This window comes from Xanthomonas sp. NCPPB 3570 (assembly GCF_056725115.1).
Map to the genome: position 1 here is coordinate 1360369 of NZ_CM161513.1, position 457782 is coordinate 1818150.

A 457782-nucleotide genomic window follows, 5' to 3' on the forward strand; every position below is an offset into this window, starting at 1 on the left:
GTCCGACGGCGATGGTGCCGTTGTGTCGTAGGAGCGGCTTCAGCCGCGACCGGGCTTTCCCGGGAACGCCCGGTCGCGGCTGAAGCCGCTCCTACGACAGATGGCAGGGCATCCGTGGTTCCGCGGTTGTTCCGTGTTTGCACTTGCAACACCGTCGCGCCGCGATTCGCCAATCTTGTGTGGGAGGGGCTTTAGCCCCGACACCCTTCAGTTGGTCGCGTCGGGACTGAAGTCCCTCCCACAGCACGGCAGCGCACCGGCCACGTCGGTTGCAGTCACGACCAGGTGCCACCGCGCCCGATCTACGCCGTCGCCACTGGAAGAGCGAAGGCCGCGCCCTCGACGCAGGCGACCAGGCGCTCGCCCGGCGCCAGGACCGGGGTGACGCCGGCGGTGAAGTGCGAGAACGCCGGCAGCACGGTCATGCCATCGCGCAGCCAGAACGCCGGCCAGCGCGGGCGAAGGCCCGGCAGTTTGGCCAGCGGATGCAAGTGTCCGCACAGCACATGGCGCTGCGCATCCACCACCGGATCGTGGCGCAGCACGAACGGACCGTCCTCCACCTGTGTGCCGAGCAGGGCGATGTCGAGCCCGGCGCCGGCCAGAGCGCGGTCGTGGTTGCCGGCGATCGCCGCCACGCACAGCTGCGGATGCTGCGCGCGCCACGCATGCCATTGGCGTTGCCAGTCGGCATCGGGCGCGGCGCCGTGCAGCACGTCGCCGAGGATCCACAGTTCCGCCGCATCCTGTGCCTGCAGCAGGGCCGACAGCCGCGCCAGGTCGAGCGCGGTGCCGCCGCGCGGCAGGCCGATGCCGGCGCGGCGGAAGACGTCGGCCTTGCCCAGGTGCAGGTCGGCGATCAGCAGCCGCCGCCGCGCCGGCCAGTACAGCGCGCGGTCGCCGAGCAGGCGCATCGGTTCCCCGGCCAGCAGCCAGTCCAGTTCAGCGCGCATGACGTTGCTCCAGTTGCGCCGCCGCGCGCATCACCCGCGCCTTCCAGTCCTCGGTGCTGAGCTGGCCGCGGATGCTCTCGGCCCACAGCGGGAACGCCAGCGGGGTGAGGCTGCGCGGGCTGTGCAGCGCCAGTTCGCGCGCGGCGCAGTCGTCCAGGGTAGCGGCGAGCCGGGTCAGCTCCATCTGGCCCTGCAACACCTCGCGCTCGGCCTGCGCCAATAGCAGGTGCTCGGGATCGAAGCGGCTCAGCACGTCGTATAGCAGGCCGCTGGAAGCCTGCAACTGACGCAGGCTGCGCGGCAGGCGGCCGGGCAGGCTGGGCGGTAGCAGGCCGGCGACACGGGCGATCTCCCGGAACTGGCGGCGCGCCAGTTCGCCGAGGTTGAGGCTCTCGCGCAGATCCTCGAACAACTGCGCCGGACTCAGCAGTTCGCGCAGCAGCGCCGCATCGATCGGCACGTCCTCCGCCGGCGACAGCACCAAGCCATAGTCGTTGGCGGCGAAGCTGAAGGTATTGCGCTGCCGCCGGCCCCAGCGCAGCGCCAGCAGCGCGGCCAGGCCTTCGTGCACCTGGCGGCCGGCGAACGGATACACGAACAGGTGCTGGCCGTCGCGGGCACGCACGCGCTCAGCCAGCAATCGCTGCGGTGCGGGCAGAGCCGACAGCGCGCGCTGCAGGCCGAGCAGCGGCGCCAGCGCGCGCAGTTCGGCCTCGCCGCGCGGATCGGCGAACACCGCTTCCACCTCGCGGCCCAGTTCCGAAGACAGCGGCATGCGCCCGCCCATCCATTTCGGCACGCTGCCGTCGCCGCCCTTGGCCAGCCGCACGTAGGCGGTCATGTCTTCCAGCCGCACCAGTTCCAGCAGGCGCCCGGCGAACTGGAAGCGGTCGCCGCGGCGCAGGCGGCCGACGAACTGCTCCTCCACCGCGCCGAGCCGGCCGCCGCGCAGGAAGCGCACCGCGACGCTGCCGTCGCTGGTGATGGTGCCGATCGACAGGCGATGGCGCAGGGCGATGCGGCGGTCGTGCACGCGGTACAGGCCGTCCGCGTCCAGCACCACCTTGCGGTAGTCGGGGTACTGCGCCAGCGCGCGTCCGCCCTGCACGACGAACTCCAGCACCGCCTGCCAGGTCGGCGCATCCAGCGCGGCGAAGGCGGCGGTGCCGCGCACTTCGGCGTACAGCGCGTCGGCGTCGAAGCCGCCGCCCAGCGCGCAGGTGATGCAGTGCTGCGCCAGCACGTCCAGCGACAGCCGCGGCGAGGGCCGCGATTCGATGCGGCCATGGGCGATGGCGCGGCGCGCCGCGGCGTATTCGACCAGTTCCAGCGCGTGCGAGGGCACGCACAGCACGTGGCCGGCCTCGCCGGGGCGATGCTTGGCGCGGCCGGCGCGCTGCAACAGCCGCGCCACGCCCTTGGGGCTGCCGACCTGCAGCACCTGGTCGACCGCGGGGAAGTCCACACCCAGGTCCAGGCTCGAGGTCGCCACCACGCAGCGCAGGCTGCCGTCGCGCAGCCCCTGCTCGGCGGCGCTGCGCAGCGCCGGATCCAGCGAACCGTGGTGCAGCGCCAGCGTGTGCGCCTCTTCCGGCCACACCGAGGTCAGCGCCTGGTGCCACAGCTCGGCCTGCGCGCGGGTGTTGGTGAACAACAGGCTGGTGCGCACCGCGAAAAGCTTCTCAAGCACCCGCGGCAGCTGCGCCAGGCCCAGGTGGCCGGCCCAGGGAAAGCGTTCGCCGACCGCCGGCGCCAGCGTCTCCAGGGTCAGCGTGCGCGGCTTGACCCCGGCCACGATCGGCGCCTGCGGCAGGTGCGGCAGCAGCACGTCGCGCGCCTCGTCGAGGTTGCCGAGCGTGGCCGACAGGCCCCAGGTGCGCAGCGCCGGCGCCCAGCCGCGCAGCCGCGCCAGGCACAGCTGCAGCAGCACGCCGCGCTTGTTGCCGAGCAGTTCGTGCCACTCGTCGACGATCACGCAGCGCAGCGTGGCCAGTTGCGGTGCGGTATCGGGATAGGACAGCAGCAGCGCCAGCGATTCGGGCGTGGTCACCAGCACGTCGAGCTTGCCGCTGCGTGCCAGCCGCTTGTCGCGCGCACTGGCATCGCCGGTGCGCAGGCCGATCTGCCAGTCCAGGCCCAGCGCCTGCGCCGGTTCGCGCAACGCGCGCACGGTGTCGGCGGCGAGCGCGCGCAACGGCGTGATCCACAGCACCTTGAGGTCGCGCTGCGCCTGCCGGCGCGTGCGCGGCGGCGAGGCGGTCTTGGCAGTCGCGCTGGCGCCGTCGCCGCGGGCGGGCTTGTGTCTGGCGGCGGCCGCCTGCGCCGCGGCCTGCGCACGCAGGCCCTCCAACAACGGGCCGCCGAATGCGGCCAAGGTCTTGCCGCTGCCGGTGGGCGTGTGCAGCAGCCCCGAGCCGCCGTCCAGGTAATGTCCCCACAACGCGCGTTGGAACGGCAGTGGTTGCCAGCCCTGCTGCGCGAACCAGGCGTACAGCGGCGCATCGGCCGGGCGCCGCCGCGCCGCCGCTGCGCTCATCGCGCCAACGCCTGCAGCGTGCTCAAGCGGTCGGCCTCGGCGAACGGCTTGTCGTGGCGCCAGCGCAGGATGCGCGGGAAGCGCACGGCGATGCCGGACTTGTGCCGGCTGCTGCGATTCACCGCCTCGAAGCCGAGCTCGAACACGTGATACGGCGTCACCGCGCGCACCGGGCCGAAGCGCTCGGTGGTGTGCGCACGGATCCAGCGGTCCAGCGCCAGGATCTCGCTGTCGTCCAGGCCGGAGTACGCCTTGGCCACCGGCACCAGTTGCTCGCCGTCCCACAGGCCGAAGGTGTAGTCGGTGTATAGCGTGCTGCGCCGGCCATGGCCGGCCTGCGCATACAGCAGCACCGCGTCGATGGTCAGCGGCGCCACCTTCCATTTCCACCAGTCGCCGCGACGGCGGCCGGACTGGTAGGGCGACGTCGCACGCTTGAGCATCAGGCCTTCCACGCCGCGCACGCGCGCATCCTCGCGCAGCGTTGCCGCCTGCTCCCACGTCGTCGCCTGCACCTGTGGCGACAGCGTCAGGCGCGGGTCGGCGTGCGCTTCCAGCAAGGCCTGCAGTTGCGCGCGACGCTGCTGCAGCGGCTGCTCGCGCAGGTCGTGGCCGTCCAGTTCCAGAAGATCGTAGGCGAGCACGCGCGCCGGCGTGTCGGCCAGGGTCTTGGCGCCGGGCTTGCGGCGCTGGATGCGGGTCTGCAGCGCGGTGAACGGCAGCGGCGCGTCCTCGCCCGCGCGCCACGCCAGCAATTCGCCGTCGATTACCGCATCGCGTGGCAGCGTCGCCGCGGCGGCTTCGATTTCCGGGAAGCGCCCGTCCAGGCGTTCCTCGCCACGCGACCACAGCGCTACCTCGCCGTCGCGGCGGATCAGTTGCAGGCGGATGCCGTCCCATTTCCACTCCAGCAGCCAGTCGTCGAGGGCGCCGAGCGTGGCGACTTCGGCTTCCAGCGGCGAGGCGAGGAAGAACGGGTAGGGCTGCTGGCGGTCGCTGGCCAGCACCTCGTCGGACAGCAGTTGCTCCAGCGCCTGCGGCGTCGGCGACCAGGCGCCGAGCATGCGCTGGGCGATGCGTGCGATGTCGATTCCGGACATCGCTGCCAGCGCCTGCTGCACCAGCCGCTGCGACACGCCCACGCGCAGCGCGCCGGTCAGCAGCTTGTTGAACAGCAGGCGCTCGTCGAAGGCCAGGCTGCGCCAGCCCGCCACCACCGCGGCGCGGCGCGCGGCGTCGTCCTGCGCAGCCACCGGCAACAGGCGCTCCTCGATCCAGTCGCGCAGCGGTGCCGGGTCCGGGGTTTCCGCCGGATCGTCGAGCAGCAGGGTCAGGGTTTCCGCCAGATCGCCGACGTGGTCGTAGCTGTCGTCCACCAGCCAGCCGGGCAGGCCGCTTTCCTGTGCGATCCACTCGCGCAGTTCGCGGGTGTTGGCGATACGCCGCAGTTTGCCGCCGCTGAGCAGCCAGATCGCCCAGGCCGCGTCGGCGGGTGGCGCCTGCTCGAAATACGCCACCAGCGCGGCGCGCTTGTCCAGCGTCGCGGTGCTCTGGTCCAGTTGCCGGTACAGCGCGGCGAAGCGTTTCATTCCTCGCCACCGTAGTCGGTGCGGAACGCCTCGGCGGCGACGCCGCGTTCGTTGAGCGCGCGGATGATCGCGTCGGTGTTGCCGTGGGTCGCAATCACGCGCCGCGCGCCGGTCTCGTCGATGGTGCGCAGCAGGTCGGGCCAGTCGGCATGGTCGGAGACCACGAAGCCGCGGTCGTAGTTGCGCCGGCGGCGGTTGCCGCGCAATCGCATCCAGCCCGAGGCGAAGCCAAGCTGCGCATGGCGGAAGCGGCGCAGCCACGGACTGCCGGCGGCCGACGGCGGCGCCAGCACCAGCTGCCCGGCGTAGTCGGCGCGCTTGTCCAGTTCGGACACGGTGCGCGTGTCCAGCATCGCCACGCCGGCCTCGCGGTACACGGCCACGCCGGCCGCCACCGCGCCGTGCAGCAGCGCCGGCTGGTCGTCCCAGGGCTGCAGTTCGGCGAGCACGCGCTGCGCCTTGCCTAGCGCATAACAGAACAGCACCGCGGCTTCGCCGCGCGCGCCGCACTCGCGGCGCCAGGCGACGATCTCGCGCGCCACCTCGCTGGTGTCCGGCCAGCGGTACACCGGCAGGGCGAAGGTGGCCTCGGTGATGAAGGTGTCGCAGCGCACCACCTCGAACGGCGCGCAGGTCGGATCGGGCTGGCGCTTGTAGTCGCCCGAGGCGACCCAGACCTCGCCATCCACTTCGATGCGTACCTGCGCCGAGCCGAGCACGTGCCCGGCCGGATGCAGCGACACTTGCGCGCGGCCGAGCGTGAAGCGGGTGCCGTAGTCGTAGGCGCGATAGGCCTGCTCGCCCAGGCGCCAGCGCAGGATCGGCAGGCCGGCGGCGGCGCAGTGGTATTCGCCCATGCCCGAGCGCGCGTGGTCGCCGTGGCCGTGGGTGATGACCGCGCGCGGCACCGGCCGCCAGGGATCGATATGGAAGTCGCCGGCGGGGCAGTACAGCCCTTCCGGGCGCAGCACCACCAGGTCCTGGGAAGCGGCATTCGGCATGGGCGCCACTGTGTCCAAGCCGGTGTGCAGGAGATGAGAATCCGCCACGCGCGTTCGCGGCCGCGCGACGGATCGGCCACAATGCGTGCAGCGCTTCTGGGAGGGAGATGCATGCACACGGACCTGCCGGCGTTCGCCACGCATACGGTCGACAACCAGCCGCCACCGTTCGAACCGCGCGATCTGTGGGCCGACGACGCGGTGCTGCGCGAGGCCATCGCACGCGAGGGCGCCGACGGCTTCGCCGCGACGCTGGCGCACTACGGCGCGCTGGCCGGCGATGCGCTGTATCGGCTCGGCTTCGACGCCAACCGCGACCGTCCGCGGCTGCGCACGCACGACCGCTACGGCCACCGCATCGACACGGTCGAGTTCCACCCGGCCTATCACCAGTTGCTGGAAGCGGCCAAGCGGCATGGCGTGGCCGGGCTGTCCTGGCAGGCCCCGCAACCGGGCGCGCATGTGGCGCGCGCGGCGCTGAGCTACCTGCACCACCAGGCCGAGGCCGGCACCAGTTGCCCGCTGACCATGACCCACGCCGCGGTGGCAGTGCTGCGCCAGGACCCGGCCTTGCGCGAGTGGGCCGACAAGGCCGCCGCGCCGCACTACGACCCGCGCGATGTGCCGATCGCCGACAAGGCCGGCATCACCCTGGGCATGGGCATGACCGAGAAGCAGGGCGGCTCGGACGTGCGCCGCAACGCCACCGTCGCCACGCCGCTGGACGGTGCCGGCGCGTACAGCCTGGTCGGGCACAAGTGGTTCTTCTCCGCGCCGATGTCCGACGGCTTCCTGGTGCTGGCGCAGGCGCCGGGCGGCCTGACCTGCTTCCTGCTGCCGCGGCGCCTGCCCGATGGCCAGCTCAACGCGCTGCGGCTGATGCGGCTGAAGGACAAGCTGGGCGACTGGTCCAACGCGTCCAGCGAAGTCGAGTTCGCCGGGGCCTGGGCGCAGCGGGTCGGCGAGGAAGGGCGCGGGGTGGCGCGGATCATCGGCATGGTGATGCTGACCCGGCTCGACTGCATGCTCGCCGCCGCCGCGCAGATGCGCATGGCGCTGGCGCAGGCGCTGCACCACGCGCGGCATCGCGTCGCATTCGGCAAACGCCTGGCCGAGCAGCCGCTGATGCGCAACCTGCTCGCCGATCTGGCCCTGGAATCGGAAGCCGCCACCGCGTTCGCGCTGCGCGTGGCGCGCGCGGTGGACGCGGCCGACACCGACGCGTCGGAGGCGGCGTTCGCGCGCATCGCCACCGCATTGGGCAAGTACTGGCTGTGCAGGCGCGCGCCGGCTTTCGTCAACGAGGCGCAGGAATGCCTGGGCGGCGCCGGCTACGTCGAGGAGTCGATCCTGCCGCGGCTGTACCGGCAGGCGCCGCTGAATTCCATCTGGGAGGGCAGCGGCAACATCCAGTGCCTGGACGTGTTGCGTGCGCTGGCGCGCGAACCGTCCACCGGCGCCGCGGTGCTGGCGGAACTGCAGACGGCGGCCGGCAGCGACCCAGCGTACGACGCGGCGCTGGACGCACTGCGCGCGCTGCTGGCCGGCCACACCGAGGTGGACGAGTACGGCGCACGGCGCCTGGCCGAACGCATCGCACTGGCCTTGCAGGCCGCACTCCTGCTGCGCAGCGCCAGCCCGGCTGCTGGCGCGTTCGTGCGCAGCCGCCTGGCCGACGCGCATGGCCTGGCGTTCGGCACGCTGGAGCCGGGTGTGCCGGTCGAGGAACTGCTGGTGCGCGCGTTGCCGTAGGCCTGCGCCATGGCGACCCACCGCGCCGTCGCCAAGTGGGAAATGAGTGGGCCGCCACTTCCTTCTCCCTTCTCCCATCGGGAGAAGGTGCCCCGAAGGGGCGGATGAGGGTGCGGCCGCCAATGTAGCCAGGCAGCAAGTGCAGCGATCACCGGCGTCGCGCGACCGTACCCTCACCCCAACCCCTCTCCCGGTGGGAGAGGGGCTCAGCTTCTGCGATGCCATGGATGCGCTATGGAGGCCAGCGCGCCCTCCGCATGTGGAAAAGTCAGCCGGCACTTCCTTCTCCCATCGGGAGAAGGTGCCCCGAAGGGGCGGATGAGGGTACGGCTGCCAGCGTAACCAGGCGGCAAGTGCAGCGATCAGCGGCGTCGCGCGACCGTACCCTCACCCCAACCCCTCTCCCGAGGGGAGAGGGGCTCAGCTTCTGCGATGCCTTGGGCTGCGCTATGGAGACCAGCGCCCTCGACATGTGGAAAAGCTAGCCGGCGTTTCCTTCTCCCTCCGGGAGAAGGTGCCCCGAAGGGGCGGATGAGGGTGCGGCCGCCAGCCTAGTCACGCAGCAAGTGCAGCGATCACCGGCGTCGCGCAACCTTACCCTCACCCCAACCCCTCTCCCGATGGGAGAGGGGCTAGGCTCTTGCGACTCCCGAATCCCGAATCCCGAATCCCCGCGCCACAGCCGCTAATGCCTCCCGCGCTTCCCCCCACGCACCGGCGTCGCCTCCACGGATAGCGTGAAGCTGCGTTCCTCGCCGTCGAGCATGGCGCCGACGCCGACCAGTTGGCGCTTGATTTCCTCGCCGCGGCCGTTGCGGATGCTCACCAACACGGTGTATTCCCACGCGCTGCCGTCGTCCGGATGGCGGATGCTGCCCTCCACCCGCAGCGGCACCAGCGCCGACGGCGCCGACTGCTGCAGCACCGCCGAATCGAAGCGCAGATGATGCTTGCACGCCGGGCAGACGCTGGCGCTTTCCAGGATGGTGGCCTTGCAGTGCGGGCAGGTCCGGGTCGCCCCTGGACTGCCGGGACGCGGGCTGCTCATGCGCCGGCGTCGGACTCCGTGGGCTTGCCGCCCTTGCGGGCATGCTTGTCGTCGTCCCAGCCGAAGTCGGCCTGGCCGCGCATGCGCGAGCCGGCGGCCACGGTCAGCGAGCCGGCCTTGACGTCGCCGATCAGTGCGCCGGAGGCGAGCAGTTCCACCCGCGAGGCCGACTCGATGTTGCCCTCCAGCTCGCCGGCGATGACCACCTTGTCGGCGCGCACGCCGCCGCTGAGCTTGGCGCCGGTCTCGATGGTGAGGTCGCCCTGCACGTTGACGTCGCCCTTGAACTTGCCGGCAATGCGGATGTGCCCGGTGCCCTCGATCTTGCCCTCGATGCTGATGTCGGCGGCGATCAGCGATTCCTTCGCGGTGGGTGTCGGCGCAGGAGCGCGGGCGGCAGGGGCGGCGGCTGCGACCGCGGCGAGCGGCTCGCCCGGGGCGACATCGCCCGGCGAGCGCGGCTCCGGCGGCAACGCGCCGTTACCGGGAACGGGCGGCAGGCCATCCTTGCGCACGGGGCCCTGGTCTTTCCAGATGGACATGGGCTGTCGTCTCCAGTCGGGGGAAGCGCGACTATCGCCGCTCTATCGCGTCGGTTTTGTGACGCTTTCTTCAAAACGGTGGGCCGACCGCGACCGCCGCCGGTTCAGCCCATGCCGTCCAGGGCCGGGTCGTAGGCCTGTACCTGGTTGCGGCCGCAGCGCTTGGCCCGGTACAGCGCCGCATCGGCCTTGCGCAGCAGGGTGGTGGCGACCACGCCGTCGCGCGCATAGCTGGCCACGCCGATCGACATGGTCACCGCCGGCAGCGCCTTGCCGTCCACGGTCGCGCTCAATTGCTGGGCGGCGCTGCGGATCTGTTCGGCGATGGCCTGCGCCTGTTCCGGCCCGGTCTCCGGCAGGATCACCGTGAACTCCTCGCCGCCATAGCGGCAGGCGATGTCCTCGCCGCGCAGCCGCGTCGACAGCATCTGCCCGACCGCAGCCAGCAGGGCGTCGCCGCCGCCGTGGCCGTGCAGGTCGTTGAACTGCTTGAAGTGGTCCACGTCCAGCATCAGCAGCGACAGCGGCATCTGCCGGCGTCCGCAGCGGGCCAGTTCGTGGTTGAGCGATTCTTCCAGGTAGCGCCGGTTGAACAGGCCGGTGAGCGGGTCGCGGATCGACTGCAGGCGCAGCGACTCGCGCAGGCGCAGGTTGCTCAACGCCAGCGACAACTGCTCGGCGGCGGCCTCGGCGATGGCGATGCGCGGCAGCGGACCGGTGCCGCGCCCGGCCAGGAACACGAAGCCCAATTGCGTGCCCTGCGCGGACAGCGGAATGCAGGCGGTGCTGGCACCGGCGGCGTAGGGATCCTCGCGCAGATGCGCGCAGGCCGAGTCGTGGCCCTGCGCATGCACGAAATGGCTCTTGTCGCGACGCAAGGCCCAGCAGTCCTGCGGCGCCACCGCCGGCTCGCTGCCGACCGGAGGCTCGCCCCAACTGACGATCTCCTCGGCGCGGTCGCGCGAGGCGCGCAGCAGGTAGACGCTGCCGCCGGTGTCGGGCATCAGCGCGGCGAGCAGGCGTGCGGTCACGGTCAGTGCCTCGGCCGGCTCCACGCAGCTCTGCAGCAGGCCGGTATAGCGGCTGAGCGCGTTGAGGTCGGCACTGGTGCGCTCCAGCTCGGTGATGCTGGCTTCCATTTTCTCGTTGGCGACCGAGGCGGCCTGTTCGGCGTTGCTGCGGTTGCGCAGTTCGCGGAACAGCAGCGCGTAGACCACGCCGACGCTGCCCAGGCCGAACGGGATGCCGGCCAGGGCCAGCGCCAGCAGCATGTCCGAACTGCGCTGGTTGGACAGGTCGCGGCGCTGCAGCAATTGCTGCTCCACGTCGATCATCTGCTGCACCTGATCGCGGATCGCGCTGGAACTCTGATACACGTTCGGCGCCATCGCCCGCTGCAACGCTTCCAGGCCATCGCGCTGATATACCGCCAGCATCTGCCGCATCTGCGTCAGGCGCGTGTTCATCAGTCGCTCCAGCGTCTGCACATTGGCGACCTGGACGGGATTGTCGGAGACCAGCTTGCGCAGTTGCGCCAGTTGCCGTGGCACGCGCTCGGCACTGTCGTAATAGAGGGTCAGGAAGGCTTGGTTGTTGGTCAGTTCGTAGCCACGCAGCGAGGACTCGGTCATCAGCAAGGTGGCTTGCACCTCGTCGATGTTGCGCAGGACCTCGTGGGTATGGGCGACGCGTTCGGCATCGGAGATCGAGCGCTGCGCGCCTGAGAAGACACCGAAGCCGATCAGCACGAAAACCGCAGCGGAGAACAGGAGGGCTAGGCGGGTCCTGGCCCGCACGCGAAGAAGGATCGGCATCGCAAAAGTCTACTGTGACGGCGCAAACGCCTTGGACCGGCGTCACAAAAAAAGACCTCCTCTACCGGTGCGCCGCGGCACGCGCCGCGCCGCAGCTGCCGCCCCCGCACAGGCGGGGGCGGCGGTAACTCAGCGGTGCTCGCGGTCGCCGTTGTGCGGATCTTCGTTGGCGTTCTCGCGGGCCTTGTCGGCGACCTTCTGCGCGGCCTGGGCGGTGGCCTCGCTGGCATCGGCCGCCATTTCCTTGGCCGCGGCCGAGGCATCCTGTACCGCATCGGAGTTGGCGGCGCGGTGCGCGGCGTCGCGTGCGTCGGCGGCCACTTCGCGCCCGGCCTGCGCGACCTGGCCGGCGGCTTCCTTGGCGGCTTCGCCGGTCTGCTCGGCGGCGACCTTGGCGTCGCGTTGCGCCTGCTGCGATTCGGGACCCTGGCAGCCGGCCAGTGCGAGGGCGCCCAGCAGGGCGACGATCGGGGTCTTGTTCATGCGGCTTCTCCGTCCACGGGTGGGTGACGCGGCGCAGCCTAGGCGGGCGCGCATGCAGCCTGCGTCAAGGCGGGGCCGTGGCGCTGGACAGTGTTCAGGAAGGCGCTGCCGCTGGTGGGGGAGGTGCTGCGGGTGCGGAGTCAGCCACGGCGATGCGCGCCCTAGCAGTCGTATGCCGACGATGCGTGCAATGCAGATGCCCGGCGTTCGCGCGTACATGCCCGCCCTTGCGCGGCGCATGGCGGCAGTGCCCATCGACCGCGTCGCTCGCCGCTGGCGTCCAGCAGGTCGCGCGGTCGCTGCCGGCGGTGCGACGCGTGGTGCGGGTCATGCGTACAGCGCGCACGCGCACAACGCGATGGCGACGCAATGGCACCGAAAAATCCTGCGGGGACGCGCGTTTGTGAGGCGACGTCAGCGGCGGAAGGCGCCGCGGCATTCGCGAGAGGCGAACCTGGACGCGTCGTTGCACTCGCCGCCTTTCGGGACACGTTGTGCCGATACGCTGGTGGCGCCGTCGCCGCGCTCCCCGGCAAATACTAGGCAAAGAAAAAGCCGCTGGCGGACCAGCGGCTCCTTCAGGACTGCAAAAAGCAAGAAGTGATTACTTCTTGGCTTCCTGAGCAGCGTCCTTCGCCTTGTCGGCGGTGTCTTCCGCAGCCTTGGCGGTGTCGGCAGCCTTGTCGGCAGCGGCATCGGTCGGGGCAGCGGCGGCAGCGGCCGAAGCGTCGGCAGCGGTGTTGGCGGCGGTCGCGGCGGTGTCGGCAGCGGCCTGAGCGGCGTCGGCGGTCTGGGCGCCGGCGGCAGCCGACTGGTCGGCAGCAGCCTGGGCGTCGGTGGCGGCTTCGTTAGCCGACTGCGCGGCGTCCTGGGCCTGCTCCTGCTTCGAGCACGCGGCCAGGGCCAGACCCAGGGCCATTGCGATCAGCAGCTTGTTGATGCTCATTGTGTCTATCCTCGTCGTTTAGTTAGGCAACGCGCGAATGCGCGCCCTCAACATGATGACAAGCCAAAGTCGGCTGTCAAGCGCACGCGCATTCATTTTTGTGTTTCAGGGGTTAATCCCAATCAAATCAATTCGATGGCGACCGCTGTCGCTTCACCGCCACCGATGCACAGCGTCGCGATTCCGCGGCGGCCGCCACGGCTGCGCAACGCATTTAGCAATGTCACCAGCAGGCGCGCGCCGGAGGCGCCGATCGGATGGCCAAGCGCGCAGGCGCCGCCGTGCACGTTGACCTTGGCGTGGTCCAGGCCCAGTTCCTTGATCGGCACCATCGCCACCACCGCGAAGGCTTCGTTGATTTCGAACAGGTCGACCTGGTCCAGACTCCAGCCGACCTGGTCGAGCAGCTTGCGGATCGCGCCCACCGGTGCGGTGGTGAACCACTCCGGCGCCTGCGAGAAGGTCGCGTGGCCGACGATCCGCGCCAGCGGCGCGACGCCGCGGCGCGCAGCCTCGTCGGCACCCAGCAGCACCAGCGCGGCGGCACCGTCGGAAATGCTCGAGGAACTGGCCGCGGTGACCGTGCCATCCTTCTTGAACGCCGGCTTCAGCGCCGGGATCTTGGTCACGTCGGACTTGCCCGGCTGCTCGTCGCTGTCGACCTGCACCTCGCCCTTGCGAGTGGCCACGGCGACCGCAACGATCTCGTCGGCGAAGGCGCCATCGCGCTGCGCGGCCTGCGCGCGCGTCACCGATTCGATCGCGAACGCGTCCTGGTCCTGGCGGCTGAAGCCGAACTTCTCCGCGGTGGCCTCGCCGAACACGCCCATCGCCTGGCCGTCGTCGGGATTGGTCAGGCCGTCCCAGGCCATGTGGTCGACCGCCTGGAAGTTGCCGTAGCGGTTGCCGGTGCGCGAGTTGGGCAGCAGGTGCGGCGCGTTGCTCATCGATTCCATGCCGCCGGCGACGACGATGCTGGCCGAGCCGGCCTTGATCAGGTCGTGGCCCAGCATCACCGCCTTCATGCCAGAGCCGCAGACCTTGTTGATGGTGGTGGCGCCGGTGGCATCGGGCACGCCGGCCGCGCGCGCGGCCTGGCGCGCCGGGGCCTGGCCGAGATTGGCCGGCAGCACGCAGCCCATGATGACTTCGGAAACGTCCGCGGCGGGGATGCCGGACTGCTCCAGCGCGGCGCGGATGGCCGCGGCGCCCAGCGTCGGCGTGGGCACGCCGTTGAACTGGCCCAGGAACGCGCCGATGGCGGTGCGCTTGGCCGCGGCGATGACGATCTCGGTCATGGCAAACCCTTACGAAAGTAGTGTTCCGATTATCTGCCGCGGCGCGGGGTCTTGCCAAATCGCAGGGACCCGGGGCGTCCGTCCCGTGGGCGATGTTTCGGTGTAGATTGGCGTGGGTCATCGCCGTCGACGGCCGATGAATGGGAATGGCACCGGACGGTGCGGCAGATCAAGGGAGAGGGGAACGACATGCGGGCATTGATGACACGGTCGCTGCTGGCGGCCGCGGTGGCGGTTGCGCTGACCTCGTGCGGTGGCGGCGGTGGCGGTGGCGGCAATCTGGTCCACGGCAGTCCGCCGCCGACGTCGCCACCTCCGACCTCGCCGCCGCCGCCCCCTCCGCCGCCGCCGACATCGCCTCCACCCACCTCGCCGCCGCCGCCCCAGCCGGCGTTCGACGCGCACCTGACCCTGACCAATACGCTGGCCGCGCACAACGCCGGCTACGACGGCAGCGGTTACCGCATCGGCGTGGTCGATACCGGCGTCAACCGCAACCATCCGGCGCTGGCCGGACGGGTGGTGTCGAACCTGATCTACGTCGATCCGAGCCAGAACAACACCAAGGTCGACGACGTCGACGGCCACGGCACCACCGTGGCGCAGCTGGCGGCGGGCAAGTCGGTCGGGCAGTGGCCAGGCGGCATCGCCCCGGGCGCGCAGATCGTGTCCGCGCGCATCATTTCCGACACGCCGCCCAAGGACGACGGCACCGGCAACGGCAACCAGGTCAGCGGCGGACTGGGTCTGACCCAGGTGCACCAGGACCTGATCAATGCCGGGGTCAAGGTGATGAACAACTCCTGGGGCGGCATCTACTGGACCGACCTGAACTCGACCAACGCCATCGCCGACGAGTACCGCCCGTTCGTGCTCGGCAACGGCGGCCTGGTGGTGTTCGCCGCCGGCAACGAATCCAAGGCCACGCCCTCGGACATCGCCTCGCTGCCCAGCAAGGCCGGCCCCAATGGCACGCTGCCGGCGGCGGACCTGGAGCGCGGCTGGCTGGTGGTGGCGGCCACCGATTCCACCACCGGCACACAGCTGGCCTCGTATTCCAACGCCTGCGGTGCGGCGATGCGCTACTGCCTGGTCGCGCCCGGCACCGAGGTGTTCGTCGATCCCAAGGCGACCACCTCCACCAGCAACCCCGACTACTACTACGGCAGCGGCACCTCGTACGCGGCGCCGCTGGTGTCCGGTGCGGCGGCGCTGGTCTGGCAGGCCTTCCCGTATTTCAACAACGACCTGGTCCGACAGACCCTGCTCGGCACCGCCACCGACCTGGGCACGCCGGGCGTGGATGCGACCTTCGGCTACGGCCTGCTCAACGTCGGCAAGGCGGTGCAGGGACCGGGCCGCTTCGACTGGGGCGACGTGACGGTGGGATTCACCGGCAGCTCGACCTGGGCCAACGACATCGCCGGCAGCGGCGGCCTGATCAAGCAGGGCAGCGGCACGCTGACCCTGAGCGGCACCCAGAACACCTACAGCGGCGACACCCAGGTGCAGGGCGGCACGCTCAGCGCGGCCAGCCTCGGCAGTTCCAACGTGGCGATCAGCAACGGCGCGACCTTCATCGGCACCGGCGCGCTCGGCGGCAGCGTCGCCAATGCCGGCACCTTCCAGGTCGGCGCGGCCACTCTGAGCCTGAGCGGCAACTACGTGCAGAGCAGCAACGGCCGCCTGGCTCTGCTGGTCGGCGACAAGCTCTCGGTCGGCGGCAGCGCCGTGCTGCAGGGCGGTTCGCTGTACGTGCTGGGCAAGCGCGACTACGTGGTCAACAACACCGCGTACACGGTGCTGCAGGCCAATGGCGGGCTCACCGGCACCTTCGCCTCGGTGACCACGCCGTCGAATGTGTTCCTGACCTCGTCGCTGTCCTACGACGCCACCAGCGCCTCGATCACCGTGCAGTCGCTGAGCGTCACCGCTGCCGCGGCCAGCTTCGGCAACATCAGCGCCGCCACGCTGGCCTCGGCGACGCGCGTGGATGCGGCGTTCGCGCAGCTCAACACGCAACTGAGCCAGGCTCCGGCCACGGTCGACGGCGCGCTGCTCAAGGCGGCCGGCGCAGTGCAGCAGTCGCCGAGCGTGGCGGCGGCGTCGGCGACGCTGCGCAGCCTGTCCGGCGAGGCGCATGCCGCGGCCACCGCGATGACCTTCGACACCATGGACCTGCAGCGGCGCGCGCTGTCCAGCCGCTTCGACACGCTGGTCGACCAGCCGCGCGCGGTCGGCGCCTGGAGCCAGCGCCTGGGCGAGACCGGGCAGGGCAGCTTCGCCGGCAGCCAGTTCCAGCTCGATGGCTGGCTGATGGGCCAGGACCTGCGCCTGAGCGAACACGCGGTGGCGGGCTTCGCCTTCGGCGAAAGCCGCGCCAACGACGCCGGCGGCCTGGACCGCAGCCGTAACCGCCAGGTGCAGGGCCAGGTGTACCTTGGCGCGGTGGCCGGCGACGCCTACGCGCTGGCGCAACTGGGCACCGGCCAGTACCAGCGCCAGCTCGACCGCAGCCTGCTGCTCGGCGACACCGTCGCCGACGCGTCCAGCCGCTATGCCGGTCGCTTCCTGTCTTCCAGCGTCGAGGTCGGCTATCGGCTCGGACGCGGTCCGACGTGGCTGACGCCGTATGCCGGCGCCGACTACAGCCGCATCGACAGCGATGGCTTCCGCGAACAGGGCGGCGATGGCTTCGGACTGATGGCCGGTGCCGCCAGTTCCTCGCGCAGCCAGGCGCTGGCCGGCCTGCGTGGCGGTTTCGGCGGGCGCGGCTGGTCGCTGCAGGGCTATGCCGAGTGGCAGCAGACGCTGGCCGCACAGGGCCTGGACCGGCAGGCCAGCTTCGTCGGCGTGAACGCCTGGGCGCCGCTGGTGGACCTGCAGCCGGCGCGTTCGGGTGGCCTGTTCGGCGCCAGCCTGCAGACCCGCTGGAACGGCGGGCTGTTGGGGCTGGGCTACGACCAGCGCTTCGGTCCGCGTGGCGACGACCGCGCGGTGTCGCTGCGCTATCGCCTGGGCTTCTGAGTCCGGGGACCCGGCCCGGCGCGTGCGGCGCCGGTGCGGGGTCGATCCGTCAAGCAGGGCCGGGACGTTCTGGCCCTGCGATCTGCGGCATTCCGCCTGCGGTGCAGGCGGTGCGTGGCGTCACTCGCCGCGCAGATGGCCCATCGAGCGCGGTGCGGTGCGGCCCAGCGGCAGCTTGAGCTTGCCGATCGCCTGCATGCGCGCCTCGGCGATGCGGTCGGCGGCCTGTTGCGGCGGAATGTTCTCGCGCTCGGACAGGTCGAAGATCTTGCCGAGGTTGTGGTACATGCTGCGGATCAGCCGCATCGCGCGTTCGCGGTTGTAGCCGTCGATCTCCAGCGACACGTTCATCACGCCGCCGGCGTTGACCGCATAGTCCGGCGCGTAGAGGATGCCGCGGCGGTGCAGTTCCTCGCCGACCGCGGGATTGGCCAACTGGTTGTTGGCGGTACCGCAGACGATCTTGACCTTGAGCCGCGGCAGCTTGGCCTCGTCGAGCGCGCTTTCCAGGGCGCACGGGGCCAGCACGTCGGCGGCGACGTCGTAGATGTCGTCCGGGTCCACCGCCTCGGCGCCGTACTCGGCCACCGCGCGTGCGACCAGCGCCGGATCCAGGTCGGTCACGTACAGCTTGGCGCCGCGTTCCTTGAGCAGCTTCACCAGCTCCATGCCGATGTGGCCCAGGCCCTGCACGGCGATGCTGGTCTTGCCGATCTCCTCGTGGCCGAACTTGCGTTGCAGCGAGGCCATCAGCGCCTGCAGCGCACCGTAGGCGGTGAACGGGGCCGGGTCGCCGGAGCCGCCATGCACCTGGTGCACGCCGGTGACGTACTCGGTCTCCAGGTAGATCTGCTCCATGTCGTTGACGTCGGTGCCGACGTCCTCGGCGGTGATGTAGCGGCCGCCCAGCGAATCGACGTAGCGGCCGAAGGCACGGAACAGCGCTTCGGACTTGTCGCTCTTCGGGTCGCCGATGATCACCGCCTTGCCGCCGCCGATGTTGAGCCCGGCCAGCGCGTTCTTGTAGGTCATGGTGCGGCTGAGCCGCAGCGCGTCCTGCAGGGCGGACTCGGTGTTGGCGTAGGGGCGCATGCGCACGCCGCCCAGCGCCGGGCCGAGCACGGTGTTGTGGATGGCGATGATCGCCTGCAGTCCCACGTCGCGGTTATGGCAGAAGACGACCTGTTCGTGGCCGGTGTTGGCTAGCGTTTCGAAAAGCATGGGGGCTCCGCTGGCGTTGCAGGTGTCGGGCACCATGGTCCAGGACCGTGCCTGGGGGTGGCGCAAAACAAAAACGCGACGGTTCCGGAACAGGCCCTGAGCGTCGCGATGGCGGCATTTTAAAGCAATTGCCGCCGGCCCGGTGCGATGGCGTGGTGGCCGGCCGGTGCAGGCATCTCGCGGCGCTGTGCGACGCCACAGGCGGTATACCCGTGTTCGCCGGGGGAGTGTGCGTGGCGGGAGAGGGCGGTTTTGGTGCCGGGCGCACAGGGGCGGGCGGCGCGATGTGGCCCGGGCCGGTCCTGCGGTCGCGGTGACCGGCGCTGGTGCCGTAGGAGGGGCGCACGTTGGCGCCATGGGCGGCAGCGATTGTTGAGGCCTTGCCGCGGCCCTGCACGCGGCGGCGGCGTTGCCCGCGATCGCCGCCATCACGGCGATCGCGGGCCTCGTTTGGGGGAACTGGGACTAGTGACGTGCCCAATAGCCGGCGTGGAAGCGATAGGCGGGGCCGTAGTGCTCCCAGCGCGGGCCGACGTAGACGTAGCCGGGCCGTTCCACCACGTAGCGGCCGGCGACCCAGACGTGGCGGTGGCCGTTCCACCGCCAGTAGCCGGGCATCCACACGTAGCCGGGCCGCACCACCACCCGTTCCACGATCGGCGGCGGTGGCGCGGTGCGGACCGACAGTTCCACCACTTCGCGCGCCTGCGCGGGCGCGGCGGCCATGCCACCGGCGAGCGCGCCGCCGAGCAGGGTGGCCAGCAACAAGGGACGAGCGAACATGCGATGTCTCCGAAGGCATCGGCGGGGCGCCGACGCGGGAGGAAACGCCGCCACCGGCACGGGTGTTGACGCGCGGCCGAGGGCGTATTCATGCAGCGGATAGCCAGGTGCGACGTCGCGCACGCGGTTTGCCGCCCGCGTGCGGATGCTGCAGCGCAACCTGCCCGTGTCGCGCTGCACGCCTAGAATCGCGGCATTCTCTTTTCGATGTCCGCACGATGAGCCTTCCCGCGTCCCGCGTTCCGTTGCCGCAGACCGACGCCAGTCCCCTGCGTTTCGTCACCGCCGCCAGCCTGTTCGACGGCCACGATGCGGCGATCAACATCATGCGCCGCCTGATCCAGGCGCAGGGCGCCGAGGTGATCCATCTCGGCCACAACCGCAGCGTCGAGGACGTGGTGCGCGCGGCGCTGCAGGAGGATGCCGACGCGATCGCGCTGTCGTCCTATCAGGGCGGCCACGTGGAGTACTTCAAGTACATGGTGGACATGCTGCGCGAGCGCGGCGCCTCTCATGTGCGGGTGTTCGGTGGCGGTGGCGGCACCATCACCCCGGAGGAGATCGCCGAACTGCAGGCCTACGGCGTGGAGCGCATCTACCACCCCAACGACGGCATGAAGATGGGCCTGGTGGAGATGATCGAGGACGTGGTGGCGCGCGCCGGGCACGGGCGCGAGACCGCGGCGGAGGCGCGTGGCGCGTCGCCGGCCGGCTCCTCCCTGCCGGACATCGACGACGAGAGCGGGATCGGCCGGATGCTGTCGGCGATCGAGGACGGGGCGTTCTCGGAGGCGGAACTGGCTCTGTTGCGCAAGCAGTGGCAGTCCGGCACGGCGTCCGCGGCCGAGTCGCGCAGCCGGCGCGCCGCACCGGTGCTGGGCCTGACCGGCACCGGCGGTGCCGGCAAGTCCTCGGTCACCGACGAACTGCTCAACCGCTTCCTGGCCAGCTTCCCGCAGATGCGCATCGCGGTGGTGTCGGTCGACCCCAGCCGGCGCCGCACCGGCGGTGCGCTGCTCGGCGACCGCATCCGCATGAACGCGCTGCGCAGCCCGCGCGTGTACATGCGCTCGATGGCCACGCGGCGCCAGCACGCCGCCACCAATCGCGTGCTGAAGGACTGCATCGCGCTGCTCAAGGGCATCGGCTACGACCTGGTGATCGTGGAGACCGCCGGTATCGGCCAGAGCGATTCGGAGATCGTCGATCTGGTCGATTTCCCGGTGTACGTGATGACCAGCGACTACGGTGCGCCGAGCCAGCTGGAGAAGATCGACATGCTCGACTTCGCCGAGCTGGTGGTGCTGAACAAGTACGACCGGCGCGGTGCCGAGGACGCGCTGCGCGACGTGCGCAAGCAGTGGCGGCGCAATCGCGCGGCGTTCCAGCTGGAGGACGAGGCGGTGCCGGTGTATCCGACCATCGCCAGCCAGTTCAACGACCCCGGTGTGAGCTGGATGTTCGTCAATCTGTGCCGCCTGTTGCGCGACAAGCTGACGGCGCAGGCCGAGGCCGCCGCTGGCCCGCCGGCGCACTGCGATTTCCGCCCGCAGCTCGACACCACGCTGAAGGAGCCGCGCGCCACCGTGCTGATCCCCGGCGCACGCGTGCGCTACCTGGCCGAGATCGCCGAGCAGGGCCGGGCGCTCAATGCCGGTGTGCTGCGCCAGGCCGAGGCCGCCGACCGCGCGCAGGCCTTTTGGCAGGCATTGCACGAACTGCAGGATCCGCAGCTGCCGGCGCAATTGGAGCTGTATGCGGCGCAGGACCTGCTGCCGGCGTCGCGCACGTCCGGCGATGCTTCCGCGGACGCCGTGGACGCGACCCTGCTGTTGCTGCGCCAGCGCTATAACGATGCCTTGCAGTCGCTGTCCAGCGAATCGCTGAAGCTGCTGCGCGAGTGGCCGCAGCGGCTGAAGTCGATCACCGATCCGGTCACCGAATACGCGGTGCGCGGCAAGCCGATCCGGGTGGAGAACTACCGGGAGTCGCTCAGCCACCAGTCCATTCCGAAGATCGCCGCGCCGCGCTACAAGAGCTGGGGCGAACTGCTGACCTTCCTCGGCAAGGAGAACCTGCCCGGCAGCTATCCGTACACCGGCGGCGTGTATCCGTACCGGCGCACCGGCGAGGACCCGATCCGCATGTTCGCCGGTGAGGGTACGCCCGAGCGCACCAACCGGCGCTTCCACTACCTGAGCGTCGGCCAGCCGGCCGCACGCCTGTCCACCGCCTTCGACAGCGTCACCCTGTACGGCGAGGACCCGGCACCGCGCCCGGACATCTACGGCAAGATCGGCAACTCCGGGGTCAACATCCCGACCCTGGACGACATGAAGAAGCTGTACTCCGGCTTCGACCTGTGCGCGCCGACCACCAGCGTGTCGATGACCATCAACGGCCCGGCGCCGATGATCCTGGCGATGTTCATGAACACCGCCATCGACCAGCAGGTGGAGAAACATCTCAAGGCCGACGCGCAGCGCTGGGCGCAGGCCGAGCAGACCCTGGCGCAATTGTTCGAGGGTCGCGAACGCCCGCGTTATCACGGCGAGCTGCCACCGGGCAACGACGGCCTCGGCCTGGCCCTGCTCGGGGTCAGCGGCGACCAGTTGGTGGACGCGCAGACCTATGCGCAGATCAAGGCGCAGACCCTGTCCAGTATGCGCGGCACGGTGCAGGCCGACATCCTCAAGGAGGACCAGGCGCAGAACACCTGCATCTTCAGCACCGAGTTCGCGCTGCGCATGATGGGCGACATCCAGCAGTATTTCGTCGAGCAGAAGGTGCGCAACTTCTACTCGGTCTCGATCTCCGGCTATCACATCGCCGAGGCCGGGGCGAACCCGATCAGCCAGCTCGCCTTCACCCTCAGCAACGGTTTCACCATCGTCGAGTACTACCTGGCGCGCGGCATGCACATCGACGATTTCGCGCCGAACCTGAGCTTCTTCTTCAGCAACGGCATGGACCCGGAGTACACGGTGATCGGCCGGGTGGCGCGGCGGATCTGGGCGCGGGCGATGCGCGAGCGCTACGGCGGCAACGAACGCAGCCAGATGATGAAGTACCACATCCAGACCTCCGGCCGTTCGCTGCACGCGCAGGAGATCCAGTTCAACGACATCCGCACCACGCTGCAGGCGCTGTACGCGCTGTTCGACAACTGCAACAGCCTGCACACCAACGCCTACGACGAGGCGATCACCACGCCGACCGAGGAAAGCGTGCGCCGCGCGGTGGCGATCCAGATGATCATCAACAAGGAGCTGGGGCTGAACTTCTGCGAGAACCCCTGGCAGGGCAGCTTCATCGTCGAGCAGCTCACCGACCTGGTCGAGGAGGCGGTGTACAAGGAGTTCGAGGCGATCAGCGAGCGCGGCGGCGTGCTCGGCGCGATGGACACCATGTACCAGCGCGGCAAGATCCAGGAAGAGAGCCTCTACTACGAGCACAAGAAGCACGACGGCAGCCTGCCGCTGGTCGGGGTCAACACCTTTCTGCCCAAGGAGCATGCCGGCGAGACCGCGACCGAGATCGAGTTGATCCGCTCCACCGAGCAGGAGAAGGACCAGCAGATCGGCAACGTGCGCGACTGGCAGCAGCGCCGCAACGCGCTGGCGCTGGCCGCCGACGGCGCCGGCCTGGGCGCCCTGCAGCGCACCGCGCGCGAGCGCCGCAACGTGTTCGCGGCGCTGATGGAGGCGGTCAAGACGCATAGCCTGGGTCAGATCAGCCACGCGCTGTACGAGGTGGGCGGCGAGTATCGGCGCAACATGTAGCGCCCACTGAGGTGCTGCAGTGCCGCCTACGCCGTCGGCGGCGAGCATGCCTGCCGCGCGCCTCGCTGCGGCAGGCGTGCGTCGCGCGGCGGTCGCCCGCATGCAGCCGTGTTGCGGCCGCTGTCGCGACAGGCCCATAGTGGCGTATCGACACACGGGGAGGTTGCCGATGAAAGCCTGGGGAGCGTTGTGGCTGATCGCATGCACGGCGGTGGCCGGCGCAGCGGAACCGGCCGATGACGGCGCGGCGGGGCCGCTGTTCGACACCGTCGCGGCGCTGGACCAGCGCCTGTTCGATGCCTACAACCGCTGCGACATGACCGCGTTCGAGTCCATGTTCGTGCCGGACGTGGAGTTCTACCACGACACCGGCGGCGTTACCCGGGACCGCGCGAGCGTCGTCGACAACACGCGCAAATGGATCTGCGGCAAGGTGCGCCGCGAACTGCTGCCCGGCACGTTGCGGGTCTACCCGGTCAAGGACTTCGGGGCGATCGAGGAAGGCGAACACCGCTTCTGCGAGCTAGCCAGCGGCCGCTGCGAGGGCATCGCCAAGTTCGTGATGGTGTGGCGCCAGGACCCGGACGGCTGGAAGCTGACCCGGGTGCTCAGCTACGGCCATCGCACCGTGCCCGCGCCGGCGCCGCCCTGAGCGCGCGCGGTCCCGTCGCCGCCGAGAGGCGAGTCGTCGTGCGTCCCTGGGCCTGCGCCCGGGTCGGCCGCGCACGTTGCGCGGTGCGCTGTGGATATCGGCGCAGCAGCGGGACAGGGCGCTGACGGACGCTGCGGCACGCGGCTTGCTTGCCACCGGCTGGTGCGATCGCGCGCTGTCCATGGCCGCCTGGCGGAGGCCGGCGGCCGCGTGAGGCCGACGTTGCGCAGAATCCCGCGCGGCGTGCTTGAATGACATGGCGCGCCGCATGGGTGCGCACCGGTGGCCGGGCGCGGGGACCTGGCGATGTTTTGCGGATGACGACGATCGTGCCGATCATGTGGATTGCCATCAGTGCGGGTGTGCTGGTGCTGGGAGCCGGACTCTGGTGGTGGCTGCGCCGTGGCGAAGGCGATGCGGCCGAGGCGCCGCAGGCGCGCGTCGGCGCCGACGATGCCAACCTGCCCGACACGCCGGCCGCGTCTGCACGCACTGCGCCAGCCGCGTCTGTCGACGCCGCGGAGCAGGGCGTCGACCCATTCGCCGACCCGGCCCTGCTCGACCTGGAGCCGGTGCCGGACGCGGCGATCCTGGCGCGGCTGTGCGAACTGGCGTTCGCCGGGCGGCCGGTCACTGCATCGGCCGCGGTCGCACCGGCGGTCATGGCCGATGCCGCCGCAGTGCTGGCGCGCATCGACGCGCATCCGCGCTATACGCCGCGGCGCCCGCATCTGCTGCCGCAGCTCACCCGTGCGATCAACGATCCGGCCGCCGGCGCCCATGCCATCGCCACGATCCTCGGCCAGGATCCGGCGCTGGCCGGCAATCTGCTGCGCATCGCCAACAGCGTCATCTACCGCCGCCATCCCGAGCCGATCGAGAACCTGGAGCGGGCGGTGGCCCTGCTCGGTACCGAGGGCCTGCGCCAGATCGTGCTGGCGGCGCTGCTGCAGCCGGTGATCGTCGACGACGGCAGCGTCTTCGGCCGCTGTGCGGCGGTGCTGTGGGAACACACCCTGCTGTCGGCACATGCCGCCTCCCAGGTCCCAGACCGCGAGGATGCGAACGCCGCGCAATTGCTGGCGCTGTTGTGCGGGCTGGGCGCGGTCTCGGTGGTGCAGGTGCTGCGCGATGTCCATGCACGCCACGCTGAGGCAGCCCCCACGCCGGCGGCGATGACCGAGATGCTGGAGGCGTGGTCGGCGCACTGCGCCAAGGCCATTTCCGCCGACTGGGGGCTGTCGCCACGGGTGCAGCGCGCCCTGGAAGAGCAGTCGGGCGACGCCGATGTCGCCACCATGAGCCCGCTCGGGCTGGCCCTGCGCCGGCATCGCGCCGCCGCGGCCGCCCAACTGGCGGTGCGCTATCGTCGCTAGTCGCGACAGGCGCAAGATCGGACGGCACAGGCGACACGTGCGAGGGCTCGATAGACGACACAAGAAGCGGTGTCGCGCAGGGGGCGATCGCAACGGGCTGCTGCGTGGTGCGGTGCAAGGCGCGCAGAACGAGGGCAGCTGCGCATGAGTGCCGGCGCACAACCCTCCATGCCCTGGGCGGCGCCGCCTTGGCTCGATCTGCTGTTCCGTGGCGTCCGCGGCGTCCTGATGAGCGTGGGGGCGCTGGCGATGCTGGCCGGCTGCTTCGCCCTGGCGCACCTGGTCACGTCCTCGCTGGAGCCATTCCTGGCGATGCTGCTGTTCCCGCTGGCGGCCTTGGTCACGGTCGCCATCCACGAAGGCGGGCATGTGTTGGCGGGGCGGGCGATCGGCATGACCGTGTGCCGGGTGCACGTGGGGCCGCTGCAGTTGCTCGCGCGCCGTCGCGGCTGGCGGATCCGCTGGCAGCGCCAGCGTCCGGGTGACAACGCGGGCAGCGTGATCGCGGTGCCCAACCCCTACGCGGCGGTGCGCCGGCAGTATCTGTTGCTGATCGCCGGCGGTCCGCTGGCCAACCTGCTGGCGGCGGCGGGGTGCGGAGTGTTGGCATGGCGCCTGGGACTGGGCAGCTCCAGCGGCGCGTTCTGCACCGGCGCAGCGGTGTTCAATCTGGCGGCAGGTCTGGTCAATCTGGTGCCCTCGCAGAGTCCGAGCGGGGCCAGTGATGGTCTGCAATTGTTGCGACAGGCCCGCCCGCGCGATCCTGACGCCCTCGTCGACGTACTCGCTGAACTCAACGGCCTCTCATCGCGCGGCGTCACCGCGGACAAGTTGCCGGCACACCGCCTGGCCCTGCTCGCGGACGGCGATGGCTGGTTTTTCTATGTTTGGTTCACGCTGAAAGCCATGCAGAACCGTGGCGAGTGGACGCAAGTCGCGGCCCTGCAGCCGGACTTCGAGGCGCAGGTCGCGACCCTGCCTGCGCCGGTCGCCGAATCCTGGCACAGCATGATCGCGCTGCTGCGCTGCGAACTCGCGTTCTCGCGGGCCATGGCCGGTGAGGACGCTGCCGATCCCCTGGATGCGGCGCTGACGGCCGACCTCGACTGGGCGGTGCCGGCCTTGCGGCCGCGCTGCCAGGCGCTGATGGCGGCGCGGCGTGGCGACCAACTTGCCGCACTGGCTGCATTGGCGCGTGCCGAAGCCTTGGCCGAGAACGACGTGGACGCAGCGACGCGACAGTGCGAACGCGGGCTGCGTGAGGCCATCCGCCAGCGTCTGCCGGCCGCGTCGGTTCCCTGATGGTATCTGCCAGCCGGCGAACGGCCGGCTGGCGTGCATCGCGTTGCGTGCCGCTCAGCGCAGCGGCACGTCGGCGACCTTGTCCTGGTAGTCGCGCTTGGGGTCGATGCCGAACAGCACCTTGATGCCGGCCATCAGGCTCGAACCATTGAGCCAGATCTGCGCGTGGTCCGGATCCAGGCGCAGCAGCGCCAGCTTGGGATCGTCCTTGCCCTGTTCGTACCAGGCGTCGATGAAGCCGTTCCACAGGCGCTCGATCACCGCCTGGTCGTTATCGACGCTGAGGGTGCCGCTGATGCTGGCGAACAGATCGTGATTCTTGGCGCTGAACGCCGCGATCACCCGCTGGCTCTGCGTCAGCTTCTGCACCAGCGCGTTGTCCTTGGAGGTGAAGAACCAGATCGGGCCGCCGCGATCGCCCTCGAACTGCGCGGTCATCGGGCGGGCGTGGCCGTCCTCGACGCCGTCCAGGCCCAGCATCACGGTGCGGTCGGACTTCAATGCCTTCCAGAATTTCTCTTCCAGTTCCTGCGGGCTGGCCATGCGGATCTCCGAGCGGGCGACAGTGCCCGGCTGCACTGTGCCGGGCGGCGCGCGCGCGGCCCGTGACGGGAGGGTGGACGGGATGTGCAGAGGCGGTGCGTGCACGCGCAGGTTCCACGCCTGTCGCCGCAGCACGGCATCGCCCACATCCGGGTCGTGCTGCTGCATGCGTGGTGGCGATGCGTGCACGGTGCGTGCATCCGCGTTTCACCGCGTGCGCATCCCGCGCTGGCTAGTCTCCCGCATCAGCGCCGGCCGTTTGCCGGCGCCAGTGCACGCCGCGGTGGTGTGCGCATGTCCTCGTTTCGGGAAGACCGCATCATGATCAAGTGGGCCATCATCATCGCCATCATCGGACTCATCGCCGGCGCGCTCGGCTTCAGCGGCGTGGCAGGTACGGCGATGGGCGTCGCCAAGTTCCTGTTCTGGGCCGGCATCGTCATCGCCCTGGTGCTGTTCGTGCTGGGCACGATGCTGGCCAAGAAGGTCGACTGAGCGCGAGGCCGGTCAGGTCGCGTCGATGCAGGTGCGTCGCGCGACAGGGGCACTGGATGGAAGCGTCACGCTGGGCGGCAGGCGCCTGCCATGCCGCGATGGCCTAGGTGTCGCTGGCGGTGTCGGTGTCGTTCGGTGCGGCGTCGCCGTCCGCGGCAGGCTTGGCGGCTGCGGCACGCGCTTCGCGCTTGCGCGCTTCCTTTTCTTCCTGCTGTTTCTTCTTGGCCAGCTCGCGCTGACGCTTTTCGAAGGAGTAATTGGGCTTGGCCAATGCGCATCTGCCGGTAGGGGAATGCGTCGAGTGTAGCCGGTGTGTCCACCGCGTGCGAAACGGACAGGCCGCCCGTGTGAGACGGCCTGTCCTAGGCGCAGGTGCGGGAGTACGGCCCTCCCGGACCTTGGCTTACGGGCTCAGGTACTGCTGGATCGACGAATACACGTCGGCGAAGCGCGAGTAGTAGTCCGGATCGCTCGGCGCGCTGCAGTACGAAGAGCCGCCATACAGGCCGCCGCGCAACTGATAGGCGCCGCTGCTGTTGACGGTGAACAGGCCGGAGCCGGACGAGCCGCCTTCGGTGACGCCGGTGCTCCACTGCACGCGGTACAGCGGCGACTTGCCGTCGATGGAGCTGGACAGCGCGGTGACCTTGCCCAGCGAGTACTTCTTGACGTCGCCGGCCGGGTGGTGGATGCCTTCGATCGCGGTGCCGGTGGAGCCGATCGCCGAACTGCTCCAGCCCGCGTAGAACGCGCCGCTCGGCGGAGCGCTCTTGAGCTCGAGCAGCGTGGTGTCGCGGGTGGTGTTGGTATAGCGCAGGTAGGCGCCGCCGCCGAGCGTGGTGTAGTTGGAATTGACCGTGGAGCCGCCGCAGGTGGTGGCGTCGTAGAACCAGTAGGTCTGCAGCGTATTGGCCACGGTCTGGGTGCTGATGCAGTGCGCCGCGCTCCAGAACATCGCTTTCTTCGGCGAATTGCTGTTGTTGAGCAGGGTGCCGGTGCACAGGTAGGTGCTGCCGCCGCTGGTGAAGGTCATGCGCGCCACCGACTTGGCCGCCGAGGTGAAGCCGGAGGTCGGATTGGCGCGGCAGACGATGTCGCGCTCGCACGAATCGCTTTCGCCGATCATCGGCCGCATCATCGTGTCGCTGGCCACCGGGCTGATGTCCAGGTGCGAGAGTTGCGGGATCTTCAGCGCGAAGCCTTGCGGGTACTGGCCGGCCGGCAGTTCGATCTCCACCACCATGCGTGCGCCGGCGATCACCGCCGACCAGCCGGGCTGGCTGCCGGCGAAATCGGCGCCGCTCTGCTGGAACACGCGGCCATCCTCGCCGGCGAAGCGCAGCGTCGCCTTGCGCGGATCGCCGGGCTGGGCGCCGCTGCCGCTGAGTTGCAGCGCTGCGCGCAGCGCCTGCGCATTGGTCGAGACGATCTCGAAGCTGGTGACCTGCGCGCCGTTGGGCAGGGTCTGCCAGGACAGGCGGCGCAGGTTGATGTCGGGCTTGGCGACGTCGCGGGAGAAGCCGATCTGCAGCGGCTGGCCGTTCTTCACCTGTTGCCCGCGTGCCTGCTTCATCGCCGCCGCCTTGGTGCTGTCGGGCGCGGCCAGTTCGATCAGGCGCGGGGCGTGTGCGCTGCCCGGGGTGAGGCTGCGCAATTCGGCGCCACCGAGCGCGGCGGCATCCGGGCGGGCTTCGACCGGGGCGGAATCCATTTCGGCTGCTGGGGGAGTGGCAGCCATGGCGACGGGGGACATGCCGGCAATGCCGGCCAGCAACGCCAGGTACAACGCATGCTTGCGATTCATCGATCTTCCTTTTGCGAAGAGGGACGAGACCATCCGGCAGGGGACCGGATGCCATTGCACCCGAGTTCAGGGTGCCTGCCGAGGCTACGGGCGACGCCCCCACGATTGCGTGCCAGGCGTCACGCTCGGAGGGCCGGTTTCGTAGACAGCTGCTCACATTGCGTGTGATGGCGCGAAAGAAGCGCCTGCGCTGCTGGCATGTCGGCGCATTCCATCGTGCCGCGCAATGGACGCGAGGCGGCGCGATTTGCGTGGTGACGCGGCGACGGCGGTGACAGCGCGACACGGCCATCTGTCCGGTGCGACAGGTGTTCGCCAGGCGATGGTGCACCTTCGGCGTCGCCTGGCCTGTCTGCTTGCGCGCCCCTTCGCCGCAGCGCCAAGACCCCTTGGGAGCCCCCGGACCGGCAGACTCGGAGTGGCTGCAACCTTTCTGTAAGCTTTCCGACAAATTTCAGTAGATTCAATTACTTAAATCAAACCGCGTTGTGCTGCAACGCAGCTTGCATCGATTCAAATTCGGCCTATAACGCTGGCGTCACATATATGAACTTTTTGTTCGTGTATGCACCGCTTTGCGGACGGCCCGCGCGAGGCCAGGGGGCTAGGGCGGGCTCGGCACATCTCGAACATCGATCGCTCCTGTGGGGGGAGACCAGTGAACAGAATCGCTTTCCGGCGTGGACTCATCGCCAGTTCCGTTGCGCTCGCCCTGTGGGCGCCCTCTGTCATGGCGCAATCCGCGCCCGATGACGCGGCCCCGCCCAATGGCGCCGGCAAGGCCGACAAGCCGGTCGAACTCAAGGCGGTGACGGTCACCGGATCGCTGATCCCGCGCGTGGAGGTCGAAGGCCCTGCGCCGGTGGTCACCATTACCGGCGAAGAGATCAAGAAGCAGGGCTACACCACGCTGTGGGAATTCCTCGACTCGCTGCCGCAGGTGGGCCAGCAGGTGTCCGACCCGGCCTCGTGGGGCTCCAGTTCGGTCAATGCGCGCTCGGTGAACCTGCGCGGGCTCGGCCCCGGGTTCAGCCTGCTGATGATCGACGGCCATCGCGTGGTCGACTATCCGCAGCCGCTCAACAAGCAGAGCAACTTCCAGAACTTCAACAACATCCCCACCGGGATGATCGATCACATCGAAGTGCTGGCCTCCGGCGCGTCGTCGATCTATGGCTCGGATGCGGTCGCCGGCGTGGTGAACGTGATCCTGAAGAAGGACTACCAGGGCAACCAGTTGCAGGTCACCCTGGGCGGTGCGACGCGCGGTGGCCGCGACTACGGCGACATCAACTACGTCGGTGGCCGCGCGGGCGACAACTGGCACGTGACCTACAACCTGGAGCACTCCAACCGCAGCGCGCTGTGGGGCATGGACCGGCCCTACCAGGATTCCGTGGCCGACGCGGGCTACGGCGCCTGGGGGCCGGCCTCGCGCATGTTCGGCTACCAGTACGACGCGGCCGGTGCGATCGCCCTGTCGGCCACCGATGCCAACGGCCGCTACATCACGCCGCCCGCCGGCACCTGCGACAAGTTCAGCAACTCGCGCCTGACCCAGTCGCACTCGGTGACCACCAACGGCACCCAGGTCACCGGCGTCACCGACAACGGCTTCTACTGCGCGCAGCCGGCGCTGTTCCAGAACTGGGTGCTGACCCCGGGCAGCATCAGCAACAGCGGCTATCTGGCGGGCGAGTACGACTTCCAGAACGGCCTGCAGTTCTACGGCTCGGCCGCGCTGTACCAGACCGTGGGCATCTCCAACACGCAGCTCAACGTGTTCAGCGCCGGCCCGTTCTACGACCAGACCACCGGGCAGACGGTCAACCAGGTGATCCGCCAGCTGACCCAGAAAGAGATCGGCGTCAGCGCCAACACCTACGACCGCGAGCGCAACTGGAACCTGCAGGCCGGCCTGCGCGGCACCGTGTTCGACGGCCGCTTCAACTGGGACCTCAACCTCAACACCCAGAAGTACATCGTCCGCGAGGAGTTCACCGGCTACAACGCGCAGGCCACCAACAACTTCTTCCTCGGCCAGCAGCAGGGCACCACCGCCGACGGCCTGCCGATCTACGCGTTCAACTGGCAGCAGTTCTGGAACCCGATCATCCCGCAGCAGTACGACCAGTTCGCGGTGACCGGCGTGAACACCGCTTCGTCCTGGCTCGACCAGGCGCAACTGCGCGTCAACGGCGACCTGTTCAAGCTGCCCTGGGCCGATCGGTCGGTGGGCTGGGCCGCGGTGTTCGAAGCCGCGCACAACGGCTTCAAGCTCTCGCCCGACCCGCGCGCGGCCGATCCGTCCACCTTCCAGAACCCGTTCGGCGCCTATCTCACCGGCGCCGGCACCCGGCAGCGCTTCTCGCTGGGCACGGAGTTCCGCTTGCCGGTGCTGGACACGGTGACCTGGACGCTGTCCGGTCGCCTGGACAAGTACAACGACGCCAGCCGTGCCGACATCGCCCGTACCTGGGGCTCGGGCCTGGAGTGGCGTCCGTACGACGGTTTGCTGCTGCGCGGCAGCTACGGCACCAACTTCAAGGCGCCGGACATGCAGGCCATCTACCTGACCGGTTCGACCTCGCCGGTGGGCTTCTATGCCGACCCGCTGCAGTGCGTGAACGCGATCAAGGCCGGGCAGAACAACAACACCTGGTGCAACAGCGTGCAGCGCCCGACCTCGCAGTACTACACGCTCTACACCAACGGCAGCCGCCTGCTGCTGCCGCAGACCGGGCACTCCTGGACCTACGGCTTCGTCTGGCAGGTGCCGGGCGTGCAGGGGCTTTCGGTGTCGGCCGACTACTGGAACATGGGCGTGGACAACGCCATCCAGTACCTGGGCCAGGACACCGTGCTGGCCGACGAGGCCGGCTGCCTGACCGGCCTGAAGCCGAACGGCACCTCGGGCCTGTCGCCGTACACGGCGCACGTGGCCGGATCGGAGTACTGCCGGATGGTCACCCAGATGGTGACGCGCGACGCCAATGGCCAGATCGTGTCGGTGCAGTCGGGCCCGATCAACGAAGCCTCGCTGTATGTGGCCGGCGTCGACGCGACGCTGGACTACAAGTTCCACACCGACGGCTACGGCGATTTCCGCGCCGGCATCAACTACACCAACAACCTGTCGTACAAGCAGCGCGTGCTGGCGTCGGATCCGTTGCAGAACACCCGCTACCAGAACGTGGCCAGCCGCATGACCTGGATCGCCGACTGGACCAAGGGCCGTTGGAACGTGTCGATCTCCGGCGTGCGCAACGGCCGGATGCGCGCACCCAACTACGCCGGCTGCGACGTGCTGCCCAACGGCATCCAGCCCAGCATGGTCACCGTGTCCAATGGCGGCGAGACGATCTCCACCGGCGTCTGCCAGGTCACCCAGGACGGCAACCAGGTCACCGTGCAGGACACCACCTACCGCGGCCATGCGCCGGCGTGGATCACCTGGAACGGCTCGGTCGGCCTGCAGATCACGCCGGATCTGCACGCAAAGCTCGCCGTGTCGAACATCTTCGACAAGGTCGGTGCGATTCCGTACTACGCCGGCGGCTTCGAGTTCGTCACCACCGGCCAGACCGCGAGCGAGTACAACGGCCGGGAAATGTTCCTGACGCTGGACTACACGTTCAACTGAGCAACACGCCGACAGGCCGGCGGGCTTCGTGGAAGCGAAGCCCGCCGGTTTTTTTATGCCCACGCGAGGCGGTGCGTTCCAATCCAATTCAACATCGCCCCTCCCGCTTGCGCAGGAGAGGCGATGGACGCGTTACGGCGAGCGCGGGCTGCGCTCAGCGCCGGTTCGACGGCACGAACTTGTACAGCTTGTTGACCCCGGTGCCGAAGTTGAAGCGGCTGTAGCCGGCGCCCCAGTACACCGCACCGTCGACGATCGCCGGCGCGCTGGACACCGAACCGCCGGCGTCGAAGCTCCACAGCGTGGCGCCGGTCTTGGCATCGAGCACGGTCATCGCGCCGGACATCGAGCCGGCATAGACCAGGCCCGGCGACGACGCCAGCGGGCCGCGGCCGCCGGCGCCGAACGCGGTCTGCACCGGATCGATGCCCGGCACCTTGACCTGCCAGAGGATCTTGCCGCTGGCCGCATCCAGTGCGGCCCAGGAGCCGGCGTTCCAGGTTTCGGTGTTGCCCGGCGCCAGCGTGTAAGGCGTGTGCTCGTTGTTGTTGATCGCCACGTACACGCGACCGGAGAACGGATCCACCGACGAGCCCCATTCGATGCCGCCGGCGGTGCCGCCCGGGCCGACCTGGGTCGACCACACGGTCTGCCCGCTGTCGGCGTCGAACGCCCAGTACACGCCGCTCTTCTGGCCGGCACCGACCAGCGCCTGCGGCTTGCCGTTGCGGATCGCCGTGAACAGGTTGGCGCCGCCGCCGCTGAAGTCGTAGTCCGGCCCTTGCGGGTCCTGGCACAGGCCATTGGTCGGCGCGACCAGGCACGACAGCGACCAGGCGTCGGCGCCCTGCAGGCGGCGCGTCCACACCGGCTTGCCGCTGCGCATGTCCAGCGCCAGCACCGAGTCGACGTAGTTGTCCGGCGCCATGCACGCCAGTTGCGCGGTCTTGTCGCCGTTGGCGTTCTTGACGCAGGTGGCCACCTCGGTCGGTACCGAGTAGTTGTTGCCGGTGGTGGCGTAGACGCGCTGGCGCAGCGGATCGATCGCCAGCGTGCCCCACACCGACGCACCCGTGTAGCCCTCCGGCGTGGTGCGGAAGCTCCACAGCAGCTTGCCGGTCTTCAGATCCAGCGCGGCGACGCTGCCGCGGAAGGAATACTTGTAGCCGGCGCTCAGTCCGCCCCAGTCGCCGGAGGACACGCCGACGTAGACGCGGTCGCCGTAGATCACCGGCGAGGCGGTGATGCGCGCCTGCGGGTTGGACTCGACCAGGGTCTTCCACAGCAGCTTGCCGGTGGCCTTGTCGATCGCCAGCACCGTGCCGCTGGCCTGGTCGCCGACCAGCACGCTGTCGCGCGCGATCGCCGGGCTGTTGCGCGACAGCGAACCGGCGATGCCGGTGTAGTCGGCCAGCTTCACCTGCCACACCGCCTTGCCGAGGTCGGTGTCGATGCGATACAGCTGGCCGCCCCAGTCCGGCACGTACAGCGCCGTGCCCTGCACGGTCGGCGTGGCCGAGACGTCGCCTTGCGTGGTGAAGGTCCACGCGGTCTTCAGACGCGCGGCGTTGAACGGGGTGATCTGCCATTCGCCGGGCGCGAAGCGGGTGTTGAGGAAGCCGCCGCCGGCACTGTTCCAGAGGCTGTGCGTGGCGAACGGCGTGCCGCCGGAGAAGGCGCTGCGCCATTGCGCGCTGGCGGCGCTGGTGTCGGTCGTCGCCGCTGCGGTGCCTGCGGACTGCGCCATCGCCATTGCGCTGAACATCAAGCCGGGAATCAACGCCAGCCGCAGGCGGGTGAGGTTCTGGTGTGCATCACGCGTTTTCATGGATGTCCTTCGGGCTTGGGAGTGAGGATCCCCCCGTCACGTCCGCGGCCATCCTAGAAGCGCAAATCCTTGTGTGTCATGTACTTACGAAAAAGTTAGGGCGTTCGCAAAAGGTTGCGGCGATAGCGAAAAACGATGGCGACGGCATCGCGTTGTCATCGGCGCGGCACGCGCGTGACGCATGTCGGTGCACGGTGCGATGGCGGTCGCAGCCCTGCGTTGCAAGGCATCGACCGTGCGCCACGATGCACATGGCGACGGAGCGCAGCGATATGCCCCATCGATGCTGTCGGCGATAGCCGCAGCGTGAGCACGGGCTGAATCGCATGCGAGACGGCGCAGTCGCGGCGGCGCTGCGGCAGCGCCGCATGGGCAATCCGGAGGGTTGGTTACACTGTGCGATCACCGTTGTCTGCACAAGGAACGCCTCGATGAAATGCCCTTCGCTGTTGTCCCTCGCCATCGCGCTGTGCGCCACTGCCGCCGGCGCCGTGCAGGCGGCAACGCCCGCGTCCACCGCGGCGCTGGAGGGCAAGGTCGATGCGCTGTACACGCGTGCGCCGGACACGCTCAAGCCCGACGAAGTGAAGGCGATGCAGCAGCGACTGCTGGACTGGGCGCAACTGCAGCGCTATCGCGCCGACAATGCGGCGCTGCCGGCGCCGGCAGCGGACGCGCCGCGTGTGGTGTTCTACGGCGACTCCATCACCGATGCCTGGGGCCGCCGCGAAGGCACCACGTTCTTCCCCGGCAAGTCCGCCTACGTCAATCGTGGCATTTCCGGGCAGACCACCGCGCAGATGCTGGTGCGCTTCCGCCAGGACGTGATCGACCTGAAGCCGGCGGTGGTGGTGATCCTGGCCGGCACCAACGACCTAGCCGGCAACACCGGGCTGTCCACGCTGGAGATGATCGAAGACAACTTGCGCTCGATGACCGAACTGGCCCAGGCCCACCACATCAAGGTGGTGCTGGCCTCGGTGCTGCCGGTCACCGACTATCCGTGGCGGCCGGGCCTGCAGCCGGCACAGAAGGTGCGTGCGCTCAATGCCTGGATGCAGCAGTACGCGCAGCAGCAGGGCGCGGTGTACCTGGACTACTACAGCAAGCTGAGCAACCGCGACGGCGGCATGGACAAGACCGTGGCCATCGACGGCGTGCACCCCAACAACGCCGGCTATGCGGTGATGGCGCCGCTGGCCGAGCAGGCCATCCAGCGCGCGCTGGCAAAGCCCTGAGCCACGTGCGCTCCTAGCCCCTCTCCCCCCGGGAGAGGGGTTGGGGTGAGGGTACGGTCGCCGGCAACAACGATCGGCGAGGCCGCACCCGCACTCCCTCAGAACCGCTCGCCCTCCGGCAAATAGCGCCACTCGCCCGGCGCCAGCTTGCCCAGCGAAATCCTGCCGATGCGCAGGCGACGCAGCCCCGTCACCTGCAGTCCGACCTGCGCGCACATGTCGTGCAACTGGCCCGGCTGCACGTGCTTGATCGCAAAGCGCAGGCGCTGTTCGCTCTGCCAGCTGACCTTGCACGGCGGCAGCGTGCGCTGGCCATGGCGCAGGCCGTGCGCGAGCCGGTGCAGGCCATAGGGCTGCAAGGTGCCGCTGACCTCCACCACGAACTCCTGCTCCAGCGTGGCCGCGTCCTCGCTCAGCCGCCGCAGCACGCGGCGGTCCTGGCTCAGCACCAGCAATCCGCTGGCGTCGGTCTCCAATGGCAGCGGCAGACTCAGGCGCAGGAAATGGCGCTTGAGCACACGCATGTCGCTGGCATCCAGCGCGCTGCGGTGGCCGGGCGTCGCCAGCGCGAGCGCGTCTTCGGCGCGCATCCCGGCCGGCTTGTGCAGCAGCAGCGTGACCGGCTGCGCCGGGCCGAGTTGCGCGTCGGGCGCCAGCGTCACCTGCTGGGTGGTGATCGGCGTCTGCGGTTCCTCGACCACCACCCCGTCCACGCTGACCCAGCCGCCCTCGATGTACTGCTGCGCCTCGCCGCGCGAACACGGCAGCAGGGCGGCGAGATGCTTGTCGAGACGGACGGGGCTGGACATCGGCTGTAAGCGATCGGTCGGGGGCGCAGTGTACGGGCGTCGCGGGGGCGCTGCCACGCAGCGGCGTCTCAGCGCTCGCCCAGTTCCAACTGGGTCAGGTACAAGCGCAGGTCGAACTCCAACTGGTGGTAGTCCGGCGTCATGTGCGCGCACAGTTGGTAGAAGGCCTTGTTGTGCGCGCTTTCCTTCAGGTGCGCCAGTTCATGGGCGACGATCATCGGCAGGAACGCCGCCGGCGCATCGCGGAACACGCCGGCGATGCGGATCTCGCGGCTGGCCTTGAGCTTGCCACCCTGCACCCGCGAGACCGTGGTGTGGGTGCCCAGCGCGTGCTTCACCGCCTGCAGGCGGTTGTCGTAGATCACCTTGTGCAGCGGCTCGGCGCTGCGCATGCAACGGTCCTTGAGCGCCTGCGTGTAGTCGTACAACTGGCGATCGGTGCGGACCGTGTTGGCCTCGGGATAGCGTCTGCGCAGCCAGTCGCCCAGGCGCTGGCGCGCGATCATCTCGCGGACTTGGTCCAGGACATGGGGCGGGTAGCCGACGAGATAGCGCAGGGTCTCCATGCCGCCACCTTAGCGCGCCGCGTGCGTCAGGGCATCCGGCACCAGTGCCTTCGCGGGCGGCTGCCGGCGCTGCGGGTATCATGCGGCTCCCGAATCCGAGTCCGTGGACGCTTCCGATGCGCAATCCCCTGCAGGAGCAACTGCTCAAGGCCGGCCTGGTGAAGAAGAGCCAGGTGGCGCAGGTCGCGCGCGAGCAGGCCAAGGCGCGCCAGGGCAAGACCCCGCCGCCGCCCAGCGCCGAGCAACTGGAGAGCGAGCGGCTGCGACAGGAGCGCGTGGAGCGCGACCGCGCCCTGTCCGCCGAGCGCAACGCGCAGGCGCGTGTGCAGGAGCAGCGCGCGCAGGCGCGGCAACTGGTCGAAAACCACAAGCTCAAGGCCGACGGCGAGATCGACTACCACTTCACCGATGCCGGCAAGATCCAGCGGCTGCGCGTGGATGCGGCGCTGCGCACGCAACTGATCGCCGGCAGCGTGGCGATCGCGCGGCTGGATGCCGGCTACGTGCCGGTGCCGCGCGCGGTGGTGGAGAAGATCGTCGCCCGCGATCCGGCGACCATCGTGTTCGATGCGCTGGCGGCGACGCCGGCCAGCGGCGAGGACGATCCCTACTACAGCCAGTTCAAGGTGCCGGACGACCTGATCTGGTGACCGCGGCGCGGCGCCGCATGAACGTCTCGGCTAGGTGAAGCCGGCGTGCATTGCATTTGCCGGTGCCGGCCGCATCATCCAGGCAAGGCAACAGTGCGGAGACGACCATGGCCACTGGGTGGGCAGGCGACGGCGCGGTGCAGGACCAGATCGATGCGACCGTCGAGGATGCGATCAAGCGGGCGCGCAGCCAACTCCCGCAGGGTCCGGGATTGAGCCACTGCGAGGACTGCGATGCGCCGATTCCCGAGGCGCGGCGCAAGGCGGTGCCCGGCGTGCGCCTGTGCGTGGCCTGCCAGGACGCGCAGGACCGCGCACAGCACGAGCACAGCGGCTACAACCGCCGCGGCAGCAAGGACAGCCAGCTGCGTTGATGCTCAGCCGCCGCGGTCGGGTCAAGGCTTGGGCTGCGCGTGCAGCGCGATGTTGAGCTGATCGACCACGATCGCCCAATCGGCGTCTTCCAGGCGCTCCTCGCGCAGCAGTTGCGCCTGCGCGGGCGTCCAGAACGGCGCCTCTTCCAGGCGCATGCCATCGGGCAGCGGCGCATGCTGGGCGATGAACTGGCGGATCTCCGGCTCGCTGTTGGGCAGGCCGAGCTGAGCGAAGAGGTCGGCGAACGGATGAATGACGGGTTCCATGCAGTACCTGGTCGGGAAAGGGGAGGTCGCCGCGCTAGGCGGCTGGCATCGACCATACCGGCTGCGTCATGTGGATGGCGTCAGCGTCGGCGTGGCGGCGCTCAACCCAGTCCCGGCGGCACCGGATGGCCGCGCCAGCGGCGCGTGCTGCGCTGGAAGAACAGGCTGTTGGGGATCTGCAGCACGCTCTCGCCGTCGCCGTCATGTTCCTCGCGCAGCGTCGTGTAGATCAGGTTGATGTCGATCACCTGGCCTTTCAGGCCGGGCTTCTCGCCGTTCTCCAGCAGCTCGATGTGGTCGTGCAGGCGGAACGGGCGCGTGGTGAAGATCAGCAGCGTGCAGAAGATGTTGGACAGCACGCTCCACGCCGCGAAGAACGCCACCGCCGCGACCGCGGCGAAGCCGGTGAAGGCGGTCCACAGCACGGTGCCGGACACGCCGAAGCGGTCCAGGATCAGCAGCAGCGCCGCCGCGTAGATCACGAAGCCGCTGCCGCGGCGCGCCATCAGCACCAGTTCCGGCGGCAGCGCGTGGTGCTCGCCCAGGCGCCGGATCAGCCGCCGCAACACGGTCCGCAGCAACCAGGCCGCAAGCACGATCAGCACGATCTGCGCGCCGGGCACGATCACGTCGAGCCAGCGGTGTGTCCACGGCGGCAGCAGGGTATGGAGCGAGGGCATTGCACTTGGGAACACGCAGGGGAGGCGCGATGGTCGCAAGCGAGGCCGTCGCGGGCAAGTCGTACTGCCTGCGCTTGCGGCGGCCCCTTTAGTCGGCGCGCTCCAGCGCGTCCCACTGCGCCTCGGTGACCTCGGGCAGCGCCTCCAGCGCCGGCTTGGCGAACAGATAGCCCTGGTAGAGGTCGATGCCCAGCGCGCGCAATGCGTGGTACTCGGCGGGCGTCTCCACACCCTCGGCGAGGATGCGGCAGCCCAGCGGCGCGGCGATCGCGACAATGCCGCCGACGATGTGGCGGCGTGCGGCGCTGGCGTCGATGCCACGGATCAGCGCCATGTCCAGCTTGATCAGGTGCGGCTGAAAATCGGCGAGCAGGTTCAGGCCGGAGTGGCCGGCGCCGAAGTCGTCGATGGCGGTGAGGAAGCCGCGCTGCGCATAGTCGCGCAGGATGCGCACGACCTTGGGCAGGTCGGCGACGCGTTCGGACTCGCTCATCTCGAAGATCAGATCGCCGGTCGGCACGCCGAAGTGCTCGGCCGCCTTCAGGGTCAGGCGGATGCAGGTCGCCGGCTCGTACACCGCGTTGGGGATGAAGTTGATCGACAGGCGCGTGCGCAGGCCCAACTGCGCGGCGGTGGCGATGGCCTGCACCCGGCAGGTCTGATCGAAGCGGTACATCTGCTCGGGGCGGACCCGCGCCAGCACCGCCGCCGCGCCGCTGCCGTCCTCGCCGCGCACCAGCGCTTCGTAGGCGTAGATCGAGCGGGTGGCGGCATCGACGATCGGCTGGAACGCCATGCGCACGGCGAAATCCAGCGGCTCGCCATCGCGGCAGTTGCCGCAGGCGGGCTGGCCGAGTTCGGCGGACAGAGAGCGCAGGAGCATGCCGGGCCGAGACCGTGGAAGAGCTCGCAGTATGCGCTTTCGGCGTGAAGACGGCGCCGTGCTTCGAGCCGGCGCGGGTGGCGCTAGCCGGCGTCGGCGACGTCGACCTTCTTCAGCACGCGGGTGGTGCCGAGCACCTCGACGCGGCCGCCGGCCTGGTGGAAGGCGGCCAGGTCGGCCTCGATGCGCTCGCGGCTGAGGCCTTTTTGCGCCTTGTCGGCGGCGCTGGCGCCGCGTGCGTTCCGTGCGCTGGGCGAAGCGGTGGTGCTGGTCGGTCGTGCCATGCTGGAACTCCTGCAGTCAGTACATCGTCAGGGGAATGCCACGGGTCAGTTGCTCGTGGTGGGTGCGGCGGATCTCGCGGCAGTACGGGCCGGCCATCGCGAACTTGCGGCAGATTGCCGGGCGCTGCGCATAGATCGAGCAGCACATGCGCGCGCCGTCCACCGCCACGCACCAGCCGTCCTCGTCGCGCGCCATCACGTGCAGGCCCTCGCGGGTGTACTCGGTGAGATGCTCGGGGACCTGGTCGTCCGGCATCACCAGCACGGTCAGGCGGCAGCAGATCGCGTCGCAGCGGTCGCAGGCGATGGCCGGGTCGGCCGTGTCCCGCATCGGCTCGCTCATGCGCAGCCGCCGCGATCCGGGCGTGTCGGCCGGCGAGGTGACTGGAGCGGCGACACCAGGCGCTGGGCCTGGAGCGTGGCAGGGGCGGGAGACATGGCGCTCCGAAGGATCCGGCCTGCAGCAGGACGGAGGGTGGCGCGAGAAGGAAGCGAGTCGGGCGACAGGAACGGCCGGACGAGACGCGCGTAGCGACGTGACGCTGAAGCGTGCAGCCATGCTACGCCAGTCGCGCCGCCGCAGTATGAACAACGTCGGCCGCAGGCCATGCGCCGGCCGGGCACGGCCGGTCGGGGCGCGCCCCGCCAGGCCCGTGCTGCGCTAGTCCTGCGCGGCGGCCAGCGCCAGGCCCTGCACCACGCCGAACGAAGGATCGCCGTGGACCAGGCGCGCCTGCGGGAAGGCCGCGGCGACCAGGTGCTGCAGGTAGCCGGCGCGCGACATGCCGCCGGTCAGGAACACCGCGGCCGGATCGCCGCCGATGTCCTGGCGGACCTGCGCCAGCAGCTCCTGCAGCGCTTCCAGGTAGCTGCGTGCGGCCTGCACCAGTTCCTCGGCGTGCACCTGCACCTGCAGCCCGGCTTCGATGTAGTCCAGCGTCTCTGCGTGCCGCTCGGCGTCGCTGAGGCGGATCTTGCTGCGCTCCACCGCACGGTACAGGCGCGCGGTGTTGCCGGGTTCCTGCAGCGCCTGCAGGCGCGTGTCGTAGGGGGCGGGCACGCCGTCGTAACGGTGCTGGCGGAAATCGCGTTGACGGGTGGTGTCCTGCACCATCGCCGCCTCGACGTAGTGGTGCGAGGGCACGCGGGTGAGGCCGCGGCCGAACTGCGGCATGAATCCGGCCAGGCTCAGTGCCAGGTCGATGTCGGTGCCGCCGCGCGGGATGCCCCAGGCGCGGTGCACCTGCGGCGCGGCGTCGCCGCCGACACTGGCGTAGGCGATGTCGGTGGTGCCGCCGCCGATGTCGACCACGACCGCGGCGTGGCGCTCGCGGCTGACCGCGTGGTAGTGCATCGCCGCGGCGGCCGGTTCCTCCAGGAAGGCGACGTCGTCGAAGCCGGCAGTGACCGCCGCGCCATGCAGGATCTCCAGCGCCTGCGCATTGCCGGCCTCGCCGATCGAGCTGCGGAACTGCACCGGGCGCCCCAGCAGGGCGCGCCGCACCTGCACGCCCAGTTGCTGCGAGGCGGTCAGGCGGATGTGTTCGAGAATGTGCGCGGCGATGCCGGTGATGGTCTGGCGTGCGCGCGGGTGCAGGTTGTAGCCCAGCATCGACTTGGGGCTCTGCACCAGGTTGCCTTCGCCCTCGACGAAATACGCGTCCAGCGCGTCGTCGCCGTACACCGCGTTCTGCAGCAGTGCCGCCGAACTGCGCGGCTCGCGCATCTGCGTTTCCATCCATTGCCGGCGCACCACCCGGATCGCATCGCGGCGCAACGCGTCGGGGCTGCGTTCGCGCCCGGCGGCAAGCGCATCGCGGCGACCGGACTCGATCAGCTCGTCCACCTGCCGTTCCAGCGCCGGCGTCAGGTCGAACTCGGCCGGGTCGCGCATCACCTCAGGGAAGTACACCGTGGTGCGGAACTGCTGCTGCGCGCCGAAGTCGATCGGCACCACGCGGCCGTCGATCACCGCGGCGGCGGCGGAATTGCTGGTGCCGAAGTCGATACCGAGGCGCATGACGGTGCCGGGGGCGGGAGGGCCGCGCACTGTGGGGCAAGCCGCGGCGCGACGCAAGCGCGGCCCGGAACGCACGAGGCCCGCATCGGCGGGCCTCGTTGGAGACAGGAAAGCGGGCTGCTTACAGCGCGGCGCCGGCGTGGCCCTGGTTCTTTTCCTGCTCGGTGGCCTCGCGCACGCCGGCCACTTCCACGGCGAAATGCAGCACCTGCCCGGCCAGCGGGTGGTTGCCGTCGATGGTCACCAGTTGCTCGCCGACCTCGGTGACCGTGACCAGCAGCGGGCCCTGGTCGGTCTGCGCCTGGAACTGCATGCCCGGCGCCAGCGACGCGGCATCCGGGAACGAACCACGCGGCACCTGCTGCACCAGTTGCTCGTGGCGCGGGCCGTAGCCTTCGGCCGGGATCACGTCGGCCTTGACCGACTCGCCGGTGCGCTTGCCGGTCAGTGCCTTCTCCAGGCCCGGCACGATGTTGCCGGCGCCGTGCAGGTAGCTCAGCGGATTGTCCGGCGAGGACTGGTCGATCACTTCACCGGCATCGTCGGTGAGGGTGTAGTGGATGGTGGCGACAAGCCCGTTGGCGATCTCCATGGGAAACCTCGTTCAGTGAGTAAGGGGGATACGCCGGCACAGTCACAGCGCGATGAGAGGGGTGCTACCCGGCTACCCTAACGAAAAGCGGCGCAGGGCCGCAAGTCGCGCCGGCACGCGCCCATTCAGGCCGGCGGCGGCTGGCGCAGCGCGGTGCGTCGGGCCAACCAGGTCTCCGGGGTCTGCGGCTTGACGAACAGCGCCTGCAGCTCCGGATGCTCGGCGCGCGCGGCGGCCTCGATGCGCTCGATGCACGCCTCGATCTGCGCGGTGCTGCGCTGGTCCTCGAACTCGGCGCTGAGCGCGGCCACCACCTGGTCCGGCCCCATCTGCACGCTGAGCACGCCGTTGACCGCGCGCACGTCCGGATCGGCCGCGGCGATGCGCCGCAGCGCGTCGCCGAGCGGGCGCGCCGCCGGCTCGCCGATCAGCAGGCCCTTGGTCTCGCGCGCCAGCACGAAGGCCGAGCAGGCCAGCACCGCGGCGATGCCGACGGACGCGACGCCGTCCAGTTCCGGCATGTCCAGCCACTGCGCGGCGAGCAGCCCGGCCAGCGCGATCAGCAGGCCGATCAGCGCTGCGCTGTCCTCCACCAGCACGGTGAACAGGCTCGGATCCTTGCTCTCGCGGAACGCCTGCACGTAGCTCAGGCGGCCCTTGCGCGCGCGGAACTCGCGCAGCGAGACCCACCACGAGCCGCCCTCGAACAACAGCGACAGCCCCAGCACGATGTAGTTGAGGGTGTGGTCGCTGGCCGGCTGCGGATCGCGGATATGGGCGATGCCCTCGTACAGCGACACCCCGGCGCCGAGCGCGAACACCAGCAGGGCGACGATGAAGCTCCAGAAGTACAGCTCGCGCCCATGCCCGAACGGATGGGTGGCATCGGCCGGGCGCGCAGCGCGGCGCAGGCCGTACAGCAGCAACAGTTCGTTGACCGTGTCCACCAGCGAATGCACGCCTTCGCTGAGCATCGCCGAGCTGCCCGAGAGCCCGGCGGCGACGAACTTGGCGATGGCGATGGCGAGATTGCCGGCGAGCGCGGCGTAGATCGCGAGACGGGACCCGGACGAGGCGGACATGGCATTCCTGCGGCCGCTCGGCGGCACGGGGCGGGCGGCTACAATAGGCGGCTCGCCGTCGTCGCCGTATCAAGGACTCCCATGCCCGCCGCACCCGCTTGCCCGCAATGCACCCTGGAAAACACCTATGTCGACGGCGCCAACTGGGTGTGCGCGGACTGCGGCCACGAGTGGCCGGTCGCGGCCGACGCCGCCAACGACGCGGCGACCGTGGTGCGCGACAGCAACGGCAACGTGCTGCAGGCCGGCGACACGGTAGTGGTGATCAAGGACCTGAAGGTCAAGGGCTCGTCGATCCCGCTCAAGCAGGGCACGGTGATCCGCGGCATCCGCCTGGTCGAGGACGATGCCGAACACATCGAAGGCAACTCGGACAAGATCAAGGGCCTGGTGCTGAAGACCTGCTTCCTGCGCAAGGCCTGAGCGGGCGAGCCCCACTGCATCGCCCGCTGCGGCGGCACCGTTGCGGTGCCGCCGCAGGACGCGATCAGTCCAGCGTCGGGTAGTCGGTGTAGCCCTTGGCACCGCCGCCGTACAGCGTGTCGGCATCCACCTCGTTCAACGGGGCGTCGCGGCGCAGCCGTTCCACCAGGTCCGGGTTGGCGATGAACGGGCGACCGAACGCCACCGCGTCGGCGCGGCCGGAGGCCACGGCGTCTTCGGCCAGCGCCTTGTCGTAGCCGTTGTTGACCAGCCACGGGCCATGGAACTTGGCGCGCAGCGCGGCGTAGTCGAAGGCGATGTTGTCGCGCGGGCCGCCGGTGGCGCCTTCGATCACGTGCACGAAGGCCAGGCCCAGCGGATCCAGGCGTTCCACCGCGCGCTCGAACAGCGGCTGCGGGTCGCTGTCGCGCGCATCGTTGGCCGGGGTCACCGGCGACAGGCGCACGCCGGTACGGTCGGCGCCGATTTCCTGCGCCACCGCCTCCACCACTTCGAACAGCAAGCGGGTGCGGTTCTCGATGCTGCCGCCGTAGGCGTCGTCGCGATGGTTGCTGCCGTCGCGCAGGAACTGGTCGATCAGGTAGCCGTTGGCGGCATGCACTTCCACGCCGTCAAAGCCGGCGGCGATGGCGTTGCGGGCGGCGCGGCGGAAGTCCTCGATCAGCCCGGGGATCTCGTCCAGGCGTAGCGCGCGCGGTGCGGAGACATCGGTGAAGCCCTCGGCGGTGAAGGTCTTGGCGTCTGCACGCAGCGCGCTGGGCGCCACCGGCGCGGCGCCGTCCGGCAGCAGGCTGACGTGGGAGATGCGGCCAACGTGCCACAGCTGCAGCACGATCTTGCCGCCGCGGCGGTGCACTTCATCGGTGACTTTTTTCCAGGCCGCGACCTGCGCGTCGCTGTAGATGCCCGGGGTGTCCTTGTAGCCCTGGCCCATCGGGCTGATCTGGGTCGCTTCCGCGATGAGCAGGCCGGCGCTGGCGCGCTGGCCGTAATACTCGGCGGCCAGCGGCGAGGGGATGCGGCCTTCGCCTTCGGCGCGGTTGCGGGTCAGCGGCGCCATCACGATGCGGTTGGCCAGTGCGATCGCGCCCAGGCGCAGCGGCGTGAACAGCGGGGAAGCGGTATCGGTCATCGGTGGGTCTCTCGTTGTGGAGTGGGGCGGGCGACCCTACAGCGGGGCGCTGCAAGGCGATGTGCGTGCAGGACATGGGGACGCGTGCGGCGGTTTCGCGGCTGCGCGATGGGACAGTGCGTTGCTGCGGCGGCACCGTCGCGCGCGCATCGCCGCCCGAAACGCCGCCAGCGGTGCGGCGCAACGCGGCGTTGCGCGGGTGGGGCTGCAGGGCTTGCTGCGATGCACAATAATGGGCGGCCCTTCTTCCTGGGACGTGCGCATGACCTCATCCGCCACGGCGCCGCTGTCGCGGCGCGGCTACGTGCTGATCCTGTTCGCGCTGGCGATGGGCGGTTTCGCGATCGGCACCAGCGAGTTCTCCACCATGGGCCTGATGCCGTACATCGGCCGTGGCCTTGCGATCGATGCGCCGCAGGTCGGGCACCTGATCAGCGCCTATGCGCTGGGCGTGGTGGTCGGTGCGCCACTGCTGGCGATCCTGGGCGCGCGCTGGCCGCGGCGCGATCTGCTGCTGGCGCTGATGGGCTTCTATGCGTTCGGCAATCTGGCCAGCGCGGTGGCGCCGGACTATCACAGCATGCTGGTGGCGCGATTCGTCGCCGGCCTGCCGCACGGCGCCTATTTCGGCGTGGCGACCCTGGTGGCTGCCTCGATCGGCCCGCCCGACCAGCGCGGTGCCGCGGTCAGCCGGGTGCTGCTGGGCCTGAACCTGGCGGTGCTGGTCGGCAACCCGCTGGCGACCTGGCTCGGCCAGGTGGCGCAATGGCGCTACGCGTATGCCCTGGTCGCGGTGATCGCAGTGTTGACGGTGCTGCTGGTGTGGCGCCTGTTGCCGGCCGATCCGCAGGAGGCGCGGCCCTCGCCGTTGCGCGAGTTGCGCGCCTTCAACCGCACGCAGGTGTGGCTGGCGCTGGGCATCGGCTCGATCGGCTTCGCCGGCATGTTCTGCGTCTTCAGCTATCTGGCGCCGACCCTGATGGAGGTCACCGGCGTGTCCGAACACTGGATCCCGGTGGCGATGGCCGCGTTCGGGCTGGGCGGGCTGCTCGGCAACCTGGCCGGCGGCTGGCTGTTCGACCGCATGCAGTTCCGCGCGGTGCCGCTGGTGCTGCTGTGGTCGCTGGCAGTGTTGCTGGCGTTCCCGCTGGCGGCGACCTCGCCGTGGGCGGTGCTGCCGGCGGTGGTCGCGGTCGGCAGCATGGGCGCCCTGGCGCCGGTGCTGCAGACCCGCCTGATGGATGTGGCCAGCGACGCGCAGACCCTGGCCGCGGCCTCCAACCATGCCGCGTTCAACCTGGCCAACGCGCTGGGGCCGTGGCTGGGCGGCATCGCGATCGGCGCCGGCCTGGGCTGGACCTCCACCGGCTATGTGGGCGCTGCGATGGCCGTGGGCGGCCTGCTGATCTACCTGTGGGCGCGCTACGCGGCACGGCGTGCGGCCTGCGCGCCCGCGGCTGGTTAGGGTGCGCTAGCGCAACGGCCGCGCCGTGGAAGACAGCCTGCGCAGCGCGTCCAGCTTGCCTTGGTAGCGCGGTTGCGTGGCCGGATCGGCGTGGGCCATGGCCTCGCGCAGCGCCGCGGTGGCGCGGCGGGTGTCGCCGCTGTGCAGGTAGGCGCGGGCCAGGGCGAAGTACAGCAGGTGTGCGCCGTCGTAGAGGTGCAGGGCATGCCGGTAGTAGGCGATCGCCGCGGCGTAGTCCTGGCGCCGCTCCGCCTCGTTGCCGAGCAGGTATTGCTGGAATGGGTCGCGTTGGCGCACCTGTTCCATCTGCCGCTGCAGCGCGGCCTCGCGGGGGCTGTCGCCCAGGCGTCGGGCCAGCCCCACGGCATTGGACAGCGCCGGCAGGTGTTCCGGATCGATCTCCAACGCCTTGGCGTAGTCGCGTGCGGCGGCGGCGCTGTCGCCGTCGCGCATCGCCAGCACGCCCTGGTTGTTCCAGGCCCCGGCGAAGCGTGGGTCCATCTGCAGGGCCATCGCCAGATGCGCGCGGGCGCCTTCCAGATCGCCGTCGACCATCAGCTCGGCGCCGCGGTTGTTGTAGTAGTGGGCCAGGGCGCGGCGGTCGGAAATCGGCTGCGGCCCGCGCCGGTCCATCAGCACGCTGCGGTCCAAGTCGATGCTGCCGCGGCCGCTGTCCACGCGCACGCCTGCGTTGACATGGCCGACGTTGTACAGCGCATTGCCGTCCTCGTACCAGCTCAGCACGCGGCGCACTTCCTGGACCTGCGCCTGCAGTCCGATGTCGCGCGCCATCGCCACGAACAGCAGGGTGAAGGACAGGCAATTGACGCGACGGGTTGCGTAGCTCTCGGCGACGCTGTGGGTGGCCTTGGGGTCGTATTGCAGGTTCAGGCCGTTGGCGTCGAAGGCCAATGCCACCAGTTGCTGCAGGCGGTGCTCTGCGTCGGCGCCGCGGTCGATGCGTTGCTGCAGCAGCGCGTGCAGTGCCGGCGGCAATTGCAGGATCTGCTCCGGCGTCGGCATCGGTGCGGCGGTTGGCGCCGGGACTGGCGCGGCAGCCTGTGCTGCTTCTGCCGCGTACGACGGTGGCATCGGCGGCGATGGGGCGGCCGCAGCGGTAGCGAGCAGGGCGAACGCAGTCCAGGCGAACATGACGCACCTCGCGGCGCCCTGCAGTGGCGAGGGCTCGTCAGCACTATAGGCCTTTGACCGTGGTGCCGGGAGGCGGTCGTGGCTGCGCCGACGGGCGGTCTTGGACCGGCACGCTCAGTGGTAGTCATCCACAGCCACTGTGGACGATCAGGGGGCAATCATGTGGATAAGTCGCGTTCGGCGAAGCGCCGCAACACGCGCAGACAGGATGGTGAAAATTTCACCACATGCCTGACTGCGTGCAGTTTCCAATGAACGCATGTTCACCACCGGCAATGGCGCGTGACGAACAAGGGCGAACGGCTCACGTGCGCTTTATGCCGTGCTGCCCAGCATCGCCATCACCACGCAACGCGGCAATCCTCTCGACCGCGCCGTGCGATATCCAGGTCCACCCCGCGTGCCCGTTGCGCGATATCGCCGGCTTCGCCACAGGAGTTTTCCATGAGCATCCAGAGCAAGACCACGCACAGCCTCAACGACCTCATCGCCATTTCCCGCGACGGCAAGGACTTCTACGAAGAAGCCGCCAAGAAGGTGGGCGACGCCGAGTTGTCCGCGCTGTTCCTGCGCATCGCCGGTGTCAAGTCGGACATCGTGAGCAGCCTGAGCGCGGTGGTGCAGTCGGTCGGCGGCAAGCCGGAAGAGCACGGCACCATGGTCGGCAGCATGCAGCAGATGTACGGCAAGGTCCGCGCCGCGCTGGGCGACACCAAGTACGGCTATGTTGCCGAACTGGAAGAGTCCGAGGACCGCCTGCTGAAGGCCTTCAACGAGACCATCGCCGACGCCGACACCCCGGTGGCCGCGCGCGATGCCGCCACCCGCCTGCTGCCGGAAGTGCGCGCCTGCCACGACGTGATGCGCACCCGCAAGCACGCGATGAAGAACGCGGCCTGACCGCCATCCGCCGCCTGCCCGGCGCGCCGCCATCGCGGCGCTGCCCGGGCGGTGTGCGGGATCTGCAGCGATCAGGCGCGCTTGCTACCATGCGCGCTCGACCGCTGCCCGAGCCGCTTGCGGCGTTTGCCGCTCCACTCCATGTATCCCGATACTGCGCCCGACGGCGCCCAGTTCTCGCTCGGCTTCGACGCGCCCGCCGCGCGCGAAAGCCTGTTCTTTGCGTTGCTGCCGGACGCGCAGACCGCGCAGGCGGTGCATCGCCTCGGTCAGCAGCTCTGCCAAGACCATGGATTGCGCGTCCGCGCATTGCCGCCCGAGCGGCTGCATGTGACCTTGCACTATCTGGGCGAGTACGCCGGGATTCCGCCACGCTTGCTGCAGCAGGCCTGCGCCGCCGGGCAGGCGCTTGCGGCCTCGCCATTTGACCTTGCATTCGACCACGCGGTGACCTTCGACAGCCGCGCGCGCAGCCGACCGTTGGTGCTGCGCGGCGATGCCGAGCCCCAGCCGCTGCAGGCCTTGCGCCAGGCGCTGCAGCAGCAATTGGCCCGGCACGGTGTCGCCGCACGTGCCGACGGCGCCTATCTGCCGCACATGACCCTGGCCTATGTCGAACAGCCGCTGGCGCCGCAGCGCGTACCGGCGCTTTCCTGGCAGGCGGCGTCGCTGAGCCTGATCCGCAGCGTGCAGGGCCAGGGCCGTTACCTGCACGAAGCGCGTTGGCCATTGCGGGCCGATCCCAGGAAGAGCAGCGAATGAGCGCGGCGCCGCTGACCCTGCCCGATGCGCAGTGGGCGCAGTTGCGGGCGGCCTACGCCGAACCGCCGCGCGCCTATCACCATTTCGGCCACGTCGAGGCGGTGCTGGCGCACTTTGCCGAGGTCGCCGCCGACACCGGCTGGCAGCAGCCGCGCGAGGTTTACCTGGCGGTGCTCTATCACGATGCGGTGTACCGCGCCGGCCGCGGCGACAACGAAGCGCAGTCGGCGCGCCTTGCCGAGGCGGCGATCGCGCAGTGGCTGCCGGATGCCGGTGTGGACGCGGCGCGGGTCGCCGCGCTGATCGAACTAACCGCGCGTCACGGGCAACTGACCGTCGCCTCGGTGGATGCGGACGCGGCGCTGTTCCTGGACTGCGACATGGCCATCCTCGGCGCCACACCGGAAGCCTTCGCCGCCTACGATCGCGCCATTGCCGAGGAGTATCGAGGGGTGGTGCCGGGCTGGCTATACCGGCGCAAGCGCCGCGCCTTCCTGTGCACCGTGCTGGCGCAGCCGCGCATCTTCCTCAGCGAGCGCTTCCACGCGCGTTACGACGCGGCCGCGCGCGCCAACCTGCGCCAGGCCATCGGCTGACCAGGCGCGGGCCACCCGGCGCCGCCTTCTTCTACACTGCCGCGCCGGTCCGTCCGGCCGCCACCACCAAGCCCATGTCCGACTCTGCCGCCAATGCCGATCCCCGCCCGCAGGCGCCGCTGCCGCCAGCCCCCAGCGACTGCTGCGACAGTGGCTGTCCGCTGTGCGTCTACGACCTCTACCACGAGGAACTGGAGCGCTACCGGCAGGCGCTGGCGGCCTGGCAACTGCGCCACCCTGGCGCCGACGCGGATGGCTGACAGGGCTGCCGGTGCAGGCGATGGCCCGGGTCCGGCGTACCTGGCATGAACCGCAGAGCGCGCCGCGCTTCGCGCCGCCGCCGTTCGGGATTATCTTTAACGCGCCTTTTCAGGATGGCTGGATGATGCAGAAGCGTGGCGGTTGGGTGTGGGGATGTGCACTGGGTGGACTGCTTGTGGCCGGCATCGCCGTTGCGGCGCCGGGCGCTGCGACCGCCGCCGCGCCGAGTGCCGGTGCGCCGGCGACATCGCCGGAAAAGCTGAGCCATGGACGCTTCGAGCAGGTGCCGGTGCTGTTGCCCAAGGGCAATGCGAAGCGCGTGGTGCTGTGGTTCGCCGGCGGCAAGCGCGCCGATGCCGAGCGCATGCGCCAGATCGAGGCGCTGCGCGACGACGGCGCGATGGTGGCGGTGATCGACAGCGCGCACCTGCAGGCGGTGCTGGCCAAGATCGACGGCACCTGCGGCTTCTCTGCCGGCGACGTGGAGAACTTCTCGCGCTACGTGCAGGCCTATTTCCACGTGCCAACCTACCACCTGCCGCTACTGGTCGGCGACGGCGACGGTGCCGCGCTGGCCTATGCGGTCGCCGCGCAGGCGCCCAAGCATCTGCTGGCCGGCCTGCTGACCGAGGATTTCTGCCCGGTGCAGGTGCTCGATGACCAGATCTGCGGCGCCGGCATCACCGCGCCGGCGCGTGCGCTGCAGCCGACGGCGCTGCCGGTGCCGTGGCTGGCGGCGCTCGACGCCAAGACCCGCCGCGACCGCTGCACCCAGCAGAGCGATGCGTTCCTGCAGAAGGTGGCGCAGGCGCGGCAGTTCCGCCGCAGCGCCAGCGGCGACGCGCTGCCGGGGCTGCGCGCGGCGGTGCGTTCGCTGGGCGATAGGCCCGGCGTCAGCCTCCCGCCGACCCCGGCCGACCTGGCCGGGCTGCCGGTGGTCGAAGTGCCGGCCGCCGCGGGAGCGTCCGACGCCGACAACGGCAACGTGTTCGCGATCTTCGTCTCCGGCGACGGCGGCTGGGCCGGGCTCGACCAGCAGGTCGCCGGCGCCCTGGCCAAGGCCGGCATCCCGGTGGTGGGCGTGGATTCGCTGCGCTACTTCTGGAGCGAGCGCACGCCGCAGGGCTTCGCCACCGACCTGGACCGCATCTACCGCCACTACAGCCACCTGTGGCAGCGCGGGCGGGTGGTGCTGATCGGCTTCTCGCAGGGCGCCGACGTGCTGCCGGCGGCCTACAACCAGTTGCCGGAGGCGATGCGCGACCAGGTGCAGCTCACCGCCTTGCTGTCGGTCGGCAAGACCGCCGACTACGAGTTCCACGTGTCCAACTGGATCAGTTCCGGCGACGACGGCCTGCCGATCGCCCCGGAAGTGGCGAAGATGCCGCCGGCGCAGACCCTGTGCATCTACGGGCAGGACGACGACGACGCGCTGTGCCCGGACCTGCCCAAGGGTGGCGCGCAACTGGTCAAGCTGCCGGGCGACCATCACTTCCAGGGCGACTACGCGACGCTGGCCAAGCAGATCCTGCAGCGGATTCAGTAGTGGCGGGGATTGGGGCGGCGGGATTGGGGATTGGTGGCTGGTCGCGCGTGCGGGCTTGTCCGCGCGCGCCGTCGTAGGAGCGGCCTCAGCCGCGACGCGGACCGCTGAAACGCTGGTTCTGCGCGGGGCAAGCGTCCGTTCGGTGTCGCTGGACTCCATGGCGGTCGTACCCTCACCCCAACCCCTCTCCCGGGGGGAGAGGGGCTTTGGTATCTCCCTTCTCCCCTCGGGACCACGGCCCCCTTTTCGGGGGAAGGTGCCCCGAAGGGGCGGATGAGGGTACGGCGCGCAGCCTCGCAATGCACCCGCAAACGGGGTAGCCGGGGCCAATCCCCAATCCCGACTCCCCAATCCCGGCCTCACTCCGGCTTGCGCGGATCCAGCGAGATCAGTCGGGTCACGTCCAGCAGGGCGGCCGGCAGGTGCATGCCGCCGGGGGCGGCGAGGTAGCGGGTGCGCCAGGCGGGGGCGAACTTGGACTTGAAGCGGCGCAGGCCGGTGAAACCGTAGAAGCGTTCGCCGTGGCGCACGATCAGGTTGCCGAAGCGGTTCCAGCGCCCGGCCAGGCGGTGCTGGGCCAGGCCCGACAGCGGCGCCATGCCCAGCGAGAAGCGCTTGTAGCCTTGGTCGCGGCCCCACAGGAACAGCTCGATGAACAGGAAATCCATCGTGCCCTTCGGCGCGTCGGCGATGTGCCGCATCAGGTCCACCGACAACTCGTGGCCGGCCGGCGCCTGCCACAGGTTGGCGAAGGCCACGACCTTGCCTTCGAACTCCACCACCGCGATCGGGAAGCGGCGCAGGTAGGCGGGATCGAAGCTGCCCAGCGAGAAGCCCTTCTCGGCGCCGGCCTTGTCTTCCAGCCATTGCTGCGAGACCTCGGCCAGCACCGGCATCAGCGCATCCACCGCGTCGGCTTCGACGATGCGGAAGCTCAGCCCGCTGCGCTTGCCGCGGTTCCAGGCCTGGCGCAGGTCGGCGCGGTCGCGGCCCTCCAGGTGGAAGCCCTCCAGCGACACCATCGCTTCCTCGCCAAGCTTGACCAGGGTCAGGCCCAGGTCCAGGTAGGTCTGCCAGTGCTGCTCGCCGACCTGGTAGAACACCGGGCGCAGGCCCATGCGGTCGGCTTCCTCGCGGAAGCGCCAGATCAGCGCGCGGGCCACTTCCGGCGTGCCGACCGGGTCGCCCATCGCCACCAGCGAGCCGCCGTAGCGCTGCATCATCACGAAGCCGGGGCCGTCCTCGGCCTGCAGCAGCGCCTTGTCGCCGGTCAGCACCAGGCAGGCCTGGGTGTCGGTGGCCTCGGCCAGCACCGGCGCCAGCGCGTCCAGTTGCGCGCCATCGGCCGGCGGCAACGGCGAGCGGGTGCTGTGCAGCAGCCGCGCCAGCCCGAACACCACCACCGCCACGCTGACCAGCAGCACCGCACGCAGCGCACGCGGCGCGTTGGCCGAGGTGGCGAACTCCCACCACAGCTCGTTCTGGTATTCCACGTGGCTGTAGACGAAGAACAGCAGCCAGATCGTGGCGATCAGCACCAGGCCGAGGTTGCGCAGCCACGGCCACGACCAGGCCTCGTCGAGCAGCGCGCCTTCGCGGTAGAACTCGCGGCGCGCGCCCCACAGGCCGACCGCCACCACCAGCGAGGACAGCGCCACCGAGACGTGGCCTCCGCGCAGCCAGGCCGGCAGCGGCAGCAGCACGCAGATGCCGATCGCCAGCACCCAGGCGGCATGGCTGCGCCGCTGCAGGCCCTGGCCGATCAGCAGCAGCACCACGCCGCCGAGGCTGGCCAGCAGGTGCGAGGTCTCCATGATCGACAGCGGCGCCATGTCCTGGCGGCGCTTGGGCGTGGGCAGGGTGCCGTCGATGACCAGCGCCGCGCCGACCGCGAATACCGCTAGGGCGATGATCTGCGGCAGCCACGGGCGCAGCGTGCGCCAGGCCACGCGGACCCCGCCGGCACTGGCGGCCAGCGGCCGGCGCAGGCCGGACAGCGACGCCATCAGCACCGACAGCAGCAGCGGCACCACGTAGTAGGTGATGCGGTAGATCAGCGCCGCCGCCAGCACCGCCGCCGGCGCCACGCCGGGCAGCAGCTTGAGCAGGCTCCACTCGAACACGCCCAGGCCGGCCGGCACGGTCGAGACCAGGCCCGCCACCACCGCGACCAGGTACAGGCCGACGAAGCCGATGTATTCGATCCCCGATTCGTTGGGCAGCAGCACGTAGAACGCGGCGCTGGCCAGGCCCAGCTCGACCACGCTCAGCGCGGTCACACCCAGGGTGGTGCGCCGGTCCGGCAGCCACAGTTCGTGACTGCGCCAGCGCAGGGTGCGGCCGTCGCGACCGGCCAGCAGCAGCATGGTGGCGAAGCCGACCAGCAACGCGATGCCGATCGCGCGCACCGCGGTCGCGCCGACCGGCAGCGCCAGCGCCGCGGCGGCCGGTTCCAGGGTCAGGGCCAGCGCCAGCAGCAGCCAGGCGCCGAACACGAAGCCGAGCGTGCTCATCAGCACCACCTGGCCGATCTCGGCCAGACTCAGCCCGACCCGGCCGTAGCCGCGCAGGCGCACCGCGCCGCCGGTCAGCGCGGCGAAGCCCAGGGTCTGGCCGACCGCATGCGCCAGGAACGCGGTGATGCTGATCCGCATCGGGTGCAGCTTGCGCCCGCTGCGGCGCAGGCCGACGGCATCGAAGCCGATCAGGCAGGCGTAGCTACTCAGGCCCAGCAGCAGCGTCAGCACGATCTGCGTGAGGCTCAGCTGGTTGAAGGCGTGACGGATCGCACTGTAGCCATGGGTGCTGAACTCCGTGGCCAGCGCATGCAGCGCCAGGGCCAGGATCGCCAGGCTGGCCAGCACCGGCAGCGCACGGCGCCAGCCGGGCGTGGACGCGGGAGCGGAGGGGGTGGCGTCGGTCATTGCGGGCGGGCGGCGGCAAGGCGCCACGGCGCGTGGCGCACGGTGCACGACGGGGCCGGAGCGGAACTGCGGGCGAAACGGAGACGGGCCATCGCGATACCGGTTGAATGAAAGCGTGTCACGAACATGGAGGGGCTGCGAAGCGGAGGCCAGGACGCGGTAGGTAGGGCGCTGTGGCGAGGCCGGTTGCCCCGACGCGCCGCGCACCACATCCAGGCAGGGCGACGATCAGCGGCGCCAGACGATCCCGCACGGACGGCGTGGTGCCATCCGCGGCGGCACCGCGTCGCGTGCGCACTGCATCCTCCCTCATCACTGCCGTTCTTCCACCGCACATCGCACGCCCTAGGCTATACCGGCCGCGCCGGCGACGCGCATGATAGTGGAATCGTACGTCGCCACGGCGTCGGGGGCCGCGGCGGGGTGCGGCCGACGCGTGTGGCGACGGTCCCTGTCGGTTCCGGAGCCTGTCGATGCCGATGCCGCTGTCCGCGTTTCCCCTCTCCGCGCCGCCGCGCTGGACGCGCCTGGCCGGTGCCACGGCGCTGCTGCTGGCGCTGCTGTTTCTCGGTGTGGCGGTGGCGCTGCAGGTTTTGCGCGCCGATCTGCACTGGCAGCAGGCCACGCTCAGCCAATACCTGCATGGACCCGGCGGCCTGGTACTGCGCACTGTCTACGTCCTGCTGGCAGCGGCTGTGATGGCTTTGGCGGCCGGCCTGTATGCGCAGTCGCCGCCACGCGCGCGCAGCGGCGCGCCGGTGCTGCTGTTCGGTGGCGCGGCGCTGGGGTTGTGCGGGGTGGCGATCGGCGACAGCTATCTGCCGCAGCGCGCGCCGCTGCTGGCGCCGCTGGTGCACGGGCTCTCCGCGCAGACCGCGTTCCTGTGCGCGACTACCGCGATGCTGCTGCAAAGCGCATGGCTGCGCGGGCAGGCGGCATGGAAGGGCCGCGCCGGGCCGTTGCTGCTGCTGGCGGTGCTGGCGTTCGCGGCCTTGTGGCTGCATGTGCTGTGGCGCGCGCCGCCGCGCGGCCTGACCCAGAAGCTGGCGATCGTGCTGATCCTGGCCTGGCTGTTGCCGGTGGCGTACCGCGTGTGGCGGCCGGCGCCTGCAGCCGCGGCGCAATCGCGCGACAATGGCGCGGTCTTCCCACTACAGGACAGCGCATCATGATCCAGCGTTTCGATACCGGCCCGCGCATGTCGGAAATGACCGTGCACAACGGCGTGGCCTACCTGGCCGGCCAGATCGCCGAGGACACCAGCGCCGACATCGCCGGCCAGACCCGCGAAGTGCTTGCCGCGATCGACCGGCTGCTGGCGCTTGCCGCCACCGACAAGAGCCGGATCCTGCGCGCGGAGATCTACATGACCGACCTGGCCGAGTTCGCCGAGATGAACAAGGTCTGGGAAGAATGGGTCAGCCCCGGCAACACCCCGGCTCGCGCCACCGTGCAGGCCAAGCTGGCCGACCCGGCCTGGAAGATCGAGATCGTGATTACGGCCGCCGCTTGAGCGGCCGGGATTCGTGATTGGGGATTGGGGATTGGGGATTCGTCTTGCCCGCCATGACCTCGCGTGCGTATCCCCTGATCCGCGTAGGAGCGGCTTCAGCCGCGACAGGCATTACCGGTAACGCCCCTCGCGGCTGAAGCCGCTCCTACGCGTAGACGATCAGGCGGCAGCGCCGCCTTTGCCAATCCCCAATCCCGACTCCCTAATCCCGGCACTTCAGCGCCTGACAAACCGGTAATGCGCCACGCCCCACTGCTGGCCCTGTTCGTAGCCGAACAGTTCCGCGCAGGCCATCCAGAACATGCGCCAGCGTTGCCACCAGATCTTGGCGTCGGCGCCGTAGGTGGCCTGCAGCACCGGCATCAGCGTGTCGCGGTGGCGGTCCTGGTTGTGCAGCCAGGCGTTGGCGGTCTTCTCGTAGTGCTGGCCGGACAGCAGCCAGCGGCGCTCGATCGCCAGGTCGTCCTGGAACTGCAGCAGGGTGTCGGCCGCCGGCATCAGGCCGCCGGTGAAGAAGTGCCGGCCCATCCAGTTGTCCTCGCCCTGCACCTCGAACGGGTAGGCCAGGTCGCGATGGCAGAAGATGTGCACGAACAACCGCCCACCCGGCACCAGCCAGTGGCTGACCCGCTTGAGCAGTTCGCGGTAGTTGCGCATGTGCTCGAACATCTCGATCGAGACCACGCGGTCGTAGCTCTCGGTCGGCAGGGTCAGGGTGTTGGCGTCGTGGGTGATCACCTTGACGTTGCCCAGCCCGCGCGCACGGCACTGCGCTTCGATGTGCTCGCGCTGTGGCCGCGAGTTGGACACCGCGGTGATGCGCGCGCCGGGGAACTGCTCGGCCATCCACAAGGTCAGCGAGCCCCAGCCGCAGCCCAGTTCGAGGATGCGCTGGCCATCGCGCAACTGCGCGCGTTCGCCGTACAGCTGCAGCATGCGTTCCTCGGCCGCATCGAGGTCGGGCGTGGTCGCGTCCCAGTAGCAGCTGCTGTACTTCAGGCGCTTGCCCAGGCACAGCTCGAAGAAACGCGGTGGCACTTCGTAGTGCTGGCGATTGGCCGCATCGGTCTCGATGGCGATGGCGCTCTCGCGCAGCGATTCGATCAGCAGGCGCTGGCGTTCCCAGGCCGCGTCGGCGCCGCCGGCGCGCTCCTCGCGCAGGCGCTGCGCGCACAGCCGGCGCATCGCCGCGCGCAGCATGGCGTCGGGCAGCAGGCCGGATTCGGCCAGGCGCGTGGCCAGCGGTTCGGCCGGTGCGGCGGGCGGGGAAGAGGTGGCGAAGGTGCTGGACATCGGCGGATCTCCTGGCGCGGGTTCAATGCCGCGGCGGCATGGGGAAGAAGGCGCTGGTGCTGCGCTGGTAGTCGGCGTAGTCGCGGCCGCGCGAGCGCAGGGCCTGCTGTTCGGTGTAGGGAATGCCGGTGACGCGGTACAGGAAGGCGAACATCAGCAGCGGCCCGAGCGCAGCCACGCCGACCCAAAGCGCGCCGCTGCCCACCGCCAGGAACACGTAGGCGAACCAGTGCACGAATTCGAAGAAGTAGTTCGGGTGCCGCGAATAGCGCCACAGGCCGCGGCGGCAGGTGTGGCCCTTGTTCGCCGGGTCGGCGCGGAACGCGGCCAGTTGCCGGTCGGCCAGGCTTTCCCCGCCGACCGCGACCAGCCAGGTCGCCACCGCCAGGGTGGTCCACACGCTCCACTGCGGCTGCGGATTGTGCGCGGCCACCGACAGCGGCACCGCGAACGCCAGCACCACCAGCGCCTGGCCGAGGAAGAACGCCAGGAACTTGCGCTGGTCGCCGTGCCAGTGCTCGCGCAGGGCGCGATAGCGGCCGTCCTCGTGCGCATCGCCGAACACGCGCACGCCCAGGTGCCAGGCCAGGCGCGCGCCCCACAGCCCGCCCAGTACGGCGGTCAGTACCCGCGGCAGCAGCGCGCCGTCGGCGCGCCAGGCGCAGTACACCGCAGTCAGCGCCATGCACGCTGACCACAGTACGTCGACCACGCCGGCATTGCGGGTATGCCGCTGCCAGGCCCAGCCGGCGAGCATGACCAGCACCGTGAAGATGCCCACATGCAGCAGCGGCCAGGCGTTCATCGCGCCGCTCCTGCTGCCGGAAGGGCCGGTGTGGCGACGGTCAGGCGGCGCGTCGCCAGGCTCAGCAAAATCAGCGCCGCGGCCCAGCCGACGGCCAGCGCCAGCAGCGCCTGCGGCAACGGCGCTACCAGCGTCACCGCCTGCCAGCCGCGCGCGGCCAGCACGTAGCCCAGCGGACCGGCGGTGGCGCCGAACAGCGCCGCGCGCCAGGGATGGCGCATCACCCACGCCAGCGAATGCTGGAAGGTCAGCGCGAAGCCGGCCCACAGCGCCAGGATCCACAGCGGCGGCCACGGCGCCGGCGGCGCGGCGGCGTAGCGCACCCAGTCGCCGGCGCGCATGGCGGCATCCACACCGGCGCCCAGGGGCAACGCCAGGGCGATCAGCGTGGCGTCGCCACGGGCGCGACGGCGCGGCTGCAACTGGTACAGCGCGAACAGCGCCAGCGCCGCCGGGCCGGCCCAGGCCAGTCCGTGCGCGGCGCCGACCACCGCGGCCAGCCACAGCCCCTGCAGGGCCAGGTAGTTGATCAGGTTGCTCATGCGTCGCCCGCCAGCGCCGGGGCGAACTGCGCCGGCCGCGCGCGCGGCTTGCTCAGCCACAGGTGCACGTCGCCGATCGAGCGTTCCAGGAAGCCGCCTTCGCAGTAGGCCAGATAGAACTCCCACATGCGGATGAAGCGTTCGTCGTAGCCGAGCGCGCGCACCTGCGGCAGTTTGGCCATGAAGCGCTCGCGCCAGGCGCGCAGGGTCAGCGCGTAGCTGGGGCCGATGTCTTCCAGGTTGAACAGGCGCAGGTCGCTGGCGCGGCCGATCGCGCCGGTCATCGCCGCCACCGAGGGAATGAAACTGCCCGGGAAGATGTGGCGCTTGATGAAGTCCACCGACTTGAGCGCCTGTGCGTAGCGGTGATCCTCGATGGTGATGGCCTGGATCAGCGCCTGGCCGTCGTCCTTGAGCAGGCTGCCGACTTTGCCGAAGTAGGTGTCCAGGTACTGATGGCCGATCGCCTCGATCATCTCGATCGAGACCAGGCGGTCGTAGCGGCCATCCAGATCGCGGTAGTCGCGCAGCAACACCTCGACCCGGTCCGACAGCCCGGCGGCGGCGATGCGCTGCCGGGCCAGTTCGTACTGCTCGCGCGAGATGGTGGTGGTGGTGACGCGGCAGCCGTGGTGCTTGGCGGCGTGCAGCGCGAAGCCGCCCCAGCCGGTGCCGATCTCGACCAGATGATGATGCGGCTGCAGATCGAGCTTGGCGCAGATGCGCTGCAGCTTGCGCTCGGCGGCGCGTTCCAGCGCCGCCTCGCCCAGGGCGGCATCGGTATCGCGGAAGATCGCCGAGGAGTACATCAGGTTGCGATCCAGGAACAGCTCGAACAGCTGGTTGCCCAGGTCGTAGTGGGCGGCGATGTTGCGGCGGCTGCCGGCACGGGTGTTGCGCGCGAACGCATGCAGGCCGCGCATCGCCAGGCCGCCAAGTCGGGCCAGGCCGGTCTCCATCGCGTCCAGGCGGTCGCGGTTGCGCACCAGCAGGCGCACCAGCGCGACCAGGTCGTCGCAGTCCCACATCCCATCCATGTACGCCTCGCCGACGCCGACGCTGCCGTTGAGCGCGGCCTGGCGGTAGAAGCGCGGATCGTGGATGCGCAGATGCGCCTGCAGCGCGTCGGCACCGGCGCCGGCATCGCCCAGCGTGGTCAGCGTGCCGGCTTCCTCGATGCGCAACTGGCCGTCGTGCAGGCCATCGAGCGTGGCGAGCAGGCGCTTGCGCAGCAGGCGGTCGAGCCCGCGCAACGGCGGTGCGGCCGGGGTCAGCGCGGCGGCGGAAGAGGGCGCGTGCGGAGCGTTCATCGGCGTTCTCGCGGAAGGGAGTGGTCGGGGTGGTCGTGCACCGGGTTGCCGCGCAGCCACAGCCGCAGCGCCTGCCAGTGGATCTTGGCCATGACCTGCAGGGTCATCGCCGGATAGCGCAGCAATGCCTGCGCCAGGCTGGCGCCATCGAGCGCGCGGCGCTGCAGGACGAGGGTGGCGTCGAAGCGCCGCCGCACGGTTGCGGGCGCAGGATCGAGCACGTCCATGTGCACGCGCAGTTGCGCACCGGGTTCGCTGAAGCGCCAGGCGTAGGTGTGCGCCATCGCCATGAACGGCGACACATGGAAGCGTTTGGCGAAGCGCCAGGCGTGGGTGGCGCCATGGCTGCGCGCCTCGGCCATCGGCAGCACGTAGGCGTGGCGCTGCCGCCAGGGCGTGTTGGTGATCTCGGCGACGATGCTGTGCAGGCGCTGCTGCGCGTCGTGACAGTAGTAAAACGTGACCGGATTGAAGCAATGGCCGAAGTAGCGCAGGTGGGTGAGCATGCGCACTGGGCCGAGCGGGCGTTCGCCGGTGTGCTGCTGCACGCGGTCGCGTACCGCTTCGTCCAGCGGCTGTGCGGGGTCGCCGAGATAGTCGCTGCGGCGGAACTCGGCCAGGTTGCGCCGGTTCACCGACCACAGCCAGCGCCGCGCGAACACCTGCTCCAGTTCGTCCAGGTCCAGGTACAGCAGGAACAACGGATAGCGGAACGCCAGCGCCTTGGGCGCGTAGCGGCGATGCCGCACCCAGCCGGTGTACACCGCGCTGCGCAGGCCGTGCAAGGTCGTGCCCGCCGCCGCCGACGTTGTCGAGACGGCGCCAGCCGGCGGGGCGGGCACGGCAGCACGGCGCATCAGGGTCATGACCAGGGTACCCCCAGCGCGGCGGCCACGTCGACCGCGCTGCGCAGGCCGTCCTCGTGGAAGCCGAAGCCCCAACCGGCGCCGGCGAACCAGGTGTTGCGCTGGCCCTGGATCTCGCCCTTGCGCGCCTGCGCCGCCACCGATGCCTGGGTCTGCAGCGGATGCCGGTAGCGCATGCGCCGCAGCACCTTGGCCGGATCGATCGCATCAGTGCGGTTGAGGCTGACGATGAACGGCTGCGGCGCCTGCAGCGACTGCAGTGCGTTCATCCAGTAGCTGACCGTGCACGGCGCGTCCGGATCGGCCGGCACGTGCGCGTTCCAGGCGGCCCAGGCGCGTCGGTCGCGCGGCAGCACGCGCGCGTCGGTGTGCAGCACGGTCTCGTTGTCCTGGTAGCCGATCGCGCCGAGGATCGCGGTTTCGGCCTCGCTGGGATCGGTGAGCAGGCGCAGCGCGTCGTCGGCGTGGCAGGCCAGCACCGCGTGGTCGTATTGCTGGGTGTCCGCATCGCAGGCGATGGCGACGCTGCCGTGCGCGGTGCGCTGTATCGCGCGCACCGGCGTGCCGAGCCGCTCGCGCACCCGCCAGCGGCTGCGCAGCGCGCGCACGTAGCTGTTGGAGCCGCCGCGCACCACCCGCCACTGCGGGCGGCCGCTGACCTGCAGCATGTGGTGGTTGGCCATGAAGCCGATCAGCTGACGCATCGGGAAATCGAGGATCTGCCGCGACGGCGAGGACCACAGCGCCGAGGCCATCGGCACCAGGTGCGCGTCGCGGAACACCTGGGAGTAGCCGTGGCGCTGCAGGAATTCGCCGAGGGTGAGCTGCGCCAGGGAGGCGTCGTGCAGCACCTGCGGCGCCTCGCGGTAGAACCGCCGCAGATCGCGCAGCATGCGCCAGAAACGCGGCGACAGCAGGTTGCGGCGCTGGCAGAACAGCCCGTCGAGCGTGCCGGCGTTGTACTCCAGTCCGGTACGTTCCTCGTGCACCGAAAAACTCATTGTGGTCGGCTGCGATTCGACTCCCAGCCGCGCGAACAACGCGCTCAGCAGCGGGTAGTGCTCCGGATTGAACACGATGAAGCCGCTGTCCACCGCGTATTCCGCGCCGTCCAGTTCGATCGCGTGGGTGTGGGTATGGCCGCCGAGATAGTCGGCCGCCTCGTACAGCGTCACCTCGTGGCGCTGCGACAACAGCCACGCCGCGCCAAGGCCGGCGATCCCCGAGCCCACCACCGCGATCCGGCTCATCGGGCACGCGCCTGTGCGCGCACCAGCCCGGCCGGCACCGGCTTGAGCTCGCGGATCACGCGGGTCCACGACAGCGCCTTCAGTCCGTACCAGGTCAGGTCCAGCTCCCACCAGCGGAAGCCCTGGCGCGCGGCGCCGGGGAAGAAGTGATGGTTGTTGTGCCAGCCTTCGCCGAAGGTCAGCAGCGCCAGCCACAGGTTGTTGCGGCTGTCGTCGCGGGTGTCGAAGCGCCGGCTGCCGAAGCGATGCGCCAGCGAGTTGATGGTGAAGGTGGCATGGAACAGCGCCACGGTGGAGACGAAGAAGCCCCACACCAGCAACTGCGGGCCATCGGTGCCGAGCTGCGGCATGTGCCGCTGCAGCCACCCGCCGAGCAGGAACAGCGCCAGCGCCAGGAGCACCGGCAGCAGGAGGTCGAAGCGGTCGAGGAAGCGCAGTTCGGGGAAGCGGCGCAGGTCCGGGATCGCCTCCCAGTCGGTGCGGAAGCCGCGCGGTGTCAGGAACCAGCCGCTATGGCTCCACCAGAAGCCGTGCTGGCGCGGCGAATGCGGGTCGGCCGGGGTGTCGGTGTGGCGATGATGGTTGCGGTGGTGCGCGGCCCACCACAGCGGCCCGCGCTGCACGCAGGTGGCGCCGATCGCGGCGAACAGGAACTGCACCGGGCGCGAGGTCTTGAACGCGCGGTGGGCGAAATAGCGGTGGTAGAAGCCGGTGAGCGCGAACATGCGTATTGCGTACATCGCCACCGCCATGCCCACGGCGAACCACGACACGCCGACCCAGAACACGCCCAGGCACGCCAGGTGCAGGCCGATGTAGGGCGCGGCGCGCAGCCAGTCGATGCGGTCGGCGCGCGCCGGGTCCAGTTCGATCTCGGCGCTGGTATCGAACCAGCGGCGCAGGGTGCGCAGGATACGGCCACGCGGCGCAGGCGACGATGTGGAGGGGCGGGGTTCCGGAACGGGACTCGGCACAAGCGCGTCTCATTGGGGGACTTGGGAGCGATACGGGCGAAACCGGAAGACGGATGCACCCAAGTCGCATTTCCCCTGCACGGCTGCGGGCGTGGCATCGCGGGCCACGACGGCGCAGCGCAGGCGTCGCGCGATCGGAAGATCTGGCTGTCGCGCGGATGCGCGACGGCGGCGGCGATGTTGCCTGCGCACGAGTGGTGGGCGGGTGAATGCGCGCCGGGTTCTTGCAGTTGAGCGCGGCACGGACTGCCTGCGGCGCGTGCAAGGCGCCTGGAACTGCCCCTCTCCCACCGGGAGAGGGGTTGGGGTGAGGGTGCGGCGCGAAGCGCCTCGCGCATCCAACTTGCGCTACCGGACGCTCTACGAGGCTTCGCCCGTACCCTCATCCGCCCCTTTGGGGCACCTTCTCCCGACGGGAGAAGGGAATCCATGGTCCCGGTGGGAGAAGGGTTGTCTACGGTGCGAGCTGCAGCGTGCTAAGGCGTATTGCCCCTCTCCCACCGGGAGAGGGGTTGGGGTGAGGGTGCGGCGCGAAGCGCCTCGCGCATCCAACTTTCGCTACCGGACGCTGTACGAGGCTTCGCCCGTACCCTCATCCGCCCCTTCGGGCACCTTCTCCCGATGGGAGAAGGGGGTGTCTACGGCGCCAGCTGCAGCGTGCTGATGCCGCCCTTGGCCACGACCGGGCCGGTGGCCACGCCGCCGGGCGCGCCGCCGGGCGGTTCCATGGTCACTGCCAGCACCGCGCCGTCGCTGAGCATGGGCATCAGCGCATCGGGGATGCGCGCCACGCGCGCCTTGGCCTCATCGAACACGCCCATCGAGCGCGCCTTGCCGTCGGCCGGGATCAGCCACAGCTCGGGCACGCGCGCACTGTCGTGGGTGCCGCCCAGCGGGGTGAGGGTGATGCTGCGCTTGTCGGCGTCCATCAGCGCCACGTAGCCGGGCTTGCCGTCGTCCTGCATCAGCGTGGAGGTCATCGCGATGCCGCTGGGCTTGGGCGTGGTGGTGGCGACCGGTGGCGGCTGCGCGGCCGGCGGCGGCACCGGCGCACGCGCCAGCAGCAGCGCCAGCAGGCAGGCGGTGGCGGTGGCGAAGCCGCCTGCGCTGAGCCAGCGCCAGGTCCGCACGCTGTCCCAGAACCCGGGCGCAGCGGGCCGCGCGCGCGGCGCCGGCGCATCCAGGCCCAGCGAGGCGCGGATGCGCACCCACACGCGCTCAGGCACCGCCACCGGGGCGATCTCGTCGGCCAGCGGCATCAGGTGCTGCTGCCATTGCAGTACCGCCTCGGCGAATTCGCGGTCGCTGTCGATGCGCGCTTCGGCGGCGCGGCGCTCCTGTGCGTCGAGCACGCCGAGCACGTATTCGCCGGCCAGCACGTCGCGCGGCGGCGGGGTTTCCTGCGGATCGGGCACGGAGGCGTTCATCGTTCCAGGCACGCTTTCAGTTTGGCCAGGCCGCGGCGGATCCAGCTCTTGACCGTGCCCAGCGGCGTACCGCTGCGGTGGGCCAGTTCCTCATAGGTGATGCCCTCGAAGAACGCGGTGCGGATCAACTCGCCGCGCGGCGGCTCCAGTTCGCCCATGCACACGTCCAGGCGCCGGCCGGCCACCCGCCACTCGGTATCGGCGAGCGGATCGCGGCCTTCGTCCTGCAGTTCACCGGCGTCGTCCAGCGCCACCGACTGCCGCGCGGGGGCGCGTGCGCGCAGATGATCGATAGCCTTGTTGCGGGCGATCATGGTCAGCCAGGTCAGGCCGCGCGCGCGCTGCGGGTCGAACTGCGCGGCCTTGCGCCAGACTGCGGAGAACACTTCCTGCAGCACGTCCTCGGCCTCGCCGCGCTGCGGCACGATGCGCAGGCACACGCCGAACAGGCGCGAGGCGGTGGTGCGGTACAGGCGTTCGAACGCGGCGCTGTCGCCGGTGGCGGTGGCGACCAGCAATTGTCCTGCTTCGTCGTGATCGGGCGACTCGGTCATGCCGGGAGACGGTGGCGAAGGTCGGCGCGATGCTACAGGCTTTCGCCGCGGCCGTCGCTCAGGCGCGCTGGCGTCGCCACAGGACGAGGGCGGCGAGCAGCAGGACGATCTCGAACGCCGCCAGGCCGGTCGTGGTCGGGCCCACCGGCCACAGCCGCAGCAGGCTGGCGCTGCGGTAGAGCACGATGGGCACGTAGAACGCCAGCGCCACGAGCAGGCCGGTGCGCAGTTGCCCGGTGCGGGCGAAGTAGCCGAACAGGAAGGCCATGCCCAGTTGCAGGCCGCCGTAGATGACCAGGTATTCGGACTGGCCGGAGCGGTCCAGGCCGACATAGCCCACTGCCGCGGCGGTCTGCGCCGGCAGCAGCGTGCACCAGACGGCCAGGAGCGCGTAGAGCGCGGCGTTGAACCACAGGTAGGCCTTGGCCATGAGGTGTCCTCGTCGATGCGCGGGCGATGCGCAGGCATGGTTGTAGCGGGTGCGGCGATGGCCGGCGTGAATGCGCTGGCGGTGCGGCTCAGCGCGCGCTGCATTGCGCGACCAACGGTTGCTGCAGCGCCTGCTCCCAGGCGCCGGCATCGGCCTGGCCGCGCAGGCGTTCGGGGAATTCGATGCGCACGGTCGGGTAGCGGCCGCGCGCGTCGCGGATGTTGCCGACGCCGCGGAACTCGAGCAGGCGCCGGTCCTGGCGCGCATAGGCGACGCTGAGGTCGGGCAGCAGCGTGCCGTACCAGGCGGCCAGGCTCAGGGTGTAGCGCTGCACCTCGGCATCGGCCGGGCCGGGAGCGATGCGGAACTCGAGCGTGCGCAGTTCGCTGGGCAGCACGAAGGCGATGCGCTGCGGCGCGCCGCTGCCCAGGCTGTCCCAGCGCTGGCGCAGGTAGGCGTCGAAACCGGCGTCGATCACCTGCGCCTGGTCGCTCTTCGGCAACGGCGCGCGGCGCTCGGCCTGGCCCTTGGCCTGGCTGAACATCTCGCGCCCGCCGCCGCTGCGGCGCACGCCCTCGCGGTAACCGCTGCGCGCATCGACCAGCTCGAAGTCCGGCGCGGCGCTGCCGTCGTCCACGCGCTTGCGTGCGAACGCGCTGCCATCGGCGCACTGGTACAGCACCACGCGCGCGCCATCGTCGCGGACCCAATGGCTTTCGCGGTACAGCACCTGCTTGCCGTCGGCGGCATAGGCGATGCCCTCGTAGTGCAGCATCGCCCTGGCCGGCGCCGCGGCGACGAGCGCAGCGGTACCCAGGGCCAGGGCCAGCGGCAGGTGCGGTCGGGTGAACGGGAAGGCGGCGGTCGACGTCGGCATGCACGGCGCTCCGGTGGGATGACACCAGGACATACGCGGCCGGCGCCGATCCGGATGCGCCCGCGGTGGCGGCCGCGTGGCGCGGGCGTCTCAGCGCAGGACGATGCAGTCCACCGGGCAGGCCGGCAGGCACAGTGCGCAGCCGGTGCACAAGGGTGCCAGCACCGTGTGCATGTGCTTGGCGCCGCCGACGATGGCGTCCACCGGGCAGGCCTGGATGCACTTGGTGCAGCCGATGCAGTCGGCCTCGATCACCCACGCCACCTGCGGCGGCGTGTGCGTGCCGCGGCTGCGGTCGTAGGGCAGGGCGGGGACCCCGAGCACCCGCGCCAGGGCGCGCGCGCCGGCGTCGCCGCCGGGCGGGCAGCGGTCCACCTGCGCGGTGCCGGCGGCCATCGCCTCGGCATAGGGGCGACAGCCGTCGAACCCGCACTGGCCGCATTGGGTCTGCGGCAGCAGGCGATCGAGACGTTCGAGCAGGGCGTCGTGGGTGGGCGTCATGGCGGAGGCGGCGCGCGGCGGCGCACGGCGTGGAGCAGAGGCGAAAAAGCGGAAACGCCGGCGTGGCGAGCCGGCACAGTGTAGCGCGGCGTCCGCTGCGGCCCGAGCCTAGCGCGCGCTGTAGGTGTCGATCACGACCTGGACCGCGGTGCCCGGCGCCGGCGTGGCGGGCGCGTCCTGGGCACGGTCCAGCACGATCCGCACCGGCTGCCGCTGCACGCGCCGGACATGGTTGCCGGCCTGCGCGGCGCTGTCGAGCGCCGCGTCCGTGTCGGCGCCGATCGCCTGGACGTGGCCGACCCAGGCGATCTCCGCATCGCCGGCCAGGCGCACCTGCGCGGTCTGGCCGACCCGGATCGCCGGCAGCACGTCCTCGCGGAACCGGGCGACCACCACGGTCGCGTCGTCCGTGGACGCATGCGTGGAGACGGCGGCCGGCGCGCCGGGCCTGGCGCCACCGGCGCGCGACGCCGGCGTCGCCACCCAGGCGTCGTCGCTGTGGGCCGCGGGGTACATGCGCCACCCCCACACGCTGACGGCGAATGCGATGCCGAGCAGGACCGACAGCGCCACGATCGACAAGGCGACGACCGCGCTGCGGTCGCGCGGTGGCGTCGCTGCGGCGTCGCTGCGTGCCGCGGAGGCGGCCGCGCGCTGCGCAGCGGACGGCAGGGGCGGCGGTGTCTGGCGCGGCGTCATCGGCTCAGGCGATCCGGCGCCCGCGGTACCAGCGCTCGTGCGCCAGCGCCAGCATCGGCCGGTCCTCGCGGCTGTCGCCGTACGCGTAGATCCGCGGATAGGCGTTCAGGTCGTACTGCATGCGGATCAGGGCGGCCTTGCGCGGCCCGCAGTCGCCGTGGCGATAGCGGCCGGTCAGGCGCCCGTCCTGCACTTCCAGGCGATTGCAGATCAGGTGCAGCCCGTGCTGCTTGCACCAGGGTTGCAGATACAGGTCCAGCGAACCGGACACCACCGCCACCCTGTGCCCCTGCGCCTGGTGCCAGGCGATCCGCTGCAGCATGTCCGGCCGCAGCAGCGGCGGCAGCGCCTCCTGCGCATAACGCTCGGCCTCGCGGGCGATCTCGTCCGCGTCGCGTCCGGCGAACACCAGGCGGGTGACCCGCGTGCGCAACGCCGCCGCCGACACCAGCCCCAGCCGATAGCCGGCCAGCCAGGGCCCGACCGTCCAGCGCGCCTGCGCCTGTTGCGCCGGCGTGGCCACCCGCCGCAGGAACCCCGAATAGGTATCGGCGGTGGTGACCGTGTGGTCGAAGTCGAATAGAGCGAGGGATTGGGGATTCGGCATTGGGGATTCGTCACCGCGTCATGGACCCATCGGCGCCGGGAGTGGCTCAACCAATCCCCAATCCCGACTCCCCAATCCCGGCTCTCAACGCACCGGCATGCCCGGCTGCGCGCCGCTGTCGGCGTCGAGCAGGGCCAGGGCGCCGCCGTCGAAGCCGGCCGACAGGATCATGCCCTCGCTGAGGCCGAAGCGCATCTTGCGCGGGGCGAGGTTGGCGATGAACACCACGTTGCGGCCGACCAGCTTTTCCGGCTCGCCGTAGCTGCCGCGGATGCCGGAGAAGATCTGCCGCTTGCCCAGCTCGCCGGCGTCCAGTTCGAAGCGCAGCAGCTTGTCCGATCCTTCGACGAATTCGCAGGCCAGCACCTTGCCGATGCGCAGATCGAGCTTGGCGAAGTCGTCGATGCCGATGTGGCCGGGATTGGGGATTGGGGATTGGGGATTGGTGGCGGCCTTCGCTTCCTGCTTGGCGGGGGCCGCGGCAGTTGGAGCGGGGGCGAGGGTGTCCTTGGAGGCGTCGGTCATGGCGTCGAGCAGCTTTGGGTCGAGACGGGTGAACAGAGGAGCGTAGGGCTGGATGGCGTGCGCCAGCAGCGGGGCGTCGAGGTCGTCCCAGGCGGTGAGCGGGGCCGACAGGAAGGCCTCGGCCTCGGCGCAGGTGCGCGGCAGCACCGGTTTGAGCGCGGCGGCCAGCACGCGGAACAGGTTCAGGCCCTGCGTGCACACCGCCTGCAGTTGCGCTTCGGCGCCGTCCTGCTTGGCCAGCACCCAGGGCTTGTGCTCGTCGATGTACTTGTTGGCCTCGTCGGCCAGGGCCATGGTCTGGCGGATCGCGCTGGCCGGATCGTTGCGCTCGTACGCCTCGCGGATCGGCGCCAGCGCGGCGACGAAGCGCGCGTACTGCGCCGCATCCGGCAGCGCGTCGGCGAGCGTGCCGCCGAAGCGCTTGTCGATGAAGCCGGCGCAGCGGCTGGCCAGGTTGACGAACTTGCCGACCAGGTCCGCGTTGACCCGCGCCACGAAGTCGCCCAGGTTCAGGTCGAGATCGTCGACGCCGCCGGAGGACTTGGCCGCGAAGTAGTAGCGCAGCGCTTCCGGCTCCAGGCCCACGTCCAGGTAGGTGCGGGCCATGACGAAGGTGCCGCGCGACTTGGACATCTTGGCGCCGTCGACGGTCAGGTAGCCGTTGACGTGCAGCCGGGTCGGCGCGCGGTGGCCGGTGCCGTGCAGCACCGCCGGCCAGAACAGGCCGTGGAAGTTGACGATGTCCTTGCCGATGAAGTGGTGCAGTTCGGTGGCGGTGCCGGCGGCCAGGTGCGGCTCGAACGCTTCGCCCAGGCTCGCGCACAGGGTCTGGAAGCTGCTCAGGTAGCCGATCGGCGCGTCCAGCCACACGTAGAAGTACTTGCCCGGCTGGCCGGGGATCTGGAAGCCGAAGTAGGGCGCGTCGCGGGAAATGTCCCAGGCGCGGAGGCCGCCTTCGCTGTCCAGCCACTCCATCAGCTTGGCCTTGACCCCGGGCAGGGCCACGTCGCCGGCCAGCCAATCGCGCAGGAAGCCGTCGAAGCGGCCGACCTCGAAGAAGAAGTGTTCCGAATCGCGCAGTTCCGGCGTGGCGCCGGAGATCACCGACTTCGGCTCCTTCAGCTCGGTCGGGGAATAGGTGGCGCCGCAGACCTCGCAGTTGTCGCCGTACTGGTCGGCGCTGCCGCAGTTCGGGCAGATGCCCTTGATGTAGCGGTCGGGCAGGAACATGCCCTTGGCCGGGTCGTAGAACTGCGCCACCGAGCGACGCGCGATGTGGCCGCCGGCGTCGAGCTTGGCGTAGAACGCCTCGGTCAGGGCGCGATTGGCGTCCGAGTTGGTCGAGTCGTAATGGTCGAAGGCCACGCCGAACGCGGCGAAATCGCGCTCGTGGCTGGCCTGGATGGCGGCGATGAAGTCTTCCGGGGTGACCCCGGCCTTCTCCGCGGCCAGCATGATCGGCGTGCCATGGGTGTCGTCGGCGCACACGAACCAGGTGCGGTCGCCGCGCAACCGCCGCGCGCGCACCCAGATGTCGGCCTGGATGTAGCCGACCAGATGCCCCAGATGCAGCGGTCCGTTGGCATAGGGCAGGGCGGTGGTGACGAGGGCGGTGGTCATGGCGGCCGGCGTTTCTGGGGGCCGGGGATTATTGCATGGAGCTGGGAGTGGGGAATCGGGAATGGGGAATGGCAAGAGCGGTGGACCGCGAGCTGATGGGCCACGAAAAAGGCGCCTTTGCAGGCGCCTTGTCGGAGTGGGGCGGTCTCAGGCCGGCAGATGCCGCTTTTGCGATTCCCGATTCTCCACTCCCGATTCCCGGCTTCCGTCACTCCCTGATCCAGGTCTGTGTCCGTCCCAACGCCTCGATGCCGATGTAGCCGCGCATCTGCAGCTTCTTGCCGCCGTCGGTGAGGGTGATCTTGGCCTTGTAGGTCTTGCCCTTGGCCGGGTCCAGTACCGAACCGCCGTCCCACACCGCGGTGCCGTCGGGCTTGAGGCCCCACAGGATGGTCATGCCCTTGATCGGCTTGCCCTTGCGCTCGCCGTCGCACTTGTCGCACATCGGGTTGGGGCCGTGGTTGGATTGCAGGATCTCCACCACCTTGCCGCTCAGCGTGCCGTTGCCGGCCTGCTCGATCTGCACGATCGACTTGGGCTTGCCGGTTTCGTCGTCGATGGTCTGCCAGCGGCCGACCGGCGAGGTGTCGGCGGCGTGCGCCATGAATGCCGCCGCGCTCAGCGGCAGGGCCAGCATCAGGGTCTTGAAGCTCGTGCGCATGTTCCCCTCCCGAGGGATGTCCGGTGCGGCCGGCGCGATGCCGGCCTGATCCGACTGTATACCCAAGCGTATGGTGCTGGGAATCCGCATTGCGTCATGCGGTTCAGCGTGGCCGGCGGTGGGCGTTCAGCCGTTTTCGTACAGTTCCAGCGGCAGGTCGTCGGGATCGGCGAAGAAGGTGAAACGGCGGCCGGTGTAGTCGTCGACGCGGATCGGTTCGACCGCCACGCCGTGCGCCTGCAGGTGCGCGACGGCGGCGGCCAGATCGCGCACGCGCAGCGCCAGGTGGCGCAGGCCGCAGGCTTCCGGGCGGCTCGGCCGCGGCGGTGGGGTCGGGAACGAGAACAGTTCGAGCTGGCTGCCGTCGGGCAGGGCCAGGTCCAGCTTCCACGAGTCGCGCGCATCGCGATAGACCTCGGCGATCACCGGCAGGCCCAGGAGGCGGCAATAGAAGTCCTTCGAGCGCGCGTAGTCGGAGGCGATGATCGCGACGTGGTGCAGGCCGTCGAGGGTCAGCGGCGACGTCATCGCGGCGCGCTCGGACAACAGGCGCGGGCGGTGGCAGTGCTCGCAGGTCGCGCGGCGGTGGTGTCGTGCGCAGTCGGCAATAGGGTCAATGACATGGCGGCAGCATAGCGCAGCGTCGCGACCGTGCCGCCGCCGTCTGCGACACTGCGCGTTCCGTCGCTGCGAGGCTACGCCATGCCGCACAACCCGCTCGCCGCGCTGCTCGCCGATGACCGGTGCCTGGTGCTCGATGGCGCGCTGGCCACCGAACTGGAACGGCGCGGCTGCGATCTGCGCGACCCGCTGTGGTCGGCGAAGATCCTGCTGGACCAGCCCGACCTGATCCGCCAGGTGCACCGCGACTATTTTGCCGCCGGTGCGCAGTGTGCGATCACCGCCAGCTACCAGGCCACGCCGCAGGGGTTTGCCGCACGCGGGATCGATCTCGTGCAAGCGCAGCGCTTGATCGCACGCAGCGTCGAACTGGCGCAGCAGGCACGGCAGGCGCATCTCGCGCGGCATCCGCAGGCGGGGCCGTTGCTGGTTGCCGGCTCTGTCGGTCCGTATGGCGCCTTCCTGGCGGACGGGTCCGAGTATCGTGGCGACTATGCGTTGCCGCAGGCGGCATTGCGGGACGTCCACCGCCCGCGCATCGCCGCGCTGGTGGAGGCGGGCGTGGACCTGCTGGCCTGCGAAACGCAGCCGTCATTCGCGGAAATGGTGGCCTTGCTGGAGGTGCTGGAGGCATTCCCGCAGATCGTCGCCTGGTTCACCTGCACGCTGCGCGATGCCACACATCTCAGCGACGGCACGCCGTTGCGTGAGGTGGTGGCGTTGCTCGACGGCCATCCGCAGGTGGTCGCGCTCGGCGTCAACTGCGTTGCCCCGTCGCTGGCCACCGCGGCGTTGCGCCACTTGGCGACACTGACCCGCGTGCCGCTGGTGGTGTATCCGAATGCCGGCGAGCGCTACGACGCCGACCGCAAATGCTGGCAGGCCGGCAGCGCCGACGCTGGGGCTCTGGCCGACCATCTCATCGCCTGGCGCGCCGCCGGTGCGCGCCTGATCGGCGGTTGCTGCCGCACCACACCGCAGGACATCGCGCAGCTAGCGCAGTGTCTGGCATCGTCGTAGCGAGGAGGCGGGTCGCCTTGCACGCGACCGCACGCTGTCTTGGCCGATGGGGGGCGCAGCTGATGTCGGCGGCCTCCTGCTGTTGTGGGAGGGACTTCAGTCCCGACGCGTTGCAGTGAACGGCGTCGGGACTGAAGTCCCTCCCACAATGGTTCGTGCGCGTCCGATGCCTTGATGGAACCGGCGCGCTATCCGCACCGAGTGGGATGGGCGCAGCGGGAGGGCGATGGCGCCGCCGCCGATGCGACCTTTCGTAGGAACGGCTCTTGTCCCCTTTTCGGGGATCAGCCGCGACCGGGCTTCACCAGGAATGCCCCGTCGCGGCTGAAGCCGCTCCTACAAAATCCCGCGACGCCTCAGCCCGCGTTCCCCGCGAGCGAAGCGGCGCCCCGCTCAGCCCTTCTTGCTCGCCACCCAGCGCTCGATCTTCTCCTGCAGCACGTTCAGCGGCACCGAGCCGTCCTTCAGCACTTCGGCATGGAATTCGCGGATGTCGAACTTGTCGCCCAGTTGCGTGCGGGCGTAGTCGCGCAACTGCAGGATCTTCATCTCGCCGATCTTGTAGGACAGTGCCTGGCCGGGGATGGCCATGTAGCGCTCGGCCTCGGCTTCGGCATCGGTGCGGCTGGTGGCCGAGTTCTGCAGCATGTAGTCGATCACCTGCTCGCGGGTCCAGCCCTTGCTGTGCAGGCCGGTGTCCACCACCAGGCGGATCGCGCGCCACAACTCGTTCTGCAGGTAGCCGAAGTAGTTGTACGGGTCCTGGTACAGGCCCAGGTCCTTGCCCAGCGACTCGGCATACAGGCCCCAGCCTTCGATGAAGGCGGTCTCGCCGCCGAAGCGGCGGAACTTGGGCAGGTTGGTCAGCTCCTGCTGCAGGCCGAGCTGGAAGTGGTGGCCGGGAATGGCCTCGTGCAGGTACAGGTCTTCCGCATCCCAGGTCTTGCGGCTGGGCAGGTCGTAGGTGTTGACGTAGAAGATGCCGGGCCGGCCGTCCTCGCTGGGGCGCATGTACGAGCCGCTGGCCGCCGACTGCGCGCGGTACGGTTCCACCGGGCGGATCTCGAACGCGGCCTTGGGCTTGAGCGAGAACATGCGCGGCACCGCCGCGTCGACCCGGCCCTCCAGGCCGCGGTAGTAGCTCAGCAGTTCGTCCTCGCTCCTGAAGTTGAAGCGCTTGTCGGTCTGCATGAACTTGAAGAACTTCTGCATCGAGCCGCGGAAGCGCACCTGCTTCATCACCGCCTGGATCTGGCCCTGGATGCGCGCCACCTCGTCCAGGCCGATCTGGTGGATCTGGGCGGGGGTCAGGTCGGTGGTGGTGCTCTGGCGCACGTTCCAGGCGTACCAGGCATCGCCGCCGGGCAGGGCGCCGACACCGGCGGTGCTGCGCGTGGCCGGCAGGTACTCGGTCGCGATGAAGCCGCGCAGCGAGCGGTAGGCGGGCATGATCCGGTACTCGATCATGCGCTTGTATTCGGCGGTGATGCGTTGCTTCTCGGCCTCGGGGATGTCCGCCGGCAGGTTGCGCACCGGGCCCCAGAACAGGCTCTCCTCGGCGGTGGGCTTGATGATCGCATCGAGCTGCGGCAGCACCTTCTCCATCAGCGCGCGCGGCTGCACCACGCCGGCCTTCATGCCCTCGCGCATGTTAGCGATGGCCTGGTCGAACAGCGCCGGGATGCCGAGCGCGCGCCGCGACCAGTTGTCGTAGTCCTTGACCGTGTGGAACGGCTGCGCGCCGGTGCCGGAGCCGAGCATCACCATGATGCTGCCGACGTTGTAGAACTGGTTCACCGGCTGCATCCAGCTCGGGTACTTCTCCGCCTCCAGCGCGTTGCGCGCGTCGCCGACGAAGATTTCGTAGCTGAGCAGGTCCTGCCCGGTCAGGCCGTCCTTGCCGATCGCCTCGGCCTTGCCCAGCCACTCCACGGTGAAGTCGTGCGACTGCTGGCGGAACGCGGCCGAGAGGAAGTTCGGCAACTGGTCGTTGTAGCGGCTGTCGCCCTGGAAGGTGGCCTGCAGCGGGTTGAGCTTGAGCGAGGCTTCCCAGTAATCGTCGTACAGCTTGTTCAACTGCTGTGCCTTGGTCAGCACTACCGGGGCCGGCGCCGGCCGCGCCTTGCGGGCCTTGCTGGCCTTGGCGCGGGTCTGCGCGGTGGTCTGCTTGGTGGTCTTCTTCTTGGCCGCGTCCGCCGGGGCCGCCAGCGACAGGCTCAGGGCGGTGGCGATGGCCAGGGACAGCAGGCGGGAAAAGCGGGGCGGCATTGCGGGCTCCAACGACAAGCGAGCGGGGAGCTTGCCCGATCCGCACCGCCGAGGCCACCCATGGCCGCTGCCCGCAGGCGCCCACCGCCCTGTGGCGGGCGGGCGCCGTGGCGCGACGGGCCAGGCGGCAGCGGCCTCTGCGGCGCTGCACGATGGCCGCTCGCGAGGGCGTGCGGGGCGCTCGCGCGTGTGCCGGCGTTCAGTCGGCGGCGGCTTCCTCGCGCAGTTGCTCGGCGCGCTCGGGGGTCAGATAGTCGGTGATCAGCCGCCGCATCAGGTACAGCAGCGGGATCAGCAGCACCGCCAGCAGCATCTTGCAGATGTAGTTCAGCGTGCTCACCGCCAGGAACAACTGCATCGACCAGTGCTGCGGGCCGAGCACGAAGGCGATGTAGATCACCACGAAGCTGTCGATCAGCTGCGAGACCGCGGTGGAGCCGGTGGCGCGCAGCCATACGTGCTTCTCGCCGGTCACGCTGCGGATGCGGTGGAACACCGCCACGTCGATCAGCTGGCCGGCCATGAACGCGACCAGCGAGCCGGCGATGGTCCACATGCCCTGGCCGAACACCGCGGCGAACGCGGCCTGGTAGTCGGGCACGCCCTGGTTCTGCGCGGCGGTGACCCAGAACCCGGCCGGGGCCAGCGCGATCGCGGCGAAGGCGAACAGGAAGCCGTAGCCGATCAGCCCCACCGTCAGCCAGGAGATGAAGCGCACGCCGCGGCGGCCGAAGAACTCGTTGATGGTGTCGGTGAGGATGAACACCAGCGGCCACAGCAGGGTGCCGGCGGTGAAGTTCATCGAGCCGGTCTGCCCGAACAGGTTCCAGTTCAGCGGGGCAATGCCCAGGGTGTCTTCCAGGGCGAAGATCTTGACCCCGATGAACTCGGCCAGCGCGGCGTTGACGCAGAAGAACGCCGCCAGGGCGATGAACAGCCGGACCGCGCGATCGTCGAGCGTGCCGCGGCGCATCGGCGTCAGCGGTCCACGGTCCGGGTGAACGGCACGCTCTCCGGAGCCACCGCGCCGCCGGAGATGATGAAGCTCATGGCCTGGTCCACGCTCCAGTCGGTGGGCGTGAGCAGTTCCACCGGCACGATCTCCAGGTAGCCGGAGGTCGGGTTGGGCGTGGTCGGCACGTACACTGCAGCCAGCTCGCGGCCGGTGCCGTGTTCCTTGATGACCCGCGTGACCAGGCCCACCGACTTCATGTCCCGGTGCGGGAAGTCGATCAGCACCACGCGCTGGGTGCTGCCGGGCTGGGTCTGCAGGATGTCCACCAGCTTGCGCACGCTGTCGTAGACCACGCTGGCCAGCGGGATGCGGCGCATCACCGCCTCGAACCAGCGCAGCAGGCGCTGGCCGATCATGCGCCGGCTCAGGAAGCCGACCAGCAGGATCACCGCCAGGGTGGCGATCAGGGCGATGGTGTTCTGCACCCATTGCGCGGTGGCCCAGCCCAGCTCGCGCGGGAACGAGGCGGCGATGCGCACCGACAGCGGCACCACCCAGGGGCTGCTGATGCCCGAGAGCAGCACGAACACGAACTTGACCACGACCCAGGTCAGCCAGATCGGCAACAGGGTCAGCAGGCCGGTGAAGAACAGCCGTTGCAGGGACGGGCGGGGAGCGGGGGCGGCGAGATCGGGCGACATCCGCGTAGTGTAGCGGTGCCTGATGGCCGTTGGTGCGGCGCGACATGGTCGCGCGGCGCGGCTGTGCAGCTGCGATTGGGCCGGGGCGTGCGCACGCCACCCGAATCGTCGCGCCGCGCGCGCAAGGTGAGGTCGCGTCAGCTCGCGGTGTGTACGTGTTTGCGCAGAGACAGGGCAGGCCTTGGCGAAACCGCGGGTCGACCGGCTATCGCGCCGGCTTGCGCTTGACGTACAGCTGCTTGCGTGTCCTCGCCACCACCTCGCCCTGGGCGTCGACCACGTCGGTCTCGAACCAGTGCAGATACTTGTCGCCGCCGGCGGTGGCGGCACGCATGTCGTCCAACAGGGCCTGGTCCAGGTCGAACCGCGCGCTGACCGTGCCGCGGCCCGGGCGCACGAACTCGATGCTGCCGGCCTTGTCCCACACGTAGTAGTCGCGTCCCAGGTTCTGCATGGTCAGCAGCATCCAGAACGGGTCGGTCATGGCGAACAGGCTGCCGCCGAAATGGGTGCCGACGTAGTTGCGGTTCCACGGGCGCATGCGCAGTTCGACCCGCGCATGGCGATAGTCGGTGCTCAGTTCAGTCACATGGATACCGGCGCACAGGAACGGCGGCCACAGGTTCAGGCCCAGGCGGAACAGCGATGGCTTCATCGTGCGGGAGGGGGCGGAAACAGAGAACGCGAGCCTACCAGACGCCTGCGTATGGTGCATCGGTGGGCGCCTGTTTCGCGCTGGCGCGCCTGACCAGCCGCCGCGACGGCGTCGGCGGCGCACGCGGCCTGCCGACGCCAGTGCCGCGGCCGCCTCAGAACAGCAGGGCGGACATCTTGCGGCGGTACTGCCCCACCAGGTCCTCGTCCTCGATCACCCGGAACGCGTCGATCAGCGCCTTCTTCGGCAGGCCGTCCTCGAACGTGCGGTCCTGGCGCAGCATCTCCAGGAACTGCTCCAGCGCGGCCGCGTCGTCGCCGCCGACCAGATGGCGCACGCCCAGCAAGTAGTGCGCCTTGAGGTCGGCCGGATCCTGCGCCAGCGTGGCCTGCAGGGTCTCCAGCGGCGGCGCCGCCTGCAGCGCGCCGACGAAGCCCAGCCGCGCCCGCGCCCGCACCGCGCGCTCGTCGGTGGCCAGGTTGGCCGGCAGCGCGTCGATCAAGGTCTCGGCCTCGGTGGCGGCGCCGACCTTGACCAGAGCCAGGGCCAGATCCAGCTTCAGCTCGTCCTTGTCCGGCTCGGCCGCCACCGCCTCGCGCAGGCGCTGCACCTCGGCCTGCGGATCCAGCGGCGCGGCCGGCACGTCCTCGGCCGGCTCCTGCGCCGCCAGCGGCACGATCCCGTGCTGGGTCAGGAACTCGCGCAACTGGCCTTCGGGCAGGGCGCCGGGGAAGCCATCGACCAACTGTCCGCCCTTGACCAGGAACACCGTCGGCACCGAGCGGATCTGGAACGCCGCCGCGATCTGCTGCTCCTGGTCCACGTCGACCTTGGCCAGGACGAAGCCGCCGTTGTACTCGGCCGCCAGTTTTTCCAGGATCGGGCTCAGGGTCTTGCACGGGCCGCACCAGGGCGCCCAGAAGTCCACCAGCACCGGCGTCTGCAGCGAGCGCTGCAGTACATCGGCTTCGAAGGTCTCGGTCTTGGCGTCGAAAACGTGGGGCGTGTCGGACATGGGCGGCGTCATCGCAGTCGAGAAGACGCTCTGTATGGAGGCGCGGCGGCGCCGATGCAAGGGCGGCGGCGTCGTGCCACGGATGCCGGCCGCGGCCGCAGCGGCGACAATGCCGGGTTTCGGGCGCCATGGCGGCGCGAAAGGACGGGAACGGATGGGCGAGGTGAGCGAACGGGTGCTGCGCTGGATCGGGCCGCTGCTGGCGGTGGCCGCGGTGGCGGCGACGCTGGGCTTCGGCGCGGTGCTGCCCGGCTATCTGCCGTGGTCGCATCCGCTGGCCCTGCTGGGTGCGCGCGGCATACCGCATGCCTGGGCGTTCAACCTGCTGGCATTCGTGTTGCCCGGGGGCCTGGCGATGGCGCTGGCGCTGCGGCTGCTGCGCCGCGCCGGCCGCCAGGCGCCCTGGTCGTTGCGGGTCGGCGGGCAGTTGCTGCTGTTGGCTGGCCTGGCCTTCGCCGGCATGGGCCTGCTGTCGCTGGACCCGACCGACCTGGAGGCGCGCGCGACCCAGTTGCATGCCAGCGCCTGGCTGCTGTGGGTGGTGGCGCTGGTCGCGGCCGCGGCCCTGCTGGGGCTGGGCGCGCGCCGCGATCCCGCCGCGCGCAGCTGGGCCGCGCTGGCGCTGGCGATGGCGTTGCTGGTGGCGCTGGGCGCGTTCGCGCTGGACCGGCTGCTGTCGCCGGCGCTGGCGCAGCGGCTGGTGTTCCTGCTGTGGTGGGGCTGGCTGGCACTGCTGGCCTGCTGGCCGGGCCCCCGGGCGGTCGCGCGCCGCGGCTGACCCGGCCGGGCTTGCGCAGTTGGCCGGCGCGGCGGGCGCTGCCGTGGCCGGGGTCCGCCGCGCTCGCCCTCGCGCCGACGCCGCTGCAGCGGCGGTTCCTGCGCCTGCCGGCGCGCGCGCGGCCATTGCGCGCCACTGCCGTCCGTCGCCGGGATTGGAGCGGCTTGCCGCGCTACGGTACCCTTGGCCGCTTTGTTGCCGCCTGGCCCTTGCCCGTTTCCATGTCCGCCGTCGAGCCCACCGCCTACGACCCGCAGCAGGTCGAATCCTCCGCCCAGCAGTTCTGGGACGCCACCCGCGCCTTCGAGGTCGACGAGACCTCCGACAAGCCCAAGTTCTACTGCCTGTCGATGCTGCCGTACCCGTCCGGGGCACTGCACATGGGCCACGTGCGCAACTACACCATCGGCGACGTGATCAGCCGCTATCAGCGCATGATCGGCAAGAACGTGCTGCAGCCGATGGGCTGGGACGCGTTCGGCCTGCCGGCCGAGAACGCGGCGATCAAGAACAAGACCGCGCCGGCGAAGTGGACCTACGCCAACATCGACCACATGCGCAGCCAGCTCAAGTCGCTGGGCTACGCCATCGACTGGTCGCGCGAGTTCGCCACCTGCCGGCCCGAGTACTACGTGCACGAGCAGCGCATGTTCACCCGGCTGATGCGCAAGGGCCTGGCCTACCGCCGCAACGCGGTGGTGAACTGGGACCCGATCGACCAGACCGTGCTGGCCAACGAGCAGGTCATCGACGGCCGCGGCTGGCGCTCCGGCGCGCTGGTGGAAAAGCGCGAGATCCCGCAGTGGTTCCTGCGCATCACCGACTACGCGCAGGAACTGCTGGACGGCCTGGATCAGCTGCCGGGCTGGCCGGAATCGGTCAAGACCATGCAGCGCAACTGGATCGGCCGTTCCGAGGGCCTGGAGATCCAGTTCGACGTGCGCGACGCCGACGGCAGTGCGCTGGACCCGCTGCGCGTGTTCACCACGCGCCCGGACACGTTGATGGGCGTGACCTTCGTGTCCATCGCCAGCGAGCATCCGCTGGCGCTGCATGCGGCCAAATCCAATCCGCAGCTGGCCGCGTTGCTGGCCGAGCTGAAGCAGGGTGGCGTCTCCGAGGCGGAACTGGAGACGCAGGAAAAACGCGGCATGGACACCGGCCTGACCGCGGTGCATCCGATCAGCGGCGAGCAGGTGCCGGTGTGGGTCGCCAACTTCGTGCTGATGGGCTACGGCACCGGCGCGGTGATGGCGGTGCCCGGCCACGACCAGCGCGATTTCGAATTCGCCAGCAAGTACGCCCTGCCGATCCGCCAGGTGATCGCGCTGAAGGCGCCGAAGAACGACGACGAGCGCCGCTACGATCCGAGCCGCTGGCAGGACTGGTACGGCGACAAGACCCGCGAGCTGGAACTGGTCAATTCCGCCGAGTTCGACGGGCTGGATTTCCAGGGCGCGTTCGAAGCGCTGGCCGAGCGCTTCGAGCGCAAGGGCCAGGGCCAGCGCCGGGTCAACTACCGCCTGCGCGACTGGGGCGTCAGCCGCCAGCGCTATTGGGGCTGCCCGATCCCGGTGATCTACTGCCAGAGCTGCGGCGCGGTGCCGGTGCCGGAAGACCAGTTGCCGGTGCTGCTGCCGGAGAACGTGGCCCTGAGCGGCACCGGCTCGCCGCTGAAGACCGACCCGGAATGGCGCAAGACCACCTGCCCGCAGTGCGGCGCGGCGGCCGAGCGCGAGACCGACACCTTCGACACCTTCATGGAGTCGAGCTGGTACTACGCGCGCTACACCTCGCCCGGCGCCAAGGACATGGTCGACAAGCGCGGCAACTACTGGCTGCCGGTGGACCAGTACATCGGCGGCATCGAGCACGCGATCCTGCACCTGATGTACTTCCGCTTCTTCCACAAGCTGCTGCGCGACGCGCGCCTGGTGGACAGCGACGAGCCGGCGACCAACCTGCTGACCCAGGGCATGGTGATCGCCGAGACCTTCTACCGGCAGAACCCGGACGGCTCCAAGGACTGGATCAACCCGGCCGACGTGGACGTGCAGCGCGACGACAAGGCGCGGGTGATCGGCGCGGTGCACCGCGGCGACGGCCAGCCGGTGCTGATCGGCGGCACCGAGAAGATGTCCAAGTCCAAGAACAATGGCGTGGATCCGCAGGCCATGGTCGGCAAGTACGGCGCCGACACGGTGCGCCTGTTCTCGATGTTCGCCGCGCCGCCGGAGCAGTCGCTGGAGTGGAACGAGGCCGGCGTGGACGGCATGGCGCGGTTCCTGCGCCGGCTGTGGGCGCAGGTGCACAAGCATGTCGCCGACGGCGCCGCGCCGGCGCTGGACCCGGCCGCGCTGAATGCCGAGCACAAGGCGCTGCGGCGCAAGACCCACGAGACCATCGGCAAGGTCGCCGACGACTACGGCCGCCGCCATAGCTTCAACACCGCCATCGCCGCGGTGATGGAACTGACCAACGCGCTGGCCAAGTTCGACGACACCGGCGATCAGGGCCGTGCGGTGCGCCAGGAAGCGCTGGAAGCGGCGGTGCTGCTGCTCAACCCGATCACCCCGCACGCCAGCCACGCGCTGTGGCAGGCGCTGGGCCATCCGGCGACGCTGCTGGAAGACGTGTCGTTCCCGCAGCCGGACCCGGCCGCGCTGGTGCGCGACGCAGTGACCCTGGCGGTGCAGGTCAACGGCAAGCTGCGCGGCACCATCGAGGTCGGCGCCGACACCCCGCGCGAGCAGATCGAGGCGCTGGCCCAGGCCGAGCCGAATGCGGCCAAGTTCCTGGAAGGCCTGAGCATCCGCAAGATCATCATCGTGCCCGGCAAGATCGTGAACCTGGTGGCGGCGTGAGCCGGCGCGCCGCGGCGGCCGCAGCGCGGCCGCGCGGTGTGGCATCAGGTCTCAACCCGCGTTCACGCGACGTGCGGCAGGCTAGCGGCCTGTTGCCGCGCCCAGCCGGCTCCTCCAGACTGTGTCCATGACCCGACTCCTGCTCGCTCTCGTCTTCGCGGCGTCCCTGACCGCCTGCGGTTTCCACCTGCGCAACAAGCTGACCCTGCCGGCCGATACGCCGTCGGTGAAGGTGGTGTCCTCGGCGCCGTACAGCGAGCTGGCCAAGCTGCTCGAACGCGGCCTGCGCGCAGCCGGCGCGCAGATCGCGCCCAAGGACGTCAACACCGGCGTGGCCCGCCTGGAAGTGCTGTCCGAGCGCTGGGGCGACCTGCCGATCGCGCTCGACGCCGAAGGCCGCGCCCAGGAGTACAGCCTGCGCTACGCCGCGATCTTCGTGTTCCGTCGCGCCGACGGCAGCGTGCTGGTGCCGCAGCAGGTGATCGAGCTGTCGCGCGACTACGTGTCGCCGCCGACCGACGCCACCGGTACCTCCACCGAGCGCGAGATCCTGGCCGACGAACTGCGCCGCGAGATGTCGGCGTCGATGCTGCGCCGGATCGACAGCGTGGTGCGCGCGCAGGTGCGCGACGGCAAGGACGTCAACGCCGCGCCGCCGTCGACCGACGGCACGCCGGTGGAAGGCAAGCCGGCCGACGCCACGCCGGCCGCAGACAAGCCGGCGACCACGCCGCAGCCTTGAGCCTCGCCCTGCTGCCTTCGCCGCCGCACGCGGCGGCCGCGCCGTTCGCTGCAGGCGCGCAGCGTTGGCCGCATTCGCCTGCAGCAGCGTAGGCTGTCGCCATGGAACTGCGTCCCGAACAACTCGCCACCCAGCCGGCGTCGCAGCCGCTGCAGCCGGTCTACCTGATCGCCGGTCCGGAAACCCTGCGCGTGCTCGAAGCCGCCGACGCGGTCCGCGCCCGCGCGCGCGCCGCCGGCATCGGCGAGCGCGAGGTGTTCGACGCCGACGGCCGCGACTTCGACTGGGGCCAGCTGTATTCCAGCTTCAACGCACCCAGCCTGTTCAGCGCGCAACGGCTGATCGAACTGCGCCTGCCCAGCGGCAAGCCCGGCAAGGAGGGCGGCGAGGTCATCAGTGCGTTCTGCGCCGATCCGCCGCCGGACGTGGTGCTGCTGATCACCTGCAACGAATGGAGCAAGGCGCACCAGGGCAAATGGGCGGACGCGGTCGGGCGCATCGGTACCATCGCCGTGGCCTGGGCGATCAAGCCGCACGAACTGGGCGACTGGATCGAGCGGCGCCTGCGCAGCAAGGGCCTGCGCGCCGATGCCGGCGCGGTGCAGCGCCTGGCCGAGCGGGTGGAAGGCAACCTGCTGGCGGCGGCGCAGGAGATCGACAAGCTGGCCCTGCTGGCCGACGGCCAGGGCCTGGACGTCGCGGCGATGGAGTCGCTGGTCGCCGACGCCGCCCGCTACGACGTGTTCCGCCTGGCCGAGGCGACCCTCGCCGGGCAGGCGCCGGCGGTGCGGCGCATGCTCGCCGGCCTGCGTGCCGAGGGCGAGGCGGTGGCCGCGCTGCTACCGATCCTGATCAAGGAACTGCTGCGCACGGCCGCACTGGCCAAGGTGCAGGCCGCCGGCGGCAACCTGGCCGCGGAGATGAAGGGGCAGGGCATCTGGGAGTCGCGGCAGGCCCCGTTCAAGCGCGCCCTGCAGCGCCACGCCGAACCGCGCCGCTGGGAGCGCTTCGCCGCCGAGGCCGGCCGCATCGACCGCATCGCCAAGGGCCGCGCCGACGGCGACGCCTGGATCGCCCTGGAGCGCCTGCTGCTGGCGATCGCCGAGGCGCGGGCGGTGCGGTTGTTGGTGGTATGACGGCCGGGAGCCGGGAATCGGGAATGGGCAATGGGAACAGCGGCGCTGTGGTCACGCCAGAGACCTTGCAGCCCGCGGCTGTTGCTTCTTCCCCATTCCCCATTCCCGATTCCCCACCACTGCACCTCATCTACGGCGGCACCTTCGATCCCATCCACAACGGCCACCTGGCGATCGCGCGGGCGGCGCGGGATGCGGTCGGGGTGCCGGTGCGGATGATGCCGGCGGCCGATCCGCCGCATCGGCCGGCGCCTGGCGCCGATGCGCAGCAGCGCTGCGCGATGCTGGCGCTGGCCATCGCCGACACGCCGGGGCTGATGCTGGACCTGCACGAGGTGCGCCGTGCGCAGGCCCGACCCGGGGTGGCGTCCTACAGTATCGATACGGTGCGCGAGCTGCGCGCCGAGCTCGGCACCGACGCGCCGCTGGCGCTGCTGATCGGCAGCGACAGCTTCGTCGGCTTCAACGGCTGGCGCGAGTGGCGGGCGCTGCTCGAGGCGGCGCACCTGGTTGTCGCCGACCGCGCCGGCAGCGGCTGGGAGCGGGCGGTGCCGGCGGAACTGGCGCAGGCGGTGGCCGGACGCTGGGCGGAGACGCCGCAGGCACTGACCCGCGCGCCGGGCGGCCGGCTGTGGTGCCTGCGGCAGCCGCTGCGCAGCGAATCGGCCAGCCTGGTGCGGGCGCGGATCGCCGCCGGCGAGGACTGGGCAGCCTTGCTGCCGGCACCGGTGGCGGCCTATATCCGCGACCACGGCCTGTATGCGTCGGGCACCGGTCCCGCTGGCTGAATACGCGTCCTGCCGGGGTCGCCTATAATTCGCCCCATTCCATCGAGTTCGCCGCTTTGTCCAGTCAAGCCCACGTCATCAAGACCCAAGTCCCCAATCCGCCGCCGCCGCTGCCGGTCCTGCTCGCCCACGTCCGCGAGGCAGTCGAGGAACTCAAGGCCAAGGACGTGGCGGAAATCGACGTGCGCGGCAAGTCCAGCGTCACCGACTACCTGGTCATCGTCTCCGGCACCTCCACCCGTCACGTCAAGTCGATCGCCGACGAAGTCATCAAGTACGCCAAGCGCCTGGACGTCATGCCGCTGGGCGTGGAAGGCGAGCGCGAGGCCGAGTGGGTGCTGGTCGATCTCGGCGACGTGGTGGTGCACGTGATGCTGCCGCGGGTGCGCGAGTTCTATGCACTGGAGCGGCTGTGGACGGTCGGCGACCAGCCGCCGGGCGACGACGACGGCGACGACTCGGCACGCGATGCCTAAGCGCCAGGCCGGCGTGCCTGCGGCCGCGTCCGATCTGGCGCCGTCCGCACGGTTCCGCGTCGGTTTCGACACCGCTGCGCAGCCGCTGGCCACACCAGCGCGCAAGCGCTTCGATGCACTGATCGAGCGCCTGGAGCGGACCCGCGAGGAACTGCGCGACTGGCGCGAGGCGCTGCCGCGCTGGGAACAGCGCTTCCATGCGCAGGTCGAGCCGCTGCTGCAGGCGCGCGATGCGGCGCAGGCGCAGTTGGTCCACGACCTGGACGCCGCGCATGCCATGCACAAGCTGGGCAAGCGCGAGCGTGCGGACTTGTCCGAGACGCTCTGCGCGCTGGCCGCGCCGCTGCTGGAACAGCCGGAGTTCGAGGCGCTGAAGCCGATCCATGCACGCCACCGCGGCGCGCAAGGCGAGGGCGGCGACATCATGCAAGACGCCGCGATGCAGGCGGCGCTCGCTGCCGAGTTCGGCCTGACCATCGAAGAATTGCAGCACCTGCCGTCTCCGGAAACGCTGTACGCGCAACTGCAGCAGCGCCAGCACCAGCAGCGGGCGCATGCGGACGGACGTGCGCAACGGCATGCCAAGCGCCGTCGCGTCGGCGCGGGCCCCGCGGCCGCGGGCGGCGCCGATCCGCAGCAGGCGCGGCGCGCGCTGTACCGTAGTCTGGTCGCGGCGCTGCATCCGGACCGCGAACCCGATGCGCGGCAACGCGAACGCAAGACCGCGTTGATGCAGGAACTCAACCGCGTCTATCGCCAGGACGATCTGCTGGGTCTGCTGGAACTGCAACTGGAGATCGGCCAGTTGAACCACGCCGGCATCGCGTCCATGGCCGAGGAGCGGATCGGCGACTACGCCGCGATGTTCGCCACGCAACTGCAGCAGGTCGAGCGGGAACTGGCGCAGGTGGTCGATGCATTCGTGGCCGACTACGGGCTGGCCCTGGAGCGCCGCCCGCAGCCGCGGCGCCTGGATGCGCTGATGGCGCAGATCAAGCGCCAGTTGCAGGACGAGATCGCGTATTTCGACGAGGACCGGCGCGCGCTGCAGCAGCCGTCCACTCTCAAGCAGTGGTTGCGCGAGCAGCGTGCGGCGCTCGAGGCGCAGGACGCCGCCGAGACTGCTTTCATGGCGGAGCGCGGATGATGCGCGCGCGGCGGCCGACGCGATGAAGGCGCGCCTCATCGCCACCGGCGAGCGCGCCCCGGCCTGGGTGGCGCAGGGCTTCGCCGAGTACCGCAAGCGGCTCTCGCACTGGCTGCCGCTGGACCTGGTCGAGATCGAACCCGGCCTGCGCGGCAAGGGCCGCGATGCGCAGCGCGCGATCGAGGACGAAGGCCGCCGGGTCCTGGCGGCGCTGCCGAAGAACGCGCTGGTGGTGGCGCTGGACGTGCCCGGCAAGCAACACAGCTCCGAACAACTTGCGCAGCGTATGGAACACTGGCGCGGACAGGGACGTGATCTGGCGTTCCTGATCGGCGGTCCCGAGGGCCACTCGCCGGAGGTGCTGGCGGTGGCCAGCGAATCCTGGTCGCTGGGGCCGCTGACGCTGCCGCACATGCTGGTGCGGCTGGTGGTGGCCGAGCAGTTGTACCGTGCGGCGGCGATGCTGGCCAATCATCCCTACCATCGCGCCTGATCGCGGATCGCGGATCGCTGATCGCGTGTGCGTGGCGGCAAGGTGTGCGTGATGCCGAAGCTTGCGCGCCGTCCAGGCAACAAAAAAACCCGGGCTTGCGCCCGGGCTTTTCCTTATCGCTGTGCGACGCTCGCGATCAGTTGAACGTGTACTTCGCACCCACCGTGAAGTAGCGGCCGATCGCGCCGCTGAAATGCAGCGGGTTGTAGTTGACCGCACCGTAGGTGGTCGGATCCAGCGGGGCGATCCGGTCGAACACGTTCTGCACCGACGCGTTCAGTTCGAACGCCTCGGTGATGTTCCAGCGGCCCGACAGATCGAAGGTGGTGAACGAGGCGATCTTCTTGACCGGCGTACCGTCCGCATAACTGAACAGGTAGTCCCCACCGCGCTGGCCAACGTTTTCCATCTTGGAAATGTAGTTCGCCACGCCGCTGACGCTCCACGGACCCTGGCGCCAGGTCGTGCCGAAGTTGATCCTGTCCTTCGGCGTGCCGACGCAATTGGTCACGTCGCAGTTGCCATGGGTGCCGAGATAGTCGGCAGTGCTGCCGGCATCGGTACGTTCGAACTTCAGCAGGTGGCTCCACTGCAGATCCATTTCCAACTCACCAGGCCCGATGTCGAAAGTCTGACGAATATCGGTATCGATGCCGCGGACCCGCGAGGAGGAGGCGTTCACGTAAGCGGTGTTGACCGCCAGGATGCTGCCGGTTCCCGGAATGCCGTTGATCAGGTCGCTGTCGCGCACGACATTGCCCGCTGCGATCGCAGAGGCGGTATCGCTGGCGGCGATCTCGTCGGTGCGCTTGATTTCCCAGGCGTCCACCGTCAGCGATGTGCTCCGGGTCGGCTGCAGCACCATGCCCACCGAATAGCTTTTGGACTCCTCAGGCTTCAGGTTGGGATTCGGTGTGGTGATGATGGCGACTGAGCGCGCATTGCAGTTGGCTGGCGTGTTCTCGGCTGCGCAACGCACCGGATCCGTCGCATTGGAGAACGCCGCAAGTCCTCCCTTGCCGTTTTCTGCAGGATTGGGCGCGCGGAAGCCTTCAGCGTAGGAAGCGCGCAACGCGATCCAGTCCGCCGGGGTCCACTTCACGCCCAGCTTCGGCGTGGCCTTGCCGTCGCCGCCGTCGTACTTGTCGTAGCGCAGCGCCGCGGACAGTTCCAGTTGCTCCAGCACGGGCGCCGACAGTTCGACGTAGCCAGCATATACGTTCTGGACGCCGTCATAAGCCGAATAGCCGAGGCCGATGATATCGCCGACGTCGGTGTAGGTCTGCGGGGTCAGGCTGTTGCTGGTGCGGCGCCATTCGGTGCCGATTGCCAGGCCCAGCGGGCCGCCCTTCAGATCCATCAGGCTGCGCGAGACGGTGGCGTTGAACGAATCCAGGCTGGACTTGGCGCGCGCGCTGATGGTCGGCGAAATGTAGTCGTACAACGCCTGCGAGTTGAGGTTGGCGTTATCGCCGATCCGCCAGGTGCCGGCCGGGCAGGCCGGGTTGCCCAGCACGCAGCGCACGGCGCTGTAGCGCAGAAAGCCGGTACGCGTACTGGTCAGGTCCGTGCCGGAGTGCAGGTAGCCGGTGTCGTAGCTCCAGTCGCCCCAGTTGCCTTTTACCCCGACCAGGACGCGGTTGAACGCGTTGTTGTTCTCGGTGACCCGCGGACCCACGTCCCAGGCGCTGTAGCGCACGCGCGCGGCGTAGGGCAGCGGATTGTCCGGATGGCCGGCGTAGAGCACGGTGGCGCCGGCACCGCTGTTGGCGTTGACCGTATTGCCAGGGTAGCCCCAGCCGCCGGAGACGCCCGACGGCGTATTGGAGAAGGTCGTGTCCTTCTTCGAGTAGCCGATCTCGGTGTAGATCTCGCCGCCTTCGCCGAACGCGAAGCTGGCGCGGCCGAACACGTTGACGTACTTCTCCTCCGGCGCCAGGTCGCGGAACTGCTGAGCCGGATCCCACAGGCAGCCCTGCGCCTGCGCCGTCGCGTCGCTCTGGCCCGGAATCGTGGTCAGGCCTGCGCAACCGGGCAGCGCGACCAGTTGCCCGTTGTTGTCGAACACCGAGCCGTTCGGGCCGACGCCGCCACTCCGGCCGCCGTTGAGGAAGGCGCCGCCCAGGAACTGTGCATCGTTGCCGTAGCCCCAGCGCCGGATGTCGCCGGTGCCGATCCACTTGCGGTCCTTGCGGTCGCTGATCTTGATCGCGTCGGTCTTGCCCACGTCCAGGCTGAAGAACGCATTCCAGCCGTCTTTGGCGAGATCGCCGGTACCGGCGGTCAGGGTGGCCTTGCGCGCATCGCCGTCGCCGTCGCCGGAGAGGCCGTAGGAACCGCGCAGGATCGCGCCCTGGAAGTCGCTGCGCAGGATGATGTTGACCACGCCGGCGATCGCGTCAGAGCCGTAGATCGCCGAGGCGCCGTCCTTCAGCACTTCGACCCGCTCGACCGCGTCCAGCGGAATGGTGCTCAGGTCGGTGAAGACTTTCTGGCCGTCGTCGGCCAGGCCATAGGTGGCCATGCGCCGGCCATTCAACAGCACCAGGGTGGATCCGGCGCCCAGGCCGCGCAGCGAGATACCCGTACCACCGCCGGCGAAGCCATTGCCGAAGCTCTTCGGGATCGAGCCGGAACCATCGGAGGTCAAGGTCTGCAGGTACTCGCCCAGCGAGGTCTTGCCGGTGCGATCGATCTCCTGGCGGGTCACCACTTGGACCGGCGACGGCGTCTCTGTGTTGGTGCGCGGGATATTGGAGCCAGTGACGGTGATGCGGTCGAGATTGGTGGCCGCTTCCTGGGCGAAGGCCGCGGGGGCGGCCACGCATGCAAGGGCGCTGGCGACGGAGGCGCAAAGCAACTGATGGCGGGTTGCACGCCGAGGGGACAGGATGTTCACAGTTTCTCTCCTAACTGGCAAACGCACGTATTTATATGTATGCACCACAAAGGGGCGGCTTGCCGCTGCCCTCGATGCATCTGGATGGATTTGCCGTGAAAGGATCGTCAAATTTTTGGAAAAAACCCTCGTCGAATGAAGGGTTTATGTCACTCATCCCAGTTTTTGCGCGCAGTAGCAACTGATTGTTGTCGCAATGCTGGGGGGCGTAATCGTGCCTTGCGATGGTGCGGCCTTTGCGCCAAAACGATGCATGGCGGTGTCTGCGGCGCGGCTGGGCGCGCCATGGACGTCCTCGGTCGACCCACCGGGCACGGCGGGTCCGATGATGCGCGCCGCACGCTGAGGCGTCCCCACGCCGACACTGCGTTGCTGGCCTACCTGCGCTGACCAGTTCGTTCTCGGGTTGTCCTGTCCCCGTCGACGATGCCCTGGTGGGGCAGCTTCCAAACGTCCCTGCGCTTTGTTCGTCGACAGTGCTCGGCGCTTGGTGTCGCCTCGGCCGCCGATTCGCGCAAGCCGACCGCGCACAAAGCGCGGCTGGGGCTGATCTTTCGCATGCGGACACTGGCTCGCCTGAGGTCGGCCGTGTGGTTGCGAAATACGGCTTCTATCCCAGGGAAAACATGCGCTTATCCCATCGTTGCGGCGGGTGCTCTGCTTCCTCTGTAGCCACTTTGTGTGAAAAAGTCATGAGCCAGGAGTTGCAATCTCGTGGAAATTTTGTTCTAAATTAATCTCGCGTTAAGAAATTAGTTTTGAACGAAACAAATTTTCGTTAAAGATTTCTTAAATTCCACGCCAACGCTGTGTCCGACAGCCGAGGTTCTTCACGTTCCGTTAGGGGGAGAGAGGACAGATGTCCAAGCACTATCCGAGCCGTGTCATGCGTCGTAGCGTACTGGCCGTGCTTTTGGGGGCAGCACTCACGCAGGGCGTCGTCCACGCGCAGAGCACCACTGGTTCCATCTATGGCGCTGCGCCGGCAGGCGCCACCATTACCGTGCAGAGCGATACCGGCCTGACCCGCACTGTTCCGGTCGATAGCGCCGGGCGCTTCAACATCGGCTCGCTGCCGGTCGGCACCTACACGGTCACCCTGAACAAGGACGGCCAGGCCGTCGATACCCGCAAGGGCATCGGCCTGCGCGTCAGCTCCGGTACAGAGGTCTCCTTCACCAAGTCCGATAGCACCGCCACGCTCGATACGGTCACCGTCAGCGCCAGCAACGTGGCGCCGGTGGACGTCACCACGGTCGACTCGCGCACGGTCATCACCGCCGAGCAACTGCAGCGCCTGCCGCTGGCCCGTTCCGCCGAGGCGATCGCCCTGCTGGCGCCGGGCGCCGTGGCCGGCAGCGGCTACTTCGGCAACGCGGTGTCCTTCGGTGGCGCCGGCGTGTCGGAGAATGCCTATTACGTCAACGGCTTTTCCACTGGCAACCCGATCAACAACATCGGCGGTGTCAGCCTGCCGTACGGCGCGATCGACCAGCAGGAGGTGTATACCGGCGGCTACAGCGCGCGCTACGGCCGTTCCGACGGCGGCGTGATCAGCCAGATCGGCAAGCGCGGCACCAACGAATGGCATTTCGGCGGTCAGGTGCTGTGGCGACCGCGCGGCACTTCCGAGTCGCCCAAGGACGTCTACTACCCCGATGCGTCCCTGCCGAGCGGCTATGGCTATCAGGATCCGACGCTGAGCGGCAAGCTGTATCGCTCGCGCAAGGACAACCCGACCTGGAGCAACGTGTACAGCGCTTATGCCGGCGGCCCGTTGATCGAGGATCGCCTGTTCGTGTTCGTCTCGGCCGAGCAGGAGAAGATCGACGGCGTGTCGACCAATTCGTCCGACAGCAGCGTCCTTGCGCGCAACCATTGGAACCAGGAAAAGCCCAAGGTCTACGCGAAGGTCGACTGGAACATCAACGACAGCAACATCCTCGAGCTGACCGGCATCAAGAGCAACGATCGTACCGGCGGCTACTACAACGCGTTCGACTACGACACGCTGTCCGAGGGCGCGCGCAACACCGCCGTCGAACCGAACATCGTCAAGAAGAACAGCACCTTCTACATCGGCAAGTACACCAGCTATCTGACCCAGGACCTGACCTTCAGCGCCACCTACGGCAAGAGCACCTACGAGAACAAGGACTACCCGGGCATCGTCAGCCCGGACCCGTACCTGAGCGGCGTGGTCTTCCAGGATCCGGCGACCAACGGCGGTACGCCGATCCGTAACGGCCAGGGCGCCCGCAACTTGCTCGATGGCAAGGACAACACCCGTGGCCTGCGTCTGGATTTCGACTACCGCCTGGGTAACCACGATCTGGCCTTCGGTATCGACAACATCTACTACCAGGCCGAGAACGAAGGTCAGTCGATGACCGGTCCGGGCTACTCCTGGTACTACGCCAAGTCGTCCCGGCCGACGTCGCCGATCAGCTCGGCGCTGGGCGTGGGCGCGCCGGGCGGTCAGGGCTACTATGTGCGCCGGCTGATCTTCAGCACCGCCACGTCGATGACGGTCAAGCAGAAGGCCTACTTCCTCGAAGATCGCTGGCAGGTCAGCGACAACGTGTTGCTGTCGCTGGGTCTGCGCAACGACAAGTTCATCAACAGCAACAGCGAAGCCAAGCCGTACGTGGACAGCGGCAACCAATGGGCGCCGCGTCTGGGCGCGACCTGGGACGTGCACGGCGATTCGACGCTGAAGGTCTACGCCAACCTCGGGCGCTACTTCCTGGCGCTGCCCAACAGCGTCGCGATCCGCGGTGCCTCGGCCTCGACTTACACCAGCGAGTACTTCACCTACACCGGCATCGATGCCAAGGGCAACCCGACCGGCCTGAGCCCGCTCGGCCCCGGCCCGGTCTCTTCCAACGGCGAGTACGGGATCGCCCCTGATCCGCGGACCTTCACGCCCACCGACCTGAAGTCGATGTACCAGGACGAAGCGATCGTGGGCTTCGATCAGGCGTTCGCCGAAAAGTGGACCTTCGGCGCGAAGGCCACCTACCGCAAGTTGCAGTCGGCCATCGACGACGTCTGCGACCCGGACCGCATGAGCGCCAAGCTGGAATCGCTGGGGGTGGATCCGAGTACGGTCAACATCCCGGGCTGCATCCTGTTCAATCCAGGCAGGACCAACAGCTTCAGCCTGGCCAACACCAGCGGTGGCCGCACCAACTTCACGATGAGCAAGTCGGATTGGGGCTTCGACAGCTCGGCCAAGCGTGATTACGCGGCGGTCAACCTGTATCTGGAGCATGCGTTCGACGGCAAGTGGAGCACGCGTGTCGATTACACCTGGTCGCGCAACTTCGGCAACACCGAAGGCCAGTTGAAGTCCAACATCGGCCAGACCGACGTGTCCAAGACCCAGGACTGGGATGCTGCGGCGCTGATGGCGTGGGCCGGCGGCTACCTGGCCAACGATCGCCGTCACCAGTTGAAGATCTATGGTGCCTACCAGATCGCGCCGGAGTGGATGGTGTCTGCCAACCTGCGCATCCAGTCGGGGACGCCGCGCGATTGCCTGGGCTACTTCAGCGCCAACGGCACGGATGAGGGCTCGACGGCGGGCGATCCGGTCGGTTACGGCTCGGCCTATCACACCTGCGGCGGCAGCGCGTCGCGGCCGGGCGATGCGGGTCGGACCCCTTGGACCAAGCAGATCGACCTGGGCGCGATCTATCGCCCGGCGTTCGCGGATCAGAAGCTGGCGTTCGGGTTGCAGGTGTTCAACCTGTTGAACGAGCGCAAGCCGCTGCAACAGTACGCGACTTGGGAGTCCGGCCCTTACACCGTGCTCAACACCTATGGCATGGGCAATTACTTCCAGACCCCGCGTTACCTGCAGCTTTCGGTGTCCTACGACTATTGATCCAGGTTTGACGCCGGGCGCGGCGTCAGCGTGACCGTTAGGCCCGCCCCCTTCCGAGGGGGGCGGGCCTTTTCTTTGAGCGCAAGGGCTGCGGGGGATCCAGCGTCTGTGGCAACCGCCCGACACCATGAGGTCGGGGTTGCCGTGCGACGAGGCGTGCGCAGTGTTCGTCAATGCGGATTGGCCGACAGCAGGCGCGGCGGACGTGGCGGCACGGAGGCTGGACAAGCGGGGTAACCGGCCCCGCGCTTGCTGGGAGGCGCGGCGGCGCGGTGTTCTCGCGGGCGGTCCTATGGGGGTTCGCCATGCGGCAGGTGGTCGCGCCGGGAACCCGGCGCGCAGCCTGGTCGATGGACTGGAGCGAGGTTCTAGCCGTGTGGTGACAATGATCGGCGCGCGAGGCGCCGGTCATTGGTGTCGGGGGCGTGTCAGCGGTCCATCGAAAAATCGACCGGCACCAGCCCGTACGCCTGCACCGGCGTGCCGTTCTGCAGCGCTGGCTTGAATGCCCAGCGCTTGAGCACCTGGTCGCGGGCGGCCTGGTCCAGCACCCGGTGGCCGCTGCTCTTCTCGATGCTGACCTGCAGCGGCTGCCCGTCGGTGCCGACCAGCACCCGCAGCAGCACGCTGCCCTGCAGGCGATCGCGCAGCGCGTCGCGCGGATACGGCGGCGCCGGCGCGCGCAGGTACTGCAACTGCATGCCGTCCACCGGCGCGCTCACGCTCGCCGGCGGCAGGCTGGGCGCGACGATGCTGGGCGTGGGATCGACGTTGGGCGCGCTGTCCAGCGCCACCGGGCTGCTGTCGACCGCCGGCTCCGGCGTCGAGGTCGGCACCGGCACCGCAGTGGGCGTGCGCGGCTGCGTCGGCACCTGTTTCTCGACAGTGGGAATGGTCGGCGGCGGCGGCGTGACCTTGACCACCACCGGTTGCTGCCAGGGCGGCTGCACCTGCGCCGGTTCCGGTGGCGCGGTCACGTGCGAGAGCGGAAGCAGCAGCAACAGGGCGGCCAGCACGTGCAGGGCGATCGCGGTGCTGTAGGCCAGGACCCGGGACAGGTCGATGCGGAAGGACGGGGCGGGGAGTTGCGTGCGAACCATGGATCCACCTCTGCGATAGGAGTGTCGTGGACTGCGGTACGGCAAAAACGCACGGGCGCGGCGGATGGGGTCAGCACGCCCGTCCGCGTTTCGACAGTGCGCCGGTCGCGGTGGCTTTGGCAAGAGGGGCAGGGGCCAGCGCTGGGCGCGATCGCGACGAGAGCAGGGGCCGCCGCAGCCGGAAACGACGACGGCGCCCGCAGGCGCCGTCGCGAAGTGTGGCCTGGGACAGCCGCTTACTTGCCCAGTTCGAACACCACGTCCAGGTTGACCGAGACGCTGCTCTCGCCCGCGGCGACCGGGGTGTCGGCCTCGGCCTTCATCGCCATCGCGCGCATCATCGGCATCGGCGGGCGTACCCCGCCGCTGCTGCCCTCGGAGATGCTGACGATGCGCCGCACGCGCAGGCCAAGCGCCTTGGCGTAGCTCTGCGCGCGCGCCTGCGCCTTCTTCAGCGCATCGACCCGGGCCTGGTCGTAAAGCGGTTCGGGGTCGTCGATCTCGAAGGTGGGGCCGTTGATCTGGTTGGCGCCCTGCGCGGCCAGCGCGTCGAGCACCTTGCCGAGCTTGGCGATGTCGCGCACCTTCAGGTTGACCGAGTTGCTGGCCTGGTAGCCGATGATCTGCGGCGCCTGGTTCTCGGCGTACTTGTACTGCGGGTTGAGGCTGACCCCGCTGGTCTGCACGTCCTTGTCGGCGATGCCGGCGGCGCGGATCGCGGCCAGCACCTTGGTCATCTGCTCGGCGTTCTGGCGCATCGCCGCGGCGCTGTCGGTGGCCTGGGTGACCACGCCGGCCGAGATCGCGGCAACGTCCGGAGCGCGCTTGGCCTCGGCCTGTGCGGCGATGTTGAGCAGGGTGCCGTCGGCGGGCACGGCGTAGCCGGGCGCGGCGGATTGGGCGTGGGCGGTCATCGTGCCTCCTAGGGCGAGGGACAGGGCCAGCAGCAGCGGGCGGACGGACAATGCGCGCATCGGGGTTCTCCTTGAAGAATGGGGCGAGGGTGTTGCCGCGACGATGAACGCGTCGTGATCTTCACCGGGGTTGAAGCGATCGTCACGCCATCGGCGTTCGTTCAGCCAGTCCGCTCGGGTTATCCTTCGGCCATGCTGTATCTCGCGTCCCGTTCCCCTCGCAGAAACGAACTGCTGACCCGCCTCGGCGTGCCGTTCCGGATCCTCGATCTCGAGGTGCCGGAAGTGCGCGCGGCCGACGAGTCGGCGCAGGCCTACGTGCGCCGCGTGGCGCTGGACAAGGCCCGTGCCGGCTGGGCGCAACTGGCCGATGCCGCCGGCGCGGTGGTGCTCGGCGCCGATACCGAAGTGGTGCTGGACGAGCGCGTGTTCGGCAAGCCGGCCGACGCCGAGGACGCCGCGGCGATGCTGGCGGCCCTGTCCGGACGCACCCACCAGGCGATGACCGCGGTGGCGCTGGTCGCCGCCGGCCGTGAGGAGGTGCTGCTGGTGCCGACGGCGGTGACCTTCGCCGAGTTGTCCGCGCGCGACATCGCCGACTACGTGGCCAGCGGCGAGCCGATGGGGCGGGCCGGTGCGTATGCGATCCAGGGCGGCGCCGAACGCTTCGTCAGTCGTCTCGACGGCAGCTATTCCGGGGTGATGGGCCTGCCCCTGCACCAGACCCACCACCTGCTGCGCACCTTCGGAGTGCTGTGATGTCGCAAGAGATCCTGGTCAACGTCACACCACGCGAGACCCGGGTGGCGGTCATCGAGAACGGCATGCTGCAGGAGCTGCACATCGAGCGCGGCTGGCGCCGCGGGGTGGTCGGCAACATCTACAAGGGCCGGGTGCAGCGGGTGATGCCCGGCATGCAGGCGGCCTTCGTCGAGGTCGGGCTGGAGCGCGCCGCGTTCCTGCACGCCAACGACGTGGTGCGGCCGGCGCCGGTCGGCAACGGCGACACCGAGGAAGCGACGCCGCTGCCGGTCTCGGCCGCGGTGCCGATCGTGGAGCTGCTGCGCGACGGCCAGGACATCGTGGTGCAGGTGGTCAAGGACCCGATCGGCAGCAAGGGCGCGCGGCTGACCACGCAGATCAGCATCCCGTCGCGCTACCTGGTGCTGCTGCCGCAGTCGCGGGTGATCGGGGTGTCGGCGCGGATCGAGGACGAGGCCGAACGGCAGCGCCTGAAGACCCTGGTCGCCGACCTGGCCGCCAGTCACGGCGGTTTCGGCTACATCATCCGCACCAATGCCGAGGGCCAACCGGCCGAGGCGCTGGCCGAAGACATCGCCTACCTGTCGCGGGTCTGGAACGTGGTCGAGCGGCGCGGCCGCGACGGCGCCCCGGCCAGCATCATCTACGAGGACCTCAGCCTGCCGCTGCGCGCGGTGCGCGACCTGATCCGCAAGGACGTGGAGAAGGTGAAGGTCGATTCGCACGAGACCTTCGAACGGCTGCAGGCCTTCGTCGCCAAGTACATGCCGGTGCTGGCCGAGCGCCTGGAGCTGTACACCGGCGACCGCCCGATCTTCGACCTGTACGGGGTCGAGGACGAGATCGCCCGCGCGCTGGACAAGCAGGTGCCGCTGAAGTCCGGCGGCTACCTGGTCATCGACCAGACCGAGGCGATGACCACCATCGACGTCAACACCGGCTCGTTCCTGGGCCAGCGCAACCTCGAGGAGACGGTGTTCCGCACCAACCTGGAGGCGGCGCAGGCGGTGGCGCGGCAACTGCGGCTGCGCAACCTCGGCGGCATCATCATCATCGACTTCATCGACATGGACGATGCCGAGCACCGCCGCCAGGTGCTGCGCACGCTGGAGAAGGCGCTCTCGCGCGACCATGCCAAGACCACGGTGTACGAGTTCTCGCCCCTGGGCCTGGTGGAGATGACCCGCAAGCGCACCGTGGAGAGCCTGGAGCGGCAGCTGTCCGAACCGTGCCCGGAATGCAGCGGGCGCGGCTCGATCAAGACCGCCGAGACCGTGACCTACGAGATCTTCCGCGAGATCACCCGCGCGGTGCGCCAGTTCGACGCGGCGCGGCTGCTGGTGATCGCCTCGACCAAGGTGGTGGCGCGCATCACCGACGAGGAATCGGCCGCCGTGGCCGAGCTGGAGGAATTCCTCGGCAAGACCATCCGCTTCCAGGCCGACGAACAGTACCTGCAGGAGCAGTTCGACGTGGTGTTGTTGTGAGGCTGGGATTGGGGATTGGGGATTGGGGATTGGTTGAGCGGCTCGGTCGCGACCGGTCACCGTCCGCGCGCATTGCGTTGGCTGTTGCGAATCCCCAATCCCCAATCCCCAATCCCGGCCCCTGATGCATCCCCCCCTGCGCCGCCGCCTGCGCCTGGCTCGCCGTTTCGCGTTCTATGCGGTGGCGATCGGGCTGGTGTGCGTGGCCCTGGCGGTGGGGGCGCTGAGCCAGGCGCTGCCGTTCGTGGAGCAGCATCCGCAGCAGGTGGCGGCGTGGCTGAGCGAACGCGCCGGGCGGCCGATCCGCTTCGACCGGCTGGAGACGGCCTGGACCCGGCGCGGTCCGTTGCTGCGCCTGGACGGCCTGCGCATCGGCGCCGGCGAGGGCGTGCGCATCGGCCAGGCCGAGGTGCTGGTGTCGATGTACGCGGGGTTGCTGCCCGGGCGCTCGTTCACCGAGCTGCGCCTGCGCGGCCTGGCGCTGACCCTGCTGCGCGCCGACGACGGCAACTGGAGCGTGCAGGGCCTGCCGACCTCGGGGCAGGGCGGCGATCCGCTGGATGCGCTGCAGGGGCTGGGCGAACTGCAGGTCATCGATGGCCGCCTGCGCGTGCACGCCCCGTCGCTGGGCCTGGAAGCGCAGGTGCCGAAGATCGACCTGCGGATGCGCGTGAACGGCGAGCGCCTGCAGGTCGGCGTGCAGGGCTGGAGCGACCTGCAACAGGCGCCGCTGACCGCGGTGCTGGAGTTGGACCGCCGCAGCGGCGACGGCCAGGCCTATCTGGCGGTGCGCCCGGCGGAGCTGGCCGGCTGGGCGGGCCTGCTGCATGCCGCCGGGATCGAACTGCAGGGCGGCGTCGGCGAGGTCCAGGGCTGGCTGGACCTGCAGCAGCGCCGTGTCGCCGGGGTGACCGTGCAGGCCATGCTGCGCGATCTGCGGCTGCGCGGGGCGCCGCTGGCCGACGGCCGCACCCGGCCGTCGCTGGCCTTCACCACCTTCCGTGCGACGGCGCGCTGGCGCCAGATCGACGGCGGCTGGCGGCTGGATGCGCCGCAGCTGCAGTTCGGCCAGGCCGGGCAGCCGCTGCAGCGCCTGGATGGGCTGACCGTGGCCGGCGGGCGCCGCTTCGCCCTGTTCGGCGAGCATCTCGACGTGGCGCCGCTGATCGCGGTGGCCGGACTCAGCGACCGCCTTTCGCCCAGCCTGCGCAGCTGGCTGGCGGTGGCGAAGCCGCGCCTGCAGCTGACCCAGGTGGCGGTGAGCGGGGTTCCGGGCGGTCCGCTGTATGGCCAGGGCCGGCTGGCCGAGCTGGCGTTCGCGCCGGCCGGCGGCGCGCCTGGTGTGAGCGGGCTGCGTGGCCGCTTCGACGGCGATGCGCAGGCCGGCGAGCTGGCGCTGGAGGCCGGCAGCCCGGTCCGCGTCGACTGGCCCAGCGGCTTCGGCGTGGTCCACCAGGTCCAGCTGGCCGGGCGCATCGTCGCCTTCCGTGACGGCGACGGCCTGCGCGTGGCGACCCCGGGGTTGCGCGTGCAGGGCAGCGACTACGGCGCCGATGTGCGCGGCGGGCTGCGCTTCCAGGACGACGGCTCGCGGCCGTGGATCGACCTGGCCGCCGACCTGCAGGACGCGCCGGTGGTGGCGGCGAAGAAGTTCTGGGTCCATTCCAGGATGAGCAAGGCCGCCACCGACTGGCTCGACGCCGCGTTGCAGGGCGGGCGCCTGCGCGACGGCCATGCGCTGGTCTCCGGCGACTTGGACGACTGGCCGTTCGCCGACCACAACGGCCGCTTCGAGGCGACCGCACGGCTGGAGGACGCCAAGGTGCGCTTCCAGCACGACTGGCCGGCGGTGGAGAACGTGGACGCCAGCGTCGCCTTCATCGGCAACGGCTTCGAGGTGCACGGCCGCGGCAGCATGGGCGGGGTGCCGGTGGAGCAATTGTCGGCGGCGCTGCCCGACTACAAGGAAGGTCAGCTCAGCGTGCTGGCCAGCACCCGCGCCGAGACCGGCAAGCTGCTGGCGATGCTGCGGCAGAGTCCGCTGCGCGCCCGTTACGGCGACACCCTGGATGCGCTCAGCGCCTCGGGGCCGGCCGATGTCACCTTCGACCTGCTGCAGCCGCTGCGTGCCGGTGTCGGCACCCACCACCTGCGCGGCACGGTCGACCTGCTCGGCGCGCACATCGCCGACAAGCGCTGGGACCTGGCCTTCGACGACATGCGTGGCAGCGCCGATTACAGCGATACCGGATTCGCCGCGCAGAAGCTGAGCGTGGCCTACCAGGGCCATCAGGGCGAACTGGCGCTGCGTGCCGGCGACGGCGTGCAGGATCCGCAGCAGGCCTTCGAGGCGGCGCTGAGCGCGGCGCTGGACGCCAACGAGCTGCTCGACCGGGTGCCGGAAATGGCCTGGCTCAAGCCCTACGTGCAGGGCCGCTCGCGCTGGAACATCGGCGTCGGCCTGCCCAAGACGCCCGACGGTGGCGCGCAGCCGCCGACGCGGCTGCAGCTGCGCTCGGACCTGGTCGGCACCGAGCTGTTGATGCCGGCGCCGATGGACAAGGCGCCGGCGACGCCGCTGGCGACCTCGGTCAACGTGCCGCTGCCGGTCGGCAGCGGCCGTATCGAGGTGGCCTTCGGCAAGCTGATGGCGCTGGCGGCGCGCAGCCAGGGCGGCAAGACTGGCGTGCGCGTGGTGATGGGCAGCGACCACGTCGCCGACGAACCCCCGGCCAGCGGCCTGGTCGTGACCGGGCGCACCGCAGCGCTGAACGCCATCGACTGGATCGGCGTGGTCAGCCGCCCCGATCCGAACGCCGCCGCGGCCAACGGCGGCGAAGATCCGATGCCGCTGCGCCGCATCGACATCCTCGCCGACCACCTGCTGTTGCTGGGCGGGGTGTTCGACAGCACCCGCCTGCGCCTGATGCCGCAGGCCGACAGCATCGACGTGCACCTGGACGGCCCGGCCCTGGCCGGCGACCTCAGCGTGCCGACCAAGGACGGCGGCGTGCTCGGCGGGCGCCTGGCGCGGGTGCACTGGCGCTCGGCCACGGCCGCGTTGCCGGCAGCCGAAGGCACGCCGACCGCGGTGGTCGCCACGCCCGCCGACAGCGGCGTGGCCGGCAGCGCCGGCCCGGTTCCGGCCGGCCCGTTCGCCGACAGCCTGGACCCGGCTTCCATTCCGGCGCTGGCGCTGGACGTGGACGACCTGCGCTTCGGCGCGATGACGCTCGGCGCGGCCTCGCTGCGCACGCGCAAGCTCGCCGACGGCATGCAGGTGGACCAGCTGCACCTGCGCTCGGACAAGCAGAAGATCGACATCAGCGGCGACTGGCGCGGCAAGGGCGCCACCGCCCGCACCCGGCTCAACGCCAACGTCGACAGCCGCGACCTGGGCGAGTTGATGCAGAACCTGGACTTCGGCGGGCAGGTGCGCGGCGGCGAAGGCCAGCTGACGCTCAGCGCCGCCTGGCCGGGCACGCCGTCCGGCCTGCAACTGGCCACGGTGCAGGGCCAGCTCGACGTGGCCGCGCGCAATGGGCAGTTGCTGGAACTGAACCCGGGCGCCGGGCGCGTGCTCGGCCTGCTCAGCGTGGCGCAGTTGCCGCGGCGGCTGATGTTCGATTTCCGCGACTTCTTCTCCAAGGGTTTCGCCTTCAACCGCATCGACGGCCAGATCCGCTTCGGCGACGGCATGGCGCGCAGCGACAACCTGGTCATCGATGGCCCGGCCGCGGAGATCAAGGTCCGCGGCGCGGCCGACCTGCGCGCGCAGCAGTTCGACCAGACCATCGACGTCAATCCCAAGTCCGGCAACCTGCTGACCGTGGTCGGTGCGGTGGCCGGCGGACCGGTCGGCGCGGCGGTCGGCGCCGCCGCCAATGCGGTGCTGGGCAAGCCGCTGGGCAACATCGGCGCGCGCACCTACCGGGTCACCGGGCCGTGGAAGGACCCCAAGGTGGACGTGATCGAGCGCGAATCGGCGCGGCCGCCGGCGCCGTCGGGTACGCCCTAGATCGCGCGCCGTCCGTAGGAGCGGCTTCAGCCGCGATGGGGCGTTACCGGTAAGGCCCCTCGCGGCTGAAGCCGCTCCTACGCAAGGGACGTGGTGATGACAGAGACCCACAGCGCGCTGTCCATTCCCGTTCGCTGCCGCCCGCCGCTTGCGCTGCGCGCCTTCCTCCCCCATGTTGAGCCCATGAACGATCACGCCCTGAGCCTCGCCGAAACCCGCCTGTTGCTTCCCGCCGGCCTGGATGCCACCAGCCTGGAGCGCGCCTTCGGCACGCTGCTCGGCCCCGGCATCGACTTCGGCGACCTGTATTTCCAGCATTCGCGGCGCGAGAGCTGGAGCGTGGAGGACGGCATCGTCAAGGACGGCGCCCACTCCATCGAGCAGGGCGTGGGCGTGCGCGCGATCTCCGGCGAGAAGACCGGCTTTGCCTATTCCGACGACATCCACCGCGATGCGCTGCTGGCCGCGGCGCAGTCGGCGCGGGCCATCTCCCGCGACGGCGGCGCGCAGCCAGCGCACGCGCTGCAGCGCGGCGGCGGCCGCGCGCTGTACCCGGCGCTGGACCCGGTGGACGCGATGGACAACGCGCACAAGGTGGAACTGCTGCGGCGGCTCGACCAGTACCTGCGCGCCGCCGATCCGCGCGTGCAGCAGGTGATGGTCAGCCTGTCCGGCGGCGTGGACACGGTGCTGGTGGCGCGCAGCGACGGCGTGCTCGCCGCCGACGTGCGCCCGCTGGTGCGGCTGAACGTGCAGGTGATCGTCGAGCAGCAGGGCCGCCGCGAATCCGGCTATGCCGGCGGCGGCGGCCGCTACGACTACACCACGCTGTTCGCCGATGGCCGTCCGGAAGCCTTCGCCCGCGAAGCCTTGCGCCAGGCGCTGGTGAACCTGGAGGCGGTGCCGGCGCCGGCCGGGGTGATGCAGGTGGTGCTGGGCCCGGGCTGGCCCGGCGTGCTGCTGCACGAGGCGGTCGGCCATGGCCTGGAAGGCGACTTCAACCGCAAGGGCACCAGCGTCTACGCCGGCCGCATCGGCCAGCGCGTGGCCTCGCCCGGCGTCACCATCGTCGACGACGGCACCCTGGACGGTCGCCGCGGTTCGCTCAACGTCGACGACGAGGGCACCGCGACCCACTGCACCACCCTGATCGAGGACGGTGTGCTGGTCGGCTACATGCAGGACACGCTCAACGCGCGGCTGATGGGCGTGGCGCCGACCGGCAACGGCCGCCGCGAATCGTTCGCGCACCTGCCGATGCCGCGCATGACCAACACCTACATGCGCGCCGGCCAGCACGATCCCGAGGAGATGATCCGTTCGGTGAAGAAGGGCCTGTACGCGGTCAACTTCGGCGGCGGCCAGGTCGACATCACCAGCGGCAAGTACGTGTTCTCGGCCACCGAGGCCTACCTGATCGAGGACGGCAAGGTCACCGCGCCGGTGAAGGGCGCCACCCTGATCGGCAACGGCCCGGAGACCATGCAGAAGGTGCGCATGATCGGCCACGACCTGGCGCTGGACGAAGGCGTCGGCGTCTGCGGCAAGGACGGGCAGAGCGTGCCGGTGGGCGTGGGCCAGCCGTCGCTGCTGATCGACGGGCTGACCGTGGGCGGGACGGCTTAGGAGCCGGGAGTGGGGATTCGGGAATCGGGAATCGGTAAAGCGGGCGCCGCGGTGCGCTGCGGCAGTAGCGGCCTGACGGGTAGGTTCATCGCGCGCCGCGCTCGTTGCTGGGCTGGGAGTGCGTCGGCCGTTGTGCGCGGCAGCCGACGCTGCCGTCCTTCAGTCGCGCGTGTCGTCGAACGCCGTGTCGTCGTCGGCTTCTTCGGATTCCGATTCGCCATTCCCCATTCCCGACGCGCCACCCAGGATCATCTCGCGCAGTTCCCGGAACAACTCGCGGTAAGCGTGCGGCGGCTTGTTCTTCAGCCGTTCGTCCTTGGCGTTGCGGACCAGCTGGCGCAGCCGCTGGCGGTCGGCGTCGGGGTGTTCGGCCAGCAGCTCGGCCAGGGCGGTATCGCCTTCGGCGAGCAGCCGTTCGCGCCAGTCCTCGACCCGGTGCATGGCCGCCACTTCGCGGCGCGCGCTGTCGCTGTTGACGTCCATCGCCTCGCGGATCGCCTCCAGCACCGCCTCGTCCTCGCGCCGCATCTGCTTGGCCAGGAACGCCAGCTGCCGCTTGTGCGCGATGTGCGAGGTGATGCGCTTGGTCTCGGCGATGTGCGGCAGCAGCGACTCGGGCACCGGCAGCTTGGCCAACTGCGCCGGGGTCAGCGCCACCAGCTTCTCGCCCAGGCTCAGCACTTCCAGCGCCTCGCGGCGTTGCTGGCTGCGGCTTTCGCCGCGGAATTCACCGGTGTCTTCGTCGCGTCCGCGCATGCTCGTACTACTCGATCGGGCTGGAAATCAAATCAACACATCCGGCCAGGACGGCCGGACAGGGGCGAAGGGATTCGCACAACAAGGATAAAGCATTGAACGCGATCACCCCCGATTTGCACCGTGACGACAGCCAGCAGCGCCTGGAGCGCCTGTCCGACATCGCCGAACGGCTGCTGGCGCGCGCCCGCGCGCTTGGCGCCAGCCAGGCCGAGGTCAGCTGCAGCGAAGACCGCGGGCTGGACGTCAACGTGCGCCTGGGCGCGGTCGAGACTGTGGAATCCACCCGCGACCGCGGCATCGGCGTCACCGTCTATTTCGGCCAGCGCAAGGGCAGCGCCAGCACCGCCGACCTGCACGAGTCCAGCCTGGAGGCCACCGTGGCCCAGGCCTGCGCTATCGCTCGCTACACCGAAGACGACGTGGCTGCCGGCCTGGCCGAGGCGGCACTGATGGCGCGCGAGCAACCGGATTTCGACCGTTGGCATCCGTGGCCGCTGCAGGCCGAGGAGGCGATCGACCTGGCGCTGGCCTGCGAGGCGGCCGGCCGCGACGCCGATGCGCGCATCAGCAATTCCGACGGCGCCTCGGCCGGCACCAGCGAGAGCCTGTCGGTGTACGCCAATTCGCATGGCTTCATCGGCTGCGAGCGCAGCACCCATCATTCGCTCGCCTGCACGCTGATCGCCGGGCAGGGCGACGGCATGCAGCGCGACGGCTGGTACAGCAGCGCGCTGGCGCGCGAGGACCTGGAGCGCGCGTCGGCGATCGGCCGCCGCGCCGCCGAGCGCACCGTGGCGCGGCTGCAGCCGCGCTCGTTGCCGACCGGCGAGGTGCCGGTGCTGTTCGCGCCGGAGATGGCGCGCTCGTTGATCGGGCATCTGCTCGGCGCCGTGTCCGGCGGCGCGCTGTACCGTCGCGCCAGCTTCCTGCTCGACAGCGTCGGCACCCGCCTGTTCCCGGAGTGGTTCGCGATCGATGAGCGGCCGCACCTGCGCCGCGGCCTGCGCTCGGCCGCTTTCGACGGCGAGGGCGTGGCTACCCGCGAGGCGCCGCTGGTGCGCGACGGCGTGCTGCAGCGCTATGTGCTGGGCAGCTATTCGGCACGCAAGCTGGGCCTGCAGACCACCGCCAATGCCGGCGGCGTGCACAACCTGCAGGTGGCGGCCAACGCGGCGGACTTGCAGGCCATCCTCAAGGGCCTGCCGCGCGGCCTGCTGGTCACCGACCTGATGGGCAACGGCGTCAACCCGGTCACCGGCGACTACTCGCGCGGCGCCGGCGGGTTCTGGATCGAGAACGGCGAAATCGCCTATCCGGTGGACGAGATCACCATCGCCGGCAACCTGCGGCAGATGTTCCTGGACATCGAGGCGGTGGGTGCCGATATCGACGTGCGCTCGCACGTGCACATCGGTGCAGTGCTGGTCGGCCGGATGACGGTGGCCGGCAACGATTGAGGGCCGCAACACGCGCCGCGAAAGGTGGCCTCGGCAACGTCGCACGCCCTGGGCGTGGGCATCGCGCACCATGCGTTGGTGCTGCAGGCGCTGGCGGCACTGCACCTGTGAATCATGGCGAGGGGCTGCGCCCGATCGCCGCGACGCTGCGACGGGGGCGAGCGCGATCCGCCGCCGTATGGGCCGATGGACCGGCGCGGCGCGCGTCCCGCTGTGCCGGCCTCGCTTGACAGCGCTGCGCGGGCCGCCGAGAGTGACGCGCCAAACGTCTTGTCCCCTCACCACCAAAGGAACGGAATACCGATGAGCGAATTCGACAACGTCACCGCCCCGCCGCCGCCGCCGGCCTCGGCAGGCCCGCAGGAAGACCGCACGGTCGCGCTGATCACCCATCTGTCGGGGATCCTCCTCGGGTTCATCGTGCCGCTGATCATCTGGCTGGTGAACAAGGACAACCCGGCCAAGTCCTTCCTCAACGATCAGGCCAAGGAAGCGCTGAATTTCCAGATCACCATCGCCATCGCCTACGTGATCTGCATGGTGCTCAGCGTGATCATCATCGGCGGTTTGCTCGCGCCGGTGGTGTGGGTGGTGAACCTGGTGCTCTGCATCCTGGCCGGCATCAAGGCCAACGAAGGCGTCGCCTACCGCTATCCGTTCGCGCTGCGCCTGATCAAGTAAGCGCACCTGCGAGGCATCTCCGAAGGCCCGGCCGTTGCGCCGGGCCTTTTTTGTGCCCGCACTGCGCTCCGGCGGGAGAGCGCAGGGCGGCCAAGCGTCACGCCGCCGCCGGCCGGTCAACCGCGGCCCGTGTGGCGCGTTTGCAAGGCTGTCGCCATCACCGGAGCGCTGCATGATCCGTCGCGAGAGCTTGAGCGCCGCCAACCGCTTCGGCCTGGGCGCCCGTCCCGGGGAACTGGCCGCCATGGGCGAGCCGCGCGACTGGCTCGCCGCGCAGTTGCAGTCGCCCCCACTGGCGGCGGAGTTGCAGGGCCTGCCCGACAGCCTGGCCTACCTGCGCCGCGAGGCCGACTACCAGCGCGAACGCCGCCAGGCGCGGCAGCAGGCGGCCGGCGATCCGCAGCAGGCCGCCCAGCAGGCGCAGCAGGCCGCGCGCGGGCTGTACCGGCAGGCACAGGCGCAGGAACTGGCGGCACGCTACCGGGTCGCGGTGGCCAGCCCGGCCGGCTTCGCCGAGCGTCTGGTGCAGTTCTGGTCCAATCATTTCGCGGTTTCGGTCGACAAGCGCGCGGCCGCGCTGTACGCGGCGCCGATGGAACGCGAGGCGATCCGCCCGCACTGCATGGGCCGCTTCGCCGACCTGTTGCTGGCGGTGGAGCGGCATCCGGCGATGCTGCGCTACCTGGACAACGCCAATTCGGTCGGCCCCGACTCGCTGCTGGCGCAACGCGCGCAGCGCCGGGCCATGCGCATGGATCCCGAACGCCCGGCACGCCGCCTGGGGCTCAACGAGAACCTGGCGCGCGAGATCCTGGAACTGCATACCCTCGGCGTGGATGGCGGCTATACCCAGGCCGACGTCACCGAACTGGCGCGTGCGATCACCGGCTGGGGCGTGCCGGCGCCACGCGATGTCGAGCAGGGTACACCCGAGCGCGCCTTCGTGTTCCGCGCGCCGGCGCATGCCGCCGGCAGCCGCCTGGTGCTGGGCCGGCGCTATGCCGAGGACGGCGTGGCGCAGGGCGAGGCGATCCTCACCGCGTTGGCGCGGCACCCGGCCACCGCGCAGCACGTCTCGTTCAAGCTGGCCCGGCACTTCGTCCGCGACGCTCCGCCGCCGACATTGGTGCAGCGCATGGCCGACGCGTGGCGGCGCAACGATGGCGACCTGCGCCACGTCTACCGCGCCCTGATCGACAGCCCAGAGGCCTGGGACGCGCAGGCGCGCAAGTTCAAGCCGCCGCAGGATTTCGTGGTGTCGGCACTGCGCGCCGGAGGTGTCTGGCCCGAGGCGCCGCCGCAGCAGAAGACCGTGCTGACCCTGCTGGCGCGGATGGGGCAGCCGCCGTTCACCCCGCGCTCGCCGGCCGGCTATGCCGACGTCGCGGCGGAATGGAGCGGCGCCGACGCGCTGTGGAAGCGCGTGCAGGCCGCCGAGGCGCTGGCCGGGATGGCTCCGGGCGATCCGCTGACGCTGGCCGCGACCGCGTTCGGCGATGGTCCGGATGCGGACACGCTGACCGCGGTGCGGCGTGCCGAATCGCCGCGCGAAGGCGTGGCGGTGCTGCTGGCCAGCCCGGCCTTCCAATGGCGCGCCTGAGCGGCGCGCGGTCCGATCCGCGATGGGAGAAGCCCCGATGCAACTGACACGCCGCCGTTTCCTTGCCGCCAGCGGTGCGGCCACCGTGTTGAGCCTGTGGTCGGGCAGCAGCCTGGCCGCGCCGGGCGCCGATACGCGCCTGCTGGTGGTGCTGCTGCGCGGCGCGCTGGACGGGCTGCACGCGCTGGTGCCGACCGCCGATCCCGACTACGCCCGCCTGCGCGGCGCACTGGCGCCGCAGCAGACCCTGGCCCTGGACGGCAGCTTCGCGCTGCACCCGTCGCTGGCGTTCGCGCACGAACTGTACGCGCGCAAGCAATGGCTGCCGGTGGTGGCGGTGGCGCCGCCGTACCGCGAGCGCTCGCACTTCGAGGCGCAGGATTGCCTGGAGAATGGCACCGCGCGGCCCAGCGGCGCATCCAGCGGCTGGCTCAACCGCTGCGCGCTGGCCCTGCACGGCGCCGAGGCGGTATCGGTGAGCGCGGTGACGCCGCTGATCATGCGTGGCCCGGGCGCGGTCACCAGTTGGTCGCCGCCGCTGCCGAGCGCGGTCAATCCGATCCTGCTGCAGCGCCTGCAGCCGCTGTATGCCGCCGATCCGCAGCTGGCGGGCGATTTCGCGCACGCGCTGCGCGAGCAGGGCATGCAGGTGGACAGCGTGAAGGGCGGGCAACTGCCGCAGGCGATGAGCGCGGCGGCCAGCTTCATGGCCAAGCCCGACGGGCCGCGGATCGGCTTCGTCGAGGACGCCGGTTGGGACACCCACGGAAACCAGGCCGCGGTGCTGCAGCGCAAGCTGGGCGAACTGGATGCGGGGCTGCGCGCATTCCACGATGGCGCGCAGGCCTGCTGGTCGCGCAGCGTGGTCGCGGTGGTGACCGAGTTCGGCCGCACCGCGGCGGTCAACGGCACCGGCGGGACCGACCATGGCACCGGCGGCGTGGCCTTCCTGGCTGGCGGCGCGGTGCGTGGCGGGCGCATCGCCGGAGACTGGCCCGGCCTGTCGCCGCGGGCCTTGAACGAGGGGCGCGATCTGCGTGCCACCAGCGACCTGCGCAGCCTGTTCCGGCACGTGCTCGCCACGCATCTGGGCGTGTCCGAGCGCGCGCTGGACACCCAGGTGTTTCCCGGTAGCGCCGGATTGCCCAGGTTGGAAGGATTGGTGGCCTAGAACACCCGACCAAGGCGTGCGGCACGGGCCGCACGCGCACCGGGCGCCGACGGTGGGTCGGCGCCCGGGCACTCACCGGCGCAGCGGACTCAGTTCTGCGACGGATTGTTCTCGGCGAAGTACTCGTGGCTGTCGGCGTTCTTCACCGCGCGCGCCGGGTTGCTGGTGGCCAGGCTCTTGGCCGCGCTCTGGCCGTAGGCGTAGTCCTGGGTGCCGGCGACCACGCTGAAGTGGCTCATTTCGTGGATCAGGGTGCCGGCCTTGGAGTCGGTGCCGGTCACCGGCGCGCTCCAGAACGCGTTGCACACGTAGATCTGGTACGGCTGATCCGGATAGACGTAGGCGTAGGAGCTGTCGCTGCAGCCGCAGTTGATGGTGATCTGCCCGTTGTTCTGGTCGATCGCCGAATCGATGTTGACGAAGTTGGAGGTGGCGGTGCTGTAGCGGCTGGCGTTGTAGGCGCCGAACCAGGTGGTGTAGCGCGCGCCGGTGCTGCCGCCGTTGAGGTAGGTCTTGGCGTTCTGCGAGTAGGTGCGCGCCGCGCTCACCGCGCTGCCGATGGTGCTGATCTGGCTGGTGCTGCACGAGGCATAGTTGATGCCGTTGACCACCGCCTGCGGGCCGACCATCAGGTCGTTGCGCACCGCGCGGCCGCGGCCGCCGTCCAGCCACACCGTCAGCGGCGCGCTGGACAGGGTCTGCGGCTCGCCGTCGGCGCGCAGCATGCGCGCGCCATCGGCGAACGCGGCGCCCTGCAGCGGCGCGTCGAGGCGGATGCTGTAGGTGCCGCTGCGGGTCAGGTCGTAGGCCTGGCCGAGATCGATCTGCGCCTGACGCGTTTCGCCCGGCTGCAGCACCACCATGTCTTCGGCGCGCGGCGCGGCGCGCTTGACCAGACGCCCGACGTAATCCACCGGCTTGCCGTCGCGCTGGACCTGGAACAGCGCGTTGTCGAGATCGCCCAGCGGCAGTTCCCACTTGGGCACGCGCGCGACTTGCGCGCCGGTGTTGCGGACGGTCACCGCCATCTGGCCGCGCTGCTGGCCGTCGGCGTCGGCGACCGGGGTCAGTTCGACCTGCAGCGGTGCGGGCGTGCGCGTGAGTTGCGATTGCGCGGTGGCTGCCGAGATGATGCCGACCAGGCTGAAGCCGATCGCTGCCGAGATCCGGGATGCGTGTTTCATGCAGTCTCTCTCCGTCGAAAGTGGGCGCCCCATGACAGGGGCCGAAGCAAACTAGCCCGGTGCCGCGCGCGTGCGCGCCCGACGCGCGTTTGTCTTCGATTTCGTCCAGCGAAGCGCGCGCCAGGTCTCAGTATCGGCGTCACCGAGGCACGTTGTGCCACATCCGATGCATCGCGACGACGCGTCGCCTGAGCGTCGATGAACGCATCGTCGCGGCGATGCTAGAGTCGGCGTCCACCTCATGCAGGGGAACCGCCATGCGATGTCTGCGCCTGCTCTCGGCCGTTGTGGTGGCAGCGTGGGCGTGCGTGGCCTTCGCCGCGCCGGTCACGCCGCGCGCGATCGTGCTGGACGTGCAGGGGCCGACCACGCCGCGCGATCGCTTCTACGATCTGTCGGTCGGCGCGGACTATCCGGGCACGCTGCGGCGCGAGGACAGCCTGGCGCAACTGCGCACCGCGCATGACGAACTGGGGTTCCGCTACGTGCGCTTCCACGCGATCTTCCATGACGTGCTGGGCACCTACCGCGAGGTCGATGGACAGCCGCGCTACGACTGGAGCGGGATCGATCGTCTGTACGATCGCCTGCTCGGCATGGGCATCTGCCCGTTCGTCGAACTGGGGTTCACTCCGGAGGCGATGAAGACCTCCGACCAACACATCTTCTATTGGAAGGGCAACACCTCGCACCCGCGGCTGGAGCAGTGGACCGCGCTGGTGGACGCCTTCGTGCGCCACCTGCGCCAGCGCTACGGCGAGGACGAAGTGCGCCGCTGGTATTTCGAGGTCTGGAACGAACCGAACCTCGCCGGCTTCTGGGAAGGCGCCGATCAATCCGCCTATTTCGCGCTGTACGCGGCGACCGCACGCACGCTCAAGCGCATCGATCCGCAGTTGCGGGTGGGCGGCCCGGCCACCGCGGGCGCGGCCTGGGTGCCGGCCTTCATCGCCCAGGCGCATGCGACGGGCGCGCCGGTGGATTTCATCACCACCCACACCTATGGCGTGGACGGCGGCTTCCTGGACGAGCAGGGCCAGAGCGACACCAGGCTGTCGCCTGCGCCGGATGCGATCAGCGGCGACGTGCGCCGCGTGCGTGCGCAGATCCAGCACTCGGCGATGCCCGGGTTGCCGTTGTACTTCACCGAATGGAGCAGCAGCTACACGCCGCGCGACCCGGTGCACGACAGCTACCTGAGCGCGGCCTACATCCTGAGCAAGCTGCGCGCGGTGGAAGGACAGGTGCAGGGCATGAGCTACTGGACCTACAGCGATCTGTTCGAGGAACCGGGGCCACCGACCGCGCCGTTCCAGGGCGGGTTCGGCCTGCTCAACCCGCAGGGCCTGCGCAAGCCGGCGTACTTCGCCTATCGGTATCTCAACGCGCTGGGCGAACGCCAATTGCGCAATGCCGACCCGCAGAGCTACGCGACCTACGACGACGGCGTGCTGAAGGTGCTGGCCTGGGAGTTCGTCGCGCCGCACCAGGACAAGAGCAATCGCCCCTATTTCACCCAGGTGCTGCCGGCCGCGTCGGCGCCGCCGCTGCGCCTGCAACTGCGCGGTCTGGCGCCGGGCGCCTACCGCGTGGCGATCCGTCGCACCGGTTTCGACGCCAACGATGCCTACAGCGCCTACCTGCGCATGGGCGCGCCGACGACGCTGAGCACGACGCAGCTAGGCCGCTTGCAGGCGTTGACCGCCGATGCGCCGGCGCTGCGACAGTTGCGGGTGCGCCGCGATGGCCGCGCGCAGCTCGACGTGCCGATGCGGGCCAATGACGTGGTGCTGCTGGAGCTGCGTCCGCGCTGAGCGCGTGCCCTGCTTGTCGTGGGCACGGTGCTCGCGCCGATTCGCGCGGGAGCAGCCTCGGTCGCGCTTGCAGCCACGCATTCGTGGCGTGGGCGTACGCTGCGCTCCGTCGCCACAGCAGACTGCTGGCGTCGTGTGTGTGTCCGTGCGGCTTGCGCGAGACGCGTGTCGCACGCCGGCGCGCGTGCGGGCGCAGTGCGCTAGTGCGCGCGATCGACCGCGAGCCGCGCCAGTGCCGCCAGCGCATCGGCGGCGTCGCCGTAGCCGTGCAGGCTGTCGCGCATCGCCTGCGCCAGTTCGGCCAGCTTGGCCTTGGCGCCGTCCATGCCCAGCAGGGCCGGGTAGGTGGATTTGGCCTGCGCCGCGTCCTTGCCGGCGGTCTTGCCGAGCTGTTCGGAGCTGGCTTCGACGTCGAGGATGTCGTCGCGTACCTGGAAGGCCAGGCCCAGCGCAGTGGCGAACGTGTCCAGCTGCGCGAGCGCATCGGCATCGGCGCCGCCGCCGAGTGCGCCCAGGCGCACGCTGGCGCGGATCAGCGCGCCGGTCTTCAGCGCATGCATGCGTTGCAGGTCGGCCAAGGCCTGCACGCGGCCGGTGGCGTCGATGTCCAGCGCCTGCCCGCCGCACATGCCGGCCGCGCCGGCGGCCTCGGCCAGGGTCTGCAGCCACTGCACGCGCAGCGTCGGCGCCGCGTCCTCGGCATTGGCCAGCAGCGCGAACGCCAGGCTCTGCAGCGCGTCGCCGGCGAGGATCGCGGTGGCTTCGTCGAAGGCGATGTGCACGGTCGGCTGGCCGCGGCGCAGGGCGTCGTCGTCCATCGCCGGCAGGTCGTCGTGCACCAGCGAATAGGCGTGGATCAGTTCCACCGCCAGCGCCGGCGCGTCCAGGCGCGCAGCGTCGGCGCCGAACAGCGCGCCGCTGGCGTAGACCAGCAGCGGGCGCATGCGCTTGCCGCCGCCGAGGGTGGCGTGGCGCATCGCCGCGTGCAGGCGCTGCGGCGCCAGCGTGGCCGCCGGCAACTGCGCCTGCAGCCCGGCTTCTACCCGCTCGCGCCAGTGCGCGAACGCCGCCTCAGCCGCCATGGGGCGGCACGGAGTCGAAGGGTTCGGCGCTGTCGGGCTGCTCGGGATCGCTGAGCAGGCGCACGCGCAATTCGGCCTGCTCCAGCGCCTGCTGGCATTGCCGGTACAGGCCCACGCCGCGCTCGTAGGCGCTGAGCGACTGTTCCAGGCTCAGGTCGCCGGCTTCCATCTTCTCCACCAGCACTTCCAGTTCTTCGAGCGACTGCTCGAAGCGGGCGACCGGGGAGGCATCGTCTTGGGGCTTCTTGGGCATGGCGAAAGTGTGCGCGGCGGCGGCAGCAGGGTCAATGCGAGGCGCGTGCCGGCGCCGGCAGCGGATCCAGTTCCAGGCGTGCGGCGTGCGCCTGCAGCCAGTCATGCAGTGGCGCGGCCAGCAGGTCCGGTCCGGCGGCCAGCAGTTGCGTGGCATCGAACAGCAGCGGCAGGCGCATGCGCTGCCACGGCGGCAGCGCATGCGTCTGCAGCAGGTGCTTGAGCGACTGCGACTGCGTGCGTCCGGGCAGGCGCAGGCGTTCGCCGCCGCGGCGCGCGCGCACCAGCAGCGGCGTGTCGAAGGCCAGAGCGGTCTCGGCGAGCAGGTGCAGGCGGCGGCCATCGGGCAATGGCAGCGGAGTGCGGCCGTCCCAGTGCGCCTGCCAGTCGGCCGGCCAGGGCGCGAGGTCGCGCTCGGCGTACAGCATGTCGCGCCAACTGCGCACGCAGGCGCCATGCCAGGCGAACTGCGCCGCGGCGTCGGCGCGCGGTTGCAGCAGGTCGTGTTCGATCGCCGCCAGGCCGGCCGCCGGCAACGGCGGCAGCCCGGCTTGCGCGACCCAGTGGCGCAGTACGCGTGCGCGTCGCGCCGCGGGCAGGGCGCGCAGCGGGGCGAGCGGCAGTGAGGCGCCTGGGCTGTCCTGGAGCGCATCGAGCGCCATGCGGTCGTCCGCCTCCAGCAGCGCACTGGCGTCGGCACATAGCTGCGCGCTGCGGGCGAGGGCGGCGTCGGCATGCGGCCAGCGCTGGCGTAGCAGCGGCAGCACCTGCAGGCGCAGGAAATTGCGGTCGAAGCCGGGATCGGCGTTGCTGGGGTCGTCGATCCACTGCAGGCCGTGCTGCTGTGCATAGGCATGCAGCGCAGTGCGCGGCTGCGCCAGCAGCGGCCGCCACAGGCGGCTACCGGCAAAATCGGACAGCGCCTGCATCGCCGCCAGGCCATCCGGGCCGGAGGCGCGCAGCGCACGCAGCAGGAAAGTCTCGGCCTGGTCGTCGCGGTGCTGCGCCAGCGCCAGCCACTCGCCGGGCTGCAGCGCCTGCGCGAAGGCCTGGCGCCGTGCTTGCCGCGCGGCCGCTTCCAGGCCATCGCCGCTGTCGCGCGGCACCTGCACCCGCACCACCTGTAGTGGCACCGCCAGTGCGTTGCACACAGTTGCGCAATGCGCGGCCCAGGCATCGGCGTCGGCATGCAGGCCGTGGTGTACATGCAACGCACGCAGGCCGGCGTCCCGGTAGGACGGTTGTTGCGCGAGCAGGTGCAGCAGCACGATCGAATCCAGCCCGCCGCTGAGGCCGAGCAGCAGCGGCACCGGCGCCGGATCGGGCAGCACGGCGGCGAGTGCGGACAACGGGGGCGGAGAGGCATGCGGCGGCATCGCGTCACTGTAGACGCAAGCACAGGTCAGCGCGAAGCGTGGCATGGCGATGTCTTTGCGCTTGATAGCGTTGTGGGGGGACTTCAGTCCCGATGCCTTTCAGTTCAATGCGTCGGGACTGAAGTCCCTCCCACAAGAGCAGGTATCGGCACTCGTGGCTGTCCCAAATGCTCGCTCAGCCCGGTGCCCGCTCGATGTTGGCCGCCGGCACGCGACGACTGGCTTGCCGCTAGCGCGCGACGGCACTTGAAGCAGCACAACGTGAGTTGCCCCCTTTGGAAGGGGCTTCAGTCTCGACGCCTTTCAGTTCAATGCGTCGGGACTGAAGTCCCTCCCACAAGGGCAGGTGTCGGCACTCGGGGCTGTCCCGGATGCTTGGTCAACCCGGTGCCCGCTCGATGTTGGCCGCTAGCACGCGACGCTCGGCCTGTGGCCAGCGCGCGACGAGGTCTGAAGCAGCGCAAGCGTTGGCTAGCGTTATGTGGGAGGGACTTCAGTCCCGACGCTAGGATGTCTCACTTCGCGGGTGCGCTTCCCGCGACATCGGGGGAGATTCAAAAGGGACGCGTCACAGAGGACCAGCCATGGCGGCGCTTCTGCGACAACGCAGCAATGCTGCACACGATCATCGGCTCAGCGCTTGGGCGCCGGCACTTCGCGGTTGTGGCGATCGATGGAGTACCAGCGGCCGCCCTGCATCGGCGTGTGTCCATCGGCGTCGGGCGTGCCGGGGTGGCAGCCGTCGCAGACCTCGGCGACACCGTGCTCGAACGGCCAGGCGAAGTCGTGGACCGGCGCGATCACCTCGCGCAGCTGCCGGTCGTAGAAGCCGATGCGGCTGTGAAAGATGCCGCGGGTCAGCCCTTCGGTGAAACCATCCGGGCCGTTGTCCCAGGTGATCACCGGCAAGCTGCGACCATCGGCGCGGACGTAGTAAAAGCGCGCGCCGACGCTCAGCAACGCCAGCCCGTCGCGATCGAAGTGCAGGCGCCGCAGCGCCTGCGGTGTCAGCGCCAGGCGTCCGTCGGCGCCGAGCTTGCAGCCCGGCACGACGTGGCGGTCGGTGGTCGTATCGCCGAGCCGGCAGGCGCCGTCGGGCTGCGCCTGTGCCTGCACAGCAACTGTGGTTGCCGACAGCGCGAGCAACGCCGCTGCCGCATGCACGCGGCCACGGCGCCACGGCCGGGGCAGCAATCGGCTCACTGCGCGGTCGCAGCGCTCGTCATGAACGCCGTCGGCTTGGGCAGTTCCACCGGCACGCCGTCGCCGTTGCAGGTGCCGGCCTGGCACAGCCGCGCGCGCAGGGTCGGCGTGGCCTGCACGATCACGTGGTAGATCACGTTCTCTTCCAGGCTGCCGCGGAACGCATTGCTGCCGGGGCCGCGCGCCCAGATGCCGACGTCGTCGCCGCCATGGGTCTCGGCCTTGGTTGGCACCAGCGCTTCCTGCATGAAATCCGGGCTTTCGGTGTCGACGTGGGTCAGGTCGGGACGGCCGTTGGCCGGCTCGAAATTGCTCGGCGCATGCGGGAAGGTCTTGATCCCGGCCGGCTGCTGGTTGCTGGCGCCGGTGTAGCCGGGACCGTTGGCGTAGCTGAGCGTGGCGTAGGGCTGGCCGTTGCCGTCCAGCGCGAGGTCACCGGTATTGGGGTCCTCGCCGCTGGTGCCGCGCACCTTGCCCAGGATCGGGTTGCCGCGCTGCGGGTAGCCGACGAAGTTGAGCGTGTGCGAGTGGTCGGCGGTGACGATGATCAGCGTGTCCTCGGCCGAGGTCGCCTCCGCCGCGGCCTGCACCGCCTGCGACAGGGCGATGGTCTCGTCCAGGGCGCGGTAGGCGTTGCCGGCGTGGTGAGCGTGGTCGATGCGGCCGCCTTCGACCATCAGCACATAGCCGTTCTTGTCCTGCGACAGGGTGCGGATCGCGGCCTTGGTCATCTCGGCCAGGCTCGGGTCGCCATTGGCGCTGCGGTCGCGATCGTGGTCGAACTGCATGTGGTCCGGCTCGAACAGGCCGAGCAGCGCCGGCGCGTTCTGCGCCGCTTCCAGTTGCCCGCGGGTCCACACGTAGGCGCCCTGCGGATGGCGCTGGCGCCATTCGCCGACCAGGTCGCGGCCATCCAGGCGCAGGCCGACCTTGTCGTCGTACTCCGGGTCGCGCTGCTCGACGGTGGTGAACTGGCCACGGCCGCCGGCCAGCATCACCTGCGGGCCGCGCCCGAAGCGCGCGCTCACCATCTGCTGGGCGATGTCGCGGCAGCCTTCGGCCACGGCTTTCTCCGGCAGGTCGGCATCGCTTTCCCAGTTGCGCTCGGGCACATGCGCATAGGTCGCGGCCGGGGTGGCGTGGGTCAGCCGGGTGGTGGTGACGATGCCGGTGCCCATGCCGGCGCTGTCGGCCAGTTCCAGCCAGCTCAGCAACTGCTTGCCGAGGCTGTCGGCGCAGGCGTCGCGCTTGCCGGCGGACACGCCGATCGCGCCCATGTGGGTCTTCACCCCGGTGGTGATCGAGGTCATGGTGCCGGCCGAGTCGGGCGTCTGCGAATCGGTGTTGTAGGTCTTGCTCAGCGCGGTAGCCGGGAACGCCTCCCACGACAGCTGGTTCTCTTCGCCCGAGGCGCCCTTGCGCTGGCCGTCGAGGATGCGCGCGGCGGCGACCGTGGTCAGGCTCATGCCGTCGCCCAGGAACAGGATGACGTTCTTGGCCTTGCCGCGCATCGCACCGTTGTTGGCGGCCTTGGCAGCGCCGCTGCGGTACCACCAGGCCGGGGTCTCGCCGGCCGGGTGGGCCACCGCGGGGACGGCGATCGGCGCGACGTTGGCGCTGGCGGCCGGCGCGTGCGGCGCGCTGGCGCAGGCACCCAGCAGCAGGGTGGAGGCGGCGGCGAGAGCGGAAACGGGAAGGCGCATACGCGGAACGGGTCCTGAACAACGAAGTCCCCCGCATTATGCCGGCTGCGACAAGGCACGCCGATGACATCGCGCCTTTCCAGCCATGGCGTCGTCGCTGCTGCCGGGGTGCGCTATCGTGCGAAATCCCCCGATCTCTCTGGACAGCGTCGATGAAACTGGTGACGGCCTGGTTACGCATTCCGTTCTGGCAGCGCGTGGTCGCCGGCTTTCTGCTGGGCGCCCTGGCCGGCTGGGCGTTGGGCCCGACCGCGGAAACCTGGTTCAAGCCGCTGGGCGATCTGTACGTCACCCTGATCAAGATGATCGCGGTGCCGCTGGTGTTCTTCGCCGTCATCAACGCGATCTCGGCGCTGCACGGGCAGCAGTCGGTGGCCAAGCTGGGCGGGCGCACCTTCCTGTGGTTCGTGGTCACCGCGGCGCTGGCGGTCGGCGTCGGCCTGGCCGTGGGCACCGTGCTGCAGCCGGGGGCCGGCCACCTGGGCCTGCGCGTGGACAGTGCCTGGACCCCGCGCGACGTGCCCAGCCCGGTGCAGGTGCTGCTGGACGTGGTGCCGTCCAATCCGTTCTATGCGCTCACCGGCATCGGCACCAAGACTAATGCCGCCGGCGAGACCGTGCTGGCGGCCGGGCGCGGTTCGATCCTGCCGGTGATCTTCTTCGCCGCGTTGCTGGGTTTCGCCATGGTCAAGCTCGGCGAGCGCGTGGCCGAGGCGCGCAAGCTCACCAAGCAGATGAGCGAGATCATGATCCAGGTCACGCGCTTCGTGCTGGAGATGACCCCGCTCGGCACCTTCGGCCTGATCGCCGCGCTGGTCGGCGGCTACGGCTTCGGCAAGCTGCTGCCGTTCGGCAATTTCGTGCTGGCGCTGTACCTGGCCTGCGCGATCCACATCGTGGTGGTGTACAGCAGCCTGCTGCTGGTGCACGGGCTCAACCCGTGGAAGTTCTTCCGCGGTGCCGCGCCCGGCATGCAGGTGGCCTTCGTCAGCTCGTCCAGTTTCGCCGCGATGCCGGTGGCACTGCGCTCGATCACCCACAACCTCGGCGTCAACAAGGACTACGCGGCGTTCGCCGTGCCGCTGGGCGCCAGCATCAAGATGGACGGCTGCGGCGCGATCTTCCCGGCGCTGTGCGCGGTGTTCATCGCCCAGTACACCGGCGTGCCGCTGACCGCCAACCAGTATTTCGTGGTGCTGATCGCGTCGGTGCTGGGCAGCTTCGGCACTGCCGGCGTGCCCGGCACGGCGGTGGTGATGGCCACGGTGGTGCTGAGTGCGGCCAACCTGCCGCTGGAGGTGATCGGCTACCTGTACGCCATCGACCGCGTGCTGGACATGATGCGCACCATGACCAACGTGACCGGGCAGATGCTGGTGCCGGTATTGGTGGCCAAGGAAACCGGCCTGCTCGACCGCGGCATCTACGAGGCCGCCTCGAGCAATGTCGGCCTGGAAGATCCGCCGGTCGACGGTTCCGGCCAGGTGCGTTGATGCTCCGGTGAGCACGGCCGCCGAGAGCCTGCGCGCGCAGCTGCGGCAGTTGCCGGGGCTGACGCTGCGCGAGGGGGTGCTGGTGCACGACGCGCTGCCGGACGACCCGTTCGAGCAGCGCTACCTGGACGTGCGTCGCCGCGAAGGCCGCCTCTACAGCGACGCGCAGGTGCGCACGCTGCCGCAGCCGCCCGGCGCGCTCGGCGCCAGTCACGAATGGCGGGTGCGTGCCGAATCGTGCCGGCGCCTGCTGCGCCACCTGCGCGCGCGCGGCGGCGAGGGGCCGCTGCTGGAACTGGGCTGCGGCAACGGCTGGCTGTCGCATCGCTTGGCCAGCGGCCTGCAGCGCGAAGTCTGCGGCGTGGACGTCAATCGCACCGAACTTGCCCAGGCGGCGCGGGTGTTCGCCGACGCGCCGCAGCTGAGCTTCGTCGCCGCCGACATCCTACGTTTGCCGCTGCCGGCGCAGCGGTTCGATGTCGTGGTGGTGCCGGCCTGCATCCAGTACTTCGCCGATCCGCGTGCGTTGATCGCACGCTTGCTGCGGCTGCTGCAGCACGATGGCGAACTGCACATCCTCGACAGCCCGTTCTATGCCGACGCCGACCAGGCCCTGGCCAGCGCCGCGCGCAGCCTGCGCTACTTCAGCGACCTGGGCTGCGCCGAACTGGCGCAGCAGTACCACCAGCACACCGACGCAGTGCTGGACGGCATCGTGCTGCGCCGGTTGTTCGACCCCCGCCGGCTGTCGGTACGCTGCCTGCGCGCGCTGCGCTGGCGCCAGCCGCATTTCCCATGGCTGTGCATCCGCAAGCGTGACAACCTGGCATTGGCCGCGGCGTAGCCGACCCCTTCGGCCGCCAGCGCGGCCGTGGCCGCAGGCCATTGCGGCGCCATTGCGATTGGCGGCGTCGGCGCATGGCAGACTGCCGCCTTCTTCCCCTGCATGGATTCCCGATGAGCGGCACGCAACGCGAACTGACCTTCCGCTTCCTGGCCGAACCGATCGACGTCAACTACGGCGGCAAGGTCCACGGCGGCGTGGTGATGAAGTGGATCGACCAGGTCGGCTACGCCGCCGCGGTGGGCTGGAGCGGCCACTACAGCGTGACCGTGGCGGTGGGCGGCATCCGCTTCGTGTCGCCGATCCGCATCAGCGACATGGTCACGGTCAGCGCCAAGCTGGTCCACACCGGCACCAGCAGCATGCATTTCGCCATCGAGGTGCGCGCCCGCGATCCGATGGGCGGCGAGCCGCGCCTGTGCACGCATTGCATCATCGTGTTCGTGGCCCTGGACGGCGTCGAAGGCCGCCCGACCGCGGTCCCGGCCTGGCATCCGGACACGCCGGAAGACCATCGCCTGGCCGAGTACGCGCAGAAGGTGATGGAACTGAGCAAGGGCATCGAGGACACCATCGCGCATTACCACGGCTGAGGGCGCGCGCCCGCGCGCTGGCTCAGGCGCGCCAGTCCGTGGGCGCGGTGCGGCAGTCGCCATCGAACAGGCGGCCGCCGTGCGCGGCCAGTTCCTGCTGCGCCAGCGTCAGCACCGGCGCGCAGTCGGCGCTGGCGAACAGCGTGGCGAAGGCCTGCTCGAAGCGCGCGCCCACCGCCGGATCCATCCGTGCCAGCAGGCGCGGCACCCACTTGCCGCTGCCGTACCAATGGCCGCGCCCGCGCAGCGCCAGTTCCGCCAGGCGCGGATGCAGCAGGGCGCCGATCGCGACGATCTCGGCGGCGCTGCGCTCGCCGCACAGGTCGTCGACCAGGTCGGTGATCTCGTAGCGCAGCGTGTCCCGTTGCGCCGGCGTCAGCGGCAGCGGCCCGGCCTGCAGCCGCGCGGCGATCTGGCCTTGCAGGGCACGTGCGGCGTCGGTCGCGGTGCCGACGATGGTGCCCTCGGCGACCATGTGCAGCAGGCTGGGACGGCCGCGGGCCGCATCGTCATCGACGAACCAGGCCAGCGTACCCGGATCGTGCACGAAGGCTTCGACCGGCACGCCCTCGGCCAGGAACGATTCGCGACGTGCCGCCGGCAGGCTGTCGTAGACCACCACCAGATCGATGTCGGACAAGTGCGTACCTTCGCCGCGCAGGATCGAGCCGGCGGCGAAGCCGAAGGCAGCGCCGGCATAGCGGGTGGACAGCAGCGACTGCGCGATCGCCAGTGCCTGGGCGGGCGTGGGCAGGGCGGGAGTGAGCAACATCAGCGCAGCGCCTGCCGGTGCGGCCAGTATGCGGCCCGGCGACGGTGGTCATGGGCATGGCAGGGGAGCAGGGCGGGCGAGGCAGGTGGTGTCATCGACATTCCGGTGACGCGATCGAGGCGGGCCAGCGTAGCGTGCCGTCGGGCAAGGCGGGGGGCGGCAATGACGTAGCCGGTGGACAGCGCCGCATCGCAGCGGCAATCCGGCGACACCCGGGCGCAACAAAAAAGGCCGCTGTCGCCAGCGGCCTTTCTTCGCATTGCGCACAGACGGGGGCGGCTTACATCGCCACGCGGCGCGCCTGCACGAACTTCTCGCCCCAGTAGCCCGAGGTCAGCGTGTCCACGCGCACGTCCTTGCCGCGGCTGGGGGCGTGCAGGAAGCGGCCCTCGCCGACGTACAGGCCGACGTGGTCGACGCGGCCCTTGCGGCCGAAGAACACCAGGTCGCCCGGGGCCAGCGCGTCGCGGTCCTTGATCAGCTGGGCGTTGGCCTCGCGGGCCATCTCGCGCGACACGCGTGGCAGCTCGATGCCCAGCGCGGTGCGGAACACGTAGCCGACCAGGCCACTGCAGTCGAAGCCTTCGGTGTCCTCGCCGCCCCAGCGGTACGGGGTGCCCAGCAGCGCCATGGCGCGCTTGAGCACGGACTGGACCTTGTCGCCGCCCGGGACCACGCCTTCGCGCGGGACCGGCTGGGACACGTCGTAGTTGGCCAGCAGGCGGCTGATGTCGCCGGCGAACATCGCCGAGCGGTCCATCAGCGGAATGGTGTCGTTGGCGGCCAGGTGCGGGAGCAGGGCGGCCAGCGTGGCGCTGGCGGCGGCGTCGGCCTTGCTGCGCGTCGGCGCGGGGGCCTGGGCGGCGGCGGCCGGCTTGGCCGAGGCAACGGAAGTAGAGGTCTGCGCGGTCGCCGGGGCGGTGGTCGCTGCGGCGCCTACCTGGGCCGGGGCGGGGGCGACGGTCGCGATCGCTTCCGGGACGACGGTGTCGGCGGGAGCGGTCTGAGCCAGGGCCGGGAGGGCCGAGAAACAGAGCGAGGCGGTGCAGAAGAGGCGGAAAGCGGTCCGGCGGGGAACGGCGGGCTTGCCTGGAGAGGTCTGGGCTTCGGTCGTCACGCTTGGATCACAAAATAAAACGATGGGGGATCATGCCTTGTAGACAGAAATAGGAAGTTCAAATAAGGTTAAAATTTCGTAATTATGAATGTGGGTGAAATCACAATTCAGTGCAAAACCCGTTTTGCGCCCGTGTAATGGTCCCGCCAGTAGGCCCCATCCAGTGAATCCAGGCGGACGGTTCCGCCGGTGCTGGGGGCATGCACGAAGCGGCCTTCGCCGACATAGATTCCGACGTGCGTCACATTCCCGGCGCTGCCGAAGAACACCAGGTCGCCGGTGCTCAGGCGCTGCGGATCGATCCGCGGCCCCTGTACAGCGGCCAGTTCGCGCGAGGTGCGTGGCAGCCGCAGGTCGAGCATGTCGCGATAGACATAGGCGACCAGGCCGCTGCAGTCGAAGCCGGACTCGGGGGTGTTGCCGCCGTAGCGGTAGGGGGTGCCGACCAGGCCCAGCGCGCGCATCAGCACCGCGTTGGCCGCCCCCGGGTCGGCCGGTGCCACCTGCGGCCACTCGCGCACCGTCACCGGTGCCGGCCGGGTGTGGCGGACCTCGTGGCGTCCGCAGGCCGCCAGCGCCGCGGCGCACAGCAGCGGAAGCCACCACGGGAACGCGCGGCGGCCGCGCGGCGAAACTGGCGTGTTGTGCATGGAGCCGGGATAATGCGCGACCTCAGAAGGCCGCCATCATGGCGGCGCTCCCGGCGGCCGACAAGCCGCCCATCCCGTCTGCCCCCGGCAGCCACAGCGCAGAGTGCACATGAAGATCGAAAAAGACCGCGTCGTCCGTTTCCACTACACCGTTTCGGAAGTCGGTCAAGAGCCGATCGAAAGCTCCAAGGACCGCGATCCGCTGGTGATCCTGGTCGGCCACGGCAACATCATCCCGGGCCTGGAGAACGCGATGATGGACAAGGCCGCCGGCGACAGCTTCGGTGTCGACGTGGCCGCCAAGGACGCATACGGCGAATACCGCGAGGGCCTGAGCCAGCGCGTGCCGAAGAAGCATTTCGGCGCGGTCAAGCTGCAGCCGGGGAGCCAGGTGGTGCTGCAGACCAACTTCGGACCGCGCGCGGTCACTGTGCAGAAGGTCGGCATGAGCGTGGTCGACGTCGACCTCAACCACCCGATGGCCGGCAAGGAGCTGCACTTCGACGTCGAGATCGTCGACGTGCGCGAGGCCAGCGCCGAAGAGATCGAGCACGGCCACGTGCACGGCGACGGCGGCCACCACCACTGAGTGCGTTGATGGCGGTACCGGTCGCGCCGGTGCCGCCAGCCCTGGCGCCGCGCGCAGCGGCGCCGTCGCGCCGCCGCGGACGCCGGCGGCCTTCCTGATCGCGGCGAGGGGACATTCGCCGGCCTTCCGTCCGGTGCCCGCCTTGGCTTCCTCCGCCCCCGTGTTGCAGCCCGTCGCGCCCGCCGAGCGCATCGCCACGCTGGACGTGCTGCGCGGCTTCGCCCTGCTGGGCATCCTGCTGATGAACATCGAGGGCTTCGTCGGTCCGCTGGACGCGGCGATGACCGGCCTGGATCCGACGCTGCGCGGCGCCGACCGCATCGCCGATGCGCTGGTCTACATCTTGGTGCAGGGCAAGTTCTACACGCTGTTTTCGCTGCTGTTCGGCATGGGCTTCGCGGTGATGGCGCAGCGCGCCGAGACCGCGCGACGGCCGTTCGGTGGCTTCTTCCTGCGCCGCAGCGCGGGGCTGCTGCTGATCGGCCTGCTGCATGCGGTGCTGCTGTGGTCCGGCGACATCCTGGTCAGCTACGCGCTGCTGGCGTTCATGCTGCTGGCGTTCCGCGAGGCGCCCACGCGCTGGCTGCCGGGGATGGCGCTGGTGGTGTACCTGTTTGCGCCGGCGCTGTGGCTGTTGATCGGCGCCGCCGCCTGGGCGGCGCAGGCCGATCCGCACGGTGCAGCGCAGTGGCATCGGGACATGGCCGAGCAGGCGCAGCACGGCGCGGCGGCGCTGGCGCAGCAGCGCGAGGTGTTCGGCCACGGCAGCTACGCGCAGGCCACTGCGCAACGCGCGCGCGACCTGGTCGAATCGCTGAGCGGGCTGCTGTTCAACGCGCCGACCATCTTCGGCATGTTCCTGCTCGGCGCCTGGTGCGTGCGCAGCGGACTGGCCGCGCAACCGCAGCGCTTCCCGCGGCTGCTGGCGGTGCTGCGCTGGGGCGTGCTGCCGCTGGGGCTGGGGCTGATGTTGCTGAGCTTCCGGCTGGAGCCGTGGATGGACCCGGCGCGGCTGGATCTGCGTCTGACCTTTGCCTACGCCCTGGCCAGCGTCGCCAGCGGCCTGATGGCGCTGGGCTATGCGGCCTGGCTGGTGCGCGCCGCAGCGGCGTTGCAGTGGCTGGCGCCGGCCGGACGCATGGCGCTGAGCAATTATCTGCTGCAGTCGCTGGTGTGCACCACGTTGTTCTACGGCTACGGGTTCGGCTATTTCGAACAACTGCCGCGCGCCTGGCAGATCCCGTTCGCGGTCGCGCTGTTCGCGCTGCAGGTGGCGTTGTCGCACTGGTGGCTGCAGCGGTTCCGCTTCGGCCCGGTGGAGTGGCTGTGGCGCTCGGCCAGCTACCTGCGCTGGCAGCCGATGCGGCGACGCGACGCGGCCTGAGCGCAGGCGCTGCGGCGGCGTCCTCACATCTGCCGCGCGGCCGCCCATGGCATGCTCCGCGGCGACCGAGACATGCGACAGGACAGCCGATGGACGATGTGAGAAGCGGATACGGGTTCGCCAGCGACGCCACTGCACCGCGCGCCGAGCGTGCGCCGTGAGCGGGCCGATCCGCGATTACGACCTGCTGGTGCTGGGCGGGGGCTCCGGTGGCCTGGCCACCGCGTTCCGCGCCGCCAGCCACGGCGCGAGGGTGGCGATCCTGGAGCCGAGCGCGCTCGGCGGCACCTGCGTCAATGTCGGCTGCGTGCCGAAGAAGGCGATGTGGCTGGCGGCGGACCTGGTCGAGCGCATCGACTTGGCGCGCGCGGTCGGCTTCGCCATTCCCGAGGCCACGCTGTCCTGGGCCGAGCTGGTGGCGCATCGCCAGGGCTACATCGGCAACATCCACGCCAGCTACCGGCGGCGCCTGGATGCCGACGGCGTGGTGCTGATTCCGCGGCGCGGCCGGCTGGTCGATGCGCACACCGTCGAATGCGACGACGGCGTGCGGGTCAGCGCCAAGCACGTGGTGATCGCCACCGGTGCGCATCCACTGCGGCCGCAGATCGAAGGCGCCGAACTGGGCCTGGTCTCGGACGACTTTTTCAACCTGTGCGAGGCACCGCCGCGGGTGGCGATCGTCGGTGGCGGCTACATCGCGGTGGAACTGGCCGGACTGCTGCAGGCGCTGGGGAGCCGGGTGGAGCTGTACGTGCAGGGCGAGCGCCTGCTGGAGCGGTTCGACGCGGAACTGGCGCGGCAGCTCGCCGACAATCTGCGTCACCAGGGCGTGCGCCTGCATTTCGGTTATCGCGCCAGCGCCCTGCGCCGCAGCGGCGAGGACCTGTGCGTGGTCGATGCGCAGGGGCAGTCTGGCGAGATCGTCGACAAGGTGTTCTTCGCGATCGGGCGCCGCCCCAACACACGCGACCTCGGCCTGGAAGCGCTGGGCGTGCGCCTGGGCGACAAGCACGAGATCGTGGTGGACGACTACCAGAACACCGACGTGCCGGGGCTGTACGCGATCGGCGACGTGGCCGGCAAGGTCGGCCTGACCCCGGTGGCGATCGCCGCCGGGCGCAAGCTGATGGATCGCGTGTTCGGCGACCGACCGCAGGCGCGGCTGGACTACGAGAACGTGCCCAGCGTGGTGTTCTCGCACCCGCCGCTGGGCCAGGTGGGGCTGGGCGAGGAGCAGGCGCGCGAACGCTATGGCGCCGATGCGGTGACTGTGTACCGCAGCAACTTCCGGCCGATGCTGCAGGCGCTGGCCGACTCGCCGCAGCGCAGCCTGTTCAAGCTGGTGTGCGTGGGCGCCGACGAACGCGTGGTCGGCGTCCACCTGCTCGGCGATGGTGCCGACGAAATCCTGCAGGGGTTCGCGGTGGCGTTGAAGCTGGGCGTGACCAAGCAGCAACTGGAGGACACCGTGGCGATCCATCCGACCTCGGCCGAGGAAGTGGTGCTGATGCGCTGAAGCCGCGGCGATCCGACGGCGGGTTGGCCGTCGCGCCGTAGAATGGCGGCATGCACGTGTCCTCTTCTCCCTGTCGCTGCGCTGCGCGATGAGCGCGCCCGGCACGTCCGCCCCCGTCGCTTCCTCCGCCACCCAGGCCAGCCTCGGCGGCGTGCTGCTCGCCGCGGGCGGCGCGATCGCGTTTTCCGGCAAGGCCATCATCGTCAAGCTGGGCTATCGCTATGGCGTCGATGCGGTGACCCTGCTGGCCTTGCGCATGCTGGTGGCGCTGCCGTGCTTCGCGGCGATGGCGCTGTGGGCGGCGCGCCGCGCGCCGCCGCTGCAGCCCGGCGACCGCTGGCGGATCGTCGCGCTGGGTGTGCTCGGCTATTACCTGGCCAGCTTCCTGGATTTCCTCGGCCTGGCCTACATCACCGCGACCCTGGAGCGGCTGATCCTCTATCTCACCCCGACCCTGGTGCTGCTGATCGGCGTGCTGCTGTGGCGGCGGCGTCCGCAGCGGCGCCAGTTGTGGGCGCTGGCGTTGAGCTATCTGGGCGTGCTGCTGGCGTTCGGCCACGACCTGCGCATCGGCGGCGCGCGCACCGCCTGGGGCAGCCTGCTGGTGTTCGGCAGCGCGTTGGCCTATGCGGCCTATCTGGTCGGCAGCGGCCAACTGGTGGCGCGGGTCGGCGCAGTGCGGCTGACCGCCTACGCCAGCCTGGTCGCGTGTGCGCTGTGCATCGCCCAGTTCCTGCTGCTGCGGCCGCTGCACGCGCTGGCCTTACCGGTGCCGGTGTACGCGCTGTCGCTGCTCAACGGCACGCTGTGTACGGCGGTGCCGGTGCTGGCGACGATGCTGGCGGTGCAGCGCATCGGCTCGGCGCTGGCGTCGCAGATCGGCATGCTCGGCCCGGTCTCGACCATCGTGCTCAGCGTGCTGCTGCTGGGCGAGGCGATGGGGCCTTGGCAGATCGCCGGCACCGTGCTGGTGCTGGGCGGCGTGCTGCTGGTGTCGCGGCCGGCGCGGGCGGGGCCGGCATGAGCCCGCGGCGGCCGCTTGCAGCGACGGCAGCGGCGCCGGCCGAGACGACGGCGGCCGCCGAGGCGCACGCGCGGATCCTGGCGACGATCCGGGCGATCCCGCCGGGCCAGGTGCGCGGCTATGGCGAGGTGGCGATGCTGGCCGGGTTGCCGGGGCGCGCGCGCCTGGTGGCGCGCCTGCTCGGCGGCAACACCGACGCTGCGCTGCCCTGGCACCGGGTGCTGCGCAGCGACGGCCGCATCGCGTTTCCCGAAGGCTCGCGTGGCCATCGCGAACAATGCCAGCGCCTGCGCGCCGAAGGCGTGGTGGTGCAGGGCGGGCGGGTGAAACGTGCGCCTAAGCCGGCGCGGGATCTCGATGCCGAGGTGTGGGGGCCTAGGTAGCGAAGCGCACCAGAACTGCGGCGGCCCGTGTCTCGAAGAGCAGAAGAGGCCGGCTGTGAATGGCGTAGCCCCTCGCCCCCCGGGAGAGGGGTTGGGGTGAGGGTAGGACGCGAAGCGCATGCGGTGTTTGGGCTGCACGAGGCTGCGCCCGTACCCTCATCCGCCCCTTCGGGGCACCTTCTCCCAAGGGGAGAAGGGAGGTTCAAGCCCCTCTCCCTGCGGGAGAGGGGTTGGGGTGAGGGTAGGGCGCGAAGCGCATGCTGCATGTTGATTGCGCGAGGCTTCGCCCGCGCCCTCGTCTGTCTCTTCGGCGCACCGCGCTCGCAATATTTCTTGGAAGAGGAGCATTGGTCGTGGAATGCCGCCGCGCTGGTTGGAGTGCAGCCTCTAGCGACCGGCTATGATGGGGGCAGTTGCCACGGACCCGACCATGTTTCCCAGACTTCCGCCCGTCACTAAAGCGCTTCTGATCGCAAATGTCGTGGTGTTCCTGCTGCAGCAACCCTTTTTGCTGGGCGACGCGACGTTCGAGCCGTTCATGCTGTGGCCGATCGGCGTCTTCGATGCGTTCTCGCCCGGGCAGAACTTCCAGCTCTGGCAGTTGCTGACCTACGGCTTCCTGCACGGCAGCTTCTCGCATCTGTTTTTCAACATGCTGGCGCTGTACATGTTCGGCGGGCCGCTGGAGCAGACCTGGGGCGAGAAGCGCTTCCTGACCTATTACCTGGTCTGTGTGGCCGGCGCCGGCCTGTGCCAGTTGCTGGTCGGCTGGTGGATGCTCAGCAACGGCTACGCGCCGTATCCGATCCTGGGCGCTTCCGGCGGCATCTTCGGCCTGCTGCTGGCGTTCGGCATGCTGTTTCCGAACCAGCGGGTGGTGTTGCTGTTCCCGCCAATCCCGATGAAGGCGCGCACCTTCGTCATCGTGTTCGGCGCGCTGGAACTGCTGATGGGCTTCACCGGCTGGCAGCCGGGCGTGGCGCATTTCGCGCATCTGGGCGGCATGCTGTTCGGTTGGCTGATGATCCGCTACTGGCGCGGCCAGCCGCCGTTCGGCAAGCGCAAGCCGCCGCGTCCGCGCATCGTGCGATAGCGCACGCCGGCCTCCGCGCGCAGGTATCGCTGCGCGGCAGCGCCCTCGCGTTGGCAGCCGCCTGCGGGCAGCGCAGGCGCCGAAGACACGTTTTCCAGACCCCTGAATGCAAGACGGCGCGGTTGCCCGCGCCGTCTTGCTGTGTGCCTGACCGGCGGCTAGCGCCGGCACTGGCTCACGGCCACAGATGGATCTGCTCGGCCTCGCTGCGCACCATCGGTTGGCCCGGCTTGCAGGTGAAGGTTGCGGCGAAGGCGGGCAGGTTGGCCAGCGCGCCGTTGGTACGCCAGCGGCCGGGCGCGTGCACGTCGGCGGTGACCCGCTGCACGGCTTCGTTCGGCGACAGCTGTTGCGCCCACAGGCCAGCCCAGGCCTTGTAGAACATCTGCTTGCCGGCCTCGTTGGCCGCCGGCTGCGCGGCGCTGTAGGCCTGCCAGGCCAGTTCGACGCTGCCGATGTCGGTCAGGTCCTCGTCCTGGGTCAGCGGGCCGTTGACCTTGGCGCCCTTCGCGCCGGGGAAGTCGTAGGCGCCGTACTGCGCGGCGGTGCGGGCCGCCAGCGCGTTCCAGGCGCTCTTGTCTTCCGGGGTCCACCAGTTGCGCAACTGGCCCTGTGCGTCGACCTGGCTGCCCTTGCTGTCGATGGCGCCGATCAGCTCGTGCGCGACCATCGCGCCGTAGGCGCCGTACAGCGCCGCGGCGTCGCCGCCGGCCGCGTACACCGGCGGCTGCAGCACCGCGGCGGTGACGATCAGGCGGTTCTGGGCGATGTCGTAGGTCAGCGCCGGCTGCTGCGGCAGCACGTCCCAGCGGCGGTCGGCGTTGCCCTTGCCGATGCGCTTCATCTCCTCGCGGTGACGCCAGGTGGAGGCGATCAGCATGTTGCCGCCGAAGCTGCCGCGGCCCATCGGCTGCAGGGTGTAGTCGAGGTCGCGGCGCGGCGCGCCGACTTCGATCTTCAGCGCGGCCAGCTTGGCCTGCGCCTCGGTGCGCGCCGGCTCGCTCAGCCAGGTGCTGCGCTTGACCGCGGCGATCTGCGCGTCGCGCACCTGGTCGGCGATGGTCTCGGCCTGGCGGCGGGTGTCGGCCGACAGGTAGCGGGCCACGTACTCGCGGCCCAGCATGGGGCCGGCGGCGACGTTGATCGCGTCCAGCACCTGCGCCCAGCGCGGCGGCGGTGCGACCTGGCCCTGCAGCACGCGGCCGCGGAACTCGAAGCTGGCGTCGCGGAAGCTCTTGGACAGGTACGGCGCCATCGCATCGCCCACGCGCCAGCGCAGGTAGGCCTTCCACTGCTCGGGCTTGATGCTGACGATCATGCCGTCGAGCTGCTTGAACATGTCCGGGTCGGCCATCGACACCAGGTCGTCGTTGACGCCCTGGGCCTTGAGGAAGGCGTCGAGCTGCAGGTTGCGGTACTGCTTGTTCAACTCCTTGGTCGAGATCGGCGCGTAGTTGTTGAACGGGTTGTTGATGCCGGCCAGCGACTTGGCGCTGCGCGCCAGCGCGGTCTCGATCTGCAGCACCGATTGCGCGTCGGCCTCGAGGCGGTCGGCCGGGGTGCCGGTCAGGGTCAGGATCTGCTTGACGTAGGTGCGGTAGCGGCCCATCAGCGCCATGGTGTCGGCGTCGGTGCGGGTGTAGAAGGCCGGATCGGGCAGGCCCATGCCGCCCTGCATGAAGTAGCCGATGTGGCGGTCCAGCGCCTTCAGGTCGACGTCGGCGCCGAAGTTGAACGCGACCGGGATGCCGATCTGGTGCAGCGCGGCGATCGAGGCCGGCACGTCCTTGGCCTTCTTGATCGCATCGATGCGGCCGAGCAGCGGCGCGATCGGGTTGGAGCCGTCCTTCTCGACGGCGGCCTCGTCCAGGCCGCTGGCCCAGAAGTCGCCCAGCGCCTTCTGCACCGCGTTCTGCGGCGACTGCATGGACGCATCGAGCAGGTCGCGCTGCTGTTGTTGCGCGCGCTCGGCGAGCTGGCCCAGCGCGGTGACCGCGCCGGTCTGCGGCACCGGGTTCTGCTTCAGCCAGTCGGCGTTGGCGTCGTCGTAGAAGTCGCTGCAGGCGGCGCTGATCGGCGGGGCCTTGGGCGCGGCGGCGCGCTTCTTCTTGGGCGCGGCATCGGCGGCGGAGGCGAGGGCGATCAGGCCGAGGGCGACGGCGAGGGCAAGCGGACGGGCATTGGGCATCGGGAACGCATCCGGTCAGGATTAAAGTCGGCGGAGTTTAACAAGCCGCGGTGTGCAACTGTGGCGATGACGTGCGTCCACCGCCCAACCGGATTCAGCGAGGGGCGCCGGCCGCCAAGGATGCGGGCAGACTAGATGGGCGATCGGCAGCGCCGTCACTGCCGCAGGCCGGCCGCCGCGCAAAGAAAAGGCCCGGACATGCCGGGCCTTTTCGCGGGACGGCGGTGACGCCGTCGCTTACCAGATCACCACGCGCTTGTCGCCGCTGCGCACCATCGGCGCGCCCGGCTTGCACTGGAACGCGGTGGCGAAGGCCTCCAGGTTCGACGGCGCGCCGATCGCGCGGAACTGCGCCGGGGCGTGCGGGTCGGTGGTCAGGCGCACCATCGCGTTCTGCGGGGTGTACTTGGTGCGCCACACGGTGGCCCAGTTGATGAAGAAGTTCTGGTCGCGGCTCATGCCGCCGACCTTCGGGTCGTCCTTGCCCTCGGTGGCCTTCTTCATGGCGTCATAGGCGGTGGTGATGCCACCCAGGTCGGCGATGTTCTCGCCCAGGGTCAGCTTGCCGTTGACGTGCTTGCCGTCGACCTCGTAGCCGTCGAACTGCTGGACCAGCTTGCCGGTGAGCGCGGAGAACTTCTTGGCGTCGGCCGGGGTCCACCAGTTCTCGAAGTTGCCGGTCGGCCCGAAGCGCGCGCCCTGGTCGTCGTAGCCGTGGGTCATTTCGTGGCCGATCACCGCGCCGATGCCGCCGTAGTTGAACGCGTCGTCGGCCTTGGGATCGAAGAACGGCGGCTGCAGGATCGCCGCCGGGAACACGATCTCGTTCTGCAGCGGGTTGTAGTAGGCGTTGACCGTCTGCGGGGTCATGCCCCACTCGGTCTTGTCCACCGGCTTGCCGATCTTGCTCAGGTTGTACTTGTAGTTGAACGCGGTGGCGGCGCGCACGTTGTCCAGGTAGCTGTCGCGCTTGGTGGTCAGGCTGCTGTAGTCGCGCCACTTGTCCGGGTAGCCGATCTTCGGGGTGAAGGTCTTCCACTTCTCCAGGGCCTTGGCCTTGGTCTCCTCGCTCATCCAGGTCAGCTTCTCCAGGCGCGCCTTCAATGCCTGGCTCAGGTTCTCGACCAGTTGCTGCATCTTGGCCTTGTCGTCGGCCGAGAACGCGACCTTGACGTACATCTGGCCCATCGCCTCGCCGGCGCCGTTCTCGATGCTGCCGAGCACGCGCTTCCAGCGCGGCTTCATCTCGGCCTGGCCGTTGAGTTCCTTGCCGTAGAAAGCGAAGTTTTCCTGCGCGAAGGCATCGCTCAGGTACGGCGAGGCGCTGTCCACGGTGTGGAAGCGCAGGTAGGCGCGCCACACCGACGGGTCGGTGTCGCCCAGCGCCTTGCTCACTTCCTGGTGGAACGCCGGGATCGCCAGCGAGAACTTCTCCGGCACGGCCACGCCCTGCGATTCGAAGAACTTGGTCCAGGGGAAGTTCGGGGTCAGCTTGTCGGCCTCGGCCGGGGTGACCGGGTTGTAGGCCAGCTCGGCGTCGCGCGAGAGCTGCTCGCTGGACTTGGAGACCTTGGCCAGGCGGGTTTCCAGCGCCACCACATCCTGCGCCTGCTTGGCCGCGTCGGCGGCCGGCACGCCGGCCAGCTCCAGCACCTTGGCCACGTGCGCCTGGTAGGCCTTGAGCTTGTCCTGCTTGTCGGCGTCGACGTAGTAGCTGCGGTCGGGCAGGCCGAGGCCGCCCTGCATGGCGTAGGCCATGTTCATCGTCGAATTCTTGAAGTCGGCTTCCGCACCGAAGCCGAACAGGCCGTTCTCGCCCTTGGCCGCGCTCTGGCGCAGGTACTCGGCGATCGCCGGGCCGTCCTTGAGGCCGTCGATCGCGGCCAGGTCGGCCTTCAGCGGCTCGATGCCCTGGGCGTTGATCTTGGCTTCGTCCATGCCTGAGGACCAGAAGTCGCCGACGATCTTCTCCACGCCCTGCGGGTTGGCGGCGGCAGCGGCCTGTTCGGCCAACTGGTGCTGCACGGCCACCGAGCGCTCGTCCAGGATCGAGAACGCGCCCCAGCTGCTGCGGTCCTTGGGAATCTCGTTGGCGGCCAGCCACTTGCCGTTGACGTAGCCGTTGAAGTCGTCGCAGGCGTTCTTGCCGGCGTCCAGATCGTTGATGCTGAAGGCGTTGTAGGCCGGCAGCTTGCTGGTGTCGAGCTTGAGCTCGGCGGGCGCTGCGGCCGGGGCGGCGGCCGGCGCGGGCTTGGCGGCGTCGGCGGCGGGCGCGGCGTTCTCGGGCTTGTTGCAGCCGGTCAGCGCGGCGCTCACGGCCAGGGTCAACAGCAGCATCTTGGGATTGCGAAGGGTCACAGGCAGGCTCCAGGCCGACGTGGATAAAAAGGTGGCCCGTCCGGGCCGTGGCGAGACTCTACGCCGCCGCGGGAGGTTTCAGGGGTGTCGAAGGTCATGGGCGGCCGCGCGCGTTGGGCCGTGGGACGGCCGCGTCGCCTGCCGGTCGGCAGGCCCGCCGGCGCTGGCTTACCATGCGGCCATGACCCGTGAATCGCCATGCGATGCCCTGATCGTGGGCGCCGGCCACAACGGCCTGGTCTGCGCCGCCTACCTGGCGCGGGCCGGCTGGAAGGTGACGGTGCTGGAGCGGCGCGGCGTGGTCGGCGGCGCGGCGGTGACCGAGGAGTTTCATCCCGGGTTCCGCAACTCGGTGGCGTCCTACACGGTGTCGCTGCTGCAGCCCAAGGTGATCGCCGACCTGGATCTGGCCGGCCACGGCCTGCGCATCGTGCCGCGCCGGCGCAACAACTTCCTGCCATTGCCGGATGGACGTTATCTGCTGACCGGCGGCGGCCACACCCAGGCCGAACTGGCCAAGTTCTCCGCGCGCGACGCTGCGCGCCTGCCGGCCTACGAGGCGCGGCTGGAGGGCATCGCCGACGTGCTGCGCGCGCTGGCGCTGCAGCCGCCGCCCAACGTCACCGACGGTGGCTGGCTGCAGGCGCTGCCCGAACTGCTGCGCGCCGGCCGCCTCGGCCGCCGCCTGCATGCGCTGGACGCGGAACTGCGCCAGGACCTGCTGGACCTGTTCACCATCTCCGCCGCCGAGTACCTGCAACGCTGGTTCGAGAGCGATGCGGCGCAGGCGCTGTTCGGCTTCGACGGCATCGTCGGCAACTACGCCAGCCCGTACACGCCGGGATCGGCCTACGTGCTGCTGCACCACGTGTTCGGCGAGAGCAATGGGGTCAAGGGCGCTTGGGGCCATGCGCTGGGCGGCATGGGCGCGATCACCCAGGCGATGGCGCGCGCCGCGACCGCCGCCGGCGCGCAGATCCGCACCGAGGCCGGCGTGCGCGAGATCCTGGTCGAGGACGGGCGCGCGGTCGGCGTGGTCACCGAGCAGGGCGAGCGGCTGCGGGCACGGCACGTGGTCGCCAACGTCAACCCCAAGCTGCTGTACGAACGCCTGCTCGATCCGGCGCAGGTGCCGGCCGCCACGCGTGAGCGCATGACGCACTGGCGCTGCGGGTCGGGCACGTTCCGCATGAACGTGGCGCTGTCGCGCCTGCCCAGCTTCAGCGCGCTGCCGGGGCCGGGCGACCATCTCACCGCCGGCATCGTGCTGGCGCCGAGCCTGGACTACATGGACCGCGCCTACCACGACGCGCGCACGCACGGCTGGTCGCGCGACCCGATCGTCGAACTGCTGATTCCCAGCACCCTGGACGACAGCCTGGCGCCGCCGGGCCAGCACGTGGCCAGCCTGTTCTGTCAGCACGTGGCGCCGCAGTTGCCGGACGGGCGCAGCTGGGACGCGCACCGCGACGAGGTCGCCGACCTGATGATCGCCACCGTCGAGCGCTACGCGCCGGGATTCGCCGCCTCGGTGCTGGGCCGGCAGGTGCTGAGCCCGCTGGACCTGGAGCGCACCTTCGGGTTGATCGGCGGCGACATCTTCCACGGCGCGTTGAGCCTCAACCAGTTGTTCAGTGCACGCCCCATGCTCGGCCAGGCCGCGTACCGCGGTGCGATCCCGGGCCTGTTCCTGTGCGGCTCCGGCACCCACCCCGGCGGCGGCGTGACCGGCGCGCCCGGCCACAATGCGGCGATGGCGCTGTTGCGCGGCTGAGGTGTAGAAGGCGCGCGGTTTGCGCCCGCAAAAGCGCGTGTTTGGAGGTGGCGTGCGCGATCCGCACTCTGTACGGGTCGGGGACTTGGTTGTGCGTAGCTGCCAATGATCCTCGCGCGAATATTCCAAACAAAAAGGGGCGGCCAATGGCCGCCCCTCCGATCGCTACCGAACAGCAATGCTTAGAACTTGTACTGCACTCGGGCGAACAACGTGCGGCCGTACCAATCGTACTGCGACGCGTACAGCGGAGTATTGCCGTAACGCGTGCCGGCCCCGGTGGAAATCAGGTCCGGCGCCTTGTCGAACAGATTGCGCACGCCGACCATGATGCCCCAGTCGCCTTGTTCGTAGGAAACGGACGCATTGTGCAGGACCTGCCAACCAGCCTTGATGTCGCGCGTCGCGTTTTGATACCCCTGGTAGGTGAAGGTGGGGTCCAGATCGAGATTGCGAGTGCTGCTGACATAGCTGGCCTGGTAGCTGAAGGTCCAGTCCCCGCGCTTCAGATCCGCGGACATCAGGCCCACGGTCTTCGGTCGGCCGATGTAGCCGACTTGGTTGCTCGAGGTGAGCCCGCTTTCCGCCGCGCTGTCGAACAACTGCAGCACGTCTTCCATCGTGTACGTGACCTGTGCCTCCAGCGACAGCTTGCCGAAGGAGAAGTCGTTGTCGTAATTCATCTGCAAGTCGTAGCCGCGGGTACGCTCGCGGTTGATGTTGATGTACTTGTTGTAGATGGTGGTGATGGTGTTCGGCGAGGCGGGATCGGTCGGGCTGTTACGGACGAACTGATTGCAGAACGCGTTCGGATACACCGCCGACCCATAGCAGCCATTGATGATGTCGAACTCGTTGAGCTGCGAGATCTCGCCCCGGATGTCGTAGTCGAAATAGTCGACCGCCACGCTCAGGTTGGCGAACTCGGGCGTCCATACCATGCCAAGCGTCTTGGCCTTGGAGGTCTCCGGCTTCAGAGTGCCCTGGCCGCCACGGCCGTACACGGTCGCAGATCCGCCGCCGCCCGCGTAGTCAGAGGGGATGCCGGCAGCCGCACAGTTCTTCTGGATGAAGGTGTTGTTGCTTTCACCCCACAGGATGCACGGGTCGATCGTTGTCTGCGACTGGTAACCCGTCTGATCGCCAAGGTACAGCTCGTACAGTCCCGGCGCCCGATACGAAGTGCCGATGCTGCCGCGCACGCGCAGGGACGGAATGATCTGCCAGTTCAGGCCGGTCTTCCATACTTCGTCCGAATCGGCGACGGAGTTGTACTTGAACGCGCGGCCGGACAGGTTGACCGAGAGCGATTCGATGCCCGGCTTGTTCTTGAGCAGCGGGACGTCGAACTCCACGAAGGCTTCGCGCACATTGTCCGTGCCCTTGGTCTCCTGCGCGGAACTGTAGCCCCAGATGTCGCCCGACGTGGTCAACGCATCGGGTTGGTCGTCGATCTTGGTATGCCGATACTCGACACCGAACGCCGCGCCGACATCACCTGCGGGGAGCGCGAACAGGTTGCCGGTGACCACGGCATTGACGATGGCCTGATCGTAGATGGTATTGCCCTTGGTGTTGACGCCGATGGCGTTCTCCAGCTCACGCATGCGTTCGCCGCTGAGGAAGCCGGGATCGAAGTAGTTCACCGGTGCGTCGCTGTCGACATACGCCAGATCGCCCGTGCGCGAGGTCTGGATGTCGTTGTGCCGGTATTCGCCGTCCGAACGCGAGTAGCTCGCGTTGATCTCCCAGCTCCAGCTATCGCTTCCCTTGAAGGCCCCGTCGAACTTGGTGCTGCCGTAGAAGTAATCGACGGTGATCTTCTGATCGTCGCGGTACGGCATGATCGGCTGGTAGAAGTTGCCGTCCGTTTCGTTGGCGACGACGGGGAAGAACTGCCTGTAGCTGTGCGCGGTAGTCTCGCGACGGTTGTAAAGCCACTGTGTCTTCCAGTTGAAGCTATCGAACCCAAAATCGCTGGCGCCGTACAGGCTGATGCGCTCGCGCTGGTTGATGGCCTGCGTCGTGTTGTAGAACGGGAAGTTCAACACGTCCTCATAGTAGGCCTGCGGCGAGTTGGCGTAGGTTCTGGAAGGACGGGGGCGCGGTCGGTAACCAGCGAACGGACCCACAGTGCTGCCGTCCGGCGACGGGACATAGCGGATGGCCGAATTGAAGTAGTTGATAATGGTGTTGGCGTAGAGGTTGCCCGACGAACATCCGCCAAGGTTGGTGCCGCCGATGATCGAGCGGTCCTCGCGGTCGATGCGCTTGCCGTCGGTGCCCCAGATCCGGTCCTGGGCACATCGCAGGAAGTCGCGGTCGCCGAACTCCAGAGCATTGAGTCGATCCCATTGCACGGCGCCGATGACGCTGCCGTTGCTGAAATCCTTGCCGGCAGCGAACGATGCCGAGAACTGCTCGCCTCCGCCATGCTGCGGCACGCTCATGGTGTAGTCCATGATCGGCTTGTCGATGCTCTTGCGGGTGATCAGGTTGACCGCGCCGGCGACAGCATCCGAGCCGTAGATGGACGACGAGCCGTCCTTGACGATTTCGATGCGCTGCAGGATGACCTTGGGGATGACGTTCAGATCGAACGAACCGACCTGGCCGCGCGTGCCGGCCGGGCCGGGGCGTTGACCATCCAGCAGGATCAGCGTGCGGTTGGCGCCCAGGCCGCGCAGCGACACTGTCTGTACGCCGGTTCCGCCTTCGACGACGAACCCACCGAACTGGTTGTTGATCTGAGTGGAGCTGGCCGCCGCGGCGGAGGTCTGCAGAAAGTCGGCCACGTCGAACTTGCCGGCCGAGATGCTCTTGTCGATCGAGATGACTTGGACCGGCGAGGCGGTCTCATATTCCGGACGCTTGAGCAGCGATCCGGTCACAGAAACGGCATCGAGTTCCTTGGTCTTGGCCGCCTCTTTGGAGGTGGCCTTGGCTTGGTCGTCGGCACCAGCCTGACCATTGGCCGGATTGTCCTGCGCAAAGGTGGGCGCGGCTTGCAACGCTGCGATCACGGCAATTGCCAGCGGCATCCGCCGCAGCCCGTTGGTCGAAGTTCTGAACATTCCTTCCTTACTCCCCTATTTAAATACGAAGTGAAGCAGTTGTTACGGCTTGGTTAAGCGAATGTACTGCTGCGGCGCTAGCGATGCAACATCCGCTGAACAAGAAAATTTGCGACATACGGCTGTTACATTTCCGTCGTGATCACCCGGAAAGCCGACGATGGGGATCAGCTTTCGGTTCGCCGGCTCGGGGTGAGCTCACTTGAGGTGACACGACGCTCGGCACTTCTTCCGCGCGGCACAATGGAGATGCGTTTGTGGCGGTTCGGTGCCGTCAACTTCGGGAAAGTTGCTGCCTATTGTTACGATCTTTGCGTATTGCAGCCTGTTGCGGCAGTTGATATGGCGATGGCGTCAAGGCGTTGCACGTGCCTGGCGCGCACGCGTTGCCATGCGTCTTGCGCTCATTTGGCGCGCCGCGGTCGGAAGAGAAAGGGGGACGGAGCGCTATCAGGGTTCGGGGCGTCGCACATCAGCAGATTCGCAAAGGATGCCGTGCGATGGCGTACAGACGGCGCTCGACCATGTGCGCTTGCTTGCGTCGCGGGATGGATCGCTGGCCTCCCGGGGCACATACGTGCGCCCGGGGGCAAGATGCCGTTCAGGACGTGATGTCTCTCGAGCGGCTGGCGTCAGAGTTTCAGAGGCCGCCAGGGCCGCAGTCGTTCTTCAGGAAGTCCTGGATCAAGCCAAGGGTCTGTCTCTGTTGGCGTGGGTACCAGGGCAGGCTGTGCGGCTGATCCGGGATCAGCGCGAACTTGGCCGGGACGATGTCCTTGACTGCCTCGTAGAAGTCCTTGGCATGGAACGATGGAGTGCGCACATCGCGGTCTCCTACGAATAGCAGCACGGGGATTGTGGCATTGGCCGTGTTCTGCATCGGGTCCATGCCCTTCAGCGTCTTTCCTTGCAGGATGCGTTGCAGGCGGTTATCGCTCCAGGAGGTGCTGAGTTTCCCCAGGTTGGTGACCGGTGCACCGGCGATGGCGCACTGGTATGGCGATGGCTTGCGGACGGTGGCCGCGGCCGCTGCGAAGCCGCCGTAGGAATAGCCGAAGATCGCCACCCGGTCCTTGGACGCAAAGCCTTGCGAGACAAGCCAAGCCGCACCATCGTCGTTGTCATCCGACATTTTCTGGCCCCATTCTCGGTCTCCGGCCACCCAGAGATCGCGTCCAAGACCTTGGGTGCCCCGGTACTGGGGCCGAAGGACGGCGTAGCCGCGCGACGTAAGCAGTGGTACCCACCCGGAAACGTCCCATCCCATGTAGTCGCGGGCCCATGGGCCGCCATGCGGGTTGATGACTGCCGGACCGGCTGGATCTCCCTGCTTCCAGCCTGCGGGAAGGTCCAGGATGGCTGGAATCTTGCGCCCGTCGCGTGCGGTGTAGCTGACCCAGCGTTCTTGCAAGGAAAAGCCGTTCTTGCCGATCCAGGGCCTGGAACTTCCCAGGGACGTGACGGTCTGCTTGTTGATCAGCAAGTGATAGCTGGGTGGCTGGTCGGCGCTCTGCGCGGTGAAAAACACCTTGGAGAGATCATCGGTGTAAGAGCCCAGGGCGATGCTCTGACCGGGGAATGCTTTTTTCAGGCTTTCCTGAATCGACTTCAAGGTCGGATCCACGTAAATGGACTCGCGCGTCGGGCCATCCACGGTGAAACCCACGACTTTATTGAAGTTGCTCGACTGCGTGCCGAAGATCAGGCCTGCGATGGAGAAGTTCTGGTCGGCCACGACCGGATCGGGATCATATTTGCGCTGTAGCGGATCGTAGAGGCGCACTTGCGCCTTGTCGGAGAACTGATCGGTCAGGATGTAGTACTTTCCGGTCGCATCGTCGATGCCCAGCACGTCTACTACGTTGCGGGCGGAAATTTTGGTTGTCAGCGGCGCATGCACCGAGAACTGGCCCGATTTCGGATCGAGCAGCAGGACCTGCTGTTCGTAGTCGCCGCCGGTTCCGTCGATCTGCTGCTTCGCCAGTACCTTGCCGGTGCGATGGTCGAACAGCGACGGGACCGCGCGCGAATCGCCACGAAACAGCAGTTCGGTCTGCCCGGTTTTGAGATTGTAGAGGTAGTAGCTGGAAGATAGGCTGACCTCGCTCAGTTGCTGGATGACCACGCGGTCCGGGTCCAGCGGCAGCATGTCCACGAGCGACGCCGTGCCGCTCAACTCCAGGCACAGCTGTGTATCGGCGCTGATGCCGACCTTGCGCGCATTGTCCGCAAACGCTTCCTTGAAGTCCTTCTGGTCGTCTCCTGTCAGATAGGTCTTGGACACGAAGGTCCGGGTGGAACCCGTGGAGTTGCCTTCGCCGCAGCCGCCGAGGCGTCCGGTCCATTCCTGTCGTGCCACGGTCAGGATCTTGTCGGCCTTCAAGGCGTAAGCGGAAATGAACTTCATCCTGTCGCCGGAAGGCGTGACCACGGTGGGGCCCTTGGACAGCGCCGAGGTGTCCCATGTCGCCAGCGCGGTTTCATCCGGATTCTGCGGCGATGGGATCAGGCCCACGATGCGCTTGCCGTCGGGGCTCATCGTCACCGACTGAAGCGCGGGCAGCCGAGCCAGATCCTCGATCGGAATCGGCTGGATGGCCTGCGCCGCTGTGCTGGCCAACAACGTGGCGACGCCCATGGCGAGGCTCCAATGCCGCGCCGAGTTAACTTTTGTCATGCAACATTCCCCAGGTGATGAACAAGCCAGACGTCTGCGCGACTGCGCATATATGAACATTTTGTGAATATATCAGAACGCGTTAGCTGCGCACTCTACAAGCGGTCCCTGGCCGCCAAAGAGTGCCGTTGGTCCTGCCGTCTTCGAGATGACTTCGTATGCCGTTCGAGCGCAGGGAGAAACGGAGCACGCTTGGACGGCTGATCGACGCGGCTTCGGCAGGCGTCGCCTCACCGCGCGAAGGCGGTGCTGGCTGCCCAGGTGTCGGCGGCTGCCGACCCTGTCCTTGTATAGTCGTCGTGCCAATCGCGGGCATCGCGCGATCTGCCTGGCTTACATGCGAGTGCAGTGCGCGGATGTTCGCCCATTTCCGTTGACGAGTTTCCCGATGATCGAACGCCCGCGTCTCCCCGCCCACGCCGTCCAGCCCAAGCTCGCCCCTCACCCGCGCATCCGCAACGTCATCGCCGTCGGCTCCGGCAAGGGCGGGGTGGGCAAGTCCACCACCGCCGTGAACCTGGCGCTGGCCCTGCAGCGCCAGGGCGCGCGCGTGGGCGTGCTGGATGCCGACGTCTACGGCCCCAGCGTGCCGGCCATGCTCGGCCTGAGCGGGCGCCCGGACAGTCCGGACGACAAGAGCATCGAGCCGATGCGCGCCTTCGGCATCGAGGCGATGTCGATCGGGCTGCTGGTGGACCAGGACACGCCGATGATCTGGCGTGGTCCGATGGCGACCTCGGCGCTGACCCAGCTGTTCGCCGATACCCTGTGGGACGACCTGGACTACCTGCTGATCGACCTGCCGCCCGGCACCGGCGACATCCAGCTGACCCTGGCACAGAAGATCCCGGTGGCCGGCGCGGTGATCGTCACCACCCCGCAGGACATCGCCACGCTGGATGCGAAGAAGGCGCTGAAGATGTTCGAGAAGGTCGAGGTGCCGGTGCTGGGCATCGTCGAGAACATGGCGGTGCACACCTGCAGCCAGTGCGGCCATGTCGAGCACCTGTTCGGCGAGGGCGGCGGCCAGCGCATGGCGCAGCAGTACGGTGTGCCGCTGCTGGGGTCGCTGCCGCTGGCGATCGCGATCCGCGAGCAGGGCGACGCCGGCACCCCGGTGGTGGCCGCCGCGCCGGAGTCGGCCGCGGCGCAGGCCTACCTGGCCACCGCGCAGCGCCTGACCGAGGAACTGCGCAAGCGCCCGCGCGCGGCCATCCCGATCTCCGCGGCCTTGCGCTGAGCGGCGCGCGGCGCCTGCCGCGAACGCCCCGCGACCGGCTAGAATCGCCGGTCATTGCGGCCGGCCCCATCGGTCGGCCGCGCTCCCGGCGTGCAGGCTGCGGCCGCCGCCACCGGCATCAGGAACCCCCATGAGCATCAAGAGCGACCGCTGGATCCGCCGCATGTCCGAACAGCACGGCATGATCGCGCCCTACGAGCCGGGCCAGGTCAAGCAGGTCGACGGCCAGCGCATCGTCAGCTACGGCACCTCCAGCTACGGTTACGACGTGCGTTGTTCGCGTGAGTTCAAGGTGTTCACCAACATCAACTCGACCATCGTCGACCCCAAGCACTTCGACCCCAAGAGCTTCGTCGACATCGAGGCCGACGAGTGCATCATCCCGCCCAACAGTTTCGCGCTGGCGCGCACGGTGGAATTCTTCCGCATCCCGCGCGACACCCTGGTGGTGTGCCTGGGCAAGAGCACCTATGCGCGCTGCGGCATCATCGTCAACGTGACCCCGCTGGAGCCGGAGTGGGAAGGCCACGTGACCCTGGAGTTCAGCAATACCACGCCGTTGCCGGCGCGCATCTACGCCAACGAAGGCGTGGCGCAGATGTTGTTCTTCCAGTCCGATGCCGACGACGTCTGCGAGACCAGCTACAAGGATCGCGGCGGCAAGTACCAGGGCCAGACCGGCGTGACCCTGCCCAAGACCTGATCCTCCACCCCCTTCTTCCGACAGCACAAGGAGCGCGCAATGAACGACCCCAATCCCTATCAGGCCCCCGACGCGGCATTGCCGCCGGCGCTGCCGGGCACCGCCGGCGGCGAGGTCCTCGCCGGCCGTGGCGAGCGCCTCGGTGCGGCGCTGATCGACGGCGTGATCTCGCTGGCGACGTTCCTGCCGGTGGCGGCGCTGACCGGCTACTTCGGCAAGGTCATGGAGGCCGCGCGCAGCGGCGTGCAGCTGCCGTTCCTGACCACGTTCGGCTACGGCGTGCTGGGTATCGTGATCTTTCTGCTGGTGCAGGGCTACCCGCTGGCCAAGAGCGGCCAGACCTGGGGCAAGAAGCTGCTGTGGATCCGCATCGCCGACCTGGACGGCGGGCAGCCGCCGTTCGGGCGCCTGATCGCGCTGCGGTATCTGCCGACCCAACTGCTGTCGCTGGTGCCGATCGTGGGCAGCATCTACGCGCTGGTGGACACGCTGTTTATCTTCCGCCAGGACAAGCGCTGCCTGCACGACCTGATCGCCGGCACCCGCGTGGTCAACGTCCGCCGCTGAGCCAGCGGTCCCCACGCAGTAGCGGGGTGGGATCGCCCAGGCGAATCCCCACTCCCGAATCCCCAATCCCGGCTCCACCTACTTGCCGCGGCCGAACAGCATGCCGACGCCGACCGCGACCAGGATCGCCGGCCACCAGGTGGCGATCAGCCGGCCCAGGCTCAGGTTGGTCCAGCCCAGGTTGTTGGCCAGGAACACCAGGCCGATCACGATCAGCACGATGGCGGCGATCACATTGGATTTCATGGAGGCGCGGCTTCCGTAAAAAGGGCGCCTATCGTAGCCGCTGGCGCCACGCCGCAACACGTGCCTGCAACTCCTCGGCCGGCAGCCGCTGTGCGGTGCCGCTGCCCCACACCGGGCCGGGCCAGGCGGCATCGCCCGGATGCCGCCCCAGCACGTGCACGTGCAGTTGCCGCACCACGTTGCCGAGTGCGCCGATGTTGAGCTTGTGCACGCCCGGCTCCTGCCGCAGCAGCTGCGAGAGCTGGTTGATCTCGGCCAGCAGCAGGCGCTGCTGGCCGCCGTCCAGGTCGATCCACTCGCTGGCCTCGGCCACCCGTGGCACCAGCAGCAGCCACGGGAAGCGCGCGTCGTCCATCAGTCGCACCTGCGAGAGCGGCCCGTCGGCGACGAACGCGCTGTCGGCCTGCAGCCGCGGGTCGAGGACGAAGTCGGCCATGCCGCGGCTCAGCCCACGTGCTCGGCGAGGAACGCCAGGCTGCGTTCGCGGGCGAGTTCGGCGCTGTCGGCGTCGTAGTGGTTCGGGTCCACGTGGCGGTCGAAGCCGTGCCCGGCCGGATACACGAAGGTCTGCATCTGCGGCAGCTTCTCGCGGTGCTGCTGGATCGACTCGGCCGGGATGCTGCCGTCCTGCGCGCCGAAGTGGAACAGCACCGGCGCCTTCGGCGTCTCGTCCAGGAACTGGGTGTTGCGGCCACCGTAGTAGCTCACCGACGGCAGGCCCAGACGCAGCGCCGACAGCAGCGCGACGCTGCCGCCCCAGCAGTAGCCGAGGGTGCCGACCTTACCGGCCGGCGCCAGCGCCTGCGCGGCCGCCTGCACGATGTCCAGGGCGCGGTCGAAGCCCAGCGCGCCGACCAGCTCCAGGCCCTTGCGCACGCCGTCCTGGTCGTAGGCCAGCTGCGCGTCCTTCTCGACCGGATCGAACAGCGCCGGCGCCAGCACCTCGTAGCCGTGGGCGGCGTAGCGGTCGGCGACCTCGCGGATGTAGTCGGTCACCCCGAAGATTTCCTGGATGACGACCAGGCCGCCGCGCGGCGTGCCCTCGGGCAGGGCATGCCAGGCGGAGACCTGGCCGTGAGCGGTATCGAGCGTGGTCCAGTGGCCCATAGCGGCATTCCTGTGGCGTGGGGGAAGCGGCGGATTATCCATGGCCCAGGCTAAGCCGGGGTGAGCGGGCGCACACCGGCCGGGCCGCGCCGGCGGCCCCGGCCCGGTATACTTCGCGCGCTGTTTTTCTCCCAGGCCCCCGGACCCCGGCCCCAATGTCTCTCGCGACCCCCAAAGTCGGCTTCGTCAGCCTCGGCTGCCCGAAGGCCCTTGTCGATTCCGAACGCATCCTCACCCAGCTGCGCGTGGAGGGCTATGCGATCGTGCCCAGCTACGACGCGGCCGACGTGGTGGTGGTCAATACCTGCGGTTTCATCGATTCGGCGGTGGCCGAGTCGATGGAGGCGATCGGCGAGGCCATGGCCGAGAACGGCAAGGTCATCGTCACCGGCTGCCTGGGCAAGCGCTCGGAGCAGATCCGCGCGGCCTATCCGGACGTGCTGGCGGTGTCCGGCCCGCAGGACTACCAGAGCGTGATGGAAGCGGTGCATGCGGCGCTGCCGCCGCGCCACGATCCGTTCGTGGACCTGTTGCCGCGCGCGCGCGGCAGCGAGGACGACATCGGGGTCAAGCTGACGCCGCGGCATTACGCCTACCTGAAGATCTCCGAAGGCTGCAATCACCGCTGCAGCTTCTGCATCATTCCGTCGATGCGCGGCGACCTGGTGTCGCGCCCGGTCGACGAGGTGCTGCGCGAGGCCGAACGCCTGGTCAAGGGTGGGGTGCGCGAATTGCTGGTGGTGTCGCAGGACACCTCGGCCTATGGCGTGGACCTGAAGTACGCCGAGCGCGAGTGGCGCGGCCGCAGCTACCAGACGCGGATGAAGGCGCTGTGCGAGGGTCTGTCGGAACTGGGCGCGTGGGCGCGCCTGCACTACGTGTATCCGTACCCGCACGTGGACGACGTGATCCCGCTGATGGCCGAGGGCAAGCTGCTGCCGTACCTGGACATCCCGTTCCAGCACGCCAGCCCGCGCATCCTCAAGCTGATGAAGCGGCCCGGCGCGGTGGAGCGCACCCTGGAGCGCGTGCAGCGCTGGCGTGCGCTGTGCCCGGAGATCACCCTGCGTTCGACCTTCATCGTCGGCTTCCCCGGCGAGACCGACGCCGAGTTCGAGCAGTTGCTGGAGTTCCTGGACGCCGCGCAGCTGGACCGCGTTGGTGCGTTCGCCTATTCGCCGGTGGAAGGCGCCAGCGCCAATGCGCTGCCGGATCCGGTGCCGGAAGCACTCAAGCAGGAGCGACTGGCGCGCTTCATGGAACGGCAGGCGGCGATTTCTACATTGCGGCTGGAAGCCAAGATCGGCAGCGTGCAGGAGTGCCTGGTGGACTTCCTGGAGGACGGCATCGCGGTGGCGCGCTCCAAGGCCGATGCGCCGGAGATCGATGGCCTGGTGCATATCCAGAACGGCGGCGAACTCGGGCTGAAGCCGGGCGATCTGGTGCAGGTGGCGATCGGTGACAGCGACGAGCACGACCTGTTCGGCGATGCGTTGCCGGCGCAGGCGTCGTCGGCAACGCCGCTGGATCTGCGGGTGCTCTGAGGCCGTAGACGGCGGCACGCGTGGCGCCCTGGCGCCGCGCGCTCACGGCGTGGCGTAGTCCACCGCCACCACCACGAAGCTGTGGCGGCCACCGGGCAGCTGCGCTTCCACTTCGTCGTCGATGCGCTTCTTCAGCAGCGCCCGCGCCAGCGGCGAATCGATGCTGATCCAGCCGCGCGCCGCGTCGGTCTCGTCCGGGCCGACGATGCGATAGCGGCGCAGTTCGCCGCTGTCGGCATCCTCCAGCTCGATGTGCGCGCCGAAGAACACCGCCTGCGGGTCGGACGGCGCCTCGGCGACCACGCGCAGCGCTTCCAGGCGCTTGCTCAGGTAGCGCACGCGGCGGTCGATCTCGCCCAGTTGCTTCTTGCGGTAGGTGTACTCGGCGTTCTCCGAGCGGTCGCCCTCGGCCGCGGCCGCGGCCAGCGCCTTGACCACCTCGGGGCGGCGCACCCGCCACAGCTCCTCCAGCTCGGCCTTGAGCCGGGCATGGCCTTCCGGGGTAATCAGGGCGGTGCTTTTCTCGGCAGGGGGACGCCAGCGGCTCATCGGTGCGACTGCGGTGGAGCGGGGTGGCGATGCTAGCGCGTGCCTGCGGCTTGCGCACCCGCGGGCGATGGCCGAAGCTGCCGCTGCCCCGCACGTGGACGTCGTTCGATGTTGATCCTGCCGCTGCACAAGCCGCTGTCGCGGGACAACCTCCCGCTGGTCACGCTGCTGCTGATCCTGCTCAATGTCGCGGTCTACGTCGGCTGGCAGCGCCAGGACGCGGCGTCGTTGCGGCAGGCGCAGCGCTACTACACGGACTCCGGACTCGGCGCGCTGGAAGCGCCGGCCTATGCGCGCTACCTGGAACGCAGCGGTCGGCGCGCGCCGCTCGCGCAACTGCAGCAGATGCCAGCGGCAGAGCGGGCCGCCTTCGTCGGGGACGTCACCCTGCATGACGTGCGGTTCGTGCAGGCCATGCGCGATGGCAGCGTCTTCGCGGACGCCGATGCCCGGCAGGCCTGGGCGCCGCTGCGCGCGCACTACGACGCGCTGCTGCAGCGCGTGTTCACCCTGCGCCACGTGCAGCGCAGCTCCGAATGGGCGCCGGCGCGCATGCTCGGCGCGGCGTTCCTGCACGCCGACGCCATGCACCTGATCGGCAACATGCTGTTCCTGCTGGCGCTGGGCACGCTGCTGGAAGGCGCGATCGGCGGCTGGCGGTTCCTGGCGGTGTACCTGCTCGGTGCGTTCGGCGCCAGCGCGGCCAGCCTGTGGTGGCGCTGGGGCGATCCCGGCGCCGGTCTCGGCGCGTCCGGCGCCATCGCCGCCTTGATGGGCGCATTCTGCGTGGTGTGGGGGCGGCGTCCGGTGCGCTTCTTCTACTGGGTGGCGGTGCTGTTCGACTATGTGCGGGCGCCGGCCATCGTGCTGCTGCCGCTGTGGCTGGGCTGGGAGCTGTACAACCTGCTGTGCAACGGCGATGCCGGCATCGGCTTCGACGCGCATGCCGGCGGGCTGGTGGTCGGCGCACTGCTCGGCGCGGTGCTGGTGGCCACCGGGCAGACGCGCGAGGCGTTTCTGCGCGACGATGACGGGATGCCGGCCGACGACCGCTGGGACCGCGCGCAGGCGCATCTGGGGCGGATGGAACACCTCCAGGCCGGCGCGCTGCTGGACGCGCTGGCTGCCGAAGCGCCGCAGCGCTTCGATGTGGCGCTGGCGCGCTATCGCCTGGCCGCCAACGCCGGCCAGGTCGCGACGGCGCGGCTGCGCGCGTTGGACGTGCTGCGCCTGGCGGCGCCGTCCGTGCAGGAGGCGCAGCAGCAGGCGGCAGTGCTTGCCGCGGCCGGTGATCTGGATGCGTCGACGCGTGCGGCGGTGTTCGCGCGCTGGATGGCGCTGGGGATGCTGGCCGAGGTGGAGGCATTGCTGGCGCAGGATGCGGTCTCGCCACGCGAGCAGCAGGCGCAGGCCTGGTTCCGGCTGGCGCTGGGCCATGGCGAACGCCAGGCCACGGCGGAGTGGCGGCGCGTGCTGCAGGCGCTGGTCGCGCGTTATCCAGACCTGCCGCAGGCGGACAAGGCGCGGTTCCTGCTCGCCAACGCGTGAGGGCGCTGCCGGGCGCGGAAGCGGGGCGCGTCAGCGTGCCCCCGCGCCGCGCACGACCCACGCTAGACCGGCGCGATCGTCACCGCGCGCAACGCCGCCTGCAGCTTGCCGCGTTGCACCTCGTCGTCGCAGCGGGTCAGGGCGTCCTCCAGCAGGTGGCGGGCCTGCGCGTCCTCGCCGAAGCGTTCGGCCAGCAGCAGGGCAGCCTGCAGCGACCAGACGCTACGTTCCGGCGCTTTCGGCCAGGCACGCAGTGCGGCCTGCAGGCCGTCGGCGGCGAGCCGGAACTGCCCGGCCAGTTGCGCGCGTTCGGCCAGCAGCGTGGCCTGTTCCGGCAGCAGCGGCGCGAAGTCGGGATCGGCATCCAGCGCCTCGCGCTGCAGCGCCAGCGCCCGGCGTTCCTGCTTTTCCTGCAGCAGCCGGTGGATGTACTGGCGGGTATGCTCGCGGCGTTCTTCCTGGCGCGCACTGCCGCGCAGCAGGCGCTGGTACAGCTCGTGCACGCCCAGGCTCACCGCGCGGCTGCGCACTTCGCTGCGCAGCACCTGCAAGGCGTCGTCGGTGTGGCCGTCGCGCACCAATTGCTCGGCCTCGTCGAGCACGCGCTGGTCCGGGTCATGGCGGGCGAACGCACCTGCCGCGTCGGCGGCCGGTTCGTAGCCCAGCACCGCGTGATACTGGTAGACCAGATAGCCCATCAGGTGGAAGGCCGCGAACAGGCCCCAGATCGTCACCACGGTGACCGCCAGGTCGGCGACCAGCGGCGGCAGGGCGCGCTGCAGCCAGGCGGCGGCGCCCAGCGCACTGGCCTGGATCACGAACAGCAGGCCGAACGCGGCCAGGTAAGGCCAGCCGATGCGCAGCGCCAGGCCGATCGACACCGCCGGGTTCAGCGCACGGCGCAGGCTGCCGTCCATCGCCAGGGAAATCAGGAAGCCGGGCTGCAGCAGCACCACCGCCAGCAGCATCAGCAGGCCGCCGACCGGCCCGGTCAGCAGCAGCGCCGCGAACACCGCCACGCCGAGCACGATCATCAGCGCAAACAGCCGCACGACCACGCCGTCGCCGATGTCGAAGCCGCGTTCCGGCGCGTCCAGGTAGCCGTCGGCGGTGTGCCGCAGGATCTCGAAGGCGTACTTGTAGATCGCCAGGCTGGTGACGATGCTCAGGATCCAGCCGATGCCCGGCAGCAGGCCCAGCAGGCTGCACAGGGTCAGCGCGACCAGCGCGTACAGTGCGCCGCCGTGCAACGGATACAGCGCAATGGCGCGGGTGCGCGCCCAGAACGGCTCGGGTGTGTTGCGATGTGCGCGGCGTGCGCCCGCGCGACGACGGTCTTCCATGACGCCCCCTGTCTACGAAGTGTGACGATTGTGCGGGTCGGCCGCGGCGCGCGCAATCGGGGCCGCCGGGCGGCCTGCGGTGGGGGTCGTGGATTGCCACGCCGCCGTTGTGTGGTCGACTGCGCAACGCGCGTTCCACGCCGCCGTCGCCGTGCGCCGGCTCGCTACACTGCGCCCGAGCGTGGACAGCGCAATGCCATGCCGATGGTCCTGCACACGCGCTGCGCATTCCCCCATTCCCCCTTGGAGCTTCGCTTGGATTCTTCCTTCGTTTCCGCCAACCCGCGCGTGCGCGTCACCAACATCGAAGTGCTGTCGGACAACTGGTACGTGCTGCGCAAGGTCAGCTTCGATTTCCAGCGCCACGACGGCAGTTGGCAGGCCCTCACCCGCGAGGCCTACGACCGCGGCAATGGCGCGACCATCCTGCTGTACAGCCGCGCCAAGGGCACGGTGATGCTGACCCGCCAGTTCCGCTTGCCGACCCTGCTCAACGGCAACCCCGACGGCATGCTGATCGAGGCCTGCGCGGGGCTGCTCGATCGCCACGATGCGGAGACCTGCATCCGCAAGGAGACCGAGGAGGAGACCGGCTACCGGATCGAGAACGTACGCAAGGTATTCGAGGCGTTCATGAGCCCGGGCTCGGTGACCGAGCGGCTGTACTTCTTCGTGGGCGAGTACGTCGACCGCGACAAGGTCGGCGCCGGCGGCGGCATTGCTGCCGAGGGCGAGGAGATCGAGGTGCTGGAGCTGAGGCTCGATGCCGCGCTGGCGATGATCGACAGCGGCGAGATCGCCGACGCCAAGACCATCATGCTGTTGCAGTACGCCAAGCTGCACGGGCTGCTGGCCTAGCGTAGCTTTATCGGTTTTTATCTCTGCACGTGGCATCGCCAGGATCGAAGGCCGCGCCTAACCGCGCATCCGGCGTTCTGAGCGCTGGGCCTGTCGATCGCTGGTGGCGACGGTGTGCGCCAGGCATGCTCAGGTGTCAGCGATGACCCATTGCACGTCCGGCACCCACGCCTGCCGCCATCGGGACATTTTTGCTTCGGCGTCCAGCCATTGCGGGGACACCGGCACTGCGGCCCCCAACGCCGGCGTCTTGTTCAGACAGCCGGCATTGACGGCACCGTAAAGCCGCCCCTGGTGCTCGAACGTGACCGCGACCAGCACCCCGCACTGGCGGCACAGCTGGAACTGGGCGGCCTCTGCGCCCTGGCGATAGCGATGCACGGCCTCGGCATGCGTGGCCGTCAGTCGCAGTGTGCCGGCGGGATCGGAAACGTATGCCGCACCATGCTTCTGGCAGAAGCTGCAGTCGCAGGCGCGCGGATGGATGTCCCCGGCCGCTTGATCCGTCGAGAACACGACGGTCAGGCCGCCGCAGTGGCAGCTTCCCTGGAGCGTTGTCGGCTTGTCTGCCCGCGACATCATTGCAAGGCGCTCATCGCGTTCCTGTCCATGCTGGAGCTTCCTTTGGCGTCGGCTGCGCTCAGCGCTTGCCGCCGAAGATGCTGCCGAAGATGCCGCGCACGATCTGCTGGCCGATGCGGTTGCCGATGGTGCGCGAGGTCTGCTTGGCCATCGCCTCCAGCATGCCCTGGCGGCGCTTGGTGCCGAACACCGCGTCCTTGACCGCCTGGCCGAAGCCGCTGTCCTGCGCCTCGTCCTGTTCGCGGGTGCGTGCCGGCGGCGCGGCGCTGCGGTCGGCGCTCTGCTCGACGCGGCGCGCCAGCAGTTCCGCCGCCGATTCGCGGTTGACCGGGGTGTCGTAGCGCGTGCCGACCGGGCTGCCGGCGCGCACCTGCGCGCGCTCGGCGTCGGAAATGGCGCCCATGCGGCAACGCGGCGGCGCGATCAGCGTCTGCTGCACCGGCGCCGGCACGCCCTTGTCCTGCAGCGTGGACACCAGCGCCTCGCCGGTGCCGAGTTGGGAAATGGCCTTGGCCACGTCCAGCTTGGGATTGGCCACGAAGGTCTCGGCCGCGGTGCGCACCGCCTTCTGGTCGCGCGGCGTGTAGGCGCGCAGCGCGTGCTGCACGCGGTTGCCGAGCTGGCCGAGGATGCTGTCGGGCACGTCGTCCGGGAACTGCGAGCAGAAATACACGCCCACGCCCTTGGAGCGGATCAGCCGCACCACCTGCTCGATGCGCTGCACCAGCGCCGGCGGCGCGTCGTCGAACAGCAGGTGCGCCTCGTCGAACACGAACACCAGCTTGGGCTTGTCCAGGTCGCCCACTTCCGGCAGCCGCTCGAACAGTTCCGACAGCAGCCACAGCAGGAAGGTCGAGTACAGCCGCGGCTTGAGCACCAGTTGCGCGGCGGCGAGGATGCCGATCACGCCGCGGCCGTCGTGGTCGACCCGCATCAGTTCGGCCAGGTCCAGTGCCGGCTCGCCGAAGAAACCTTCGCCGCCGTCCTGGGCCAGGCGCAGCAGCGCGCGCTGGATCGCCGCCACCGACTGCGCGCTGACCAGACCGTATTCGGTGGAGATGTCCTTGCGCTCTTCCACCACCAGCGCCAGCAGCGCGCGCAGGTCGTCCAGGTCGAGCAGCAGCAGGCCGCGGTCGTCGGCCAGCTTGAACACGATGTCGAGCACGCCGGCCTGGGTGTCGTTCAGTTCCAGCACGCGCGCCAGCAGGGTGGGGCCCATCTCGCTGACGGTGGTGCGCACCGGGTGGCCGAGCTGGCCGTACAGATCCCAGAACACCACCGGGTTGGCGGCCGGCGCGTAGTCGGTCACGCCGATGTCCCTGGCGCGCTGCAGCACCTTCTCGCTGCCGTCGCCGGGCATCGCCAGGCCGGCCACGTCGCCCTTCACGTCGGCCAGGAACACCGGCACGCCGATCCGCGAGAAGCCTTCGGCCAGGGTCATCAGGGTCACGGTCTTGCCGGTGCCGGTGGCGCCGGCGACCAGGCCGTGGCGGTTGCCCAGGCGCGGTTGCAGCAGCACCGCGATGTCGTCGGTCACGCCTTTGCCTAGCAGGATCGGGTCCATATCGGGGTCCGCAATGAGATGGCTGGATTCTAGAGCGTCCTCGGGATGGCCGAACGCGTGCGCGTTGTCCTGGGCGCGCCCGCGCCGCCGTACAGAGGCCGGCAGCGCCGCGAAAAGCGGCCTTTGCCGTGTCCGGCCGTTCGCGGCGGCAGCGCCGGCGCGTGCCGCCGCAAACAGCGTTGCCCGGGTTCGCACGCGATGCCCGTGCTGCAGCGCGGGATGCCCGCCGGCCATGAACGTCGGCCCGCCGCGGGCCGGGTCGCGGCCGCGGCGACCTTGCCGCAATGTGACGGCGGGGGCTACCCTGCGGCCTTTCCGTCGCCGCGTCCCACCATGCCCCTTCCGTTCCGCTTCACCCACGCGTGGCCCGTCGCGGCTGCCGTGGCGCTGACCTGCACCGCTCCTGCCGCCCATGCCCGCGTGTCCGCCCGCGACCAGGCCGCCATCGCCGTCCTCGACCAGCGCCTGGCCGCCGCCGAGAAGCGCTACAACGACGCCATGGTGCTGGTCGGCAACAGCGACCCCAAGGGCACCCAGGAAAGCGACGCCGCGCTGGAGGACATCGAGGACGTGATCCAGGCCTGCATCAAGCAGCGCGGCTGCGAGGTCGGCACCTACCTGGGGGCGTACAAGCGCCTGCTCAAGGCCAAGGCCGATGCGCAGGGCCAGGCCAGCGACACCGATGCCGCCGACGACGATTCGGCGCCGCTGCAGGCCGACCCCGACCACATCAGCCCGCTCGCCGCCGACGTGCCGGAAGCGGCGCGCGCGGCGCGCCTGCTCAACGACAAGCGCCACGCCTTCGATTCGATGGTGGAGTACAACCCGGCGGTGCAGGCCGGCATCCGCCGCTGGCTCACCGACATGCGCCCGGCGCTGATGAGCAGCTACGAGAACTACCAGAACCTGCGCGCGGTCATGTGGCCGGAATGGGAGAAGCGCGGCCTGCCGGAAGCGCTGCTGTTCGGCATCATCGCCAAGGAATCCAACGGCCGCGTGCACGCCAATTCGCGGGTCGGCGCCGCCGGGCTGATGCAGTTCATGCCGGCCACCGGGCGCCGCTTCGGCCTGGGCCCGGACGGCACCGGCTTCGATACCCGTTACGACGCGCGCAGCGCCGCCGAGGCGAGTGCGGTCTACATCAACGAACGCATGGCCGAGCTCAACCGCAGCGTCGAGCTGGCCCTGGCCGGCTACAACGGCGGCGAAGGCCGCGCCGCGCGCGTGTTCAACCAGATGCCCGGGCGCAGCTTCTGGGACGCCTCGGTGTACAACCAGTTCCCGGCCGAGACCAAGGACTACGTGCCGATGGTGATCGCCGCGGCGTGGATCTTCCTGCACCCGCAGCAGTACGGCGTGGCCTTCCCCAAGATCAATGCGCAGCCGGCCACGCTGCGCCTGGCCAAGTCCACCACCATCTACGAACTGACCATCTGCCTGGGCAGCGACGGCACCCGCGACGGCTACATGCGCGCGCTGCGTAACCTCAACCCGCGCTACGAGCCGGACGGCTGGATCCCGGCCGGGGTGACCATCAACGCCACCACCAAGATCGTCGGTCTGTACAACCGCTACTGCGTCAGCGGCCCGCGCGCCGACCTGGCGCGCGCGCTGATCACCGCCGACGTCACCGCCGCGGTGCGCAGCGGCAGCCCGGCGCCGGCGGCCGACCTCACCGGCAACGTGGCGGTGGGCGACGTCAGTCCGGTCGCCGGCGTGCCGACCACGGTGGCCACCGGCCGACCCGCGCCGGCCAAGCCCAAGCAGAAGCAGGTGCGCAACTACCGCGTGGCCAAGGGCGACACCCTGGGCCGGATTTCCGACCGCCACGACTGCGATCTGAAGGAGCTGGCCAAGGCGAATGGCTTGCGTGCACCGGGTTATGCGCTGAAGCCGGGGCAGTCGTTGAAGCTGGCGGGCTGCGAGAAGTAGGCTGTTCCTTCTCCCGCCGGGACCATGGCCCCCTTTTCGGGGGAGGGTGGCGCGTAGCGCCGGATGAGGCTGGGGCCACTCGCAGTCTTAGGCGGGTGGCTTTACCGTCATCCATTGCAGGTAGGTGGCCCGTCCACCGCCAATGCGTTGGGACTGAAGTCCCTCCCACAGTAGTGGTCGCCGCAGTACTGGCTGTCAGGGCCAAGCGCTGACCAATCCCTTCTCCCCTCGGGACCATGGCCTCCTTTTCGGGGGAAGGTGGCGCGTAGCGCCGGATGAGGGTCGGGCCATTCGCAGTCTCGGGCGTGTGGCTTGCCGTCATCCATTGCAGGTAGGCGGTCCGTCCAGCGTCCATGCGTCGGGACTGAAGTCCCTCCCACAAAGGTGCCTTCGCACAAAGGGCCGCAGCGCGGCCCTCTCTCACCTCAGCGCACCAGCCGCGCCAGCGCCTGCCCCAGCCGCACCGGCGATTCCGCCTTCAGCGCCGGATCGAACGCGGCCACGCCGGGCGGCAGCAGCACGATCACGGTCGAGCCGTAGTTGAAGCGCGCCATCTCCTCGAACCGCTGCAGGGTGATGCCCTTGCCGCGCCAGTCCTTGCGGGTGATGCGATCGGCGTAGCGTGGGATCTCCACGCCGCTCCACACGGTTTCCACGCCGGACACCAGCAGCGCGCCGACCATTACCGAGACCATCGGGCCGAAGTCGGTGTCGAAATGGCAGACCAGGCGCTCGTTGCGCGCGAACAGGCGCGGCACGTTGCGCACCGCGTCGGTGCCGACGCTGAACAGCCGGCCCGGCACGTGCACGGTTTCGCGCAGGGTGCCGGTCCAGGGCATGTGCACGCGGTGGTAGTCGCGCGGCGACAGGTACACGGTGGCATACAGACCATTGGCGAACGGCACCGCGGCCGCGTCGTCGCCGAGCAGTTCGGCGGCGGTGAACGACTGGCCCTTGGCCTGGAAGATGCGTCCGTCCTCGATCCGGCCGAGCTGGCTGATGCGGCCGTCGGCCGGCATCAGCAGCGCCTGCGAATCGGGATCGGCGACGCGCGCGCCCGGCTTCAGCGCACGGGTGAAGAAGGCATTGAAGGTCGGGTAGGCGGTCGCATCCGGCTGCGCGGCCTCGCTCAGGTCCACGCCGAAGCGGCGCACCACCGTGTCGATCAGCCACTGCTTGAGCCCCGGCCGCGACGAATAGGCCAGGCGTCGCGCCAGCGAGGACAGCAGCCGGTGCGGCAGCACGTAGGTCAGGCGGGTGGTCAGGCTCATGGGGCGGTGGCCTTGGTCAGGGCCTGCAGGTCGGCGGCGATCGCCGCGGCATCGAACGGCGGGCGGATCAGCCCGGCCTGGCGGCCCTGCGGGTCGAGCACCGCGATCGCGGCGGAGTGGTCCATGCTGTAGTCGTTGGGGTTCTCGGCGTAGTGCTTGCCCGGCACCTTCTGGAACACAAAGCCCAGCGCGGTGGCGAAGCGCTCCAGTTCGGGCACGTCGGCGGTGGCGGCGATGGTGTCCTTGTGGAAGGCGTGGGCGTACTCGCCCAGCCGCGGCAGGGTGTCGCGCTGCGGGTCGACCGAGACGAACAGCACGCGCGGGCGCAGCGTGTCCGGCAGCGTCTCCCATTGCTTCTGCGCGCGCGCCAGGTCGGCCAGGGTGGTCGGGCACACGTCCGGGCAGGCGGTGAAGCCCAGGAACACCAGGGTCCAGTGGCCCTTGAGTTCACCCGGCACCAGCGGCGTGCCGTCGGTCTGGCGCAGATGGAAGTCGGGCAGGGGCCGCGGCTGCGGGTACATGCGCACCGTGCGGGTCTCCGGCCAGGCCGGGGCGGCCCTGCCGCCGAAGTACTTCTGGGCCAGCAGCAGCCCCAGGCCGGCGGCCAGGGCAACCACCAGGACGATGCCGAAGGTGCGGTTGAACATACTGATTTCCCATGCAACGAACGCTCATCATAGCGGCCGGGCCTCTATAATCGGGGGCCGAATTGCCTTGCCTGTTGCCATGACTGCCGACGCGGCCGCCGAACTCCACACGATCATCGACCTGATCCGCTACGGCACCAGCCGTTTCAACGCCGCCGGGCTGAGCTTCGGCCACAGCTACGACAACGCCCTGGACGAGGCCACGCAACTGGTGCTGCATGCGCTGCACCTGCCGCACGACCTCGGCCCGGCCTACGGCAGCGCGCGGGTCACCACGCCGGAGAAGGCGAAGGTGCTGGCGTTGTTCGAGCGCCGCATCGCCGAGCGCATCCCCGCCGCCTACCTCACCGGCGAGGCCTGGTTCGCCGGGCTCAGCTTCAAGAGCGATGCGCGCGCGCTGGTGCCGCGTTCGCCGATCGCCGAACTGATCGAAGCCGGCTTCGAGCCGTGGCTGGCCGGACGCCCGGTCGAGCGCGCGCTGGACCTGTGCACCGGCTCGGGCTGCATCGCCATCGCCATGGCCCACTACAACCCGAACTGGCAGGTGGACGCGGTCGACATCAGCGACGACGCGCTGAGCCTGGCCGCCGAGAACAAGGAGCGGCTGCTGGCCGACAACGTCGAACTGGTCAAGTCCGACCTATTCGCCGGGCTGGGCGGACGGCGCTACGAGCTGATCGTGACCAATCCGCCCTACGTCACCCATGCCGAGACCGACGCGCTGCCGCCGGAATACGCGCACGAGCCGGAGCTGGGCCTGCGCGCGGGCGACGACGGGCTGGACCTGGCGCTGAAGATCCTGCGCGACGCGCCGGCGCACCTGAGCGAGGACGGCCTGCTGATCTGCGAGGTCGGCGAGTCCGAGCGCGCGCTGGCGCAGCTGCTGCCGGAAGTGGATTTCGCCTGGGTCGAGTTCAAGGTCGGGCAGATGGGCATCTTCGCGGTGGAGCGCAGCGAACTGCTCGCGCACCACGCGCGCATCGCCGCGCTGGCCGCGGACCGGTGACGCAAGCGATATGAGCGCGAACAGTTTCGGCAAGCTGCTGACCGTCACCACCTTCGGCGAATCGCACGGGCCGGCGATCGGCTGCGTGGTCGATGGCTGCCCCCCGGGGCTGGAACTGGACGCCAGCGAATTCGCCCACGACCTGCAGCGCCGCGCCACCGGCAAGAGCCGGCACACCTCGGCGCGGCGCGAGGCCGACGCTATCGAGATCCTGTCCGGGGTCTACGAAGGCCGCACCACCGGCACTCCGATCGGCCTGCTGATCCGCAACACCGACCAGCGCAGCAAGGACTACACCGACATCGCCCGGCAGTTCCGTCCGGGCCATGCCGACTACAGCTACTGGCAGAAGTACGGCATCCGCGATCCGCGCGGCGGCGGGCGTTCGTCGGCGCGCGAGACCACCATGCGCGTGGCCGCCGGCGTCATCGCCAAGAAGTGGCTGGCGCAGCGCTACGGCGTGCGCGTGCGCGGCTACCTGTCGCAGCTCGGGCCGCTGCTGCCGCAGGGCTTCGCCTGGGACGCGGTGGAGGACAACGCGTTCTTCTGGCCGCATGCACCGCAGGTGCCGGAGCTGGAGGCGTACATGGATGCGCTGCGCAAGTCCGGCGATTCGATCGGCGCGCGCGTGACCGTGGTCGCCGACGGCGTGCCGGCGGGCTGGGGCGAGCCGATCTACGGCAAGCTCGACGGCGAACTGGCCGCGGCGATGATGAGCATCAACGCGGTCAAGGGCGTGGAGATCGGCGACGGCTTCGCCGCGGTGACCCAGAAGGGCACCGAGCACCGCGACCTGATCGCGCCGGACGGCTTCCAGTCCAACCACGCCGGCGGCGTGCTCGGCGGCATCGCCACCGGCCAGCCCATCGTCGTCTCGGTGGCGTTCAAGCCCACCTCCAGCCTGCGCCTGCCCGGCGCCACGGTGGACGTGGATGGGCAGGCGGTGGACGTGATCACCACCGGCCGCCACGATCCCTGCGTCGGCATCCGCGCCACCCCGATCGCCGAGGCGATGATGGCGCTGGTGCTGATGGACCAGGCGCTGCGCCACCGCGCGCAATGCGGCGACGTCGGCACGGTGACCCCGCGCATCCCCGGCGGTGGCGATGGCTGAGTCGCGGCCGCGGGTGTGGGTCAGCCAGCCGCTGTTCGACGACGTCGTCGCACGGCTCGGCGCGCATTGCGCGCTGACCACCACCGCGGACGTGACCAGGTATTCGCCGCAGGACCTGGCCGCGGCACTGGCGCCGCTGGACGGCGCCCTGGTCACTCTCAACGAACGCATCGGCGCCGCCGAGATCGCCGGCGCGCCGCGGTTGCGCGCCATCGCCAACGTGGGCGTCGGCTACAACAATCTGGACCTGGACGCGCTCAGCGCGGCCGGCATCGTCGCCACCAACACCCCCGACGTACTCACCGAGACCACCGCCGATCTCGGCTTCGCCCTGCTGATGGCGGCCGCGCGGCGCGTCGGCGAGGCCGAGCGCTGGCTGCGTGCGGGGCAGTGGCAGCAGTGGTCGTTCCAGACCATGCTCGGCGCCGACGTCCACGGCAGCACCCTCGGCATCCTCGGCATGGGCCGCATCGGCCAGGCCATCGCGCGCCGCGCTGCCGGCTTTTCGATGCGCGTGCTGTACCACAACCGCAGCCGTCTGCCGGCCGAGGTGGAGCACGCGCATCGCGCCGAGTACGTGGGCTTTGACGCGTTGCTGGCACGCGCCGACCACCTGCTGCTGGTGCTGCCATACAGCGCGCAGTCGCACCACATCGTCGACGCCGCCGCACTGGCCAAGATGCGGCCGACCGCGACGCTGGTGAACATCGCCCGCGGCGGCCTGGTCGATGAAGTCGCGCTGGCCGACGCGTTGGCCAACGGGCGCCTGGCCGCGGCCGGACTGGACGTGTTCGAAGGCGAGCCGGCGATCCGTCCGGAGCTGCTGGCGCTGCGCAACGTGGTGCTGACCCCGCACATCGGCAGCGCCAGCGTGGCCACGCGCCGTGCAATGGTGTCGCTGGCGGTGGACAACCTGCTCGCCGCGCTGGGCGTCGGCGCCGACGCCGGACGCCCGCCCAATGCGCTGAACCTGGACGCGATCGCCGCGGCCGGCGGCGGCGCGCGGGCGATGGCGGACAAAAAACGATAGGGAGCCTGCGGCGCCGCGCGCGACGCGCACGGCAGGTTCCCCGAATCCACGTGGCAGTGCGGCTGTTCCTCCCCTTCTTTTTCTGCGGATCGAATCTTCCATGAGCAATGCAACCCGTCGTTTCAACGTCGCCGTCGTCGGCGCCACCGGTGCCGTCGGCGAAACCATGCTGAGCATCCTCGCCGAGCGCGATTTCCCCGTCGCCACGCTGTACCCGCTGGCCTCCGAGCGCTCGGCCGGCGGCCAGGTCGAGTTCAAGGGCCAGAAGGTCACCGTGCTCGACCTGGCGACCTTCGATCCGAGCGGCGTGGACATCGCGCTGTTCTCCGCCGGCGGCGGCATTTCCAAGGAATACGCGCCGAAGTTCGCCGCGGCCGGCGCGGTGGTGATCGACAACTCCTCGACCTTCCGCTACGACGACGACGTGCCGCTGGTGGTGTCGGAGGTCAATCCGCACGCGTTGAAGCACCGCCCGCGCGGCATCGTCGCCAATCCCAATTGCTCGACCATGCAGCTGATGCCGGTGCTGGCGCCGATCCACAAGGAATACGGCATCGAGCGCATCAACGTGGCCACCTACCAGTCGGTGTCCGGCGCCGGCCGCTCGGGCATGGAGGAACTGGGCAAGCAGACCGCGCAGCTGCTGGCGTTCCAGGACATCGAGCCGCAGAAGTTCCAGGCGCAGATCGCCTTCAACCTGATCCCGCACATCGACGACTTCCAGCCCAACGGCTACACCAAGGAAGAGATGAAGCTGGTGTGGGAAACGCAGAAGATCCTCGAGGACAGCAGCATCCTGGTGAACCCCACCGCGGTGCGCGTGCCGGTGTTCTTCGGGCACTCGGAGGCGGTCAACATCGAGACCAAGCGCAAGATCACCGTCGAGCAGGCGCGCGCCCTGCTGGGTCAGGCGCCCGGCGTGGAAGTGGTCGACGAGCACAAGGCCGGCGGCTATCCGACCCCGGTCACCCATGCCTCCGGCAAGGATCCGGTGTTCGTCGGCCGCATCCGCGAGGACTTCTCGCACCCGCGCGGCCTCAACCTGTGGGTGGTGGCCGACAACATCCGCAAGGGCGCTGCGCTCAATGCGGTGCAGTTGGCCGAGCTGGTCGCCCAGGAGGGCTGAGGGGCCGGGATTCGGGAGTCGGGATTGGGGATTCGTAAGAGCCGCGCAGCGCCGTTTCGGCGCTGCGGAGCGCGGTATCTCCAGGCAACCACGCAACGGCCAGTGGCGCATGCCCTGGCCGTTGTCGTGTCCGACGTCCGCGTCGTGCTGCGAAGACAGCCCCTGCGGGCGATGATGAGCGGCGCACCCCGTAGGAGCGGCTTCAGCCGCGACGCAGCGTTCCCGGGAAAACCGTCGCGGCTGAAGCCGCTCCTACAGGACAAGGGGCGTTGCAGTACTTGTCGGTCACTGATCCCGCAAGCCGCTCGCGTACCCGCGAGCGCACGCCCCGCCGCTGCAATGCCCGCAACGAATCCCCAATCCCAAATCCCCACTCCCCGCTTCATATATATTGATGGACATGACTCTAAGGGGCAGGGGCGGGATGCGCCTACAACCACGTGTGTTCCATCGCCGCAGCGACGCTGCGGTGTCCGCGGCGCGCGGGCTGCGCCATGTCTGTCGCGCCGCCGCGGCGCTGCTTTTGCTGGCTTGCAGCCAGGCCGCGCTGGCGCTGGGCCTGGGCGATATCCGCGTGCTGTCCAAGCCGGGCGAGCCGTTCCTGGCCGAGATCCCGGTGATCTCCAACGAGCCGGGCGAACTGGAGCGGGCGCGGGTGGCGCTGGCCTCGCCGGCGACCTTCGCGCGGGTCGGGCTGGAACGCCCGCAGGGCCTGGTCAGCGATCTGCAGTTCCGTTTCACCCAGACCCGCAAGGGCCGCGCGGTGATCCAGGTCAGCAGCCGCATGCCGGTCGACGTGCCGTCGCTGAGCTTCCTGATCGAGGTCGATTGGGGCCAGGGCCGGCTGATTCGCGAATATTCCGCGCTGATCGACGCACCGAATACCGCTGCGGCGATCGACGCGCCGGCGATCGATGCGCCGGCCGCCGCGCAGCCGTCCGACCGCATCGCCCGCGAAACGTCCACCGCGGCGCCAGCGCCTGCCGCCGCCGCCACGCCGGCGGCGCCGAGCGCCAGGCCCGCCGCTGCGCCGCGTCCGGCGCCGGCCCCCGCGGCCGCGCCCGGCGATGCGCTGGCGCCGGTGCGCGCCGGGCAGACCCTGTCGCAGATCGCCGGGCAACTGGCGCGCGGCAACGGCCATTCGCTGGACCAGACCATGGTCGCGTTGCTGCGCGCCAATCCGGACGCCTTCATCCGCGGCAATCTCAACCTGCTCAAGCAGGGCGCGGTACTGCGCACCCCGCGCGAGGAGGACCTGGCCAGCCTGGATGCCGCCGCAGCCGAGGCAGTGGTGCGCGAGCAGGCGGCGCAATGGCGCCAGGCGCGCGCGCCGGTGCCGCAGCCGGCCCAGGCGCAGCAGGATGCGGCGACGGCGCAGGCCGCACCCAAGCCGGCCGCCGCAGCGCCGGCAGCGGCGTCCGGCGCGCGCCTGGAAATCGCGCCGGCGGTGCCGGCGACGCGCCGCGAGGCGGGAACCAAGTCCGGCACCGGTGCCGGCGACGAAGGAGACATGGTGGCGACCCAACAATTGCAGCAGGCGCGCGAAGACCTCGCGGCACGCGATGCCGAGGTCCAGGAATTGCGCTCGCGGGTGGAGCAGCTCGAAAAGCTCAAGGCCCAGCAGCAGCAACTGATCGCGCTGAAGGACAGTGATCTGGCCGCGGCGCAGAAGCGCCTGGCCCAGGCCGGGAAGGCGGCGCCAGCGGCCGCGCCCGCGCAAGCGCCGGCCAATGACGGGTTCCCGCTGTGGCTGTGGGGCGGGCTGAGCCTGCTGGTGCTGGGTGTCGGTGCCTGGCTGCTGTCGCGCCGACGCAAGCCCTCGCCGCTGCCGCCGTTGCCGCGCGACGACGACGCGGCGCTGGCGGCGAGCGCCGCGGTGCCGGTGGTCGCGCACCGCGATGTCGATGCGCCGGAACTGCCGCCGCTGGAACCGGCCGAGCCGCTGGCCGAGGAGGAGGCGGTCGCCCGCGACCACGAGGCGCTGGAGGACTGGGAGCGCACCGACCATCTCGACCACGCTGCCGCCGATCACGCCGATCGCCACGCCGCGCTCGACGACGCCGCCTTCGAGCGCGTGCTGGCGCAGCAGTCGCTGCGCCAGGCGCCGGCCGATGCGCCGCTGTCCGCGGACAACGACGACGTCCATTCCGCCGACGTGTCCGACGCCCATCCGGAGGTCGCCCCGGCCGCCGAGTTCGCGGCCGAGGCGGCCTGGCGGCCGCCGTCGCCGGTGGTCGCAGTGCCGACCAGCGACGCCCGTGCCGGCAGCGATGCTGGCGGCGGCCGGCAGGAGCCGACCTGGCACCAGCCTGCTGCGCCTGCACCGGCACCGGCCGAAGCACCGTCGCCGTATCCACCGGCGGGCCGCGAGCGCCTGGAACTGGCGGTGGCGTACATGGATCTGGGCGACAACGAGACCGCGCGCACCCTGTTGACCGAGGTCGCGGCCAGCGGCGACCCGGCCGCGCGCGCCGAGGCGCTGCAATTGCTGGGGCGGCTGGACTGATGGCGGCAGGCGGCGCGCGGCGCGCTCGCCGCGGCCGTCCGGCCTGGAGCGGGACGGCCCTGCGGCAGCGTGTCCCCGGGCGGCGGGCGAGCACCGAAGGCGCGTTCCCGGGCTGGCAGATGCAGTGCGGCGGCATTGCAGGCGCACTGCGCACGCCCATGCACGCGTCGACCGCAGCGCGCGCCGACGCCGATGCCGCATTGCAACGGAGGTCGCCATGCGCTACGCGCTAGGCGTGGAGTACGACGGCAGCGAGTTCCAGGGCTGGCAGCAACTCGGCGAGAGCGGCGGCCCCAGCGTGCAGGCGACGCTGCAGGCGGCGCTGTCGTCGGTGGCCGACGCCCCGGTGAGCGTGGTCTGCGCCGGCCGCACCGATGCCGGCGTCCACGGCGAGTGCCAGGTGGTGCATTTCGATTGCGACGCGCCGCGCCCGGCGCGCGGCTGGATGCTGGGTGCCACCGCGCGGCTGCCGCCCTCGGTGTGCGTGCGCTGGTGCGTGCCGGTGGCCGACGACTTCCATGCGCGCTTCTCGGCCCGCGCACGGCGCTACCGCTACCGCCTGCTCAACCGCCAGGTGCGCCCGGCGCTATACCGGCAGACCCTGAGCTGGGAGCGGCGGCCGCTGCAGGCCGAGGCCATGCACGCGGCGGCACAGGCGCTGCTGGGCGAGCAGGACTTCAGCGCCTTCCGCAGCGTGCAGTGCCAGGCGCTGCACGCGCGCCGCGAGCTGCAGTCGATCGCGGTGACCCGCAGTGGCGAACTGGTCGAGATCCAGGTCCAGGCCAATGCATTCCTTCATCACATGGTGCGCAATATCGTTGGTTCCCTTGTCATGGTGGGAACGGGCGAAAAGCCGGTGTCCTGGATTGGCGAACTGCTCGCGGGACGCGACCGCCGCGTCGCCGGTCCGACGGCGCCGCCGCAGGGCCTGGTGTTCGTCGGTCCCCTCTATCCCGCCCATTGGACGCTTCCGGACGAGGTCACGCTATGAATCGCACGCTGTATCGCACCCGCATCAAGTTCTGCGGCATGACCCGCGCCGGCGACATCCGCCTGGCAGGCGAGTTGGGCGTGGACTCGATCGGGTTCGTGTTCGCCCATGGCAGCCCGCGGCGGGTGGCGCCGGCCGAGGCGCGGGCCATGCGCCAGGCCGCCGCGCCGATGGTGGACGTGGTGGCGCTGTTCCGCGACAACCCCAAGGACGAGGTGCGCGAGGTGTTGCGCACGGTGCGTCCGACCCTGCTGCAGTTCCACGGCGACGAGGACGACGGCTTTTGCCGCAGCTTCAACCTGCCATATCTGAAGGCGGTGCCGATGGGGGGCGGCGAGATCAACGCGCGCACCCTGCAGCTGCAGTTCCCCAACGCCGCCGGCTTCCTGTTCGACAGCCACGCCCCCGGCGAAAGCGGCGGCTCGGGCAAGACCTTCGACTGGTCGCGGCTGCCGACCGGCCTACACCGGCCGTTCCTGCTCGCCGGCGGCATCAATGGCGACAACGTGTTCGACGCGATCATCGGCACCCTGCCGTGGGGCGTGGACGTGTCCAGCGGCATCGAGAGCCAGCCTGGCATCAAAGATGGCCACAAGATGCGCAAGTTCGTCGAGGAAGTGCGCCGCGCCGACTGCCACGAGTTGAACACCAACTGCTGAGCGCGACGCGGCGCCAGTGCCGGCGTCGCCTCGGTCAGCGCTGCAGTTCCTGCGTCAGCCACTGCGCCAGCGCGTCGACCCGGGAATCCTGGACATCGCGGCGCGTGCACAGCGCCCATTGCCCGCCGGTGTCGACGAAGCCCCACGGCGCCAGCAGGCGGCCATTGGCCAGGTCGTCGGCGACCAGCGGTTGCGGCGCGATCGCCACGCCGATCCCGGCCAGCGCCGCCTCCAGCAGGTAGTACAGATGTTCGAAGCCGGTGCCGTAGCGCAACTGCGCTGGCGCCAGCCCCTGCGCCTCGGCCCAGGCCGGCCAGGCCTGTGGGCGCGACACCGTATGCAGCAGCGGCAGTCCTTGCAGCGCCGCCGGCGCGGCCGTGGCCAGGGCCGGGGCCTGCGGCAGGGCGGGGCTGAGCACCGGGCCGATCCGCTCCGGCGCCAGCACGCGGACCTGCCAGTCCGCCGGCCACGGCGCCTGGCCCAGCAGCAGCGCCGCGTCCAGGCCGTCCAGGTCGGCGGCGAAGTCGCCTTCGTGCGCGGACAGGTGCAGGGTCAGCGCCGGCAGGTCCCGCTGCAGCACCTGCAGCCGCGGGATCATCCAGCGGGCGAGGATGCTGCCGGGGCAGCCCAGCACCAGCGCGGCCGGGCGCGCGGGGCGGCGCAGTTCTGCTACCGCCTCGTGCAATTGCGCAAACGCTGCGCCGGCCGCCTCGCACAGGCGCGTGCCGGCCGCGGTCGGGCGGATGCCGCGGCCGTCGCGCTGCAGCAGCGGCAACCCCAGTTCCTGTTCCAGCAGCCGCACCTGGCGGCTGACCGCGCCATGGGTCACGTGCAGTTCCGCCGCCGCGGCGCCGACGCTGCGCAGCCGCGCGGCGGCCTCGAACGCGCGCAGAGCGTTGAGCGAGGGCAGGCGGCGCAGGCTGGTCATGTGAGTTTTCCTGACGGATCGCGTCAGACTTTATCGGTTTTTGTGCGCCGACGTGTGCGCTAAAGTGCAGGCCTGTCCTGTTGCCCCCGGTTGCGCCATGTCCTCTGTTCCCGTCAGCGACTTCCACGCCTATCCCGACGCCGCCGGCCACTTCGGCCGCTACGGCGGCCGTTTCGTCGCCGAGACCCTGATCGGCCCGCTGCAGGAGCTGGCCGCCGCCTATGACGCCGCGCGCCAGGATCCGGCCTTCATCGCCGCCTACGACAAGGACCTGACCCATTACGTCGGCCGGCCCAGTCCGATCTACCACGCCGAGCGGCTGAGCCGCGAAGTCGGCGGCGCGCAGATCCTGCTCAAGCGCGAGGACCTGAACCACACCGGCGCGCACAAGATCAACAACACCATCGGCCAGGCGCTGCTGGCCAGCCGCATGGGCAAGACCCGCATCATCGCCGAGACCGGCGCCGGCCAGCACGGCGTGGCCAGCGCCACCGTGGCCGCGCGGCTGGGCCTGGAGTGCGTGGTGTACATGGGCGCCACCGATATCGAGCGGCAGAAGATCAACGTCTACCGGATGAAGCTGCTCGGCGCCACGGTGGTGCCGGTGCATTCCGGTTCGGCCACGCTCAAGGACGCGCTCAACGAGGCGATGCGCGACTGGGTGACCAACGTGCAGGACACCTTCTACATCATCGGCACTGTCGCCGGCCCCGATCCGTACCCGCGCATGGTGCGCGACTTCAACGCCATCGTCGGCCGCGAGGCGCGCGAGCAGATGCTGCGCGACTACGGCCGCCTGCCGGATGCGATCAGCGCCTGCGTCGGCGGCGGCAGCAACGCCATCGGCCTGTTCCATGCCTTCCTCAACGACGCCTCGGTGAAGATCTACGGCGCCGAGGCCGCCGGCGACGGCATCGGCAGCGGCCGCCATGCCGCCTCGATCGCCGCCGGGCGTCCCGGCGTGCTGCACGGCAACCGCACCTACGTGATCTGCGACGACGACGGGCAGATCGTCGAGACCCACTCGGTGTCCGCCGGCCTGGATTACCCGGGCGTGGGCCCGGAGCACGCGTTCCTGGCCGACAGCGGCCGCGCGGTCTACCAGGGCATCACCGACGACGAAGCGCTGGCCGCGTTCCATCTGCTGGCGCATACCGAGGGCATCCTCGCCGCGTTGGAGTCCAGTCACGCGGTGGCGCAGTCGATCAAGCTGGCGCGCGAACTGCCCAAGGACGCGCTGGTGATGTGCAACCTGTCCGGCCGCGGCGACAAGGACGTGCACACCATCGCTGCGCGCGAGGGGCTGACGCTGTGAGCGCGGCGGCGCTGCTCGGCGCCGCCTTGGTCCTGGCCGCCGCCGTGGCGCCGGCAGGCGAGACCGCGGCGGCACTCGACCGGGTGGGCACGCTGCGCGTCGGCCAGGTCTTCGCCGAACTGGCGCCACGTGCGCGCTGGGACTATGAGCGCGGCGAGGCTGGCGTCGACTGCGACTACGTGCATGCCGGGCAGTTGCCCAAGGACGTGGCGATGATGGTGCTGGACGGCCGCATCGCCCGCTTCGAGGTGACCGAGATAGGGCCGGTGGGCCCGTTCGGCATCCGCATCGGCGACAGCGAGGCGAGCGCCAGTGCGCGCCTCCCCGCCGGCGCCAGCGTCGAGCCGCATCATTACGGTGGGACCGATGCCCATTACCTGACTTGGCGCGACCCGCAACGCGGGCTCGCCGTGCGATACGAAACCGGAGAAGGCACTGTGAGAACGATGTACTGGGGAAGCTGGGACGCTGTGCAACTGGTCGAGGGCTGCTCGTGAGCGCCGCCGCAGGACGCCTCGCCGCGCGTTTCGCCGCGTTGCGCCAGAGCGGCCGCAAGGCCCTGATCCCCTTTCTCACCGCCGGCGATCCATCGCTGGAGGCGACCGTGCCGGCGATGCATGCGCTGGTCGAAGCCGGTGCCGACGTGATCGAGCTGGGCGTGCCGTTCTCCGACCCGATGGCCGATGGCCCGACCATCCAGCGCAGCTCCGAGCGCGCACTGGCGCGTGGCGCCGGCCTGCGTTACGTGCTGGAGACGGTCAGTGCGTTCCGTCGCGACGACGCCACCACGCCGTTGGTGCTGATGGGCTACCTCAACCCGGTGGAGATCCACGGCACCGCGCGCTTTGCCGAGGAGGCGGTGGCGGCCGGCGTGGACGGCGTGCTGCTGGTCGATCTGCCGCCGGAGGAGTCGGCCGAGACGCTGACGGTCTTCGCCGACGCCGGCCTGGACCTGATCGTGCTGGCCTCGCCGACCACCAGCGACACGCGCATCGATCTGTTGTGCGAGGCGGCGCGCGGCTACCTGTACTACGTCAGCTTCGCCGGCGTCACCGGCGCCGACCGGCTGGATACCCGCGCCGCCAGCGATCGCCTGCGCCAGCTGCGCGCGCGCTGCCCGGTGCCGGTGGTGGCCGGCTTCGGCATCAAGGACGCCGCCAGCGCCAAGGCCATGGCCGCCGATGCCGACGGCGTGGTGGTCGGCAGCGCACTGGTCGCGGCGCTGTCCGAGGCCGGCAGCCCGCAGGCCGCGCGCGAGGCAGCCCTGGCGTTCCTGGTGCCGCTGCGGCAGGCGCTGGACGTGGGCTGAGCCACGCCCAGTGTGTTTGCGAACGCCCGCATTGCGCGGGCGTTCGCGTTTGCCGCACTGCCGCAAATGCGGTGCGTGTGGAGCATGCGGTACATGCATTGCTGGTCGGACGACACGCGCCATCGCGGCCCCGCTTGAGGGTTGGCGATGCGGGACCGCGGGGGCGATGCCGCGCGTCCCGCGCTGCGCGGCCGCAGCAGGCGTCCTGGCGGCGGCCGCGCGTTACCGGCCGGCCCGGCCGCTCCATGCGCCACCGTCTGCAGGCCAGCGGGGGACCGAGTTAGACTGTCGCCCCTCTGCGGCTCTCGCGGCCGCCCAATGGATCGTCACATCGCATGAGTTGGCTCAGCAAATTGATGCCTTCGGGCATTCGCACCGACAGCACGCCCAGCAAGAAGCGCAGCGTTCCCGAAGGCTTGTGGGAGAAGTGCCCCAACTGCAGCGCCGTGCTGTACCGGCCGGAGCTGGAGGAGAACCTGGAGGTGTGCCCGAAGTGCGGCCACCACATGGCGATCCGCGCGCGCGCGCGCCTGGCCGCGCTGTTCGACGCCGACACCGCGCCGACCGAGATCGGCGCGCGCCTGGGCCCGACCGACGCGCTCAAGTTCAAGGACCAGAAGAAGTACGGCGAGCGCATCAAGGCCTCGCAGAAGAGCACCGGCGAATACGACGCGCTGGTGGCGATGCAGGGCCTGCTCAAGGGCCAGCCGCTGGTCGCGGCCTCGTTCGATTTCGCCTTCATGGGTGGTTCGATGGGCTCGGTGGTCGGCGAGCGGTTCGCGCTGGCCGCGGAGACCGCGCTGAAGATCGGCGCGCCGTTCGTGTGCTTCTCCGCCAGCGGCGGCGCGCGCATGCAGGAAGGCCTGTTCTCGCTGATGCAGATGGCCAAGACCTCGGCCGCGCTCGGCCGCCTGCGCGAGGCCGGCCTGCCGTACGTGTCGGTGCTGACCCATCCCACCACCGGCGGCGTCTCGGCCAGCTTCGCCATGCTCGGCGACATCAACATCGCCGAGCCGTACGCGCTGATCGGCTTCGCCGGCCCGCGCGTGATCGAGCAGACCGTGCGCGAGACCCTGCCGGAAGGCTTCCAGCGTTCGGAATTCCTGCTCGAACACGGCGCCATCGACCAGATCTGCGACCGCCGCGAACTGCGCGATCGTCTCTCCGAACTGCTGGCGTTGATGATGCGGCAGCCGGCCCCGGCGAAGAGCGAGGCGCTGGCGTGACCAGCGCCGGGATTCGGGATTCGGGATTCGGGATGCGCGCTACTGCGCGGCGCATGCATTGCGTGGAAGGCGCGTACGTCTGGCGATCCCCGTCTGCCTCCGGCGTTTCCCGAATCCCGAATTCCGAATCCCGAATCCCGTTCCAATGAGCCAACGCAAATACTTCGGCACCGACGGCATCCGTGGCCGGGTCGGGCAGGGGGCGATTTCCGCCGATTTCGTGATGCGCCTGGGCAATGCGCTGGGCCGCGTGCTGGTCGCCGGCGGCACCGCGCGGCCGACCGTGGTGATCGGCAAGGACACGCGCATCTCCGGCTACATGTTCGAGTCGGCGCTGGAGGCCGGGCTGGTCGCGGCCGGCGCCAACGTGCAACTGCTCGGGCCGATGCCGACCCCGGCGGTGGCGTTCCTCACCCGCACCCTCGGCGCCGACGCCGGCATCGTCATCAGCGCCTCGCACAACCCGCACTACGACAACGGCATCAAGTTCTTCTCCGCGCACGGCGAGAAGCTCGACGACGCCACCGAGCAGGCGATCGAGGCCGCGCTGGACGCGCCGTTCGCCACCGTCGAGTCCGAGCGGCTGGGCAAGGCGATGCGCGCGCGCGAGGCGATCGGCCGCTACATCGAGTTCTGCAAGGCCAGCGTGCCGCGCGGCTTCGACCTGCGCGGGCTAAAGCTGGTGCTGGATTGCGCGCACGGCGCGACCTACCACATCGCGCCGCTGCTGTTCCGCGAACTGGGCGCGGAGGTGATCGCGATCGGCGCCGCGCCGGATGGGCTCAACATCAACGCCGGCGTCGGCTCGATGCACATCGACAACCTCGCCGCCAACGTGCGCGAGCACGGTGCGCACCTGGGCATCGCCTTCGACGGCGACGGCGACCGCGTGCTGATGGCCGACGACCAGGGCAACCCGGTGGACGGCGATGGCCTGCTGTACGTGCTGGCTTGCGGCTGGCAGGCCAGTGGCCGCCTGCACGGCCCGGTGGTCGGCACGCTGATGACCAACTACGGCCTGGAGCGGGCGCTGGCCGCGTTGCAGGTGCCGTTCCTGCGCGCCAAGGTCGGCGACCGCTACGTGCACCAGGCGCTGGTCGAACAGGGCGGGGTGCTCGGCGGCGAGGCCTCCGGGCACATGCTGTGCCTGGACCGCGCCACCACCGGCGACGCCATCGTCAGCGCGCTGCAGGTGCTGGAAGTGCTCAAGCGCTCGCGGCAGACCCTGCGCCAGGCGCTGGCCGGCCTGCAGAAGGTGCCGCAGCAGACGGTCAACGTGCGCCTGCAGCCGGGCGTGCGCCCGCTCGAGGCAGATACCGTGAAGGCCGCGCTGGCCGCGGCGCAGGCGGCGGTGCAGGGGCGCGGGCGCGCCTTCCTGCGCGCCTCCGGCACCGAACCGGTGGTGCGGGTCACGGTCGAGGCCGACGATGCCGCATTGATGCGGCAGACCCTCGACGCCCTGGCCGAGGCGGTCCGTGACGCGGCGTGAGTCGATCGCCATTGCCCTCTTCGTGATCGTCGCCAAGGCGATCACGTTCTACCTGCTGTATCGCCTGCTGCGCTGAGCGCGGCGTTTGCTTCCTCTCACGAGATGACGGTTCCTGCCATGACTGCGCGCATTCCCACCCTCGACATCACCCGTTTCGACACCGACCGCGAGGCCTTCGTCGCCGAGCTGGGCGCGGCCTACCGCGAGTGGGGCTTCGCCGGCATCCGCAACCACGGCATCGCCCAGGCGCAGATCGACGCGGCCTACGACGTGTTCAAGGCGTTCTTCGCCCTGCCCGAGGAGACCAAGCGCAAGTACCACCTGCCCGGCAGCGGCGGCGCGCGCGGCTACACCGCCTTCGGCGTGGAGACCGCCAAGGACTCCAAGCATTTCGATCTGAAGGAGTTCTGGCACATCGGTCGCGAGATTTCCGACGACTCCCCATACCGCGCGGTGATGCCGCCGAACCTGTGGCCGAGCGAAGTGCCCGGCTTCCGCGCCCACGGCTACGGCCTATACCAGGCGCTGGACCAGCTCGGCGCGCGCGTGCTGTCGGCGCTGGCCCTGCACATCGGCCTGCCCGAGCACTACTTCGTCGACAAGACCGATTCGGGCAACTCGATCCTGCGCCCGATCCACTACCCGCCGATCACCGCCGACGACATCCCCAACGTGCGCGCCGGCGCCCACGAGGACATCAACCTGATCACCCTGCTGGTCGGCGCCAGCGCCGCCGGCCTGGAAGTGAAGTCCAAGCAGGGCGAGTGGGTGCCGTTCACCTCCGACGCCGACACCATCGTGGTCAACATCGGCGACATGCTGCAGCGCCTGACCAACCACGTGTACCCCTCGACTACCCACCGCGTGGTCAACCCCCCGGGCGAGCAGGCGCGCCAGCCGCGCTACTCGGTGCCGTTCTTCCTGCACCCGAACCCGGACTTCGTGATCGACGTGCTGCCGTCCTGCGTGAGCGCCGACAACCCCAGCCGCTATCCCGAGCCGATCACCGCGCAGGGGTATCTGGAGGAGCGGTTGCGGGAGATCAAGTTGAAGTGAGGCGGGGATTCGGGAGTGGGGATTGGGGATTGGCAAAAGCGGCATGCCCGTGATCTGTCACCCCGCGCAGAATCCCGCTTTTACGAATCCCCAATCCCTAATCCCCAATCCCGGTATCTCTAATCCGTCCCGAGCCCCGGCCCATCATCCGCAGCAGCAAGGCATTGGGCAGCAGCGCCGTGAGGCCGAGCAGGGCGCGGTAGACCGCGCCGGGGACCACCCGTACCTTGCCGCGTTCGGCGCCGTCGATGCCGGCGCGGGCCACGGCCGCGGTCTGCAGCCAGATCCAGCGCGGCAGGGCGTCCATCTGTTCGCGTGTGCCGGTGACGTCGTGGAACTCGGACCAGGTGAAGCCTGGGCATAGCGCGCAGACGCCGACGCCGCGGTCGGCGTTCTCCAGCGCCAACGATTCGCTGAAGCGCAGCATGAAACTCTTCGCCGCCGCGTACAGGGTGTGGCCGTCGGCGCCGGGCACCAGGGCGGCGAACGAGGCGACGTTGAGAATGCGGCCGTGGCCGCTGGCGCGCAGCGCCGGCAGCAGCCGCCAGGTCAGTTCGCAGACCGCGCCGACCATCACCTGCAGGAACGCCGCGTGCACTGCCCAGTCCTGGGCGATGTAGCGGCCGGGCACGCCGTAGCCGGCGTTGTTGACCAGGATCCGCACCGCCAGCCCGCGCCGTTCGATCTCGGCTACCAGCGCGGCCGGCGCGGCCGGATCGGCCAGGTCGGCGACCAGCACCTCCACCGGCACCTGCGGCCGCAGTTCGGCGGCCAGCGCCTGCAGCTGTGCCTCGCGGCGCGCGCTCAGGATCAGCGGCACGCCGCGGCGGGCGTACTCGCGGGCGATCTCGCGGCCGATGCCGCTGGAGGCGCCGGTGATCAGGGCGTAGCCGGGAAGCTGGGTCATGGCGGTCTCTGCGCGTGGAGCGGGGCGGGGGAATGTGGAACGGCAGGGACGATGCCGGCCCTTGGCGGCGCATCGGCTATCCTCTCGGCACTTTTTCGCCGGAGATGCGCCGATGCGACGCAAGATCGTAGCCGGAAACTGGAAATTGCATGGAACCCGCCACTTCGCCGCCGACCTGGTGCGGGAGATCGTCACCGGGCTGCACGAAGCCGATCACGACGTGGAGGTGGTGATCCTGCCGCCGCTACCGTACCTGGGCGACCTGATCGAGCATTTCGAGGACCGGCTGCTGCGCTTCGGCGCGCAGGACGTCAGCAGCAACGAGAAGGGCGCCTACACCGGCGAGGTGTCCGCGGCGATGCTGGTCGACGTGGGCGCCGACTATGGCCTGGTCGGGCATTCGGAGCGGCGCCAGTACCACCAGGAGAGCAGCGAGCTGGTCGCGCGCAAGTTCGCCGCCGCCCTGCACGCCGGGCTGGTCCCGATCCTGTGCGTGGGCGAGACCCTGGAGCAGCGCGAGGCCGGGCGGACCGAGGCGGTGATCGCCGCGCAGCTGGCGCCGGTGCTGGACCTAGTCGGCGCCGACGGCTTCGCCCGCGCGGTGGTGGCCTACGAGCCGGTCTGGGCGATCGGCACCGGCCGCACCGCCAGCCCGGCGCAGGCGCAGGCGGTGCACGCGTTCATCCGTGGCGAAGTGGCGGCGCGCGATGCTAGAATCGCGGATTCGTTGCCGATCCTGTATGGCGGCAGCGTCAAGCCCGACAACGCCGCCGAGCTGTTCGCGCAGCCGGATGTCGATGGCGGGCTGGTGGGCGGCGCCTCGCTGGTCGCCGCGGAATTCCTGGCCATCGTGCGAGCGGCGGCCACCTGTTGAGCGAACGGCTGCCGGTGGCGGCCGCTCGTCCCCCAAGTCGTACTGTCCGGACGGATTTCGAAATGCTGATGGTCATCCTCAATGTGGTCTACGTGCTGGTGGCGATCGCGATGATCGCGCTGATCCTGATGCAGCGCGGCGCCGGTGCGGCGGCGGGTTCCGGGTTCGGCGCGGGCGCGTCCGGCACCGTGTTCGGATCGCGTGGCGCGTCCAACTTCCTGTCCAAGTCGACCAAGTGGCTGGCGGTGGTGTTCTTCGCCATCAGCCTGTTCATGGCCTGGTACGCCGGCCACAGCGCGCGTCCGGCCGATGCCAATCTGGGTGTGATGTCGCAGTCCGCCACCCCGGCTCCGGCCGCGCCGGCCGGCGAGCTGCAGGTGCCGCAGGCGCCGTCGGCGACCCCGGCTGCGCCCGCCGCCGCCCCGGCCGCCCAGCAGGCGCCGGAAAAAGCGCAAGAAAAGTCGCCTGCCCCGTCGCAGAAAGACTGAAGGCGGTTACAATATGCTGCGCGGCGGGATTGCCGCGCGGTTTTACGCAAGCCCAGGTGGCGGAATTGGTAGACGCACTACCTTGAGGTGGTAGCGACTTAGGTCGTAGGGGTTCGAGTCCCCTCTTGGGCACCATTGTTTGGCTACGGTTTCTGCGCGAAGGCATCACGCCCTCGCCCGGAGAATCGTCTATCCCATGCCTGCGCGGCACGCGCGCGGGCACAGGCAAGAGAGAATCGCGAGTGCTGGCCGAATATTTGCCGACCCTGCTGTTTCTGATCGTGGCCACCGGTATCGGCGTCGCGCTGATGCTGGTGGGGCGGTTCCTCGGTCCCCGGCGTCCCGACCTGAAGAAGCTCTCGCCGTACGAGTGCGGCTTCGAGGCCTTCGAGGACGCGCGCATGAAGTTCGACGTGCGCTACTACCTGATCGCCATCCAGTTCATCGTCTTCGATCTGGAAATCATCTTCATCGTGCCGTGGACGCAGGTGTTCATGGACCTGGGCGCTCGCTCCCTGGTCACCATGGGCCTGTTCGTCGGCATGTTGTTCCTCGGTTTTGTCTACGTGTGGAAGAAGGGAGCGCTGGAATGGGAGTGATTCAGACCCTGGATCGCCTGATGACCAACCCGATCCCGGAAGGGCGGGTGGACGACATCCTGCGTCCCGAAGGCGAGAACCCGCTGCTGGAGAAGGGTTACGTCACCACCAGCGTCGATGCGCTGCTGAACTGGGCGCGCACCGGCTCGATGTGGCCGATGACCTTCGGCCTGGCCTGCTGCGCGGTCGAGATGATGCACGCCGGCGCCGCGCGCCTGGACCTGGACCGCTACGGCGTGGTGTTCCGCCCGTCGCCGCGCCAGTCCGACGTGATGATCGTCGCCGGCACCCTGGTCAACAAGATGGCCCCGGCGCTGCGCAAGGTCTACGACCAGATGCCGGACCCGAAGTGGGTCATCTCGATGGGCAGCTGCGCCAACGGCGGCGGCTACTACCATTACTCGTATTCGGTGGTGCGCGGTTGCGACCGCATCGTGCCGGTGGACGTGTACGTCCCCGGTTGCCCGCCGACCGCCGAGGCCCTGGTCTACGGCATCCTGCAGTTGCAGAAGAAGATCTGGCGAACCCAGACCATCGCGCGCTGATTCCTCTTTCCTCAGAGAGCACGCCAAGCCCCCATGGCAGAGCAAGCATCTTCCTTTAGCGACCGACTCGGCGCCCGTTTCCCCGGCAGCCAGGTCTTCGTGGCCCTTCCGCGCGGCGAAGTCACCCTGGAAGTGCCGGCCGACGCCTGGCACGCCACCTGCCTGGCGTTGCGCGACGAGTTCGGTTTCGAACAGCTGTCCGACCTGTGCGGCGTGGACTACCTGGGCTACGGCAGCGACGAGTGGGATACCTCGGACGTGTCCTCGCACGGCTTCAGCCGTGGCGTCGAAGGCAAGGCCGTGGGCCGTTTCGCCTGGGGCGAGTTCCCCAGCGCCGAGACCAGCGCCGGCGTGCAGCCGATGCCGGTCCCGCAGCAGCGTTTCGCGGTGCTGGCGCAGCTGATCTCCTACCGCCACAACCAGCGCCTGCGCGTGCGTTGCTACGCGCCGAACGAAGACCTGCCGGTGGTGGCCTCGGTCACCGACATCTGGCCGGGTGCGAACTGGTTCGAGCGCGAGGCGTTCGACCTCTTCGGCGTGGTGTTCTCCGGTCACCCGGACCTGCGCCGCATCCTCACCGACTACGGCTTCGTCGGCCATCCGTTCCGCAAGGATTTCCCGCTGATCGGCAACGTCGAAGTGCGCTACGACGAAGAGAAGCAGCGCGTGATCTACGAGCCGGTGACCTCGGTGGAACCGCGCGTGGGCGTGCCGCGCGTGATCCGCGACGATGCGCGCTACCAGACCGCGGCGGGCGAAGCACAGAAGGAGTCCGCCAAGTGAGCGAGTACCACCAGGCGCACGACGGGTTCGCCAGCAATCCTGCCGAAGCCAAGCAGGAAATCCGCAACTACACGATGAACTTCGGCCCGCAGCATCCGGCCGCGCACGGCGTGCTGCGCCTGATCCTGGAGATGGACGGCGAGACCGTGGTCCGCGCCGATCCGCACATCGGCCTGCTGCACCGTGGCACCGAGAAGCTGGCCGAGTCCAAGCCGTTCAACCAGTCGATCGGCTACATGGATCGCCTGGACTACGTGTCGATGATGTGCAACGAGCACGCCTACGTGCGCGCGATCGAAACCCTGATGGGGATCGAGGCGCCGGAGCGTGCGCAGTACATCCGCACCATGTTCGACGAGATCACCCGCATCCTGAACCACCTGATGTGGGTCGGCTCCAACGCGCTCGACCTGGGCGCGATGGCGGTGATGCTGTACGCGTTCCGCGAGCGCGAAGAGCTGATGGACGTGTACGAGGCGGTGTCGGGCGCGCGCATGCACGCGACCTACTATCGCCCGGGCGGCGTCTACCGCGACCTGCCGGACCGCATGCCCAAGTACCAGGAATCGCGCTGGCACAAGGGCAACGCGCTGAAGCGGCTCAACGCCGCGCGCGAAGGTTCGATGCTGGACTTCCTGGAGGCGTTCACCGACACCTTCCCGGCGCGCGTGGACGAGTACGAGACCCTGCTCACCGACAACCGCATCTGGAAGCAGCGCACCGTCGGCATCGGCGTGGTCACCCCGGAGCAGGCCTATGCCTGGGGCATGACCGGCGCCATGCTGCGCGGCTCGGGCATCGCCTGGGACCTGCGCAAGAAGCAGCCGTACGCCAAGTACGACAGCGTCGATTTCGACATCCCGCTCGGCACCAACGGCGACTGCTACGACCGTTACCTGGTGCGCGTGGCCGAGATGCGCCAGTCCAACCGCATCATCAAGCAGTGCGTGCAGTGGCTGAAGGCCAATCCGGGCCCGGTCATGGTCGAGAACTTCAAGGTGGCGCCGCCCAAGCGCGCCGAAATGAAGGACGACATGGAAGCGCTGATCCACCACTTCAAGCTGTTCAGCGAAGGCTACTGCGTGCCGGCCGGCGAGACCTACTGCGCGGTGGAAGCGCCGAAGGGCGAGTTCGGTTGCTACCTGATGTCCGACGGCGCCAACAAGCCGTTCCGCGTGCACCTGCGCGCGCCGGGCTTCGCCCATCTGTCGTCGATGGATGCGATCGTGCGCGGCCACATGCTGGCCGACGTGGTGGCGATGATTGGTACCTATGATCTGGTGTTTGGTGAGGTCGACCGATGAAGGCGACAGGTAATTTCGAAGCGGCGCGCGACGTCGATCCGATGGTGGTGCTGAGCGACAAGACGCGCGCGCACATCGATCACTGGCTGAGCAAGTTCCCCCCGGACCGCAAGCGTTCGGCGGTGCTGCAGGGCCTGCACGCGGCGCAGGAACAGAACCAGGGCTGGCTGACCGACGAGCTGATCGCCGGCGTGGCCAAGTACCTGGAACTGCCGCCGGTGTGGGCCTACGAGGTCGCCAGCTTCTACTCGATGTTCGAGACCGAGAAGGTCGGCCGCAACAACGTCGCGTTCTGCACCAACATCAGCTGCTGGCTCAACGGCGCCGAGGATCTGGTCGCGCATGCCGAGAAGAAGCTCGGCTGCAAGCTGGGCCAGTCCACCGCAGACGGCCGCGTCTACCTCAAGCGCGAGGAAGAGTGCCTGGCCGGTTGCGCCGGCGCACCGATGATGGTCATCAACGGCCACTACCATGAGCATCTGACCAAGGACAAGGTCGACGAATTGCTGGACGGGTTGGAGTAACGGCAATGGCACAGCATCCCCACGCCCCCACCGGTCCGGTCGGCCCCGCGCCGCAGCCGCACCAGGTGGTGTACACCACGCTGCACTACGACACCCCGTGGTCCTACGAGAGCTACCTGAAGACCGGTGGCTACGCCGCGCTGCGCAAGATCCTCGAAGAGAAGATCCCGCCGGAGCAGGTGATCGAGATGGTCAAGCAGTCGAACCTGCGCGGCCGTGGCGGCGCCGGCTTCCCGACCGGCCTGAAGTGGTCGTTCATGCCCAAGGGCGCGCCGCAGAAGTACATCCTGTGCAACTCGGACGAGTCCGAGCCGGGGACCTGCAAGGACCGCGACATCCTGCGCTACAACCCGCATTCGGTGGTGGAGGGCATGGCCATCGCCTGCTACGCCACCGGCTCCACGGTGGGCTACAACTACCTGCGCGGCGAGTTCCACCACGAGCCGTTCGAGCATTTCGAGCAGGCCCTGGCCGATGCCTACGCCAATGGCTGGCTGGGCAAGGACATCCTCGGCAGCGGCATCGACATCGACATCTACGGCGCGCTGGGCGCCGGTGCCTACATCTGCGGCGAAGAGACCGCGCTGATGGAGTCGCTGGAAGGCAAGAAGGGCCAGCCGCGCTACAAGCCGCCGTTCCCGGCCAACTTCGGCCTGTACGGCAAGCCGTCGACGATCAACAACACCGAGACCTACGCCTCGGTGCCGGCGATCATCCGCAACGGCCCGGAATGGTTCCTGGGCCTGAGCAAGACCAAGAACGGCGGCCCGAAGATCTTCTCGGTCTCCGGCTGCGTGCAGAAGGGCGGCAACTTCGAAGTGCCGCTGGGCACCACCTTCGACGAACTGCTGGAAATGGCCGGCGGGCTGAAGCCGGGCCGCACCCTCAAGGGCGCGATCCCGGGCGGCGTGTCGATGCCGGTGCTGAAGGCCGAGCAGCTCAAGGGCCTGCAGATGGACTACGACACCCTGCGCGCGCTGGGCACCGGCCTGGGCTCGGGCGCGATCGTGGTGCTGGACGACAGCGTCTGCTGCGTGAAGTTCGCCTGCCGCATTTCGCAGTTTTTCCACAAGGAGTCCTGCGGCCAGTGCACCCCGTGCCGCGAAGGCACCGGCTGGATGCACCGCGTGCTGGAGCGCATCGTCGCCGGCAAGGCCACGATGGAAGACCTGCACCAGCTGCGCACCGTCGCCGGGCAGATCGAAGGCCACACCATCTGCGCCTTCGGCGAAGCGGCGGCCTGGCCGATCCAGGGCTTCCTGCGCCAGTTCTGGGACGAATTCGAGTACTACATCGTCAACGGTCATTCGATGGTTGACGGCAAGAAGCTGGAGGCAGCCGCCGCATGAGCGCGCAACCCAACAATCCCGGCGCGACCCCCGCGGTCGTGCCGGAAGGCCATGTGACCGTCGAGATCGACGGCCAGTCGCTGGTCGTGCCGAAGGGCTCGATGATCATCCAGGCGGCCGACAAGGCCGGCATTCCGATCCCGCGCTTCTGCTACCACGAGAAGCTGCCGATCGCGGCCAACTGCCGCATGTGCCTGGTCGACGTCGAGAAGTCGCCCAAGCCGTCGCCGGCCTGCGCCACGCCGGTCATGGACGGCATGAAGGTGCAGACCCGCAGCGACAAGGCGCTGAAGTACCAGCGCAGCGTCATGGAATTCCTGCTGATCAACCATCCGCTGGACTGTCCGATCTGCGATCAGGGCGGCGAGTGCGAACTGCAGGACGTGTCCCTGGGCTACGGCCGCTCGGTCAGCCGCTTCAACGAGCGCAAGCGCGTGGTGCCGGACGAGGACATCGGGCCGCTGGTGGCCACCGAGATGACCCGCTGCATCCAGTGCACCCGCTGCGTACGCTTCACCGCGGACATCGCCGGCACCTACGAGCTGGGCGGCATGTATCGCGGCGAGAACCTGCAGATCGGCACCTACGACGGCAAGCCGCTGACCACCGAGCTGTCCGGCAACGTGGTCGACGTTTGCCCGGTCGGCGCGCTGACCAACAAGGTGTTCCAGTTCCGCGCGCGGCCCTGGGAACTGGTGGCGCGTGAGTCGCTGGGCTACCACGACGCGATGGGTTCCAACCTGTTCCTGCACGTGCGCCGCGGCGAAGTGCTGCGCACCGTGCCGCGCGACAACGAAGCGGTCAACGAGTGCTGGCTGTCCGACCGCGACCGCTACTCGCACCAGGGCCTGTACGCCGAGGACCGCGCACTGCGGCCGATGCGCAAGGTCGACGGGCAGTGGCGCGAAGTCTCGTGGGCGGAAGGACTTTCCGCCGCGAGCGAGATCCTCAAGGCCAACCGCGGCGACGCGCTGGGCGTGCTCGCGCATCCGTCCACCTCCAACGAGGAGGGTGCGCTGCTGGCGCGCCTGGCCGAGGGCCTGGACAGCGGCAACCTCGACCACCGCGTGTACAACCGCGACTTCTCCGATGACGCGCTGGCCGAACCGTTCGCGCTGCCGCTGGCCGAGATCGAGCAGGCCGACGTGGTGGTGATCCTGGGCAGCAACCTGCGCCATGAACTGCCGCTGCTGCATGCACGCCTGCGCAAGGCGAGGATGCAGCGCCAGACCAAGGTGTATTCGATCAACCCGGTCGATTTCGACGTGGCCTTCGACCAGGCCGGCCGCCAGATCGTGGCGCCGTCGAAGTTCGCCGAAGCGCTGGCCGACGCCGCGCTGCGCGACGCGGTGCAGGGCGCCGGCCGTGCGGTCCTGATCGTCGGCGCGCTGGCCGAGAACCATCCGCAGGCCGCGTCGCTGCGTGCCGCCGCGCGCGACTTCGCCGCCGCTACCGGCGCGGCGCTGTGCCGCATCCCGCAGGGCGCCAACGCGCTGGGCCTGGCGCGCTACGGCGTGCTGCCGCGCGGCCGCAACGTTGCCTCGATGCTGGCCGAGCCGCGCAGCGCCTACGTGCTGTACGGCCTGGAGCCGGGGCTGGACTTCGCCGACGCCGCCGCCGCGCGCAGCGCGCTGGCCGGTGCCAAGGTGGTGGCGTTCAGCCACTTCGCCTGCGCCTCCACCCGCGATGTGGCCGACGTGATCCTGCCGATCGGCGCGCTGCCGGAAATCGAAGCGACGCTGACCAACCTCAACGGCAGCGAGCAGCGCACCCGCGCCGGCGGCAAGCTGCCGGGCGAGGCCCGCGAGGGCTGGCGCGTGCTGCGTGCGCTCGGCGGCGAACTGGGCCTGTCCGGCTTCGAGTTCATCGACCTGGCCGGGCTGCGCGATGGCCTGCAGCCGCGCGAGGTCGCCGCGGCGAGCTCGGCGCAGCCGGCACGCCAGGACGAGGGCCTGGAACTGGCCGCCAGTCCGGCGATCTACCGCACCGATGCGGTGGTGCGCCGCGCGCAGGCGCTGCAGCAGCATCCGCTGAACCGCGCGCCGGGCGTAGCGGTGCATCCGGACGAGGCGGCGCGGCTGGGCCTGCGCGACGGGCAGATGGTCAAGGTCGGTACCGCGGCGGGTAGCGCCACGTTGCCGCTGGCGACGGACAAGCGGGTCGCGCCGGGCGCGGCCTGGATCGAAACGGGCCACGGCGCGACCGCGCCGTTGGGCGCCGGTCGGGTGACGGTGGTGGCCGCATGAACGAGATGCTGTTGAACGTGGTCGACCCGCTGCACCAGTGGTTCCTCGGCCTGGGCGCCCTCGGCGTGGTCCTGTGGATCGTGCTGAAGATCCTGGTGATCGCCATGCCGGTGATCATCGCGGTGGCGTTCTACGTGGTCTGGGAGCGCAAGCTGATCGGCTGGATGCACGTGCGCCACGGGCCGATGTACGTGGGCATGGGCATCTTCCAGGCCTTCGCCGACGTCTTCAAGCTGCTGTTCAAGGAAATCATCCAGCCCAGCAGCTCGCACAAGGCGATGTTCGTGATCGCGCCGCTGATTACCCTGGCGCCGGCCTTCGCCGCCTGGGCGGTGGTGCCGTTCGATGCCAAGCTGGTGCTGTCCAATGCCAACGCCGGCCTGCTGTATCTGCTGGCGATGACCTCGCTGGGCGTGTACGGCATCATCCTGGCCGGCTGGGCGTCCAACTCCAAGTACGCGTTCCTTGGCGCGATGCGCTCGGCTGCGCAGGTGGTCAGCTACGAGATCGCGATGGGCTTCGCCCTGGTCGGCGTGATGATCGCCGCCGGCAGCCTGAACCTGAGCACGATCGTGCAGGCGCAGGCGGGTTCGCACGGCCTGCTCAACTGGTTCCTGATCCCGCTGTTCCCGCTGTTCATCGTGTACTGGGTGTCCGGCGTGGCCGAGACCAACCGCGCGCCGTTCGACGTGGTCGAAGGCGAGTCGGAAATCGTCGCCGGTCACATGGTCGAGTACTCGGGCGGTGCGTTCGCGCTGTTCTTCCTGGCCGAATACGCCAACATGATCCTGGTCAGCTTCCTGGTCTCGATCTTCTTCCTGGGCGGCTGGCTGAGTCCGATCCAGGGGCTGGTCAACGCCGACATCTCGCCGTGGATCGACTGGGTGTGGAAGGGCGGTTGGCCGTGGCTGCTGATGAAGGTGCTGTTCTTCGCCAGCGCGTACATCTGGTTCCGCGCCAGCTTCCCGCGCTACCGCTACGACCAGATCATGCGGCTGGGCTGGAAGGTGTTCATTCCGTTGACGATCGTGTGGATCGCGGTGACGGCATTGATGGTGTTCTACGGTGTGATCCACAGGGGTGTGTAAGCGATGAATAAAGTCACCCATTACTTCAAGAGCCTGCTGCTGCTCGAGTTGCTCGGCGGCCTGTGGCTGACCTTGAAGTATACGTTCCGTCCCAAGTACACCGTGCTGTACCCGATGGAGAAGTTCCCGCAGTCGCCGCGCTTCCGCGGCCTGCACGCGCTGCGCCGCTATCCCAACGGCGAAGAGCGCTGCATCGCCTGCAAGCTGTGCGAGGCGGTGTGCCCGGCGCTGGCGATCACCATCGACTCGACCAAGCGCGAGGACGGCACCCGCCGCACCACGCGCTACGACATCGACCTGTTCAAGTGCATCTACTGCGGTTTCTGCGAGGAAAGCTGCCCGGTGGATTCGATCGTGGAGACCCAGGTGCTGGAGTACCACTTCGAGAAGCGCGGCGAGAACATCGTCACCAAGCCGCAGTTGCTGGCGATCGGAGACCGGCTCGAGGCCGAGATCGCCGAGCGCCGCGCTGCCGACGCTCCCTTCCGCTGAGGTTCCGAAATGGATTGGGTCAATATCGCTTTCTGGATCTTCGCCACCATTGCCGCGGTCGCCGCCGGCGCGGTGATCAGCGTGCGCAACCCCGTGTATGCGGTGCTGTGCCTGATCCTGACGTTCTTCTCCATCGCCTGCGTATGGTTGCTGGTGGGCGCCGAGTTCCTCGGCGTGACCCTGGTGCTGGTCTACGTCGGCGCGGTCATGGTGCTGTTCCTGTTCGTGGTGATGATGCTGGACATCGACACCGCCCGCCTGCGCGAAGGCTGGGTGCGCTACCTGCCGGTCGGCCTGGTGGTCGCGGTGGCGATGCTGGTGCAGATGGTCACCCTGATCGGGGTCAAGGCGCGTAGCGCCGCGCCGTTCCCGGCCGACAACGCCGCGGCCCAGGCGGCCGACACCTCCAACATCACCTGGCTGGCCAAGACCCTGTTCACTCAGTTCCTGCTGCCGTTCGAGTTCGCCGCGATCATCCTGACCGTGGCGGTCGTGGCCGCGGTGATGCTGACCCTGCGCAAGCGCACCGGCATCAAGACCCAGAACCCGGGCGACCAGTCGCGGGTCAAGGCCAGCGATCGCCTGCGCATCGTCAAGATGGACGCAGAGAAGCCCACGCTCCACACCCCGCCGGCATCGCAGGAGGGCCAGCCATGATCTCCCTAGGCCATCTGCTGGCGCTCGGCGCGGTGCTGTTCTGCATCGCCCTTGCCGGCATCTTCCTCAACCGCAAGAACGTCATCGTGCTGCTGATGTCGATCGAGCTGATGCTGCTGTCGGTCAACATCAACTTCGTCGCCTTCTCGCGCGAGCTCGGTGACGCCGCCGGCCAGTTGTTCGTGTTCTTCATCCTGACCGTGGCCGCGGCCGAAGCCGCCATCGGCCTCGCGATCCTGGTGACGCTGTTCCGTACCCGCCACACGATCAACGTGGCCGAAGTCGATTCGCTGAAGGGCTGACCTGCAGATGGAAATTACGCTCTCCAAGAGTCTGCTGATCGCGGTGGTGCTGGCCCCGCTGGTCGGCAGCATCATCGCCGGCCTGTTCGGCCGTCAGGTCGGCCGCAAGGGCGCGCAGTTCGCCACCATCCTCGGCGTCGCGGTCAGCTGCGCGCTGTCGTGCTGGACCCTGTACCAGCTGGTCGGGCAGGGCGCCTCGCCGTTCAACCAGAACCTCTACACCTTCTTCGAGGTCGGCAACTACTCGGCCCACGTCGGCTTCATGGTCGACCGCCTGACCGCGATGATGATGGTGGTGGTGACCTTCGTGTCGCTGCTGGTGCACATCTACACCATCGGCTACATGGCCGACGACCCGGGCTACCAGCGCTTCTTCAGCTACATCTCGCTGTTCACCTTCTCGATGCTGAGCCTGGTGATGAGCAACAACTTCCTGCAGCTGTTCTTCGGCTGGGAAGCGGTGGGCCTGGTGTCGTACCTGCTGATCGGCTTCTGGTTCAAGCGCCCGACCGCGGTGTTCGCCAACATGAAGGCGTTCCTGGTCAATCGCGTCGGCGACTTCGGCTTCCTGCTCGGCATCGCATTGGTGCTGTACGTGTTCGGCACCCTCGACTACTCGATGGTGTTCGCCAATGCCACCGGCATGGTCGGCGGCACCATCACCGTGTGGACCGGTTCCATCCCCGTCCCGTTCAGTGCGGAGGTCGTCCACCTGACCGATCCGTGGGTCTGGTCGGTGCCGACGATGATCTGCATCTGCCTGTTCATCGGCGCCATGGGCAAGTCGGCGCAGGTGCCGCTGCACGTCTGGCTGCCTGACTCGATGGAAGGCCCGACCCCGATCTCGGCACTGATCCACGCCGCGACCATGGTCACCGCGGGCATCTTCATGGTGGCGCGCATGTCGCCGCTGTTCGAGCTGTCGCAGACCGCGCTGAACTTCGTGCTGTTCATCGGCGCCACCACCGCCTTCTTCACCGGCCTGATCGGCATCGTGCAGAACGACATCAAGCGCGTGGTCGCGTACTCGACGCTGTCGCAGCTGGGCTACATGACCGTGGCGCTGGGCGTGTCGGCGTACTCGGCGGCGGTGTTCCACCTGATGACCCATGCCTTCTTCAAGGCGCTGCTGTTCCTGGCCGCCGGCTCGGTGATCATCGGCATGCACCACGAGCAGGACATGCGCAAGATGGGCGGCCTGCGCAAGTACATGCCGATCACCTACTGGACCAGCGTGATCGGCACCCTGGCGTTGGTCGGCACCCCGTTCTTCGCCGGCTTCTATTCCAAGGACACGATCATCGAAGCGGCCCAGCTCCACGCCGAGGGTGCCCCGTTCTGGAGCATCGCCAACTACGGCTACATGGCCGTGCTGGGCGGCGTGCTGATCACCAGCTTCTACAGCTTCCGCCTGCTGTTCCTGACCTTCCACGGCAAGGAGCGCTTCCGCGACGCGCATGCGCACGACGTGCATGCCCACCACGACAGCGCCCACACCGACGCCGAGGCGCAGTCCCACGCGCACGATGCGCACGACGCGCATGCGCATGACGACCACCATGGTCATCATGGCGCGCACGAACCGCACGAGTCGCCGTGGGTGGTGACGGTGCCGCTGATCCTGCTGGCGATTCCGTCGATCGCGATCGGCTTCTTCACCATCGGCCCGATGCTGTTCGGCACCGACTGGGCCGGGCACCACGCCGCCGTGGCGATCAAGGGCCAGGCGGTCAGCTTCTTCACCGGCATCGTCGATTTCTACGATCCGGCGCGCGACACCGTCGGCGCGTTGGCCGAGGAGTTCCACGGCCCGGTCAAGTTCGCGCTGCACGGCCTCTACCAGGTGCCGTTCTTCCTGACCCTGGCCGGCTTCGCCCTGGCCTGGATCCTTTACCTGTGGAAGCCGGAACTGGCGGCGAAGGCGCGCAAGACCTTCTCGGTGCCGGTGTGGATCCTCGAGAACAAGTACGGTTTCGACAAGCTCTGGATCGGCGGTTTCGCCGGCGGCGGCGTGCGCCTGGGCAAGGTGTCGCGCGCGGTGGATACGCATGTCGTGGACGGCGTCATGGTCAACGGCACCGCACGCGTGATCGACCTGGCGGCCAACCTGCTGCGTCGCACGCAATCCGGTTTCCTCTATCACTACGCCTTCGCGATGATCGTCGGTCTCATTGCCCTGCTGGGCGTGCTGATGCATTTCTGGCGTTGACCTGTACGGAATAAGAACACGTGTCGAACTGGCCTCTACTCTCCATCCTGATCTGGCTGCCGATCATCGGCGGCGCCCTGGTGCTCGCCGTGCGTGACGCGCGTGCGGCGCGCTGGGCGTCGTTGCTGGTGGCGTTGCTGACCTTCGCGCTCAGCGTGCCGCTGCTCACCGGTTTCGACTACACCAGCGGCGCGCTGCAGTTCGTCGAGACCCACGCCTGGATCCCGGCGTACGACATCGGCTACAACCTCGGCGCCGACGGCATCGCGGTGGCGCTGATCGTGCTGACCACGCTGATCACGGTGCTGGCGCTGATCGGCGCCTGGGCCTCGATCGACAAGCGCGTCAACCAGTACGTGGCGGCGTTCCTGATCCTGGAAGGCGTCACCGTCGGCATCTTCGCCGCCACCGACGCGATGCTGTTCTACGTGTTCTTCGAGGCGATGCTGATCCCGATGTTCCTGATCATCGGCATCTGGGGCGGCCCGCGCCGCATCTACGCCGCGGTCAAGTTCTTCCTGTACACCTTCCTCGGCTCGGTGCTGATGCTGGTCGGGTTGATCTACCTGTACCTGAAGGGCGGCAGCTTCCAGCTCGCCGACCTGTACCAGCTCTCGCTCACGTCCAAGGAGCAGACCTGGCTGTTCTTCGCCTTCCTGATCGCCTTCGCGGTCAAGGTGCCGATGTTCCCGGTGCACACCTGGTTGCCGGACGCGCACGTGGAAGCGCCGACCGCCGGTTCGGTGATCCTGGCGGCGATCGCGCTGAAGATCGGCGGTTACGGTTTCCTGCGCTTCAACCTGCCGATCCTGCCCGACGCCAGCAACCAGTTGGCGTGGCTGGTGATCGCGCTGTCGCTGATCGCGGTGATCTACGTCGGCCTGGTCGCCCTGGTCCAGGACGACATGAAGAAGCTGATCGCGTACTCGTCGATCGCGCACATGGGCTTCGTCACCCTCGGCGCCTTCGTCGCCTTCGCCCTGGTCGGATCCGGCAGCGGCGACGCCGCGCAGTTGGCGCTGCAGGGCTCGATGGTGCAGATGATTTCGCACGGCTTCGTCTCCGGCGCGATGTTCTCCTGCGTGGGCGTGCTGTACGACCGCATGCACACCCGCCGCATCGCCGACTACGGCGGCGTGGCCAACGTGATGCCGTGGTTCGCTGCGTTCGCGATGCTGTTCTTCATGGCCAATGCCGGCTTGCCGGGCACCAGCGGGTTCGTGGGCGAGTTCATGGTGATCCTGGCCAGCTTCCAGTCGCATCCGCTGCAGGCATTCGGTGCGGCGACCACGCTGGTGATCGGCGCGGCCTACACGTTGTGGCTCTACAAGCGCGTGTTCTTCGGCGAAGTCGCCAATGCGCACGTGGCCGAGCTGAAGGACATCAACGGCCGCGAGGCGCTGGTGCTGGGCGTGTTCGCGCTCGGCGTGCTGGCCCTGGGCCTGTATCCGAAGCCGTTGACCGACCTGATGGAGCCCTCGATCGCGAAGCTGGCGGCGCAGATCGCCACCAGCAAGCTGTAAGCGGCCGTCGAGCGTATTGATTCCAGAGATTTGATGATGACCACCCCTGCGCTGCTGCCTCTGACCACCGTCGACCTGCCGCCCCTGCTGCCCGAGCTGGTGCTGACCGCCGGTGCCTTCTTCCTGCTGATGCTCGATCTGTTCATCAGCGAGCGCAACAAGGCCTGGACCCACATCGTGTCGGTGGCGATCCTGGTCGCGGTGTTCGCGATGCTGCTGGCCGGCGTGGGCGGGCAGGGCGAGGTGTTCCAGGGCATGTTCGTGCGCGACGCCGCCGCCGACGTGATGAAGACGGTGATCGTCGGCCTCAGCGCGCTGACCCTGATCTACGGCTGGAGCTACCTGCGCGAGCGCAAGCTGTACCAGGGCGAGATCCCGGTGCTGGTGCTGTTCGCCACGGTCGGCATGATGATCCTGGTCTCGGCCGGCAGCCTGTTGATGGTCTACCTGGGCCTGGAACTGCTGGCGCTGTGCTCCTACGCGCTGGTCGCCTCCAACCGCGACAACGGCATGGCCACCGAAGCGGCGATGAAGTACATCGTGCTCGGTTCGCTGGCCTCCGGCCTGCTGCTGTACGGCATGTCGCTGATCTACGGCGCCACCGGCACGCTGAGCCTGAGCGGCATCCACGAGGCGATCGGCAACGGCCGCGAGCACATGCTGCTGCTGACCGGCACCGTGTTCATGATCGCCGGCGTCGCCTTCAAGCTCGGCGCCGCGCCGTTCCACATGTGGCTGCCGGACGTCTACCAGGGTGCCCCGGCGCCGATCGCGCTGTTCATCAGCTCGGCCTCCAAGCTGGCCGCGTTCGGCATGGCCTACCGCCTGCTGGAAGTCGGCGTGGGTCCGCTGGCGGCGCAGTGGCACTGGGTGATCGGCGGCCTGGCGGCGCTGTCGCTGGTGGTCGGCAACCTGATGGCGGTGGCGCAGAGCAACCTCAAGCGCATGCTGGCGTACTCGACGGTCTCGCACATCGGCTTCCTGCTGCTCGGCGTGGCCGGCGGCGGCGAGCGCGGCTATGCGGCGGCGCTGTTCTATGCGATCTGCTACGCGGTGATGTCCACCGCCTCGTTCGGCGCGATCATCGCGCTGTCGCGCAAGGGCTTCGAGGCCGAGAACATCGACGACTTCAAGGGCCTGAACGCGCGCAACCCGTGGATGGCGCTGCTGGTGCTGTGCATCATGGCCTCGCTGGCCGGCGTGCCGCCGTTCCTGGGCTTCTGGGCCAAGCTGGCGGTGCTGGGCGCGGTGGTCGCGGTGCCCGACCAGAACCTGTGGTGGACCGGCCTGGCCGTGCTGTCGGTGCTGTGCGCGGTGATCGGCGCGTTCTATTACCTGCGCGTGATCAAGGTGATGTATTTCGACGAGCCGGTCGGCACGCCGCTGCCGGCCAACGACGACCGCGTGCTGGGCGTGGCGCTGGGCGTCAACGCGCTGGGCCTGCTGGCCTTCGGCCTGGCCTGGAGTCCGCTGATGGCGTGGTGCCAGCGCGCCTTCGCGCACCTGGCCTGATCGCGAATTCCGCGGGTTTCCCGCTGTTTCTCGCCAACGCCGCCGCAAGGCGGCGTTGGTGTTTTTGCATTTGGCGATGCGATTGCTGTTTCGTTTTCCATCGCGTGCGGTTATCATGGCGTCCTTCGATCGGAAGCGTCGCTACCGTATCGAGATGAAAATCAGGGCTTGCAATCGACGCACTGATTCTTCATAATTCCGCTTCTGCTGCGGGGTGGAGCAGTCTGGCAGCTCGTCGGGCTCATAACCCGAAGGTCGCAGGTTCAAATCCTGCCCCCGCTACCATCTTTGTCTGCAGCGGCAACCAGTGCATTGGTTGTCTGCGGCAGGAAAGTTTGGGCTTCGCGATGACGCATGTTCCCGTCGTCGCAACCGGAATCCAGCGTGACCGGAGTTTTACCGGACAAGGGGCCCAGAGGGCCCTTTGTCGTTTCCGGGGTCCGGGAAATGCACGCAATCGACTTTTCAACCTTTCAGATGCAAGGCAGGCTGTGAGCGACAAGGCAAACGAAATCGCGACGTTGCTGGGCCCGACCGTGGACGCGTTGGGCCTGGAACTGCTGGGCGCGGAATACCTGCCGGCCCCCGGCGGCGCCACGCTGCGCCTGTACATCGACGTGCCGCTGGCCGAGCAGCCCGAGCGCATCGTCAACATCGACGATTGCGAGCGGGTCAGCCGCGAGGTCTCGGCGCAACTGGACGTGGAAGACCCGATCAGCGGCAACTACACGCTGGAAGTGTCCTCGCCGGGCGTGGACCGGCCGCTGTTCAGCGCCGAACAGTTTTCCCGCCACCTGGGCGAATCGGCCAAGGTGGTGCTGAAGCTGCCGCAGCAGGGCCGTCGGCGCCTGCAGGGGCGCATCGTGCAGGCCGACGCCGCTGCCGGCCGCATCACCTTCGAGGTCGACGGCGCCGAACTGGCGGTGGACTTCGACAACATCGACAAGGCGCGGATCATGCCCGACTGGGCGGCGCTGGGTCTGGCGCCGACCAAGCCGGGCAAGGGCCCGAAGCCGGCCGGCAAGAACGCAAAATCCAATAAGAAACCATCCAACGAACCGGCGGCCGACGAGGCTGCGCGCGGAGCGAAAGAATGAGCAAGGAACTGTTGCTGGTAGTCGACGCGGTGGCCAACGAGAAGGGCGTGCCGCGCGAAGTGATCTTCGACGCGATCGAGGCCGCCTTGGCGTCGGCGGCGAAGAAGCGCTACCCCGACCAGGACGTGCTGACGCGCGTCACCATCGACCACAAGGACGGCACCTACGAGACCTTCCGGCGCTGGGAAGTGGTGGCCGACGACGTGGTGATGGAGTCGCCCGACCGGCAGATCCGCCTGATGGACGCGGTCGACGAGGCCGAGGGCGTGGATGTCGGCGACTACATCGAAGAGCAGATCGAGAATCCGGACTTCGGCCGCATCGCCGCGCAGGCCGCCAAGCAGGTGATCGTGCAGCGCGTGCGCGAGGCCGAGCGCCAGCAGGTGGTGGACGCGTGGAAGGATCGCGTCGGCGAGCTGGTCACCGGCGTGGTCAAGCGTGCCGAGCGCGGCAACATCTACGTGGACCTGGGCGGCAACGCCGAGGCCTTCATCCCCAAGGACAAAGGCATTCCGCGCGACGTGCTGCGCGCCGGCGACCGCGTGCGCGGCTACCTGGCCGAAGTGCGTTCGGAGCCGCGCGGCCCGCAGCTGTTCATCAGCCGCGCCGCGCCGGAATTCATGATCGAGCTGTTCAAGCTGGAAGTGCCGGAAGTGGGCCAGGGCCTGGTCGAGATCAAGGCCTGCGCGCGCGATCCGGGCGACCGCGCCAAGATCGCGGTGCTGGCGCACGATACCCGTACCGATCCGATCGGCGCCTGCATCGGCATGCGCGGTTCGCGCGTGCAGGCGGTGTCCAACGAGCTCAACGGCGAGCGCGTGGACATCGTGCTGTGGAACGACAACCCGGCCAACTTCGTCATCAACGCGATGGCGCCGGCCGAGGTGCAGTCGATCATCGTCGATGAAGAGAAGCACTCGATGGACCTGGCGGTGGCGGAAGACCGCCTGGCCCAGGCGATCGGCAAGGGCGGCCAGAACGTGCGCCTGGCCAGCCGCCTGACCGGCTGGCAGCTCAACGTGATGACCGCCGAGCAGGTCGCGGCCAAGTCCGAGGCCGAGCAGGCCGTGGCCCGCCAGCTGTTCATGGACAAGCTGGAAGTGGACGAGGAGATCGCCGCGATCCTGGTCGCCGAGGGCTTCAACTCGGTCGAGGAAATCGCCTACGTGCCGGTCGGCGAGCTGCTGGCGGTGGAAGGCTTCGACGAGGACATCGTCGAGGAACTGCGCGCGCGTGCCCGCGACGCGCTGCTCAACGAGGCGCTGGCCGCCGAGGAGAGCGACGACGATGGCGTGCCGGCGGCGGACCTGCTGTCGCTGCCGGGCATGGACGAGGGCACCGCCTACGCGTTGGCCAGCCATGGCGTGCGTACCAGCGAGGACCTGTCGGATCTGGCTGCCGACGAAATCCTCGAGTTCGGCATCGAGGACCTGGACAAGGACCGCGCCGCGGCCCTGATCCTGGCCGCCCGCGCCGAGGAGATCGCCCGCCTGGAGCGCGGCGAATGAGTCAGCGATGAATGCCGCCCTGACCCGATCAGGGCTTAGAATCCGCGCTACCTTCGCACGCGGCGAGGGGGCGCCAACCAGATCATAGGATCCGAATGTCGCAGCAAACCACCATCCGCAAGCTGGCCGAACTGGTGAATACGCCGGTCGAGAAACTGCTGGTTCAACTGGCCGACGCCGGGATGAAGTTCAGCGGTCCCGACCAGGTCGTCACCAGCACCGAAAAGATGAAGCTGCTGGGCTTCCTGCGCCGTACCCACGGCAAGACCGACAAGCCGGTCGAGGAAGAGGCCCAGGCGGCGCCGAAGAAGATCACCCTGAACCGGCGCAAGCTGCAGGAAGTGACGGTCAGCGCCGGGCGCAGCAAGACCACGGTCAACGTCGAGGTCCGGCAGAAGCGCACCTACGTGAAGTCGGCCGAGGACCTGGCCGCCGAGCGTGCGGCGCCGTCCGCGGGCGGACGGGTGGACGACGAGCGCGCCGAGATCCTGCGCAAGCTGGAGGAATCCAAGCAGCGCAACCTGGCCGAGCAGCAGAAGCTCGCCGAGCAGGACCGCGCGCGCGCCGAGGAAATCGAGCGCAAGCGCAAGGCCGAGCAGGAAGCGCGCGAGCGCGCCGAGGCCGAGCAACGCGCGGCGCAGGCCGCGCTGGACGCCGAGTCGGCACCGCCGGCGGCGGCGCCGTCCGCGCCCGCCGCCGACCGCAACGCCGCCGCCGCAGCGCCGCGCGCGCCGCGTCCGCCGATGGCGCCGCGTCCGGCCGGTGCCGCGCATCCGGCCAAGCCGGCGGCGCCGCGCAGCGACGACCGCAACAATGCCGCCAACAAGCACAAGACCCGCGGCTCGCACGTGATGGTCGCCGGGGTCGAGGACGACGACAGCACCAGCCGCTTCGCCGGCCAGCTGCATCTGTCCGCGGCCGACCGCGCGCGCCGTTCCAACGTGCGTGGCAAGCCGCGCGGCGGCAGCCACAGCGGCGGCCGTCGCCAGGCCGAACCGTCGCGCAGCGGCGGCGGCGCGCACGGCTTCGAGCGTCCTACCGCACCGGTGGTGCGCGAAGTGGCGATCGGCGACACCATCACCGTGGCCGACCTGGCGCAGAAGCTCGCGCTGAAGGGCGGCGACGTGGTGAAGGCGCTGTTCAAGATGGGCGTGATGGCCACCATCACCCAGACCATCGACCACGACACCGCCGCGCTGGTCACCGAGGAACTCGGCCACAAGCCGACCCGCGCCGGCAGTGCCGACGCCGAGGACGCGCTGCTGGCGCACACCGAGGACGCGCAGGGCGAGAAGCTGCCGCGGCCGCCGGTGGTCACCATCATGGGCCACGTCGACCACGGCAAGACCTCGCTGCTGGACTACATCCGCCGCACCAAGGTCGCCTCCGGCGAAGCCGGCGGCATCACCCAGCACATCGGCGCCTACCACGTCGAGACCGACCGTGGCGTCATCAGCTTCCTGGACACCCCGGGCCATGCCGCGTTCACCTCGATGCGCGCGCGCGGCGCCAAGCTCACCGACATCGTGGTGCTGGTGGTCGCGGCCGACGACGGCGTGATGCCGCAGACCGTCGAGGCGGTCAAGCATGCGAAGGCCGCCGGCGTGCCGCTGATCGTGGCGGTCAACAAGATCGACAAGTCCGGCGCCGATCCGCTGCGGGTCAAGAACGAGCTGCTGGCGCAGGACGTGGTCGCCGAAGAATTCGGTGGCGACACCCAGTTCGTCGAACTCTCGGCCAAGACCGGCCAGGGCATCGACGTGCTGCTGGACGCGATCTCGCTGCAGGCCGAAGTGCTGGAACTGCGGGCGGTGGCCGAAGGCCGCGCCAGCGGCGTGGTGATCGAGTCCTCGCTGGACAAGGGCCGCGGCCCGGTGGCGACGGTGCTGGTGCAGCAGGGCGCGCTGAAGAAGGGCGACTACCTGGTGTGCGGTATCCAGTACGGCCGCGTGCGTGCGCTGTTCGACGAGACCGGCAAGCAGCCCGATTCGGCGGGTCCGTCGATCCCGGTGCAGGTGCTGGGCCTGTCCGGCGTGCCGGATGCCGGCGACGACTTCGTGGTCGTCGACGACGAGCGCCTGGCCAAGGACGTGGCGCAGCAGCGCGAGACCAAGCGCCGCGAGTCGCGCCTGGTGTCCTCGGCGGGCAGCCGCATGGAAGACATCATGTCGCAGCTCGGCAAGGGCGAAGGCCAGCTGTCGCTGAACCTGGTGATCAAGGCCGACGTGCAGGGTTCGGTGGAAGCGCTGAAGCAGTCGCTGACCGCGTTGTCCAACGAGCAGATCCGCATCAACGTGATCCACTCCGGCGTGGGCGGCATCACCGAGTCCGATGCGAATTCGGCGCTGGCGTCCAAGGCCACGGTGATCGGCTTCAACGTGCGTGCCGACGCCTCGGCGCGGCGCATCATCGAGACCAACGGCATCGACCTGCGTTACTTCTCGATCATCTACGACGTGATCGACCAGGTGAAGCAGGTGGCGTCCGGCCTGCTGGGCGTGGAGATCCGCGAAGAGATCATCGGTATCGCCCAGGTGCGCGACGTGTTCCGCAGCTCCAAGTTCGGCGCCGTCGCCGGCTGCATGGTCGTGGAGGGCGTGGTCAAGCGCAACAAGCCGATCCGCGTGCTGCGCGACAACACCGTGGTGTTCGAGGGCGAGCTGGAATCGCTGCGTCGCTTCAAGGAGAACGTCGACGAAGTGCGCAACGGCACCGAGTGCGGTATCGGCGTGAAGGCCTACAACGACGTCAAGGCCGGCGACCAGATCGAGTGCTTCGAGCGCATCGAAGTGCAGCGCACGCTGTAAGAGCTGGGATTCGGGAATCGGGATTGGGGAATGGGAGGAGCGGGGCGCTGCAGGTGCGTCGCTCGTCCCAGACCCTTCCCGATTTCTTTATTCCGAACAGAGAGATTTTCGCTATGCCCACCAAATCCTTTCACCGTACCGATCGCGTGTCTGCGCAGATCCGGCGCGACCTCGGCACGATTGTGCATGCGGCCGTGCGCGATCACGGCCTGCCGTCGGTCAGTGTGTCCGACGTCGAGGTCACCCGCGATCTGGCCCATGCCAAGGTGTTCGTCACCGCGCTGATGCAGGAACGCTCGGCCGAGGCGGTCAAGGGCCTGAAGGAACTGGCGCCGCAGCTGCGCAGCGAGCTGGCGCGGGCGATGAAGCTGCGCCACGTGCCCGAACTGCATTTCCACTACGACGATTCGGTCGATCGCGGCGAGCGCATCGACAATCTGCTGCGCGACATGCCGGAACTGCAGCAGGCGCAGGACGACGACGGCGATGCCGCTGACGACGCCGACACGGCGCCGCGCAAGGACTGAGTCCGCTGCTGACGCCGTGGCGTCGGCGTCCAGTGTTTGAGTGCGGGCGCCGTATGCGAGCGCCCGTTTCGCCGTCGCGATCGCGGCGCTCTTTCATCCGTCTGGCGTCGCGCTGTTCCATGCGTGCCGTTCGCCCGCGCCATGCCGGAGTCGGATCCGCCACTCCCGAATCCCCACTCCCGAATCCCCAATCCCGAATCCCCAATCCCCAATCCCCAATCCCCAATCCCCGCCCGCACCCCATGCCCGTCTTCGGCCCGCGCCTGCCTCGTATCGTCTTCCGTCGCCTCGACGGCATCGTGCTGCTCGACAAGCCGATCGGCATGAGTTCCAACGCGGCGCTGCAGGCGGCGCGGCGGCTGTTCCGTGCGGAGAAGGGCGGTCACACCGGCAGCCTGGATCCGCTCGCCACCGGCCTGCTGCCGCTGTGCTTCGGCGAGGCGACCAAGCTGGCCGGGCTGCTGCTCGGCTCGGCCAAGGCCTACGAGGCGGAGGTCGTGCTCGGCGTCACCACCGACAGCGACGATGCCGAGGGCGCGGTGCTGCGCACCCGCCCGGTGCCGCCGCTGGACGCAGCGACCCTGGAGGCGGCGCTGGCACCGCTGCGCGGGCGCATCCGCCAGCGCGCGCCGATCTACTCAGCGCTCAAGCAGGGCGGCGAACCGCTGTACGTCAAGGCGCGTCGCGGCGAGGCGATCGAGGCACCCGAGCGCGAGGTCGAGGTGCATGCGATCGACGTGCTCGCGCATGCCGGCGACCGCCTGCGCCTGCACGTGGCCTGCGGGTCCGGCACCTACATCCGCAGCCTGGCCCGCGACCTGGGCGAGGCGCTGGGCTGCGGTGCGCATATCGCCGCGCTGCGGCGGCTGTGGGTGGAACCGTTTCGGACGCCGCAGATGGTCACCCTGGAGCACCTGCAGCACCTGGCCGCGCAGGATCCGGCGGCACTGGACGCGCTGGTGCTGCCGCTGGCCGCGGGCCTGGCCGATTTCCCGCCGGTGCGCCTGGAGCATGCTGCGGCGCAGCGCTTCCGCATGGGCCAGCGCCTGCGCGATCCGGCCTGGGCGCCCGGCCCGGCCGCGGTGTTCGACGCCGATGGCGTCCCGCTCGGCCTGGGCCAGGTCGATGCGAGCGGGCTGCTGGCGCCGCAGCGCATGTTCAATCCGTGACCGCAAGACGTCCGCGGCGGACCGTGCCTGACTGTCGTTCAGTCATGACGCTGTCTTAACACCTTGTTCCTCCGGGCCGGGGCCGGTACAATTTCGCGGCCTTTCCGGCACGCTGCGCTCCGGCGCAATCCTTCGCAATCGGCGAGCCAGGCGGTGCGTCCTCTGCACGTTCCTGCCGGCCCCGCATCTCAGAGAAAACCTCATGTCCATCGACACCCAGAAAGTCATCGAAGAAAACAAGCGCGGCGCTGCCGACACCGGTTCGCCGGAAGTGCAGGTCGCCCTGCTGACCGCCCGCATCGAGCTGCTGACCGGCCACTTCAAGACCCATAAGAAGGATCACCACAGCCGCCGCGGCCTGCTGCAGATGGTCAACCGCCGCCGCAGCCTGCTCGACTATCTGAAGAAGAAGGATGGCGAGCGCTACAAGGCGCTGATCGAGAAGCTCGGCCTGCGTCGCTGAGTCAACGAACCCCACCGCGGCGCAGCGATGCGCCGCGGTTTTGTTTTGGGTAGTACCGTGGCCCGGGGATCGCTCCGCGCCACCGGCCGGATCCTCCTGGCCACCCGCCAGCGGCATGGGCCGTCAGCGGTCCATTTGCAGACAGCATCATCCAAGGAAACCCCGTGGCAAAAATCACCAAAACCTTCCAGTACGGCAAGCACACCGTCACCCTCGAAACCGGCGAGATCGCCCGCCAGGCCGGCGGCGCCGTCATCGTCAAGATGGACGACACCGTACTGCTGGTCACCGCCGTCGCCGCCAAGAGCGCGCGCGAAGGTCAGGACTTCTTCCCGCTGACGGTCGACTATCAGGAGAAGTTCTACGCCGGCGGCCGCATCCCCGGCGGCTTCTTCAAGCGCGAGGGCCGTGCGACCGAGAAGGAGACGCTGATTTCGCGTCTGATCGACCGTCCGATCCGTCCGCTGTTCCCGGAGGATTACAAGAACGAAGTGCAGATCATAGCCACGGTGATGTCGATGAACCCGGACATCGACGGCGACATCGCCGCGCTGATCGGCGCCTCGGCCGCCCTGTCGCTGGCCGGCACCCCGTTCAAGGGCCCGATCGGCGCCGCCAAGGTCGGCTACAAGAACGGCGAGTACATCCTCAACCCGACCGTGTCGGATCTGAAGGATTCGCAGCTGGAGCTGGTCGTCGCCGGTACCGCCAACGCGGTGCTGATGGTCGAGTCCGAAGCCGCGCTGCTGTCGGAAGAAGTGATGCTGGGTGCGGTCACCTTCGGCCACCGCGAGATGCAGAAGGTCATCAACGCGATCAACGAGCTGACCGTCGAAGCCGGCACCAAGCCGTCCGACTGGGTCGCCCCGTCCAAGAACGAGGCCATGATCGCCGCGCTGAAGGAAGCCGTCGGCGAGCAGCTGGCCGCCGCGTTCCAGGTGCGCGACAAGCTGCAGCGCCGCGACGCCATCGCCGCGATCAAGAAGGACGTGCTGGCGCAGCTGGCGCCGCGCGCCACCGCCGAGAACTGGGTCGCTGCCGACCTGGCCAAGGAATTCGGCGAGCTGGAGTACCAGACCATGCGCGGTTCGGTGCTGAGCACCAAGGTGCGCATCGACGGCCGTGCGCTGGACACCGTGCGTCCGATCAGCGTGCAGGCCGGCGTGCTGCCGCGCACCCACGGCTCGGCGCTGTTCACCCGCGGCGAGACCCAGGCGATCGTGGTCACCACGCTGGGCACCGCCCGCGACGGCCAGGTGATCGACGCGGTCTCCGGCGAGTACAAGGAAAACTTCCTGTTCCACTACAACTTCCCCCCGTACTCGGTGGGCGAGTGCGGCCGCTTCGGCGCGCCCAAGCGTCGCGAAATCGGCCACGGCCGCCTCGCCAAGCGCGGCGTGCTGGCGGTGATGCCGACCATGGAAGAGTTTCCGTACACCATCCGCGTGGTCTCGGAGATCACCGAATCCAACGGTTCCTCGTCGATGGCCTCGGTCTGCGGTTCGTCGCTGGCGCTGATGGACGCTGGCGTGCCGGTGAAGGCGCCGGTGGCCGGTATCGCCATGGGCCTGGTGAAGGAAGGCAACGACTTCGTGGTGCTGTCGGACATCCTGGGCGATGAAGATCACCTGGGCGACATGGACTTCAAGGTCGCCGGTACCGCCGACGGCGTGTCCGCGCTGCAGATGGACATCAAGATCGAAGGCATCACCGAAGAGATCATGAAGCAGGCCCTGGCGCAGGCGAAGGCCGGCCGTCTGCACATCCTCGGCGAGATGTCCAAGGCGCTGACCACCCCGCGCGCGGAACTGAGCGACTACGCGCCGCGCCTGCTGACGATCAAGATCCACCCGGACAAGATCCGCGAAGTGATCGGCAAGGGCGGTTCGACCATCCAGGCGATCACCAAGGAAACCGGCACCCAGATCGACATCCAGGACGACGGCACCATCGTCATCGCCTCGGTCAACGCGATCGCCGCGCAGGCGGCCAAGTCGCGCATCGAGCAGATCACTTCGGACGTCGAGCCGGGCCGCATCTACGAAGGCAAGGTCGCCAAGATCATGGACTTCGGCGCGTTCGTGACCATCCTGCCGGGCAAGGACGGCCTGGTGCACGTCTCGCAGATCTCCAGCGAGCGCGTTGAGAAGGTCGGCGACAAGCTGAAGGAAGGCGACGTGGTCAAGGTCAAGGTGCTGGAAGTCGACAAGCAGGGCCGCATCCGCCTGTCGATGAAGGCCGTGGAAGAAGGCGAGGGCGCGTCGGCCGAGTAAGCCGCACGCTGCCAGCGCCGTTCCAGGAAAAAGCGGGCTTCGGCCCGCTTTTTTCTTGCCTGGCGTTTGTGCAGCTGCCGCGTCTGCGCGTGGCGTTCTTGTGGGTCCCAGGGGGCGGGGCACCGTAGGAGCGGGTCTTGTCCCCTTTTCGGGATCAGCCACGGCAGAGCACACCGTTGACGCCCGGTCGCGGCTGAAGCCGCTCCTACGCGGGATGACGGAGCGCTTGATCGTCCGCGACTCAGCCCTCGCCAATCGCCGGATAGCGCGCCAGATGCGCCGACAGCGGCCCGGGATGGGCGAGCTGGTAGCCCTGGCCGTAGCGCGCGCCCAGCGCCTGCAGCGTCGCCAGTTCGCTCTCGGTCTCGATGCCTTCGACGACCACGTCCGCATTGGTTTCGGCGGCGAAGGACAGGATCGCCAGCGCCAGCCGCTGCCGGCGCGGTTCGGCGTCGATGCCGCGGGTCAGGGTCAGATCCAGCTTGATGATGTCCGGCGCCAGGTGCAGCAGGTGGCGCAGGCTGGCGAAGCCGGTGCCGGCATCGTCGAGGGCGATGCGCAGGCCCTGCCGCTGCAGCAGGCCGATGTGTTCGGACAGGCGCGGATAGTCCGGCGCCTGCAATTGCTCGGTGATTTCCAGCACGATCCGCGACAGGTCGTGGCCGTGCAGCAGCGCCTGCAACTGCGGATGCAGCAGCGTCTGCGCGGACACGTTGATCGCCAGGTACAGCGGCGCCGGCAACTGCGCCAGAAGCTCCAGCGCCTGGCGCGCGGCGGCCAGTTCCAGGTCCAGCGCCAGCCCGACCCGGCTGGCGTCGTCGAACCAGCGCAGCGGCGGCAGGGCCGGATTGGCCGGAAAGCGCGACAGCGCCTCCACGCCGACGATGCGCTGCGAGGTCAGCGCCAGTACCGGCTGGGTGACGATCTGCAGGCGTGCGCCGGCGATGGTTTCGCGGATGCGGGTGGCGATCGCCGCCTTCTCGCGGAAGGCGTGCTTTTCCACGTCCTGGCGGCGGGCGATGTCGGTCTGCAGCGCGGCGCGGTCCATCGCCAGCGCCAGCGTCGCCCCGACCAGGGTCGCCAGCAGTTCCAGGGTGCGCACGTCCTGCGCGCTGTAGGCGTTGGGTTGTGGCGCCAGCACCTTGAGCACGCCGATGCTGCGGTCGCCGTAGCGCAGCGGCACCACCAGCATCGAGCGCAGGCCGATGCGGCGGCAGGCCTCGCGGTCCACGCGCGGATCGATTTCCGAATCGTCGCAGCGCAAGACTTGGCCGCTGCGCATGCACAGGCCGGACAGGCTGCCGTTGCTGGGCAGGCGCAGGCCGAGGTGGCGCTCGGCGACGCCGCTGGCGGACCAGTACAGCATGTCGTTGCCGTCGCACATCTCCACCACCGCGCCGTTGGAGCGGGTCAGCTCCTGTGCGCGGCGGGTGACCACGTCGACCACCTGCAGCGGATCGCCGCCGGCCGCGGCGATTTCGCCCTGCGCCAGGATGATGCGCGACAGCAGCGCCGCGTCGTCCTGCGTCGCGGCGGCAGTGTGCTGGATGAGGTCCGAGATGTCGGATGCCTTGGCCATGTCCGCATCATGTGGCACTGCGTTGGAGGACGGCAATCGGGCGGCACGCGCCCCGCGTAGGCAGCGTGCAGAACTGCTCGCTCCATCACGCTGCGCGCGTGCCTGCGCTCAATCGCTGGCGCCATCCTTGCGCGGCTTGCCGTACAGGCTGCGCAGCTCGTCCTTGGCCTGCTCGAGGATCTTGCGGCGCTGCTGCGGCAACTGATCGCCGGCGCGATTGATGTAGAAGGTCAGCATCGACATGGCCGAGCGATACGGACCGGTGCGGCGGCGTGCGTGCAGGTCGGCCGACTGCTTGAGCGCGCGTGCGATCGCGGCCGGGTCGTTGCCTTCGAACACGTTCGGCGAGACGCCGAGCGACGGTTGCGCGTCGCTGCCGCGGCGCTGGCCGAGGTCGTTGCTGGAGAGGGACTGGCTGCTCTGTGCCATTGGTGATGCTCCTTGGCGATGGCGGTGGAAAGGGACGAGGCATGCGTGATCCGGCAGGGCCGGACCCGATGGCGGATGCCGCCGCCATCGCTGCCGTGCGCCACAAGGCGACGACAGATCGACATCGAAGGGAGACGGAGGCGGAGGCGACGCGAACACGCGCCGCCGCGATCGCGTGTGCGGGGCGTGGAGCGTCCCGCACGCGTGATGGGCGATGCCGTTGTCCGTTGGTGTTGCCGTGCCGCATTCCGTTCCCAGAAGCGAAGCTCGTGCGTCATGCGCAAACGCTAGGCCGGGATACGTGATGCCGTCGACAACATAACCGCGCTCTGCGGAGCGAGTGGTAGACATTATGTCGTTCGATGAACGCTTAATAGAAAAGCCCGTAAAAACAGCGCTCGCGTGTGAATGCGCTTGATTGCCCAGATAACGTCACCATTTTCTTTGTCGAGCCGCTGGCGCGAGACAATCGCGTGGACAATATGCAGCGGTGGCATCGTCGGTTCGCCCCGCATGCGTTGCGGCGGTGGCCCAGGAGATCGCATGTCGTTGGCGCAAACGCGCTTCCATCCCGCCGTGGCACGCTGGTTCGAGCAGCGTTTCGCTGCGCCCACGCCGGCGCAGGAACAGGCGTGGCCGGCGATCCAGGCAGGGCGGCATACGCTGGTGGCTGCGCCGACCGGCTCCGGCAAGACCATCACTGCATTTCTCGCCGCGCTGGATGCGCTGGTGCGCGAAGGTCTGCGTGAAGGTGGCCTGCCGGACCGGACCCAGGTGCTGTACGTATCGCCACTGAAAGCGCTTTCAAACGATATCCAGCTCAATCTCGAGGCGCCGCTGCAGGGCATCCGCGACGAACTCGCGGCGCTTGGGTTGCCGGATGTGCAGATCCGCACGGCGGTGCGCACCGGCGACACGCCGCAGCGCGAGCGCGCGCAGGCGCGGCGGCGTCCACCGCACGTGCTGGTGACCACGCCGGAGTCGCTGTACGTGCTGCTCGGCTCGGTGTCCGGACGCGAGACGCTGCGCCACGTGCGCACGGTGATCGTCGACGAGATCCACGCGCTGGCGGCGAACAAGCGCGGCAGCCACCTGGCGCTGTCGCTGCAGCGCCTGCAGCAGCTGTGCGAGGTGCCGCCGCTGCGCATCGGCCTGTCGGCGACGCAGAAGCCGATCGAGGCGGTCGCGCGTTTCCTGGTCGGCAGCGCCGCGGTGCACGACGGCGTTGCCGACTGCGCCATCGTCGACATCGGCTATGCGCGCGCCCGCGACCTGGCGCTGGAGGTGCCGCCGACGCCGCTCAGCGTGACCATGTCCGCCGACCAGTGGCAGCAGGTGTATACGCGCCTGGCCGAGCTGGTGCGCGCGCACCGCACCACCCTGGTGTTCGTCAACACCCGGCGCATGGCCGAGCGCACCGCCCGGCACCTTGGCGAACTGCTCGGCACGCAGGCGGTGGCGGCGCATCACGGCAGCCTGGCGCGCGAGACCCGGCTGCTCGCCGAGCGCCGGCTCAAGGCTGGCGACCTGCAGGTGCTGGTGGCCACGGCGTCGCTGGAACTGGGGCTGGACATCGGCGACGTCGACCTGGTCTGCCAGCTTGGCTCGCCGCGCTCCATCGCCGCGTTCCTGCAGCGCGCCGGCCGTTCCGGACATGCGGTGGGCGGCACGCCGAAGGCGCGGCTGTTCCCGCAGTCGCGCGACGACCTGGTCGAGTGCGCGGCCTTGCTGGATTGCGTGCGTCGCGGCGAGCTGGATGCGCTGCGCATGCTCGATGCGCCGCTGGACGTGCTCGCCCAGCAACTCGTGGCCGAGGTCGCCTGCCAGGAGTGGGAAGAAGACGCGCTGTACGCGCTGGTGCGTGGCGCCTGGCCGTATTCGGCGCTGCCGCGCGCGCAGTTCGACGCGGTGCTGCGCATGCTCTGCGAAGGCTTCAGCACGCGCCTGGGGCCGCGCGCCGGCTACCTGCATCGCGATGCGGTGCATCGCCGCGTGCGCCAGCGCCGCGGTGCGCGGATGGCCGCGCTCACTTCCGGCGGCACCATTCCCGAGACCGGCGACTACAGCGTGGTGCTGGAGCCGCAGGCGCAGACCATCGGCACGGTCAACGAGGATTTCGCGGTGGAGAGCCTGGGCGGCGACGTGTTCCAGCTCGGCAACGCCAGCTACCGCATCCTGCGCGTGGAAGCGGGGCGGGTGCGGGTGGAGGATGCGCGCGGCGCGCCGCCCAATATTCCGTTCTGGATCGGCGAAGCGCCCGGGCGCAGCGACGCGTTGTCGCTGGGTGTGTCGCGGCTGCGTGCCGAACTCGAACAGGCGCTGCAGCAAGGCGGGGCGACCCAGGCGCTGCAGTGGCTGTGCGGCCCGCTGGCGCTGGACGCGGCCGCCGCGCAGCAGATCGTCGATTATCTGGGCCGCGCGCATGCGGCGCTGGGCGCCTTGCCGACCCAGCAGTGCATCGTGCTGGAACGCTTCTTCGACGCCACCGGCGGCACCCAACTGGTGATCCACAGCGTCTACGGCAGCCGCATCAACCGCGCCTGGGGCCTGGCACTGCGCAAGCGGTTCTGCCGCACCTTCAATTTCGAGCTGCAGGCGGCGGCGACCGAGGACGCGATCGTGCTGTCGCTGTCGACCCGGCACAGCTTCGCCCTGGACGAGGTGGCGCGTTACCTGCGCGCCGCCTCGGCGCTGGACGTGCTGGTGCAGGCGCTGCTGGACGCGCCGTTGTTCGGCGTGCGCTGGCGTTGGAACGCCACCAACGCGCTGGCGCTGCCGCGCTTCACCGGCGGGCGCAAGGTCGCGCCGCAACTGCAGCGGATGAAGTCCGAGGACTTGCTGGCCACGGTGTTCCCCGACCAGGTGGCCTGCGCGGAGAACCTGGTCGGCGAGCGCGAGATTCCCGAGCATCCGCTGGTGGCGCAGACCCTGCGCGATTGCCTGGACGAGGCGATGGACAGCGCCGGTTGGCTGCAGCTGCTGCACGGCATCGAGGCCGGCGCCGTGCGCGTGCTGGCGCGCGAGCTGACCGCGCCATCGCCGCTGGCGGCCGAGGCCCTGGAGGCGCGGCCCTACGCCTTCCTCGACGATGCACCGCTGGAGGAACGACGGACCCAGGCGGTGCAGAGCCGCCGCTACCAGGATCCGGACAGCGCCGACGATCTCGGCCAGTTGGACCTGCAGGCGATCGCCGCGGTGCGCGAGGAGGCCTGGCCGCAGCCGCGCAGCCGCGACGAGATGCACGAAGCGCTGCTCACGCTCGGCGTGGTGAGCGCGGACGAGGCAACTGCGCAGCCGCAGTGGCGGCAGTGGCTGGAGGAACTGGCCGTCGACGCGCGCGCCACCTGCCTGCACGGCGTCGACGGCGCCACGGCGGCGCTGTGGGTGGCGGCCGAGGCGCTGGCGGCGGTGGCGCCGCTGTACCCGCAGGCCAGTGCGCAGCCGGCCATCGCCGTTCCCGCGGGCTATGCGGTCGACGACTGGGACCGCGACAGCGCGGTGCGCGAACTGCTGCGCTGGCGCCTGGCGGGGTTGGGGCCGGTCACCGCGCCCGCGCTGGCCGGGCCGCTGCACCTGCCGCTGCGCGAGGTGCAGGCGGGATTGCTGGCGCTGCAGCAGGACGGCTATGTGCTGGGCGGGCGCTTCAGCGCCGATGCCGATGGCGAGCAATGGTGCGAGCGCCACCTGCTGGCACGGATCCACCGCTACACCCTCGGCCGCCTGCGCCGCGAGATCGAGCCGGTGGCGCCGCGCGATTACGCGCGCTTCCTGTTCCGCTGGCAGCATCTGGACGCGGAGGGGCAGGTCGCCGGCGCCGAGGCGCTGGGCGCGGTACTGGCACAGTTGGAGGGGGTGGAGGTCGCGGCGCCGCTATGGGAGGCCGAGCTGTTGCCGGCGCGGGTGCGCGACTACCGCCCGGCGTGGCTGGACGAGGCCTGCAGCGCCGGACGCACGCTGTGGACGCGGCTGCGCCCCGGCGCCGGCGGCGCCGCACCGACGCTGCGCAGCACGCCGATCCTGCTGCTGCCGCGGCGCAGCGCCGGGCACTGGTCGCGGCTGTCGCCAGCGCCGGAAGCCGGCACGCTGGGCTCGCGCGCGCGCAAGGTGGCCGACCATCTCGAGGCGCACGGCGCCTCGTTCTTCGACGAGATCGCCGAGGCGACGCGCCTGCTGTCCACCGAACTGGAGGCGGCGCTGGCCGAGCTGGTCGCCGCCAGCCGGGTCCATTGCGACAGTTACGCCGGCCTGCGCGCCCTGCTGGTGCCGCCCTCGAAGCGTCCCTCGGCGCTGTCGCGGCGGCGGCCGCGCATGGCGCTGTACGGCGGCATCCAGGACGCCGGACGCTGGGCCGTACTGCGTGCCGACGCCGAGGCCGACGACCCGGCCGCACGCAGCGAGGCGGTCGAGCACGTCGCACGGACGCTGCTGCGCCGCTACGGCGTGGTCTGCTGGCGCCTGCTCGAGCGCGAGACGGCGTGGCTGCCGCCATGGCGCGAACTGCTGCGCGTCTACCATCGGCTGGAAGCGCGCGGCGAGATCCGCGGTGGGCGCTTCATCGACGGCCTGTCCGGCGAGCAGTTCGCCCTGCCGGAGGCGATCGGCCTGCTGCGGCAGATACGCCGCCAGCCTGGCGACGGCAATTGGCTGTGCGTGGCTGCCGCCGACCCGGCCAATCTCCTCGGCAGCGTGCTCCCCGGCACGCGGGTACCGCGGCTGCCGGGCGCGCGCGTGCTGTACCGCGACGGCGTGCCGATGGCGAGCTGGGTCGGCGAGCGCTTCGAGCCGCTGCAGGACATGAATGCCGAGGAGCATGCGCATGCGCGGCGGCTGTTGCGCGGTGGCGCTGCGGCGGAACGGCGCACGCTTGTGGCACTGCAGATGGCGTGAAGGCAATGCGCCGCGCCCGCCCGCCGCGATCGCGCTTGTGACATATCGGCGCTGCTTTCACATTCTGTCTACAAATTAAAGGGGTTGGTATCCCACTTTGGCTCCGGTGCAAAACCGGGGTGTTCTGCCTTTGCAGAACAAGTGCGACATCGACGTGTTGCGACCCGCCCTTGCTCTGCTGCGCGTCGAGCACCGCAGCGCAATGCCTCTTTCGCATTCACGAATGTCGCGAAAGCGCTTGTCTTATGCGGGATTCCGCAATTTTCACGCGATTTAAAGGCGCCCTCGATTGCGCCGATAGCCCTCACGCATGACGTTGCAGCGCAGCGGTCCTCTGGCGACTCAGTCAGAGGCATCGCTCCGCGAGGCGCCGCGACACGCAGCCGGACGCATCGCCCGGCGCAGGCGGACACACACAAATCGGGGTACACACCATGTTGGGCAATATGAAAATCGGGGTCAGGCTGACGGCGGCATTCCTGATCGTGGCGGCGATCGGCGCCTGCATCGGCTGGGTCGGCATCCGCAACTCGGGCCGGATCAACGACTACGCCACCGCGCTGTACGAGCGCGAGCTGCTCGGCCTGTCGCACCTCAAAGAGGCCAACATCAATCTGATCAATGCCGGCCGCGCGCGCGCCAACCTGCAGTTGGCCAGCACCGCGGAAGACCGCGCCAAGCACGTGGCCAATATCGACAAGTACACCGCCAATGTGGTCGAGCACATGGACAAGGCTAGGACCTCGTTCGACGACCCGGCGACGCTGGCCAAGCTGGCCCGCTTCGACCAGGTGTGGAAGACCTACCTGGAGCGGCGCGGCCTGTTCGTCGAGTCGGTGATGCGCGAGCCGCTGCCGGAAGGCAACGCGCAGCTCGCGGAACTCTCCAAGGGCGTGCGCAGCAGCTCCGACGAACTGGATGCGCTGATGTCGGAACTGAGCGAGATCAAGGAGGCCAATGCTTCCAAGGCCAACGATGTCACCGACGAAATCTACGCCAGCAGCACCCGCACCATGCTCGCCATCGTGATCGGCGGCGTGCTGCTCGGCGTGGGCCTGGGCGTGTTCATCAGCCGCAGCGTGACCCGGCCGATCGGCAAGGCGGTCAGCGTGGCCAATGCGCTGTCCGAGGGCGACCTGAGCATGTCGATCGAGGTGCGCGGCCGCGACGAGACCGCGCAGTTGCTGCTGGCGATGCAGCGCATGGTCGAGAAACTGCAGCAGGTGGTCGGCGAGGTCAACGCCAGTGCGCAGAGCCTGGCTGGCGCGTCGGAGGAGGTCAGCGCCACCGCGCAGTCGCTGAGCCAGGCCTCGACCGAGCAGGCGGCCAGCGTCGAAGAGACCAGCGCCTCGCTGGAGCAGATGACCGCCTCGATCGCGCAGAACACCGACAACGCCAAGGTCACCGACGGCATGGCCGCGCAGGCGGCCCGCGAGACCCTGGAAGGCGGCGAGGCGGTGGTGGCCACGGTGGCGGCGATGAAGCAGATCGCGCACAAGATCGGCATCATCGACGACATCGCCTACCAGACCAACCTGTTGGCGTTGAATGCGGCGATCGAGGCCGCGCGCGCCGGCGAGCACGGCAAGGGCTTTGCGGTGGTCGCCGCGGAAGTGCGCAAGCTGGCCGAGCGCAGCCAGGTCGCCGCGCAGGAGATCGGCGAGGTCGCCGGTTCCAGCGTGGAGCTGGCCGAGCGCGCCGGGCAATTGCTGGAGACCATCGTGCCGAGCATCAAGAAGACCTCGGACCTGGTGCAGGAAATCGCTGCCGCCTCGCAGGAGCAGTCCTCCGGCGTCACCCAGATCAACGTGGCGGTGGTGCAGCTGAGCCAGATCACCCAGCAGAACGCCACCGCTTCCGAAGAGCTGGCCGCCACCGCTGAATCGATGAGCACGCAGGCCGTGCAGTTGCAGGAAAGCATGGCCTTCTTCCAGTTGTCCGCCGCTGCGCGCCGTGCCGCGCAGACGCTGGACGAAAGCGAAGCGCCGCTGCCGCTGCGCGCGGCCGGTTCGCGCTGGGCGCCGCGTGCCACCTCCGCTGCCGCGCGCCGTCCCGGTGCAGGCAATCGCGACCGCAGCGAAGCGCTGCTGGGCCGCGCCTGATCCATTCCCTGGCGGCGCCGGTCGCGCCGCCAGTTCCGTGTCGCTGTCGTTGTCACAACTGCCCCATTGTCGGGAGAGTGCCGTGCTGAAGAATCTCAAGATCGCCACCAAACTCTACGGCGGTTTCGCCGTGGTCCTTTGCATCCTGCTGGCGTTGGCCGGCGTGGCCTACTTCAACGTGTCCGCGTTGTCGCAGGCCAATTACTGGAACACCCACACCTACAAGGTGATCGCCGAAGTCGATGCTGCGCTGAGCAGCCTGATCAACATCGAGACCGGCACGCGCGGCTTCTCGCTGACCGGCGAGGACGCGTTCCTGCAGCCCTACCGCGACGGCGTCGCCAGCTTCGACAGCCACCTGCGCACCGCCCAGGAACTGACCGCGGACAATCCCAAGCAGCAGGAGCGCCTGAACGCGCTGAAGCAGACCCAGGCGCAATGGCTCAGCCAGGCAGTGCATCCGCAGATCGCGCTGCGCAAGGACGTCAACCAGGGCCAGGCGACGATGGAGGCCTTGGCCGCCTCGGTGCGCGCTTCCAAGGGCAAGGCCTACATGGACGCGATGCGCGACCGCATGGCCGAAGTGCGCCGCGCCGAGAGCGAGTTGCTGGCCGTGCGCGCGGCCGAGGCCGAGCAACTGCAGCAGCGCACCAACCTCACTCTGATCGTCGGCAGCCTGATCGCGGCGCTGTGCGCGTCGGCGATCGGTTTCCTGATCGCGCGGTCGCTGATGAGCGAACTCGGCGGCGAGCCGAGCACGGTGATGGAAGTGGCCTCGCGGATCGCCCGCGGCGATCTCACCGTGCAGGTGCCGACCCGCCCCAACGACAGCACCAGCGCGATGGTGGCGCTGCAGACGATGGTCGAGCGCCTGGCGGACGTGGTGGGCGAGGTCAATGCCAGTGCGCAGTCGCTGGCCGGTTCGTCCGAGGAAGTCAGCGCCACCGCGCAGTCACTGAGCCAGGCCGCCACCGAGCAGGCCTCCGGCGTGGAGGAAACCAGTGCGTCGCTGGAGCAGATGACCGCGTCCATCGCGCAGAACACCGACAACGCCAAGGTCACCGAGGGCATGTCGGCGCAGGCGGCCAAGGAAGCGGTGGAGGGGGGTGAGGCGGTACTGGCCTCGACCCATGCGATGAAGCAGATCGCGCAGAAGATCGGCATCATCGACGACATCGCCTACCAGACCAACCTGCTGGCGTTGAACGCGGCGATCGAGGCCGCGCGTGCCGGCGAGCACGGCAAGGGTTTTGCCGTGGTCGCCGCGGAAGTGCGCAAGCTGGCCGAGCGCAGCCAGGTCGCCGCGCAGGAGATCGGCGAAGTCGCCGCCAGCAGCGTGGGCCTGGCCGATCGCGCCGGCAACCTGCTCGGCACCATCGTGCCCAGCATCAAGAAGACCTCGGATCTGGTGCAGGAGATCGCCTCGGCCTCGCAGGAGCAGTCCTCCGGCGTCACCCAGATCAACCTGGCGGTGTCCCAGCTCAGCCAGGCCACGCAGCAGAACGCCGCGGCCTCCGAGCAACTGGCGGCGACCGCCGAACAGATGAGCACCCAGGCCGAATCGTTGCAGCAGGCGATGGGCTTCTTCCGCCTCAACCGCGAACAGGACCTGGCCGCGCCACGCCGCGCTGCGCCGGTGACGCCCAGGCCGGCCGCCACCCGGCCGCTGCGCAACGCAGGCAAGGGCTTGCGCCCGCGCGCGCGGCCGGTTCCGGCCTATGCGCTGGCGGATGCGCCGGACGAAGGCCAGTTCGTCAACTTCTGAAGGGGAACACCATGCACAACGATCGCTACGAGAGTGCGGCTGCGGACTCGCCGCATGGCGGCTGCCAGTTCCTGACCTTCCAGCTGGATCGCGAACTGTTCGGACTCAACATCGCCGGCATCCACGAGATCATCGAGTACCGCACGCCGACGCCGGTGCCGACCATGCCGGCCTGCGTGCGCGGGGTGATCAACCTGCGTGGCGCGGTGGTGCCGGTGGTGGACCTGCAGTCGCGGCTCGGCCGCGCGCCCAGCCAGGTCACCCGGCGCAGTTGCATCGTCATCGCCACCGCCGCCAGCGACGAGGGCGGCGGCGCGCAGTCCTTCGGCCTGCTGGTGGACGCGGTCAACGAGGTGCTGGAACTGCCGCCGCAGCAGATCGAGGCGCCGCCGGCCTTCGGCAGCGATATCCGCCGCGACCTGCTGCAGGGCATGGGCAAGCTGGAGGATCGGTTGGTGATCCTGCTGGACCGCGCGCGGCTGCTGCGCAGCGACGACATCGTCGAGGCCGGCGCACCGGCGCTGGCGGCGTGACGCCCGCCACGCCGTGATCCATGCATCACGGCGGCCTCGCTAGGGTGGCTTGAAACGGGCATCCGCCCCAGCGAGGTGCAGACCATGGCAAAAGACGAAACCACCCAGTCCGGCAAGCAGCAGGGCATCCACGAGGGCCGGCAGGACCGTGCCCAGGACGATACCGCCAAGCAGCGGCCCGGCCTGGAAGACCAGAAGCTGCGCGAGGCGCACGAGCGCGGCCCGCGTTCCGGCCAGGATGAGCCGGGGCAGGGCGCGCAGGACTGAGCGAAGTGGCGGCGGGAGCGCAGTGCTCCCGCTTCCCGTCCGTCAGGACGAAGGCTCGGGATTCCCGGCCACACGACGCATGGCCGACGTCGCGCGATCGAGCGCATCCAAGTGCAAGATCGGCCAACAAAAAAGGCCAGAGAGCCGGATGGCTGTCTGACCTCGTTTGCACCGTCGAAGACGGTAAGATGGTGGAGCGGAAGGGGATCGAACCCTCGACCTTCGCATTGCGAACGCGACGCTCTCCCAGCTGAGCTACCGCCCCACATCAGACGCGTAGTGTAACTGGGCACGGGGCCGCGTGCCAAGGGGGCACGGCAAGATCCGCGGCGCAGGGGCAGGGGCCGGTCTGGCCTGGAAATGTGCCGGGCCTTTTGTCTACAGCGCGCGCATGGAGTCGATATACTCGGCGGCCGAAATCCACCGCGGTGATTTCGTTCCGGACGCAATATACCGTCCGCCTCACACCTTTTTACCTAAAGACAGGTCTTTTACACATGACGGAAGTTCGCAACTTGCAACAGATCGCCGAAGCCAAGGCCAAGCTGCAGGAAGAAATGCGCAAGCTGGAAGAGCAGGAGCGGCAGGCGCGCGAGGGCGAAACCAATGCGGCGCACGCCAATGTGCTGTCGCTGCTGGAGCAGTTCGCCGAGTTCTTCAGCGCCAAGCAGCGCAACGAGATCGCCGCGTACGTGACCAGCGCGGCGCCCAAGCCGGCCAGCAGCAAGTCCGCCGGTGGCCGCAGCGAGGTCAAGCCGAAGTACCAGTTGCCGCATACCGGCGAAACCTGGTCCGGCCGCGGCCGCACCCCGAAGGCGTTCGCCGCCTGGGAAGGCACCGCCGCCTACAACGAATGGAAGGCGCGCCACCCGGATCTGAAGTTCCCGCTCTTCAAGTACTGAGCGAACGAAAAAGGCCAGGAATTCCTGGCCTTTTTTCATTTCCGATCGCGGCCCGGGCTCACCCGCTCAGCGCGCGGCAGCCAGCAGCGGTTGCAGCCGCGGTTCCAGTTCGCGCCTGCGCCAGCCGGCCAGCGGCTGCGGCCACTGCGCGCTTTCCAGCAGGGCTTCCAGGTGCTTGCGCGAGGCCAGCAGGCCGTCGGGCAGGCCGAGTTCGGCGCTGCGCGCGGCCACCGCGTCCTGCAGCCGCTTCAGTGCGGCCTTGTTGTCGTCGCTGGCGGCCAGCGCCTGCGGCGCGTCGGCTTCGTCGGCCAGCGGCGTGGTCAGCGCCTGCCACAGCGCGTCGCTGAGCTTGCGCGGTGCCTTGGGGTGCTTGTCGAACAGCGCCAGCATGGCCGGCGGGTCCTGCGGCGGGAACCGCGCCAGGGTGGCGGCCAGTTCGTTGTCCAGGATCCAGCTGCGCGGCTTGTCGCTGTGCCGGGCCTGCGCGTCGCGCCAGCGCAACAGACGCAGCAGGCGCAGTTGCGCCGGGCGGTCCATGAACTGCGCCGAGCGCATGCCCAGGTGCGGCCAGCGCTCGCCGTCGTCCTGTTCGACGGTGCCGAGCAGGCGTTCGCCGTCCTCGTGCAGCCAGTCGCTGCGCTCCAGGGTCTGCAGCCGCGCCTGCAGCGCGTCGTGCAGCGCGAACAGGTGGCGCACGTCGTCGGCGGCATATTCGAGTTGCGCCGGCGACAGCGGGCGGCGCAGCCAGTCCGAGCGGGTCTCGCCCTTGGCCAGGTGCACGCCGGTGATCTCCAGCACCAGCTTCTGGTAGCCCATGCCGGCGCCGAGCCCGGCCAGGCCGGCGGCGATCTGGGTGTCGAACAGCGGCCGCGGCAGGGTGCCGCAGGCGCACTTGAAGGCGACCAGGTCTTCGCTGGCGCTGTGCATGATCTTGAGGATGCCCGGATCGCTCAGCCACGGCGCCAGCGCCTGCGGCATGCCCGGGATCAGCGGGTCGATCAGCAGGATTTCGTCGCCCACCGCCATCTGCACCAGTGCCAGTTGCGGCCAGTAGGTGCGTTCGCGGACGAATTCGGTATCCAGGCCGATGCGGGCCGGCCGCTGCGCCAGCCGTTCGCTCAGCTCGGCGGGTTGCTTGATCCAATAAGGCACGTGATTTCCGTTGACTGCAGGGTTTGCTCAGGCAGGCGAGAATAGCCTAACGTCGCTCCGCCGGCCGCACGGCGCGCCGGACGGGATGGCGTCGCAAGGTCCATGGTTCGGAGGAAAAGTGCGCAGCAGCGGCGTTGTGATGGTCTGGAGCATGCTCGCGGCGGCGCTGGTCGGCTGTGCGCGGCAGCCGCCGGCGCCGGCCGCCGAGACCGCGCCTGCGACCGCCGCGGCCATCGCCCCGGCGCAGCCGACACCGGCCAGGCCGGTGCAGGCGCCCAGCGTCACCATCGGCGGCGAAGATGCGGCCGAGACCGTGGCGCACTGGCAACCGCCGTTGCCGACCCTGAGCCGCAGCGGCCTGCCGCAGGCACGACGCGAGGCGGCGCGCGCGCTGGCCGAGGATCGCCTGTTCGAGGACGCGCAGTCGGCGATACCGCTGTACCTGGCGATCCGCAGCCTGGCGCCGAACGATCGCGCCGCCCAGGATGGCCTGCGCAAGGCGCGGCGGCGGTTGCTGCAGCTCGGCGCGCAGGCGCTGGGCGATCCGGATCTTTCCGAACGCACGCTCGAGCGGGCCACGCGCATCGCGATGGTGGCGCTGTGGCTGGATGCCGAGGATCCGGCGGTGCGGCGCCTGCAGCAGCGGGTGGAGACCGCCGCGCGGGTACTGGCCTACAACCGCGCTGGCGAGGACGACCTGCGCGGCGGCCGCCTGGGCGAGGACGGCAACGGCGCCCTGGCCAATTTCCGCGAGGCGCTGCAGCTGGATGCGGACGACGACCGCGCACGGCAGGGCGTGGCGGCGGTGGAGAGCGCGTTGATCCGCCGCGCCGAGACGGCGGCGGCGGCCTCGGATTTCGCCGCCGCCGGCAGCTGGCTGGCACGTGCGGCGCGGGTCCGCGAGGACGCGCCCACGGTGCGCGATGCGCGCGTGCGCGTGGAGCAGGTGCGGGTGGCTCGCATCGCCGCCTTGCGCGATGCCGGCCTGCGCGATCTGGCCACGCCGGCCGGATTGAAGTCGGCGCGCGAGCGCCTGGGCGACGTGCTGCGCATCGCCGATCCCGGCGATCCGGTGGCGGCGATGCTGCGCGAACGCATCGACCTGGCCACCCACTACGGCAGTTTCCGCCCCGGCCAAGTGTTCACCGACGGCATGCACGACGGCGGGCGCGGCCCGCAGATGATCGTGGTGCCGCACGGCGGCTTCCGCATGGGCGCGGCCGAGACCGAACCCGGCGCCTCGCCGGCGGAGATGCCGCAGCATTACGTGCGCTTCGACCGCGGTTTCGCCATGTCGATCACCGAAGTCACCGTGGCCGAGTTCCGCCGCTTCGTGGAGGCCACCAATGCGCGTCCGCGCGCCACCCGGCGCGGCCATTCCACCGTCTACGACGAGCGCAGCGGCAACTTCGTGCGCCGCAACGGCGTGGACTGGCAGTCCGACTACCAGGGCGCGCGGGCGGCGCCCAACAGCCCGGTGATGCATGTCAGCGTGCGCGACGCCGAGGCCTATGCGGCCTGGCTGTCGCAGCAGACCGGGCGCCACTACCGGCTGCCCAGCGAGGCCGAGTTCGAGTACGCCCTGCGCGCCGGCAGCCGCGGCCGTTATCCCTGGGGCAATGCCGGCACGCCGCCACGCGGCAGCGGCAACTTCACCGGCGGCGGCGACGTCTCGCCCAGCGGTCGGCACTGGCGCAATGCCTTCGTCGGCTACACCGACGGCTTCTGGGGCCCGGCCCCGGTCGCCAGTTTTTCTGCCAATGCCTGGGGCCTGCACGACATGGCCGGCAACCTCAGCGAATGGGTCGCCGACTGCTGGCATGCCAGCTACCGGCGCGCGCCGGCCGACGGCGCGGCCTGGTACAACCCGGGCTGCCGCTCGCGGGTGGTGCGCGGCGGCAATTGGGCCAACGCGCCCGAGCAGACCCGCGCGGCGTGGCGGCTGATGCAGGATTCGGACAGCACCAGCGCGCGCGTCGGTTTCCGCCTGGTCCGCGGCATTTGACGCGGCCGCGTCGGCGCCGACGCTAGATTGCCTCACCAGTCAGCGAGGGGAGTGGGATGAATGACGTCTTCGGCCGCCAGGGCGGCGAACCGGGCGGCCGCCGTGGGCCGCTGGGTGGGGTGCGCTGGCTGGTGCTGCTGGGCTTTGCGGTCTATGCCGGGTACTACTGGTTCTCCAACCGCAGCGAGGATCCGTATACCGGCGAGCAGGTGCTGATCGACCGCTCGTTGAACGTGGAGGACGAGAAAGCGCTGGGCCTGCAGGCCTATCGGGAGATCCTGGCGCAGGAACGGCCGCTGGACCCGCAGGCGCCGCAGGCGCAGCAGGTGCGGGCGATCGCGCAACGGCTGATCGCCAAGGTCGACGTGGTGGAAGACGCGCTGGCCGCCGAACACGGCATGCAGGCGCAGCATGCGGCGCGCAGCTTCGACTGGGACGTCAACGTGATTCCGTCCGAGCAGGCCAACGCGTTCTGCCTGCCCGGCGGCAAGATGGCGGTCTATACCGGCCTGTTCCCGGTCGCCGGCAATGCCGATGCGATGGCGGTGGTGATGGGCCACGAGATCGCGCATGCGCTGCTGCGGCACGGCGCGCAGCGCATGGCCCAGCAGAAGCTGACCCAGATCGGGCAGATGGCCGGCGCCGCCGGCGGCCTGGACCCGCAACAGCAGCAGATGGCAATGGCCGCGATGGGCTACGGCTACCTGCTGCCGTACGCGCGCAGCCACGAGACCCAGGCCGACGAGGTGGGGCTGATGCTGGCCGCGGCGGCCTGTTTCGACCCGCGCGCAGCGGTACCGCTGTGGCAGCGGATGAGCGAAAGCAGCGGCGGCCAGGCGCCGCCCGAGTTCGCGTCCACCCATCCCAATCCGGGCACCCGCATCCAGAACCTGCAGGCGCTGATGCCCAAGGCGCTGGAGTACCGGCAGCGCTTCTGCGAATCGGCGCGCGGTGCCGCGCAGTGACGGTACGCGCCGTCACTGCGCGGCGCTGGCTGCCTTGGCGCTGAACGCCGTGCGTGCCCATGTGCTCGCGTGCACGGCAGCAGGCGCATGATGCGCTCCACACCATCAGGAGCGCTGTCATGAAACGCCTGCTGCTGTCCTCTTTCCTCGCCACGGCCATGCTGGCCGGCTGCGCCACCAATCGCCTCAGCGACGACGAACGCCTGACCCTGTACCGCGCCCACGCCGGTGCGCCGGTGCGCGACTTCCAGTACTTCAACCGGCTCAGCGGCTGGACCGCGCTCGGCGACAGCGCACTGGCGGTGTGGACGCGGCCGAACCAGGCCTATCTGCTGGAATTCGCCGGCCCGTGCCAGGACCTGGATTTCGCCCCCAGCATCGCCATCACCCATTTCGGCAGTCAGGTCTCGGCGAAGTTCGACGACGTGCTGGTGCTCGGCGGCGGGCCCGGCGCGATTCGCCTGCCGTGCCGCATCGACAGCATCCGCCCGCTCGACGTCAAGGCGCTGCGCACCTCGGAGAAGGAACTGCGCGAGGCCAAGGTGCAGGAGCGGGCGCAGCAGGTGCCTGGGAGCTGACGCAGTGCCGGGATTGGGGATTCGGGATTCGGGATTCGCGAGGCGGCGGCTGGGCGAGTGCGAGGTTGCGCGGCCGCTTCCTGGCGCTGCAGCCTGTTGCGTCAAGTGCGGCTGCAGTTCGGTGTGCGGCACACCCTGATGGCAGCGGGACGCACGCGTAGGAGCGGCTTCAGCCGCGACGGGCGGTACCGGGAACGCCCCGTCGCGGCTGAAGCCGCTCCTACGAGATCGGGTGATGCTCGACGAAAGCAGGCGCGTGTCTGCGTGTCGGTGCGTGCGCGTGACGCCACGCCGCGGCGTGGCTCAGGGCGCCTGGTCGGGCGCCACGTAGCCGTCGGGCTTGTCGGCGCCGCCCTGGAACAGGAACTTCTCCAGTTCCGTTTCCAGGAACGCGCGATGCTTGGGATCGCGCGGCGACAGCCGGTTCTCGTTGATCAGCATGGTCTGGTGCGCCAGCCAGGCCTGCCAGCCGGCCTTGCCGATATGCGCGAACACGCGCTTGCCGAGCTCGCCGGGATACGGCACGTAATCGAGCCCTTCGGCGTCGCGTTGCTGGTACTGGCAGAAGACGGTGCGGGACATGGCAATTCCTGGCGGTGCGTGTGACGGCGCGCGCTGGCGCGCTAGAGGCCGTCGAGCAGTTTGCGGATCGGTGCGGGCAGGCCCAGCGCCGACAGGTCGGCGCGCGCCACCCAGCGCAGGTCGGCATTGTCGCCCAGGGCATCGCCCATGGCGACCTTGCGCAGGCGCAGCGGCTGCAGGTGCAGGCGGTAATGGCTGAAGGTGTGCACGATCGGCGGCAGCGCTTCGGCGTCGTCGTAGGCGCGCCCGCGCATCCAGCGCGCGTACCAGGCGCGCAGTTCGCTGTCGGTCTCGGCCTGCGGCAGGGTCCACAGCGAGGCCCAGATGCCGGTCGGCGGTCGCCGCTGCAGCAGCAACTCGCCGGCGGCGTTCTCCAGCAACAGCGCCAGTGCTTCGCGCTCGGGCAGGGTCTTGCCCGGCTTGGGCGTGGGCAGCGCCTCGACCAGGCCCTCGCGGCGCGCCACGCAGTCGTCCTGCAGCGGGCACAGCACGCAGGCCGGGTTGGCGCGGGTGCACAGGGTGGCGCCGAAATCCATCTGCGCCTGGGTGTAGTCGGCCATGCGCCCGTCCGGCACGGCGGCCACGTGCTCTTGCGCGAGCGCCCATAGCGGCTTTTCCACCGCCGGCAGGCCGGGATAGCCGGCGATGCCGTGATAGCGGGTCAGCACGCGCTTGACGTTGCCGTCGAGGATCGGGAAGCGGTCGTTCCAGGCCTGGCTGAGGATGGCGCCGGCGGTGCTGCGGCCGATGCCGGGCAGCGCGTGCAGGGCCTCGAAATCGCGCGGCAGGTCGCCATCGTGCAGTTCCACGCAGCGCTTGGCGGCGGCATGCAGGTTGCGCGCGCGGGCGTAATAGCCCAGCCCGGCCCATTGCGCCATCACCGCGTCGTTGTCGGCGGCGGCCAGTGCCGGCAGGGTCGGAAAGTGCTGCAGGAAACGCAGGAAGTAGGGGATGACCACCGCCACCTGGGTCTGCTGCAGCATGATCTCCGACAGCCACACCCGGTACGGACTGCGCGGATGCTGCCAGGGCAGGTCATGGCGCCCGTGGCGGTCGAACCAGGCGAGCAGGCGGGCGGGGAAGGTGTCGGGCTGGCGCATGCTGGCAGGAACTCGTTCCTTCTCCCTCCGGGAGAAGGTGCCCCGAAGGGGCGGATGAGGGTAAGGTTGTTCCTTCTCCCACCGGGAGAAGGTGCCCGGAGGGGCGGATGAGGGTACGGGCGAAGCCTCGGGAACCTGATTCCGCGAGACGCTTCGCGCCGCACCCTCACCCCAACCCCTCTCCCGTAGGGAGAGGGGCTTCAATCTCAGCCGCCCAGCGCCTCTGGCAGCAACGCGTCGACGAAGGCCTCGGCGTCGAACACGCGCAGGTCTTCGGGGCGCTCGCCGATGCCGGCGAAGCGGATCGGGATGCCGAACTCGCGGGCCAGGGCGAACACCACGCCGCCCTTGGCGGTGCCGTCGAGCTTGGTCACCACCAGGCCGGTGACGCCGACCGCGGCGTGGAACTGGCGCAGTTGCGACAGCGCGTTCTGGCCGGTGGTGCCGTCGATGACCATCAGCACCTCGTGCGGGGCGCTGGGGTCGAGCTTGCCGAGCACGCGGCGGATCTTGCCCAACTCGTTCATCAGCCCGGTCTGGGTGTGCAGGCGGCCGGCGGTGTCGGCGATCAGCACCTCGGTGCCGCGCGCCTTGCCGGCCTGCAGCGCATCGAAGGCCACCGATGCGGCGTCGGCGTTCTGGCCCTGCGCGATCACGGTGACGCCGTTGCGCTCGCCCCAGGCCTGCAGCTGCGCCACCGCCGCGGCACGGAAGGTGTCGCCGGCGGCCAGCATCAGGCTGTGGCCCTCGTCCTTGAAGCGCTTGGCCAGCTTGCCGATGGTGGTGGTCTTGCCGACGCCGTTGACGCCGACGGTCAGCACCACGAAGGGCTTGGCGTTGCGGTCGATCTGCAGCGGCCTGGCCACCGGCTGCAGGATCGCCAGCAGGTCGGCGCGCAGCGCCTGCTGCAGCGCCCTGGCATCGGCGAACTCGCGCGCCTTTATACGCTTGCGCAGGCTCTCGATCAGCGCGGTGGTGGCGGGAATGCCGACGTCGGCGGTGATCAGTGCGGTCTCGATCTCGTCGAGCAGGTCGTCGTCGAGCTTGGGATTGCGCGAGAAAAGGCTGCCGACGCTGCGCGCGAAGCTGCTGTTGCGCAGCCGCTCGCGCCAACCGGGCTTGCCGGCCGGCGCGGCGGGCAGCGCGTCGCTGCGGACCAGGTCGGCGTCGGCCGCGGGCACGGACGCGGTGGCCGGTGCTGGAGCCGCCGGAGAGGGCGTTGGCGTCGGCACGCTCGGTGCCGGCGCGGCGGCCGGCGCCGGCACATAGGCCTGCGGCGGCGGCGTGGGCGCTGCGGGCGGCAGCGGCGTCGGTTGCGGCTGCGGCACCGCGACCGGGGCCGGCGCCTGCACGGGATGTTCGGCGACCGGCGCGGGCGTCGGCTCCGGGGGGGCGGCGGGTACGGGAGCGGCGGGCGCTGCCTCAGCGGCAGGCGGCGCGGACGGCGCAGGCGCAGCGGGCTCGGCGCTTGCCGGCTTGGGGAAGGCGGCGGCCAGTTCCTCGATGCTGTAGCGCTGGGTGCGGCTCTCGCCGGCGTTGTCCTGGGGCTTGTTGCGGCGGAATAGGCTGACCATGGATGACGCGTGGACCGGAAACGAAGAATGCTACCACTTGCGACCTGAGCGGCCGGTGCAGAGGTAGCGCGCTGGGGTGGTTGGCGGGAGGGGATTCGTGGGGCGTGAACGCGTGTGCGCAGGTCGCCGCGTTTCTTCAGTCGCGATCGGGCGCTCCGGTGAAGCGCCCTCTCAGGGCAAGCGCGGATGTGTCATGGCGTTTCGATGCAATGGCTGCGCCGGACCCTCACCCCAACCCCTCTCCCGGGGGGAGAGGGGCTAAACCGCGGAAGCCGCTCATGCATCGGCTATCGCCTCCGCAGCGCAGCCATCCCAGCGCCCGCATTCAGCAACCAATCCCCAATCCCGAATCCCCAATCCCGGCCTTTCACAGCTTGCCCTTCATAGACCGGTAATCGCGCGGGGTCATGCCGACGGTGGCCTTGAACTGGCGGGCGAAGGCGCTCTGGTCGGCGAAGCCGCACAGTTGGCCGATGCTGGCGATGCTGTCGTCGCCGTGCAGAAGGCGCATCGCCGCTTCGATGCGCATCTTGGTCAGCAACTGCTGCGGGGTCAGCTGGAACACGCGGCGGAAGTGCCGCTCCAGTTGCGCCACCGACAGCTCGGCCAGGTCGGCCAGGGTCTGCACGCGCAGGTTGTCGCCGTAGTGCGCCTGCATGTGTTCCATGGCGCGGCTGATGCGCTCGTAGGCGGAATGGCGGCTGTCCGGCTGGCCCAGGTCGCGGGAGATGCCGACCACGCCGATCACCTCTTCGCCCTCGCACAGCGGGCGCTTGAAGGTCAGGCACCAGCCGGGGGTGCGGTTCGGGAACAGGTGCACTTCCAGCTGGTTCTCGATCACCTCGCCACACAGCACGCGCCGGTCCTGCATCAGGTAGCTGCCGCCCAGCGGCAGCGGGAACACGTCCGCGGCCGACTTGCCGATCAGGTCGGCGCGGTATTTCTTGCCCAGCCGCCGCACCAGGGTCAGGTTGACGTGGGTGTAGCGGCCGTCGCGGTCCTTCACGAAGAACACCACGTCCGGCAAGGCGTCGAACAGCGTCTGCAGTTCCAGTGCCGAAATCAGAGTGTCCATGGCGTTCACCTGCGGAAGTGGGCGGCGGTGCGGGCGCGCCGCCGCGCGTCCCCCGAATGCCGATGCTAGCGTAAGTCGGCACCGGCGGGCGTCGCCGGGTTGTGCGAACTTCCGCATTGGCGACAGGCAAACGCTGCTAGCCGGCGGCGGTGCCGAATGTGAGCATGGCTCCATGCATACACTCGATGTCATCGACTCGCACAGCGCCGGCGAACCGACCCGTGTCGTCGTCTCCGGCTTCCCCGATCTGGGAACCGGTTCCCTGGCCGAGCGCCGGGAGCTGTTCCGCACGCGCTTCGACGCCTGGCGCAGCGCCATCGCCTGCGAGCCGCGCGGCTCGGACACCATGGTCGGTGCGCTGCTGCTGCCGCCGGTGGCCGCCGATGCCTGCGCGGCGGTGATCTTCTTCAACAACGTCGGCTACCTGGGCATGTGCGGCCACGGCACCATCGGCCTGGTGCGCACGTTGGCCGAGCTGGGCCGGCTGAGCGCGGGCACGCACCGCATCGAGACGCCGGTGGGCACGGTCGGCGTGGAGCTGCATGCCGACGGCCGCGTCTCGGTCGACAACGTCGAAAGCTACCGCCATGCCACCGGCGTCGAAGTGCAGGTGCCCGAGTACGGGCGCGTGCGCGGCGACGTCGCCTGGGGCGGCAACTGGTTCTTCATCACCGAACAGACGCCGTGCGCGCTGGAGCTGCGCCACCAGCGCGCGCTGACCGCCTACACCGAGGCGGTGCGGCTGGCGCTGGAGGCGGCGGGCATCCGCGGCGCCGACGGCGGCGAGATCGATCACATCGAGATCAACGGGCCGGCGCCGGACGCCAGCGCCGATGCGCGCAACTTCGTGCTGTGCCCGGGCCTGGCCTACGACCGCTCGCCCTGCGGGACCGGCACCAGCGCCAAGCTGGCGTGCCTGGCCGCCGACGGCAAGCTGGCGCCGGGCCAGGTGTGGCGGCAGCAGGGCATCCTCGGCAGCGCGTTCGAGGGCAGCTACACGGCCGGTGCGCGCGGGGTACTGCCGCGCATCACCGGGCAGGCCTATATCACTGCGCGCGCGCAGTTGCTGATCGATCCGCAGGATCCGTTCGCCTGGGGCATCGGCGCCGCATGAGCGGTTTCGACCTGATCGTCGTCGGCGCCGGCATCGTCGGCGCGGCCTGCGCCGATGCGGCGGCGGCCGCCGGCCTGCGCGTGGCGATCGTCGAGTCGGGCAGCATCGGCGGCGGTTCCACCGCCGCGGCGATGGGGCATCTGGTGGCGATGGACGACGATCCGGCGGAACTGGCGCTGTCGGCGTACTCGCTGCGGTTGTGGGAAGAATTCGCGCCGCTGCCGGAGGCCGAGTTCAGCCGCTGCGGCACGCTGTGGGTGGCGCGCGAGGCGCGCGAACTGGAGGCGATTCCGGCCAAGATCCAGCGCCTGGCCGCGGCCGGCGTGCACGCCGAAGCGCTCGATGCGCAGCGCTTGTATCAACTGGAGCCGGCGCTGGTGCCGGGCCTGGCCGGCGGCATGCGCGTGGCCGCCGAAGCGGTGGTGTATCCGCCGCGGATGGCGCGCTACCTGGTCGAGCGCGCCTGCGCCGCCGGTGCGCAGCTGTACGCCGGGCGTCGCGCCACTGCGCTGGCCGATGCCGGCGTGCGCCTGGACGACGGCAGCGCGCTGCATGGCCCGGTGCTGGTCGCCACCGGCTGCGCGGTGCCGGAGCTGTTGCCGGAACTGCCGATGCGCGCGCGCAAGGGGCAACTGGTGATCACCGACCGCTATCCCGGTTTCGTCGCCCATCAATTGCTGGAACTGGGCTATGCCGACAGCGCGCACGGCAGCGACGGCAGCAGCGTGGCGTTCAACGTGCAGCCGCGGCCGACCGGGCAGATCCTGATCGGCTCCTCGCGCGAGTTCGATGCGACCGACCGCACGGTGTCGATGCCGATGCTGCAGCGGATGCTGGAGCGCGCCTTCGCGTTCCTGCCGGGCCTGCGGCAACTGCAGGCGATCCGGGTGTGGACCGGCCTGCGTCCGGCCACCCCGGACGGGCGCCCGTACCTGGGCGCGGTGCCGGAGCGGCGCGACGTGTGGGTCGCGGCTGGCCACGAAGGCCTGGGCGTGACCACCGCGCTGGGCAGTGCACGCCTGCTGCTGGACCAGTTGCTGCAGCGGCCTGCGGCCATCGACCCGGCGCCGTACGCGCCGGCGCGGGCGCTGGCATGAGCGCGCGCATGTTGCGCCTGCAGGTCGACGGCCGCGATGTCGAGGTGCTCGACGGCAGCAGTGTGGCCGCGGCGGTGGCGCAGGTCGCCACGCATTTCCGCCGCTCGCGCAGCGGCCAGCCGCGTGCGCCGCTGTGCGGCATGGGCGTGTGCGCCGAGTGCCGAGTGCGCATCGACCGCGTCGGCCAGTTGCGCGCCTGCATCACCCCGGCGCGCGACGGCATGCAGGTGTGGACCGATGGCTGAGCCGCGCACCCATTACGACGTGCTGGTGATCGGCGCCGGCCCGGCCGGGCTGGCGGCGGCGCTGGCGGCGGCCGGGCATGGCCGCCGGGTCGGCCTGGTCGATCTGCAGGCGCGTGCCGGCGGGCAGATCTGGCGCCACGACGTGGCCCAGGCGCCGCCGCGTCTGGCCGCGCGCACGCTGGCGCAACTGGCGGCCAGCGCGGTGACCTTCCTGCCGCAGACCCAGGTGCTGCTGGCGCAGGACCGGCAGTTGCTCACCGATGGCCCCGACGGCCCGCGCTGGCTGTGCTACGACGCGCTGGTGCTGGCCACCGGCGCGCGCGAATTGCTGTTGCCGTTCCCGGGCTGGACCCTGCCCGGGGTGACCGGCGCCGGTGGCGCGCAGGCGCTGGCCAAGCAGGGCTGGCCGCTGACCGGGCGGCGCGTGCTGGTCGCCGGCAGCGGGCCGCTGCTGCTGGCCTCGGCGGCGACGTTGCATCGCCACGGCGCGCAGGTGCTGGGCATCGTCGAACAGGCGCCGTGGCGCGCGCTGGCCGCGTTCGCCGCGCAGTTGCCGCTGCGCTGGCCGGACAAGGCGCTGCAGGCGCTGGCGCTGCGCACGCAACTGGCCGGGGTGGGCTACCACGCCGGCAGCGTGGTGATCGCCGCGTACGGCGAGGGCCGCGTGCAGGAGGTGGAGATCGATGGCCCGCGCGGCCGCCGCCGTCTCGCCTGCGATCAACTGGCGGTGGGCTACGGCCTGGTGCCGAACGTGGAACTGGCGCAACTGCTCGGCTGCCGGCTGGGCCGCAGCGGTGCGCATCCGTGCGTGGCGGTGGATGCGCAACTGCGTACCAGCGTCGATGGCGTGTACGCCGCGGGCGAGGCGCTGGGCATCGGCGGGCGCGATTGCGCGCGGGTGGAAGGCGCCATCGCCGGTCACCTGGCCGCCGGCCAGGACGCCGATGCGCAGGCGCTGCAGCCGCAGCGGCGGCGTGCACGCGCGTTCGCCGCGCTGCTGCAGCGGCAGTTCGCGCTGGACCCACGCATCCATGCGCTGGCCGCGCCGGACACGCTGGTGTGCCGCTGCGAGGACGTGCCGCTGTCCGCGCTGCAGGGCCATGCCGACCTGCGCGACGCCAAGCTGGGCTCGCGCTGCGGCATGGGCGCCTGCCAGGGCCGCATCTGCGGCAGTGCGCTGACCGAGCTGGGGCTGGCTGCGCGCGCCGCCGATTTCTCCGACGACGGCCGCCGGCCGCCGCTGTTCCCGGCGCGTCTGGACGCGCTGGCCCATCCCTGTCCGGATCCCGGTCCGGACGCCGCTTCCGCCGCGCCTTCGCGCGCGGCCTCCCTTCGCAACTCTCCACAAGGTGTACTTCCATGAGCAAGGCTTCCTTCTGGTACGGCGTGCTGCCGGCCATCACCACCCCGTTCAACGCCGACGGCAGCATCGACCACGCGTTCCTGGCCAAGCATGCGCAGCTCATGGTCGACGCCGGCTGCACCGCGATCGTGCCGCTGGGCTCGCTGGGCGAAGCGGCCACGCTGAGCTTCGACGACAAGCTGGCGATCCTGAAGACCCTGGTGCAGGCGGTCGACGGCCGCATCCCGGTGGTGCCGGGCATCGCCGCGCTGTCCACCGACGAAGCGGTGCGCCTGGCGCAGGCGGCCAAGCAGGTCGGCTGCGGCGGCATCATGGTGCTGCCGCCGTACGTGTATTCCACCGACTGGCGCGAAATGGGCGCGCACATGCGCGCGGTGATCGCCGCCACCGATCTGCCGGCGATCCTGTACAACAACCCGATCGCCTACAAGACCGACTTCAGCCCGGCGCAGATCGCCGAACTGGCGGCCGAGTTCCCGAACCTGCAGGCGGTGAAGGAATCCTCCGGCGACGTGCGCCGCTTCGCCGCGCTGGGCGAGCTGCTCGGCGACCGTCTGGTGCTGCTGGTAGGCATGGACGATGCGATCGTCGAAGGCCTGAGCATGGGCGCCAAGGGCTGGATCGCCGGCCTGGTCAACGCGTATCCGAAGGAGTCGGTGAAGCTGTTCGAGCTGGCCCGCGACGGCGGCTACCCGGCAGCCAAGGCGCTGTACGACTGGTTCCTGCCGCTGCTGCGCCTGGACACCGTGCCCAAGTTCGTGCAGCTGATCAAGCTGGTGCAGCAGAAGGTCGGCCTGGGCAGCGAGCGCGTGCGCGCGCCGCGGCTGGTGCTGGAAGGCGCCGAGCGCGAGGCCGCGCTGAAGGTCATCGACCACGCCATCGCCACCCATCCCGGGCACTGAGATGAGCACGCAACCGCTGTTGCTGGCCGGCCATTGGCAGGCCTCGCTGGAAGAGCGCGGCAGTTTCCGCGCCGAGGATCCGCGCGACGGGAGCGAGTTCGGCCCGTCGTTCCCGGTCAGCGGCGCCGCCGACCTGGAAGCGGCGCTGAGCGCTGCGGCGCTGAGCGCCGATGCGCTGGCCGCGGCCGCGCCGGAACGCATCGCCGGGTTCCTGGATGCGTATGCGGACGCGATCGACGCCGACGTCGAGCGGCTGGTGGCGCTGGCGCATGCCGAAACCGGCCTGCCGGTGGAGCCGCGCCTGGCCAAGGTTGAACTGCCGCGCGCCAGCGGGCAGTTGCGCCAGGCCGCGCAGGCAGTGCGCAGCCATAGCTGGGCGCAGCCGGTGATCGACACCGCGGCGGGCCTGCGCGCGCAGCTGGGGCCGTTGCACAAGCCGGTGCTGGTGTTCGGGCCGAACAATTTCCCGTTCGCGTTCAACGCGGTGGCCGGCAGCGATTTCGCCTCGGCCATCGCCGCGCGCAATCCGGTCATCGCCAAGGCGCATCCCTCGCATCCGGCCACCAGCCAGCGCCTGGCCCAGCTCGCGCACCAGGCGCTGCTGGCGCATGACCTGCCGGCAGCGACGGTGCAGTTGCTCTACCACTTCGACAGCACGCTGGGCCTGGAGCTGGCCGGCGATCCGCGGCTGGGCGCGATCGGCTTCACCGGCAGCCGTGCCGGCGGGCTGGCGCTGAAGGCCGCCGCCGACCGCGCTGGCGTGCCGGCCTATGTCGAGTTGTCCAGCGTCAATCCGGTGTTCCTGCTGCCGGGCGCGCTGGCCGAACGCGGCACCGCGCTGGCGCAGGAGTTCTTCGCCTCCTGCACCATGGGCAGCGGCCAGTTCTGCACCAACCCGGGCATCGTGGTGGTGCCCGAGGGCGAGGCCGGCGATGCCTTCGTCGTCGCAGCCACCGCGCATTTCGCCGCGGCTGCGCCGGCGCTGCTGTTCTCGCGCGGCGTGCTGGAGCATCTGCAGCGCAGCGTGGGCATGCTGCGCGATGCCGGCGCTGCGGTGCTGGCCGGTGGCGAGGCCGACAAGGGTCCCGGCTATCGGCATGCGCCGACGCTGCTGCAAGTGTCGGCCGAGGCCTTCCTGCAGCAGCCGGAGGCACTGCAGACCGAGGCATTCGGCCCGGTCAGCCTGATCGTGCGCGGCGGCGGGTTGGGGCAGTTGACCGCCCTGGCGCGCAGCTTCGAGGGCAATCTCACCGGCACGCTCTATCGCGCCGCCGATGGCAGCGACGACATGGCCTTCGCCGCGCTGGCCGCGGCGCTGCGTCCGCGGGTCGGCCGCCTGATCTGCAACAAGATGCCGACCGGCGTGGCGGTGAGCCCGGCGATGAACCATGGCGGCCCGTATCCGAGCACCGGCCATCCGGGCTTCACGGCGGTCGGCATGCCCGCGGCGATCCGCCGCTTCGCCGCGCTGCACAGCTACGACGGCGTGCCCGACGCGTTGCTGCCGCCGTTGCTGCGCGATCGCAATCCCGGCGGCGTGCAGCGCTTGATCGACGGCAGCTGGAGCACCGCCGACGTGGAGCCGCGCGCATGAGCGAGCAGACCCAGATCGGCGGGTTGACCCTGGAGCAGGCGCACGCACAACTGGCGCCGTGGCCGCACCGCGCGCCGGCGATCCAGCAGCAGGAGTACCGGCAGCGCCTGGCCAACGCGCGTGCGCTGATGCGCGCGCACGGCGCCGACGCGTTGCTGATCGGTGCCGGCGCTTCGTTGCGCTACTTCACCGGGGTGCCGTGGGGCGCCAGCGAGCGCCTGGTGGCGATGCTGCTGACCGCCGAAGGCGATCCGCTGCTGATCTGCCCGGCGTTCGAGGAAGGCTCGCTGGACGCGGTGCTGTCGGTGCCGGTGCGCAAGCGCCTGTGGCAGGAACACGAGGATCCGCACGCGCTGGTCGCCGAGGCCTTGCTGGAACTGGACGCGCAGAGCCTGGCGCTGGATCCGGGCGTGGCCTTCGCGGTGCACACCGGGCTGACGGCGGTGCTGGGCCGGATCGCGATCCGCGATGCGGCGGCGATCGTCGACGGCTGCCGCATGCGCAAGTCGCCGGCGGAACTGGCGCTGATGCAGCAGGCCTGCGACATGACCCTGCACGTGCAGCGTCTGGCTGCCGGGCTGGTCCGCGAAGGCATCACCACCGCGGAACTGACCCGCTTCATCGACCAGGCGCACCGCGCGCTCGGCGCCGACAACGGCTCGACCTTCTGCATCGTGCAGTTCGGCCATGCCACCGCGTATCCGCACGGCATTCCCGGCGTGCAGGCGCTGCGCCCGGGCGAGCTGGTGCTGATCGATACCGGTTGCACGGTGCAGGGCTACCACTCCGACATCACCCGCACCTACATCTTCGGCGAACCCAGCGAGAAGCAGCGACGCATCTGGCAACTGGAGCACGACGCGCAGGCGGCGGCCTTCGCCGCGGTGCGGCCGGGCGTGGCCTGCGCCGTGGTGGACGAGGCCGCGCGCAAGGTGCTGCAGCGCGCCGGGCTCGGCCCGGACTACCAGTTGCCGGGGCTGCCGCATCGCACCGGCCACGGCTGCGGCATGAGCATCCACGAGGCGCCGTACCTGGTGCGCGGCAATGCGCTGGCGCTGGCCCCGGGCATGTGCTGCAGCAACGAGCCGATGATCGTGGTGCCGGGCGAGTTCGGCGTGCGCCTGGAGGATCATTTCTACGTCACCGAAGACGGCGCGCAGTGGTTCACCCCGCCGTCGCCGGCGATCGACCGGCCGTTCGCCTGATGCGCAGGGCGGCCGCCTGCAACGTTGGCGCGGCGGCCGCCGCGGTGTGTCACGGGCGCATGTCGCCCTGCGGAGTTCCACGATGAAACACGTGCATCTGCCCGTCGCCAGCATCCTGGCGCTGGCCCTGCTGAGCGCCTGTCAGCCGTCGGCATCGCCGGCACCGTCGGCGCCTTCCGCGCCGGCGGCAACGGCGCCGGGCAAGGCAAGCACCTCGCCATCGCAGGCCTTCGCCGTGCTGCTCGATGCGCAATGGCAGTACCAGCTCGAACACCATCCCGAGTTCGCCAGCATCATCGGCGACAGCCGCTACAACGACCGTTGGACCGACTATTCGCCGGCCGCGTTGGAAGCCGAACGCCAGGCCACCGTCGGCTTCCTGGCGCGCTTCGATGCGGTCGATGCCAAGGCGCTGTCGGCGCAGGAGCGGTTGAGCCTGCAGATGATGCAGCGGCAGCTGCGCGACCGGCTGGAGGCGATCGCGCTGAAGAACGACGAGATGCCGCTGGAGCCGGTCGGCGGCATCCAGGTGGCGCTGCCGGGCTATGCGCAGGCGTTTCCGTTCGCCAGCGTCAAGGACTACGAGGACTACATCAAGCGCCTGCAGGCGATCCCGGCGCTGCTCGACCAGGTGGTGGCGCTGTCGCGCGCAGGCGCCAGGGATGGGTTGGTGCAGCCGAAGTACCTGCTCGAGCGTATTCCCGCGCAGGTACGCGAGATCGCCGCGCCGGCCGGTGCCGACAGTCCGTTCGCGCTGCCGCTGCAGCAGTTCCCCGCGGCGGTGCCGGAGGCCGAGCGGCCGCGGCTGCGCGCGGCGATGATCGCGGCGATCGACCAGCAGGTGCGCCCGGCCTATCGCAAGCTCGCCGACTTCGTCGCCGACGAGTACGCGCCGCAGGGCCGCGTCCACGAAGGCCTGTGGTCGCTGCCCGATGGCGCGCGCCGCTACCGCTACGCGATCCACACCCAGACCACCACCGACCAGTCGCCCGAGCAGATCCACCAGACCGGCCTGGCCGAAGTCGCGCGCATCGAGGGCGAGATGGGCGTCATCGCCAAGCAGCTCGGCTACGCCGACCTGCCGGCGTTGCGTCAGGCGGTGGCCCATGACCGCAAGTTCTTCGCCAGTTCGTCCGAGCAGATCCTGCAGCGCTACCGCGACGACATCGCGCAGATGCAGCCGCAGTTGCCCAAGCTGTTCGGCACCTTGCCGAAGACGCCGCTGGAGGTGCGCGCGATGCCCGCGTTCCGCGCCACCGCGCCTGGTGCCGAGTACTGGCAGAGCGATGCGCAGGGCAGCAAGCCGGGGCTGGTGATGGTCAACACCAGCGATTACGCGCACCGTACCCTGGTCAACATCGAGGCCACCGCCTACCACGAGGGCGTGCCCGGCCATCATCTGCAGATCTCGCTGGCGCAGACCCTGCCGCTGCCGCCGTTCCGCCAGCAATCCAGCTACAACGCCTATGTGGAAGGCTGGGCGCTGTACGCCGAGCGGCTGGGCAAGGAGGTGGGCTTCTACCGCGATCCGTACAGCGACTATGGCCGCCTGGCCGGCGAACTGCTGCGCGCCAACCGGCTGGTGCTGGACACCGGCGTCCACTACAAGCGCTGGACGCGGCAACAGATGATCGACTTCTTCCACGCGCATCCGTCCGACGACGAACCCAGCATCCAGGCCGAGACCGATCGCTACATCGTCTGGCCGGGCCAGGCGCTGGGCTACAAGCTCGGCGAACTGGACATCCTGGCGCTGCGCGAGAAGGCCAGGCGCGCGCTGGGCGATCGTTTCGACATCCGCGCCTTTCACGATGCCATCCTCGGCGGCGGCGCGATGCCGCTGGACCTGCTGGACGCGCGCATCGACGCCTGGATCGCCCAGGTCCAGGCCGGCGCTCCCGCCACTCCGGAGACTTCGCGATGATCGCTCATTCCCGACTGCGCACCGCGCTGGCCCTGGCCATCGCCTGTACCCTGGCCTGGCAGGGCGCCGCCCATGCCGCGCCGGCAAAGACCGCGGCGCCAGCGGCCGCCGCGCCTGCCGGCGATGCCGGCGCGCGCTTCAAGGCGCTGTACCAGCGCGAGTGGACATGGCGCCAGGAGCAATTCGCCGGCGCCGACGACGAAGACGCGCAAGGGCAGGCGGCCGATCATCTGCCCAAGGTCGATCCGGCGACCCAGGCGCAGCGCACCGCGTACTGGCAGCAGGTGCTGCGCGACCTGGACGCGATCGACCCGACACAGCTGGCGGCGCAGGACCAGGTGAACTATCAGGTCTATCGTCAGCAGTTGCAGGTGCTGCTCGACCAGCAGCGTTTCCGCGTCTGGGAAATGCCGTTCAACAGCGACTCCGCGTTCTGGAGCGACCTGGGATTCACTGCGCGCGCCACCCTGCGCAACCGCGAGGACTACCAGCGCTACCTCGGGCAGCTTGCCGACATCCCGCGCTACTTCGACGAGCAGATCGCCAACATGCGCGCCGGCCTGGCGCGCGGTTTCGCCCAGCCCAGCGTGATCCTGCAGGGCCGCGACCAGTCGATCGCCGAGGTCGCGCAGGCGGCGGGCGAGCGCAATCTGTTCTACACCCCGTTCAAGCAGATGCCGGCGACGATCCCGGCGCCGTTGCAGGCGCAGTTGCGCGCGCAGGCGCGCACGGCGATCGCCCAACAGGTGGTCCCGGCCTACGCCAAGCTGCTGCGTTTCATGCGCGAGGACTACCTGCCCAAGGCACGCCCGGCGCTGGCCGCCGAATCGATGCCCGACGGCGCGGCGTACTACCGCGCGCAGATCCGCGAATACACCACGCTCGATCTCAGCCCCGAGCAGATCCACGCGGTGGGGCTGAAGGAAGTGGCGCGGCTGCGCAAGGAGATGGACCAGGCGATCGTCGACAGCGGCTTCAAGACCCCGCCCGGGCAGCAGACCTTCCCGGCGTTCCTGCATTACCTGCGCACCGATCCCAAGTTCTACGCCAAGACCCCGGAGGAACTGCTCAAGGACGCGGCGTGGATCGCCAAGCGCGTGGACGGCAAGATCGGCGACTACATCGGCCGGCTGCCGCGGCAGCGCTTCGCGATCGAGCCGGTGCCGGCGGACCTGGCGCCGTTCTACACCGGCGGCCGCGGTGGCCCCGGCATCTACCTGGTCAACACCTACGACCTGCCGTCGCGGCCGCTGTACAACCTCGCGGCGCTGACCCTGCACGAGTCCTCGCCTGGCCATGCGCTGCAGATGCCGTTGGCGGCAGAGCAGGACAACCTGCCGGATTTCCGCCGCTACACCTTCATTTCCGCCTATGGCGAGGGCTGGGCGGTGTACTCGGAGTACCTGGGGCAGGAGATGGGGATGTACGACACCCCGTACGACCGCTTCGGCTACCTGACCTACCAGATGTGGCGCGCGTGCCGGCTGGTGATCGATACCGGCATCCATCACGACGGCTGGACGCGGGAACAGGCGCAGGCGTTCCTGCGCGACAACACCGCGCTCAGCGAGCATGAGGTGACCACCGAGGTCGACCGCTACATCGCCTGGCCCGGACAGGCGCTGTCGTATTACCTGGGCGAGCTGAAGATCCTGGAACTGCGGCGCAAGGCGGAGCAGGCGCTGGGCGAGAAGTTCGACATCCGCGCGTTCCATGACGCGGTGCTGGAAACCGGTTCGGTGCCGCTGCCGGTGCTGGAGCAGCGCATCGACCGGTTCATTGCCGAGGGTGGGAAATCGCCTTGGTCGAAGGAGGGGGCGAAGTAATAGCCCCTCTCCCCTTGGGAGAGGGGTTGGGGTGAGGGTTCGGACGCGAAGCGCGTGCGGTGTTTCAACTGCACGAGGCTTCGCCCGTACCCTCATCCGCCCCTTCGGGGCACCTTCTCCCGGTGGGAGAAGGAAGTAAAAGCCCCTCTCCCACCGGGAGAGGGGTTGGGGTGAGGGTAGGGAACGCCGCAGATCATCGAATCGCCAGTGACACCAATCCAGCGGGAGACGCCATGGCCGCACAAGGCAAGTTCCACAAGCGTTTGAGCCTCACCGACCTGACCTTCATCGGCTTGGGCTCGATCTTCGGTTCCGGTTGGCTGTTCTCGGCCAGCCACGTCTCGGCGATCGCCGGGCCGGCCGGTATCGTCTCGTGGATCGCCGGTGGCGTGGCGGTGCTGCTGCTGGGGCTGGTGTACTGCGAATTGGGCGCCGCCTTGCCGCGTGCCGGCGGCGTGGTGCGCTACCCGGAGTACTCGCACGGCGTGCTACTCGGCTGGCTGATGGGCTTCATCACTTTGATCGCCTTCTCCAGCCTGATCGCGATCGAAGTGGAAGCGGCACGGCAATACGCCGCGGCGTGGTTCCCCTGGCTCAACCAGGCCGGCAGCACCCATCCCAGCGTCGCCGGCTGGCTGCTGCAGCTGGCGCTGCTGGTCGCGTTCTTCCTGCTCAACTACTACAGCGTCAAGACCTTCGCCACCGCCAACAACATCGTCAGCGTGTTCAAGTTCCTGGTGCCGGTGCTGGTGATCGTGCTGCTGATGGCGCATTTCGATGCGCGCAATCTGCACGTGCAGGGCTTCGCGCCGTTCGGTGCGGCCGGAGTGGAGGCGGCGATCTCCGCTGGCGGCATCATCTTCGCCTACCTCGGGCTCACGCCGATCGTGTCGGTGGCCAGCGAGGTGCGCGATCCGCAGCGCAACATCCCGATCGCGCTGATCCTGTCAGTGGCACTGTCCACGGTGATCTACGTGCTGCTGCAGCTCGCCTTCCTCGGCGGCGTGCCCGCGCAGCATCTGGCCAACGGCTGGGGCGGCATCGACAAGGCGTTCTCGCTGCCGTACCACGACATCGCCCTGGCGCTGGGCATGGGCTGGCTGGCCGCGCTGGTGATTTGCGATGCGATGATCTCGCCCAGCGGCACCGGCAACATCTACATGAACGCCACGCCGCGGGTGGTCTACGGCTGGGCGCGAAGCGGCGGCTTTATGCCGGTGCTGACCAAGGTGGACGCCGCCTCCGGCATCCCGCGTCCGGCGCTGTGGCTGAGTCTGGGCCTGTCGGTGTTCTGGACCCTGCCGTTCCCCTCGTGGGAGGCGCTGATCAACGTGGTGTCGGCGGCGCTGGTGCTGAGCTATGCGGTGGCGCCGGTGACCGTGGCCGCGTTGCGGCGCAGCGCGCCGGAACTGCCGCGGCCGTTCCGGCTGCGCGGCATGGCGCTGCTCGGGCCGCTGTCGTTCATCGTCGCAGGCCTGATCGTGTATTGGTCGACCTGGAACACGCTGTCTTGGCTGCTCGGCCTGCAGATCGCCATGTTCGCGCTCTACGTGCTGTACCGCCTGCCCAACGCCGCCGGCCGCGCACGGCTGTGGCGGCAGGTGCGCGGCGTGCTGTGGCTGATCGTGTTCTTCGCGCTGGTGCTGGTGGTGTCGCGTCTGGGCACCTTCGGCGGCAGCGGCTGGATCGCGCATCCCTGGGACACGCTGTGCGTGGCCGCGATCGCGCTGGGTTGCTACCACTGGGGCGCGCGCAGCGGCCTGCACCCGGAGGAACTGGCGCTGGAAGAGGATGACGGGGAGTAGCCTGTCGCGTGTGTGGGTGCGTGTGCGTAGGAGCGGCGCTTGTCCCCTTTGTTGTGATTGGTTGCGGCAGACGTTATCGGGAACGCCCGTCGCGGCTTAAGCCGCTCCTACGGAAACCAAGCGCGTCATGAAATTTTTGGAAACCGCATGAACAAGTTCGTCGTATCGATCGTCATGGCACTGGCCTGCTGCGCCGGCGCCGCCCACGCTGCGCCCAGCGTCGCCGACTACCAGCGCTCGCTGGGCCTGCGCGAGGCCTGGATCGGCCTGACCGAGAACGTGACCTGGCCGGCGCAGTGGCGCGACGACGGCGCGTTCTACTATCGCAAGACCGTGCCGGGCGGCTTTGCCTTCGTGGTCGAGGACGTGGCCAGCCAGCGCAAGCAGCCGGCGTTCGACCAGCAGCGGCTGGCGCGCGCGCTGGGCGCGGCGACCGGCACCGCCTATCCGGCGCTGCGCCTGCCGTTCACGCGCTTCGCCTACGTCGCCGAGGCCGGCCAGCCGCAGGCGGCGATCGCCTTCGAGCTCGACGAACTGCCGTGGCGCTGCACCCTCACCACCTACGTCTGTGCGCGCGCCGACAGCGGCCCGCAGCCGCGGCCGCGCGGCTTCGGTGTGGTGCGCGATCTCAGCGTGCCGGCCGACGCCACCCCGCGGCGCTCGCCGGACGGACGCTGGGACGCCTATGTCGATGGCAACGCGGTGATGCTGCGCGCGATGGCCGACGGGCGCACGCTGCGCCTGGCCGACGATGGCCGCAGCGACGATTTCTACGATCCGGAAACGATCGCGTGGTCGCCGGATTCGCAGCGGCTGGCGTTGTACCAGGTGAAGCCCGGCTTTCCCCGCCGCGTCACCCGGGTGGAGGCGGCGCCGCCCGGCGGCGGCCAGCCGATCGTGCGCACGCAGCTGTATCCCAAGCCCGGCGATGCGGTAGACATCGAGCGACCGGTACTGTTCGACCTCGGCGCGCTGGCGCGCGGCGGTGCGCCGAGGCGTGTGGACATCGACGATGCATTGTTCGCCAACCCGTACCAGCTCTCGCCGATCCAGTGGCGACGCGACAGCGCCAGCTTCGTGTTCGACTACGTGCAGCGCGGCTTCCAGCGCATGCGCGCGATCGCGGTGGACGCGGCCACGGGCCAGGCGCATGTGGCGGTGGGCGAGGACACCAAGACCTTCGTGTATGCCGACCGCAGCTACCACCACGATGTCGATGGCCTGGGCCAGGAGATCCTGTGGATCTCCGAGCGCGACGGCTGGCGCCACCTGTACCTGTTCGATGGCGTCAGCGGCCGGATCAAGGCGCAGTTGACCAAGGGCGAGTGGATCGTGCGCGACGTGCTGCGCGTGGACGATGCGCAGCGGCGCATCTGGTTCACCGCCAGCGGCATGGATGCGGGCAAGGATCCGTACTACCGGCAATTGTTCTCGGTGGATTTCGACGGCGGCCACCTGACCCGGCTGACCCAGGCCGATGCCGACCACGACGTGGCCATCGCCGACGACGGGCGCCATTACGTGGATGTGTACTCGCGTCCGGACATGGCGCCGGTGATGGAACTGCATGCCATCGACGGGCGGCTGCTGCAGGTGGTGGAACGCGGCGACATCCGCAAGCTGCAGGCCGCCGGCTGGCGCGCGCCGCAGACCTTCGTCGCCAAGGGCCGCGACGGCAAGACCGACATCTGGGGCATGGTGGTGCGCCCGCGCGACTATGACCCGCACAAGAAGTACCCGGTGATCGAGAACATCTACGCCGGCCCGCACGATGCGTTCGTGCCCAAGACCTTCTGGCCGTTCGGCTACCACTCCGGCGGCGACAAGCAGATCGGCATGCAGGCGCAGGCCGACCTGGGCTTCATCGTGGTGATGATCGATGGCATGGGCACCGCCAACCGTTCCAAGGCCTTCCACGACGTGGCCTGGAAGAACCTCGGCGATTCCGGTTTCCCCGACCGCATCGCCTGGCACAAGGCACTGGCTGCGCAGGATCCGTCCTACGACATCGGCCGCGTCGGCATCTACGGCGCGTCGGCCGGCGGACAGAGCACGCTGGGCGCGTTGGAGCGGCATCCGGATTTCTACAAGGTGGGCGTGGCCTATGCGGGGTGCTACGACAACCGCATGGACAAGATCAGCTGGAACGAGCAGTGGATGGGCTGGCCGGTGGACGCCAGCTATGCACGTGCCTCCGGCGTGGACAATGCGGCCAAGCTGCGCGGCGACCTGCTGCTGATCGTCGGCGAGCAGGACAGCAACGTCGACCCGGCCTCGACCGGGCAGGTGGTGGACGCGCTGATCAAGGCCAACAAGGACTTCGACCTGCTTGTCGTGCCCGGCGGCGAACACACCGTCGGCCGCTCCACCGGCCCCATCGACTACGTGCAGCGTCGCCAGTACGACTTCTTCGTGCGGCATCTGTTGGGAGAGCCGACGCCGGCGTGGAATCGGTTGTAGGTGGGGCCGGGATTTGAGATTGGGGATTGGGGATTCGTAAAGACGCGGTGGTTCCTGTTCCCGCGGTACTCGGCTTTTCCCTTCTCCCCTCGGGAGAAGGTGCCCCGCAGGGGCGGATGAGGGTACGGGGGATGCACCAGGTTCTGGGGCGTCGCGCGGCTACCGTACCCTCACCCCAACCCCTCTCCCGAGGGGAGAGGGGGTTCGGCTTTTCCCTTCTCCCCTCGGGAGAAGGTGCCCCGCAGGGGCGGATGAGGGTGCGGGAGATGCACTAGGTTCTGGGGCATCGCGGTGCTCCGAACCCTCACCCCAACCCCTCTCCCGAGGGGAGAGGGGCTTTGGTTTTTCCTTCTCCCTCGGGAGAAGGTGCCCCGCAGGGGCGGATGAGGGTACGGGGGATGCACCAGGTTCTGGGCATCGCGGGGCTTCCGTACCCTCACCCCAACCCCTCTCCCGAGGGGAGAGGGGCTTCAGATCATCGCGCCGACGCGCCCGCTCTTGCCAATCCCCAATCCCGACTCCCCAATCCCACCCTCAAGCCCCCGCCAACTCCGCCGATAACCCGGCAAGTCTCCCTGCGTCCCGACCCGCCATGACCGCCATCGCTCCCAGCTCCTCGATCGCGCTGTCCGGCATGCGCGCCGCGACGTCCGGCTTGCAGGTGCGCGCCAACAACATCGCCAATCTCGCCACCGAGGGCTTCCAGCGTTCGGTACCTGTCAATCAAGCCACTGCCGGTGGCGGCGTGGTCGGCCAGGTGCAGCAGGCCGACGGGCAAGGCAGCGATCTGGTCGACGACATGGTCGGCACGCTGACCGAGCGCACCGCCTTCCAGGCCAATGCGCGGGTGCTGCGTGCGGCCGACGACAGCATCGGCAGCCTGCTCGACGTGCTCGCCTAAGCCGTCACCGACGCGCTGCGCTTCCGCAACGCAGCACTGCCGCAACCACGCGGCTGTGCGGTTTTCCGCATCCATCCTCGGCACAGCGCACAAGACGCTGCGGCGCGCGCAGCGCACGATGCGACGATCGCATTGCATCGGGGACGGTAGATGGATCGGAGAGATTTCCTGCGTCAGGGCCTGGCCGTCGGCGCGGTTGCCGGCGTGGAAGCGCTGGCCGGGCGTGCCGCCGCGGCACCCACAGCGGCCAGCGCTGCGCGTGCGCCCGCACCGCCGCAACTGCGGCCGCTGGCGGCCGACGCGCTGGCCGGGCATACCCTGCAATGCCGTTTCGTCGAGGCCGGCGCGACCTGGGAGGTGTACGAAGACCTGCGCCAGCCCGACGGCGATCTGACCCTGTGCGGTCCGGGTGGGGCGCTGGTGCTGGGCAAGCGCACCGAAGCGGTGTTCCCGGCGGCGCAGGCGCCGTATTTCGGCATGGCCCTGGCCGAGGTGGCGATGGCCGATGCCGACCTGCTCGCCGACCGCCTGCTGCGCGATGGCGACCCGCGCGCCGACGAGGTGCGCGACGTGGCGCCGCCGCCGGCCTCGCAACTGGATCCCAAGGACTACAACGGGCGCCTGCCGTGGACCACCTTCGTCGGTACCCGCGAATGCGCCGACACCATGCCGGTGTACCCGGACGGGCGCACCCGCTCCTACCGCGCGATCCAGGCGTTTCCGGAGCTGGGCAAGGACGAACTGGTGCGGCGCCGCAGCGAAGGCCTGCTCGGCGGCTGGATGCCGGCGGTGCGCAAGGTGGTGCCGGCCGGCGAGGGCCGCTACTACGACATCCTGCTGTTCGCCGACGTGCTGGCCGAGGATCGCTTCGTGGTGCAGACCTGGCACCGCAGTGCGCTGGTCGAGCACGGCAAGGTCAGCAAGGTGGTGTACGGCTACAGCTATCCCGACTACCCGCCGCGGCGCGGCCCGCGCAGCGCCGAGGATTTCTACCGCGGCCTGCTCGCCTTCGCCGGCTACTGGCAGGCGCAGCTCGCCGACACCGTGCAGGCGCAGACTCCGGATGCGAGCTGGCGCGACATGGCGCGCTTCGCCTTCGCCCGCGAACTGGTGGTGCGCCCGGGCGGAACCTATCCCAAGTACGGCGCGGTGGACCGCGACTACTACGGCAACGAATACGATGGTTTCCAGGACACCTTCACCAGTTCGCTGTACGCCAACCTGGAGTGGGGCCGCTTCGCCCAGGCGGCGGCGGTGCTGGACGGGTATTTCAGCGATTTCGTGCAGGCCGATGGCATGGTCAACATGCGCGGCCCGGAGACCGGGCAATTTGGGCTGACCCTGTCGCTGCTGGCGCGCTACCTGCGCTACACCGGCGATGCCGCGCTGCTGCGCAAGCACCGCGACAAGATCGCCGCCACCGCGCAGGTGCTGGTCGAACTGCACGACGCCAGCCTGCGCCTGCCCGCATCGGCACCGGGGCATGGCCTGCTCCACGGCTGGAACGAATCCGATGCCTGCCTGTTCCCCGATCCGCAGGTGTGGTGGAAGCCGTACTACGCCAACAGCGCGCTGACGGTGCGCGGCTGGCAGGACCTGGCGGCGGTGTGGAGCGGCATCGCCGGGCCGGGCGGGCAGGCCGCCGCGGCGCAATGGCAGCGCCGTGCGCAGCAACTCTCTGCGCAACTGCTGCGCACGCTGCGTGGCAACATCCGCCGCGATCTACAGCCGCCGTATATCGGCCCGCTGCCGGGGGCGAAACTGACGTTCCGCCAGTCGCTGCAGCAGGAGCATCCCAGCGAGCAGGGCTGGCCGCACCGCGCCTATGCCGAACTGCTGCAGGCCGACGTGCTGCCCGACGACCTGGCGCACTTGGTCATCGACTGCGTGCGCGGCCACGGCGGCACCAGCCTCGGTGTGGTCGGCAACATCACCGCGCCGACCCCGGAGGCGCGCGACCTGCTCGGCTTCATCTCCTACGGCTACGCGCAGCAGTTGCTGCGCCTGGACCGGATCGAGGAATACCTGCTGTTCCTGTACGCGCACCGCTTCCACGTGCATACCCGCGGCAGCTGGACCGCGGGCGAGGTCAGCGGCATCACCGGCGGCATGCCGCTGTTCTGCATCCCCGCGCAGTTGACCATCCCGCTGCTGCTGCGCTGGATGCTGGTGTTCGAGGACAGCGCCGGCGAGGAGCTGTTCCTGGCGCGGGCGGTGCCGCGCGACTGGCTGGGCAGCGGCGAGACGATCGCGATCGACGCGGCGCCGACGCGCTGGGGCAGGGTGTCGCTGGCGCTGCACGCGGATCCGGCGCGCAAGCGCATCGACGGCAGCGTGACGCTGCCGGCGCAGCGGCCGGCACGCACCTGGCTGACCCTGCGCGTGCCGGCCGGCACCCGGCTGCAGCAGGTGCAACTGGACGGGCAGCCGGCGGCGCTGTCCGGGCCGCGCAACGAGCGCGTGCTGGTGCCGGCCGGCAGCGCGGCGACGGTGGCGATTTCCGCCGTCTACGGCTGAGTGGCGAAAAAGTCGGAAACGTCCCGCCGGCCTGCGGGGCAGTGCGGTATTCCGCACGTTTTCCCGATAAATACGACAAGACGCCGCGCGCGTCCTACGCGCACATTGTGACCGTGCAGTGAATGTCCAGGGGGAGATTCATTGCACGTCACCGGGGACGCAGCGCATGGGTCGTGCGCGTCGCCGTGCAGGCGGCGTCGGGATCGTCCCGTCCGGCGGCGCATGCGTGGAACGTCCGTTTTCGTATCCGCCACACGCGCTGGCGACGGGGCGCCCGCCTGGGGAAGGGCGGCGCTCCGACGAACGCCAGGCTGCCGCTCAGGAGATTTCCGATGCCGTCTTTGCTCGAACGCGTTGCGCCGCTGCTCCCGTGTTCCTGGCGCGCCGCGCCGCAGCCCGGTCCGCTGGCCGTGGCCATCTGCACCGCCCTGGCCCTGCTCGCGCCGGCAGCGCAGGCGCAGGAGGCGCAGACCCAGGACACCCAGGCGACCACCCTGGAACGGATCAGCGTCACCGGCAGCCACCTGCGCCGCGTCGATGCGGAGACCGCCAGCCCGGTCATCACCATCGACCGCCAGCGCATCGAGGACAGCGGCCAGGACACCCTCGGCCAGTTGCTGCAGCAACTGCCGGCGATGGCCGGCAACATGCCCAACGTCTCGCTCAATTCCGGCTTCAGCCATGGCCGCGCGCTGGTGTCGCTGCGCAACCTCGGCCCCGAGCGCACCCTGGTGCTGGTCAACGGCCACCGCATGGCCGGGCCGGCCAGCAGTGTCTCGGCCGCGCCCGGCGTGGACGTCAACGCGATTCCGGCGGCGATGGTCGAGCGCATTGAGGTGCTCACCGACGGCGCCTCGTCGGTGTACGGCTCCGACGCCATCGCCGGCGTGGTCAACATCATCCTCAAGGACAAGTACGACGGCTTCGCCGCCACCGCCGACTATGGCCTGAGCACGCACGGCGACGGCAACCGCCGCTCGCTCGGGCTGGAGTGGGGCAAGACCTGGGAGCGCGGCGGGCTGATCCTGGGCGTGAGCCGCAGCTCGATGAACGCGCTGTACGACAGCGATCGCGACTACGCGCGCACCGCGCAGAACTACCTCAATGGCCAGGTGGTCGAACGCCGCGGCAACGGCACCCGCGCCTTCCTCAGCAACGGCAGCGTGCTGACCCCCAATGCCGACCTGCCGCCGGGCCAGGTCGCCGCCAGCGACTTCCACACCTACAGCCAGGCGGTGGAAGGCTACAACGCCTACACCGGGCAGTACCTGATCACCCCGGTGCAGCGCACCAACGCCTCGGCGCACGCCAGTTTCGACTTCACCCCGAACGTGCAGGGCTACCTGGACATGTTCTGGACCCGCAGCGAGACCACCTCGCAGCTCACCGCCTACGGCCTGGAACTGCCCAACGCCGCGCAGAACTACTACAACCCCTTCGGCAGCCAGCTCACCCGCTACCTGCTGCGCTCGGTGCCGGCCAACACCCGCGTCTACACCTCGACGATGTACCAGACCAACATCGTCGCCGGGTTGCGCGGCAAGTTCGGCGACAGCAGCTGGCAGTGGGATGCGGCGGCCGGTTACGCGCACTACAAGGACACCTTGGTGCGCAACGGCTTCTCCATCACCTCGGCGCTGAACAACGCGGTCGGCGCCTCGTTCCGCGACACCGACGGCACCATCAAGTGCGGCACGCCCGGCAACGTCATCGCCGGCTGTACCCCGATCAACGTGTTCAACCCGGACGATCCGGCCACCATCGCCGCCATCAAGGCCACCCAGAGCGCGGTCGACCTGATCGACGAGAGCACGATGAAATTCGCCGAGGCCAGCGTCAACGGCGACCTGTTCGCGATGCCGGCCGGCGCGGTGCAGGCCGCGTTCGGCCTGTCGTTCCGCAAGAACGGCTTCTCGCAGGGCACCAGCAACCCGGTGGCGGCGGCCGATGCGGAAGGCAATTGCGACTACAACGATGGTTGCATCATGAACCAGGGCCACGACGAGACCATCAAGGAAGCCTACGCCGAAGTGCTGGTGCCGCTGCTCAAGGGCGTGACCGGCGCGCAGGCGCTGAACCTCAATCTGGGCACGCGCTACTCGCGCTACGACTACTGGGGCAGCACCACCAACAGCAAGGTGGCGCTGGAGTGGCGGCCGATCGACAACCTGCTCATCCGCGCCACAGGCTCGCAGGTGTTCCGCGCGCCGGCGCTGGGCGATCTGTACGGCTCGCCGTTCAACGGCGTGGTCGACGACGCCGGGACCTACACCGATCCGTGCAACGGCTACACCGGCGGCGGCAATCCCGCGGCCTGCGCCAACGTGCCGACCAACGGCAGCTTCGTCAACAGCTCGTCCTTCACCGTGCTCACCACCGGCTCGGCCAACGCGGGCTTTGCGATCAAGCCCGAGCAGGGCCGCTCCTACAACATCGGCGCGGTGTACGACCCGGGCTGGGCCGAGGGCCTGTCGCTGAACCTGGACAGCTGGCGCGTCACCCTGGACGACATGATCAACGGCACCGGCCTGGATCAGGTGCTGCAGAACTGCTACGACGGCCAGAGCGCCTATTGCCCGCTGATCAAGCGCGGCCCCACCGGGCAACTGGTCAGCGTCACCGTGCCGTTCGCGATCAACAGCGGAAAGGTCGACATCCGCGGCGACGACGTCGGCATCAAGTACGCCTTGCCGGAGACGGCCTGGGGCCGCTTCCGTACCGGCGTCGATGCCACCTACCTGTCCAGCTACAAGTTCAGCGGCGATCCGCACAACTACGTGGGCGAACAATCCAGCTACGGCAACATGCCGCGCTGGCGCGCCAACTTCACGCTCGACTGGGACAACGGCCCCTGGCACGCGAGCTGGAACACGCGCCTGATCGGGCGCACCACCGTCGGCAGCGCCTACGAGGACTTCTGCGTCAACACCGCCGCCGACGGCAGTTGCGTGTACTTCCCGGTCGGCACGGTGACCTATCACGACGCCAGCGTGAGCCGGAAGTTCGAGCGCCTGCATACCACCCTGGCGCTGGGCGTGAACAACCTCGGCAATCGCACGCCGCCGCGCTACTACGGCTATGCCAGCGCGGCCAACACCGATGCGTTCACCTACGACACGCTGGGGCGTTACTTCTGGGCACGGATCAGGACCGAGTTTTGAGTCGCATGCCTGTCCCCGGTCGCGCCGCGTCGCGTATGCGGCGCGGCGCTGCCGTTCTCCTGGGGGGGCTGCTGTGCGTCGCTGCCGCGGTGGCGGCGGCCAACGCTGGCGATCAGTTGGACCGCGATGGCGAACGCCTGCAGTCCAGCAATGCCGCGATCGGGATGCCGCGCTTCAGCGGCGATGCGCAGCCGCTGCCGGACAGCGGCGTGGCGTTCGCGCCGGGGCAGGCGCAGGGCCAGTTGCAGCGGGTGTTCGCCGCCGACCTGACGGCGGGTGCCGGCAGCGCGCCCGGCCGCGATTTCTGGATCGACCGCCTGCTGGCGCGGCAGGGCACCGGTGGCGGCTTCGGCGACAGCAACAACTGGCTGTTCACCCGCGGCCGCGCCGCCTACCTGTACACGCACAAGCCGAAGGAGCCTGGCTTCGTCGGCGACGTGGCCTACGTGCACAAGACCGGCCACGACGCGCTGTTCCGCCTGCAACTGGAGCGCGACGGCGTGCCGATCGCGCTGGTCGAGGACAGCGCACAGCGTCGGCAGACGCCGAGCTATTTCAGCAGCGTGTACGCAGGCGGCGGCGTGCGCCTGCAACTGGTCAAGTTCATCAGCGAGCAGAACGTGGCGGTGGCCGAGCTCACCGTGTCCAGCACCGACGGCGCGGCGCATGCGCTGACCGTGCGTGCGGTCTCGCCGATGGCCACGCATCCCGACGGTGCCGAGTTGACCGGCGCCTTCGTCACCCACAACGCCATCACCACGCTGTTCCCGCGGCTCTCCGGCGATGGCTTCGCGGTCGATGGCGCAGGCATCGCGCGGCCGCTGGCCGTGCCGGCGCACGGCGCCGCGCCGACGCTGAAGGTGCAACTGGGGCTGATCGCGCGCGAACTGCCGGCCGCACAGCAGGAATACCGGCGCATCGCCGCGCAGTCGCCGCAGCAGGCCTACCGCGACCACGTCGTCGCCTACAACCGCTGGTGGGCCGACAACCTGCCGTACCTGGACACGCCCGAGGACAATCTCGACAAGACCCTGTTCTACCGCTGGTGGTTGTTGCGCTTCAATTTCCTGGACGCGGCTGTACCCGGCAACGACTACCAGTTCCCGGTGGCGATCGAAGGCGTGCTCGGCTACGACAACGCCATCGTGCTCACCACCGGCATGTTCATCGACGACCTCAAGTACCTGCGCGATCCGCTCTACGCCTACGGCTCCTGGCTCGGCGCCGGCGAGACCGCCGGCGGCGGCAAGTACGTGGACAATCCCGGCGCGCCGGAGAACTGGTCCAATTCCTACGCGCAGTACCTCAGCGCTGCCGCCTGGCGCGCCTACCAGGTGCACGGCGGGCCGCCGGCGATCGCCGGGCAACTGGCGCGCTACGCCAGCGACGACGTGGACGCGCTGCTGCGCGCCTACGACCGCAACGGCAACTGCCTGATTGAATACGACTGGGCGGCGATGACCGGCAACGACGCCGACGCGGTGTCCTTCGACTGGGCCAAGCGGCATGGCGCGCCGCGCATGGACCGCAGCGAGAGCGCGTACGTGTACGCCAATGCGCTGGCCGCCGCGCAGGCCGCGCAGTTGGCCGGCGATGCCGCCACGGCCACGCGCATGCAGGCGCTGGCGACGAAGATCCGCCGCGCTGTGCTGGACGTGCTGTGGCAGGACCACAGTGCACAGGCCGACGGCATGGGCCTGCACGGCGACCTGCTCAAGCAGCGCCAGGCCGATGGGCCGCGGCTGCCGGTGGACTGGAAGGAAACCAACAACTACTACCCCTTCAGCGTCGGCCTGATGCCCAGGCACGGCGACGTCGACGACGACCCCAAGTACGTGCGTGCGCTGCGGCTGTTCGCCGATGCGCGGCAGTTCCCGCTGTTCCCGTTCTACACCGCCAACCAGGCCGATCAACAGGCGCGCGGCGAAGGCGGCAGCAACAACTTCTCGGTGATCAATTCCACCGTGGCGTTCCGCCTGCTCGGCAGCGTGTTGCGCGATTACCCCAGCCCGTACCTGGACGCATCCAGCTACCGCAAGCTGCTGTACTGGAACGCGTGGGCGCACTACATCGACGGCGACAACCGCTACCCGGACCAGAACGAATTCTGGGCGCAGGGCAGTGCCGCCGATGGCGGCCGCATCGGCTATCGCTCGTGGATCCACCACACCCAGCTCGGCGCCACCAACTTCACCGTGATCGAGGATGCGATGGGCCTGCGCCCGCGCAGCGACGCCCTGATCGAGCTGTATCCCATCGACATCGGCTGGGATCATTTCGCCGCCGACCGCCTGCGCTATCGCGATCGCGACCTGAGCATCGTCTGGGATCGCGATGGCCGCCACTACGGCGGAGCGGCGCCGAAGGGCTATTCGCTGTACCTGGATGGCCACCTGGCCTTCACCGTCGACCGCCTGGCGCACGTGCTGTACGACCCGGCCAGCGGCCGCGTGCAGGCCTTGCCGGACGCGATCAATGCCGGTGCCGCGCAGATGCAGGTGCTGGTCGCGCATCGGCTGGCATTGCAGGCGCCGCAGCAGGTGCGGTTTCCTGCCGCGGCGCGGATCGGCGCGGTGCTGGCCGAGGCCGGGCTGGACACCACGCTGCCGCCGGCCGCGCGCAACCTGGCGCAGGGCGCGACGGTCAGCGCCAGCTATGCGGCCGACGGGTTTCCGGCCACGGCCGCGGTCGACGGCAGCACCGCCAACGAACCGTTCTGGGGCACCGCCGGTTCGAGCAGCAGCAGCGACTGGCTGGAGTTGGATCTGCAGCACCCGCAGACCCTGGACGACGTGCGTGTGTACTTCTATCGCAGCTCCTCGCCGCCCGGCGAACAGCACGGCTTCCCGTCGGGCACGCGCGCCGGCTACGCGCCGCCGTGGCTGTACGTGCTGCAGTACTTCGACGCCGGCGTGTGGAAGACCGTGCCGGGCCAGGTGCGCGATGCGCCGATCGCACAGGGCAACCGCAACCGCATCCGTTTCCCGCCGCTGCGCGCGCAGCGCTGGCGCGTGCAGGTCACGCATGCCGGCCCGCTGCGCACCGGCATCAAGGAGATCCAGGCCTATGCCAGCGGCGTCCCGGCGCCGGCGGTGCACGGCAACCAGGCGCCGCAGGTCGAGGCCTGGCAGGAAGACGGCAGCAGTGCCGGCGGCGTGGTGCGCCTGGCCGGGCGGGTCGGCGACGACGCGCTGCCGAACGGCACGCTTTCCCTGCACTGGCGCATGCTGCAGGCACCGCCCGGCGGTGCGGCGTTGTTCGAGCAGCCGCAGGCGGCCACCACGCAGGTGCGCTTCACCGCGCCCGGCGCCTACACCCTGCAGTTGCAGGCCGACGATGGCGCGTTGCAAGGGCACGCCGAGGTGGCGGTGATCGCGGCGGCGGCTCCGACCGGGCAGACCCTGCAGGTGCAGGGCGAGGCCACGCCGAGCGCGCAGTTCACCGCCGGCCATCACCGCCTGCAGGCGCTCAACGATGGGCTGCTGCCGGCGCCGGACCAGGTGCCGGCCGCCGACCGCCGTTGGGGCAGTTGGGGACGCACGCAGCCGGCCTCGGTGTGGGTGCAGTACGAGTGGCCGCAACCGCAACGGCTGAACGCGGCGGCGCTGTATTTCTGGGACGACCAACCGCAGGGCGGGGTGGCGTTGCCGCGCGCGTGGACGTTGCAATACCGCGACGGCACACAATGGCGCGACATCGCCGTGCGCGGCGGCTATCCGGTGCAGGGCGATGGCGCGCCGAGCCGGGTGACGTTCGCGCCGGTGATCACCACGGCCTTGCGCGCGGTGCTGCAGACCGCGGCGCAGGGCGAGGGCCACTACGCGGTCGGCCTGGACGAATGGCAGGTGTTCGCCGAGCGTGCGGTGGCGACCGAAGCGGTGGACGTGCGTATCGCGCCCGGGCAGGCGCCAACGCTGCCGGCACGCATCGCCGGCTACTTCGCCGACGGCAGCTGGGCTTGGCTGGGCGTGCGCTGGTCGCAAGTCGATGCGGCGGCGCTGGCCGGCGAGGGCCGCGTGCAGGTGCAGGGCCTGGCCGATGGCGGCGTGCCGGTGACAGCCAGCGTTTGGGTCCGCGCGACCGCGCCAGGCCAGCTCACCACCGTGCAGGCGCCGCCGCCGCTGCACGTGCCTGCCGGCCAGGCGCCAGCGCTGCCGGAACTGGTCTCCGTGCAGTACAACGACGGCTCGCGCGAGCGCGTGCCGGTACGTTGGGCGCCGCTGGCGCCGACCGTCTATGCCAAGCCCGGTCGCCTGAGCGTGGTCGGGCAGGCGCAGGGGCGCAAGGGCAGTGGCGAACTGCCGGTGCGGCTGGAGCTGGTGATCGAGGCGGAGGCGGCGCCATGAGTCGCCAGCCGTTGCGCAGAGCCGCTGCGCGCCTCTCGCTGGCGTGCGCCGCCTGCATCGGCCTGGTCGCGGCTGCCGCACCGGCAGTGCCGTGGTCGCGGCAGGTGCAGGCGCCGGGCAATCCGATCCTGGCCGACGGCCGCGACTATGCGGCCGATCCGGCGCCGCTGGTCGCCGACGGCAAGCTCTACATCATCGCCGGCCGCGACGAAGCGCCGCCGGAGGTCAACGACTTCGTCATGGACCGCTGGCAACTGCTGGTCACCGACGACGTTGGCAGCGGTCGCTGGACCTATTACCCGGCACTGCTGCGTCCGCAGCAGGTGTTCGCCTGGGCCGCGCCCGGGCACGCCTACGGCGCGCAGATCGTGCAGGGCCCGGACCGGCGTTACTACCTGTATGCGCCGGTGCAGGAAGCGCACTCGCGCAATGCCGATCCGTTCGCGATCGGCGTGGCGGTGGCCGACAGCCCCGTGGGCCCGTGGCGCGACGCGCATCCGCAGGGACCGATCCTGTCGCAATCGCTGCCGACGCCCAACGCCATCCAGAACATCGACCCGACCGTGCTGGTGGACGACGACGGGCGCGTGTACCTGTACTGGGGCACCTTCGGCAAGCTGTTCGGCATCGAACTGGAACGCGACATGGTCACGCCGAAGGGCCAGCCGGTGGCGGTGACCACGCTGGACGGCTACTTCGAGGCGCCGTGGCTGTTCAAGCGCAACGGCACCTACTACATGGCCTACGCCGGCAACCATGCCGGTCCGGATTCGGACTGCACGCCCACGCTGTACCACGCGTGCATCGCCTACGGCAGCGCGCCGTCGCCGCTGGGGCCATGGACCTACCGCGGGGTACTCCTGCCGCCGGTGTCCTCGACCACCTCGCATTCGGGCATCGTGCAGTTCAAGGGACAGTGGTACCTGGTCTACCACACCGCCGATGCCAAGGGCGGCGGGCATTTCCGCCGCAGCGTGGCGATCGACCGATTGCAGTGGGACGACACCCGGCAGCAGGCGCGGATCCTGCCGGTGCTGGCCACGCGCCGGCCGCAACCGCCGCTGCCGCCGCAGCGCAACCTCGCCCGCTATGCGCAGGCCAGCGCGTCCAACGGCCCGGACATCCCGCACCAGTACTGGATCGCCGCGCTCAACGACGGCCGGGTCAAGCGCAATCCGTTGCCGCCGCAGCTATGGGGCAGTTGGACGCCGCACAACCCACCGCAGCAATGGCTGCAGTACAGCTGGGCGCAACCGGTGACGCTGCAGGGCAGTCGCATCCTGTTCTGGGCCGATCATCCGCCGGGCGCGGACAGCGGCGTGGCGCCGCCGTCGCGCTGGCGGCTCGAGTACCGTCGCGACGGCCGCTGGTGGCCGCTGGCAGAAAGTGCGCGCGCACCCGTCGCCGGCCGCTGGCAGACGCTGCGCTTCGCGCCGGTGACCACGCGCTGCGTGCGTGCCGTGCTGGACGCCGCCGGCAGCGGCGAGCGCTACGCGGCGCTGGCGGTGCAGGAGTGGGAGATGCTGGCGCCGCAGGCGCAGCGCCTGCCGCAGGCCACTGTGGCGGATGCGCAGCGCTGCGACACGCCTTGAGGCGAGGCGGGGGTGCCGATTGCGCCAACGTCGCCGACCTTCGCGTGCGTTCCAGTGGCGAGCCCACTGCAGACATCGGCCGCAGTTGCCGGTCGCATCATGTTCCTGTCGTGACGCCAGTTTGATTTTCGCAATGTGTGCGGAATTAGCCAGACTCCGTGGGGATAACCGTAAGGTGCATTGCGTTTCACTGCATTAGTCTGCAAACGGGCTAGCGATATGCGCGTGGCTGACGCCGCTGTTGTCGGCGTTGCGCCGGACGCGTTCCTGTGCCGGCATGCCATCGGGGTGATGGCGGATCATCCATCACGGCACGCTGTTGCAGCGCATTGCGCGTCGCTCGCCCAATCCATCCACTGTCATCGAACAAGAGGAGTGTGGAGCCGTGAAAATTGCTGCTTCTCGATTCGTGCGTCTGGTGTCCACGGTGTGCCTGTCGGCGGTTCTGGCCCTGGCTGCGCAGCATGCGCATGCGGCGGCCGCGGCCGCCTGCACCGCCGGTCAATGGATCGCCAATCCCGACGACACCGACATGCCGGCCGTCCGCTACGAAACCCAACACTTCGCGTTCCGCTGGAAGGACGGACAAGCCGTGTCGCAGGATGACGTGACTTCGGCAGCCAAGGAGCTGGAGCTGATCTGGGACGACTACATGGGGCGCGTCGGGTTTCCCGAGCCGTATTGCAATACGGCAACGAAGTACAAGGTCAGCGTCTACCTGGACCACAGCTTTGGCCTGAACGGCGGTACCTCCGCCAGCGGCGGCATGGGCATGTGGATCAATCCGGACCAGTTGGGCTATCACTGGGGTCTGGCGCATGAATTGACACATGGCTTGCAGGGCAGCACCGGCGGCTTGCGCGACTCGCCGTACGTCGGCTGGATCTGGGAATCGCACGCCAACTGGATGGCGCATCAGTATTTCCACGACGACGTGCAGTGCTCGGAGATGTTGGTGAACTACCCGCATCTCTATCTTGGCTCGACCCGCGACCGCTACTGCAACTGGCAGTTCATGGAGTACCTCAAGGATCGTTTCGGTTACGCGATCATCAACGATCTGTGGGCCAAGGCGCCCAAGCCCGGCGATTCCCGCCAGGCCGATGCCGATCCGTTCTCGATCATTCGCGACAACATGGGCTGGAGCCAGTCGCAGCTCAACGACGTGCTCGGCGACTGGGCCATGCATAACGTGCAATGGGACTACACCGACCCGGACGGTCGCGACCACGGCGCCGTGATGCGTCAGCAATACGGCAGCAATACCGCGTTCGATCCGGAAAACCTGGCCGATGAGACCAATCGCGATCGCGCACTGCGCCTGACCCAGCTGGATCCGGTGCAGGGCCAGGCAGGCGTCTACCGAGTGCCGTTCGACTGGGCGCCGCAGCGTTGGGGCTACAACCTGGTACGGCTGGTTCCCGCCCAGGGCGCCGGGGCGGTCGTGGTGCGATTCCACGGCGACTTGCAGCAGGCGTCGGCGGTCGACACCTTGCCCGGGCTGGCGAACGATCCCGATCGCATCGGCACGCCGGACTCGGATTGGCGCTGGGGCCTGGTCGCGATCGATGCCAACGGCAAGCCGCGCTACAGCGCGCTGCAGCAAGGCGCCGAGGCCGCGCTGTCGTTCCAGCTCCGCAGCGGCGACAGCGACCTGTATCTGGTGGTGATGGGCACGCCGAGCAAGATGCAGAAGATCAAGTGGGATCAGTCCTACTATTCGGTCTACCGCTACCCGTGGAGCGTCACGTTGGAAAACGCGTATCCGTCGGGCCAGCAGCCCGGGGCGCCGACGCCGACGCGCGTGGGCGGCCGTCACCCCAACGGCGGTGGCTGGGTCGCCCAGAACGCGTATGTCGCGTCGACCGCCTATGTCGGCCCGCATGCGCGGGTGCTGGGGGGCAAGGTGCTGGGCGATGCGCGCATCGAGGATCATGCGACGATCCTGGGCGGGCAGGTGCAGGACGGCGCCGTGGTCGGCGGGTTGAGCCTGCTGCAGGACGGGGTGACGGTGAAGGATCGCGCCCAGTTGCATACGGTGTTCAAGCCGGCGGGGGCGTTCGGCGGGTTCACGCTGTCCGGCTCCGCGCAGTTGCGTGGCGACGTCGAGCAGCGCGGCGCGTCGGCCAGCAAGGGCGTGTTCTATGGATACGTCGATGCGGATACGGTGACCAACCCCGACTATGGCGCCGACCTGGCCGACGCGGTGCCAGAGGTCACGGCGAAGCCGCAATGATCGACCGGCAATGACTGCCAGGCGGTGTCGTGGCGGATGCACGGTGCATTCGCTGCGACACCGCCGCGGTTTCCCGGTGCCGTTCGCGTTCGCCGGCGCTGCCCGCAGGGCTGGTCGCCTGCGGCAGGCGATGCGGGTGATTCGGCAGAAATCCGCATCAGCACGCATCAGTGGGGACAAGACGCGCTGTCACCCGGATGACACAGTGGCTATGGATCCGCTGGTCGTTGCCCTGCGGCGTCGGCGTCCCGACATCTCACACAGGAGCAGTCCATGCCTCGATGCGTTTCTTTCCCGCATGCCGCCTCGCACGCGGGAGGCCGGCGATGAGCGGGCAGGGCATGCATCGGCATGGCGCCGCCTGCGCGCACGCAGCTTCCGATGCGGCTGGGGCCGCGCTGGATCCTTCGCGGCGCCGCTTCCTGCAATGGAGCGCACTGGCGGTGGCCGCCGGGCTGCTGCGCTTCCCGCTGGACGCCGCCGCGTCCACGCCCGGGCGGGTGCAGGCGCTGCCCTTGCAGCAGGTCACGCTGAAACCCTCGCTGTTCCTGGACTCGCTGCAGACCAACCGCCGCTACCTGCTGGAACTGGAGCCGGACCGCCTGCTGCACAACTTCCTGCAGTACGCCGGCCTGCCGCCGAAGGGCGCGGTGTACGGCGGCTGGGAGGGCGACACCATCGCCGGCCACACGCTGGGCCACTACCTCAGCGCACTGGCGAAGATGCATGCGCAGACCCGCGACCCGGTGCTGCGCGAACGCATCGACTACATCGTCGCCGAACTGGCGCGTGCGCAGGCGAAGGACCCGGACGGCTACGTCGGCGGCTTCACCCGCAAGAGCGACAAGGGCGAGATCGAGGGCGGCAAGGCGGTGCTGGAGGACGTGCGCCGCGGCATCATCAAGGGCAGCAAGTTCAATCTCAACGGCAGCTGGTCGCCGCTGTATACCCAACACAAGCTGTTCGCCGGCCTGCTCGATGCGCATGCGTTGGCCGGCAGCAAGCAGGCGCTCGAGGTGCTCCTGCCGCTGGCCGCCTACACCGCCGGCGTGTTCGATGCACTCGACCACGCGCAGATGCAGACCCTGCTGGACACCGAGTTCGGCGGGCTCAACGAGTCCTACATCGAACTGGGCGCGCGCACCGGCGATGCGCGCTGGGTCGCCGTCGGCAAACGCCTGCGCCACGAAAAGGTGATCGACCCGGCCGCGGCCGGGCGCGACGAACTGCCGCACATCCACGCCAACACCCAGGTGCCCAAGTTCATCGGCGAGGCGCGCCAGTTCGAGGTCGCCGGCGATGCCGATGCGGCCGCGGCGGCACGCTTCTTCTGGGAGACGGTGACCGCGCACTACAGCTACGTGATCGGCGGCAATGCCGACCGCGAGTATTTCCAGGAGCCGGACACCATCGCCGCGTTCCTGACCGAGCAGACCTGCGAGCATTGCAACAGCTACAACATGCTCAAGCTGACCCGGCATCTGTACCAGTGGACGCCGCAGGCGCGCTACTTCGACTACTACGAGCGCACGCTGCACAACCACACCATGGCCGCGCAGCATCCGGCCACCGGCATGTTCACCTACATGACGCCGATGATCAGCGGCGGCGAGCGCGGTTTCTCCGACAAGTTCGATTCGTTCTGGTGCTGCGTCGGCAGTGGCATGGAAGCGCACGCGCAGTTCGGCGATGCGATCTACTGGCAGGACGCCACCTCGCTGTACGTCAATCTCTACATTCCCTCGCGGCTGGATTGGACCGAGCGCGATCTGGCGCTGGAACTGGACAGCGGCGTGCCCGAGAACGGCAAGGTGCGTTTGCAGGTGCTGCGCGCCGGGCAACGCGCGCCGCGGCGCCTGCTGTTGCGGGTGCCGGCCTGGTGCCAGGGCCGCTACACGCTGCGCGTGAACGGCAGCCCCGCACGGGCCGCGCTGGTTGATGGCTACCTGACGCTGGAGCGCGACTGGCGCGCCGGCGACGTGATCGACCTGGACCTGGCCACGCCGCTGCGGCTGGAACACGCCGCCGGGGATGCGGACACCGTGGTAGTGATGCGCGGGCCGCTGGCGCTGGCCGCCGACCTGGGGCCGGTGAGTACACCCTACGACGCGCCGGACCCGGCACTGGTGGCCGCGGCCGATCCGCTGCGCGGCTTCGCCGAACTGCCGCAGCCCGGTCATTTCCTGGCCAGCAGCACGCAGCCGCCGGGCCTGACCTTCGTGCCGTTCTACGCGCAGTACGAGCGCCGCAGTGCGCTGTATTTCAAGCGCATGGGCCCGACCCAGTGGGCGCAGGAATCCCAGCGGCGGGCGCGCCGCCAGGCCGAGCAGGACAAGCTGCGTGCGATCGCGGTGGACATGATCCAGTTCGGCGACGAAGCCTCCGAGCAGGCGCACCAGTTGCGCAGCGACACCTCCTTCGGCGGCGCCTACCGCCGCCAGCAGTGCCGCGACGTGCGCGGCAAGGGCTTCGTCGAGTTTCGCATGCGCGGCAGCGCGCAGCCGCTGGCGCTGCGGCTGCGCTTCTGGGGCAGCGACAAGGGCCGCTTCAACATCCTGGTCAACGGCAAGCTGGCGGTGGAAGTGGCGGTGGAGCGCGGCCAGGTGATCGATTTCGTCGACCGCGACTACCCGTTGCCGCCGGAACTGACGCGCGATGCGCAGCCGCTGACCGTGCGCATCGAGCCGCAGCACGGCGACACCGCCGGTCCGTTGTTCGGCGGCTGGCTGATCCCGGCGTGACCGCAACCAGCGGCATCGCCGTGCGCAGCGATGGCAGTGTGTGCCTGCCGTGTCGTGTCTGCGCGACACACAACGCCATGCCTCGCCACGAGCGCCGCATGCAGGCGCGCAGCCACGCACGACCATGCATGATTCCGCATGCGAAACCGCGAATCGCGACAAGACGCGGGCGTGCGCACACGTCACAGTGTGACCGCGTGATGAAAATCTGATCGCATCGTCGTACCGGCCGTGGCGCCGGCGCGCGCCACCGGAGCGCCGCCATCGTCGTCGGACGTCATCGCAGGAGCGGGGGAGCCGCGCACGGCCGTGCGCGCAGGAGATCGGCTTCCCCGTTGTGCGCCAGGCCGTCGTGGTCCGGTGCAGGCACGCCACCGCAGGCGCCGCGCAGGCGCCACCGTCCAGCAGGTCCGTCCGTCGGCATGGCGCCGGCATGGCGTCGTTCGGCCTGCGTTTTTTCGCTGTCTCGTCTCGCCACCTTCCAGGAGTCCGCCCCATGTCGTTTCCGCAGCCACGCCCTTCCTTCCGTCATGCCGCGACGCCGCTGGCGCTGGCAGTCGCCACCGCCCTGTCGCTGGGGAGCGCAGGAGCGGCGCAGGCGCAGGAGGCGAGCGCCGACAGCGCCACCCAGACCCTGGACAGCATCGTGGTCACCGGCTCGCGCCTGCGCCGCGTCGATACCGAGACCGCCAACCCGGTGGTGACCATCAGCCGCGCGCAGATCGAAGCCACCGGCAAGGCCACGCTCGGCGACCTGGTGCAGGAACTGCCGTCGATCGCCGGCAATGCCACCAATCCCAACACCAACAACGGTGGCGGCACCGGCGCCTCGGTGATCTCGCTGCGCGGCCTCGGCGAGAAGCGCACCCTGGTCCTGGTCAACGGCACGCGCCTGGCCAGCAACGACGTCAATGCGATCCCGGCGACCATGATCGAGCGGGTGGAAGTGCTCAGCGACGGCGCCTCGGCGGTGTACGGCTCGGACGCGATCGGCGGCGTGGTCAACTTCATCCTGCGCAAGGGCTTCGACGGCGTCGAGGCCAGCGCCGACTTCGGCACCAGTTCGCGCAGCGACGGCAACCGTCGCAATTTCTCGCTCACGGCCGGCAAGACCGGCGAGCGCGGCAGCATCGTCGCCGGCCTGTCCTACCACGACATCGACCCGGTCTCGGCCGGCGCGCGGGCGTATTCCAAGGACGCGCTGTCGCTGATCGACGGGGTCGGGGTGAGGCAGGGCTCCTCGGCCACGCCGACCGGCAGCATCAGCTTCAACGACGGCTCGGCCGCGGCCAAGGCGCTGGCGGCCAGCAACGGCTGTTCGCGGGTCACCTTCAACGGCGGCAGCAGCAGCCCGACCAACGCCAGCCAGTACCACTGCTACGTCGCCTCGACCGATTCCTACAACTACCAGCCGTACAACCTGCTGCAGACCCCACAGGAACGCACCAACGCCTTCGTGCTCGGCAGCTACCGCTTCAGCGACCACCTGGAAGGCTACGTCAACACCTATTTCAGCAAGACCACCTCGTCCTCGATCATCGCGCCGATCCCGATCTTCGCCAACGGCGACAACTTCCTGGTCTCCTCCGCCAGTTACTACAACCCGTTCGGGGTCAACTTCGGCACCGACCGCAGCACCGGCACCTCGTACAACAACTTCAACACCCGCGCCACCGTGCTGGGCAACCGGCGCTACGAGTACAACACCTACAATTTCCAGATCAATCCGGGCCTGCGCGGCAGCTTCGGCGACAGTTCCTGGCAGTGGGATGCCAGCCTCAACTACGGCAAGGTCAAGCAGAAGTCGATCAACTACGGCTTCCTCGACTACGCCGGTTTCAATGCCGCGGTGGGGCCGTCGTTCCTGGCCGCCGACGGCACGGTCAAGTGCGGCAGTGCCGGCGCGGTGATCGCCGGCTGCACCCCGATCGACGTGTTCAACCTCAACGCCGCCAGCAACAAGGCCGCGCTGGAAGCGCTGGTGGTCAACCCGATCGTCACCAACGTCTATACGGTCAAGCAGTTCGAGGCCAACGCCAACGGCGAACTGTTCGCCCTGCCCGCCGGCACCGCGAGCCTGGCCGTGGGTGTCTCCTATCGCAAGGAAAGCACCAGCACCGCCGCCGATCCGCTGTGGACCGGCGACGAGAACGGCATGTGCGGCGTGATCGAGTACTGCGCCTCCGTGCTCGGCGGCAGCTTCAGCGTCAAGGAAGCCTATGCCGAAGCGCTGTTCCCGCTGCTGGCCGGGCTGCCGGGCGTGCACTCGCTCAACCTGACCGTGGGCAGCCGCTTCTCCGACTACGACACCGTCGGCAGCAAGACCAACAGCAAGGTCTCGCTGGAGTATCGCCCGATCGAGAACCTGTTGTTGCGCGGTACCGCCTCGCAGGTGTTTCGTGCGCCGAACATCAGCGAGCTGTATGCCGGCGTGGCCGGCGACGCGCCGTCGGTCACCGATCCGTGCAATGGCTACACCGGCGGCCATGCCGCGGCGTGCGCCAACGTGCCCACCGACGGCAGCTACCAGCAGTCCGACAACCAGGTCGGCGCCAAGGCCTCCGGCGCGGCCGTGGCCGGCTACCAGCTCAAGCCGGAGACCGGCATGTCCTACGACTTCGGCGTGGTCTACGACCCGGGTTGGGTCGAGGGTCTGTCGATGAGCGCGGACCTGTGGAAGATCAACCTCAAGGACACCATCACCCAGGTCTCGGCGCAGACTGTGCTCAACCAGTGCTACGCCAACGACGCCAGCGCGTTCTGCGCGCTGATCCACCGCAACGACAACGGCACCATCAACTACATCGCCGAGCCCACCGTGAACCTCGGCAAGCTGTGGGCCAGCGGCGCGGATTTCAGCCTCACCTACCGCCTGCCGGACACTGCCTGGGGCAACTTCAGCGCCGGCCTCAACGGCACCTACGTGATCCGCTACGACATCAACCCCGACACCACCGACCCCAGCACGGTCACCATCCACAACGCCGGCAAGTACACCTACGCCTACGGCAACTTCCCGCGCTGGCGCGCGCTGGGGACGCTGAACTGGAATCTGGGCGACTGGAGCGCGTCGTGGCGTATCCGCTACATCGGCCGCACCGAGATCGGCAGCGCCGATACCCGCCAGAGCCTGTCGGCCGATGCCGACCAGCCCGCCGTGGTCCGCGACATCGGCGCCTACGTCTACCACAGCGTGCAGGTGGGCTATCAGGTCAAGCCGTGGAATACCCGCTTCGAAGTGGGCGTGGACAACCTGGCCGACCGGCAGCCGCCGCTGTACTACGCCAACAACGTCACCAACGCCAACACCGACGTGGCCACCTACGATCTGCTCGGCCGCTACTACTGGGCGCGGGCGACGGTGAAGTTCTGAGCGTGCCTTCCGGCAGTCCGATCCAGGACGTTGCAGCGCCCGTCGCAGGCGGGCGTCTGCGCCAGCGCAGCGTGATGTGGGGCTGCGCGCTGCTGCTGGCGGCCCCATGCATGGCGGCTGTCGGTGCCGGGCAGATCCGCCCCGGGGCGGTGTGGAACGATCGCCAGGGCGTTGCCATCAACGCCCATGGCGCCGGCGTGCTGCGCGACCGCGACGGCACCTACTACTGGTTCGGCGAATACAAGACCGCCGGCGCGGGCGGCAATACCGCCCAGGTGGGCGTGTCGGTGTATCGGTCGCGCGACCTGTTGCATTGGGACAACCGCGGCATCGCGCTGCAGGTGGCCGATGACCGGCAGTCCGATATCGCCAAGGGGGCCGTGATCGAGCGTCCGAAAGTGCTTTACAACGCAGCCACCGGCCGCTACGTGATGTGGTTCCACCTGGAGCGGCCAGGGCAGGGCTACAAGGATGCACGGGTCGGGGTCGCGATGGCCGAGCGGGTGGACGGGCCGTACCGCTACCTGCGTTCGTTCCGGCCCAATGGCCAGGAGTCGCGCGACATGACCCTGTTCCAGGATGACGACGGCAGCGCTTACCTGTTCTACAGCTCCGAAGGCAACGCGACGATGCATGTCACCCGCTTGCGTCCGGATTACCTGGACACCGAGCCGACTTTCGCGCGCATTTTCGTCGAGCGCTGGCTGGAGGCGCCGGCGGTGTTCAAGCAGGCAGGGCGCTACTACTTCCTCGGTTCCGAATGCACCGGCTGGAAGCCCAATACCGCGCATGGCGCCACCGCGCCGTTGCCGACCGGGCCGTGGACCGAGTTCGGCAATCCGGCCCGTGGCGAGGACGCGGCGCTGACCTTCCACAGCCAGAGCGCCTATGTGCTGCCATGGCCGGGACGGCCAGAGCATTTCATCTATCTTGGCGACCGCTGGAACCCCGGCAATCCCATCGATGGGCGCTATGTCTGGTTGCCGTTGACGCTGGATGGCCAAGGCTTCCGGATCGATTGGCGCGATGCCTGGTCGCCTGCGCGGCACTGAGCGCAAGCGATGTCTGGCGTCTGCATCAGAGCCGCGTCGGTTTACTCCAGCAACGTCAGTAGGTCCCGATGCAGATCGCGCGGAACCCGCACACCCTCGTGGAGGCTGCGCGCTCGCGCCTCATAGCGGCGTTGCGAGGGCAAGCGTGCGCCAGTGGCTTCGTAAGCGCCAAAGAACGCCTCCGCACGGGCCAGATGCGCGGCCCGGTCGGCGCCGAGAAAGCGCGCCGGATCCAGCGCCAGAATCAGTTCGCCGTGGTAGGGCGAAGCGCCGGCGCCGGCGTCGTGGGCCAGCGATTCGGCGCTGGTGAGGTCGCCGATCAGCGGCCCGGCGATCAGCTCGATCATCGCCGACAGTGCCGAGCCCTTGTGGCCGCCGAAGGTCAGCATTGCGCCGCCGTCGGCGACCGCGGCCGGATCGGTGGTCGGCGCGCCCGTCGCGTCCACGCCCCAGCCTTCGGGAATCGGCTGGCCGGCGCGGCGACGCAGCTCGATCTCGCCACGCGCCACCGCGCTGGTGGCGAAGTCGAACACGAACGGCGGCGCATCCACGCGCGGCCAGCCGAACGCCAGCGGGTTGGTGCCCAGTAGCGGCGTTCGCCCGCCGGCCGGCGTGACCCAGGCGTGGCTGGGATTGCAGATCAGCGCGACCAGCCCTGCCTCGGTGATGCGTTCGACTTCCGGCCACAGCGCAGAGAAATGCACGCAATGGTTGATCGCCAGCGCCGCCAGGCCATTGGCACGGGTCTTCTCGATCAATAGCGGCAGCCCACGCTCGAACGCCAGCAGCGAGAACCCGCCGCGCGCATCGACCCGCACGATACCGGGCGCATGGTCGTGTACGACAGGCTCGGCATCGCCCACCACCTTGCCGTTGCGCAGCGTCGCCACGCAGCCGAGCGTCCGGTACAACCCGTGCGAGGCGCAGCCGTCGCGTTCGCCGGCGACGATGGTGTGGGTGAGCGCCTGCACGTGCGCAGGGCTGAAGCCGGTGTGGGTCAGGATGCGTTCGACCAGGGCGGTGGCCTGGTCCAGGGACAGGGGGATGGTGTCGCTGGGGTTCATCGAAAAATGATCCGAAAGTGTCATTGGATTCTCGCCCGCAAGGCGCTCCGCGAGAAGCCTGGGAGCGTCATGCAATCTCGAAGTTCTATCTACGTCGGCCGGTGCCGTGCATAGCGTCACCTCGTTCCGAGGCACTGTAATGATCGATCACTCAGGATTCGTCCAAAAAAACGAAGCCGGCATGTGCCGGCTTCGTTCTTTTCGCGATCACGCGCCTTGGCCTACACCGACAACTCCAACAACAACTTGTTGAGCCGCCGCACATACCCCGCCGGGTCCTTCAGGCTGTCGCCCGCCGCCAGCGCTGCCTGATCGAACAGCACCTTCGCCAGATCGCCGAAGCGCTCGCCATCGGCTTCTGCGTCCAGCTTCTCGATCAGCGGGTGCGCCGGGTTGAACTCGAACACCGGCTTGCTCTCCGGCAGCTTCTGGCCACTGGCTTCGAGGATCTGCCGCATCTGCAGGCCCAGGTCGCCCTGGCCGATGGCCAGGATCGCCGGCGAGTCGGTCAGGCGGTGCGAGACGCGCACTTCGGAGACGTCGTCCTTGAGCACGTTCTGGATGCGCTCGACCAGGCCCTGCTTGGCCTTGGCGGCTTCTTCCTTGGCCTGCTTCTCTTCCTCGCTGTCGAGCTTGCCCAGGTCCAGGTCGCCGCGCGCCACGTCGACGAAGGACTTGCCGTCGAACTCGGTGAGGTAGCTCATCAGCCACTCGTCGATGCGGTCGGTGAGCAGCAGCACTTCGATGCCCTTCTTGCGGAACACCTCCAGGTGCGGGCTGTCCTTGATCTGCGCGTAGCTCTCGCCGGTCAGGTAGTACAGCTTGTCCTGGCCGTCCTGCATCCGCGCCACGTAGTCGGCCAGCGACACGGTCTGCGCGCCGTCGCTGCCGTGGGTGGAGGCGAAGCGCAGCAGGCCGGCGATCTTCTCGCGGTTGCCGAAGTCCTCGGCCGGGCCTTCCTTCAGCACCTGGCCGAAGTTCTTCCACACGCCCTGGTAGCGCTCGGCGTCGTCCTTGGCCAGCTTCTCCAGCATGTCCAGGGCGCGCTTGGTCAGCGCCGACTTCATCGAGTCGATCACCGGGCCGGACTGCAGGATCTCGCGCGAGACGTTCAGCGGCAGGTCGCTGGAATCGACGATGCCCTTGATGAAGCGCAGGTACAGCGGCAGGAACTGCTCGGCCTGGTCCATGATGAAGACGCGCTGCACGTACAGCTTGAGCCCGCGCGAGGCGTCGCGCTGGTACAGGTCGAACGGCGCGCGGCCGGGCACGTACAGCAGCGAGGTGTACTCCAGCTTGCCCTCGACCTTGTTGTGGCTCCACGCCACCGGGTTCTCGTGGTCGTGGGCGATGTGCTTGTACAGCTCCTGGTATTCCTCGTCCTTGATCTCGGTGCGCGGGCGCGTCCACAGCGCGCTGGCGCGGTTGACGGTTTCCCATTCAGGGGTCTCGGGCTTGTCCTTGTCCTCGCCGTAGTGTTCCTTGGGCAGTTCGATCGGCAGCGCGATGTGGTCGGAATACTTGCGCACGATGCCGCGCAGCTTCCAGCCGTCGGCGAAGTCCTTCTCGTCGTCCTTCAGGTGCAGCACGATGCGGGTGCCGCGTTCGGCCTTCTCGATGGTGGCGACCTCGAACTCGCCTTCGCCGCGCGAGGACCAGTGCACGCCTTCACTGGCCGGCAGGCCGGCGCGGCGGCTGTACACGTCGACCTGGTCGGCGACGATGAAGGCGCTGTAGAAGCCCACGCCGAACTGGCCGATCAGGTGCGAGTCCTTCTTCTGATCGCCGGACAGGTGCTTGAGGAATTCGGAGGTGCCGGACTTGGCGATGGTACCCAGGTGCGCCACGATCTCCTCGCGGCTCATGCCGATGCCGTTGTCGTCGATGGTGACGGTGCCGGCGTCCTTGTCGAAGCCGATGCGGATGCGCAGTTGCGCGTCGCCGTCCAGCAGCTCCGGCTTGACCAGCGCCTCGAAGCGCAGCTTGTCGGCCGCGTCGGAGGCATTGGAGATCAGCTCGCGCAGGAAGATCTCCTTGTTGGAATACAGCGAATGGATCATCAGCTGCAGCAGCTGCTTGACCTCGGTCTGAAAGCCCAGGGTTTCTTTTTGGGTTTCCACGCTCATCGGTAGGTGCTCCATGAAGGATGGGCGGCCGCGCGGAGGAGGGCGCGGCTCTGCCGGCCGACATGGTGGCGGCCGCGGCCGGCTTCAAGCGCCGCGCGGCGCATACGCGCGACACCGCGCTGGTCTATGATCCGGACCCCGTTTCCGCGCCGCCCACTGCCCGCTGCCCATGCCGTTCCTGCGTTCCCCGTCCTGCCTGTCCCGGCCCCTGCGAGGCCGCCGATGAGCCGTCCCGGCGCCGGCCAGGTGCGGATCATCGGCGGGCGCTGGCGCAACACGCGGCTGCCGGTGCCGGACCTGGCCGGGCTGCGCCCGACCTCCGACCGGGTCCGCGAAACCCTGTTCAACTGGCTGCAGCCGGTGCTGCCCGGGGCGCGAGTGCTGGACTTGTTCGCCGGCAGCGGTGCGCTGGGGCTGGAGGCGGTGTCGCGCGGCGCGGCCGCCGCGGTGCTGGTCGAGCGCGATCCGGGCCAGGCGGCGCAGTTGCGCGCCACGGTCGCGCGGCTGCAGGCGCAGGACCAGGTGCAGGTGGTGCAGGGCGATGCGCTGCGCTGGCTCGCCGAGGCCCCGCCAGAGGCCCCGGCGGACATCGCCTTCGTCGACCCGCCGTTCGCCGCCGGGCTGTGGGACGCGGTGCTGCAACGCCTGCCGGCGCGGCTGGCGGCCGACGCCTGGCTGTACCTGGAGTCGCCGGCCGGGCAGGCGCCCGCAGTGCCGGCGTCCTGGGCGCTGTACCGCGAGGGCGGCAGCCGCGAGGTGCGCGCTGCCCTGTACCGGCGCACCGCTGCTACACTTCCCGGCGACCTTCACGCGGTACCCGACGCATGACCGTGGCCCATAGCCGCATCGCCGTCTATCCCGGCACCTTCGATCCGATCACCAACGGCCATATCGATCTGGTCAACCGTGCCGCACCGCTGTTCGAGCAGGTGATCGTGGGCGTGGCGCAGAGCCCCTCCAAGGGGCCGACCCTGCCGCTGGACCTGCGCGTGTCGCTGGCCCGCGAAGCGCTGGCCGGGCACCGCAACGTGGAAGTGCTGGGCTTCGACACCCTGCTGGCGCATTTCGTGCGCTCGGTCGGCGGCGGCGTGCTGCTGCGCGGCCTGCGCGCGGTGTCGGACTTCGAATACGAGTTCCAGATGGCGAGCATGAACCGGCATCTGATCCCGGAGGTGGAGACGCTGTTCCTCACCCCGGCCGAGCAACACAGCTTCATTTCGTCCTCGTTGGTGCGCGAGATCGCGCGCCTGGGCGGGGACGTCTCCGGCTTCGTGCCGCCGTCGGTGGTGCAGGCGCTGGTCCAGGCCCGCCAGGCCGCCGCGCAGCGCTGAGCCGACCACCATTCACTGACGACACAGAGGGAGCCGTTCCATGAACACCACCGCACGCGCGTTGCTGATCGCTTCGCTGGCCCTGGGCTTCACCGCCTGCAAAAAGGAAGAGGCCGCCAAGCCGGCCGCCGACGCGCAGCCCGCGCTGACCGCCCCGGCCAAGGACGACGACGCCGGCTGGAAGAAGTACCTGCAGGAAGTGGCGATCCAGAACATGGGCAACGTCACCAACAGCCCGTTCCTGTATTACCTGCCGCCGGAATCGGATCCGGAGTTCCAGGCCAAGTACGAGCGCCAGGTCGAAAGCGCCACCACCGCCATCGGCCGCGGCATCCAGCCGGGCAACATGCTGGCGTTCGGCTCCTCGGCCTCGGCCAAGATGGCCGACCTGATCGCTGCCGCGTTCGCCAAGGTCGAGGCAAACAGCATGAAGGGCGTGCGCGTGGTCTACATCGGCGCTCCGGCCGACAACGCCCGCGTCGAAGCCGTGGTCAAGCCGACCGGCGCCGACTACATCTTCGTCGAAGCCAAGTAAGCCCCGCGCGGGCCGGCGCGCCGCTGCGCGCCGGTTCCGCCATCCCGCGCCGCCCGCAACGGGCGGTTGCGCTGCGCAGTTCTGCTGCGTGCCGCGCCACATCGCGGCAGTTGCCCAAGCCGTCTCGTGCTGCATTACAGCGTTCCGCACCCCGGCGCCGCCTTCGCAGGGCCGTCCCGCCCCGATCCGGTAAACTGCACCGGTCAGTGCCGAATTGCGCCACATGTCCCTCAAGATCAACGAGCTCTGCGTCAATTGCGACGTCTGCGAGCCGGCCTGCCCGAACCAGGCCATCGCCATGGGCGAGACGATCTACGTGATCGACCCGGCCCGCTGCACCGAATGCGTCGGCCATTTCGACGAGCCGCAGTGCGTGATGGTGTGCCCGGTGGAATGCATCGACCCGGACCCGGCGATCCCGGAGACCCACGCGCAGTTGTTGGCCAAGCTGCAGCGCCTGCAGCGCGACCACCCCGAGTTGTACCCACAGGAGCCCCCCGCCGCATGAGAAGCCTCGTCCGCCGTGTCCTGCTGCTCGCCCTGGTCCTGACGCCGTCGGCGTGGGCCGAGGCGCCGGTCGCCGAGGCGACCGCCACCGCCCCGGCCGCGCACCCGCCCGGCGCCGCGATCGCCAGCGGCCATCGCCTGGCCACCGAGGCCGGCCTGCAGATCCTGCGCGAGGGCGGCAATGCCTTCGACGCCGCGGTGGCGGTGTCCTCGACGCTGTCGGTGGTCGAACCGATCAGCTCCGGCCTCGGCGGTGGCGGGTTCTTCCTGCTGCACGACGCCAAGACCGGCAAGGACGTGATGCTGGACGCGCGCGAAACCGCGCCGGAATCGGCGACGCCGGCCGCGTTCCTGGACGCCAAGGGCGAGCTGGACCGCGACCGCTCGATCAACGGCCCGTGGTCGGCCGGCATTCCGGGACTGCCGGCGGCGCTGGTGGAACTGGCGACCAAGCACGGCCGGCTGCCGCTGCGGCAGTCGCTGGCGCCGGCGATCCGCATCGCCCGCGACGGCTTCCCCGTCTACGCGCGCATGGCCGAGGGCTACCAGTCGCGGCGCAAGGTGATGGAGCGCTATCCCGGCACCCGCGAGGTCTACCTGCGCAACGGCCGGCCGATCGCGGTGGGCGACGTGTTCAAGCAGCCGGAACTGGCCGACACGCTGCAACTGCTGGCCGACAAGGGCTTCGACGGCTTCTACCGCGGCGCCACCGCCAAGAAGCTGCTGGCCGGCGTGAAGCAGGCCGGCGGGCGCTGGACCGCGGAGGAACTAGCCGGCTACACGGTCAAGGAGCGCACCCCGATCCGCTTCGACTACAAGGGCTGGACCATCACCACCGCGCCGCCGCCGTCCTCCGGCGGCATCGCCCTGGCCAGCATGCTGCAGATCCTGGAGGGCTACGACCTCAAGCCCATGGACCCGGTGCACCGCGTGCACCTGACCGTGGAGGCGATGCGCCGCGCCTACCGCGACCGCACCTTCTTCCTGGGCGACCCGGATTTCACCCACGTGCCGCAGCGCATCCTGCTGAGCAAGGATTACGCGGTGGGTCTGCGCTCGACGATCAACCCCGAGAAGGCCACACCCAGCGACCTGCTGTCTGGCCAGCCGACCCCACTGGAAGACGACGAGACCACGCATTTCTCGATCATCGACGGCGAAGGCAACCGCGTCGGCGCCACCCAGACGGTCAACCTGCTGTACGGCTCCGGGCTGATCCCCAAGGGCACCGGCGTGCTGCTCAACAACGAGATGGACGATTTCGCGCTGCGTCCGGGCACGCCCAACGCGTTCGGGGTGATGGGCTACGCGGCCAACGCGCCCAAGCCGGGCAAGCGCCCGCTCAGCTCCATGTCGCCGACCTTCATGGAGAACGCGGACAAGGCCATCGTGCTCGGCACCCCGGGCGGCAGCCGCATCATCACCATGGTGCTGCTCGGCATCCTCGGCTACGACGACGGCCTCACGGCGCAACAGGTCGCCGCGCTGCCGCGCTACCACCACCAGTGGCTGCCGGACGTGATCGAGGCGGAAACCGGCACCTTCGACGCGGCCACGGCCAATGGCCTGGAAGCCATGGGGCACACGCTCAAGCTGCCCGGCGACACGGCCGAGGACGGCCACGGCTCCAGTCACGTCTGGGGCAACCTGCAGACCGTGGAATGGGACAAGCGCCGCAACGTGCTCAGCGGCGGCAGCGACCCACGCAACGAGGTCGGCAGCGCCGAGGTCCTGCAACTGGCAGCGCCGACGCGCTGAGCCGCACGCCGCCCGCTTTTGCGAATCCCCAATCCCCAATCCCGAATCCCGAATCCCCGCCATGAAGCTCTGGTCCATCCAAGGCAACTCGCAGAAACTCGACGGCGGCGCGATGTTCGGCAATGCGCCCAAGGCGATGTGGCAGCAGTGGGCCGCGCCCGACGACGGCAACCGCATCGCGCTGGCCTGCCGCGCGCTGCTGGCCAGCCCGCTGGCCGGCAAGACGGTGCTGTTCGAGACCGGGATTGGCGCGTTCTTCCCGCCGGCGCTGCGCGAGCGCTACGGCGTGCAGGAGGCGCGGCACGTGCTGCTGGATTCGCTGCAGGACGCCGGCTTCGCCCATACCGACATCGACGTGGTGGTGCTGAGCCACCTGCACTTCGATCACGCCGGTGGCCTGCTGGCCGCCTACCGCGAGGGCGCCGCGCCGGAACTGCTGTTCCCCAACGCGCAGTTCCTGGTCGGCGCGGCGCACTGGCAGCGCGCGCTGCACCCGCATCCGCGCGACCGCGCCAGCTTCATCCCGGAACTGCCAGGCCTGCTCGAGGCCAGCGGCCGCCTGGAACTGGTCGACGGCGCGTACTCGCGCGCGCTCGGCGAGGCGGTGCGGTTCCGTTTCAGCGACGGCCACACGCCGGGGCTGATGCTGGCCGAGATCGTCGGCCCCCGCCACGGCGACGACGGCCAGGCGCACGGCGGGGTGGCGTTCTGCGCCGACCTGATCCCGGGCCGCTCCTGGGTGCACGTGCCGATCACCATGGGCTACGACCGCAACGCCGAGCTGCTGATCGACGAGAAGCGCGCATTCCTGGAAGACGCGCTGGCGCGCGACGTGCGCCTGTTCTTCACCCACGATCCGGACTGCGCGCTGGCGCAGTTGCAGCGCGATCCCAAGGGCCGTTTCGTCACCGCGCACGAACTGCCGGCGCTGCAGGCCCGCGCACTGGCCGCCTGATCGCGGCGTTGCGGTTTACCAGCACAGGGCGGGGTGCGTCGGCACTGCGGTCGCGGCGCCGTCCAGCGCCACCGAAAACCCGATCGTGGTGATGCCGTCGCGGTGCTGCGCGAACACGCGCCCGCCGTGCATGGTCGCCACCGCCTTGACGATCGCCAGCCCCAGGCCATGGCTCTCGCGGCTGTTGGCGCGGGCGGCGTCGCCGCGGTAGAAGCGGTCGAACAGGCGCTGCAGATGCTCCGGCGCCAGCGCCACGCTGGGGTTGGAGAAGGCGATCAGCGCCTCGGTGCCGCGCTGTGCGATCTCCACCACGATCGGCGCGTGACCGGCCGAGTGCTGGATGGCGTTGTGCAGCAGGTTGGACAGCGCGCGCCGCAGCAGCGACTTCTCGACCGGCACCACCACGTCGCCGCGCACCTGCACCTGCAAGCCGGCCTCGTCCAGCAGCACCTCGAAGAACTCCACGGTCTTGCCGACTTCCTCGGCCAGCGACGCGTCCTCGCACTGGCGCGCGCGCTGGCCCTGTTCGGCGCGGGCCAGGAACAGCATGTCGGCGACGATCGCGCGCAGCCGCTCCAGTTCCTCCAGGTTCGACTGCAGCACCTGGCGCAACTGCTCTGCATCGCGATGGCGGGTCAGCGCCACCTGGGTCTGGCCGATCAGGCTGGCCAGCGGCGTGCGCAGTTCGTGGGCGACGTCGGCATTGAAGCTTTCCTGCTGCGCATAGGCCGCATCGAGCCGGTCGAACGCGGCGTTCAACGAGGCGCCCAGGTCCTCCAGTTCGCGCGGCAGCCGCGGCAGGTCCAGGCGCCGCCGGTCGTGCGGACCGATGCGCTGGGCATCGGCGGACAGCCGCTGCACCGGGCGCAGGCCGAGCTTGGCGGTCCAGTAGCCCAGCGCGCCGACCAGTGCGGTGCCGGCCAGCGTCACCAGCGCCAGGGCGATGTCGAAGCGGCGCCGGGTCAGCGCGAACGGCGCGCTGTCCATCGCCGCGATCAACTGCACCGGCGGGCGCACCGGCGTGGCCGGCAGCGCCTGGCCGATGGCCTGCCAGGCCTGCGGATGCGCATCGGCGATGCCCAGCGCCTGCGGATCGTCGATACGAACCAGCCCGCTATGGCCGCGCGTGGCCTGCGCCATCGCCTCGGCGCCGCGTCCGTAGCGGAACGCCGGATCGGCGCTCCACAGCCAGAAGCGCAGGTCCGGCGCGCTGGAAACGCTGGCCAGGCGGGTGCGCGCATGCGCGGCCAGCTCCGGCGAGCGGCTGTTGACCAACATGTACTGCACCGCGTCCATGCGCGAGCGCAGTTCCTCGCGTTGGTGGCGGCGCAGCTCGTGCTCCAGCACCTGGTGCAGCACCAGCCCGATCAGGGCGAAGCCGAGCAGCGCGGTGGCCGCGAACAGGCCGGCCAGGCGCAGCGCGATCGAGGGCCGCGCCGGTGCGCTCACCCGGCCGCGTCCTCGCGTTCTTCCAATACGTAGCCCATGCCGCGCACGGTGTGCAGCAGCGGGGCGTCGAACGGCACGTCGATCTTGGCGCGCAGGCGCTTGATCGCCACTTCCACCACGTTGGTGTTGCTGTCGAAGTTCATGTCCCAGACCATCTCGGCGATCGCGGTCTTGGACAGGATCTCGCCCTGGTGCCGGGCCAGGGCCGCCAGCAGCGCGAACTCCTTGGCGGTCAGGTCCAGCCGCTGCCGCCCGCGCACGGCCTTGCGGCTGATCATGTCGATCTGCAGGTCGCCCACGCGCAGCAGCGTGCTTTCCTGGGCGCGTCCGCGCCGCGCCAGCACCTGCAGCCGCGCCAGCAGTTCGATGAAGGAGAACGGCTTGATCAGGTAGTCGTCGGCGCCCTCGCGCAGGCCCTTGACCCGGTCCTCCACGCTGTCGCGCGCGGTCAGCATGATCACCGGCGTGGTCTTGACCGAACGCAGCGAGCGCAGGACGGCGAAGCCGTCCAGGCCCGGCAGCATCGCATCGAGCACGATCACGTCGAAGTCGTAGTGCAGGGCCAGGTGCTGGCCGTCGATGCCGTCGTAGGCCACGTCGACCGTGCAGCCCTGTTCGCTCAGCCCCTGCTGCAGGTAGTCGGCGGTCTTGCGCTCGTCCTCGACGATCAGCACCTTCACGGCTGCAGCGCCTCCGGCGCGGCGGTGCGGGCGCGCCGTGCCTGGCGCCGCTGCAGGTACCAGCCGTGCAGGCGGTCCAGGTACAGGTACACGATCGGCGTGCTGAACAGCGTCAGCAGTTGCGACAGCAGCAGCCCGCCGACCATCGCATAGCCCAGCGGCCGCCGCAGTTCCGAGCCGGCGCCATGGCTGAGCATCAGCGGCAGGCCGCCGAGCAGGGCGCACAGGGTGGTCATCATGATCGGCCGGAAGCGCATCAGGCAGGCCTCGAAGATCGCATCGCGCGAGGACAGCCCGCGTTCGCGTTCGGCATGCAGGGCGAAGTCCACCATCATGATCCCGTTCTTCTTGACGATGCCGATCAGCAGGATGATGCCGATCATCGCGATCACGCTCAAGTCGTAGCCGCCGGCCATCAGGATCAGCAGCGCGCCGACGCCGGCCGAGGGCAGGGTGGAGAGGATGGTCAGCGGGTGGATGTAGCTCTCATAGAGCAGGCCGAGCACGATGTAGACCGCGACCAACGCTGCCAGGATCAGGTACGGCTGGGTGCGCAGCGAGTCGCTGAACGCCTGCGCCGTGCCCTGGAAGTTGCCGCTGAGCGTGGCCGGCACCCGCAGTTGCGCCTGGGCCGTCTGGATCGCGTCCACCGCATCGCCCAGCGCCGCGCCCGGCGCCAGGTTGAAGGAGATGGTCACCGCCGGGAACTGGCCCTGGTGGCTCACCGACAGGTAGCCGGTCTTGCTGGTGTCGAGCGTGGCGAAGGTGGACAGCGGCACCTGCTTGCCGGTCAGCGGCGAGGTCAGGTACAGCCGCTGGAACAGCGACGGATCGCCCTGCAGCGCCGGCGTCACCTCCAGCACCACGTGGTAGCTGTTGAGCTGGGTGAAATACTGCGCGACCTGGCGTTGGCCGATGGCGTCGTTGATCGTGGCGTCGATCTGCTGCGGGGTGATGCCGAAGCTGGCCGCGCGCTGGCGGTCGATGGTCAGGCTGGCGATCGGCGCGGCGTTCTGCTGGTCGGAGGCGACATCGGTGAGTTGCGGCAGCGCCCGGAATGCCTTGAGCAGCTTCGGCGCCCAGGTGTTGAGCTCGTCCAGGTTGGCGTCGGTGAGGGTGTACTGGTACTGGGTGCGGGCCAGGCGGCCGCCGACGTTGATGTCCTGCCCGGCCTGCATGAACAGGGTCACGCCCTGCACATGCGCCAGGCGCTTGCGCAGCCGCGCGATCACCTGGTCGGCGCTGGCGGTGCGGCCTGCGTCCTTGGGCTTGAGCGCGATCGAGAAGGTGCCGGAGTTGAAGGTGCTGGCGCCGGTCTGCATGCCGAAGGACAGCACGTCCGGATCGCGGCGGATGATGTCGGCCAGTTGCAGCATGCGCGTGCGCATCGCCGCCGAGGACGAATCCTGCGCCGAATCGGCGGTGCCGGAGATGAAGCCGGTGTCCTGCTGCGGGAAGAAGCCCTTGGGCATCACCACGAACAGCGCCACGCTGGTGGCTACGGTCAGCAGGAAGCTGGCCAGGGTCAGCCGCGGATGCCGCAGCACCGTCTCCAGGCCGCGCCGGTAGGCCGCCAGCATCGCCTCGAAACCGCGCTCAAACGCGCGCGCCAGGCGTCCCTGCGCCTGCTCGGCGTGCGGCTTGAGCAGGCGCGCGCACAGCATCGGGGTCAGGGTCAGCGACACCAGCAACGACACCAGGATGGTCAGGCTCACCGTCACCGCAAACTCGCGGAACAGCCGGCCGACGATGCCGCCCATCAGCAGCAGCGGGATGAACACCGCCACCAGCGACACCGAGATCGAGACCAGGGTGAAGCCGATCTCGGCCGCACCCTGCAGCGCCGCCTGCAATGGCTCCATGCCGTCCTCGATGTGCCGGTAGATGTTCTCCAGCATCACGATGGCGTCGTCCACCACGAAGCCGACGGCGATGGTCAGGCCCATCAGCGACAGGTTGTCCAGGCTGTAGCCGAGCACGTACATCAGCGCGGCGGTGCCGAGGATCGCCAGCGGCACGGTCAGGCTCGGGATCAGGGTGACCACCGCGCTGCGCAGGAACACGAAGATCACCGCCACCACCAGCACGATGGACAGCAGCAGGGTGAACTCCACGTCCTTGACCGAGGCGCGGATGTTCTGCGTGCGGTCGGCGAGGATCTTGACGCTGACGCTGGGCGGGATCGACGCCATCAGCTTGGGCAGCGCGGCCTTGACCTGTTCCACCGTGTCGATGACGTTGGCGCCGGGCTGCTTGGTGATGGCGATCATGATCGCGCGGCCATTGATGATGCCGCTGTCGGCGGGCGCGGCGACGCCGGCGAAACCCCAGGCGGCGATCTTGGCGTTCTCCGGCCCGTCCACCGCGGTGCCGACGTCGCGCACGCGGATCGGCGCGCCGTTGCGCCAGGCCAGCACCGCGTCGTTCCAGGCCTGGCTCTGCAGCACCTGGTCGTTGGTGGAGACGGTGAAGGCCTGGCGCGCACCGTCGATCGAGCCGGTGGCCGCGTTCACCGTGGTGGTGGCGATCACCGAGCGGATGTCCTCCAGGCTCAGGCCCAGCGCCGCGAGCTTGGCCGGATCCACCTGCACGCGCACCGCCGGTTTCTGCGCGCCGTACAGGTTCACGAGGCCGACCCCGGAGATGCGCGAGATCTGCTGCGCCAGCACGTTGTCGGCGTAGTCGTTGACCTGGGTCAGCGGCAGCACCCGCGACTGCACCGCCAGGATCAACGCCGGCGATTCGGCCGGGTTGATCTTGCGGAAGCTCGGTGCGCTCGGCAGCGCGCTCGGCAGTTGCCCGGACGCGGCGTTGATCGCGGTCTGCACGTCGAGCGCGGCGGCGTCGATGTTGCGGTCCAGGTCGAACTGCAGCGTCACCTGGGTCGAGCCCAGCGCGCTGGTCGAGGTCATCTGGCTCAGGCCCGGGATCAGCGACAGCTGCCGCTCCAGCGGTTGCGCCACGTTCGATGCCATGGTCTGCGGGCTGGCGCCGGGCAGGCTGGCCGAGACCTGGATGGTGGGGAAGTCGACCTGCGGCAGCGGCGCCACCGGCAGCAGCGGCCAGGCCACCAGGCCCAGCAACAGCAGCGCCATCGCCAGCAGCGAGGTGCCGATCGGGCGTTTGATGAAGGCGGCCGAGACGCTCACGCATGCGCTCCCGTAGTGGCCGGCGTGGCGTGTCTGGCCGGCTTGGCGTCCACCACCTTCGCCCCGGGATGCAGGCGGTATTGTCCATCCACCACCACCCGCTGCCCGGCCTGCAGGCCCTGGCCGATCACCGTCTCGCCATCGGCCTCGTCCAGCACCTGCACCGGCTGGTCGCGCACGCTGCCGTCGGCGCCGATCACGTACACGAACTCGCCGTCCTGGCTGCGCTGCACGGCCGCGCTCGGCACCACCAGCGCAGCGCTGCGCATGCCCAGGGTGATGCGCGCATCCACGCTCTGCCCGGGCCACAGCGTGTGCGTGGGATTGGCGAAGTGCGCCTTCATCGCGATGGTGCCGGTGCTGGTGTCGATCTGGTTGTTGAGCAGGGCCAGCGTGCCGTGCGCCAGCACCTGCCCGCTACCGTGCTCGACCGCATCCACGCCCACGCTGGCCGGTGCGGCCTGCAGTGCGCGGTTGATCTGCTGGAAGGCGCTTTCCGGCAGGGTGAACTGCACCGCGATCGGGTCGATCTGGTTCAGCACCACCAGGCCGCCGGCATCGCTGGCGTGGACGATGTTGCCCGGATCGACCAGGCGCGCGCCTGCGCGGCCGTCGATCGGCGCGCGGATGGTAGTGAAGTCCAGTTGCACCCGTGCGTTGTCGATCGCCGCCGCATCGCTCTGCAGGGTGGCGCGCAGTTGCGTGACCAGGGCCTTTTGCGTGTCCAGGGTCTGGCGGGTGGTGGCGTTGTCCCGCAGCAGTTGCTGGTAGCGCTGCAGGTCGGCCTGCGCATTGCCCAACTGCGCCTTGTCCTTGGCCAGTTGCGCGGTGGCCGCGGCCAGTTGCGCCTGGTCGGTGCGTGGATCCAGCCGCGCCAGCACCTGCCCGGCCTTGATGTCCTGGCCTTCGCTGAAGCCCACGGCGATCAGTTGCCCGTCGATGCGCGAGTGCACGGTCACCGAGGCGATCGGCAGCACCGTGCCGATCCCGGTCTGGCGGATCGGCACGTCCTTGCGCAGTACCGGCGCGCTGGTCACCGGCACCGGCGGCGTCGCCTTGGTGGGTGCGTGGCGCGGGCGCAACCACACCGCCAGCAGTAGCGCGACCAGCACTGCGGCGGCGACGAACGGCCAGCGCCGTCGCGGCATGGCATGGCGCGGTGGCGGATCGGCGGGGCGTGTGGGCGCGGCGGTGGACATCGGTTACTCCGGTAGGACAGGAGCCGGCGTGGCGCCCGGCGAGGCGCCGCGCACGGCGGGGAGACGAGCGCTGTCCCAGTCGTCGCCCAGAGCGACCAACAGCGCGACCTGGGCGCCGAACTGGCGCGATTGCACCTGCAGCAGGGTGCGTTGCGCGTCCAGCGCGTTGGCCTGGGCGGTGATCACCGCGCTGTACAGCGCGGTGCCGGCGCGGTACTGGTCCATCAGCACGCGCTCGGCCTGCTGCGCGGCGTCGGCGGCGCGCCGCTGTTGCTGCTCCTCGCGCGCCAGTTCGCGCGTGGCGGCGAGCTGGTCCTCCACGCCCTGGAACGCGCTCATCACCGTCTGCCGGTAGCTGGCGGCAGCGGCATCGAACACGGCTTGCGCCTGCGCGCGTTGCGCGTGGCGGGCGCCGTCGTCGAACAGCGTGCCGGCCAGCGCTGCGCCCAACGCCCAGACCCGGTTCGGCACGCTCAGCAGCGAGGCCAGCCCGGCACCGTCGTAGCCGCCACTGGCGCTCAGCGACAGGGTCGGGAACCACGCCGCCACGGCCATGCCGATGCCGGCATTGGCCGCGGCCATGCGCCGCTCGGCTCCGGCGATGTCAGGGCGCCGCTGCAGCAGCACCGAGGGTAGCGCTTGTGGGGTCGGCGGCAGCGCCGGCAACGGTGCGTCGCTGGCCGCCAGCGAGAACTCGGCGGGGGTGCGGCCGAGCAGCACCGCCAGCGCGTGGTCCAGTTGCCGGCGCGACAACGCCAGGTCGGTCGATGCGGCTTCGGTGCTGTGCAGGGTGGCCTCGGCCGCGGCCACATCGGCGGCGCTGGCGACGCCGGCGCGCACCCGCGCCTGGGTCAGCCGCAGCGCGTCGCGGTAGCCAGCCAGGGTGCGTTGGTACAGCGCCAGGGTCTGGTCGTCGAAGCGCAACTGCAGGTAATCGGCGACCACCGCGGCCTGCAGCGACAGCCGCGCCTGCGCCAGGTCGGCGGCGCTGGCCTGGGCGTTGTCGCCGGCCTGTTCGACGCTGCGCCGGACCTTGCCCCAGAAGTCCGGCTCCCAACTGGCGCTCAGCCCCAGCGTATCGGCGTCGCGCAGCTCCTGCTTGGGGGTGACGGTGCGCTCGCGCGTGGCCGCGGCCTGCACGCCCAGCGTCGGCGCCTCGGCGGCACGCGCGCTGCCGACCAGCGCCTGCGCCTGCCGATAGCGCGCCTCGGCCTGGCGCAGGGTCTGGTTGGCGCGGTCGGCCTGTTCGACCAGGGCATTCAGTTGCGGATCGCCATAGCGGGTCCACCACGCCACCGCCGGGTCGGCGGCGGCCGGCGCGGCGGGCGTCCAGCGGCCGTCGGCCTCTTCGAACGGCTGCTGCGTGCCGGCCGGCGGCGCCGGACGCACGTAGTCCGGACCCGCCATGCAGCCGCCGAGCAGCAGCACACTCAACAGCGGCACGAGCGGCGCCAGGCGACGGGAAACGGGCGGTGGGGGCAGGGCGGTCACGGGGCGGCGCCGGCAGCGGGGACAGGCCGTCACCGTAGGCGCCGCATGGCGACCCCACGCTGACGCCTCGCTGACGACGCTGTCAGCAAGGCCGCCTGCGGCCGTTCCGCGCCGTGTTGCAGGCCACGCCCAACATGCCCGCGATTTGGCGCTTGCAGCCGTCATCCTGGCCGGCCAGTATCGGCGCATGAAACTGCCCCACGCCCTGTCCTGCCTGTTCCTCGCCTGCCTGTTGCTGGGTGGCTGCACCTCGCACGCCGACACCGCCATGCCCTCGCCGATCCGCCTGAACCAGGTCGGCTTCCTGCCTGCCGCAAGCAAGCTGGCGGTGGTGCCGGATGGCCATGGCGACGCATTCTCGATCGCGCGCGCCGACAGCGACGAGGTGGTGCTGCGCGGCACCCTCGGCACCGCCGCGGCGTGGCCGCCGGCGCAGCAGACCGTGCGCATCGCCGATTTCTCCGCGCTGCGCACGCCGGGCCGCTACCGCCTGCAGGTCGACGGCCTGCCACCGTCGGACAGCTTCGCCATCGGCGAAGACGCCTACAACGCGCTGTCGCGCGCCGCGCTCAAGGCCTACTACTACAACCGCGCCAGCACCGCGCTGGACGGCACCTACGCCGGCCGCCACGCGCGCGCCGCCGGCCACCCGGACGACCACGTGCTGGTGCATGCCTCGGCGGCCTCGCCGGAGCGCCCGGCCGGCACCGTGATCGCCGCACCCAAGGGCTGGTACGACGCCGGCGACTACAACAAGTACGTGGTCAGCTCCGGCATCACCGTGTACACGCTGCTGGCCGCCTACGAGCAGTTCCCCACCTACTTCAGCACGCATCCCGAAGGCATTCCCAACAGTGGCGGCGACGTGCCGGACATCCTGCGCGAGGTCGACTGGAACCTGCAGTGGCTGCTGGCGATGCAGGATCCGCACGACGGCGGCGTGTACCACAAGCTCACCAACCTGGACTTCGCCGGCATGCAGATGCCGGACCAGGCGCGCGCGCCGCGCTACGTGGTGCAGAAGAGCACCGCGGCCACGCTCGACTTCGCCGCGGTGATGGCCCAGGCCAGCCGGATCTACGCGCCGTACGATGCGCAGTTCGGCGGCATCTCCAAGCGCATGCTGGAGGCGTCGCGGCGCGCGTGGGCCTGGGCGCAGGCGCATCCGGACGTGGCCTACCGGCAGCCGGACGACGTGCACACCGGCGCCTACGGCGACACCGAGTTCGACGACGAGTTCGCCTGGGCCGCCACCGAGCTGTACCTGGCCACCGCCGACGACGCCTTCTACGAGGCGGCGATGGCACGCAAGGTGCCGGCCAGCGTGCCCGACTGGCGCCAGGTCGGCGGGCTGGCGTGGATGTCGCTGGCGCAGCACCGTGCGCGGCTGACCCCGCGCGCCGACCAGGCGCGTATCGCCGGCGAGATCGAGGGCCTGGGCGATCACCTGGTGCAGGTGTGGCAGGGCTCGGCCTGGCGCGTGACCATGCGCGACGCCGACTTCCACTGGGGCAGCAACGCCACCGCGCTGAACCAGGCGATGATGCTGCTGCAGGCCTACCAGTTGCAGCACAAGCCCGAATACCTGCAGGCCGCGCAGTCGCAGCTGGACTACGTGCTCGGCCGCAATCCGCTGGGCCTGTCCTTCGTCACCGGCATCGGCGCGCGCTCGCCGATGCACATCCACCATCGCATCTCCATTGCCGACGGCGTGGCCACGCCGGTGCCGGGATGGCTGGTGGGCGGTCCGCAGCCGGGGCAGCAGGACGCCGACGCGTGCAAGCACGCCTACACGTCGTCGCTGCCGGCGCTGTCGTACCTGGACAAGGAATGCAGCTACGCCACCAATGAAGTGGCGATCAACTGGAATGCGCCGCTGGTGTATGTGAGCGCCGCGCTGCAGGTGCTGCAGCGCTGATCCGCGGCCGCGGCGCGATGACGCGCCCTAGCCCAGGCGGGTGCCGAAGATGCGGTCGCCGGCGTCGCCCAGGCCCGGCAGGATGTAGCCCTTGTCGTTGAGCCGTTCGTCGATGGCGGCGGTGTACACCTCCACGTCCGGGTGCGCCGCTTCCAGCGCCTGCAGGCCCTCCGGCGCGGCGACCAGGAAGATGCCCTTGATCCGCCGCGCACCGGCGCGCTTGAGCATGTCCACCGTGGCGATGAGGGTGCCGCCGGTGGCCAGCATCGGATCCAGGATCAGCGCGTCGCGTTCCTCCAGGCGGCCGGTGAGGCGCTCGAAATAGGGCACCGGTTGCAGCGTTTCCTCGTCGCGCTGTAGGCCGACCACGCTGACCCGCGCCGCCGGAATCAGCGCCAGCACGCCCGGCAGCATGCCCAGCCCGGCACGCAGGATCGGCACCAGGGTGATCTTGGCGCCGGCGATGCGCTGCACCTGGGTCGGGCCGGCCCAGCCGTCCATGGTGTGGGTCTCGGTCTCCAGGTCGGCGGTGGCCTCGTAGCCGAGCAGGGTACCCAGCTCGGTGACCAGTTCGCGGAAGCCCTTGGTGCTCAGCGCCGCGTCGCGCAACAGGCCGATCTTGTGCTGTACCAGCGGGTGGCGGACTTCGACGATCTTCATGGGCGCGCTCGCAAGGGGGAGGCGCACAGTGTGCCGCAGGCGGCTCCGGCGCCGCCAGGTGTCGGCGCCAGCGCACGCCGCGCGGATGGCTTGCGGCGCGCCGATCGCGCGCGCCGCAGGCCGTGTCGAGACGACACTCAGGCCGCGGGTTCGAGCGCCTCGGCGTGCGCTCGGCTGCGCTGTACGGTGCGCGCCATGCCCGGCGACGCGTTGCCGCCAGCATCGATCTTGAACAGCGCCACCGTCTGGGTCAGCTGGCCTGCCTGCTCTTCCATGGAGCGCGCGGCGGCGGTGGCTTCCTCCACCAGCGCCGCGTTCTGCTGGGTGGTCTCGTCCATCTGGGTGACGGTCTGGTTGACCTGCTCGATGCCGGCCGACTGCTCCTGCGAGGCGGCCGAGATCTCGCCCATGATGTCGGTGACGCGCTGCACCGAGCTCACAATCTCCTGCATGGTCTTGCCGGCCTGGTCGACCAAGGCCGAGCCGGTGGCGACGCGGCCGACCGAATCGTCGATCAAGGTCTTGATCTCCTTGGCCGCATTGGCCGAACGCTGCGCCAGCGTCCGCACTTCGCTGGCCACCACGGCAAAGCCACGGCCCTGTTCGCCGGCACGGGCCGCTTCCACCGCGGCGTTGAGCGCCAGGATGTTGGTCTGGAAGGCGATGCCGTCGATGACGCTGATGATGTCGGCGATCTTCTTCGAAGAGGCCTCGATCCCGCTCATGGTCTCGACGACCTGACCAACCACCGCGCCGCCCTGCGAGGCGACCGACGCCGCGCCCACCGCCAACTGATTGGCCTGGCGGGCGTGCTCGGCGTTCTGCTTGACGGTGGAGGTCAGTTCCTCCATCGAGGCGGCGGTTTCCTCCAGGCTGGCGGCCTGCTGCTCGGTACGGCGCGACAGGTCGTCGTTGCCGGCGGCGATCTCGGTCGCCGCGGCATTGATGCTGACCGCCGCGGTCTGGATGCGGCCGACGATGCCGGTCAGCTGGTCGGCGGTGGCGTTGGCGTCGTCGCGCATCCGCGCGAACACGCCGTGGAACTCGCCGTCCATGCGTGCGGTCAGGTCACCGGCGGCGATGGCTTGCAGCAGCGCCGACAGCTTGCCCAGGTTGCGGTCGCTGACCTCCATCATCGCGTTGAGGTCCTGCACCATCAGCCGGAAGTCGTGCTGGAAGTGCGCGGCATCGCCGCGGGCACTGAAATCGCCCGCGGCGGCGGCCGCGGCCAGGCGCTTGATCTCGGTGTTGATCGCCAGCAGGCTGGCCTTGGCCGCATCCATCGATTCGTGCAGCACCGCGCGGCTGCCGGGCAGGCGGCGTGCATCGCGGCGCAGGTCGCCATTGGCGTATTCGTTGAGCACGCCGATGGCGTCGACGATGGCGTCCAGATGCTCGAACATCATGGTGTTGATGCCCTTGCTCAACTCGCCGTACACGCCGGGGAAATCCTGCGGCATGCGGTGGCTGATGTCCTTGTCGGCATGCAACTCGATCATCAACGCGGTCTCGCCGGAGAAACGCTGCAGTTGGGTCTGCATGCGATCCATCGCGCTCAGCAAACGGCCGGGTTCGTCGCGCGCGTCGGTGCTCACGTCGTTGTCCAGGCGGCCGTCGGCGATGGCCTCGGCGGCGCGGGTGGCGCGGCTCAGCGGCACGGTGAGACTACGGGTGATCAGCCAGGCCAGCAGGCTGCTGGCCAGGACGGCCGCGATGCCTCCGCCGATCAGCATCGCCCGGCCGCGTGAGAGGTGGCTCACCGCGGCGTCATAAGCCTCGGCGCTAAGCCGGTGCTGCAGGGCTACGTTCTCGCGGATCTTGGCCTGCCATGCCAGCGTGGCAGGGCGCGACTGTTCGCGCAGCAGGGTCTGCGCGCGCTGGTAATCCCCCGCGGCGGCCGCTTCCATCACGGCGTTGTTCAACGGCCGCGCGATCTTCTGCAGACGATCGATCTCCGTGCGCAGGGCCTGCCCAGCCTGGGTGGTCGGCATTGCGTAGAGCCTCTTTCGCTCCTCGTCGTAATGCGCGCGCTCGCGCTGGATCAGCGCCAGCGAACTTGCGGTGTCGTCCGCGCTCGAATGATTGGCGTACGCGCCCAGTGCGATCAGGATGGCCGAGTTCGCATCCAGCATGCCGCTGGACAGTTCGATCTTCTTGACGTTGCCGTGCACGATGATGTCCAGCTGCTTGCGCGCGCCGGTCATGGTGATCAGCCCGGCAACCACCAGGAGGCCGGAGATGAGGATCAGGATGCCGAAGGCGGCGGAAAGGCGCTGGCTGACGTTGAAACGCTGCAGGAAGGCGGTCATGGGAATTCCTCGTGAGAATGCGGTCCAGAAGCGGTGTGTGGCGGCCCTTCGATTAAATAAATTTTCTTTTGCAATAAACTTCAATGACAATTGAGACGCAGAACGTAATTTGTCTACAGACATAGCGGCACGCTGCCGCTAGATCTTTAGCGACTCCAAGTGCTTGAAGGGGCTTGAGTTTGGTGGGCGCGCAGGAGCAATGAGGCGACAGGCGCATGCTGTCCGGCGGCGAAGCACGCCGCGGCACAACCGTATTGGGATAGGGGCGCGCGCCGCGCGCTCAGCCGCGGTCGTCGCGGGTCCACAGCCCGCCGTGTTCGGACTTCACCGGAAACTTCGGCACCGGGCCGTAGGCCGGCGCGCACAGGGCGCGGCCGTCTCGCACGTCGAAGCGGGCGCCGTGCAGCACGCACTCGATGCTGCCGGCAGCAGGGTCGAAGGTGCCGGGGGACAGCTCGTAGTCCTCGTGGCTGCAGCGGTCTTCCAGCGCATAGAACTGGCCGTCGAAGTTGAACACCACGATCGGCGTATCGGTCACCTCGTCCCACACCGTCTTCATTTCGCCCGGCAGCAGTTCGCCGTCGGCGCAGACGAAGGTCCAGGTCTCGCTCATGCGGCACCGCCCAGCGGCTTCTCCAGCACCTCGAAGCGCAGGTCTTCGCGCTTGGGCAGGCCGAAGCGCGCGTCGCCGTACGGAAACGGCTTCTTGATGCCGGTGCGACGATAGCCGCGGCGCTCGTAGAAGGCGATGAGTTCTTCGCGCAGGTCGATCACCGTCATCCGCATCAGCGGCAACCGCCATTCCTGCCAGGCGATGCGCTCGGCCTCGGCCAGCACGGTCTTGCCCAGGCCGCCGCCCTGCGCCTGCGGCTGCACCGAGAACATGCCGAAATAGCCGGCACCGTCCTCGTCGGCGACATGCGCGCAGGCGATCAGCTCGCCATCGCGCTCGGCCAGCAACACCAGGCTGCGCGGGCGCAGGATGTCGGCGCGCAGCACCTCGCGGTCGATGCGGTTGCCGTCGAGCAGGTCGGCTTCGGTGGTCCAGCCGACGCGGCTGCTGTCGCCACGATAGGCCGAGGTGACCAGCGCGGCGATGGCGTCGAGATCGTCGACGGTGGCGGTGCGGAAGGTGAGCGTGTGCATGGGCCGATTCTAGGGCGTACCGCCGGGAATGGGGAATGGTGAATCGGGAATCGAAATGCGCGCTCTCAAGGGGGCGAGGATACCTCTTGCCTGCCAGGCACAGTCCGTACGTGGAGCGCTTTGCCGATTCCCGATTCCCTACTCCCGATTCCCAGCTTCAATCACCCCAACAGCGCCCGCACCTTCCGCAACGCCGCCACGAAACGCTCGATCTCGGCGTGCGTGTTGTAGAACGCCAGCGAGGCGCGGCAGGTGGCGGCGACGCCGTAGAACTGCAGCAGCGGATGCGCGCAGTGCTGCCCGGAACGCACCGCCACGCCCTCCAGGTCGAGCAGGGTGGCCAGGTCATGGGCGTGCGCGCCCTCGATCAGGAACGAGACCACCGCGGCCTTGCCCGGTGCGGTGCCGAACAGGCGCAGGCCGTCGATCCGCTGCAGTTCCTCGGTGAGGTGCGCGAGCAGTTCGGCCTCGCGCGCTTCCACGTGCTGCAGCCTGATCCCCTGCAGATAGTCCACCGCCGCGCCGAGGCCGACGAAGCCGGCGATGTTCGGGGTGCCGGCCTCGAACTTGTGCGGCGGGTCGTTGAACACGGTGCCGTCGAAGCTGACTTCCTTGATCATCTCGCCGCCGCCCAGGAACGGCGGCATCGCCTGCAGGTGTTCGCGCCGCGCCCACAGCGCGCCGGTGCCGGTCGGGCCGCACATCTTGTGGCCGGTGATGGCGTAGAAGTCGCAGCCGATCGCGGCCACGTCCAGCGGCCGGTGCGGCGCGGCCTGCGAGCCGTCGATGACGCTGACGATGCCGCGCTTGCGCGCCTCGCGGCAGATCTCGCGGACCGGGTTGACCGTGCCCAGCACGTTGGAGACGTGCGTCAGGGCCAGCAGCTTGACGTCGGCGGTCATCGCCGCGCGCAGCGCGTCCAGATCGAGCGCGCCGTCGGCGGTGATTTCGGCGACCTTGACCGTGGCGCCGGTGCGCTGCGCGACCAGTTGCCAGGGCACGATGTTGGCGTGGTGTTCCATGCGCGACACCAGGATGGTGTCGCCGGCACGCAGCCGCGGCAACGCCCACGAGTACGCCACCAGGTTCAGCGCGAAGGTGGCGCCGCTGCACAGCACCAGCTCGTCGGCGCGCACGTTGAGGAAGCGCGCCAGCCGGGTCCGTGCGCCTTCGTAGGCCTCGGTCGCCTCGCTGCCGAGCGCGTGCACCGCGCGGCTGACGTTGGCGTTGTGGCGGCGGTAGAACGCGTCGGTCGCCGCGATCACCTGCAGCGGCTTCTGCCCGGTGTTGGCGTTGTCGAAGTACACCAGCGGCTTGCCGTGCACTTCCCGCATCAGCAGCGGGAAGTCGCGGCGGACCGCGTCCCAGTCCGGCGCCTGCGGCGTGACGGTGTGCGCGGCGGGCCCGTTCATGCCACGCCTGCGGCGCTGAGCGCCCGCTCCAGCCGCGCCAGCAGGCCTTCGCCCAGCGCCGTTGCCAGCGTGCCGACCGGCTCGCGGCAGAACGCGGCGGTCAGCAGTTGCTGCGCGCGTTCCTGCGGCAGCCCGCGCGAGCGCAGGTAGAACAGCGCATTGGCATCGAGCTGGCCGACGGTTGCGCCGTGCGCGGCCTTGACCTCGTCGGCATCGATCACCAGCACCGGCTGGGTGTCGATCTCGGCGTCGGCGGACAGCAGCAGGTTCTTGTTCGACAGCGCCGCGTCGGTGCCGTCGGCACCGTGGCGGATATGAATGCCACCATGGAAGGCGACGCGGCTGCGGCCGGTGGCGACGCCCCGCCACAGCAGTTCGCAGGCGGTGTCGCGGGCGATGTGCTCGATGCCCAGGCGGGTATCGAGCTGGCGCCGGCCGTTGCCGAGCAGCACGCCATTGGCGACCAGCCGGGCGTTGTCGCCCTCCAGGCGCACGTTGAGTTCGTGCCGGGCCAGTGCGCCGCCCAGTTCCAGATCCACGCGCCGGTACTGCGCGTCGCGCGCCAGCACCGCGTCGGTGCGCAGCAGTGCGGTGACGCCCGCCGCCTCGTCCTGCACACGGGCGTGGGTCAGTTGCGCGCCGGCGGCCAGGTGCACGTGCGCCAGGCTGTTGCTCAGGTGCGCCGCATCGCCGGCATGCAGGTAATGCTCGACCACGGCCAGCGCTGCGTCCTGGCGCAGTTCGATCAGGTGGCGATGGTGCCAGGCCAGGTCGGCCTCGGCGGCGGTGGAGACGAACACCAGGTGCAGCGGCAGTTCCACGCGCACACCGGCGTCCACCCGCAGCACGCTGCCTTCGTCGGCAAGGGCAGCGTTGAGCTGCGCGAACACCTCGTCGCTGCGCTCGAAGCGGCGGCCGAGGAAGCGCATGGCATCGTCGCCGCTGCGCAGGATGGTCGACAGGCGCTGCAGTTCCACCCCGGCCGGCAGGCCGGCCAGGTCCGACAGCGCATCGCTGGCGCGGCCGTTGACGAACACCAGGCGCGGCGCCGGGATGCCGTCGAGCAGCGCGGCGTTCACCACTGGCGCGCTCTGCGGCGCCGGGGCGAAGCTGCGCCGTTCCAGCGCACGCAGCGACGTGTATTTCCAGGTTTCGCTGCGCGCGCCGGGCAGGCCGTCGCGCAGCGCCTGCTCCAGCGGCGCACGGCGCGCGCCATCGCCGTGGAATGCGGCGGCCAGCGAGTCGAGCAGGGCGCTCATTGCACTGCCGCCTCGGGCGCCACGCGCTCCTTCAGCCAGGCATAGCCGTGCGCTTCCAGTTCCAGCGCCAGTTCGGGGCCGCCGGTTTGCACGATGCGGCCGTCGGCCAGCACATGCACTACGTCCGGCTTGATGTAGTCGAGCAGGCGCTGGTAGTGGGTGATCACCACGAACGCGCGCTCCGGCGAACGCAGCGCGTTGACGCCTTCGGCGACGGTCTTGAGCGCGTCGATGTCCAGGCCGCTGTCGGTTTCGTCGAGGATCGCCAGCTTCGGTTCCAGCACCGCCAGCTGGAAGATCTCGTTGCGCTTCTTCTCGCCGCCGGAGAAGCCTTCGTTGACACCGCGATGCAGCAGTTCGTCCTTGAGGTGCAGCACCGCCAGCTTCTGCCGGACCAGCTTGAGGAACTGCATCGAATCCAGCTCGGCTTCGCCGCGCGCCTTGCGCTGCGCATTGAGCGCGGCGCGCAGGAAGTAGGTGTTGTTCACGCCGGGGATTTCCACCGGGTACTGGAAGGCCAGGAACAGGCCGGCAGCGGCGCGCTCCTCCGGTTCCAGTTCGAGCAGGTCGGCGTCGTCGAAGCGCACGCTGCCGGCGGTCACTTCGTAGCCGTCGCGGCCGGCCAGCACGTTGCCCAGCGTGGACTTGCCGGCGCCGTTGGGGCCCATGATGGCGTGCACTTCGCCGGGCTTCACCTGCAGCGACAGGCCCTTGAGGATGTCCTTGCCGGCGACGGAGGCGTGGAGGTTTTCTATGGTGAGCATGGGGTAGTCCATCAGAATTCTTGATTTAGCCCCTCTCCCACCGGGAGAGGGGTTGGGGTGAGGGTGCGGTGCGAAGCATCTCGCGCGGTTTGGGTGCGCGAGGCTTCGCACGTACCCTCATCCGGCGCTTCGCGCCACCTTCTCCCGAAGGGAGAAGGGAAGAGGCGCTAGCCCACCGAGCCTTCCAGCGACACTTCCAGCAGCTTCTTGGCTTCCACCGCGAACTCCATCGGCAGTTCGCGGAACACCTGCTTGCAGAAGCCGTCGACGATCATCGACACCGCGTTCTCCTGGTCGATGCCGCGCGCGCGGCAATAGAACAACTGATCGTCGCTGATCTTGGAGGTGGTGGCCTCGTGCTCGACGGTCGCGGTCGGATGCTTGACCTCGATGTACGGGAAGGTGTGCGCGCCGCACTGCTTGCCGATCAGCAGCGAGTCGCACTGGGTATAGTTGCGCGCGCCCTCGGCGCTGCGCTCCACCTTGACCAGGCCGCGGTAGGTGTTCTGCCCGCGGCCGGCGCTGATGCCCTTGCTGACGATCTTGCTCTTGGTGCGCTTGCCGACGTGGATCATCTTGGTGCCGGTGTCGGCCTGCTGGCGATGATGGGTCAGCGCCACCGAGTGGAATTCGCCCACCGAGTCGTCGCCCAGCAGCACGCACGAGGGGTACTTCCAGGTGATCGCCGAGCCGGTCTCGACCTGGGTCCAGGTGATCTTGCTGCGCGCGCCGCGGCATTCGCCGCGCTTGGTCACGAAGTTGTAGATGCCGCCGCGGCCTTCCTCGTCGCCCGGGTACCAGTTCTGCACGGTGGAGTACTTGATCTCCGCGTCTTCCAGCGCCACCAGCTCGACCACCGCCGCGTGCAGCTGGTTCTCGTCGCGCATCGGCGCGGTGCAGCCTTCCAGGTAGGACACGTAGGCCTTGTCCTCGCACACGATCAGGGTGCGCTCGAACTGGCCGGTGTGGCCGGCGTTGATGCGGAAATAGGTGCTCAGCTCCATCGGGCAGCGCACGCCCTTGGGAATGAACACGAAGCTGCCGTCGGAGAACACCGCCGAGTTGAGTGCGGCGAAGAAGTTGTCGCCGACCGGCACCACGCTGCCCAAGTACTGCCTGACGAGCTCAGGGTGCTCCTTGATCGCCTCGGACATCGAGCAGAAGATCACGCCCTTCTCGGCCAGTTCCTTGCGGAAGGTGGTGCCGACCGAAACCGAGTCGAACACCGCGTCCACCGCCACGCCGGCGAGCTTGGCGCGCTCGTGCAGCGGCACGCCGAGCTTGTCGTAGGTGTCCAGCAGCTCCTTCGGCACCTCGTCCAGCGAGGCGTACTTCGGGCCTTTGGGGGCGGAGTAGTAGCTCAGCGCCTGGAAGTCGATCGGCGCGATGTCCAGCTTGGCCCAGTGCGGCATCGGCATCTTCAGCCAGTGCCGGTAGGCGGCCAGGCGCCATTCGGTCATCCATTCCGGCTCGTCCTTCTTCACGGACAGGGCGCGCACGACGTCCTCGTTCAGCCCGGGCAGGAACGAATCGGATTCGATGTCGGTGACGAAGCCGGCGTCGTAGCGACGTCCCAGCCGTTCCAGGATTTCAGCGTTTTCGGTGGCCATGGGGCTGCCTACAGGTCAGGTGGTCGCGAACCGCACGGCGATGGGACGCCGTTTCGGATCGCCGGAGGGGGGGAGGGGGTGGAGCATCTGCGCCAGGGTCACGCCGCGCAGCGCATCGGCGACCACGTCGTTGATCAGCCGCCAGTTGGAGCGCACGCCGCAGGTCTGGGCGATGCTGCACTGGCTGCCGTGGTGGCTGCATTCGGTGATCGCCAGCGGGCCTTCCATCGCCTCGACGATCTGGATCAGGGTGATGGCGTCGGCCGGCCGTGCCAGCCGATAGCCGCCGCGCACGCCGCGCAGGCCCTCGACCAGGCCGGCCTGGGCCAGCGGCTTGAGCAGCTTGCTGACCGTGGGCGGCTCCAGCCCGGCCTGTTCGGCCAGTTCGGTCGCGCTCAACACTTCGTTCGGACGCGCGGCGAGCACGGTCAGCACGACGGTGGCGTAATCGGTGAGCTTGGTGACGCGGAGCATGGCGACGCGGTGGATTTCAATGCGGACCGAAATTGTACGCTTTTGCGCCGCAGCGTCCAACTGGGCCATTCATCTCTTATTTCGATCGGTGCGATCGGGCCGGAGCGGGGGCGCGGTCGGCGGGCCGGCACGCGCGGGCTTGGGATCGCGGGCGATGTGCGCCAGAATCTAGGCTTTCCTGTCCGGATCGCCGCATGCCCCGCAAGATCGCCGCCCGCAAGTCCCGCATCCATGGCAACGGCGTGTTCGCCGTGCTGCCGCTCAAGAAAGGCGAGCGGGTCATCGAGTACAAGGGCCGCCGCCGCAGCCACGCCGAGGTCGACCGCGACGAGGCCGGCGACATCGAGACCGGGCACACCTTCCTGTTCACCCTCAGCGACGACTACGTGATCGACGCCAACTACGAAGGCAACGATGCGCGCTGGATCAACCACAGTTGTGCGCCGAACTGCGAAGCGGTGATCGTCGAGGCCGAGGGCGACGACCGCCGCAAGGACAAGGTGGTGATCGAGGCGCTGCGCGACATCAAGCCCGGCGAGGAACTCACCTACAACTACGGCATCACCCTGGCCGAGCGGCACACGCCGCGGCTGAAGAAGATCTGGGAGTGCCGCTGCGGCGCCAAGAACTGCACCGGCACCATGCTGCAGCCCAAGCGCTGAGGCCGCGTCCAGCCGTGCACGCCGCGCCGACGCGCGGTTCACGGCACTGCCACCGGCGCGTTTCTACGGTGGGACTCCCCTACTCGAGGAGTGTCCCATGAGCGCAATGCCTTCCCTTGCCGGCAAGCAGGTGGCTGTCCTGGCCACCGACGGTTTCGAACAGTCGGAACTGCAGGAACCCAAGCGCCTGCTGGAATCCTGGGGCGCCCATGTCGACGTGATCGCGCCGGGCGACGCGAGCAGCATCCGCGGCTGGAACAAGAAGGACTGGGGAGAAAGCGTCCCGGTGGACAAGCGCCTGCAGCAGGCCCAGGCCGGCGACTACGACGCGCTGGTGCTTCCGGGCGGTGTCATCAACCCGGACAACCTGCGCACCGAGCCGACGGCGATCGCCTTCATCCAGTCGTTCGCCAGCGCCGGCAAGCCGGTGGCGGCAATCTGCCATGGCCCGTGGCTGCTGGCCGAGAGCGGGCTGGTGCGCGACCGCCAGGTGACCTCGTGGCCGTCGCTGAAGACCGACCTGTCCAATGCCGGCGGGCGTTGGGAGGACCAGGAGGTGGTGGTGGACGGCAACCTGATCACCAGCCGCAAGCCGGACGACATCCCGGCCTTCGCGCAGGCGGTGGCCAAGGCGCTGGGCTGAGTCATCGGCGGCTACACGACAGCACCGCGTTGCAGCGAGCGCGAACGGCGGATAACAGAACGGCGGCCTCGGCCGCCGTTTCTGCATCTGCGTTCGGGCAGACCGAGGTCGTGCCGGAGCGTGCGTCTACTGCCCCGGAAGCATGCCCGCCGGCACCAGCTTACCGATGTCCTGGTTGAAGCGCACCACCAGCGAACCGTTCTCCACGCCGGCCGACTGGATCTGCACGTCGCCCAGCATCGCGGTCAGGCGCGGGTCGAGCTTGTAGATCGGCTCCTTGCGCGCGTAGTCCTCCAGCCAGGCATTGAGCAACTCGCGCGTATTGGCGTCGAGCTTGCCGCCGTTGGCGGCCGGGCGGAAATCGTCGATGGTCGGGGACTGCAGGTGGAAGCTCTGGCTTTGCTGGTCGTAGCGCAGCGCGCTGGTCAGCAGGACCTGGCCCAGCGGGGTCGGCGTGCCACCGCCGGTGGCCATGCTCAGGTCGAACTGCATCTTCAGGCGGTCGCCCGGCGGCAGGCTCAGCTTCGGATCGCGGACGGTCATCTTGATCAGCCCGCCCAGCGCCTTGTGTGTCTGCGGGAAGCTGCCGTCCAGGTAGTGCTGCACGTCGGCGGCGCCGACACTGACCTGGCGGCCCTGGATGGTCGGTTCGGCCTGGGCCTGGGTGGCGACGGCGAGCGCCAGCAGCGCGGCCGCGCGCAGGGTGAACTTGCGGAAGATCATCGGGAAGCCCTGGGCGAACGAGAGGAATTCACCATAACGGTGGCCGGTGAATGCGCGATTAGCGGAACCGGCGGCGCGGGAGTCGTCGCTCAGGCGGCCGGCAGCGCCAGCCGTGCCAGCAGCGCGTCCAGCGCCGGCTGCAGCGGCGCCAGCAGTTCACGTGCCTCTCCCTCGCTGCGCTCGCCGAGACCGCGCAGCAACTGCGTGCCGACGATCAGCGCGGCGCGCTCGTCGCCGCGCAGTCCGGGCTGGCGCTGTGCCGCCTCGAGCAGGCGCATCCAGTCCTGCCGACAGCGCGCCTCCAGTTCGATGGTGCAGCGGCCCTGGCAGGGCAGGCCGTCGTCCTGGATCGGGGTGACGGTGACGCGGTAGCGTTGGGAGGCGGTCATGGCAGTGGCGCACGCGGGGTGTGCCTCCAAGATAGGCGCGCGCGAGCGGCACCACGAGCCTGTCGCTCGCGACGCTCTGTTCCAGTGCGTCCGTTCAGCGTGCCGCGTGCAGCAGCGGCAGCGGGTCGTAGGCGCCGCCTTCGGCGTAGACGCCGTAGTGCAGGTGCGGCGGCGTGCCGCGCGCGTTGCCGCTGTCGCCGACCGTGCCGAGCGGGTCGCCCGGTTCCACCAGGTCGCCGACCTGCAGCCCTGGTGCCCATGTCTCCAGGTGCGCGTAGTAATGACGCTGCCGGGCCGGGCCGAGTACCCAGACCTGGCGGCCGCCGAGGCCGCGGTCGGCGATGGCGACGACGATGCCGCGCGTCGCCGACACCACCGGGGTGCCGCGCCTGGCGAAGATGTCCACGCCGGCGTGTTGGCGGTCGCGGCCGCGCGGCGCGCCGAAGGTGGCGGCCACGCGCCGCGGATCCACGCCTTCGACCGGCATGTGCAGGGCCGTCGGCGCCGGCGCGCGCGCCAACTCCCAGCCGACGCGCAGGCGCTGCGCCCATGGATGCCGCCAGGCCCAGGCCGCGGCCACCGCCAGTGCGGCCAGCAAGGCCGCGCGCAGCAGTTCGCGGCGCAGGCGCTGCGCCGGCGAAAGCGTGGGCGCAGCGGCCATGCGCTCAGCCCGCGTGCAGGGCGGCCGCCTGTTCCTGCAGGCGCTGCTTCAGGGCGTCGTCGATGCCGAGCTGCCGTGCCAGTTCGTCCAGGTAGCTGCGCTCCATGAAGCTCTGCTCGTCGGCGGCGAGCAGGCTGGCCAGATACATTTCCGCGGCCATCTCCGGGGTGGTCGATGCGCGCGCCACTTCGGCCGGATCCAGCGGCTTTTCCAGTTCCGCATGCAGCCACTGCTGCACGTCGGCGTCGTTGCCGTGGAGGCGGGCGAATTCGCCTTCGATCAGGTTGCGCTCGCGTTCGTCCAGGTGCCCGTCGGCCTTGGCCGCACCGACCAGTGCGCGCAATACCGCCTGGCTGTGCTGTTCGACTTCCAGCGGCGGCAGCCGGTCCAGCGTCTGCGGTTCGGGCGCGGCGGCACCGAGTTGCTGGCGCCGGTAGTCGCCGTAGGCGCGGTAGGCCATCAGTCCCAGCGCGGCCAGCCCGCCATAGGTCGCCAGCTTGCGCGTGGTGCGGTGCTTGCCGAGCAGCAGGCCGAGTGCGCCGCCGCTGAGGGCTCCCTTGCCGAAATCGGCGTTGAGCAGGCCGCCCAGGCCGCCGGTGCCGGCGTGTGCCGGAGCGGCAGCGCCGGTCTTGCCCGTGGCCTGGCCGGGGGCGCCCTGCGCTGATTGCAGCAGTTGGTCGAGAAAGCCCTGTAGTTTCATGCAGGTGATCCGATCGAAGGGAAGCACCGGTATAGCGGTCGCGGCCTTAGCAGGCCGTCAATCCGGGCGCGCAGGCCGCGCAAAAAAAAACGAGACGGCCGGGGCCGTCTCGTCGGTGTGCTTGCCTGGATCAGGCGACGCTGCTCAGAGCGCGGCGTCCTTGAGCTTCTTCAGCGGGCGCACCTTGAGCTTGGTGGTGGCCGGCTTGGCGGCGAACCACTGCTCTTCCTTGGTGAACGGGTTGATGCCCTTGCGCTTCGGCTTGGCCGGCACGCTGACGGCAGTGATCTTCAGCAGGCCCGGCAGGGTGAACGAGCCGGCGCCCTTCTTGCTGACCGAACCGGCCACGGCGTGCTCCAGCGAGGCCATCACGGCGCGCACGTCCTTGGCGATCACGCCGCTGGTCTCGGCGATGTGCGCCACGAGCGCGGACTTGCTCAGCACGTCCTTGATCGGCTTGGGAGCGGCCGGCTTGGCGGCGGCCTTGGTCGCTACCTTCTTCACTGCCTTCTTCGGGGCAGCCTTTTTTGCGGTCTTTGCCATGATGTCCTGATTCCGTATTTGGTGGTTTGGGTCGCGCCGACCCCGTCGGCATGGCGAAATGTAGGGCATGTGCTACGCCGCGCCAATAGGCCGGAAGCAAAAAAACGCGAATATTCGCCGCGACTGGCGTCTTTTTCGCCGACGACGGCGCCGGCGCCGGCACTTCGCGTGGCGAGATGGCCGGGCATTTCCGCTGTCGCGCGTGCCCATCGCCGCTGCTGGGTAGAAGCACAAGCCCGTAACGCCGCCTCGCCTATGGTCCGCGCTCCACTCACCGACAGGAGCCTCGCATGGGCATTTCGCGTCACGCCACCGCGCATTGGGAAGGCGATCTCAAGACCGGCCAGGGCCGGTTGAACACGCCGCAGAGCGGCCTGCTGGAAAACACCCGCTATGCGTTCAACAGCCGCTTCGGCGAGGAGAAGGGCACCAATCCGGAGGAGCTGATCGCGGCCGCGCACGCCGGCTGCTTCACCATGGCGCTGTCGGCCAAGCTGACCGAAGCCGGCTTCCCGCCGACCGCGCTGGACACCCGCGCCGACGTCGATCTGTCGATGGAAGGCGGACCGCAGCTCTCGCAGATCCGCCTGAAGGTCAAGGCCGTGGTGCCGAACATCGAGGCCGCGCGCTTCCGCGAACTGGCCGACGACGCCAAGCAGAACTGCCCGGTGTCCAAGGCGCTGAGCGCGGTGCCGATCAGCCTGGAAGCGGAACTGGGCTGAGCCCGGCGCGGCCCGGCGGCATGCCGGGCCGCGCGTGTTGCGGCGCACCGGCACGGTGTCGCCGCGGGGCGGCCATGCACATCGCTGCCGTACCGACTGCACGCATGGGCCGCCCGATGCTGTCGCGCCACTAAATGTAAGCGGCGCAACCGTCCCTATTCAGTCTGGTTTCACCGCCTCGGATCGAGCATGCAGTCGCGCGATCCACGCGCTTGGAACCATCGCCATGAACAAGCTCTCGACCCGTCTGTTGACCGCTGCGCTCGCTGTCGGCGTCATCGGCTCCGCCGCCGCGCAGGATTACGGTTACACCCGCTATGACGACTACCGCGACCGTGGGTATGCGTCCGGCACCTACGAATATGCGCGCGTGGTGCGCGCCGATCCGATCATGGTGCAGGTCAACGGCCCGCGCGAGACCACCGAGCGCTGCTACGACCGCCCGGCGTCCGGCAGCTACGCCAGCGACTACGGCTACCGCGGCACCGATGGCGGCCGGACCGCCTCGTCGGTGGTCGGCGGCATCGCCGGTGCGGTGCTCGGCAGCCGCGTCGGCGGCGGCAATGGCCGCTTCGTCGGCACCGCCGTCGGCACCATGCTCGGCAGCCTGGCCGGCCGCTCGATCTACGACACCAATGCCCGCGCCTATGGCGGCGGCTACGGTGGCGGCGTGGTCCGCGAATGCGAGCCGGTGTCCTATCGGACCGAACGCTACGACCGCGTCGACGGCTACGACGTGACTTACGAGTACGGCGGCCGCTACTACCACACCCGCACCGCCTCGCCTCCGGGCGACCGCATCCGCGTCCGCGTCGACGTGCTGCCCGACTGACGTATTGCCCGAGTAAACCAAAGGGCGCCTCCTTGCGAGGCGCCCTTCGTTTTGCGCGGCGGTCGGCACCTTCGATGCGAGGTGCCGGCGGCCTTCGATCAGGGCCAGTCGATGTGGCCTTCGATCACCGTCTGCACCTGGCCGCCGGACCACACCTCGCCAGTCTCGTCCACGTGCAGCGTCAGCAGGGCGTCGTGGCCGACTTCGCGGCCCTGGCTGGCGACATAGCGGCCACCGTGGCCGGGCAGGGCGTGGCTGTGATCCAGCCACGCCGCCAGCACGGCGTTGGCCGCACCGGAGGCGGCGTCCTCGAAGCGCCGGCCGTTGCCGACGAAGGCGCGCACGGCCACTGCATAGGCCTGGCCGCTGGCGCGCGCATAGGCGAACACGCCCATGCTGGCGGTGCTCTCGGCCAGGGCGGCGATCGCGTCCCAGTCCGGCGCCAGCGCGCGCAATGCGGCTTCGTCGGCCACTTCGACCAGCCACCAGCAGCGGCCGCCGTCCATGCGCACTGGCGGCAGCGCGCCCAGGGGCCAGCCGCGCAGTGCCGCCTGCAGACGCGGATCTGCGGCATCGGCGATCTCGGCGACCTGCGCGCGCGGGGTGCGGATGGCGATGCTGCGTACTCCCGCGTCCACATCGACGCGCAGCGGCAGCAGGCCGGCGATGCCGTCCTGGATCAGCACGCCGTCGCGCGGTGAGGCGATGCCCGCTTCCAGCGCGACGTGCGCGGTGCCGACGCTGGGGTGGCCGGCGAACGGCACTTCCTTTTGCGGGCTGAACATGCGCAGGCCGTAGCTGGCGTCCGGCCGTGTCGGCGCGAACACGAAGGTGGTTTCCGGCAGGCGCGTCCAGCGTGCGATGGCCTGCATCGTGGCGGCGTCCAATCCATCGGCATCGAGCACCACGGCCAAGGGATTGCCGTTGCCGGCGCGGGCGGAAAAGACATCGACCTGGAAGAAGCGGCGTGCGGCCATGAGGGGAAACTCCGGACGGCGGTGGGGGAGGCCGGAGCTTACCAAGCGATCTTGTCGGCGATCACCGCTTGCACCAGGTTGCCGGTTCATCCCTCAGTGGCGGCGGCACGGTGTCGCGGCGCCGTGCACGCGGACTGCGTCCCCAGGCGTGGCGACCGTCTGCGTGGGTATCGATCCGCACCGGCAGCAGACGGCATCGCACTGCAGGATCAGCACGTCGTCGCGGGGCGTGGCCAGGCCGAGTTCGACGGCCGCCCAGGCCGCACCGACGCTGGGGTGGCCTGCGAACGGCAGTTCGCCCTGGGGTTGAAGAGGCGGATGCGGTCGTCCGTGCCCGCGTCCGGCGGCAGGAAGGACACCGTCTCCGAGAGGTTCTGCCAGACCGCCAGGCGCTGCATGCGCGGGGCGTCCAAGTCGCGGCATCGAGGACCGCGCACAGTGGAGCACCCACCCCAGGCTGACGGAAAAGACGCCCGGTTGCGGCTGGCGGCGCGCGCTCATCCGCGCTCCGTTGGCAGTAGAATCGGGGGTTCCGCTCGAGCATTCGGGCGTTTTCCCCACATCTTAGACACCCCCACTCCATGTCAGCTCCCTCTCCTGCCGATCGCTGGATCGTCCTCAAGTTCGGCGGCACTTCGGTGTCGCGTCGTCATCGCTGGGACACGATTGGACGGCTGGCGAAAAAACGCGCGGACGAGACCGGCGCGCGGGTGCTGGTGGTGGTGTCGGCCTTGTCCGGGGTCACCAACGAACTGACCGCGATCGCCGACGGCAGCGCCGACAGCGCGCAACGCGTGGCCGCGCTGGAGCAGCGCCACCGCGACTTCCTGGCCGAACTGGAGCTGGACGCCGAGGCGGTGCTGGGCGAACGCCTGGCGGCGCTGCGCGGCCTGCTCGACGATCCGCGCGCGGCCGAGCGCACGCTGGACTGGCAGGCCGAGGTGCTGGGGCAGGGCGAACTGCTGTCCTCGACCCTGGGCGCGGCCTATCTGCGCGCCAACGGCCTGGACATGGGCTGGATGGATGCGCGGCAGTGGCTGGACGCGCTGCCGCCGCAGCCGAACCAGAGCGCCTGGTCGCGGCGCCTGTCGGTGTCCTGCCAGTGGCAGTCCGATCCGCAGTGGCGGGCGCGCTTCGTTGCCCAGCCCACGCGCATGCTGATCACCCAGGGCTTCATCGCCCGGCACGAGGACGGCGGCACCGCCATCCTCGGCCGCGGCGGCTCGGATACCTCGGCGGCGTATTTCGGCGCGCTGCTCGGGGCCAGCCGGGTGGATATCTGGACCGACGTGCCCGGCATGTTCAGCGCCAATCCGCGCGAAGTGCCGGATGCGCGCCTGCTGACCCGCCTGGACTACTACGAGGCGCAGGAAATCGCCACCACCGGCGCCAAAGTGCTGCACCCGCGCTCGATCAAGCCGTGCCGCGACGGCGGCGTGCCGATGGCGATCCTGGACACCGAGCGCCCGGAGTTGCCCGGCACCAGCATCGACGGCAACGCCCGCACCGTGCCCGGGGTCAAGGCGATCAGCCGCCGCAACGGCATCGTGCTGGTGTCCATGGAAGGTATCGGCATGTGGCAGCAGGTCGGCTTCCTCGCCGACGTGTTCGCGCTGTTCAAGAAGCACGGGCTGTCGGTGGACCTGATCGGCTCGGCCGAGACCAACGTCACCGTGTCGCTGGATCCGAGCGAGAACCTGGTCAACACCGACGTGCTGGCGGCGCTGTCGGCCGACCTGGCGGAGATCTGCCGGGTCAAGATCATCGTGCCGTGCGCGGCGATCACCCTGGTCGGGCGCGGCATGCGCTCGCTGCTGCACAAGCTCTCGGACGTGTGGGCCACGTTCGGCAAGGAGCGCGTGCACATGATCTCGCAGTCGTCCAACGACCTGAACCTGACCTTCGTCATCGACGAAACCGACGCCGATGGACTGCTGCCGATCCTGCACGCCGAACTGATCGACAGCGGCGCAATGCCGGTGGAAGAGACCGAGGTGTTCGGCCCGCGCTGGCGCGAGATCGCCGGCACCGTGCGGCCGCGGCCGGTGCCGTGGTGGCAGGGCGAGCGCGCGCATCTGCTGCGCCTGGCCGAGGCCGGCACGCCGCGCTACATCTACCACCTGCCGACCCTGCGCGAACGCGCGCGGGCGCTCAAGGCGATCGCGGCGGTGGACCAGCGCTACTACGCGATCAAGGCCAACGCGCATCCGGCAATCCTGCAGACCCTGGTCGAGGAGGGCTTCGGCCTGGAGTGCGTCTCGCACGGCGAACTGCGCCGGGTGTTCGAGATCGTGCCGGAACTGTCGCCGCGGCGGGTGCTGTTTACCCCCAGCTTCGCGCCCCGCGCCGAGTACGAAGCCGCGTTCGCGCTGGGCGTGACCGTGACCGTGGACAACGTCGAGGCGCTGCAGCGCTGGCCGGAGCTGTTCCGCGGCCGCAGCCTGTGGCTGCGCATCGACCTGGGCCATGGCGACGGCCACCACGAGAAGGTCAACACCGGCGGCAAGGCTTCCAAGTTCGGCCTGTCGGCGACCCGCGTCGACGAGTTCGTCGAGGCCGCGCGCGCGCTGGACATCCGCATCGTCGGCCTGCACGCGCACCTGGGCAGCGGCGTGGAGACGGCGCAGCACTGGCGGCGCATGTGCGACGAGCTGGCCGGCTTCGCCCGGCGCATCGGCAGCGTCGAGATCATCGACATCGGCGGCGGCCTGCCGATCCCGTACAGCGCCGACGACGAACCGTTCGACCTGGACACCTTCGCGCAGGGCCTGGCCGAGGCCAAGGCGGTGCATCCGGCGTTCCGCTTGGCGATCGAACCGGGCCGCTATCTGGTCGCCGAATGCGGCGTGCTGCTGGCCCGCGCCACCCAGGTGATCGAGAAGGACGGTATCCGCCGGGTCGGCCTGGATGCCGGCATGAACACCTTGATCCGCCCGGCGCTGTACGACGCCTGGCACGACGTGGCGAACCTGAGCCGGCTCGAGCAGCCGGCCGAGACCGTGTTCGACGTGGTCGGGCCGATCTGCGAATCCAGCGACGTGTTCGGCAAGCGCCGGCGCCTGCCGGCGGGCACCGCGCCCGACGACGTGATGCTGATCGCCGACGCCGGTGCCTATGGCTACAGCATGGCCAGCACCTACAACCAGCGCGAATTGCCCCGCGAGGAGGCGATCGATGCGCGCACGGACTGAGTTCGTCGCGGGCAGCGCCGCGGCCGGCGCGCTTGCGATGGTGGCTGCCACCGCGGTGGATCAGTCCGGCACCTCGCTGCCGTGGACCGACAGCCTGAAGTGGGCGTTGCCGGCGTTGGCCGCCGCTGCCATCGGCGCATGGCTGGCGGTGCGCTGGCAGCGCCGCGGGCCCGCGGCGAGCACCGGCGCGCTGGCCCTGCGCACCTCGCTCCTGGCCGCGTTGGCCTACCTGCCGGCGCTGGCGCTGTATGTGCTGGTGGCCGTGCTGGCCTCCGCCGCGTCGGTGCCGGCCGGACAGCACTGGCAACTGCTGCTGATGGCCTTCGTGTTCGGCTGCCTGCCGCTGCTGTGGGCCGCCTTGCCGTTTTCGATGCTCGAATTTCTTCTGTGCCGCCGCTATCTGCGGCACACCCGTGTGCTTGCAGGACGTCCATGACCGCTTTCGACAAACAGCAGATCGCCACCTTCCGCTTCGTGCGCTGCGGCTTCGACGCCGACAGCGGCGTGGCGCGCCTGGTCTATGCGTTCGACGACGGCCCGGAGCTGGTGGAGACCATCACCGTGCCCGGCGCGCCGTTCGCGCTCGACCCGGCGCGCGCGCAGGCGGCGCAGCGCGCCCTGCGCCTGCTGCACCTGATCGCCGGCGTCAGCTATTACAAGGCGGCGGTGCCGCCGCGCATCGTCATCGACGACTACGCCATCGACATCGAGACCGCGGCGCTGCTGGACAGCGTGTACCTGCATGGCCTGGGCGAGTTCGCCTATCGCAACGGCCTGGACCTGCGTGGGCGCATCCGCTTCCCGGCCGCGGATGCCGACGCGGCCGACGCGGCGGCGCTGGGGCTGCGCGACCAGGCGCTGGTGGCGATCGGCGGCGGCAAGGATTCGCTGGTCAGCATCGAGGCCCTGCGCGCGGCCGGTGTGGCGCAGACGGTGACCTGGATCGGCGGCTCGCAGCTGATCCGCGCCTGCGCCGAGCGCACCGGGCTGCCGACCTTGAACATCGGCCGCACGCTGGCGCCGGAGCTGTTCGAGCTGAACCGGCAGGGCGCGTGGAACGGGCATATCCCGGTGACGGCGGTGAACTCGGCGATCCTGGTGTTCGCCGCGGTGCTGCACGACGCCGGCCAGGTCGTGTTCTCCAACGAGCACTCGGCCAGCTACGGCAGCCAGATCGCCGGCACCGGCGAGGTCAACCACCAGTGGTCCAAGGGCTGGGCTTTCGAGCAGGCGTTCGGTGAGCAGGTGCAGCGCTACGTGGCCGCGGACCTGCGCTACTACTCGCTGCTGCGGCCGCTGTCGGAGCTGGCGGTGGCGCGGCAGTTCGCCAAGACCGATCACTACGACGCGCATTTCTCCAGTTGCAACCGCAATTTCCACATCCTCGGCGAGCGACCGGCGCACCGCTGGTGCGGGGTCTGCCCGAAGTGCCATTTCGTGTTCCTGGCGCTGGCGCCGTTCATGCCGAAGACGCGGCTGGTGCGCATCTTCGGCCGCAACCTGCTCGACGACGCCGGCCAGGCCGGCGGCTTCGATGCGCTGCTGGAGTTCCAGGACCACAAGCCGTTCGAGTGCGTCGGCGAAGGCCGCGAGTCGCGCGCGGCGATGGCGGCGCTGGCGGCGCGCGCGGAATGGAAGGAGGACGCGCTGGTGGCGCGCTTCATCCGCGAGATCCAGCCGCAGCTCGACCCCGCCGACCTGCGCGTGGAGCCGCTGCTGGAACTGGACGCGCAGCACCGCATCCCGGCCGACCTGTGGGAACGCGTGCGTGCGAATTTCGCAGCTTGAGTCGCAGCGCGTCGCGCTGTGGGGTTGGGGTCGCGAGGGCCGCGCGGCGTACGCAGCGGTGCGTGGGCGGGAATCGGGAGTTGTGCTGCCGCTGACGGTGTTCTGTTCGGCTGAGGAGGCCGCGGAGATCGCCGCGCTGCGCGATCCTGCATTGCATGTCGAGACCGAGGCCACTGCCGAGCGCCTGGCCGCGTTCGATGTGGTCATCAAGTCGCCCGGGATCAGTCCGTACCGGCCCGAGGCGCAGGCCGCCGCGGCGCGCGGCACGCGCTTCATCGGCGGCACCGCGCTGTGGTTCGCCGAACACGCCGGTGCCGACGGGGTGGTGCCCGGCAGCGTCTGCGTCACCGGCACCAAGGGCAAGAGCACCACCACCGCGCTGCTGGCGCACCTGCTGCGCGCCGGCGGCCACCGCACCGGCCTGGTCGGCAACATCGGCGTGCCGCTGCTGGAAGTGCTGGCGCCGATGCCGCCGCCGCAGTACTGGGCGATCGAACTGTCCAGCTACCAGACCGGCGACGTCGCCCGCAGCGGCGCACGGCCGCAACTGGCGCTGGTGCTGAACCTGTTCCCCGAGCATCTGGACTGGCACGGCAGCCATGCGCGCTACATCGCCGACAAGCTCGAGCTGGTCACCCATGCGCGGCCGCGCATCGCCCTGCTCAACGCCGCCGATCCGCAACTGGCCGCCCTGCAACTGCCCGACAGCGAGGTGCGCTGGTTCAACCGCGAGGACGGCTGGCACATGCGCGGCGAGGTGGTCTACCGCGGCGACACCGCGGTGTACGACAGCGCACAGGCGCCGCTGCCGGGCCGGCACAACCGCGGCAACCTGTGCGCGGTGCTGGCCGCGGTCGAGGCGCTGGGCCTGGATGCGGCGGCGCTGGCGCCGGCGGCCGATCGCTTCCGGCCGCTGCCGAACCGGCTGCAGACCCTGGGCACGCGCGACGGCGTGACCTATGTGAACGACTCGATCAGCACCACCCCGCATGCCAGCCTCGCGGCGCTGGAGTGCTTCCGCGGGCGGCGCATCGCGCTGCTGGTCGGCGGTCACGACCGCGGCCTGGACTGGCAGGACTTCGCCGACCACATGCGCGATGGCGGGGCGCCGCTGGAGATCGTCACCCTGGGCGCCAACGGCCCGCGCATCCATGCGCTGCTGGCGCCGCTGGCCGCCGCCGCCGGCTTCGGCCTGCATGCCGCGGCCGACCTGGCGGAAGCAGTGGCGCTGGCGCGCGCGGCGCTGGGCGAGCAGGGCGGCGTGGTGCTGCTGTCGCCCGGCGCGCCCAGCTTCGGCGCCTACCGCGACTACGTGGCGCGCGGCCGCCATTTCGCCGCGCTGGCCGGGTTCGACCCGGACGCGATCAGCGCCATTCCGGGGCTGGGCATCGCCTGAGCCGCGCCGCCTCGGCGCACACATCGCGCTGGCGGCGCCTTGCGTACACTCCCGCGCGGGATCCCACGGGAGAAAGGCGATGCGCACACGTTCGATGATGCGGTGGACCGGGTTGCTCGGGCTGGCCTTGGCGCTGCCGCTGCCGGCCTGGGCCGCGATGCAGGCCAAGCCGGTGGAGTGGCAGGTCGGCAAGGACAGTTTCAGCGGCGTGCTGGTCTACGACGATGCCGACCACGACAAGCGCCCGGGCCTGGTGATGGTGCCGAACTGGCGCGGCGTCAACGATTCCGCGGTGGAAAAGGCCAAGCGCCTGGCCGGCGACGACTACGTGGTGCTGGTGGCCGACGTCTACGGCAAGGGCAAGCGACCGGCCAACGATACCGAGGCCGGGCAGTTCGCCGGTGCGCTGAAGAAGGACCCGGCCACGCTGCGCGCACGCGCGTTGGCGGCGGTGGCGGCGTTGAAGGCGCAGGCCGGCAAGGCGCCGCTGGACCCGGCCAAAATCGGCGCGGTCGGTTTCTGCTTCGGCGGCACCACGGTGCTGGAACTGGTCCGTGCCGGTGCGCCACTGGCCGGTGTGGTCAGCCTGCATGGCGGCCTGGCCACCGCGGCGCCCGCCGCCGCGGGCAGCGCCAAGGCGCCGGTGCTGGTGCTCAACGGTGCCGACGACAAGAGCGTGAGCCGCGACGACATCGTCGCCTTCGAGCAGGAGATGAACCGCGCCGGCGCCGACTGGCAGTTCGTCAACTTCAGCGGCGCCGTGCACTGCTTCGCCGAAGCCGACGCCAACAGCCCGCCGGGCTGCCAGTACAACCCCCGCGCCGCCAAGCGTGCCTACCGGATGCTCGAGGACTTCTTCGAGGAGCGGTTCGGGCGGGAGTAGGGAGGGGCTTCCGGGATTCGGGAGGTGCCTCGCGCTGCGCGCTTGGCGGGATTGGGGATTGGCAAAAGCGGTACATCGCGCTTTGCCAATTCCCGTGCGTAGCCAGACCTAAGGCGTGTGCGCCGTTGACTTCGTCTGTGAGCCAGCAGTGCGTCGGATCTCAGGCAAGCCGCTTTTAACGAATCCCGAATCCCGACTCCCCAATCCCCCCGGCGCGCCCAGCGCGCCGGATCAATGCTTCCGCGACACCGCGTACCGCGCCAGCCCGCGCAGGGCGGCCACGGCCTCGTTCTCGGGCAGGCCGTCCAGGGCGCGCTCGGCGGCGGCGGCGTAGTCGGCCGCTCGGCGGCGGCTGTAGTCGATGCCGCCGCTGGCTTCGATCGCGGCCAGCACCTCCGGCATCGCGCTGGCGTCGCCCTGTTCGACGATCTGGCGCAGGCGCGCGCGGGTGGCGTCGTCGGCATGGGCCATGGCATGGATCAGCGGCAGCGTGGCCTTGCCCTCGGCCAGGTCGTCGCCCAGGTTCTTGCCGAGGTCGGCGGCCTCGGCGGTGTAGTCGAGCACGTCGTCGGCGATCTGGAACGCGTAGCCCAACTGCATGCCGTAGTCGTACAGCCGCTGCTGCACGTCCTCGCTGGCGCCGGAGGCCAGCGCGCCCAGGCGGGTGCCGGCGGCGAACAGCACCGCGGTCTTGCGCTCGATCACGCGCAGGTAGGCGGCTTCGTCGGTGTCCGGGTTGTGCACGTGCAGCAGCTGCAGCACTTCGCCCTCGGCGATGCGGTTGGTGGTGTCGGCGAGCAGGCGCATCACCGCCATGCTGTCCAGCTCCACCATCAGCTGGAAGCTGCGCGAGTACAGGAAGTCGCCGACCAGCACGCTCGGCGCGTTGCCCCACAGCGCGTTGGCGGTGCTGCGGCCGCGGCGCAGATCCGATTCGTCCACCACGTCGTCGTGCAGCAGGGTCGAGGTGTGGATGAATTCGATGATCGCCGCCAACTGGTGCTGCATCGGCCCACCGGCGCCGCAGGCGCGGCCGGCCAGCACCACCAGCATCGGCCGCAGGCGCTTGCCGCCGGCGGAGACGATGTGGTCGGCGATCTGGTTGATCAGCACGACGTCCGAGGCCAGGCGGCGGCGGATCAGGGCGTCCACCTCGGCCATGTCCGGCGCGGCGAGCATCTGGATATGGGGCAGGCCCAGGGCGGAGCTGGAGGATTCGGCGATGCTCATGCGGACAGGACTGGAAACGTGCGCAAAGTATAGGGTGCGCGGCCACATCCGTCCCGCGGTTGGCCGGGGCCGGCGCCGGAGGGCTTGCCGCGCTTGGCTCGGGCGCTCCCGCGGGCCACGCCCCGGCAGGATTCCGACAGGCCGGTGCGGCGTTTTCCGGGGTGCCCGCGGGCGCCTGGCGCAGGCCGGCCCAGCCCGGCGATGTTAGGATTGCTTCCCGAAATCTTCTTTACCGCTCTGCGTGCCCCCCGGCCCGCGGAGACCCCAGACGGAAGCAGCTCATGGCCCGCGGCATCAACAAAGTCATCCTCGTCGGCAACCTCGGCAACGATCCCGACACCAAGTACACCCAGGCCGGCATGGCCATCACCCGGATCAGCCTGGCCACCACCAGCGTGCGCAAGGACCGCGACGGCAACCAGCAGGAACGCACCGAGTGGCATCGCGTGGTGTTTTTCGGAAAGCTGGGTGAGATCGCCGGCGAGTACCTGCGCAAAGGCAGCTCGGTCTATGTCGAAGGCTCGATCCGCTACGACAAGTACACCGGCCAGGACGGCGTGGAGAAGTACTCCACCGACATCGTCGCCGACGAGATGCAGATGCTCGGCGGCCGCGGCGAGGGTGGCGGCGGCATGGGCGGCGGCGACCGTCCGCAGCGCTCGGCACCGCCGCGCCAGGAGCGTTCCGGCATGGGCGGTGGCGGTGGTGGCGGGCAGGATTACGCGCCGCGTCGGCAGCAGCCGGCCCCGCAGCAGTCCGCGCCGATGGACGACTTTGCGGATGACGACATCCCGTTCTGATTCTTGGTGGTTCTGCGATGCAGACAAACCCCGGCAAGCCAGTGTGCTTGTCGGGGTTTTCTTTTGCAGGAGATGTTTTCCTTTCTGCCGGCCTGGGCTCTGTGTTCTGCGCGGAGAGGATGTAAACGACGGGCGATGGGCATCCGGGTGGGCCCAAGCGTGCGTGCACGCGGCGAGTGTCCCGCTGTTCTCGCCTTCGCTGAACCGGGTTGATCGCCGATCGTGGCTTCGCATGCCGTCGCCTCGCGCAACGTCTTGGCGCGGTGTCTCTTGCCGAATTCATGCTGTCGCTCGTGCAGGCCGGCGTGGCCGGACGGACCAAGCGGCGTAGGAGCGGCTTTCAGCCGCGACGGCGTTCCTGGGAAAGTCTGTCGCGGCTAAAGCCGCTCCTACGGAAAAGCACATTGGCGGCGCTTGCCGCTACGCCACGATCCGCGCTCAATGAATGCGCGTGGCGGCGTGGTAGGGATGCCTGAGACGCCCAGTCGAATCCGCCATCCCAGCCACCTTGCAGGCAGGCGAACGCCATGGGAGTGCGGTTTCACCGGCTTGTCGCCATGCTTCACCGCGTGACGATGTCACGCGCGTGTCAGCCAGCTCTTCGCTGCATATCTGCTCGGCTACCTCCTCGTGCAACGCCGCGCTCCATCCTCGTCACGCGGCGATCGACGCGACAGTTGTTGTGCTCTGCAGCATGGGTTTTCGTGCACCGCGTCTTGCAAAAAACTCATTTCCTCCCGTATGGTTCAATCGATTGAATCGCGGCGATTCGTCAGCGTTTGAACCGGTTGGGAGGCCGGAAGGTGGATGTCTATCCATTCGATCGGACCGGCGCCGGCCTCGGGGTTCACGCGGCGCGAGGCGCTGCGCATGGCGGTTGCCGGGAGCCTTGGCCTGGGGGCAGTGGGCATGTTGCCGGCACTCGCTGCCGACACGCCGCTCAAGGGAAACCTGAAGCATTCCGTCGCCCGCTGGACGTTTCCGCAGCTGTCGGTCGCACAGCTCTGCCAGGTGGTGAAGGGTCTCGGGTTTGCCGCCATCGATCTGGTAGGGCCGGCGGATTGGCCCACGCTGAAGGCGCACGGCGTGTACAGCGCGATGTGCAACGGCGCGGAACTCGGCCTGGACAAGGGCTTCGCCGGCAGCCAGTTCCACGAGGCACTGGTCGAGCGCTATATGCGGCACATCGACCTGGTGGCCGATGCCGGCTATCGCAACCTCATCTGTTTTTCCGGCAATCGCAATGGCATGGATCCGCAGGAAGGCATGGCCCACGCCGAAGCCGGGCTCAAGCGCATCCTCGGCCATGCCGAGAAGCGCGATGTCGTGCTGGTGATGGAGCTGCTGAACTCCAAGGTCGATCATCACGACTATCTGTGCGACCACTCGGCCTGGGGCGTGGAGCTGTGCCAGCGGATCGGTTCTGACCATTTCGGCCTGCTGTACGACATCTACCACATGCAGATCATGGAGGGCGACATCATCGCCACCATCGGCAAGCATCACGCGTGCTTCAAGCATTACCACACCGCCGGCGTTCCGGGCCGGCACGAGATCGGGGACGCTCAGGAGCTCCACTATCCCGCCATCTGTCGCGCGATCCGCGACACCGGTTTCGATGGTTATCTGGCCCAGGAATTCGTTCCCACGGCGCCGGATCCCGTCGGCTCGCTGCGCGAGGCGATCCGCCTCTGCGACGTCTGAAACGCTATCCACCCAGGTGAAGTAGAACCCATGGCAGACAATCATTACGACGCCATCGTCGTTGGCTCGGGAATCAGTGGCGGTTGGGCGGCGAAGGAGCTGACCGAGAAGGGACTCAAGGTCCTGATGCTGGAACGCGGACGCAACATCGAGCACGTCAAGGACTACGTCAACGCGATGAAGGAGGCGTGGGACTTCCCGCACCGCAACCGCCCGACTCAGGCGATGAAGGCCGCTCATCCGGTGCTGATGCGCGACTACGGCCTGGTCGAGAACCTGCAGGGGATGTGGGCCGACGAACAGGAATCGCCCTATACCGAGATCAAGCGATTCGACTGGTTCCGCGGCTATCACGTCGGCGGCCGCTCGCTGATGTGGGGAAGGCAGAGCTATCGCCTGTCGGACCTGGATTTCGAAGCGAATCTCAAGGACGGCATCGCCACCGATTGGCCGATCCGCTACGCCGACATCGCGCCCTGGTACGACCACGTGGAGAAGTTCGCCGGCATCGCCGGCACGCGCGAGGGACTGGACGTGTTGCCGGACGGCGAGTTCCTGCCGCCGATCCCGCTGAACATCGTCGAGAAGGACGTCGCTGCGCGGATCCAGAAGGCCTTCGGCGGCACCCGGCACCTGATCCACTCGCGCACCGCCAACATCACCCAGCCCAAGGTCGAGCAGGGCCGCGTCAACTGCCAGTACCGCAACAAGTGCATCCTGGGCTGTCCCTTCGGCGCCTATTTCTCGACCCAGTCGGCCACGCTGCCGGCGGCGATGAAGACGGGCAACCTGACCCTGCGGCCGTTCTCGATCGTCAAGGAAGTGCTCTACGACAAGGACCGCAAGCGCGCGCGTGGGGTGGAGATCATCGACGCCGAGAGCGGACAGACCTACCAGTACACGGCCAAGGTCGTCTTCCTCAATGCGTCCTCGTTCAACTCGACCTGGCTGCTGATGAATTCCGCCACCGACGTGTGGGACGGCGGCCTGGGGTCGTCGTCCGGCGAGCTCGGGCACAACGTGATGGATCATCATTTCGGCGCCGGTGCCTCCGGCCGGGTCGAGGGCTACGAGGACAAGTACTACTTCGGCCGTCGTCCCTGCGGCTTCTACATTCCGCGGTTCCGCAACATCGCCGCGGACAAGCGCGGCTACCTGCGCGGCTTCGGCTACCAGGGTGGCGCCAGCCGCACCGGCTGGTCGCGCGAGATCGCGGAGTTGAACATCGGCGCCGACCTGAAGGAGGCGCTGACCCTGCCGGGCGACTGGCGCATCGGCATGACCGGCTTCGGCGAAATGCTGCCTCACCACGACAACGCGATCCGCCTGGATCCGCAGCGCAAGGACAAGTGGGGGCTGCCGGTGCTGGCGATGGACGTGGCCATGCGCGAGAACGAAAAGGCCATGCGCAAGGACATGGCTGCCGACGCCGCCGAGATGCTGGAGGCGGCCGGCGTCAAGGACGTGAAGATGCACGATTCCGACTACGCGCCTGGCAAGGGCATCCACGAGATGGGCACCGCGCGCATGGGCCGGGACCGCAAGAACTCCGTGCTGAACCAGTACAACCAGGTGTGGGACGCGCCGAACGTCTACGTGACCGACGGCGCCTGCATGACCTCCAGCGCCTGCGTGAACCCTTCGCTGACCTACATGGCGCTGACCGCACGTGCCGCCGATCATGCGGTGCGCGAACTGAAAGCGGGGAACCTGTGATGGAACGTCGCGAACTGCTGAAGATGATCTTCGCCGCCACGGGCGCGGCCATGGTCGGCCTGCCCGCGCTCGTGCATGGCCAGGCACCGGCCGCTGGGGCGAAGGCGCTGTTCACCGCCGCGGATATCGGCACCCTGGACGAGATCGCCGAGACCATCCTGCCGCGGACCAAGACGCCGGGGGCGAAGGACGCCGCTGCGGGCGCGTTCATGGCGAAATTCGTCACCGACTGCTACACCGCCCGGCAGCAGGCGACGTTCCGCGCCGGCCTGGCCGACATCGACAAACGTGCCGGCGGTCGCTTCGTCTCGCTCACTCCGCAGGCGCGCACCGAGTTGCTGCGCGCCCTGGATGCGGAGGCCAGGACGCACGCCGTCGACGTGACCGATACCGGTACCGCCGAAGCGGCGGACGCGATGCCGCATCCCTTCACGATGATCAAGCAACTGACCATCTTCGGTTTCTTCACTTCCGAGATCGGTGCGACCGACGTGCTGCGCTACGTTGCCGTGCCGGGCCGCTACGAGGACATCACCTATGTCCCCGGCACGCCTGCCTGGGCAACCAGTTGATGCACCGTCACGCTTCGCCATCCCTTCCTTGCCTGGAAACACGATGACCAGATCCCTGCTGATGGCGGCCTGCCTGCTGGCCACCGCGCCTGCGTTGGCGCAGGCCGACGCCGACCCCGCGCGCGATCCGACCAAGACCGAAGTGTGGAAGCCCGTGCCCGCGATGGTGGCCACGCCTGCGGGCCGCGCGCCTTCCGACGCGATCGTGCTGTTCGATGGCAAGGATCTGTCGGCCTGGGAGTCGGAGCAGGGCGGACGCGTGCCCTGGAGCATCGCCGACGGCGCAATGACCGTGGTGCCGGGCAGCAAGGGCATCCGCACCAAGCAAGGCTTCTGCGACATCCAGTTGCACGTGGAATGGCGTACGCCCACCGCGACGCGCGGATTCGACGGCCAGCAGCGCGGGAACAGCGGCATCTTCCTGCAGGAACGCTATGAGTTGCAGGTGCTCGACAGCTACGACAACCCCACCTATGCCAACGGCCAGGCCGGTGCCATCTACAAGCAGGCCATTCCGCTGGTGAATGCCTCGCGTGCGCCGGGCCAGTGGCAGGCGTACGACATCATCTGGAAGGCGCCGCGCTTCTCGCAGGGCGGCGGACTCACGTCGCCCGCCCGCATCACCGTCCTGCACAACGGCGTGCTGGTGCAGAACGACACCGTGCTGTCGGGCAAGACCGAGTACATCGGCGCGCCGTCGTATGCGCCGCATGCCTGCGCGCCGATCCTGCTGCAGGAGCACGACTCCAAGGTCAGCTACCGCAATATCTGGGTGCGCGAACTGTAGCGCCGGCGCGTGGCCGGCGCCTGTCGCCTACTGCGCCAGGAAGCTGGCGAGGTCGTCCACGTCCTGCTGCGACAGTTGCGAGAACGGCGGCATCAATCCGCCGCCGTTGCGGATATTCTCCTTGATCTGCGCGGGCTGCAGTCGCTTGCCTACGTCGGTCAGCGCGGGGAAGGTGGGCGGGACGCCAGCACGATTCGCACCGTGGCAGGCCGTGCAGTGGTTCGCGTAGAGCTGCGCGCCGGCCGTCGGGTCGCCCTTGGCCCAGGCCGTGCTCGCCAGCGTCGCCCCCAGCAGCGCCACGGTCATCGTCAGCATCGTGTTCAAGCGAAACTCCTCTGCGGACTAACGCGGCGTTGCGGCCGGCAGATGTTCGCGCAGGTACTCCGCTCCGGTCTTGATGACGGTGGCCGGGTCGCGCGGCTGGTCGTGCTCGATGATGTACCACTGCACGCCGCTCCCCGCCGCGGCGGGCAGGATCGCGCTCCAGTTCAGGACGCCCTTGCCGACCGCGGCGAAGCCGCCTTCGTCTGCGGCCTGGCCTTTCGGTGCGTTGTCCTTGGCATGGACCGCGAACATGCGGCCCTTGAACTTGCCGAGCATCGCCGCCGGGTCGTAGCCCGCGCGCGCGACCCAGGCCAGGTCCAGCTCGGTCTTGAGATCGGGGCCGGCCGCGGCGAACAGCAGTTCCAGGCCGGTCTTGCCATTGAAGTCGACCAGTTCGAAATCGTGGTTGTGATACGCCAGGCGCATGCCCTTGGCGCGTGCCCGTTTCGCGAGCTGGCCCAGTTCCTTGCCCAGTGCGGTCCAGCCTGCGGCATCGGTGGGCCGCTCCTTCTGGTCCAGGTAAGGCACCACCAGCGTCGTGTTGCCGATCGAGCGGTTGAAGGCCACCGCGCCGTCCAGGTCCTTGCGCAGGTCGGCCAGCTGGACGTGCGATGAGATCGCCTTGATCGAATACTTGTCCAGCAACTGCTTGAGTTCCACCGCACTCACGTTCTGCGTGCCGACCGTTTCCACCGCGCCCACACCCGCGTCGTGGACGATCTTCAACTGCTGGTCGAGCGAGCCGGCGTTGCGCAATGTGTACATCTGCACGGCGATGGGGGCCTGCGGACCGGCGACGTCGTGTGCGAAGGCGGGCAGGGCCACGAGGAGCAGCAGTGCGAGGGTTGCGGTTCTGCGTGTCGGTGTGTTCATCAGGAAGTCCTCCCGGAAGTCAGTCGATGGATGTCCAGCCGCGTGTCCTGGCCGATGCGATGACGCGATCGACGATCAGCGCCGAGCGCAGCCCGTCCTCGAAGGTGGGCAGGCCCTCCGGCCGCTCGCCTGCGATGGCGCGGTAGGTGTCGGCGACGAACGCCTCGAAGCAATCGCCGTAGCCCTGCGCGTGCCCGGCCGGCAGTGTCGCCAGCCGGCGTTGTTCGGTACTGCCGGCACCCGGCCCGCGCACGAAGATCTCCTCGCGCTGGTCCGGCCGGCCGATCCAAAGACGCTCTGCGTCCTCCTGGTCGAACGCGACGCTGGCACTGGCGCCATCGATCTCGAACCAGAGGCGATTGCGGCGCCCTGCCGAGACCTGGCTGACCGTCAACGAGGCCAGCGTGCCCGCGCCGGTTCTGAGCATCGCCATGGCCACGTCTTCGCTCGCGACCGCCTGCATCGCGCCGCCCGCGGCCGGCGTGGTGAAACTCTGTCCGGTGTTGGTGCCGCGCTCGGCGATCACCGTCGCGAATGCCGCACTGACCTCGGCGAAGCGCTCGCCGCTCACCCATTCCACCAGGTCGCACCAGTGCGAGCCGATGTCGGCGAACACGCGCGACGTGCCGCCCAGGGTCGGGTCCACGCGCCAGTTGTTGCTGGCCGGGTCCAGCAGCCAGTCCTGCAGGTAGCTGCCGTGGATCAGGCGCAGCGGCCCCAGTTCGCCCTGGGCGATGCGGGCGCGCGCCTCGCGGACCACCGGGTGGTAGCGGTAGACGAAGGGCACCGTTGCGACCAGCCCGGTCGCGCGGGCCAACGCCGCCAGCGCCCGGGCGTCCTCCAGCGTCGTGGCCAGCGGCTTCTCGCAGATCACGTGCTTGCCGGCGTCCAGCGCTGCCTGCGCCATGGCGCGATGCAGATGGTTGGGTGTGCAGACGTGCACGACCTGCACCTGCGGATCGGCGACCACTTCCGCGATATCGCGATAGGCATGCGGGACATCCCAGGATTGCGCCACCTCGCGTGCGCGCTGCGGGGACGAGGCGGCGACGCCGCGGACCGAGGCGCCGGCCAGCAGTGCCGCGCGGCGGTGCACGGCGCCGATCATGCCGGTGCCGACGATGGCGATTCCAAGCTTGGGCATTGGAGGGGCCCTCAAGACGCGGAAGGGGCGGCCGCGACGGCGGGCCGGTCCCGGAACAGCAGCAGGAAGGCGACCAGCACCACCAGTGCCACGCCGGCCGGGAACAGCCAGATCTGCCGCCAGTCCGGGCCCGCCGCGGTGGTGTAGTGCTCCACCACGGCGCCGGACAGGAAGGTGCCGATCAGCATGCCCACGCCGTACGTAGCCAGGGTGATGAAGCCCTGTGCGCTGCTGCGCGCGGCGGGGCCGGCATGCGCATCGGTGTAGATCTGGCCGGTGACGAAGAAGAAGTCGTAGCAGATGCCGTGCAGCACGATGCCGATCACCAGCAGCGAGAAGCCGCCGCCCGCATCGCCGAAAGCGAACATCGCGTAGCGCAGCACCCACGCCGCCATGCCCACCGCCAGCATCGTCTTGACCCCCAGCCGCACGAACAGGAACGGCATGGCCAGCATCAGCAGCACTTCGGACACCTGGCCCAGCGATTGCAGGCCGGCCGCGCCGCGCACGCCGAGATCGTTGAGATAGGGGTTGGTGAAGTTGTAGTAGAACGCCAGCGGGATGCAGATGGCGATGGAGGCCAGGAAGAACACCAGATAGGAGCGCGACTTGAGCAGCCGCAGCGAATCCAGCCCCAGGATCTGCCCCAGCCCGGCGTCGCGCTGCCGCGCCAGCGGCGGCGTATGCGGCAGGGTGAAGGCATACAGGCCCAGGGCCAGCGAGGCCATCGCCGCCATCCGGAAGGTCAGCTCGAGCCGATGCGCCTGCTCCCAGCCCAGCCAGCCGATCAGCACGCCGGCCACGATCCAGCCGACACTGCCGGCGACCCGTACCGGCGGAAACTGCTTCTCAGGCGACTGCATGTGCCGCATCGCCACGCTGTTGGCCAGTGCCAGCGTCGGCATGAACAGCAGCATGTAGCCCATGACGCAGGCGAAGAACACGCTGAAGTCGGTCGCCTTGGATGCCAGCCACATGAGCACCGCACCGGCGAGATGCAGCACCCCCAGGATGCGCTGCGCCGCGAAGTAGCGATCGGCGATCAGGCCGACCAGGAACGGCGCGACGATGGCGCCGATGGACTGGCTGAGGAACGCCGTCGCCACCTGGCTCGCGCTGGCGTGCAGCGGCCCCTGCACCAGGTAGGTTCCCAGGGTCACGAACCAAGCGCCCCAGATGAAGAACTGCAGAAACATCATCGCGCCCAAGCGCGACATGGTGTGCGTCATGGCGTCCCCTCCCAGGGCGGCAATGGCTCAGGTCCCCAACATGCGGCGCAGCGCTGCCGGATCGGCACCGCTGCCGGCGAAGTCGTCGAAGGCGCGTTCGGTCACGTGGATGATGTGGTCGCGAATGAACGCGGCGCCCTCCCGCGCCCCGTCTTCCGGATGCTTCAGGCAGCACTCCCACTCCAGCACCGCCCAGCCCGGGAAATCGTATTGCGCGAACTTGGAGAAGATCGCCTTGAAATCGACCTGGCCATCGCCGAGCGAGCGGAACCGCCCCGGACGATCGATCCAGTCCTGGTAGCCGCCGTAGACGCCGCTGCGCGCACTGGCCCGGTACTCCGCGTCCTTGACGTGGAAGATGCCGATGCGCGCGTGGTAGCGATCGATGAAGCCCAGGTAGTCCATCTGCTGCAGCAGCAGGTGGCTGGGGTCGTACAGGATCTTGGCGCGTGGGTGGTGATCGACCACGTCGAGGAAGCGCTCGAAGGTGGCGCCGTCGTGCAGGTCCTCGCCCGGGTGGATTTCGAAGCACAGGTCCACGCCGCAGGCGTCGAAGGCATCCAGGATGGGGCGCCAGCGCCGGCCGAGTTCGGCGAAGGCTTCTTCCACCAGCCCGGGCGGGCGTTGCGGCCAGGGATAGAAATAAGGCCAGGCCAGCGCGCCGGAAAACGTGGCATGCGCCGTCAGCCCCAGGCGCTGGCTGGCCTTGGCGGCCAGCTGCAACTGCTCCACGGCCCAGGCCTGGCGGGCGGCGGGGTTGCCGCGCTTGTCCGGCGGTGCGAATCCGTCGAACAGGCCGTCGTAGGCGGGGTGCACCGCGACCAGTTGTCCCTGCAGGTGGGTGGACAGCTCGGTGATCTGCAGGCCGTGCCCGGCCAGCATGCCGGCGAGGTCGTCGCAATACGCCTGGCTGTGCGCGGCCTGGGCCAGATCGAACAGATGGGGCGCGCTGGTCGGCACTTGTAAGCCAGAATAGCCCAGGCCCGCGGCCCATTCGGCCAGCGTGTCCAGGCGATTGAAGGGAGGTGTGTCGGCGATGAACTGTGCCAGGAACAGCGCCGGACCCTTGAGCGTCTTCAACGTGATTCGCCCTCGTGCAATCGATTGAATGATCCTAGCATGGGCCCCCCGCAAGACCCGTTGTGCACTGCACAGCAGAAAGAAGAAGAGCTCAGATTCAATGGCCACAACCATCTACGACATCGCAAAGCACGTCGGCGTCACTGCGGGCACGGTGTCGCGGGCGCTGTCCCGGCCGGAAAAGGTCCTGCCCGCCACGCGCGCGCGCATCGAGCAGGCCGCCGCCGCGCTGGGCTATGTGCCCAACACCGTGGCCAGGACGCTCAAGACCCAGCGCAGCGGCAAGCTCCTGGTCACCGTCCCGGACATCGCCAATCCCTTCTTTGCGCAGATCCTGCAGGGCGCGGAGGACGCCGCGCAGGCGGTGGGCTACGCCGTGCTGCTGGGCGATACCCAGCACCGGCCCGACCGCGAGGAGCGCTATGCGCAGATGCTCCGGCGCAACGAGGCCGACGGCCTGATCGTGCTCGGCCACCGCCTGCCGCCGACGGCGCGCGCGATCGTCAAGCAGCGGGGTGCCGCCGCGCCGGTGGTCAACGGCTGCGAGTTCGACCCGGCGCTGGGCATTCCCAGCGTGCACATCGACAACGCGGCCGCCGCGGGCGCCGTGATGGACCACCTGTACGGACTGGGGCACGCGCAGATCGCCGTGGTCGGCGGCCCGCCCGACAATCCCCTGCATCAGCAACGCCTGGAAGGGGTCCGGGCCTGCGCCAAGGCGCACCGCCGCCTGCGCAGCCTGACCGTCGTGCCGGGCGATTTCTCCGTCGAATCCGGCCATGCGGCGGCGCTGGCGCTGCTGGGCCGTACGCCTGCGCCGACCGCGATCTTCTGCTTCAGCGACCAGATGGCGCTGGGGGCCCTAGCGGCCTGCCGGGACCTGGGCATCCGCGTGCCGGACGACCTGTCCATCGTCGGCTTCGACGACCTGGCGTCGTCCAGTTACCTCACTCCCCCGTTGACGACGATCAGGCAGCCCATGCGTGAGATCGGTGTCCGCGCGGTCAACCTGCTGCTCGCCATCATCGAGCGGGGGGACGTGCCGCTGCAGCAGACGCTGGATTTCAGCTTGATGGTGCGCGGGTCGACCGCTGCTCCGAGGGGGTAGGTGACGGCGGGGATGTGGGGGCGATCGGTTCGATTGGTGCGCGCTGCCGTTTCCGTGGCAGATCAAGGGAGCGCGTTCCCGAGCTGCTGGCCTTGCTGGTTCTCGGCCCTGACGCCGCCGGAGGTCGGTGCCAATGAGCAGTACACCCGTGCCGAGATCCTGGATGTATGTAGCGGACATCGGAGGCCCCTGGTAAGCACGTCGAAAGTGAAGCGCGCGACCTTCTACAGCGATGTTCAAGGCAAGATTCGCTTCGCCGCGGGCGCTGATTCGGACAACGGCAACAAGCTTTGGCCGAGGTGCGGCCGGTCGCACTGCGGGCGCGGGATGGAACACAATTGCACGGCTTCGTCACCCTGCCCGTCGCCGCTGTGTCCGGCAAGGTGCCGATGGTGGTGATGCCGCATGGAGGACCGTTCGGCGAATTTGACTCGGGCATGTTCGACGGTGACGCCCAAATCCTGGCCGCTGCTGGCTATGCGGTGTTGCAGGTCAACTATCGCGGTTCCGGCAACTACGGCCGGGCGTTCGAACAGGCGCGCTGCAATGGGGCGGTACCATGCAGGACGACGTGACCGATGCCACGCGCTGGGCGATCGCGCAGGGCATTGCGGATCCTGGTCGCATCTGCATGTACGGCGCCAGTTATGGCGCCTATGCATCGTTGATGGGCGTGGCGAAGGAGCCTTCGCTGTACCGATGCGCGGCAGGCTATGTGGGTGTCTACGATCTGCCGATGATGTACGCCAAGGGCGATATTCAGCGCAGACGGTCTGGCGAAACCTACCTGCGAGAATGGCTGGGTCCAAGCGATGCGCTGACGGCGGTATCGCCGGTGAATCTAGCCGACCGGATCAAGGTGCCGGTGTTCCTGGCCGCGGGTGGCGAGGACGAGCGCGCGCCGATCGAACACACCCGAGAGATGGAGGCCGCTCTGAAGCGGGCGGGGGTGCCAGTGGAGACGCTCTATGTGGCGACAGAGGGTCATGGCTTCTACACCGAGGAACATCGTCGCGAGTTCTACACCCGGTTGCTGGCATTCCTGAGCACGTCGCTGGGCGGTGCGCAGGCGGCGCCGGCGGAAAAGCTGTAAGCAGCGGTCGCATGACGATGCGGCCGAGGCGCCATGTGCCACGACTGCGTGGCATCAGCGCTGTCGGGGGCTCCTCCGGACAGCGCTGATGCCCGCTTGGGGCTTAGTAGGTCAGTGTGACCAGCTGGCATTTGGAGGTCTTGCCGCCGTCGTAGTCGTAGATGACGCGAAGATTCGCCCCCTTCGAATTGACCAGCGGCAGCAGGATCTGCCAGCGGTTGGGCGTGCCCTCCGGCTCTTCGCGGACCTTCTTGAGGATTTCCGACTCCAGATCCGACGGTGTGTTGATGCCGTCGGCCGGACCGCGATCCCGGACCCGGCTGTAGAAATGGAAGCCGTTATCGGTCCATTGCTGCGGCAGCATCCTGTTCCAGGCCGAATTGGTCACCTGCTTCCACGGCTGGTCGATATTGCCGCTGAGCCGCAACGGGTAGGGGCATGCGGCCTGAACCGATGCGCAGCTGCCGCAGAGTAGTGCGAGGCCGGCCAGCCCCCGCGCCGCCAGGCGTTTCCAGTGTGTCTTCATTGCGATCTCCCTCGTGAGCACGGACGTGATGCGCCGGATCCTGATCGGACCGGGCGCCTGCAGGTTGCACCTGCCATTGCATGACGCGGGAAAGGCAACGGTTGTGAATCGCGGCGGTGCGGGCTCGGTCGCGAATCCGCTCAACGCACCCCATGCATCATCCGCCGCAGTAGCGGCGCGGCGAGGAAGGCCAATACCGCGCAACCCACGCCGATCCACAGCAGGAGCCAGAACAGGTGCGCGTACTTGGCCGCGGCGTCGGCGACGTTGAGGGTCTGGCCATCCGGCACTTCGATCGCGGCGAGCTTGCCGAACAGCGCCGCCAGCGCCTCGGAGAACGCCGTGGCCAGGAACCAGGTACCCATCATCAGGCTGACCACGCGCGGCACCGCAAGTTGGGTCACCGCCGACAGGCCGACGGGCGACAGGCACATTTCGCCGGCCTCCAGCACGAAGTAGGCCAGCACCAGCCACCACACGCTGGCCATCTGTCCGGTGGCGCCGACCTGTTGCGCGGCCAGCGCCAGCGGCACGAAGGACAGCCCGGCCAGCAGCAAGCCCAGCGCCGACTTGGTCGGCTTGGACGGCTCGCGTCCGCGCCGCGCCAGCCACGCCCACAGTGCGGCGAACAGCGGCGCCAGCAGCACCAGGAACAGCGCGCCCAGGTAGGTCAGCGAGCCGGCGGTCTGCGGCAGCACCAGGCAGTCGCGGATCAGGAACAGCAGCATCAACGCGCTGACTGCGACGAACAGCCGCCGCGGCGCCGACGAGCCGGGGCGGCGGTCGGACAGCGAGGCCGCCAGCACGAAGCCCAACGGCGCCAGCAGCAGCGAGGCGATCGACCAGGGCAGGGGCGTGCCGCCGCGGATCACCAGCGACGGCACGATGTCCTTGGTCATCAGCCGGTCGGTGAAGGTCACCCACGAGCCGTAGGTCTGCTCGTACAAAGTGAAGTACACCAGCGCCATCGCGATCAGCACCATCAGCGCGATCATCTGCTGACGCTGCACCGGCGTGCACTGGGTGCCGGTGAACCAGGCGAACCACAGCAGCACCGCGCCGAGCACCAGCAGCATCAGCAGCAAGGCCAGGGAGATTTCCCCGCCCAGGCTGAAGGCGCCGTTGGCCGCGGCCCACATCAAGGCGGCCACCGGCAGTACGCCCAGCACGGCGCACAGGTAGATCGCCCATTCGCGCGGCACGCCGAGCACGCGCTCGCGCAGCAGCGCCGGCTGCGCCGGTTCGGCGTGGCCGTGCAGGTATTTCTGGCCCCACAGGAACATGCCCAGGCCGAGCAGCATGCCGATGCCGGCCGCGCCGAAGCCGTAGCGCCAGCCGTAGGCCTCGCCGAGGAAGCCGCAGACCAGCGAGGCGAACAGGGCGCCGAGGTTGATGCCGGCGTAGAACAGCGAGAAGCCGGCATCGCGGCGCGGGTCGTCGGCCGGGTACAGCTTGCCGACGATGGTGGAGATGTTGGGCTTGAGGAAGCCCACGCCCATGATGATCAGCGCCAGCGACAGGTAGGTCACGCCCAGGGACGCGGTATCGCGGACCACCTCGCCGTTGATCCGGGTGGCGGCGTGGCCCTCGAAGGCCATGCCGATGTGGCCGAGCACCAGCAGCAGTCCGCCGAACACCACCGCCTTGCGCATGCCCAGCCAGCGGTCGGCGAGCAGCCCGCCGAGCACCGGCACGCAATACACCAGGCCGCCGTAGGCGCCGAGCAGGTCGAGCCCGGCGTCGTCGCCGAACAGGTGGTACTTGGTCAGGTACAGCAACAGCAGCGCCTTCATGCCGTAGAAGGAGAAGCGCTCCCACATCTCGGTGAAGAAGCAGACGTAAACGCCCTTGGGATGGCCGAGGAAATCGTCGCGCGCGTCGCGCAGCGGCAGGGAGGACACGGACACGGCGACTCTCGGCGCAGGAAGGCAGCGGCGGAGTATAGGCGCGCCTGCGCCCGCGCGAATGGCGGCGCGCGGCATGGAGGGTTCGGCGGCGGGCGTACCCTCACCCCAACCCCTCTCCCGGTGGGAGAGGGGCTACTGCTGTTCCTTTTCCCCTCGGGACCACAGCCCCCTTCTCTGGGGGAAGGCGCCCCGCAGGGGCGGATGAGGGTTGGGCAGCGCCTGCATGGCTGGGGCGCGCTGCGTGCCGCCGTACCCTCACCCCAACCCCTCTCCCGGTGGGAGAGGGGCTACTGCTGTTCCTTCTCCCGTCGGGACCACGGCCCCCTTTTCGGGGGAAGGTGCCCCGCAGGGGCGGATGAGGGTTGGGCAGCGCCTGCATGGCTGGGGCGCTCTGCGTGCCGCCGGACCCTCACCCCAACCCCTCTCCCGGTGGGAGAGGGGCTCTTGCTGTTCCTTCTCCCGTCGGGACCACGGCCCCCTTTTCGGGGGGAAGGTGCCCCGCAGGGGCGGATGAGGGTTGGGCAGGGCCTGCATGGCTGGAGCGCGCTGCGTGTGCCGTACCCTCACCCCAACCCCTCTCCCGGCGGGAGAGGGGCTACTTGCTGCCTCAGCTTCTGCAAATCCCCAATCCCGAATCCCCAATCCCGGCCCCCAGGCATGTGCCACAAGCTGGGCGCCGCGAGGCTGGACTTGCCCGGCCCCAGACGCTAGCGTGCAAAGCGTTTTTGTCGTTTCAGGGGTAACCATGAACAACGCTGCCGCGCCGCGCCAGCTCACGTTCCGTGCCGTGGTGCTGGCGATCGTGCTGGCCGTGGTGCTGTCCGCCGCCAATGCCTACCTCGGTCTGTTCGCCGGCCTGACCATCGCCACCGCGATTCCGGCGGCGGTGGTGTCGATGGGCGTGCTGCGCCTGCTCGGCGGCGGCTCCATCCTCGAGAACAACATCGTGCAGACCGGCGCGTCGGCCGGTTCCTCGATCGCGGCGGGGGTGATCTTCACCATTCCGGCGCTGGTGATCATGGGCTACTGGCCGGACTTCAAGTACTGGTGGGTGCTCGGCATCGCCGGCATGGGCGGCCTGCTCGGGGTGCTGTTCTCGGTGCCGCTGCGGCGCTCGATGATCGTCGAGGATCCGCTGCCGTTCCCGGAAGGCAAGGCCGCCGCGGAAGTGCTCAAGGCCGGCGAGAACCCCGGGCCGGGGCTGAAGATCCTCGGCCTGTCGGCGGCGATCGGCGGGCTGGTCAAGCTCGGTGCGGCCAGCGGCCTGAAGGTGATTCCGGATACCTGGGCGCAGGCCGCGTACATCGGCAGCAGCAAGATGGTCGGCTACGTCGGCACCAATCTGTCGCCGGCGCTGCTGGGCGTGGGCTACATCGTCGGGCTCAACGTCGGCATCGTGGTGCTGTCCGGGTCGATCCTGTCGTGGCACATCGCCATTCCGCTGTACCAGCAGTTCTTCATGGGCTCCGATCCGGCGCTGGCGCAGAGCCTGGCCAATGCGCCGGCGGCCGAGGCCGCGTTCGGCATCTGGTCGGCCAAGGTGCGCTACCTGGGCGTGGGTGCGATGCTGATCGGTGGCGTGTGGACGTTGTTCTCGCTGCGCAAGTCGCTGCTGTCGGGCGTCAAGAGCGGCTTCGCCGCGGCGCGCAAGAGCACCGGCGGCGCCGCGGTGGCCGAGACCGATCGCGACCTGCCGATGAAGTGGATGCTGGTGGCGCTGCTGCTGTGCACACTGCCGCTGCTGGGCCTGTACCAGGCCATCGTCGGCCAGTGGCACGTCAGCGTGCCGATGACCCTCATCATGATCGTCGCCGGCTTCCTGTTCGTGTCGGTGTCCGGCTACCTGGCCGGCCTGATCGGGTCGTCGAACAATCCGGTCTCGGGCATCACCATCTCCACCATCCTGTTCGCCTCGGCGGTGCTGGTGCTGCTGCTCGGGCGCGATTCGCCGATCGGCGCGGTCGCCGCGATCATGATCGGTGCGGTGGTGTGCTGCGCCGCGGCGGTCGGCGGCGACAACCTGCAGGACCTGAAGGCCGGCTACCTGGTCGGTGCCACGCCGTGGAAGCAGCAACTGATGCTGGCGATCGGTGCGTTCTCGTGCGCGCTGATCATGGCCCCGGTGCTGAACCTGCTGGCCCAGGCCTACGGCATCGGTGCGGCCACGCCGCAGCATCCCAATGCGCTGGCGGCGCCGCAGGCCACGCTGATGGCGTCGGTCGCCAAGGGTCTGTTCGGCGGCGAACTGCCGTGGACCATGATCGGCATCGGTGCCGGCGTCGGTGCGGCGATCATCGCCCTGGACGAGTGGCTGAAGAAGACCGGCAAGCGCTTCCGCGTGCCGGTGCTGGCCGCGGCGATCGGCATCTACCTGCCGCTGGAACTGATGGTGCCGATCTTCCTCGGCGGCCTGCTGACTCATCTGGTCGAGCGCTTCCACAAGATCCGCGCCGACGACGAAGAGGGCCGCGACCGCGTGCACCGTCCGGGCACGCTGTTCGCCGCGGGCCTGATCACCGGCGAAGCGCTGATGGGCATCGCCATCGCGGTGCCGATCGTGGCCTCGGGCCGCGCCGACGTGCTGGCACTGCCGCAGGCGTTCCACCTCAACCAGTGGGCCGGCCTGTCCCTGTTGGCCTTCGTCGGCTGGTTGCTGTACCGCACCGGCCGCAAGGGCGAAGCCGCGGCCGCGCCGCGCACCTAACCGGCGCAACCGCCTCCCGCAACGCAACATCCGAAGCCCGGCCCCGCGCCGGGCTTCGTGTTTGCGGCCGTGTCAGCGCGCCGCGTACCGCAGCAGTTTCTCGTCGGCTGGTCCGCGCCGCATGCAGCGCTTGGATCCAAGAACGAATCGCGCTGAATGGCGCGTGCTTCACCACCAAGGCCGGCGCCGTCACCCGCCTCCTGCGCTTCGCCAAGCCGACGCATCGCACTATCAATACCGATCCCCTCGCACCTCGCCGCGCGTACGGACGTGGTCCGCCCGCTGTCCACCACCGGGCCAGTGCGACTCTTCGTAGTCCCCGCCGAGCCAGCGCCTCGCTCTTCCCAATCCCCAATCCCGATTCCCCAATCCCAGCCCCTCCATGACTTCAGTCCTTTGCGCCACGCCCACCACGGCCCCTACCATCGACGTTTTGCCGTGTTCCGGAGACACCCGATGATCCTGCGCTACGCCTTGCTGCCCCTGGCCCTGCTGACTGCGCTGCCCGCGCTGGCCGCCACCCGCGGTTTCGAAGTTCGCGACATGGTCGCGCTGGACCGGGTGTCCTCGCCGCTGCTGACGCCCGACGGCGGCACGGTGATCTTCGCCAAGCGGCAGATGGACAAGGCGCTGGAGAAGTCCAGCACCAGCCTGTGGCTGCGCGACCTGCGCACCCGCGATGCGGCGCCGCCGAAGCGGCTGACCCCGGAAGGCTGGAACGTCAACTCGCCGGAACTGTCGGCCGACGGCAAGACCGTGTACTTCCTCAGCGCCAAGTCCGGCCGCCAGCAGCTGTACGCGCTGCCGCTGGCCGGCGGCGCGCCGCGCCAGCTCACCGATTTCGCGTTGGACGTGGACAGCTACCGCATCGCCCCGCAGGGCGACCGCGTGGCCTTCAGCGCCGGTGTGTTCCAGGACTGCGGTTCGGACCTAGCCTGCACGCAGAAGCGCCTGGACGCCAAGAAGCAGTCCAAGGCCAGCGGCGTGGTGTTCGACCAGTTGTTCGTGCGCCACTGGGACACCTGGAACGACGGCCGTCGCAACAGCCTGTTCGTCGCACCGCTGCCGGCCGGTGCCAAGGCCAAGCCGGTGGCCGGCGCCTCGGCAGTGAGCGTGACCCTGGCCGGCGACATCCCCTCCAAGCCGTTCGGCGGCAGCGAGGACTACACCTGGGCGCCGGACGGGCAGTCGCTGGTCGCCAGCGTGCGCGTGGCCGGCCGCGAGGAACCGTGGTCGACCAACTTCGACCTGTACCGGCTGGACGCCGCCGGCAAGGCCGCGCCGGTCAACCTGACCGCGGCCAACCCCGCGTGGGACGCCGGCCCGGTGTTCTCCGCCGACGGCAAGACCCTGTTCTATCGCGCGATGAAGCGCCCCGGCTTCGAGGCCGACCGCTTCGGCCTGATGGCGATGGACGTGGCTAGTGGCAAGACCCGCGAGATCGCCCCGCAGTGGGATCGTTCCGCCGGCGAGATCGTGCTGTCGGCCGACGGCAAGACCGTCTACACCACCGCCGACGACATGGGCCAGCACCCGCTGTTCGCGGTCGACGTGGCCGATGGCAAGGTGCGCACCGTGGCGGCCGACGGCAGCGTCGGCGCGCCGGTGCTGGCCGGCAATACGCTGGCCTTCACCCGCAACAGCCTCAAGAGCGGCGACCAGATCATGGTCGCCGACGCCGACGGCCAGCAGCCGCGCGCCATCACCCCCAGCGCCAGTGAGATGCTGCCGGACGTGAAGTTCGGCGACTATGCGCAGTTCTCGTTCAAGGGCTGGAACAACGACACCGTGCACGGCTACGTGGTCAAGCCGTACAACTACCAGGAAGGCAAGACCTATCCGGTGGCGTTCCTGATCCACGGCGGCCCGCAGGGCAGCTTCGGTAACGGCTGGAGCTACCGCTGGAACCCGCAGACCTATGCGGGGCAGGGCTACGCGGTGGTGATGATCGACTTCCACGGCTCCACCGGCTACGGCCAGGCCTTCACCGATGCGATCAGCCAGCACTGGGGCGACCGCCCGCTGGAAGACCTGCAGAAGGGCTGGGACGCGGCGCAGAAGCAGTACGGTTTCCTCAACGGCGACAAGGCCTGCGCGCTCGGCGCCAGCTACGGCGGCTACATGGTCTACTGGATGGCCGGCAACTGGAACAAGCCGTGGAAGTGCCTGGTCGACCACGACGGCGTGTTCGACAACCGCATGATGGGCTATGCCACCGAGGAGCTGTGGTTCAGCGAGTGGGAGAACGGCGGCACGCCGTGGCAGAACCCGGCCGGCTACGAGAAGTTCAACCCGATCCTGCACGTGGACAAGTGGAAGGTGCCGATGCTGGTGATCCACGGCCAGCAGGATTTCCGCATCCCGATGGAGCAGGGCCTGGCCGCGTTCGGCGCGCTGCAGCGCAAGGGCATCGAGTCCAAGTTCCTGTACTTCCCGGACGAGAACCACTGGGTGCTGAAGCCGCAGAACAGCATCCTCTGGCACGACACGGTCAACGGCTGGCTGAAGCAGCATATCGGGGAGTGAGGGGACCTGGGGCTCGGGATTCCGGGCCCCTTTTCGGTCATGGCCCAGGTCCCGGGATTGGGGATTGGGGATTCGGGATTCGGGATTTTCCGCGATCCCGGTAACCGATCGCCCTTGTGGGAGGGGCTTCAGCCCCGACGCCTTACCGCTAAAGCGTCGGGGCTGAAGCCCCTCCCACAAAAGCAGGGTGCTTGCAGTCGCGTCGGTCCTGCGAAGTCGCCGCATGCTGTTGCGCTGTTTCGATCTTTGTTTCACTTCCAACTCTCAACTTCAATCTCCAGCCGCGAATCCCTATTCCCCAATCCCGAATCCCCGCCCCACCGCCCGATGCCCTCGACGCCCCTGATCACCAACGACATCGTCATCTTCGGCCTGATCGCCGCCACCCTGGGTGCGGTGTTCTGGACCGCGGCGCGGCCGTCGGGATTCTGGAAGCGCTTTTACCGCATCGTGCCGGCGCTGTTGCTGTGCTATCTGATTCCGGGCATCTACAACACCGTCGGCCTGATCGACGGACAACACAATTCGCTCTACAACCCGGTCGCGCGCGACGTGCTGCTGCCGGCGGCGCTGGTGCTGCTCACCCTCACCGTCGACCTCAAGGGCATCCTGCGGCTGGGCCCGAAATTGGTGGCGATGTACCTGGGCGCCTCCTTCAGCATCATGCTCGGCGCTGTTGTGGCGTTCCAGGTGATGAAGTGGCTGCATCCAGTGACCGTGGCCGGCGACACCTGGGCCGGCATGGCGGCGCTGGCCGGCAGTTGGATCGGCGGTGGCGCCAACATGCTGGCGATGCGCGAGGTGTTCCAGGTCGATGCCACCACCTTCGGCCAGTTCGCGGTGGTCGACGTCGGCGTCGGCTACGTGTGGATGGCGCTGCTGATCTTCCTGGCACAGCGTGCGCCGGCCATCGACGCGCGCACCGGCGCCGACACCCGCGGCATCGACGACCTCAAGCAGCGTATCGCCCACTTCCAGGCCCAGCACGAGCGCGTGGCCAGCCTCACCGACCTGATGCTGATCGTCGGCGTCGCCTTCGGCGCGGTCGGCCTGGCGCATGCGATCGCCACGCCCACGGCGGCGTGGTTCGACGCGAACGTAAGTTGGGCCGAGCAGTTCAGCCTCGGCTCGCCGTTCGTATGGGTGGTGGTGCTGGCCACCACCTTCGGCCTGCTGCTCAGCTTCACCCGCGCGCGCACCCTCGAGGGCGCCGGCGCCTCGCGCATCGGCACGCTGCTGCTGTACTTCCTGATCGCCTGCATCGGCATGCAGATGGACCTGCTGGCGCTGTTCGACCGCCCCTGGATCTTCGCGCTCGGCCTGATCTGGCTGGTCGTGCACGTGCTGCTGTTGCTGGCGCTGGGCAAGCTGCTGCGGGTGCCGTTCTTCTATTTCGCGATCGGCTCGCAGAGCAACGTCGGCGGCCCGGCCTCGGCGCCGGTGGTGGCGGCCGCGTTCCATCCGGCGCTGGCCCCGGTCGGCGTGCTGCTGGGCACGATGGGCTACGCCACCGGCACCTATCTGGCCTACGTGGTCGGCATCGTGCTGCGCGCGATGGCCGGCGCCGGCTGAGTCACGCGGGCGCGCCACCGCAGGAGATAAGCGTTCGCGCCGACCGCTTCAGGGGAGCGTTGCGGTTGGGTTCCGCGTGCTGCGCCTCGCACCTCCAAGGCTTCCTATCGGATTACTTTGGCTCGCAGCATGCCTGTCGCTTTCGCCGTCCTGGTCTGATTCGGCAGGCGTCCTCGCGGACGCCTGCCATGACCCAGCCCGTGGCGGCGACTACTGCATCGCCACGCTGCGCTGCCGTTCTTCCTGCTGTTGCGGCGGCGCCTGCAGGTTCTGCTGCTGCAACTGGCCGACGTTGGCCTGCGATGGTTCGTGGGCCGCGGCCGCGGTCTGTACCTGGCTGCGCAGGTGCGCCGGGTTTTCCGGCTGCCCCTGGACCGCGAACAGGCGGTCGCCATCGCGGCTCGGCAGGACCTGGTCGATACGCTGCAGACCGTCCTGGCCGGCACGCGCGGCCACGCTGGCGGCGGTGTTGAGGAAAGCCGCATCGTCGTGCAGGCCGAGCCGGTCGCGCTGCCCGTCCAGTTGCACCACTGCGTCGTTGAACAGGCGGCTGCCGGTCGACAGGCCGGCCGATTGCGCTTGTCCCTGGCTTTGCGCCTGCAGATCCTCGGCCTTCATCACCGAGTCGATGCCGTGCAGGTCCAGGCGATGCTTGAGCATCATGCCGGGGATCAGGCGCTGGCCGAACGACAGCGGGTCCGGTTCCGGCAACTGGATCTGGTGGCCGGCGGCGTCGGGCATCAGGCCGCGGGTGAGCAGGTTGTCCTCCTGCAGGTAGGTCAGCAGTTCGTTCTTGACGTGATAGCCCCGGATCAGCCCATCGGCGGCATAGGCCTTGGCGGCGTCGGCGTCCAGGCCTTCGCGCTCCAGCGTCTTGTTGTTGACGCCGGCGGCATTGAAGGTCACCGCGGGCACATCGTTGACCATCGACGAGGCCGCGGCCAGGCCGCCGCCCAGCGAGTGCCCGGAGATCAGCAGATTGTCGCCGAAGGCCTGCTTGGCCTGGCTGCCGAGCTGGATCGCCGAGGCGTACTGCGCGTCGGAAAAGCCCAGGCCCTGGCCGATGTTGTGCTTCCAGTCCTTCAGTTCGTCGGTGCCGCAGAACCCCAGTACCACATTGCCCTGTGGGTTGCGGTAGAACGCGGCGTCGAAGCCGCTCTTGGCGTCGTGCTGCAGGCTGGGGTCGATGCCGGCGCGCTGCAGCGCGGCGTCGTCCATCCGCGTCCAGCCGTCAGGCAATGTGGCGAAGGTCTCGGCGCCGCCGGCGCGGCGCTCGGCGGCGGTGTGGTAGAGGTCCTGCAGCAGTGGCGGCAGCTGCCGGTCCACGGCCTGCGGCTGCTGGCCGCGGACGGCGTCGGAGAAAGAGGTGGACGGATCGGACGGGGAAAGCTCGTTCTGGTTCATGCGCGGCTCCGTGCGAATGTAGCGACCGACCGCGTCAGCGGCTCGCTTCCAACGGGATGGCGTGGGCGCTCAGCCAGGCGCGCACGTCGTTGCGGACCTGCTGCGCGTTGGCGTTGAGCAGGCGCTCTGGCGTGTTGAAGAAGTACGCCTGGAAGGTCTTGCCCTGGGCGTTGCGCAGGCTCGGATCGACCCCGGCCTGCAGCAGCTTGGGCACCCACGGGTTGCCGGCGCTGCTCTGCGCGGCCAGGTGCAGCAACGAGTTGCCGGTGGCGTCGACCCGTTTCGGATCGGCGCCGGCCTTGAGCAGCATTTCGATCTGCGCGTCGCGCTTGCTTTGGACGGCGCGGAACAGCGGCGTCCAGTTCGCGCGCGCACTCACCGGGTCGACCGGGGCGCCGTGCTGCAGCAGGATCTGCAGGTATTGCGGATCCTTGGCCATGGCCGCCATGTGCACCACGGTTTCCTGGTCCATGCCCGGCAGCGACGGGTCGGCACCGGCGTCGAGCAGCGCCGCCAGCGCGCGCGGCTGCTCGTTCCAGATCGCCCATTCGAGCAGGGTGACGTGCTGGTCGCCGTGCGCGGACAGGTCCGTGCTCGGCGCCAGGGCGGCGATGCGGGCGACGTCGCCGCGCGCGATGGCAGCGGCGATGTCGGCGAGTGCGGGGTCGCGGAACGCAACGGAATGATCCTGCAGCGAGGCTGACATGGCGGAATGCTCCTTGGCGCCGGACTGTGCGGCGCAACTGACCGAGAAGAACAGCGAGGTCGCGAGTGCGATCAGGGCGGGGACGGGCGTACGCATGCAAGGCTCCTTTCCTGTTCGCGGTCCTGGGATGACGGCGCACGTCCTGGCGCCGCTGTCGATCCTAGCAGTGGTTTGCCGGGGTTTCGCGGCAGTTTTGTGACGTTGTCTGCGGATCTTGGGCGGCGTTCCGTTCGGTGCCGGGTGGTTTAACCGGAAACAAACGCTTGCCAGTCCGAATGTCGCCACGGCAGCGTTGCCGTGGCGAACGGGCAGGGCGTACAGGCGCCGCCAATGCGCAGACACGCGTGCGCCTGCGTCCCTGCGTCCGTCACGCGCGTCCGTGGTCGGCCTGTGTGCCGCCGCTGTCGACGCCACACAGGCGGGGGACATGCGCACGGCGGCATAATGGCGGTTTTCCCCAAGGAGCGCGCGATGACGGCGACCCCCTTCGACCTGTTGATCAGCGATTGCGACGGCGTGCTCGTCGACAGCGAAGTGCTGGCCGACCGGGTGATGCTCGATGCGCTGGGCGCCTATGTGCCGCGGGTCGAACTGGAACAGTTTCTCGCCGGCAGCTTCGGCCTCACCGCGCAGGAGATCGTGCAGCGCGTGCAACGGCAGTATGCATTGGACTTGCCGCCGGGCCTGTACCAGGAGATCCGCACGCGCTCCGAAGCGCTGATTGCGGCCGAAGTGCAGCCGATCGCCGGCGTGCGCGAGGCCTTGCTGGCGTTGCCGCTGCCGCTGGCGGTCGCCTCCAACAGCATGCGCGAGAGCGTGGTCGCCTCGGTGGCGCGCGCCGGCCTGGCCGAGCGCGTCGGCGAGCGCATCTTCAGCGCCGACATGGTGGCGCGGCCCAAGCCCGCGCCGGACGTGTATCTGCTGGCGGCGAATACGCTGGGCGTGGCGCCGGAACGCTGCCTGGTGATCGAGGACAGCGCCACCGGCGCGAGCGCCGCGCTGGCCGCGGGCATGACCGTGATCGGCTTTACCGGCGCCGCGCACATTCCCGCCGGGCACGCCGCGACCCTGCGCCAGCTCGGCGTGGCCGCGGTGATGGAACACATGCGCGAGCTGCCGCAGACCTATGCGGCGTTGGTGCGTGACGCGGCGGCTTGAAGGGCGGGGAATGGGGAATCGGGATTCGGGAATGGGAGGTTTTCGGCGAGTGCCAGCATCGCGAAAAATCGTTCTGTCCGTAGGAGCGGCTTCAGCCGCGACGCGTTACCGGTAATGCGTCGCGGCTGAAGCCGCTCCTACAACCGCCAAGCGGCGCTGCCCATTGCAAGCATCGCCGCACCTTCATCACGATCACCGCCATCAATCCCCAATCCCGACTCCCCAATCCCAGCCTTTCAACAACAGCGAAACCCGCTCTTGCCGCCATACCGCGCTTCCTGGCGCTCGCGGAAGAAGGTCTTGTAGTCCATCGGCTCGCGGTCCGGGTGCTTTTCCAGCATGTGCCGCACGTAGTTGTCGTAGTCGGGGATGCCGCAGCACAGGCGCGCGGTCTGCACCAGGCGCCGCCACAGCCGGCGGTGCGCCTGGTACTGGCCGATCGGAACCAGTGCGCCCCCCATTACAGGTCCGCCATCTGGTGCGGCTGCAGGGCGACGTACGCGGTCTCGCGGTCGCTGCGCTGCGGAGTGCGGCGGGCGACGAGGATGGTCTTGATCGCGTACACCAGCACCGCGAACACCACGCACAGGAACAGCACGGTCAGCCCGGTGTTGACGTAGGCGTTGGTGACGATCTGCTGCATCTGCGCCACCGACTTGGCCGGTGCGGTGACGGTGCCGCTGGCGATGGCGTCCTGGAACTTGTGCGCCTGCGCCAGGAAGCCCTGCGACGGGTTGGCGTCGAAGATCTTGATCAGGCCGGCATAGGTGGTGCAGATCAGCAGCCACACCGCCGGCACCGCGGTCACCCACGCGTAGCGGTCGCGCTTCATCTTGAACAGCACCACCGTGCCCAGCATCAGCGCGATGCCGGCCAGCATCTGGTTGGAGATGCCGAACAGCGGCCACAGCGTCTGGATGCCGCCGAACGGATCGACCACGCCGGTGTACAGCAGGTAGCCCCACAGCGCCACGCAGCCGGCGGTGCCGATGATGTTGGCGGTCCACGACTCGGTCTTCTTCAGCGCCGGCACGAAGTTGCCGAGCAGGTCCTGCAGCATGAAGCGGCCGGCGCGGGTGCCAGCGTCCACCGCGGTGAGGATGAACAGCGCCTCGAACAGGATTGCGAAGTGGTACCAGAAGGCCATCATCGCATCGCTGCTGTTGGGGATGGCCTGGTGCAGGATCTGCGCGATGCCCACCGCCAGCGTCGGCGCGCCGCCGGCGCGATGCAGGATGGTGGGTTCGCCGATCGCCGCCGCGGTGGCGGTCAGTTGCTCCGGGGTGATGGCGAAGCCCCAGGTGGTGCTGATGTGGTGCGCGGCGGCGGCGACGTCGGCGCCGATCACCGCGGCCGGGCTGTTCATCGCGAAGTACACGCCCGGGTCGATGATCGAGGCCGCCACCAGCGCCATCACCGCCACGAACGATTCCATCAGCATGCCGCCGTAGCCGATGTAGCGCATGTGCGACTCGTTGGCGAGCAGCTTGGGCGTGGTGCCCGAGGAGATCAGCGCGTGGAAGCCGGACACCGCGCCGCAGGCGATGGTGATGAACAGGAACGGGAACAGGCCGCCTTTCCACACCGGGCCGTCGCCGCTGGCGGCGAACTGGGTCAGCGCCGGCATCTTCAGCTCCGGCATCACCACCAGGATGCCGATCGCCAGCGCGATGATGGTGCCGATCTTGAGGAAGGTGGACAGGTAGTCGCGCGGCGCCAGCAGCAGCCACACCGGCAACACCGAGGCGACGAAGCCGTAGCCGATCAGCATCCAGGTGATCTGCGTGCCGGTGAAGGTGAAGGCCGGGCCCCAGGTGGGATCGGCGGCGACCTTGCCGCCGAACCAGATCGCCGCCAGCAGCAGGATCAGCCCGACCACCGAGATCTCACCGATCTTGCCGGGGCGGATGTAGCGCATGTACACGCCCATCAGGATCGCGATGGGCATGGTCGCGATCACCGTGAACATGCCCCAGGGGCTTTCCGCCAGCGCCTTGACCACCACCATCGCCAGCACCGCCAGGATGATGATCATGATCAGGAACGCGCCGAACAGGGCGATGGTGCCGGGCACCTGGCCCATTTCCTCGCGCACCAGGTCGCCGAGCGAGCGGCCGTTGCGGCGGCTGGACAGGAACAGCACCATGAAGTCCTGCACCGCACCGGCGACCACCACGCCGACCACCAGCCACAGCAGGCCGGGCAGGTAGCCCATCTGCGCGGCCAGCACCGGCCCGACCAGCGGCCCGGCGCCAGCGATGGCGGCAAAATGGTGGCCGAACAGCACGTGCTTGTTGGTCGGCACGTAGTCCAGGCCGTCGTTGTTGAGCACGGCCGGCGTGGCCCGGGTGGGGTCGAGCTGCATCACCTTGTCGGCGATGAACAGGCTGTAGAAGCGGTAGGCGATCAGGTAGATCGACACCGCGGCCACCACGATCCACAGCGCATTGATGTGTTCGCCGCGGCGCAGGGCGATGGTGCCGAGGCAGAACGCCGCCAGGATGGCGAGTGCGGCCCAGGCCAGCTTGGAAAACCCTTTCATGCAGAACGCTCCCCCAAAGATTGCCGCAAGGGTCGCCCCGATGGCCTGGAGGGTCAATGGCGGGGGCGGCCAGGGGCCTAGTACTTTGGTCGTAGAAGACGCCCCTCTCCCTCCGGGAGAGGGGTTGGGGTGAGGGTCCGGAGCGAAGCCCTCGCGGATCCAGCCTGGGCTTTTCGACGCAGCACGAGGCTGCGCCCGTACCCTCATCCGCCCCTTCGGGGCACCTTCTCCCGAGGGGAGAAGGGAGGTCATGGCTTCGAACAGATAATGAATCGTCGAAGCGCGCCTTAGCCCCTCTCCCTCCGGGAGAGGGGTTGGGGTGAGGGTCCGGAGCGACGCCCTCGCGAATCCAGCCTGGGCTTTCGGTCGCTGCACGAGGCTGCGCCCGGACCCTCATCCGCCCCTTCGGGGCACCTTCTCCCGGGGGGAGAAGGGAGGTCATGGCTTCGAGCAGATAAGGAGCTGTCGCAGCGCGCTTTAGCCCCTCTCCCTCCGGGAGAGGGGTTGGGGTGAGGGTACGGAGCGAAGCCCTCGCAATACCAGCTTGGGCTTTCGGACACTGCACGAGGCTACGCCCGTACCCTCATCCGCCCCTTCGGGGCACCTTCTCCCGAGGGGAGAAGGGAGGTCATGGCTTCGAGCAGATAAGGAGCCGTCGCAGCGCGCTTTAGCCCCTCTCCCTCCGGGAGAGGGGTTGGGGTGAGGGTCCGGGGCGAAGCCCTCGCGAATCCAGCCTGGGCTTTCGGACGCAGCACGAGGCTGCGCCCGTACCCTCATCCGCCCCTTCGGGGCACCTTCTCCCAGGGGGAGAAGGGAGGTCATGGCTTAGAAAAGATAAGGAATCGTCGAAGCGCGCTTTAGCCCCTCTCCCTCCGGGAGAGGGGTTGGGGTGAGGGTCCGGGGCGAAGCCCTCGCGAATCCAGCCTGGGCTTTCGGACGCTGCACGAGGCTGCGCCCGTACCCTCATCCGCCCCTTCGGGGCACCTTCTCCCGAGGGGAGAAGGGAGGTCATGGCTTCGAGCAGATAATGAATCGTCGAAGCGCGCTTTAGCCCCTCTCCCTCCGGGAGAGGGGTTGGGGTGAGGGTACGGGGCGAAGCCCTCGCAAAGCCATCCCGTGCTGTCGGAATGCGCGGCTTCCAATGGTGGGTGAACCTGCCGGCGCGCGACAAGATGACCGCGCCGCGCTACCAGGAGTTCGCGCCCGAACGCATCCCGGTGGCGTAGCCAGCGCCGGTTGCCGGCGCAGACCCTGGCGGTGCTCGGGGCGGCGACCTGCTGCAACTGCAAGCTGAAGCACAGGGCGCGCGGCTGATCCTGGTCGCCGGCCGGCCGTCGCGCGAGCCGATGGCGCCGTATGGGCCGTTCGTGATGAACACCCGGCAGGAACGGATGCAAGCCTTCGTGGATTTCCAGGAAGGGCGCTTCTGACGGCGCGTCGCGCGCCTTCTCTGCGGCGTCGTGCCGTCCGTCGCAGGAGCGGCTTCACCGCGACGGGCGTTCCCGGGAACACCCGTCGCGGCTGAAGCCGCTCTTACGTCATGTCTCGAGCCTGCGGGCTTCAGCGCTCCAACGCCAGGCTCGACTGGCGCATGTCCAGGCCCTGCACCAGCGATTGCAGGGTCTGCAGTTCCTGAGCGTCGGCGGCATCGATCCACACCTGTGCGTACTGGTCCTTCTTCAGTTCCGCGACCGTGATGCGGCGTGTGGCCTGGTTCGGCAACTCGACGCCACCCACATCCGGCCGGTACCAATACACCGCTTCGCCGGCGATGGCGCCCTTTTCCTCGCGCAGCGTGCGCTGCAGCGGAATGTTCGGGTCGCGCGCGGTGAGCATCATGCCCAGCACCTGACGTCCGTCGGCATCGCTGGCGCGGCAGACGATGAAGCCCTTGTCGCTGCGCTCGCTCCATTGCAGCTTGCTCTGCGGCGGCAGCGGTGGGCAGTTCTGGGCCTGCTGCGCGGTGGCGGCAGCGGCGGGCAACGCCGCCGCAGCGGTCAGCAGCGCCTTGCGCAAGAGTGTCTTCATTCGCGATGTTCCCCATACGCCGCGATGCGACGCGTTCGATCCATACGCACGCCTGTGGCGTCGTCTGCGGGAGCGCCCATCCTGTGCGGGATCCCGGCAGTGCATCCCCCGACGCAGTGCGTGTCCCGTGTGCGGCCACGCGCACGCGGCCGCGCCTGCACCATAGCCCAGCGTGGCCGCGCTGACAATTGGGATGCGGATTCCGGAATATCCGTACGCGTGGTATGGCATGGCAGCACCCGCCCGGCTGCGCCGCCACGCAGGTGTTGACGGGGGTGCGGCGACGGAGACAGGCGCGCGAGAGGGGGCAGGCGGCCGCGCAGACCGCTTGCCCTGGCCGCCCGATGTGGCGGCGGCCGTTGTGTCAGCGGCCCGGTTCGGGCAACGGGATGAATTCCTGGTCGTCGCCGGGGATTGTCCCGAAGCGGCCCTCGCGCCAGTCCTGCTTGGCCTGCTCGATGCGTTCCACCGAACTGGAGACGAAGTTCCACCACAGGTGGCGCGGGCCATCCAGCGGCTCGCCGCCCATCAGCATCGCCTTCAGCGGGGTCTTGGCGCGCAGCCGCCCGCGCGCGCCCGGCTCGGGCAGGACCAGGTGCCGCGCCGGGATGTCCACGCCGTCCAGTTGCGCCTCGCCCTCCAGGATGTACAGCGAGCGCTCGGCGTGCCGGGCATCCAGGTCGAGTTCCGCGTCCGCCTCCAGGTCCAGGGCCACGTTGAGGGTGTCGGCGAACACCGTCACCGGCGATTCCTCGCCGTAGGCGCGGCCGGCGATCACCCGCAGCCACACGCCGTCGCGGCGCTGCTGCGGCAGGCTGGCGGCGGCATGGTGGTAGAACGCCGGCGCGGTTTCTTCCGCCGATTTCGGCAGCGCCACCCAGGTCTGCATGCCGTGCAGCGGGTGCGCATGCTCGCGCAGCGCGGTCGGCGTGCGTTCGGAGTGGGAGATGCCGCGGCCGGCGGTCATCCAGTTGACGTCGCCGGCGCGGATCACCTGGTCCGAGCCGAGCGAATCGCGGTGGCCGATCTCGCCTGACCACAGGAAGGTGACCGTCGCCAGGCCGATGTGCGGATGCGGGCGCACGTCCACCCCATGGCCCGGCTCGAACACCGCCGGCCCCATGTGGTCGATGAAGACGAACGGGCCGACGCTGCGCGCCTGCATGCTGGGGACGGCACGACGCACTTCGAAGCCGCCGATATCGTGGACGCGGGGGGCGATCAGGGTGGGCATGCGGACGCTCGCAGTTGCAAAAACGGAAGCGAAGCTTCGCATGCGCGACGGCCGCGGTGCGGCGCCATGGCAAGACGGACTGTCCCGCATGCGGTCATCCGCGGCGGGCCGATCCGCGACGCGTTCGCGCCATGTCGCGCGGTGATGCCGGCGTGCCGGAATCGCATAGTGCGAAGTGCGTGCGCTTCTTGTCTGCGACGTGGCGGCGGGCCTGTGAATAATCGGTGCGCGTCGCGGCCGGTCGCACGCGCTAGCGAGCGGCACGTGGCGCTGCGTCGATCCCTCTTCCCCCCGAAGGAGCCCACACATGAAGAATGTCGCATCGCACATCCGTTGTCGCCGCGCCGCCTGGTCGCGCCCTGGCCTGGTCCTGCTCGCAGGCGCGGCGTTTGCGGCGCAGGCGCAAAGCGTGCCGAACATGAACGTGCCCACGGAGATCATCAACGATCTGTGGGGCGCGAAGGCCTTGCTGGTCACCGGTGGACAAGGCGCCGGCTGCTATCCGGTCGCCAACGGCCATCGTGTCGCCGGCCCGACCCTGCGCACCAATATCCGCTACATGGCGATCGGCATGGCGACCGACAACTGCGCCGTCGGCAGCGGCATCGCCAGCGTCAATCTCCAGTTCCTCGCGCGGCCGCGTCCGGCAGGCATGTACATCCAGATCGTCGACAACGGCATCGTCATCAGCAACCGGTGATCGCCACGGCCGCCGGCCGCCGACTGCCGAGCCCGGTCAGAACAGCGACCGGGTCTGCGCGGCCGGCGCCGGCATCTCGCCGCGGCGCGAGGCCAGCCGGTCGGCCAGCCGGGTCGGTTCCGGCAGGCGATAGCCGCGCAGGTAGCGCTGGGTCCACTGCAGTGCGCTGTCCACCGCCACGCGGTGGCCGGGCGAAACGATCAGTGGATTGCAGCGCAGCTTGCTGCGCAGCGCCCAACCGACCACCTCGCCGCGATGCACGATGGGGCTGTGGTCGCCGGCTTGCGGACCGGGTTCCTCGAAGCGACCGGCCAGCAGGGTCTTGGCCACGCCGATGCTGGGCAACCCGGTGACCACGCCGAAGTGCGCGGCGATGCCGAGCCGGCGCGGATGAGCGATGCCCTGGCCATCGACGAACACCAGGTCCGGGCGCTGCCGCAGCAGGTCCAATGCGGCCAGCAGCGCCGGCAGTTCGCGGAAGCTGAGCAGGCCGGGCACGTAGGCCATCGAGGTAGGCACGCGGGCGATCTCGGCTTGCTGCAACTGCAGGGTCTGCGCATCGAGCAGCACCGCCGCGGCGCGGGTGACCTGGCCATCGTCCTCGAAGCCGACATCGAAGCCGGCCAGCCAGCGCGGCGGGTCGGGCACCTCGTCCTGCAGGCTGACCTGGCGCGCCAGCGTCGCCTGTAGCGCGCGTGCCTGCACGATGCTGCCGTCCCAGTCGCCGAACACGGGGTGCGTGGAAGTGTCCATGCGCTGATGATCGCGCCGTGTTCGTGGTTGGCGTGTGGAGGGGCGGGAATCGGGAATGGGGAATCGCAACGGCTTGGTTCTCCAGCAAGCCGAACGGCCAAGCCCCGCCTGCTGGTCAGAGCCGCGCGGGAGCCCGCTTCAACGATGTCCCATTCCCGATTCCCCATTCCCAGCCAAGAGCTACAATCCAGGGCTGCACCATCCACGCATCCCCCAACGGAGACCGTCGCAGTGACCCGCAAACTCGTACTGTTGCGCCATGGCCAGAGCCAGTGGAACCTGGATAACCGCTTCACCGGCTGGGTCGATGTCGACCTGACCGAACAGGGCCGCCAGGAAGCCGTGGCCGCCGGCCGGCTGATGCGCGAGGAGGGCCTGCAGTTCGACGTCGCCCATACCTCGGTGCTCAAGCGCGCCATCCACACCCTGCAGGGCGCGCTGAAGGAACTGGACCAGGACTGGCTGCCGGTGCACAAGAGCTGGCGCCTCAACGAGCGCCACTACGGCGGCCTGCAGGGCCTGGACAAGGCCGAGACCGCGGCCAAGCACGGCGAGGACCAGGTCAAGATCTGGCGCCGCTCCTACGACATCCCGCCGCCGCCGATGGATGCCGAGGATCCGGGCCATCCGCTGCACGACCGCCGCTACGCCACCCTGGACCGCAATGCGCTGCCGGCCACCGAGTCGCTGGCGACCACGCTCGAGCGCGTGCTGCCGTACTGGCACGACGCCATCGCGCCGCAGCTCAAGGCCGGGCAGACCGTGCTGGTCACCGCCCACGGCAATTCGCTGCGCGCGCTGTACAAATATTTGAACGACGTGTCGCGCGAAGAGATCCTCGAACTCAACATCCCCACCGGCATCCCGCTGCTGTTCGAACTGGACGACAGCCTGCAGGTGCAGTCCTACCGCTATCTGGGCGATCCGGAAGCGGCGAAGAAGGCGGCCGAGGCGGTGGCCAATCAGGGCAAGGCGAAGTAAGCGTCAGGATCGGCGCGCAATTGGCAGGAGAAGGCGATGGGTGGATTCAGCATCTGGCACTGGTTGGTGCTGATGGTCATGCTCGGCATTCCGTTGCTGATCGGCGGGGTGGTGTGGATGGCGATCCGCGCGCAGCGGCGCCGGCCGGCGTCCGTGGCGCCGCCGTTGCCGCCTGCCGCCTCGGTGGAGCAGCGCTTGCGCGCGCTGGAACAGTTGAAAGCGCAGGGGCTGATCGACGCGGCCGAGTACGCACGCCGGCGCGAGCAGATCCTGGCCGCGCTGTAAGGGTATGACCCAGCGGCGGGCGGCGCATCGTCGCGCCTGCCGATACATCGCGCAGTGCGGTGGCGTGCATTGCGCGGCGCGGCGCACCTGGCGCGTCTTGCCGCGTCTCGCTGCATCCGTGCGGCCATGCGATCGCGCCGGATGTGCTACCAGACGCAACTGGTGAGCAGCAGGCCCGGCTGTACGTCCACCCAGCGCAGGCGATGCCGCTGCCCGACCGTCAACGCCGGCGCCAGCGGCGTGGCGATGCGCGTGTCCACGTGGCCGCTGGCCGGGTCGCAGCCTTCGATGCGCAGGGCGTCGAAATCGAAGAAGCGGCCGACCGTCGCGGCCGCGGCCTTGTAGAAACTCTCTTTCGCCGAGAAGCCCAGGGTCAGCGCGTACGGCCAGCCGCGGACGCGGGCGAGCGCGGCCAGCGCGTCGCAATCGCTGGCGTCCAGGGCAACGTTGCGGATCGCCTCGAGCTGGTCTTCTGCCACCACACGTTCGATATCCAGGCCGATGCCGTTGGCGCCGGCGGATGTCGGCAGGGCGATGGCCACCGCCAGGCCATCGGTATGCGAGAGGCTGCCGAGAAAGCCGGCGGGCCAGAGCGGCGCGCGGTCGGCGCCGATCGGCAGGTCGGTTGCGGTACTGCCTGCGGCGCGCAGCGCGGCGAGCGCCGCGCGACGGCCGGCCAGGTACTCGGCCTGGCGCTTGCGTACGCTGCGCGCGATCGACGGCGGCCGCTGCAGACCGTGGCGCTGGAAATCGTCGTTGTCGAAGCCATCGACCTCGAACGCCAGCAGCCAGGCGTCCGGCACGGCGATGCGATGCGCGCCGAGGGCGAGGCGGGCGAACGGCGGGGCGGCGAGGGCCAGGGCATCCATGGCCCTAGCTTAGAGCCTGCGTTGGCCGGTGCGGTGCGTGCGCTGCGGCCAGTGATGCGCCGCAGGAGTCGTTGCTTCGCGAGCTACGTCCGCCACGATCGAGCCGGATGCATCGATACGTCCCGCAGCATTGGCTTCAACCGTCGCTGGCGTCCACCCACACCCGCATCTCGCCTTCGCCGCGGTTGGCCCAGGCGAAGTAGGGCACGAAGGTCAGGGTCTGCGGCTGCCGCGCCGGCGGTGGCGCGTCGTAGCGGTATAGCGGCGCGGCTGCGTCGACATCGCCATGCAGGCGTTCGCCGGTGGCCTGCAGCAGCACCTGGCCGTCCAGCGCGCCGCTGCCGGGCACGGCCTGCAGTGCGGCGCTGGCGGGCAGACGCAGCTGATGCAGGTCGGCGCCGTTGTCGGCTTGCTCCAGGCAGTACACCAGCGGCCCGCGCTGCACCGCGACCTTGCCGGCCAGGTGACGCACGCGCGGATGCCCGCTGACCCGCATCGGCGGCATCGGCAGGCGCAGTTGCAGAGTGTCGCCGGACTGCCAGCGCCGGCGCAGCACGCAGTAGCCATGCTGGCGGTGCGCCTCGATCGCCACCGGCTCGCCGTTGAGCAGCAACTGCGGCGCCTGGCACCAGTCCGGCAGGCGCAGCGCCAGCGCCGCGTCCATCGGGGCGCTGCACGCCACGTCGAAGTCGATCGTGTCCTGCCACGGGTACTCGCCGCGCTGGCGCAGGGTCAGGGTCTGCCCGCCGACCTCGAACCGCGCGTCGCTGCCGACGTAGAGGTTCACGTACAGGGTGTCGTCGTGGCGGGTGTAGAGGTAGTGGCCCAGCGAGGTCAGCACGCGTGCGATGTTGGGCGGGCAGCAGGCGCAGCCGAACCAGCGTTGGCGCACCGGCTTCACATGATCGAAAGTGTGGTTGCCGTGCACGGTGGGCGGGTGCACTTCCAGCGGATTGACGTAGAAGAAGTGGCGCCCGTCCAGGGCCATGCCGCCCAGCACGGTGTTGTACAGCGCGCGCTCCATCACGTCGGCGTAGCGGCCGTCCGGCGCCAGCTGCAGCATGCGGTTGGCGAACATCATCAGCCCGATCGAGGCGCAGCTCTCGTTGTAGGCGGTGTCGTTCGGCAGGTCGTAGTCGACGCTGAAGGCTTCGCCGTAGCTCTGCGCGCCGATCGCGCCGGTCAGGTACATCTGCCGCTGCGTGGCGTTGTCCCACAGGCGCTCGCAGGCCGCGCGCAGGGTGGCATCGCCGCTGTGCCGGGCCAGGTGCGCCACGCCGGCGTACAGGTACACGAAGCGCACGGCATGGCCGACCGCGGTGTCCTGCAGCGCCACCGGCAGGTGCGCCTGGCTGTAGGCCTTGTCCTGGATCATCCAGGCCGGGCCGTGTCCGCCCCAGAAAAAAGTGTGGCCGCGCCTGGCGTACTCCTCGTCGTAGTAGTGCGGCGTTGTGCCGCGCTGTTCGACGAAGTAGCGCGCCAGCGCCAGGTAGCGCGCCTCGCCGGTGGCCTCGTACAGGCGCATCAGCGCCAGTTCGATCTCCGGATGCCCGGGGTAGCCGTGCAACTGCGTCGGGCCGGGGCCGAAGGTGGCGTCGATGTGGTCGGCGAGCCGGCACACGATGTCGAGCAGGGCGCGCTTGCCGGTGGCCTGGTAGTAGGCCACGCCGGCTTCGATCATGTGCCCGGCGCAGTACAGCTCGTGGCACTCGGCCAGGTTGGTCCATCGCTCCTGCGGCGCCTTCACCGTGAAATAGGTGTTGAGGTAGCCGTCGGCCTGCTGCGCGGCGCCGATCAGTTCGATGGTGGCGTCGGCATCGCGTTCCAGCGCCGGGTCGGGATGCTGCGCCAGCAGGTAGGCCACCGCTTCCAGCCACTTGGCCACGTCGCTGTCCTGGAACACCATGCCGTAGAACGCGCCGTCGCTGCGGCCGGCGGCGATGCGGAAGTTCTCGATGGCGTGGCTGGGTTCGGCATCGGCGACGTTGTCGTTGAGCGCGTCCCACTGGTAGGGCAGCACCACCTCCTGCACCAGGCGCTGGTAGCGCTGCCAGAACGGATCGGCGATGCGCAGGTGGGCGAGCGGCAGTTCCGGGGACGGCACGGGCGAATGCGGCATGGAGCGGAGATCCTGGAGAGTGGGGAAGGTCAGTGCACCGGGCGTGCGGCGAGGTCGGCGGCGATGCTCGCCAGCAGCGGCCGGCGCAGCCGGCAGCGCAGGATCACCGCGGCCAGCAGCAGGTGCAGGCCGGCGGGGATCAGGGTTTCCAGCAGGGTGATGGCCTGCAGCGAGGCGGGGCTCTGCTGCGCAGCGCCGGCGCGGTAGCCGGCGTAGACGAACAGCGCGCTGATCACCACCGCGCTCGAGGCCCAGGCCAGCTTGATGCAGAACAGGTTGAAGGCGAAGTTGATGCCGGAGGAGCGCACCCGGTTCTTCCAGGCGCCGTAATCGTCGGCGAAGGCCATCAGCGAGAAGTGCAGCGGCAGCGCGAAGCCCAGCACCAGGCAATGCACGAAGATCACCCCCAGCCACAGCGTCTGCTGCGCCGGCCCGGTCGGCAGCCACCACTGCGCCACGCCGAACGCGGCCAGCGCCAGGTTGGTGTGCAGGTACAGCGCCAGCGGGTCGAAGCGGCGGCACAGCGCGTTGACCACGATCGCGCCGAGCACCGTGGCCAGCGCCACCATCGCGAAGAACAGCGAGGCGTAGCCGCTGCTGCCGCCGAGCACGTAGGTGATGAAGTACAGATAGGCGCCGCCGCGGATGTTGTACACGTTGATCAGCAGGAACGACATCAGCAGCACCAGCCGCAACTGGTCGTTGCGCAGCAGGCCGCGCAGGTGTTCGGCGATGCCGGCGCCGCCGAGCAGGCTGACCGGCACGCGCTCGCGCACGGCGAAGAAACAGCACAGGAACATCGCCACCGCCAGCGCCGCCAGCACGCCCACGCCAAGCTGGTAGCCGCGCGCGGCGTCGCCGTTGCCCAGTTCCCGCACCAGCCACGGCAACCCGACCGACACCAGGAAGCCGGCGATGCCGCACAGCACGAAGCGCCAGGATTGCGCCGAGACCACGTCGCGGTGGTCGCCGGTCATGCTGTTGATCAGCGCGCAGTAGGGCACGTTGATCGCGGTGTAGCACAGCGACAGCAGGAAATAGCTGGCGAAGGCGTAGGCGATCTTGGCGCCGGCGCTCAGTTGCGGCGCGCTGAAGGTCAGCACGCAGGCGATGCCGATCGGCACCGCGACCCACAGTTGCCAGGCGCGGAAGCGGCCCCAGCGGCTGCGGGTGCGGTCGGCGATCAGGCCCATCACCGGGTCGGACACCGCGTCGGCCACGCGCAGCACGGTGAACAGGGTGCCGACCAGCGCCGGGGTCAGGCCGAACACGTCGGTGTAGAAGAAGGTGAGGAAATTGGCGATCAGGCAGGTGACCACCGTGCCGCCGGCATCGCCGAGGCCGTAGCCGAACTTTTCCAGGCGCGACAGCCGCGGCGTGGTCGCGGCCGGCGCGGCGTCTGCGGCGGCGTGGCCGATGGCGGTCGCAGTCAACGGGGCGGCTCCTGGCGCGCGCGGTCTGGCGCCAGCGCAACGTCGCACGGCCGCGCAACCGCGACAAGAGTCTGTGCGGTATAAAACCGGTACGATTCCGACCATGGTCGCCGGGCCGCGTGCGCGTGGTGACGTTCATTGGATTGCTGCAGTGCAGCGTGTTGCGCGCACGGGGAGACGTTTCCGACATGCTCGAATTGACCGTCGCCTATCCGATCCGGGTGCAGAACGGGGGCCTGTTCATTTCCCGCGGGGTGGGCGCGCATCCGGCGCGGGTGATCCAATCCTACGAGCTGATCTTCGTCGAGCGCGGCATGCTGTCGATTCGCGAACAGGACAGCGACTTCCACGTCGGCCCCGGCGAGACGCTGCTGCTGTGGCCCGGCCGCGCGCATGCCGGCCTGGGCCAGTTCCCGGACGACCTGCGCTTCTACTGGGTGCATTTCGAACTGGAACCGGGCGCGACGCAGGCGGACAACGCGGTGGCGCTGTCGATGCCGCAGCGCACCGCGATCCGCGATCCGGAGCGCTTCGTCGGCCTGTTCCGCTGGTTCCTGGCCGAGCAGGAGGAACGGCGCACGCTGCCGATGCTGGAGCCGATCGTGTTGTCGATGCTGCAATGCGTGGCCGGCGCCTGGCCGGATCCGCACGACTCCGAGCGCGCGGGCGTGGCGCTGGCGTACCGCGCCAAGCAACTGATCGGCACGCAGTTCCATACCGCGCTCACCGCCTCGTCGCTGGCCGCGCAACTGCACTGCAATCCGGATTATCTGGGCCGCATCTACCGGCGCAGCTTCGGCACCACGCTGACCGAGGCGATCCATCGCCAGCGCATCGCCTTCGCCGAGAAGCTGCTGCTGGTCAACACCTGCGCGGTGGACGACGTGGCGCAGCGCGCCGGCTTCAGCGACAGCGGCTACTTCCGGCGCGTGTTCCGCCAGCGTCTGGGCATGACCCCCAGCGCCTACCGGCGCCTGTACTGCAAGGAGCACATCAATTCGGGTTGAGGGGGGGCTTGCGGGTGCGGTGCGCGTGCTGCGCACTTTCATTGCAGGTGTTCGCGCGTATCGCTTGGCTGTGCTGTAGGAGCGGCTTTAGCCGCGACGCGCTTTTCATGGGAACGCTTCGTCGCGGCTGAAGCCGCTCCTACGATAAAAGCGGCTTTGGGCTCTAGCGCAGGGCTTTCATGGTAACGCCCGGTCGCGGCTGAAGCCGCTCCTACGGCCCGGGCAACGCCGCGCTGGCTGCGCTAGCTCAGCTGCTGGCCGATCTCGCGCGCCATCGCGCTCAGCGGCAGGATCTTTTCGGCGCCGCCGCGCTTGATCGCTTCCTTGGGCATGCCGAAGACGACGCTGCTGTGTTCGTCCTGGGCCACGGTGCGCGCGCCGGCCTGGCGCATTTCCAGCAGGCCCACCGCGCCGTCGTCGCCCATGCCGGTCATGATGATGCCTAGCGCGTTGCCGCCGGCGGCGCGCGCGGCGGAACGGAACAGCACGTCCACCGACGGACGGTGCCGGTTCACCGGCGGTCCGTCCAGCACCTCGACGAAATACTGCGCGCCGCTGCGACGCAGCAGCATGTGCTTGCCGCCCGGCGCGATCAGTGCGCGTCCCGGCACCACGCGGTCGTTGTTGGCCGCTTCCTTCACCGAGATCTGGCACAGCGTGTCCAGGCGCGCGGCGAAGGCGGCGGTGAACTTCTCCGGCATGTGCTGGACGATGACGATGCCGGGGCTGACCCGCGGCAGCGCGGTCAGCACTTCCTCCAGCGCCTGGGTGCCGCCGGTGGACGTGCCGATCGCCACCACCCGTTCGGTGGTCTGCGACAGTGGGCGATTGCCCTGCGCGGGCAGGATCACGTCGGCGGTGTGCTTGATCTCCGGTTCCGCCGGCGCCGGTGCCGCACGCACCGACAGGCGCTTGACGTTGGCGCGCGCGGCGCTCTTCACCGTGGCGATCATTTCCTCGGCCGAATCGGTGAGGAACTGCTTGAGGCCGAGCTTGGGCTTGGTCACCACCGCCACCGCGCCGGCGGCCAGCGCGTCCATGGTGACCCGTGCGCCCTTCTCGGTGAGCGTGGAGCAGATCACCACCGGGGTCGGGCGCTCGCTCATGATCTTGCGCAGGAAGGTGATGCCGTCCATCTTCGGCATCTCCACGTCGAGCACGATCACGTCCGGCCATTGCTGGCGCATCTTGTCCATCGCCAGCAGCGGGTCTGCCGCGGCGGCGATGACCTCGATGCCGGGCGCGTCGTTGAGCACGGCGACCAGCACCTGGCGCACCACCGCCGAATCGTCGATCACCATGGCCTTGATCGTGGTCATGCGGGGTTCCCTCCTGGCACGTCGGCCTTCATGGTTTGCGGTACACCGACGGCGCGATCTGCACCACGTCGCCGTTGACGTCGTTGAGACTCTCGGAGTGGCCGATGCAGAAGATGCCGCCGCGCTTGAGCGTGCCGAGCACCCGCGCCACCACTTCGCGCTTGGTCTGGCCATTGAAGTAGATCATCACGTTGCGCAGGAACACCACGTCGAACTGGCCCAGATTGGGCAGCGTCGCGTTGAGGTTGGCGTGCAGGAAGCGCACGTGGTCGCGGATGCGGCGATCGATCAGCATGCTGCCTTCGTACTCGCCGCGGCCCTTGAGGCAATAGCGCTTGAGCATGGCCGGCGGCATGTGCTCGATGCGCAGCAGCGGGTAGTGGCCGGTGCGCGCCTTGGCCAGCACGCGGGTGCTGATGTCGGTGCCGACCACTTCGTACGGGCGGCCCTGCAGGGTGTCGTCCAGCACCATGGCCATGCTGTAGGCCTCCTCGCCGCTGGAACTGGCCGCGCTCCAGCAGCGGAACGGCGCGCTGCCGGTATGCGCGGCGGCGACGCTGCGCAGCAGGTCGAAGTGCTTGGGCTCGCGGAAGAAGTAGGTTTCGTTGGTGGTCAGCAGGTCGATCGCGGTCTGCACCTCGCCGCTGCCTTCGCGGCTTTCCAGCAGCTTGAGGTACTGGGTGTAGGTCTGCAGCGAATGCGCCTTCAGGCGCTTGCCCAGGCGCCCGCACAGCATGGCCTTCTTGGCCGGCGAGATGGTGATGCCGGCGGCGTCGAAGATGAAACGCTGGAACCGGCCGAATTCCTGCTCGGTGATGGTGTCGTGGCTGGTCATGGTCGTGGCCGGTCAGTGGGTGGAGGCAGCAGCGGGGGCGCTGGCGTTGCCGGTGGGGCCGTGTTCCTGCAGCAGGCGCTGGTGCTCCAGCAGCCAGGCGTGCAGCGCGCCGCCCCCCAGCGGGCGCGCCAGCAGGTAGCCCTGGCCGAAGTCGCAGCCCAGCTCCTGCAGCAGGGTCCAGTCCTCCACCGTCTCGATGCCCTCGGCGACGGTGCTCAGGCCCAGCCGCTGGGCCATGCCCAGTGCCGATTCCAGAACCGTGCGCAGGTTACGGCTGCGGTGCGCGTCGTGGACGAAGATGCGGTCGATCTTCAACTCGGTGAAGGGAATGCGGGTGAGTTGCTGCAGCGAGGAGAAGCCGGTGCCGTAGTCGTCCAGCGACAGGCCGAAGCCCTGCAGCCGCAGCCGTGCGAGCATGCCCAGCGCGCTGCCGCAGACCAGCGAGCTTTCGGTGATTTCCAGCACCAGGTCGGACGGTGCCAGGCCATGCTTGCGCAGCAGTCCGAGCAGTTCGTCGAGCAGATTCGGGTCCTGCAGCATGCGCGGCGACAGGTTCAACGCCAGGGTCAGCTGGAATCCGTCCTGCTTCCACGCCGCCAGCCGCGCCAGCGCCTGGTCGGCGACGCAGGCGGTGAGCGCATGGATCAGGCCTTCGCGCTCGGCCACGGCGATGAAACGGTCCGGCGCGATCGGCCCGGCGCTGGGATGGCGCCAGCGCGCCAGCGCCTCCACGCCACCGACCCGGCCGCTGCGCATGTCCACCTTGGGCTGGTAGGCGACCTCGATCTCGCCGCGCTGCAGTGCCTCGCGCAGCATCGCCGCCATGGTCGCCTCGCCCGGCGCTTCGGCCTCGTTCCGCGGCGTCGGCGTCGGCGGCGCATGGGCGCGCAGCGCGGCCGCGAGCTGGGCAGCGCGCAGCGGCTTCTCCAGGCCAGCCAGCACCTGCAGGCCGTTGCTGCGGCCGACCTGCAGCACCGAGTCGATCAGGGCCGCGCCGCGTTGCGAGGCGACCACGATCGGCACGCGCACGTCGCTGCGGGCCAGCGCCTCGAGCAACTGCACGCCGTCCATGCCGGGCATTTCCAGGTCCACGATCAGCAGCCCCAGCGGCGAACCCTCGGTCACCCGCGCCAGCGCCGCATGGCCGTCGGCCGCGCCTTCCACTGACACGGCGCCCATCCGCAGGCACAGGGCCAGCGCGTGTTCGCGCTGGACCTGGCTGTCGTCGACCACCAGGACCGTGCCGAAGTGGTGCAGGGCGGCGGTGTCGGGGGGCGTGGGCATGCGAAATCCGTTTCGAGAGAGGGGCAGGGTGCTGCGCGGCGAAGGCCGCTCAGGCGGCGATGCCTTCTTCCAGGTGGGCGTCGAGGGCGGCCATGCTGGCGAACTCCTGGGGCGCCAGCACCGCATCGGCGGCGAGCAGGATGACGAAGCGCTCGCCGACCTTGCCCATGCCATGGATGAAGTCGCGGCGGATGCCGGTGCCGAACGCCGGCGGCGGGGCGATGTCGGCGGTGGCGATCTCCAGCACCTCGCTGACCGCATCCACCAGCAGCCCGAGCACCTGGCGTTCCTCGCCGCTGGCGACCTCGATGATGACGATGCAGGTGCGCTTGCTGATCTCGCTGGGCGCACGGCCGAAGCGCTGCTGCAGATCCACCACCGGCACCACCGCGCCACGCAGGTTGATCACCCCACGCAGCGCGGGCGGCATCATCGGCACGTCGGTCGGCGTGCGGTACTCGATGATCTCCTTGATGCCGAGAATGCCGACGCCGAACATTTCCTTGCCCAGCAGGAAGGTCAGGAACTGGTCCGTCGCCAGGTCGCCGGCGTCGGAGGGTGAGAGCGAAGCGGGAGCGTTCATGGCCATGCCTCAGAAGGTTTCGAAGTGGGTTTCGTCCAGCGTGTCGGCCAGCACCAGCTTGCCGCCGGCCACGCGTGCGATCGGCTTGGCCCCGGCCTGCCCGCTGCGGCCGCGCGCCGCGGCCGGACGCCGCGTCGCGGTCCTGGATGCGGCTGCGACTTCCAGCTTGAAGAAACTCATCAGTTGCTGCAGCTGTTCGGCCTGCGCGCTCATTTCCTCGGCGGTCGCGGCCAGTTCCTCGGAGTTGGATGCGGCCTGCTGCGTGGTCTGGTTGAGCTGGCCGACCGCGGCATTGATCTGGCCGACGCCGGAGGTCTGTTCCTCGGAGGCGGCGGTGATCTCCTGCACCAGGTCGGAGGTGCGCTTGATCGACGGCACCATCTCGTCCAGCAGCTTGCCGGCGTTCTCCGCCAGCTCGACGCTGGAACTGGCCACATCGCCGATCTCCTGCGCGGCCACCTGGCTGCGCTCGGCCAGCTTGCGCACTTCCGCGGCGACCACGGCGAAACCCTTGCCATGCTCGCCGGCGCGCGCGGCTTCGATCGCCGCGTTCAGCGCCAGCAGGTTGGTCTGGTAGGCGATGTCGTCGATGATGCTGATCTTCTGCGCGATCTGCTTCATCGCCTGCACGGTCGCACGCACCGACTCGCCGCCGTCCAGCGCCTGGCTGGACGCCTTGCTGGCCATGCCGTCGGTGATCTTGGCGTTCTCGGTGTTCTGCGAGATCGAGGCGGTCATCTGCTCCAGCGAGGCGCTGGTCTCTTCCACGCCGGCGGCCTGTTCGCTGGCCGCCTGGCTCAGCGACTGCGCGGTGGCGCTGACTTCCTCCGAGGCGCTGGCCAGCGCCTCGGCGTTGCTGTTGACCTCGCTGACCACCTGCGACAGGCGCGCGATGGTGTCGTTGACGTAGTTCTTCATTTCGGCATAGGCGCCGTCGTAGGACTTGTCGATGCTGCGGGTCAGGTCGCCCTCGGCCAGGCCGCCCATCACCCGCACCACGTCCTGGATGCTGTCGCCGGTGGTGGTGGCCAACTCGTTCAGGCCCTGGCCCATGTCGCGCTGGAACCCGGACAGGCCGTCCAGGACGATGCGCTCGGAGAAGTCGCCACGGTTGGCGGCCTGGACCACGCGGCGCTGGCCGTCGATCACCAGCTTCAGCCGCTCGACCATGGTCCGCATCGCATACAACGCGCTGCCCCTGTCGTTGGCGCGCACCGCCACCTCCAGGTTGAGGTCGCCCTGCGCTACCTTGTTGGCGATCTCGGCCACATAGGCCGGCTCGCCGCCGAGCAGGCGCATCAGGCCGCGCACGATGAAGACCGAAATGCCGGCGCCCAGCAGCACGCATACCACGATCACGGCGATGATCCACTGGCGCGAACTGGCATAGAGCGCATCGCCCTCCGCGCTGGCGGCTTCGCCGCCCTTGGTGTTCAGCACGACCAGGCTGTCGAGAATGGTCGACGCATCGTCGTAGAGCTTGCGCTGGTCGCCGTTGAACAAGGCCAGCGCCTCGCTGGTCTTCAGCGTTCGCGACAGGTCCAGGACCTGCTTGTGCAAGGCCAGGTACTTTTCGAACTCGCCATTGAAGTTCGTATAGATGCCTTTTTCCTCCTCCGAGGAAATGAGCTTGACGTAATGATCGCGGTTACTCGCGTACTCGGCCAGGATCTGCTCCATCTGCTGGTCGAACGCGCGCATTTCCTGCGGGTTCTCGGTGACCACGTGCTGCAGTTCGGCCACGCGCAGGTCGGACAGGTTGGTATTCATCGCCTGCACGTAATGGATGCTGGGCATCCAGTTGGTGGCGATGTCGGTGGAGGCCTGGTTGACCTTGGCCAGCTTGTCCACCGTGAACACGCCCATGCCCACCATGAGCAGCAGGACGGCGGCGAAGCCGAGCCCGATTCTGGTAGCGATCTTCATTTGATTAAACACCGTGATCCCCCTGTTGGATGTACGGAAGTGTGGTTGTCAGAACGTGTCGAACTGCGCTTCGTCCGGCGCCGGCACCAGCGCCAGGCCGGTCTCGCCAAAGCCGAAACTGCGTTTGCGCACCGGTGCCGACTTGTGCGCCAGGGCCTGCGGAGCGGCGGGGCGCCGCGGCGCCACCACCTGGTTGGTACGGAAGAAGCTCATCAACTGCTGCAACTGCTCCGCCTGGCCGCTCATTTCCTCGGCGGTGGCGGCCAGTTCCTCGGAGTTGGCCGCGGCCTGCTGGGTGGTCTGGTTGAGCTGGCCGACCGCGGCATTGATCTGGCCCACGCCCGAGGTCTGTTCCTCGGAGGCGGCGGTGATTTCCTGCACCAGGTCGGAGGTGCGGCGGATCGAGGGCACCATCTGCTCCAGCAGCTTGCCGGCGTTCTCGGCCAGCTCCACGCTGGACTCGGCGACCTGGCCGATCTCCTGCGCGGCCACCTGGCTGCGCTCGGCCAGCTTGCGCACTTCCGCAGCGACCACGGCGAAGCCCTTGCCGTGCTCGCCGGCACGCGCGGCCTCGATCGCCGCGTTCAGCGCCAGCAGGTTGGTCTGGTAGGCGATGTCGTCGATGATGCCGATCTTCTGCGCGATCTGCTTCATCGCCACCACCGTCGAGCGCACCGCATCGCCGCCTTCGTTGGCTTCGCGTGCGGCCTTCGCCGCCATGCCGTCGGTGACCTTGGCGTTTTCGGTGTTCTGCGCGATGGACGCGGTCATCTGCTCCAGCGACGCACTGGTTTCCTCCACGCCGGCGGCCTGCTCGCTGGCCGCCTGGCTGAGCGACTGCGCGGTGGCGCTGACCTGCTCGGAGGCGCTGGCCAGGGCGTCGGCGTTGATGTTGACCTCGCCGACCACCTGCGCGAGGCGCGCAACGGTGGCATTGACGCTGTCGCACAGTTCCTTCAGCTTGCCCTGGCACTGCACGTTCGCCAGCCGGGTCAGGTCGCCGGCTTCGATCGCCTTGAGCACGGCGCTGGCTTCGTTGAGTGGACCGATCACCGTGTCCAGGGTCAGGTTGATGCCGTCGACGATGCGGCGGAAGTCGCCATGGTGCAGGCTGCCGTCGGCGCGCACGTCCAGGCGGCCGGCCGCGGCCGCGTCGGCGAGCAGGCTGGTGTCGCGGATCAGCGCGCGCAGGTTGGCGCGCACCTGTTCAACGGTGTCGTTGATGAACGCCTTCTTGCCCGGGAAGGCGTCCAGCGGCGCGTCGAAGTTGCCGCGGCCAAACTCGGCGATGCAGGCCATCGCCTTCTTCTTGGTGGCGATGTGGTCGCCGACCATGCGGTTGATGCCGTCGGCCATGCTGCGGAAGTCGCCTTCGAAACGGTGGCTCTCGATCACCACGTCGATGTCGCCGGCGTCGTGCTGCGCGGACATGTGCTGCATCTGCGCGATCAGCCCCTGCATGTTGCGGCGCACCTGCTCGATGATCTCGTTGATGAAGACCTTCTTGCCCGGGAACGTCTCCAGCGGCGCATCGAAATTGCCGCGGCCGAACTCGGCCACGCAGGCCAGCGCCTTCTTCTTGGTGGCGATGTGGTCGCCGACCATGCGGTTGATGCCCTCGGCGATGACCTTGAACTCGCCATCGAAGCGGTGGCTGTCGATCACCACGTCGATGTCGCCGGCGTCGTGCTGGGCGGACATGCGCACGATCTCGTCGTTGATCTGGCGTACCCCGGTCTGCACCTGCCGCAGCGCCAGCAGCACCTCGCAGGCCTGGTCGTTGCGGATGGTCGGCATCACCACCTCGAAATTGCCGGTGGCGAAGCGCGCCAGGGTGGTGGTGGCGATCCGCAGCGAGCGGGTGATGGCGTGGACGGTATAGGCCAGCACCGCGGCGGCCAGCACCGTGGCACCGATGCCCAGCGCCAGGGTTTGCCCGGGGCTCAAGCCGAGGGCGAACCCGCCCGCCGCAGCAGCCAATGGCAGCGCGACGGCGATGGCCGAGCCGGTCCACAGCTTGGAGGACAGCGAGAGAGAGTTGGACATGCCATGGTACCTGTGCGGGTGAAGAGTCCCCGGCCTGGCAGGCCGGGACGGAAAGAGATCAGAACGAAACGAACGCGGCTTCTTCCAGGCGCGCGGCCTGGGCGGTGGCCGCCGGGCCGCCGAAGCTGCGGGCGCGTGGTGTGCGCTGCATCGACGTGGGCAGTCGCCGCGGTTGCGGGGTCGGTGCCGGGGCGGTGCTGGCGCCGGTGGTGAAGAAACTCATGAGCGTTTGCAACTGTTCTGCCTGGCTGCTTACTTCTTCGGCCGTGGCGGCCAATTCTTCAGCGTTGGCAGCGGATTGCTGTGTTGTCTGGCTGAGCTGAACGACCGCGGCGTTGATCTGGCCGACGCCCGTGCTCTGTTCCTCGGAGGCGGCGGTGATCTCCTGCACCAGGTCGGAGGTGCGGCGGATCGACGGTTCCATCTCGCCGAGCAGGCGCCCGGTGGTCTCGGCCAGGGTCACGCTGGTGCTGGCGACGTCGCCGATCTCGTGCGCGGCCACCTGGCTGCGCTCGGCCAGCTTGCGCACCTCCGCAGCGACCACGGCGAAGCCCTTGCCATGCTCGCCGGCGCGCGCGGCTTCGATTGCCGCGTTCAGCGCCAGCAGGTTGGTCTGGTAGGCGATGTCGTCGATGATGCCGATCTTGCGCGCGATCTCCTTCATCGCCGAGACGGTGGCGCGGACCGCCTCGCCGCTCTCGGCGGCCTCGCGCGAGGCCTTGGCGGCCATGCTGTCGGTGACCTTGGCGTTTTCCGCGTTCTGCGCGATGGAGCCGGTCATCTGCTCCAGCGACGCGCTGGTCTCCTCCACGCCGGCGGCCTGCTCGCTGGCCGCCTGGCTCAGCGATTGCGCGGTGGACGACAGTTCCTCGGCGGCGCTGGCCAGGGTCACGGCGTTGCCGTTGACCTCGTTGACGATGCTGGTGAGCTTGTCGATGGTGGCGTTGACGTAGCGCTGCATGTCGGCGAAGGCGCCCTCGTAGTGGCCCTGCACCTGGCGGCTGAGGTCGCCCTCGGCCATCGCGCCCATCACCTTGATCACGTCGCCGACGCTGCGCAGGTTGCCGCGGGTCTGTTCGATGATCTCGTTGATGAAGGCCTTCTTGCCGGGCAGTTGCGGCATCGGCGCGTCGAAATTGCCGCGGCCGAACTCGGCCACCACGCTCAGCGCCTGCTTCTTGACGGCGATGTGCGCGGCGACCATGCGGTTGATGGCCTTGCCGATCGCGCAGAACTGCCCGTCCAGGTGCGCGCAGTCGATCTGCACGTCGATGTCGCCCAGGTCGTGCTCCTCGGACATGCGCGCGATCTCGCCGATCAGGCGCTTGAAGTTGCCGCGCACCTGCTCGATGGTGTCGTTGATGAAGGCCTTCTTGCCCGGCAGCTGCGGCATGTCCGCGTCGAAGTTGCCGCGGCCGAACTCGGCGACCACGCCCATCGCCTGCTTCTTGACCGCGATGTGGCTGCCGACCATGCGGTTGATGCCGTCGGCCATGCTGCGGAAGTCGCCCTGGAAGTGCGCGCTGTCGATGCTGGTGTCGATCTCGCCGGCATCGTGCTCCTCGGCGACGCGGCGTATTTCGGCGATCAGGCCGAGCATGTTGCGCCGCACCTGCTCGATGGTGTCGTTGATGTAGGCCTTCTTGTCCGGGAACGCGGCGAGCGGCGCGGCGAAGTTGCCACGGCCGAACTCGCCCACGCAGTCGATCGCCTGCTTGCAGACGCCGATGTGGGCGCCGACCAGCTGGTTGATATCGCCGGCCACGGTGCGGTAGGCGCCGCTGGCCTGCGCGGCATCCAGCATCACGTCGCAGTCGCCGGCGGCGTGCGCGCGGGTCATGTGCGCGACGTCGGCCTGCAACTGCCGCAGCGGCCGCTGCGCGGCGAGCAGGGCCTGGCCGATCTCGCTGCCGCCGGTGGCGGCGTCCACGCGGTCCAGTTCGCCCTGCGCCAGCGCCTGCAGGCCGCTGCGGGCCAGCTCCAACTCGCGCTGCGTGGCAGCGGCCGCCTGCTGTGCCGCGCGCACGCTACGGCCCAGCAGCAGGCCGGCGACCAGCGTGGCCACGGCGACCAGGGTCCATGCGAGGCCGCTGGCCAGCGGCAGCGCCAGCGCGGCGACAGCGGCGGCGGCGGGCAGGGCGACGGCGACGACGGCGGCCGTCGGCAGGGTGGTAAGGGGCGTCCGGTTCTGGGACATGGCGGCGATTCCTGGTTGATGGCGCGACGTAGGAATGACGGCGGGCGACGCGGCGGCTCAGGCCGCCAGCGATTCGGCGCCGGGTTGCAACTGGCCCAACAGCGACGGCACGTCCAGGATCAACGCGACCCCACCGCTGCCGAGAATGCTGGAGCCACTGATGCCCTTGACCTGGGCGAAGACCTTGGAGAGCGGCTTGATCACGGTCTGCCACTCGCCGAGCAGGGTGTCGACCACCAGGCCGAACCGCTGCGCGCCCTGGCGGATCACCACGATGCTCTCGCGCGCCGGCGGCGCGCCGGCGATGGCGAACAGCGAGCGCAGGCGCACGTAGGGCAGCACGTTGCCGCGCAGGTCGATGTACTCGCTCTGGTAGTTCGGCGCGAACTCCACGCATTCCTCGACCACGTCCAGCGGCACCACGAACACCGACTTGCCGACTCCGACCTGGAACCCGTTGATGATCGCCAGGGTCAGCGGCAGCCGCACCGAGATGGTGGTGCCGACGTCCTGCTGGCTGCTGATGTCCACGCTGCCGCGCAGCGCGGCGATGTTGCGCTTGACCACGTCCATGCCGACCCCGCGGCCGGACAGGTTGGTGACCTTCTCGGCGGTGGAGAAGCCCGGCTCGAAGATCAGCGCGAACACTTCGCGGTCGGAGAGCTGGCGGCCGGGTTCGATCAGGCCGCGCTCCAGCGCCTTGGCCAGGATCCGGTCGCGGTTGAGGCCGCCGCCGTCGTCGCTGATCTGGATGACGATGCTGCCGGAATCGTGGAAGGCGTTGAGGCGCACGGTGCCGCGCACCGGCTTGCCGCGCGCCTGGCGCACCTCGGCCGGTTCGATGCCGTGATCCATGGCGTTGCGCACCAGGTGGGTCAGCGGATCGGCGATCTTCTCCACCACCGACTTGTCCAGCTCGGTGTCCTCGCCATTGACCACCAGCGCGATGTCCTTGCCCAGCTCGCGGGCGACGTCGTGGACCACGCGGTGGAAGCGGCTGAAGGTGCCGCCGATCTTGACCATGCGCAGCTGCAGCGCGCTTTCGCGCACCTCTTCGACCAGCCCGGCCAGGATCGAGGTGGATTCCAGCAGTTGCGCATCGCCGGTACGCTGGGCGTTGGCGCCGGTGCTGGCGACGGCGATGATCAGCTCGCCGACCAGGTCGATCATGCGGTCCAGCTTGTCGGCGTCGACGCGGATCGAGCCGCCGTCGCCGCGCGCGCCCGCGGCTTTGGCCGGGCCGGCGCTGGCGGCGGTGGCGGCCGCTGCCGCCGGCGTGCTGGCCAAGGCGGGCGCGGCCGCCGCCGGCGCGTCGGCGTTGTCGAACCCGGCGAAATCGTCGGCACTGGCCTGGCTGCCGGCCTCGGCCACCAGCAGCGGCAGATCCAGGTTGGCGGCGTCGCCCTGCGGGTCCACCGCCAGCACCTGCAGGTCGCAGTCGTCGCGCACGAATTCGAAGATGTCCTCGATCGCGGCCTGTTGCGCGTCGCTGCGCAGCAGGATGTCGAAGCCCAGGTAGCAGGCCTCCGGATCCAGGTCCGGCAGCGCCGGCACGCGGTCGTGGCGGGTGCGCACCGCTTCCAGGCTGCCGAGGCTGCGCAGGCAGCGGATCAGGTGCAGCGGCGAGTTGCCGAAGCGTAGCGCATCGGTGAACAGCTGCAGCGAGATCCGCCAGTAGCCGGTGTGCGCGGGCGCGGCCGGCGCTGCCGCGGTCGCCTTGGCCGCCGGTGTGGCGGCGGGTTGCAGGTAGGTCTGCAGACGTTGCAGCAGCGGCGCGCCGTCGGCGGTGAGCGTGGCTTCGTCGGCCTTGCCGCCGGCCGCGGCTTCCACCAGCGCACGGATGTGGTCGCAGCAGGCCAGCATCAGTTGGATCAGCTCCGAATCCAGCGCGACGGCATGCTCGCGCACCAGGTCCAGCACGCTCTCCACCACGTGGGTGAAGCCGACCAGTTGCGCCAGGTCGAACAGGCCGCCGGAGCCCTTGATGGTGTGGGCGGCGCGGAAGATCGCGTTGACCGCATCCGGACCGGCTTCGCCGCGCTCGGCTTCCAACAGATTGCGCTCCATGTCCTCGAGCAGGTCGCGGCTCTCGGCGATGAAGGTCTGCAGCAATTGATCCATGTTCATGTCGTGCTGCCGATTAGTGAAGGGTGTCGTCGCCGACGCGCTCGAACGCGTCGTCCAGGCCGAGCAGGGCCAGCGCAGCGCCGACCGCGGTGCTGCAGCCCTCGAGCTGGAATGGGCGTCCCAGTGCGCGCAGTGCCGCCTGGGTGGCCAGCAGCAGCTGCACGCCGGTGGCGTCGATGTCGGTCACCTCCTGCAACTGCAGGCGCAACCCGCCGGGATGTTCCAGCGCGGGCAGCAGCAGCGGCTTGAGTTCGGCCGCGCGGCGGATGGTCATGTCGCCGTCCACGATCAGCTGCAGCGGCGGATCCTGTTCGTCGGGGGGCGTCGAGCGCATGGCGGGTCTCCGGCAGGGAAGTGGGAAAAGCCGGTGTCGCCGGCTTCGGTAAGAGCGATATCGGCGCGGACAGGAAATATTTAGAAATATTTAGCGCGCGTGAAGCATTTGTCTCCCACACCGCACGCGAGCCTGATTGGTTCAGACCAGCGCAAGATGCGCATCCCATAAAGGCTTGGGCGCGATGTGCCTGAAGGTCTATTGCACGTGCCGTGCCAAACGTGACGGCGCGTGAAGACGTCAAAAAAGCCGCGCGGCGCGGGTCCGTCGGTCTTCATGTGAAGACCGCTGCGTCGGTGTGTTGCGCTAGCTGCAGGCGCGCCATACGCCGCCGCATGTCGCGGTGGCGTGTTTGGGCAAGACAACTGCGGCCCCTGTACGGTGGCCGCTCGTGGGTGCTGTGCGGGCAGGATCGCCCGCGTCGCTCAGCGGGGCGACAGCGCGGTCAGCAGCCCGCGCGCGGCATTGAAACGGTCGGCCGCTTCCGGCAGCGGCAGCTTGAGCTTCAGCTTGTCCGGGCCATCCATCGCGTACAGCTTGGGCTGCTTCTGGATCATCTGGATGATGGTCATCGGATCCACGTTGGGCTTGGTCTCGAACACCAGGCGCCCGCCGTGTTCGCCCAGTTCCAGCTTGCGGACGCCCAGCGCATTGGCCTGTAGTTTCAGTTCGGCGATGGCAAACAGGTGCTTCACCGGATCCGGCAGCAGGCCGAAGCGGTCGATCATCTCCACCTGCAGTTCGCGCAGGCCGTCGCTGTCGCGGGCGCTGGAGATGCGCTTGTACAGGGTCAGGCGGGTATGCACGTCGGGCAGGTAGTCGTCGGGGATCAGCGCGGGCACATGCAGTTCCACTTCGGCGCCACGCGCTTCCTCGCCAGCGTCCAGGTCCGGCAGCTTGCCCTGGCGGATGCTGCGCACCGCGCGTTCCAGCAGCTCGGTGTACAGGCTGAAGCCGACCTCGGCCATCTGTCCGCTCTGGTCCTCGCCGAGCAGTTCGCCGGCGCCGCGGATTTCCAGATCGTGGGTGGCCAGAGTGAAGCCGGCGCCCAGTTCGTCCATCGAGGCGATGGCATCCAGGCGCTTCTGCGCATCGGGAGTGATGCTGCGCCGGTCCGGTACCAGCAGATAGGCGTAGGCGCGGTGATGCGAACGGCCGACGCGGCCGCGCAACTGGTGCAGCTGCGCCAGGCCGAAGCGGTCGGCGCGGTTGATGACGATGGTGTTGGCGTTGGGGATGTCGATGCCCGATTCGATGATCGTGGTCGACAGCAGCACGTTGAAGCGCTGCTTCTGGAAATCCAGCATCACCTTTTCCAGCTCGCGCTCGGGCATCTGCCCGTGGGCGATACCGATGCGCGCCTCCGGCACCAGTTCGCTCAGCTCGCGCTGCATGCGGCCGATGCTCTCCACGTCGTTGTGCAGGAAGTACAGCTGGCCGCCGCGCGCCAGTTCGCGCTGGAAGGCCTCGCGCAGCAGCGCGTTGTCCCACTGGGTGACGAAGGTCTGCACGGCCAGCCGGTTCGGCGGCGGCGTGGCGATGATCGACAGGTCGCGCAGGCCGGCCATGGCCATGTTCAAGGTGCGCGGGATCGGCGTGGCGGTGAGGGTCAGCAGGTGCACGTTGGCGCGCAGCGCCTTCAGCGCTTCCTTCTGGCGCACACCGAAGCGCTGCTCCTCGTCGACGATGACCATGCCCAGGTCCTTGAACTTCACGTCCGGCTGCAGCAGGCGATGGGTGCCGACGATCACGTCGATGCTGCCGGCGGCGACCTTCTCCAGTTCGGCCTTGATCTCCTTGCTGCTCTTGAAGCGCGACAGCACCTCGACCTTGAGCGGATAGTCGGCGAAGCGGTCGCGGAAGTTGCGGTAGTGCTGTTCGGCCAGCAGCGTGGTCGGCACCAGCACCGCCACCTGCTTGCCGGCGCTGGCCGCGGCGAAGGCCGCGCGCACCGCGACCTCGGTCTTGCCGAAGCCGACGTCGCCGCACACCACCCGGTCCATCGGCTGGCTGCTGGCCAGATCGCGCAGGGTGGCGTCGATCGCGGCCAACTGGTCGGGGGTTTCCTCGAACGGGAAGCCGGCGGCGAACGGCTCGTACATCGCCCGGTCCACCTGCAACGCCAGCCCGGCGCGGGCCTGGCGACGCGCCTGGATCTCCAGCAGCTCCGCGGCCACGTCGCGCACCTTCTCGGCGGCCTTGCGCTTGGCCTTGGTCCATTGCTCGCCGCCCAGCGAATGCAGCGGCGCGGTCTCGGCCGAGGCGCCGGAGTAGCGGCTGATCAGATGCAACTGCGCGACCGGCACGTACAGCCGGTCGCCCTTGGCGTACTCGATTTCCAGGAACTCGCCGGGCATGCCGCCGGCATCGAGCACGATCAGCCCGCGGTAGCGGCCGACGCCGTGGTCCTCGTGCACGATCGGCGCGCCCTCGGACAGCTCGCCCAGGTCGCGGATGATCGCTTCCGGCTCGCGTCCCACGCGCCGGCTGCGCCGCGGCTGGCTGGCGCGCTCGGGGAACAACTGGCGTTCGGTCAGCACCGCGATGCGCGGCTCCTCCAGCGCGAAGCCGTCGTCGAGCGGCGCCACGGCAATGGCGAAACGTGCAGCGATCGCGCCGGAGTCCAGCCCCTCTCCCTCCGGGAGAGGGGTTGGGGTGAGGGTACGACTGCTAGAGTTTTGTGTCTGCGCAGCTTTGGAAGCTGCCGCCGACCCGGCCTTCTTCGTTTCCGACCGCGCGAGCGCCGCACCCTCATCCGGCGCTTCGCGCCACCTTCTCCCGGTGGGAGAAGGAACAAATGCCGCGAAATTCGGCAGCACCTCAGGCTTCAACTCCGCGGCCGCCAACACTTCCAGCAGCGCCTCGCGGCGGCCCGGCGAATCGGCCGCGATCAGCACCCGGCCCGGGTAGTGATCGAGGAAGCTCTTCAGCGCCGCGCCTGGCGCGGCGTCCTTGGCCGCCACCGGCAGCGGCGGCAGCGGCTGGTCGCCCAGCGCCTGTGCCTCGTCGATGCGTGGGTGGTCGGCGGCCCACACGTCGATGCGCGGCAGCCCGTTGAGGCGTTCGCGCAGGGCATCCGGCGCCTGGTACAGCTCCTCCGGCGCCAGCAGCGGGCGCTCCACGTCGTGGCGGCGTTGCTCGTAGCGGGCCTGGGTCTGCGCCCAGAACGCGTCGGCGGCGGCGCCCACGCCCGGGGCGATCAGCGGCAGCACGTGCTCGCCCAGGTAATCGAACAGGGTGGCGGTGGCCTCGCGCGCACCGCTGCTGCGCGTCTCCTGGAAGAACAGCGGCAGGTAGTACTCGATGCCCGACGGCGCCAGCCCGGCCTTCATATCCTGGTACAGCGCGCTGCGCCGGGTGTCGACGTCGAAACGTTCGCGCAGCGCGGTCAGCACCCGTTCCACGCTGGCATCGTCCATCGGCACTTCGCGCCCGGGCAGCATGCGCACCGCCTGCACATAGTCCAGCGAACGCTGCGATTCCGGGTCGAAGGCGCGGATCGAATCGATGTCCTCGTCCAGCAGTTCGATGCGCAACGGTGCGTCGGTGCCCATCGGGTACACGTCGAGCAGGCCGCCGCGCACGGCGAAATCGCCCGGGTCCATCACCTGCGGCACGTTGCGGTAGCCGGCGCTTTCCAGCCGCCGTTTCTCCGCGTCCAGGTGCAGGCGCTGGCCCACGCGCAGGTCGAAACTGCCGCCGACGATGTAGCGCAGCGGCGCGACCCGCTGCATCAGCGTCTGCACCGGCACCACCACGATGCCCTGGGTCAGCGTCGGCAGCCGGTGCAGCGCGGCCAGGCGCTGGCTGACGATGTCCGGGTGCGGACTGAACTGGTCGTAGGGCAGGGTTTCCCAGTCCGGGAACGGCACCACCGGCAGGCTCGGATCGTCGCCGAGCAGGCTGTGCAGGTCGGCTTCGAGCTGATGCGCGCTCTGGTTGTCGCGTGCGACCACCAGCAACGGCCCGCGGTGCGCGGACGCGGCGCAGGCGATGTGCCAGGCCAGGGCGGTGGAGGACGCGGGAGCGCGCCAGTGCGCGCGGAGCTGGCCGGACTTGGGCAGCGGCGGAACGGGGAAGGGAAGGGGCGGCATGGACCGTGGAGTTTAGCAAAGCCGGGTGCCGCGACCGGCGCGGCGCAACCCGGGAAACGCCGCGCGCCGGTTGGCGGTGCGCGGGAGGGGATGGCGAAGAGTAGGTCGGTGCGCGGGGAATCAGTTACCCAGTTCGAGCACCACCCGCACCAGGTCCGGATTGTCCGGATGCGGCATGCGCTGGAAGCCCAGCGACTCGGCCAGCTGCAGCATCGGCACGTTGCGTTCGAGCACGTCGCCGTAGAGCCGGTCCAGGTACTTGCGGCGCGCCCACTTGACCAGCTTGCGCATCAGTTGCCGGCCCAACCCTTGCCCGGAGACGAAGCTGCTGACCAGGATCGCGTACTGCGCCTCGCGGGTGCCGGGGTTGATCGCCGCGCGCGCCACCGCGCCGACCACGGCCTCGCCCGGCGGCAGCGGCTCGGCGGCGACCAGGATCAGTTCCGACTTCGGATTGGGATGGGTGAGGCGTTGCGCCATGTCCTCGGTCAGTTCCTGCGTCGAATGCAGGAAGCGCTCGCGGATCTCGGTCGGCCCGAGCAGGCCGAAGGCACCCTGCAGCGGCGCGCTGTCCTCCGGCCGGATCGGCCGGATCAGTAATTCGCGCCCACTGGGCAGGGTGAAGGTTTCATGCCACGGAGGCATGCGGTTGCGGGTAGCCATGGCCGTATGATCCTCGACGAAGCCTGGATTCTCGCATTACCAAAACCTTACGCCCGTGAACGCAGCGTCCTGCCGATGTGCCGTTCGGCTGGTCTTGCTAGAGTGGCGCTTCGTTCAAGGGAATGCACGACGATGAAGACATCGCATGCCGTGGCCGTCTCCGCGGCGATCGGGCTGGGCCTGGCCGCGCTGCTGGTGGGGCTGCTGGTGGGCGGTGGCAGGTGGCTGCTGCGCGCGCAGCTCCACGACACGCCGACCGCCACCACCGCCGCTCCAGTCGCCGATGCGGAGCAACTGGCGACGCAGGCATTGGCCCCGTACCAGGCGCGCCTGCAGGCCACGCGCCGGCCGGTGCTGCACGTGCAACTGCAGCCGATGGCGCAGGACGATCGCCTGGCCAGCAAGGTCGGCGGCCGTCCTTACTGGACCGGCGACAGGCCGTATCCGCACGCGGCCGACGGCCAGCCGCTGGCGCTGCTGGCGCAGATCGATCTGGCGCGGATGCCGCCGCTGCCCGGCTACCCGCGCCAGGGCATGCTGCAGTTCTTCATCGGCGGCGACGACGACTTCTACGGGGCCAACTTCGGTGGTGCGCGCAGCGACCTGGCCGCGCTGAGCGAACAACGCAATTTCCGCGTGGTGTACTGGCCGCAGCCGAAGGCGTCGGCGCGGCAGGCCGAGGTGCCGTTGCCGGCGGCCGAGACGCTGCCGTTCGATCCGGCGCGGCCGCGGGCGATGCGGTTCGACGCCGGCGAGGAAACCATCGGCAGCAGCGATGTGCGCTTCGAGCAGGTGCTGGGCACGCCGCTGGAGCAGGTGGCCGCCGCCTACGCCAAGCGCCACACGGTGTCGCAGGATGCGGTGGACGACGCGCTGTTCGATGCGCTGAGCCGTGGCGGCAACAAGCTCGGTGGCTACCCGGAGTTCACTCAGGAAGATCCGCGCACCCTGCAGGACAAGCAGGTGCTGCTGCTGCAACTGGACAGCGACGAGGAGATGATGTGGGGCGACAGCGGCGTCGCCAATTTCTTCATCGATCCGGACGACCTGCGGCGCGGCGATTTCAGCCGGGTCGCCTACAACTGGGACTGCTTCTGAGCGCGCGAGTGCGCCGCCGCCAATACCTCACGCCTCGCGCTTGAGCCACTCCAGGCGCGTGCTGGCGCCGGCCTCGCCCAGGTGCGCCTTCAGCGGCGGCAGCGCCTGCGCCAGCGCCTGCTCGAACTGCCAGGGCGGATTGAGCAGCAGCATGCCGCTGCCGTTGAGCCGCAGCGGCGAATCGTCCGGGCGCACCTGCAGTTCGGCGACCAGCGCCGAGGCCACCGGCAACGCCGCGGCCTTGCGGAAGAACGGCTGCAGGCTGCGGCGCTGCTTGATCGGATACCACACCGCGCATACCGCCTGCGGCCAACGGCTCAGGGTCTCGCGCAGCGCGGCCACGATCAGCGGGTACTCGGCGTCCTGCGCTTCGTAGGGCGGATCGATCAGCACCAGCCCACGGCCGATCCGGTTGGCCCCGGACTTCGGCGGCAGGAACGCCTTGATCGCCGCATAGCCGTCGCCGGCATGCACCTGCACGCGGCGGTCGTGGGCGAACAACGCCTTCAGTTCGGCGGCTTCCTCGGGCTGCAGTTCGCAGGCGGCCAGCCGGTCCTGCTCGCGCAGCGCCTGCGCCACCAGCAGCGGCGAGCCGGGATAGGCGACCAGCGCTCCCACTGGGTTGTCGGCCTGCACTGCGCGCAGGTAGCGCTCCACCACCTCCGGCAGGGTCGGCTGGCCCATCAGCCGCAGCACGCCGGCGACCGCCTCGCCGGTCTTGCGCGCCTCGTTGGCCGCAAACAGGTAGCGGCCGCGCCCGGCGTGGGTATCGAGCACGAAGAACGGGCTGTCCTTGCGCTTGAACGCATCGAGCAGCGCCAGCAGCACGATGTGCTTGAGGACGTCGGCATGGTTGCCGGCGTGGAAGGCGTGGCGGTAATTCATCCGTGCAGTGTACGGGGCGCCACGTCGGCCGGCCACGCCTGCCGCGATGCCGGGCAGGGCGTCTCCGCAGCCGCGGTACACTAAGCGGGCGGCCGCTCGCGGCCGCGGCGCTTTCCGGACCTGGGGCCGGACGGCGTGGACGATTGGGCCTGTGCACCCGGGCGCAGGCGTCGTCGCAGCGTTCGGGTGCGCAGTGCCGCTGCCAGATGGGCGGTCGGCGAGTGCCACGGTCTGCATGTCGATGCCTTCTTCCCTGTTGCTCGGTGTTCTTGCACTGGCACTGCCGTTCGCCGCATTCGGCGCCGCCCGTGCCGAGCCATCCAGCCCCCGCGCGGCACAGGCTGCGGCGTTCGATGCGCTGATCGAGGATGTCGGTGCGCACGGCAAGGACATGGCCGCCGACGAGCAGGCCTACCGCGTCGCGCATGCGCGCCTGCAGGCGCTGCTGCCTGCCAGCGATCCGGTGCGGCGCGCGCGCCTGGATGCCTTCGACTGCCAGCATTTTCCGCAGGGTCCTGCCGCGGCGGTGGAGCAGGCGCGGCGCGGCGCGCGCGGCGCGGTCGCGCGCACCCATGTGCAGGTCCGGCTGGAGTATCTGCTGTGCGAAACCTATGCGCTGTACAACGACGGCCAGCGCCCGGCCTATCTGCGGCCCGCCACCACGATCCTGGCGCTGACCGACGCGCAGCGGTTCCCGCGATTGCGCGCGGCGGCCCTGCGCATGCGTGCCTTCGCCGAGCGCGACGCCGGCCACTACGCGCAGTCGCTGCGCACTTTGCAGGAACTGCGCGCGCTCGACGCACGGCGCGATGGCGGCTGGGTGGCGCTGCTGACCCTGATCGGCATTGCCGACGCCTACCTGGACATGGGCTTGCCGGACCTGTCGCAGCAGGTCGTCGCCGAGGTCCTGCAGCGGGCCAGGCAGGGCGATGGCGGCTATATGCAGGCGCTGGCGGTGGAGCGCGAAGGCGCCATCGCCGAGCAGCGTGGCGACCTGCCGGCGGCGCTGGCCGCCTATCTGCGCGCAGCGGACCTGCATGGCCGCCATCCGCAGGAAGGCTCGCAGGCGTCGTTGCTGCTGCGCGCGGCCCGGGTCAACGCGCTGCTGGGCCACCTGCCGCAGGCACGCGCGCAGCGGCAGCAGGCCGAGACGCAACTGGTCACGATGGGCGCCACGCGGCTGATGCGCGCGCGGCGCGACTACGTGGATGCGCTGATCGCCGAACGCAGCGGCGATGCGCGGGCCGCACTGGCGCTGGTCGAGCGGGCCGAGCAGGGCTACCGCGCCAACGGCGACCTGCGCAGCCTCAGCGACGTGCTTGACCTCAAGGCCACCGCCTTGCGCGCGCTGGGCGCCTGGCGCCAGGCGCTGGATGCGCGCGAGGCGCAGATGCGCGTGCAGCAGGAACTGGACACGCGCATGCAGCGCGAGCAATCGCAGTTCCTGATCGCCGAATCGGAAAGCCGCGAGCGTGACCTGGCGGCGCTGCAACTGGCGCAGAAGGCCGAAACCCAGCGCAACCGGTTGCAGGCGATGGAGCGCGAGGCGACCCTGCGGCGCGCGTTGCTGGGCGCGGCGCTGCTGTTACTGGTCGTGCTGGGCGGGGTGTTGTTCCTGACCCTTCGGCGCCTGCGCGGCGCCCGCCGCGAAGTGCGCATCGACAGCCTCACCGGCGTCGCCTCGCGGCGCCAGGTGCTGGCCGAACTCGACACTGCGCTGGCGGCGCTGCCACGCGGCGGGCGCATGCCGCTGTCGGTGCTGGCGCTGGACGTGGACCACTTCAAGCGGATCAACGACGAGCATGGCCACGCTGCGGGCGACCAGGTGCTGCGGCTGGTCGCCACGACCCTGCGCCAGCGCCTGCGCAGGAACGACAGCTTCGGCCGGACCGGTGGCGAGGAGTTCCTGGCGTTGCTGCCCGGTGCCACCTGCGCCGAGGCAAGCCAACTGGCCGGGCAGCTGCGCGAGGTGCTGGAACGGCAGGCGTTCGACACGATCGTGCCGGGCCTGCGCCTGACCGTCAGCATCGGCGTCGCCGAGGCCGGCGCCGGCGAGAGCAGCCAGGCGCTGCTGGCGCGCGCCGATGCGGCGCTGTACCGGGCCAAGCACGGTGGCCGCAACCGGGTGGAGTTGGCCTTGCCGCCGGGCGCGGCCAACCTGCGCGGCGGCAGCGATCGCTGACGCCGGCCTGCACACGTCGCAGGCTGCGCCGACCACGGCCGACGCCGGCGACGGCCGCACAGGCTGCCGCGGCGCCCGCGCGGCGGCTATGCTGCGCGCCATGTCCACGCCTGCCGCCGCCTGTGTCCTCGTGGTCGAGGACGAATCCGCCATCGCCGACACCGTGCTGTACGCGCTGCGCAGCGAGGGCTACGCGGTGCGGCATTGCCAGCTCGGCCGCGAGGCGCTGGCGCAGCTGCGCGAGGGCGGCATCGACGTGGTGGTGCTGGACGTGGGCCTACCGGACCTGAGCGGGTTCGAGGTGTGCCGCACGCTGCGCGGCTTCAGCCAGGTGCCGGTGCTGTTCCTGACCGCGCGCAACGAGGAGATCGACCGCGTGCTCGGCCTGGAACTGGGTGCCGACGACTACATGGCCAAGCCGTTCTCGCCGCGCGAGCTGGTCGCACGGGTGCGGGCGCGGCTGCGGCGCCCGGCGGTGGTGGTCGGCGATGCCGACGCCGGCTGGCAGCAGCACGGCGATTTCGCCATCGACCGCGACGGCCGCCGCATCCGCTGGCGCGACGCGCCGCTGGAGCTGACCCGCTACGAGTACGCGCTGCTAGCGGCGCTGTTGCAGCGGCCCGGCGCCATCCTCAGTCGCGCGCAACTGATGGACCGCGGCTGGGACAGCAGCGCCGACAGCGCCGACCGCACCGTCGACACCCACATCAAGACCCTGCGCGCCAAGTTGCGCGCGGCCGGTGCCATCCACGACCCGATCCGCACCCACCGCGGCCTCGGCTACGCGCTGGAGGCCTGAGGTGCGGCTGGGGCTGAAGCTGTTCCTGGGCTTCTTCCTGATCGTCGGCGTGGCCGCCTTCTTCGTGATGCGGGTGTTCGTCAACGAGGTCAAGCCGGGCGTGCGCCAGGCGATGGAATCGACCCTGGTGGACGCGGCCAACGTGCTGGCGCAGATGGCTGCGCAGGACCTGAAGGACGGGCACATCGCCAGCGGCCGCTTCGCCCGCGACCTGGCCGCCGCGCAGCGGCGCGATCCGCGTGCGATGGTCTGGCGCTTCCCCAAGCACAGTGTCGACTACCGCGTCACCATCACCGATACGGCGGGCATCGTGGTGTTCGACTCGCGCGGGCAGGACATCGGCCGCGACAACGCGCGCTGGAACGACGTGTACCGCACCCTGCGCGGCGAGTACGGCGCCCGCTCCAGTCCCGAGGCCGACGGCGACCCCAAACACACGGTGATGCATGTGGCCGCGCCGGTCTACGATCCGGCCGAGCCGCAGCGGCTGATCGGCGTGCTGACCCTGTCCCAGCCCAACCGCAGCATCGAGCCGTTCATCGTCGCCAGCCAGCGCAGCATCCTGTTGCGCGGCGCCTGGCTGATCGGCATCTCCGCGCTGATCGGCATCCTGATGACCTGGGGCCTGCTGCGCGGCATCGGCCGGCTCAACCGCTATGCGCAGGCGGTCAGTGCCGGTGCGCCGGTGCCGCCGCCGCCGCCGCGCCGCGACGAGATCGGCGATCTCGGCCGCGCGCTGGAGACGATGCGCCGCAAGCTGGAGGGCAAGCAGTACGTCGAGCAGTACGTGCAGTCGCTGACCCACGAGATGAAGAGCCCGCTGGCAGCGATCCGCGGCGCCGCGGAACTGCTGCAGGAGCCGCTGCCGGAGCCGGAACGGCAGCGCTTCGTGCGCAACATCGCCGAGCAGCAGCAGCGCCTTACCGAGACCATCGACAAGCTGCTGGCGCTGGCCGAGGTGGAACAGCACGGCTGGCTGCAGCGGCGCGAACCGGTGGCGCTGGCGCCGCTGTGCGGGGACCTGGCCGAAGCGCTGGCGCCGCAACTGCAGGCGCGCGGACTGCAGTTGCAGGTGCAGGCACTGGATCCGACCTTGGTGGTGTCGGGCGATCCCTATCTGCTGCGGCAGGCGCTGCACAACCTGCTCGACAACGCCATCGCCTTCTCCCCGGAAGGCGCGAGCATCGTGCTGCGCGCCGAACGCGGCGCCGATGCGCGCGTGCTGCTGGTGGTGGAGGACGCCGGTCCGGGCGTTCCCGACTACGCGCTGGAGCGGGTGTTCGAGCGTTTCTATTCGCTGGCGCGCCCGGCCACCGGCCAGCGCAGCTCCGGCCTCGGCCTGCCGTTCGTGCGCGAGGTGGCGCGCCTGCATGGCGGCGACGCCAGCCTGCGCAACCGCGACGGCGGTGGCGCGGTGGCCTGCCTGGCGTTGCCGCTGGCCTGAGCCGGAGAGCGCTCGTGTAGGAGCGGCTTCAGCCGCGACCGTGCGCTCCCGGTAGAGCCCTTCGCGGCTGAAGCCGCTCCTACAGTAGGGCATGCCGCGTCGACGGGATGCCGGCCACCAATCCCGATTCCCCAATCCCGGCTCCTCCCACTTCACACCCACTTCAAATTCGCCTCAAACCCCGCCCACGCAGCGGCCGCATCCTGGCGCCCTCCCAAACCCAGAGGCCGCCATGAAATCCCTGAAGCTGCTGTTGCGATTCGCCACCATCGGCGGATTGATCCTGTTGTTGCTGATCCCGCTGATGATGATTCGCGGCACCGTGCAGGACCGCCAGCACTACCGCGACGAGGCGGTGGAACGGGTGTCGCAGAGCAAGGCCGGCGAGCAGCGCCTGCTCGGGCCGCTGCGGGTGATCCCGTGGACCCAGGAGCGCGACGTCGCGGTGCTCGACGCCGACGGCAAGCGCGTGACCAAGCGCGAGACCGAGACCGGCTACGTGCTGCAGGCGCCGCGGCGGCTGCAGGTGGAGGGCGAACTGAAGCCGTCACAGCGCCATATCGGTCTGTTCAAGGTGCAGGTGTACAGCTGGCATGCGCGGCTCAAGGCCGAATTCGAGGATCTCGACTATGCCGCTGCCGACGGCCGCCGCTACGGCACACCGTACCTGGCGATCGGCCTGCAGGACGTGCGCGGCCTGGTCGGTACGCCCAACCTGCGCGCCGACGGCCGCGCGCTGCCGCTGCAGCCTGGCTCGGAAGGGCTGGCAAACATCTCCAAGGGCGTGCACGCGGTGCTGCCGGCATTGCGCGATACGCAACAGGGCCGGCTGACCGACCTGCACGATGTGCAGATGGAGTTCGTGCTCGACGGCACCCAGGCGCTGTCGATCGTGCCGGTGGGCGACGACAACCAGATCGCGCTGAGTTCGCCGTGGCCGCATCCGCTGTTCGGCGGCCGTTTTCTGCCCAACGAGCGCCGTATCACCGCGCAGGGGTTCCAGGCGAGCTGGGCGCTGTCGTCGCTGGCGACCGGTGCGCAGTCGCAGCTGACCTCCGGCGGACAGGATCTGGACGCCTTGCGGGTGGATCTGGTCGACCCGGTGGACGTGTATACGCAGGCCGAGCGCGCCAGCAAGTACGGCCTGCTGTTCGTGGTGCTGACCTTCGTCGCCTTCGGCCTGTTCGAACTGATCAGGCGCCTGCCGATCCATCCGCTGCAGTACCTGCTGGTCGGCCTGGCGCTGGCGATCTTCTTCCTGCTGCTGCTCAGCCTGTCCGAGCACATCCCGTTCTGGCAGGCGTATCTCGTCTCGGCGGTGGCCTGTATCGGATTGCAGTTCTTCTACCTGTCCGGGGTCTTGCGCAGCCGCCTGCGCGCGGCCGGCTTCGCCAGCATGCTCACCGTGCTGTACGGCGCGCTGTACGGCCTGCTGGCCTCGGAAGACAACGCCTTGCTGATGGGCTCGCTGCTGCTGTTCGGCATCCTCGGCGCGATCATGTGGATCACCCGCCGGATCGACTGGTACGAACTCGGCGCGTCGCTGCGCTGAGCCGTCGCGAGGAGATCGGACATGGTCGCGCACCGTCATCTGCATCGGCGTCTGCAGGCGCTGCTGCCCGCCGCCCTGGAAACCCATGGCCTGCACCCCGGCAACCTGCCGGCGACGCTGGCGCGCAGCGCGCAGGCGGCACTGGTCACCGCCGCCGACCGCGGCGGCGCCCTGTGGCTGCGCCTGAGCGAACGCAGCCGCGCGGCACTGGCCGGCGACGCGGCGACGTTCCTGGGCGGCGCACTGCAGGCGCGCGCGGCCCTGCCGGGCGATGCCGTGCCATGGCGCTACTGCCCCTGGCGCGCGCTGCGCCGCGATCCGGTTCGGGCTGCCGCGGAGGACGCCAGCGGCGCGTCGGCGGCGGGTTTCGTCACCTGGGAGGCGCAAGGCCGCGCGCGCCTGCTGGTCTTGCCGGCACAGGCGGCGCTGCTGTGCCGCTGGTGGCGATGAGGGTGGGTGGCCGTGCCGATCGCCGCTACAGCGGGGCCGGATCGACATCGGCCATCGACGACAGGAACACCGACGGTGGCAGGACGCCACCGCCGGTCACAGGACGGGCAGGACGCTCATGCAGGGATGCGGCAGGGACGTGCGCGCAAGGACATCGCCAGGCAGTGCAAGGAAGCGCAGGCTTCACAGGACGGGCAGGACGCCCCCGCAAGGAAGCGGCAAGGACGCACACGCCAGGGCACCGCCAGGCAGGCAGCGCCAGGGAAACGCTTGCGGTAGAGTGCACGGATGCACTCTCCGCTCTCCATTCAGCGCCTGCGCGGCGCCGGGATCGTGCCGTTCCTGGACGCGGTCGCGCAGTTGCGCATCGCGGTGTTCCGCGACTGGCCGTACCTCTACGACGGCGATCTGGGCTACGAACGCGACTACCTGGCCGCCTACGCCGCCTCGCCGGACAGCGTGTTCGTACTGGCACGCGACGGCGACCGGGTGGTCGGCGCTTCCACCGGGCTGCCATTGCTCGACGATGCCGAGGCGTTCGCGGCGGCTTTTGCCGGCAGTGAGATCGACCCCGCCGGGGTGTTCTATTTCGGCGAGTCGGTGTTGTTGCCGCAGTACCGCGGCCGCGGCGTCGGCCATGCCTTCTTCGACGAACGCGAGGCGCATGCGCGCGCGCTCGGCAGCTTCCGCCTGACCGCGTTCTGTTCGGTGGAGCGGGCGCCCGACGATCCGCGACGGCCGCCGGATTACCGCGGCAACGACGCGTTCTGGCGCAAGCGCGGCTACCAACCGCAGCCGGCCTTGCGCATGCACCTGCCGTGGAACGAGGTCGGCCGCGGCGAAACGCCGCATACCCTGGGTTTCTGGACCCGCGCGCTGGAGCCTGTCGCATGAAAGTCGCCGTCGCCAAGTACCCGATCGGCGCGCCCGCCGACTTCACCGCCTTCGCCGACAAGCAGGCCGCGCTGCTCGGCGAGGCCGCGCAGGCCGGCGCGCAGCTGGCGGTGCTGCCCGAGTATCTGTCGCTGGAACTGGCCGCGACTTTCGGCGCCGACGTGTCGGCGCGGCTGCCGGCCTCGCTGGCGGCGATCCAGGCGCTGCATGCGCCGTACCTGGCCTTGTTCGCCGACCTGGCACGGCGCCATCGCCTGCACGTGGTCGCCGGCAGCTTCCTGCTTGACGACGGCCAGGGGCGCTACCGCAATCGCGCCTACTGGTTCACCCCGGACGGCGGCCACGGCTGGCAGGACAAGCTGCAGCTGACCGGCTTCGAAAAGGCCACCGGCCTGATCGACGGCGGCGAGGCGTTGAAGGTGTTCGAGGCCGAGGGCGTGCGCGCCGGCGTGGCGGTCTGCTACGACAGCGAGTTCCCGCTGCCGGTCCGCGCCCAGTACGAGGCCGGCGCGCGCCTGCTGGTGGTGCCCAGTTGCACCGACACCGAGGCCGGCGCCACCCGCGTGCGCGTGGGCTGCCTGGCGCGGGCGCTGGAGAACCGCATCTTCGTGGCCCAGTCGGTGACCGCCGGCGTCGCCGAGTGGAGCCCGGCGCTGGACGTGAACACCGGCGAGGCCACGCTGTACGCGCCGATGGACGCCGGCTTCCCCGCCGACGGCATCGTCGCGCAGACCCGCGGCGAGCAGGTCTGGGCGATCGCCGAACTGGATTTCGCCGCGTTCGAAGCCAGTCGCGCCAACGCACAAGTGGCCAACGACCGCGACTGGCGCGGGCAACTGGCACCGGCCGTGCTACGTGCGGAACTGAGCCGCTTCGCATAGGAGCGTTTCCTGCCAGCGTGCCGCGCCTCGGCGCGCCATGCCCTGTTCCCGGGGTGAGACGCTGCTTTACCAATCCCGAATCCCGAATCCCCAATCCCCAATCCCCAATCCCCAATCCCCAATCCCCAATCCCCAATCCCCAATCCCCAATCCCCAATCCCCAATCCCCAATCCCGCGGCGCCAGCAGGCGCCGCACCATCAAGGTAAAATCGCCCGATTCCCGTCGTTTCGAGCGTTCCATGGCCTGCCGCACCCGTTTTGCCCCCAGTCCCACCGGTTATCTGCACATCGGCGGCGCGCGCACCGCGCTGTACTGCTGGCTGGAGGCGCGCCACCGCGGCGGCGAATTCGTGCTGCGGATCGAGGACACCGACCGCGAGCGCAGCACCCAGGCGGCGATCGACGCGATCCTGGAGGCGATGGAATGGCTGGGCCTGGATTACGACGAAGGCCCGATCTACCAGACCCGGCGCCTGGACCGGTATCGCGAGGTCGCCGAGCAGTTGCTGGCGCAGGGCAAGGCCTACTACGCCTACGAGACCCGCGAGGAACTGGACGCCATGCGCGAAGCGGCGATGGCGCGGCAGGAAAAGCCGCGCTACAACGGCGCCGCGCGCGAGCTGAACCTGCCGTACCGCGACGATCCCAACCGGGTGATCCGCTTCAAGAACCCGACCGAGGGCGTGGTGGCGTTCGACGACCTGATCAAGGGCCGCATCGAGATCGCCAACAGCGAACTGGACGACATGGTGATCTTCCGTCCCGACGGCTACCCCACCTACAACTTCGCGGTGGTGGTGGACGACTGGGACATGGCCATCACCGAGGTGATCCGCGGCGACGACCACATCAACAACACCCCGCGGCAGATCAACATCTACCAGGCGCTGGGCGCGCCGGTGCCGAAGTTCGCGCACATGCCGATGATCCTCGACGAGCAGGGCGCCAAGCTGTCCAAGCGCACCGGCGCGGCCGACGTGATGCAGTACAAGGACGCCGGCTACCTGCCGCACGCGCTGATCAACTACCTGGCGCGGCTGGGCTGGTCGCACGGCGACCAGGAGTTGTTCGGGCGCCAGGAGTTGATCGACCTATTCGACGTCAAGGACGTCAATTCCAAGGCTGCGCGCCTGGACATGGCCAAGCTGGGCTGGGTCAACCAGCACTACCTCAAGAGCGACGACCCGGCGACGATCGCGCCGCAGCTGGAATTCCAGTTGCGCAAGCTCGGCATCGACCCGGCCGCCGGCCCGTCCGCGGCCGAGGTGGTGGTGGCGCTGCGCGAGCGCGTGCAGACCCTGAAGGAAATGGCCGAGAAGGCCGAAGTCTGGTATCGCCCGCTCACCAGCTACGACGACGCGGCGGTGGCCAAGCACTTCAAGCCGGGCGCGGAACTGGCGCTGGGTAAGGCCCGGGAACTGCTGGCCGCGCTGCCGCAGTGGAGCCTGGACGGCGTCGCCGCCGCGCTGCACGACACCGCCACCGCCCTGGAGATCGGCATGGGCAAGGTGGCGCAGCCGCTGCGCGTGGCCATCACCGGCACCCAGGTCAGCCCGGACATCTCGCAGACCGTCTACCTGGCCGGGCGCGAGGAGGCCTTGAAACGCATCGACGCCGCGCTCATCAAGATCCCAGCGGGAAGCTGATTCCCGGGAGACCGCCATGTCCAGCAAGAAGACCGCCTGCACCGAGCCGCACCACCACGTCCACGACGCTGCCGACTTCGTCAAGGTGGTGGAGCGGGTCAGCCGCGAGCGCGGTCTGCGCCTGACCCCGATCCGCGCCAACGTGCTGCGGCTGATCGCCGAGGCCGGGCGGCCGGTCAAGGCCTATGACCTGCTGGAATGGGTGCGCGAAGGCAAGGGCGTGGGCGCCGACGCCCCGCCCACGGTGTACCGCGCGCTGGATTTCCTGATGGCCAACGGCTTCGTGCACAAGCTCGAATCGGTCAACGCCTTCGTCGCCTGTCACCACCCGAGCAGCGCACAGCATTCGGTGCCGTTCCTGATCTGCGACCGCTGCCACAGCGCGGTGGAACTGGAGGACCGCGACGTGGTCGCGCAACTGGAGCAGCGCGCCAAGGCGCTGGGCTTCCAGCCGCAGGCGCAGACCCTGGAAGTGCACGGGCTGTGCGCGAAGTGCGCGGGTTGAGCCTGGCGCGCGTTTCTTTGTGTCGCGTGTCCACCGGCTGCGGCATGCGCGCGATCTGATCGTATTTGACTGCCGCCGCTGCGCGCATGGGCGCGCCGGGGGAGGGTGGCGACGTTTCGCTGCGTGCTGTTTTATGCGCCCTTGCAGGTAGCGGGATGCCCGAGCGTCCGAGGTCGCCAGGCGCGCTTGCTCAGTCCGTCGGTGTGGCGTGCCCACCCTCGCGCACCTGCTCCCAGTCCAGTCCGAACCGCGCCAGGTACTTGCGCAGGCGGTCGGCGTCGTTGGTGCTGGCGCGCTGCGTGCGGGACACGGCGAACAGTTCGCGTCCGGCCTGCGATAGCGACTTCGCCGTCGCGCAGACCCGCACCACGTCTTCCAGTTGCACGCGGTCGAAACGGTCCAGCTGGGCCGCCGCCTCGCCGAGCAGTGCGTCCAGCGGCGAGGGCGGGGTGCCGTCGCGCCATTGTCGACGCAGGCGCTCGATTTCTTCCTCCACCAGTTCGCGCTGGATGCGCCCGGCATTGGCCAGCGTCGCCAGGCGCATCACCGAGGCGCTGAGGTCGCGGAAGTTGCCGTGCCAGCGCGCCTCCGCGCCGGTGGCGAAGGCGAGGTAGCGGCTGCGCGCCTCGCGATTGAAGGTCACCCGCTGGTGCTGCTCGCGCGACCAGCGCTCCAGTTCGAAGTCCAGGTTCGGCTCGATGTCCTCGCGGCGCTCGGCCAGGCCGGGCAGGTGGTAGGTCCACAGGTTCAGGCGCGCCAGCAGGTCCTCGCGGAAGCGGCCCTGCGCGACGTGCTGGTGCAGGTCGCGGTTGGTGCCGGCGATCAGCTGGAACTCGCTCTCCACCTCGCGGTCGCTGCCGACCGGCAGGAAGCGCTTCTCCTCCAGCGCCCGCAGCAGCATGGCCTGCTCGTCCAGGCCCAGCTCGCCGATCTCGTCAAGGAACAGCAGGCCCTGGTGGGCCGAGCGCAGCAGCCCCGGGCGGTCGCTGACCGCGCCGGTGTAGGCGCCCTTGGTATGGCCGAATAGCGCGCTCATGGCGCCGTCGCCGCGCAGGGTGGCGCAATTGACCTCGACGAAACGCCCCGGCAACTGGTGCTTGAGCTTCTTCAGTTCGAACACGCGCTTGGCCAACTGGCTCTTGCCGGCGCCGGTCGGCCCCATCAGCAGCATCGGCGCCCTGGAGCGCGTGGCCACGGTCTCGATCTGCTCGATCATGCGGTTGAACGCCGCATTGCGCGTGGCGATGCCGCTCTTCAGCAACGCACGGTCCTGCAGTTGCTGCTGCTGGAAGCGCTGCGCGATGCGGTCGTAGCGCGACAGGTCCAGGTCGATCACGGTGTAGGCGCCGGCCTCGCCGCTGCCCTGTTTGCGTGGCGGCGAGGTCTGCAGCAGGCGTCCGGGGAAGTGCCGGCTCTCGGTCAGCAGGAAGCCGCAGATCTGGCTGACGTGGCTGCCGGTGGTGATGTGCAGGTAGTAGTCCTCTTCGTCCGGGCGGAACGTATAGCCGGCGAAGAAGTCGTGCAGGGTGGCGTACACCCCTTCGAAATCCCAGGGATCGGCCAGATAGGTGTCGTGCAACTGCACCTGCGTCTCCGGCGAGACCTGGCCCAGATCCTCGCGTACCACCTCCGCCAGTTTCTGGTAGCGGCGCAGGTCGGTCAGCAGCTCCAGGCGGCTGAGCAGAAAGTCCTCGTGCATGCCCAGCGCCACCGTCGGGCGCCACTTCTCCCAGCGCCCGGGGCCGCTGCCGGAATCCAGTTGGGTGCCGAGCATGCCGAACACCACCTGTGGCCTGTCCATATCCATCCTTATAAGAGTGTCGCCTAATTTATAGGAATAGCCGGCATCGAACAAGCGGGCGCTGCTTCGCGTTTCTCAATTTTCTTCTTCTAATCAATGCTTTGAGGTGTGTCCGAAAAAGTTGGCACGGCCATTGCTACATCTGGGCATCACCAACGCGGGCCGTTCCCGCCAGGAGCCTGACATGGCCAACCTCTCTCTGTTCTCGTCCTCGCGTGGCGCGCTGCTGCCGCCGGCGACGGTGCGCAACGACGCCGGTGGCGCCGCCTATGCGCGTTCGCCGCAAGCGGCGCTGGCGCTGTACGCGGCCACCGGCTGCTTGAACGGCACCTTCTATGCGGGTGCCGAGGTGCAACTGCAGCAGGTGCTCGGGCTGTGCGCGCAGGTCGATCCTGCCTTCGTCGCGCAGACCGCGATCTACGCACGCCAGGTCGCGTACATGAAGGACATGCCGGCGTTGTTGTTGGCCACGCTGACCACGCGCGATCCCGACCTGTTCGCACGGGCCTTTCCGCGCGTGATCGACAACGGCCGCCTGCTGCGCAACTTCGTGCAGATCGTGCGCAGTGGGCAACTCGGGCGCAAGTCGCTGGGGTCGCGGCCCAAGCGCCTGGTGCGGCAGTGGCTGCAGCAGGCCTCGGCGCAGACCATCGTGCAGGCGGCGATCGGCCAGCAGCCGTCGCTAGCCGACGTGATCCGCATGGTCCACCCGAAGCCGGCCGATGCCGAGCGCGAGGCGCTGTATGCGTGGGTGGTCGGCAAGCCGTACCGCGAGGAGGCGCTGCCGGCGCTGCTGCAGGCGTACGAGGCGTTCAAGCGCGCACCGTCCGGGGCGTTGCCCGAGTTGCCGTTCCAGTACTACACCGCCTTGCCGCTGACCGCGGCGCATTGGGCGGCGCTGGCCCGCAACGCCTCGTGGCAGACCCTGCGCATGAACCTCAACACCTTCGCGCGGCATGGGGTGTTCGAGGACAAGGCGATGGTGGCGCAGGTCGCGGCACGCTTGCGCGATCCGGCGCAGATCCAGCGCGCCCGGGTGTTCCCGTACCAGTTGTTGGTGGCCAGCACCGCGGCCAGTGAGTTGCCGCCGCCGATCGGCCAGGCGCTGCGTGAGGCGATGGAGATCGCGACGCGGCAGGTGCCGCGACTGGACGGCAACGTGGTGGTGGCGGTGGATGTGTCCGGCTCGATGGCGGCGCCGGTGACCGGTTTCCGCCGTGGCGCCAGCAGCAGCGTGCGCTGCGTGGATGTGGCCGCGCTGATCGCGGCCTGCGTGCAGCGGGTCAACCCGCGCGCCACGGTGTTGCCGTTCGACACCGAGGTGCGGTCGCTGCGCTTGCGGCAGCGCCAGGACGTGATCGCGCAGGCGCAGCAACTGGCCGCGTTGTGCGGTGGCGGGACCAGCGTCAGCGCGCCGCTGCTGCAGTTGAACGCGCAGCGTGCGCCGGTCGACCTGCTGGTGCTGGTGTCGGACAACGAGAGCTGGCGCGACGCCCGTAGCGGCGCGACCGCGACCATGCAGGCCTGGGCCGAGTTGAAGGCGCGGTGCCCGCAGGCACGCATGGTCTGCATCGACCTGCAGCCGGTGGCCACCAGCCAGACGGTCGAACGCGACGACATCCTGCATGTCGGCGGCTTCAGCGACGCGGTGTTCGACCTGCTGGCCACGTTCGCGGCCGAAGGCGCCGGCGCCAAGCGCTGGGTCGAGCGGATCGGCTCGATCGTGGTGTGAGGCCTTGAAGGAAGGTGTTACCCGGCGGGCAATGGGGCCCGCCGGGCTGCAGCAGACGCAGGAATTCAGTTGATGGAGGCGGCAGTTGCCGCTTCCCGGTTTCGCCGCCGGCGTCCACGAATGCCGATGGAACTACAGCCTCTTAAGCTCCAGGTCGCGGGTTCGAGTCCCGCCCACCCTGCGATGGGGTGGTAGCTCAGTTGGACAGAGCGGGAACGTTCCATCTCTCTTGTCGTGGTCGTCGTCGGTCCTGTTGTGCGCGTTGCCTGGCGGATGCAGGCGGAACTCCATCGGTCGCGGGTTCGAATCCCGCCCGCCCTATGGCGGTAGCTCAGCGGTAGAGCGATCGTTCCGCGTATGGACTTGCCGCGTGAGGCGATGCGTTGGTTTTGCGGTGAATGCAGGTGGAACTCCATCTGGTAGCCCTTTAAGGGTCGGGTTCGAGCCCCGGCCGCACGGCGTCAGTGGCGCCATGCGGAAGGTTCCACCCTCCCTCGTCACCGCGCTTTTTTTCTTTGAACATGCGTTACACAAGGAGCAACACCATGAACACCGAGCAGTACGACGTCATCGCGCAGCCGGGAGCGGCGCCGATCAAGCTGTGGACCCGCGGCGTGCCGCTGGAGGACGAGGCGCGCCAGCAGCTGCAGAACATGGCCAAGCTGCCCTTCATCCATCGCTGGATCGCGGTGATGCCGGACGTGCACCTGGGCAAGGGCGCGACCGTGGGCTCGGTGGTGCCGACCATCGGCGCGATCGTGCCGGCCGCGGTGGGTGTGGACATCGGCTGCGGGATGATCGCCGCGCGCACCTCGCTGGTCGCCAGCGACCTGCCGGACAACCTGGCGCCGATCCGCAGCGCGATCGAGCGTGCGGTGCCGCACGGGCGCACGCCCGGCGCGCGCGACAAGGGTGCGTGGCAGACGCCGCCGGGCGCGGCGGTGGACGGCTGGGCGCAGCTGGCCAGCGACTTCGCGTTGATCTGCGAGCGTCATCCGCGCCTGCGCAAGACCAACAACCTGCAGCATCTCGGCACCCTCGGCACCGGCAACCACTTCGTGGAGATGTGCCTGGACGAGGCGCAGCGGGTCTGGTTCATGCTGCACTCCGGCTCGCGCGGCGTCGGCAATGCGATCGGCAACCACTTCATCCAGCTCGCCAAGGAGGAAATGCGGCGCTGGATGATCAACCTGCCGGACCAGGACCTGGCCTATCTGCCGGAAGGCAGCCAGTACTACGGGGACTACGTGTTCGCGGTGGACTGGGCGCAGCGCTATGCGCGGATCAACCGCGAGATCATGATGCGCAGCGTGGTCGAGGCGGTCCGCACGGTGATCGCCAAGCCGTTCGAGGCGCAGGCCGAGGCGGTGAACTGCCACCACAACTACGTCAGCCGCGAGCACCACTTCGGCAAGGACGTGTTCGTGACCCGCAAGGGCGCGGTGAGCGCGCGCAAGGGTGAGCTGGGTATCATTCCGGGCAGCATGGGCGCCAAGAGCTTCATCGTGCGGGGGCTGGGCAATGCCGACAGCTTCCACAGCTGCAGCCATGGGGCCGGCCGGGTGATGAGCCGCACCGAGGCGCGTCGCCGCATCAGCGTCGACGAGCACGTCAAGGCCACCGCGCATGTGGAGTGTCGCAAGGACCAGGACGTGGTGGACGAGTCGCCGGCGGCCTACAAGCCGATCGAGGCGGTGATGGCCGCGCAGCGCGACCTGGTGGACATCGTGCACACGCTGCGGCAGGTGGTGTGCGTCAAGGGCTAGTCACAGGTGCCGGCCGGCATGCACTGCGGTCGGTCGGCGCCGATCGTCCGCGCGGGTTGGCCCGCACGGGCGTTTTCAACGATGGATTGCTTTGCAATGGACATGATCGAACTCGATGGTGCGGCGGGCGGCGGGCAACTGCTGCGCACCGCGCTGACGCTGAGCCTGTGCACCGGGACCGGCTTCACCTTCAGCAACATCCGTGGCGCACGTCCGCGCCCGGGCCTGATGCGCCAGCACCTGACCGCGGTCGTCGCGGCGGCCACGATCGGCCAGGCGCGCACGCACGGGGCGCAGATCGGCGCGACCACACTGCGGTTCGAGCCGGGAACGGTGGTGCCTGGCGACTATCAGTTCGCCACCGGCAGTGCTGGCTCGACCACGCTGGTGTTGCAGACGGTGCTGCCGGCGCTGTGGCGCGCCGCTGCGCCGTCGCGTCTGACCCTGGAGGGCGGCACCCACAATCCGCTGGCGCCCTGCGCCGATTTCCTCGCCGAGACCTGGCTGCCGGCGCTGCAGCGCCTGGGCGTGGCTGCGACGTTGACGCTGGACCGGCATGGCTTCTATCCGGCCGGCGGCGGCGCGCTGCGGGCCAGCATCGCGTCCTGTGCGCAGTTGCGGCAGGTGGACTTCGATGCGCGCGGCGAACTGCAGGCGATTGAGGCGCAGGTGCTGGTCTCGGGCCTGTCCGGCAAGATCGGCCGGCGCGAACTGGCGGTGCTGGCCGAGCGACTTGGCGTGGACGCCAATCCGCGCCACGTGCACAGCGTGCGTCCGGCGCTGGGCCCGGGCAACACCGCGCTGGTGCGGGTGCGGCATGCGGCGCACGTGGAGGTGTTCGCCGGTCACGGCGAGCGCGGCGTCTCTGCCGAGCAGGTCGGCGAACGCCTGGCGGCGCAGGTGCGCCGCTACCTCGACAGCGGCGCCTGCGTCGGCGAACACCTCGCCGACCAGTTGCTGTTGCCGATGGCGTTGGCCGGTGGCGGCGCCTTCACCACGGATACGGTCAGCGCGCACCTGTCCAGCAATGCCCGCCTGATCGAGAAGTTCCTGCCGGTGGAGATCGCCTGGGAGCAGGTGGATGCGCGGCAGTGGCGGGTGGTCGTGTCCAGCTGACCATGGGGGCTGGCATCTGCCGCGATGGACGCTGTCGTCGCTGTCGTCGCTGTCGTCGCTGTCGCCGCACCTGTGCTTGCAGTCGCAGCCGGCGCGGCGGCCCTACATCGCCCGGAACAGCGGCAGGTAGCTGCGGCTGACCGGCAGCGTCTCCGCGCGGCCGCGCAGGTGGATCTGTGCGGTCTCGTTGTCGCCACGCACCACGTGCAGGATCGCGCGGCGATTGACCACCACCGAGCGGTGCACCTGCTGGAAGTCATCCGGATCCAGTTGCGCGGCCAGGTCCCTGAGCGGCGTGGACACGATCGAGGTGCACGCCTGTCCGTCCGGATCGCGCCAGGCCACGCTGGTGTACTTGCTGTCCGAGCGCAGATAGTCGATGGCCTCCACGGCGATCAGGCGCACGCTGCTGCCGCTCTGTGCCTGCAGCCAGCGCAGTGGGGCCGGGCGCTCGGGTGGGCGCAGCCGCTGCGCCAGGCGCAACAGTTGCTCGCTGAGGTCGGCCGCCGGTTGTGCGGCCTGCAGGCGCTGTTGCAGCCGCGCGACGGTATCGGCCAGACGCGCGTCCTGCACCGGCTTGACCAGGTAGTCGAGCGCACCTTCGGCAAACGCTTGCACCGCATAGTCGGTGTAGGCGGTGACGAACACCAGATGCGCGCGGCGGCCGATCTGCTGCGCGGCCTGCACGCCGGACAGGCCTGGCATCTGGATGTCGAGCAGGCAGATCTGCGGCGCATGTTCCTCGAACAGGCGCACCGCCTCGCGGCCGTTGCGCGCCTCGGCGACGATCCGCAATTCGGGCCACAAACGCCCCAGCTGACACCGCAGGGCCTCGCGCAGCAGCGGTTCGTCGTCGGCGATCAGCGCGGTGGGCGGGATCATCGGGGCGGTACCGTCATCGGCAGGCTGAGATCGGCGCAGGTGCCGTGCGGCAGGCGCGGACGCAACTGCAGCTGCGCCGTATCGCCGAAGCCGAGCGCGAGGCGGTCGCGCAAGGTGCGCAGGCCGGTGCCCAGCCCGCCGCGGCCGTCGCCCTCGCCGGCGCCGCTGTCTTCCACACGCAGATGGCAGCGCTCGCCGCTGCGCCAGGCGCGAATGGCGATGCTGCCGCCTTCCTCGGACGGATCGATGCCATGCTTGACCGCGTTCTCGACCAGGGTCAGCACGGCGAGGGTCGGGCAGCGCACTGCCTGCACGGCGTCCTCGGCGTCGATCGCATAGTGCAGCCGGTCGGGCATACGCATGTGCATCAGTTCCAGGTAGGCGCGCGCCAGCGCCAGCTCGTCGCCCACCGTGCTGGTGGCCTCGTGCAGGCGCGGCACCGCCGCGTGCAGGTAGGCGGTCAGGCTGCGCATCAGGTCTGCGGCCCGCGGCGACCCGACATCGATCAGCGCCTGCACGTTGGCCAGGGTGTTGAACAGAAAATGCGGCGTGACCTGGCGCTGCAACAGCTGCAGGCGCGCGTCCAGTGCCTCGCGCTCCAGTTCGCTGCGCTCCAGCGCGAACGCCAGCGCCTGGTGCCGGGCCAGGGCGTCTTTCTGCCGGACCAGGGCGGCCAGGGCCATCCATGGCGCGATCAGCACGCCGACGATAGTCAGCGTAGCGAAGCCGGACAGCCGATCCGGGTCCTGCCAGAACGGCGGCGCACCGGCTCGGGTGGAGCCCAGGTAGATCAGCAGGGTCGTTGTCGGGATCGCCAGTGCGACGCCGGCCACCTGCAGCGCCCAGCGCGCCAGCCAGCGTGGCAGCCGGTGTGGCCAGCGCTCGAATAGCGTGTACGCAGCCAGTGCGGCCGCGCCCAGCATGAGGCTACGGACCAGGACCGGCAGGGGAGTTTCCCAACTCAGGCTCATCAGCAGGCCGAGCATGCCGGAGACCAGGAACACCGGCACGATGCGCGCCCAGGTCAGCAGCGCGGGCGCGCGCGGCGATGCGGAGAGCGGAGACGGAGGCGACATGGCCGCGAGCATACCGGAGCCCGAGCGTTCGGCGAGGTGGCGGCTCAGGCTTGCCGCAGCACCGGCCACCACATCCCTGCGACCGCGGCGAGGGTGCCGATCAGGGTGGCCGCGCTCATCGCGACGAGCACCACGGCCGCCAACCACTGCGGTCCGCTGCGGCGACTGTCGAGCGCGCGTAGATACAGTTCCAGCACCGCCAGCGGCAGCAACGACTGCGCGAACGCCAGGGCGGTCAGTGTCGGGCCGACGAACCGATCCGGATCGAAGCCGACCGGTGCCTGGTTGAGGGCCAGCCAGCCCATCAGCCCGATCCGGAAGAACCACACGCCGCTGACGGCCAGGAACAGGCGCAGCGCCCAGCGCCGGTGCGCCGGCCACTGGCCGCGGCGGGCGTGGCGCCAGGCAATGGCCACACACAGCAGAATCAGCACCGCATTGGCGCTGGTGCCCAGATGCTGCCCCAGGTCGCCAGCGACGCCGCCGCGGATCCAGATCATCGCCAGTCCGCCCAGGCTGAGCACGACGGCGCAGACCAGGTAGATGCGTCCGTTCCAGCGATGCAGGCCAGGACGCCTGCGCCGCAACGCCGGCAGCAACTGCGCTGCGCCGCCGAGCACGATCGCCACGGCCAGGCCCAGGTGCAGCGCCAGTACCGCATTGAACACGGTGTCGCCGGCGACATGGCCGCGCGCCATCACCTGGTTCCAGCGCTCGGGTGTGCCGGCCAGCGCGGTGCGTCCGTAGAAGCCGGCGACATAGGCGGCAAAGGCGAGCTGACCGCCGATGGCGATGCTCATCCACAGCGCTGCGGCACCACGCAGCAGGCGTGTCGCCCAGCCTCGCCCGGCGTGCGGCTGCGCCGGCCTCGCCAGGTGCGGCGCGCCGGGGGCGGGGTGGTGCGGGGTGGAGAGGATCGAGGACATGGCGGCGTGCGCAGCGGTGGCGGTGACACGCAGTGTCGACAGTGCGGCGCTGCCGCGCCTGCGTGATCGGACCGGTGGCGGCCGCGGCGGATGAAGTGCGGCATGTGCCGACGAAACGCACCGCGACGGATGCAGCGCGGTCCGCATTGCGCAATCCGGTTGCTATCCTCATGGGCGCTACCGCATTGCCAGGAAGGTCGTTTCGATGCGCACTCCCGTCGCTTCCGTCCCGATCGCGCCCGACCGGGCGCGTGCGCTGTGGCTGCATGCGCAGCGCCTGACCACGCCGGCGCCGTTCGGCAGCGGCGCCGAGGCCGTGCGGCAGGCCACCGCGCACCTGGGCTATGTGCAGATCGATACCATCCACGTGATCGCGCGCAGCCACCACCACGTGCTGTATACGCGCATTCCCGAGTACCGCGAGCAGGACCTGGAGCAGGCGCAGTCGCAGGACAAGTCGCTGTTCGAGTACTGGACCCATGCCTTGGCCTACGTGCCGGTCGCCGACTACCGCATGTACGTGGCGCAGATGGCGCGCCGACGTGCACAGGCCGACGCCAGGGGCACGGTGGATGCGCAGGACTATGCGCGGCTGTTGCGGCGCATCCGCAACGAGGGGCCGTTGTCGATCCGCGACATCGACGACGAGGTGCTGGTCGAGAAGACCCACCCCTGGGGCAGCCGCAAGCCCTCGCGGGCCGCGTTGCAGTACGGTTTCTTCAGTGGCGACCTGGTGATCAGCCAGCGCAGCGGCATGCTCAAGACCTACGAGCTGGCGACGCGGCATTTCGGCTGGCGGCAGCGACCGCGTGCGGTCAGCGACGCGCAGTACGCGCGTTACCTGCTGCAGCGTGCGCTGAGCGCGCAGGGCATCGTCGGTGTGGAGTCGATCTGCTATGGCGAGACCGCCGCCAAGCCTGCGGTGCGGGCGTTGATCGCCGCGGAAGTGGCACGCAAGCGCCTGGTCCCGATGCATCTGCAGGGCCAGGAGGGCGTGGCCCTGTGGGCCGAGCCGGAGCTGCTGGACAGTACACCGCCGCCGCCGGATCCGACGCGGGCGCTGCTGCTGTCGCCGTTCGATCCGCTGGTGATCCAGCGCAAGCGGCTGCAGCAGTTCTTCGACTATACCCACCGCTTCGAGGCCTATGTGCCGGCGCCGCAGCGGGTGCTGGGCTACTTCGCGTTGCCGGTGCTGGTCGGCGACCGCATCGTCGCCGCGCTCGATTTGAAGATGGACCGTCGCGCCGGCCGCCTGCTGATCCAGCAATGGACCTGGCTGGCGCCGCGACGCGCGGCGCTGCAGGCGACGATCGACGCGGCCTTGCAGCGCTTCGAGCGCTTCCACCTGGCGTAGCGGGCCGTCGCCGCGGAGGTATCGCCTGCTGGCGGCGAGCGCTGGCGGCACCTGCGTCCGCCACACAGCGTCGGTTGCAGGCATTGTGTTGGGCATCCCCGATTTCCTTGCGCTGCCGGCGCCGCGAATAATCGTCGGGGTCACCTCGCGACCACAGGCAGCCGCTTAGGCTCCGGATTCCCCCCTTCGCCTGGCCGCCGCATGTCCGCTGCCCGCCACTGTCTGCAAGATGCGCTCGACGCCTGCCGCCGTGGTGCGCCCGCGGTGTTGGCCGTGGCGATGGCCCGCGAAGGCTCCACCTACGCGCACGCCGGCGCGATGGCCTTGTTCGGCGCCGATGGTGCGCAGCAGGGCTGGCTTAGCGGCGGTTGCCTGGAGCCGGAGATCGCGCGCTGCGCCGCGGAGGCCGCCGACGCCGCGACGCCGGCGTGGATGGAGATCGATACGCGCGAGGACGAAGACCTGCTGTCCGGCTCGGCAGCCGGTTGCCGGGGGCGCTTGCACCTGGCCTTGTTGCCGCTGCACGCCTTGCCCGGTTTCGACGCATTGGCCCAGGCCTGGCTGCAGGGGCGCGGTGGCTTGACCCTGGCGCTGCAGGCCGATGGCGATTTTGTCGCCAGTGTGGCCGGGCAGACGTCGCGGTGGCGCCTGCCGTGGCGCATGGTGTCTGCGACGTCGCCGCGCTTTGGCGAGGTGCACGTGCCGCCGCCGCCGCGGGTCAGCGTCTTCGGCGCCGGCCCGGAAACCGCCGTGCTGCTGCCCTTGCTGCGGCAGTTGGGTTGGATGACCACTCTGGTCGAGCAGCGGCCGCGCTGGGCCGCACTGGCGGCGCTGGCCGACCGCGCGCTTGCCTGCACGCCGACGCGCGGGTTGGCCGACTGCGCCGACAGCGATGCGGCGCTGGTGATGCACCACCATTTCGAGCTGGATCGCGAAGCGCTGGATGCGCTGGCCGGCAGCGCCATCCCGTTCCTCGGCCTGCTGGGACCGGTGCGGCGGCGCGAGGACCTGTTCCGCCTGCTGAGTCCGACGCAACGTGCGCAGCTCTCGCCGCGGCTGCATTCGCCGATTGGGCTGCGCCTGGGCGGCAACGGTGCGGAGGCGATCGCGTTGAGCATTGCCGCGCAATTGCAGGCCAGCCGGGTGGCGCCGCCACGGCTGAGCTCGGTCGCGCAGGCAGGCGACAGGTCGCTGCGGCGATCGGCGCGCGATGCGGTGGCGGTGGTGCGGCCATTGCTGGCAGAAGGCAGCGGCTGATGGCGCAGGCGCACGCGGCGTTGATCCTGGCCGCCGGCGGCAGCCGCCGCCTCGGCCGCCCCAAGCAGACGCTGACCAGCGAGGGCGAACCGCTGCTGCGACGGGTCGTGCGTCTGGCCCTGTCCACGGCGCCGGCGCGCTGCGTGGTGGTGCTGGGCGCACAGGCCGAGGCGCTGCACCCGCTGCTGCAGGGGCTTCCGGTGGAATGCGTGCGCAATCCGCAATGGGACACCGGCATGGGCGGCAGTCTCGACTGCCTGCGTGCGGCGGTACGCGACGATGCCACGATCGCCCGCAGCCTGGTGCTCGGCTGCGACCAGCCGGCATTGACAGCGGTGCATCTGCAGGCTCTGCTGGCGGCGGCCGCGCGGGCCGCGTCCGGTTGTGCGGTCAGCGCCTACGCCGGCGTGCGCGGGATGCCGGCGGTGGTGGCGCAACAGCGCTGGCGCACGCTGCCATTGGGCGGCGACCAGGGCTTGCGCGCGCTGTTCGCGACGCTGGCGCCGGACAGCCTAGGTTGCATCGTCGCGCCGGCGTTGGCGCTGGACCTGGACACGCCGGAGGACGTACAAGCGGCGGTGTCGAAGGGATGGCTGGATCCGTAACGGTTGCATCGGGCGCGGTGTTGCGGCGACCGACGCTAGCCTTGTAGGAGCGGCTTCAGCCGCGACAGGCGTTATCGGGAATGCCTGTCGCGGCTGAAGCCGCTCCTACGAGAGCAAACTGCGCGCAAACGCGGCGATCGCACTCAGCCGATCAACTTGTCCGGGGTGATCGGTAAGTCGCGGATGCGCTTGCCGGTGGCGTGGAACACGGCATTGGCGATGGCCGCGGGAATGCCGACCATGCCAAGCTCGCCCATGCCCTTGACCCCGAGCGGGTTGACGATGGTGTCGTCCTCTTCGACGAACATGGTCTGGATCTCGTGCACGTCGGCGTTGACCGGCACGTGATAGTCGGCCAGCGAGGCGTTGAGCATGCGCCCGTAGCGGTGGTCGATCTCGGTGCCTTCGCTGAGCGCCATGCCGATGCCCATCACCACGCCGCCGATTTCCTGGCTGTGCGAGGTCAGCGGATTCATGATCTTGCCGCAGGCGGTGGCTTCGATGACCCGCGTCACCTGCACCATGCCGGTGTCCGGATCGACCTTGACCTCGATGAACTGCGCGCCGTGCGCGGCGGTGGCGTACTGCTTGCGCTCGGCCGAGGGCTTGGATTCGTGCACCACCTCCAGTTCCTGCAGGCCGTGCTGGCGCATCAACTTGGCAACTTCCAGGCCGGCCTCGGGCTTGCCGCTAGGGCGCAACTGGCCGTCGACCAGTTCCACCGCATCCACGTCCAGCCCGCTGAATGCCGCCTGCCCATCCTGCCTGGCCAGTTCCAGCAGCTTGCCGCGGATCTCGCGCGCCGCGCCGTGAATCGCGCTGCCGACGCTGGCGGTGGTCCACGAGCCGCCCTGCGCCGGTGCTTTGGGCAGGCGCGTGTCGCCCAGTTCGAACTGCACGCGCTTGGCGTCGATACCCAGATACTCGGCGGCGATCAGGGTCATCACCGTGTAGGTGCCGGGGCCGATGTCGGAGGTGGCACTGCCGACCCGGGCGCTGCCGTCGGCCTTCAGCACCACCCGTGCCAGCGCCGGCATCTGCATCGACGCCCAGGTGCCGGTGGCCATGCCCCAGCCGACCAGCAGGCGGCCATCGCGCATGGAACGCGGCTCGGGCGTGCGCTTGCTCCAGCCGAAGGTCTCGGCGGCGAGCGCGTAGCACTCGCGCAGCGCCTTGCTCGAAAACGGCTTGCCGGTTTCCGGATCGGTCTCGGCGTAGTTGGCCAGGCGCAGTTGCAACGGGTCCATCTTCAGCGCATAGGCCAGTTCGTCCATCGCGCACTCGATGCCGAACATCTGGCTGATGGTGCCGGGCGCGCGCATCGCCTGGGGCGTCGGCAGGTCGGTCTCCACCACCTCGAAGCGATCCTCCACGTTGGGGCAGGCGTACAGCGAGCGCGCATTGCGGAAGAAGGCCTCGTTGAACGCCTCGATGCGCGAGGTGTTGAGCACGTGCCGGTAGCGGATCGCCTGCAGCGTGCCGGCGGCGTCGGCGCCCAGCCCCAGTTCCACGCGGTAGTAGGGGCGGTAGCCATGGCCGCTGAACATCTGCCGCCGGGTGTAGACGATCTTCACCGGCAGGCCGACCGCCTTGGAGACCGCGCCGAGTAGGAAGGTGTAGTAGTTGGGACGCAGGCAGGAGCCGAACGCGCCGCCGACGAACAGCGAGACCACGTTGACCTTGTCCACCGGAATGCCGAAATAGCCGGCCAGCTGTTCGCGGTCCTGGTAGACGTTCTGGCTCTTGTTGACCACGGTCAGGGTGTCGCCGATCCAGTAGCCGATGCCGCCGTGCGGTTCCATCGGGTTGTGGTGCTCGACCGGCATCGTGTACGCGGCCTCCAGCTTCACCGGCGCGGCGGCGAACGCGGCAGTCGGGTTGCCGCGCGGCTTCGGCGACTCTTCCGGGGTCGGATCGTGCGCCTGGCCGAGCAGTGCGTCGAAATCGGTGTGCGCGGCCTCGGTGGCGTACTCCACCTGGATCAGCCGCGACGCATGCCGTGCCTGCTCGAAGGTGACCGCCACAACCACCGCGATCGGTTGTGCGTTGAAATGGATACGGTCGTCTACCAGGGCACGGAACGACAGGTCTTCGCCCTTCTTCTTGACCGCATCGGAGACCGGCTTGATCGCATTGAGGTGGGTCAGCACCTTGATCACGCCCGGCGCGGCCTCGGCGGCGCGGGTGTCGATGCGCACGATGCGGCCCTTGGCGATGGTGCTGGTGAGGATGTAGCCGTGGACCAGATGCGGGATCTGGAACTCCGCCGCATAGCGCGCCTTGCCGGTGACCTTGGCGAAGCCGTCGACGCGGCGCATTTCCTTGCCGATGTAGTTCATTGCCGGTTCTCCGGTTGGTCGCTCACGCGGCATCGCTGCCGCTGGCGCGGTGCAGGGCGCGGATCATCGCGTGCGTGCCCATCGGGATCTTGTAGGCGTTGTGCGCCAGCGGCCGTGCCGCGGCCATCTCGGCCTGCGCGGCGGCGGCGAAGGCGGCCTCGCCGACGTGTTGGCCCGCCAGCGCGCGTTCGGCGGCGCGCGCGCGCCAGGGTTTGTGCGCCACCCCGCCCATGGCGATGCGCGCTTCGCGGATGCGCCCGTCCGGTTCCAGCGCCAGCGCCGCGGCCACCGAGATCAGTGCGAATGCGTAGCTGGCCCGATCGCGTACCTTCAGGTAGTGGCTATGCGCGGCGAACCCCGGCGCCGGCAGGGTGATCGACTCGATCAGTTCGCCGTGCGCGAGCTGGTTGTCGACATCGGCGTGCGTCTCGGGCAGCAGGTGGAACTCGGCGAACGGGATCTCGCGCTGGGTGCCGGCCGGCGTGCGCACCTGCACCGTCGCATCCAGTGCGGCCAGCGCCACGCACATGTCCGACGGATGTACGGCCACGCAGTGCGCGCTGTGACCGAAGATCGCGTGGGTGCGGTTGAGCCCCTCGCGCGCGCCGCAGCCGCTGCCCGGTTCGCGCTTGTTGCAGGGCAGGGCGGTGTCGTAGAAGTAGCCGCAGCGCGTGCGCTGCAGCAGGTTGCCGCCGTTGCTGGCCATGTTGCGCAGCTGCATCGTGGCCCCGGCCAGGATCGCCTGGCTCAGCAACGGGTAGCGCTGGCGCACCAAGGGATGGTTGGCGGTCTGCGTGTTGTTGGCGAGCGCGCCCAGGCGCAGGCCGCCGTCGGCGGTTTCGGCGATCTCGGCCAGGCCCTTGAGCCGGGTCAGGTCGACGATCTCGTCGGCACTGGTCACGCCTTCCTTCATCAGGTCGAGCAGGTTGGTACCGCCGCCGAGGAAGCGTGCGTTCGGGTTGGCGGCGACACGGCGCACCGCGTCCTCCGGCGAGGTCGCGCGTTGGTACTTAAACGGCGTCATCGGCCACCTCCTTCGCCATCTTCAGGGCGGTCAGTTCGGACTGGTCGACATAGCGCCAGGTCAGCGGCCGCGGTGCGCCGCCGCTGTGCACGTCCTGGATGGCGGCGACGATCTTGGGGTAGGCGCCGCAGCGGCAGATGTTGCCGCTCATGCGCTCGCGCACCTCGGCGTCGCTGAGTTCGGTGACCGGTCGGCTGACGTCAGCGCTGACGTGGCTGGCATCGCCGCGCTTGATCTCGTTCAACAGCGCCACCGCCGAGCAGATCTGCCCAGGGGTGCAGTAGCCGCACTGGAACCCGTCGTGCTGCACGAACGCGGCTTGCATGGGATGCAGTCGCTCGCCGTCGGCCAGGCCCTCGATGGTGGTGATCTGCGTGTCTTCGGCCTGTGCCGCCAGGGTCAGGCAGGACAGCCGGCGCTCGCCGTCGACGATCACCGTGCAGGCACCGCACTGGCCGTGGTCGCAGCCTTTCTTGGTGCCGGTCAGCGCCAGGTGTTCGCGCAACGCGTCCAGCAAGGTGGTCCGTGGATCCAGCTGCAGCGCGTGGCGCTGGCCATTGACCTCGAGGACGACCGGCACCGCGTTCTGCGGCGGCGCGGCCTTGGCGACGGGGGCGGCGAACGCGGCCTCGCTGAAGAGGATCTGCCCACCGGCGCTGCTGAGGCCGGCGGCCGAGAGCAGGGCGAGGAATTCGCGGCGCGAGAGGCCGTTGATGCCGAGCCGACGCGCCAGCGCGGCCTCGTCCTCGCTCAATGGGGTGTCGCGCGCGCTGTCGGCAGCGCCGGACGCGGCCTCGGAACGGTGAGGGTCATGCTGCATCGGTCTCTCCTGCCTGGGGGACCGCCACCGCGCGCGCCGTGGCGCAGCATGGAGCGAATCGACCTGGGTAGCGGCGCCGCCATCGCGACGCCGACGTGCGGGCACGCATCGGCACCCGAGCGCGAGCATCGCGGCGGGACCGCGAAGGGATTGCGAAGAGAACGCGAAGGGAGGGTGTCGGGGCAGTGATGCGGACGGGTGGACGTGCCGGACCGGATGCGCGTGCATGCGCTCCTGCAGATGCGATTGCCGCCACGACAGGCGGCCGATTACGCCTGTCGTGGCGGGCGCCACGCAATGCCGGTGGCGTGATGGCGTCGCGTGCGTCTGCGATGCGGCAGGCGCTACCAGCGATACGCCACCGACACCTGATACTGGCGGCCGGCGATCGGGCGGCCCATGAACACGCCGCCGGTGGCCGCGCCGGGCACGCGTACATTGCCTTCGGTCAGGCCCAGCGTGTCGGTCACGTTGCTGCCGCTGACGGTGAACTCCCAGTGCTCGCCGCTGTGCAGGCTGGCACCGACGTCGAGCATGTCGTAGGACGGCAGGCGCTGGCTGTTGGCCAGGTCGGCGTAGCGTTCGCCGATGTAGGAATAGGTCGCGAACACGCGCAGGTCGCCGAACGGCAGCATCCAGTAGTAGCTCGGCGTCAGCCGGAACTGGCGCTTGGGCTGGCGCATGACCTGGTTGCCGGTGTATTCGCGGTAGTTGCGGTACTTCGCGTCCAGCCACACCCCCGTCCCGGCTAGTTCGAAGCCGCCGAACGGGCGGATCGCGCCTTCCACCTCCAGGCCGTAGGCGCGCGAATCGCCGACCGTGGTGAAGTTGCTGCCGTTGGCCAGGAACGCCTGGAACGGCGAATTCTTGAAGGTGTTGTAGAACGCCGTGAGGTACAGATCGTAGTTGGCCGCACCCGACTTCAATCCCAGTTCGTATTGCCGGATGTCCTGCACCTTGGTCTGCCCGTCGCGCAGGTTGTCGAAGCCGGGAAACTTGACCCCGGAATTGACCCGCGCGAACACGCTGTTGTGCGCGTCGAGCTTGACGTTCAATCCGGCCGTCCACGACAGCGCGTTGTCGTCCTGGTCGATGCGCCGCGCGCCTGGCAGCGAGATCGAGGTGGCATTGTCGTAGAGCGTGGCCGGATTGCCGTCCAGGTCCACGGTGGCGGTGTCGTGCACGGTGCCGGTGACGCGCTGGCGCTCATAGCGCACGCCCAGGTCCAGGCGCAGGCGCTCGTCCAGTTCCCATTCGTCGGCGACGAACACCGCGGCGTTCTCGCCCTCGTAATGCGCGCGCAGCGCCAGGAAGGCGGTGCTGGTGAAGCCGTCGCGCGTCGGCTGGCGGCCATCGTCCAGCGTCACGTCGATGCGCCGCGCATGGTTCTGCGCGGTCAGCAGCATGGTGTTGCCGAGGTACCAGGTGTCGTTGGAGGTGTACCGGGCGTAGTAGCTGCCCACGGTGAGCGTGTTGCCGGCGAACAGCGTGCGGCTCAGGCGCAGATCGTTGGTGAAGGAGTTCAGGCGCTTGTCCACCGACCACCAGCCGGCTTCCAGCACCTGCTGGTTCGGATCGACCGCGCCGCCGCCATTGGTGTAGCGCGCGCTGCCGCTGCTGCCGTAGCCGGCGATGAAGTCGCCCAGCCGCTGCGGCGCGTCGCCGGTGAACAACGCATAGGTCGGCGCGGTGCCGCCCATCACGTTGAAACGGTCGGCCAGGGTCCAGTCGCCCAGCTGCCAGTTCAGCTCGCCGCCGAACACGTCGATGTTGACGCCGCGGCCGTCGCCGAGGTCGCGCCGGATGGTCTGGCCGTTGGGACCGACCGGCAGGGTGACGTTGCGGAAGTCGTTGCTCAGCAGAGTGCCGTGCTGCGCGTCGAGGCCGGGAAAGCTGGACAGGTCGCTGCCGTTGTTGCGCGACAGCAGCGGGATCGCGGTGTAGAAGGCGTTGTTGTCGTCGGTATGGCGCGCATAGAACGACAGCTCGCCGCTGTCCCAGCGCTTGCTCAGGGTGGCGCTGAACTGGCCGCCCTTGTCGGCGGGGAACTGCGGGTCGCGCACGCCGTCGGTCTCGCGGAAGAAGCCGCCGATGCTGTAGTACCAGCCGTTGCCCATCGGCCCGCTGTTGAACAGATCGATGCGGCGCAGGGCGTCGCTGCCGCCGGTGAGGCGCACGCTGCCCTCCGGCTCGTCCTGGCCCTTCTTCTGGATGAAGTTGACGGTGATGCCGGCCTGGCCGTTGGAGAAGATCGGGCTGGAACCGCCGCGCAGCACTTCCATGCGTTCGATGGTGTCATCGGTGCGGAACAGCGTGGAGTTTTCCAGGAACGACAGGGTCGGCGGCGGGAACAGCGGCGCGCCATCGAGCTGGAAGGTGACGAACGGCGCATCGCCTTCCGACGGCATGCCGCGCACGAAGATGTTGGCGCCGGTGCCGCCGCCGCTGGGCTCGGCCCACACGCCGGGCACGATCTTCAGCAGGTCGGCGCTGCTCTGCGGCACCGCCTGCTGGATCTGTTCGGGTGTGGCGGTGGTGATCGAGAAGCTCGCATCGCGCTTGCGCAAGCCGCTGAAGCGCGCAGTGCCGCTGACGACCACGGTATCCAGGGTGGTGGCGTCGGGTTGCGTGGCCGGCGCAGCGGGTGCGTTGGCGGTCTGCGCCAGCGCGGGGGACGCGAGCAGGGCGGCGGCGATGGACAGGGGCAGCAGATGACGAAGCGGCGCAAGATGCATGAAGAATCTCTCCTTTCTTCATTCGGAACGATCGGCCGGGATGCGGCACGCGCGTGCAGCGCGCGGCCGCGTCGTATCGGCCGGTACGGCGCGAAGCAGGGGGCGACGCGCGGCGCCCTTTGTAACGCCGTCCAGCGCTTGGGCTGTTGTGCAGCGCGGTAAGGACGAGGTTTGCGTGACAGGTTGCCCACGCAGGCCGCCATCGCACCGCCATGCACGGCATGAGCTGCGCAGCGTGGCGCCGCTTCGCCTGTGCCTGCACGGTGGCACATGTGCAGCCGGGAGAACGGCCGTCGCCATCCTCACCACGTGCCACTTGCTATCGTGGCGCGCGTGTATGCAAGAGCGTGTTGCAATGAAGAACTGGCTGTTCCTGCTGGTGGCCATCCTCGCCGAGGTGGTCGCGACCTCGGCGCTGAAGGCCAGCGAAGGCTTCACCCGGCTGTGGCCGACGCTGCTGGCGCTGTGCGGCTATGGCATTGCCTTTTACTTGCTGTCTCTCACCCTGCGCAGCGTGCCAGTGGGCGTGGCCTATGCGCTCTGGTCGGGCATCGGCATCGTGTTGATCTCGCTGCTGGCGTGGTGGCGGTTCGGCCAGGCGCTGGATCCGCCGGCGATCGTCGGCATGGCGCTGATCGTCGCCGGCGTGGTGGTGATCAACGTGTTCTCGCGCAGCGCGCCGCATTAGCCAAAGAAAAGGCCGCCCGAAGGCGGCCTCCTTACCCAGCGGCGAATGTGCTCGATCAGAAGAACAGGCGCACGCCGAACGAGGCGCTGCGGCCGGGTAGCATGACTTCGTCCTTGAGGAACGAGGTGTGCACGCGCGCGTCCTGGTTGGTCAGGTTATTGCCGTCCAGGAACACTTCCCAGGCGGTGCTGCCGGCATCGACGTGATAGGCCAGGTGCGCATCGACCAGGGTATAGCCGGCGGTCGGGGTCTCGTTGACCGCCACCTTGTCCTGCTTCTGGTAGCGGGTGGCGCCCAGCGCGGCGCGCCAGTGGCTGGCGTCCCAGCGCAGCTGCGCGCCGTAGCGCGCCGGTGCGATGCGCGGCAGGTTGCCGCCATCCTTCAGCCGCGCACGCACGGTATCGCCGAACACGCGCAGGTCCCAGGCGCCGCTGTCGTTGTCGGCCAGGTGGAAGGTGGCCTCGCCTTCGAAGCCATGGAAGATCGCATCGGCCTGGGTCCACTGGCGGATCGGCAGGAAGTCGTTGTCCTCCTCGTGGTACCACTGGCCGCCGGTGTCGACGATGTAGATGAAGTCGTCGTAGCGGTTGTAGTAGCCGGAGACCTTCGCATCCACCCAGTCGTTCTTGAAGATCAGCCCCAGTTCGGCCTGGTTGGCCTTTTCGGTCTTCAGGTCGGGGTTGCCGATCTCGTAGGCGAGGGTGGCGATGTGCGGACCGTTGGCGAACAGCTCTTCCTCGGCCGGGGCGCGCTCGGCGTGGTCGAGGTTGGCGGTCAGGCGCCACTGCTCGTTGAAGCGGAAACCGCCGCTCAGCGACAGGCTCTTCGGGGTGAAGTCGCGGTCCACGCCGGTGTCGGTCTCGTACTTGGTCTTGTCCACGCGCGCACCGACTTCGGCCTGCACGCGGTCCCAGCTGTTGCGCGCCAGCGCGAACACGCCGATGGCGCGGGTATCGGTCTTCGGCACGAAGGCTTCTTCGCCGATGGCCTGGAAGGTCGAGTCGCTGCCCTGCACGCCGACCGCGGTCTGCCAGCCGCCGCCCAGGCCGAAGGAGGCCTCCACGCGGCCTTCGTTGGCGCGCTTGTCGAACTTGGTGCCGACCTCCGCGCCCTCGAACTCGGTGTGGGTGTAGGCGGTGTGGCCGAAGCTGTAGCGCAGCGCACTGCCGTCGCCCCACGGATCGTTCAGCGCACCCTTAAGCTCGAAGCGGTCCTGGTGCAACTGCAGCGACACGCCGCGCTCGCCGGCAGCCGGGTCACCGGGTTCGCCCGGGTTGCCGTAGTCGTCGCGGAAGCGCGAGACCGACACGCCGACGAAGCCCCAGTCGCCGGCCAGCGAGCTGCCGATCGAGCCGACCTTGGACTTGACGAACGAGTTGAGCTGCGGGCCTTGCGGCGTGTCGTAGTCCTTCAGGTTGCGGTACACGCCGTCGGCGTGGATCGACAGGCCGCTGCCGTTGCCGGCATCGACGCGGAACATGTCGGTGTTGCCGCTCTTGTCGCCGCCCTCCCAGCGCGCCTCGGCACGGCCGTGCACGCCGTCGACCGGGGTCTCGGCGATGCGCCCGTCGACCACGTTGACCACGCCGCCGATGGCGCCGGAGCCGTACAGCAGGGTGGACGGACCTTTCAGCACCTCGATCTGGTCGGCCAGGAACGATTCCACCGCCGGCGAATGATCCTGGCTGACCGTGGACACGTCCTGCGAGGACAGGCCGTCGTTGAGCACCGCCACGCGCGGGCCGTCGAGGCCGCGGATGATCGGCCGGCCCACGCCGGGGCCGAAATTGGAGCTCTGCACGCCCGGCAGGCTGGCCACGGTCTCGCCGATGCTGGCGCCGCGGTTCTCGTCCAGGCGCTCGCCGGCGAGCACGTCCACCGGCTGGCTCAGCGCGCCGGCGGCATCGCGCAGCGGGCTGGCGGTCACCACCACCTGGTCCATGTCCTTCACGTGCCGGTCCTGGCTGTGGCCGGCGCCGTGGCGGCTGTCGCTCGCCGGCGGCGTGGCATCGGCCGCGGTCGTCGTGGCGGCAGGGTCGGCGGCCAGGGCCAGCGACGGGCTCAGCAGGCCAAGCAGAGCCAGGGACAGGGTGGAACGGCGGAGCAGGGCAGGACGGGGAGCGGGCATGGGCATTCCATCAGGAGGGACATTCGGGGCGACGCGCGCACCACCGGCGCCGCGCAATGGCGGCGGACGGTCGAGGAAGAGGCACGGGACGCGCTGGTCGCCGGCGGCCGAATGTTATATTATTCCGTAACACTTTCAACCCGTGCCGACCGTCATGTCCTCACCGTTCGATCTGCGCGCCGCGCTCGACCGCCTTGGCGCCACCGGTTCGTTGCTGTGCGCGGTGCATTGCGCGGTGCTGCCGCTGGCTTTGGCGGTGCTGCCTTCGCTGGGCCTGTCGATGTGGCTGGGGGACGGCGTGGAGCGCACGCTGGTGCTTTTCGTGACCTGCCTGGGCCTGTTCAGCCTGGTACTCGGCTATCGCCGGCATCGCGTGTGGCAGGCGCTGGGATTGCTCATCCTCGGCTTGCTGGCACTGTGGGCCGGGCTGCTGGTGCCGGCGCTGCATCATGCCGTGGCGCCGCATGCGGCGATCATGACCTTCGGCGGTACCCTGGTCGGCCTGGCCCACCTGCTCAACCTGCGCCTGAACCACGGCCACGTGCACGACGCAAGCTGCGTCCATTGAGCGCACGTGGTAGGCTTGCCGCCCTTGCGCGAGGGCGCCGACCGCGTTGGCCTCGCCAAACCCCGTGCATCGCGCGGGGGTTTTCGCACATACATTCAGGAGTCGATGAGCATGGGTAAGGGTGACCGCAAGACCGCCAAGGGCAAGCGCTACAACGCCAGCTACGGCAATTCGCGCTCGCACAGCGTGAGCAAGGTGGCCGTGGGCGCTGCCGCGCCGGCCGCGAAGAAGTCGGTGGTCAAGGCGCCGGCGGTGAAGAAGGCCGTGGCCAAGAAGACGGTCGCCAAGGCCGGCTGAGCCAGCCACCGGGTGCGACGAAGAACGCGGCGCTTGCGCCGCGTTTTTTTATGTCCGTGTGATCCCTGACCGTCGCCGCCAGGCGGCCGGCGGCGGTCTTGCGGCGGGAGCGGCAGTGGCAGCGCGCTTCCCGATCGCACCAGCGCCGGCACGCGCGCCGCCAGTCAGTGCGGGCGTGGCGCGGTGGGGTGGTCGTCGCGGTCGTCGTGGTCGCTGCCGGCCAGGTCGGCCACCAGCGAGGTCGGCGTTTCCTCTTCCGCGGGCGGCGTGGGCGCCGGCGGCGGCGCCACCAGCAACAGCTCGGCCAGGCCGCGGTAGATCGGCGTGCGGCAGACCAGCGCCGAAGCGCCGCGGGCGATCAGCACCGTCGCCAGGATCGGCAGCAGCATGTCGCTGCTGTCGGTGAGTTCCAGCGAGATCACCGCCGAGGTCAGTGGCGCCTGGGTCACGCCGGTGAGATAGGCGCACATGCCCAGCAGCACGAAGATGCGCGGGTCCACGCCCGGCATCAGCACGGCCAGGTTGTGGCCCAGCCCGGCGCCGACCGCCAGGGCCGGCGAGAACAGGCCGCCGGGGATGCCGGCGACGTAGGACACCAGGTTCGCCAGCAGTTTCATCAGGCCGAATTCGTGACCGACGCTGGCGTGCCCCTGCACCAGGCTGCGCGCCTGCTCGTAGCCGGTGCCGAACGCGCCGGTACCGAAGATCAGGCCCAGCAGCACCAGCGCCAGACCGCACAGCGCGGCCAGCAGCACCGGCTGGCGCCGGCGTAGTTCGCCCAGCCAGCGCGGCTTGCCGGCGACGGTGAGCAGCACCATGCGCGCGAAGGCGCCGCCGAGCAGGCCGGCGACCACGCCGCACAGCAGGATCGCCAGCCACGCCTTGCCCAGCGGCAGGCCGGCGGTGGCGACCCGGCCGAAGTAGGTGTAGTCGCCGAGCAGGCCCAGCGAGATCACGCCGCCGACGATCACCGCGGTCAGCAGGGTGCCGGAGAAGTGGTGCTCGAAGCGCCCGCTCAGTTCCTCGATGGCGAACACCACGCCGGCCAGCGGCGTGTTGAACGCCGCGGCGATGCCGGCAGCGCCGCCGGCCAGCAGGAAATGGCTGGCCTGGCGAGCATCGCGAAAGCCGAACCAGCGCCCGAACACGTACATCAGGCTGGCGCCGACGTGCACGGTCGGGCCTTCGCGGCCGATCGAGGCGCCGCCGAACAGCGCCATCGTGGTCAGCATCAGCTTGCCCGCGGACACGCGCAGCGACAGATTGGCCTGGCGAAAGCCGTCGTCGGGACGTTCCAGCGCGGCGATCACCTGCGGGATGCCGCTGCCGCGTGTGGGGCGCAGTGCGCCGTTGGTCAGCCAGGCCAGCAGGGCGAACACGCTCGGGGTCAGCAGCAGCGCCCACCACGGCGAATGCCCGATGATCCGCTGGAACAGATGGAAGGCGGCGTCGCTGGCCTTGGCGAAGACGATGGAGACCAGCGCCACCGCCACCGCGCCGCCCCACAGCACGGCGCGCTGCTTCCAGCTCTCCTGCGAGATCAGCGGGCGCAGACGATGGCGCAGGCGCGGCGGTTGCGCGGAATCGGGCGAGTGCATTGGTCTATTGTCGCACGCGTTGCCTTGGCAGGACGCCGGCGCGCCGCGGCCGTTGCCGTGGCGCTCAGCGCAGCGCTGGCGGATCGACGTCGTCGGGCGCGGCAGGGAGACCGAGTAGGTGGTTCAAGCGAGGAATGGACGTCGATCTGCGCCGCCGCATGGCCGACACGCTCAGCCGAACAGCGGCGCCATGGTGCCGGCGGCCGTGCCATCGCCTTCGCGCCGCTCCAGCGCCAGCAGTGCGGCCTTGGTCGGCAGGCCGCCACCGAAGCCGGTGAGCGCGCCGTTGGCGCCGATCACCCGATGGCAGGGCAGCACGATCGGCAGCGGGTTGCGGCCGTTGGCGGCGCCGACCGCACGCACCGCGCGCGGCTGGCCCACATGCTGCGCCAGTTGCGCGTAGCTCCAGGTCGCGCCGAACGGGATCTCGGCCAGTGCCAGCCACACCCGCTTCTGGAAGTCGGTGCCGTGCGGCGCCAGCGGCAGGTCGAAGTGCTCGCGCTCGCCGGCGAAGTAGGCCAGCAGTTGCTCGCGCGCGGCGCGCACCGGCGCCGGATCGTGCACCCAGTCGGCACGGCCGCGGGCGTCGTAGCGGTTCTCCGGGAACAGGATGTGACGCACGCCGTCGGCGCCGACCGCGACGGTGAGCATGCCGATCGGGGTGTCAAAACGGTCGTAGGACAGCGGGGGCGCGGTCATGCGCGGGTCTCCTCGGGAGGGTCGTTGGCCAGGTGCCACAGGTGCAGCACCGCGTAGGCGCGCCAGGGCCGCCAGGCCTGCGCGCGCGCCTCGGTGGCGCGTTCGCTCAGGCGTGCGCCGCCTTCGCCGAGCATGCGTTGCAGCACCAGGTCGCCGGCGGGGAAGGCGTCGGGCTGGCCGAGCGCGCGCAGCGCGATGTAGTGCGCGGTCCAGGCGCCGATGCCGGGCAAGGCGATGGCGTGGGCGACGAAGTCGTCCAGGCGCTGGCCGGCACGGAAGGACAGGCGGCCGTCCAGCACCGCCTGCGCCAGCGCGCGGATCGTCGCCGCCCGCGAGCGCGGCAGGCCGATCGCTTCCAGCGGTGCGTCGCGCAGCGCCTGCGGGTTCGGGAAGGCGCGGTCCAGCCCCGGTGGCTGGCCGGGCCGCGCGGCGCCATGGCGCTCGACCAGGCGCGCGGCCAGGGTCGCCGCGCCGGCCACGCTGACCTGCTGGCCGAGCACCGCGCGCACCGCCACTTCGAACCCGTCCCAGCCGCCGGGCACGCGCAGCCCGGGGCGCCGCGCGATGGCGCGCGCCAGCAGCGGATCGTCGCCGAGCGTGGCATGCACCGCGCGCAGGTCGGCATCCAGGTCGAACACCCGGCGCATCCGCCGCACGATGTCGGGAATGGCGCGCGGATCGGCCGCGGCGATGTGCAGGCGCAGTTCGTGGCGCTGCGGATCGGCCTCGACGCGGATGCGCGTGGACGCCTCGCAGGGGCCGAGTACGCGCTCGTAGCTGGCCTCGCCGATGCGTTCGATGCCGGGGATCGCGCGCTTGCGCAGGAACGCCAGCATCGCCGGAAAGTCCAGCGGCGGCCGATAGCCCAGGCGCAGCACCAGATCGCCACCGGGACTCTCGGCGCGCTGCTTGCGGATCGCCGAGGGCGGCATGCCGCAGCCGTCGAGGAACGCGGCGTTGAAGCGGCGCAGGCTGTTGAAGCCGGCCGCCAGCGCCACCTGGGTGATCGGCAAGGCGGTCTCGGTGAGCAGTTGCTTGGCCAGCAACAGGCGCCGGGTGGCGTGCACCGCCGCCGGGGTGGCGCCAAGCTGGGCCACGAACAGGCGCTGCAACTGGCGCGCGCTGATCCCCAGTTCGGCGGCCAGCGCGGCAACGCTGGCGTCCTGCAGCGCGCCCTCGGCGATCAGCGCCAGTGCGCGCCGCACCGCCTCTTCGCCTACTTGCTGCTGTGCTTCCGGCGACAGTTCGGGACGGCAGCGCAGGCACGGTCGGTAGCCAGCGGCCGCGGCGGCCGCGGCGCTGGGGTAGTAGCGCACATTGCTGCGCTTGGGCGGCGGTGCCGGGCAGACCGGCCTGCAGTAGATGCCGGTGCTGCGCACCGCAGTGAAGAACACACCGTCGAAGCGCGCATCGCGCGACTGGCGGGCGCGGTCGTAGAGGGCGTGATCGGTGGCGGCGAGGGCAGGCATGGCGCCAGTCTAGTCGGCCCCGGCACGGCGCACTGGCCGTTTTCGGACAGCAATGCTGGCGCCGTGACATGGCCGCGGCGCCCGCGGTTTAGGCGCAGTTGGGGACGCTCCGCGCTGCGGCACTAGACTAGGTCGGCGGGCGCCTTGCGCCTGCGTTCCGTGGTTGCCGTGGATCCTGCGCTTGGCTGCTCCGTTCAGACTCTGCTGGTTGTCGCTGTGTTGCCTGGGCCTGTTGGCCTGCGGGCAGCAGCCGGCGTCGGCACCACGCACCGTCGCCGACAGCCCCTCCGCCGACGGCGAGCACATGGTCTCGATCGGCGCGCCGCCGACGCCACCGCCGCACGCGGTCGCGCCCAAGCGCGACCCTCAGGCCTGGGACGAGGCCACCCTGGAGAACGGCGAGGCCTTCGTCAGTTGCGACACCGACTATGCCGCCGAGGCCGGCGACGGCCAGCCGCTGGCCGGGCTGGATCGGCCAGCGGTGGAAGCGGCGCTGGCGCCGTGCCGCGAGCGCGGGCTGATGCGGGTGCGCTATGTCGGCAAGATTAACGCCGGCTTCGCCGAGATGGTGCGGCGCCTGGCCGAGGTGGCCAGGCAGACCGGCATCGGCAAGCGCGTGCTCGACCTCGATTCCAGCGGCGGCCAGGTCGAGGCGGCGATCCGCGCCGGCGATGCGATCGGCGAATCCGGCTGGACCGTGTGGGTGCGCGAAGGTTCGGTCTGCCACAGCGCCTGCGTGTTCGTGCTGGCCGCCGGCGACAACCGGCTGATCTCCGGCAAGGTCGGCATCCACCGGATGATGCGGATCAGCTCCACCGCGACCTCGCGCGCTGAACTCAACCGCGAGTTGCAGGAGGTCTACGGCAACGTCAAGGACTACCTGGAGCGCAACGGCGTGGCGGTGGCGGTGGCCGACCTGATGATGACCGTGCCCAACCGCAGCCTGCGCCTGCTCAGCAGCGACGAACTCAAGCAGTACGGGCTCGACGGCACCAACGCGGTGCAGGACGACCTGGAGCGGATCAAGCAGTTGCGCAAGTGCGGCGACGATTTCGTGCGGCGCAAGGATGCGTTCCTGGTCGCCTTCGACCAGGAGTGCAAGACCAAAAAAGACGTGGACCTGGAGAGCCTGACCGCCTGCGGCCAGGCGCTGAAGCAGCGCTTCGGATTCCCGGACCAGGCCTGCCCGGCGGAAAGTCCGCTGTCGGAGATCGACGTGGCGACACTGCCGCTGGCCTCGCCCGGCGCCTGAACGGCGGCCGCAGTGCGTCCGGCCCATTCACGTGGCGGGCATGGACGCGGGGCTAGCGTCGCCACATTCCATCCCGGAGCGCGCGCATGGCCGCCGGAACCCGCTTGATGCTGCGGCTGTATCTGCCCCCGGCGTTGCTGGCGTTGGGCGGCTTCGTGATCGCCGAGGTGCTGCTGCACCTCGCCAACGGCCTGCACGCGCCCTGGCTGGCGCGGACCGGCTCGCTGCTGAGTCTGCTCGCCCTGCTGGCGGCGACCGCCTGGGCGCTGTGGGCCAGCTGGCGCGCCTGGCACCGGCAGCGCTACGCCGCCCCGACCGCGGCTGCGGCAGTGGCGAGCGAGACTGCGGTCGTGGCGGGCGAAGAGACGCCGTAGGCCGCTGCGCTGGTCCGCACAGGCCGCGTAGACTGCGGCCCTTGCCACCGCCGCTGCCGAGCGATGTCCTTGTCCATCTCCGTCCCGTTTCGCCTCACGCTCGTCCTGCTGGGCTTCGTTGCTAGCGTTGCTTCCGCGCAGAACGCGCCCCCGGCATCGCCTGCGCCCGCGCCGACGACTGCCCCGCCAGCGGCACCCGCCACACCTGCTGCTGCGCCCGCGGCGGCGCCGAAACCGGCGCCGCGCCATGCCGCCCCCGCCGCGCCCGCGCCTGGACCGCTGGCCAAGCAGGACGCACAGATGGCGCAGGCCGGCCTGCGCGCCGCGCAACTGGTGGATGCCGGACGCACCGGCGAGCTGTGGGACGGCGCCTCGGCGGTGGCGAAGAAGGCGGTGACGCGCGCAGTATTCGTGCGCGAGATCGACGCCGCGCGTGCGCGGTTGGGTACGCTGCTCGGCCGCGGCGTCGCCAGCGTGGCGCGGGTGCAGTACGCCGCCGGCTCGCAGGTGCCGCCGGGCACCTACGTCAACATCAGTTTCCCCAGCCGCTTCGCCAATGCGCCGCAGCCGGTGCGCGAGCTGGTGTCGTTGCGGCTGGACGAGGACAAGACCTGGCGCCTGGTGGGCTATCACGTCGCCATGCCCGATTGAACGGCATGCTGCGCGCCATCTTCCTGTTCCCGACGAGGCTCCGATGCCCACCGAAATCCGCATGCTGGCCTGGGCGATCCTGCTCGGGATCGCGCAACTGCTGCTCGCCTCCGCCTTCGTCACCGCACAGCGCGGCTTGAAGTGGAACGCGGGAGCACGCGATGCGCCGCAACCGCCGCCGGCCGGCGTGGCCGGGCGCCTGGATCGCGCGCTGCGCAATTTCCTGGAGACCTTCCCGTTCTTCGCCGCCGCCGCGGTGGCGGTGGCCGCGTTGGGCAGGGGCGATGCGCACACCGCGCTGTCGGCGCAAATCTATCTGTGGGCGCGGGTGGCCTATGTGCCGCTGTACGCGGCCGGCGTGCCGTACGTGCGCAGCCTGGTGTGGGTGGTGTCGCTGTGGGCGATCCTGCAACTGGTGTGGGCGCTGTTCTGAGCGCGGTGCTGCGACCGATCGTCGCAGCGCTGATCCAGATCAAGGACGCGGCGCGCGGCGGTCGTATGCTGGCCGGGTCCGATCACGGAGTCGCCGCATGCAAGTGGATATCGCCATCGTCGGGGCCGGCCCTGCCGGCCTGTGCTTCGCCCGGTCGCTGGCCGGCAGCGGCCTGTCGCTGGCGCTGATCGAGCCGCAGCCGCGCGCGGCGTTGGCGGAGGCCGCCTTCGATGGCCGCGAAATCGCCCTGACCCATGCCTCGCGGGCGTTGCTGGAACAGCTGGGCCTGTGGGCGCGGATCGACCCGCAGGCGATCGCGCCGCTGCGCGATGCGCGGGTGATGAACGGTTCCTCGCCGTTCGCGCTGACCTTCGCCGCAGGCGAGGGCGATCGTGGCGACCTGGGCTGGCTGGTGCCCAATCACCTGATCCGCCGCGCCGCATTCGCCGCGGTGCAGGACCAGCCCGGCCTGAGTTTGCTCGATGGAGTCTCGGTGCAGGCGCTGCGCCGCGACGCGAGCCAGGCGCAGGTGCAGCTCTCCGACGGCCGCAGCGTGGCCGCGCGGCTCGTGGTGGCGGCCGACAGCCGTTTTTCCAGCACGCGGCGCATGAGCGGGATCGGCGCGCAGCTGCGCGATTTCGGTCGCACCATGCTGGTGTGCCGGGTGCGCCATGAGCGTCCGCACCATCAAACGGCCTGGGAGTGGTTCGGCTACGGCCGCACCATGGCGCTGCTGCCGCTGCACGGCAACCAGGCCTCGGCGGTGCTGACCCTGCCGCCGGAGCGCGCGCAGGCGCTGCTGCAGATGGACGAGGCGGCGCTGGGGGCGGAGATCGGCGCCTGCTTCGAGCATCGCCTCGGGGCGATGACGCCGCTGGTGCGGCCGCAGGCGTATCCGCTGGTGGCGGTGTACGCGCAGCGCTTCGTCGCCGAGCGCTATGCCTTGATCGGCGACGCCGCCGTGGGCATGCATCCGGTGACCGCGCACGGCTTCAACTTCGGCCTGCAGAGCCAGGCGCGGCTGGCGCGCGCGCTGCACGACGCGCTCGCGCGCGGCGGCGACATCGCCGCGCCGGCCTTGCTGGCCGGCTATCAGCGCGGACACCGCCTGGCCACCCGTCCGCTGTACGAGGCGACCAATGCGATTGCCGCGCTCTACACCGACGACCGCTTGCCTGCGCGCGCCCTGCGTAGTGCCGCGCTGCGCGTGGCCGACCGGGTCGCGCCGTTCAAGCGCGCGATCGCCGCGCACCTGACCCAGCGCGTGGCGGCGATGGGGCGCTAGGGTCAGGCACGCGGCGAGTGGAGCGATGCGTCCGCGCGTGCGCTGTGGTGGTTGTCGCGGCAGACCGAGCCTGTTGTGCGCTTCGTCGTAGGAGCGGCTTCAGCCGCGACCGGGCTTTACTGGTAAGGCGTGGTCGCGGCTGAAGCCGCTCCTACGAGGGGCGGAGGGCATGCATCTGCGGGCCGGCAACCTCAGGGTGAACGCGGTTGCGCCGCACCCGCGACGAGCTCGGCGAGGGCGGCTTGCAGGTCGCCGCCGCGCTGCGCCGCTTCGATCGGGGCGATGGCCCAGGCGCAGCCGGCGTGGCGCAGGTGCTGGCGCCAGTCGCCGGGCCAGGCCTCCAGTTCGTCCAGCGCCAGGTGGATGGAGCCGCCGCGCTCGGCATGCCCGCCGCAGATGGATTGGCCCAGACAGAACGGGCGCGCCGCGTCCGGATCGAGCTGCACGATGTACACGTCGTGGTGCGGATGTTCCGCGGACGGCGCGATGTTGCGGGCGCCGAGTTCGATCAGCATCGTTCGGCACCCCGCGTTGCCCGCCAGCGTAGGCCGTTGCGTGGCAGGTCGGGCGCGCCGAGGGCGGTCACAGCTTGCCGAGCACCTGCACCTGCACGTCGCCCAGTTGCACTACCTGGCCCGCGCGCACCTTGCAGGCCTTGCGCAGTTCGACCTCGCCGTCCACGCGCACCTGGCCTTCGCTGATCACGGCCTTGGCCGCGCCGCCGCTGTCGCACAGGCCGGTCAGTTTCAACAGGTGCTTGAGTTCCACGTAGTCGCTTTCTAGCTGGAGATCGATGGTCTGCATTGGGGCTTGCTCGGAAATCGGCGCCCATTGTCGGTCATTCGCGGACAAAACGCCCAGCGTGTCGCTGGCTGCAGGCTGTTGCCGCGGCGGCGGGCCGCTGCGCTGGGCCTTGTGGACACCGCGCCAAGGCCGTCATCCGGCAGTGCGGAGCGGGTCACGCCTGAACGGTGCCCTTCACCTGCTTTCGACATGCGGCCCGTCAGAGCGCACAATAGGGGCTTCTTTGCGCCTGCCGGTTCTCTGCGGCGCCCCCGGAGTCTCCCATGTCCCAAGATACCCCCGCGCCGCTGCTGTTCGCAGATCTCGGCCTCTCCCCTGCTGTGATGAAGGCGGTCGCCGACGTCGGCTACGAGTCGCCGTCGCCGATCCAGGCCGCCACCATCCCAGCGCTGCTGACCGGCCGCGACCTGCTCGGCCAGGCGCAGACCGGCACCGGTAAGACCGCCGCGTTCGCGCTGCCGATCCTGTCGCGGCTGGATTTCGCCCAGCGCAAGCCGCAGGCGCTGGTGCTGGCGCCCACCCGCGAACTGGCGATCCAGGTGGCCGAGGCCTTCCATCGCTATGCCGCCGCGATTCCCGGCTTCCAGGTCCTGCCGGTGTACGGCGGCCAGCCCTACGTGCAGCAGCTGTCGGCGCTCAAGCGCGGCGTGCATGTGGTGGTGGGCACCCCGGGGCGGGTGATCGATCACCTGGACCGGGGCACCCTGGATCTGTCCGAGCTGAAGACGCTGGTGCTCGACGAAGCGGACGAGATGCTGCGGATGGGCTTCATCGACGACGTCGAGGCGGTGCTGAAGAAGCTGCCGGAATCGCGCCAGGTGGCGCTGTTCTCGGCGACCATGCCGCCGGCGATCAAGCGCATCGCGCAGACCTATCTGAACGACCCGGCCGAGGTGATCATCGCCTCCAAGACCACCACCTCGGCCAACATCCGCCAGCGCTATTGGGCGGTGAGCGGGCTGCACAAGCTCGATGCGCTGACCCGGATCCTGGAGGTCGAGCCGTTCGACGCGATGATCATCTTCGCCCGCACCAAGGCCGGCACCGACGAGCTGGCGCAGAAGCTGCAGGCGCGCGGCTTGGCCGCGGCGGCGATCAACGGCGACATCCAGCAGGCGCAGCGCGAGCGGGTGATCCAGCAGCTCAAGGACGGCAAGCTCGACGTCCTGGTCGCCACCGACGTGGCCGCGCGCGGCCTGGACGTGGAGCGGATCAGCCACGTGCTGAACTACGACATCCCCTACGACACCGAAAGCTACGTGCACCGCATCGGCCGCACCGGCCGGGCCGGGCGCAGCGGCGAGGCGATCCTGTTCGTCAGCCCGCGCGAGCGCGGCATGCTGCGCGCGATCGAGCGCGCCACCCGCCAGCCAATCGAGGAAATGCAGCTGCCGAGCGTGGACGCGGTCAACGACCAGCGCGTGAGCCGCTTCATGGAGAAGATCAGCGAGACCATCGCCGGCGGTGGCATCGACATGTACCGCGACCTGCTGCAGAAGTTCGAGGCCGAGAAGAACGTGCCAATGGTGGAAGTGGCCGCGGCGCTGGCGCGCCTGCTGCAGGGCGAGACGCCGCTGTTGCTGGCCCCGGACCGCCCGCGCCCGCCGCAGGGCGAACGCTTCGAGCGGCGCGAGCGGCCTGAGCGTGGCGAGCGCCCGGAGCGCCCCCGCTTCGAGCCGAAGTTCGAGCGCGAGCCGCGTGCGCCGCGCCGCGACGATGGCGAGCGGCCCGCGCGTCCGGCGCCGGCTGCGCGCGGCGAGGATTTCGACTACCACCGCGACGTCGGCAGCTTCGAGGCGCCGCGCCGCGACAAGGCACCGAAAGCGCCGCGCGGCGCGCCGGAAGTGGGCATGGAGACCTACCGCATCGAGGTGGGCCACCAGCACGGGGTCAAGCCGGCCAACATCGTCGGCGCGATCGCCAACGAGGCCGGGCTGGAGAGCAAGTACATCGGCCGCATCGACATCCACGACGACCATTCGGTGCTGGACCTGCCGGCAGACATGCCGCGCGAGTTGCTGACGCACCTGAAGAAGGTCTGGGTGTCCGGCCAGCAACTGCAGATGCGCAAGCTCGACGGCGACGATGCCGGCGGCGCGCCGTTCAAGCCGAAGTTCGCCCGTACCGGCAAGCCCGGCGGCAAGCCCAACGCCGCCGGCCCGCGCCCGGCCGGCCGCTTCGCCGCCGACCGCCCGCCGCGCAAGGGGCCGCCGAAGCGCTGAGAGGCCGGGAATAGCGAGTAGGGAATCGGGAATGGGGGCGCGTCCCCGCTGCCGCTCCCTGCCGTCGTTCCCAACGTTAGCCATGGCCCAGTCGGCAGCAGCCCGCTGTTGCCATTCCCCATTCCCAACTCCCCATTCCCAGCTCTCAGCCCATGTCCGTCCGCCTCAACAAGCACATCGCCGAGACCGGGTTTTGCTCGCGCCGCGAGGCCGATCGGCTGATCGCCGCGCGCCGTGTGACCGTCAACGGCCAGCCGGGTGGGGTCGGTTCGGTGGTGGGCGAGGGCGACGAGGTCAAGGTCGACGGGCAGCCGCTGCGCGCGCGCGCCAAGGCCAAGAGCGGGCGCCGCCACGTCTACATCGCGCTGAACAAGCCGATCGGGGTGACCTGTACCACCGAGAGCGCGGTCAAGGGCAACATCGTCGACTTCGTCGGCCACGAGCAGCGCATCTTCCCGATCGGGCGCCTGGACAAGGAGTCCGAGGGCTTGATCCTGATGACCAGCAACGGCGACATCGTCAACGAGATCCTGCGCGCCGAGAACCGCCACCAGAAGGAATACCTGGTGGCGGTGAACAAGCCGGTCACCGACGAATTCCTGCGCGGCATGGCCCGCGGCGTGCGCGTGCACGACCAGATGACCCTGCCGTGCCGCACCGCGCGGATCGCCAAGTTCGGTTTCCGCATCGTGCTGGAGCAGGGACTCAACCGGCAGATCCGCTTGATGGCCGCGGCGTTCGACTACCGGGTCACCCAGTTGCGCCGGGTGCGCATCGACAACATCAAGCTCGGCGCGCTGAAGCCGGGCCAGTGGCGCAATCTCACCGAGCAGGAACTGCGCGGCCTGCTGCCGCAGCGGCAGGAGTGGTAACCGCGTCCCGGTACCGGCGGCCGGCCGCCGCCGCGCGGGCTGGCGGCACGGGCGCCGTACCTGCCGGGGCTGGCGTCCGCCACGGATTTGGCCATACTGCGCAACGCCAACCGTCGCTTCCACCGGGTACTCCGTGATCAAGCCTCGCAAGCCCGCCAACGAAGCCGCACGCCTGCAGGCGCTGCATGCGTTGCAGATCCTCGATACCGAACCGGAAGCGTCCTACGACGATCTGGTCGGCATCGCCGCCAAGCTGTGCGACACGCCCTCGGCGCTGATCTCGCTGGTGGACGCCGAACGCCAATGGCTGAAGGCGCAGCGCAACGTGTGCCTGTTGAGCAATGCGCGCGACGAGTCGTTCTGCGGGCACACCATCCTGACCCCGGAGCAGGTCATGGTGGTCGCCGACGCCACCGCCGATGCGCGCTTCCAGCACAATCCGCTGGTCACCGAGGGCGGGGTGCGGTTCTACGCCGGCGCGCCGCTGCTGACCCGCGAAGGCCTGCCGGTCGGCACGGTGTGCGTGCTCGACAATCGTCCGCGTACCCTGGAGCCGGAACAACTGGCGGCGCTGCAGGCGCTGTCGCGGCAGGTGATGCAACTGATCGAACTGCGCCGCAGCAGCCATGCGCTGGCGCTGCAGCTGCGCGAACGCGCCTGGTACGAGCAGCAGTTGCTGCAGTACCAGGAATCGCTGGAATCGCTCAACGCCGAACTGCTGGAGCAGGCGCGCACCGATCCGCTGACCGGCCTGCTCAATCGCCGTGCCTTCGCCACCGCGCTGATGATCCACGCCGAGGCGGCGCAGGCGGGTTCGGCGCCGCTCAGTGTGGCGATCCTGGATCTGGACTACTTCAAGAGCGTCAACGACCTGCACGGCCACGACAAGGGCGACGAGGCGCTGCTGGCGCTGGCCGACATGCTGCGCGCGCGCCTGCCGCCGGACAGCGTCGTGGCGCGTTACGGTGGCGGCGAGTTCGCGCTGCTGCTGCCCGGCCTGGACGCGGCGCAGGCGATGCGCGTCTGCGAGCGTCTGCGCCAGGACACCAGCCTGCTGCAGCTCGGCGTGCCGCTCACCGCCAGCATCGGCGTGGCCACGCTGCAGGGCCGCGAGAGCGCCGAGGAGTTGCTCAAGCGCGCCGACCAGGGCCTGTACCAGGCCAAGCGTGCCGGCCGCGATTGCGTGTCGCTGGGGGCGTAGGCACGCCACCTCGCGAACTCAAATCACGCAAGACGCCTTCGCGCCGTACCCTCACCCCAACCCCTATCCCGGGGGGGAGAGGGGCTACTTCCCAGCATGCCGCGCCCTTCGCGTTGGCCTGCGGTGATGCCGCAACTGCACGGGACGGGGCAATCCCGACTCCCCAATCCCGGAGTGAGCGCTCCAGCGCTCACTCCACCACGTTCTTCGCCTCGCAGGTCGCCAGCAGTTCCGGGTGCTGCACCGGGCGTGTGCGGGTCAGCAGCGGATGCAGGAACACCGCGCCCAGGATCACCGCCACGCCGAGGTAGAACAGCCCGGTGAGCTGGCGTTGCTCGTCCAGCAGCACGATCGCGAACACGATTGCGTAGACCGGTTCCAGGTTTGTGACCAGTTGCACCGCGTAGGCGCTGAGCCGGCGCAGCGCGACCAGGGCCAGGGCGAACGGCAGCAGCGTGCACAGCAGCGCCAGCGCCAGCAGCAGCGCGGTGTCGTGCAGGCTGGGCAGCACCAGCAACGGTCCGCTCAGCGCCGGCAGCACCAACGGCAGCAACGGCGCCAGCGCGGTCAGGGTCAGGGTGCCTGCGCCCAGTTCCAGCGCGGTCACGGTCAGTGGATCGGCATGGTCGACCAGGCGCTTGTTGAGCGAGCCGAACGCCGCCACCAGCAACGCCGACACCGCGCCGACCGCCACGCCGGCGCGCATGCCATGCGGCACCCCGCCGACCACCAGCGCCACGCCGGGCAGCACCGCCAGGCCGAAGGCCAGTTCGCTGGGGCGGAACGGGCGCTTCGCCACCCACGGTTCGATCACTGCGGTGAATACCGGCGCCAGCGCAATGCAGGTCGCCGCCACCGAGGCATTGGCCAGCTTGATCGCACCGTAGAAGGTGAGCCAGTGCAGGCCGACCAGGGCGCCGACGATGGCATAGCCCAGCGCCAGCTTCGGCGTCAGCGCCGCCAGTCCGCGCCACACCCGCGGCAGCAGCGCCAGCGCCGCCACCACCATCAGCATGCGCCACCACACCAGCGGCAGCGCGGGCAGGGTGATCAGCTTGCCGAGAATCGCGGTGATCCCCCACAGCAGGACGCAGAAATGGATTTGCAGCTGGGCTTTGGTGGTGGGGTGCATCGGCATCCGCATATTGTCGCGCAAAGCGCGCCGCGACGGTCGCGGATCGGCACGCGGGTCAGGCGTCTGGCGCCGGCGGCGATCCGGTCCGCGCCATCCTGCGTGCATAGGCGGCGGTGAGTGGCGGCACCAGCAGCGCCGTCACCACCACCGAGGTCGCCACCAGCGCGGTCGCGGCCGGCGCGGTGGCGCGGAACTGCGGCGCTACGGCCGCCACCAGCGCCGGCGTGGCCACCGCCGCGCCGGCGGTGCTGGACGCAGCGAGGCCGGCGCTGCCGTTGCCGCCGGCCAGCCAGCGATCGGCCAGCAGCAGGGGGATCCCGGTCGCCACGATCACCCCCAGGCCGAGTGCGATCCCGGCCACGCCGGCATGGGCGACCATGCGCAGGTCCAGGGTGTTGCCCAGGGCGAAGGCGAAGAACGGGATCAGCGCCGGCACCGCCCGCGCGAACAGCGCGCGCAACGCCGGGTCCAGATTGCCGAGCGCGAAACCGGCCAGCAGCGGCAGCACCGCGCCCAGCAGCAGGCGTGGCTCGAAGCTGGCGACGCCGGCCGTGCCGAGGATCAGCATGGTCACCAGCGGTCCGGATTCCAGCGACATCAGCGCCATCGCCCCGGCCTCGCCGCGGCGGCCGTACTGCTGCATGAGCGCGGCGAACAGGCCGGCGTTGGTCATGTCCATCGCCGCGACCAGCGCCAGCACCGACATGCCACTCCACAGGCCGGCGACGATGCCGCCTGGCGGCAGCAGGCGCGCGGCGATCACCGCGGTCAGCCACGCCACCGCGATCTTGGTCAGTACCAGCACGCCGGAGGCGCGCAGCACGCGGCCGCCGCTGCGCAGCCGGATCGAGGCGCCCAGGCAGAAGCACCACACCGCCAGGATCGGCACCAGCCCGCCGATCAGGCCCTGGGTGAACGAGCCGAACCAGGCGCCGGCCTGCGGCCACAGCGTGTGGCAGAGGGCGCCGAGCAGCAGTGGTGCCAGCATCATGCCGCCGGGAAGACGTTCGAGCGTGCGCTTGATCTGCATCGAGAGCTCCGCGTGTGGAGGCGCGGCGCGCGGCCGCGGCCCGGCGACGGCGCCGGACGGGCGGTGTTGTACCGCAGCGCAGCGACCGGCGGGTGTCGCCGGGCGTGCGCGCGCGAGGCTCGGTTCAGTCGTGTTGCGGCCGTGGCGTCGCCGGTCGCGCTTGCGCCGTGCGCCACATTGCATGTGCGCGGCCGAACGCGTCACGCCTGTGCGGCGGACCCCAGCAGCTTCAGCAAGGCCATCGCCGCGGCGGGATTGCGTTCCTTGGCGGCGCTGATGAAGTAGACGAAGACCTCGCGCGGCGTGGCCTTGGCCACCGTCGCATCCGCATGCGGCAGCGCCTGCGGATCCTCGCCGCGGCGCCAGGCCTGTGCGTGCGCGGCCCAGGCCTGCAGCTCCTTGGGCGGGTAGCCATGGGCGATGTCGGCGCGGCTGCGCATCAGCCGCGCATAGACGAAGTCGGTGCTCAGGTCGGCGAAGGAGGGGAATTCGGGCGAATCGGTGAACACCGTGGCCACGCCGTGCCGCCGGGTCAGGTGCAGCAGTTCCGGGCCGACGCAGGCCGGATCGCGCACTTCCAGCACGTGGCGCAGCCGGTGTCCGCCGGTCTTGCGCGGCAATAGCTCCAGGAATGCGGCCAGGTCGTCCAGGTCCAGGCGATGGCCGTGCTCGAACTGCCACAACAGCGGGCCGAGGCGGTCGCCGAGGCTGGCGATGCCGCCGACGAAGTCCTCAACCTGCGTGCCGGCACCGGCCAGCTTCCGCAGCGTGGTGATGCGCTTGGGCGCCTTGGCCGAGAACAGGAAGCCCGGCGGCGTCTCGTCGCGCCAGCGCGCATAGGTCTCCGGCTTCTGCGCGCCGTAGTAGGTGCCGTTGATCTCGATGCTGGTGACGTGGCGGCTGGCGTATTCCAGCTCGCGTCGCTGCACCAGGCCCTGCGGATAGAACATGCCGCCGCGCCATGGCGCGTAGGTCCAGCCGCCGATGCCGACGCGGATGCCGTCCGGCGCGGCCGGGGCGGAGTCGAAGAGGTCGTTCATGCGGGCGTGTCCGGCTGCGGGCGGGGGGCGATTGTGCCGCAGCGTGGCGTTGCGGGGTGTCGTCGCGAGACGCAGGAGCTGGACGTGTCGTGGCAATGGCGGCCGTGGCCTGCGTGGGGGGGCGTGGCGTGCGCGAGGTCGTATGGCCTACCGGCGGGCGCTTGCGGGGACAAGGATGGAACGTGGTTGTGGCGTCGCGCTGCCTGGCTTGTCGACGTGGGCCGTCAGCGCAGGCACCGGTCGGAGCGGCAGTCGCCACGACGGCACCCGCCGTTGCTCTGTGGGCCTGCCGCAAACGGCCTGGCAGGCTCTACACTCGCCAGGTGCGCGCGCGGTGGCGTGCGGCTTCGGTTTCCCTTCTTCAGGAGCGACGCAGTTGAAGAGCATCTCGATGGGCTGCGGCCTGTTGCTGGCGATGAGCGCCACCGTGCAGGCGCAGGCGCCGGCCCCCACCGCGGTTCCCGCACCGGCGCCGGCCGCGCTGCCGCCGGGGCTGCAGGATCTGGACGCGCAGGTGGAGCGCGTGCGCAAGCAGTTCGACGTGCCGGGCATCGCCATCGCCATCGTCAAGGACGGGCAGGTGGTGCTGGAGCGCGGCTATGGCGTGCGCGAACTCGGTAAGCCGGAACCGGTGGACGCGCAGACCCTGTTCGCCATCGCCTCCAACACCAAGGCCTTCACCGCCGCGGCGCTGTCGATCCTGGCCGACGAGGGCAAGCTCAAGCTGGAGGACCGGGTGGTGGACCACCTGCCGTGGTTCCAGATGTCCGACGCCTACGTCACCCGCGAGATGCGCGTGCGCGATCTGCTCAGCCATCGCAGCGGCCTGAGCCTCGGCGCCGGTGACCTGCTGTTCTGGCCGGCCACCAGCTACAGCAACGAAGAGGTGGTGCGGCGGCTGGCGCACGTGCCGCTGAAGGGCGGTTTCCGCGACCGCTACGCCTACGACAACATCCTGTATGCGGTGGCGCAGAAGCTGATCGAGCAGGTGTCCGGGCAGAGCTACGCCGACTTCGTACGCCAGCGCATCTTCGTGCCGGTGGGCATGACCGGCGCGCGCATCAACAGCGACCACCTCCAGCCGGGCGATGCAGCCGCGGTCGGCCATGCCAAGTTCGATTTCCGCGAGCTGCGCACGGTGGCGCCGCTGACCTGGTCCAACAATTCCGGCGCCGGCGGCATCTACGCCAACGTGCACGACATGGCCAAGTGGATGCAGGTGCAGCTCGACGGCGGCCGCCTGCCGGCGGCCGATGGCCAGGCGCGGCAGTTGTTCAGTGCGCAGCGCCAGCAGGAGATGTGGCAGATGATCACGCCGATCGCGATCTCCGAGCCGAGCGTGCCGGAACTGCTGCCGGCCAGGCCCAACTTCGCCGGCTACGGCGAGGGCTGGAGCCTGAGCGACTACCGCGGCGCCAAGCTGGTCTGGCACACCGGCGGCTGGCCGGGCATGGTCTCGCGGCTGACCCTGGTGCCGGAGCGCAAGCTGGGCGTGATCGTGCTGACCAACCAGGAGGTCGGCGCCGCCTTCAACGCGATCACCCTGCGCGTGCTGGACGCCTACCTGGGCGCGCCGGCGACCGACTGGACGGCTGCCTACGCCAAGGCCGTGGCCAAAGCCGATGCCAACGCCGACGAGGACTGGGCCAAGCACGTGGCCGCGCGCGACGCCAAATCCACGCCGTCGCTGCCGCTGTCCGGCTATGCCGGCACCTACCGCGACCCGTGGTACGGCGACGTGGTGGTGCGCCAGCAGGGCAAGCGCCTGGAACTGCAATTCAGCAAGACCGCGCAACTGGTCGGCACCCTGGAGCACTGGCAGCACGACACCTTCATCGTGCGCTGGCGCGACCGCTCGCTCAATGCCGACGCCTTCATCAATTTCGCGCTCACGCCCGACGGCAAGGTGCGCGAGGCGCGCATGCAGGCGATCTCGCCGCTGACCGATTTCAGCTTCGATTTCCAGGATCTGGTGCTCACGCCGGTGGAGTGACTGCTGGGAATCGGGAATGGGGAATAGGGAATGGTAGGAGCGGCTTCAGCCGCGACCGGGCTTCCTCGGTGAAGCCCGTCGCGGCTGAAGCCGCTCCTGCGAGAGGGAACGATGGAGGAGCCACTGTCGCGAATCCCAAATCCCAAATCCCGGCGCTACCGCGTCGCGGCTGAAGCCGCTCCTACGAGGGAAAGCGATGCGCACGGGCAGCCGCTTTTGCGATTCCCCATTCTCCACTCCCCATTCCCAGCGTCACGAAGCGTGACGCCGAATACGCTACCCTGACGCCCCTTTTCAGGCATGACGTGGCGATGTTCCGCTGGTTCGAGTCCCTGATCGAGGTCTTTCCGAAGATCGAGACGCAGATGCCGCCGCGTGGGGTGGTGCGCTTCTATCTGCACTATCTGCGCCCGCTGTGGCCGTTGCTGCTGACCACGCTGCTGGCCGGTCTCGCGCTGGCCCTGGTGGAAGTGGCGATGTTCGACTTCCTCGGTCGCATCGTCGACATGGTCGCCGAGCAGCCGGGGCCGGACTTCTTCCAGCGCCACGCGGGCGAACTGCTGTGGATGGCCTTCATCGTGCTGGTGGCGCGGCCGCTGTTCGTGGCCCTGCACAACCTGCTGGTGAACCAGGCGATCGTGCCCGGCCTGAGCAACCGCGCGCGCTGGCTGATGCACAACTACGTGGTGCGGCAGAGTCTGGGCTTCTTCCAGAACGATTTCGCCGGGCGCATCGCCAACCGGGTGATGCAGACCGGCACCTCGCTGCGCGAGTCGGCGGTGCAGATGGTCGATGCGCTCTGGTACATCGTGGTCTATACCGGCAGCGCGCTGTATTTGTTCGCGCAGGCCGATCCCTGGCTGATGGCGCCGCTGCTGGTGTGGGTGCTGGTCTATGTGGGGCTGATGGTCTACTTCGTGCCGCGGATGAAGCAGCGCGCTTGGATCGCCTCGGACGCGCGCTCCAAGGCGATGGGCCGCATCGTCGACGGCTACACCAACATCGCCACGCTCAAGCTGTTCTCGCACGCCGGGCGCGAGCAGGCCTACGTGCGCGAGGCGATCGACGAACTGGCGGTCAAGCACCGCGGGCAGACCCGCATGACCACGGCGATGGACAGCGCCATCGCCATCGTCAACGGCTTCCTGATCGCGGTGACCTGCGGGCTGGCGCTGTGGCTGTGGAGCCGCGGCCAGATCAGCGTCGGCGCGATCACCCTGGCCACCGGCCTGGTGATCCGCATCCACAACATGTCCGGCTGGATCATGTGGACCGTCAACGGCATCTTCGAGGACATCGGCGCGGTGCAGGACGGCATGGAGACCATCGCGCAGCCGGCGCAGGTGCAGGACCGCGCCGACGCGGTGCCGCTGCGCGTGGAGCGCGGCGAGGTGCGCTTCGAGCACATCCACTTCCACTACGGTAAGCGCGGCGGGGTCATCGCCGGGCTCGACCTGCAGGTGCGCGCGGGCGAGAAGATCGGCCTGGTCGGGCCATCCGGCGCCGGCAAGTCGACCCTGGTCAACGTGCTGCTGCGGCTGTACGACCTGGAGCAGGGCCGCATCCTGATCGATGGCCAGGACATCGCCGGCGTCACCCAGGAGAGCCTGCGCCAGCAGATCGGCCTGGTCACCCAGGACACTTCGCTGCTGCACCGTTCGATCCGCGACAACCTGCTGTACGGCCGCCCCGATGCCAGCGAGGCGCAATTGCGCGCCGCGGTGGCCAAGGCGCGCGCCGACGAGTTCATCGAGCAGTTGCAGGATGGCGAGGGCCAGCGCGGCTACGACGCGCACGTGGGCGAGCGCGGGGTCAAGCTGTCCGGCGGCCAGCGCCAGCGCATCGCCATCGCCCGCGTGCTGCTCAAGGACGCGCCGATCCTGATCCTGGACGAGGCCACCTCGGCGCTGGATTCGGAAGTGGAGGCGGCGATCCAGGACAGCCTGGACGAGCTGATGGCCGGCAAGACGGTGATCGCGATCGCCCACCGGCTCTCGACCATCGCGCGGATGGACCGGCTGGTGGTGATGGACCGCGGCGCCATCGTCGAGACCGGCACCCACGCCGAACTGGTCGCCCGCGGCGGTCTGTACGCGCGGCTGTGGGCGCGCCAGACCGGCGGCTTCGTCGCGGCGGATTGAAGACGGCGCCGCGCCAGGCGGCTGCGGCGCAGCGGGGCATGGCACGCCTGGCGGCGCTGCCGGCGGGCGGCGGGACGCCGTGCCTGGCCCGGGGCGGCGCCCGCCGCCCGGCAATGCGACAATGCGCGGCTTACCGACGTTCGCCAGACCATGTCCCGATTGCAGTTCCAGCTCCACACCACCGACGGCGCCGCCCGTCGCGGCCGCCTGACCTTCCCACGCGGGACGGTCGAGACCCCCGCGTTCATGCCGGTGGGCACCTATGGCTCGGTCAAGGGCGTGCTGCCCGAGCAGATCAAGGCGCTGGGCGCGCAGATCATCCTCGGCAACACCTTCCACCTGTATCTGCGCCCGGGCCTGGACGTGATCGGCGATCACGGCGGCCTGCACGGCTTTGCCCGCTGGGACGGGCCGATCCTCACCGATTCCGGCGGTTTCCAGGTGTTCTCGCTGGCGCACCGGCGCAAGATCAGCGAGCAGGGCGTCACCTTCGCCTCGCCGACCGACGGCGCCAAGGTGTTCCTGGGGCCGGAGGAGAGCATGAAGATCCAGCGGGTGCTCGATTCGGACATCGTGATGATCTTCGACGAGTGCACCCCATACCCGGCCACCGAGGACGTGGCGCGGCGCTCGATGGAACTGAGCCTGCGCTGGGCGCAGCGCTCGCGCGACGCGCACGACGCGCTGGGCAACGATGCGGCGCTGTTCGGCATCGTCCAGGGCGGCGTGCATGCGGACCTGCGCAGCCGCTCGATCGAGGGACTGCAGGCGATCGGCTTCGACGGCTATGCGATCGGCGGCCTGGCAGTGGGCGAGCCGGAGCACGAGCGCAACGCCATGCTCGAGCACCTGCATCCGCGCCTGCCCGGCGACCGCCCGCGCTACCTGATGGGCGTGGGCCGGCCGGAGGACCTAGTCGAGGGCGTGGCCCGCGGCGTGGACATGTTCGACTGCGTGATGCCGACCCGCAACGCGCGCAACGGCCACTATTTCACCTCGTTCGGCACGGTGCGCATCCGCAACGCCAAGTACGAGCGCGACCTCGACCCGATCGAGCCGGGCTGCGGCTGCCACGCCTGCAGCAGCGGCTACACCCGCGCCTACCTGCGCCACCTGGACCGCTGCAACGAGATGCTGGCGCCGATGCTCGGCACCCTGCACAACCTCTGGTACTACCAGAAGCTGATGGCCGACATGCGCGCGGCGATCGCCGCGGGAACCTTTGCCCAGTTCCGGCGGTCCTTCTATGCGGCGCGCGGGGTCGAAGCCACACCACTCCCGTCGGAGCAAGGCTGAAGCCCCTCTCCCCCCGGGAGAGGGGTTGGGGTGAGGGTCCGGGCGCAGCCTCGTGCAGTCCAAGTGACACGAGGCTTCGCTCGTACCCTCATCCGCCGCTGCGCGGCACCTTCCCCCGAGAAGGGGGCCGTGGGTCCCGAAGGGAGAAGGGAGGTACGCCGCGGCCGTTCCGGGGGTTGGGGGAAGATCGTGGCATAATCGGCGGCTGCTTGCCGCCTCAAGGCAAACCAGCGGTCCGTGCCCCCAGGGCGGCGGGCTGCCCAAACCATAGGACGCACCCGATGAATCCGCTCGATTTCCTGATCCCCGTCGCCCAGGCCCAGACCGCCGGCGGCACCGCCCCGGCCGGTGGCGGCCTGCAGATGTTCCTGCTGCCCATCATCCTGATCGCGGTGATGTATTTCGTGATGATCCGGCCGCAGATGAAGCGCCAGAAGGAACACAAGTCGATGCTGGACAAGCTCGGCCGTGGCGACGAGGTCATCACCTCCGGCGGCGTGGCCGGCGTGGTCACCGACATCGGCGACAACTTCATCACCATCGAAGTGGCCGACAACGTGCGCATCCGCGTGCAGAAGGGCGCCGTCGGCAATGTCCTGCCGAAGGGCACGCTGAAGTCCGCCTGATCCATTTCTCCTACTGCTAGGCGCGACGCCGGCGTGGCGTCGTGCGGGGTCCCGCAATGCTCGAGTTTCCGCGCTGGAAGTATGTCCTCATCCTGATCGTGCTGGCGTTGAGCGCGTTGTACGCGCTGCCCAACGTGTACCAGAAGGATCCGTCGGTCCAGATCACCGCCAGCCGTGGCGGCAAGATCGACGACGCCCTGCGCGAGCGGGTCCTCGCCGACCTGAAGACGGCCGGGATCACCCCGAAGCGGGTCGACAAGGAAGGCGACAGCCTGATGGTGCGCCTGCCGAACCTGCAGGCGCAGACCCGTGCCAACGACGTGCTGCGCCAGCAGGTGGGCGAGAACTACACGGTGGCGCTGAACCTGGCCTCGACCGTGCCGGACTGGCTGTCGCGGCTGGGCGGCAAGCCGATGGTGCTGGGCCTGGACCTGGTCGGCGGCGTGCACTTCGCGCTGCAGGTGGACCAGAAGGCGGCGCTGGAAAAGCGCCTGGACGCCTTCGCCGAAGACATCCGCACCACCTTGCGCGACGGCCGTCTGGCCTACCGTTCGGTCGAGCGCCGTCCGGACAACAGCATCCAGGTCAGCCTGGGCGAGGGCGTGGACGCCAGCGCCGCGCGCGCCGCCATCGCCAAGGCGCAGCCGACCCTGAGCTACGCGGTGTCCGGGCAGACCATCACCGTCACCGTGCCGGAGGCGGAGCTGAAGCAGATCGCCGCCGGCGCCATCGAGCAGAACCTCACCACGCTGCGTAACCGCGTCAACCAGCTGGGCGTGGCCGAACCGATCATCCAGCGCCAGGGCGACGACCGCATCGTGGTCGAGCTGCCGGGCGTGCAGGACACCGCCGAGGCCAAGCGCATGATCGGCGCCACCGCTACGCTGGAGTTCCGCGGCGTGGTCGACGGCAATGCCGAGGACGCGGTGCGCAGCGGCAACATCCCGCCCGACGCCAAGGTCTACCGCCTGCGCGACAGCGGCGCCCCGGTGCTGCTGAGCAAGCGCGTGCTGGTGTCCGGCGACCAGATGGTCAACGCCACCGTCAGCACCGACCAGAACGGCATGCCGGCCGTGGCGGTGACGCTCAACAACGCCGCCGGCCAGCGCATGTTCGACTACACCAGCGCCAATACCGGCAAGCTGATGTCGGTGGTCTACATCGAGCGCATCCCCACCGTGACCATGGTCGACGGCAAGGAAGTGCGCAGCGTGCGCGTCAACGAGGAGGCGCTGGCGCCGACCCGTATCGCCGGCGTGTTCGGCAAGAACTTCCAGACCACCGGCCTGGAGAAGACCGAGGCCGAGAACCTGGCCAAGCTGCTGCGCGCCGGTTCGCTGGCCGCGCCGATGGACTTCGTCGAGGAATACGTGATCGGCCCCAGCCTGGGCGCGGAGAACGTGGAGCGCGGCATCACCGCGGTGGTCTATGCGTTCCTGTTCACCCTGGTGTTCTTCAGCGTGTACTACCGCATGTTCGGCCTGATCACCTCGGTCGCGCTGCTGATGAACCTGCTGATCGTGGTCTCGGTGATGTCGCTGTTCGGCGCCACCATGACCCTGCCGGGCTTCGCCGGCCTGGCGCTGTCGGTGGGCCTGTCGGTGGACGCCAACGTGCTGATCAACGAGCGTATCCGCGAAGAGCTGCGCCTGGGCGTGCCGCCCAAGTCGGCGATCGCCGCCGGCTACGAGAAGGCCGGCGGCACCATCCTCGACGCCAACCTCACCGGCATCATCGTCGGCGTGGCGCTGTACGCGTTCGGTACCGGCCCGCTGAAGGGCTTCGCCCTGACCATGATCATCGGCATCTTCGCCTCGATGTTCACCGCGATCACCGTGTCGCGCGCGCTGGCGGTGCTGATCTACGGCCGTCGCAAGAAGCTCAAGTCCGTGGCGATCTGAGCCGCGCACGCCATCTTCCGCACGACCCCGCGCCAGCAGGCGCGGGCTCCAAAAAACGCAGAGCGGTCTCCAATGAAAATCTTCCCGCTTCACCTGATCCCCAACGACACCAAGATCGACTTCATGCGCTGGCGGCACCCGACCCTGGTGCTGATGCTGGTGCTGGCGCTGGCCTCGTTCGCGGTGATCTTCGCCAAGGGCTTCAACTACGCGCTGGAGTTCACCGGTGGCGCGCTGGTGCAGACCAGCTTCCAGAAGCCGGTCGACGTGGACCAGGTGCGCGAGCAACTGGCCAAGGCCGGCTTCGAGAACGCGCAGGTGCAGAACGTCGGCAGCGGCAACGAGGTGGTGATCCGCCTGCAGCCGCAGGGCGAGCACAACAACGAGGACATCACCAAGAACCTCGCCGAGCAGGTGCGCAAGGCGGTGAGCACGCCGCAGAACCCGGCCACGGTCAAGCCGGGCGAGTTCGTCGGCCCGCAGGTCGGCAAGGACCTGGCGCTGAACGGCGTCTATGCCACGGTGTTCATGCTGGTCGGCTTCCTGATCTACATCGGCTTCCGCTTCGAGTGGAAGTTCGCGGTGGTGGCCAGCCTGACCGCGCTGTTCGATCTGCTGGTGACGGTGGCCTACATGTCGGTCACCGGCCGCGAGTTCGACCTCACCGTGCTGGCCGGCCTGCTGTCGGTGATGGGCTTTGCGATCAACGACATCATCGTGGTGTTCGACCGCGTGCGCGAGAACTTCCGCAGCCTGCGCGTGGACCCGATCGAGGTGCTGAACCGCTCGATCAACCAGACCCTGTCGCGTACGGTGATCACCGCGGTGATGTTCTTCCTGTCGGCGCTGGCGCTGTACCTGTATGGCGGCGAGTCGATGGAAGGCCTGGCGCTGACCCACATGATCGGCGCGGTGATCGTGGTGGTCTCCTCGGTGATCGTGGCGGTGCCGCTGCTGTCGATCGGGCCGTTCCAGGTCACCAAGCAGGATCTGCTGCCGAAGGCCAAGGATGTGGAGGCGCTGGCGCGTCGGCCGTGATGGGGCTGGGATTGGGGATTCGGGATTGGGGATTCGTAGAAGCGTGATTTCCTGGGCCTGAAGCACCTCCTTTTGTGACAAAAAAGCCGCGCGGATGCGCGGCTTTTTCTTTGTGCGGATGCCGGGGTTCCTCTGCCGTAGGAGTCAACTGTCATGCAGCCGCGATGGCAGGAGGAGCGTACGGGGCCTGATCGCGCGCGATGGCATTGAGCCAGCGCAGGAACTTGTGCATGCAGGCGACGATGGCGACCTTGGCCGGTTTGCCGCCTGCGCGCAGGCGCGCGTAAGTGTTGGCCAAGGGGGATTTGGCGCGGATGCTGGCCCAGGTGGCCATGTACAGCACGCGCCGCACGTCGGCACGTCCGCCTTTGATGCGGCGTTGGCCTTTCCAGCAGCCGCTGTCGTGATTGAACGGGGCCAGCCCGACCAGGGCAGCGAGCTTGCGTGGCGGCAGCGTACCCAGCTCTGGCAACCGCGCGGCCAGAACCGCGCGCAGGATCGTGCCGAGCCCAGGCACCGGGGGGAGGCTCGAGCAGGTCTTGCCCTGCTGCTCGATCTCCTGCGTCAACGTCTGGATCTGCTGGTTCAGCAGGGCGATCACCTCTCGGCAACGGTGTTGCACCTTGGCGCTGGTGATGTGCTCCAGGCGCCGCCGATGGGTATCACGCTGGCTCACCAGGGTGGCACGCAGGTCCAGCAGTTCGCGAAGAGACTGCTGGTGCTCAGGTACCACGGGCGTGGGCATGGTCGGGATGTGCTGGGCGGCGATGGCCAGCAGGCGCGCGTCCAGGGCATCGGTCTTGGCATGCAGGCCCAAGGCCTGTGCTAGCTTGCGCGGACGATCGGCGGCCATCCGCACTGCCGGCAGGTCCGCCTCTCGGAGCACCTGCAGCACGGCATGTTCGTAGCCGCCACTGGCTTCCAGCACGATCCGCTCGCAGCCCAGCTCGGCCAGGCGTTGGGCCAGCGCACGCTGCCCCTGTGGCGTATTGGGTTGGGTCCAGGTCTGCTCGTCCGGCAAGACATGAATGACCAGTTCGGCCTTGGCAACATCGATCCCGACAAAGCGACGCATAGACGTTCTCCGCAGTAGACTCAGGGGTGAGAGCACTCCTGCCGATGCCCATGCTTGTGGAGTTCGAGCTCGCGACTCGGGCAACTGTTCGGGCTTGTGAGGCAGGAGACACGGAGTGCGGCGGCGCTGACTCCTACTCGTGCTTGCTGGCACTGCGGGCTACACGGCCTGCCGCACTCCGCTCTCACCTGCAACGATAGACCCTCTTTTGACACAAGCGGCTTCAGCCGCGACGCGTTACCGGTAAGGCATCGCGGCTGAAGCCGCTCCTACAGGAACGTCTGCAGGGTTGCAGCGCGTGCCGGCATCATGGGACTGGGCCGTCGACGACGGCCCGTCCCTTCGCAGCGTTCGTGCCGCGTGGGGCGTTCCGACTAGGCCGCGTTGGCCGTCGCGCGGGCGACCAGTTGCGCCACCATCGGGTAGGTCTCGCTGCGCACCTGGAACTGGCCAACGATCTCCACCAGGTCGCCGGCCTGCTGCTCCATCGCGCGTGCCGCGGCGGTGGCTTCCTCGACCAGGGCGGCGTTCTGCTGGGTGGTCTCGTCCATCTGGGTGACGGTCTGGTTGACCTGCTCGATGCCGGCCGACTGCTCCTGCGAGGCGGCGGCGATCTCGCCCATGATGTCGGTGACGCGCTGCACCGAGGCCACGATGTCCTGCATCGTCGTGCCGGCCTGGGCGACCAGGGTCGAACCCGCGCTCACGCGCTCGACCGAGTCGTCGATCAGCGTCTTGATTTCCTTGGCGGCGCTGGCCGAGCGCTGGGCGAGGGTGCGGACCTCGCTGGCGACCACGGCGAAGCCGCGGCCCTGTTCGCCGGCACGGGCGGCTTCCACCGCGGCGTTGAGCGCCAGGATGTTGGTCTGGAAGGCGATGCCGTCGATGACGCCGATGATGTCGGCGATCTTCTTCGAGGCGACCTCGATGCCGTCCATGGTGGTGACCACCTGGCCGACCACGCTGCCGCCCTGCGAGGCCACCGCGGCGGCGCCGGCGGCGAGTTGATTGGCCTGGCGCGCGTGTTCGGCGTTCTGCTTCACCGTGGCGGTCAGTTCCTCCATCGAGGCGGCGGTTTCCTCCAGGCTGGCGGCCTGCTGCTCGGTGCGGCGCGACAGGTCGTCGTTGCCGCTGGCGATCTCGCCGGCCGCGGTGTCGATGCTGGCCGCGGCCTGCTGGATGCGGCCGACCATGTCGGTCAGCTGCGCGACGGTGGCGTTGGCGTCGTCGCGCATCCGTGCAAACACGCCGTGGAACTCGCCCTGCATGGTCTGGGTCAGGTCGCCGGCGGCGATCGCGCGCAGCAACTGCGACAGCGCCGCCAGGTTGGTCTCGGTGCCGGTCATCATCGTGTTGAGGTTGGCGACCATGTCGTGGAAGGCGTGGCGGAAGCGCTGCGCTTCGCCGCGGCGTGAGAAATCGCCCTGCGCCGCGGCGCGCACCAGCAGGTCGATCTCGTGGTTGATCGCGCCCAGGTTGCGCTTCACCTTGGCCATGGTCTCGGTCAGGATCGCCATCTCGCCGGGGAACTGCTCCAGGTCGCGGCTGAGGTCGCCTTCGGCGTACTCGCCCATCAGCGTGATCAGCCGCTGCTTGACCGAAATATGGCTGTGCACCAGGGCATTGGTGTCGCGCACCATGCGCCCGTAGTCGCCGGGGAAACGCGCTTCGTCCATGCGGAAGCTGATCTGGCCGGCGGCGTGCTGCCGGGCCATCTCGGTCTGCGCCTGGATCACCGTGCGCAGTTCCTCCTGCATCTGCCGCATGTCGTTGAGCAGCGACGGCGCCTGCGAGCGCAGCCGCACCTCCTGCGACAGGTCGCCGCTGGCGATGCGGCGGACCACGTCGGCCGCGTAGGCCGGCTCGCCGCCGAGCTGGCGCATCAGGCTGTTGCGGACCAGCAGGCCGAGCAGGATCGCGGCGACGATGCCGACCAGCATGCCGCCCAGGCTGGTCCATTCGCCGGACTGCGCGCGCGCCTCGCTCTCGGCCTTGCGCACCTGCAGCAGTGCGCGTTCGGCGTTCTCGTACTGGCCGATCGTGGCGCGCAGCCCGTCCATCTGCTGCTTGCCGACGGTCCGGAATGCATCCAACTGGGCGTCGTCGCTGTCGGCGGCGGTGGCGCGCATGTGCTCCACCGCCTTGCGCTTGGTGGCCATGAACTGCGTGTAGTCCTGCATCAGGGTCTGCAGGCGCGCCTGCTGCGCCGGGTTGTCCGCGGTCAACTGCTTGGACTCCTGCCACTGTGCGCTGAACTCGCGTTCGCCGAGTTCGAGCGGCGCCAGGTAGGACGGATCGCGGGTCAGGGCGAAGCCGCGCGCGCCGCTCTCGATGTTGAGCAGGCTCACCAGCATGCGGTCGCCGAGGGTGATGACCTTGTAGGTATGCGCGTCCAGCGCGGCGGCGCTGGTGAACTTGCGGAAGCCGATCAGGCTGGTGATGCCCACCAGCAACAACATGGCGATCACGCCGCAGAAGCCGATTGCCAGGCGCTTGGTGACGGTGAGATGATGGAAGGACACGCGAGATCTCCGATAGATGCGAGAGAGCGGCGCCACCGGCTCCATTGCCGCGGGGACGGCAACGCAGGCACGGATCAGCGGGGGAAGTTCGGGCAAAAGCCCGCATCTGTATCGGCCGCGTTTTCGGGATCTTTAGGGGTTTTTTTCGCCGATCTCAGCGTGCGCATCGCCCCAGGCCGCGGGGCCTGCATGGCGCACGTCGTAACGCGTTCTTCTACGCAAGCGCCAATCAAGCAGCGGTGAAGCGCACGGCGTGCAGTGCGTGAGCACGGCGTGACGCGCCTGCCACGCCGCGTGCCGCCTCGGGCGGAGATGTCTTTCTCGCAGGACGCGGCCTGCACCGCGCGCGGCGATCGTCGGGATCCCCGAGTGCGGGATCTGCGAATGCCGGGCACAAAAAAAGCCGCGCAAGTGCGCGGCTTTCTGCTGTGTCGATGTCGCTGTGCCGGCGCAGCGCCGGTCGCCTCGCTCAGAACTTCGCGTCGAACTCGCCGGCGAAGCCGGTGTTGACGATCAGCTTCTGCAGCGCGTCGCCGACCTTCAGGTTGCCGGCCACCACCTGGAACTGCTGTGGGCCGCGGTCGTCGATGCGGCCCAGGGTGCCGCCCTTGAAATCGGTGACGCGGCCACCGGCCTCGCGCACCAGCAGCACGCCCGCGGCGATGTCCCAGGCCTTCACCCCGGCTTCGAAGTAGGCGTCGCTGCGGCCGCAGGCGACATAGGCCAGATCCAGCGCCGCCGAGCCGGTGCGGCGGATGTCCTCGGCCTGCACCAGCAGCGCATCCACACACTTGAGCTGGGGGCTGGCACGCTTGCGCTCGCGCGGGGCGAAGCCGGTGTGGACCATGGCGCCGTTGAGTTCCTTGCGCTCGCTGACGCGGATGCGGCGGTCGTTGAGCACCGCGCCGTTGCCGCGGCTGGCGGTGAACAGTTCGTTGCGGAGCGGATCGAAGATCACCGCGTCGACCGGCTCGCCGTTCTCGACCAGGGCGATCGACACGCAGTAGTGCGGGAAGCCGCGCAGGTAGTTGCTGGTGCCGTCGAGCGGGTCGATCACCCACATGTAGCGGCCGCCGCCCTGCACGCCGCTTTCCTCGCCCATCACGCCGTAGTCGGGGTAGGCGCGGCGCAGCTCCTTGACGATCACCTTTTCCGCATCGGCATCGACTTCGCTGGCGTAGTCCATGCGGTCCTTCTGCACCACGTTCAGCGCTTCCAGGCGGTTGATGTGGCGCAACAGGACGTTGCCGGCGAGGCGGGCGGCCTTGACCATGACGGTAACGGCGGGTTTTTGCATGGCAAGCGCTCCCGAGAAGGCGGAGGTGGGTCTGGAGGAGGAAAAGAGCAGTCCGGCGCCAAGGCCGGCCGCACAGTTTACCATCTACGCCCCCGTTCGCTTCGCCTGCCGTGCCGCCATGACCGATTCCACCCGTATCCGCTTCGTCCTGGTCGGGACCCAGCATCCCGGCAACATCGGTGCGGCCGCGCGCGCGATGAAGACCATGGGCCTGTCGCGGTTGGTGCTGGTGGCGCCGGAATGCGAGCTGGACACCGAGGCCTACCGGCGTTCTGCCGGGGCCGAGGACCTGCTGCAGCAGGCGCCGGTGTTGCCCGCGCTGAGCGACGCGGTGGCCGATTGCCGGCTGGTGCTGGGCTGCACCGCACGCAGCCGCCGCGTGTCGCTGGAGGAACTGCTGCCGGCCGATGCCGCGCAGCGCCTTACCGCGACCAGCGCCGAGCCGGCGGAAGTGGCGCTGGTGTTCGGCCGCGAGCGCACCGGCCTGACCAACGAGGAGCTGCAGCTGTGCCACGCGGCCGTGCACATTCCCTCCGATCCGGCGTTCAGCTCGCTCAATCTGGCCGCGGCGGTGCAGGTGCTGGCCTACGAGCTGCGCCTGGCGCACCTGCGCGGCGTCGCCCCGGCGCCTGCGCCGGCACCGGGCTTCCGCGAGGCGCCGGCCAGTCATGCGCAGGTGGAAGGCCTGTTCGGGCAGTTGGCCGAGACCCTGGACGACATCGACTTCCACAAGGGGCGCGCCCCGGACTCGGCGATGCGCAAGCTGCGCCGGCTGTTCCTGCGCACCGAACTGACCGAACAGGAGGTGCGCCTGTTGCGTGGCGTGCTGTCCGATGCGCAGCGCATGGCGCGGCTGGCCGGACAGGCCGGAAACTGAGGCCCGTCAAGGCGCGAAGGCGACGAGCGCGGCACATGTCGCGAGGCACGGGCCGGGCGATGGACACCGGCGCGGCGGGCGCCATTCTGTGACGCTGTCACCGGCATGCGCTTTCGGCTAGGCTTTGCAAGGTCTATTTGGGGATCGCGGTTTGTCCAGTTCGCGTTGGCGGGTGGTCGTGGTGTGGCTGGCGCTGGCGATCTGCTGGCCCGCGTCCGTGCACGCGCGGCCCTCGGTCCTGGTGCTGGGGCGCATCAGCGACAACCCCAAGGCCCATTACGAGCAACTCAAGCCGCTGCTGGACTACGTGGTGCCGCGCATGCGCGAGGTCGGCATCACCTCCGGGCAGATCCTGATGGCCCGCGACAGCCAGCAGATGAGCAGTTACCTGCGCCGTGGCCGGGTCGACTGGGTCACCGAGACCGCCGCCACCGCCATGGCGCTGGAACAGCGCGGCGGCGCCAAGCCGCTGCTGCTGACCGAGCGCAACGGCGTGCGCCAGTACCACACCGTGTTCTTCGTGCGCCGCGACGGGCCCGTGCATGACCTGTCGGACCTGAAGGGGCATACCCTGGCCCTGCAGAGCGCGCTGTCCACCAGCGCATACCTTGTGCCGATGATGACGCTGTTCGAGCACGATCTGCATCCGGAGATCCTGCTCTCGACCAAGGACCAGCCCTCGGCGGACACGGTCGGCTATGTGTTCGCGCGCTCGGAGCTGAACATCGCCGCCTTCGTGCACAAGCATCTGGTGGATGCGGGGGCGTTCAGCAACCTCGACTGGGACGACGAGCGCCGCATTCCGCCGGCGTTCCTGCGCGATTTCCGGGTGATCTACCGCAGCGAGCCGTATCCGCGCGCGGTGGAGATGGTGCGCAGCGACCTGCCGACCGAGGTGGAGACGCGCTTGCGCGAGGTCCTGCTGCACGCCGCCGACGACCCGCAGGGGCGCGCGGCGCTGCGCCAGTTCTTCGGGACCTCCGGGTTCTATCCGATCGATCCGGCGTCGCAGAAGCGCCTGGACAGCCTGCGCGCCGGCGTGGCGCGGGTGAGGCTGGAAGTGGAATGAAGAGCATGCGTTTCGGGTTGCAGGCCAGGTTCCTGTTGGCCATGGGCGTGGCTGCCCTGCTGGTGATGGCGATCCTGGCACTGCTGCTGGAGCGCCAGGCGGCGATGCAGCGCGAGGTGCGCACGCTCAGCGGCAACGCCATCCACAGCCTGTTCGACAGCAGCATGCGCACCCGCGGCGAGTCGCTGGCGCGGCAGCTGGCCGATTCGCTCGCCAATCCGGTGTACTACTCCGACCTGGACGCGATCGGCACGCAGGTGCGCGGCGCGCTGGGCTATGTCGCGGTGGCCTATGTGCTGGTCTACGACGCCGATGGACGGTTGATCCACGACGGCAGCGAGAGCCTGGCGGGGTACGGACAGCGCATGCGCGGGCCGATGGCCGAGGCCGCAATCCGCGCAAAGGGGCTGCTGGCCCAGGAGTCGCCGGAGTTCCTCGACGTGTCGATGCCGATCATGATCGGCGACCAGCGCGTGGGCGGGGTGCGGGTGGGCATGTCCTGGGCGCGTGCGCAGGAATACGAGCGCAAGGCCGGGCAGAACCTCGACCAGCGCCTGGGCGCATTGGGCAAGCGCCATCTCGGCTGGTTGCTGCTGTTGCTGGCCGCGCTGGGCCTGACCGCGGCGATGGTGACGGTCTACGTGCAGCGCACCCTGGTGGCACCGTTGCGCTGGATGGCGGCGGCCGCGCGCCAGATCGAGGCCGGCAACTATGCGGTGGAGCGCCGCGACAGCGGCCGCCACGACGAGGTCAGCGAATTGCTGCGCGCGTTCGGGCGGATGAGCGAGGCGATCGCCCGCCACGACCGCGATGTGCGCCACATGGCCTACACCGATGCGTTGACCGGGCTCACCAACCGGCTCGCGTTCCGCGAGGCGCTGGACCATCGCATGCTGTCGGCACGCGCCTCGCAACGCCGGCTGGCGCTGCTGTTCGCCGACATCGACGATTTCAAGCGGATCAACGACACGCTCGGTCACGAGGCCGGCGACGAAGCCCTGCTGCAGTTCGCGCGGCGCATCCAGCTGGCGGTGGAACAGCTGGGCGGCGACGACGCGCTGCTGGCGCGCTTCGGTGGCGACGAGTTCGTGATCCTGGTGGAGGACGCGCAGGCGGCCAAGGTCGCCACCGCGCTGGCGCAGCGGCTGGTGCAGGAACTGCGCGAGCCACTGCGGATCCAGGGCCGCGAGGTGTTCATGGGCACCTCGATCGGCATCACCGTCTATCCGGGCGATGCCGAGGATGCGTCGGCACTGCTGAAGAACGGCGATATCGCCATGTACCAGGCCAAGCTGGCCGGCAAGAACTGCCACCGCTTCTACAGCCGCGCGATGGACTATGCGGTGGAGCGGCGCGTGCACATGGAGCACGAGCTGCGCGGCGCCTGGGAGCGCGACGAACTCAAGCTGGCCTATCAGCCGATCTTCCGCACCCAGGACCGGCGCATGGTCGGCGTGGAAGTGCTGCTGCGCTGGCAGCACCCTGCAATGGGCACGATCTCGCCGACGGTGTTCATCGACGTGGCCGAACAGAGCGGCTTGATCGAAAGCATCGGCCCGAAGGTGCTGCGTGCGGCCTGCAGCGAGGCCACGCAGTGGCGGCGCGCCGACGGCAGCGCCGACCTGTTCGTCTCGGTCAACGTCTCGCCGCGGCAGTTGCGCAGCGGCGACCTGCCCGAAGTGGTGGCCGACTGCCTGCGCGAGTCCGGATTGCCGGCGGCGCAGCTGCACCTGGAACTGACCGAGACCGCGGTGATCGGCGACGAACTGCAGGCGGCGAGCATGCTGGCGCGGCTGCACCGCACTGGCGTCAAGGTCTGGCTGGACGACTTCGGCACCGGGTTCTCCGGCCTGAGCCACCTGCGCCAGGTGCCGGTGGACGGGGTCAAGATCGACAAGAGCTTCGTCGCCGACCTGCAGCGCGATCCGGACGACCTGGCGTTGACCACCGCGATCATCGCCATGGCGCATTCGCTGGACATCACCGTGGTCGCCGAGGGCATCGAGCAGGAGGCGCAGTTCGAGCTGTTGCGCGAGCGCGGCTGCGAACTGGGGCAGGGCTTCTGGCTCAGCCGCCCGCTCAGCGCCGAGGAGTTCCGCCAGTTGCTGGCCAGCGAGGATGCGCCGCCGGCCGATGCCTGAGGGTTGCCGCGGCGCCGCGGCCCGCGGCCGCCGCTCGCGTGGCGGTCGCCATCGCGCGGGTCAGGGCAGCAATGGACGCTTGCCGGTGTCGCCGGCGATCTCGCGCACCAGCTTCGGCACGAGATAACCGGACAGGCGCGCGGCCAGCCCCTGGTGCAGCGCCAGCGCCGTGGCATCGTCGACTTCGAAATGGGCCACGCCCTGCACCCGGTCCAACTGGTGCAGGTAGTAGGGCAGCACGCCGGCGGCGAAGCTGCGCTCGCTCAGCGCGGCCAGCGCCTCGACGCTGTCGTTGACCCCGCGCAGCAGCACCGCCTGGTTGAGCAGGTGCGCCCCGGCTTCGCGCAGGCGCGCCAGCGCGGCATCGACGCCGGCATCGAACTCGTTGGCGTGGTTGGCGTGGATCACGAACGCCAGCGGCCACGGCAGTGCGCGCAGCCAGGCCAGCAGCGGCGCGTCGACGCGTTCGGGCAGCACCACCGGCAGGCGGCTGTGGATGCGCAGGCGCTTGAGTTGCGGCAGCGCCGCAAGCGCCTCGGTGAGTTCGACCAGTTTCGGCGTGGCCAGCGACAGCGGATCGCCGCCGGACAGGATCACTTCCTCGATGCTGGGGTCGGCCGCGATCGCCGCCACCGCCGTGCGCCAGCCATCGCGCGCGGCGGTCTCGTCGGCATACGGAAAATGCCGACGGAAGCAGTAACGGCAGTGCACGGCGCAACTGCCGGTGGCCACCAGCAAGGCGCGGCCGCGGTACTTGTGGATCACCCCGTCGGCCTTCTTGGCCGCGGTGTCGCCGACCGCATCCAGGGCGAAGCCGGCGACCAGGCGCTGCTCGTCGTCGATCGGCAGCACCTGGCGCAGCAGCGGATCGTGCGGGTCGCCCGGGCGCATGCGCGCGACGAAGCTGCGCGGCACGCGCAGCGCGAATTGCGTCGCAGCCTGTTCGGAGACGCCCAGCGCCTGCGGATCCAGGCCCAGCAAGGCCAGCAGCTCGCGCGGATCGCGCACGGCATCGCGCCAGGCCTGCTGCCAGCGCGGCGGCGCGGCGGCGGGCAGGGGCGGGGACGGCTGCATCGGGCGGGGGGCTGCGGTTATCATAGGCGGTCATCACACGAGCGCCCGCCGTTGCGGCGGAGCTTCCATTCTATCCGGCCGGCCGCCGAACGCGGCGGGTTTGCCTTACCCGAGGAGTTTCAGATGGCCAGCTACGGCATGAACGACGTCAAGAACGGGATGAAGATCCTGGTCAACAGCGAGCCTGCGATCATCACCGATACCGAATACGTCAAGCCCGGCAAGGGCCAGGCGTTCACCCGCGTCAAGTACCGCTTCATCAAGTCCGGGCGCGTGGTCGAAATGACCATGAAGGCGACCGACAGCGTGGAAGCGGCCGACGTGGTCGACACCGACATGCAGTACCTGTACAGCGACGGCGAGTACTGGCACTTCATGCAGCAGGAAACCTTCGAGCAGGTGCAGGCCGACAAGGCCGGCGTCGGCGACGCCGCCAAGTGGATCAAGGGCGAGGAAGACTGCGTGGTGACGCTGTGGAACGGTACGCCGATCCAGGTCACCCCGCCGAACTTCGTCGAACTGAAGATCGTCGAGACCGACCCGGGTGTGCGCGGCGACACCTCCGGCGGCGGCGGCAAGCCGGCCACCCTGGAGACCGGCGCAGTGGTGCGCGTGCCGCTGTTCGTCGGCCAGGACGAAGTGATCCGCGTCGACACGCGTTCGGGCGAATACGTCTCGCGCGTCAAGTAAGCCGGCATGCCCGCGGCCGCCGCCGGCCGCGGGCATGCGCACGCGCTGGCGTGCGGCGGCCAGGCAGCGCCAAGCGCCGGAGCGCCGCGCGGCGGTGAAGGACCACCTCGCTCCCAGGAATTCCCGTGACCACCAGCCACGCCGACAGCGTCGACAGCAAGTATCCACACGACCGCGTCGTGTTCTTCAGCGATGCGGTGTTCGCCATCGCCATCACCCTGTTGGCCGTCGAGATCAAGGTGCCGGGGCATGCCGAGGTCGAGGCCGCCGGCGGCATCCTGGCCGCGCTGCACCGGATGCTGCCGCTGTTCATCGGCTTTGCGGTCAGCTTCCTGGTCACCGCGTTGTTCTGGAAATCGCACCTGCAGCTGTGCCGGCACATCCGCCAGTTCGATGACCGGCTGATCTGGCTCAACGTGCTGCAGTTGCTGCTGATCGGCCTGCTGCCGTTCTCCACCGCGCTGTATTCGGACTATTTCGGCAGCCACGAGGCCTTCTCGGTGTACTGCGCGCATCTGGCCACGATCGGCCTGGCCGGGTACTGGCTGCATGCCTATGCGGTGCGCAAGGAAGGCCTGGCGCAGCGACTGGGCCCGCTGCAGGCGCAGGCGATGAAGCTGCGCGCGGCGGTCTCGCCGGTGGTGTTCGCGTTGTGCATCCCGGTGGGCATGGTCGCGCCCTGGCTGGGCCGCTTCGGCTTCCTGGCGATCTTCCTGCTGCAGTGGCTGGTGCTGCGCGTGTACCAGCGGCGCATCCGCCAGGCCCAGGCGGCACCGGCACCGTGATCCTTTCTTTTCCAGAGTCCCTGCGATGACCTCCATTCCCGAATCCTGCGACCTGCTGATCGAAGCCGGCTACGTGGTCCCGATCGAGCCGCATGCGGTGGTGCTGGAAGACCACGCGGTGGCGGTGCGCGGCAGCGAGATCGTGGCGGTGCTGCCCACGGCCGAGGCGCGCACGCGCTTCGCCCCCGCACGCACCGTCTCGCGCCCGGACGCGGCGCTGCTGCCGGGCCTGGTCAACGCGCACACGCACAACCCGATGACCCTGCTGCGCGGCATCGCCGACGACCTGCCGCTGATGGTGTGGCTGCAGCAGCACATCTGGCCGGTGGAGACCGCAGTGATCGGCCCGGAGTTCGTCGCCGACGGCACCGCGCTGGCGATCGCCGAGATGCTGCGCGGCGGCACCACCTGCGCCAACGAGAACTACTTCTTCGCCGACGTGCAGGCCGCGGTGTACAAGCAGCACGGCTTCCGCGCGCGGGTCGGCACGGTGATCATCGATTTCCCGACCGCCTGGGCCAAGACCTCCGACGAGTACTTCGCCCGCGCCTGCGAGGTGCACGACCAGTGGCGCGACGATCCGCTGGTCGGCATCGCCTTCGCCCCGCATGCGCCGTACACGGTCAACGACGCCAACTTCGAGCGGGTGCGGATGCTGTCCGACCAGCTCGAGGTGCCGGTGCACCTGCACACCCACGAGACCGCGCAGGAAATCGCCGATTCGCTCAAGCAGTACGGGCAGCGCCCGCTGGCGCGGCTGGACCGCCTGGGCCTGGTCAACGACCGCCTGATCGCGGTGCACATGACCCAGCTCACCGACGCGGAGATCCACCTGTGCGCCGAGCGCGGGGTCAGCGTGGTGCATTGCCCCGAATCCAACCTCAAGCTCGCTTCCGGGTTCTGCCCGGCCTGCGCGCTGCAGCGGGCAGGGGTGAACCTGGCGATCGGCACCGACGGCTGCGCCAGCAACAACGACCTGGACATGTTCAGCGAGAACCGCACCGCGGCGATCCTGGCCAAGGCCGTGGCCAACGACGCCACCGCGCTGGACGCGGCCAGCACGCTGCGCGCGGCCACCCTGGGCGGCGCGCGCGCGCTGGGCTTCGGCGAGACGATCGGCTCGATCGAGCCGGGCAAGCAGGCCGACCTGATCTGCGTGGACCTGTCGGCGCTGGAGACCCAGCCGCTGCACAACGTGTTGTCGCAGCTGGTGTACGCCACCGGCCGGCAGCAGGTCAGCGACGTGTGGATCGCCGGCCAGCCCAAGCTGAGCCAGCGCGTGCTGGTGGACATGGACGTCGACGCGCTGGTCGCCAATGCCCGGCAGTGGCGCGAACGTATCCGCAGCGTCCACGCCTGATCCCCTATGTTCGCCGTGCCGCGCCGCGAGCGCGGCCCAAACGAGAGTCCGCCATGACCGCTTCCGCCGCCAACGCCTCCGCCAATTTCGATCAGGCCGAACTGGACAAGTTCGGCGCCCTGGCCACCCGCTGGTGGGACGCCGACGGCCCGCAGAAGCCGCTGCACGCGCTCAACCCGGTGCGCCTGCGCTACGTCGCCGAGCGCCTGCCGCTGCGCGGTGCGACGGTGCTGGACGTGGGCTGCGGCGGCGGCCTGCTCAGCGAGGCGCTGGCCAAGGAGGGCGCGCAGGTCACCGCCATCGACCTGTCGCCGGAACTGATCAAGGTCGCGCGCCTGCACCAGTTCGAATCCGGGGTCGAGGTGGATTACCGCGTGCAGTCGGTGGAGGACCTGGCGGCGGCGCAGCCGGCCAGCTTCGATGCGATCACCTGCATGGAGATGCTCGAGCACGTGCCCGATCCGGCGGCGATCGTGCGCGCTTGCGCGACCCTGCTCAAGCCGGGCGGACAGCTGTTCCTGTCCACCCTCAACCGCACCCCGGCCGCGTTCGCCCTGGCCATCGTCGGTGCCGAATACGTGGCGCGGCTGTTGCCCACCGGCACCCACCGCTATCAGGATTTCATCAAGCCGGCGGAACTGGCCGCCTGGTTGCGCCAGGCCGAGCTGCAGCTGCGCGACGTCAGCGGCCTGGCCTACGAGCCGTGGCGCAATCGTGCGCGCTTGTCGTCGCGGACCGAGGTGAATTACCTGGCGTGTGCTGCAAAGCCGTGATTCGGGATTGGGGATTGGGGATTGGCAACGGCGGGTGCGCGTGGGCGTGATGCCGCTCGAGCGCGATGTGGACCGTGGCTACCCGCGGGTGGTGCTGTTCGATCTGGATGGCACGTTGCTGGACAGTGCGCCGGATCTGTTGGCCGCGGCCAATGCGGTGCTGGCCGAGCATGGCCGTGCGGCGTTGACCCTGGCGCAGCTGCGGCCGGTGGTGTCCAAGGGCTCGCGGGCGATGCTCGGCGTCGCCTTTCCGGATCTGCCCGCGACCGAGCGCGATGCGCTGATCCCGGCGTTCCTGCGCCACTACGAGGCGCTGATCGGCCGCCATTCGCAGCCGTTCGACGGCATCCCTCAACTGCTGCAACGCCTGGAAGACGCCGGCAGCGTGTGGGGCATCGTCACCAACAAGCCCGAGGCGCTGGCCCGGTTGATCCTGCCGCAGTTGCAGTGGGAGCAGCGCTGCGCGGTGCTGATCGGCGGCGACACGCTGCCCGAGCGCAAGCCGCATCCGTTGCCGCTGCAGGTCGCCGCGCAGCGCCTGGGCGTGGCGCCGCACGAGGTGGCCTACGTCGGCGACGACGAACGCGACATCCTCGCTGCGCGCGCCGCCGGCATGGCCTCGGTGGCGGTGCTGTGGGGCTACCGGCTGGACGAGGACGATCCGCTGGCCTGGCGCGCCGATGCAATGGTCGCCGCGCCGGCGGAGCTGTACGACGCTGTGGCCTGGCCGGTGAGCGCAGCCGCTCCCTGAATCCGGGTGCTGTCGCCGCATGGTGCTGCCGCCGCGCAGAGGCTGCGAATGCTGTGTCGCCGCCTGCACGCCGACACCGCTCGGCATCTACCGGCCACCCACGTAAACTGCGCGTCCTGCGCGACGCCCGCGCTCACCTTCCCCGTGTGCGACGTCTTCGCTGCGCGCGCCTGAATCCGGATCCACCGATCGCATGAGCAGTTCGTCCGCCCTGGATGCCTTCCTCGACAAATGGCGCCGCCGCTGGCCGGAATGGGCCGTGGCCGAGGCCTTCGTGCCGACGCCGCAGCGCGCCCGCACGGTGGCCTGGTTCGCCCTGCTGCAGGAGTTCGACGACATCCTCAACATCGCCGGCGATCCGCTGCCGGCCGACGCCAAGCTGGCGTGGTGGGGCGAGGAACTGCGCAGTTGGGCCGGGCAGCGCTCGCGGCATCCGCTGGGCCGGGTGCTGGAGCCGGTGGCCGCGCCGTGGACGCAACTGGCCGAGGCCCTGCCGAGCCTGCCGCAGGCGCGCGCGGCGGCGGCGGACGCGGCGCATGCGCTGGAGCGGCTGGAGCCGTTCGCGCAGGCGGTGGTCGCGGTCGAGCGCGCACTGTTCGAGGCGCCGGCCGAGGGCGCCGCCGTGCCGGTCGCGCTGCAGGTGCTGGCGCAGCGCCTGGCCGAGGGCGGTGCCGCGACCGCGCCGCTGGCACTGCGCGGCGGCGAGGAGCCACAGCAGCGCCAGCGCTGGGCGCAGGCGCTGCTGAAACCCTGGCCGCGCCGCGTGCGTGGCCCGCGTCCGCGGCGCATCCTGTCGGCGCTGGCGCGTGCGCGCACCGTGCAGCAGGCCGCCGCCACACCGAAGCCGCCGGGACAGATGGCGACGCTGTGGCGCGCCTGGTGGGCCGGGCTGGGCTGAGCCCGCCCGCCCTCCGCGCCGGCATGCCTCAGGGCGCGCTGCCGGCGCCGCTGTTGGCGTACTCGTAGAAGCGATTGGCCGAATTGCTGCAGTTGCTGCTGCAGTACGGTCGGCCGATGGTCGAGGCATTCCACGGCGCGCTCTTGCGGATGTGCCCGCCCAGCGTCGAATCGCGGATCACCACCTTGCCGTTGGGCGAGGTGCCGTCGACGTAGTTGGACAGGCTGCCCACGCTCTCGTCCCAGGCCCGCCCCAGCCACACCGTGCCGCTGCCGGGACTGCCGACCGCATCGAAGGTGCTGCCGATGGCCAGGAAGCCGTAGCTGCTGCCCGGACGGGTGCTGGGCGCGAAGATCACGCCGCCGTCGTTGGCGCCGCGGCGCGCGGCGGTGTAGCGGATGGTGCTGCCGGCGAACACGGCCACGCCCGAGCCGAAGATGAAGTCGGTGTCGCCCTCGATGGTGCCGCCCTTGAAATAGGCGCGGATCACCGTGTTGGCGCTGCCGGCGCTGACCAGCAGGGTGTCCTGGTTGCCGGTCAGCACCACGTTCTCCAGCACCGCCTTGTCGCCGCGCAACGCCAGCGCCACCGCCGACTGGTTGCTGCCGCTGTAGGTGCCCTCGACATAGCTGTTGACGATCGCCAGGTTGCGCGCCTGGAACTGCGCGGCGCGCACGGTCACGGTGCCGCTGTCGGAGGTGCCGACGGTGCTGCTGGCGGCGTTGCTGGCGCAGGGGTGGGTGGCGCTGCCGGTGGGCTTGGGCGTCGGGTTGGCATTGCCGAAGCGGATGGTGGTGCTGGCCGGGCTGCCGCCCAGGCCGAACAGGGTCAGCGGCGGCGCCGCGGCGGGGACGCAGACCACTTCGGTGTAGGTGCCCGGCGCCACGCTGATGTAGCGGCGCATGCTGCCGCCTGCGGCGACCGCCGCGTCCACCGCCGCCTGCACGGTGCGGTAGCGGGTGCTGCCGTCGGCCGCCACCGCGTAATCGGCCTGCAGCAACGCGACGCCGGCGCTCGGGTCCCAGTTGTCGGTGACCAGCGCGCCGATCGGGCCGGCCTGGGCCAGGTGGCGGGCGACGGTCTGGTTGGCCGCCTCGCTGCTGGTCAGTTGCGGGCGCGACGCAGTGCCGGTCAGGGCCGGGGCATCGGCGACGACCCCGCCCGCCAGGGCGAGGGTGGAGGAAAGCAGCAACCAGCGCGATACGGTCATGGAAAGCCTCCGCTCAAGGATAGGGAACCGCGGCGGCGCTTGGTATGATACCGGTGTCATTCGCTCGTGCGATCCGGTGCCGTTCGCGGACCGGCGATAGTAGGGGCGTTCGCGTGCCGATGCCGGCCGACCTCGCAGCCAGAGGGCGGTTGTGTCGTTTCCATCACGATCACGGATCCTCCGCCGCTGCCGAGCGCGCGGCGACGGGGGCGTACATGCCCATTTCAGGGGCGAAAGGGCCAAGGATGCGACGTTTCAGGACCTTGGCGGCCACGCCTTCGCGGCACTGCGGCATGCGCCTGCGCAAACCTTCGCGAGCGTGCTGCGTGCGTGATGGCGCCGTGAATTTGGATACGAGCGCCGCCGCGGCGTGCGCTACGCTCGACGCGGATCTCATTTGGAAGCCCGTCGATTGAAGCGCCTGTGCCGTTGGTGCTGCCTGCTGCTGTGCCTGGGGATGGTCGGGTCGGCGTTGGGGCAGGAGCTGCTGTTGCAACGGCTGGCCGCCGACCCGCCGGCGCCGGAGGTGGTGGCGGGGCGCCACGATGCCGCGTTCGCCGATGCCGGCCACGGCGCGACCCTGTACGAGCGCAGCAAGCGACCGACCTGGTGGCGCATCCGCGCCGACCGTGCGATCGGCAGCGAGGGCCAGCCGCAGCTGGTGCTGCAGGCGCCCTACCTGACCCGGGTCGAGGCCTGGGTGCCGGGCCGCACCGCGCCGACCCGGCACGCGATCTACGGCGCCGACGCGGACCTGCGCTACTCGACGCGCGCCCTGGTGATTGCCTTGCCGCGCGGGCTGCCGGCCGGCGCCTCGATCTGGCTGCGGGTGCATGCGCCGGCGGCGATGCCGATGCCGGTGGGCATCGTGCCGCTGGCCCAGGTGCAGCGCGAGGACCTGCGCTACGTCGGCTGGCGTGCCTTCATCCTCGGCTCGACCGCGGTGCTGGCGATCCTGGCGATCGCGCTGTGGGCACGCCTGCGCGAGCCGATCTATGGGTACTTCACCGCCAACGTGATGTGCGTGCTGCTGTACCTGCTCGGCCTCGGCGGCGAGGCGCGCGCGGTGCCGGACCTGGCCAGCGTGTTCGCGTCCTCGCCGACGCCGATGCGCATCGTCGCCGCGCTCGGCGGCTTCTTCATCATCACCTTCCAGCGCCGGCAACTGGAGATGCAGCGGCAACTGCCGCGGCTGGACCGGGTGCTGCGGCTGTGTGCGCTGTATTTGCTGGTCATCGCCATCGCCTGCCTGCTGTCGGACGCGGCGGTGCTGAGTGTGCTGGGCAATCTCGGGCTGATCGTCGGCGCCGCGCTGCTGCTGCCGTGCTGCCTGTTGCTGGCCTTGCGCGGGCAGCGCTACGCCTGGCCGTTGCTGGCCTCGTGGACCCCGCTGTGGATGCTGTGCGTGCTGCGCTGCCTGGAACTGACCGGGTGGTTGCGCCTGGACCTGGCCGCACCGGTGCTGGCGCACGGCATCAGCCTGGCGCTGGCGATCTCCTGCCTGCTGGTGACCTTCGGCCTGGCCGAGCAGATCCTGGAACTGCGGCGCGACCGCGACCGCGCCAGCCGCCTGGCGATGGTGGACGAACTCACCGGCATGCTCACCCGCGCGGCGCTGCAGCAGCGCCTGGCCGAGGCGCTGGAGGACGCCGCGCGCCACGCGCAGCCGCTGGCGCTGGCCTACATCGACATCGACGATTTCAAGCGCATCAACGACCTCCATGGCCACGCCGGCGGCGACGCCTGCCTGCGCTGGGTCGCCGCCTGCGCGCGGGCGCGTCTGCGCAGCAGCGACACGCTCGGCCGCCAGGGTGGCGACGAGATGTTGCTGCTGATGCCCGGCGCCACCCTGGAGGCCGCGCGGCGCGTGGCCGAGGACATCCGCCAGCACATCGCCGCGCAGCCGCTGCCGCGCGAGGGCCAGGCGCTGTCATGCACGCTGAGCGTCGGCGTGGCGCAATGGCAGCGCGGCGAGAGCGCCGCGGCGCTGTTGCAGCGGGCCGATGCCGCGCTCTACGCCAGCAAGGCCGCCGGCCGCAACCGAGTCAGCGTTTCCCCATCCACCGCGTCACCCACCAAGGAGCCTCAGCCATGACTGCACAGCCCGCTTTGCCCGCGTTCGCTCCCGATCAGTTGCAGGTCGGCGACATCCTGTTGCAACTGGGCTGCGGCCCGGTCTCCGAACTGATCGCCTGGTGCGGCGACAGCATCTACAGCCATGCCGCCATCGTTGCCGACAACGGCGATCTGATCGAGGCGGCGGCCAGCGGCGTGCGCCGCTATCCGCTGTCGCAGCGGCTGACCGACACCACCAACTACCTGATCATCGACGCCTACCGGCCGCTCAGCTACGCCGGCGTGGCGCTGGACGATGCCGATCGCGCCAGCGTGCTGGCGAAGGCGCAGTCGCTGCTAGGCGTCCCGTACCCGCTGGACAGCCTGGCCACGCTCGGCCTGCTGGTCGCCATACGCGGCAAGTGGCCGCAGCACTGGCTGGCGCGGATCGTGGTGCGCGAGGCGCTGGACCATCTGGTCCGCGACAACCCCTCGCACATGGTGTGCAGCGAAGTGGTGTACCGCGCGCTGGCCGAATGCGATGCGACGCCGCCGGGCCGGCTGGCGCCGCAGATCGTGCTCAGCGGGCCGACCCACATGCCGTTCCCGCACCTGGACTGGAAGGCGCTGTGGCAGGAAGTATGGCAATTGCTGCATCCGCAGCGGCAGCAGGCCCTGGGCGACATTGCGCAGCGCCTGGCGGCGGTGGAGGGCGCACCGGCCAGCCTGGCGGCCTCGGCGCTGACCACGGTTGCCGACGACGACTTGCTGCGTCGCGCCAACGCGGTCCGCGCCGGACTCGACCTGCCGCCGCTGGCGCCGGTCACCGATCAGGTGGAAGACAACGGCAGTCTGCTGCGCGAAGCCGGCGAAGAAGCGCCGGGCACGCCCTTGCCGCATCCCAATCCCAAGCTGGTCATGCCGCTGGACCTGGCCAACAGCCCCTCGCACGTGGTGCTGGGGCGCCTGCTCGAGGTGCCCACGTCGGCGTAGCTGAAAGGCTGCGCGCAGCGCATTGAGGCTGCGCTCGTACCCTCATCCGCCCCTTCGGGGCACCTTCTCCCGAGGGGAGAAGGGAGAGCGCTTGCCTCGCTCCCATTGGGAGAGGGGGCGGGGTGAGGGTGCGGCCTCCTGGCCACGCGCGCCGATGCACCTGACGCACCAACGTTCTACGGCTGCTTCGTGCGCTCCAGCACCAACAACGGATCGATGCGCACATCGAACCAATTCATCCCCCAATGCAGATGCGGCCCGGTCGCGCGCCCGGTGGCGCCGACCGCGCCGATCACCTGACCCTGGGCGATGCGGTCGCCGACCTTCACGTCGATTCGCGACAAATGCAGGAAGTTAGAGCTGACGCCGTAGCCGTGATCCAGCAGCACGGTGCCGCCGGTCAGGTACAGGTCGGGAGCGGCGAAGGTGATGACGCCGGCGGCCGGGGCCTTGACCGGGGTGCCGGTCGGCACGGCGATGTCCATGCCCGAATGCCCGGCGCCGGGCTGGCCGTTGTAGACCCGGGCGTTGCCGAAGCGGCCGCTGATGCGGCCCTGCACCGGCCAGATGAAGGGCGCGGCGAAATCGGTACGCGGATCGTCGCGGTCGCGTGCGGCGGTGACCTGGGCCTGTTCGCGCTTGATCCGTTCGGCGATCGCCGGCGGCGGGTTCACCGTCTTCGGCGGCACCCCGTTGACCTGTTCCAGCGGCCAGTCGCGCGGCGTCACCGCGATCTCGACGGTCTCGGTCGCCCCATCCGGGCGTTGCACCGCGATGCGCAGCGGGCCGCGCTCGTCGCGGCCGATGCCGAACACCACGCTGCCGTAGTCGCTGACCCGCAGGGTGCGTCCGGCGTATTGCACGCGGCTGCCCGGCGCGACCTTGCCGATCACCAGCGCGCCCTGCGAGGCGCTGCGCGGGAACACGCTGCGCGCTTCGGCACCGGCCGCGGCCGGCGTCTGCGCGTGCAGCGCCGGGGCGAGCGGTGCGGTCAGCAGGACCAGCGCCAGTGCGGCGCCGGCCACCAGGGCGCCGCGCATCAGCGGTCGAACGCCAGGCGCTGCCCGTTGGGGCTGCCGACCAGGCGGGTGCCGTCCCAGGCCAGCACGCCGTTGATCCAGGTCGCGGCGATCCTGGAGCGGAAGCTGCGGCCTTCGAACGGCGACCAGCCGCACTTGGACAGCACGTCCTCGCGGCGCACGGTGAACGCGGTGTCGTCGATCAGCACCAGGTCGGCGTGGTAGCCCTCGCGCAGGAAGCCGCGCTCGTGCACGTCGAACAGCAGCGCCGGCGCGTGCGCGAACTTGTGCACCACCTGGGCCACGCTGAGCCGGCCTTCGTGGACCAGTTCCAGCGCCGCGACCAGCGCGTACTGCACCAGCGGCAGGCCGGACGGCGCCTGCGCGTACGGCTTGCTCTTCTCTTCCCAGGTGTGCGGGGCGTGGTCGGTGGCGAGCACGTCGATCACGTCCTCGGCGATCGCGCGGATCAGCGCCTCGCGGTCGCTGGCGTCCTTGATCGCCGGGTTGCACTTGATCAGGTTGCCGAGCGTGGCGTAGTCGGCGCGGTCGAAGCGCAGGAAATGGATGCAGGTCTCGGCGGTGATGCGCTTGCCCTGGATCGGGCCGGGGGTGAACAGCGCCAGTTCGTCGGCGGTGGAGATGTGCAGCACGTGCAGGCGGGTGCCGTGCTTCTTCGCCAGCGACACCGCCAGCTGCGAGGACTTCAGGCAGGCCTCGCGGGAGCGGATGTCCGGGTGCATGTCCGGGGTCAGCGCGTCGCCGTACTTCTGCCTGAACGCGGCCAGGGTCGCGTCGATGGTCGGGGTGTCTTCGCAGTGGGTGATGATCGGCGTCGGCGCGTCGCGGAAGATCGCATCCAGGGTCTGCGGGTTGTCGACCAGCATGTTGCCGGTGGAGGCGCCCATGAACACCTTGATGCCGGGCGCGGTCTTCGGGTCCAGGGTCTGGATCGCGGCCAGGTTGTCGTTGCTGGCGCCCAGGTAGAAGCCGTAGTTGCCCCAGGCGCGACCGTGCGCGGCGTCGTACTTGGCCTGCAGCGCGGCGGCGTCGAGCGTCGGCGGGTTGGTGTTGGGCATGTCCATGAAGCTGGTCAGGCCGCCGGCCACCGCCGCCGCCGATTCGGTGGCGATGTCGCCCTTGTGGGTCAGGCCGGGTTCGCGGAAGTGCACCTGGTCGTCGATCATTCCGGGCAGCAGCCAGCGCCCGGCGGCGTCGACCACGGTCTCGCCCTCGCGCGCGGCCAGTTGCGGGGCGATCGCGGCGATGCGGCCGTCGGCGATGCGCAGGTCGCCCTGGGTTTCGCGGCCTTCGTTGACCAGGCGCGCGTTGACGATCAATGTGGAAGCGGACATCAGTGTTTTCCTCGGCAGCGGCAGGGTGGCGGCGCCGTGGGGTCGGGCACCGGGTCGAACCCGCCAGGATGGAAGGGGTGGCAGCGGCCGACGCGACGGGCGGCCATCCAGCCGCCGCGCACTGCGCCGAAACGGGCGATGGCGGTTACCGCGTATGCCGAGCAACTGGGCACGAAACGGCAGCGTGGCCCGAGCAGCGGGCTGATGAAGCGCTGGTACAGGCGCAGCAGGGCGATGAGAGCGCGGGCGATCACGCCACCATGATATGCCACTGTGCTCGACTAGGCGGGTCGCTCGGCGTATACGCCGCGTTGTTGCCGCGGGGGGTAGGGTAGGCTATAAAGGCCCGCTTTCCCGGGCCCCGGGAAGACCAAGGAAGAGCGTTCGTGGCTGCTAAAAAACCTGCAAAGAAGGCCGTCCAGGCCGCCAAGAAGCCTGCCAAGCCCGTCGCCAAGAAAGCGACGGTGTCCGCCGCCAGCAAACCGCCGAAGAAAGCCGCGCCTGCGAAGCCGGCGGCCAAGGTCGCCCCGGCCAAGTCGGCCAGCAAGGCCGTGGCCAAGAAGCCGGCGGCCAAGCCGGTCGCGGCGGCGCCGGCCAAGTCCGCTCCCGCCAAGAAAGCCCCGGCCAAGAAGGCGCCCGCCAAGCCGATCGCGGTCGCCAAGGCCTCGGCCAAGCCCGCGTCCGCGGCCAAGCCGGCAGCGAAGAAGACACCGGCGGCCAAGCCCGTGGCCAAGGCCGCGACCGCTCCAGCCAAATCCAAACCGGCCACCGCCCCCGTTGCACCCGCGGTGACCACCTCCGTACCGAAGTCGGCGCCCAAGCCGGCTGCGGCCAAGCCTGTCCCGGTCAAGCCCGCCGCGCCTGCCGCAGCACCGGCCCCCAAGCCCGTTGCCGCCAAGCCCGCCGCGCCGTCGACCCCGCCACAAAAGAATCCCGTGTCCGTTTCGAAATCCTCCGCGAAAACCCCCACCAAGTCCGAATCCACCCCGAAGGCGCCGGTCGCCAAGCCCACCGGCAAGGTCGCCGTGGCCGTGACCGCCAAGTCGAACACGCCGGCCAAGCCGGCCAAGTACAAGGTGGTCGAGTACAAGACCGACGAGGCCACCGGCCGCCCGATCCTGCCCAAGGGCTACAAGCCGGCGGCGGACGAGGAGTACATGAGCGCGCTGCAGCAGGAGTACTTCCGCCAGCGCCTGCTCACCTGGCGCGCCGATCTGGTCGAGGAATCCAAGCAGACCATCGAGAACCTGCGCGACGAAGTCCGCGACATCGGCGACGAAGCCGAGCGCGCGACCCGCGAGACCGAGAACTCGCTGGAGCTGCGGACCCGCGACCGCTACCGCAAGCTGATCGGCAAGATCGACAGCACGCTCAAGCGTCTGGACGCCGGCGACTACGGCTACTGCGTGGACACCGGCGAAGAGATCGGCCTGGAGCGCCTGGAGGCGCGCCTGACCGCTGAGCGCACCATCGACGCGCAGGAGCGCTGGGAGCACCTGCAGAAGCAGCAGGGCGACTGAGCGATCTCCGCCTTCAATGCGTCAAGGCAAGGCCCCGCTCGCGCGGGGCTTTGCGTTTTGGTCACCTCATCGCCGGTCCAGGCAGTTCGCCTGTCGCGATGCCGCCTGTGGAAACCGGCGCCGCGGCATCGACGTGATGCTCGGCCGCGGGCCGATCCTGCGCGACGAGCCGCCTTCCTCTGCGTGAATGGGGCGTCGCGTGGTGGCTACACCGCGGCGTGAGCGACGGCGCCCTTCAGCGCACGCCGTTGACCAACCCGCTTTGCGCGTCCTTGCTGATCTGCAAGCCGGGGAGGGCGAAACTGTCCAGGTCCTGCTTGGTGGCTGCGACGTATACCCCGATGAGGGCCGACGTCTCCGGATCGACCTCCAGGCCCAGCGGCATCGCGGCGAACTGCACGTAGTCGCGGCTGGCGTTCCATTGCGGCTGCCCGCCGATGGCCTGCAATACCCGGTCGATGTGCGTGCCGGCTGGCTGGCCGAGCAGATCGAACGGTAACGGGGCATCTGCATTGGCGAAGGCGATCAGGTTGGTGACCCGGTCGTTGCGAAAGCGCACCGCCAATTGACTGTAGCGGAGAGCGGTTGCCGGCTGCGGTTGCTGCGCCAGTTGCGCGTTGAACCCGCGCGGGTACAGATACACCACACTGAGCGTGTCCGGATGTGCCGCATCGCTGCGGGTGATGTCCGGCTGCCCCAGTGCGGCCAGCACCTGTTGTTTGCGCGTGCCGAGCGCGACTGGTCCGAGACGCGCGCACGGCGGGGGCAGGGTGGCGGCGCTGCTAGTGCCTGCAAGGGCCTGATGCAGCGCATGCATGCAGGCCGCCGCATCGCTGCCGGCGGCATGCGCCTGCGAGTAGGCCATGAAGAGAGCGAGCAGGCCGAACAGCGGGAAGAACCGGGATGCCATGAGAAATCTCCGTGACGGTAGTGCGTGGCGAGGACGGGAGCGCTCCCGTCCTCGCCACAGGGTGAGTCAGTTGCCGTGCCAGCCTTCGCGGTGCCCGTAGGCGGTGATGAACGCGTTGCGCTGGTCGCTGTTCAACGACGACCACTGATCGGACGGATTCAGGCCCGAATTGGTGGTGATCGTGGTGATCATTTCCGAGGTCGGATTTTCGCCACTGCGTCTGCACCGACGCCGTAAGCGCCTGCGCGGCGATTACATCCGCTGCCCCTTCGGCGCTCCCTCGTTGGAGCACGCCAAGGTCAGGTCAAGTTGACGTACCGTCCAACGCGACGGCGTGTCCATCGTCCCCAGTGCACGGATGTGATAGGCGGGGCAGTCCGCATCTTCCTCTGGGTTGTTCTTGATGTCGCAGTTGCCTTCGATCAGGAAGGCGTTGTTCCCTTCGACACCGGTGCTGGCAAATTTCAATGCGGGGCAGCTGCCGAAGAGCCTCGACAAGACGATGTCGTTCTTCAGTACATACGCGATCGCCTGTTCTCCATCTGCTTGGGAAGAGGCTTGATGCGCGTGCAACGATCCTGGTACGGCAATAGCGAATGCCAACGCCATGCCTATGCACGGTAACCCAAAGGCTTTCATGTGGAGAACTTCAATAGGTGGTTGTCTGCCGGGTTGGCGGCGTCGCGCGTCCATTCCGAAAAGCGGGTTGAAACTTAATTCGTGGGAGATAATTTCGGCGGCTTCTTTCGTCATCCTTTCCGTGTTTGATGGCTTTTTATTTTGTCTACAAATTGCGCTATCGTGGTGTTGGCGGGTTGCTGACTTAATCTTGAAATTCAGCTGTTTAGTGCAGGAATTGCAGCGTCTTCGATAGCGGTAGAAAGGTTTTAAATGTGCCTGTCATGACGGTGTCGCATAATGCGGCAAGTGGTATATCGCCGTGTCGATGCTGGCAATCAATGTCATTTCATGCAAATTATTTCAATCATGTATCCGGGGTTGCGTCGATAATGGAGTGCCGTCCTTGAACCGCAATGCCGACCTGGCCGAGCCGTCCGTGCGCACGCGCCGCCGTCGCTGGCGCTTGCCGATCCTGATCGCCTTGTTGTTGCTCGCGGTCATTGCGCTGGGTCCACGGGTCAGCGTGGCCCTGCCGCAGGTGGCGGCGCCGGCGGTGCCGCAGGATCCGCTGGCGCTGCAGGCCTGGATCGATGCGCGCGAACGCGCCACGCCGGGGCTGCGCCCCGACAACCAGGCGCGGATCGTCTGGGCCGATCCGGCGCATCCGGGGCGCCGCGCGTGCGCCATGGTCTATCTGCACGGCTTTACCGCCAGCCAGGGCGAGGGCGCGCCCACGCACGTGCGGCTGGCGCGCAGCTTCGGCTGCAATCTGTATCTGCCGCGCCTGCCCGGGCACGGCTTGGTCGCGGCCGATGCGCTGCGTGGGGTCGATGCCGGGCGCCTGCTTGCCGGTGCGGCCGAGGCGCTGGCGGTGGCGCGGGTGCTCGGCGATCGGGTGGTGGTGATCGGCAATTCGATGGGCGGCGCGCTGGCGGTGCAGGCGGTGGCGGCGAATCCGCGCCAGGTGCAGGCGCTGGTGCTGTGGTCGCCGCTGGTACGCGAGTACGGCGACCAGTTGCAGCCGATGCTGTGGCCGTGGGGCGCGCAACTGTTGGCGTGGACGCACAACGGCGGTGATCCGATCCTGCGCTATCCGGTCGACAGTGCCTACTGGGCGGACGCCACGCACCTGGACGGCTACCGCGCGCTGGCAGCGCTGACCCGCGGCGGCATGCAGTCGGCGACCTATGCGCGCATCCATGTGCCGGTGTTCCTGGGCTACTACTATCGCGACCCGCAGCACCAGGACCGCACGGTGTCGGTGGCGGCGCTGCAGGCGATGTTCAAGCAGCTGGGAACGCCACCGGCCTTGCGCCAGGCAGTGGACTTTCCTAGGGCGGACAATCACGTGCTGGCCTCGCCGATCCGCTCGCATGCCGTGCCGGCGGTGTTCGCCGCCACCTGCCGGTTTCTGGAGGGGCAGGGCGGCCTGGTGCAGCCGGCCGGCGTGCCGGATTGCGCGCATGCCTGGGCCGACGACGAGGCGCAGGCCCGCGCGGTGACGGCCGCGCGCTGAGCGTGGTCGTTGTGGCGAATCGAGGAAGCGGCGCGGTGCGGATCATGCATCGGCGCCAGGGCGCGTGATGCCTCAGGGCCGAGTTGTTTCGCGCCGGAGAGGCGACGACGCGCACGCGCGCCGTCAGCCGGGCCTACTGCAGATCGCGCAGATCCAGATTGCGCAGCTTGGGCGCTTTCCAACTGGTAACGCCGACCACGCCAAGCGTGACGCAGCCGCCCAGCACCACGGCCGGCACCAGTCCGATCAATCGCGCCATCACGCCGTCGTAGAACGCGCCCAGTTCGTTCGACGAGCCGATGAAGATGCCGTTGATCGAGGACACGCGGCCGCGCATCGCGTCCGGCGTGGCCAACTGCAGGATGGTCTGGCGCACGATCACCGAGACCCCGTCGCACATGCCGTAGGCCAGCAGGATCGCCGCCGACAGCCAGAAGTGCCGCGACAGGCCGAAGGCGATGGTGCACAGGCCGAAACCGGCCACTGCCAGTAGCAGCACGCGTCCGGCATTGCGCTGCAGCGGGTGCCGCGCCAGCCACACGCCGACCAGGATCGAACCCAGTGCCGGTGCCCCGCGCAGGATGCCCAGGCCCTCGGGGCCGTAGTGCAGGATGTCGTGGATGAAGGCCGGCAGCATCGACACCGCGCCGCCCAGCAGCACCGAGAACATGTCCAGGGCCATCGCGCCGAGCATGATCTGGTTGGAGAACACGAACTGCGCACCTTCGGCGATGCTGCGGAAGATCGGTGCGCGCGGGCCTTCGTGCACCGGCTCGGACACGCGCAGTAGCCACAGCGCCAGCAGCGCCGCGGTGGAGGCGCCGATGGCGGTGCCATAGGCCAGGCTCTTGCCGCCCCAGCCGACCAGCAGGCCGCCCAGCGCCGGGCCGATCACCATGCCGGCCTGGAACGCCACGCTGCCGACGCTGGCGCCGCGCGCATAGGCCTCGCGCGGCAGGACGCGGGCGAACAGCGCGTTGTACACCGGCGACAGGAAGGCGCGCGCGGCGCCGGTCAGCGCGATCGCCGCGTAGATCGGCCACACGCCCTGCGCCGACAGCCAGCCGCGGCTCACCGCCAGCAGCACAGCGGCGGTGGCGACCAGGCCGACGCTGGCCAGCATGCCCAGGTAGCGCCGCGGCAGGTGGTCGACCAGGTAGCCGGCGAACGGGGCGATGCAGAAGAACGGCAGGATCTCGGCCAGCCCGATCAGGCCCAGCGAGAACGGATCGCGGGTGATCTCGTAGATGTGCCAGCCGACCGTGACCGCGACGACCTGGTAGGACAGCATCGCCAGGATGCGGTAGGCCAGCACCAGGGCGAAGCCGGGGTGCGCCAGCAGCGTGCGCAAGGTCTGCGGTGGGGTGGGCAGCGGCGCGCTCATGCCTGCTGGGCGCGCGCGGTGTCCTGGATGAAGGCCAGCAGCGCGGCCAGGCCGTTGCTGCGGGTCGGCGACAGATGCTTGCCCAGGCCGATGGCGGCGACGAAGTCCGGCGCGGTGGCGAGGATGTCCGCGGCGCTGCGCCCGGAATAGACCCGCAGCGCCAGGTAGATCAACCCGGAGACGATCGCCGAATCGCTGATCGCATGGAACACCAGGCGCTCGGCATTGCCCTCGGGCACGATCCACACCATCGACTGGCAGCCGTGCAGGCGATGCTCCTCGGTCTTCCAGTGCTCGGGAAAGGCGGGCAGCTTGCGGCCCAGGTCGATCAGGTACTGGTAGCGCTCGGACCAGTCGCCGAAGAAGCCGAATTCCTCGGCGATGGCGGCCTGGGCGTCGGCGGGCGTGGGTTCGAGCGGAAAGTCGGTATCGGTCATCAGCAATCCAAGATCAAGCGATGGAAAGCCCCTCTCCCTCCGGGAGAGGGGTTGGGGTGAGGGTACGGGCGAAGCGTAGCGAACTGTCGATGCCATTCGCTCGGCCTCATCTCTCTAAGGCTTCGCCCGTACCCTCATCCGCCCCTTCGGGGCACCTTCTCCCGAAGGGAGAAGGGAACGGCCGTGCGCCCTTTTTCTACGAGCGCCCGGTCACCCACGCTTCCAACGTACGCCCTGCGGCGTGTCCTCCAGGACAATGCCGGCGTCGGCCAGTTCCTGGCGGATGGCGTCGGCGCGGGCGAAGTCGCGGGCCTTCTTGGCCTCGCCGCGGGCGTCGATCAGCGCCTGGATGCGGACGTCGTCGTCGCTGCCGGCGCCCTGGAACCAGACCTGCGGATCCTGCTGCAGCAGGCCCAGGGCGAGGCCGGCGCCGAGCAGGCGGGCCTTGGCCTGGCGCAGTGCGTCGGCACGTTGCGCGGCATCGGCCGGGTCGGGGCCGCCGGCCGGCGCCGCCTCGCGCAGTGCCTGCCGCGCCTGCGTCGCCAGGCTCGACAGCACCGACAGCGCAAGCGGCGTGTTGAGGTCGTCGTCCAGTGCGTCTTCGATCTCGGCCGGAATGACCGCCTCGGCGTCGATGCCCAGCAGGTCGCGCAGCGTTCCGTACAGGCCGTCGAGCCGGGCGACCTGGGCCTGGATCAGAGCGTCGGACCAGTCCAGCGGCTGCCGGTAGTGCGCGCTCAGTAGCGCGCAGCGCAGGGCCTCCGGCCGATGCCGCTCGATCAGATCGTGCACGGTCTCGATGTTGCCCAGCGACTTGCTCATCTTGGCGCCGCTGAAGGTCAGCATGCCGTTGTGCAGCCAGACGCGGGCGAAGGGGGCACCGCCGTGGGCGCATTCGCTCTGCGCGATCTCGTTCTCGTGGTGCGGGAACTGCAGGTCGACGCCGCCGGCATGGATGTCGATGGTCTCGCCCAGGTGCGCGGCGGCCATCGCCGAGCACTCGATGTGCCAGCCGGGGCGGCCGCGGCCCCACGGCGAGTCCCAGCCCGGCAGGTCGTCGCTGGAGGGCTTCCACAGCACGAAGTCGCCCGGGTCGCGCTTGTACGGGGCCACCTCGACGCGGGCGCCGGCCAGCATTTCCTCCGGGTCGCGTCGCGACAGCTTGCCGTAATCGGCGAAGCTGGCCACCGCGAACAGCACGTGGCCTTCTGCCGCGTAGGCGTGGCCGCTGGCGATCAGCCGCTCGATCATCGCCACGATGTGCGGGATGTGTGCGGTGGCCGCCGGCTCGATATCCGGCGGGGTCACGCCCAGCGCGGCCATGTCCTGGCGGTAGATGGCGGCGAAGCGGTCGGTGATGGCCGAGATCGGCACGCCCTGCGCCTGCGCGGCGGCGTTGATCTTGTCGTCCACGTCGGTGATGTTGCGGGCATAGCGCAGCTTGCCGTAGCGGCGCCGCAGCAGCGCCGCCAGCACGTCGAACACCACCGGGCCACGGGCGTTGCCGATGTGCGCGTAGTTGTAGACGGTGGGGCCGCAGACGTAGAGCGTCGGGCCGGCCACCGGATCGAGCGGTTCGAAGGCGTCGACCCGGCGGGTCAGGTTGTTGTGCAGGCGCAGGCTCATCGGCATCGGCGGTGGGGAAACCGCCCGATTCTACCGGCAGCCGTCCCGGGGCGGGCGCGGGGAGCGCCTTTCGGCTCGCGTTCAGCCCGACGCAAGCCGCCATGCCTACACTCGTGGGTCTGCCCTTGCGAAGCTGCTGCCGATGCGCCTGAACCCGTTGTTGCCGCTGGTCGGCCTCCTTGCCTGCGCCGCGGCGCCGGCCTGGGCGCAGGACTCCGAGGCGCGCAACCGGGTGGTGGTGATCGAGAACGTCAAGCTGGACTACGCCCAGGTCCTGAATGTGGAGCCGGTGTACCAGACCCTGCGCGCCACCCGCACCGAGCAGCAATGCGACCCGGCCCCCGCGCCGGCCCCGGCGGCGCCGGCGCCCAAGCCGGCCGAGGACGACAGCCGCTTGAACCGGTTGATGGATTCGGTGAAGGACATCTTCAGCCGCCGCCACGAGGAGCCGGCCCCGGCCGCTGCGCCGGCCACGGCGCCGAACGGCGGACGCAACTGCCGGATGGTCGAGGTCGGCCGCGAGTTCCGCCGGCCCATCGCCTACGACGTGGACTATGTCTACAAGGGCACCAAGTACCGCTCGCGGCTGCCGGAAGATCCGGGTAACCGGCTGCGCATCCGCGTCTCCGTGGCCCCGTACGTGCCCGACGCGGTGGTGGTGCCGCCGCGTTGAGCGCCGCGTGCGCTTGCGCCTGTGGCGTGCGCGTGCGAGGATGCGCGCCGATGAAAGCGAACCTGCCCCAGCACGATCTCAGCGCCGCACGCATGGCCTCGGGCATGACGTCGCGCGCGCGTCGACCGGAATCCCACATTCTCGCTGGGTAACCGGAGCGTCGTGCCGTTCGTTCTGAAAACCCAGCCCGAGGCTGGGTTTTTTCGTTTTCATCGGCCGGAAAAGTTTCACCCGTAAAGAACAACCCCACAGCACCTCCCGCGCGTCCCGCGTCCCCACCGCTGCAAAGGATCGATCGATGTCTCTGAAGCACTTCTTGAACACCCAGGACTGGAGCCGCGCCGAGCTCGACGCGCTGCTGACCCAGGCGGCGCTGTTCAAGCGCAACCGCCTCGGCAGCGAGCTGAAGGGCAAGTCGATCGCGCTGGTGTTCTTCAACCCGTCCATGCGCACCCGCACCAGCTTCGAGCTGGGCGCGTTCCAGTTGGGCGGCCACGCGGTGGTGCTGCAGCCGGGCAAGGACGCGTGGCCGATCGAGTTCGACCTGGGCACGGTGATGGACGGCGACACCGAGGAGCACATCGCCGAGGTGGCGCGGGTGCTGGGCCGCTACGTCGACCTGATCGGCGTGCGCGCGTTCCCGAAGTTCGTCGACTGGGCCAGGGACCGCGAGGACGTGGTGCTGAAGAGCTTCGCCAAGTACTCGCCGGTGCCGGTGATCAACATGGAGACCATCACCCATCCATGCCAGGAACTGGCGCACGCGCTGGCCCTGCAGGAGCACTTCGGCACCCGCGACCTGCGCGGCAAGAAGTACGTGCTGACCTGGACCTACCATCCCAAGCCGCTGAACACCGCGGTGGCCAATTCCGCGCTGACCATCGCCACCCGCCTGGGCATGGACGTGACCCTGCTGTGCCCGACCCCCGACTACGTGCTCGACGAGCGCTACATGGGCTGGGCCGCGCAGAACGTGCAGGAGAGCGGCGGCTCGCTGACCGTCAGCCACGACATCGACAGCGCCTACGCCGGCGCCGACGTGGTCTACGCCAAGAGCTGGGGCGCGCTGCCGTTCTTCGGCAACTGGGGCCCGGAGAAGCCGATCCGCGACCAGTACCAGCACTTCATCGTCGACGAACGCAAGATGGCGCTGACCAACAACGGCGTGTTCTCGCACTGCCTGCCGCTGCGCCGCAACGTCAAGGCCACCGACGCGGTGATGGATTCGCCCAACTGCATCGCCATCGACGAGGCCGAGAACCGCTTGCATGTGCAGAAGGCGATCATGGCGGCGCTGGCAGGCCAGGGCCGCCGGGATTCGTGATTCGGGATTGGGGATTCGCCACAGCGGCTTCCCTGTTCGTTCCTACTTAGTCAACCGCAGAGAGACTCCCCCATGTCGCAGCAAACCGCTTCCACCAATCCCGAATCCCCAATCCCGAATCCCGGCACCAAGGACATCGTCCTCGCCTTCTCCGGCGGCCTCGACACCAGCTTCTGCATTCCCTACCTGCAGGCCAAGGGCTATGCGGTGCATACCGTGTTCGCCGACACCGGCGGCGTGGATGCCGAGGAGCGCGATTTCATCGAGAAGCGCGCCGCGGAACTGGGTGCGGCCAGCCACGTCACCGTCGACGGCGGCCCGGCGATCTGGGCCGGCTTCGTCAAGCCGTTCGTGTGGGCCGGCGAGGGCTACCAGGGCCAGTACCCGCTGCTGGTGTCCGACCGCTACCTGATCGTCGATGCCGCGCTCAAGCGCGCCGAGGAGCTGGGCACCAAGACCATCGCGCACGGCTGCACCGGCATGGGCAACGACCAGGTGCGCTTCGACCTGGCGGTCAAGGCGCTGGGCGACTACGAGATCGTCGCGCCGATCCGCGAGATCCAGAAGGAACATACCCAGACCCGCGCCTACGAGCAGAAGTACCTGGAGGAGCGTGGCTTCGGCGTGCGTGCCAAGCAGCAGGCCTACACGATCAACGAGAACCTGCTCGGCCTGACCATGTCCGGCGGCGAGATCGACCGCTGGGAAGCGCCGGGCGAGGGCGCCCGCGGCTGGTGCGCGCCGCGCAGTGCGTGGCCGACCGAGCCGCTGACGGTGAAGCTGAAGTTCGTGCAGGGCGAGGCGGTCGAGCTCGACGGCAAGGCGCTGCCGGGCGAGCAGATCCTGGCCAAGCTCAACAAGCTGTTCGCGCCCTACGGCGTGGGCCGTGGCGTGTATACCGGCGACACCGTGATCGGCCTGAAGGGCCGCATCGTGTTCGAGGCGCCGGGCCTGGTGTCGCTGCTGGCCGCGCACCGCGCGCTGGAGGACGCGGTGCTGACCAAGCAGCAGAACCGCTTCAAGCCGGACGTGGCGCGCAAGTGGGTGGAACTGGTCTACGAAGGCTTCTATCACGATCCGCTGAAGACCGACCTGGAAGCCTTCCTGAAGTCGTCGCAGGCGATGGTCAACGGCGAAGTGACGCTGGAGACCCGCGGCGGCCGCGTCGACGCGGTGGCGGTGAAGTCGCCGCACCTGCTCAACGCCAAGGGCGCGACCTATGCGCAGTCGGCGGACTGGGGCGTAGCCGAGGCGGAGGGCTTCATCAAGCTGTTCGGGATGAGCTCGACGCTGTACGCGCAGGTCAATCGCTGACGCTTAGAGCCCCTCTCCCCTCGGGAGAGGGGTTGGGGTGAGGGTACGGGCGAAGCCTCGCACTAGTTGATTGCGCGAGCTTCGCCAGTCTCTTCATCCGCTAGCGCGATCAGCTTTACCAGGCTTCGCCCGTACCCTCATCCGCCCCTGCGGGGCACCTTCTCCCGGTGGGAGAAGGGGGCCACTGCGATGGAACCCATGCACGCACTGCGCATCAGCACCGACAAGCAGGAACTGGATCTGCCGTTGATCCATCGCTTCCTCAGCGAGCAGGCCTATTGGAGCCTGGGCATCCCGCTGGACACGGTGCAGCGGGCGATCGCCGGTTCGCTGTGCTTCGGCGGCCATCTCGATGGCGTGGGGCAGGTGGCGTTCGCCCGGGTGATCACCGACGGCGCGACCTTCGGCTATCTCGCCGACGTGTTCGTGCTCGACGCCTACCGCGGCCGCGGCTACGGCAAGCAACTGGTGGCGGCGGTGATGGCCCACCCGCAGCTGCAAGGCCTGCGTCGCTTCATGCTCGCCACCTCCGATGCGCATGCGCTGTATGCGCAGTACGGCTTCGCCGCGCCGGCGCGGCCGCAGACGCTGATGGAAGTGCTGCGTCCCGACATCTACCAGTCCGCGGCGACGGCCGCCTGATCCGATCCGCCATGACCGACCTGCTCGAATCCACCCTGACCCACCTGAAAGAACTGGTGTCCTTCGACACCCGCAATCCGCCGCGGGCGATCGGCACCGATGGCATCTTCGACTACATCCGCGCGCAGCTGCCCGGCTTCGCGGTGGAGGTGATCGACCACGGCGCCGGCGCGGTCAGCCTGTATGCGGTGCGCGGCACGCCGAAGTACCTGTTCAACGTGCACCTGGACACGGTGCCGGATTCGCCGCACTGGAGCGCGGATCCGCACAGCATGCGGCGCCTGGACGATCGCGTGGTCGGTCTGGGCGTGTGCGACATCAAGGGCGCGGCGGCGGCGCTGCTGGCCGCGGCCAATGCCGGCGACGGCGATGCCGCGTTTCTGTTCTCCAGCGACGAGGAGGCGAACGACCCGCGCTGCATCGCCGCGTTCCTGGCCCGCGGTATTCCCTATGAAGCGGTGCTGGTGGCCGAGCCGACCATGAGCGAGGCGGTGCTGGCGCATCGCGGTATCAGTTCGGTGCTGATGCGTTTCGCCGGCCGCGCCGGGCATGCCTCCGGCAAGCAGGACGCGGCGGCCAGTGCGCTGCACCAGGCGATGCGCTGGGGCGGCCGTGCACTGGACCACGTGGAGTCGCTGGCGCACGCGCGCTTCGGCGGACTGACCGGGCTGCGCTTCAACATCGGCCGGGTCGAGGGCGGGATCAAGGCCAACATGATCGCGCCGGCGGCGGAGCTGCGCTTCGGCTTCCGGCCGCTGCCGTCGATGGACGTGGATGCCTTGCTGGCGACCTTCGCCGGCTTCGCCGAGCCGGCCGCGGCGCATTTCGAAGAGACGTTCCGTGGTCCTAGCTTGCCGTCGGGCGACATCGCGCGCGCCGAGGACAAGCGTCTGGCTGCGCGCGACGTCGCCGATGCGCTGGAACTGCCGATCGGTAACGCGGTGGACTTCTGGACCGAAGCCTCGCTGTTCTCCGCCGGCGGCTACACCGCGCTGGTCTACGGCCCGGGCGACATCGCCCAGGCGCATACCGCCGACGAGTTCGTGACGCTGGAGCAACTGCAGCGCTACGCCGACTCGGTGCATCGCATCATCAACGGCGCGCGCTGATCCGCGCGCCTTCCCATGTCGCCCGGACCGGTCCCGCGATCGCGTCCACCCTGGATTCCTTCGGACACCGCCCCACGCCATGCACGCCAACCGCCAAACCCGCCAGACCATCGTGCGCCTGCTCTCGAGCATGGCCAGCGCGAAGGAGATCAGCCAGTACCTCAAGCGCTTCTCGCAACTGGACGCCAAGCGCTTCGCCGTGGTCAAGGTCGGCGGCGCGGTGCTGCGCGACGACCTGGAGGCGCTGACCTCCTCGCTGTCGTTCCTGCAGGAAGTCGGCCTGACCCCGATCGTGCTGCACGGCGCCGGCCCGCAGCTGGACACGGAGCTGTCCGCCGCCGGCATCGAGAAGCAGACCGTCAACGGCCTGCGGGTGACCTCGCCGGAAGCGCTGGCGATCGTGCGCCGGGTGTTCCAGGCCTCCAACCTCAAGCTGGTCGAGGCGCTGCAGCAGAACGGCGCGCGCGCCACCTCGATCACCGGCGGCGTGTTCGAGGCGCAGTACCTGGACCGCGACACCTACGGGCTGGTCGGCGAGGTCACCGCGGTGAATCTGGCGCCGATCGAGGCCAGCCTGCAGGCCGGCTCGATCCCGGTCATCACCAGCCTGGGCGAGACCCCCAGCGGGCAGATCCTCAACATCAACGCCGACTTCGCCGCCAACGAACTGGTGCAGGAACTGCAGCCGTACAAGATCATCTTCCTCACCGGCACCGGCGGCCTGCTCGACGAACAGGGCCGGGTGATCGATTCGATCAACCTGTCCACCGAGTACGACCACCTGATCGCGCAGCCGTGGATCCATGGCGGCATGAAGGTCAAGATCGAGCAGATCAAGGACTTGCTGGACCGGCTGCCGCTGGAGTCGTCGGTGTCGATCACGCGCCCGGCCGACCTGGCCAAGGAACTGTTCACCCACAAGGGCTCGGGCACCCTGGTGCGGCGCGGCGAGAAGGTGCTGCGCGCCACGGCGTGGAGCGAGCTGGACCTGCCGCGGCTGAAGACCCTGATCGAATCCAGTTTCGGCCGCACCCTGGTACCGGACTATTTCGACACCACCAGGCTGCTGCGCGCCTACGTCAGCGAGAACTACCGCACCGCGGTGATCCTGACCGACGAGGGCCAGCTTGGATCGAGCCCGCTCACCTACCTGGACAAGTTCGCCGTGCTCGACGACGCGCAGGGCGAGGGCTTGGGCCGCGCGGTGTGGAACGTGATGCGCGAGGAGACGCCGCAGCTGTTCTGGCGCTCGCGCCACAACAACCAGGTCAACATCTTCTACTACGCCGAATCCGACGGCTGCTTCAAGCAGGAGAAGTGGAAGGTGTTCTGGTACGGCCTGGAGACCTTCGAACAGATCCAGCACTGCGTGGCGCACTGCGCCACGCGCACGCCGACCCTGCAGGGTTGAGCGGAATCGTCCAGAGAACCCAGGCCATGTCCAGCATCGATCCCGAGCTTCCCGAATCCTGGCGCCAGGTGCCGACGCTGCGCGGCCGCCACGTCAGCCTGGAGCCGCTGCAGGCGGCGCACGCCGAGGGCTTGCGCAACGCCGTCCGCGGCAGCGGCCTGGAGGCGCTGTGGTACACCAACGTGCCAGCGCCGGAGCGGGTGGACGCCTACGTCGCCGCCGCGCTGGAGGTGCAGGCGCTGGGCCGGGTGCTGCCGTTCGTGGTGCGCGATGCGCAGGGCGAGATCGTCGGCAGCACGCGCTTCTACGGCCTGGATCCGCAGGTGCCGACGCTGTCGATCGGCTACACCTGGTATGCGCCGCGGGTGCAGCGCAGCGGCCTGAACACCGAGGCCAAGCTGCTGCTGCTCGGGCATGCCTTCGATACGCTCGGCTGCCTCAGCGTGGTGTTCGAGACCAGTTGGTTCAACCACGCCTCGCGCACCGCGATCGCGCGGCTGGGGGCCAAGCAGGACGGCGTGCTGCGCAACCACAAGCGCCACGCCGACGGCACCCCGCGCGACACCGTCATCTTCTCCATCATCGATACGGAATGGGCCGGGGTGAAACGCCACCTGCAGTTCCGCCTGGATTCGCACGCATGAACACTCCCGTTTATTCCATCGGCATCGTTGGCGCCCGCGGCCACACCGGCGCCGAACTGATCCGCCTGATCGCCGCGCATCCGCAGTTGCGGCTGGCCTTCCTGTCTTCGCGCGAACTGGATGGGCAGCGCGTCGATGCCCACCACGACGCTTACGAGGGCGAGCTGCGCTACGAGAATCTCGACCCGGAAGCAGTGGCGGCCAAGCGTGCCGACGTAGTGGTGCTGGCGCTGCCCAACGGCAAGGCCGCGCCCTACGTGGCGGCGCTGGATGCGGCGGTCGCCGCCGCCGGCGCGCCCGACCCGATCGTGGTCGATCTGTCCGCGGACTACCGCTTCGACCCGGCCTGGTACTACGGCCTGCCGGAACTGACCCGCGCCGGCTACGCCGGGCAGCGCCGCATCAGCAACCCGGGCTGCTACGCCACCGCGATGCAGCTGGCGATCGCGCCGCTGCGCGAGCAGCTCGCCGGGCCGCCGCAGTGCTTCGGCGTGTCCGGCTATTCCGGTGCCGGCACCACGCCGTCGGACAAGAACAACCCGGCGCTGCTGCACGACAACCTGATGCCGTACGCGCTGACCGACCACATGCACGAGCGCGAGGTGTCCGCGCAGCTCAGCGTGCCGGTGGAGTTCATGCCGCATGTGGCGCCGCATTTCCGCGGCATCACCATGACCGTGAACCTGTGGCTGCAGCAGCCGCTGAAGTTGGAGGCGGTGCAGCAGCTGTATCGCGCCCGCTATGCGGATGAGCCGCTGATCGAGGTGATCGACGAGGCGCCGTGGGTCAGCCGCATCGCCGGCCGCCACGGCGTGCAGCTCGGCGGCTTCACCCTGGCCCCGGGCAACAAGCGGCTGGTGCTGGTGGCGACGCTGGACAACCTGCTCAAGGGCGCTGCGACGCAGGCGATGCAGAACCTCAACCTGGCGCTGGGCGTGGACGAACTGACCTCGATCCCGCGGATGGACGCGCCGCAGTAGGGCGTCACCTCAGCGCGGCATCCATCACCGTTGCAGCGCGCCGCTTTCCGAATCCCCATTCCCCAATCCCCATTCCCGGCCTTCCCCCAATGACCAACCTCCTCTGGCAGAAACCCGGCGTCGCCGTCGACACGCAGATCCAGGCCTTCCTGGCAGGCGACGACGTGCTCCTGGACCGCGAGTTCTTCCTGCACGACATCGCCGCCAGCGGCGCGCACGCCGAGGGCCTGCAGCGCATCGGCATCCTGTCTGCCGACGAACTGGCCGGGCTGCAGCGCGAGCTGGCGGTGCTGGCCGAGGATTTCCGCAGCGGCGCGTTCGTGCTGGATGCGCGCTTCGAGGACGGGCACTCGGCGATCGAGGCGCGGTTGACCGAACGCCTTGGCGATGCCGGGCGCAAGATCCACACCGGACGCAGCCGCAACGACCAGATCCTGGTCGCGACCCGGCTGTGGCTGAAGGACAGGCTG

374 protein-coding genes, 3 tRNA genes and 4 pseudogenes (1 of these 381 only partly in view) are annotated in these 457782 nt (G+C 69.5%); 211 read left to right on the top strand and 170 right to left on the bottom strand.

Features of this window, described 5'->3' with window-relative positions:
- Positions 1–302: 302 nt before the first annotated feature.
- The 4 genes from pdeM to AC1PLR_RS06105 are packed head-to-tail and all read right to left on the bottom strand — an operon-like array spanning position 303 to position 6079.
- On the bottom strand, positions 303–953 hold the full coding sequence (gene pdeM, locus AC1PLR_RS06090; RefSeq protein ID WP_481102992.1) for a ligase-associated DNA damage response endonuclease PdeM: 651 nt from the start codon (positions 951–953) through the stop codon (positions 303–305).
- Positions 943–3489, bottom strand: a complete 2547-nt coding sequence (locus tag AC1PLR_RS06095) for a ligase-associated DNA damage response DEXH box helicase (protein WP_481102993.1) — start codon at positions 3487–3489, stop codon at positions 943–945. The genes pdeM and AC1PLR_RS06095 overlap by 11 nt, the downstream gene beginning before the upstream one ends.
- A complete protein-coding gene (locus AC1PLR_RS06100; protein ID WP_481102994.1) occupies positions 3486–5078 on the bottom strand; it encodes an ATP-dependent DNA ligase in 1593 nt (530 codons plus the stop codon). Before AC1PLR_RS06100 ends, AC1PLR_RS06095 begins: the two co-directional genes overlap by 4 nt.
- On the bottom strand, positions 5075–6079 hold the full coding sequence (locus AC1PLR_RS06105) for a ligase-associated DNA damage response exonuclease (protein ID WP_017910725.1): 1005 nt from the start codon (positions 6077–6079) through the stop codon (positions 5075–5077). The genes AC1PLR_RS06100 and AC1PLR_RS06105 overlap by 4 nt, the downstream gene beginning before the upstream one ends.
- A gap of 96 nt (positions 6080–6175) precedes the next feature.
- Between AC1PLR_RS06105 and AC1PLR_RS06110 the strand changes: the two genes are divergently transcribed.
- The gene (locus AC1PLR_RS06110) at positions 6176–7831 is read left to right on the top strand and encodes an acyl-CoA dehydrogenase family protein (protein WP_481103541.1); all 1656 of its coding nucleotides are present in this window, start codon (positions 6176–6178) and stop codon (positions 7829–7831) included.
- A 685-nt stretch (positions 7832–8516) separates the two neighbouring features.
- Here the strand turns inward: AC1PLR_RS06110 and AC1PLR_RS06115 are convergent.
- The 6 genes from AC1PLR_RS06115 to AC1PLR_RS06140 form a co-directional block, all read right to left on the bottom strand.
- Entirely contained in the window at positions 8517–8879 is a 363-nt protein-coding gene (locus AC1PLR_RS06115; protein WP_010342294.1) for a hypothetical protein, read from the bottom strand.
- Positions 8876–9421: a bactofilin family protein gene (locus AC1PLR_RS06120; RefSeq protein WP_481102995.1), complete on the bottom strand. Its 546-nt coding sequence runs from the start codon at positions 9419–9421 to the stop codon at positions 8876–8878. The genes AC1PLR_RS06115 and AC1PLR_RS06120 overlap by 4 nt, the downstream gene beginning before the upstream one ends.
- 104 nt (positions 9422–9525) lie before the next feature.
- A complete protein-coding gene (locus AC1PLR_RS06125; RefSeq protein WP_420007540.1) occupies positions 9526–11235 on the bottom strand; it encodes a sensor domain-containing diguanylate cyclase in 1710 nt (569 codons plus the stop codon).
- Between the two features lie 129 nt (positions 11236–11364).
- The gene (locus AC1PLR_RS06130; RefSeq protein WP_010342297.1) at positions 11365–11718 is read right to left on the bottom strand and encodes a hypothetical protein; all 354 of its coding nucleotides are present in this window, start codon (positions 11716–11718) and stop codon (positions 11365–11367) included.
- 604 nt (positions 11719–12322) lie between these two features.
- The gene (locus tag AC1PLR_RS06135; protein ID WP_010342298.1) at positions 12323–12664 is read right to left on the bottom strand and encodes a hypothetical protein; all 342 of its coding nucleotides are present in this window, start codon (positions 12662–12664) and stop codon (positions 12323–12325) included.
- A gap of 122 nt (positions 12665–12786) precedes the next feature.
- Positions 12787–13962: a thiolase family protein gene (locus AC1PLR_RS06140; RefSeq protein WP_010342299.1), complete on the bottom strand. Its 1176-nt coding sequence runs from the start codon at positions 13960–13962 to the stop codon at positions 12787–12789.
- 201 nt (positions 13963–14163) lie between these two features.
- Here AC1PLR_RS06140 and AC1PLR_RS06145 point away from each other — a divergent pair, with 201 nt between their 5' ends.
- On the top strand, positions 14164–16989 hold the full coding sequence (locus tag AC1PLR_RS06145; RefSeq protein WP_481102996.1) for a S8 family serine peptidase: 2826 nt from the start codon (positions 14164–14166) through the stop codon (positions 16987–16989).
- A gap of 120 nt (positions 16990–17109) precedes the next feature.
- Here AC1PLR_RS06145 and AC1PLR_RS06150 read toward each other — a convergent pair whose 3' ends face one another.
- Entirely contained in the window at positions 17110–18210 is a 1101-nt protein-coding gene (locus tag AC1PLR_RS06150) for a Glu/Leu/Phe/Val dehydrogenase dimerization domain-containing protein (RefSeq protein WP_010342303.1), read from the bottom strand.
- Positions 18211–18675: 465 nt separating this feature from the next.
- Positions 18676–18993, bottom strand: coding sequence for a YXWGXW repeat-containing protein (locus AC1PLR_RS06155; protein ID WP_041500459.1), 318 nt, complete (start codon positions 18991–18993; stop codon positions 18676–18678).
- 218 nt (positions 18994–19211) lie between these two features.
- Here AC1PLR_RS06155 and AC1PLR_RS06160 point away from each other — a divergent pair, with 218 nt between their 5' ends.
- The 4 genes from AC1PLR_RS06160 to AC1PLR_RS06175 all read left to right on the top strand — a co-directional run bounded on the left by AC1PLR_RS06160 (position 19212) and on the right by AC1PLR_RS06175 (position 26105).
- Positions 19212–22775 (top strand): methylmalonyl-CoA mutase family protein, encoded by a 3564-nt coding sequence (locus tag AC1PLR_RS06160; RefSeq protein ID WP_481102997.1) that lies wholly within the window; start codon positions 19212–19214, stop codon positions 22773–22775.
- Between the two features lie 169 nt (positions 22776–22944).
- Positions 22945–23427: a nuclear transport factor 2 family protein gene (locus AC1PLR_RS06165; protein ID WP_481102998.1), complete on the top strand. Its 483-nt coding sequence runs from the start codon at positions 22945–22947 to the stop codon at positions 23425–23427.
- A 317-nt stretch (positions 23428–23744) separates the two neighbouring features.
- Complete coding sequence (locus tag AC1PLR_RS06170; protein ID WP_481102999.1) at positions 23745–24803, top strand: HDOD domain-containing protein; 1059 nt, start codon at positions 23745–23747, stop codon at positions 24801–24803.
- 144 nt (positions 24804–24947) lie between these two features.
- Positions 24948–26105, top strand: a complete 1158-nt coding sequence (locus tag AC1PLR_RS06175) for a hypothetical protein (RefSeq protein WP_481103000.1) — start codon at positions 24948–24950, stop codon at positions 26103–26105.
- A 54-nt stretch (positions 26106–26159) separates the two neighbouring features.
- Here AC1PLR_RS06175 and AC1PLR_RS06180 read toward each other — a convergent pair whose 3' ends face one another.
- Entirely contained in the window at positions 26160–26648 is a 489-nt protein-coding gene (locus tag AC1PLR_RS06180) for a pyridoxamine 5'-phosphate oxidase family protein (protein ID WP_010342308.1), read from the bottom strand.
- A 321-nt stretch (positions 26649–26969) separates the two neighbouring features.
- Between AC1PLR_RS06180 and AC1PLR_RS06185 the strand changes: the two genes are divergently transcribed.
- The gene (locus tag AC1PLR_RS06185; RefSeq protein ID WP_481103542.1) at positions 26970–27143 is read left to right on the top strand and encodes a DUF1328 family protein; all 174 of its coding nucleotides are present in this window, start codon (positions 26970–26972) and stop codon (positions 27141–27143) included.
- Positions 27144–27246: 103 nt separating this feature from the next.
- On the opposite strand, the gene AC1PLR_RS06190 is transcribed toward AC1PLR_RS06185, so the two are convergent.
- Complete coding sequence (locus AC1PLR_RS06190; protein ID WP_481103001.1) at positions 27247–27414, bottom strand: hypothetical protein; 168 nt, start codon at positions 27412–27414, stop codon at positions 27247–27249.
- A 132-nt stretch (positions 27415–27546) separates the two neighbouring features.
- Positions 27547–28947 (bottom strand): trypsin-like serine peptidase, encoded by a 1401-nt coding sequence (locus AC1PLR_RS06195; protein ID WP_481103002.1) that lies wholly within the window; start codon positions 28945–28947, stop codon positions 27547–27549.
- A 730-nt stretch (positions 28948–29677) separates the two neighbouring features.
- Between AC1PLR_RS06195 and AC1PLR_RS06200 the strand changes: the two genes are divergently transcribed.
- Positions 29678–32590, top strand: coding sequence for a TonB-dependent receptor domain-containing protein (locus AC1PLR_RS06200; protein ID WP_481103003.1), 2913 nt, complete (start codon positions 29678–29680; stop codon positions 32588–32590).
- Positions 32591–32744: 154 nt separating this feature from the next.
- Here the strand turns inward: AC1PLR_RS06200 and AC1PLR_RS06205 are convergent, their stop codons facing one another.
- Entirely contained in the window at positions 32745–34343 is a 1599-nt protein-coding gene (locus AC1PLR_RS06205) for an outer membrane protein assembly factor BamB family protein (RefSeq protein WP_481103543.1), read from the bottom strand.
- 506 nt (positions 34344–34849) lie between these two features.
- On the opposite strand from AC1PLR_RS06205, the gene AC1PLR_RS06210 reads away from it, so the two are divergent.
- Positions 34850–35656 carry an SGNH/GDSL hydrolase family protein gene (locus AC1PLR_RS06210; protein ID WP_481103004.1) on the top strand — a complete coding sequence of 269 codons (807 nt, stop codon included), beginning with the start codon at positions 34850–34852 and terminating at the stop codon, positions 35654–35656.
- Positions 35657–35754: 98 nt separating this feature from the next.
- On the opposite strand, the gene AC1PLR_RS06215 is transcribed toward AC1PLR_RS06210, so the two are convergent.
- Together AC1PLR_RS06215 and AC1PLR_RS06220 are read right to left on the bottom strand one after the other, a co-directional pair.
- Complete coding sequence (locus AC1PLR_RS06215; protein ID WP_481103005.1) at positions 35755–36465, bottom strand: rRNA pseudouridine synthase; 711 nt, start codon at positions 36463–36465, stop codon at positions 35755–35757.
- A gap of 68 nt (positions 36466–36533) precedes the next feature.
- The gene (locus AC1PLR_RS06220) at positions 36534–37031 is read right to left on the bottom strand and encodes a YgjP-like metallopeptidase domain-containing protein (protein WP_481103006.1); all 498 of its coding nucleotides are present in this window, start codon (positions 37029–37031) and stop codon (positions 36534–36536) included.
- 116 nt (positions 37032–37147) lie between these two features.
- On the opposite strand from AC1PLR_RS06220, the gene AC1PLR_RS06225 reads away from it, so the two are divergent.
- Together AC1PLR_RS06225 and AC1PLR_RS06230 are read left to right on the top strand one after the other, a co-directional pair.
- Positions 37148–37681, top strand: coding sequence for a DUF2058 domain-containing protein (locus AC1PLR_RS06225; RefSeq protein ID WP_481098689.1), 534 nt, complete (start codon positions 37148–37150; stop codon positions 37679–37681).
- A gap of 107 nt (positions 37682–37788) precedes the next feature.
- Positions 37789–38055: a DksA/TraR family C4-type zinc finger protein gene (locus AC1PLR_RS06230; protein ID WP_010342319.1), complete on the top strand. Its 267-nt coding sequence runs from the start codon at positions 37789–37791 to the stop codon at positions 38053–38055.
- A 21-nt stretch (positions 38056–38076) separates the two neighbouring features.
- Here the strand turns inward: AC1PLR_RS06230 and AC1PLR_RS06235 are convergent, their stop codons facing one another.
- From AC1PLR_RS06235 to AC1PLR_RS06270, 8 genes are all read right to left on the bottom strand, one after another.
- Positions 38077–38322 carry a DUF2789 domain-containing protein gene (locus AC1PLR_RS06235; RefSeq protein ID WP_481098688.1) on the bottom strand — a complete coding sequence of 82 codons (246 nt, stop codon included), beginning with the start codon at positions 38320–38322 and terminating at the stop codon, positions 38077–38079.
- A 101-nt stretch (positions 38323–38423) separates the two neighbouring features.
- On the bottom strand, positions 38424–39002 hold the full coding sequence (locus AC1PLR_RS06240) for a mechanosensitive ion channel family protein (protein ID WP_481103007.1): 579 nt from the start codon (positions 39000–39002) through the stop codon (positions 38424–38426).
- 88 nt (positions 39003–39090) lie between these two features.
- Positions 39091–39885 carry an EAL domain-containing protein gene (locus AC1PLR_RS06245; RefSeq protein WP_481098687.1) on the bottom strand — a complete coding sequence of 265 codons (795 nt, stop codon included), beginning with the start codon at positions 39883–39885 and terminating at the stop codon, positions 39091–39093.
- 83 nt (positions 39886–39968) lie between these two features.
- Positions 39969–40169, bottom strand: coding sequence for a hypothetical protein (locus AC1PLR_RS06250; RefSeq protein WP_010342324.1), 201 nt, complete (start codon positions 40167–40169; stop codon positions 39969–39971).
- Positions 40170–40185: 16 nt separating this feature from the next.
- Entirely contained in the window at positions 40186–40512 is a 327-nt protein-coding gene (locus AC1PLR_RS06255; protein ID WP_481103008.1) for a YkgJ family cysteine cluster protein, read from the bottom strand.
- 318 nt (positions 40513–40830) lie between these two features.
- Complete coding sequence (locus AC1PLR_RS06260) at positions 40831–42189, bottom strand: Hsp70 family protein (RefSeq protein ID WP_481103009.1); 1359 nt, start codon at positions 42187–42189, stop codon at positions 40831–40833.
- Positions 42190–42310: 121 nt separating this feature from the next.
- The gene (locus tag AC1PLR_RS06265; protein ID WP_010342327.1) at positions 42311–42781 is read right to left on the bottom strand and encodes an FKBP-type peptidyl-prolyl cis-trans isomerase; all 471 of its coding nucleotides are present in this window, start codon (positions 42779–42781) and stop codon (positions 42311–42313) included.
- 125 nt (positions 42782–42906) lie between these two features.
- Positions 42907–43863 (bottom strand): cation diffusion facilitator family transporter, encoded by a 957-nt coding sequence (locus AC1PLR_RS06270; RefSeq protein ID WP_010342328.1) that lies wholly within the window; start codon positions 43861–43863, stop codon positions 42907–42909.
- Positions 43864–43944: 81 nt separating this feature from the next.
- Here AC1PLR_RS06270 and AC1PLR_RS06275 point away from each other — a divergent pair, with 81 nt between their 5' ends.
- The gene (locus tag AC1PLR_RS06275) at positions 43945–44286 is read left to right on the top strand and encodes a zinc ribbon domain-containing protein YjdM (RefSeq protein WP_017908239.1); all 342 of its coding nucleotides are present in this window, start codon (positions 43945–43947) and stop codon (positions 44284–44286) included.
- 64 nt (positions 44287–44350) lie between these two features.
- Here AC1PLR_RS06275 and AC1PLR_RS06280 read toward each other — a convergent pair whose 3' ends face one another.
- Entirely contained in the window at positions 44351–45439 is a 1089-nt protein-coding gene (locus tag AC1PLR_RS06280; RefSeq protein WP_481103010.1) for an alkene reductase, read from the bottom strand.
- A 262-nt stretch (positions 45440–45701) separates the two neighbouring features.
- On the opposite strand from AC1PLR_RS06280, the gene AC1PLR_RS06285 reads away from it, so the two are divergent.
- On the top strand, positions 45702–46904 hold the full coding sequence (locus tag AC1PLR_RS06285; protein ID WP_481103011.1) for an MFS transporter: 1203 nt from the start codon (positions 45702–45704) through the stop codon (positions 46902–46904).
- A gap of 6 nt (positions 46905–46910) precedes the next feature.
- Here the strand turns inward: AC1PLR_RS06285 and AC1PLR_RS06290 are convergent, their stop codons facing one another.
- Positions 46911–47906, bottom strand: a complete 996-nt coding sequence (locus AC1PLR_RS06290; RefSeq protein ID WP_481103544.1) for a tetratricopeptide repeat protein — start codon at positions 47904–47906, stop codon at positions 46911–46913.
- Between the two features lie 594 nt (positions 47907–48500).
- Here AC1PLR_RS06290 and AC1PLR_RS06295 point away from each other — a divergent pair.
- The 5 genes from AC1PLR_RS06295 to AC1PLR_RS06315 all read left to right on the top strand — a co-directional run bounded on the left by AC1PLR_RS06295 (position 48501) and on the right by AC1PLR_RS06315 (position 52121).
- Positions 48501–48956, top strand: coding sequence for a PA2169 family four-helix-bundle protein (locus tag AC1PLR_RS06295; RefSeq protein WP_041500455.1), 456 nt, complete (start codon positions 48501–48503; stop codon positions 48954–48956).
- A 141-nt stretch (positions 48957–49097) separates the two neighbouring features.
- Entirely contained in the window at positions 49098–49718 is a 621-nt protein-coding gene (gene thpR, locus AC1PLR_RS06300; RefSeq protein ID WP_481103012.1) for an RNA 2',3'-cyclic phosphodiesterase, read from the top strand.
- Positions 49715–50314 carry an HD domain-containing protein gene (locus AC1PLR_RS06305; protein WP_481103013.1) on the top strand — a complete coding sequence of 200 codons (600 nt, stop codon included), beginning with the start codon at positions 49715–49717 and terminating at the stop codon, positions 50312–50314. Before thpR ends, AC1PLR_RS06305 begins: the two co-directional genes overlap by 4 nt.
- Before the next feature lie 74 nt (positions 50315–50388).
- Positions 50389–50574, top strand: a complete 186-nt coding sequence (locus AC1PLR_RS06310; RefSeq protein WP_481103014.1) for an oxidoreductase-like domain-containing protein — start codon at positions 50389–50391, stop codon at positions 50572–50574.
- 122 nt (positions 50575–50696) lie between these two features.
- A complete protein-coding gene (locus AC1PLR_RS06315) occupies positions 50697–52121 on the top strand; it encodes a virulence factor family protein (protein WP_481103015.1) in 1425 nt (474 codons plus the stop codon).
- Between the two features lie 359 nt (positions 52122–52480).
- Here AC1PLR_RS06315 and mprF read toward each other — a convergent pair whose 3' ends face one another.
- Positions 52481–55045 carry a bifunctional lysylphosphatidylglycerol flippase/synthetase MprF gene (mprF, locus tag AC1PLR_RS06320; RefSeq protein ID WP_481098678.1) on the bottom strand — a complete coding sequence of 855 codons (2565 nt, stop codon included), beginning with the start codon at positions 55043–55045 and terminating at the stop codon, positions 52481–52483.
- Between the two features lie 479 nt (positions 55046–55524).
- On the opposite strand from mprF, the gene AC1PLR_RS06325 reads away from it, so the two are divergent.
- A complete protein-coding gene (locus AC1PLR_RS06325) occupies positions 55525–56217 on the top strand; it encodes a DUF998 domain-containing protein (RefSeq protein ID WP_481103545.1) in 693 nt (230 codons plus the stop codon).
- On the top strand, positions 56214–56558 hold the full coding sequence (locus AC1PLR_RS06330) for a RidA family protein (RefSeq protein ID WP_010342343.1): 345 nt from the start codon (positions 56214–56216) through the stop codon (positions 56556–56558). The genes AC1PLR_RS06325 and AC1PLR_RS06330 overlap by 4 nt, the downstream gene beginning before the upstream one ends.
- A gap of 216 nt (positions 56559–56774) precedes the next feature.
- On the opposite strand, the gene AC1PLR_RS06335 is transcribed toward AC1PLR_RS06330, so the two are convergent.
- The 17 genes from AC1PLR_RS06335 to gloA2 all read right to left on the bottom strand — a co-directional run bounded on the left by AC1PLR_RS06335 (position 56775) and on the right by gloA2 (position 72015).
- Positions 56775–57851: an SAM-dependent methyltransferase gene (locus AC1PLR_RS06335; RefSeq protein WP_371184414.1), complete on the bottom strand. Its 1077-nt coding sequence runs from the start codon at positions 57849–57851 to the stop codon at positions 56775–56777.
- A 22-nt stretch (positions 57852–57873) separates the two neighbouring features.
- The gene (locus tag AC1PLR_RS06340) at positions 57874–58656 is read right to left on the bottom strand and encodes a DUF1295 domain-containing protein (protein WP_420007514.1); all 783 of its coding nucleotides are present in this window, start codon (positions 58654–58656) and stop codon (positions 57874–57876) included.
- Positions 58653–59198 (bottom strand): DUF2878 domain-containing protein, encoded by a 546-nt coding sequence (locus AC1PLR_RS06345; protein WP_481103016.1) that lies wholly within the window; start codon positions 59196–59198, stop codon positions 58653–58655. The genes AC1PLR_RS06340 and AC1PLR_RS06345 overlap by 4 nt, the downstream gene beginning before the upstream one ends.
- Positions 59195–60508 carry a class I SAM-dependent methyltransferase gene (locus tag AC1PLR_RS06350; protein ID WP_481103017.1) on the bottom strand — a complete coding sequence of 438 codons (1314 nt, stop codon included), beginning with the start codon at positions 60506–60508 and terminating at the stop codon, positions 59195–59197. The genes AC1PLR_RS06345 and AC1PLR_RS06350 overlap by 4 nt, the downstream gene beginning before the upstream one ends.
- Positions 60505–61374 carry a DUF1365 domain-containing protein gene (locus AC1PLR_RS06355; RefSeq protein WP_481103018.1) on the bottom strand — a complete coding sequence of 290 codons (870 nt, stop codon included), beginning with the start codon at positions 61372–61374 and terminating at the stop codon, positions 60505–60507. The genes AC1PLR_RS06350 and AC1PLR_RS06355 overlap by 4 nt, the downstream gene beginning before the upstream one ends.
- A complete protein-coding gene (locus tag AC1PLR_RS06360; RefSeq protein ID WP_481103019.1) occupies positions 61371–62624 on the bottom strand; it encodes an NAD(P)/FAD-dependent oxidoreductase in 1254 nt (417 codons plus the stop codon). The genes AC1PLR_RS06355 and AC1PLR_RS06360 overlap by 4 nt, the downstream gene beginning before the upstream one ends.
- Positions 62621–63598, bottom strand: coding sequence for an acyl-CoA desaturase (locus tag AC1PLR_RS06365; RefSeq protein ID WP_481103020.1), 978 nt, complete (start codon positions 63596–63598; stop codon positions 62621–62623). Before AC1PLR_RS06365 ends, AC1PLR_RS06360 begins: the two co-directional genes overlap by 4 nt.
- Before the next feature lie 638 nt (positions 63599–64236).
- Positions 64237–65025, bottom strand: a complete 789-nt coding sequence (locus AC1PLR_RS06370; RefSeq protein ID WP_371184426.1) for an anti-sigma factor — start codon at positions 65023–65025, stop codon at positions 64237–64239.
- A complete protein-coding gene (locus AC1PLR_RS06375) occupies positions 65022–65579 on the bottom strand; it encodes a sigma-70 family RNA polymerase sigma factor (RefSeq protein ID WP_481103021.1) in 558 nt (185 codons plus the stop codon). The genes AC1PLR_RS06370 and AC1PLR_RS06375 overlap by 4 nt, the downstream gene beginning before the upstream one ends.
- Before the next feature lie 58 nt (positions 65580–65637).
- Positions 65638–66009 (bottom strand): DUF4345 domain-containing protein, encoded by a 372-nt coding sequence (locus tag AC1PLR_RS06380; protein WP_371184430.1) that lies wholly within the window; start codon positions 66007–66009, stop codon positions 65638–65640.
- 88 nt (positions 66010–66097) lie between these two features.
- Positions 66098–66886: a hypothetical protein gene (locus AC1PLR_RS06385; protein WP_420007508.1), complete on the bottom strand. Its 789-nt coding sequence runs from the start codon at positions 66884–66886 to the stop codon at positions 66098–66100.
- 90 nt (positions 66887–66976) lie between these two features.
- Positions 66977–67387 (bottom strand): Rnf electron transport complex subunit RnfB, encoded by a 411-nt coding sequence (gene rnfB, locus AC1PLR_RS06390; protein ID WP_420007507.1) that lies wholly within the window; start codon positions 67385–67387, stop codon positions 66977–66979.
- A 108-nt stretch (positions 67388–67495) separates the two neighbouring features.
- Positions 67496–68086: a hypothetical protein gene (locus AC1PLR_RS06395; RefSeq protein WP_481103022.1), complete on the bottom strand. Its 591-nt coding sequence runs from the start codon at positions 68084–68086 to the stop codon at positions 67496–67498.
- A 4-nt stretch (positions 68087–68090) separates the two neighbouring features.
- Positions 68091–68693 (bottom strand): HAD family hydrolase, encoded by a 603-nt coding sequence (locus tag AC1PLR_RS06400; protein WP_481103023.1) that lies wholly within the window; start codon positions 68691–68693, stop codon positions 68091–68093.
- A gap of 84 nt (positions 68694–68777) precedes the next feature.
- Entirely contained in the window at positions 68778–70838 is a 2061-nt protein-coding gene (gene metG, locus AC1PLR_RS06405) for a methionine--tRNA ligase (protein WP_481103024.1), read from the bottom strand.
- Between the two features lie 208 nt (positions 70839–71046).
- Positions 71047–71499, bottom strand: a complete 453-nt coding sequence (locus AC1PLR_RS06410; protein ID WP_010342365.1) for a DUF2147 domain-containing protein — start codon at positions 71497–71499, stop codon at positions 71047–71049.
- A 126-nt stretch (positions 71500–71625) separates the two neighbouring features.
- On the bottom strand, positions 71626–72015 hold the full coding sequence (gloA2, locus tag AC1PLR_RS06415; protein ID WP_481103546.1) for an SMU1112c/YaeR family gloxylase I-like metalloprotein: 390 nt from the start codon (positions 72013–72015) through the stop codon (positions 71626–71628).
- Positions 72016–72201: 186 nt separating this feature from the next.
- On the opposite strand from gloA2, the gene mmuM reads away from it, so the two are divergent.
- A complete protein-coding gene (mmuM, locus tag AC1PLR_RS06420) occupies positions 72202–73140 on the top strand; it encodes a homocysteine S-methyltransferase (protein ID WP_481103025.1) in 939 nt (312 codons plus the stop codon).
- 393 nt (positions 73141–73533) lie between these two features.
- Here mmuM and AC1PLR_RS06425 read toward each other — a convergent pair whose 3' ends face one another.
- The 5 genes from AC1PLR_RS06425 to trxA all read right to left on the bottom strand — a co-directional run bounded on the left by AC1PLR_RS06425 (position 73534) and on the right by trxA (position 78734).
- Complete coding sequence (locus tag AC1PLR_RS06425; protein ID WP_481103026.1) at positions 73534–75408, bottom strand: DUF885 domain-containing protein; 1875 nt, start codon at positions 75406–75408, stop codon at positions 73534–73536.
- A gap of 199 nt (positions 75409–75607) precedes the next feature.
- On the bottom strand, positions 75608–76381 hold the full coding sequence (locus tag AC1PLR_RS06430) for a queuosine precursor transporter (protein WP_481103027.1): 774 nt from the start codon (positions 76379–76381) through the stop codon (positions 75608–75610).
- A 5-nt stretch (positions 76382–76386) separates the two neighbouring features.
- Entirely contained in the window at positions 76387–77064 is a 678-nt protein-coding gene (locus tag AC1PLR_RS06435) for a DUF502 domain-containing protein (RefSeq protein ID WP_019800973.1), read from the bottom strand.
- A 205-nt stretch (positions 77065–77269) separates the two neighbouring features.
- Positions 77270–77719, bottom strand: coding sequence for a DUF4442 domain-containing protein (locus AC1PLR_RS06440; protein ID WP_481103028.1), 450 nt, complete (start codon positions 77717–77719; stop codon positions 77270–77272).
- A 154-nt stretch (positions 77720–77873) separates the two neighbouring features.
- Complete coding sequence (trxA, locus tag AC1PLR_RS06445) at positions 77874–78734, bottom strand: thioredoxin (RefSeq protein WP_481103029.1); 861 nt, start codon at positions 78732–78734, stop codon at positions 77874–77876.
- Between the two features lie 154 nt (positions 78735–78888).
- Here trxA and AC1PLR_RS06450 point away from each other — a divergent pair, with 154 nt between their 5' ends.
- The 8 genes from AC1PLR_RS06450 to rlmH all read left to right on the top strand — a co-directional run bounded on the left by AC1PLR_RS06450 (position 78889) and on the right by rlmH (position 87158).
- Positions 78889–79512, top strand: a complete 624-nt coding sequence (locus AC1PLR_RS06450) for a DUF998 domain-containing protein (protein WP_481103030.1) — start codon at positions 78889–78891, stop codon at positions 79510–79512.
- A gap of 221 nt (positions 79513–79733) precedes the next feature.
- A complete protein-coding gene (gene leuS / locus AC1PLR_RS06455; protein WP_481103031.1) occupies positions 79734–82376 on the top strand; it encodes a leucine--tRNA ligase in 2643 nt (880 codons plus the stop codon).
- A gap of 127 nt (positions 82377–82503) precedes the next feature.
- Positions 82504–83118 (top strand): LPS-assembly lipoprotein LptE, encoded by a 615-nt coding sequence (locus AC1PLR_RS06460; RefSeq protein ID WP_010340434.1) that lies wholly within the window; start codon positions 82504–82506, stop codon positions 83116–83118.
- A gap of 101 nt (positions 83119–83219) precedes the next feature.
- Positions 83220–84254 (top strand): DNA polymerase III subunit delta, encoded by a 1035-nt coding sequence (holA, locus tag AC1PLR_RS06465; protein ID WP_010340435.1) that lies wholly within the window; start codon positions 83220–83222, stop codon positions 84252–84254.
- 23 nt (positions 84255–84277) lie between these two features.
- A complete protein-coding gene (nadD, locus tag AC1PLR_RS06470) occupies positions 84278–85042 on the top strand; it encodes a nicotinate-nucleotide adenylyltransferase (RefSeq protein ID WP_481103032.1) in 765 nt (254 codons plus the stop codon).
- Positions 85043–85098: 56 nt separating this feature from the next.
- On the top strand, positions 85099–85518 hold the full coding sequence (gene rsfS / locus AC1PLR_RS06475) for a ribosome silencing factor (RefSeq protein ID WP_010340437.1): 420 nt from the start codon (positions 85099–85101) through the stop codon (positions 85516–85518).
- Positions 85511–86665 (top strand): J domain-containing protein, encoded by a 1155-nt coding sequence (locus AC1PLR_RS06480; RefSeq protein ID WP_481103033.1) that lies wholly within the window; start codon positions 85511–85513, stop codon positions 86663–86665. The genes rsfS and AC1PLR_RS06480 overlap by 8 nt, the downstream gene beginning before the upstream one ends.
- A gap of 22 nt (positions 86666–86687) precedes the next feature.
- Positions 86688–87158: a 23S rRNA (pseudouridine(1915)-N(3))-methyltransferase RlmH gene (gene rlmH, locus AC1PLR_RS06485; RefSeq protein WP_010340439.1), complete on the top strand. Its 471-nt coding sequence runs from the start codon at positions 86688–86690 to the stop codon at positions 87156–87158.
- A 136-nt stretch (positions 87159–87294) separates the two neighbouring features.
- On the opposite strand, the gene AC1PLR_RS06490 is transcribed toward rlmH, so the two are convergent.
- Positions 87295–90018 (bottom strand): TonB-dependent receptor, encoded by a 2724-nt coding sequence (locus AC1PLR_RS06490; protein ID WP_481103547.1) that lies wholly within the window; start codon positions 90016–90018, stop codon positions 87295–87297.
- A gap of 898 nt (positions 90019–90916) precedes the next feature.
- On the opposite strand from AC1PLR_RS06490, the gene AC1PLR_RS06495 reads away from it, so the two are divergent.
- The gene (locus AC1PLR_RS06495; protein WP_481103034.1) at positions 90917–93946 is read left to right on the top strand and encodes a TonB-dependent receptor; all 3030 of its coding nucleotides are present in this window, start codon (positions 90917–90919) and stop codon (positions 93944–93946) included.
- A 428-nt stretch (positions 93947–94374) separates the two neighbouring features.
- Here AC1PLR_RS06495 and AC1PLR_RS06500 read toward each other — a convergent pair whose 3' ends face one another.
- Complete coding sequence (locus AC1PLR_RS06500; RefSeq protein WP_481103035.1) at positions 94375–95046, bottom strand: energy transducer TonB; 672 nt, start codon at positions 95044–95046, stop codon at positions 94375–94377.
- A 236-nt stretch (positions 95047–95282) separates the two neighbouring features.
- Complete coding sequence (locus tag AC1PLR_RS06505; protein WP_010340442.1) at positions 95283–96020, bottom strand: SIMPL domain-containing protein; 738 nt, start codon at positions 96018–96020, stop codon at positions 95283–95285.
- 132 nt (positions 96021–96152) lie between these two features.
- Here AC1PLR_RS06505 and AC1PLR_RS06510 point away from each other — a divergent pair, with 132 nt between their 5' ends.
- From AC1PLR_RS06510 to tldD, 4 genes are all read left to right on the top strand, one after another.
- On the top strand, positions 96153–96719 hold the full coding sequence (locus AC1PLR_RS06510) for a Maf family nucleotide pyrophosphatase (RefSeq protein WP_481103036.1): 567 nt from the start codon (positions 96153–96155) through the stop codon (positions 96717–96719).
- The gene (gene rng, locus AC1PLR_RS06515; RefSeq protein ID WP_010340444.1) at positions 96719–98209 is read left to right on the top strand and encodes a ribonuclease G; all 1491 of its coding nucleotides are present in this window, start codon (positions 96719–96721) and stop codon (positions 98207–98209) included. Before AC1PLR_RS06510 ends, rng begins: the two co-directional genes overlap by 1 nt.
- Before the next feature lie 124 nt (positions 98210–98333).
- Positions 98334–102227, top strand: coding sequence for a YhdP family protein (locus AC1PLR_RS06520; RefSeq protein WP_481103037.1), 3894 nt, complete (start codon positions 98334–98336; stop codon positions 102225–102227).
- Positions 102228–102410: 183 nt separating this feature from the next.
- Positions 102411–103853, top strand: a complete 1443-nt coding sequence (gene tldD, locus AC1PLR_RS06525) for a metalloprotease TldD (protein ID WP_481103038.1) — start codon at positions 102411–102413, stop codon at positions 103851–103853.
- Positions 103854–104012: 159 nt separating this feature from the next.
- Here tldD and yjgA read toward each other — a convergent pair whose 3' ends face one another.
- Positions 104013–104609 (bottom strand): ribosome biogenesis factor YjgA, encoded by a 597-nt coding sequence (gene yjgA / locus AC1PLR_RS06530; RefSeq protein ID WP_019802490.1) that lies wholly within the window; start codon positions 104607–104609, stop codon positions 104013–104015.
- Between the two features lie 95 nt (positions 104610–104704).
- Between yjgA and pmbA the strand changes: the two genes are divergently transcribed.
- From pmbA to AC1PLR_RS06550, 4 genes are all read left to right on the top strand, one after another.
- The gene (gene pmbA, locus AC1PLR_RS06535) at positions 104705–106069 is read left to right on the top strand and encodes a metalloprotease PmbA (protein WP_481103039.1); all 1365 of its coding nucleotides are present in this window, start codon (positions 104705–104707) and stop codon (positions 106067–106069) included.
- A 303-nt stretch (positions 106070–106372) separates the two neighbouring features.
- Positions 106373–106750 carry a DUF4870 domain-containing protein gene (locus AC1PLR_RS06540; protein WP_010344465.1) on the top strand — a complete coding sequence of 126 codons (378 nt, stop codon included), beginning with the start codon at positions 106373–106375 and terminating at the stop codon, positions 106748–106750.
- 172 nt (positions 106751–106922) lie between these two features.
- Positions 106923–108350 (top strand): DUF1800 domain-containing protein, encoded by a 1428-nt coding sequence (locus AC1PLR_RS06545; RefSeq protein WP_481103040.1) that lies wholly within the window; start codon positions 106923–106925, stop codon positions 108348–108350.
- 37 nt (positions 108351–108387) lie between these two features.
- Positions 108388–109521 carry a DUF1501 domain-containing protein gene (locus tag AC1PLR_RS06550; protein WP_481103041.1) on the top strand — a complete coding sequence of 378 codons (1134 nt, stop codon included), beginning with the start codon at positions 108388–108390 and terminating at the stop codon, positions 109519–109521.
- A gap of 89 nt (positions 109522–109610) precedes the next feature.
- On the opposite strand, the gene AC1PLR_RS06555 is transcribed toward AC1PLR_RS06550, so the two are convergent.
- Positions 109611–110705, bottom strand: coding sequence for a M35 family metalloendopeptidase (locus AC1PLR_RS06555; RefSeq protein ID WP_209248285.1), 1095 nt, complete (start codon positions 110703–110705; stop codon positions 109611–109613).
- Positions 110706–110962: 257 nt separating this feature from the next.
- Here AC1PLR_RS06555 and AC1PLR_RS06560 point away from each other — a divergent pair, with 257 nt between their 5' ends.
- On the top strand, positions 110963–112519 hold the full coding sequence (locus AC1PLR_RS06560; RefSeq protein ID WP_481103042.1) for a GH39 family glycosyl hydrolase: 1557 nt from the start codon (positions 110963–110965) through the stop codon (positions 112517–112519).
- A gap of 200 nt (positions 112520–112719) precedes the next feature.
- Here the strand turns inward: AC1PLR_RS06560 and AC1PLR_RS06565 are convergent, their stop codons facing one another.
- From AC1PLR_RS06565 to AC1PLR_RS06585, 5 genes are all read right to left on the bottom strand, one after another.
- The gene (locus AC1PLR_RS06565) at positions 112720–113601 is read right to left on the bottom strand and encodes a polyprenyl synthetase family protein (RefSeq protein WP_371184477.1); all 882 of its coding nucleotides are present in this window, start codon (positions 113599–113601) and stop codon (positions 112720–112722) included.
- Complete coding sequence (locus tag AC1PLR_RS06570) at positions 113591–113854, bottom strand: exodeoxyribonuclease VII small subunit (RefSeq protein ID WP_010344458.1); 264 nt, start codon at positions 113852–113854, stop codon at positions 113591–113593. The genes AC1PLR_RS06565 and AC1PLR_RS06570 overlap by 11 nt, the downstream gene beginning before the upstream one ends.
- A 31-nt stretch (positions 113855–113885) precedes the next feature.
- On the bottom strand, positions 113886–115229 hold the full coding sequence (gene tilS / locus AC1PLR_RS06575; RefSeq protein ID WP_481103548.1) for a tRNA lysidine(34) synthetase TilS: 1344 nt from the start codon (positions 115227–115229) through the stop codon (positions 113886–113888).
- A 633-nt stretch (positions 115230–115862) separates the two neighbouring features.
- Positions 115863–116432 (bottom strand): WG repeat-containing protein, encoded by a 570-nt coding sequence (locus tag AC1PLR_RS06580; protein WP_481103043.1) that lies wholly within the window; start codon positions 116430–116432, stop codon positions 115863–115865.
- Positions 116429–118135 carry an alkaline phosphatase family protein gene (locus AC1PLR_RS06585; protein ID WP_481103044.1) on the bottom strand — a complete coding sequence of 569 codons (1707 nt, stop codon included), beginning with the start codon at positions 118133–118135 and terminating at the stop codon, positions 116429–116431. The genes AC1PLR_RS06580 and AC1PLR_RS06585 overlap by 4 nt, the downstream gene beginning before the upstream one ends.
- 152 nt (positions 118136–118287) lie before the next feature.
- On the opposite strand from AC1PLR_RS06585, the gene AC1PLR_RS06590 reads away from it, so the two are divergent.
- The 3 genes from AC1PLR_RS06590 (at position 118288) to AC1PLR_RS06600 (ending at position 121065) form a co-directional block, all read left to right on the top strand.
- Complete coding sequence (locus AC1PLR_RS06590) at positions 118288–119628, top strand: dicarboxylate/amino acid:cation symporter (protein ID WP_010341294.1); 1341 nt, start codon at positions 118288–118290, stop codon at positions 119626–119628.
- Between the two features lie 7 nt (positions 119629–119635).
- Entirely contained in the window at positions 119636–120472 is an 837-nt protein-coding gene (locus tag AC1PLR_RS06595; RefSeq protein WP_481103045.1) for a class I SAM-dependent methyltransferase, read from the top strand.
- Between the two features lie 113 nt (positions 120473–120585).
- The gene (locus tag AC1PLR_RS06600; RefSeq protein WP_010341292.1) at positions 120586–121065 is read left to right on the top strand and encodes an acyl-CoA thioesterase; all 480 of its coding nucleotides are present in this window, start codon (positions 120586–120588) and stop codon (positions 121063–121065) included.
- 22 nt (positions 121066–121087) lie between these two features.
- Here AC1PLR_RS06600 and AC1PLR_RS06605 read toward each other — a convergent pair whose 3' ends face one another.
- From AC1PLR_RS06605 to AC1PLR_RS06615, 3 genes are all read right to left on the bottom strand, one after another.
- Entirely contained in the window at positions 121088–121837 is a 750-nt protein-coding gene (locus AC1PLR_RS06605; RefSeq protein WP_481103046.1) for a nucleotidyltransferase domain-containing protein, read from the bottom strand.
- A 280-nt stretch (positions 121838–122117) separates the two neighbouring features.
- Positions 122118–122954, bottom strand: a complete 837-nt coding sequence (locus AC1PLR_RS06610; protein ID WP_481103047.1) for a C40 family peptidase — start codon at positions 122952–122954, stop codon at positions 122118–122120.
- Positions 122955–123061: 107 nt separating this feature from the next.
- A complete protein-coding gene (locus AC1PLR_RS06615; RefSeq protein WP_010341289.1) occupies positions 123062–123604 on the bottom strand; it encodes a C40 family peptidase in 543 nt (180 codons plus the stop codon).
- Positions 123605–123713: 109 nt separating this feature from the next.
- Between AC1PLR_RS06615 and AC1PLR_RS06620 the strand changes: the two genes are divergently transcribed.
- The 6 genes from AC1PLR_RS06620 to AC1PLR_RS06645 all read left to right on the top strand — a co-directional run bounded on the left by AC1PLR_RS06620 (position 123714) and on the right by AC1PLR_RS06645 (position 129596).
- On the top strand, positions 123714–124193 hold the full coding sequence (locus tag AC1PLR_RS06620; protein WP_481103048.1) for an FKBP-type peptidyl-prolyl cis-trans isomerase: 480 nt from the start codon (positions 123714–123716) through the stop codon (positions 124191–124193).
- A 142-nt stretch (positions 124194–124335) separates the two neighbouring features.
- Positions 124336–125577: a DUF418 domain-containing protein gene (locus AC1PLR_RS06625; RefSeq protein ID WP_481103049.1), complete on the top strand. Its 1242-nt coding sequence runs from the start codon at positions 124336–124338 to the stop codon at positions 125575–125577.
- Between the two features lie 157 nt (positions 125578–125734).
- Complete coding sequence (gene gorA / locus AC1PLR_RS06630) at positions 125735–127096, top strand: glutathione-disulfide reductase (RefSeq protein WP_481103050.1); 1362 nt, start codon at positions 125735–125737, stop codon at positions 127094–127096.
- Between the two features lie 88 nt (positions 127097–127184).
- On the top strand, positions 127185–128120 hold the full coding sequence (locus AC1PLR_RS06635; protein ID WP_481103051.1) for a DMT family transporter: 936 nt from the start codon (positions 127185–127187) through the stop codon (positions 128118–128120).
- The gene (locus tag AC1PLR_RS06640; RefSeq protein ID WP_010341284.1) at positions 128117–128503 is read left to right on the top strand and encodes an MGMT family protein; all 387 of its coding nucleotides are present in this window, start codon (positions 128117–128119) and stop codon (positions 128501–128503) included. The genes AC1PLR_RS06635 and AC1PLR_RS06640 overlap by 4 nt, the downstream gene beginning before the upstream one ends.
- Positions 128504–128933: 430 nt before the next feature.
- On the top strand, positions 128934–129596 hold the full coding sequence (locus AC1PLR_RS06645) for a rhomboid family intramembrane serine protease (RefSeq protein ID WP_481103052.1): 663 nt from the start codon (positions 128934–128936) through the stop codon (positions 129594–129596).
- Between the two features lie 175 nt (positions 129597–129771).
- On the opposite strand, the gene AC1PLR_RS06650 is transcribed toward AC1PLR_RS06645, so the two are convergent.
- Both AC1PLR_RS06650 and AC1PLR_RS06655 read right to left on the bottom strand, forming a co-directional pair.
- Positions 129772–131784, bottom strand: a complete 2013-nt coding sequence (locus AC1PLR_RS06650; RefSeq protein WP_481103053.1) for a M13 family metallopeptidase — start codon at positions 131782–131784, stop codon at positions 129772–129774.
- 237 nt (positions 131785–132021) lie between these two features.
- Positions 132022–134121 carry a M13 family metallopeptidase gene (locus AC1PLR_RS06655; protein ID WP_481103549.1) on the bottom strand — a complete coding sequence of 700 codons (2100 nt, stop codon included), beginning with the start codon at positions 134119–134121 and terminating at the stop codon, positions 132022–132024.
- Positions 134122–134323: 202 nt separating this feature from the next.
- Here AC1PLR_RS06655 and AC1PLR_RS06660 point away from each other — a divergent pair, with 202 nt between their 5' ends.
- Positions 134324–135916: a phytoene desaturase family protein gene (locus AC1PLR_RS06660; RefSeq protein WP_481103054.1), complete on the top strand. Its 1593-nt coding sequence runs from the start codon at positions 134324–134326 to the stop codon at positions 135914–135916.
- Positions 135917–136098: 182 nt separating this feature from the next.
- On the opposite strand, the gene AC1PLR_RS06665 is transcribed toward AC1PLR_RS06660, so the two are convergent.
- Positions 136099–138990 carry a TonB-dependent receptor plug domain-containing protein gene (locus AC1PLR_RS06665; RefSeq protein WP_481103055.1) on the bottom strand — a complete coding sequence of 964 codons (2892 nt, stop codon included), beginning with the start codon at positions 138988–138990 and terminating at the stop codon, positions 136099–136101.
- A gap of 640 nt (positions 138991–139630) precedes the next feature.
- Positions 139631–141667: an alpha/beta hydrolase family protein gene (locus AC1PLR_RS06670; RefSeq protein ID WP_481103056.1), complete on the bottom strand. Its 2037-nt coding sequence runs from the start codon at positions 141665–141667 to the stop codon at positions 139631–139633.
- Positions 141668–142055: 388 nt separating this feature from the next.
- On the opposite strand from AC1PLR_RS06670, the gene apbC reads away from it, so the two are divergent.
- From apbC to AC1PLR_RS06685, 3 genes are all read left to right on the top strand, one after another.
- Positions 142056–142907: an iron-sulfur cluster carrier protein ApbC gene (gene apbC / locus AC1PLR_RS06675; RefSeq protein WP_481103057.1), complete on the top strand. Its 852-nt coding sequence runs from the start codon at positions 142056–142058 to the stop codon at positions 142905–142907.
- Positions 142908–143037: 130 nt separating this feature from the next.
- The gene (dcd, locus tag AC1PLR_RS06680; protein WP_010340509.1) at positions 143038–143610 is read left to right on the top strand and encodes a dCTP deaminase; all 573 of its coding nucleotides are present in this window, start codon (positions 143038–143040) and stop codon (positions 143608–143610) included.
- A gap of 39 nt (positions 143611–143649) precedes the next feature.
- On the top strand, positions 143650–144177 hold the full coding sequence (locus AC1PLR_RS06685; RefSeq protein WP_481103058.1) for an RDD family protein: 528 nt from the start codon (positions 143650–143652) through the stop codon (positions 144175–144177).
- Between the two features lie 78 nt (positions 144178–144255).
- Here AC1PLR_RS06685 and AC1PLR_RS06690 read toward each other — a convergent pair whose 3' ends face one another.
- From AC1PLR_RS06690 to AC1PLR_RS06700, 3 genes are read right to left on the bottom strand one after another with little or no spacing between them, the layout of a single operon-like run.
- Positions 144256–144423, bottom strand: coding sequence for a LiaI-LiaF-like domain-containing protein (locus tag AC1PLR_RS06690; RefSeq protein ID WP_003467495.1), 168 nt, complete (start codon positions 144421–144423; stop codon positions 144256–144258).
- A 28-nt stretch (positions 144424–144451) separates the two neighbouring features.
- The gene (locus AC1PLR_RS06695) at positions 144452–144859 is read right to left on the bottom strand and encodes an HIT domain-containing protein (protein WP_209231405.1); all 408 of its coding nucleotides are present in this window, start codon (positions 144857–144859) and stop codon (positions 144452–144454) included.
- Between the two features lie 8 nt (positions 144860–144867).
- On the bottom strand, positions 144868–145530 hold the full coding sequence (locus AC1PLR_RS06700; RefSeq protein WP_010340513.1) for a dienelactone hydrolase family protein: 663 nt from the start codon (positions 145528–145530) through the stop codon (positions 144868–144870).
- A gap of 155 nt (positions 145531–145685) precedes the next feature.
- Here AC1PLR_RS06700 and rimO point away from each other — a divergent pair, with 155 nt between their 5' ends.
- A complete protein-coding gene (gene rimO, locus AC1PLR_RS06705; RefSeq protein ID WP_481103059.1) occupies positions 145686–147074 on the top strand; it encodes a 30S ribosomal protein S12 methylthiotransferase RimO in 1389 nt (462 codons plus the stop codon).
- A 42-nt stretch (positions 147075–147116) separates the two neighbouring features.
- Here the strand turns inward: rimO and greB are convergent, their stop codons facing one another.
- Positions 147117–147623, bottom strand: coding sequence for a transcription elongation factor GreB (greB, locus tag AC1PLR_RS06710; RefSeq protein WP_017909114.1), 507 nt, complete (start codon positions 147621–147623; stop codon positions 147117–147119).
- Positions 147624–147731: 108 nt separating this feature from the next.
- On the opposite strand from greB, the gene AC1PLR_RS06715 reads away from it, so the two are divergent.
- A complete protein-coding gene (locus AC1PLR_RS06715) occupies positions 147732–149171 on the top strand; it encodes a rhomboid family intramembrane serine protease (protein ID WP_481103060.1) in 1440 nt (479 codons plus the stop codon).
- A 62-nt stretch (positions 149172–149233) separates the two neighbouring features.
- On the opposite strand, the gene AC1PLR_RS06720 is transcribed toward AC1PLR_RS06715, so the two are convergent.
- Positions 149234–150514, bottom strand: a complete 1281-nt coding sequence (locus tag AC1PLR_RS06720) for a hypothetical protein (RefSeq protein WP_481103061.1) — start codon at positions 150512–150514, stop codon at positions 149234–149236.
- Between the two features lie 255 nt (positions 150515–150769).
- Between AC1PLR_RS06720 and AC1PLR_RS06725 the strand changes: the two genes are divergently transcribed.
- Positions 150770–151372, top strand: coding sequence for an NUDIX domain-containing protein (locus AC1PLR_RS06725; RefSeq protein WP_481103062.1), 603 nt, complete (start codon positions 150770–150772; stop codon positions 151370–151372).
- A 129-nt stretch (positions 151373–151501) separates the two neighbouring features.
- Here the strand turns inward: AC1PLR_RS06725 and AC1PLR_RS06730 are convergent, their stop codons facing one another.
- Both AC1PLR_RS06730 and AC1PLR_RS06735 read right to left on the bottom strand, forming a co-directional pair.
- Positions 151502–151954 (bottom strand): GFA family protein, encoded by a 453-nt coding sequence (locus tag AC1PLR_RS06730; RefSeq protein WP_481103063.1) that lies wholly within the window; start codon positions 151952–151954, stop codon positions 151502–151504.
- A 58-nt stretch (positions 151955–152012) separates the two neighbouring features.
- Complete coding sequence (locus AC1PLR_RS06735; RefSeq protein WP_481103064.1) at positions 152013–153518, bottom strand: helicase HerA-like domain-containing protein; 1506 nt, start codon at positions 153516–153518, stop codon at positions 152013–152015.
- A gap of 333 nt (positions 153519–153851) precedes the next feature.
- Between AC1PLR_RS06735 and AC1PLR_RS06740 the strand changes: the two genes are divergently transcribed.
- On the top strand, positions 153852–155450 hold the full coding sequence (locus tag AC1PLR_RS06740; protein WP_481103065.1) for a transglycosylase SLT domain-containing protein: 1599 nt from the start codon (positions 153852–153854) through the stop codon (positions 155448–155450).
- Between the two features lie 425 nt (positions 155451–155875).
- Here the strand turns inward: AC1PLR_RS06740 and asd are convergent, their stop codons facing one another.
- Together asd and AC1PLR_RS06750 are read right to left on the bottom strand one after the other, a co-directional pair.
- Positions 155876–156721, bottom strand: a complete 846-nt coding sequence (gene asd / locus AC1PLR_RS06745; RefSeq protein ID WP_481103066.1) for an archaetidylserine decarboxylase — start codon at positions 156719–156721, stop codon at positions 155876–155878.
- Positions 156718–157368: an SCO family protein gene (locus tag AC1PLR_RS06750; protein WP_481103067.1), complete on the bottom strand. Its 651-nt coding sequence runs from the start codon at positions 157366–157368 to the stop codon at positions 156718–156720. The genes asd and AC1PLR_RS06750 overlap by 4 nt, the downstream gene beginning before the upstream one ends.
- Before the next feature lie 79 nt (positions 157369–157447).
- Here AC1PLR_RS06750 and prmB point away from each other — a divergent pair, with 79 nt between their 5' ends.
- The 7 genes from prmB to AC1PLR_RS06785 all read left to right on the top strand — a co-directional run bounded on the left by prmB (position 157448) and on the right by AC1PLR_RS06785 (position 165800).
- The gene (prmB, locus tag AC1PLR_RS06755; RefSeq protein WP_481103068.1) at positions 157448–158374 is read left to right on the top strand and encodes a 50S ribosomal protein L3 N(5)-glutamine methyltransferase; all 927 of its coding nucleotides are present in this window, start codon (positions 157448–157450) and stop codon (positions 158372–158374) included.
- A 10-nt stretch (positions 158375–158384) separates the two neighbouring features.
- Positions 158385–159488: a chorismate synthase gene (gene aroC, locus AC1PLR_RS06760; RefSeq protein WP_267102992.1), complete on the top strand. Its 1104-nt coding sequence runs from the start codon at positions 158385–158387 to the stop codon at positions 159486–159488.
- Positions 159481–160518 (top strand): 2-hydroxyacid dehydrogenase, encoded by a 1038-nt coding sequence (locus AC1PLR_RS06765; RefSeq protein WP_481103069.1) that lies wholly within the window; start codon positions 159481–159483, stop codon positions 160516–160518. The genes aroC and AC1PLR_RS06765 overlap by 8 nt, the downstream gene beginning before the upstream one ends.
- Before the next feature lie 100 nt (positions 160519–160618).
- Positions 160619–161644, top strand: a complete 1026-nt coding sequence (locus AC1PLR_RS06770; RefSeq protein WP_420007458.1) for an aspartate-semialdehyde dehydrogenase — start codon at positions 160619–160621, stop codon at positions 161642–161644.
- 424 nt (positions 161645–162068) lie between these two features.
- Entirely contained in the window at positions 162069–164150 is a 2082-nt protein-coding gene (locus tag AC1PLR_RS06775; RefSeq protein ID WP_481103070.1) for a motility hub landmark protein FimV, read from the top strand.
- Positions 164151–164367: 217 nt separating this feature from the next.
- Positions 164368–165141, top strand: coding sequence for a tRNA pseudouridine(38-40) synthase TruA (truA, locus tag AC1PLR_RS06780; protein WP_152180901.1), 774 nt, complete (start codon positions 164368–164370; stop codon positions 165139–165141).
- Positions 165138–165800 carry a phosphoribosylanthranilate isomerase gene (locus AC1PLR_RS06785; protein ID WP_019801754.1) on the top strand — a complete coding sequence of 221 codons (663 nt, stop codon included), beginning with the start codon at positions 165138–165140 and terminating at the stop codon, positions 165798–165800. Before truA ends, AC1PLR_RS06785 begins: the two co-directional genes overlap by 4 nt.
- Before the next feature lie 34 nt (positions 165801–165834).
- On the opposite strand, the gene AC1PLR_RS06790 is transcribed toward AC1PLR_RS06785, so the two are convergent.
- Complete coding sequence (locus AC1PLR_RS06790) at positions 165835–166728, bottom strand: LysR family transcriptional regulator (protein ID WP_481103071.1); 894 nt, start codon at positions 166726–166728, stop codon at positions 165835–165837.
- Between the two features lie 97 nt (positions 166729–166825).
- Between AC1PLR_RS06790 and trpB the strand changes: the two genes are divergently transcribed.
- From trpB to AC1PLR_RS06820, 6 genes are all read left to right on the top strand, one after another.
- Positions 166826–168043, top strand: coding sequence for a tryptophan synthase subunit beta (gene trpB / locus AC1PLR_RS06795; protein WP_481103072.1), 1218 nt, complete (start codon positions 166826–166828; stop codon positions 168041–168043).
- Positions 168040–168540, top strand: a complete 501-nt coding sequence (locus AC1PLR_RS06800) for a hypothetical protein (RefSeq protein ID WP_420007453.1) — start codon at positions 168040–168042, stop codon at positions 168538–168540. Before trpB ends, AC1PLR_RS06800 begins: the two co-directional genes overlap by 4 nt.
- Positions 168537–169352, top strand: coding sequence for a tryptophan synthase subunit alpha (gene trpA, locus AC1PLR_RS06805; RefSeq protein WP_481103073.1), 816 nt, complete (start codon positions 168537–168539; stop codon positions 169350–169352). The genes AC1PLR_RS06800 and trpA overlap by 4 nt, the downstream gene beginning before the upstream one ends.
- Positions 169353–169687: 335 nt before the next feature.
- Entirely contained in the window at positions 169688–170578 is an 891-nt protein-coding gene (gene accD / locus AC1PLR_RS06810) for an acetyl-CoA carboxylase, carboxyltransferase subunit beta (protein ID WP_010342997.1), read from the top strand.
- Between the two features lie 145 nt (positions 170579–170723).
- Positions 170724–172067: a phosphoglucosamine mutase gene (glmM, locus tag AC1PLR_RS06815; protein WP_017915479.1), complete on the top strand. Its 1344-nt coding sequence runs from the start codon at positions 170724–170726 to the stop codon at positions 172065–172067.
- A gap of 117 nt (positions 172068–172184) precedes the next feature.
- On the top strand, positions 172185–173123 hold the full coding sequence (locus tag AC1PLR_RS06820) for an isopenicillin N synthase family dioxygenase (RefSeq protein ID WP_152239671.1): 939 nt from the start codon (positions 172185–172187) through the stop codon (positions 173121–173123).
- 97 nt (positions 173124–173220) lie between these two features.
- Here AC1PLR_RS06820 and AC1PLR_RS06825 read toward each other — a convergent pair whose 3' ends face one another.
- Positions 173221–174030, bottom strand: coding sequence for an SDR family NAD(P)-dependent oxidoreductase (locus tag AC1PLR_RS06825; RefSeq protein ID WP_420007449.1), 810 nt, complete (start codon positions 174028–174030; stop codon positions 173221–173223).
- A gap of 112 nt (positions 174031–174142) precedes the next feature.
- Between AC1PLR_RS06825 and tpiA the strand changes: the two genes are divergently transcribed.
- The 25 genes from tpiA to pnp all read left to right on the top strand — a co-directional run bounded on the left by tpiA (position 174143) and on the right by pnp (position 200369).
- A complete protein-coding gene (tpiA, locus tag AC1PLR_RS06830) occupies positions 174143–174904 on the top strand; it encodes a triose-phosphate isomerase (protein ID WP_481098610.1) in 762 nt (253 codons plus the stop codon).
- 62 nt (positions 174905–174966) lie between these two features.
- Positions 174967–175392 carry a preprotein translocase subunit SecG gene (gene secG, locus AC1PLR_RS06835; protein ID WP_010343004.1) on the top strand — a complete coding sequence of 142 codons (426 nt, stop codon included), beginning with the start codon at positions 174967–174969 and terminating at the stop codon, positions 175390–175392.
- Between the two features lie 50 nt (positions 175393–175442).
- Positions 175443–175527: transfer RNA gene (locus AC1PLR_RS06840), tRNA-Leu, on the top strand.
- Positions 175528–175634: 107 nt separating this feature from the next.
- The gene (locus AC1PLR_RS06845) at positions 175635–175991 is read left to right on the top strand and encodes an NADH-quinone oxidoreductase subunit A (RefSeq protein ID WP_010343005.1); all 357 of its coding nucleotides are present in this window, start codon (positions 175635–175637) and stop codon (positions 175989–175991) included.
- A complete protein-coding gene (locus AC1PLR_RS06850; protein WP_010343006.1) occupies positions 175982–176536 on the top strand; it encodes a NuoB/complex I 20 kDa subunit family protein in 555 nt (184 codons plus the stop codon). The genes AC1PLR_RS06845 and AC1PLR_RS06850 overlap by 10 nt, the downstream gene beginning before the upstream one ends.
- 33 nt (positions 176537–176569) lie before the next feature.
- Entirely contained in the window at positions 176570–177319 is a 750-nt protein-coding gene (locus AC1PLR_RS06855; RefSeq protein ID WP_010343007.1) for an NADH-quinone oxidoreductase subunit C, read from the top strand.
- Positions 177316–178623 carry an NADH-quinone oxidoreductase subunit D gene (locus AC1PLR_RS06860; RefSeq protein WP_481103074.1) on the top strand — a complete coding sequence of 436 codons (1308 nt, stop codon included), beginning with the start codon at positions 177316–177318 and terminating at the stop codon, positions 178621–178623. Before AC1PLR_RS06855 ends, AC1PLR_RS06860 begins: the two co-directional genes overlap by 4 nt.
- Positions 178620–179147: an NADH-quinone oxidoreductase subunit NuoE gene (nuoE, locus tag AC1PLR_RS06865; protein ID WP_010343009.1), complete on the top strand. Its 528-nt coding sequence runs from the start codon at positions 178620–178622 to the stop codon at positions 179145–179147. Before AC1PLR_RS06860 ends, nuoE begins: the two co-directional genes overlap by 4 nt.
- Before the next feature lie 5 nt (positions 179148–179152).
- Positions 179153–180496, top strand: a complete 1344-nt coding sequence (gene nuoF / locus AC1PLR_RS06870; protein WP_209031858.1) for an NADH-quinone oxidoreductase subunit NuoF — start codon at positions 179153–179155, stop codon at positions 180494–180496.
- Positions 180493–182742 (top strand): NADH-quinone oxidoreductase subunit NuoG, encoded by a 2250-nt coding sequence (gene nuoG, locus AC1PLR_RS06875; protein ID WP_481103075.1) that lies wholly within the window; start codon positions 180493–180495, stop codon positions 182740–182742. The genes nuoF and nuoG overlap by 4 nt, the downstream gene beginning before the upstream one ends.
- On the top strand, positions 182739–183830 hold the full coding sequence (gene nuoH, locus AC1PLR_RS06880) for an NADH-quinone oxidoreductase subunit NuoH (protein ID WP_010343012.1): 1092 nt from the start codon (positions 182739–182741) through the stop codon (positions 183828–183830). The genes nuoG and nuoH overlap by 4 nt, the downstream gene beginning before the upstream one ends.
- A gap of 3 nt (positions 183831–183833) precedes the next feature.
- Positions 183834–184322, top strand: a complete 489-nt coding sequence (gene nuoI / locus AC1PLR_RS06885; protein WP_010343013.1) for an NADH-quinone oxidoreductase subunit NuoI — start codon at positions 183834–183836, stop codon at positions 184320–184322.
- A gap of 9 nt (positions 184323–184331) precedes the next feature.
- On the top strand, positions 184332–184979 hold the full coding sequence (locus AC1PLR_RS06890) for an NADH-quinone oxidoreductase subunit J (protein WP_019796545.1): 648 nt from the start codon (positions 184332–184334) through the stop codon (positions 184977–184979).
- Complete coding sequence (gene nuoK, locus AC1PLR_RS06895; protein WP_017908131.1) at positions 184976–185281, top strand: NADH-quinone oxidoreductase subunit NuoK; 306 nt, start codon at positions 184976–184978, stop codon at positions 185279–185281. The genes AC1PLR_RS06890 and nuoK overlap by 4 nt, the downstream gene beginning before the upstream one ends.
- Before the next feature lie 7 nt (positions 185282–185288).
- Positions 185289–187490 carry an NADH-quinone oxidoreductase subunit L gene (gene nuoL / locus AC1PLR_RS06900; protein WP_420007445.1) on the top strand — a complete coding sequence of 734 codons (2202 nt, stop codon included), beginning with the start codon at positions 185289–185291 and terminating at the stop codon, positions 187488–187490.
- A 20-nt stretch (positions 187491–187510) separates the two neighbouring features.
- Positions 187511–189013 (top strand): NADH-quinone oxidoreductase subunit M, encoded by a 1503-nt coding sequence (locus AC1PLR_RS06905; RefSeq protein ID WP_010343018.1) that lies wholly within the window; start codon positions 187511–187513, stop codon positions 189011–189013.
- Positions 189014–189049: 36 nt separating this feature from the next.
- Entirely contained in the window at positions 189050–190525 is a 1476-nt protein-coding gene (nuoN, locus tag AC1PLR_RS06910) for an NADH-quinone oxidoreductase subunit NuoN (protein ID WP_019799026.1), read from the top strand.
- Between the two features lie 208 nt (positions 190526–190733).
- Positions 190734–190810: transfer RNA gene (locus tag AC1PLR_RS06915), tRNA-Met, on the top strand.
- A gap of 206 nt (positions 190811–191016) precedes the next feature.
- Positions 191017–191622 (top strand): ribosome maturation factor RimP, encoded by a 606-nt coding sequence (gene rimP / locus AC1PLR_RS06920; RefSeq protein WP_048489479.1) that lies wholly within the window; start codon positions 191017–191019, stop codon positions 191620–191622.
- Positions 191619–193130 carry a transcription termination factor NusA gene (nusA, locus tag AC1PLR_RS06925; RefSeq protein WP_010343021.1) on the top strand — a complete coding sequence of 504 codons (1512 nt, stop codon included), beginning with the start codon at positions 191619–191621 and terminating at the stop codon, positions 193128–193130. Before rimP ends, nusA begins: the two co-directional genes overlap by 4 nt.
- A gap of 95 nt (positions 193131–193225) precedes the next feature.
- Positions 193226–195937, top strand: a complete 2712-nt coding sequence (infB, locus tag AC1PLR_RS06930; RefSeq protein WP_267093801.1) for a translation initiation factor IF-2 — start codon at positions 193226–193228, stop codon at positions 195935–195937.
- A 113-nt stretch (positions 195938–196050) separates the two neighbouring features.
- On the top strand, positions 196051–196464 hold the full coding sequence (gene rbfA / locus AC1PLR_RS06935) for a 30S ribosome-binding factor RbfA (RefSeq protein WP_481103550.1): 414 nt from the start codon (positions 196051–196053) through the stop codon (positions 196462–196464).
- A gap of 242 nt (positions 196465–196706) precedes the next feature.
- Positions 196707–197633, top strand: a complete 927-nt coding sequence (gene truB, locus AC1PLR_RS06940; RefSeq protein ID WP_481103076.1) for a tRNA pseudouridine(55) synthase TruB — start codon at positions 196707–196709, stop codon at positions 197631–197633.
- Positions 197634–197835: 202 nt separating this feature from the next.
- Positions 197836–198096, top strand: a complete 261-nt coding sequence (gene rpsO, locus AC1PLR_RS06945; protein ID WP_003467392.1) for a 30S ribosomal protein S15 — start codon at positions 197836–197838, stop codon at positions 198094–198096.
- Between the two features lie 164 nt (positions 198097–198260).
- The gene (pnp, locus tag AC1PLR_RS06950) at positions 198261–200369 is read left to right on the top strand and encodes a polyribonucleotide nucleotidyltransferase (protein ID WP_019799235.1); all 2109 of its coding nucleotides are present in this window, start codon (positions 198261–198263) and stop codon (positions 200367–200369) included.
- 241 nt (positions 200370–200610) lie between these two features.
- On the opposite strand, the gene AC1PLR_RS06955 is transcribed toward pnp, so the two are convergent.
- The gene (locus AC1PLR_RS06955; RefSeq protein WP_481103077.1) at positions 200611–201948 is read right to left on the bottom strand and encodes a sensor domain-containing phosphodiesterase; all 1338 of its coding nucleotides are present in this window, start codon (positions 201946–201948) and stop codon (positions 200611–200613) included.
- A 108-nt stretch (positions 201949–202056) separates the two neighbouring features.
- On the bottom strand, positions 202057–202377 hold the full coding sequence (locus tag AC1PLR_RS06960) for a DUF3175 domain-containing protein (protein WP_481103078.1): 321 nt from the start codon (positions 202375–202377) through the stop codon (positions 202057–202059).
- Between the two features lie 543 nt (positions 202378–202920).
- Here AC1PLR_RS06960 and AC1PLR_RS06965 point away from each other — a divergent pair.
- From AC1PLR_RS06965 to AC1PLR_RS06990, 6 genes and pseudogenes are all read left to right on the top strand, one after another.
- Positions 202921–207264 (top strand): DEAD/DEAH box helicase, encoded by a 4344-nt coding sequence (locus AC1PLR_RS06965; RefSeq protein ID WP_481103079.1) that lies wholly within the window; start codon positions 202921–202923, stop codon positions 207262–207264.
- Between the two features lie 446 nt (positions 207265–207710).
- Positions 207711–209366, top strand: coding sequence for a methyl-accepting chemotaxis protein (locus tag AC1PLR_RS06970; protein WP_481103080.1), 1656 nt, complete (start codon positions 207711–207713; stop codon positions 209364–209366).
- A gap of 226 nt (positions 209367–209592) precedes the next feature.
- A pseudogene (locus AC1PLR_RS06975) lies at positions 209593–209934 on the top strand (CHASE3 domain-containing protein); the annotation flags it as partial.
- Positions 209935–210213: 279 nt separating this feature from the next.
- Positions 210214–211131 (top strand): annotated as a pseudogene (locus tag AC1PLR_RS06980) (methyl-accepting chemotaxis protein); the annotation flags it as partial.
- Between the two features lie 11 nt (positions 211132–211142).
- Positions 211143–211664, top strand: a complete 522-nt coding sequence (locus AC1PLR_RS06985) for a chemotaxis protein CheW (protein WP_481103081.1) — start codon at positions 211143–211145, stop codon at positions 211662–211664.
- 84 nt (positions 211665–211748) lie between these two features.
- The gene (locus tag AC1PLR_RS06990; protein ID WP_010344214.1) at positions 211749–211931 is read left to right on the top strand and encodes a hypothetical protein; all 183 of its coding nucleotides are present in this window, start codon (positions 211749–211751) and stop codon (positions 211929–211931) included.
- 189 nt (positions 211932–212120) lie between these two features.
- On the opposite strand, the gene AC1PLR_RS06995 is transcribed toward AC1PLR_RS06990, so the two are convergent.
- Positions 212121–212196: transfer RNA gene (locus tag AC1PLR_RS06995), tRNA-Ala, on the bottom strand.
- Between the two features lie 232 nt (positions 212197–212428).
- On the opposite strand from AC1PLR_RS06995, the gene AC1PLR_RS07000 reads away from it, so the two are divergent.
- Positions 212429–212833 (top strand): H-NS histone family protein, encoded by a 405-nt coding sequence (locus AC1PLR_RS07000; RefSeq protein WP_010344215.1) that lies wholly within the window; start codon positions 212429–212431, stop codon positions 212831–212833.
- Positions 212834–212899: 66 nt separating this feature from the next.
- On the opposite strand, the gene rnd is transcribed toward AC1PLR_RS07000, so the two are convergent.
- Positions 212900–213985 carry a ribonuclease D gene (gene rnd, locus AC1PLR_RS07005; protein WP_010344216.1) on the bottom strand — a complete coding sequence of 362 codons (1086 nt, stop codon included), beginning with the start codon at positions 213983–213985 and terminating at the stop codon, positions 212900–212902.
- Positions 213986–214136: 151 nt separating this feature from the next.
- On the opposite strand from rnd, the gene AC1PLR_RS07010 reads away from it, so the two are divergent.
- The 3 genes from AC1PLR_RS07010 to AC1PLR_RS07020 all read left to right on the top strand — a co-directional run bounded on the left by AC1PLR_RS07010 (position 214137) and on the right by AC1PLR_RS07020 (position 217533).
- Positions 214137–215990 (top strand): formylglycine-generating enzyme family protein, encoded by a 1854-nt coding sequence (locus AC1PLR_RS07010; protein ID WP_481103551.1) that lies wholly within the window; start codon positions 214137–214139, stop codon positions 215988–215990.
- A gap of 56 nt (positions 215991–216046) precedes the next feature.
- Complete coding sequence (locus AC1PLR_RS07015; protein WP_481103082.1) at positions 216047–216955, top strand: M48 family metallopeptidase; 909 nt, start codon at positions 216047–216049, stop codon at positions 216953–216955.
- Positions 216956–217074: 119 nt separating this feature from the next.
- On the top strand, positions 217075–217533 hold the full coding sequence (locus AC1PLR_RS07020; protein WP_481103083.1) for a DUF6491 family protein: 459 nt from the start codon (positions 217075–217077) through the stop codon (positions 217531–217533).
- A 303-nt stretch (positions 217534–217836) separates the two neighbouring features.
- Here AC1PLR_RS07020 and AC1PLR_RS07025 read toward each other — a convergent pair whose 3' ends face one another.
- The 4 genes from AC1PLR_RS07025 to AC1PLR_RS07040 all read right to left on the bottom strand — a co-directional run bounded on the left by AC1PLR_RS07025 (position 217837) and on the right by AC1PLR_RS07040 (position 221864).
- Positions 217837–218115, bottom strand: coding sequence for an oxidative damage protection protein (locus AC1PLR_RS07025; RefSeq protein WP_481103084.1), 279 nt, complete (start codon positions 218113–218115; stop codon positions 217837–217839).
- 41 nt (positions 218116–218156) lie between these two features.
- The gene (gene mutY / locus AC1PLR_RS07030) at positions 218157–219215 is read right to left on the bottom strand and encodes an A/G-specific adenine glycosylase (protein ID WP_420007431.1); all 1059 of its coding nucleotides are present in this window, start codon (positions 219213–219215) and stop codon (positions 218157–218159) included.
- Positions 219216–219421: 206 nt separating this feature from the next.
- Positions 219422–220789 carry a signal recognition particle-docking protein FtsY gene (gene ftsY, locus AC1PLR_RS07035; RefSeq protein ID WP_481103085.1) on the bottom strand — a complete coding sequence of 456 codons (1368 nt, stop codon included), beginning with the start codon at positions 220787–220789 and terminating at the stop codon, positions 219422–219424.
- Positions 220790–221156: 367 nt separating this feature from the next.
- Positions 221157–221864, bottom strand: coding sequence for an AraC family transcriptional regulator (locus AC1PLR_RS07040; protein ID WP_017911046.1), 708 nt, complete (start codon positions 221862–221864; stop codon positions 221157–221159).
- A 172-nt stretch (positions 221865–222036) separates the two neighbouring features.
- On the opposite strand from AC1PLR_RS07040, the gene AC1PLR_RS07045 reads away from it, so the two are divergent.
- From AC1PLR_RS07045 to AC1PLR_RS07140, 20 genes are all read left to right on the top strand, one after another.
- A complete protein-coding gene (locus AC1PLR_RS07045) occupies positions 222037–222978 on the top strand; it encodes a 4-hydroxyproline epimerase (protein WP_019802475.1) in 942 nt (313 codons plus the stop codon).
- Positions 222975–224075: an NAD(P)/FAD-dependent oxidoreductase gene (locus AC1PLR_RS07050; protein WP_295861505.1), complete on the top strand. Its 1101-nt coding sequence runs from the start codon at positions 222975–222977 to the stop codon at positions 224073–224075. The genes AC1PLR_RS07045 and AC1PLR_RS07050 overlap by 4 nt, the downstream gene beginning before the upstream one ends.
- Positions 224072–224320, top strand: coding sequence for a (2Fe-2S)-binding protein (locus tag AC1PLR_RS07055; protein ID WP_010343411.1), 249 nt, complete (start codon positions 224072–224074; stop codon positions 224318–224320). Before AC1PLR_RS07050 ends, AC1PLR_RS07055 begins: the two co-directional genes overlap by 4 nt.
- Positions 224313–225683 (top strand): FAD-dependent oxidoreductase, encoded by a 1371-nt coding sequence (locus AC1PLR_RS07060; protein WP_481103086.1) that lies wholly within the window; start codon positions 224313–224315, stop codon positions 225681–225683. The genes AC1PLR_RS07055 and AC1PLR_RS07060 overlap by 8 nt, the downstream gene beginning before the upstream one ends.
- Positions 225680–226585, top strand: a complete 906-nt coding sequence (locus AC1PLR_RS07065) for a dihydrodipicolinate synthase family protein (RefSeq protein WP_010343407.1) — start codon at positions 225680–225682, stop codon at positions 226583–226585. The genes AC1PLR_RS07060 and AC1PLR_RS07065 overlap by 4 nt, the downstream gene beginning before the upstream one ends.
- 1 nt (position 226586) lies before the next feature.
- Positions 226587–228179 carry an aldehyde dehydrogenase family protein gene (locus AC1PLR_RS07070; protein WP_481103087.1) on the top strand — a complete coding sequence of 531 codons (1593 nt, stop codon included), beginning with the start codon at positions 226587–226589 and terminating at the stop codon, positions 228177–228179.
- Positions 228176–229384, top strand: coding sequence for a M24 family metallopeptidase (locus AC1PLR_RS07075; RefSeq protein WP_481103088.1), 1209 nt, complete (start codon positions 228176–228178; stop codon positions 229382–229384). Before AC1PLR_RS07070 ends, AC1PLR_RS07075 begins: the two co-directional genes overlap by 4 nt.
- A gap of 82 nt (positions 229385–229466) precedes the next feature.
- Positions 229467–231308: a DUF885 domain-containing protein gene (locus AC1PLR_RS07080; protein WP_481103089.1), complete on the top strand. Its 1842-nt coding sequence runs from the start codon at positions 229467–229469 to the stop codon at positions 231306–231308.
- Positions 231305–233134: a DUF885 domain-containing protein gene (locus tag AC1PLR_RS07085; RefSeq protein ID WP_481103090.1), complete on the top strand. Its 1830-nt coding sequence runs from the start codon at positions 231305–231307 to the stop codon at positions 233132–233134. Before AC1PLR_RS07080 ends, AC1PLR_RS07085 begins: the two co-directional genes overlap by 4 nt.
- A 233-nt stretch (positions 233135–233367) precedes the next feature.
- Positions 233368–234939, top strand: coding sequence for an APC family permease (locus AC1PLR_RS07090; RefSeq protein ID WP_481103091.1), 1572 nt, complete (start codon positions 233368–233370; stop codon positions 234937–234939).
- A 147-nt stretch (positions 234940–235086) separates the two neighbouring features.
- Positions 235087–237399 carry a S9 family peptidase gene (locus tag AC1PLR_RS07095; protein WP_481103092.1) on the top strand — a complete coding sequence of 771 codons (2313 nt, stop codon included), beginning with the start codon at positions 235087–235089 and terminating at the stop codon, positions 237397–237399.
- Between the two features lie 592 nt (positions 237400–237991).
- Positions 237992–238300 carry a flagellar basal body protein gene (locus AC1PLR_RS07100; RefSeq protein WP_160947066.1) on the top strand — a complete coding sequence of 103 codons (309 nt, stop codon included), beginning with the start codon at positions 237992–237994 and terminating at the stop codon, positions 238298–238300.
- A 150-nt stretch (positions 238301–238450) separates the two neighbouring features.
- On the top strand, positions 238451–240817 hold the full coding sequence (locus AC1PLR_RS07105; protein WP_481103093.1) for a Tat pathway signal protein: 2367 nt from the start codon (positions 238451–238453) through the stop codon (positions 240815–240817).
- A gap of 332 nt (positions 240818–241149) precedes the next feature.
- Positions 241150–243978 carry a TonB-dependent receptor gene (locus AC1PLR_RS07110; RefSeq protein ID WP_481103094.1) on the top strand — a complete coding sequence of 943 codons (2829 nt, stop codon included), beginning with the start codon at positions 241150–241152 and terminating at the stop codon, positions 243976–243978.
- 35 nt (positions 243979–244013) lie between these two features.
- Complete coding sequence (locus tag AC1PLR_RS07115) at positions 244014–248324, top strand: Ig-like domain-containing protein (RefSeq protein ID WP_481103552.1); 4311 nt, start codon at positions 244014–244016, stop codon at positions 248322–248324.
- Positions 248321–249916 (top strand): family 43 glycosylhydrolase, encoded by a 1596-nt coding sequence (locus AC1PLR_RS07120; protein WP_481103095.1) that lies wholly within the window; start codon positions 248321–248323, stop codon positions 249914–249916. Before AC1PLR_RS07115 ends, AC1PLR_RS07120 begins: the two co-directional genes overlap by 4 nt.
- A gap of 385 nt (positions 249917–250301) precedes the next feature.
- Positions 250302–252152 (top strand): Svx/AvrXca family virulence/avirulence protein, encoded by a 1851-nt coding sequence (locus tag AC1PLR_RS07125; RefSeq protein WP_481103096.1) that lies wholly within the window; start codon positions 250302–250304, stop codon positions 252150–252152.
- A gap of 326 nt (positions 252153–252478) precedes the next feature.
- Positions 252479–254893, top strand: coding sequence for a beta-L-arabinofuranosidase domain-containing protein (locus tag AC1PLR_RS07130; protein WP_481103097.1), 2415 nt, complete (start codon positions 252479–252481; stop codon positions 254891–254893).
- A 496-nt stretch (positions 254894–255389) separates the two neighbouring features.
- Positions 255390–258266 carry a TonB-dependent receptor gene (locus tag AC1PLR_RS07135; protein WP_481103098.1) on the top strand — a complete coding sequence of 959 codons (2877 nt, stop codon included), beginning with the start codon at positions 255390–255392 and terminating at the stop codon, positions 258264–258266.
- 110 nt (positions 258267–258376) lie between these two features.
- Positions 258377–259318: a glycoside hydrolase family 43 protein gene (locus AC1PLR_RS07140; RefSeq protein ID WP_481103099.1), complete on the top strand. Its 942-nt coding sequence runs from the start codon at positions 258377–258379 to the stop codon at positions 259316–259318.
- Between the two features lie 41 nt (positions 259319–259359).
- On the opposite strand, the gene AC1PLR_RS07145 is transcribed toward AC1PLR_RS07140, so the two are convergent.
- Together AC1PLR_RS07145 and htpG are read right to left on the bottom strand one after the other, a co-directional pair.
- On the bottom strand, positions 259360–260382 hold the full coding sequence (locus AC1PLR_RS07145) for an Ldh family oxidoreductase (RefSeq protein WP_481103100.1): 1023 nt from the start codon (positions 260380–260382) through the stop codon (positions 259360–259362).
- A 221-nt stretch (positions 260383–260603) separates the two neighbouring features.
- Complete coding sequence (htpG, locus tag AC1PLR_RS07150; protein WP_481103101.1) at positions 260604–262508, bottom strand: molecular chaperone HtpG; 1905 nt, start codon at positions 262506–262508, stop codon at positions 260604–260606.
- A gap of 222 nt (positions 262509–262730) precedes the next feature.
- Between htpG and rsmD the strand changes: the two genes are divergently transcribed.
- From rsmD to AC1PLR_RS07180, 6 genes are all read left to right on the top strand, one after another.
- Entirely contained in the window at positions 262731–263336 is a 606-nt protein-coding gene (rsmD, locus tag AC1PLR_RS07155; protein ID WP_481103102.1) for a 16S rRNA (guanine(966)-N(2))-methyltransferase RsmD, read from the top strand.
- Positions 263333–263839 carry a pantetheine-phosphate adenylyltransferase gene (gene coaD, locus AC1PLR_RS07160; RefSeq protein ID WP_010342036.1) on the top strand — a complete coding sequence of 169 codons (507 nt, stop codon included), beginning with the start codon at positions 263333–263335 and terminating at the stop codon, positions 263837–263839. The genes rsmD and coaD overlap by 4 nt, the downstream gene beginning before the upstream one ends.
- 40 nt (positions 263840–263879) lie before the next feature.
- Entirely contained in the window at positions 263880–264374 is a 495-nt protein-coding gene (locus AC1PLR_RS07165) for a hypothetical protein (RefSeq protein ID WP_010342035.1), read from the top strand.
- A gap of 223 nt (positions 264375–264597) precedes the next feature.
- Complete coding sequence (locus AC1PLR_RS07170; RefSeq protein ID WP_481103103.1) at positions 264598–264882, top strand: YfhL family 4Fe-4S dicluster ferredoxin; 285 nt, start codon at positions 264598–264600, stop codon at positions 264880–264882.
- A complete protein-coding gene (gene ggt, locus AC1PLR_RS07175; protein WP_481103104.1) occupies positions 264879–266639 on the top strand; it encodes a gamma-glutamyltransferase in 1761 nt (586 codons plus the stop codon). The genes AC1PLR_RS07170 and ggt overlap by 4 nt, the downstream gene beginning before the upstream one ends.
- Positions 266640–266700: 61 nt before the next feature.
- Positions 266701–267594, top strand: coding sequence for an MBL fold metallo-hydrolase (locus AC1PLR_RS07180; RefSeq protein WP_481103105.1), 894 nt, complete (start codon positions 266701–266703; stop codon positions 267592–267594).
- A 15-nt stretch (positions 267595–267609) separates the two neighbouring features.
- On the opposite strand, the gene AC1PLR_RS07185 is transcribed toward AC1PLR_RS07180, so the two are convergent.
- Genes AC1PLR_RS07185 through AC1PLR_RS07205 form a run of 5 tightly spaced genes read right to left on the bottom strand, consistent with a single transcriptional unit; the run spans position 267610 to position 275562 of the window.
- Complete coding sequence (locus tag AC1PLR_RS07185; RefSeq protein WP_481103106.1) at positions 267610–269043, bottom strand: heavy metal sensor histidine kinase; 1434 nt, start codon at positions 269041–269043, stop codon at positions 267610–267612.
- Positions 269040–269723, bottom strand: a complete 684-nt coding sequence (locus AC1PLR_RS07190) for a heavy metal response regulator transcription factor (protein ID WP_481103107.1) — start codon at positions 269721–269723, stop codon at positions 269040–269042. The genes AC1PLR_RS07185 and AC1PLR_RS07190 overlap by 4 nt, the downstream gene beginning before the upstream one ends.
- Positions 269720–272872: an efflux RND transporter permease subunit gene (locus AC1PLR_RS07195; protein ID WP_481103108.1), complete on the bottom strand. Its 3153-nt coding sequence runs from the start codon at positions 272870–272872 to the stop codon at positions 269720–269722. The genes AC1PLR_RS07190 and AC1PLR_RS07195 overlap by 4 nt, the downstream gene beginning before the upstream one ends.
- Positions 272869–274071, bottom strand: a complete 1203-nt coding sequence (locus AC1PLR_RS07200; RefSeq protein ID WP_481103109.1) for an efflux RND transporter periplasmic adaptor subunit — start codon at positions 274069–274071, stop codon at positions 272869–272871. Before AC1PLR_RS07200 ends, AC1PLR_RS07195 begins: the two co-directional genes overlap by 4 nt.
- Before the next feature lie 3 nt (positions 274072–274074).
- Complete coding sequence (locus AC1PLR_RS07205; RefSeq protein WP_481103110.1) at positions 274075–275562, bottom strand: efflux transporter outer membrane subunit; 1488 nt, start codon at positions 275560–275562, stop codon at positions 274075–274077.
- A gap of 187 nt (positions 275563–275749) precedes the next feature.
- Between AC1PLR_RS07205 and AC1PLR_RS07210 the strand changes: the two genes are divergently transcribed.
- Positions 275750–277480 (top strand): glycoside hydrolase family 9 protein, encoded by a 1731-nt coding sequence (locus tag AC1PLR_RS07210; protein ID WP_481103111.1) that lies wholly within the window; start codon positions 275750–275752, stop codon positions 277478–277480.
- A 27-nt stretch (positions 277481–277507) separates the two neighbouring features.
- Here AC1PLR_RS07210 and upp read toward each other — a convergent pair whose 3' ends face one another.
- The 9 genes from upp to AC1PLR_RS07255 all read right to left on the bottom strand — a co-directional run bounded on the left by upp (position 277508) and on the right by AC1PLR_RS07255 (position 287114).
- Positions 277508–278140, bottom strand: a complete 633-nt coding sequence (upp, locus tag AC1PLR_RS07215) for a uracil phosphoribosyltransferase (RefSeq protein ID WP_010342021.1) — start codon at positions 278138–278140, stop codon at positions 277508–277510.
- A 137-nt stretch (positions 278141–278277) separates the two neighbouring features.
- Positions 278278–280449, bottom strand: a complete 2172-nt coding sequence (locus tag AC1PLR_RS07220) for a methyl-accepting chemotaxis protein (protein WP_481103112.1) — start codon at positions 280447–280449, stop codon at positions 278278–278280.
- Between the two features lie 280 nt (positions 280450–280729).
- Positions 280730–281062, bottom strand: a complete 333-nt coding sequence (locus tag AC1PLR_RS07225; RefSeq protein WP_017915885.1) for a non-heme iron oxygenase ferredoxin subunit — start codon at positions 281060–281062, stop codon at positions 280730–280732.
- Positions 281059–281595 carry a GNAT family N-acetyltransferase gene (locus AC1PLR_RS07230; RefSeq protein WP_017915886.1) on the bottom strand — a complete coding sequence of 179 codons (537 nt, stop codon included), beginning with the start codon at positions 281593–281595 and terminating at the stop codon, positions 281059–281061. Before AC1PLR_RS07230 ends, AC1PLR_RS07225 begins: the two co-directional genes overlap by 4 nt.
- A 161-nt stretch (positions 281596–281756) precedes the next feature.
- Positions 281757–283007 (bottom strand): cysteine desulfurase, encoded by a 1251-nt coding sequence (locus AC1PLR_RS07235; protein WP_481103113.1) that lies wholly within the window; start codon positions 283005–283007, stop codon positions 281757–281759.
- The gene (gene sufD, locus AC1PLR_RS07240) at positions 283004–284266 is read right to left on the bottom strand and encodes a Fe-S cluster assembly protein SufD (protein ID WP_481103114.1); all 1263 of its coding nucleotides are present in this window, start codon (positions 284264–284266) and stop codon (positions 283004–283006) included. The genes AC1PLR_RS07235 and sufD overlap by 4 nt, the downstream gene beginning before the upstream one ends.
- Positions 284263–285030 (bottom strand): Fe-S cluster assembly ATPase SufC, encoded by a 768-nt coding sequence (gene sufC, locus AC1PLR_RS07245; protein ID WP_152239152.1) that lies wholly within the window; start codon positions 285028–285030, stop codon positions 284263–284265. Before sufC ends, sufD begins: the two co-directional genes overlap by 4 nt.
- A gap of 167 nt (positions 285031–285197) precedes the next feature.
- On the bottom strand, positions 285198–286640 hold the full coding sequence (sufB, locus tag AC1PLR_RS07250; protein WP_017915889.1) for a Fe-S cluster assembly protein SufB: 1443 nt from the start codon (positions 286638–286640) through the stop codon (positions 285198–285200).
- Between the two features lie 15 nt (positions 286641–286655).
- Positions 286656–287114, bottom strand: a complete 459-nt coding sequence (locus AC1PLR_RS07255; RefSeq protein WP_017913833.1) for an SUF system Fe-S cluster assembly regulator — start codon at positions 287112–287114, stop codon at positions 286656–286658.
- Positions 287115–287308: 194 nt separating this feature from the next.
- Between AC1PLR_RS07255 and AC1PLR_RS07260 the strand changes: the two genes are divergently transcribed.
- Entirely contained in the window at positions 287309–287776 is a 468-nt protein-coding gene (locus AC1PLR_RS07260) for an SET domain-containing protein (protein WP_371184622.1), read from the top strand.
- Between the two features lie 97 nt (positions 287777–287873).
- Positions 287874–288419, top strand: a complete 546-nt coding sequence (locus tag AC1PLR_RS07265; protein ID WP_481103115.1) for a type 1 glutamine amidotransferase domain-containing protein — start codon at positions 287874–287876, stop codon at positions 288417–288419.
- A gap of 126 nt (positions 288420–288545) precedes the next feature.
- On the opposite strand, the gene AC1PLR_RS07270 is transcribed toward AC1PLR_RS07265, so the two are convergent.
- The 5 genes from AC1PLR_RS07270 to AC1PLR_RS07290 all read right to left on the bottom strand — a co-directional run bounded on the left by AC1PLR_RS07270 (position 288546) and on the right by AC1PLR_RS07290 (position 291435).
- A complete protein-coding gene (locus tag AC1PLR_RS07270) occupies positions 288546–289142 on the bottom strand; it encodes a DUF1439 domain-containing protein (RefSeq protein ID WP_481103116.1) in 597 nt (198 codons plus the stop codon).
- A gap of 89 nt (positions 289143–289231) precedes the next feature.
- Positions 289232–289531 carry a DUF3861 family protein gene (locus AC1PLR_RS07275; RefSeq protein ID WP_010342007.1) on the bottom strand — a complete coding sequence of 100 codons (300 nt, stop codon included), beginning with the start codon at positions 289529–289531 and terminating at the stop codon, positions 289232–289234.
- A gap of 94 nt (positions 289532–289625) precedes the next feature.
- The gene (locus AC1PLR_RS07280; protein ID WP_481103117.1) at positions 289626–290192 is read right to left on the bottom strand and encodes a M23 family metallopeptidase; all 567 of its coding nucleotides are present in this window, start codon (positions 290190–290192) and stop codon (positions 289626–289628) included.
- A 4-nt stretch (positions 290193–290196) separates the two neighbouring features.
- Complete coding sequence (locus AC1PLR_RS07285; protein WP_267081663.1) at positions 290197–290892, bottom strand: tellurite resistance TerB family protein; 696 nt, start codon at positions 290890–290892, stop codon at positions 290197–290199.
- A gap of 144 nt (positions 290893–291036) precedes the next feature.
- Positions 291037–291435, bottom strand: a complete 399-nt coding sequence (locus AC1PLR_RS07290; protein ID WP_026143706.1) for an HU family DNA-binding protein — start codon at positions 291433–291435, stop codon at positions 291037–291039.
- A gap of 290 nt (positions 291436–291725) precedes the next feature.
- Here AC1PLR_RS07290 and AC1PLR_RS07295 point away from each other — a divergent pair, with 290 nt between their 5' ends.
- Both AC1PLR_RS07295 and AC1PLR_RS07300 read left to right on the top strand, forming a co-directional pair.
- A complete protein-coding gene (locus tag AC1PLR_RS07295; protein ID WP_010342002.1) occupies positions 291726–292157 on the top strand; it encodes an OsmC family protein in 432 nt (143 codons plus the stop codon).
- Positions 292158–292383: 226 nt separating this feature from the next.
- Entirely contained in the window at positions 292384–292989 is a 606-nt protein-coding gene (locus AC1PLR_RS07300) for a glycine zipper 2TM domain-containing protein (protein WP_010342001.1), read from the top strand.
- A 98-nt stretch (positions 292990–293087) separates the two neighbouring features.
- On the opposite strand, the gene AC1PLR_RS07305 is transcribed toward AC1PLR_RS07300, so the two are convergent.
- Entirely contained in the window at positions 293088–293966 is an 879-nt protein-coding gene (locus tag AC1PLR_RS07305; protein WP_481103118.1) for a PhzF family phenazine biosynthesis protein, read from the bottom strand.
- Positions 293967–294547: 581 nt separating this feature from the next.
- Here AC1PLR_RS07305 and AC1PLR_RS07310 point away from each other — a divergent pair.
- The 5 genes from AC1PLR_RS07310 to AC1PLR_RS07330 all read left to right on the top strand — a co-directional run bounded on the left by AC1PLR_RS07310 (position 294548) and on the right by AC1PLR_RS07330 (position 301224).
- On the top strand, positions 294548–297157 hold the full coding sequence (locus tag AC1PLR_RS07310) for a bifunctional aspartate kinase/diaminopimelate decarboxylase (RefSeq protein WP_481103119.1): 2610 nt from the start codon (positions 294548–294550) through the stop codon (positions 297155–297157).
- Positions 297141–297593 carry a hypothetical protein gene (locus tag AC1PLR_RS07315; protein ID WP_010341996.1) on the top strand — a complete coding sequence of 151 codons (453 nt, stop codon included), beginning with the start codon at positions 297141–297143 and terminating at the stop codon, positions 297591–297593. The genes AC1PLR_RS07310 and AC1PLR_RS07315 overlap by 17 nt, the downstream gene beginning before the upstream one ends.
- Entirely contained in the window at positions 297590–298945 is a 1356-nt protein-coding gene (murL, locus tag AC1PLR_RS07320) for a UDP-N-acetyl-alpha-D-muramoyl-L-alanyl-L-glutamate epimerase (RefSeq protein ID WP_481103120.1), read from the top strand. The genes AC1PLR_RS07315 and murL overlap by 4 nt, the downstream gene beginning before the upstream one ends.
- Positions 298926–300341 (top strand): UDP-N-acetylmuramoyl-L-alanine--D-glutamate ligase, encoded by a 1416-nt coding sequence (gene murD / locus AC1PLR_RS07325; protein WP_481103121.1) that lies wholly within the window; start codon positions 298926–298928, stop codon positions 300339–300341. Before murL ends, murD begins: the two co-directional genes overlap by 20 nt.
- Positions 300342–300420: 79 nt before the next feature.
- The gene (locus tag AC1PLR_RS07330) at positions 300421–301224 is read left to right on the top strand and encodes a dienelactone hydrolase family protein (protein WP_481103122.1); all 804 of its coding nucleotides are present in this window, start codon (positions 300421–300423) and stop codon (positions 301222–301224) included.
- Between the two features lie 231 nt (positions 301225–301455).
- Here AC1PLR_RS07330 and AC1PLR_RS07335 read toward each other — a convergent pair whose 3' ends face one another.
- On the bottom strand, positions 301456–302454 hold the full coding sequence (locus AC1PLR_RS07335; protein WP_481103123.1) for a polyprenyl synthetase family protein: 999 nt from the start codon (positions 302452–302454) through the stop codon (positions 301456–301458).
- Between the two features lie 281 nt (positions 302455–302735).
- On the opposite strand from AC1PLR_RS07335, the gene AC1PLR_RS07340 reads away from it, so the two are divergent.
- The 5 genes from AC1PLR_RS07340 to AC1PLR_RS07360 all read left to right on the top strand — a co-directional run bounded on the left by AC1PLR_RS07340 (position 302736) and on the right by AC1PLR_RS07360 (position 308033).
- Positions 302736–303254, top strand: coding sequence for a single-stranded DNA-binding protein (locus tag AC1PLR_RS07340; protein WP_481096107.1), 519 nt, complete (start codon positions 302736–302738; stop codon positions 303252–303254).
- 807 nt (positions 303255–304061) lie between these two features.
- Entirely contained in the window at positions 304062–304958 is an 897-nt protein-coding gene (locus tag AC1PLR_RS07345) for a hydroxypyruvate isomerase family protein (protein WP_481103124.1), read from the top strand.
- 30 nt (positions 304959–304988) lie between these two features.
- Positions 304989–306674, top strand: coding sequence for a GMC oxidoreductase (locus AC1PLR_RS07350; RefSeq protein ID WP_010341988.1), 1686 nt, complete (start codon positions 304989–304991; stop codon positions 306672–306674).
- On the top strand, positions 306674–307246 hold the full coding sequence (locus AC1PLR_RS07355) for a gluconate 2-dehydrogenase subunit 3 family protein (RefSeq protein ID WP_481103125.1): 573 nt from the start codon (positions 306674–306676) through the stop codon (positions 307244–307246). The genes AC1PLR_RS07350 and AC1PLR_RS07355 overlap by 1 nt, the downstream gene beginning before the upstream one ends.
- A 43-nt stretch (positions 307247–307289) precedes the next feature.
- Entirely contained in the window at positions 307290–308033 is a 744-nt protein-coding gene (locus AC1PLR_RS07360; RefSeq protein ID WP_481103126.1) for a 3-keto-disaccharide hydrolase, read from the top strand.
- Positions 308034–308060: 27 nt separating this feature from the next.
- Here AC1PLR_RS07360 and AC1PLR_RS07365 read toward each other — a convergent pair whose 3' ends face one another.
- From AC1PLR_RS07365 to AC1PLR_RS07385, 5 genes are read right to left on the bottom strand one after another with little or no spacing between them, the layout of a single operon-like run.
- The gene (locus AC1PLR_RS07365; RefSeq protein ID WP_481103553.1) at positions 308061–308339 is read right to left on the bottom strand and encodes a c-type cytochrome; all 279 of its coding nucleotides are present in this window, start codon (positions 308337–308339) and stop codon (positions 308061–308063) included.
- A gap of 36 nt (positions 308340–308375) precedes the next feature.
- Positions 308376–309230 (bottom strand): sugar phosphate isomerase/epimerase family protein, encoded by an 855-nt coding sequence (locus tag AC1PLR_RS07370; protein ID WP_481103127.1) that lies wholly within the window; start codon positions 309228–309230, stop codon positions 308376–308378.
- 19 nt (positions 309231–309249) lie between these two features.
- On the bottom strand, positions 309250–310374 hold the full coding sequence (locus AC1PLR_RS07375; protein WP_481103128.1) for a Gfo/Idh/MocA family protein: 1125 nt from the start codon (positions 310372–310374) through the stop codon (positions 309250–309252).
- Between the two features lie 11 nt (positions 310375–310385).
- The gene (locus AC1PLR_RS07380; RefSeq protein WP_481103129.1) at positions 310386–311603 is read right to left on the bottom strand and encodes a nucleoside permease; all 1218 of its coding nucleotides are present in this window, start codon (positions 311601–311603) and stop codon (positions 310386–310388) included.
- 27 nt (positions 311604–311630) lie between these two features.
- The gene (locus AC1PLR_RS07385) at positions 311631–312683 is read right to left on the bottom strand and encodes a sugar phosphate isomerase/epimerase family protein (protein ID WP_481103130.1); all 1053 of its coding nucleotides are present in this window, start codon (positions 312681–312683) and stop codon (positions 311631–311633) included.
- A gap of 100 nt (positions 312684–312783) precedes the next feature.
- Between AC1PLR_RS07385 and AC1PLR_RS07390 the strand changes: the two genes are divergently transcribed.
- Together AC1PLR_RS07390 and AC1PLR_RS07395 are read left to right on the top strand one after the other, a co-directional pair.
- Positions 312784–313791: a LacI family DNA-binding transcriptional regulator gene (locus AC1PLR_RS07390; protein WP_481103554.1), complete on the top strand. Its 1008-nt coding sequence runs from the start codon at positions 312784–312786 to the stop codon at positions 313789–313791.
- Between the two features lie 293 nt (positions 313792–314084).
- Positions 314085–314884 (top strand): annotated as a pseudogene (locus AC1PLR_RS07395) (alpha/beta hydrolase family protein); the annotation flags it as partial.
- A gap of 103 nt (positions 314885–314987) precedes the next feature.
- On the opposite strand, the gene AC1PLR_RS07400 reads toward AC1PLR_RS07395, so the two are convergent.
- Both AC1PLR_RS07400 and AC1PLR_RS07405 read right to left on the bottom strand, forming a co-directional pair.
- Positions 314988–315410 carry a hypothetical protein gene (locus tag AC1PLR_RS07400; protein ID WP_481103131.1) on the bottom strand — a complete coding sequence of 141 codons (423 nt, stop codon included), beginning with the start codon at positions 315408–315410 and terminating at the stop codon, positions 314988–314990.
- Between the two features lie 140 nt (positions 315411–315550).
- On the bottom strand, positions 315551–317317 hold the full coding sequence (locus tag AC1PLR_RS07405) for a peptide MFS transporter (protein ID WP_481103132.1): 1767 nt from the start codon (positions 317315–317317) through the stop codon (positions 315551–315553).
- 745 nt (positions 317318–318062) lie between these two features.
- Here AC1PLR_RS07405 and AC1PLR_RS07410 point away from each other — a divergent pair.
- The 3 genes from AC1PLR_RS07410 to AC1PLR_RS07420 all read left to right on the top strand — a co-directional run bounded on the left by AC1PLR_RS07410 (position 318063) and on the right by AC1PLR_RS07420 (position 324119).
- Positions 318063–320021: an OPT family oligopeptide transporter gene (locus AC1PLR_RS07410; protein ID WP_481103133.1), complete on the top strand. Its 1959-nt coding sequence runs from the start codon at positions 318063–318065 to the stop codon at positions 320019–320021.
- Positions 320022–320477: 456 nt separating this feature from the next.
- Entirely contained in the window at positions 320478–322547 is a 2070-nt protein-coding gene (locus AC1PLR_RS07415) for a S9 family peptidase (protein WP_481103134.1), read from the top strand.
- A 327-nt stretch (positions 322548–322874) separates the two neighbouring features.
- Complete coding sequence (locus AC1PLR_RS07420; RefSeq protein ID WP_481103135.1) at positions 322875–324119, top strand: DUF819 family protein; 1245 nt, start codon at positions 322875–322877, stop codon at positions 324117–324119.
- A gap of 210 nt (positions 324120–324329) precedes the next feature.
- Here AC1PLR_RS07420 and AC1PLR_RS07425 read toward each other — a convergent pair whose 3' ends face one another.
- Positions 324330–325523, bottom strand: coding sequence for a Tle-like phospholipase domain-containing protein (locus AC1PLR_RS07425; protein ID WP_481103136.1), 1194 nt, complete (start codon positions 325521–325523; stop codon positions 324330–324332).
- Between the two features lie 34 nt (positions 325524–325557).
- The gene (locus tag AC1PLR_RS07430) at positions 325558–326325 is read right to left on the bottom strand and encodes an ankyrin repeat domain-containing protein (protein WP_481103137.1); all 768 of its coding nucleotides are present in this window, start codon (positions 326323–326325) and stop codon (positions 325558–325560) included.
- A gap of 375 nt (positions 326326–326700) precedes the next feature.
- Here AC1PLR_RS07430 and AC1PLR_RS07435 point away from each other — a divergent pair, with 375 nt between their 5' ends.
- The gene (locus AC1PLR_RS07435; protein ID WP_481103138.1) at positions 326701–327387 is read left to right on the top strand and encodes an HAD-IA family hydrolase; all 687 of its coding nucleotides are present in this window, start codon (positions 326701–326703) and stop codon (positions 327385–327387) included.
- Positions 327388–327623: 236 nt separating this feature from the next.
- Here the strand turns inward: AC1PLR_RS07435 and AC1PLR_RS07440 are convergent, their stop codons facing one another.
- Both AC1PLR_RS07440 and AC1PLR_RS07445 read right to left on the bottom strand, forming a co-directional pair.
- The gene (locus AC1PLR_RS07440; protein WP_481103139.1) at positions 327624–327848 is read right to left on the bottom strand and encodes a YbdD/YjiX family protein; all 225 of its coding nucleotides are present in this window, start codon (positions 327846–327848) and stop codon (positions 327624–327626) included.
- Positions 327848–329929: a carbon starvation CstA family protein gene (locus AC1PLR_RS07445; RefSeq protein WP_481103140.1), complete on the bottom strand. Its 2082-nt coding sequence runs from the start codon at positions 329927–329929 to the stop codon at positions 327848–327850. Before AC1PLR_RS07445 ends, AC1PLR_RS07440 begins: the two co-directional genes overlap by 1 nt.
- A gap of 1127 nt (positions 329930–331056) precedes the next feature.
- On the opposite strand from AC1PLR_RS07445, the pseudogene AC1PLR_RS07450 reads away from it, so the two are divergent.
- Positions 331057–331359 (top strand): annotated as a pseudogene (locus tag AC1PLR_RS07450) (pirin-like C-terminal cupin domain-containing protein); the annotation flags it as partial.
- Between the two features lie 130 nt (positions 331360–331489).
- Here the strand turns inward: AC1PLR_RS07450 and AC1PLR_RS07455 are convergent.
- Both AC1PLR_RS07455 and AC1PLR_RS07460 read right to left on the bottom strand, forming a co-directional pair.
- On the bottom strand, positions 331490–331957 hold the full coding sequence (locus AC1PLR_RS07455; RefSeq protein ID WP_010342081.1) for a hypothetical protein: 468 nt from the start codon (positions 331955–331957) through the stop codon (positions 331490–331492).
- 364 nt (positions 331958–332321) lie between these two features.
- Complete coding sequence (locus AC1PLR_RS07460; protein WP_481103141.1) at positions 332322–333191, bottom strand: pirin family protein; 870 nt, start codon at positions 333189–333191, stop codon at positions 332322–332324.
- Between the two features lie 307 nt (positions 333192–333498).
- On the opposite strand from AC1PLR_RS07460, the gene AC1PLR_RS07465 reads away from it, so the two are divergent.
- Entirely contained in the window at positions 333499–333891 is a 393-nt protein-coding gene (locus AC1PLR_RS07465; RefSeq protein WP_481103142.1) for a hypothetical protein, read from the top strand.
- Between the two features lie 36 nt (positions 333892–333927).
- Here AC1PLR_RS07465 and nfi read toward each other — a convergent pair whose 3' ends face one another.
- Entirely contained in the window at positions 333928–334644 is a 717-nt protein-coding gene (gene nfi / locus AC1PLR_RS07470) for a deoxyribonuclease V (protein WP_481103143.1), read from the bottom strand.
- Positions 334645–334875: 231 nt separating this feature from the next.
- On the opposite strand from nfi, the gene gpmA reads away from it, so the two are divergent.
- On the top strand, positions 334876–335625 hold the full coding sequence (gene gpmA / locus AC1PLR_RS07475; protein WP_010342084.1) for a 2,3-diphosphoglycerate-dependent phosphoglycerate mutase: 750 nt from the start codon (positions 334876–334878) through the stop codon (positions 335623–335625).
- A gap of 36 nt (positions 335626–335661) precedes the next feature.
- Positions 335662–335910, top strand: coding sequence for an SHOCT domain-containing protein (locus AC1PLR_RS07480; RefSeq protein ID WP_481103144.1), 249 nt, complete (start codon positions 335662–335664; stop codon positions 335908–335910).
- Positions 335911–336056: 146 nt separating this feature from the next.
- Here the strand turns inward: AC1PLR_RS07480 and AC1PLR_RS07485 are convergent, their stop codons facing one another.
- The 3 genes from AC1PLR_RS07485 to AC1PLR_RS07495 form a co-directional block, all read right to left on the bottom strand.
- On the bottom strand, positions 336057–336779 hold the full coding sequence (locus AC1PLR_RS07485) for a 4'-phosphopantetheinyl transferase family protein (RefSeq protein ID WP_481103145.1): 723 nt from the start codon (positions 336777–336779) through the stop codon (positions 336057–336059).
- 136 nt (positions 336780–336915) lie between these two features.
- A complete protein-coding gene (locus tag AC1PLR_RS07490) occupies positions 336916–338898 on the bottom strand; it encodes a glycoside hydrolase family 127 protein (RefSeq protein ID WP_481103146.1) in 1983 nt (660 codons plus the stop codon).
- Between the two features lie 29 nt (positions 338899–338927).
- Complete coding sequence (locus AC1PLR_RS07495; RefSeq protein WP_481103147.1) at positions 338928–340331, bottom strand: MFS transporter; 1404 nt, start codon at positions 340329–340331, stop codon at positions 338928–338930.
- A gap of 188 nt (positions 340332–340519) precedes the next feature.
- On the opposite strand from AC1PLR_RS07495, the gene AC1PLR_RS07500 reads away from it, so the two are divergent.
- On the top strand, positions 340520–341338 hold the full coding sequence (locus tag AC1PLR_RS07500) for a helix-turn-helix transcriptional regulator (RefSeq protein WP_481103148.1): 819 nt from the start codon (positions 340520–340522) through the stop codon (positions 341336–341338).
- Positions 341339–341580: 242 nt separating this feature from the next.
- On the opposite strand, the gene AC1PLR_RS07505 is transcribed toward AC1PLR_RS07500, so the two are convergent.
- From AC1PLR_RS07505 to AC1PLR_RS07555, 11 genes are all read right to left on the bottom strand, one after another.
- Complete coding sequence (locus AC1PLR_RS07505; protein ID WP_010341213.1) at positions 341581–342657, bottom strand: protein-glutamate methylesterase/protein-glutamine glutaminase; 1077 nt, start codon at positions 342655–342657, stop codon at positions 341581–341583.
- Positions 342658–342685: 28 nt separating this feature from the next.
- A complete protein-coding gene (locus AC1PLR_RS07510) occupies positions 342686–343492 on the bottom strand; it encodes a CheR family methyltransferase (RefSeq protein ID WP_010341212.1) in 807 nt (268 codons plus the stop codon).
- A 12-nt stretch (positions 343493–343504) separates the two neighbouring features.
- The gene (locus AC1PLR_RS07515; RefSeq protein WP_481103149.1) at positions 343505–344776 is read right to left on the bottom strand and encodes an EAL domain-containing response regulator; all 1272 of its coding nucleotides are present in this window, start codon (positions 344774–344776) and stop codon (positions 343505–343507) included.
- Positions 344777–344825: 49 nt separating this feature from the next.
- Positions 344826–345359 (bottom strand): chemotaxis protein CheW, encoded by a 534-nt coding sequence (locus tag AC1PLR_RS07520; RefSeq protein WP_019800357.1) that lies wholly within the window; start codon positions 345357–345359, stop codon positions 344826–344828.
- Positions 345360–345368: 9 nt separating this feature from the next.
- Positions 345369–347285 (bottom strand): methyl-accepting chemotaxis protein, encoded by a 1917-nt coding sequence (locus AC1PLR_RS07525; protein ID WP_420007349.1) that lies wholly within the window; start codon positions 347283–347285, stop codon positions 345369–345371.
- Positions 347286–347333: 48 nt separating this feature from the next.
- The gene (locus AC1PLR_RS07530) at positions 347334–349331 is read right to left on the bottom strand and encodes a methyl-accepting chemotaxis protein (protein WP_481103150.1); all 1998 of its coding nucleotides are present in this window, start codon (positions 349329–349331) and stop codon (positions 347334–347336) included.
- A gap of 58 nt (positions 349332–349389) precedes the next feature.
- A complete protein-coding gene (locus AC1PLR_RS07535) occupies positions 349390–351528 on the bottom strand; it encodes a methyl-accepting chemotaxis protein (RefSeq protein WP_481103151.1) in 2139 nt (712 codons plus the stop codon).
- Positions 351529–351585: 57 nt separating this feature from the next.
- Positions 351586–353655 (bottom strand): chemotaxis protein CheA, encoded by a 2070-nt coding sequence (locus AC1PLR_RS07540; protein ID WP_481103152.1) that lies wholly within the window; start codon positions 353653–353655, stop codon positions 351586–351588.
- Between the two features lie 13 nt (positions 353656–353668).
- Positions 353669–353989 carry an STAS domain-containing protein gene (locus AC1PLR_RS07545; protein ID WP_481103153.1) on the bottom strand — a complete coding sequence of 107 codons (321 nt, stop codon included), beginning with the start codon at positions 353987–353989 and terminating at the stop codon, positions 353669–353671.
- 425 nt (positions 353990–354414) lie between these two features.
- On the bottom strand, positions 354415–358083 hold the full coding sequence (mfd, locus tag AC1PLR_RS07550) for a transcription-repair coupling factor (RefSeq protein ID WP_481103154.1): 3669 nt from the start codon (positions 358081–358083) through the stop codon (positions 354415–354417).
- A 120-nt stretch (positions 358084–358203) separates the two neighbouring features.
- On the bottom strand, positions 358204–358746 hold the full coding sequence (locus AC1PLR_RS07555; RefSeq protein WP_010343463.1) for a GNAT family N-acetyltransferase: 543 nt from the start codon (positions 358744–358746) through the stop codon (positions 358204–358206).
- 132 nt (positions 358747–358878) lie between these two features.
- Between AC1PLR_RS07555 and AC1PLR_RS07560 the strand changes: the two genes are divergently transcribed.
- Positions 358879–359844 carry a YwqG family protein gene (locus AC1PLR_RS07560; protein ID WP_481103155.1) on the top strand — a complete coding sequence of 322 codons (966 nt, stop codon included), beginning with the start codon at positions 358879–358881 and terminating at the stop codon, positions 359842–359844.
- 27 nt (positions 359845–359871) lie between these two features.
- Here AC1PLR_RS07560 and AC1PLR_RS07565 read toward each other — a convergent pair whose 3' ends face one another.
- Complete coding sequence (locus AC1PLR_RS07565) at positions 359872–360729, bottom strand: 23S rRNA (adenine(2030)-N(6))-methyltransferase RlmJ (RefSeq protein WP_371182760.1); 858 nt, start codon at positions 360727–360729, stop codon at positions 359872–359874.
- Positions 360730–360970: 241 nt separating this feature from the next.
- On the opposite strand from AC1PLR_RS07565, the gene AC1PLR_RS07570 reads away from it, so the two are divergent.
- The 9 genes from AC1PLR_RS07570 (at position 360971) to AC1PLR_RS07610 (ending at position 371083) form a co-directional block, all read left to right on the top strand.
- Positions 360971–362911 (top strand): diguanylate cyclase, encoded by a 1941-nt coding sequence (locus tag AC1PLR_RS07570; RefSeq protein ID WP_481103156.1) that lies wholly within the window; start codon positions 360971–360973, stop codon positions 362909–362911.
- Between the two features lie 88 nt (positions 362912–362999).
- The gene (gene creB, locus AC1PLR_RS07575; RefSeq protein ID WP_481103157.1) at positions 363000–363710 is read left to right on the top strand and encodes a two-component system response regulator CreB; all 711 of its coding nucleotides are present in this window, start codon (positions 363000–363002) and stop codon (positions 363708–363710) included.
- A 1-nt stretch (position 363711) separates the two neighbouring features.
- Entirely contained in the window at positions 363712–365154 is a 1443-nt protein-coding gene (gene creC, locus AC1PLR_RS07580; protein WP_481103158.1) for a two-component system sensor histidine kinase CreC, read from the top strand.
- Between the two features lie 232 nt (positions 365155–365386).
- Positions 365387–366706, top strand: coding sequence for a cell envelope integrity protein CreD (creD, locus tag AC1PLR_RS07585; RefSeq protein ID WP_481103159.1), 1320 nt, complete (start codon positions 365387–365389; stop codon positions 366704–366706).
- A gap of 21 nt (positions 366707–366727) precedes the next feature.
- Entirely contained in the window at positions 366728–367156 is a 429-nt protein-coding gene (locus AC1PLR_RS07590) for a hypothetical protein (protein ID WP_481103160.1), read from the top strand.
- Between the two features lie 288 nt (positions 367157–367444).
- Entirely contained in the window at positions 367445–368050 is a 606-nt protein-coding gene (locus AC1PLR_RS07595; protein WP_481103161.1) for a GNAT family N-acetyltransferase, read from the top strand.
- Positions 368047–368931 carry a carbon-nitrogen hydrolase family protein gene (locus AC1PLR_RS07600; protein ID WP_371182746.1) on the top strand — a complete coding sequence of 295 codons (885 nt, stop codon included), beginning with the start codon at positions 368047–368049 and terminating at the stop codon, positions 368929–368931. The genes AC1PLR_RS07595 and AC1PLR_RS07600 overlap by 4 nt, the downstream gene beginning before the upstream one ends.
- Before the next feature lie 240 nt (positions 368932–369171).
- Positions 369172–370578, top strand: a complete 1407-nt coding sequence (gltX, locus tag AC1PLR_RS07605) for a glutamate--tRNA ligase (protein WP_481103162.1) — start codon at positions 369172–369174, stop codon at positions 370576–370578.
- Between the two features lie 16 nt (positions 370579–370594).
- Positions 370595–371083, top strand: a complete 489-nt coding sequence (locus tag AC1PLR_RS07610) for a transcriptional repressor (protein WP_010343476.1) — start codon at positions 370595–370597, stop codon at positions 371081–371083.
- A gap of 190 nt (positions 371084–371273) precedes the next feature.
- Here AC1PLR_RS07610 and rtcR read toward each other — a convergent pair whose 3' ends face one another.
- A complete protein-coding gene (gene rtcR / locus AC1PLR_RS07615) occupies positions 371274–372884 on the bottom strand; it encodes an RNA repair transcriptional activator RtcR (RefSeq protein ID WP_481103163.1) in 1611 nt (536 codons plus the stop codon).
- A gap of 184 nt (positions 372885–373068) precedes the next feature.
- Between rtcR and AC1PLR_RS07620 the strand changes: the two genes are divergently transcribed.
- From AC1PLR_RS07620 to rtcA, 3 genes are all read left to right on the top strand, one after another.
- Positions 373069–374616 carry a TROVE domain-containing protein gene (locus AC1PLR_RS07620; protein WP_481103164.1) on the top strand — a complete coding sequence of 516 codons (1548 nt, stop codon included), beginning with the start codon at positions 373069–373071 and terminating at the stop codon, positions 374614–374616.
- A 545-nt stretch (positions 374617–375161) separates the two neighbouring features.
- Positions 375162–376382, top strand: coding sequence for an RtcB family protein (locus tag AC1PLR_RS07625; RefSeq protein WP_481103165.1), 1221 nt, complete (start codon positions 375162–375164; stop codon positions 376380–376382).
- A 96-nt stretch (positions 376383–376478) separates the two neighbouring features.
- Complete coding sequence (rtcA, locus tag AC1PLR_RS07630; RefSeq protein ID WP_481103166.1) at positions 376479–377498, top strand: RNA 3'-terminal phosphate cyclase; 1020 nt, start codon at positions 376479–376481, stop codon at positions 377496–377498.
- 102 nt (positions 377499–377600) lie between these two features.
- Here rtcA and AC1PLR_RS07635 read toward each other — a convergent pair whose 3' ends face one another.
- The 3 genes from AC1PLR_RS07635 to AC1PLR_RS07645 are packed head-to-tail and all read right to left on the bottom strand — an operon-like array spanning position 377601 to position 380382.
- Positions 377601–378380, bottom strand: coding sequence for a LytR/AlgR family response regulator transcription factor (locus tag AC1PLR_RS07635; protein WP_152246704.1), 780 nt, complete (start codon positions 378378–378380; stop codon positions 377601–377603).
- Complete coding sequence (locus AC1PLR_RS07640) at positions 378377–379456, bottom strand: sensor histidine kinase (RefSeq protein WP_481103167.1); 1080 nt, start codon at positions 379454–379456, stop codon at positions 378377–378379. The genes AC1PLR_RS07635 and AC1PLR_RS07640 overlap by 4 nt, the downstream gene beginning before the upstream one ends.
- A gap of 44 nt (positions 379457–379500) precedes the next feature.
- Positions 379501–380382: a DUF2306 domain-containing protein gene (locus tag AC1PLR_RS07645; protein WP_481103168.1), complete on the bottom strand. Its 882-nt coding sequence runs from the start codon at positions 380380–380382 to the stop codon at positions 379501–379503.
- Positions 380383–380587: 205 nt separating this feature from the next.
- On the opposite strand from AC1PLR_RS07645, the gene AC1PLR_RS07650 reads away from it, so the two are divergent.
- The 3 genes from AC1PLR_RS07650 (at position 380588) to AC1PLR_RS07660 (ending at position 383598) form a co-directional block, all read left to right on the top strand.
- A complete protein-coding gene (locus tag AC1PLR_RS07650; protein WP_481103169.1) occupies positions 380588–381736 on the top strand; it encodes a winged helix-turn-helix domain-containing protein in 1149 nt (382 codons plus the stop codon).
- A gap of 279 nt (positions 381737–382015) precedes the next feature.
- On the top strand, positions 382016–382993 hold the full coding sequence (locus AC1PLR_RS07655; protein WP_481103555.1) for an XdhC family protein: 978 nt from the start codon (positions 382016–382018) through the stop codon (positions 382991–382993).
- A complete protein-coding gene (locus tag AC1PLR_RS07660; protein WP_481103170.1) occupies positions 382993–383598 on the top strand; it encodes a nucleotidyltransferase family protein in 606 nt (201 codons plus the stop codon). Before AC1PLR_RS07655 ends, AC1PLR_RS07660 begins: the two co-directional genes overlap by 1 nt.
- A 143-nt stretch (positions 383599–383741) precedes the next feature.
- Here the strand turns inward: AC1PLR_RS07660 and AC1PLR_RS07665 are convergent, their stop codons facing one another.
- The 4 genes from AC1PLR_RS07665 to AC1PLR_RS07680 all read right to left on the bottom strand — a co-directional run bounded on the left by AC1PLR_RS07665 (position 383742) and on the right by AC1PLR_RS07680 (position 390516).
- A complete protein-coding gene (locus AC1PLR_RS07665; protein WP_481103171.1) occupies positions 383742–385937 on the bottom strand; it encodes a xanthine dehydrogenase family protein molybdopterin-binding subunit in 2196 nt (731 codons plus the stop codon).
- A gap of 22 nt (positions 385938–385959) precedes the next feature.
- Complete coding sequence (locus tag AC1PLR_RS07670; protein WP_481103172.1) at positions 385960–386961, bottom strand: FAD binding domain-containing protein; 1002 nt, start codon at positions 386959–386961, stop codon at positions 385960–385962.
- Entirely contained in the window at positions 386948–387781 is an 834-nt protein-coding gene (locus tag AC1PLR_RS07675; RefSeq protein WP_481103173.1) for a 2Fe-2S iron-sulfur cluster-binding protein, read from the bottom strand. Before AC1PLR_RS07675 ends, AC1PLR_RS07670 begins: the two co-directional genes overlap by 14 nt.
- 344 nt (positions 387782–388125) lie before the next feature.
- Positions 388126–390516 carry a TonB-dependent receptor gene (locus AC1PLR_RS07680; RefSeq protein ID WP_481103174.1) on the bottom strand — a complete coding sequence of 797 codons (2391 nt, stop codon included), beginning with the start codon at positions 390514–390516 and terminating at the stop codon, positions 388126–388128.
- Between the two features lie 355 nt (positions 390517–390871).
- On the opposite strand from AC1PLR_RS07680, the gene AC1PLR_RS07685 reads away from it, so the two are divergent.
- Positions 390872–391204 carry a DMT family transporter gene (locus tag AC1PLR_RS07685; protein ID WP_010343489.1) on the top strand — a complete coding sequence of 111 codons (333 nt, stop codon included), beginning with the start codon at positions 390872–390874 and terminating at the stop codon, positions 391202–391204.
- Positions 391205–391259: 55 nt separating this feature from the next.
- Here AC1PLR_RS07685 and AC1PLR_RS07690 read toward each other — a convergent pair whose 3' ends face one another.
- Positions 391260–393332, bottom strand: a complete 2073-nt coding sequence (locus tag AC1PLR_RS07690) for a TonB-dependent receptor (protein ID WP_481103175.1) — start codon at positions 393330–393332, stop codon at positions 391260–391262.
- Between the two features lie 154 nt (positions 393333–393486).
- Between AC1PLR_RS07690 and AC1PLR_RS07695 the strand changes: the two genes are divergently transcribed.
- Positions 393487–393900: a MerC domain-containing protein gene (locus AC1PLR_RS07695; protein ID WP_420007319.1), complete on the top strand. Its 414-nt coding sequence runs from the start codon at positions 393487–393489 to the stop codon at positions 393898–393900.
- 111 nt (positions 393901–394011) lie between these two features.
- Complete coding sequence (locus AC1PLR_RS07700; protein ID WP_010343492.1) at positions 394012–394197, top strand: 30S ribosomal protein THX; 186 nt, start codon at positions 394012–394014, stop codon at positions 394195–394197.
- A gap of 164 nt (positions 394198–394361) precedes the next feature.
- On the opposite strand, the gene AC1PLR_RS07705 is transcribed toward AC1PLR_RS07700, so the two are convergent.
- From AC1PLR_RS07705 to AC1PLR_RS07715, 3 genes are all read right to left on the bottom strand, one after another.
- Positions 394362–395795: a chloride channel protein gene (locus AC1PLR_RS07705; protein WP_481103176.1), complete on the bottom strand. Its 1434-nt coding sequence runs from the start codon at positions 395793–395795 to the stop codon at positions 394362–394364.
- Between the two features lie 171 nt (positions 395796–395966).
- Entirely contained in the window at positions 395967–396494 is a 528-nt protein-coding gene (locus AC1PLR_RS07710) for a methylated-DNA--[protein]-cysteine S-methyltransferase (RefSeq protein WP_481103177.1), read from the bottom strand.
- Positions 396491–397963 (bottom strand): DNA-3-methyladenine glycosylase 2 family protein, encoded by a 1473-nt coding sequence (locus AC1PLR_RS07715; protein ID WP_481103178.1) that lies wholly within the window; start codon positions 397961–397963, stop codon positions 396491–396493. Before AC1PLR_RS07715 ends, AC1PLR_RS07710 begins: the two co-directional genes overlap by 4 nt.
- A gap of 208 nt (positions 397964–398171) precedes the next feature.
- On the opposite strand from AC1PLR_RS07715, the gene AC1PLR_RS07720 reads away from it, so the two are divergent.
- The 5 genes from AC1PLR_RS07720 to ubiM all read left to right on the top strand — a co-directional run bounded on the left by AC1PLR_RS07720 (position 398172) and on the right by ubiM (position 401958).
- On the top strand, positions 398172–399215 hold the full coding sequence (locus AC1PLR_RS07720) for a COG3904 family protein (protein WP_429002993.1): 1044 nt from the start codon (positions 398172–398174) through the stop codon (positions 399213–399215).
- Positions 399216–399301: 86 nt separating this feature from the next.
- The gene (locus tag AC1PLR_RS07725) at positions 399302–399589 is read left to right on the top strand and encodes a hypothetical protein (protein ID WP_010343497.1); all 288 of its coding nucleotides are present in this window, start codon (positions 399302–399304) and stop codon (positions 399587–399589) included.
- Positions 399590–399652: 63 nt separating this feature from the next.
- The gene (locus tag AC1PLR_RS07730) at positions 399653–400240 is read left to right on the top strand and encodes a DUF4019 domain-containing protein (protein WP_481103179.1); all 588 of its coding nucleotides are present in this window, start codon (positions 399653–399655) and stop codon (positions 400238–400240) included.
- Positions 400241–400283: 43 nt separating this feature from the next.
- Positions 400284–400673 (top strand): MAPEG family protein, encoded by a 390-nt coding sequence (locus AC1PLR_RS07735; RefSeq protein WP_010343499.1) that lies wholly within the window; start codon positions 400284–400286, stop codon positions 400671–400673.
- Between the two features lie 97 nt (positions 400674–400770).
- Positions 400771–401958, top strand: a complete 1188-nt coding sequence (ubiM, locus tag AC1PLR_RS07740; protein ID WP_481103180.1) for a 5-demethoxyubiquinol-8 5-hydroxylase UbiM — start codon at positions 400771–400773, stop codon at positions 401956–401958.
- A gap of 191 nt (positions 401959–402149) precedes the next feature.
- On the opposite strand, the gene AC1PLR_RS07745 is transcribed toward ubiM, so the two are convergent.
- Together AC1PLR_RS07745 and AC1PLR_RS07750 are read right to left on the bottom strand one after the other, a co-directional pair.
- Complete coding sequence (locus AC1PLR_RS07745) at positions 402150–402473, bottom strand: hypothetical protein (protein ID WP_481103181.1); 324 nt, start codon at positions 402471–402473, stop codon at positions 402150–402152.
- A gap of 67 nt (positions 402474–402540) precedes the next feature.
- Positions 402541–402762 (bottom strand): RNA-binding S4 domain-containing protein, encoded by a 222-nt coding sequence (locus tag AC1PLR_RS07750; protein WP_010343502.1) that lies wholly within the window; start codon positions 402760–402762, stop codon positions 402541–402543.
- Between the two features lie 263 nt (positions 402763–403025).
- Between AC1PLR_RS07750 and AC1PLR_RS07755 the strand changes: the two genes are divergently transcribed.
- From AC1PLR_RS07755 to AC1PLR_RS07765, 3 genes are all read left to right on the top strand, one after another.
- Positions 403026–404984: a DEAD/DEAH box helicase gene (locus AC1PLR_RS07755; protein ID WP_104609589.1), complete on the top strand. Its 1959-nt coding sequence runs from the start codon at positions 403026–403028 to the stop codon at positions 404982–404984.
- Positions 404985–405136: 152 nt separating this feature from the next.
- Positions 405137–405856, top strand: a complete 720-nt coding sequence (locus tag AC1PLR_RS07760; RefSeq protein WP_481103182.1) for a pseudouridine synthase — start codon at positions 405137–405139, stop codon at positions 405854–405856.
- Positions 405857–405989: 133 nt separating this feature from the next.
- Complete coding sequence (locus AC1PLR_RS07765) at positions 405990–407057, top strand: GGDEF domain-containing protein (RefSeq protein ID WP_481103183.1); 1068 nt, start codon at positions 405990–405992, stop codon at positions 407055–407057.
- 190 nt (positions 407058–407247) lie between these two features.
- Here AC1PLR_RS07765 and AC1PLR_RS07770 read toward each other — a convergent pair whose 3' ends face one another.
- The 3 genes from AC1PLR_RS07770 to AC1PLR_RS07780 all read right to left on the bottom strand — a co-directional run bounded on the left by AC1PLR_RS07770 (position 407248) and on the right by AC1PLR_RS07780 (position 410262).
- Positions 407248–408195 carry an EamA family transporter gene (locus tag AC1PLR_RS07770; RefSeq protein WP_019799620.1) on the bottom strand — a complete coding sequence of 316 codons (948 nt, stop codon included), beginning with the start codon at positions 408193–408195 and terminating at the stop codon, positions 407248–407250.
- 52 nt (positions 408196–408247) lie between these two features.
- The gene (locus tag AC1PLR_RS07775; RefSeq protein WP_481103184.1) at positions 408248–409222 is read right to left on the bottom strand and encodes a 2-keto-3-deoxygluconate permease; all 975 of its coding nucleotides are present in this window, start codon (positions 409220–409222) and stop codon (positions 408248–408250) included.
- Positions 409223–409422: 200 nt separating this feature from the next.
- A complete protein-coding gene (locus tag AC1PLR_RS07780) occupies positions 409423–410262 on the bottom strand; it encodes a DUF72 domain-containing protein (protein ID WP_481103185.1) in 840 nt (279 codons plus the stop codon).
- A gap of 415 nt (positions 410263–410677) precedes the next feature.
- Between AC1PLR_RS07780 and AC1PLR_RS07785 the strand changes: the two genes are divergently transcribed.
- The 6 genes from AC1PLR_RS07785 (at position 410678) to secF (ending at position 419257) form a co-directional block, all read left to right on the top strand.
- Positions 410678–412255 carry a serine hydrolase gene (locus AC1PLR_RS07785; protein WP_481103556.1) on the top strand — a complete coding sequence of 526 codons (1578 nt, stop codon included), beginning with the start codon at positions 410678–410680 and terminating at the stop codon, positions 412253–412255.
- A 311-nt stretch (positions 412256–412566) separates the two neighbouring features.
- Positions 412567–414396, top strand: coding sequence for an ABC transporter ATP-binding protein (locus tag AC1PLR_RS07790; RefSeq protein ID WP_481103186.1), 1830 nt, complete (start codon positions 412567–412569; stop codon positions 414394–414396).
- A 150-nt stretch (positions 414397–414546) separates the two neighbouring features.
- Positions 414547–415692, top strand: a complete 1146-nt coding sequence (gene tgt / locus AC1PLR_RS07795) for a tRNA guanosine(34) transglycosylase Tgt (RefSeq protein WP_043095645.1) — start codon at positions 414547–414549, stop codon at positions 415690–415692.
- 281 nt (positions 415693–415973) lie between these two features.
- Positions 415974–416318, top strand: a complete 345-nt coding sequence (gene yajC, locus AC1PLR_RS07800; RefSeq protein ID WP_010343515.1) for a preprotein translocase subunit YajC — start codon at positions 415974–415976, stop codon at positions 416316–416318.
- Positions 416319–416374: 56 nt separating this feature from the next.
- Entirely contained in the window at positions 416375–418219 is a 1845-nt protein-coding gene (gene secD, locus AC1PLR_RS07805) for a protein translocase subunit SecD (protein WP_420007303.1), read from the top strand.
- 72 nt (positions 418220–418291) lie between these two features.
- Positions 418292–419257, top strand: a complete 966-nt coding sequence (secF, locus tag AC1PLR_RS07810) for a protein translocase subunit SecF (RefSeq protein ID WP_420007302.1) — start codon at positions 418292–418294, stop codon at positions 419255–419257.
- Between the two features lie 151 nt (positions 419258–419408).
- Here secF and AC1PLR_RS07815 read toward each other — a convergent pair whose 3' ends face one another.
- The 3 genes from AC1PLR_RS07815 to AC1PLR_RS07825 all read right to left on the bottom strand — a co-directional run bounded on the left by AC1PLR_RS07815 (position 419409) and on the right by AC1PLR_RS07825 (position 424151).
- Positions 419409–420332, bottom strand: a complete 924-nt coding sequence (locus AC1PLR_RS07815; protein WP_481102227.1) for an IS110 family transposase — start codon at positions 420330–420332, stop codon at positions 419409–419411.
- 374 nt (positions 420333–420706) lie between these two features.
- Entirely contained in the window at positions 420707–422854 is a 2148-nt protein-coding gene (locus tag AC1PLR_RS07820) for a methyl-accepting chemotaxis protein (protein WP_481103187.1), read from the bottom strand.
- Between the two features lie 469 nt (positions 422855–423323).
- Positions 423324–424151, bottom strand: coding sequence for an inositol monophosphatase family protein (locus AC1PLR_RS07825; RefSeq protein ID WP_048492516.1), 828 nt, complete (start codon positions 424149–424151; stop codon positions 423324–423326).
- 118 nt (positions 424152–424269) lie between these two features.
- On the opposite strand from AC1PLR_RS07825, the gene AC1PLR_RS07830 reads away from it, so the two are divergent.
- The 3 genes from AC1PLR_RS07830 (at position 424270) to AC1PLR_RS07840 (ending at position 428238) form a co-directional block, all read left to right on the top strand.
- Positions 424270–425028 carry an RNA methyltransferase gene (locus tag AC1PLR_RS07830; RefSeq protein WP_420007300.1) on the top strand — a complete coding sequence of 253 codons (759 nt, stop codon included), beginning with the start codon at positions 424270–424272 and terminating at the stop codon, positions 425026–425028.
- Between the two features lie 151 nt (positions 425029–425179).
- Positions 425180–426097 carry a phosphate/phosphite/phosphonate ABC transporter substrate-binding protein gene (locus AC1PLR_RS07835; RefSeq protein WP_442538137.1) on the top strand — a complete coding sequence of 306 codons (918 nt, stop codon included), beginning with the start codon at positions 425180–425182 and terminating at the stop codon, positions 426095–426097.
- Positions 426094–428238 (top strand): putative bifunctional diguanylate cyclase/phosphodiesterase, encoded by a 2145-nt coding sequence (locus AC1PLR_RS07840; RefSeq protein ID WP_420007299.1) that lies wholly within the window; start codon positions 426094–426096, stop codon positions 428236–428238. The genes AC1PLR_RS07835 and AC1PLR_RS07840 overlap by 4 nt, the downstream gene beginning before the upstream one ends.
- Before the next feature lie 60 nt (positions 428239–428298).
- Here AC1PLR_RS07840 and epmB read toward each other — a convergent pair whose 3' ends face one another.
- The gene (epmB, locus tag AC1PLR_RS07845; RefSeq protein ID WP_481103188.1) at positions 428299–429336 is read right to left on the bottom strand and encodes an EF-P beta-lysylation protein EpmB; all 1038 of its coding nucleotides are present in this window, start codon (positions 429334–429336) and stop codon (positions 428299–428301) included.
- A gap of 99 nt (positions 429337–429435) precedes the next feature.
- Here epmB and efp point away from each other — a divergent pair, with 99 nt between their 5' ends.
- From efp to AC1PLR_RS07875, 6 genes are all read left to right on the top strand, one after another.
- Entirely contained in the window at positions 429436–430002 is a 567-nt protein-coding gene (gene efp / locus AC1PLR_RS07850) for an elongation factor P (protein ID WP_043095640.1), read from the top strand.
- Positions 430003–430127: 125 nt separating this feature from the next.
- Positions 430128–430787, top strand: a complete 660-nt coding sequence (locus tag AC1PLR_RS07855; RefSeq protein ID WP_481103189.1) for a TMEM175 family protein — start codon at positions 430128–430130, stop codon at positions 430785–430787.
- A gap of 25 nt (positions 430788–430812) precedes the next feature.
- Positions 430813–432147, top strand: a complete 1335-nt coding sequence (locus AC1PLR_RS07860) for a TRZ/ATZ family hydrolase (protein ID WP_242159783.1) — start codon at positions 430813–430815, stop codon at positions 432145–432147.
- 53 nt (positions 432148–432200) lie between these two features.
- A complete protein-coding gene (gene ubiG, locus AC1PLR_RS07865) occupies positions 432201–432920 on the top strand; it encodes a bifunctional 2-polyprenyl-6-hydroxyphenol methylase/3-demethylubiquinol 3-O-methyltransferase UbiG (protein ID WP_481103190.1) in 720 nt (239 codons plus the stop codon).
- Between the two features lie 49 nt (positions 432921–432969).
- Positions 432970–433671 (top strand): phosphoglycolate phosphatase, encoded by a 702-nt coding sequence (locus AC1PLR_RS07870; protein WP_481103557.1) that lies wholly within the window; start codon positions 432970–432972, stop codon positions 433669–433671.
- 193 nt (positions 433672–433864) lie between these two features.
- A complete protein-coding gene (locus tag AC1PLR_RS07875; protein WP_481103191.1) occupies positions 433865–434569 on the top strand; it encodes a phytoene/squalene synthase family protein in 705 nt (234 codons plus the stop codon).
- Positions 434570–434597: 28 nt separating this feature from the next.
- Here AC1PLR_RS07875 and AC1PLR_RS07880 read toward each other — a convergent pair whose 3' ends face one another.
- Entirely contained in the window at positions 434598–435779 is a 1182-nt protein-coding gene (locus tag AC1PLR_RS07880) for a putative acyl-CoA thioester hydrolase (protein WP_481103192.1), read from the bottom strand.
- Between the two features lie 412 nt (positions 435780–436191).
- Between AC1PLR_RS07880 and AC1PLR_RS07885 the strand changes: the two genes are divergently transcribed.
- Positions 436192–437874: a sensor domain-containing diguanylate cyclase gene (locus AC1PLR_RS07885; protein WP_481103193.1), complete on the top strand. Its 1683-nt coding sequence runs from the start codon at positions 436192–436194 to the stop codon at positions 437872–437874.
- Positions 437871–438827 (top strand): hypothetical protein, encoded by a 957-nt coding sequence (locus AC1PLR_RS07890; RefSeq protein ID WP_481103194.1) that lies wholly within the window; start codon positions 437871–437873, stop codon positions 438825–438827. The genes AC1PLR_RS07885 and AC1PLR_RS07890 overlap by 4 nt, the downstream gene beginning before the upstream one ends.
- A gap of 176 nt (positions 438828–439003) precedes the next feature.
- Here the strand turns inward: AC1PLR_RS07890 and AC1PLR_RS07895 are convergent, their stop codons facing one another.
- The 3 genes from AC1PLR_RS07895 to yidD are packed head-to-tail and all read right to left on the bottom strand — an operon-like array spanning position 439004 to position 441473.
- On the bottom strand, positions 439004–439867 hold the full coding sequence (locus AC1PLR_RS07895; protein WP_481103195.1) for a M23 family metallopeptidase: 864 nt from the start codon (positions 439865–439867) through the stop codon (positions 439004–439006).
- A complete protein-coding gene (locus AC1PLR_RS07900) occupies positions 439867–441201 on the bottom strand; it encodes a dihydroorotase (protein WP_481103196.1) in 1335 nt (444 codons plus the stop codon). Before AC1PLR_RS07900 ends, AC1PLR_RS07895 begins: the two co-directional genes overlap by 1 nt.
- A complete protein-coding gene (gene yidD / locus AC1PLR_RS07905) occupies positions 441201–441473 on the bottom strand; it encodes a membrane protein insertion efficiency factor YidD (protein ID WP_481103197.1) in 273 nt (90 codons plus the stop codon). Before yidD ends, AC1PLR_RS07900 begins: the two co-directional genes overlap by 1 nt.
- Positions 441474–441587: 114 nt before the next feature.
- On the opposite strand from yidD, the gene dksA reads away from it, so the two are divergent.
- Complete coding sequence (gene dksA, locus AC1PLR_RS07910) at positions 441588–442721, top strand: RNA polymerase-binding protein DksA (protein ID WP_481098465.1); 1134 nt, start codon at positions 441588–441590, stop codon at positions 442719–442721.
- Between the two features lie 235 nt (positions 442722–442956).
- Here the strand turns inward: dksA and AC1PLR_RS07915 are convergent, their stop codons facing one another.
- The 3 genes from AC1PLR_RS07915 to AC1PLR_RS07925 form a co-directional block, all read right to left on the bottom strand.
- On the bottom strand, positions 442957–443631 hold the full coding sequence (locus tag AC1PLR_RS07915) for a secreted signal peptide protein (RefSeq protein ID WP_481103198.1): 675 nt from the start codon (positions 443629–443631) through the stop codon (positions 442957–442959).
- 66 nt (positions 443632–443697) lie between these two features.
- Positions 443698–443823, bottom strand: coding sequence for a hypothetical protein (locus AC1PLR_RS07920; protein ID WP_019799365.1), 126 nt, complete (start codon positions 443821–443823; stop codon positions 443698–443700).
- 60 nt (positions 443824–443883) lie between these two features.
- On the bottom strand, positions 443884–444384 hold the full coding sequence (locus tag AC1PLR_RS07925; RefSeq protein ID WP_481069302.1) for a hypothetical protein: 501 nt from the start codon (positions 444382–444384) through the stop codon (positions 443884–443886).
- A gap of 271 nt (positions 444385–444655) precedes the next feature.
- Between AC1PLR_RS07925 and AC1PLR_RS07930 the strand changes: the two genes are divergently transcribed.
- On the top strand, positions 444656–445768 hold the full coding sequence (locus AC1PLR_RS07930) for an alpha/beta hydrolase (protein WP_481103199.1): 1113 nt from the start codon (positions 444656–444658) through the stop codon (positions 445766–445768).
- A gap of 133 nt (positions 445769–445901) precedes the next feature.
- Here the strand turns inward: AC1PLR_RS07930 and AC1PLR_RS07935 are convergent, their stop codons facing one another.
- From AC1PLR_RS07935 to cysS, 3 genes are all read right to left on the bottom strand, one after another.
- A complete protein-coding gene (locus AC1PLR_RS07935) occupies positions 445902–447152 on the bottom strand; it encodes an MFS transporter (RefSeq protein ID WP_481103200.1) in 1251 nt (416 codons plus the stop codon).
- A complete protein-coding gene (locus AC1PLR_RS07940) occupies positions 447149–447589 on the bottom strand; it encodes a SufE family protein (protein ID WP_017912501.1) in 441 nt (146 codons plus the stop codon). The genes AC1PLR_RS07935 and AC1PLR_RS07940 overlap by 4 nt, the downstream gene beginning before the upstream one ends.
- Positions 447590–447799: 210 nt before the next feature.
- The gene (gene cysS, locus AC1PLR_RS07945; RefSeq protein ID WP_481103201.1) at positions 447800–449215 is read right to left on the bottom strand and encodes a cysteine--tRNA ligase; all 1416 of its coding nucleotides are present in this window, start codon (positions 449213–449215) and stop codon (positions 447800–447802) included.
- A gap of 142 nt (positions 449216–449357) precedes the next feature.
- Here cysS and AC1PLR_RS07950 point away from each other — a divergent pair, with 142 nt between their 5' ends.
- From AC1PLR_RS07950 to argH, 9 genes are all read left to right on the top strand, one after another.
- Positions 449358–449888: a hypothetical protein gene (locus AC1PLR_RS07950; protein ID WP_010343560.1), complete on the top strand. Its 531-nt coding sequence runs from the start codon at positions 449358–449360 to the stop codon at positions 449886–449888.
- Positions 449889–450186: 298 nt separating this feature from the next.
- Entirely contained in the window at positions 450187–451212 is a 1026-nt protein-coding gene (locus AC1PLR_RS07955; RefSeq protein ID WP_481103202.1) for an N-acetylornithine carbamoyltransferase, read from the top strand.
- Between the two features lie 72 nt (positions 451213–451284).
- On the top strand, positions 451285–452526 hold the full coding sequence (locus tag AC1PLR_RS07960) for an argininosuccinate synthase (RefSeq protein WP_481103203.1): 1242 nt from the start codon (positions 451285–451287) through the stop codon (positions 452524–452526).
- Between the two features lie 189 nt (positions 452527–452715).
- Positions 452716–453168, top strand: coding sequence for a GNAT family N-acetyltransferase (locus AC1PLR_RS07965; RefSeq protein WP_481103204.1), 453 nt, complete (start codon positions 452716–452718; stop codon positions 453166–453168).
- Positions 453169–453179: 11 nt separating this feature from the next.
- Positions 453180–454277 carry an acetylornithine deacetylase gene (locus tag AC1PLR_RS07970; protein ID WP_481103205.1) on the top strand — a complete coding sequence of 366 codons (1098 nt, stop codon included), beginning with the start codon at positions 453180–453182 and terminating at the stop codon, positions 454275–454277.
- A gap of 79 nt (positions 454278–454356) precedes the next feature.
- A complete protein-coding gene (locus AC1PLR_RS07975) occupies positions 454357–455688 on the top strand; it encodes an acetylglutamate kinase (protein WP_481103206.1) in 1332 nt (443 codons plus the stop codon).
- A gap of 26 nt (positions 455689–455714) precedes the next feature.
- Positions 455715–456332: a GNAT family N-acetyltransferase gene (locus tag AC1PLR_RS07980; RefSeq protein WP_209246925.1), complete on the top strand. Its 618-nt coding sequence runs from the start codon at positions 455715–455717 to the stop codon at positions 456330–456332.
- Positions 456329–457312 carry an N-acetyl-gamma-glutamyl-phosphate reductase gene (argC, locus tag AC1PLR_RS07985; protein WP_481103207.1) on the top strand — a complete coding sequence of 328 codons (984 nt, stop codon included), beginning with the start codon at positions 456329–456331 and terminating at the stop codon, positions 457310–457312. The genes AC1PLR_RS07980 and argC overlap by 4 nt, the downstream gene beginning before the upstream one ends.
- A gap of 89 nt (positions 457313–457401) precedes the next feature.
- A protein-coding gene (gene argH / locus AC1PLR_RS07990; RefSeq protein WP_481103208.1) for an argininosuccinate lyase crosses the window boundary here: on the top strand, positions 457402–457782 show its beginning. The gene runs 918 nt beyond the window's last position; the window shows 381 of its 1299 coding nt (coding positions 1–381); it begins with the start codon at positions 457402–457404; the stop codon falls past the right edge of the window.

Excerpts from the sequence above, each read along its gene's own strand:
- pdeM (WP_481102992.1), bottom strand. The coding sequence starts at position 953 with ATGCGCGCTGAACTGGACTGGCTGCTGGCCGGGGAACCGATGCGCCTG.
- AC1PLR_RS06095 (WP_481102993.1), bottom strand. The coding sequence starts at position 3,489 with ATGAGCGCAGCGGCGGCGCGGCGGCGCCCGGCCGATGCGCCGCTGTAC.
- AC1PLR_RS06100 (WP_481102994.1), bottom strand. The coding sequence starts at position 5,078 with ATGAAACGCTTCGCCGCGCTGTACCGGCAACTGGACCAGAGCACCGCG.
- AC1PLR_RS06105 (WP_017910725.1), bottom strand. The coding sequence starts at position 6,079 with ATGCCGAATGCCGCTTCCCAGGACCTGGTGGTGCTGCGCCCGGAAGGG.
- AC1PLR_RS06115 (WP_010342294.1), bottom strand. The coding sequence starts at position 8,879 with ATGAGCAGCCCGCGTCCCGGCAGTCCAGGGGCGACCCGGACCTGCCCG.
- AC1PLR_RS06120 (WP_481102995.1), bottom strand. The coding sequence starts at position 9,421 with ATGTCCATCTGGAAAGACCAGGGCCCCGTGCGCAAGGATGGCCTGCCG.
- AC1PLR_RS06125 (WP_420007540.1), bottom strand. The coding sequence starts at position 11,235 with ATGCCGATCCTTCTTCGCGTGCGGGCCAGGACCCGCCTAGCCCTCCTG.
- AC1PLR_RS06130 (WP_010342297.1), bottom strand. The coding sequence starts at position 11,718 with ATGAACAAGACCCCGATCGTCGCCCTGCTGGGCGCCCTCGCACTGGCC.
- AC1PLR_RS06135 (WP_010342298.1), bottom strand. The coding sequence starts at position 12,664 with ATGAGCATCAACAAGCTGCTGATCGCAATGGCCCTGGGTCTGGCCCTG.
- AC1PLR_RS06140 (WP_010342299.1), bottom strand. The coding sequence starts at position 13,962 with ATGACCGAGATCGTCATCGCCGCGGCCAAGCGCACCGCCATCGGCGCG.
- AC1PLR_RS06145 (WP_481102996.1), top strand. The coding sequence starts at position 14,164 with ATGACACGGTCGCTGCTGGCGGCCGCGGTGGCGGTTGCGCTGACCTCG.
- AC1PLR_RS06150 (WP_010342303.1), bottom strand. The coding sequence starts at position 18,210 with ATGCTTTTCGAAACGCTAGCCAACACCGGCCACGAACAGGTCGTCTTC.
- AC1PLR_RS06155 (WP_041500459.1), bottom strand. The coding sequence starts at position 18,993 with ATGTTCGCTCGTCCCTTGTTGCTGGCCACCCTGCTCGGCGGCGCGCTC.
- AC1PLR_RS06160 (WP_481102997.1), top strand. The coding sequence starts at position 19,212 with ATGAGCCTTCCCGCGTCCCGCGTTCCGTTGCCGCAGACCGACGCCAGT.
- AC1PLR_RS06165 (WP_481102998.1), top strand. The coding sequence starts at position 22,945 with ATGAAAGCCTGGGGAGCGTTGTGGCTGATCGCATGCACGGCGGTGGCC.
- AC1PLR_RS06170 (WP_481102999.1), top strand. The coding sequence starts at position 23,745 with ATGACGACGATCGTGCCGATCATGTGGATTGCCATCAGTGCGGGTGTG.
- AC1PLR_RS06175 (WP_481103000.1), top strand. The coding sequence starts at position 24,948 with ATGAGTGCCGGCGCACAACCCTCCATGCCCTGGGCGGCGCCGCCTTGG.
- AC1PLR_RS06180 (WP_010342308.1), bottom strand. The coding sequence starts at position 26,648 with ATGGCCAGCCCGCAGGAACTGGAAGAGAAATTCTGGAAGGCATTGAAG.
- AC1PLR_RS06185 (WP_481103542.1), top strand. The coding sequence starts at position 26,970 with ATGATCAAGTGGGCCATCATCATCGCCATCATCGGACTCATCGCCGGC.
- AC1PLR_RS06195 (WP_481103002.1), bottom strand. The coding sequence starts at position 28,947 with ATGAATCGCAAGCATGCGTTGTACCTGGCGTTGCTGGCCGGCATTGCC.
- AC1PLR_RS06200 (WP_481103003.1), top strand. The coding sequence starts at position 29,678 with ATGGCGCAATCCGCGCCCGATGACGCGGCCCCGCCCAATGGCGCCGGC.
- AC1PLR_RS06205 (WP_481103543.1), bottom strand. The coding sequence starts at position 34,343 with ATGGCGATGGCGCAGTCCGCAGGCACCGCAGCGGCGACGACCGACACC.
- AC1PLR_RS06210 (WP_481103004.1), top strand. The coding sequence starts at position 34,850 with ATGAAATGCCCTTCGCTGTTGTCCCTCGCCATCGCGCTGTGCGCCACT.
- AC1PLR_RS06215 (WP_481103005.1), bottom strand. The coding sequence starts at position 36,465 with ATGTCCAGCCCCGTCCGTCTCGACAAGCATCTCGCCGCCCTGCTGCCG.
- AC1PLR_RS06220 (WP_481103006.1), bottom strand. The coding sequence starts at position 37,031 with ATGGAGACCCTGCGCTATCTCGTCGGCTACCCGCCCCATGTCCTGGAC.
- AC1PLR_RS06225 (WP_481098689.1), top strand. The coding sequence starts at position 37,148 with ATGCGCAATCCCCTGCAGGAGCAACTGCTCAAGGCCGGCCTGGTGAAG.
- AC1PLR_RS06230 (WP_010342319.1), top strand. The coding sequence starts at position 37,789 with ATGGCCACTGGGTGGGCAGGCGACGGCGCGGTGCAGGACCAGATCGAT.
- AC1PLR_RS06235 (WP_481098688.1), bottom strand. The coding sequence starts at position 38,322 with ATGGAACCCGTCATTCATCCGTTCGCCGACCTCTTCGCTCAGCTCGGC.
- AC1PLR_RS06240 (WP_481103007.1), bottom strand. The coding sequence starts at position 39,002 with ATGCCCTCGCTCCATACCCTGCTGCCGCCGTGGACACACCGCTGGCTC.
- AC1PLR_RS06245 (WP_481098687.1), bottom strand. The coding sequence starts at position 39,885 with ATGCTCCTGCGCTCTCTGTCCGCCGAACTCGGCCAGCCCGCCTGCGGC.
- AC1PLR_RS06250 (WP_010342324.1), bottom strand. The coding sequence starts at position 40,169 with ATGGCACGACCGACCAGCACCACCGCTTCGCCCAGCGCACGGAACGCA.
- AC1PLR_RS06255 (WP_481103008.1), bottom strand. The coding sequence starts at position 40,512 with ATGAGCGAGCCGATGCGGGACACGGCCGACCCGGCCATCGCCTGCGAC.
- AC1PLR_RS06260 (WP_481103009.1), bottom strand. The coding sequence starts at position 42,189 with ATGCGCCTCGGTATCGACTTCGGCACCAGCAATTCCGCCGCCGCCGCG.
- AC1PLR_RS06265 (WP_010342327.1), bottom strand. The coding sequence starts at position 42,781 with ATGGAGATCGCCAACGGGCTTGTCGCCACCATCCACTACACCCTCACC.
- AC1PLR_RS06270 (WP_010342328.1), bottom strand. The coding sequence starts at position 43,863 with ATGTCCGCCTCGTCCGGGTCCCGTCTCGCGATCTACGCCGCGCTCGCC.
- AC1PLR_RS06275 (WP_017908239.1), top strand. The coding sequence starts at position 43,945 with ATGCCCGCCGCACCCGCTTGCCCGCAATGCACCCTGGAAAACACCTAT.
- AC1PLR_RS06280 (WP_481103010.1), bottom strand. The coding sequence starts at position 45,439 with ATGACCGATACCGCTTCCCCGCTGTTCACGCCGCTGCGCCTGGGCGCG.
- AC1PLR_RS06285 (WP_481103011.1), top strand. The coding sequence starts at position 45,702 with ATGACCTCATCCGCCACGGCGCCGCTGTCGCGGCGCGGCTACGTGCTG.
- AC1PLR_RS06295 (WP_041500455.1), top strand. The coding sequence starts at position 48,501 with ATGAGCATCCAGAGCAAGACCACGCACAGCCTCAACGACCTCATCGCC.
- thpR (WP_481103012.1), top strand. The coding sequence starts at position 49,098 with ATGTATCCCGATACTGCGCCCGACGGCGCCCAGTTCTCGCTCGGCTTC.
- AC1PLR_RS06305 (WP_481103013.1), top strand. The coding sequence starts at position 49,715 with ATGAGCGCGGCGCCGCTGACCCTGCCCGATGCGCAGTGGGCGCAGTTG.
- AC1PLR_RS06310 (WP_481103014.1), top strand. The coding sequence starts at position 50,389 with ATGTCCGACTCTGCCGCCAATGCCGATCCCCGCCCGCAGGCGCCGCTG.
- AC1PLR_RS06315 (WP_481103015.1), top strand. The coding sequence starts at position 50,697 with ATGATGCAGAAGCGTGGCGGTTGGGTGTGGGGATGTGCACTGGGTGGA.
- mprF (WP_481098678.1), bottom strand. The coding sequence starts at position 55,045 with ATGACCGACGCCACCCCCTCCGCTCCCGCGTCCACGCCCGGCTGGCGC.
- AC1PLR_RS06325 (WP_481103545.1), top strand. The coding sequence starts at position 55,525 with ATGCCGCTGTCCGCGTTTCCCCTCTCCGCGCCGCCGCGCTGGACGCGC.
- AC1PLR_RS06330 (WP_010342343.1), top strand. The coding sequence starts at position 56,214 with ATGATCCAGCGTTTCGATACCGGCCCGCGCATGTCGGAAATGACCGTG.
- AC1PLR_RS06335 (WP_371184414.1), bottom strand. The coding sequence starts at position 57,851 with ATGTCCAGCACCTTCGCCACCTCTTCCCCGCCCGCCGCACCGGCCGAA.
- AC1PLR_RS06340 (WP_420007514.1), bottom strand. The coding sequence starts at position 58,656 with ATGAACGCCTGGCCGCTGCTGCATGTGGGCATCTTCACGGTGCTGGTC.
- AC1PLR_RS06345 (WP_481103016.1), bottom strand. The coding sequence starts at position 59,198 with ATGAGCAACCTGATCAACTACCTGGCCCTGCAGGGGCTGTGGCTGGCC.
- AC1PLR_RS06350 (WP_481103017.1), bottom strand. The coding sequence starts at position 60,508 with ATGAACGCTCCGCACGCGCCCTCTTCCGCCGCCGCGCTGACCCCGGCC.
- AC1PLR_RS06355 (WP_481103018.1), bottom strand. The coding sequence starts at position 61,374 with ATGACCCTGATGCGCCGTGCTGCCGTGCCCGCCCCGCCGGCTGGCGCC.
- AC1PLR_RS06360 (WP_481103019.1), bottom strand. The coding sequence starts at position 62,624 with ATGAGCCGGATCGCGGTGGTGGGCTCGGGGATCGCCGGCCTTGGCGCG.
- AC1PLR_RS06370 (WP_371184426.1), bottom strand. The coding sequence starts at position 65,025 with ATGAACGCCTCCGTGCCCGATCCGCAGGAAACCCCGCCGCCGCGCGAC.
- AC1PLR_RS06375 (WP_481103021.1), bottom strand. The coding sequence starts at position 65,579 with ATGACCGAGTCGCCCGATCACGACGAAGCAGGACAATTGCTGGTCGCC.
- AC1PLR_RS06380 (WP_371184430.1), bottom strand. The coding sequence starts at position 66,009 with ATGGCCAAGGCCTACCTGTGGTTCAACGCCGCGCTCTACGCGCTCCTG.
- AC1PLR_RS06385 (WP_420007508.1), bottom strand. The coding sequence starts at position 66,886 with ATGCCGACGTCGACCGCCGCCTTCCCGTTCACCCGACCGCACCTGCCG.
- rnfB (WP_420007507.1), bottom strand. The coding sequence starts at position 67,387 with ATGACGCCCACCCACGACGCCCTGCTCGAACGTCTCGATCGCCTGCTG.
- AC1PLR_RS06395 (WP_481103022.1), bottom strand. The coding sequence starts at position 68,086 with ATGACGCCGCGCCAGACACCGCCGCCCCTGCCGTCCGCTGCGCAGCGC.
- AC1PLR_RS06400 (WP_481103023.1), bottom strand. The coding sequence starts at position 68,693 with ATGCCGAATCCCCAATCCCTCGCTCTATTCGACTTCGACCACACGGTC.
- metG (WP_481103024.1), bottom strand. The coding sequence starts at position 70,838 with ATGACCACCGCCCTCGTCACCACCGCCCTGCCCTATGCCAACGGACCG.
- AC1PLR_RS06410 (WP_010342365.1), bottom strand. The coding sequence starts at position 71,499 with ATGCGCACGAGCTTCAAGACCCTGATGCTGGCCCTGCCGCTGAGCGCG.
- mmuM (WP_481103025.1), top strand. The coding sequence starts at position 72,202 with ATGCCGCACAACCCGCTCGCCGCGCTGCTCGCCGATGACCGGTGCCTG.
- AC1PLR_RS06425 (WP_481103026.1), bottom strand. The coding sequence starts at position 75,408 with ATGCCGCCCCGCTTTTCCCGCCTGCTGTCCCTGGCCATCGCCACCGCC.
- AC1PLR_RS06430 (WP_481103027.1), bottom strand. The coding sequence starts at position 76,381 with ATGCGCCGCGGCACGCTCGACGATCGCGCGGTCCGGCTGTTCATCGCC.
- AC1PLR_RS06435 (WP_019800973.1), bottom strand. The coding sequence starts at position 77,064 with ATGTCGCCCGATCTCGCCGCCCCCGCTCCCCGCCCGTCCCTGCAACGG.
- AC1PLR_RS06440 (WP_481103028.1), bottom strand. The coding sequence starts at position 77,719 with ATGAAGCCATCGCTGTTCCGCCTGGGCCTGAACCTGTGGCCGCCGTTC.
- trxA (WP_481103029.1), bottom strand. The coding sequence starts at position 78,734 with ATGTCCGACACGCCCCACGTTTTCGACGCCAAGACCGAGACCTTCGAA.
- AC1PLR_RS06450 (WP_481103030.1), top strand. The coding sequence starts at position 78,889 with ATGGGCGAGGTGAGCGAACGGGTGCTGCGCTGGATCGGGCCGCTGCTG.
- leuS (WP_481103031.1), top strand. The coding sequence starts at position 79,734 with ATGTCCGCCGTCGAGCCCACCGCCTACGACCCGCAGCAGGTCGAATCC.
- AC1PLR_RS06460 (WP_010340434.1), top strand. The coding sequence starts at position 82,504 with ATGACCCGACTCCTGCTCGCTCTCGTCTTCGCGGCGTCCCTGACCGCC.
- holA (WP_010340435.1), top strand. The coding sequence starts at position 83,220 with ATGGAACTGCGTCCCGAACAACTCGCCACCCAGCCGGCGTCGCAGCCG.
- nadD (WP_481103032.1), top strand. The coding sequence starts at position 84,278 with ATGGGCAATGGGAACAGCGGCGCTGTGGTCACGCCAGAGACCTTGCAG.
- AC1PLR_RS06480 (WP_481103033.1), top strand. The coding sequence starts at position 85,511 with ATGCCTAAGCGCCAGGCCGGCGTGCCTGCGGCCGCGTCCGATCTGGCG.
- rlmH (WP_010340439.1), top strand. The coding sequence starts at position 86,688 with ATGAAGGCGCGCCTCATCGCCACCGGCGAGCGCGCCCCGGCCTGGGTG.
- AC1PLR_RS06495 (WP_481103034.1), top strand. The coding sequence starts at position 90,917 with ATGTCCAAGCACTATCCGAGCCGTGTCATGCGTCGTAGCGTACTGGCC.
- AC1PLR_RS06500 (WP_481103035.1), bottom strand. The coding sequence starts at position 95,046 with ATGGTTCGCACGCAACTCCCCGCCCCGTCCTTCCGCATCGACCTGTCC.
- AC1PLR_RS06505 (WP_010340442.1), bottom strand. The coding sequence starts at position 96,020 with ATGCGCGCATTGTCCGTCCGCCCGCTGCTGCTGGCCCTGTCCCTCGCC.
- AC1PLR_RS06510 (WP_481103036.1), top strand. The coding sequence starts at position 96,153 with ATGCTGTATCTCGCGTCCCGTTCCCCTCGCAGAAACGAACTGCTGACC.
- rng (WP_010340444.1), top strand. The coding sequence starts at position 96,719 with ATGTCGCAAGAGATCCTGGTCAACGTCACACCACGCGAGACCCGGGTG.
- AC1PLR_RS06520 (WP_481103037.1), top strand. The coding sequence starts at position 98,334 with ATGCATCCCCCCCTGCGCCGCCGCCTGCGCCTGGCTCGCCGTTTCGCG.
- tldD (WP_481103038.1), top strand. The coding sequence starts at position 102,411 with ATGAACGATCACGCCCTGAGCCTCGCCGAAACCCGCCTGTTGCTTCCC.
- yjgA (WP_019802490.1), bottom strand. The coding sequence starts at position 104,609 with ATGCGCGGACGCGACGAAGACACCGGTGAATTCCGCGGCGAAAGCCGC.
- AC1PLR_RS06540 (WP_010344465.1), top strand. The coding sequence starts at position 106,373 with ATGAGCGAATTCGACAACGTCACCGCCCCGCCGCCGCCGCCGGCCTCG.
- AC1PLR_RS06545 (WP_481103040.1), top strand. The coding sequence starts at position 106,923 with ATGATCCGTCGCGAGAGCTTGAGCGCCGCCAACCGCTTCGGCCTGGGC.
- AC1PLR_RS06550 (WP_481103041.1), top strand. The coding sequence starts at position 108,388 with ATGCAACTGACACGCCGCCGTTTCCTTGCCGCCAGCGGTGCGGCCACC.
- AC1PLR_RS06555 (WP_209248285.1), bottom strand. The coding sequence starts at position 110,705 with ATGAAACACGCATCCCGGATCTCGGCAGCGATCGGCTTCAGCCTGGTC.
- AC1PLR_RS06560 (WP_481103042.1), top strand. The coding sequence starts at position 110,963 with ATGCGATGTCTGCGCCTGCTCTCGGCCGTTGTGGTGGCAGCGTGGGCG.
- AC1PLR_RS06565 (WP_371184477.1), bottom strand. The coding sequence starts at position 113,601 with ATGGCGGCTGAGGCGGCGTTCGCGCACTGGCGCGAGCGGGTAGAAGCC.
- AC1PLR_RS06570 (WP_010344458.1), bottom strand. The coding sequence starts at position 113,854 with ATGCCCAAGAAGCCCCAAGACGATGCCTCCCCGGTCGCCCGCTTCGAG.
- tilS (WP_481103548.1), bottom strand. The coding sequence starts at position 115,229 with ATGCCGCCGCATGCCTCTCCGCCCCCGTTGTCCGCACTCGCCGCCGTG.
- AC1PLR_RS06585 (WP_481103044.1), bottom strand. The coding sequence starts at position 118,135 with ATGCGCCTTCCCGTTTCCGCTCTCGCCGCCGCCTCCACCCTGCTGCTG.
- AC1PLR_RS06590 (WP_010341294.1), top strand. The coding sequence starts at position 118,288 with ATGAAACTGGTGACGGCCTGGTTACGCATTCCGTTCTGGCAGCGCGTG.
- AC1PLR_RS06600 (WP_010341292.1), top strand. The coding sequence starts at position 120,586 with ATGAGCGGCACGCAACGCGAACTGACCTTCCGCTTCCTGGCCGAACCG.
- AC1PLR_RS06605 (WP_481103046.1), bottom strand. The coding sequence starts at position 121,837 with ATGTTGCTCACTCCCGCCCTGCCCACGCCCGCCCAGGCACTGGCGATC.
- AC1PLR_RS06615 (WP_010341289.1), bottom strand. The coding sequence starts at position 123,604 with ATGCACAACACGCCAGTTTCGCCGCGCGGCCGCCGCGCGTTCCCGTGG.
- AC1PLR_RS06620 (WP_481103048.1), top strand. The coding sequence starts at position 123,714 with ATGAAGATCGAAAAAGACCGCGTCGTCCGTTTCCACTACACCGTTTCG.
- AC1PLR_RS06635 (WP_481103051.1), top strand. The coding sequence starts at position 127,185 with ATGAGCGCGCCCGGCACGTCCGCCCCCGTCGCTTCCTCCGCCACCCAG.
- AC1PLR_RS06640 (WP_010341284.1), top strand. The coding sequence starts at position 128,117 with ATGAGCCCGCGGCGGCCGCTTGCAGCGACGGCAGCGGCGCCGGCCGAG.
- AC1PLR_RS06645 (WP_481103052.1), top strand. The coding sequence starts at position 128,934 with ATGTTTCCCAGACTTCCGCCCGTCACTAAAGCGCTTCTGATCGCAAAT.
- AC1PLR_RS06650 (WP_481103053.1), bottom strand. The coding sequence starts at position 131,784 with ATGCCCAATGCCCGTCCGCTTGCCCTCGCCGTCGCCCTCGGCCTGATC.
- AC1PLR_RS06655 (WP_481103549.1), bottom strand. The coding sequence starts at position 134,121 with ATGCTGCTGTTGACCCTGGCCGTGAGCGCCGCGCTGACCGGCTGCAAC.
- AC1PLR_RS06660 (WP_481103054.1), top strand. The coding sequence starts at position 134,324 with ATGACCCGTGAATCGCCATGCGATGCCCTGATCGTGGGCGCCGGCCAC.
- AC1PLR_RS06665 (WP_481103055.1), bottom strand. The coding sequence starts at position 138,990 with ATGTTCAGAACTTCGACCAACGGGCTGCGGCGGATGCCGCTGGCAATT.
- AC1PLR_RS06670 (WP_481103056.1), bottom strand. The coding sequence starts at position 141,667 with ATGACAAAAGTTAACTCGGCGCGGCATTGGAGCCTCGCCATGGGCGTC.
- apbC (WP_481103057.1), top strand. The coding sequence starts at position 142,056 with ATGATCGAACGCCCGCGTCTCCCCGCCCACGCCGTCCAGCCCAAGCTC.
- dcd (WP_010340509.1), top strand. The coding sequence starts at position 143,038 with ATGAGCATCAAGAGCGACCGCTGGATCCGCCGCATGTCCGAACAGCAC.
- AC1PLR_RS06685 (WP_481103058.1), top strand. The coding sequence starts at position 143,650 with ATGAACGACCCCAATCCCTATCAGGCCCCCGACGCGGCATTGCCGCCG.
- AC1PLR_RS06690 (WP_003467495.1), bottom strand. The coding sequence starts at position 144,423 with ATGAAATCCAATGTGATCGCCGCCATCGTGCTGATCGTGATCGGCCTG.
- AC1PLR_RS06695 (WP_209231405.1), bottom strand. The coding sequence starts at position 144,859 with ATGGCCGACTTCGTCCTCGACCCGCGGCTGCAGGCCGACAGCGCGTTC.
- AC1PLR_RS06700 (WP_010340513.1), bottom strand. The coding sequence starts at position 145,530 with ATGGGCCACTGGACCACGCTCGATACCGCTCACGGCCAGGTCTCCGCC.
- rimO (WP_481103059.1), top strand. The coding sequence starts at position 145,686 with ATGTCTCTCGCGACCCCCAAAGTCGGCTTCGTCAGCCTCGGCTGCCCG.
- greB (WP_017909114.1), bottom strand. The coding sequence starts at position 147,623 with ATGAGCCGCTGGCGTCCCCCTGCCGAGAAAAGCACCGCCCTGATTACC.
- AC1PLR_RS06715 (WP_481103060.1), top strand. The coding sequence starts at position 147,732 with ATGTTGATCCTGCCGCTGCACAAGCCGCTGTCGCGGGACAACCTCCCG.
- AC1PLR_RS06720 (WP_481103061.1), bottom strand. The coding sequence starts at position 150,514 with ATGGAAGACCGTCGTCGCGCGGGCGCACGCCGCGCACATCGCAACACA.
- AC1PLR_RS06730 (WP_481103063.1), bottom strand. The coding sequence starts at position 151,954 with ATGATGTCGCGGGCAGACAAGCCGACAACGCTCCAGGGAAGCTGCCAC.
- AC1PLR_RS06735 (WP_481103064.1), bottom strand. The coding sequence starts at position 153,518 with ATGGACCCGATCCTGCTAGGCAAAGGCGTGACCGACGACATCGCGGTG.
- AC1PLR_RS06740 (WP_481103065.1), top strand. The coding sequence starts at position 153,852 with ATGCCCCTTCCGTTCCGCTTCACCCACGCGTGGCCCGTCGCGGCTGCC.
- asd (WP_481103066.1), bottom strand. The coding sequence starts at position 156,721 with ATGAGCCTGACCACCCGCCTGACCTACGTGCTGCCGCACCGGCTGCTG.
- AC1PLR_RS06750 (WP_481103067.1), bottom strand. The coding sequence starts at position 157,368 with ATGTTCAACCGCACCTTCGGCATCGTCCTGGTGGTTGCCCTGGCCGCC.
- prmB (WP_481103068.1), top strand. The coding sequence starts at position 157,448 with ATGACTGCCGACGCGGCCGCCGAACTCCACACGATCATCGACCTGATC.
- aroC (WP_267102992.1), top strand. The coding sequence starts at position 158,385 with ATGAGCGCGAACAGTTTCGGCAAGCTGCTGACCGTCACCACCTTCGGC.
- AC1PLR_RS06765 (WP_481103069.1), top strand. The coding sequence starts at position 159,481 with ATGGCTGAGTCGCGGCCGCGGGTGTGGGTCAGCCAGCCGCTGTTCGAC.
- AC1PLR_RS06770 (WP_420007458.1), top strand. The coding sequence starts at position 160,619 with ATGAGCAATGCAACCCGTCGTTTCAACGTCGCCGTCGTCGGCGCCACC.
- AC1PLR_RS06775 (WP_481103070.1), top strand. The coding sequence starts at position 162,069 with ATGCGCCTACAACCACGTGTGTTCCATCGCCGCAGCGACGCTGCGGTG.
- truA (WP_152180901.1), top strand. The coding sequence starts at position 164,368 with ATGCGCTACGCGCTAGGCGTGGAGTACGACGGCAGCGAGTTCCAGGGC.
- AC1PLR_RS06785 (WP_019801754.1), top strand. The coding sequence starts at position 165,138 with ATGAATCGCACGCTGTATCGCACCCGCATCAAGTTCTGCGGCATGACC.
- AC1PLR_RS06790 (WP_481103071.1), bottom strand. The coding sequence starts at position 166,728 with ATGACCAGCCTGCGCCGCCTGCCCTCGCTCAACGCTCTGCGCGCGTTC.
- trpB (WP_481103072.1), top strand. The coding sequence starts at position 166,826 with ATGTCCTCTGTTCCCGTCAGCGACTTCCACGCCTATCCCGACGCCGCC.
- accD (WP_010342997.1), top strand. The coding sequence starts at position 169,688 with ATGAGTTGGCTCAGCAAATTGATGCCTTCGGGCATTCGCACCGACAGC.
- glmM (WP_017915479.1), top strand. The coding sequence starts at position 170,724 with ATGAGCCAACGCAAATACTTCGGCACCGACGGCATCCGTGGCCGGGTC.
- AC1PLR_RS06820 (WP_152239671.1), top strand. The coding sequence starts at position 172,185 with ATGACTGCGCGCATTCCCACCCTCGACATCACCCGTTTCGACACCGAC.
- AC1PLR_RS06825 (WP_420007449.1), bottom strand. The coding sequence starts at position 174,030 with ATGACCCAGCTTCCCGGCTACGCCCTGATCACCGGCGCCTCCAGCGGC.
- tpiA (WP_481098610.1), top strand. The coding sequence starts at position 174,143 with ATGCGACGCAAGATCGTAGCCGGAAACTGGAAATTGCATGGAACCCGC.
- secG (WP_010343004.1), top strand. The coding sequence starts at position 174,967 with ATGCTGATGGTCATCCTCAATGTGGTCTACGTGCTGGTGGCGATCGCG.
- AC1PLR_RS06850 (WP_010343006.1), top strand. The coding sequence starts at position 175,982 with ATGGGAGTGATTCAGACCCTGGATCGCCTGATGACCAACCCGATCCCG.
- AC1PLR_RS06855 (WP_010343007.1), top strand. The coding sequence starts at position 176,570 with ATGGCAGAGCAAGCATCTTCCTTTAGCGACCGACTCGGCGCCCGTTTC.
- nuoE (WP_010343009.1), top strand. The coding sequence starts at position 178,620 with ATGAAGGCGACAGGTAATTTCGAAGCGGCGCGCGACGTCGATCCGATG.
- nuoF (WP_209031858.1), top strand. The coding sequence starts at position 179,153 with ATGGCACAGCATCCCCACGCCCCCACCGGTCCGGTCGGCCCCGCGCCG.
- nuoG (WP_481103075.1), top strand. The coding sequence starts at position 180,493 with ATGAGCGCGCAACCCAACAATCCCGGCGCGACCCCCGCGGTCGTGCCG.
- nuoH (WP_010343012.1), top strand. The coding sequence starts at position 182,739 with ATGAACGAGATGCTGTTGAACGTGGTCGACCCGCTGCACCAGTGGTTC.
- nuoI (WP_010343013.1), top strand. The coding sequence starts at position 183,834 with ATGAATAAAGTCACCCATTACTTCAAGAGCCTGCTGCTGCTCGAGTTG.
- AC1PLR_RS06890 (WP_019796545.1), top strand. The coding sequence starts at position 184,332 with ATGGATTGGGTCAATATCGCTTTCTGGATCTTCGCCACCATTGCCGCG.
- nuoK (WP_017908131.1), top strand. The coding sequence starts at position 184,976 with ATGATCTCCCTAGGCCATCTGCTGGCGCTCGGCGCGGTGCTGTTCTGC.
- nuoL (WP_420007445.1), top strand. The coding sequence starts at position 185,289 with ATGGAAATTACGCTCTCCAAGAGTCTGCTGATCGCGGTGGTGCTGGCC.
- nuoN (WP_019799026.1), top strand. The coding sequence starts at position 189,050 with ATGACCACCCCTGCGCTGCTGCCTCTGACCACCGTCGACCTGCCGCCC.
- nusA (WP_010343021.1), top strand. The coding sequence starts at position 191,619 with ATGAGCAAGGAACTGTTGCTGGTAGTCGACGCGGTGGCCAACGAGAAG.
- infB (WP_267093801.1), top strand. The coding sequence starts at position 193,226 with ATGTCGCAGCAAACCACCATCCGCAAGCTGGCCGAACTGGTGAATACG.
- rbfA (WP_481103550.1), top strand. The coding sequence starts at position 196,051 with ATGCCCACCAAATCCTTTCACCGTACCGATCGCGTGTCTGCGCAGATC.
- truB (WP_481103076.1), top strand. The coding sequence starts at position 196,707 with ATGCCCGTCTTCGGCCCGCGCCTGCCTCGTATCGTCTTCCGTCGCCTC.
- rpsO (WP_003467392.1), top strand. The coding sequence starts at position 197,836 with ATGTCCATCGACACCCAGAAAGTCATCGAAGAAAACAAGCGCGGCGCT.
- AC1PLR_RS06955 (WP_481103077.1), bottom strand. The coding sequence starts at position 201,948 with ATGGCCAAGGCATCCGACATCTCGGACCTCATCCAGCACACTGCCGCC.
- AC1PLR_RS06960 (WP_481103078.1), bottom strand. The coding sequence starts at position 202,377 with ATGGCACAGAGCAGCCAGTCCCTCTCCAGCAACGACCTCGGCCAGCGC.
- AC1PLR_RS06965 (WP_481103079.1), top strand. The coding sequence starts at position 202,921 with ATGTCGTTGGCGCAAACGCGCTTCCATCCCGCCGTGGCACGCTGGTTC.
- AC1PLR_RS06970 (WP_481103080.1), top strand. The coding sequence starts at position 207,711 with ATGAAAATCGGGGTCAGGCTGACGGCGGCATTCCTGATCGTGGCGGCG.
- AC1PLR_RS06985 (WP_481103081.1), top strand. The coding sequence starts at position 211,143 with ATGCACAACGATCGCTACGAGAGTGCGGCTGCGGACTCGCCGCATGGC.
- AC1PLR_RS06990 (WP_010344214.1), top strand. The coding sequence starts at position 211,749 with ATGGCAAAAGACGAAACCACCCAGTCCGGCAAGCAGCAGGGCATCCAC.
- AC1PLR_RS07000 (WP_010344215.1), top strand. The coding sequence starts at position 212,429 with ATGACGGAAGTTCGCAACTTGCAACAGATCGCCGAAGCCAAGGCCAAG.
- AC1PLR_RS07010 (WP_481103551.1), top strand. The coding sequence starts at position 214,137 with ATGCTCGCGGCGGCGCTGGTCGGCTGTGCGCGGCAGCCGCCGGCGCCG.
- AC1PLR_RS07015 (WP_481103082.1), top strand. The coding sequence starts at position 216,047 with ATGAATGACGTCTTCGGCCGCCAGGGCGGCGAACCGGGCGGCCGCCGT.
- AC1PLR_RS07020 (WP_481103083.1), top strand. The coding sequence starts at position 217,075 with ATGAAACGCCTGCTGCTGTCCTCTTTCCTCGCCACGGCCATGCTGGCC.
- AC1PLR_RS07025 (WP_481103084.1), bottom strand. The coding sequence starts at position 218,115 with ATGTCCCGCACCGTCTTCTGCCAGTACCAGCAACGCGACGCCGAAGGG.
- mutY (WP_420007431.1), bottom strand. The coding sequence starts at position 219,215 with ATGCGCCAGCCCGACACCTTCCCCGCCCGCCTGCTCGCCTGGTTCGAC.
- ftsY (WP_481103085.1), bottom strand. The coding sequence starts at position 220,789 with ATGGTCAGCCTATTCCGCCGCAACAAGCCCCAGGACAACGCCGGCGAG.
- AC1PLR_RS07040 (WP_017911046.1), bottom strand. The coding sequence starts at position 221,864 with ATGGACACTCTGATTTCGGCACTGGAACTGCAGACGCTGTTCGACGCC.
- AC1PLR_RS07045 (WP_019802475.1), top strand. The coding sequence starts at position 222,037 with ATGCATACACTCGATGTCATCGACTCGCACAGCGCCGGCGAACCGACC.
- AC1PLR_RS07050 (WP_295861505.1), top strand. The coding sequence starts at position 222,975 with ATGAGCGGTTTCGACCTGATCGTCGTCGGCGCCGGCATCGTCGGCGCG.
- AC1PLR_RS07055 (WP_010343411.1), top strand. The coding sequence starts at position 224,072 with ATGAGCGCGCGCATGTTGCGCCTGCAGGTCGACGGCCGCGATGTCGAG.
- AC1PLR_RS07060 (WP_481103086.1), top strand. The coding sequence starts at position 224,313 with ATGGCTGAGCCGCGCACCCATTACGACGTGCTGGTGATCGGCGCCGGC.
- AC1PLR_RS07065 (WP_010343407.1), top strand. The coding sequence starts at position 225,680 with ATGAGCAAGGCTTCCTTCTGGTACGGCGTGCTGCCGGCCATCACCACC.
- AC1PLR_RS07070 (WP_481103087.1), top strand. The coding sequence starts at position 226,587 with ATGAGCACGCAACCGCTGTTGCTGGCCGGCCATTGGCAGGCCTCGCTG.
- AC1PLR_RS07075 (WP_481103088.1), top strand. The coding sequence starts at position 228,176 with ATGAGCGAGCAGACCCAGATCGGCGGGTTGACCCTGGAGCAGGCGCAC.
- AC1PLR_RS07080 (WP_481103089.1), top strand. The coding sequence starts at position 229,467 with ATGAAACACGTGCATCTGCCCGTCGCCAGCATCCTGGCGCTGGCCCTG.
- AC1PLR_RS07085 (WP_481103090.1), top strand. The coding sequence starts at position 231,305 with ATGATCGCTCATTCCCGACTGCGCACCGCGCTGGCCCTGGCCATCGCC.
- AC1PLR_RS07090 (WP_481103091.1), top strand. The coding sequence starts at position 233,368 with ATGGCCGCACAAGGCAAGTTCCACAAGCGTTTGAGCCTCACCGACCTG.
- AC1PLR_RS07095 (WP_481103092.1), top strand. The coding sequence starts at position 235,087 with ATGAACAAGTTCGTCGTATCGATCGTCATGGCACTGGCCTGCTGCGCC.
- AC1PLR_RS07100 (WP_160947066.1), top strand. The coding sequence starts at position 237,992 with ATGACCGCCATCGCTCCCAGCTCCTCGATCGCGCTGTCCGGCATGCGC.
- AC1PLR_RS07105 (WP_481103093.1), top strand. The coding sequence starts at position 238,451 with ATGGATCGGAGAGATTTCCTGCGTCAGGGCCTGGCCGTCGGCGCGGTT.
- AC1PLR_RS07110 (WP_481103094.1), top strand. The coding sequence starts at position 241,150 with ATGCCGTCTTTGCTCGAACGCGTTGCGCCGCTGCTCCCGTGTTCCTGG.
- AC1PLR_RS07115 (WP_481103552.1), top strand. The coding sequence starts at position 244,014 with ATGCGGCGCGGCGCTGCCGTTCTCCTGGGGGGGCTGCTGTGCGTCGCT.
- AC1PLR_RS07120 (WP_481103095.1), top strand. The coding sequence starts at position 248,321 with ATGAGTCGCCAGCCGTTGCGCAGAGCCGCTGCGCGCCTCTCGCTGGCG.
- AC1PLR_RS07130 (WP_481103097.1), top strand. The coding sequence starts at position 252,479 with ATGAGCGGGCAGGGCATGCATCGGCATGGCGCCGCCTGCGCGCACGCA.
- AC1PLR_RS07135 (WP_481103098.1), top strand. The coding sequence starts at position 255,390 with ATGTCGTTTCCGCAGCCACGCCCTTCCTTCCGTCATGCCGCGACGCCG.
- AC1PLR_RS07140 (WP_481103099.1), top strand. The coding sequence starts at position 258,377 with ATGGCGGCTGTCGGTGCCGGGCAGATCCGCCCCGGGGCGGTGTGGAAC.
- AC1PLR_RS07145 (WP_481103100.1), bottom strand. The coding sequence starts at position 260,382 with ATGAACCCCAGCGACACCATCCCCCTGTCCCTGGACCAGGCCACCGCC.
- htpG (WP_481103101.1), bottom strand. The coding sequence starts at position 262,508 with ATGAGCGTGGAAACCCAAAAAGAAACCCTGGGCTTTCAGACCGAGGTC.
- rsmD (WP_481103102.1), top strand. The coding sequence starts at position 262,731 with ATGAGCCGTCCCGGCGCCGGCCAGGTGCGGATCATCGGCGGGCGCTGG.
- coaD (WP_010342036.1), top strand. The coding sequence starts at position 263,333 with ATGACCGTGGCCCATAGCCGCATCGCCGTCTATCCCGGCACCTTCGAT.
- AC1PLR_RS07165 (WP_010342035.1), top strand. The coding sequence starts at position 263,880 with ATGAACACCACCGCACGCGCGTTGCTGATCGCTTCGCTGGCCCTGGGC.
- AC1PLR_RS07170 (WP_481103103.1), top strand. The coding sequence starts at position 264,598 with ATGTCCCTCAAGATCAACGAGCTCTGCGTCAATTGCGACGTCTGCGAG.
- ggt (WP_481103104.1), top strand. The coding sequence starts at position 264,879 with ATGAGAAGCCTCGTCCGCCGTGTCCTGCTGCTCGCCCTGGTCCTGACG.
- AC1PLR_RS07180 (WP_481103105.1), top strand. The coding sequence starts at position 266,701 with ATGAAGCTCTGGTCCATCCAAGGCAACTCGCAGAAACTCGACGGCGGC.
- AC1PLR_RS07200 (WP_481103109.1), bottom strand. The coding sequence starts at position 274,071 with ATGTCCACCGCCGCGCCCACACGCCCCGCCGATCCGCCACCGCGCCAT.
- AC1PLR_RS07210 (WP_481103111.1), top strand. The coding sequence starts at position 275,750 with ATGAAACTGCCCCACGCCCTGTCCTGCCTGTTCCTCGCCTGCCTGTTG.
- upp (WP_010342021.1), bottom strand. The coding sequence starts at position 278,140 with ATGAAGATCGTCGAAGTCCGCCACCCGCTGGTACAGCACAAGATCGGC.
- AC1PLR_RS07220 (WP_481103112.1), bottom strand. The coding sequence starts at position 280,449 with ATGACCGCCTTCCTGCAGCGTTTCAACGTCAGCCAGCGCCTTTCCGCC.
- AC1PLR_RS07225 (WP_017915885.1), bottom strand. The coding sequence starts at position 281,062 with ATGAGCGAGACCTGGACCTTCGTCTGCGCCGACGGCGAACTGCTGCCG.
- AC1PLR_RS07230 (WP_017915886.1), bottom strand. The coding sequence starts at position 281,595 with ATGCACACGCTCACCTTCCGCACCGCCACCGTCGACGATCTCGACGCC.
- AC1PLR_RS07235 (WP_481103113.1), bottom strand. The coding sequence starts at position 283,007 with ATGAACGGGCCCGCCGCGCACACCGTCACGCCGCAGGCGCCGGACTGG.
- sufD (WP_481103114.1), bottom strand. The coding sequence starts at position 284,266 with ATGAGCGCCCTGCTCGACTCGCTGGCCGCCGCATTCCACGGCGATGGC.
- sufC (WP_152239152.1), bottom strand. The coding sequence starts at position 285,030 with ATGCTCACCATAGAAAACCTCCACGCCTCCGTCGCCGGCAAGGACATC.
- sufB (WP_017915889.1), bottom strand. The coding sequence starts at position 286,640 with ATGGCCACCGAAAACGCTGAAATCCTGGAACGGCTGGGACGTCGCTAC.
- AC1PLR_RS07255 (WP_017913833.1), bottom strand. The coding sequence starts at position 287,114 with ATGCTCCGCGTCACCAAGCTCACCGATTACGCCACCGTCGTGCTGACC.
- AC1PLR_RS07260 (WP_371184622.1), top strand. The coding sequence starts at position 287,309 with ATGCCCCGCAAGATCGCCGCCCGCAAGTCCCGCATCCATGGCAACGGC.
- AC1PLR_RS07265 (WP_481103115.1), top strand. The coding sequence starts at position 287,874 with ATGAGCGCAATGCCTTCCCTTGCCGGCAAGCAGGTGGCTGTCCTGGCC.
- AC1PLR_RS07270 (WP_481103116.1), bottom strand. The coding sequence starts at position 289,142 with ATGATCTTCCGCAAGTTCACCCTGCGCGCGGCCGCGCTGCTGGCGCTC.
- AC1PLR_RS07275 (WP_010342007.1), bottom strand. The coding sequence starts at position 289,531 with ATGACCGCCTCCCAACGCTACCGCGTCACCGTCACCCCGATCCAGGAC.
- AC1PLR_RS07280 (WP_481103117.1), bottom strand. The coding sequence starts at position 290,192 with ATGGCCGCTGCGCCCACGCTTTCGCCGGCGCAGCGCCTGCGCCGCGAA.
- AC1PLR_RS07285 (WP_267081663.1), bottom strand. The coding sequence starts at position 290,892 with ATGAAACTACAGGGCTTTCTCGACCAACTGCTGCAATCAGCGCAGGGC.
- AC1PLR_RS07290 (WP_026143706.1), bottom strand. The coding sequence starts at position 291,435 with ATGGCAAAGACCGCAAAAAAGGCTGCCCCGAAGAAGGCAGTGAAGAAG.
- AC1PLR_RS07295 (WP_010342002.1), top strand. The coding sequence starts at position 291,726 with ATGGGCATTTCGCGTCACGCCACCGCGCATTGGGAAGGCGATCTCAAG.
- AC1PLR_RS07300 (WP_010342001.1), top strand. The coding sequence starts at position 292,384 with ATGAACAAGCTCTCGACCCGTCTGTTGACCGCTGCGCTCGCTGTCGGC.
- AC1PLR_RS07305 (WP_481103118.1), bottom strand. The coding sequence starts at position 293,966 with ATGGCCGCACGCCGCTTCTTCCAGGTCGATGTCTTTTCCGCCCGCGCC.
- AC1PLR_RS07310 (WP_481103119.1), top strand. The coding sequence starts at position 294,548 with ATGTCAGCTCCCTCTCCTGCCGATCGCTGGATCGTCCTCAAGTTCGGC.
- AC1PLR_RS07315 (WP_010341996.1), top strand. The coding sequence starts at position 297,141 with ATGCGCGCACGGACTGAGTTCGTCGCGGGCAGCGCCGCGGCCGGCGCG.
- murL (WP_481103120.1), top strand. The coding sequence starts at position 297,590 with ATGACCGCTTTCGACAAACAGCAGATCGCCACCTTCCGCTTCGTGCGC.
- AC1PLR_RS07330 (WP_481103122.1), top strand. The coding sequence starts at position 300,421 with ATGCGCACACGTTCGATGATGCGGTGGACCGGGTTGCTCGGGCTGGCC.
- AC1PLR_RS07335 (WP_481103123.1), bottom strand. The coding sequence starts at position 302,454 with ATGAGCATCGCCGAATCCTCCAGCTCCGCCCTGGGCCTGCCCCATATC.
- AC1PLR_RS07340 (WP_481096107.1), top strand. The coding sequence starts at position 302,736 with ATGGCCCGCGGCATCAACAAAGTCATCCTCGTCGGCAACCTCGGCAAC.
- AC1PLR_RS07345 (WP_481103124.1), top strand. The coding sequence starts at position 304,062 with ATGTCTATCCATTCGATCGGACCGGCGCCGGCCTCGGGGTTCACGCGG.
- AC1PLR_RS07350 (WP_010341988.1), top strand. The coding sequence starts at position 304,989 with ATGGCAGACAATCATTACGACGCCATCGTCGTTGGCTCGGGAATCAGT.
- AC1PLR_RS07355 (WP_481103125.1), top strand. The coding sequence starts at position 306,674 with ATGGAACGTCGCGAACTGCTGAAGATGATCTTCGCCGCCACGGGCGCG.
- AC1PLR_RS07360 (WP_481103126.1), top strand. The coding sequence starts at position 307,290 with ATGACCAGATCCCTGCTGATGGCGGCCTGCCTGCTGGCCACCGCGCCT.
- AC1PLR_RS07365 (WP_481103553.1), bottom strand. The coding sequence starts at position 308,339 with ATGACCGTGGCGCTGCTGGGGGCGACGCTGGCGAGCACGGCCTGGGCC.
- AC1PLR_RS07370 (WP_481103127.1), bottom strand. The coding sequence starts at position 309,230 with ATGAACACACCGACACGCAGAACCGCAACCCTCGCACTGCTGCTCCTC.
- AC1PLR_RS07375 (WP_481103128.1), bottom strand. The coding sequence starts at position 310,374 with ATGCCCAAGCTTGGAATCGCCATCGTCGGCACCGGCATGATCGGCGCC.
- AC1PLR_RS07380 (WP_481103129.1), bottom strand. The coding sequence starts at position 311,603 with ATGACGCACACCATGTCGCGCTTGGGCGCGATGATGTTTCTGCAGTTC.
- AC1PLR_RS07390 (WP_481103554.1), top strand. The coding sequence starts at position 312,784 with ATGGCCACAACCATCTACGACATCGCAAAGCACGTCGGCGTCACTGCG.
- AC1PLR_RS07400 (WP_481103131.1), bottom strand. The coding sequence starts at position 315,410 with ATGAAGACACACTGGAAACGCCTGGCGGCGCGGGGGCTGGCCGGCCTC.
- AC1PLR_RS07410 (WP_481103133.1), top strand. The coding sequence starts at position 318,063 with ATGAACAACGCTGCCGCGCCGCGCCAGCTCACGTTCCGTGCCGTGGTG.
- AC1PLR_RS07415 (WP_481103134.1), top strand. The coding sequence starts at position 320,478 with ATGATCCTGCGCTACGCCTTGCTGCCCCTGGCCCTGCTGACTGCGCTG.
- AC1PLR_RS07420 (WP_481103135.1), top strand. The coding sequence starts at position 322,875 with ATGCCCTCGACGCCCCTGATCACCAACGACATCGTCATCTTCGGCCTG.
- AC1PLR_RS07425 (WP_481103136.1), bottom strand. The coding sequence starts at position 325,523 with ATGAACCAGAACGAGCTTTCCCCGTCCGATCCGTCCACCTCTTTCTCC.
- AC1PLR_RS07430 (WP_481103137.1), bottom strand. The coding sequence starts at position 326,325 with ATGCGTACGCCCGTCCCCGCCCTGATCGCACTCGCGACCTCGCTGTTC.
- AC1PLR_RS07435 (WP_481103138.1), top strand. The coding sequence starts at position 326,701 with ATGACGGCGACCCCCTTCGACCTGTTGATCAGCGATTGCGACGGCGTG.
- AC1PLR_RS07440 (WP_481103139.1), bottom strand. The coding sequence starts at position 327,848 with ATGGGGGGCGCACTGGTTCCGATCGGCCAGTACCAGGCGCACCGCCGG.
- AC1PLR_RS07445 (WP_481103140.1), bottom strand. The coding sequence starts at position 329,929 with ATGAAAGGGTTTTCCAAGCTGGCCTGGGCCGCACTCGCCATCCTGGCG.
- AC1PLR_RS07455 (WP_010342081.1), bottom strand. The coding sequence starts at position 331,957 with ATGAAGACACTCTTGCGCAAGGCGCTGCTGACCGCTGCGGCGGCGTTG.
- AC1PLR_RS07460 (WP_481103141.1), bottom strand. The coding sequence starts at position 333,191 with ATGCCCACCCTGATCGCCCCCCGCGTCCACGATATCGGCGGCTTCGAA.
- AC1PLR_RS07465 (WP_481103142.1), top strand. The coding sequence starts at position 333,499 with ATGAAGAATGTCGCATCGCACATCCGTTGTCGCCGCGCCGCCTGGTCG.
- nfi (WP_481103143.1), bottom strand. The coding sequence starts at position 334,644 with ATGGACACTTCCACGCACCCCGTGTTCGGCGACTGGGACGGCAGCATC.
- AC1PLR_RS07480 (WP_481103144.1), top strand. The coding sequence starts at position 335,662 with ATGGGTGGATTCAGCATCTGGCACTGGTTGGTGCTGATGGTCATGCTC.
- AC1PLR_RS07485 (WP_481103145.1), bottom strand. The coding sequence starts at position 336,779 with ATGGATGCCCTGGCCCTCGCCGCCCCGCCGTTCGCCCGCCTCGCCCTC.
- AC1PLR_RS07490 (WP_481103146.1), bottom strand. The coding sequence starts at position 338,898 with ATGCCGCATTCGCCCGTGCCGTCCCCGGAACTGCCGCTCGCCCACCTG.
- AC1PLR_RS07500 (WP_481103148.1), top strand. The coding sequence starts at position 340,520 with ATGCTCGAATTGACCGTCGCCTATCCGATCCGGGTGCAGAACGGGGGC.
- AC1PLR_RS07505 (WP_010341213.1), bottom strand. The coding sequence starts at position 342,657 with ATGACCACGATCAAGGCCATGGTGATCGACGATTCGGCGGTGGTGCGC.
- AC1PLR_RS07510 (WP_010341212.1), bottom strand. The coding sequence starts at position 343,492 with ATGACCAGCCACGACACCATCACCGAGCAGGAATTCGGCCGGTTCCAG.
- AC1PLR_RS07515 (WP_481103149.1), bottom strand. The coding sequence starts at position 344,776 with ATGCCCACGCCCCCCGACACCGCCGCCCTGCACCACTTCGGCACGGTC.
- AC1PLR_RS07520 (WP_019800357.1), bottom strand. The coding sequence starts at position 345,359 with ATGAACGCTCCCGCTTCGCTCTCACCCTCCGACGCCGGCGACCTGGCG.
- AC1PLR_RS07525 (WP_420007349.1), bottom strand. The coding sequence starts at position 347,285 with ATGAAGATCGCTACCAGAATCGGGCTCGGCTTCGCCGCCGTCCTGCTG.
- AC1PLR_RS07530 (WP_481103150.1), bottom strand. The coding sequence starts at position 349,331 with ATGTCCAACTCTCTCTCGCTGTCCTCCAAGCTGTGGACCGGCTCGGCC.
- AC1PLR_RS07535 (WP_481103151.1), bottom strand. The coding sequence starts at position 351,528 with ATGTCCCAGAACCGGACGCCCCTTACCACCCTGCCGACGGCCGCCGTC.
- AC1PLR_RS07540 (WP_481103152.1), bottom strand. The coding sequence starts at position 353,655 with ATGAACATGGATCAATTGCTGCAGACCTTCATCGCCGAGAGCCGCGAC.
- AC1PLR_RS07545 (WP_481103153.1), bottom strand. The coding sequence starts at position 353,989 with ATGCGCTCGACGCCCCCCGACGAACAGGATCCGCCGCTGCAGCTGATC.
- mfd (WP_481103154.1), bottom strand. The coding sequence starts at position 358,083 with ATGCCGCCCCTTCCCTTCCCCGTTCCGCCGCTGCCCAAGTCCGGCCAG.
- AC1PLR_RS07555 (WP_010343463.1), bottom strand. The coding sequence starts at position 358,746 with ATGGCTACCCGCAACCGCATGCCTCCGTGGCATGAAACCTTCACCCTG.
- AC1PLR_RS07560 (WP_481103155.1), top strand. The coding sequence starts at position 358,879 with ATGAAGACATCGCATGCCGTGGCCGTCTCCGCGGCGATCGGGCTGGGC.
- AC1PLR_RS07565 (WP_371182760.1), bottom strand. The coding sequence starts at position 360,729 with ATGAATTACCGCCACGCCTTCCACGCCGGCAACCATGCCGACGTCCTC.
- AC1PLR_RS07570 (WP_481103156.1), top strand. The coding sequence starts at position 360,971 with ATGCCTTCTTCCCTGTTGCTCGGTGTTCTTGCACTGGCACTGCCGTTC.
- creB (WP_481103157.1), top strand. The coding sequence starts at position 363,000 with ATGCTGCGCGCCATGTCCACGCCTGCCGCCGCCTGTGTCCTCGTGGTC.
- creD (WP_481103159.1), top strand. The coding sequence starts at position 365,387 with ATGAAATCCCTGAAGCTGCTGTTGCGATTCGCCACCATCGGCGGATTG.
- AC1PLR_RS07590 (WP_481103160.1), top strand. The coding sequence starts at position 366,728 with ATGGTCGCGCACCGTCATCTGCATCGGCGTCTGCAGGCGCTGCTGCCC.
- AC1PLR_RS07595 (WP_481103161.1), top strand. The coding sequence starts at position 367,445 with ATGCACTCTCCGCTCTCCATTCAGCGCCTGCGCGGCGCCGGGATCGTG.
- AC1PLR_RS07600 (WP_371182746.1), top strand. The coding sequence starts at position 368,047 with ATGAAAGTCGCCGTCGCCAAGTACCCGATCGGCGCGCCCGCCGACTTC.
- gltX (WP_481103162.1), top strand. The coding sequence starts at position 369,172 with ATGGCCTGCCGCACCCGTTTTGCCCCCAGTCCCACCGGTTATCTGCAC.
- AC1PLR_RS07610 (WP_010343476.1), top strand. The coding sequence starts at position 370,595 with ATGTCCAGCAAGAAGACCGCCTGCACCGAGCCGCACCACCACGTCCAC.
- rtcR (WP_481103163.1), bottom strand. The coding sequence starts at position 372,884 with ATGGACAGGCCACAGGTGGTGTTCGGCATGCTCGGCACCCAACTGGAT.
- AC1PLR_RS07620 (WP_481103164.1), top strand. The coding sequence starts at position 373,069 with ATGGCCAACCTCTCTCTGTTCTCGTCCTCGCGTGGCGCGCTGCTGCCG.
- AC1PLR_RS07625 (WP_481103165.1), top strand. The coding sequence starts at position 375,162 with ATGAACACCGAGCAGTACGACGTCATCGCGCAGCCGGGAGCGGCGCCG.
- rtcA (WP_481103166.1), top strand. The coding sequence starts at position 376,479 with ATGGACATGATCGAACTCGATGGTGCGGCGGGCGGCGGGCAACTGCTG.
- AC1PLR_RS07635 (WP_152246704.1), bottom strand. The coding sequence starts at position 378,380 with ATGATCCCGCCCACCGCGCTGATCGCCGACGACGAACCGCTGCTGCGC.
- AC1PLR_RS07640 (WP_481103167.1), bottom strand. The coding sequence starts at position 379,456 with ATGTCGCCTCCGTCTCCGCTCTCCGCATCGCCGCGCGCGCCCGCGCTG.
- AC1PLR_RS07645 (WP_481103168.1), bottom strand. The coding sequence starts at position 380,382 with ATGTCCTCGATCCTCTCCACCCCGCACCACCCCGCCCCCGGCGCGCCG.
- AC1PLR_RS07650 (WP_481103169.1), top strand. The coding sequence starts at position 380,588 with ATGCGCACTCCCGTCGCTTCCGTCCCGATCGCGCCCGACCGGGCGCGT.
- AC1PLR_RS07655 (WP_481103555.1), top strand. The coding sequence starts at position 382,016 with ATGGCCCGCGAAGGCTCCACCTACGCGCACGCCGGCGCGATGGCCTTG.
- AC1PLR_RS07660 (WP_481103170.1), top strand. The coding sequence starts at position 382,993 with ATGGCGCAGGCGCACGCGGCGTTGATCCTGGCCGCCGGCGGCAGCCGC.
- AC1PLR_RS07665 (WP_481103171.1), bottom strand. The coding sequence starts at position 385,937 with ATGAACTACATCGGCAAGGAAATGCGCCGCGTCGACGGCTTCGCCAAG.
- AC1PLR_RS07670 (WP_481103172.1), bottom strand. The coding sequence starts at position 386,961 with ATGACGCCGTTTAAGTACCAACGCGCGACCTCGCCGGAGGACGCGGTG.
- AC1PLR_RS07675 (WP_481103173.1), bottom strand. The coding sequence starts at position 387,781 with ATGCAGCATGACCCTCACCGTTCCGAGGCCGCGTCCGGCGCTGCCGAC.
- AC1PLR_RS07680 (WP_481103174.1), bottom strand. The coding sequence starts at position 390,516 with ATGCATCTTGCGCCGCTTCGTCATCTGCTGCCCCTGTCCATCGCCGCC.
- AC1PLR_RS07685 (WP_010343489.1), top strand. The coding sequence starts at position 390,872 with ATGAAGAACTGGCTGTTCCTGCTGGTGGCCATCCTCGCCGAGGTGGTC.
- AC1PLR_RS07690 (WP_481103175.1), bottom strand. The coding sequence starts at position 393,332 with ATGCCCGCTCCCCGTCCTGCCCTGCTCCGCCGTTCCACCCTGTCCCTG.
- AC1PLR_RS07695 (WP_420007319.1), top strand. The coding sequence starts at position 393,487 with ATGTCCTCACCGTTCGATCTGCGCGCCGCGCTCGACCGCCTTGGCGCC.
- AC1PLR_RS07700 (WP_010343492.1), top strand. The coding sequence starts at position 394,012 with ATGGGTAAGGGTGACCGCAAGACCGCCAAGGGCAAGCGCTACAACGCC.
- AC1PLR_RS07705 (WP_481103176.1), bottom strand. The coding sequence starts at position 395,795 with ATGCACTCGCCCGATTCCGCGCAACCGCCGCGCCTGCGCCATCGTCTG.
- AC1PLR_RS07710 (WP_481103177.1), bottom strand. The coding sequence starts at position 396,494 with ATGACCGCGCCCCCGCTGTCCTACGACCGTTTTGACACCCCGATCGGC.
- AC1PLR_RS07715 (WP_481103178.1), bottom strand. The coding sequence starts at position 397,963 with ATGCCTGCCCTCGCCGCCACCGATCACGCCCTCTACGACCGCGCCCGC.
- AC1PLR_RS07725 (WP_010343497.1), top strand. The coding sequence starts at position 399,302 with ATGGCCGCCGGAACCCGCTTGATGCTGCGGCTGTATCTGCCCCCGGCG.
- AC1PLR_RS07730 (WP_481103179.1), top strand. The coding sequence starts at position 399,653 with ATGTCCTTGTCCATCTCCGTCCCGTTTCGCCTCACGCTCGTCCTGCTG.
- AC1PLR_RS07735 (WP_010343499.1), top strand. The coding sequence starts at position 400,284 with ATGCCCACCGAAATCCGCATGCTGGCCTGGGCGATCCTGCTCGGGATC.
- ubiM (WP_481103180.1), top strand. The coding sequence starts at position 400,771 with ATGCAAGTGGATATCGCCATCGTCGGGGCCGGCCCTGCCGGCCTGTGC.
- AC1PLR_RS07745 (WP_481103181.1), bottom strand. The coding sequence starts at position 402,473 with ATGCTGATCGAACTCGGCGCCCGCAACATCGCGCCGTCCGCGGAACAT.
- AC1PLR_RS07750 (WP_010343502.1), bottom strand. The coding sequence starts at position 402,762 with ATGCAGACCATCGATCTCCAGCTAGAAAGCGACTACGTGGAACTCAAG.
- AC1PLR_RS07755 (WP_104609589.1), top strand. The coding sequence starts at position 403,026 with ATGTCCCAAGATACCCCCGCGCCGCTGCTGTTCGCAGATCTCGGCCTC.
- AC1PLR_RS07760 (WP_481103182.1), top strand. The coding sequence starts at position 405,137 with ATGTCCGTCCGCCTCAACAAGCACATCGCCGAGACCGGGTTTTGCTCG.
- AC1PLR_RS07770 (WP_019799620.1), bottom strand. The coding sequence starts at position 408,195 with ATGCCGATGCACCCCACCACCAAAGCCCAGCTGCAAATCCATTTCTGC.
- AC1PLR_RS07775 (WP_481103184.1), bottom strand. The coding sequence starts at position 409,222 with ATGCAGATCAAGCGCACGCTCGAACGTCTTCCCGGCGGCATGATGCTG.
- AC1PLR_RS07780 (WP_481103185.1), bottom strand. The coding sequence starts at position 410,262 with ATGAACGACCTCTTCGACTCCGCCCCGGCCGCGCCGGACGGCATCCGC.
- AC1PLR_RS07785 (WP_481103556.1), top strand. The coding sequence starts at position 410,678 with ATGAGCGCCACCGTGCAGGCGCAGGCGCCGGCCCCCACCGCGGTTCCC.
- AC1PLR_RS07790 (WP_481103186.1), top strand. The coding sequence starts at position 412,567 with ATGTTCCGCTGGTTCGAGTCCCTGATCGAGGTCTTTCCGAAGATCGAG.
- tgt (WP_043095645.1), top strand. The coding sequence starts at position 414,547 with ATGTCCCGATTGCAGTTCCAGCTCCACACCACCGACGGCGCCGCCCGT.
- yajC (WP_010343515.1), top strand. The coding sequence starts at position 415,974 with ATGAATCCGCTCGATTTCCTGATCCCCGTCGCCCAGGCCCAGACCGCC.
- secD (WP_420007303.1), top strand. The coding sequence starts at position 416,375 with ATGCTCGAGTTTCCGCGCTGGAAGTATGTCCTCATCCTGATCGTGCTG.
- secF (WP_420007302.1), top strand. The coding sequence starts at position 418,292 with ATGAAAATCTTCCCGCTTCACCTGATCCCCAACGACACCAAGATCGAC.
- AC1PLR_RS07815 (WP_481102227.1), bottom strand. The coding sequence starts at position 420,332 with ATGCGTCGCTTTGTCGGGATCGATGTTGCCAAGGCCGAACTGGTCATT.
- AC1PLR_RS07825 (WP_048492516.1), bottom strand. The coding sequence starts at position 424,151 with ATGCAAAAACCCGCCGTTACCGTCATGGTCAAGGCCGCCCGCCTCGCC.
- AC1PLR_RS07830 (WP_420007300.1), top strand. The coding sequence starts at position 424,270 with ATGACCGATTCCACCCGTATCCGCTTCGTCCTGGTCGGGACCCAGCAT.
- AC1PLR_RS07840 (WP_420007299.1), top strand. The coding sequence starts at position 426,094 with ATGAAGAGCATGCGTTTCGGGTTGCAGGCCAGGTTCCTGTTGGCCATG.
- epmB (WP_481103188.1), bottom strand. The coding sequence starts at position 429,336 with ATGATAACCGCAGCCCCCCGCCCGATGCAGCCGTCCCCGCCCCTGCCC.
- efp (WP_043095640.1), top strand. The coding sequence starts at position 429,436 with ATGGCCAGCTACGGCATGAACGACGTCAAGAACGGGATGAAGATCCTG.
- AC1PLR_RS07860 (WP_242159783.1), top strand. The coding sequence starts at position 430,813 with ATGACCTCCATTCCCGAATCCTGCGACCTGCTGATCGAAGCCGGCTAC.
- ubiG (WP_481103190.1), top strand. The coding sequence starts at position 432,201 with ATGACCGCTTCCGCCGCCAACGCCTCCGCCAATTTCGATCAGGCCGAA.
- AC1PLR_RS07870 (WP_481103557.1), top strand. The coding sequence starts at position 432,970 with ATGCCGCTCGAGCGCGATGTGGACCGTGGCTACCCGCGGGTGGTGCTG.
- AC1PLR_RS07875 (WP_481103191.1), top strand. The coding sequence starts at position 433,865 with ATGAGCAGTTCGTCCGCCCTGGATGCCTTCCTCGACAAATGGCGCCGC.
- AC1PLR_RS07880 (WP_481103192.1), bottom strand. The coding sequence starts at position 435,779 with ATGACCGTATCGCGCTGGTTGCTGCTTTCCTCCACCCTCGCCCTGGCG.
- AC1PLR_RS07890 (WP_481103194.1), top strand. The coding sequence starts at position 437,871 with ATGACTGCACAGCCCGCTTTGCCCGCGTTCGCTCCCGATCAGTTGCAG.
- AC1PLR_RS07895 (WP_481103195.1), bottom strand. The coding sequence starts at position 439,867 with ATGCGCGGCGCCCTGGTGGCCGGCGCCGCACTGGCGCTGGTCCTGCTG.
- AC1PLR_RS07900 (WP_481103196.1), bottom strand. The coding sequence starts at position 441,201 with ATGTCCGCTTCCACATTGATCGTCAACGCGCGCCTGGTCAACGAAGGC.
- AC1PLR_RS07915 (WP_481103198.1), bottom strand. The coding sequence starts at position 443,631 with ATGGCATCCCGGTTCTTCCCGCTGTTCGGCCTGCTCGCTCTCTTCATG.
- AC1PLR_RS07920 (WP_019799365.1), bottom strand. The coding sequence starts at position 443,823 with ATGATCACCACGATCACCACCAATTCGGGCCTGAATCCGTCCGATCAG.
- AC1PLR_RS07925 (WP_481069302.1), bottom strand. The coding sequence starts at position 444,384 with ATGACGAAAGAAGCCGCCGAAATTATCTCCCACGAATTAAGTTTCAAC.
- AC1PLR_RS07935 (WP_481103200.1), bottom strand. The coding sequence starts at position 447,152 with ATGAGCGCGCCGCTGCCCACCCCACCGCAGACCTTGCGCACGCTGCTG.
- AC1PLR_RS07940 (WP_017912501.1), bottom strand. The coding sequence starts at position 447,589 with ATGACCGATACCGACTTTCCGCTCGAACCCACGCCCGCCGACGCCCAG.
- cysS (WP_481103201.1), bottom strand. The coding sequence starts at position 449,215 with ATGAGCCTGCGCCTGCACAACAACCTGACCCGCCGGGTCGACGCCTTC.
- AC1PLR_RS07950 (WP_010343560.1), top strand. The coding sequence starts at position 449,358 with ATGCGCCTGAACCCGTTGTTGCCGCTGGTCGGCCTCCTTGCCTGCGCC.
- AC1PLR_RS07955 (WP_481103202.1), top strand. The coding sequence starts at position 450,187 with ATGTCTCTGAAGCACTTCTTGAACACCCAGGACTGGAGCCGCGCCGAG.
- AC1PLR_RS07960 (WP_481103203.1), top strand. The coding sequence starts at position 451,285 with ATGTCGCAGCAAACCGCTTCCACCAATCCCGAATCCCCAATCCCGAAT.
- AC1PLR_RS07965 (WP_481103204.1), top strand. The coding sequence starts at position 452,716 with ATGGAACCCATGCACGCACTGCGCATCAGCACCGACAAGCAGGAACTG.
- AC1PLR_RS07970 (WP_481103205.1), top strand. The coding sequence starts at position 453,180 with ATGACCGACCTGCTCGAATCCACCCTGACCCACCTGAAAGAACTGGTG.
- AC1PLR_RS07975 (WP_481103206.1), top strand. The coding sequence starts at position 454,357 with ATGCACGCCAACCGCCAAACCCGCCAGACCATCGTGCGCCTGCTCTCG.
- AC1PLR_RS07980 (WP_209246925.1), top strand. The coding sequence starts at position 455,715 with ATGTCCAGCATCGATCCCGAGCTTCCCGAATCCTGGCGCCAGGTGCCG.
- argC (WP_481103207.1), top strand. The coding sequence starts at position 456,329 with ATGAACACTCCCGTTTATTCCATCGGCATCGTTGGCGCCCGCGGCCAC.